Source organism: Pseudomonas sp. PSKL.D1, from assembly GCF_028898945.1.
GTDB lineage: Bacteria > Pseudomonadota > Gammaproteobacteria > Pseudomonadales > Pseudomonadaceae > Aquipseudomonas.
The window spans coordinates 4725441-5186813 of sequence record NZ_CP118607.1; the positions used below are offsets into that span (position 1 = coordinate 4725441).

405 protein-coding genes, 9 tRNA genes, 3 rRNA genes, 4 pseudogenes and 1 riboswitch (2 of these 422 running past the window's edge) are annotated in these 461373 nt (G+C 61.4%); of the genes and pseudogenes, 208 read left to right on the plus strand and 213 right to left on the minus strand.

The genetic code is table 11. The features are described 5' to 3' along the window. From PVV54_RS21100 to edd, 4 genes are all read right to left on the minus strand, one after another. Positions 1–330, minus strand: partial view of an ATP-binding protein gene (locus PVV54_RS21100; RefSeq protein WP_274907096.1) — the 5' portion only. It extends 1125 nt beyond the left edge of the window; the window shows 330 of its 1455 coding nt (coding positions 1–330); it begins with the start codon at positions 328–330; its stop codon lies beyond the left edge, outside the window. After that, a complete protein-coding gene (locus tag PVV54_RS21105; protein ID WP_446731427.1) occupies positions 311–1009 on the minus strand; it encodes a response regulator in 699 nt (232 codons plus the stop codon). The genes PVV54_RS21100 and PVV54_RS21105 overlap by 20 nt, the downstream gene beginning before the upstream one ends. Positions 1010–1112: 103 nt before the next feature. Then, positions 1113–2072 (minus strand): glucokinase, encoded by a 960-nt coding sequence (locus PVV54_RS21110; RefSeq protein WP_274907098.1) that lies wholly within the window; start codon positions 2070–2072, stop codon positions 1113–1115. Further along, positions 2069–3895, minus strand: a complete 1827-nt coding sequence (edd, locus tag PVV54_RS21115; protein WP_274907099.1) for a phosphogluconate dehydratase — start codon at positions 3893–3895, stop codon at positions 2069–2071. The genes PVV54_RS21110 and edd overlap by 4 nt, the downstream gene beginning before the upstream one ends. 263 nt (positions 3896–4158) lie before the next feature. On the opposite strand from edd, the gene gap reads away from it, so the two are divergent. The 6 genes from gap (at position 4159) to PVV54_RS21145 (ending at position 10872) form a co-directional block, all read left to right on the plus strand. After that, positions 4159–5160, plus strand: coding sequence for a type I glyceraldehyde-3-phosphate dehydrogenase (gap, locus tag PVV54_RS21120; protein WP_274907100.1), 1002 nt, complete (start codon positions 4159–4161; stop codon positions 5158–5160). A 143-nt stretch (positions 5161–5303) separates the two neighbouring features. Next, a complete protein-coding gene (locus PVV54_RS21125) occupies positions 5304–5816 on the plus strand; it encodes an RNA polymerase sigma factor (RefSeq protein WP_274907101.1) in 513 nt (170 codons plus the stop codon). Positions 5817–5905: 89 nt separating this feature from the next. Then, positions 5906–6868 carry a FecR family protein gene (locus PVV54_RS21130; RefSeq protein WP_274907102.1) on the plus strand — a complete coding sequence of 321 codons (963 nt, stop codon included), beginning with the start codon at positions 5906–5908 and terminating at the stop codon, positions 6866–6868. A 126-nt stretch (positions 6869–6994) separates the two neighbouring features. Next, on the plus strand, positions 6995–9574 hold the full coding sequence (locus PVV54_RS21135) for a TonB-dependent receptor (RefSeq protein WP_274907103.1): 2580 nt from the start codon (positions 6995–6997) through the stop codon (positions 9572–9574). Between the two features lie 236 nt (positions 9575–9810). Further along, complete coding sequence (locus tag PVV54_RS21140; protein ID WP_274907104.1) at positions 9811–10404, plus strand: biliverdin-producing heme oxygenase; 594 nt, start codon at positions 9811–9813, stop codon at positions 10402–10404. Between the two features lie 54 nt (positions 10405–10458). Beyond that, positions 10459–10872 carry a YbaN family protein gene (locus PVV54_RS21145; RefSeq protein WP_274907105.1) on the plus strand — a complete coding sequence of 138 codons (414 nt, stop codon included), beginning with the start codon at positions 10459–10461 and terminating at the stop codon, positions 10870–10872. On the opposite strand, the gene arcD (PVV54_RS21150) is transcribed toward PVV54_RS21145, so the two are convergent. Beyond that, positions 10852–12279: an arginine-ornithine antiporter gene (gene arcD / locus PVV54_RS21150; protein WP_274907106.1), complete on the minus strand. Its 1428-nt coding sequence runs from the start codon at positions 12277–12279 to the stop codon at positions 10852–10854. The genes PVV54_RS21145 and arcD (PVV54_RS21150) overlap by 21 nt on opposite strands. A gap of 433 nt (positions 12280–12712) precedes the next feature. Between arcD (PVV54_RS21150) and arcD (PVV54_RS21155) the strand changes: the two genes are divergently transcribed. The 13 genes from arcD (PVV54_RS21155) to PVV54_RS21215 all read left to right on the plus strand — a co-directional run bounded on the left by arcD (PVV54_RS21155) (position 12713) and on the right by PVV54_RS21215 (position 28168). After that, positions 12713–14140, plus strand: a complete 1428-nt coding sequence (arcD, locus tag PVV54_RS21155; protein ID WP_274907107.1) for an arginine-ornithine antiporter — start codon at positions 12713–12715, stop codon at positions 14138–14140. 31 nt (positions 14141–14171) lie between these two features. Next, on the plus strand, positions 14172–15425 hold the full coding sequence (arcA, locus tag PVV54_RS21160) for an arginine deiminase (protein ID WP_274907108.1): 1254 nt from the start codon (positions 14172–14174) through the stop codon (positions 15423–15425). A gap of 72 nt (positions 15426–15497) precedes the next feature. After that, entirely contained in the window at positions 15498–16508 is a 1011-nt protein-coding gene (locus tag PVV54_RS21165) for an ornithine carbamoyltransferase (RefSeq protein ID WP_274907109.1), read from the plus strand. Positions 16509–16578: 70 nt separating this feature from the next. Continuing rightward, positions 16579–17508 carry a carbamate kinase gene (gene arcC, locus PVV54_RS21170; RefSeq protein WP_274907110.1) on the plus strand — a complete coding sequence of 310 codons (930 nt, stop codon included), beginning with the start codon at positions 16579–16581 and terminating at the stop codon, positions 17506–17508. Between the two features lie 58 nt (positions 17509–17566). Next, positions 17567–17941 (plus strand): DUF5064 family protein, encoded by a 375-nt coding sequence (locus tag PVV54_RS21175; RefSeq protein WP_274907111.1) that lies wholly within the window; start codon positions 17567–17569, stop codon positions 17939–17941. Positions 17942–18102: 161 nt separating this feature from the next. Beyond that, complete coding sequence (locus tag PVV54_RS21180) at positions 18103–19614, plus strand: sigma-54-dependent transcriptional regulator (RefSeq protein ID WP_274907112.1); 1512 nt, start codon at positions 18103–18105, stop codon at positions 19612–19614. An 83-nt stretch (positions 19615–19697) separates the two neighbouring features. Next, the gene (gene gltS / locus PVV54_RS21185) at positions 19698–20906 is read left to right on the plus strand and encodes a sodium/glutamate symporter (protein WP_274907113.1); all 1209 of its coding nucleotides are present in this window, start codon (positions 19698–19700) and stop codon (positions 20904–20906) included. A 277-nt stretch (positions 20907–21183) separates the two neighbouring features. Beyond that, a complete protein-coding gene (gene gcvH / locus PVV54_RS21190) occupies positions 21184–21567 on the plus strand; it encodes a glycine cleavage system protein GcvH (RefSeq protein ID WP_274907114.1) in 384 nt (127 codons plus the stop codon). A 10-nt stretch (positions 21568–21577) separates the two neighbouring features. Next, entirely contained in the window at positions 21578–24433 is a 2856-nt protein-coding gene (gcvP, locus tag PVV54_RS21195) for an aminomethyl-transferring glycine dehydrogenase (RefSeq protein WP_274907115.1), read from the plus strand. A 59-nt stretch (positions 24434–24492) separates the two neighbouring features. After that, on the plus strand, positions 24493–25869 hold the full coding sequence (locus tag PVV54_RS21200; RefSeq protein ID WP_274907116.1) for an L-serine ammonia-lyase: 1377 nt from the start codon (positions 24493–24495) through the stop codon (positions 25867–25869). Positions 25870–25895: 26 nt separating this feature from the next. Beyond that, positions 25896–27017 carry a glycine cleavage system aminomethyltransferase GcvT gene (gene gcvT / locus PVV54_RS21205; protein WP_274907117.1) on the plus strand — a complete coding sequence of 374 codons (1122 nt, stop codon included), beginning with the start codon at positions 25896–25898 and terminating at the stop codon, positions 27015–27017. Between the two features lie 354 nt (positions 27018–27371). Next, positions 27372–27584 carry a cold-shock protein gene (locus PVV54_RS21210; RefSeq protein ID WP_086979009.1) on the plus strand — a complete coding sequence of 71 codons (213 nt, stop codon included), beginning with the start codon at positions 27372–27374 and terminating at the stop codon, positions 27582–27584. A 95-nt stretch (positions 27585–27679) separates the two neighbouring features. Then, complete coding sequence (locus PVV54_RS21215; protein ID WP_274907118.1) at positions 27680–28168, plus strand: RDD family protein; 489 nt, start codon at positions 27680–27682, stop codon at positions 28166–28168. Between the two features lie 111 nt (positions 28169–28279). Here PVV54_RS21215 and lptG read toward each other — a convergent pair whose 3' ends face one another. Together lptG and lptF are read right to left on the minus strand one after the other, a co-directional pair. Further along, on the minus strand, positions 28280–29341 hold the full coding sequence (gene lptG / locus PVV54_RS21220) for an LPS export ABC transporter permease LptG (RefSeq protein ID WP_274907119.1): 1062 nt from the start codon (positions 29339–29341) through the stop codon (positions 28280–28282). Then, a complete protein-coding gene (gene lptF, locus PVV54_RS21225; protein WP_274907120.1) occupies positions 29334–30449 on the minus strand; it encodes an LPS export ABC transporter permease LptF in 1116 nt (371 codons plus the stop codon). Before lptF ends, lptG begins: the two co-directional genes overlap by 8 nt. Positions 30450–30738: 289 nt before the next feature. Here lptF and PVV54_RS21230 point away from each other — a divergent pair, with 289 nt between their 5' ends. The 5 genes from PVV54_RS21230 to rlmF all read left to right on the plus strand — a co-directional run bounded on the left by PVV54_RS21230 (position 30739) and on the right by rlmF (position 37173). Further along, positions 30739–32232: a leucyl aminopeptidase gene (locus tag PVV54_RS21230; RefSeq protein ID WP_274907121.1), complete on the plus strand. Its 1494-nt coding sequence runs from the start codon at positions 30739–30741 to the stop codon at positions 32230–32232. Between the two features lie 49 nt (positions 32233–32281). After that, positions 32282–32710 carry a DNA polymerase III subunit chi gene (locus PVV54_RS21235; protein WP_274907122.1) on the plus strand — a complete coding sequence of 143 codons (429 nt, stop codon included), beginning with the start codon at positions 32282–32284 and terminating at the stop codon, positions 32708–32710. Positions 32711–32715: 5 nt separating this feature from the next. After that, on the plus strand, positions 32716–33066 hold the full coding sequence (locus PVV54_RS21240) for a DNA polymerase III subunit chi (protein ID WP_274907123.1): 351 nt from the start codon (positions 32716–32718) through the stop codon (positions 33064–33066). A gap of 141 nt (positions 33067–33207) precedes the next feature. Then, a complete protein-coding gene (locus PVV54_RS21245) occupies positions 33208–36054 on the plus strand; it encodes a valine--tRNA ligase (protein ID WP_274907124.1) in 2847 nt (948 codons plus the stop codon). Between the two features lie 168 nt (positions 36055–36222). Beyond that, positions 36223–37173 carry a 23S rRNA (adenine(1618)-N(6))-methyltransferase RlmF gene (rlmF, locus tag PVV54_RS21250; protein WP_274907125.1) on the plus strand — a complete coding sequence of 317 codons (951 nt, stop codon included), beginning with the start codon at positions 36223–36225 and terminating at the stop codon, positions 37171–37173. A 51-nt stretch (positions 37174–37224) separates the two neighbouring features. On the opposite strand, the gene PVV54_RS21255 is transcribed toward rlmF, so the two are convergent. Continuing rightward, positions 37225–37506: an HU family DNA-binding protein gene (locus PVV54_RS21255; protein WP_274907126.1), complete on the minus strand. Its 282-nt coding sequence runs from the start codon at positions 37504–37506 to the stop codon at positions 37225–37227. Between the two features lie 392 nt (positions 37507–37898). Here PVV54_RS21255 and yejK point away from each other — a divergent pair, with 392 nt between their 5' ends. Further along, complete coding sequence (gene yejK / locus PVV54_RS21260) at positions 37899–38906, plus strand: nucleoid-associated protein YejK (protein WP_274907127.1); 1008 nt, start codon at positions 37899–37901, stop codon at positions 38904–38906. Here the strand turns inward: yejK and PVV54_RS21265 are convergent, their stop codons facing one another. Next, positions 38907–39209: a GIY-YIG nuclease family protein gene (locus PVV54_RS21265; RefSeq protein WP_274910480.1), complete on the minus strand. Its 303-nt coding sequence runs from the start codon at positions 39207–39209 to the stop codon at positions 38907–38909. 37 nt (positions 39210–39246) lie between these two features. On the opposite strand from PVV54_RS21265, the gene PVV54_RS21270 reads away from it, so the two are divergent. Beyond that, entirely contained in the window at positions 39247–40119 is an 873-nt protein-coding gene (locus PVV54_RS21270; protein ID WP_274907128.1) for a hypothetical protein, read from the plus strand. On the opposite strand, the gene PVV54_RS21275 is transcribed toward PVV54_RS21270, so the two are convergent. From PVV54_RS21275 to PVV54_RS21285, 3 genes are all read right to left on the minus strand, one after another. Further along, positions 40098–40583: a nuclear transport factor 2 family protein gene (locus PVV54_RS21275; RefSeq protein WP_274907129.1), complete on the minus strand. Its 486-nt coding sequence runs from the start codon at positions 40581–40583 to the stop codon at positions 40098–40100. The genes PVV54_RS21270 and PVV54_RS21275 overlap by 22 nt on opposite strands. Positions 40584–40653: 70 nt before the next feature. Next, entirely contained in the window at positions 40654–41931 is a 1278-nt protein-coding gene (locus PVV54_RS21280; RefSeq protein WP_274907130.1) for a CynX/NimT family MFS transporter, read from the minus strand. A 12-nt stretch (positions 41932–41943) separates the two neighbouring features. Continuing rightward, entirely contained in the window at positions 41944–42594 is a 651-nt protein-coding gene (locus PVV54_RS21285; protein ID WP_274907131.1) for a FadR/GntR family transcriptional regulator, read from the minus strand. A gap of 141 nt (positions 42595–42735) precedes the next feature. Between PVV54_RS21285 and PVV54_RS21290 the strand changes: the two genes are divergently transcribed. Next, positions 42736–43932: an alkaline phosphatase family protein gene (locus PVV54_RS21290; protein WP_446731428.1), complete on the plus strand. Its 1197-nt coding sequence runs from the start codon at positions 42736–42738 to the stop codon at positions 43930–43932. Positions 43933–43967: 35 nt separating this feature from the next. On the opposite strand, the gene hisC is transcribed toward PVV54_RS21290, so the two are convergent. The 10 genes from hisC to PVV54_RS21340 form a co-directional block, all read right to left on the minus strand. Then, positions 43968–45014 carry a histidinol-phosphate transaminase gene (gene hisC / locus PVV54_RS21295; protein ID WP_274907132.1) on the minus strand — a complete coding sequence of 349 codons (1047 nt, stop codon included), beginning with the start codon at positions 45012–45014 and terminating at the stop codon, positions 43968–43970. A gap of 2 nt (positions 45015–45016) precedes the next feature. After that, positions 45017–46342: a histidinol dehydrogenase gene (hisD, locus tag PVV54_RS21300; RefSeq protein ID WP_274907133.1), complete on the minus strand. Its 1326-nt coding sequence runs from the start codon at positions 46340–46342 to the stop codon at positions 45017–45019. Positions 46343–46468: 126 nt separating this feature from the next. Continuing rightward, a complete protein-coding gene (gene hisG / locus PVV54_RS21305) occupies positions 46469–47104 on the minus strand; it encodes an ATP phosphoribosyltransferase (RefSeq protein WP_274907134.1) in 636 nt (211 codons plus the stop codon). A 93-nt stretch (positions 47105–47197) separates the two neighbouring features. Then, positions 47198–48463, minus strand: coding sequence for a UDP-N-acetylglucosamine 1-carboxyvinyltransferase (murA, locus tag PVV54_RS21310; protein ID WP_274907135.1), 1266 nt, complete (start codon positions 48461–48463; stop codon positions 47198–47200). A 23-nt stretch (positions 48464–48486) separates the two neighbouring features. Beyond that, entirely contained in the window at positions 48487–48726 is a 240-nt protein-coding gene (locus PVV54_RS21315) for a BolA family protein (RefSeq protein WP_003255121.1), read from the minus strand. A 119-nt stretch (positions 48727–48845) separates the two neighbouring features. Then, a complete protein-coding gene (locus PVV54_RS21320) occupies positions 48846–49148 on the minus strand; it encodes an STAS domain-containing protein (RefSeq protein ID WP_274907136.1) in 303 nt (100 codons plus the stop codon). Beyond that, positions 49145–49792 carry an MlaC/ttg2D family ABC transporter substrate-binding protein gene (locus tag PVV54_RS21325; protein ID WP_274907137.1) on the minus strand — a complete coding sequence of 216 codons (648 nt, stop codon included), beginning with the start codon at positions 49790–49792 and terminating at the stop codon, positions 49145–49147. The genes PVV54_RS21320 and PVV54_RS21325 overlap by 4 nt, the downstream gene beginning before the upstream one ends. Before the next feature lie 9 nt (positions 49793–49801). Continuing rightward, positions 49802–50287 carry an outer membrane lipid asymmetry maintenance protein MlaD gene (gene mlaD / locus PVV54_RS21330; protein ID WP_014755441.1) on the minus strand — a complete coding sequence of 162 codons (486 nt, stop codon included), beginning with the start codon at positions 50285–50287 and terminating at the stop codon, positions 49802–49804. Further along, positions 50287–51084, minus strand: coding sequence for a lipid asymmetry maintenance ABC transporter permease subunit MlaE (gene mlaE / locus PVV54_RS21335; protein ID WP_274907138.1), 798 nt, complete (start codon positions 51082–51084; stop codon positions 50287–50289). Before mlaE ends, mlaD begins: the two co-directional genes overlap by 1 nt. Next, positions 51084–51893, minus strand: a complete 810-nt coding sequence (locus PVV54_RS21340; RefSeq protein ID WP_159411975.1) for an ATP-binding cassette domain-containing protein — start codon at positions 51891–51893, stop codon at positions 51084–51086. The genes mlaE and PVV54_RS21340 overlap by 1 nt, the downstream gene beginning before the upstream one ends. A gap of 246 nt (positions 51894–52139) precedes the next feature. On the opposite strand from PVV54_RS21340, the gene PVV54_RS21345 reads away from it, so the two are divergent. The 10 genes from PVV54_RS21345 (at position 52140) to PVV54_RS21390 (ending at position 59152) form a co-directional block, all read left to right on the plus strand. Next, positions 52140–53114 (plus strand): KpsF/GutQ family sugar-phosphate isomerase, encoded by a 975-nt coding sequence (locus PVV54_RS21345; protein ID WP_274907139.1) that lies wholly within the window; start codon positions 52140–52142, stop codon positions 53112–53114. Between the two features lie 13 nt (positions 53115–53127). Next, a complete protein-coding gene (locus tag PVV54_RS21350) occupies positions 53128–53652 on the plus strand; it encodes a KdsC family phosphatase (protein WP_274907140.1) in 525 nt (174 codons plus the stop codon). A gap of 8 nt (positions 53653–53660) precedes the next feature. Next, complete coding sequence (lptC, locus tag PVV54_RS21355; RefSeq protein WP_274907141.1) at positions 53661–54233, plus strand: LPS export ABC transporter periplasmic protein LptC; 573 nt, start codon at positions 53661–53663, stop codon at positions 54231–54233. Further along, complete coding sequence (lptA, locus tag PVV54_RS21360) at positions 54220–54744, plus strand: lipopolysaccharide transport periplasmic protein LptA (RefSeq protein ID WP_029887549.1); 525 nt, start codon at positions 54220–54222, stop codon at positions 54742–54744. Before lptC ends, lptA begins: the two co-directional genes overlap by 14 nt. Next, entirely contained in the window at positions 54745–55470 is a 726-nt protein-coding gene (gene lptB / locus PVV54_RS21365) for an LPS export ABC transporter ATP-binding protein (protein WP_274907142.1), read from the plus strand. Between the two features lie 174 nt (positions 55471–55644). Beyond that, entirely contained in the window at positions 55645–57138 is a 1494-nt protein-coding gene (locus PVV54_RS21370) for an RNA polymerase factor sigma-54 (RefSeq protein ID WP_274907143.1), read from the plus strand. A gap of 78 nt (positions 57139–57216) precedes the next feature. Then, a complete protein-coding gene (gene hpf, locus PVV54_RS21375; RefSeq protein WP_274907144.1) occupies positions 57217–57525 on the plus strand; it encodes a ribosome hibernation-promoting factor, HPF/YfiA family in 309 nt (102 codons plus the stop codon). A gap of 12 nt (positions 57526–57537) precedes the next feature. Beyond that, positions 57538–58002, plus strand: a complete 465-nt coding sequence (ptsN, locus tag PVV54_RS21380; protein ID WP_274907145.1) for a PTS IIA-like nitrogen regulatory protein PtsN — start codon at positions 57538–57540, stop codon at positions 58000–58002. Positions 58003–58004: 2 nt separating this feature from the next. Then, positions 58005–58859 carry an RNase adapter RapZ gene (rapZ, locus tag PVV54_RS21385; RefSeq protein WP_274907146.1) on the plus strand — a complete coding sequence of 285 codons (855 nt, stop codon included), beginning with the start codon at positions 58005–58007 and terminating at the stop codon, positions 58857–58859. 20 nt (positions 58860–58879) lie between these two features. After that, positions 58880–59152 (plus strand): HPr family phosphocarrier protein, encoded by a 273-nt coding sequence (locus tag PVV54_RS21390; RefSeq protein ID WP_274907147.1) that lies wholly within the window; start codon positions 58880–58882, stop codon positions 59150–59152. Positions 59153–59329: 177 nt separating this feature from the next. Here the strand turns inward: PVV54_RS21390 and PVV54_RS21395 are convergent, their stop codons facing one another. The 6 genes from PVV54_RS21395 to pmbA all read right to left on the minus strand — a co-directional run bounded on the left by PVV54_RS21395 (position 59330) and on the right by pmbA (position 64585). After that, positions 59330–60223 carry a ZIP family metal transporter gene (locus tag PVV54_RS21395; protein ID WP_274907148.1) on the minus strand — a complete coding sequence of 298 codons (894 nt, stop codon included), beginning with the start codon at positions 60221–60223 and terminating at the stop codon, positions 59330–59332. Between the two features lie 11 nt (positions 60224–60234). Further along, positions 60235–60846 (minus strand): superoxide dismutase, encoded by a 612-nt coding sequence (locus tag PVV54_RS21400; protein ID WP_274907149.1) that lies wholly within the window; start codon positions 60844–60846, stop codon positions 60235–60237. A gap of 1 nt (position 60847) precedes the next feature. Beyond that, complete coding sequence (locus PVV54_RS21405; protein WP_274907150.1) at positions 60848–61309, minus strand: hypothetical protein; 462 nt, start codon at positions 61307–61309, stop codon at positions 60848–60850. Positions 61310–61338: 29 nt separating this feature from the next. Then, positions 61339–62715, minus strand: coding sequence for a class II fumarate hydratase (locus PVV54_RS21410; RefSeq protein WP_274907151.1), 1377 nt, complete (start codon positions 62713–62715; stop codon positions 61339–61341). Then, on the minus strand, positions 62708–63109 hold the full coding sequence (locus tag PVV54_RS21415) for a FagA protein (protein ID WP_274907152.1): 402 nt from the start codon (positions 63107–63109) through the stop codon (positions 62708–62710). Before PVV54_RS21415 ends, PVV54_RS21410 begins: the two co-directional genes overlap by 8 nt. Before the next feature lie 129 nt (positions 63110–63238). Then, positions 63239–64585, minus strand: a complete 1347-nt coding sequence (pmbA, locus tag PVV54_RS21420; RefSeq protein ID WP_274907153.1) for a metalloprotease PmbA — start codon at positions 64583–64585, stop codon at positions 63239–63241. Between the two features lie 109 nt (positions 64586–64694). On the opposite strand from pmbA, the gene yjgA reads away from it, so the two are divergent. Next, positions 64695–65216 (plus strand): ribosome biogenesis factor YjgA, encoded by a 522-nt coding sequence (gene yjgA, locus PVV54_RS21425; RefSeq protein ID WP_274907154.1) that lies wholly within the window; start codon positions 64695–64697, stop codon positions 65214–65216. Positions 65217–65282: 66 nt separating this feature from the next. Here the strand turns inward: yjgA and tldD are convergent, their stop codons facing one another. The 8 genes from tldD to mreB all read right to left on the minus strand — a co-directional run bounded on the left by tldD (position 65283) and on the right by mreB (position 76396). Further along, complete coding sequence (gene tldD / locus PVV54_RS21430; RefSeq protein WP_274907155.1) at positions 65283–66722, minus strand: metalloprotease TldD; 1440 nt, start codon at positions 66720–66722, stop codon at positions 65283–65285. Between the two features lie 2 nt (positions 66723–66724). Beyond that, a complete protein-coding gene (locus tag PVV54_RS21435) occupies positions 66725–67576 on the minus strand; it encodes a carbon-nitrogen hydrolase family protein (RefSeq protein WP_274907156.1) in 852 nt (283 codons plus the stop codon). A 14-nt stretch (positions 67577–67590) separates the two neighbouring features. Further along, complete coding sequence (locus PVV54_RS21440) at positions 67591–71406, minus strand: YhdP family protein (protein WP_274907157.1); 3816 nt, start codon at positions 71404–71406, stop codon at positions 67591–67593. Positions 71407–71488: 82 nt separating this feature from the next. After that, a complete protein-coding gene (gene rng, locus PVV54_RS21445) occupies positions 71489–72946 on the minus strand; it encodes a ribonuclease G (protein ID WP_274907158.1) in 1458 nt (485 codons plus the stop codon). Positions 72947–73000: 54 nt separating this feature from the next. Continuing rightward, a complete protein-coding gene (locus PVV54_RS21450; RefSeq protein ID WP_274907159.1) occupies positions 73001–73612 on the minus strand; it encodes a Maf family protein in 612 nt (203 codons plus the stop codon). 33 nt (positions 73613–73645) lie between these two features. Next, the gene (gene mreD, locus PVV54_RS21455) at positions 73646–74134 is read right to left on the minus strand and encodes a rod shape-determining protein MreD (RefSeq protein ID WP_274907160.1); all 489 of its coding nucleotides are present in this window, start codon (positions 74132–74134) and stop codon (positions 73646–73648) included. Further along, entirely contained in the window at positions 74134–75195 is a 1062-nt protein-coding gene (gene mreC, locus PVV54_RS21460; protein WP_274910482.1) for a rod shape-determining protein MreC, read from the minus strand. Before mreC ends, mreD begins: the two co-directional genes overlap by 1 nt. A gap of 163 nt (positions 75196–75358) precedes the next feature. Then, positions 75359–76396, minus strand: a complete 1038-nt coding sequence (mreB, locus tag PVV54_RS21465; RefSeq protein ID WP_003255163.1) for a rod shape-determining protein MreB — start codon at positions 76394–76396, stop codon at positions 75359–75361. Between the two features lie 205 nt (positions 76397–76601). Between mreB and gatC the strand changes: the two genes are divergently transcribed. The 5 genes from gatC (at position 76602) to PVV54_RS21490 (ending at position 81422) form a co-directional block, all read left to right on the plus strand. Continuing rightward, entirely contained in the window at positions 76602–76889 is a 288-nt protein-coding gene (gene gatC / locus PVV54_RS21470; protein ID WP_274907161.1) for an Asp-tRNA(Asn)/Glu-tRNA(Gln) amidotransferase subunit GatC, read from the plus strand. 15 nt (positions 76890–76904) lie between these two features. Beyond that, positions 76905–78356 (plus strand): Asp-tRNA(Asn)/Glu-tRNA(Gln) amidotransferase subunit GatA, encoded by a 1452-nt coding sequence (gene gatA, locus PVV54_RS21475; RefSeq protein ID WP_274907162.1) that lies wholly within the window; start codon positions 76905–76907, stop codon positions 78354–78356. An 11-nt stretch (positions 78357–78367) separates the two neighbouring features. Next, positions 78368–79813 carry an Asp-tRNA(Asn)/Glu-tRNA(Gln) amidotransferase subunit GatB gene (gatB, locus tag PVV54_RS21480; RefSeq protein ID WP_274907163.1) on the plus strand — a complete coding sequence of 482 codons (1446 nt, stop codon included), beginning with the start codon at positions 78368–78370 and terminating at the stop codon, positions 79811–79813. A 130-nt stretch (positions 79814–79943) separates the two neighbouring features. Then, the gene (locus tag PVV54_RS21485) at positions 79944–80318 is read left to right on the plus strand and encodes a septal ring lytic transglycosylase RlpA family protein (protein ID WP_274907164.1); all 375 of its coding nucleotides are present in this window, start codon (positions 79944–79946) and stop codon (positions 80316–80318) included. Between the two features lie 60 nt (positions 80319–80378). After that, positions 80379–81422 (plus strand): calcium/sodium antiporter, encoded by a 1044-nt coding sequence (locus PVV54_RS21490; RefSeq protein ID WP_274910483.1) that lies wholly within the window; start codon positions 80379–80381, stop codon positions 81420–81422. 70 nt (positions 81423–81492) lie between these two features. On the opposite strand, the gene PVV54_RS21495 is transcribed toward PVV54_RS21490, so the two are convergent. The 4 genes from PVV54_RS21495 to PVV54_RS21510 form a co-directional block, all read right to left on the minus strand. Further along, a complete protein-coding gene (locus PVV54_RS21495; RefSeq protein ID WP_274907165.1) occupies positions 81493–82854 on the minus strand; it encodes an amino acid permease in 1362 nt (453 codons plus the stop codon). A gap of 54 nt (positions 82855–82908) precedes the next feature. Further along, on the minus strand, positions 82909–83850 hold the full coding sequence (locus PVV54_RS21500; RefSeq protein WP_274907166.1) for an AEC family transporter: 942 nt from the start codon (positions 83848–83850) through the stop codon (positions 82909–82911). Positions 83851–84013: 163 nt separating this feature from the next. Beyond that, positions 84014–84574 carry a response regulator transcription factor gene (locus PVV54_RS21505; RefSeq protein ID WP_274907167.1) on the minus strand — a complete coding sequence of 187 codons (561 nt, stop codon included), beginning with the start codon at positions 84572–84574 and terminating at the stop codon, positions 84014–84016. Then, a complete protein-coding gene (locus PVV54_RS21510) occupies positions 84571–85830 on the minus strand; it encodes an ATP-binding protein (protein WP_274907168.1) in 1260 nt (419 codons plus the stop codon). Before PVV54_RS21510 ends, PVV54_RS21505 begins: the two co-directional genes overlap by 4 nt. 202 nt (positions 85831–86032) lie before the next feature. On the opposite strand from PVV54_RS21510, the gene PVV54_RS21515 reads away from it, so the two are divergent. The 13 genes from PVV54_RS21515 to PVV54_RS21575 all read left to right on the plus strand — a co-directional run bounded on the left by PVV54_RS21515 (position 86033) and on the right by PVV54_RS21575 (position 101765). Next, positions 86033–86749: an SIMPL domain-containing protein gene (locus PVV54_RS21515; RefSeq protein WP_274907169.1), complete on the plus strand. Its 717-nt coding sequence runs from the start codon at positions 86033–86035 to the stop codon at positions 86747–86749. Between the two features lie 387 nt (positions 86750–87136). Continuing rightward, positions 87137–88762 carry an ABC transporter substrate-binding protein gene (locus tag PVV54_RS21520; RefSeq protein ID WP_274907170.1) on the plus strand — a complete coding sequence of 542 codons (1626 nt, stop codon included), beginning with the start codon at positions 87137–87139 and terminating at the stop codon, positions 88760–88762. A gap of 126 nt (positions 88763–88888) precedes the next feature. Continuing rightward, positions 88889–90481 carry an ABC transporter substrate-binding protein gene (locus tag PVV54_RS21525; RefSeq protein WP_274907171.1) on the plus strand — a complete coding sequence of 531 codons (1593 nt, stop codon included), beginning with the start codon at positions 88889–88891 and terminating at the stop codon, positions 90479–90481. Between the two features lie 127 nt (positions 90482–90608). Continuing rightward, a complete protein-coding gene (locus tag PVV54_RS21530) occupies positions 90609–91988 on the plus strand; it encodes an OprD family porin (RefSeq protein ID WP_274907172.1) in 1380 nt (459 codons plus the stop codon). A gap of 73 nt (positions 91989–92061) precedes the next feature. After that, a complete protein-coding gene (locus PVV54_RS21535; protein ID WP_274907173.1) occupies positions 92062–93657 on the plus strand; it encodes an ABC transporter substrate-binding protein in 1596 nt (531 codons plus the stop codon). Between the two features lie 75 nt (positions 93658–93732). After that, positions 93733–94743 carry an ABC transporter permease subunit gene (locus tag PVV54_RS21540; protein WP_274907174.1) on the plus strand — a complete coding sequence of 337 codons (1011 nt, stop codon included), beginning with the start codon at positions 93733–93735 and terminating at the stop codon, positions 94741–94743. A 10-nt stretch (positions 94744–94753) separates the two neighbouring features. After that, a complete protein-coding gene (locus tag PVV54_RS21545; protein ID WP_274907175.1) occupies positions 94754–95680 on the plus strand; it encodes an ABC transporter permease subunit in 927 nt (308 codons plus the stop codon). 10 nt (positions 95681–95690) lie between these two features. Next, on the plus strand, positions 95691–96659 hold the full coding sequence (locus tag PVV54_RS21550; protein WP_274907176.1) for an ABC transporter ATP-binding protein: 969 nt from the start codon (positions 95691–95693) through the stop codon (positions 96657–96659). After that, complete coding sequence (locus PVV54_RS21555) at positions 96659–97627, plus strand: peptide ABC transporter ATP-binding protein (RefSeq protein ID WP_274907177.1); 969 nt, start codon at positions 96659–96661, stop codon at positions 97625–97627. Before PVV54_RS21550 ends, PVV54_RS21555 begins: the two co-directional genes overlap by 1 nt. A 351-nt stretch (positions 97628–97978) precedes the next feature. Further along, positions 97979–98788 (plus strand): helix-turn-helix domain-containing protein, encoded by an 810-nt coding sequence (locus PVV54_RS21560; protein ID WP_446731429.1) that lies wholly within the window; start codon positions 97979–97981, stop codon positions 98786–98788. A gap of 64 nt (positions 98789–98852) precedes the next feature. Next, positions 98853–100259 carry an NAD(P)/FAD-dependent oxidoreductase gene (locus PVV54_RS21565; RefSeq protein WP_274907179.1) on the plus strand — a complete coding sequence of 469 codons (1407 nt, stop codon included), beginning with the start codon at positions 98853–98855 and terminating at the stop codon, positions 100257–100259. Positions 100260–100291: 32 nt separating this feature from the next. Next, positions 100292–100633, plus strand: coding sequence for a cupin domain-containing protein (locus PVV54_RS21570; RefSeq protein ID WP_274907180.1), 342 nt, complete (start codon positions 100292–100294; stop codon positions 100631–100633). Positions 100634–100685: 52 nt separating this feature from the next. Further along, positions 100686–101765 carry a polyamine ABC transporter substrate-binding protein gene (locus PVV54_RS21575; RefSeq protein ID WP_274907181.1) on the plus strand — a complete coding sequence of 360 codons (1080 nt, stop codon included), beginning with the start codon at positions 100686–100688 and terminating at the stop codon, positions 101763–101765. A 121-nt stretch (positions 101766–101886) separates the two neighbouring features. Here the strand turns inward: PVV54_RS21575 and PVV54_RS21580 are convergent, their stop codons facing one another. Beyond that, positions 101887–103470, minus strand: coding sequence for a peptide chain release factor 3 (locus PVV54_RS21580; RefSeq protein ID WP_274907182.1), 1584 nt, complete (start codon positions 103468–103470; stop codon positions 101887–101889). A gap of 581 nt (positions 103471–104051) precedes the next feature. On the opposite strand from PVV54_RS21580, the gene PVV54_RS21585 reads away from it, so the two are divergent. From PVV54_RS21585 to PVV54_RS21600, 4 genes are read left to right on the plus strand one after another with little or no spacing between them, the layout of a single operon-like run. Continuing rightward, positions 104052–104765 (plus strand): ABC transporter permease, encoded by a 714-nt coding sequence (locus tag PVV54_RS21585; RefSeq protein WP_274907183.1) that lies wholly within the window; start codon positions 104052–104054, stop codon positions 104763–104765. A gap of 13 nt (positions 104766–104778) precedes the next feature. Beyond that, a complete protein-coding gene (locus PVV54_RS21590) occupies positions 104779–105693 on the plus strand; it encodes a glycine betaine ABC transporter substrate-binding protein (RefSeq protein ID WP_274907184.1) in 915 nt (304 codons plus the stop codon). Continuing rightward, positions 105690–106343 carry an ABC transporter permease gene (locus PVV54_RS21595; protein WP_274907185.1) on the plus strand — a complete coding sequence of 218 codons (654 nt, stop codon included), beginning with the start codon at positions 105690–105692 and terminating at the stop codon, positions 106341–106343. Before PVV54_RS21590 ends, PVV54_RS21595 begins: the two co-directional genes overlap by 4 nt. Then, the gene (locus tag PVV54_RS21600) at positions 106340–107497 is read left to right on the plus strand and encodes an osmoprotectant ABC transporter ATP-binding protein OsmV (RefSeq protein ID WP_274907186.1); all 1158 of its coding nucleotides are present in this window, start codon (positions 106340–106342) and stop codon (positions 107495–107497) included. Before PVV54_RS21595 ends, PVV54_RS21600 begins: the two co-directional genes overlap by 4 nt. Before the next feature lie 80 nt (positions 107498–107577). Here the strand turns inward: PVV54_RS21600 and PVV54_RS21605 are convergent, their stop codons facing one another. The 3 genes from PVV54_RS21605 to PVV54_RS21615 form a co-directional block, all read right to left on the minus strand. Beyond that, positions 107578–110007: a TonB-dependent siderophore receptor gene (locus PVV54_RS21605; protein WP_274907187.1), complete on the minus strand. Its 2430-nt coding sequence runs from the start codon at positions 110005–110007 to the stop codon at positions 107578–107580. Positions 110008–110115: 108 nt separating this feature from the next. Further along, complete coding sequence (locus PVV54_RS21610; RefSeq protein WP_274907188.1) at positions 110116–111078, minus strand: FecR family protein; 963 nt, start codon at positions 111076–111078, stop codon at positions 110116–110118. A 20-nt stretch (positions 111079–111098) separates the two neighbouring features. Further along, positions 111099–111584, minus strand: coding sequence for a sigma-70 family RNA polymerase sigma factor (locus PVV54_RS21615; protein WP_274907189.1), 486 nt, complete (start codon positions 111582–111584; stop codon positions 111099–111101). Positions 111585–112088: 504 nt separating this feature from the next. Between PVV54_RS21615 and PVV54_RS21620 the strand changes: the two genes are divergently transcribed. After that, positions 112089–113252, plus strand: coding sequence for a type III PLP-dependent enzyme (locus PVV54_RS21620; protein ID WP_274907190.1), 1164 nt, complete (start codon positions 112089–112091; stop codon positions 113250–113252). Positions 113253–113373: 121 nt separating this feature from the next. On the opposite strand, the gene PVV54_RS21625 is transcribed toward PVV54_RS21620, so the two are convergent. Together PVV54_RS21625 and PVV54_RS21630 are read right to left on the minus strand one after the other, a co-directional pair. Then, positions 113374–114132: a tetratricopeptide repeat protein gene (locus tag PVV54_RS21625; protein ID WP_274907191.1), complete on the minus strand. Its 759-nt coding sequence runs from the start codon at positions 114130–114132 to the stop codon at positions 113374–113376. A gap of 3 nt (positions 114133–114135) precedes the next feature. Next, positions 114136–114816 (minus strand): Fe2+-dependent dioxygenase, encoded by a 681-nt coding sequence (locus PVV54_RS21630; RefSeq protein WP_274907192.1) that lies wholly within the window; start codon positions 114814–114816, stop codon positions 114136–114138. A gap of 221 nt (positions 114817–115037) precedes the next feature. Here PVV54_RS21630 and PVV54_RS21635 point away from each other — a divergent pair, with 221 nt between their 5' ends. Beyond that, entirely contained in the window at positions 115038–117329 is a 2292-nt protein-coding gene (locus PVV54_RS21635) for a TonB-dependent receptor (protein ID WP_274907193.1), read from the plus strand. 102 nt (positions 117330–117431) lie between these two features. Next, on the plus strand, positions 117432–119987 hold the full coding sequence (locus PVV54_RS21640; protein WP_274907194.1) for a sulfite reductase flavoprotein subunit alpha: 2556 nt from the start codon (positions 117432–117434) through the stop codon (positions 119985–119987). Positions 119988–120097: 110 nt separating this feature from the next. Here PVV54_RS21640 and PVV54_RS21645 read toward each other — a convergent pair whose 3' ends face one another. From PVV54_RS21645 to trmJ, 21 genes are all read right to left on the minus strand, one after another. Beyond that, entirely contained in the window at positions 120098–120889 is a 792-nt protein-coding gene (locus tag PVV54_RS21645; RefSeq protein ID WP_274907195.1) for an amidohydrolase, read from the minus strand. Continuing rightward, positions 120877–122025: a pyridoxal phosphate-dependent aminotransferase gene (locus PVV54_RS21650; protein WP_274907196.1), complete on the minus strand. Its 1149-nt coding sequence runs from the start codon at positions 122023–122025 to the stop codon at positions 120877–120879. The genes PVV54_RS21645 and PVV54_RS21650 overlap by 13 nt, the downstream gene beginning before the upstream one ends. A 192-nt stretch (positions 122026–122217) precedes the next feature. After that, on the minus strand, positions 122218–123681 hold the full coding sequence (gene der, locus PVV54_RS21655; RefSeq protein WP_274907197.1) for a ribosome biogenesis GTPase Der: 1464 nt from the start codon (positions 123679–123681) through the stop codon (positions 122218–122220). Positions 123682–123798: 117 nt separating this feature from the next. Beyond that, positions 123799–124941, minus strand: coding sequence for an outer membrane protein assembly factor BamB (gene bamB / locus PVV54_RS21660; RefSeq protein WP_274907198.1), 1143 nt, complete (start codon positions 124939–124941; stop codon positions 123799–123801). A gap of 1 nt (position 124942) precedes the next feature. Further along, positions 124943–125584, minus strand: a complete 642-nt coding sequence (locus PVV54_RS21665) for a tetratricopeptide repeat protein (protein ID WP_274907199.1) — start codon at positions 125582–125584, stop codon at positions 124943–124945. 39 nt (positions 125585–125623) lie between these two features. Further along, the gene (gene hisS, locus PVV54_RS21670; protein WP_274907200.1) at positions 125624–126913 is read right to left on the minus strand and encodes a histidine--tRNA ligase; all 1290 of its coding nucleotides are present in this window, start codon (positions 126911–126913) and stop codon (positions 125624–125626) included. Between the two features lie 24 nt (positions 126914–126937). Further along, complete coding sequence (gene ispG / locus PVV54_RS21675) at positions 126938–128047, minus strand: flavodoxin-dependent (E)-4-hydroxy-3-methylbut-2-enyl-diphosphate synthase (RefSeq protein WP_274907201.1); 1110 nt, start codon at positions 128045–128047, stop codon at positions 126938–126940. Between the two features lie 3 nt (positions 128048–128050). Continuing rightward, positions 128051–129070 (minus strand): RodZ domain-containing protein, encoded by a 1020-nt coding sequence (locus PVV54_RS21680; protein ID WP_274907202.1) that lies wholly within the window; start codon positions 129068–129070, stop codon positions 128051–128053. Continuing rightward, positions 129067–129828, minus strand: a complete 762-nt coding sequence (pilW, locus tag PVV54_RS21685; RefSeq protein WP_274907203.1) for a type IV pilus biogenesis/stability protein PilW — start codon at positions 129826–129828, stop codon at positions 129067–129069. Before pilW ends, PVV54_RS21680 begins: the two co-directional genes overlap by 4 nt. 9 nt (positions 129829–129837) lie before the next feature. Then, the gene (rlmN, locus tag PVV54_RS21690; RefSeq protein WP_274907204.1) at positions 129838–130983 is read right to left on the minus strand and encodes a 23S rRNA (adenine(2503)-C(2))-methyltransferase RlmN; all 1146 of its coding nucleotides are present in this window, start codon (positions 130981–130983) and stop codon (positions 129838–129840) included. 28 nt (positions 130984–131011) lie between these two features. Further along, positions 131012–131437 carry a nucleoside-diphosphate kinase gene (gene ndk, locus PVV54_RS21695; RefSeq protein WP_012316140.1) on the minus strand — a complete coding sequence of 142 codons (426 nt, stop codon included), beginning with the start codon at positions 131435–131437 and terminating at the stop codon, positions 131012–131014. A gap of 90 nt (positions 131438–131527) precedes the next feature. After that, complete coding sequence (gene iscX / locus PVV54_RS21700; protein WP_110699949.1) at positions 131528–131728, minus strand: Fe-S cluster assembly protein IscX; 201 nt, start codon at positions 131726–131728, stop codon at positions 131528–131530. A gap of 10 nt (positions 131729–131738) precedes the next feature. Beyond that, positions 131739–132080 carry an ISC system 2Fe-2S type ferredoxin gene (fdx, locus tag PVV54_RS21705; RefSeq protein ID WP_274907205.1) on the minus strand — a complete coding sequence of 114 codons (342 nt, stop codon included), beginning with the start codon at positions 132078–132080 and terminating at the stop codon, positions 131739–131741. A 3-nt stretch (positions 132081–132083) separates the two neighbouring features. Beyond that, positions 132084–133946: a Fe-S protein assembly chaperone HscA gene (gene hscA, locus PVV54_RS21710; protein WP_274907206.1), complete on the minus strand. Its 1863-nt coding sequence runs from the start codon at positions 133944–133946 to the stop codon at positions 132084–132086. 42 nt (positions 133947–133988) lie between these two features. Beyond that, positions 133989–134510 (minus strand): co-chaperone HscB, encoded by a 522-nt coding sequence (hscB, locus tag PVV54_RS21715; RefSeq protein ID WP_274907207.1) that lies wholly within the window; start codon positions 134508–134510, stop codon positions 133989–133991. Between the two features lie 8 nt (positions 134511–134518). Next, positions 134519–134842: an iron-sulfur cluster assembly protein IscA gene (iscA, locus tag PVV54_RS21720; protein WP_011532338.1), complete on the minus strand. Its 324-nt coding sequence runs from the start codon at positions 134840–134842 to the stop codon at positions 134519–134521. 32 nt (positions 134843–134874) lie between these two features. Beyond that, a complete protein-coding gene (gene iscU, locus PVV54_RS21725; RefSeq protein WP_003248539.1) occupies positions 134875–135261 on the minus strand; it encodes a Fe-S cluster assembly scaffold IscU in 387 nt (128 codons plus the stop codon). Positions 135262–135307: 46 nt separating this feature from the next. Then, on the minus strand, positions 135308–136522 hold the full coding sequence (locus PVV54_RS21730; RefSeq protein ID WP_274907208.1) for an IscS subfamily cysteine desulfurase: 1215 nt from the start codon (positions 136520–136522) through the stop codon (positions 135308–135310). A 43-nt stretch (positions 136523–136565) separates the two neighbouring features. Continuing rightward, positions 136566–137057, minus strand: coding sequence for a Fe-S cluster assembly transcriptional regulator IscR (gene iscR, locus PVV54_RS21735; protein WP_008092572.1), 492 nt, complete (start codon positions 137055–137057; stop codon positions 136566–136568). A gap of 179 nt (positions 137058–137236) precedes the next feature. Next, the gene (gene cysE / locus PVV54_RS21740) at positions 137237–138022 is read right to left on the minus strand and encodes a serine O-acetyltransferase (protein WP_274907209.1); all 786 of its coding nucleotides are present in this window, start codon (positions 138020–138022) and stop codon (positions 137237–137239) included. 3 nt (positions 138023–138025) lie between these two features. Next, entirely contained in the window at positions 138026–138781 is a 756-nt protein-coding gene (gene trmJ, locus PVV54_RS21745; protein WP_274907210.1) for a tRNA (cytosine(32)/uridine(32)-2'-O)-methyltransferase TrmJ, read from the minus strand. Between the two features lie 151 nt (positions 138782–138932). Here trmJ and suhB point away from each other — a divergent pair, with 151 nt between their 5' ends. Continuing rightward, positions 138933–139751, plus strand: a complete 819-nt coding sequence (gene suhB / locus PVV54_RS21750; protein ID WP_060511426.1) for a type III secretion system regulator SuhB — start codon at positions 138933–138935, stop codon at positions 139749–139751. A 170-nt stretch (positions 139752–139921) separates the two neighbouring features. Here suhB and PVV54_RS21755 read toward each other — a convergent pair whose 3' ends face one another. From PVV54_RS21755 to queA, 6 genes are all read right to left on the minus strand, one after another. After that, positions 139922–140464: a glycine zipper 2TM domain-containing protein gene (locus PVV54_RS21755; protein ID WP_274907211.1), complete on the minus strand. Its 543-nt coding sequence runs from the start codon at positions 140462–140464 to the stop codon at positions 139922–139924. A gap of 120 nt (positions 140465–140584) precedes the next feature. Beyond that, on the minus strand, positions 140585–141493 hold the full coding sequence (gene secF, locus PVV54_RS21760; protein ID WP_274907212.1) for a protein translocase subunit SecF: 909 nt from the start codon (positions 141491–141493) through the stop codon (positions 140585–140587). A 9-nt stretch (positions 141494–141502) separates the two neighbouring features. Further along, complete coding sequence (secD, locus tag PVV54_RS21765) at positions 141503–143365, minus strand: protein translocase subunit SecD (protein ID WP_274907213.1); 1863 nt, start codon at positions 143363–143365, stop codon at positions 141503–141505. Positions 143366–143429: 64 nt separating this feature from the next. After that, entirely contained in the window at positions 143430–143765 is a 336-nt protein-coding gene (yajC, locus tag PVV54_RS21770) for a preprotein translocase subunit YajC (protein ID WP_003248556.1), read from the minus strand. A 43-nt stretch (positions 143766–143808) separates the two neighbouring features. Further along, entirely contained in the window at positions 143809–144924 is a 1116-nt protein-coding gene (gene tgt / locus PVV54_RS21775) for a tRNA guanosine(34) transglycosylase Tgt (RefSeq protein WP_162144435.1), read from the minus strand. Between the two features lie 14 nt (positions 144925–144938). After that, entirely contained in the window at positions 144939–145988 is a 1050-nt protein-coding gene (queA, locus tag PVV54_RS21780) for a tRNA preQ1(34) S-adenosylmethionine ribosyltransferase-isomerase QueA (protein ID WP_274907214.1), read from the minus strand. A 108-nt stretch (positions 145989–146096) separates the two neighbouring features. Here queA and PVV54_RS21785 point away from each other — a divergent pair. From PVV54_RS21785 to PVV54_RS21800, 4 genes are all read left to right on the plus strand, one after another. Next, positions 146097–146181, plus strand: a tRNA-Leu gene (locus PVV54_RS21785). 163 nt (positions 146182–146344) lie between these two features. Continuing rightward, positions 146345–147664 (plus strand): tyrosine-type recombinase/integrase, encoded by a 1320-nt coding sequence (locus PVV54_RS21790; RefSeq protein WP_274907215.1) that lies wholly within the window; start codon positions 146345–146347, stop codon positions 147662–147664. 893 nt (positions 147665–148557) lie between these two features. Beyond that, complete coding sequence (locus PVV54_RS21795) at positions 148558–149538, plus strand: integrase domain-containing protein (protein ID WP_274907216.1); 981 nt, start codon at positions 148558–148560, stop codon at positions 149536–149538. Further along, the gene (locus tag PVV54_RS21800) at positions 149535–149810 is read left to right on the plus strand and encodes a hypothetical protein (RefSeq protein ID WP_274907217.1); all 276 of its coding nucleotides are present in this window, start codon (positions 149535–149537) and stop codon (positions 149808–149810) included. Before PVV54_RS21795 ends, PVV54_RS21800 begins: the two co-directional genes overlap by 4 nt. A gap of 90 nt (positions 149811–149900) precedes the next feature. Here PVV54_RS21800 and PVV54_RS21805 read toward each other — a convergent pair. After that, a pseudogene (locus tag PVV54_RS21805) lies at positions 149901–150856 on the minus strand (LysR family transcriptional regulator). A gap of 41 nt (positions 150857–150897) precedes the next feature. Between PVV54_RS21805 and PVV54_RS21810 the strand changes: the two are divergent. Then, a complete protein-coding gene (locus PVV54_RS21810) occupies positions 150898–151329 on the plus strand; it encodes a GFA family protein (protein WP_274907218.1) in 432 nt (143 codons plus the stop codon). 428 nt (positions 151330–151757) lie between these two features. On the opposite strand, the gene PVV54_RS21820 is transcribed toward PVV54_RS21810, so the two are convergent. Beyond that, positions 151758–151895, minus strand: coding sequence for a hypothetical protein (locus PVV54_RS21820; RefSeq protein WP_274907219.1), 138 nt, complete (start codon positions 151893–151895; stop codon positions 151758–151760). 117 nt (positions 151896–152012) lie between these two features. Between PVV54_RS21820 and PVV54_RS21825 the strand changes: the two genes are divergently transcribed. Continuing rightward, positions 152013–152279, plus strand: coding sequence for a hypothetical protein (locus tag PVV54_RS21825; protein ID WP_274907220.1), 267 nt, complete (start codon positions 152013–152015; stop codon positions 152277–152279). 498 nt (positions 152280–152777) lie between these two features. Here the strand turns inward: PVV54_RS21825 and PVV54_RS26650 are convergent, their stop codons facing one another. Continuing rightward, complete coding sequence (locus PVV54_RS26650) at positions 152778–152894, minus strand: hypothetical protein (protein WP_420794050.1); 117 nt, start codon at positions 152892–152894, stop codon at positions 152778–152780. Between PVV54_RS26650 and PVV54_RS21830 the strand changes: the two genes are divergently transcribed. Next, positions 152856–152978 carry a hypothetical protein gene (locus tag PVV54_RS21830; RefSeq protein ID WP_274907221.1) on the plus strand — a complete coding sequence of 41 codons (123 nt, stop codon included), beginning with the start codon at positions 152856–152858 and terminating at the stop codon, positions 152976–152978. The two genes, PVV54_RS26650 and PVV54_RS21830, sit on opposite strands and share 39 nt — an antisense overlap. A 267-nt stretch (positions 152979–153245) precedes the next feature. On the opposite strand, the gene PVV54_RS21835 is transcribed toward PVV54_RS21830, so the two are convergent. Then, positions 153246–153479: a hypothetical protein gene (locus tag PVV54_RS21835; RefSeq protein ID WP_274907222.1), complete on the minus strand. Its 234-nt coding sequence runs from the start codon at positions 153477–153479 to the stop codon at positions 153246–153248. 1025 nt (positions 153480–154504) lie between these two features. On the opposite strand from PVV54_RS21835, the gene PVV54_RS21840 reads away from it, so the two are divergent. Both PVV54_RS21840 and PVV54_RS21845 read left to right on the plus strand, forming a co-directional pair. Further along, entirely contained in the window at positions 154505–155152 is a 648-nt protein-coding gene (locus PVV54_RS21840) for a trypsin-like peptidase domain-containing protein (protein ID WP_274910484.1), read from the plus strand. Positions 155153–155257: 105 nt separating this feature from the next. After that, positions 155258–156148: a bestrophin family protein gene (locus PVV54_RS21845; protein ID WP_274907223.1), complete on the plus strand. Its 891-nt coding sequence runs from the start codon at positions 155258–155260 to the stop codon at positions 156146–156148. A gap of 5 nt (positions 156149–156153) precedes the next feature. Here the strand turns inward: PVV54_RS21845 and phnE are convergent, their stop codons facing one another. From phnE to PVV54_RS21865, 4 genes are read right to left on the minus strand one after another with little or no spacing between them, the layout of a single operon-like run. Further along, the gene (gene phnE, locus PVV54_RS21850; protein WP_274907224.1) at positions 156154–156921 is read right to left on the minus strand and encodes a phosphonate ABC transporter, permease protein PhnE; all 768 of its coding nucleotides are present in this window, start codon (positions 156919–156921) and stop codon (positions 156154–156156) included. Next, positions 156918–157745, minus strand: a complete 828-nt coding sequence (locus tag PVV54_RS21855; protein WP_274907225.1) for a PhnE/PtxC family ABC transporter permease — start codon at positions 157743–157745, stop codon at positions 156918–156920. Before PVV54_RS21855 ends, phnE begins: the two co-directional genes overlap by 4 nt. Continuing rightward, positions 157739–158533 carry a phosphonate ABC transporter ATP-binding protein gene (locus PVV54_RS21860; protein WP_274907226.1) on the minus strand — a complete coding sequence of 265 codons (795 nt, stop codon included), beginning with the start codon at positions 158531–158533 and terminating at the stop codon, positions 157739–157741. Before PVV54_RS21860 ends, PVV54_RS21855 begins: the two co-directional genes overlap by 7 nt. After that, positions 158530–159384, minus strand: coding sequence for a putative selenate ABC transporter substrate-binding protein (locus PVV54_RS21865; protein ID WP_274907227.1), 855 nt, complete (start codon positions 159382–159384; stop codon positions 158530–158532). Before PVV54_RS21865 ends, PVV54_RS21860 begins: the two co-directional genes overlap by 4 nt. A 123-nt stretch (positions 159385–159507) precedes the next feature. Between PVV54_RS21865 and selD the strand changes: the two genes are divergently transcribed. Beyond that, on the plus strand, positions 159508–160542 hold the full coding sequence (gene selD / locus PVV54_RS21870; protein WP_274907228.1) for a selenide, water dikinase SelD: 1035 nt from the start codon (positions 159508–159510) through the stop codon (positions 160540–160542). After that, complete coding sequence (gene mnmH, locus PVV54_RS21875; protein ID WP_274907229.1) at positions 160542–161639, plus strand: tRNA 2-selenouridine(34) synthase MnmH; 1098 nt, start codon at positions 160542–160544, stop codon at positions 161637–161639. The genes selD and mnmH overlap by 1 nt, the downstream gene beginning before the upstream one ends. A gap of 9 nt (positions 161640–161648) precedes the next feature. On the opposite strand, the gene PVV54_RS21880 is transcribed toward mnmH, so the two are convergent. The 14 genes from PVV54_RS21880 to PVV54_RS21945 form a co-directional block, all read right to left on the minus strand. Continuing rightward, the gene (locus PVV54_RS21880; protein WP_446731430.1) at positions 161649–162029 is read right to left on the minus strand and encodes a lysozyme inhibitor LprI family protein; all 381 of its coding nucleotides are present in this window, start codon (positions 162027–162029) and stop codon (positions 161649–161651) included. Positions 162030–162046: 17 nt separating this feature from the next. After that, on the minus strand, positions 162047–162586 hold the full coding sequence (locus PVV54_RS21885; RefSeq protein ID WP_274907231.1) for a hypothetical protein: 540 nt from the start codon (positions 162584–162586) through the stop codon (positions 162047–162049). After that, positions 162583–163146 (minus strand): GNAT family N-acetyltransferase, encoded by a 564-nt coding sequence (locus tag PVV54_RS21890; protein WP_274907232.1) that lies wholly within the window; start codon positions 163144–163146, stop codon positions 162583–162585. The genes PVV54_RS21885 and PVV54_RS21890 overlap by 4 nt, the downstream gene beginning before the upstream one ends. A gap of 69 nt (positions 163147–163215) precedes the next feature. Beyond that, positions 163216–163599, minus strand: coding sequence for a YkgJ family cysteine cluster protein (locus PVV54_RS21895; protein WP_274907233.1), 384 nt, complete (start codon positions 163597–163599; stop codon positions 163216–163218). Positions 163600–163779: 180 nt separating this feature from the next. After that, positions 163780–164907, minus strand: a complete 1128-nt coding sequence (locus PVV54_RS21900) for a hypothetical protein (RefSeq protein WP_274907234.1) — start codon at positions 164905–164907, stop codon at positions 163780–163782. A gap of 131 nt (positions 164908–165038) precedes the next feature. Then, positions 165039–166247: an alanine transaminase gene (gene alaC, locus PVV54_RS21905; protein ID WP_274907235.1), complete on the minus strand. Its 1209-nt coding sequence runs from the start codon at positions 166245–166247 to the stop codon at positions 165039–165041. Positions 166248–166579: 332 nt separating this feature from the next. Further along, positions 166580–167467, minus strand: a complete 888-nt coding sequence (gene cyoE, locus PVV54_RS21910) for a heme o synthase (protein WP_274907236.1) — start codon at positions 167465–167467, stop codon at positions 166580–166582. 11 nt (positions 167468–167478) lie between these two features. Further along, on the minus strand, positions 167479–167811 hold the full coding sequence (gene cyoD, locus PVV54_RS21915; RefSeq protein WP_274907237.1) for a cytochrome o ubiquinol oxidase subunit IV: 333 nt from the start codon (positions 167809–167811) through the stop codon (positions 167479–167481). Next, positions 167811–168434 (minus strand): cytochrome o ubiquinol oxidase subunit III, encoded by a 624-nt coding sequence (gene cyoC / locus PVV54_RS21920; RefSeq protein ID WP_011532289.1) that lies wholly within the window; start codon positions 168432–168434, stop codon positions 167811–167813. The genes cyoD and cyoC overlap by 1 nt, the downstream gene beginning before the upstream one ends. Before the next feature lie 3 nt (positions 168435–168437). Continuing rightward, entirely contained in the window at positions 168438–170456 is a 2019-nt protein-coding gene (gene cyoB / locus PVV54_RS21925; RefSeq protein ID WP_274907238.1) for a cytochrome o ubiquinol oxidase subunit I, read from the minus strand. A gap of 3 nt (positions 170457–170459) precedes the next feature. Then, complete coding sequence (cyoA, locus tag PVV54_RS21930) at positions 170460–171404, minus strand: ubiquinol oxidase subunit II (RefSeq protein WP_274907239.1); 945 nt, start codon at positions 171402–171404, stop codon at positions 170460–170462. A 558-nt stretch (positions 171405–171962) separates the two neighbouring features. Continuing rightward, positions 171963–172469, minus strand: coding sequence for a disulfide bond formation protein B (locus PVV54_RS21935; protein WP_274907240.1), 507 nt, complete (start codon positions 172467–172469; stop codon positions 171963–171965). Positions 172470–172741: 272 nt separating this feature from the next. Then, positions 172742–173914 (minus strand): NO-inducible flavohemoprotein, encoded by a 1173-nt coding sequence (hmpA, locus tag PVV54_RS21940; RefSeq protein ID WP_274907241.1) that lies wholly within the window; start codon positions 173912–173914, stop codon positions 172742–172744. Positions 173915–174018: 104 nt separating this feature from the next. Continuing rightward, the gene (locus PVV54_RS21945; protein ID WP_274907242.1) at positions 174019–175986 is read right to left on the minus strand and encodes a hypothetical protein; all 1968 of its coding nucleotides are present in this window, start codon (positions 175984–175986) and stop codon (positions 174019–174021) included. Between the two features lie 370 nt (positions 175987–176356). On the opposite strand from PVV54_RS21945, the gene norR reads away from it, so the two are divergent. The 5 genes from norR (at position 176357) to PVV54_RS21970 (ending at position 195944) form a co-directional block, all read left to right on the plus strand. After that, positions 176357–177904 (plus strand): nitric oxide reductase transcriptional regulator NorR, encoded by a 1548-nt coding sequence (gene norR / locus PVV54_RS21950; protein WP_274907243.1) that lies wholly within the window; start codon positions 176357–176359, stop codon positions 177902–177904. Positions 177905–178090: 186 nt separating this feature from the next. Beyond that, positions 178091–191110, plus strand: a complete 13020-nt coding sequence (locus PVV54_RS21955; protein WP_274907244.1) for a BapA/Bap/LapF family large adhesin — start codon at positions 178091–178093, stop codon at positions 191108–191110. 63 nt (positions 191111–191173) lie between these two features. Continuing rightward, the gene (locus PVV54_RS21960; RefSeq protein WP_274907245.1) at positions 191174–192610 is read left to right on the plus strand and encodes a TolC family outer membrane protein; all 1437 of its coding nucleotides are present in this window, start codon (positions 191174–191176) and stop codon (positions 192608–192610) included. Further along, complete coding sequence (locus tag PVV54_RS21965; RefSeq protein WP_274907246.1) at positions 192607–194763, plus strand: type I secretion system permease/ATPase; 2157 nt, start codon at positions 192607–192609, stop codon at positions 194761–194763. Before PVV54_RS21960 ends, PVV54_RS21965 begins: the two co-directional genes overlap by 4 nt. Beyond that, positions 194760–195944 carry an HlyD family type I secretion periplasmic adaptor subunit gene (locus PVV54_RS21970; protein ID WP_274907247.1) on the plus strand — a complete coding sequence of 395 codons (1185 nt, stop codon included), beginning with the start codon at positions 194760–194762 and terminating at the stop codon, positions 195942–195944. The genes PVV54_RS21965 and PVV54_RS21970 overlap by 4 nt, the downstream gene beginning before the upstream one ends. Positions 195945–196006: 62 nt before the next feature. Here the strand turns inward: PVV54_RS21970 and PVV54_RS21975 are convergent, their stop codons facing one another. Beyond that, positions 196007–198457: a hypothetical protein gene (locus PVV54_RS21975; protein WP_274907248.1), complete on the minus strand. Its 2451-nt coding sequence runs from the start codon at positions 198455–198457 to the stop codon at positions 196007–196009. Positions 198458–198731: 274 nt separating this feature from the next. On the opposite strand from PVV54_RS21975, the gene PVV54_RS21980 reads away from it, so the two are divergent. From PVV54_RS21980 to PVV54_RS22000, 5 genes are all read left to right on the plus strand, one after another. Further along, complete coding sequence (locus PVV54_RS21980) at positions 198732–201320, plus strand: autotransporter outer membrane beta-barrel domain-containing protein (protein WP_274907249.1); 2589 nt, start codon at positions 198732–198734, stop codon at positions 201318–201320. 128 nt (positions 201321–201448) lie between these two features. Continuing rightward, positions 201449–203695: an autotransporter outer membrane beta-barrel domain-containing protein gene (locus PVV54_RS21985; RefSeq protein WP_274907250.1), complete on the plus strand. Its 2247-nt coding sequence runs from the start codon at positions 201449–201451 to the stop codon at positions 203693–203695. A gap of 94 nt (positions 203696–203789) precedes the next feature. Next, positions 203790–204689 (plus strand): chemotaxis protein, encoded by a 900-nt coding sequence (locus PVV54_RS21990; RefSeq protein WP_274907251.1) that lies wholly within the window; start codon positions 203790–203792, stop codon positions 204687–204689. Positions 204690–204787: 98 nt separating this feature from the next. After that, positions 204788–205099 (plus strand): hypothetical protein, encoded by a 312-nt coding sequence (locus tag PVV54_RS21995; protein WP_274907252.1) that lies wholly within the window; start codon positions 204788–204790, stop codon positions 205097–205099. After that, the gene (locus tag PVV54_RS22000; protein WP_274907253.1) at positions 205096–205830 is read left to right on the plus strand and encodes a YkgJ family cysteine cluster protein; all 735 of its coding nucleotides are present in this window, start codon (positions 205096–205098) and stop codon (positions 205828–205830) included. Before PVV54_RS21995 ends, PVV54_RS22000 begins: the two co-directional genes overlap by 4 nt. Positions 205831–206002: 172 nt before the next feature. Here the strand turns inward: PVV54_RS22000 and PVV54_RS22005 are convergent, their stop codons facing one another. Further along, complete coding sequence (locus PVV54_RS22005) at positions 206003–206257, minus strand: hypothetical protein (protein WP_274907254.1); 255 nt, start codon at positions 206255–206257, stop codon at positions 206003–206005. Between the two features lie 505 nt (positions 206258–206762). Here PVV54_RS22005 and PVV54_RS22010 point away from each other — a divergent pair. From PVV54_RS22010 to PVV54_RS22040, 7 genes are all read left to right on the plus strand, one after another. Further along, complete coding sequence (locus tag PVV54_RS22010; protein ID WP_274907255.1) at positions 206763–207926, plus strand: efflux RND transporter periplasmic adaptor subunit; 1164 nt, start codon at positions 206763–206765, stop codon at positions 207924–207926. Further along, on the plus strand, positions 207923–211015 hold the full coding sequence (locus tag PVV54_RS22015) for a multidrug efflux RND transporter permease subunit (protein ID WP_274907256.1): 3093 nt from the start codon (positions 207923–207925) through the stop codon (positions 211013–211015). Before PVV54_RS22010 ends, PVV54_RS22015 begins: the two co-directional genes overlap by 4 nt. Positions 211016–211024: 9 nt before the next feature. Further along, positions 211025–211699 (plus strand): heavy metal response regulator transcription factor, encoded by a 675-nt coding sequence (locus tag PVV54_RS22020; RefSeq protein WP_274907257.1) that lies wholly within the window; start codon positions 211025–211027, stop codon positions 211697–211699. After that, positions 211674–213056 (plus strand): heavy metal sensor histidine kinase, encoded by a 1383-nt coding sequence (locus tag PVV54_RS22025; RefSeq protein WP_274907258.1) that lies wholly within the window; start codon positions 211674–211676, stop codon positions 213054–213056. Before PVV54_RS22020 ends, PVV54_RS22025 begins: the two co-directional genes overlap by 26 nt. Before the next feature lie 131 nt (positions 213057–213187). Further along, positions 213188–213409: a hypothetical protein gene (locus PVV54_RS22030; protein ID WP_274907259.1), complete on the plus strand. Its 222-nt coding sequence runs from the start codon at positions 213188–213190 to the stop codon at positions 213407–213409. A 204-nt stretch (positions 213410–213613) separates the two neighbouring features. Beyond that, positions 213614–214951, plus strand: a complete 1338-nt coding sequence (locus PVV54_RS22035) for an OprD family porin (RefSeq protein WP_274907260.1) — start codon at positions 213614–213616, stop codon at positions 214949–214951. Between the two features lie 261 nt (positions 214952–215212). Next, positions 215213–216712, plus strand: a complete 1500-nt coding sequence (locus PVV54_RS22040) for a sensor domain-containing diguanylate cyclase (protein ID WP_274907261.1) — start codon at positions 215213–215215, stop codon at positions 216710–216712. On the opposite strand, the gene PVV54_RS22045 is transcribed toward PVV54_RS22040, so the two are convergent. Beyond that, on the minus strand, positions 216709–217185 hold the full coding sequence (locus tag PVV54_RS22045) for a ferritin-like domain-containing protein (RefSeq protein ID WP_274907262.1): 477 nt from the start codon (positions 217183–217185) through the stop codon (positions 216709–216711). The genes PVV54_RS22040 and PVV54_RS22045 overlap by 4 nt on opposite strands. Before the next feature lie 201 nt (positions 217186–217386). Between PVV54_RS22045 and PVV54_RS22050 the strand changes: the two genes are divergently transcribed. Then, complete coding sequence (locus PVV54_RS22050) at positions 217387–217608, plus strand: DUF3820 family protein (RefSeq protein WP_046616074.1); 222 nt, start codon at positions 217387–217389, stop codon at positions 217606–217608. A 6-nt stretch (positions 217609–217614) separates the two neighbouring features. Here the strand turns inward: PVV54_RS22050 and PVV54_RS22055 are convergent, their stop codons facing one another. The 3 genes from PVV54_RS22055 to ptsP are packed head-to-tail and all read right to left on the minus strand — an operon-like array spanning position 217615 to position 223136. Beyond that, the gene (locus tag PVV54_RS22055) at positions 217615–219339 is read right to left on the minus strand and encodes a PTS fructose-like transporter subunit IIB (RefSeq protein WP_274907263.1); all 1725 of its coding nucleotides are present in this window, start codon (positions 219337–219339) and stop codon (positions 217615–217617) included. Then, complete coding sequence (gene pfkB / locus PVV54_RS22060) at positions 219336–220283, minus strand: 1-phosphofructokinase (protein WP_274907264.1); 948 nt, start codon at positions 220281–220283, stop codon at positions 219336–219338. The genes PVV54_RS22055 and pfkB overlap by 4 nt, the downstream gene beginning before the upstream one ends. Further along, a complete protein-coding gene (gene ptsP / locus PVV54_RS22065; protein WP_274907265.1) occupies positions 220284–223136 on the minus strand; it encodes a phosphoenolpyruvate--protein phosphotransferase in 2853 nt (950 codons plus the stop codon). It lies immediately after the preceding gene. Positions 223137–223432: 296 nt separating this feature from the next. Here ptsP and cra point away from each other — a divergent pair, with 296 nt between their 5' ends. Together cra and PVV54_RS22075 are read left to right on the plus strand one after the other, a co-directional pair. Then, entirely contained in the window at positions 223433–224428 is a 996-nt protein-coding gene (gene cra, locus PVV54_RS22070) for a catabolite repressor/activator (protein WP_274907266.1), read from the plus strand. Between the two features lie 2 nt (positions 224429–224430). Further along, a complete protein-coding gene (locus PVV54_RS22075; RefSeq protein ID WP_274907267.1) occupies positions 224431–225207 on the plus strand; it encodes a TatD family hydrolase in 777 nt (258 codons plus the stop codon). 3 nt (positions 225208–225210) lie between these two features. Here PVV54_RS22075 and PVV54_RS26655 read toward each other — a convergent pair whose 3' ends face one another. The 5 genes and pseudogenes from PVV54_RS26655 to PVV54_RS22095 all read right to left on the minus strand — a co-directional run bounded on the left by PVV54_RS26655 (position 225211) and on the right by PVV54_RS22095 (position 230930). Beyond that, a complete protein-coding gene (locus PVV54_RS26655; RefSeq protein ID WP_446731476.1) occupies positions 225211–226140 on the minus strand; it encodes a methyl-accepting chemotaxis protein in 930 nt (309 codons plus the stop codon). Then, positions 226117–227172: pseudogene (locus PVV54_RS26660) on the minus strand (methyl-accepting chemotaxis protein); the annotation flags it as partial. The gene PVV54_RS26655 and the pseudogene PVV54_RS26660, both read right to left, overlap by 24 nt. A 123-nt stretch (positions 227173–227295) precedes the next feature. Continuing rightward, positions 227296–228126 (minus strand): regulatory signaling modulator protein AmpE, encoded by an 831-nt coding sequence (ampE, locus tag PVV54_RS22085; RefSeq protein ID WP_274907269.1) that lies wholly within the window; start codon positions 228124–228126, stop codon positions 227296–227298. After that, complete coding sequence (gene ampD, locus PVV54_RS22090; protein ID WP_274907270.1) at positions 228123–228689, minus strand: 1,6-anhydro-N-acetylmuramyl-L-alanine amidase AmpD; 567 nt, start codon at positions 228687–228689, stop codon at positions 228123–228125. The genes ampE and ampD overlap by 4 nt, the downstream gene beginning before the upstream one ends. Positions 228690–228788: 99 nt before the next feature. Continuing rightward, positions 228789–230930 (minus strand): DUF1631 domain-containing protein, encoded by a 2142-nt coding sequence (locus PVV54_RS22095; protein WP_274907271.1) that lies wholly within the window; start codon positions 230928–230930, stop codon positions 228789–228791. Positions 230931–231171: 241 nt separating this feature from the next. Between PVV54_RS22095 and nadC the strand changes: the two genes are divergently transcribed. Next, positions 231172–232020, plus strand: a complete 849-nt coding sequence (nadC, locus tag PVV54_RS22100; protein ID WP_274907272.1) for a carboxylating nicotinate-nucleotide diphosphorylase — start codon at positions 231172–231174, stop codon at positions 232018–232020. 67 nt (positions 232021–232087) lie between these two features. On the opposite strand, the gene trxB is transcribed toward nadC, so the two are convergent. Then, positions 232088–233050: a thioredoxin-disulfide reductase gene (gene trxB, locus PVV54_RS22105; RefSeq protein ID WP_274907273.1), complete on the minus strand. Its 963-nt coding sequence runs from the start codon at positions 233048–233050 to the stop codon at positions 232088–232090. 309 nt (positions 233051–233359) lie between these two features. Here trxB and cysZ point away from each other — a divergent pair, with 309 nt between their 5' ends. After that, positions 233360–234088: a sulfate transporter CysZ gene (gene cysZ / locus PVV54_RS22110; RefSeq protein WP_274907274.1), complete on the plus strand. Its 729-nt coding sequence runs from the start codon at positions 233360–233362 to the stop codon at positions 234086–234088. 38 nt (positions 234089–234126) lie between these two features. On the opposite strand, the gene PVV54_RS22115 is transcribed toward cysZ, so the two are convergent. From PVV54_RS22115 to PVV54_RS22125, 3 genes are all read right to left on the minus strand, one after another. Continuing rightward, positions 234127–234744 (minus strand): GAD-like domain-containing protein, encoded by a 618-nt coding sequence (locus PVV54_RS22115; RefSeq protein WP_274907275.1) that lies wholly within the window; start codon positions 234742–234744, stop codon positions 234127–234129. Positions 234745–234759: 15 nt separating this feature from the next. Next, on the minus strand, positions 234760–236097 hold the full coding sequence (locus tag PVV54_RS22120) for a DUF6861 domain-containing protein (RefSeq protein ID WP_274907276.1): 1338 nt from the start codon (positions 236095–236097) through the stop codon (positions 234760–234762). A gap of 114 nt (positions 236098–236211) precedes the next feature. Then, positions 236212–237528: a methyl-accepting chemotaxis protein gene (locus tag PVV54_RS22125; RefSeq protein ID WP_274907277.1), complete on the minus strand. Its 1317-nt coding sequence runs from the start codon at positions 237526–237528 to the stop codon at positions 236212–236214. A gap of 178 nt (positions 237529–237706) precedes the next feature. On the opposite strand from PVV54_RS22125, the gene PVV54_RS22130 reads away from it, so the two are divergent. Then, entirely contained in the window at positions 237707–238921 is a 1215-nt protein-coding gene (locus PVV54_RS22130) for a glycosyltransferase family 4 protein (RefSeq protein ID WP_274907278.1), read from the plus strand. Here the strand turns inward: PVV54_RS22130 and PVV54_RS22135 are convergent. From PVV54_RS22135 to PVV54_RS22145, 3 genes are all read right to left on the minus strand, one after another. Beyond that, the gene (locus tag PVV54_RS22135) at positions 238890–239993 is read right to left on the minus strand and encodes an NADH:flavin oxidoreductase (protein WP_274907279.1); all 1104 of its coding nucleotides are present in this window, start codon (positions 239991–239993) and stop codon (positions 238890–238892) included. The genes PVV54_RS22130 and PVV54_RS22135 overlap by 32 nt on opposite strands. A 146-nt stretch (positions 239994–240139) precedes the next feature. After that, entirely contained in the window at positions 240140–240622 is a 483-nt protein-coding gene (locus PVV54_RS22140; RefSeq protein ID WP_274907280.1) for a glutathione peroxidase, read from the minus strand. 145 nt (positions 240623–240767) lie between these two features. Continuing rightward, positions 240768–241253: an FKBP-type peptidyl-prolyl cis-trans isomerase gene (locus tag PVV54_RS22145; RefSeq protein WP_274907281.1), complete on the minus strand. Its 486-nt coding sequence runs from the start codon at positions 241251–241253 to the stop codon at positions 240768–240770. A 13-nt stretch (positions 241254–241266) separates the two neighbouring features. Here PVV54_RS22145 and PVV54_RS22150 point away from each other — a divergent pair, with 13 nt between their 5' ends. After that, positions 241267–241554 carry a DUF3565 domain-containing protein gene (locus tag PVV54_RS22150; protein WP_274907282.1) on the plus strand — a complete coding sequence of 96 codons (288 nt, stop codon included), beginning with the start codon at positions 241267–241269 and terminating at the stop codon, positions 241552–241554. 31 nt (positions 241555–241585) lie between these two features. Next, positions 241586–243670 carry a phosphate acetyltransferase gene (pta, locus tag PVV54_RS22155; protein ID WP_274907283.1) on the plus strand — a complete coding sequence of 695 codons (2085 nt, stop codon included), beginning with the start codon at positions 241586–241588 and terminating at the stop codon, positions 243668–243670. A 119-nt stretch (positions 243671–243789) separates the two neighbouring features. On the opposite strand, the gene PVV54_RS22160 is transcribed toward pta, so the two are convergent. The 8 genes from PVV54_RS22160 to PVV54_RS22195 all read right to left on the minus strand — a co-directional run bounded on the left by PVV54_RS22160 (position 243790) and on the right by PVV54_RS22195 (position 256243). Then, positions 243790–244512 carry an OmpA family protein gene (locus tag PVV54_RS22160; protein ID WP_274907284.1) on the minus strand — a complete coding sequence of 241 codons (723 nt, stop codon included), beginning with the start codon at positions 244510–244512 and terminating at the stop codon, positions 243790–243792. A gap of 109 nt (positions 244513–244621) precedes the next feature. Beyond that, positions 244622–245263 carry an MBL fold metallo-hydrolase gene (locus PVV54_RS22165; RefSeq protein ID WP_274907285.1) on the minus strand — a complete coding sequence of 214 codons (642 nt, stop codon included), beginning with the start codon at positions 245261–245263 and terminating at the stop codon, positions 244622–244624. A 137-nt stretch (positions 245264–245400) separates the two neighbouring features. Continuing rightward, complete coding sequence (locus PVV54_RS22170) at positions 245401–246093, minus strand: sensor histidine kinase (protein ID WP_274907286.1); 693 nt, start codon at positions 246091–246093, stop codon at positions 245401–245403. Then, complete coding sequence (locus PVV54_RS22175; protein ID WP_274907287.1) at positions 246090–247697, minus strand: response regulator; 1608 nt, start codon at positions 247695–247697, stop codon at positions 246090–246092. Before PVV54_RS22175 ends, PVV54_RS22170 begins: the two co-directional genes overlap by 4 nt. Positions 247698–247802: 105 nt before the next feature. Then, positions 247803–250520 (minus strand): LuxR C-terminal-related transcriptional regulator, encoded by a 2718-nt coding sequence (locus PVV54_RS22180; protein WP_274907288.1) that lies wholly within the window; start codon positions 250518–250520, stop codon positions 247803–247805. 464 nt (positions 250521–250984) lie between these two features. Continuing rightward, positions 250985–252349: a DUF1329 domain-containing protein gene (locus PVV54_RS22185; protein ID WP_274907289.1), complete on the minus strand. Its 1365-nt coding sequence runs from the start codon at positions 252347–252349 to the stop codon at positions 250985–250987. Positions 252350–252373: 24 nt separating this feature from the next. Continuing rightward, complete coding sequence (locus tag PVV54_RS22190) at positions 252374–254260, minus strand: DUF1302 domain-containing protein (RefSeq protein ID WP_274907290.1); 1887 nt, start codon at positions 254258–254260, stop codon at positions 252374–252376. A 300-nt stretch (positions 254261–254560) separates the two neighbouring features. After that, complete coding sequence (locus PVV54_RS22195; RefSeq protein WP_274907291.1) at positions 254561–256243, minus strand: fatty acid--CoA ligase; 1683 nt, start codon at positions 256241–256243, stop codon at positions 254561–254563. Positions 256244–256406: 163 nt separating this feature from the next. Between PVV54_RS22195 and PVV54_RS22200 the strand changes: the two genes are divergently transcribed. From PVV54_RS22200 to PVV54_RS22210, 3 genes are all read left to right on the plus strand, one after another. After that, entirely contained in the window at positions 256407–257372 is a 966-nt protein-coding gene (locus PVV54_RS22200) for a 2-hydroxyacid dehydrogenase (RefSeq protein WP_274907292.1), read from the plus strand. A gap of 53 nt (positions 257373–257425) precedes the next feature. After that, positions 257426–258424, plus strand: coding sequence for a class I SAM-dependent methyltransferase (locus PVV54_RS22205; protein WP_274907293.1), 999 nt, complete (start codon positions 257426–257428; stop codon positions 258422–258424). Positions 258425–258463: 39 nt separating this feature from the next. Then, a riboswitch (yybP-ykoY riboswitch) is annotated at positions 258464–258587 on the plus strand. Positions 258588–258677: 90 nt separating this feature from the next. Further along, positions 258678–259259 (plus strand): TMEM165/GDT1 family protein, encoded by a 582-nt coding sequence (locus PVV54_RS22210; RefSeq protein WP_274910485.1) that lies wholly within the window; start codon positions 258678–258680, stop codon positions 259257–259259. A gap of 87 nt (positions 259260–259346) precedes the next feature. Here the strand turns inward: PVV54_RS22210 and PVV54_RS22215 are convergent, their stop codons facing one another. From PVV54_RS22215 to PVV54_RS22230, 4 genes are all read right to left on the minus strand, one after another. Beyond that, complete coding sequence (locus PVV54_RS22215; RefSeq protein WP_274907294.1) at positions 259347–260162, minus strand: M48 family metallopeptidase; 816 nt, start codon at positions 260160–260162, stop codon at positions 259347–259349. A gap of 92 nt (positions 260163–260254) precedes the next feature. Beyond that, positions 260255–260875, minus strand: a complete 621-nt coding sequence (locus tag PVV54_RS22220; RefSeq protein WP_274907295.1) for an SOS response-associated peptidase — start codon at positions 260873–260875, stop codon at positions 260255–260257. 15 nt (positions 260876–260890) lie between these two features. Beyond that, positions 260891–261151, minus strand: coding sequence for a putative signal transducing protein (locus tag PVV54_RS22225; protein ID WP_274907296.1), 261 nt, complete (start codon positions 261149–261151; stop codon positions 260891–260893). After that, the gene (locus tag PVV54_RS22230; RefSeq protein ID WP_274907297.1) at positions 261151–261336 is read right to left on the minus strand and encodes a CPXCG motif-containing cysteine-rich protein; all 186 of its coding nucleotides are present in this window, start codon (positions 261334–261336) and stop codon (positions 261151–261153) included. The genes PVV54_RS22225 and PVV54_RS22230 overlap by 1 nt, the downstream gene beginning before the upstream one ends. A 122-nt stretch (positions 261337–261458) precedes the next feature. Between PVV54_RS22230 and PVV54_RS22235 the strand changes: the two genes are divergently transcribed. Next, positions 261459–262628 (plus strand): 1-acyl-sn-glycerol-3-phosphate acyltransferase, encoded by a 1170-nt coding sequence (locus tag PVV54_RS22235; RefSeq protein WP_274907298.1) that lies wholly within the window; start codon positions 261459–261461, stop codon positions 262626–262628. Positions 262629–262746: 118 nt separating this feature from the next. Here PVV54_RS22235 and PVV54_RS22240 read toward each other — a convergent pair whose 3' ends face one another. Continuing rightward, complete coding sequence (locus PVV54_RS22240; protein ID WP_274907299.1) at positions 262747–263007, minus strand: hypothetical protein; 261 nt, start codon at positions 263005–263007, stop codon at positions 262747–262749. A 101-nt stretch (positions 263008–263108) separates the two neighbouring features. Continuing rightward, on the minus strand, positions 263109–263693 hold the full coding sequence (locus PVV54_RS22245) for a YajG family lipoprotein (RefSeq protein WP_274907300.1): 585 nt from the start codon (positions 263691–263693) through the stop codon (positions 263109–263111). 145 nt (positions 263694–263838) lie between these two features. On the opposite strand from PVV54_RS22245, the gene PVV54_RS22250 reads away from it, so the two are divergent. Together PVV54_RS22250 and mqo are read left to right on the plus strand one after the other, a co-directional pair. Then, on the plus strand, positions 263839–264072 hold the full coding sequence (locus PVV54_RS22250; RefSeq protein WP_274907301.1) for a hypothetical protein: 234 nt from the start codon (positions 263839–263841) through the stop codon (positions 264070–264072). A gap of 603 nt (positions 264073–264675) precedes the next feature. Beyond that, positions 264676–266181 carry a malate dehydrogenase (quinone) gene (mqo, locus tag PVV54_RS22255; RefSeq protein WP_274907302.1) on the plus strand — a complete coding sequence of 502 codons (1506 nt, stop codon included), beginning with the start codon at positions 264676–264678 and terminating at the stop codon, positions 266179–266181. A gap of 159 nt (positions 266182–266340) precedes the next feature. On the opposite strand, the gene PVV54_RS22260 is transcribed toward mqo, so the two are convergent. The 4 genes from PVV54_RS22260 to PVV54_RS22275 form a co-directional block, all read right to left on the minus strand. Next, a complete protein-coding gene (locus PVV54_RS22260) occupies positions 266341–266631 on the minus strand; it encodes a PA4642 family protein (protein WP_274907303.1) in 291 nt (96 codons plus the stop codon). Between the two features lie 68 nt (positions 266632–266699). Next, entirely contained in the window at positions 266700–267170 is a 471-nt protein-coding gene (locus PVV54_RS22265) for a hypothetical protein (protein ID WP_274907304.1), read from the minus strand. A gap of 40 nt (positions 267171–267210) precedes the next feature. Then, a complete protein-coding gene (locus tag PVV54_RS22270; protein WP_274907305.1) occupies positions 267211–267684 on the minus strand; it encodes a WbuC family cupin fold metalloprotein in 474 nt (157 codons plus the stop codon). Positions 267685–267686: 2 nt separating this feature from the next. Next, on the minus strand, positions 267687–268244 hold the full coding sequence (locus PVV54_RS22275) for a hypoxanthine-guanine phosphoribosyltransferase (protein WP_274907306.1): 558 nt from the start codon (positions 268242–268244) through the stop codon (positions 267687–267689). A 160-nt stretch (positions 268245–268404) separates the two neighbouring features. On the opposite strand from PVV54_RS22275, the gene upp reads away from it, so the two are divergent. Both upp and PVV54_RS22285 read left to right on the plus strand, forming a co-directional pair. After that, positions 268405–269043, plus strand: a complete 639-nt coding sequence (gene upp / locus PVV54_RS22280; protein ID WP_274907307.1) for a uracil phosphoribosyltransferase — start codon at positions 268405–268407, stop codon at positions 269041–269043. A 1-nt stretch (position 269044) separates the two neighbouring features. Next, positions 269045–270307 carry a uracil-xanthine permease family protein gene (locus tag PVV54_RS22285; protein ID WP_274907308.1) on the plus strand — a complete coding sequence of 421 codons (1263 nt, stop codon included), beginning with the start codon at positions 269045–269047 and terminating at the stop codon, positions 270305–270307. 93 nt (positions 270308–270400) lie between these two features. On the opposite strand, the gene hemH is transcribed toward PVV54_RS22285, so the two are convergent. Beyond that, positions 270401–271414 (minus strand): ferrochelatase, encoded by a 1014-nt coding sequence (hemH, locus tag PVV54_RS22290; RefSeq protein WP_274907309.1) that lies wholly within the window; start codon positions 271412–271414, stop codon positions 270401–270403. Between the two features lie 13 nt (positions 271415–271427). After that, positions 271428–272333 carry a TIGR01777 family oxidoreductase gene (locus tag PVV54_RS22295; RefSeq protein WP_274907310.1) on the minus strand — a complete coding sequence of 302 codons (906 nt, stop codon included), beginning with the start codon at positions 272331–272333 and terminating at the stop codon, positions 271428–271430. Between the two features lie 186 nt (positions 272334–272519). Here PVV54_RS22295 and PVV54_RS22300 point away from each other — a divergent pair, with 186 nt between their 5' ends. The 5 genes from PVV54_RS22300 (at position 272520) to PVV54_RS22320 (ending at position 277591) form a co-directional block, all read left to right on the plus strand. Next, the gene (locus tag PVV54_RS22300; RefSeq protein ID WP_274907311.1) at positions 272520–273506 is read left to right on the plus strand and encodes an NAD(P)/FAD-dependent oxidoreductase; all 987 of its coding nucleotides are present in this window, start codon (positions 272520–272522) and stop codon (positions 273504–273506) included. A gap of 109 nt (positions 273507–273615) precedes the next feature. Continuing rightward, positions 273616–274584 (plus strand): YbgA family protein, encoded by a 969-nt coding sequence (locus PVV54_RS22305; protein WP_274907312.1) that lies wholly within the window; start codon positions 273616–273618, stop codon positions 274582–274584. Next, positions 274574–275473 carry a MerR family transcriptional regulator gene (locus tag PVV54_RS22310; protein ID WP_274907313.1) on the plus strand — a complete coding sequence of 300 codons (900 nt, stop codon included), beginning with the start codon at positions 274574–274576 and terminating at the stop codon, positions 275471–275473. Before PVV54_RS22305 ends, PVV54_RS22310 begins: the two co-directional genes overlap by 11 nt. Further along, positions 275464–276885, plus strand: a complete 1422-nt coding sequence (gene phrB / locus PVV54_RS22315) for a deoxyribodipyrimidine photo-lyase (RefSeq protein ID WP_274907314.1) — start codon at positions 275464–275466, stop codon at positions 276883–276885. Before PVV54_RS22310 ends, phrB begins: the two co-directional genes overlap by 10 nt. 16 nt (positions 276886–276901) lie before the next feature. Further along, positions 276902–277591, plus strand: coding sequence for an SDR family oxidoreductase (locus PVV54_RS22320; protein ID WP_274907315.1), 690 nt, complete (start codon positions 276902–276904; stop codon positions 277589–277591). Between the two features lie 81 nt (positions 277592–277672). On the opposite strand, the gene PVV54_RS22325 is transcribed toward PVV54_RS22320, so the two are convergent. The 6 genes from PVV54_RS22325 to hemA form a co-directional block, all read right to left on the minus strand. Then, positions 277673–278191: an acyloxyacyl hydrolase gene (locus tag PVV54_RS22325; protein WP_274907316.1), complete on the minus strand. Its 519-nt coding sequence runs from the start codon at positions 278189–278191 to the stop codon at positions 277673–277675. Between the two features lie 106 nt (positions 278192–278297). After that, positions 278298–279095 (minus strand): glutamate racemase, encoded by a 798-nt coding sequence (murI, locus tag PVV54_RS22330; RefSeq protein WP_274907317.1) that lies wholly within the window; start codon positions 279093–279095, stop codon positions 278298–278300. After that, complete coding sequence (locus tag PVV54_RS22335) at positions 279088–279843, minus strand: molybdopterin-synthase adenylyltransferase MoeB (protein ID WP_274907318.1); 756 nt, start codon at positions 279841–279843, stop codon at positions 279088–279090. The genes murI and PVV54_RS22335 overlap by 8 nt, the downstream gene beginning before the upstream one ends. Next, entirely contained in the window at positions 279837–280667 is an 831-nt protein-coding gene (gene prmC / locus PVV54_RS22340; protein WP_274907319.1) for a peptide chain release factor N(5)-glutamine methyltransferase, read from the minus strand. The genes PVV54_RS22335 and prmC overlap by 7 nt, the downstream gene beginning before the upstream one ends. Beyond that, positions 280667–281749, minus strand: coding sequence for a peptide chain release factor 1 (gene prfA, locus PVV54_RS22345; RefSeq protein ID WP_274907320.1), 1083 nt, complete (start codon positions 281747–281749; stop codon positions 280667–280669). Before prfA ends, prmC begins: the two co-directional genes overlap by 1 nt. Continuing rightward, positions 281746–283023: a glutamyl-tRNA reductase gene (gene hemA / locus PVV54_RS22350; RefSeq protein ID WP_274907321.1), complete on the minus strand. Its 1278-nt coding sequence runs from the start codon at positions 283021–283023 to the stop codon at positions 281746–281748. Before hemA ends, prfA begins: the two co-directional genes overlap by 4 nt. A 221-nt stretch (positions 283024–283244) precedes the next feature. Between hemA and PVV54_RS22355 the strand changes: the two genes are divergently transcribed. The 9 genes from PVV54_RS22355 (at position 283245) to PVV54_RS22395 (ending at position 291853) form a co-directional block, all read left to right on the plus strand. Beyond that, a complete protein-coding gene (locus PVV54_RS22355) occupies positions 283245–284966 on the plus strand; it encodes a tetratricopeptide repeat protein (protein ID WP_274907322.1) in 1722 nt (573 codons plus the stop codon). Between the two features lie 4 nt (positions 284967–284970). Then, positions 284971–285588 carry a lipoprotein insertase outer membrane protein LolB gene (gene lolB / locus PVV54_RS22360; protein WP_274907323.1) on the plus strand — a complete coding sequence of 206 codons (618 nt, stop codon included), beginning with the start codon at positions 284971–284973 and terminating at the stop codon, positions 285586–285588. A 4-nt stretch (positions 285589–285592) separates the two neighbouring features. Beyond that, on the plus strand, positions 285593–286438 hold the full coding sequence (ispE, locus tag PVV54_RS22365; RefSeq protein ID WP_274907324.1) for a 4-(cytidine 5'-diphospho)-2-C-methyl-D-erythritol kinase: 846 nt from the start codon (positions 285593–285595) through the stop codon (positions 286436–286438). 34 nt (positions 286439–286472) lie between these two features. Next, positions 286473–286547: transfer RNA gene (locus PVV54_RS22370), tRNA-Gln, on the plus strand. 47 nt (positions 286548–286594) lie between these two features. Then, on the plus strand, positions 286595–287536 hold the full coding sequence (locus PVV54_RS22375; RefSeq protein ID WP_003247410.1) for a ribose-phosphate pyrophosphokinase: 942 nt from the start codon (positions 286595–286597) through the stop codon (positions 287534–287536). A gap of 118 nt (positions 287537–287654) precedes the next feature. Next, positions 287655–288248, plus strand: coding sequence for a 50S ribosomal protein L25/general stress protein Ctc (locus PVV54_RS22380; RefSeq protein WP_274907325.1), 594 nt, complete (start codon positions 287655–287657; stop codon positions 288246–288248). A gap of 79 nt (positions 288249–288327) precedes the next feature. Then, positions 288328–288912 carry an aminoacyl-tRNA hydrolase gene (gene pth, locus PVV54_RS22385; protein WP_012270476.1) on the plus strand — a complete coding sequence of 195 codons (585 nt, stop codon included), beginning with the start codon at positions 288328–288330 and terminating at the stop codon, positions 288910–288912. A 22-nt stretch (positions 288913–288934) separates the two neighbouring features. Next, a complete protein-coding gene (gene ychF, locus PVV54_RS22390; RefSeq protein ID WP_274907326.1) occupies positions 288935–290035 on the plus strand; it encodes a redox-regulated ATPase YchF in 1101 nt (366 codons plus the stop codon). Between the two features lie 96 nt (positions 290036–290131). Beyond that, complete coding sequence (locus tag PVV54_RS22395) at positions 290132–291853, plus strand: SulP family inorganic anion transporter (RefSeq protein WP_274907327.1); 1722 nt, start codon at positions 290132–290134, stop codon at positions 291851–291853. Here PVV54_RS22395 and PVV54_RS22400 read toward each other — a convergent pair. The 3 genes from PVV54_RS22400 to PVV54_RS22410 form a co-directional block, all read right to left on the minus strand. Further along, positions 291850–292947 carry an AI-2E family transporter gene (locus PVV54_RS22400; protein WP_274907328.1) on the minus strand — a complete coding sequence of 366 codons (1098 nt, stop codon included), beginning with the start codon at positions 292945–292947 and terminating at the stop codon, positions 291850–291852. The two genes, PVV54_RS22395 and PVV54_RS22400, sit on opposite strands and share 4 nt — an antisense overlap. A 24-nt stretch (positions 292948–292971) precedes the next feature. Continuing rightward, positions 292972–293790, minus strand: a complete 819-nt coding sequence (gene ppk2 / locus PVV54_RS22405) for a polyphosphate kinase 2 (protein ID WP_274907329.1) — start codon at positions 293788–293790, stop codon at positions 292972–292974. 220 nt (positions 293791–294010) lie between these two features. Next, a complete protein-coding gene (locus tag PVV54_RS22410) occupies positions 294011–294253 on the minus strand; it encodes a hypothetical protein (RefSeq protein WP_274907330.1) in 243 nt (80 codons plus the stop codon). Between the two features lie 551 nt (positions 294254–294804). Here PVV54_RS22410 and PVV54_RS22415 point away from each other — a divergent pair. The 4 genes from PVV54_RS22415 to PVV54_RS22430 all read left to right on the plus strand — a co-directional run bounded on the left by PVV54_RS22415 (position 294805) and on the right by PVV54_RS22430 (position 299667). Then, the gene (locus PVV54_RS22415; RefSeq protein WP_274907331.1) at positions 294805–295194 is read left to right on the plus strand and encodes a YybH family protein; all 390 of its coding nucleotides are present in this window, start codon (positions 294805–294807) and stop codon (positions 295192–295194) included. A gap of 94 nt (positions 295195–295288) precedes the next feature. Beyond that, the gene (locus PVV54_RS22420) at positions 295289–296788 is read left to right on the plus strand and encodes a purine-cytosine permease family protein (protein ID WP_274907332.1); all 1500 of its coding nucleotides are present in this window, start codon (positions 295289–295291) and stop codon (positions 296786–296788) included. Between the two features lie 13 nt (positions 296789–296801). Further along, positions 296802–298232 carry an aldehyde dehydrogenase family protein gene (locus PVV54_RS22425; protein ID WP_274907333.1) on the plus strand — a complete coding sequence of 477 codons (1431 nt, stop codon included), beginning with the start codon at positions 296802–296804 and terminating at the stop codon, positions 298230–298232. A 217-nt stretch (positions 298233–298449) separates the two neighbouring features. After that, positions 298450–299667 (plus strand): DUF3422 domain-containing protein, encoded by a 1218-nt coding sequence (locus tag PVV54_RS22430; protein WP_274907334.1) that lies wholly within the window; start codon positions 298450–298452, stop codon positions 299665–299667. Positions 299668–299771: 104 nt separating this feature from the next. Here PVV54_RS22430 and PVV54_RS22435 read toward each other — a convergent pair whose 3' ends face one another. The 3 genes from PVV54_RS22435 to PVV54_RS22445 are packed head-to-tail and all read right to left on the minus strand — an operon-like array spanning position 299772 to position 303940. Continuing rightward, positions 299772–302171 (minus strand): DUF3772 domain-containing protein, encoded by a 2400-nt coding sequence (locus PVV54_RS22435; RefSeq protein WP_274907335.1) that lies wholly within the window; start codon positions 302169–302171, stop codon positions 299772–299774. Between the two features lie 56 nt (positions 302172–302227). After that, the gene (ada, locus tag PVV54_RS22440; protein WP_274907336.1) at positions 302228–303280 is read right to left on the minus strand and encodes a bifunctional DNA-binding transcriptional regulator/O6-methylguanine-DNA methyltransferase Ada; all 1053 of its coding nucleotides are present in this window, start codon (positions 303278–303280) and stop codon (positions 302228–302230) included. Positions 303281–303313: 33 nt separating this feature from the next. Further along, positions 303314–303940 (minus strand): DNA-3-methyladenine glycosylase family protein, encoded by a 627-nt coding sequence (locus PVV54_RS22445; RefSeq protein ID WP_274907337.1) that lies wholly within the window; start codon positions 303938–303940, stop codon positions 303314–303316. 173 nt (positions 303941–304113) lie between these two features. Between PVV54_RS22445 and PVV54_RS22450 the strand changes: the two genes are divergently transcribed. After that, positions 304114–304629, plus strand: coding sequence for a sigma-70 family RNA polymerase sigma factor (locus PVV54_RS22450; RefSeq protein WP_274907338.1), 516 nt, complete (start codon positions 304114–304116; stop codon positions 304627–304629). Further along, a complete protein-coding gene (locus PVV54_RS22455) occupies positions 304616–305572 on the plus strand; it encodes a FecR domain-containing protein (RefSeq protein WP_274907339.1) in 957 nt (318 codons plus the stop codon). Before PVV54_RS22450 ends, PVV54_RS22455 begins: the two co-directional genes overlap by 14 nt. A gap of 4 nt (positions 305573–305576) precedes the next feature. Here the strand turns inward: PVV54_RS22455 and PVV54_RS22460 are convergent, their stop codons facing one another. Together PVV54_RS22460 and PVV54_RS22465 are read right to left on the minus strand one after the other, a co-directional pair. Beyond that, entirely contained in the window at positions 305577–306737 is a 1161-nt protein-coding gene (locus tag PVV54_RS22460) for an MFS transporter (protein ID WP_274907340.1), read from the minus strand. 331 nt (positions 306738–307068) lie between these two features. Then, complete coding sequence (locus tag PVV54_RS22465; RefSeq protein WP_274907341.1) at positions 307069–308280, minus strand: MFS transporter; 1212 nt, start codon at positions 308278–308280, stop codon at positions 307069–307071. 178 nt (positions 308281–308458) lie between these two features. Here PVV54_RS22465 and PVV54_RS22470 point away from each other — a divergent pair, with 178 nt between their 5' ends. Together PVV54_RS22470 and PVV54_RS22475 are read left to right on the plus strand one after the other, a co-directional pair. Next, on the plus strand, positions 308459–309391 hold the full coding sequence (locus tag PVV54_RS22470) for a FecR family protein (protein WP_274907342.1): 933 nt from the start codon (positions 308459–308461) through the stop codon (positions 309389–309391). A 94-nt stretch (positions 309392–309485) separates the two neighbouring features. Beyond that, positions 309486–309562: transfer RNA gene (locus tag PVV54_RS22475), tRNA-Met, on the plus strand. Positions 309563–309684: 122 nt separating this feature from the next. Here PVV54_RS22475 and PVV54_RS22480 read toward each other — a convergent pair. Beyond that, positions 309685–310296 (minus strand): LysE family translocator, encoded by a 612-nt coding sequence (locus PVV54_RS22480; protein ID WP_274907343.1) that lies wholly within the window; start codon positions 310294–310296, stop codon positions 309685–309687. Between the two features lie 138 nt (positions 310297–310434). Between PVV54_RS22480 and PVV54_RS22485 the strand changes: the two genes are divergently transcribed. Then, positions 310435–311349 carry a LysR substrate-binding domain-containing protein gene (locus PVV54_RS22485; protein ID WP_274907344.1) on the plus strand — a complete coding sequence of 305 codons (915 nt, stop codon included), beginning with the start codon at positions 310435–310437 and terminating at the stop codon, positions 311347–311349. On the opposite strand, the gene PVV54_RS22490 is transcribed toward PVV54_RS22485, so the two are convergent. Genes PVV54_RS22490 through PVV54_RS22500 form a run of 3 tightly spaced genes read right to left on the minus strand, consistent with a single transcriptional unit; the run spans position 311289 to position 313117 of the window. After that, entirely contained in the window at positions 311289–311864 is a 576-nt protein-coding gene (locus PVV54_RS22490) for a D-Ala-D-Ala carboxypeptidase family metallohydrolase (protein ID WP_274907345.1), read from the minus strand. The two genes, PVV54_RS22485 and PVV54_RS22490, sit on opposite strands and share 61 nt — an antisense overlap. 21 nt (positions 311865–311885) lie before the next feature. Further along, positions 311886–312341: a ribosomal protein S18-alanine N-acetyltransferase gene (gene rimI / locus PVV54_RS22495; protein WP_274907346.1), complete on the minus strand. Its 456-nt coding sequence runs from the start codon at positions 312339–312341 to the stop codon at positions 311886–311888. After that, the gene (locus tag PVV54_RS22500) at positions 312338–313117 is read right to left on the minus strand and encodes an energy transducer TonB (protein WP_274907347.1); all 780 of its coding nucleotides are present in this window, start codon (positions 313115–313117) and stop codon (positions 312338–312340) included. The genes rimI and PVV54_RS22500 overlap by 4 nt, the downstream gene beginning before the upstream one ends. A gap of 305 nt (positions 313118–313422) precedes the next feature. Here PVV54_RS22500 and mksB point away from each other — a divergent pair, with 305 nt between their 5' ends. Genes mksB through mksF form a run of 3 tightly spaced genes read left to right on the plus strand, consistent with a single transcriptional unit; the run spans position 313423 to position 318225 of the window. Next, positions 313423–314700 (plus strand): Mks condensin complex protein MksB, encoded by a 1278-nt coding sequence (mksB, locus tag PVV54_RS22505; protein WP_274907348.1) that lies wholly within the window; start codon positions 313423–313425, stop codon positions 314698–314700. Beyond that, positions 314690–315397: an Mks condensin complex protein MksE gene (gene mksE / locus PVV54_RS22510; protein WP_274907349.1), complete on the plus strand. Its 708-nt coding sequence runs from the start codon at positions 314690–314692 to the stop codon at positions 315395–315397. Before mksB ends, mksE begins: the two co-directional genes overlap by 11 nt. After that, a complete protein-coding gene (gene mksF / locus PVV54_RS22515) occupies positions 315394–318225 on the plus strand; it encodes an Mks condensin complex protein MksF (RefSeq protein ID WP_274907350.1) in 2832 nt (943 codons plus the stop codon). The genes mksE and mksF overlap by 4 nt, the downstream gene beginning before the upstream one ends. Positions 318226–318332: 107 nt before the next feature. On the opposite strand, the gene PVV54_RS22520 is transcribed toward mksF, so the two are convergent. From PVV54_RS22520 to rplU, 5 genes are all read right to left on the minus strand, one after another. Further along, positions 318333–318794, minus strand: a complete 462-nt coding sequence (locus tag PVV54_RS22520) for a CreA family protein (protein ID WP_446731431.1) — start codon at positions 318792–318794, stop codon at positions 318333–318335. Then, a complete protein-coding gene (gene proB, locus PVV54_RS22525; protein ID WP_274907351.1) occupies positions 318791–319909 on the minus strand; it encodes a glutamate 5-kinase in 1119 nt (372 codons plus the stop codon). The genes PVV54_RS22520 and proB overlap by 4 nt, the downstream gene beginning before the upstream one ends. A gap of 78 nt (positions 319910–319987) precedes the next feature. Further along, positions 319988–321211 (minus strand): Obg family GTPase CgtA, encoded by a 1224-nt coding sequence (cgtA, locus tag PVV54_RS22530; protein WP_274907352.1) that lies wholly within the window; start codon positions 321209–321211, stop codon positions 319988–319990. A gap of 189 nt (positions 321212–321400) precedes the next feature. Beyond that, the gene (gene rpmA, locus PVV54_RS22535) at positions 321401–321658 is read right to left on the minus strand and encodes a 50S ribosomal protein L27 (RefSeq protein ID WP_003247464.1); all 258 of its coding nucleotides are present in this window, start codon (positions 321656–321658) and stop codon (positions 321401–321403) included. A 37-nt stretch (positions 321659–321695) separates the two neighbouring features. After that, the gene (gene rplU, locus PVV54_RS22540) at positions 321696–322010 is read right to left on the minus strand and encodes a 50S ribosomal protein L21 (RefSeq protein ID WP_011532169.1); all 315 of its coding nucleotides are present in this window, start codon (positions 322008–322010) and stop codon (positions 321696–321698) included. A 245-nt stretch (positions 322011–322255) separates the two neighbouring features. On the opposite strand from rplU, the gene PVV54_RS22545 reads away from it, so the two are divergent. The 3 genes from PVV54_RS22545 (at position 322256) to PVV54_RS22555 (ending at position 324022) form a co-directional block, all read left to right on the plus strand. Continuing rightward, positions 322256–323224 (plus strand): polyprenyl synthetase family protein, encoded by a 969-nt coding sequence (locus PVV54_RS22545; protein WP_274907353.1) that lies wholly within the window; start codon positions 322256–322258, stop codon positions 323222–323224. Between the two features lie 126 nt (positions 323225–323350). Next, positions 323351–323692, plus strand: coding sequence for a zinc ribbon domain-containing protein YjdM (locus PVV54_RS22550; protein ID WP_033701376.1), 342 nt, complete (start codon positions 323351–323353; stop codon positions 323690–323692). A gap of 84 nt (positions 323693–323776) precedes the next feature. Next, positions 323777–324022 carry a PA4570 family protein gene (locus PVV54_RS22555; protein ID WP_274907354.1) on the plus strand — a complete coding sequence of 82 codons (246 nt, stop codon included), beginning with the start codon at positions 323777–323779 and terminating at the stop codon, positions 324020–324022. A 98-nt stretch (positions 324023–324120) separates the two neighbouring features. Here the strand turns inward: PVV54_RS22555 and PVV54_RS22560 are convergent, their stop codons facing one another. The 5 genes from PVV54_RS22560 to PVV54_RS22580 form a co-directional block, all read right to left on the minus strand. After that, a complete protein-coding gene (locus PVV54_RS22560) occupies positions 324121–324738 on the minus strand; it encodes an FKBP-type peptidyl-prolyl cis-trans isomerase (RefSeq protein ID WP_274907355.1) in 618 nt (205 codons plus the stop codon). Positions 324739–324824: 86 nt separating this feature from the next. Continuing rightward, the gene (locus PVV54_RS22565; RefSeq protein ID WP_274907356.1) at positions 324825–325130 is read right to left on the minus strand and encodes a DUF6482 family protein; all 306 of its coding nucleotides are present in this window, start codon (positions 325128–325130) and stop codon (positions 324825–324827) included. 239 nt (positions 325131–325369) lie between these two features. Beyond that, positions 325370–325858 carry a TIGR00645 family protein gene (locus PVV54_RS22570; RefSeq protein ID WP_012316304.1) on the minus strand — a complete coding sequence of 163 codons (489 nt, stop codon included), beginning with the start codon at positions 325856–325858 and terminating at the stop codon, positions 325370–325372. A gap of 98 nt (positions 325859–325956) precedes the next feature. Beyond that, positions 325957–326295: a PA4575 family protein gene (locus PVV54_RS22575; RefSeq protein ID WP_274907357.1), complete on the minus strand. Its 339-nt coding sequence runs from the start codon at positions 326293–326295 to the stop codon at positions 325957–325959. Between the two features lie 161 nt (positions 326296–326456). After that, entirely contained in the window at positions 326457–328895 is a 2439-nt protein-coding gene (locus PVV54_RS22580) for a Lon protease family protein (protein ID WP_274907358.1), read from the minus strand. A 253-nt stretch (positions 328896–329148) separates the two neighbouring features. Here PVV54_RS22580 and PVV54_RS22585 point away from each other — a divergent pair, with 253 nt between their 5' ends. The 4 genes from PVV54_RS22585 to PVV54_RS22600 all read left to right on the plus strand — a co-directional run bounded on the left by PVV54_RS22585 (position 329149) and on the right by PVV54_RS22600 (position 332599). Further along, positions 329149–329637: a DUF3015 domain-containing protein gene (locus tag PVV54_RS22585; protein ID WP_274907359.1), complete on the plus strand. Its 489-nt coding sequence runs from the start codon at positions 329149–329151 to the stop codon at positions 329635–329637. Between the two features lie 75 nt (positions 329638–329712). Continuing rightward, on the plus strand, positions 329713–331566 hold the full coding sequence (locus PVV54_RS22590; protein WP_274907360.1) for an Lnb N-terminal periplasmic domain-containing protein: 1854 nt from the start codon (positions 329713–329715) through the stop codon (positions 331564–331566). Between the two features lie 110 nt (positions 331567–331676). Further along, positions 331677–332033 carry a hypothetical protein gene (locus tag PVV54_RS22595; RefSeq protein WP_274907361.1) on the plus strand — a complete coding sequence of 119 codons (357 nt, stop codon included), beginning with the start codon at positions 331677–331679 and terminating at the stop codon, positions 332031–332033. A gap of 68 nt (positions 332034–332101) precedes the next feature. After that, positions 332102–332599, plus strand: coding sequence for a GreA/GreB family elongation factor (locus tag PVV54_RS22600; RefSeq protein ID WP_274907362.1), 498 nt, complete (start codon positions 332102–332104; stop codon positions 332597–332599). 155 nt (positions 332600–332754) lie between these two features. Here the strand turns inward: PVV54_RS22600 and gdhA are convergent, their stop codons facing one another. The 3 genes from gdhA to PVV54_RS22615 form a co-directional block, all read right to left on the minus strand. Next, a complete protein-coding gene (gdhA, locus tag PVV54_RS22605; RefSeq protein ID WP_274907363.1) occupies positions 332755–334095 on the minus strand; it encodes an NADP-specific glutamate dehydrogenase in 1341 nt (446 codons plus the stop codon). 212 nt (positions 334096–334307) lie between these two features. After that, entirely contained in the window at positions 334308–335975 is a 1668-nt protein-coding gene (gene ettA, locus PVV54_RS22610; protein ID WP_274907364.1) for an energy-dependent translational throttle protein EttA, read from the minus strand. 309 nt (positions 335976–336284) lie between these two features. Beyond that, positions 336285–336623, minus strand: a complete 339-nt coding sequence (locus PVV54_RS22615) for a hypothetical protein (protein ID WP_274907365.1) — start codon at positions 336621–336623, stop codon at positions 336285–336287. Positions 336624–336881: 258 nt separating this feature from the next. On the opposite strand from PVV54_RS22615, the gene PVV54_RS22620 reads away from it, so the two are divergent. The 3 genes from PVV54_RS22620 (at position 336882) to PVV54_RS22630 (ending at position 343382) form a co-directional block, all read left to right on the plus strand. Then, positions 336882–340712: a sensor domain-containing protein gene (locus tag PVV54_RS22620; protein ID WP_274907366.1), complete on the plus strand. Its 3831-nt coding sequence runs from the start codon at positions 336882–336884 to the stop codon at positions 340710–340712. A 361-nt stretch (positions 340713–341073) separates the two neighbouring features. Then, positions 341074–342327 carry a serine hydroxymethyltransferase gene (gene glyA / locus PVV54_RS22625; RefSeq protein WP_274907367.1) on the plus strand — a complete coding sequence of 418 codons (1254 nt, stop codon included), beginning with the start codon at positions 341074–341076 and terminating at the stop codon, positions 342325–342327. 98 nt (positions 342328–342425) lie between these two features. Further along, the gene (locus PVV54_RS22630) at positions 342426–343382 is read left to right on the plus strand and encodes an arsenic resistance protein (protein ID WP_274907368.1); all 957 of its coding nucleotides are present in this window, start codon (positions 342426–342428) and stop codon (positions 343380–343382) included. A gap of 62 nt (positions 343383–343444) precedes the next feature. On the opposite strand, the gene PVV54_RS22635 is transcribed toward PVV54_RS22630, so the two are convergent. Next, the gene (locus tag PVV54_RS22635) at positions 343445–343786 is read right to left on the minus strand and encodes a hypothetical protein (RefSeq protein ID WP_274907369.1); all 342 of its coding nucleotides are present in this window, start codon (positions 343784–343786) and stop codon (positions 343445–343447) included. 192 nt (positions 343787–343978) lie between these two features. On the opposite strand from PVV54_RS22635, the gene PVV54_RS22640 reads away from it, so the two are divergent. Genes PVV54_RS22640 through PVV54_RS22650 form a run of 3 tightly spaced genes read left to right on the plus strand, consistent with a single transcriptional unit; the run spans position 343979 to position 344963 of the window. After that, positions 343979–344329 (plus strand): metalloregulator ArsR/SmtB family transcription factor, encoded by a 351-nt coding sequence (locus PVV54_RS22640; protein ID WP_274907370.1) that lies wholly within the window; start codon positions 343979–343981, stop codon positions 344327–344329. Between the two features lie 35 nt (positions 344330–344364). Next, complete coding sequence (locus PVV54_RS22645) at positions 344365–344835, plus strand: arsenate reductase ArsC (RefSeq protein WP_274907371.1); 471 nt, start codon at positions 344365–344367, stop codon at positions 344833–344835. Then, the gene (locus tag PVV54_RS22650) at positions 344835–344963 is read left to right on the plus strand and encodes a hypothetical protein (protein ID WP_274907372.1); all 129 of its coding nucleotides are present in this window, start codon (positions 344835–344837) and stop codon (positions 344961–344963) included. The genes PVV54_RS22645 and PVV54_RS22650 overlap by 1 nt, the downstream gene beginning before the upstream one ends. On the opposite strand, the gene PVV54_RS22655 is transcribed toward PVV54_RS22650, so the two are convergent. The 5 genes from PVV54_RS22655 to PVV54_RS22675 all read right to left on the minus strand — a co-directional run bounded on the left by PVV54_RS22655 (position 344960) and on the right by PVV54_RS22675 (position 350237). After that, entirely contained in the window at positions 344960–347395 is a 2436-nt protein-coding gene (locus tag PVV54_RS22655) for a TonB-dependent siderophore receptor (protein WP_274907373.1), read from the minus strand. The genes PVV54_RS22650 and PVV54_RS22655 overlap by 4 nt on opposite strands. A gap of 89 nt (positions 347396–347484) precedes the next feature. Then, entirely contained in the window at positions 347485–348450 is a 966-nt protein-coding gene (locus PVV54_RS22660; RefSeq protein WP_274907374.1) for a FecR domain-containing protein, read from the minus strand. Next, positions 348447–348983 (minus strand): sigma-70 family RNA polymerase sigma factor, encoded by a 537-nt coding sequence (locus PVV54_RS22665; protein ID WP_274907375.1) that lies wholly within the window; start codon positions 348981–348983, stop codon positions 348447–348449. The genes PVV54_RS22660 and PVV54_RS22665 overlap by 4 nt, the downstream gene beginning before the upstream one ends. A gap of 174 nt (positions 348984–349157) precedes the next feature. Further along, positions 349158–349397: a hypothetical protein gene (locus tag PVV54_RS22670; RefSeq protein WP_274907376.1), complete on the minus strand. Its 240-nt coding sequence runs from the start codon at positions 349395–349397 to the stop codon at positions 349158–349160. Between the two features lie 600 nt (positions 349398–349997). Then, positions 349998–350237, minus strand: coding sequence for a hypothetical protein (locus PVV54_RS22675; protein WP_274907377.1), 240 nt, complete (start codon positions 350235–350237; stop codon positions 349998–350000). Positions 350238–351282: 1045 nt separating this feature from the next. Here PVV54_RS22675 and PVV54_RS22680 point away from each other — a divergent pair. The 4 genes from PVV54_RS22680 to PVV54_RS22695 are packed head-to-tail and all read left to right on the plus strand — an operon-like array spanning position 351283 to position 355548. After that, the gene (locus PVV54_RS22680; protein WP_274907378.1) at positions 351283–352608 is read left to right on the plus strand and encodes a serine/threonine protein kinase; all 1326 of its coding nucleotides are present in this window, start codon (positions 351283–351285) and stop codon (positions 352606–352608) included. Between the two features lie 13 nt (positions 352609–352621). Further along, the gene (locus PVV54_RS22685) at positions 352622–353734 is read left to right on the plus strand and encodes a UvrD-helicase domain-containing protein (protein ID WP_274907379.1); all 1113 of its coding nucleotides are present in this window, start codon (positions 352622–352624) and stop codon (positions 353732–353734) included. 2 nt (positions 353735–353736) lie between these two features. Next, a complete protein-coding gene (locus PVV54_RS22690) occupies positions 353737–355089 on the plus strand; it encodes a hypothetical protein (RefSeq protein ID WP_274907380.1) in 1353 nt (450 codons plus the stop codon). Next, positions 355090–355548, plus strand: a complete 459-nt coding sequence (locus PVV54_RS22695) for a hypothetical protein (RefSeq protein ID WP_274907381.1) — start codon at positions 355090–355092, stop codon at positions 355546–355548. Between the two features lie 271 nt (positions 355549–355819). Here PVV54_RS22695 and PVV54_RS22700 read toward each other — a convergent pair whose 3' ends face one another. Continuing rightward, complete coding sequence (locus PVV54_RS22700) at positions 355820–356365, minus strand: hypothetical protein (protein ID WP_274907382.1); 546 nt, start codon at positions 356363–356365, stop codon at positions 355820–355822. A gap of 726 nt (positions 356366–357091) precedes the next feature. Between PVV54_RS22700 and PVV54_RS22705 the strand changes: the two genes are divergently transcribed. The 3 genes from PVV54_RS22705 (at position 357092) to PVV54_RS22715 (ending at position 359861) form a co-directional block, all read left to right on the plus strand. Beyond that, positions 357092–357948, plus strand: a protein-coding gene (locus PVV54_RS22705; RefSeq protein WP_274907383.1) for an IS5 family transposase whose coding sequence is annotated in 2 segments (ribosomal slippage) — positions 357092–357433 and positions 357436–357948 — 855 coding nt in all. Because the reading frame shifts where the segments join, the coding sequence is not laid out codon by codon here. A 144-nt stretch (positions 357949–358092) separates the two neighbouring features. Then, positions 358093–358311, plus strand: coding sequence for a hypothetical protein (locus tag PVV54_RS22710; RefSeq protein WP_274907384.1), 219 nt, complete (start codon positions 358093–358095; stop codon positions 358309–358311). A gap of 992 nt (positions 358312–359303) precedes the next feature. Continuing rightward, a complete protein-coding gene (locus PVV54_RS22715) occupies positions 359304–359861 on the plus strand; it encodes a hypothetical protein (RefSeq protein WP_274907385.1) in 558 nt (185 codons plus the stop codon). Positions 359862–360155: 294 nt separating this feature from the next. Here the strand turns inward: PVV54_RS22715 and PVV54_RS22720 are convergent. Further along, positions 360156–360231, minus strand: a tRNA-Thr gene (locus PVV54_RS22720). A gap of 56 nt (positions 360232–360287) precedes the next feature. Then, a complete protein-coding gene (locus tag PVV54_RS22725; RefSeq protein WP_274907386.1) occupies positions 360288–360701 on the minus strand; it encodes a pilin in 414 nt (137 codons plus the stop codon). 204 nt (positions 360702–360905) lie between these two features. On the opposite strand from PVV54_RS22725, the gene PVV54_RS22730 reads away from it, so the two are divergent. Genes PVV54_RS22730 through yacG form a run of 4 tightly spaced genes read left to right on the plus strand, consistent with a single transcriptional unit; the run spans position 360906 to position 363802 of the window. Then, positions 360906–362114, plus strand: a complete 1209-nt coding sequence (locus PVV54_RS22730) for a type II secretion system F family protein (protein ID WP_274907387.1) — start codon at positions 360906–360908, stop codon at positions 362112–362114. A 1-nt stretch (position 362115) separates the two neighbouring features. Further along, positions 362116–362982 carry a prepilin peptidase gene (locus tag PVV54_RS22735; protein ID WP_274907388.1) on the plus strand — a complete coding sequence of 289 codons (867 nt, stop codon included), beginning with the start codon at positions 362116–362118 and terminating at the stop codon, positions 362980–362982. Then, a complete protein-coding gene (gene coaE, locus PVV54_RS22740; RefSeq protein WP_274907389.1) occupies positions 362982–363605 on the plus strand; it encodes a dephospho-CoA kinase in 624 nt (207 codons plus the stop codon). The genes PVV54_RS22735 and coaE overlap by 1 nt, the downstream gene beginning before the upstream one ends. Further along, on the plus strand, positions 363602–363802 hold the full coding sequence (yacG, locus tag PVV54_RS22745; RefSeq protein WP_274907390.1) for a DNA gyrase inhibitor YacG: 201 nt from the start codon (positions 363602–363604) through the stop codon (positions 363800–363802). The genes coaE and yacG overlap by 4 nt, the downstream gene beginning before the upstream one ends. Before the next feature lie 63 nt (positions 363803–363865). On the opposite strand, the gene PVV54_RS22750 is transcribed toward yacG, so the two are convergent. Continuing rightward, a complete protein-coding gene (locus tag PVV54_RS22750; protein ID WP_446731477.1) occupies positions 363866–364516 on the minus strand; it encodes an energy-coupling factor ABC transporter permease in 651 nt (216 codons plus the stop codon). Between the two features lie 124 nt (positions 364517–364640). On the opposite strand from PVV54_RS22750, the gene PVV54_RS22755 reads away from it, so the two are divergent. The 4 genes from PVV54_RS22755 to PVV54_RS22770 all read left to right on the plus strand — a co-directional run bounded on the left by PVV54_RS22755 (position 364641) and on the right by PVV54_RS22770 (position 368209). After that, positions 364641–365270, plus strand: coding sequence for a DUF1780 domain-containing protein (locus PVV54_RS22755; protein ID WP_274907392.1), 630 nt, complete (start codon positions 364641–364643; stop codon positions 365268–365270). 132 nt (positions 365271–365402) lie between these two features. Next, positions 365403–365576 (plus strand): DUF3094 family protein, encoded by a 174-nt coding sequence (locus PVV54_RS22760; protein ID WP_013970765.1) that lies wholly within the window; start codon positions 365403–365405, stop codon positions 365574–365576. 84 nt (positions 365577–365660) lie between these two features. Next, entirely contained in the window at positions 365661–366956 is a 1296-nt protein-coding gene (locus PVV54_RS22765) for an NAD(P)/FAD-dependent oxidoreductase (protein WP_274907393.1), read from the plus strand. Between the two features lie 194 nt (positions 366957–367150). Next, on the plus strand, positions 367151–368209 hold the full coding sequence (locus tag PVV54_RS22770; RefSeq protein WP_274910394.1) for an IS110 family transposase: 1059 nt from the start codon (positions 367151–367153) through the stop codon (positions 368207–368209). 362 nt (positions 368210–368571) lie between these two features. On the opposite strand, the gene PVV54_RS22775 is transcribed toward PVV54_RS22770, so the two are convergent. From PVV54_RS22775 to rluD, 6 genes are all read right to left on the minus strand, one after another. Then, positions 368572–368647 (minus strand) — tRNA-Lys (locus tag PVV54_RS22775). Between the two features lie 6 nt (positions 368648–368653). Further along, positions 368654–368730: transfer RNA gene (locus tag PVV54_RS22780), tRNA-Pro, on the minus strand. A gap of 4 nt (positions 368731–368734) precedes the next feature. Continuing rightward, positions 368735–368810, minus strand: a tRNA-Asn gene (locus PVV54_RS22785). 325 nt (positions 368811–369135) lie between these two features. Beyond that, entirely contained in the window at positions 369136–371700 is a 2565-nt protein-coding gene (gene clpB, locus PVV54_RS22790; protein ID WP_274907394.1) for an ATP-dependent chaperone ClpB, read from the minus strand. A gap of 225 nt (positions 371701–371925) precedes the next feature. Continuing rightward, on the minus strand, positions 371926–372663 hold the full coding sequence (gene pgeF / locus PVV54_RS22795; protein WP_274907395.1) for a peptidoglycan editing factor PgeF: 738 nt from the start codon (positions 372661–372663) through the stop codon (positions 371926–371928). Next, on the minus strand, positions 372660–373622 hold the full coding sequence (gene rluD, locus PVV54_RS22800) for a 23S rRNA pseudouridine(1911/1915/1917) synthase RluD (protein WP_274907396.1): 963 nt from the start codon (positions 373620–373622) through the stop codon (positions 372660–372662). Before rluD ends, pgeF begins: the two co-directional genes overlap by 4 nt. A gap of 147 nt (positions 373623–373769) precedes the next feature. Between rluD and PVV54_RS22805 the strand changes: the two genes are divergently transcribed. The 10 genes from PVV54_RS22805 to PVV54_RS22850 all read left to right on the plus strand — a co-directional run bounded on the left by PVV54_RS22805 (position 373770) and on the right by PVV54_RS22850 (position 383439). Then, entirely contained in the window at positions 373770–374789 is a 1020-nt protein-coding gene (locus tag PVV54_RS22805; RefSeq protein WP_274907397.1) for an outer membrane protein assembly factor BamD, read from the plus strand. A gap of 93 nt (positions 374790–374882) precedes the next feature. Then, complete coding sequence (locus PVV54_RS22810; RefSeq protein ID WP_274907398.1) at positions 374883–375113, plus strand: PP0621 family protein; 231 nt, start codon at positions 374883–374885, stop codon at positions 375111–375113. 171 nt (positions 375114–375284) lie between these two features. Continuing rightward, positions 375285–376049 carry a FadR/GntR family transcriptional regulator gene (locus PVV54_RS22815; RefSeq protein ID WP_274907399.1) on the plus strand — a complete coding sequence of 255 codons (765 nt, stop codon included), beginning with the start codon at positions 375285–375287 and terminating at the stop codon, positions 376047–376049. 90 nt (positions 376050–376139) lie between these two features. Further along, positions 376140–377342 carry an ABC transporter substrate-binding protein gene (locus tag PVV54_RS22820; RefSeq protein WP_274907400.1) on the plus strand — a complete coding sequence of 401 codons (1203 nt, stop codon included), beginning with the start codon at positions 376140–376142 and terminating at the stop codon, positions 377340–377342. Between the two features lie 65 nt (positions 377343–377407). Next, positions 377408–378268, plus strand: a complete 861-nt coding sequence (locus PVV54_RS22825) for a branched-chain amino acid ABC transporter permease (RefSeq protein ID WP_274907401.1) — start codon at positions 377408–377410, stop codon at positions 378266–378268. A gap of 2 nt (positions 378269–378270) precedes the next feature. Further along, the gene (locus PVV54_RS22830; RefSeq protein ID WP_274907402.1) at positions 378271–379290 is read left to right on the plus strand and encodes a branched-chain amino acid ABC transporter permease; all 1020 of its coding nucleotides are present in this window, start codon (positions 378271–378273) and stop codon (positions 379288–379290) included. Next, positions 379290–380042, plus strand: a complete 753-nt coding sequence (locus tag PVV54_RS22835; protein WP_274907403.1) for an ABC transporter ATP-binding protein — start codon at positions 379290–379292, stop codon at positions 380040–380042. The genes PVV54_RS22830 and PVV54_RS22835 overlap by 1 nt, the downstream gene beginning before the upstream one ends. Next, positions 380042–380737 (plus strand): ABC transporter ATP-binding protein, encoded by a 696-nt coding sequence (locus PVV54_RS22840; RefSeq protein WP_274907404.1) that lies wholly within the window; start codon positions 380042–380044, stop codon positions 380735–380737. The genes PVV54_RS22835 and PVV54_RS22840 overlap by 1 nt, the downstream gene beginning before the upstream one ends. Positions 380738–380750: 13 nt before the next feature. Further along, positions 380751–382028 carry a Zn-dependent hydrolase gene (locus tag PVV54_RS22845; protein WP_274907405.1) on the plus strand — a complete coding sequence of 426 codons (1278 nt, stop codon included), beginning with the start codon at positions 380751–380753 and terminating at the stop codon, positions 382026–382028. Between the two features lies 1 nt (position 382029). Further along, positions 382030–383439 (plus strand): amidase, encoded by a 1410-nt coding sequence (locus tag PVV54_RS22850; protein ID WP_274907406.1) that lies wholly within the window; start codon positions 382030–382032, stop codon positions 383437–383439. Positions 383440–383526: 87 nt separating this feature from the next. On the opposite strand, the gene thiO is transcribed toward PVV54_RS22850, so the two are convergent. Genes thiO through PVV54_RS22875 form a run of 5 tightly spaced genes read right to left on the minus strand, consistent with a single transcriptional unit; the run spans position 383527 to position 386348 of the window. Further along, entirely contained in the window at positions 383527–384624 is a 1098-nt protein-coding gene (gene thiO, locus PVV54_RS22855; protein ID WP_274907407.1) for a glycine oxidase ThiO, read from the minus strand. 36 nt (positions 384625–384660) lie between these two features. Further along, positions 384661–385050 carry a type IV pilin protein gene (locus PVV54_RS22860; protein ID WP_274907408.1) on the minus strand — a complete coding sequence of 130 codons (390 nt, stop codon included), beginning with the start codon at positions 385048–385050 and terminating at the stop codon, positions 384661–384663. 1 nt (position 385051) lies between these two features. Continuing rightward, positions 385052–385525, minus strand: coding sequence for a hypothetical protein (locus tag PVV54_RS22865; RefSeq protein ID WP_274907409.1), 474 nt, complete (start codon positions 385523–385525; stop codon positions 385052–385054). Next, complete coding sequence (locus tag PVV54_RS22870) at positions 385522–386169, minus strand: PilW family protein (protein WP_274907410.1); 648 nt, start codon at positions 386167–386169, stop codon at positions 385522–385524. The genes PVV54_RS22865 and PVV54_RS22870 overlap by 4 nt, the downstream gene beginning before the upstream one ends. Continuing rightward, the gene (locus PVV54_RS22875) at positions 386166–386348 is read right to left on the minus strand and encodes a prepilin-type N-terminal cleavage/methylation domain-containing protein (protein ID WP_274907411.1); all 183 of its coding nucleotides are present in this window, start codon (positions 386346–386348) and stop codon (positions 386166–386168) included. Before PVV54_RS22875 ends, PVV54_RS22870 begins: the two co-directional genes overlap by 4 nt. Before the next feature lie 109 nt (positions 386349–386457). Between PVV54_RS22875 and PVV54_RS22880 the strand changes: the two genes are divergently transcribed. After that, positions 386458–386949, plus strand: a complete 492-nt coding sequence (locus PVV54_RS22880; protein ID WP_274907412.1) for a GspH/FimT family pseudopilin — start codon at positions 386458–386460, stop codon at positions 386947–386949. Here the strand turns inward: PVV54_RS22880 and ispH are convergent, their stop codons facing one another. The 6 genes from ispH to murJ all read right to left on the minus strand — a co-directional run bounded on the left by ispH (position 386950) and on the right by murJ (position 394284). After that, a complete protein-coding gene (ispH, locus tag PVV54_RS22885; RefSeq protein ID WP_274907413.1) occupies positions 386950–387897 on the minus strand; it encodes a 4-hydroxy-3-methylbut-2-enyl diphosphate reductase in 948 nt (315 codons plus the stop codon). Positions 387898–387911: 14 nt separating this feature from the next. Further along, the gene (fkpB, locus tag PVV54_RS22890) at positions 387912–388349 is read right to left on the minus strand and encodes an FKBP-type peptidyl-prolyl cis-trans isomerase (RefSeq protein WP_274907414.1); all 438 of its coding nucleotides are present in this window, start codon (positions 388347–388349) and stop codon (positions 387912–387914) included. After that, entirely contained in the window at positions 388342–388857 is a 516-nt protein-coding gene (gene lspA, locus PVV54_RS22895) for a signal peptidase II (RefSeq protein ID WP_274907415.1), read from the minus strand. The genes fkpB and lspA overlap by 8 nt, the downstream gene beginning before the upstream one ends. After that, positions 388850–391681, minus strand: a complete 2832-nt coding sequence (gene ileS, locus PVV54_RS22900; protein ID WP_274907416.1) for an isoleucine--tRNA ligase — start codon at positions 391679–391681, stop codon at positions 388850–388852. Before ileS ends, lspA begins: the two co-directional genes overlap by 8 nt. Continuing rightward, positions 391678–392628 (minus strand): bifunctional riboflavin kinase/FAD synthetase, encoded by a 951-nt coding sequence (ribF, locus tag PVV54_RS22905; RefSeq protein WP_274907417.1) that lies wholly within the window; start codon positions 392626–392628, stop codon positions 391678–391680. The genes ileS and ribF overlap by 4 nt, the downstream gene beginning before the upstream one ends. Positions 392629–392745: 117 nt before the next feature. Continuing rightward, the gene (gene murJ, locus PVV54_RS22910; RefSeq protein WP_274907418.1) at positions 392746–394284 is read right to left on the minus strand and encodes a murein biosynthesis integral membrane protein MurJ; all 1539 of its coding nucleotides are present in this window, start codon (positions 394282–394284) and stop codon (positions 392746–392748) included. Between the two features lie 250 nt (positions 394285–394534). Between murJ and rpsT the strand changes: the two genes are divergently transcribed. Then, positions 394535–394813: a 30S ribosomal protein S20 gene (gene rpsT / locus PVV54_RS22915; protein ID WP_016484776.1), complete on the plus strand. Its 279-nt coding sequence runs from the start codon at positions 394535–394537 to the stop codon at positions 394811–394813. Between the two features lie 115 nt (positions 394814–394928). On the opposite strand, the gene PVV54_RS22920 is transcribed toward rpsT, so the two are convergent. From PVV54_RS22920 to PVV54_RS22965, 10 genes are all read right to left on the minus strand, one after another. Then, a complete protein-coding gene (locus tag PVV54_RS22920) occupies positions 394929–397229 on the minus strand; it encodes a PqiB family protein (RefSeq protein ID WP_274907419.1) in 2301 nt (766 codons plus the stop codon). Continuing rightward, entirely contained in the window at positions 397222–397845 is a 624-nt protein-coding gene (locus tag PVV54_RS22925; RefSeq protein ID WP_274907420.1) for a paraquat-inducible protein A, read from the minus strand. Before PVV54_RS22925 ends, PVV54_RS22920 begins: the two co-directional genes overlap by 8 nt. After that, positions 397832–398482 carry a paraquat-inducible protein A gene (locus tag PVV54_RS22930; protein WP_274907421.1) on the minus strand — a complete coding sequence of 217 codons (651 nt, stop codon included), beginning with the start codon at positions 398480–398482 and terminating at the stop codon, positions 397832–397834. Before PVV54_RS22930 ends, PVV54_RS22925 begins: the two co-directional genes overlap by 14 nt. 131 nt (positions 398483–398613) lie before the next feature. After that, positions 398614–398729: ribosomal RNA gene (gene rrf / locus PVV54_RS22935) — 5S ribosomal RNA — on the minus strand. Positions 398730–398876: 147 nt separating this feature from the next. Next, positions 398877–401768: ribosomal RNA gene (locus tag PVV54_RS22940) — 23S ribosomal RNA — on the minus strand. 238 nt (positions 401769–402006) lie between these two features. Then, a tRNA-Ala gene (locus tag PVV54_RS22945) sits at positions 402007–402082 on the minus strand. A 23-nt stretch (positions 402083–402105) separates the two neighbouring features. After that, positions 402106–402182, minus strand: a tRNA-Ile gene (locus PVV54_RS22950). Between the two features lie 85 nt (positions 402183–402267). Further along, positions 402268–403804: ribosomal RNA gene (locus PVV54_RS22955) — 16S ribosomal RNA — on the minus strand. Together the 16S, 23S and 5S rRNA genes with 2 tRNA genes alongside form the textbook arrangement of a ribosomal RNA operon. A 537-nt stretch (positions 403805–404341) precedes the next feature. Then, positions 404342–405835 (minus strand): CoA-acylating methylmalonate-semialdehyde dehydrogenase, encoded by a 1494-nt coding sequence (locus PVV54_RS22960; RefSeq protein WP_274907422.1) that lies wholly within the window; start codon positions 405833–405835, stop codon positions 404342–404344. A 73-nt stretch (positions 405836–405908) separates the two neighbouring features. Next, positions 405909–407255, minus strand: a complete 1347-nt coding sequence (locus PVV54_RS22965) for an aspartate aminotransferase family protein (protein WP_274907423.1) — start codon at positions 407253–407255, stop codon at positions 405909–405911. A gap of 118 nt (positions 407256–407373) precedes the next feature. Here PVV54_RS22965 and PVV54_RS22970 point away from each other — a divergent pair, with 118 nt between their 5' ends. The 5 genes from PVV54_RS22970 (at position 407374) to PVV54_RS22990 (ending at position 411704) form a co-directional block, all read left to right on the plus strand. Then, complete coding sequence (locus PVV54_RS22970) at positions 407374–408291, plus strand: LysR family transcriptional regulator (protein ID WP_274907424.1); 918 nt, start codon at positions 407374–407376, stop codon at positions 408289–408291. 90 nt (positions 408292–408381) lie between these two features. Further along, on the plus strand, positions 408382–409044 hold the full coding sequence (locus PVV54_RS22975; RefSeq protein WP_274907425.1) for a TetR/AcrR family transcriptional regulator: 663 nt from the start codon (positions 408382–408384) through the stop codon (positions 409042–409044). A 9-nt stretch (positions 409045–409053) separates the two neighbouring features. Beyond that, on the plus strand, positions 409054–409638 hold the full coding sequence (locus PVV54_RS22980; protein ID WP_274907426.1) for an IMPACT family protein: 585 nt from the start codon (positions 409054–409056) through the stop codon (positions 409636–409638). 362 nt (positions 409639–410000) lie between these two features. Beyond that, the gene (locus tag PVV54_RS22985) at positions 410001–410687 is read left to right on the plus strand and encodes an SDR family oxidoreductase (RefSeq protein ID WP_274907427.1); all 687 of its coding nucleotides are present in this window, start codon (positions 410001–410003) and stop codon (positions 410685–410687) included. Between the two features lie 63 nt (positions 410688–410750). Further along, complete coding sequence (locus tag PVV54_RS22990) at positions 410751–411704, plus strand: adenosine deaminase (RefSeq protein ID WP_274907428.1); 954 nt, start codon at positions 410751–410753, stop codon at positions 411702–411704. Positions 411705–411707: 3 nt separating this feature from the next. On the opposite strand, the gene PVV54_RS22995 is transcribed toward PVV54_RS22990, so the two are convergent. Continuing rightward, positions 411708–412415, minus strand: coding sequence for an ArsR/SmtB family transcription factor (locus PVV54_RS22995; RefSeq protein ID WP_274907429.1), 708 nt, complete (start codon positions 412413–412415; stop codon positions 411708–411710). Between the two features lie 482 nt (positions 412416–412897). On the opposite strand from PVV54_RS22995, the gene PVV54_RS23000 reads away from it, so the two are divergent. Continuing rightward, complete coding sequence (locus tag PVV54_RS23000) at positions 412898–413095, plus strand: hypothetical protein (RefSeq protein WP_274907430.1); 198 nt, start codon at positions 412898–412900, stop codon at positions 413093–413095. Here the strand turns inward: PVV54_RS23000 and PVV54_RS23005 are convergent. Both PVV54_RS23005 and PVV54_RS23010 read right to left on the minus strand, forming a co-directional pair. Beyond that, positions 413046–414227, minus strand: coding sequence for a multidrug effflux MFS transporter (locus PVV54_RS23005; protein WP_274907431.1), 1182 nt, complete (start codon positions 414225–414227; stop codon positions 413046–413048). The genes PVV54_RS23000 and PVV54_RS23005 overlap by 50 nt on opposite strands. Before the next feature lie 94 nt (positions 414228–414321). Next, positions 414322–414519 carry a heavy-metal-associated domain-containing protein gene (locus PVV54_RS23010; RefSeq protein ID WP_274907432.1) on the minus strand — a complete coding sequence of 66 codons (198 nt, stop codon included), beginning with the start codon at positions 414517–414519 and terminating at the stop codon, positions 414322–414324. 146 nt (positions 414520–414665) lie between these two features. Between PVV54_RS23010 and PVV54_RS23015 the strand changes: the two genes are divergently transcribed. From PVV54_RS23015 to PVV54_RS26670, 5 genes and pseudogenes are all read left to right on the plus strand, one after another. After that, on the plus strand, positions 414666–415052 hold the full coding sequence (locus PVV54_RS23015; protein ID WP_274907433.1) for a hypothetical protein: 387 nt from the start codon (positions 414666–414668) through the stop codon (positions 415050–415052). Between the two features lie 56 nt (positions 415053–415108). Then, positions 415109–417508, plus strand: a complete 2400-nt coding sequence (locus tag PVV54_RS23020; protein WP_274907434.1) for a heavy metal translocating P-type ATPase — start codon at positions 415109–415111, stop codon at positions 417506–417508. Next, positions 417505–417909 carry a Cu(I)-responsive transcriptional regulator gene (gene cueR, locus PVV54_RS23025; protein WP_274907435.1) on the plus strand — a complete coding sequence of 135 codons (405 nt, stop codon included), beginning with the start codon at positions 417505–417507 and terminating at the stop codon, positions 417907–417909. The genes PVV54_RS23020 and cueR overlap by 4 nt, the downstream gene beginning before the upstream one ends. A gap of 334 nt (positions 417910–418243) precedes the next feature. Beyond that, a pseudogene (locus PVV54_RS26665) lies at positions 418244–419176 on the plus strand (HAMP domain-containing protein); the annotation flags it as partial. Between the two features lie 264 nt (positions 419177–419440). After that, positions 419441–420034, plus strand: a pseudogene (locus PVV54_RS26670) (methyl-accepting chemotaxis protein); the annotation flags it as partial. A 149-nt stretch (positions 420035–420183) separates the two neighbouring features. On the opposite strand, the gene PVV54_RS23035 reads toward PVV54_RS26670, so the two are convergent. Next, the gene (locus PVV54_RS23035) at positions 420184–420963 is read right to left on the minus strand and encodes an AraC family transcriptional regulator (protein WP_274907437.1); all 780 of its coding nucleotides are present in this window, start codon (positions 420961–420963) and stop codon (positions 420184–420186) included. A 59-nt stretch (positions 420964–421022) separates the two neighbouring features. Beyond that, complete coding sequence (locus PVV54_RS23040; protein ID WP_274910487.1) at positions 421023–422303, minus strand: acetyl-CoA C-acetyltransferase; 1281 nt, start codon at positions 422301–422303, stop codon at positions 421023–421025. Positions 422304–422421: 118 nt separating this feature from the next. Between PVV54_RS23040 and PVV54_RS23045 the strand changes: the two genes are divergently transcribed. From PVV54_RS23045 to PVV54_RS23080, 8 genes are all read left to right on the plus strand, one after another. Beyond that, positions 422422–423774, plus strand: a complete 1353-nt coding sequence (locus PVV54_RS23045) for a 3-oxoacyl-ACP reductase (protein WP_274907438.1) — start codon at positions 422422–422424, stop codon at positions 423772–423774. 2 nt (positions 423775–423776) lie between these two features. Further along, on the plus strand, positions 423777–424628 hold the full coding sequence (locus tag PVV54_RS23050) for a MaoC family dehydratase (protein WP_274907439.1): 852 nt from the start codon (positions 423777–423779) through the stop codon (positions 424626–424628). Positions 424629–424693: 65 nt separating this feature from the next. Continuing rightward, positions 424694–424999, plus strand: coding sequence for a MazG-like family protein (locus PVV54_RS23055; RefSeq protein ID WP_274907440.1), 306 nt, complete (start codon positions 424694–424696; stop codon positions 424997–424999). Next, positions 424996–425745 (plus strand): methyltransferase, encoded by a 750-nt coding sequence (locus tag PVV54_RS23060; protein ID WP_274907441.1) that lies wholly within the window; start codon positions 424996–424998, stop codon positions 425743–425745. Before PVV54_RS23055 ends, PVV54_RS23060 begins: the two co-directional genes overlap by 4 nt. Before the next feature lie 22 nt (positions 425746–425767). After that, positions 425768–426403 (plus strand): DUF4136 domain-containing protein, encoded by a 636-nt coding sequence (locus tag PVV54_RS23065; protein WP_274907442.1) that lies wholly within the window; start codon positions 425768–425770, stop codon positions 426401–426403. A 19-nt stretch (positions 426404–426422) separates the two neighbouring features. Continuing rightward, the gene (locus PVV54_RS23070) at positions 426423–426992 is read left to right on the plus strand and encodes a DUF4136 domain-containing protein (protein WP_274907443.1); all 570 of its coding nucleotides are present in this window, start codon (positions 426423–426425) and stop codon (positions 426990–426992) included. Positions 426993–427075: 83 nt separating this feature from the next. Then, the gene (locus PVV54_RS23075; RefSeq protein WP_274907444.1) at positions 427076–427546 is read left to right on the plus strand and encodes an A24 family peptidase; all 471 of its coding nucleotides are present in this window, start codon (positions 427076–427078) and stop codon (positions 427544–427546) included. A gap of 109 nt (positions 427547–427655) precedes the next feature. Next, complete coding sequence (locus PVV54_RS23080; protein WP_274907445.1) at positions 427656–428432, plus strand: response regulator transcription factor; 777 nt, start codon at positions 427656–427658, stop codon at positions 428430–428432. Between the two features lie 14 nt (positions 428433–428446). Here PVV54_RS23080 and PVV54_RS23085 read toward each other — a convergent pair whose 3' ends face one another. Both PVV54_RS23085 and pbpC read right to left on the minus strand, forming a co-directional pair. Further along, positions 428447–430102: a ShlB/FhaC/HecB family hemolysin secretion/activation protein gene (locus tag PVV54_RS23085; RefSeq protein WP_274907446.1), complete on the minus strand. Its 1656-nt coding sequence runs from the start codon at positions 430100–430102 to the stop codon at positions 428447–428449. Positions 430103–430182: 80 nt separating this feature from the next. Next, positions 430183–432525 carry a peptidoglycan glycosyltransferase PbpC gene (pbpC, locus tag PVV54_RS23090; RefSeq protein WP_274907447.1) on the minus strand — a complete coding sequence of 781 codons (2343 nt, stop codon included), beginning with the start codon at positions 432523–432525 and terminating at the stop codon, positions 430183–430185. A 77-nt stretch (positions 432526–432602) separates the two neighbouring features. On the opposite strand from pbpC, the gene PVV54_RS23095 reads away from it, so the two are divergent. Beyond that, positions 432603–432896 (plus strand): hypothetical protein, encoded by a 294-nt coding sequence (locus PVV54_RS23095; protein WP_008093106.1) that lies wholly within the window; start codon positions 432603–432605, stop codon positions 432894–432896. 127 nt (positions 432897–433023) lie between these two features. Here PVV54_RS23095 and PVV54_RS23100 read toward each other — a convergent pair whose 3' ends face one another. Further along, positions 433024–437925 (minus strand): alpha-2-macroglobulin family protein, encoded by a 4902-nt coding sequence (locus PVV54_RS23100; RefSeq protein WP_274907448.1) that lies wholly within the window; start codon positions 437923–437925, stop codon positions 433024–433026. Positions 437926–438033: 108 nt separating this feature from the next. Here PVV54_RS23100 and PVV54_RS23105 point away from each other — a divergent pair, with 108 nt between their 5' ends. Then, the gene (locus PVV54_RS23105) at positions 438034–439371 is read left to right on the plus strand and encodes an MATE family efflux transporter (RefSeq protein WP_274907449.1); all 1338 of its coding nucleotides are present in this window, start codon (positions 438034–438036) and stop codon (positions 439369–439371) included. A 332-nt stretch (positions 439372–439703) separates the two neighbouring features. Here PVV54_RS23105 and speA read toward each other — a convergent pair whose 3' ends face one another. From speA to PVV54_RS23125, 4 genes are all read right to left on the minus strand, one after another. Beyond that, the gene (gene speA, locus PVV54_RS23110) at positions 439704–441617 is read right to left on the minus strand and encodes an arginine decarboxylase (protein WP_274907450.1); all 1914 of its coding nucleotides are present in this window, start codon (positions 441615–441617) and stop codon (positions 439704–439706) included. A gap of 152 nt (positions 441618–441769) precedes the next feature. After that, complete coding sequence (locus PVV54_RS23115) at positions 441770–442141, minus strand: translation initiation factor Sui1 (protein WP_133970151.1); 372 nt, start codon at positions 442139–442141, stop codon at positions 441770–441772. Between the two features lie 293 nt (positions 442142–442434). Next, the gene (locus PVV54_RS23120) at positions 442435–442971 is read right to left on the minus strand and encodes an NUDIX hydrolase (protein WP_274907451.1); all 537 of its coding nucleotides are present in this window, start codon (positions 442969–442971) and stop codon (positions 442435–442437) included. Between the two features lie 2 nt (positions 442972–442973). Beyond that, complete coding sequence (locus tag PVV54_RS23125; protein WP_274907452.1) at positions 442974–444041, minus strand: DUF2333 family protein; 1068 nt, start codon at positions 444039–444041, stop codon at positions 442974–442976. A 248-nt stretch (positions 444042–444289) separates the two neighbouring features. Between PVV54_RS23125 and PVV54_RS23130 the strand changes: the two genes are divergently transcribed. The 13 genes from PVV54_RS23130 to PVV54_RS23190 all read left to right on the plus strand — a co-directional run. Next, on the plus strand, positions 444290–445669 hold the full coding sequence (locus PVV54_RS23130; protein ID WP_274907453.1) for a diguanylate cyclase: 1380 nt from the start codon (positions 444290–444292) through the stop codon (positions 445667–445669). A gap of 235 nt (positions 445670–445904) precedes the next feature. Further along, a complete protein-coding gene (locus tag PVV54_RS23135) occupies positions 445905–447752 on the plus strand; it encodes a methyl-accepting chemotaxis protein (protein ID WP_446731478.1) in 1848 nt (615 codons plus the stop codon). Positions 447753–447830: 78 nt separating this feature from the next. Further along, positions 447831–449597 carry a protein-disulfide reductase DsbD gene (locus PVV54_RS23140; protein WP_274907455.1) on the plus strand — a complete coding sequence of 589 codons (1767 nt, stop codon included), beginning with the start codon at positions 447831–447833 and terminating at the stop codon, positions 449595–449597. Positions 449598–449773: 176 nt separating this feature from the next. Continuing rightward, a complete protein-coding gene (gene aroQ / locus PVV54_RS23145; RefSeq protein ID WP_274907456.1) occupies positions 449774–450226 on the plus strand; it encodes a type II 3-dehydroquinate dehydratase in 453 nt (150 codons plus the stop codon). Between the two features lie 102 nt (positions 450227–450328). After that, a complete protein-coding gene (gene accB, locus PVV54_RS23150; RefSeq protein WP_274907457.1) occupies positions 450329–450787 on the plus strand; it encodes an acetyl-CoA carboxylase biotin carboxyl carrier protein in 459 nt (152 codons plus the stop codon). 17 nt (positions 450788–450804) lie between these two features. After that, on the plus strand, positions 450805–452160 hold the full coding sequence (gene accC / locus PVV54_RS23155) for an acetyl-CoA carboxylase biotin carboxylase subunit (RefSeq protein WP_016395176.1): 1356 nt from the start codon (positions 450805–450807) through the stop codon (positions 452158–452160). Between the two features lie 324 nt (positions 452161–452484). Then, positions 452485–453363: a 50S ribosomal protein L11 methyltransferase gene (gene prmA, locus PVV54_RS23160; RefSeq protein ID WP_274907458.1), complete on the plus strand. Its 879-nt coding sequence runs from the start codon at positions 452485–452487 to the stop codon at positions 453361–453363. 42 nt (positions 453364–453405) lie between these two features. Next, positions 453406–454704 carry a DUF3426 domain-containing protein gene (locus PVV54_RS23165; protein ID WP_274907459.1) on the plus strand — a complete coding sequence of 433 codons (1299 nt, stop codon included), beginning with the start codon at positions 453406–453408 and terminating at the stop codon, positions 454702–454704. Positions 454705–454878: 174 nt separating this feature from the next. Next, a complete protein-coding gene (gene dusB / locus PVV54_RS23170; RefSeq protein ID WP_274907460.1) occupies positions 454879–455892 on the plus strand; it encodes a tRNA dihydrouridine synthase DusB in 1014 nt (337 codons plus the stop codon). After that, positions 455889–456209, plus strand: a complete 321-nt coding sequence (fis, locus tag PVV54_RS23175) for a DNA-binding transcriptional regulator Fis (RefSeq protein WP_008093076.1) — start codon at positions 455889–455891, stop codon at positions 456207–456209. The genes dusB and fis overlap by 4 nt, the downstream gene beginning before the upstream one ends. An 81-nt stretch (positions 456210–456290) precedes the next feature. Next, a complete protein-coding gene (gene purH / locus PVV54_RS23180; protein WP_274907461.1) occupies positions 456291–457898 on the plus strand; it encodes a bifunctional phosphoribosylaminoimidazolecarboxamide formyltransferase/IMP cyclohydrolase in 1608 nt (535 codons plus the stop codon). A 193-nt stretch (positions 457899–458091) separates the two neighbouring features. Beyond that, positions 458092–459387 carry a phosphoribosylamine--glycine ligase gene (gene purD / locus PVV54_RS23185; protein WP_274907462.1) on the plus strand — a complete coding sequence of 432 codons (1296 nt, stop codon included), beginning with the start codon at positions 458092–458094 and terminating at the stop codon, positions 459385–459387. Positions 459388–459522: 135 nt separating this feature from the next. Then, positions 459523–461373, plus strand: the 5' portion of a protein-coding gene (locus tag PVV54_RS23190) for a hybrid sensor histidine kinase/response regulator (RefSeq protein WP_274907463.1). 924 nt of this gene lie beyond the right edge of the window; only the first 1851 of its 2775 coding nucleotides appear in the window; it begins with the start codon at positions 459523–459525; its stop codon lies off the right edge, out of view.

The window sequence follows — 461373 nt, forward strand, 5'->3', positions numbered from 1 at the left end:
GGTGACGGGCAATACTGGCATGTCCAGCGGCTTGTCATTCAGCGAAACGAAAAAGCGCGTGCCACCCATGCTACGCAGCTGGTCGAGCACCATGGGCCGGTAGGCCACCGGCAATGAGCGAAAATAGCTGACGCTTGCGCTCATGGAGTGCGCAAGGCTACCCGCACTGGCCCGCAGCCCCTGAATCTGGCTCGCACGCAACTGCGCCACCCAGATCACGCTGGACAAGCCTTGGGCAAGCAATACCACGACCAAGGTCAACAGCAGCATGCGCCCCAGCAGCGAACGCGGCAGCAACCGCCAGCGCCGCTCAGGAAGCGCAGCAGACATGGGCGGCCAACAAGTAACCACTGCCGCGCACGGTGCGAATCAGGCGCGGCGGTTTGTCGGTGTCACGCAGGCGCTGGCGCAAGCGGCTGACGGCCATGTCAACGATACGGTCCAGCGGCATCGGTTCACGCCCACGGGTAGCGTTGCCAATGGTGTCGCGGTCGAGAATCTGTTGCGGGTGATCGAGAAACAGTTTGAGCAGGGCGAAGTCTGCGCCGGAGAGGATCACTTCCTCACCGTCACGGTGGAACAGCCGGTGGCTGACCATGTCCAGGCGCCAGTCATCGAAAGCCAGCACGGAGGTGGTGGGTGAAGCCTGACCAAACTCGGCACGACGCAGCAAGGCCTTGATCCGGGCTTGCAGTTCACGGGGGCTAAAGGGCTTGCCCAGGTAATCGTCGGCACCCAGCTCAAGGCCAATGACCCGATCTGCTTCGTCAGAACTGGCCGTGAGCATGATGATCGGTACTCGCGACTGCCGCGGATGCTGGCGCACCCAACGGCACAGGCTGAAGCCGTCTTCGTCGGGCAGCATCACATCGAGAATCACCAGGTCGCAGGCAGCGGCTTCCAGCGCGCGGCGAAAGCCTTGGCCATCGGGCTCTGCGTGAACGTGAAAGCCGGCGCGGCTCAGGTAGGTTTGCAGCAGTTCACGGATTTCCTGATCGTCATCGACCATCAAGATCGTCTTTCCGGCAGTGCTCAAGGTGTCCCGCCCTCTTGTTTGATCGCAGGTCTTTGCCTGCTGTGCCTATGGGGGCGCTTTGCGCCCCCATTACAAATCAGTGATCAAGCGCCTGCTGCAGAGCCACTCCTGCGCCCAGCAAACCCGAATACTCTGCCGTCACCAGCCACACCGGCACGCCAGCGAAGTATCCACTCATGCAGCCCTTGTCGGCAAAGCTTGCCGCAAAGCCACTGCGCAGGAACAGTTCGGCAAAACGCGGGATCACGCCGCCGACAATATAAACCCCGCCGCGCGCTCCCAAGGTCAGAACATTGTTACCGGCCACTCGCCCCAGGAAGCGGCAGAACTGCTCGATCACCGCCAAGGCCCGCGGCTCACCGGCCAAAGCGGCATTGGTAACATCGGCAGGCGTCTTGTGACGGGGTGTGTCGCCATCCAGCGCACAAATGGCCTGATACAACCGCACCAGCCCGCCGCCGCTGAGCACGGTTTCGGCGCTGACGTGACCGATCTGGCCGTGAATCTGTTGATGGATCGCCGCCTCGCGGGCATTACCCACCGGCAAGTCGACGTGCCCACCCTCCCCAGGTAACGCTTGCCAGCGCTGCTCACCCAGACGCAGCAAGCTGCCAACACCAAGGCCGGTGCCAGGGCCGATCACCAGTGCAGGGCGCGCCGGGTCGGCCTGGCCGGGGCACACCTCCCGGAACTCGCCGAACTGCAAGCGAGTCATGCCCAGGGCCATGGCCGAAAAGTCATTGATCAGCATGAGGCGCTCGACCTGCAACGTGTTGCAGAACGCACTGCGGCTCAAGCGCCAATGGTTGTTGGTGAAGCGGAACTCATCACCATCGACCGGCCCGGCCACAGCAAGGCAGACGGCCGACAGGCCTCCACGGGCGATGCCCTGCTCCGCCAGATAGGCCTGGATGGCTTGCTCGGGGCTGGTGTAGTCGGCCGTTGCGAAGACTTTCACCTCGTGCAGCTGGTTGTCACGCCACAACGCAAAACGGGCATTGGTGCCACCGATGTCGCCAACCAGCAGGTCCTTCATTTGAGGTTCTCCAGGGCCGAAGTAAAGGCGCTCGCCCCTTGTTCTGCGGGGCTGAACGCCATGCGCATGAAGCCGAACAGCTCGCGCCCGCAGCCCAGGTCATTGCCTTGGGGCGCGGCTGGCAGGTCGCGGCTGGCCAGTTCTTCGGCCGAAACCATTACCCGCAGCGTGCCTTCGACGCCATCAACCCGCACGATATCACCATCGCGCACGCGCGCCAGCGGGCCGCCATCGAAGGCTTCGGGGCAGACGTGAATGGCCGCCGGGATTTTACCCGATGCGCCCGACATACGGCCGTCGGTAACCAGCGCCACCTTGTAGCCACGGTCCTGCAATACACCGAGAAACGGCGTCAATTTGTGTAGTTCAGGCATGCCGTTGCAACGCGGCCCCTGGAAGCGCACCACTGCAACGAAGTCGCACTCCAGCTCACCGGCCTTGAAAGCATCGGCCAACGATTGCTGGTCGTGGAATACCCGTGCCGGGGCCTCCACCACCTGGTGTTCAGGTGCCACCGCCGACACTTTCATCACACCACGCCCAAGGTTGCCTTCCATTACCCGCAGGCCACCCTCTGCCGAGAAAGGCCGTGCGACCGGGCGCAGGATGCTTTCATCCAGGCTCTGCGCCGGCCCTTCGCGCCACACCAGCTTGCCGTTGTCGAGGAACGGTTCCTGGGTGTAGCGGCGCAGGCCGTGGCCGGCCACGGTGTTGACGTCTTCGTGCAGCAAGCCGGCATCGAGCAGCTCGCGAATCAGGAAGGCCATGCCCCCTGCAGCCTGGAAATGGTTAATGTCGGCCTTGCCGTTGGGGTAGACGTGGGACAGGGTTGGCACAACCTCGGACAGGTCGGCCATGTCCTGCCAGGTGAGCTGAATGCCCGCTGCCTGGGCGATGGCCGGGATGTGCAGGGTGTGGTTGGTGGAGCCGCCGGTGGCGTGCAGGGCAACGATGGAGTTGACCAGCGCCTTTTCGTCGACGATCTCGCCAAGCGGCATGAAGCTGCCGCTGGCCTTGGTCATGCGCGTAACCTGCTGCGCCGCTTCCGCGGTGAGCGCATCACGCAGCGGCGTATAGGGGTTGACGAACGAAGCACCCGGCAGGTGCAGCCCCATCACTTCCATCACCAACTGGTTGGTGTTGGCGGTGCCGTAGAAGGTGCAGGTGCCTGGGCCGTGATAGGACTTCATTTCCGATTCCAGCAGCTCCTCGCGGCTGGCCTTGCCTTCGGCGTAGCGCTGGCGCACGTCGGCCTTCTGCTTGTTGGAAATGCCCGACACCATCGGCCCACCCGGCACGAAGATGGTCGGCAAATGGCCGAAGCGCAACGCCCCCATCATCAGGCCAGGGACAATCTTGTCGCAGATACCCAGCATCAGCGCTGCATCGAACATGTTGTGCGACAGCGCCACCGCCGTGGACATGGCGATCACTTCACGGCTGGCAATGGCCAGCTCCATGCCCGGCTCGCCCTGGGTTACGCCATCGCACATGGCCGGCACGCCACCGGCGAACTGGCCGACCGAGCCGACCTCGCGCAGGGCCTGCTTGATCTGGTCCGGGAAGTGCAGATACGGCTGGTGCGCCGAAAGCATGTCGTTGTAGGCCGAAACGATGGCCACGTTGGCAGCGTTCATCAGGCGCAGGGCCTGCTTGTCTTCTGCACCGCAACCGGCAACGCCATGGGCGAAGTTGGCACACTGCAGGCTGGCACGCATGGGCCCGTCACTGGCCGCGCCGCGAATCAGCTGCAGGTAGCGTTCACGGGTGGCTCGGCTGCGTTCGATCAGCCGCTGGGTGACCTCAAGGATGCGCGGATGCATGTACTGGACTCCAGGCTAACGGTAAGGGCGGTTTACCGGGCATTTCCCCTCCAGACGATTGCCACCTAGGCTCAAGGCAAAGGCTTTGGGGCATCGAGGAGGCGGCTCGCCCGACCACTCGTTGTATGTTTAAACAAAATATTGCCATCAAAAAGGCTTGTTTTCTATCTGTCAGTGAATAATCTTGTAATTCCAACAACAAAACCGTTTCAGTGAAGCTTCTTTGTGCCACAGGTTTCACTCGGACTGCCAGAGGTACTGCCATGACCCTACGCATCGCCATCAATGGATTCGGCCGCATCGGGCGCAATGTCCTGCGCGCACTGTATACCCAAGGCTACCGCCAGGACTTGCAGGTCGTCGCCATCAACGACCTGGGCGACAGCGCGATGAACGCCCACCTGCTCAAGTACGACAGCGTGCACGGCGCTTTCGACGCCACCGTGGAGGCTGACCACGAAAGCCTGACGGTCAACGGTGACCGTATTGCGGTCAGCGCCATCCGCAACCCGGCAGACCTGCCCTGGAAGGCTGAGGCGATTGACGTGGTGTTCGAATGCACCGGGCTGTTCACTGATCGCGCCAAAGCCGCAGCGCACCTGGCGGCAGGGGCTGGCAAGGTCATTATCTCGGCACCTGCCAAGGGCGCTGATGCCACGGTGGTGTATGGCGTAAACCACGATACCTTGCGGGCGTCGCACCAGATCATCTCCAGCGCATCGTGCACCACCAACTGCCTGGCACCGATTGCCCAGGTGCTGCACCGCGAGTTCGGCATCGAGCAGGGGCTGATGACCACCATTCACGCCTACACCAACGATCAGGTGCTGACCGACGTTTACCACAGTGACCCCTACCGCGCCCGTTCTGCCACCCAGTCGATGATCCCGAGCAAGACCGGCGCTGCCGAAGCCGTGGGGCTGGTGCTGCCGGAACTGGCCGGCAAACTGACCGGCATGGCCGTGCGCGTGCCGGTGATCAACGTGTCGCTGGTGGACCTCACCGTCAACCTTCAGCGCGAAGCCACGGCCGAGCAGGTCAATCAGCTGTTCCAGGAGGCAAGCCGACATTCCAAGGTGCTGGGCTATAACGCCCTGCCGCTGGTGTCGTGCGATTTCAACCACAACCCGCTGTCGTCGATTTTCGACGCCAACCACACCCGGGCCAACGGCCGCATGCTCAAGGTGCTGGCCTGGTATGACAATGAGTGGGGGTTCTCCAACCGGATGCTGGACAACTGCCTGGCGTTGATGAACGCACGTTGATTGCATCGGACTTGTCGCAGGCGAGCCTGCGACAAGTCCGAACCTGCATACACAATCTTTACCCTTTCTTAACATTTCCCCGCTTGACCTTTGGCAAAGATGATAAGCATTATCATTCACCTCTTCATCGGCCAGGTTTCCCCGTGAGTCAGTCCCGGTTCAACTCCGTCTTCCTCGTTCAGCGGCTTTCGTTGCTGCGCACCCTGCAGCGCATGGTCGGCAACAGCAGCACCGCCGAGGATTTGCTGCAGGAAACCTACCTGCGGGTTTCCCGCGTCCTGGGCGAACGCCCCATCGAGCATCTGGAACCCTTTGTATTCCAGACAGCCCGCAACCTGGCACTGGACCACCTGCGTACCCGCCGGGTGCAAGCGCGCATGCTGGTGGACGATGTGCCCGATGAGGTGCTGCACAATGTTGCCGCACCGGTCAGCAGCAATGAGGATGCCGCCCACGCCGAGCAGTTGCTCAAGCACCTGAGCGTCAGCCTCAACCAACTTACCGAGCGCCAGCAGCGCATTTTCATCCTCAGCCGCCTGCACGGCGCGAGCTACCTGGAAATCGCCGACCAGTTGAAGGTGTCTGCCAGCACGGTGCAAAAAGAGCTGAAACTGATCATGGCCATCTGCATGGGTGTGGCCGATCGCCTCAAGTGAGCCGACCGTTTGCCACCTGAATGCGCAAGGCCCTTGCCACGCCCAGGCTTAGCCTTGATCATTCAGAAAAATATCTGCAAGGACCCACCGTGACCGACAGCCCCGTCACCCGCCCGCCAGCCAACGGGCCCGACGCCCGCGCCCGTGCGATGGACGAGGCGCTGGGCTGGCTCGTGCGCTTGCAGTGCGCCAGCCAAGCGGACACCCAGGCCTTCGAGCAATGGTTAAGTGCGGCACCCGAAAATGCCGAAGCCTATGTCGAAGCCGAGGCGCTGTGGAATGGCAGCTCTCTGCGGCAGGCCGCTACACAGATGCATCAGGTAAAACGCCGTTCGGTGCGGGGCCGCCTACGTACCCACTGGAAACCGCTGGCCACGGCTGCCGTGCTGCTGGTCGGGCTGTTCACTTTCGGCAACTTGCCGGTACGCCTGCAGGCAGACCACCTCACCGTGGTAGGCGAGCGCCAGCGCCTGCAACTGGATGACGGTGCCAAGGTGTTGCTCAACACCAACTCCGCCTTTGCCAGTGACCTGCAGGGTGGCCGGCAGGTGGCTCGGCTGCTGCAGGGTGAGGCGTACTTCGAGGTGCCCGGCGGCAACCAGCTGCCATTGGAGGTACAGGCTGGTCCGCTACGGGCGCAGGTGCGCGATACCGACTTTGCCGTGCGCTACCTCGATGGTGAGGCGCAGGTACGCGTGCAACGGGGTGACGTCGACCTGCAGGCCGCCAGCGACCAGCGCATCCGCCTGACCGCTGGCGACAGCATCAGCGTCGGGCCGCAAGGCTTTGGCCAACGCCAGCGGCCGGACATGCACAAGGACCTGGCGTGGGTCGATGGCCGCCTGGTCTTCGAAAACTGCCCGCTGAGCCAGGTGCTGGCTGAAGTGCGCCGCTACTACCCCGGCTGGATCATCAACCGCAACAGCGAGCTTGGCGACATGGCTGTCACCGGCAACTACCGCCTCGACCAACCGCTGGAAACCTTGCGCGCCCTGGCCCACATCACCTCAGCACAGCTGCATGAATACCCCGCCGTGGTCATTCTGAACTGACCTGAAAACTTTTTTTACGCGATCGCGACACCCCGCCCGTCTCGTTATAGCCAATGCAACTGATTCTTGTTTGAAAACAAGAACGGTCATCACCTATAACAGTTCGCGCGTCAGGGAGCGCTTTCGATGTCCACAACTCGCCCGTCCACCCTTCCCCGCCGAGCAGGGCAACTGTCCCTGCTGACTTTGGCCCTGCTGGCCAGTGGCGCTGTAAGCCTGCCAGCACTGGCCGCAGAGCCGGCCCAGGCCAGCAGCCCGCGTATGGGTGACTACCGTTTCAACATCGCCCAACAGCCCCTGGTGGAAGCAATCAATGCATTCAGCCAAGTGACCGGCTGGCAGGTTGGCTTCAGTGCAGAAGTGGCCGAGGGCGTGGCGTCGCCCGGCGTACGCGGCTCGTTGCCGCCGGAAGCCGCACTCAAGCAAATGCTCCAGGGCACGGGCCTTGGCTACCGCAAGATCAGCAACGGCAACGTGGTGCTCGAGCGCCAGTCCGCCGGCAATGCCATTGCCCTGCAACAGATGACCGTCAGCGCCACCCGTAGCGCACAGGACGTGAGCCAGGTGCCCAGCACCGTCTCCGTGCAGACACGCCAGGAACTGGACCGCCAGAACGTCAACAACATCAAGGACCTGGTGCGCTACGAACCTGGCGTATCGGTGGGCGGCGTTGGCCAGCGTAGCGGCCTGAACGGCTACAACATTCGCGGCATCGACGGCGAGCGCATCCTGACCCAGGTCGACGGTGTATCGATCCCCGACAGCTTCTTCTACGGCCCGTATGCCCAAACCCAGCGCAACTATGTCGACCCTGAAATCGTCAAGCGCGTGGAAATCCTGCGCGGCCCGGCCTCGGTGCTGTACGGCAGCAACGCCATTGGCGGTGCGGTCAGCTACTTCACCCTCGACCCGGACGACATCATCAAGCCGGGCAAGGACGTGGGCGCCCGCCTGAAAACCGGTTACAGCTCCGCCGACGACAGCTGGCTGACCTCCGCCACCGTGGCCGGCCGCCAGGGCGACTTCGACGGCCTGCTGCACCTGAGCCAGCGCAACGGCCACGAAACCGAATCGTACGGTGGCCATGGCGGCACCGGCCTGTCGCGCACTGAAGCCAACCCGGAAGACGTGCGTACCACCAACGTGCTGGCCAAACTGGGCTGGAACTACGCCGACGACGCCCGCCTGGGTTTTACCTACGAGCGCTACAAGGATGACCGCGACCAGAACATCCTCAGCGCCGTAGGCGGCCCGTTCACCAACGGCACCGGCCTTGGCATGTACCGCAGCCGTACCGGCAACGATACCGTGACCCGCGAGCGCTTCGGCATCAACCACGAGTTCGGCCTGGATTCGGTTGTCGCCGACCACATCAAGTGGAGCCTGAACTACCAGATCGCCAAGACCGACCAGGAAACCGAGGAAGTCTACTTCCCGTTCAGCCGCACCGTGCTGCGTACGCGTGACACCACCTACAAAGACCGCCAATGGGTCTTCGATGCCCAACTTGACAAAGCCTTCAGCATTGGCGAAACCGACCACCTGCTGACCTACGGCACCACCCTCAAGCACGAGAAGGTCACCGGTTCGCGCAGCGGCACCGGCACCTGCCTGGCGGTAGGCGGCACCTGCCGCGCCATCGGCCAGGTCAGCACCACCGACGCCCAGGCACTGGTCAGCGACTTCCCGGACCCGACCGTCAACACCTACAGCCTGTTCGTGCAGGATGAAATCCGCTGGAACAACTGGACTTTCCTGCCAGGGGCTCGCTACGACTACACCCGCATGGAGCCCAAGTTCACCGAGGAATTCCTGCGCGGCATCCAGGGCTCGGGCACGGCACCAGGCAGCCTCGACGACTCGGACAAGAAGTGGCACCGCGTATCGCCGAAACTCGGCGTAACCTATGCCTTCAACGACAACTACACGTGGTACGGCCAATACGCGGAAGGCTTCCGCACACCGACCGCGAAGTCGATGTACGGCCGCTTCGAGAACCAGGCTGAAGGCTACGTGGTGCAAGGCAACCCCGGTCTTGAGCCCGAGAAGAGCAAGAGCTACGAAACCGGCCTGCGCGGCAACTTCGAGGCGGGCAACTTCAGCGCGGCGGTGTTCTACAACAAGTACCGCGACTTCATCGACGAAGACGCCGTGCAGTCGGCCAACCTCGAGACCACCTTCCAGGCCAACAACATCAAGCACGCCACCATCAAGGGTGCCGAGGTCAAAGGCCGCCTGAACCTTGACCACTTCGGTGCACCAGAAGGGCTGTACACCCAGGGCTCGATTGCCTATGCCAATGGCCGCAACGATGACAACGGCCAACCGCTGAACAGCGTCAACCCGCTGACCGGCGTGTTCGGCCTGGGTTACGAGCAGCCGAACTACGGCGGCCTGCTGAGCTGGACGCTGGTCAAACGCAAGACCCGCGTCGACGACACCACCTTCTTTGCGCCAGACGGCCAGAGCTCGCAGTTCCGCACCCCGGGCTACGGCGTGCTGGACCTGACCGGTTTCTACAAGGTGACCGACGACGTGACCATCAATGCCGGCCTGTACAACCTGACCGACAAGAAGTACTGGCAGTGGGATGACGTGCGTGGCTATGACGGCCAGGGCGAAGCGGGTGTGACCCAGCCGGCCAACCTCGACCGCCTGACCATGCCGGGGCGCAATTTCGGTATCAATGTGGTTTGGGATATCTGAGAGTTGTAGCGCCTGTGAGATAGAGCGCCGCTCGCGCGGCGCATCGCGGATAAATCCGCTCCTACAACTGCCTGACGCATGCCTGTAGGAGCGGATTCATCCGCGATGCGCCGCACGAGCGGCGCTCTATCTTCCAGCCACCACCGCACCAAAGCCAAAAAACCCAGTTTTTTTACTGTCCTCCCCCCGCTGTTTCGTCTTGTCACTAGACGCCCTCATTTCCCAAGGACACCCCCATGACCGACCGCCCTGCCCTGCGCTCGCAGCGCCTGAACCAGGTAACCCACGCCCCGCATACCGAGCTGGACGCCCTGGTCAAATCCCACGCGCCGTTCGACAGCCGTGAAAGCTTCGCCCGCTTCGTGGTTGCCCAATACCTGTTCCAGTCCGAACTGCAGGCCCTGTACAACGACCCGCAACTGATCGCCATCGTCCCGGACCTGGCCGAACGCTGCCGCGCAGAACAAGCGCGCCTGGACCTCGGCGACCTGAACACCGAAGTGCCGGCCGCCGTCCCCGGCGCTCTGCAAAACCCTGGCCTGGGTGAAGCATTGGGCTGGATCTTCGTCTCCGAAGGCTCCAAACTGGGCGCTGCGTTTCTGATCAAGCGTGCCGTTGCCCTTGAGCTGTCCGACAGCTTCGGTGCCCGCCACCTGGGCGAGCCGGCCGGTGGCCGCGCCGAAGGCTGGAAGCAATTCACTCGCATTCTGGATGGCCTGGAACTGTCGCCCGAAGAAGACGCCGCAGCCGAACGTGGTGCAGTGGCCGCCTTCGAGCGCTTCACCGAGCTGCTCAAACATGCCTATGCCACAGACGCCGCATTGGCCTGATACGCATCAACCGGCCGCCTCTGGGGTGGCCGGACCGTTTTTCGCAGTGAGACCATGACCCAACCAGCCCGCTCCAAACTGTCGCGCCTGCTGTACGGCATCCTGGCTTATGTAAGCCTGGGGATCGGGTTGGTGGCCATCGTCATCCCGGGCCTGCCCACTACTGAGTTCATCCTGCTGGCTGCGTGGGCAGCCACACGCAGTTCGCCGCGCTTGTCGGCATGGCTGGAGAACCACCGGTTGTTCGGGCCGATTCTGTACAACTGGCGCAATGGCAAGGTGATCAAAAGACGGGCCAAGGTCAGCGCCACCGTCAGCATGCTGTTGTGTGCAGGGCTGATGCTGACCTTTCTGGAGCACCATTGGCCGGTGTTCCTGGCTATAACCGGCATGGCCATGGGCAACCTCTGGATCTGGTCACGACCTGAGCAGGCCGTGCCAACCCCGTCACAAGCTCAGCAGCCCTGAGTAAAGCGAATATGCAGCCAAGCCCGCCCCCACCAGCACAGCTGCGAAAATCAGCTTTTCCCAGGTGGTGAACAATGCCTGCCCCTGTTCACGCTTGGCGCGAGCGAACAGGATGACGCCCGGTGCGTAAAGCAATGCCGACAACAACAGGTACTTGAGCCCGCCGGCGTACAACAGCCAAACCGCGTACACCAGCGCAACCGCCGCCACCAGCATGTCCTTGCGCCGCAGTGCAGCCTGGGCAGCATACGTGTCACCACGCACGGTCAGCAGCAAGGCGTAAGCAGCCGACCACAGGTACGGCACCAGAATCATCGAAGAAGCCAGGTAAATCAGGCTGGTGTAGGTGCCTGCCGAAAACAGCGTGATCAGCAAGAACCCCTGAATCATGCAGTTGGTCAGCCACAAGGCATTGGCCGGCACATGGTTGGCGTTTTCCCTGGCCAGAAAGCGCGGCATGGTTTTGTCCCGCGCCGTGGCGTACAGAATTTCGGCGCACAGCAACGCCCACGAAAGCAGCGCCCCCAGCAGCGAAACGGCCAGGCCGATACTGATCAGCAACGCCCCCCACGGGCCGACGATATGCTCCAGCACCGACGCCAGTGACGGGTTTTGCAGCCCTGCCAGTTCAGGTTGGGTCATTACGCCCAGCGACAGCACGTTGACCAGCACCAGCAGCGCCAGCACCCCGAGAAAACCGATGACCGTGGCCTTACCCACGTCAGAACGGTTCTGCGCCCGCCCCGAGTAAACGCTGGCACCTTCGATACCGATGAACACGAACACCGTGACCAGCATCATGTTGCGCACTTGATCCAGCACACTGCCGAATTGCGGGTTGCTCAGCCCCCAGATATCCCGGGTGAAAATATCCGCGCGAAACGCAACCGCCGCGATGACGATGAAAATCACCAGCGGCACGATTTTCGCCACGGTGGTTACCTGGTTGATGAAGGCGGCTTCCTTGATGCCCCTCAGCACCAAAAAGTGCACCGACCAGAGCAGCACAGAAGCGCAGCCGATGGCGATGGGGGTATTGCCCTCGCCAAACACCGGGAAATAGAAGCCAAGGGTGCTGAACAACAGCACGAAGTATCCGACGTTGCCCAGCCAGGCGCTGATCCAGTAACCCCAGGCCGAAGAAAAGCCCATGTAGTCGCCGAAGCCCGCCTTGGCGTAGGCGTATACCCCCGAATCCAGCTCGGGTTTGCGGTTGGCCAGGGTCTGGAACACAAATGCCAGCGCCAGCATGCCCACGGCGGTGATGCCCCAACCGATCAACACAGCCCCCACGTCTGCACGCGCGGCCATGTTCTGCGGCAACGAGAAAATGCCGCCACCAATCATCGAGCCGACCACCAGTGCGATCAGCGCGCCAAGGCGCAGCTTCTGTCCCGGTTCGCTCATGGGCCTCCCTTTTTTCACCCGCTGTCATTCGATTGAAACAGCCACATCGGTCATATAAGTACAGTTACTTATATGAGGTAAGCCAATAAACCTATAGCACTAATAACTGCTTTGTCTATAGGCCACCACCTAACAAAATTACCAGTTGAAAGCCGTTCAGAAAAGATTCTAATAAAACTGAAAATTCTTATGGAAAATTTGCGAAAGCGGCAAAAGCAGCTAGCTTCTTAGATCGCAGGCTAAACAGAGCGTTTGCTCTAGATGTACACGGAGGTGCCAGCGCAGAAGGCCTGCAGCCCAGTTGTCGGCACTCTCCAGGAGTTACGTGAAGGCCTTTTCCCACTTCACGTCACCATGAACTGACCTAAGTCAGTTCATGGCCAAGGCGATAGTTTTAATCTGTCGTCAACTTTCTCCTGGCAGGAGTTGTTAAATGTCTGATTCAACCGGAAAACTTAAACTTGGCGCGTTAGTTGCGCTTGTGGTCGGCTCGATGATCGGTGGCGGGATCTTCTCGTTACCGCAAAACATGGCCGCCAGCGCCGGGGTCGGCGCAGTGCTGATCGGCTGGGCTATTACCGCAGTCGGGATGCTGACCCTGGCCTTCGTGTTCCAAACGCTGGCCAACCGCAAACCCGACCTGGACGGCGGTGTGTATGCCTACGCCAAGGCGGGCTTTGGCGATTACATGGGCTTCTCTTCCGCCTGGGGCTACTGGATCAGTGCCTGGCTGGGCAACGTCGGTTACTTCGTCTTGCTGTTCAGTACGCTGGGCTACTTCTTCCCGATCTTTGGCGAGGGCAACACGCCAGCAGCCATCATCGGAGCTTCGATCCTGCTGTGGGCAGTGCACTTCCTGGTGCTGCGCGGCATCAAGGAAGCGGCGTTCATCAACCTGGTCACCACCGTGGCCAAGGTCGTGCCGCTGGTGCTGTTTGCCCTGATCTGCCTGTTCGCCTTCCGCCTCGACATCTTCACCGCTGACATATGGGCCACCGGCACACCCGAACTGGGCAGTGTGATGAACCAGGTACGCAACATGATGCTGGTCACCGTGTGGGTGTTCATTGGCATCGAGGGCGCAAGCATCTTCTCGTCCCGGGCGGAAAAACGCTCCGACGTGGGCAAGGCCACGGTCATTGGTTTCATCACCGTGCTGCTGTTCCTGGTGCTGGTCAATGTGCTGTCGCTTGGCGTAATGACTCAACCTGAACTGGCCAAGCTGCAGAACCCTTCAATGGCCGCTGTACTTGAACATGTGGTCGGCCACTGGGGCGCGGTGCTGATCAGCGTAGGCCTGATCATCTCGCTGCTGGGTGCCCTGCTGTCCTGGGTACTGTTGTGCGCCGAGATCATGTTCGCCGCCGCCAAAGACCACACCATGCCGGAGTTCCTGCGCCGCGAAAACGCCAATCAGGTACCGGCCAATGCCCTGTGGCTGACCAACGCCATGGTGCAGATCTTCCTGGTGATCACCCTGTTCTCCAGCAGCACCTACCTGTCGCTGATCTATCTGGCAACCTCGATGATCCTGGTGCCTTACCTGTGGTCGGCGGGCTATGGCTTCCTGCTGGCATGGCGCGGTGAAACCTACGAGCAAGCTGCCGCAGAGCGCAGCAAAGACTTGCTGATTGGTGGCATCGCCTTGATCTACGCCATTTGGCTGTTGTACGCCGGCGGCGTGAAATACCTGCTGCTTTCCGCCCTGCTGTATGCCCCGGGCGTGATCCTGTTTGCCAAGGCCAAGCACGAGATTGGCCAACCCATCTTTACCAACGTGGAAAAACTGATCTTCGCAGCCGTGGTCATCGGCGCCATCGTGGCGGCCTATGGACTGTACGACGGCTTCCTGACCCTGTGACCACGGCTACGCACTAATGGAGGATTGAACCATGTCCACTGAAAAACAGAAGTACGGTGTCCACTCCGAAGCAGGCAAGCTGCGTAAAGTGATGGTCTGCTCCCCGGGCCTTGCGCACAAGCGCCTGACCCCGAGCAATTGCGACGAGCTGCTGTTCGATGACGTGATCTGGGTCGACCAGGCCAAGCGTGACCACTTCGACTTCGTCACCAAGATGCGCGAGCGCGGTGTGGATGTGCTGGAGATGCACAACCTGCTGACTGACATCGTGCAGCAGAAAGATGCCCTGAAATGGATCCTGGACCGCAAGATCACCGATGACACCGTCGGCGTAGGCCTGAACAACGAAGTACGCAGCTGGCTTGAAGGCCTCGAACCACGTCACTTGGCCGAGTTTCTTATCGGTGGTGTGGCGGGCCAGGACCTGCCACAGAGCGCCGGTGCCGACGTGGTCAAGATGTACAACGACTACCTGGGGCACTCCAGTTTCATCCTGCCGCCACTGCCCAACACCCAGTTCACCCGCGACACCACCTGCTGGATCTACGGTGGCGTGACGCTGAACCCAATGTACTGGCCTGCGCGTCGCCAGGAAACCCTGCTGACCACTGCCATCTACAAGTTCCACAAGGAATTTACCAACGCCGACTTCGAGGTCTGGTACGGCGACCCCGACAAGGATCACGGCTCATCCACCCTCGAAGGCGGTGACGTGATGCCGATCGGCAAGGGCATTGTGCTCATCGGTATGGGCGAGCGTACCTCTCGCCAGGCCATCGGCCAGGTGGCGCGAAACCTGTTCGCCAAGGGTGCGGCCAAGGAAGTCATCGTCGCCGGCCTGCCGAAGTCCCGCGCCGCCATGCACCTGGACACTGTGTTCAGCTTCTGCGACCGCGACCTGGTGACGGTTTTCCCGGAGGTGGTGAACGAGATTGTGCCGTTCATCATCCGCCCGGACGAAAGCAAGCCCTACGGCATGGACGTACGCCGCATCAACAAGTCGTTCATCGAAGTGGTCGGCGAGCAACTGGGGGTCAAGCTGCGCGTGGTCGAAACCGGCGGCAACAGCTTCGCCGCCGAACGCGAACAGTGGGATGACGGCAACAACGTGGTGGCCATCGAACCCGGCGTGGTCATCGGCTACGACCGCAACACCTACACCAACACCCTGCTGCGTAAAGCGGGCATCGAGGTCATCACCATCAGTGCCGGCGAGCTTGGCCGGGGCCGTGGCGGCGGCCACTGCATGACCTGCCCGATCGTACGCGACCCAATCGACTACTAACGCCCAGTACACCCGGCCGCGCCCACGAAGTGGCGGCCGGGCAACTTTCACCGAACTCAAGGAGATACCGTCATGGCGTTCAACATCCACAACCGCAACCTGCTCAGCCTGGAACACCACACCACCCGCGAGCTGAAATATCTGCTGGACCTGTCCCGCGACCTCAAGCGCGCCAAATACACCGGCACCGAGCAGCAGCACCTGAAGGGCAACAACATCGCCCTGATCTTCGAAAAAACCTCCACCCGCACCCGCTGCGCATTCGAAGTGGCCGCCTATGACCAGGGCGCCAACGTTACTTACATCGACCCCAACTCCTCGCAAATCGGCCACAAGGAGAGCATGAAGGACACCGCCCGCGTGCTCGGCCGCATGTATGACGCCATCGAGTACCGTGGCTTCAAGCAGGAAATCGTCGAAGAGCTGGCCAAGTTCGCCGGCGTGCCAGTCTTCAACGGCCTGACCGACGAGTACCACCCAACCCAGATGATCGCCGACGTGCTGACCATGCGTGAACACAGCGACAAGCCGCTGCACGACATCAGCTACGCCTACCTGGGCGATGCCCGCAACAACATGGGTAACTCGCTGCTGCTGATAGGTGCCAAGCTTGGCATGGACGTGCGTATCGCCGCGCCCAAGGCGCTGTGGCCACACGACGACCTGGTTGAACGTTGCCACAAGTACGCCGAAGAAAGCGGCGCCCGCATCACCCTCACCGAAGACCCGAAAGCGGCGGTCAAAGGCGTGGACTTCGTGCACACCGACGTGTGGGTGTCGATGGGTGAGCCGATTGAGGCCTGGGGCGAGCGCATCAAGCAACTCAAGCCTTACCAGGTGAACAAAGAGCTGATGAAAGCCACCGGCAACCCGCGGACCAAGTTCATGCACTGCTTGCCGGCCTTCCACAACTCCGAAACCAAGGTTGGCAAACAGATTGCCGAGCAGTATCCGGACCTCGCCAACGGCATTGAAGTGACCGATGACGTGTTCGAGTCCCCGGCGTGCATTGCCTTCGAGCAGGCGGAAAACCGCATGCACACGATCAAGGCAATCCTCGTCTCGACCCTGGCCGACCTCTGACCCCACCACTGCACAGGGGCTGTATCGGCCCCTGTGACTGAACCCATTTCCCGCTCAAAGGACATTCCCCATGCGTATCGTTGTTGCATTGGGCGGTAACGCCCTCCTGCGCCGCGGCGAGCCCATGACCGCTGACATCCAGCGCGCCAATATCCGCACCGCCACCGAGCAGATCGCCAAGATTCACCCCGGCAACGAACTGGTCATCGCCCACGGCAACGGCCCGCAAGTCGGCCTGCTGTCGCTGCAGGCCGATGCCTACAAATCCGTGGAACCGTACCCACTGGACGTACTGGGTGCCGAGACCGAAGGCATGATCGGCTACATGATCGAACAGGAACTGGGCAACCTGCTGGCGTTCGAAGTGCCGTTCGCCACCTTGCTGACCCAGGTCGAGGTAGACGCCAACGACCCGGCCTTCAAAGACCCGACCAAGTTCATCGGCCCGGTCTACAGCAAGGAAGAAGCCGAGCGCCTGGCCAAGGAGAAGGGCTGGGTGGTCAAAGCCGACGGCGACAAGTATCGCCGCGTGGTGGCCAGCCCCAAACCCAAGCGCATTTTCGAAATCCGCCCGATCAAATGGTTGCTGGAAAAGAGCAGCATCGTGATCTGCGCCGGAGGTGGCGGCATCCCCACCATGTACGATGAAAACCGCAAGCTCAGAGGCATTGAAGCGGTCATTGACAAGGATTTGTGCTCAGCACTGCTGGCCGAACAGCTGGAAGCAGACCTGCTGATCATTGCCACCGACGTGGACGCGGCCTACATCGACTGGGGCAAGCCCACCCAGAAGGCGATTGCCGAGGCGCACCCTGACGAACTGGAGCGCTTGGGTTTCGCCGCAGGCTCCATGGGGCCGAAAGTGCAAGCGGCGATGGACTTTGCCCGCAACACCGGCAAGGTCGCAGTGATCAGCTCGCTGGAAAACATCGAAGGTATCGTCAAAGGTACCGCGGGCACACGCGTCAGCACCGCCAAGCCGGGAATCAGCTACCGTTGATGGCAGTTGGCGGGTACTGCGGTACCCGCCGTTATCAAATCATGTGGAGGATTTCGTCATGGCCACCTATGAACCCGGGCATGTTCATATCGAGCGCACTGCGCTGAACAAGGCTGATCATAGCTATGACCTGAAAATCGATTACGAGGCCACCCAGGATCAGCAGAAGGGCCGCGGCATACTGTTCCGCATGCACGGCAGCATCGAGGGGAAACCGGTCGATGAGTCATTCTTCCTGAGAAAGGAAGAAGTACTGCCCAGATTCCTGATGGACCTGAGCCGTAAAGCTCAAGCACATCTGCCTGCACCCAAGAAATTTGAAAGCCTTCCATCGCCACATCCGCTGTTCGACAAGATGTTCGAAGACATTCGCCAGAAGCTGAATGTGAAGTCTGGTGATCCGATCAAGCCGGAAAACCTGGAAGGCATGTAATCCTGGGGGCCGCTGCGCAGCCCATCGCGGATAAATCCGCTCCTACAATCCCTGTAGGAGCGGATTTATCCGCGATGGGCTGCGCAGCGGCCCCGGCATTCTTGGGCTCCCCCTTCGCAAGGCATACTACCGCCCTCCCCAGCCACAACCCGTACCTCCCCATGCGCATCCACGTCAGCTTCATCGACCGCGTCGGCATCACCCAGGAAGTCCTCGCCCTGCTCGGCGCCCGCAACCTCAACCTGGACGCCGTGGAAATGGTCCCGCCCAACGTCTACATCGACGCCCCTACCCTGAGCCCCGCCGTGCTTGAAGAACTGCACGACGCGCTGTTCGAGGTTAACGGCGTGCAGTCGGTGGATGTGGTTGACATTCTTCCGGGCCAACGCCGCCACCTGCAGCTCGATGCCTTGCTGGCGGCAATGAGTGACCCGGTACTGGCGGTGGACAGCGCCGGTAAAGTGCTGCTGGCCAACCCCGCGCTGATCGCCCTGTGCGGCCGTGAATCCGCCGGGCGCTCGGTTAGCGAACTGTTTGATGACCCAGCGCTGCTGCAAGCACTGCTGGACAACAACTTCCACCTGCCGATGCGCGAAATGCAGCTCAATGGCCAAAGTTTGCTGTTGGACGCCACCCCCATCACCAACGCTGGGGGGCTGCTGACACTCTACCCGCCAACGCGCATGGGCGAACGGCTGTCGGCACTTCACCATGATCATGCCGAGGGCTTTGATGCCTTGCTTGGTGAGTCCGCCGCCATTCGTACGCTAAAAGCCCGCGCCCTGCGCGTAGCGACATTGGATGCGCCACTGCTCGTGCACGGCGAAACCGGCACTGGCAAGGAACTGGTGGCCCGCGCCTGCCACGCCATCAGCAGCCGTCACGCTGCGCCGTTCCTTGCCCTGAACTGCGCCGCGCTGCCAGAGAACCTCGCTGAGAGCGAGCTGTTCGGCTATGCCCCGGGCGCCTTCACCGGCGCACAGCGCGGCGGCAAGCCCGGGCTGATGGAACTGGCCAACCAGGGCACGGTGTTTCTCGATGAAATCGGCGAAATGTCGCCCTACCTGCAGGCCAAGCTACTACGTTTCCTCAGTGATGGCAGCTTCCGTCGCGTGGGCGGGGACCGCGAAGTGAAGGTGGATGTACGTATCATCAGCGCCACCCACCGTGATCTGGAGCGCATGGTGGCCGAAGGGACGTTTCGCGAAGACCTGTTCTACCGGCTGAACGTGCTCAACCTGCAAGTGCCCCCGCTGCGCGACCGCGGCCAGGATATTCTGATGCTCGCGCACTTCTTCATGCAGCAGGCCTGCACCCAGATCCAGCGCCCGCCTTGCCGGCTGACCCCCGACACCCACTCGGCTTTGCTGGCCAACCCCTGGCCAGGCAACGTTCGCCAACTGCAAAACGTGATCTTCCGCGCGGCGGCCATTTGCGAGAGCAACCTGGTGGACATCGGTGACCTGGACATCGCCGGTACATCGGTGGCACGCGGGCAAGACGGCGAAGTGAGTTCCCTTGAGCAAGCCGTTGCAGATTTCGAGCGCGAACTGTTGCTGCGGCTGTATGCCAGCTACCCGTCGACCCGCCAATTGGCGGGGCGCTTGCAGACCTCGCACAGCGCCATTGCCCAACGACTGCGCAAATACGGCATTCCCAAAGCCAATTCCTGACTTTTCTCAGTTTTACCCTACACATCGCTACGCATCATCACCCGGAGAATGACAGTACCGTTACATCACAAAAGACATAAACGATGCTCGAGCTCGACTTCTACGGCACACTGGTAGCCGCTTCGCTGGTCCTTCTGCTGGGCCGTGGCCTGGTCACACGCGTCAACTTCCTGCGTATTTACAACATTCCCGAACCTGTCGCTGGTGGCTTGGTGGTGGCGCTCTTGCTGCTGGGCCTACGCGGCTTCTTCGATGTACACGTACAGTTCGACACCTCCCTCCAATCCCCCTTGATGCTGGCCTTTTTTGCCACCATCGGTTTGAGCGCGGACATGGCCAGCTTGCGCAAAGGGGGCCGGGTAGTCGCCATTTTCCTCTGTGCGGTAACCGGGCTGCTGGTGGTACAGAACGCCCTGGGCATCGGGCTTGCCAAAGCCCTGGGGCTCGACCCGTTGATGGGCTTGTTGTCGGGGTCGATTGCCTTGTCCGGTGGCCACGGCACCAGTGCCGCGTGGGGTGCGACGTTCAGTGAGCAGTATGGGCTGGCCTCGGCAACGGAACTGGGCATGGCCGCCGCGACCTTCGGCCTGGTGCTGGGCGGCCTGATTGGCGGCCCGGTCGCACGCCTGCTGATCAGCCGCGTGCAAACGCCCGGTGTTGAACAGGAAGTGCCCGTACTGCCCAAGGGTTTTGAACAGCCGAACAAAGAGCGTTTGATTACCCCGTTCTCGATAGTCGAGACACTGGCCTTGATCGCCGTCAGCATGATGGTGGGTACACTGCTCACGGGCCTGCTCAAAGGCACCGCATTCGAGCTGCCAACCTTCGTGTGCGTGTTGTTCGTCGGAGTTGTGCTGCGTAACGGGCTGGCATTGTGTGGCTTGTACCAGGTGTTCGAGCGGGAAGTTTCGGTACTGGGTAACGTCAGCCTGTCGCTGTTCCTGGCAATTGCATTGATGTCGCTCAAACTCTGGGATCTGGCGGCCCTTGCATTGCCCTTTGTCATCTTGCTGACAGCACAAACGTTGGTGATGGCACTTTTTGCCGTATTCGTGACGTTCCGGGCCATGGGCAGCAACTATGATGCAGCGGTGCTGGCCGCCGGTCACTGCGGCTTCGGGCTAGGCGCCACGCCGACAGCCATTGCCAACATGCAGGCCGTAACGCAGCGCTACGGGCCGTCGCATGTTGCGTTTCTGGTGGTGCCGATGGTGGGTGCATTCTTTATTGACATCATCAATGTGATCGTCATCAAGTTGTATTTGGCTTTGCCGTTCTTCACCACGCTGTAAAACCTCTTGAAGCAAAGTATCGAATTCGTTACACCGTATCGAATTCGATACAATCCCTTTTCGTTCCCGCTGTACAAGGGTTTGATCCACAAACCCTTTTTCTTTCTCACCTGCCTGTATTGATTTCGTTACACATAGCCCTCGAATATCTCTCGAATTATCTGTAACTATCTGTTTTATATGGCTTTTAATTAATTGGCCGAGTATTTGCTAAGGGAAATCCACCCCAAGAGCGCGACGTTATCGCGCCCAACGCCCTGCTTCCCGAGGATTTCCCATGAGCGAGTTGCGTTTTACTGAAGATCACGAATGGCTGCGTACCGAAGCCGATGGCAGCGTCACCGTAGGCATTACCGCCTACGCCCAGAATGCGCTGGGTGATGTGGTCTACGTGCAACTGCCGGAACTGCAGCAATACGACAAAGGCGCAGAAGCCTCCACCGTCGAGTCGGTCAAGGCCGCCAGCGGCGTGTATATGCCCCTGGCCGGTGAAGTGGTCGCCGTGAACGACAGCCTCAACGACAGCCCCGAACTGGTCAACGAAGACCCACAGGGCGAAGGCTGGTTCTTCCGCTTCATCCCTGCCGACGCAACCGAAGTGCCTGCCCTGCTTGACCAGGACGCCTACGACCGCCTGCTCAAAGCCCAAGACGACGCCTGAGGAACCGACCATGACCATCAACCTCGGCACCGCCAACGAATTCATCGCCCGCCACATCGGCCCACGCGCCGCCGACGAGCAGGCCATGCTGGCCACCCTGGGCTTCGACTCGCTGGAGGCCATGACCGCCGCTGTCATCCCCGACAGCATCAAGGGCACCAGCGTGCTAGGCAGCGAAGACGGCCAGAGTGAAGCCGACGCGCTCGCCAGCCTCAAGGCCATTGCCAGCAAGAACCAGCTGTTCCGCAACTTCATCGGCCAGGGCTACTACAACACCCACACCCCGGCACCGATCTTGCGCAACCTGCTGGAAAACCCGGCCTGGTACACCGCCTACACCCCTTACCAGCCAGAAATTTCCCAAGGCCGCCTGGAAGCGCTGCTGAACTTCCAGACCCTGATCAGCGACCTGACCGGCCTGCCGATTGCCAACGCCTCCCTGCTTGACGAAGCCACCGCTGCCGCAGAAGCCATGACCTTCTGCAAGCGCCTGTCGAAGAACAGGGCCAGCCACAGCTTCTTTGCTTCGGTGCACTGCCACCCGCAAACCCTCGACGTGCTGCGTACCCGTGCCGAACCGCTGGGCATCGAGATCGTGGTGGGCGACGAACGCGAACTGGATGACGTCAGCGCATTCTTCGGTGCCCTGCTGCAGTACCCGGCCAGCAACGGCGAAGTATTCGACTACCGCGAGGTGGTACAGCGCTTCCACGCCGCCAATGCACTGGTGGCTGTAGCCGCCGACCTGCTGGCCCTGACCCTGCTGACCCCACCGGGCGAATTCGACGCCGACGTGGCCATCGGCAGCGCCCAGCGCTTTGGCGTACCGCTAGGGTTCGGCGGCCCGCACGCCGCCTACTTCGCCACCCGTGATGCATTCAAACGCGACATGCCGGGCCGCCTGGTTGGCGTGTCGATCGACCGCTTCGGCAAGACCGCCCTGCGCCTGGCCATGCAAACCCGCGAGCAGCACATCCGTCGCGAGAAGGCCACCAGCAACATCTGCACCGCGCAGGTACTGCTGGCCAACATCGCCAGCATGTACGCCGTGTACCATGGCCCTGCCGGCCTCAAGCGCATTGCCGAACGCACCCATGCGCTGACTGCGATCCTGGCCGCCGGCCTGAAGCAGATGGGCGTTGCCGTCATCGGCGAAAGCGCCTTCGACACCCTCACCCTGGCCACCGGCAGCGCTACCGCCGACCTTCATGAGCAGGCCCGCGCCCAGCGCATCAACCTGCGTCAGGTCGATACCGGCCGCCTGGGGCTTTCGCTCGACGAAACCAGCACCCAGGCCGACGTAGAAGCCCTGTGGCAACTGCTGGGTGGCAACCAGCCGCAACCTGACTTCGCTGCTTTGGCCGCCAGCACCGGTTCGCACTTGCCAACCGCCCTGCTGCGCCAATCGACCATCCTTGAACACCCGGTGTTCAACCGCTACCACAGCGAAACCGAACTGATGCGTTACCTGCGCCGCCTGGCAGACAAGGACCTGGCGCTGGACCGCAGCATGATCCCGCTGGGCTCGTGCACCATGAAACTCAACGCTGCCAGCGAAATGATCCCGGTTACCTGGGCCGAGTTCGGCAACCTGCACCCGTTTGCCCCTGCCGAACAAAGCCAGGGTTACCTGCAGATGACCACCGAGCTGGAAGCCATGCTGTGCGCCGCCACCGGCTACGATGCCGTGTCGCTGCAGCCCAACGCCGGTTCCCAGGGTGAATATGCCGGCCTGCTGGCCATCCGCGCGTACCACCGCAGCCGTGGCGAAGGCCACCGCGACATCTGCCTGATCCCTTCTTCGGCCCACGGTACCAACCCGGCGACCGCACACATGGCCGGCATGCGCGTGGTGGTCACTGCCTGCGACGCCCGCGGCAACGTCGACGTCGACGACCTGCGCGCCAAGGCCATCGAGCACCGCGAACGCCTGGCCGCGATCATGATCACTTACCCGTCCACCCACGGCGTGTTCGAAGAAGCCATCGGCGAAATCTGCGCGATCATCCACGACAATGGTGGCCAGGTGTACATCGACGGCGCCAACATGAACGCCATGGTCGGCCTGTGCGCACCGGGCAAGTTTGGCGGGGACGTTTCCCACCTGAACCTGCACAAAACCTTCTGCATCCCGCACGGCGGTGGCGGCCCGGGCGTTGGCCCGATCGGCGTCAAGTCGCACCTGGCGCCATTCCTGCCGGGCCATGCGCAACTGGAAAACCGTGAAGGCGCCGTATGCGCTGCACCATTCGGCAGCGCCAGCATCCTGCCGATCACCTGGATGTACATCCGCATGATGGGTGGCGCAGGCCTCAAGCGTGCGTCGCAGATGGCAATCCTCAACGCCAACTACATCGCCCGCCGCCTGGAAGAGCACTATCCTGTTCTGTACACCGGCGGCAATGGCCTGGTGGCCCACGAATGCATCCTCGACCTGCGCCCGCTCAAAGACACCAGTGGCATCAGCGTCGACGACGTGGCCAAGCGCCTGATCGACTTTGGCTTCCACGCCCCGACCATGTCCTTCCCGGTGGCTGGCACACTGATGATCGAGCCGACCGAAAGTGAGTCCAAGGAAGAGCTGGACCGCTTCTGCGACGCGATGATCCAGATTCGCCAAGAGATCCGCGCGGTGGAAACCGGCAGCCTGGACAAGGACGACAACCCGCTGAAGAACGCCCCACACACGGCGGCCGAACTGGTGGGCGACTGGGCCCATGGTTACAGCCGTGAGCAGGCGGTGTACCCGCTGCAGAGCCTGGTGGAGAGCAAGTACTGGCCACCGGTCGGGCGGGTCGACAACGTGTTTGGCGACCGTAATCTGGTGTGTGCCTGCCCGTCGATCGAGAGCTATCAGGACGTTTGAGGCGGCCTATAGACAGCTGGGGCCGCTTTGCGGCCCCAGAATCTTCAGGAGGTTCCACCATGTCCCTGAGCGTCTTCGACCTGTTCAAGATCGGCATCGGCCCCTCCAGCTCCCACACGGTGGGCCCGATGCGCGCCGCTGCGCGCTTCGCCGAAGGGCTGCGCCGTGATGGCCTTCTGAACAGCACAGCCAGCATCAAGGCCGAGCTGTATGGCTCGCTCGGTGCTACCGGCAAGGGTCATGGCAGTGACAAGGCGGTATTGCTCGGCCTCGAAGGCGAGCATCCGGACGTTGTCGACACCGAATCCATCCCCGCTCGCCTTCAAGCTATCCGCGAGAGCGGCCAACTGCACCTGCTGGGTGAACACCCGATCGGTTTCGTTGAAAAACAGCACCTGGCAATGATTCGCAAGCCGCTGGACTACCACCCCAACGGCATGATCTTTCGCGCCTTCGACGCCGCCGGGCTGCAAATTCGCAGCCGGGAGTACTACTCGGTGGGTGGCGGATTTGTGGTTGACGAAGAGGCTGCCGGGCAAGACCGTATCGTCGAAGACACCACCGTACTGGCCTACCCTTTCAAAACCGCCAAGGACTTGCTGGCCCACTGTGTGGCCACTCACCTTTCGATCAGCCAGATCATGTTGGCCAATGAAGCTGCCTGGCGGCCTGAATGCGATACCCGTGATGGCCTGCTGCGCATCTGGCAAGTGATGCAGGATTGCGTTCAAGCCGGCTGCCGGCACGAAGGCATCCTGCCTGGTGGGTTGAAGGTCAAACGACGCGCCCCAGCACTTTACCGCCAGCTGAGTACCAACCCCGAAGCCAACCTGCGTGATGCGCTGTCGGTGCTCGATTGGGTCAACCTGTACGCGCTGGCGGTCAATGAAGAGAACGCATTCGGTGGCCGTGTCGTCACCGCGCCAACCAACGGTGCTGCCGGCATCGTGCCTGCGGTGCTGCATTACTACATGCGCTTTGTCCCCGGCGCCAACGAGGACGGCGTGGTGCGCTTTCTGCTCACCGCGGCAGCCATCGGCATCCTCTACAAGGAAAACGCGTCCATCTCCGGTGCAGAGGTGGGCTGCCAAGGTGAGGTTGGCGTGGCCTGTTCCATGGCGGCCGGAGCCTTGTGCGAAGTGATGGGCGGCAGCCCGCAACAAGTGGAAAACGCCGCCGAAATCGGTATGGAACACAACCTGGGCCTGACCTGCGACCCCATTGGCGGGCTGGTACAGGTGCCCTGCATCGAGCGCAATGCCATGGGTTCGGTGAAGGCGATCAACGCGGTACGCATGGCCTTACGCGGCGACGGGCAGCACTACGTGTCGCTCGACAAGGTCATCCGCACCATGCGCCAGACCGGCGCCGACATGAAAAGCAAATACAAAGAGACCGCCCGCGGCGGCCTGGCCGTCAACATCATCGAATGTTGACCCCGCATACAACCAAGGAGTCATCGATGTCCGAAACACTGCAAAAGACCCCGCTGCACACCCTGCACCTGGAACTGGGTGCCCGCATGGTGCCGTTCGCTGGCTTCGACATGCCGGTGCAATACCCGCTTGGCGTACTCAAGGAACACCTGCATACCCGTGAACAGGCCGGCCTGTTCGATGTCTCGCACATGGGCCAGATCGTGCTGCGCGGCAGCGATGCAGCCAAGGCACTGGAAAGCCTCGTGCCAGTGGACATCATGGACTTGCCGGTAGGCATGCAGCGCTACGCCATGTTCACCAATGAACAGGGCGGTATCCTCGATGACCTGATGGTCGCCAACCTGGGAGACGACACGTTGTTCCTGGTGGTGAATGCCGCCTGCAAGGACCAGGACCTGGCGCATCTGCAAAAGCACATCGGCAACCGCTGCGACGTTCAGCCACTGTTCGAGGCGCGCGCCCTGCTCGCCCTGCAAGGCCCGGCGGCGGCCACGGTACTCGAGCGCCTGGCACCGGAAGTGGCCGGCATGACCTTCATGCAGTTCCGCCCCGTGTCGCTGCTGGGTGAAGACTGCTACGTGAGCCGCTCGGGCTACACCGGTGAAGATGGTTACGAGATTTCGGTACCCGTTAAAGCCGCCGAAGCGCTGGCCCGCCGCCTGCTGGCCGAGCCTGAAGTGCAACCCATCGGCCTGGGCGCCCGCGATTCACTGCGCCTGGAAGCCGGGCTGTGCCTCTACGGCCATGACATGGACACCCACACCACACCGATCGAGGCCAGCCTGCTCTGGGCCATTTCCAAGGCACGACGCGCCGACGGTGTGCGTGCTGGCGGTTTCCCGGGTGCTGAGCAGGTTTTTGCGCAACAGCAAAAAGGTGTCAAACGCAAACGTGTTGGCTTGCTGCCTCAAGAGCGCACGCCAGTGCGAGAAGGCGCCGAAATTGTCGATGCGCAGGGCACAATTGTGGGCAAAGTGTGCAGCGGAGGTTTTGGCCCGACGCTCGGCGCACCGGTTGCCATGGGTTATGTCGATATCGAACATAGCGCAATCGACACGCCGTTGTTTGCAGTGGTGCGTGGAAAGAACGTTGCCTTGAAAGTCAGCAAAATGCCTTTTGTTCCACAACGTTACTATCGCGGTTGAATGCACCGTCTGAGGTTTGACGGCAGGTTTTGTCTATTCGATTTCGAACCTGCCCAATAACTTTTGAACATGGCGCCAGGCCAGGCGCCATGCCGTTTTCGACAAATTGGTCGGTTATCGGAAAAAGGCTGATTTTCCATACGACCAAGGGCTTGTTTTTAGCTTGGGAGTTGGCGTAGAGTCACTGCACTGTGTTTGCATGGGTCGCAACAGTTCGTGACCTGGGCCAGTAGCCGCAATCTGCTACAACCCGTTCGACGTCTCTTACTTTCCTGCAACCCAGCCCAGTATGCTTTCGCTTGATAACGCGAAAGTAACTGTCATTAAATTTTAAGTTTCATAGGAAATAAGACAATGGCTGAGCGTCAGAACGGTACCGTCAAGTGGTTCAATGACGAAAAAGGTTACGGCTTCATCACCCCAGAAAGCGGTCCGGATCTGTTCGTGCACTTCCGCGCTATCCAAGGCAACGGCTTCAAGAGCCTGAAAGAAGGCCAGAAAGTGACCTTCGTTGCCGTTCAAGGCCAAAAAGGCATGCAGGCTGACGAAGTACAGCCAGAAGCCTGATTTTCCGAATGAAAGAGCCCCTGTGTTGACCCACAGGGGCTTTTTTGTGCGCGCAATTCCATAGAATGGGCTTTTGCCAACAGGAGCTGCCACGCATGCCCAAGCCTGTACTTAGCCCGCAGGGTGATTTTCCGCCGGTCGGCCTGGGTCGACGTTCGGCTGCCATGTTTTACGACTTCCTGCTTTGCACAGCGCTTTTGATCGTCACGGCGGGCGCTTACAAGATGATTCAGATGGCAATCATCGGTGAGGCCAGAATGCGTGAGCTTACCGAGGCAGGCGCACTGGATGGCGACCCACTGCTGTCGACGGTGCTGCTGTTTGCGTTGTTTGGTTTTTTTGCCAAGTTCTGGACCCATGGCGGGCAGACGCTGGGCATGCAGGTGTGGGGGGTGCGGGTTCAGAACGCTGATGGCAGCGCGATCAGCCTGTGGCAGGCGTTGTTGCGCTTTGTGGTGTCGATTGCTTCATGGCTGTGCCTGGGGTTGGGCTTCTTATGGTCGCTGATCGACAAGCGCAAGCGGGGGTGGCATGACATCTATTCGGATACCCAGCTGGTGCGGGTGCCGAAACAGAAAAAGTAAACATTATGGGGCCGCTGCGCAGCCCATCGCGGATAAATCCGCTCCTACAAGGTCGTGTAGGAGCGGATTTATCCGCGATGGGTCGCAAAGCGGCCCCAGCATTCTTAAGGGCTACCCTGCCCTACGCAACATCCACACACCCGCCAAGGCACAAATACCCGCCGGTATCACCACCGCCAACAACGGCGGGAAGCCAAACACCTGGCTCGAAGGCCCAAGCAGGTCGCCAGCAATACGGAACACGAAGCCCACCAGTACGCCAGTGAACACCCGCTGCCCCAACGTCACCGAACGCAACGGGCCGAAGATGAAGGATATCGCCATCAGCACCAGCGCCGCGGTAACCGCTGGCTGCAACACCTTGGTCCAGAACGCCAGCCAGTAGCGCGAGTTGTTCAGGCCCTGGTCCGACAGGTAGTGGATGTAGTCCCACAGCCCGGTGATCGACAGCGACTCTGGTGCCAACACCACTGTATTCAGCAACTGCGGCGTCACCGAAACGTCCCAGCGCTCTTCAGGGGCCTTCACCACTTCGGTGTGGTCACCACGGAAGAAGGTGGTGCTGACATCGCTGAGCAGCCAGTGATCCTGGTTGTACTGCGCACGACGAGCAAAGCTTGAGGTAACGATCTTGCGCTCGTCGTCAAAGCGGTAACGAGTAACGCCCAGCAGCAGGCCGTTGGGCTGTACCGAGTTGATGTGCACGAACTCTTCGCCCTGGCGGTGCCACATGCCGCGCTTGGAGCTCTGCGCCTCCCCGCCGCCCTGCGCCAGCGAACGGTCTGCCTGGGCCTTGTTCTCGGTGGCAGGTGCAACGTACTCGCCAATCAGCACGCCAGCCAGCATCAAAACCAGCATTGGCTTCATCACCGCCCAGACGATTCGGCCGATGGAAACACCCGCGGCACGCATGATGGTCAGTTCGCTGCTGCTTGCCAGGCTGCCCAGGCCGATCAGGCAGCCGATCAGGGCGGCCATCGGCAGCATTTCGTACAAGCGACGCGGCGCGGTCAACAGGACGAAATTGCCTGCTTCGAGCACGGTGTAAGTGTCGCTCAGGTCGCTCATCTCATCGATGAAGGCGAACAGCGAGGCCAGGCCAAGAATGATGCCCAGCACGGCCAGAATGGCCAGTAGCACGCTCTGGCCGATATAGCGGTCCAGCTTAGCCATGGGCCACCTCCGCACGGCGGGCGGCGCGCTTGAGGCGCAGCGGCTCCCAGTACATCAGCGCAAGGCCGATCAGCAGGAACAGGCCGTGGACCCACCACATGCCCAGGGCGATCGGCAGTTTGCCCTTCTCCAGAGCACCGCGAACAGAAATCAGCATTGTCAGGTAAGCCATGTACAGAAGGATGGCCGGCAGCAGCTTGAGGAAGCGGCCCTGGCGCGGGTTGACCTTGGCCAGCGGTACCGCCAGCAGGGTCACGATAAACACCAGGATCGGCAGCGAAAGGCGCCATTGCAGCTCGGCGCGCTCGCGCAGGCCGTCATGGCCGAACAGCTGCGAAGTCGGGATGGCTTCACGCTCGGTGACTTCTTCGCTGACTTCAGGCTTGGGCAACAGCACGCCGTAAGTGTCGTACTTGATCGCACGATAGTCGGCGGCACCGGGGTTGCCGTCGTACCGGTAGCCGTTCTGCAGCACCAGGTAACGGTTGCCGTCGGCCTGCACTTCCTGATGGCCTTTCTCGGCGACCAGCACCGACGGTGCGCGGTCCTTGGTCTTGTCCTGGTTGAAGCGTTTCTCGGAGATGAACACGCCGCCGAGGTTGCTGCGGTCGTCCGACAGCTCTTCGGTGTAGGTGACCCGTGAACCGTCGCGCAGGGTTTGGAAGCGGCCCGGCACCAGAGTATCAAACTCGGTCAGGGCATCCTGCTGGCCGATGATCTGCTGCACCTGTGCCACGCCCAGCGGGGCGAGGCTAAGGCTCAGCCATGCCACCAGCAGTGCAACCAGGGCCGCCGGCGCCATGGTCATGCCCAGCAGGCGCTGCTGGCTCATGCCGGTAGCCGACAGCACGGTCATTTCGCTTTCCAGGTACAAACGGCCATAGGCCAGCAAGATTCCCAGGAACAGGCCCAGCGGCAGGATCAACTGCAGGAAGCCGGGCAAGCGGAAGCCCATGATCAGGAACAGCACGCTCGGGTCGAGCACGCCCTGGGCCGCCTGGGCCAGGTATTTGATGAAGCGCCCGCTCATGATGATCACCAGCAGCACGGCGCTGACGGCGCTCAAGGTCAGCAAGACCTCGCGGGACAGATAACGAAAGACGATCAAACCAGACACTCCTGGGTTGTCAGGGGCGGACTGCCAAACAATGGCTTTCGACAGCCAAGACCTAGGCCGGTTCGCCAAAAGCGAACCTCCATGTAAAGTGCGCGCATTATCCTGTGATTGGCAGCGCCTGTCACTTGGCCGCGCATGAAGGCCAACTTCGGGGTTGTCAGCACGCTGGCCACAGGCTCAAACTGGCAGCTTTTCAACTGGCACGCGAGCACGCGGCCAGGCCCGTCCAGAGCGCACGAACACCAAGCGCCACCTGCAAAGACCATTCGGGGACCCTGACATGGAACTGGTTGTAAAAAGCGTAGCTGCTGCATCCGTAAAAACCGCCACCCTGGTCGTACCGGTCGGTGAAGGGCGCAAGCTCGGCGCCGTTGCCAAAGCCGTAGACCAGGCCACCGACGGCGCCATCAGTGCCGTACTCAAGCGTGGTGACCTGGCCGGCAAGGCTGGCCAGACCCTGCTGCTGCAGAGCTTGCCGGGCCTGAAGGCCGAGCGCGTGCTGCTGGTGGGCAGCGGCAAGGACGAAGCCCTTGGCGACCGCGCCTGGCGCAAGCTGGTGGCCAGCGTGGTCGGTGTGCTCAAGGGCCTTGGCGGCAGCGATGCCGTGTTTGCCCTGGACGACATCGCGGTCAACAACCGCGACGCCCACTACGGCAAGTACCGCCTGCTGGCCGAAACCCTGCTCGACGGCCAGTACGTGTTCGACCGCTTCAAGAGCCAGAAGGCCGAACCTCGCGCGCTGAAAAAAGTCACCCTGCTGGCTGAAAAGGCCGGCGCCGCCGAGGTGGAGCGTGCCGTCAAGCATGCCACCGCGATCACCAACGGGATGGCTTTCACCCGCGACCTGGGCAACCTGCCGCCCAACCTGTGCCACCCAAGCTACCTGGCCGAGCAGGCCAAGGAACTGGGCAAGGCTCACAAGGGGCTGAAGGTCGAAGTGCTGGACGAAAAGAAGATCAAGGACCTGGGCATGGGCGCGTTCTACGCCGTGGGCCAGGGCAGCGATCAGCCACCTCGCCTGATCGTGCTCAACTATCAAGGCGCCAAGAAGAGCGACAAGCCGTACGTGCTGGTCGGCAAGGGCATCACCTTCGATACCGGCGGCATCAGCCTCAAGCCCGGCGCCGGCATGGATGAAATGAAATACGACATGTGCGGCGCCGCCAGCGTGTTCGGCACCCTGCGCGCCGTACTCGAACTGCAGTTGCCGATCAACCTGGTGTGCCTGTTGGCCTGTGCCGAGAACATGCCAAGCGGCGGCGCCACCCGCCCGGGCGACATCGTCACCACCATGAGCGGCCAGACCGTCGAAATCCTCAACACCGACGCCGAAGGCCGCCTGGTGCTGTGCGACACGCTGACCTACGCCGAGCGCTTCAAGCCCCAGGCCGTCATCGACATCGCCACCCTGACCGGTGCCTGCATCGTGGCCCTTGGCAGCCATACGTCGGGCCTGATGGGCAACAACGACGAACTGGTCGGCCAACTGCTCGACGCCGGCAAGCGTGCCGACGACCGCGCCTGGCAACTGCCGTTGTTCGATGAGTATCAAGAACAACTGGACAGCCCGTTCGCCGACATGGGCAACATTGGCGGCCCGAAAGCCGGCACCATCACCGCCGGTTGCTTCCTGTCGCGCTTCGCCAAGGCCTACAACTGGGCGCACATGGACATCGCCGGCACTGCCTGGATCAGCGGCGGCAAGGACAAAGGCGCCACCGGCCGCCCTGTCCCGCTGCTGACTCAGTACCTGCTGGACCGCGCTGGCGCCTGATGCCCTGAGCCGGTGGCACCGCCAGTGCCACCGGCCGGCAGACCGAACCATGAGCAAAGTCGACTTCTACATCCTGCCCACCGATTCCTTGTCGGCGCGGCTGGACTTCGCCTGCAAGCTGTGTGAAAAGGCCTGGCGCCTCGGCCACAAGGTTTACTTGCATTGCCAGGACGCCGAGCAGCGCAGCGAGCTGGACCAACGCCTGTGGCGCTTCAAGGGCGAAGCGTTCGTACCTCACGATCTGGCCGAAACCCATGCCGACGCAACCGTCGCCCTGGGCCTTGCAGACACGGCCGGGGAGCACCGCGACCTGCTGATCAACCTGGGCGCCGATGTGCCGGGGTTTGTCGGCCAGTTCGAGCGGGTGGCCGAAATCGTGGTGGAAGATCCGACCATTCGCCAATCGGCCCGCGAGCGATTCCGTTTCTACCGTGAACAGGGCTATGCTCTGCAAGACCACCGCTTACAGCGACTTTGACGACGATGGACAAGCCTTCCCTACCCGATTCCGCCCATTTGCTCGACGACCTGGAGTCCATTCGCCAGTTGTTGGGCGATGCCGACCTTCAACCGCCGCTACTGACCGAAACGGTCGAGCAGATACCCCTGTTGCTGGATGAGCCTGCAGGCAACCCGCCAGCACCGGCCCCGGTCGTCGAAGAAGACCCGCAGACCCGCCGCCAGGACACCCTGCTGCACCTGGAAAGCGAGCTGCGTGCCGCGGCCCAGATGATCATGCAGGACGTGATCAACGACTTCACCCCGCACATCGAAACCGAGATCAAACGCCGCCTGGATGCGCGGATCGAGCGGTTGATCAAGCGGTCGGAGTAACATCCGAGGGATCGAGTAGCCTGCAGGAGCGGCCTTGTGTCGCGAAAGGGCTGCAAAGCAGCACCCGGCCTGTCGCCTAAACCCTGTGCCTTCGTTATACTTTTCGGCTTTCCCGAATAAATGCACAGGGTCCCGCCGCGCATGGATAAGACCTACCAGCCGCACGCCATCGAAACTTCCTGGTACAACACCTGGGAGTCCGAAAACTATTTCGCTCCACAAGGTGCAGGTGAGTCCTACACCATCATGATCCCGCCACCGAACGTGACGGGCAGCCTGCACATGGGCCACGGCTTCAACAACGCGATCATGGACGCCCTGATCCGTTTCCGCCGCATGCAAGGCCGCGACACCCTGTGGCAGCCAGGCACCGACCACGCCGGTATCGCCACCCAGATGCTGGTCGAGCGCCAGCTCGAAGCCAAAGGCCAGAACCGCCACGACCTGGGCCGTGAAGCCTTCCTCGACAAAGTCTGGGAATGGAAAGAGCAGTCCGGCGGCAACATCAGCCGTCAAATTCGCCGCCTGGGTTCGTCCGTAGACTGGAGCCGCGAACGCTTCACCATGGACGACGGCCTGTCCGAAGCGGTGAAAGAAGCCTTTGTGCGCCTGCACGAGGACGGCCTGATCTACCGCGGCAAGCGCCTGGTCAACTGGGACACCAAGCTGCACACGGCCATCTCCGACCTCGAAGTGGAAAACCACGACGAGAAAGGCCACCTGTGGAACCTGCGCTACCCGCTGGCCGACGGCGCGAAAACCGCCGAAGGCAAAGACCACCTGGTCGTCGCCACCACCCGCCCGGAAACCCTGCTGGGTGACGCCGCCGTTGCCGTCAACCCGAACGACGAGCGCTACCAGGCCCTGATCGGCAAGTTTGTCGAGCTGCCGCTGGTCGGCCGCCGCATCCCGATCATCGCCGACGACTACTGCGACCCGGAATTCGGCACTGGCTGCGTGAAGATCACCCCGGCCCACGACTTCAACGACTATGAAGTCGGCAAGCGCCACAACCTGCCACTGCTGAACATCTTCGACAAGAATGCCCTGGTGCTGTCCGCCGCCCAGGCTTTCAACCTCGACGGCAGCGTCAACGAACAGTTCGACACCTCGCTGCCTGCCCAGTACGCCGGCCTCGACCGCTTCGTTGCGCGCAAGCAGATCGTTGCCGACCTGGACGCACAAGGCCTGCTGGTAAGCATCGACGACCACGCCCTGAAAGTGCCGAAGGGCGACCGTTCGGGCACCGTCATTGAGCCGTGGCTGACCGACCAGTGGTATGTCTCCACCAAGCCGCTGGCAGAGCCGGCCATTGCCGCCGTGGAAGACGGCCGCATCCAGTTCGTGCCCAAGCAGTACGAGAACATGTACTTCTCCTGGATGCGCGACATTCAGGACTGGTGCATCAGCCGCCAGCTGTGGTGGGGCCACCGCATCCCGGCGTGGTACGACGAGGCCGGCCAGGTCTATGTCGGCCGCAACGAGGAAGAAGTCCGCGCCAAGCACAACCTGGGTGCCGACGTAGTCCTGCGCCAGGATGACGACGTGCTCGACACCTGGTTCAGCTCAGGCCTGTGGACCTTCTCCACCTTGGGCTGGCCGGAGCAGACCGAGTTCCTGAAGAAATTCCACTCCACCGATGTGCTGGTGACCGGCTTCGACATCATCTTCTTCTGGGTTGCGCGCATGATCATGCTGACCATGCACCTGATCAAGAACGAGGATGGCACCCCGCAGGTGCCGTTCAAGACCGTGTACGTGCACGGCCTGGTGCGCGATGGCCAGGGCCAGAAAATGTCCAAGTCCAAGGGCAACGTCCTGGACCCGCTGGACATCGTCGACGGCATCACCCTCGACGCCCTGCTGGAAAAGCGCACCAGCGGCATGATGCAGCCAAAACTGGCCGAGAAGATCGCCAAGCAGACCATGGCCGAATTCCCGGAGGGCATCGCCAGCTATGGCACCGACGCCCTGCGCTTCACCTTCTGCTCGCTGGCGTCCACTGGCCGCGACATCAAGTTCGACATGGGCCGCGTCGAAGGCTACCGCAACTTCTGCAACAAGATCTGGAACGCCGCCCGTTACGTGCTGGACAAGGGTGAAGACTGCGGCCAGAACGGCGAAGCCTACGAGCTGTCGCTGGCCGACCGCTGGATCATCTCGCAGCTGCAACGCACTGAAGCCGAAGTGACCCGCCAGCTGGAGCAGTTCCGCTTCGACCTGGCCAGCCAGGCCCTGTACGAGTTCATCTGGAACCAGTACTGCGACTGGTACCTGGAGCTGTCCAAGCCTGTGCTGTGGGACGAAAACGCCCCGGTCGAGCGTGCTCGCGGCACCCGTCGCACCTTGGTGCGCGTGCTGGAAGTGGCGCTGCGCCTGGCTCACCCGTTCATGCCGTTCATCACCGAAGAAATCTGGCAGCGCATCGCACCGCTGGCAGGCATCGAAGGCAAGACCATCATGTTGCAACCTTGGCCAGTGGCCAATGAAGCGCGCATCGATGCAGGCGCCGAGGGTGATATCGAGTGGCTCAAGGAGCTGATGGTCGGCCTGCGCAACATCCGCGCCGAAATGAACATCGGCCCGGGCAAGCCACTGCCGCTGTTCCTGAAGAATGCCAACGCCGACGACCAGCGTCGCCTGCAGGAAAACGAAGCCCTGCTGAAGAAACTGGCCAAGGTTGAATCGTTCACCGTGCTGGGTGAAGCGGATGAAGCGCCGCTGTCGGCGACCGCACTGGTTGGCGACCTGCAGGTGCTGGTACCGATGGCCGGCCTGATCGACAAAGATGCCGAGCTGGCGCGCCTGAACAAGGAAATTCAGCGCCTGCAAGGCGAAGTGGCACGTGTGGGCGGCAAGCTGTCCAACGCCGCGTTTGTCGATAAGGCACCGCCTGCGGTGATCGAGAAGGAGCGCGCCAAGCTGGCGGAGTCCGAGCAGGCGTTGGCGAACTTCACCGAGCAGCATGCGCGGATTGCGGCGCTGTAAATACTTGATAGACCGCTGAGGCCGCTTCGCGGCCTTTTCCGACTGGTCCGGCGCCCCGGCAAGGCCGCTCTCCTACAGGGGATCGCATTCTTCTGCAGGAGCGGCCTTGCCGGGGCGCCGGACCGGTCGGAACGGGCTGCGCAGCAGCCCCAAAATCCGGACCCCACCATGACCCAGAAACCCACCCTGCACCCGCGCAACCGCCACCAGGGCCGCTACGACTTCCCCAGCCTGATCAAGGCCCACCCGGACCTGGCCCGCTTCACCATCACCAACCCCCACGGCAAACCCAGCATCGACTTCGCCAACCCCGAAGCCGTACGGGTGTTCAACCGTGCCCTGCTCAAGGCCCAGTACGGCATCCAGCATTGGGACATCCCGGCCGACTACCTGTGCCCGCCGATACCTGGCCGCGCCGACTACATCCATGTGGCCGCCGACCTGCTGGCAGACGACAACGCAGGTGCAGTGCCCAAAGGTGCCCAGGTCAACGTTCTGGACATCGGCGTAGGGGCCAACTGCATCTACCCCCTGATCGGCCACAGCGACTACCGTTGGCGCTTCCTGGGTTCGGATATCGACCCAGTGGCGCTGGCATCTGCCAAGGCCATCGTCCAGGCCAATGGCTTGGCCAAAGGTATCGCCTTACGCCAGCAAAACGAGCGCAAACATATCCTCAGCGGCTTGCTGCAGGAAGGCGAACGCTTCGAATTGACGCTCTGCAACCCGCCCTTCCATGCTTCGCGCGAAGAGGCCACCCGCGGCAGCCAGCGCAAGTGGAAGAACCTGGGCAAGCAGGACCCCAAGCGCAAACTGCCCGTGCTCAACTTTGGCGGGCAAAACAACGAGCTGTGGTGTGAAGGTGGCGAAATCCGCTTTGTTACCCAGTTGGTGGGCGAGAGCGTGCAATACGCGGCACAGGTATTGTGGTTCACCAGCCTGGTGTCCAAGGCCAGCAACCTGCCCGGCATTGAAGCCGCTTTGAAAAAGGCCGGCGCCAAGGCCGTACGCATCATTGAAATGGGCCAAGGGCAAAAACAGAGCCGCATGGTTGCCTGGAGCTTCCACGACGCCGCCGCGCGTGGAACGTGGCTTGCCAACAGCAAACCCCAGGCATGAAAAAACCGCGCCCGGGCAAGCCGGGCGCGGTTTTGTCAAAACACCAACAAATTACTTGTTGATAGCGTCGGTCAGCACTTTGGCTGGAACGAACTTGACGACTTTCTTGGCAGCGATTTCGATGGCAGCGCCAGTCGAAGGGTTGCGGCCGGTACGGGCAGGACGCTCGGAGACTTTCAGTTTGCCGATGCCTGGCAGGGTGATTTCAGCGCCGTTTTCCAGTTGGTCTGCAACGATCTGGCCCAGTTGCTCCAGAGCGTTTTTGGCGGTGGTTTTCGGCTGCGCGATCGATTCGGCGATGTCGGCAATCAGTTGGTCTTTGGTCAATGCCATGGTGATGTTCCTTCCCTATCAAATTCAATAGTGGTGCAGCGTTCTACGACGTTATCGGGCCAGCCCCGAAATACTGGAGGGCCGCGCCAATCGCGCATGTAGATGCGTAAATCGGCGTTTGGTTCGACACGGCACAAGCACGCTGCCAGCAATGCGCCACTCAAGGGGCACAAGACCGCGCAAAGCTACCACAGGAACAGATAAATATCCGCTGTGCACTTCGTTTTTATGCAGGTTTTTCGGGGGTTTCAGCCAAAACGCACAAAATTGAACAAAAAACGAACAACCGGCATTTCCGCCAACATCCGGCCACTGCATCACCTGCGGTCTGGGTTAAACTGGACGACTTTTGCAGCGCGGCCATCGGCCGCCCCAGACTCACCGAGATTTCCATGCCAATCCGTCATTGCATCGTTCACCTGATCGACAAAAAGCCCGATGGCAGCCCCGCCGTGCTGCATGCCCGTGATAACGAGCTTGGTGCCTCGGACGCCATCGAAAACCTGCTGGCCGACCTCAACGACAGCTACAACGCCAAGCAAGGCAAAGCCTGGGGCTTTTTCCACGGTGAGTCCGGTGCCTACCCGCTCAGCGGCTGGCTGAAACAGTATCTGGACAGTGAGAAGGACTTCACCGCCTTCAGCCGGGTAGCAGTCGAGCACCTGCAAAAGCTGATGGAAGAGTCCAACCTTTCCACCGGTGGCCACATCCTGTTTGCCCACTATCAGCAAGGCATGACCGAGTACCTGGTCATCGCCCTGCTGCACCACAGCGAAGGCGTGGCGGTGAACGCCGAGCTGGATGTAACACCCTCCCGGCACCTGGACCTGGGGCAACTGCACCTTGCAGCACGTATCAACCTGTCGGAGTGGAAGAACAACCAGAACTCCAAACAGTACATCTCGTTCATCAAGGGCAAGAACGGCAAGAAGGTGTCTGACTACTTCCGTGACTTCATCGGCTGCCAGGAAGGCGTCGACGGCCCGGGGGAAACCCGCACCCTGCTAAAGGCGTTCAGCGATTTCGTCGAAAGTGAAGACCTTCCGGAAGAAGCCGCTCGCGAAAAGACTCAGACTCTGGTCGAGTACGCCACTACCCAGACCAAACTGGGTGAGCCGGTAACGCTGGAAGAGCTTTCCAGCCTGATCGATGAAGACCGCCCTAAAGCGTTCTACGATCACATCCGTAACAAGGACTACGGCCTATCGCCGGAAATCCCTGCGGACAAACGCACGCTCAACCAGTTCCGCCGCTTCACCGGCCGCGCAGAAGGCCTGTCGATCAGCTTCGAAGCCCATTTGCTGGGCGACAAGGTGGAATACGACGAAGTGGCTGGTACGCTGATCATCAAAGGCTTGCCAACCCAGCTTGTGGATCAGCTCAAGCGCCGCAAGGACTGATCAACCGGCAGCATAGGAGGCTACCAGCGCCTCCTTGGCTGACTTACGCAGTTTCTTGACCAAGCGTTCCTGGCGCAATGCTTCGCCTTTGTCTGGCCATTGCTCGATATAGACCAGCGCCTGCGCGGGGCTTGTCTTGAAATAACGCGCACCCTGCCCTTTCTGATGCGCGACAAAACGCCTGTGCGGGTCGTCGCTGATGCCGCAGTACAGCGAACCGTTGGCAGTACGCACCAGGTAGACATACCAAGGTTTCGTTGCCTGTTCCGGCAATTGTTCACTCACGACGTTCGCTCTTTTCATCACTAATTTGGTGAGCCCATCACTCGAGGGCTTCATCATGTTCCGTACATTAACGCAATTACTGCTTGGCACCACGTTATCGGCCGCTGCTGTGGCTGCCAACGCCTCCATCGGCGAGCAAATTGCAATACAGATGCAGCAAAACTACGATGCCACGCCTGCACAATGCGAGGGTAACGCAGTACCTGCCCATGCCTGCTCCGGCGTGCTGCTCAGAACCACCCGCCCCTCCCCGAGTTACCACACCTGGCACCACAGCCCGAATTCCAAAACCAAGGGGGCCGTTTCGTTTTCTTACATCCGTGCAGATATTCCCACCGCACGTTTGGCTGAAGACGGACGCAGCGGCTTTACCCTCCACCCGATTCTGCAACGCCCAAAAGGCTCGCTACGCTATGAACTGCTGTGCGCCTCGCCTACCGACAGTGACAGCTGGGAGCGTGACACATCCGGCTGCGGCGACAACCGCCAAACGGAAGAAGTGGAAATGGCCTGCCATGAGCAAGGCATTCTGACAGCCGAAGACTGGATCGAGCAGTTCAGGCAAACCGGCGACTACAAGCGCCAGTGTGCATTCGACATTCAGCGCGCGCGGGTGCCGGAACGCGCCGAAGCGTTTTACCAGAGCCTGCGCACCAAACAAATGTACCCAACTGAAATGCCTTTCCCCTGGAACGAGTTGCTGATCCGCACCTGGGATGAAGAGCTCTCCAGCAAACTACCGATTCAGTCGTTCTTCTATATTGATGGGCCATATGGTGGCCTGCAGCAAGCTCAGGCCGACCAGAAAGACTGGTATGAAACCAATGGCACCTTCATCCCGGTCATCCGCATAGCGTTGCCCCGCTCGCTGGAAGACGGCGCCCGGTTCAGTTACAACGAAAGCGATCAGGCGGTAGCGCAACCCTGACTGTTCTGGAAGGCACGCAGGCCTTTATAAGCTTGCTGACGTACCTTGTTCTGCAGCAGCGGTGACCACCCCAGCACTACGCCAGGCATGCCCAATGCCTGGCGTGACCAGCGCCACAGATCGAAACTGTCGTCATGCTGGCAAATCAGGCCATCGCGAATGACAAAACGCGCCTGGATGTCGTTGACCACCGTGCGGCCCGTCTGGCTGAACAGGTACGTCGCTACCCAATGGGCGCACCCGCTGTGGTGATCCGCACGTACCTGGTCGAATGTGAGCGAAAAGTCCTTGGCGCGGGTAGTGAGCATACGCCACATATCACCCGCATCGCGGCCACGCAGTGTGCCGAACACCGGGTCACTGAAAACCACATCGTCGCTGTAGCACGCCACCATGGCTTCAGCGTCGAGGCGCTGGAAGGCTTGGTAGAAACGGGTGATCAGGTCACGGTTGGCATCAGTCATGGGCAAGTCCGTCCTGGGAGGCGAAAGCAGCACGATAATCTGCCCCGCCCGTTTTCGCCAGCCCGGCCCCTCAAACCTTTTCGCTGTTTACCTGCACATGCAGCGCACGCCCGGCACCCAAGCCGAAAACGATGCCACCGATGCCCAGCACAGCAAAAATCCACCCAACCGCTGCCCAGCCACCGGTCAGATCGTGTACCAGCCCAACCGCGAACGGCCCCATCGACGCCAGGGTGTAACCTACCCCTTGAGCCATGCTCGACAGATTTGCCGCCACGTGTGCGTCCCCTGAACGCAAGACAATCAACGTCAACGCCAAGGCAAAAGTGCCGCCCTGCCCCAAGCCAAGCAGCACTGCCCACCCCCATAATCCGGAAATCGGCGCATAGAGGCAGCCGAACAGGCCCATTAGCGTCACCAGCATGACCACCACGATAGCCAGCCGTTGATCCTTGCCCCGCGTTGCCAGCCAAGGCGCGCCCAGCGAGCTGACCAATTGCACGATCACCGAGCCTGACAACACAAGGCCAGCCTCTGTTGGGCTGAGGCCACGGCCAATCAGTATGGACGGCAACCAGCCGAAGACGATGTAGGCCAGCGAGGACTGCAGCCCCATGTAGAGGGTAACCTGCCAAGCCAAGGGATCACGCCAAAGCCCTCGCACTTTGTAGGCAACTTTATGCTGGCCATGCCCCTGACGGGCCTGCGGCAACCACACCAACATGGCCAGCAGTGCCGGGGCAACCCAGAAGCCCAGGCCAATAGCCCAACTGCCCTCGAAGTGTCGGGCCAATGGCACCGTTGCACCGGCTGCCATCGCCGCACCAAGGCACAACGCCATGGTGTAGACGCCCGTCAACGTGCCGGCATGCTGTGGGAAATCTCGTTTTACAATGCCAGGCAAGAGCACGCCGATGATGCCAATACTGGCGCCGGCCATCAGGCTGCCGAGATACACACCTCCGGCGCCGAAGGTGCTGCGCACCAAAATACCCAGGGCCAACACCAACAGAATGCCCAGAATCACCCGCTCGCTTCCGAAACGGCGAGCCAATACCGGGGCCAATGGCGCGAATAGCCCCAGGCAGAGCACTGGCAATGTCGTCAACAAGCCCGCCTGCGATGCACTAAGCCCCAGGCTTTCAGACACCTGCCCCAGCACTGGCGCCATACTCGACAGCGCTGGGCGCAGGTTCAAGGCCACCAGTACCAGCCCCAGCAACAAAAGCCAGGGGCGTTGAAGCAGCGCGGGTTTCTGCACCTGCTCATCATCTGCTTCGGCATCGATCAGAAGTTCGTCCAGCTCCCGCTCCCGGGCAGGAGGTTCACGGGTTATGGGGTCAGCCATGGGTATCTCGCATCAGGATTCAATAAGGGTGCGGCTCAGGCGCTTGGCCTGCTCCGCGTCACGTTGCTCGATGGCATCCACGATCTGCCCGTGCAAATCGAACGTCGCCTGGCAACGGGGCACCGTGGTCATGTTGTGCTGCAATGCCGCTGCGACCACACCGGAGAAATAACGGTACAACTCACTGAGCGCAGGGTTGTGTGCGGAGTCGATCAGCCGCTGGTGAAACACCAGGTCGCAAGCGACATAGGCATTGATATCGCCATGAAAATGCCCCGCACTGGCGTGCAATGCATCCCGCAGCGCATTCAGGTCGGCGTCGGTCCGACGCAGTGCCGCCAGGCCGATGGCTTCGGTTTCCAGAATATGACGCGTCTCCCGAGCCTGCTCCAGTGTGCATCGCGACATGGCCTGCACAGCCTGTAGCGGGTCTTGTGAAGTGCGCAGATAACTACCGTCGCCCTGACGGACCTCCACCAGCCCACTGAACGCCAGCACGCGCATGGCTTCACGCACGGTGTTACGGCTGATGCCCATTTCCACTGCCAGTACAGGCTCGGTCGGCAATCGCTCCCCTACTCGCCAGTGCCCTTGCAGAATGCGTTCACGCATGCGCTCGACAGCCAGCTCTACCAGAGAACGCCGAGGTAACTCGCTGCTCATCTAACTCACCCAATCATCCGATGAATTTGCAAAGCCTAATGGATGCTGAGCTTTGGAGCAATGCAACTGACATTTTTGCCAGTTGCGAGCGCACGCTCTGCCTGCAAATCTCGACGCACAGCTTCACGGGAGAGATTCAACGTGTCGATGAACAAACTGCCGCTTCTGGCTCGCTTGCTGCTCACGGGTTGCGACTCTACCCCAAACGCCATTCAACCCAAGGCGTTGATCATCGGCATGGACGGCGTGCAATGGGAGCGTTACGAGGGGCTGGAGGACACCAACCTCAAGTTGTACATGAAATATCGCAACAAGGCGTACGCAGGAGGCATTACAGAGCGGGCCAGCGATCAGAGGACCGTCAGCGGGCCAGGCTGGATGACCCTGCTGAGCGGAGTATGGGCAAACAAGCATGGGGTGGTGGATAACAACGAGTCGCTACGCATCAACCCTCAGTTCCCTAGCGTATTCAAACGGATCCGGCAGGCACGGCCCAACGCCTACATTGCCAGTATCGTGAACTGGGGCCCAATCAATACATTCCTGACCGAAGATGCCCGGGGCAATAATCTGAACTTGAACGTCAAACCCGATGAATCGGTTATCAGCGAGACTCTGAAGCTCATCACAGAGCAACCCGCAGACTTCACGTTCATTCAACTCGATGAGCCCGATGTAGCCGGCCATGACCATGGCTTCACTGGCACTGGATATGACGACGCAATACGTGAAGCCGATAGAAAGCTGGGGCTACTGATGCAAGCAATCGAAGAACGCGCCCAGAACAAACCCGAAGAAGACTGGCTTGTGATCGTCACTACCGACCATGGTCGTGAAGTGACAAATGACGAGCACAACGGTAAAGGGCACGGTGGCTCGTCAGAATCGGAAAAGACCATCTTCATTGCCAGCAATAAACCGCTGAATGAAGAACTCACCGAGCCCAGCATCCCTGAAGACAACCCGGGTCCGAACAATTTGTATGCCTATGCAGCCCAGACTTCGGTAACCCCGACAGTTCTCCGACACATGGGGATTGATCTGTTCCCGGCCTGGAAGCACGATGGCACGCCACTGCTTGGGGAAACAGGGGTACGCAAGGCACGGACAGACGAGCCCAATTCGCGCCTGCTGTGGAACAGCACCGCGAGCCAAAGCGTGCGAATTTACCGGAACGGTAGCGTGGTAGCAGAGGTGCCGGCGGTTATCGGTCAGTGGACCGACCCGCAAGGGATGGGGCTGGTAAATGACTATGTACTGGAGCTTGGCAGTACACCCGTGGCAGTACGTAACCAGCCAACGGACAGAGCACGCGATGCGGCTGGCACCGGTGACTGAGAATGGGGCCGTCCGGCGGCCCCATGCATTTCATCTCAGTTCAGCGCATCGATCAACGCCTGGTTCATCTGCGGCGTACCAATGGTAATGCGCAGGAACTGGGCGATCCGCTGCTGCTTGAAGTGGCGCACGATCACGCCCTGCTCACGCAAACGAGCGGCCAACTGCGCAGCATCTTGCTGCGGATGGCGGGCAAAGATGAAGTTGGCGGCCGAAGGCAGCACTTCGAAGCCCTTGGCGGCCAGTTGCTCAACCAATGCTTCACGGCTGTCGATCACCTTTTGGCAGGTTTGTTCAAAGTAGGCCTGATCTTCGAAGGCCGCAGCCGCGCCGACAATTGCCATACGGTCCAGCGGGTAGGAGTTGAAGCTGTTCTTGATACGCTCCAACGCCTCGATCAGGTCCGGGTGGCCAACCGCCAGGCCAACACGCAACCCGGCCAGCGAACGCGACTTCGACAGGGTCTGGGTCACCAGCAGGTTATCGTAACGGTCCACCAGCTTGATCGCCGTCTCGCCACCAAAATCGATGTAGGCTTCGTCAACCACCACCACCGAATCACGGTTGGCCTGCAGCAGCTTCTCCACGACCTCCAGCGGCATCAGGCAGCCAGTGGGTGCGTTGGGGTTGGGGAAGATGATGCCGGCGTTTGGCCTGGCGTAATCCTCGATGCGGATCTGGAACTGCTCATCCAGCGGCACCTGCTCGAACGGGATGCCATACAGGCCGCAATACACCGGATAGAAGCTGTAGCTGACATCCGGGAACAGCAGCGGGCCGCCGTGCTGGAACAAACCGTGGAAGATGTGCGCCAACACCTCGTCCGAACCGTTGCCAACGAACACTTGGGCCGGGGTAACGTCGTAATACTCGGCGACGGCCTGCTTGAGCCGGTCACCGTTCGGGTCCGGGTACAGGCGCAGGTTGTCGTTGAGCTCACCGCGCATGGCTTCCAGCGCCTTGGGCGACGGGCCATAGGGGTTTTCGTTGGTGTTCAGCTTGACCAGCTTGGCCAGCTTGGGCTGTTCGCCCGGTACGTAAGGCACGAGGTCCTTGACGAAGGGGCTCCAGAATCGACTCATGCTCAGTTCCCCTTGTCTTGGGTCAGGATGCGGTATTCGGCACTGCGGGCGTGGGCGGTCAGCGACTCGCCGCGGGCCAGGACCGAAGCGGTGTGGCCCAGCTCGGATGCGCCCTGCTCAGAGCAGAAGATGATCGACGAACGCTTCTGGAAGTCATAAACCCCCAGTGGCGACGAGAAACGGGCGGTACCGGAGGTTGGCAGCACGTGGTTGGGGCCGGCGCAGTAGTCGCCCAGCGCTTCGCTGGTGTGGCGCCCCATGAAGATCGCGCCAGCGTGACGAATCTGCGGCAGCCAGGCCTGCGGGTCGGCCACCGACAGTTCCAGGTGCTCCGGTGCGATGCGGTTGGCCACCTCAATGGCCTGTTGCATGTCACGCACTTGAATCAGTGCACCACGACCGTTGATCGATTTTTCGATGATTTCGGCGCGCTCCATGGTCGGCAGCAGCTTGTCGATGCTGGCGGCAACGCGGTCGAGGAAATCGGCATCCGGGCTGACCAGAATGGCCTGAGCGTCTTCGTCGTGCTCGGCCTGGGAGAACAGGTCCATGGCGATCCAGTCCGGATCGGTCTGGCCGTCGCACACCACGAGGATTTCCGACGGGCCGGCGATCATGTCGATACCGACCTGGCCGAACACGTGGCGCTTGGCGGTGGCCACATAGATGTTGCCAGGGCCGACGATCTTGTCTACCTGCGGCACGCTTTCGGTACCGTAGGCCAGGGCCGCAACCGCTTGGGCGCCACCAACGGTGAACACGCGGTCGACACCGGCGATGCAGGCGGCGGCCAGCACCAGCTCGTTGACCTCGCCACGCGGGGTCGGCACCACCATGACCACTTCGGTCACACCGGCGACTTTGGCTGGAATGGCGTTCATCAGTACCGACGACGGGTAGGACGCTTTACCGCCCGGCACGTACAGGCCGGCGCGATCCAATGGGGTCACCTTCTGGCCCAGCACGGTGCCGTCTGCTTCGGTGTACTGCCACGAATCCTGCTTCTGCCGCTCGTGGTACACACGCACGCGGTCAGCAGCCTTTTCCAGGGCTTCGCGCTGGGCCGGGGTGATGCGGGTCAGCGCCAGCTCCAGGCGCTCGCGGCCGAGGATCAGGTCATCAATGCTTTTGGCGTCAACGCCATCGAAACGCTGGGTGAATTCCACCAGCGCCGCATCACCGCGCTCGCGCACGGCCTTGATGATGTCGAGCACGCGCTGGTTAACCGCGTCATCGGACACACTTTCCCAGCTCAGCAGATGATCCAGATGTCGGGCGAAATCCGGATCAGCGGCGTTGAGACGGGCAATTGCAGTGGACACGGTCATGGCGGGGCCTCGATTTATTAGCGAATGCTCAGGCGCCCTAGGCTACCAGTCCATCCGCGCGGGCACCCGAGAAAAATGGCTATGACGCGGATAGACGGGCGCGACAGCAGAGGTCGCGCACAGGACTCAGCCGCGGTGTCGCGATTCGACCGCTTTGCGCAGGGTATCGATCAGGCTCTGGATGCGGGCGTGCTGCATCTTCATGGAAGCCTTGTTAACCACCAGGCGCGAACTGATCGTGGCGATAAGGTCTTGAGGTTCCAGGCCATTGGCGCGCAGGGTATTGCCGGTGTCGACCACGTCGATGATCTTGTCGGCCAGGTTGATCAGCGGCGCCAGCTCCATCGAGCCGTACAGCTTGATGATGTCGACCTGGCGGCCCTGCTCGGCGTAATAACGCTTGGCCACGTTGACGAACTTGGTGGCCACGCGCAGGCGGCCCTTCGGCTCAGGGGCGCCGGTGACGCCGGCGGTCATCAGCTTGCACTTGGCAATCTGCAGGTCCAGTGGCTCGTACAGGCCCTGGCCGCCGTACTCCATCAGCACGTCCTTGCCGGCCACGCCCAGGTCGGCGGCGCCATGCTCGACATAGGTCGGCACGTCGGTGGCACGCACGATCAGCAGGCGCACGTCGTCCTGCGTGGTGGGGATGATCAGCTTGCGGCTCTTGTCCGGGTTCTCGGTCGGCACGATACCGGCCTCGGCCAGCAGCGGCAGGGTATCGTCGAGAATACGGCCTTTGGAAAGCGCGATGGTCAACATTGGAACGTCGGTCCTTAAGCGGCTACTGCCGGCCGGGCTGTTTACGCCCGGCCGCATTCAATTCGAATGGCACATCCTTGTGCCAGCGGGCGACTAGCCCGGTACGCGGCGGATTTTCGCGCCGAGCATCTGCAGTTTTTCTTCGATGCACTCGTAACCACGGTCGATGTGGTAAATGCGGTCGATCAGGGTGTCACCTTCGGCAACCAGCGCCGACAGCACCAGGCTGGCGGATGCGCGCAGGTCGGTGGCCATCACCGGGGCGCCTTTGAGGGCCGGCACGCCGGTCACGATGGCGGTGTTGCCCTCGACCTGGATGTGCGCGCCCATGCGGTGCATTTCGTACACGTGCATGAAACGGTTTTCGAAGATCGTTTCGATGACCGCGCCAGTGCCTTCGGCAATGGCGTTCAGCGAAATGAACTGCGCCTGCATGTCGGTCGGGAATGCCGGGTACGGGGCGGTACGCAGGTTTACGGCTTTTGGCCGCTTGCCGTGCATGTCCAGCTCGATCCAATCTTCACCGGTGGTGACGTCGGCACCGGCTTCCTTGAGCTTTTCCAGTACGGCTTCAAGGATGGTCGGGTCGGTGTCCTTGACCTTCACGCGGCCACCGGTCACGGCAGCGGCAACCAGATAGGTACCGGTTTCGATACGGTCAGGCATCACCCGGTAGCTGGCCGAATCCAGGCGCTCAACGCCATCAATGGTGATGGTGTCGGTGCCGGCACCCTGCACCTTGCCGCCCATGGCGTTGATGAAGTTGGCCAGGTCGACCACTTCCGGCTCGCGAGCGGCGTTTTGCAGCACGCTGCGGCCTTTGGCCAGCGCAGCAGCCATCATGATGTTCTCGGTACCGGTCACGCTGACGGTATCGAAGAAGAAGTGCGCACCGCGCAGGCCACCTTCAGGCGCCTGGGCCTTGATGTAACCACCTTCGACCTCGATCTTTGCACCCATGGCCTCAAGGCCGCGGATATGCAGGTCGACCGGGCGCGAGCCGATGGCGCAGCCACCCGGCAGGGCCACTTCAGCCTTGCCGAAGCGTGCAACCATGGGGCCGAGCACCAGGATCGAGGCGCGCATGGTCTTGACCAACTCGTAAGGCGCGACCAGGGTCTTGATGGTGCGCGGGTCGATCTCCACCGCCAGCTTCTCGTCGATCACAGGCTCGATGCCCATGCGACCGAACAGCTCGATCATGGTGGTGATGTCGTGCAGGTGTGGCAGGTTGCCCACGGTGACCGGGCCATCGGCCAGCAGGGTCGCCGCCAGAATCGGCAGGGCTGCGTTCTTCGCGCCCGAAATGCGGATCTCGCCGTCGAGGCGAGCGCCGCCAGTAATAATCAGTTTGTCCATTGGAGTCTCGCCGCCACGTTGGCTCAGGTGCGCTCAGCCCAGGCTGCGCTGCTGAAAAATTTCATGGTTACTGCATGGATGCTGCCATTGGCGATCCACGGATTAAGGTGAGCATAGATCGCCTGCTGACGCTTGACCGGGCTCAGGCCAGCCAACTCGTCGCTGATCACGTTCAACTGGAAGTTGCAGCCTTCGCCTTCAACTTCGACCCGGGATCCCGGCAATTTTTCTTCAAGGAAGCTCTTAACTTCTACGGCCTGCATGCTCAACCTCAATCGGCGCCCGATGCGCACGGGTCGGCCATCATACAAAAAAGCCCCTCGCCTGCGAAGCCCACAAAGGGCCCGCGCTGACCGAGGGGCTCTCCATCACTGGCGAGCCATCAGCCTGCCAGCACTTCATCCAGGTCATAGACCTCGGCAATTTCGCGCATGTCGTCGGGCATGCTGCGCACTTCACAGGCCTTGCCGGCCGCCTGGGCATCTCGGATAAATGCCAGCAACAGCGACAAACCGACGCTGGTTGAGCGCGCCACGCCGGAGCAATCCAGCACCAGGCGCGCCTCACCGCTAGCGGTAATCAGTGCCTTGCCCTGCTTGCGCAGAGCCGGGCCACTGCGATAGTCCAGCACACCGGCCAGGCGCAGCACGCCCGGCTCGGCCATGCTCACATCGGCCTCACTCATTTGACGGCCTTCTCCGGAGAGTTATCGGCGGTTTCCTTGGCCTTGGCCACTTCGCCGGCCCAGCCGTCGATGGTCTTGTCCAAGTCGTTGCCATTACGCTGCATGGCGTCGGCGAACTGGTCGCGGAACAGCTTGCCGATGTTGATGCCGTTGACGATGACGTTACGCACCTTCCACTCGCCACCCAGGTTCTCGAGGGTGTACTGGACCGGGTACACGGCACCGTTATTACCGGTGACCTTCATGCCAACACTGGCACGCTTGCCATCATCGGCCTTGGCCGGGTCGACGGTGATGCCCTGATTGTTGTACTCCAGCAGCGCATTGCCATAGAACTGCATCAGGCTACGCTTGAAGTTTTCCTGAAAGCGCTGCATCTGCGCTGGGGTGGCCTTGCGCGAATACTTGACGGTCATGATGCTCCGGGAAATCCCGTCAGCATCGACCACCGGGCCCAGAATGCGGTTCAGGGCATCGTAGAAGGCATTAGGGTTGCTTTTGTACTGCTCTTTGTTGGCCTTCAGGTCGCTAAGCAGTTCAGTGGTCGTACCCTGAACCACGTCATGGGGCGACTGGGCCGCAAACGTCAGCAGGGGGAAGGCCGCCAGCAGGACCAGCAGGCCACGTCGCAGGATCGAAATCATGGAAACTCCTTAATTAGCCGGTTGCGCTTCTTTCGGTTCCTTGCCAACGGAGTTGAGCAGGAACTTGCCAATAAGATCTTCCAGCACCAGCGCCGACTGGGTGTCGTGGATGGTCGCGCCATCCTTGAGCACGTCGTCTTCACCGCCCACGCTGATGCCGATGTACTTCTCGCCAAGCAAACCGGCGGTCAGGATCGAAGCGGTGGAGTCGGTCGGCAGGTTATCGACCGACTTATCCAGCTGCAGCGTCACCCGGCCGGTGTAGGAATCACGGTCCAGATCGATGGCGGTGACCTTGCCGATCGTCACACCGGCCATGGTCACTTTAGCTCTGACCGTCAAACCCGCGATATTGTCGAAGTACGCGTAAACTTTATAGGTATCGCTGCTCGGGCTGGCCGACAGCCCGCTGACACGCAGGGCCAGCAGCAGCAGCGCCAGGATCCCGGCCAGGAGGAACAGGCCGACACCGATTTCCAGGGTGCGGTTTTGCATCAGAAATCTCCAAACATCAAGGCGGTCAGAATAAAGTCCAGACCCAGTACTGCCAACGAGGCATAGACCACGGTCTTGGTGGTGGCACGGCTGATCCCTTCTGAAGTGGGCTCGCAGTCGTACCCCTGGAATACGGCAATCCAGGTTGTGACGAAGGCGAACACCAGGCTCTTGATCAGCCCGTTGAGCACGTCGTCGGTGAACGAAACACTGTTCTGCATGTTGGCCCAGAACGAACCTTCGTAGACCCCCAGCCAGTCAACCGCCACCCACGATCCGCCCCAGATGCCGACCACGCTGAAGATCAGCGCCAGCAAAGGCAGCGAGATGAAACCGGCCCACAGACGCGGTGCGACGATGTACTTGAGCGGGTCGACGCCGATCATTTCGAGGCTCGACAGCTGCTCGGTGGATTTCATGTTGCCGATTTCGGCGGTCAGTGCAGAGCCTGCGCGCCCGGCAAACAACAGCGCGGTCACCACGGGCCCCAGTTCACGCAGCAACGTGAGGGCGACCATCTGCCCAACCGCCTGCTCGGAGCCGTACTTGGTCAGGATGCTGTAGCCCTGAAGGGCCAGCACCATGCCGATGAACATGCCGGACACCACCACGATGGCCAGCGACAGCACGCCCACCGAATACAACTGCCGGGTCAGTAACTGGAAGCCGCCGCCTATGCCGCCACGACCGACCAGCGCATGGAACAGGAACAGGCAGGAACGCCCCAGTACCGCCAGAATGTCGATGGCCGAGCGGCCCAACACGCGAATGCGTTCGAGTAAGGATTTTCTGCGCATCAACGCGCCCCCAGCAAATCGGCGCGGTAGTCAGGCGCAGGGAAATGGAAGGGCACCGGGCCGTCCGGGTCGCCCTTCATGAACTGGCGAATGCGCGGGTTATCGGACCCCATCAGCTCGTCAGGCGTACCTTGGCCCAACACCTGACCATCGCCCACCACGTAGATGTAGTCGGCGATGCTGGCGGTTTCGGCCAGGTCATGGGACACCACGATGCTGGTGATACCCAACGCATCGTTGAGCAGGCGGATCAGCCGTACCAGTACGCCCATGGCGATTGGGTCCTGGCCGACGAATGGCTCGTCGTACATCAGGATCTGCGGGTCCAGGGCAATGGCGCGGGCCAGTGCCACACGGCGCTTCATACCGCCAGACAGTTCGTCGGGCATCAGGTCGATGGCGCCACGAAGGCCCACGGCCTGCAGCTTCATCAGCACGATGTCGCGGATCATCTCGTCCGACAGCTGCGTGTGCACACGCAGCGGAAACGCCACGTTCTCGAACACGTCGAGGTCGGTGAACAAGGCGCCGCTCTGGAACAGCACCCCCATCTGCTTGCGCGCGTCGAACAGGTCGCTGCGTGACAGGCTCGGCAGGTTTTGCCCGGCAACCCATACTTCGCCGCCCGAGGGGCGCAATTGCGCGCCCATCAAGCGCAGCAACGTGGTTTTGCCGCACCCCGATGGCCCCATGATACCGGTGACCTTGCCCCGCGGGATGCGAATGTCCACGTTGCTGAAAATGCTGCGCGAACCGCGCTTGAAGGTGACTCCCTTCAACTCGACCGCGTAGGCGCTATCCACACTCATCTAGACTCCTTGCTAGTGCAGCCTTGTCCTAGTTGACGCCGGCCTCCATCGTGAAGGCACACGCGCCCCTGGCGGGCTGAATAGCGGCGAACTATAGCACCGCTGCCCGTGCCGCCCCAAGGCCATGGAACGGTCGTTCAGGCTAACGACAGGCTTGGCAATCATTCGATACGACAATCGAAAGGGTGAGGCTTTCTTCCATTGCGGCTATAATCGCCGCCTTTTCATCAGGCATTGTTTATCGACATGAGCCAATCCAGCGAGTTGATCCAGTCCGCGTTGCGCACGCTGCGCCTGGAAATCGAGGCCGTAGAAGGCCTTGTCGCCCGGATCGACGCCAACTTCGTCAAGGCTTGCGAGCTGATTCTGGCGAGCAAGGGCCGTGTCGTGGTGGTCGGCATGGGCAAGTCCGGGCACATCGGCAGCAAGATTGCCGCCACCCTGGCGAGCACCGGCACGACCGCATTTTTCGTGCATCCGGCCGAGGCCAGTCATGGCGACATGGGCATGATCACCCGTGACGATGTCATCCTTGCCCTGTCCAATTCGGGCAGCACAGCTGAAATCGTCACCCTGCTGCCATTGATCAAGCGCCTGGGCATCCAGCTGATCAGCCTGACCGGCAACCCGGATTCGCCGCTGGCGCTGGCCGCCGAAGTCAATCTCGATGCACGCGTGGCGCAGGAAGCCTGCCCGCTGAACCTGGCCCCTACTTCCTCCACCACAGCGGCATTGGTACTGGGGGATGCTTTGGCCATCGCACTGCTGGAGGCGCGCGGCTTCACCGCTGAAGATTTCGCCTTTTCGCACCCGGGTGGCGCCTTGGGCCGCCGCCTGCTGCTCAAGGTCGAAAACGTGATGCATGCCGGCGATGACCTGCCTCAGGTGCAGCGCGGCACATTGCTCAAGGACGCCCTGCTTGAAATGTCCCGCAAAGGTTTAGGCATGACCGTCGTCCTCGAAAAGGACGGCACCCTTGCCGGGATCTTCACCGACGGCGACCTGCGCCGCAGCCTGGACCGCAACATCGACGTGCACAAAACGCTGATCGACCAGGTAATGACCGTGCACGGCAAAACCGCCCGAGCCGAGATGCTCGCCGCCGAAGCGCTTAAAATCATGGAAGACCACAAAATCAACGCGCTGGTGGTGGTCGACAAGGACGACCGCCCGACTGGCGCCCTGAACATGCACGACCTGCTGCGCGCAGGCGTCATGTAACGAGACCATGGCGATGACCCAGACCCTGCTGCAACGTGGCAAAGCCATCAAGCTTGCCGTCTTCGACGTGGACGGCGTGCTCACCGATGGCCGCCTGTACTTCCTTGAAGACGGCAGCGAATTCAAGACCTTCAACACCCTCGACGGCCACGGCATCAAAATGCTCATGGCCTCGGGCGTGACCACGGCAATCATCAGCGGGCGCAAGACCCCAGTGGTGGAACGCCGGGCCAAAAACCTCGGCATCCCGCACCTGTTCCAGGGCCGGGAAGACAAATTGGTGGTACTCGACAGCCTGCTTGCCGAACTGGGCCTAAGCTATGAACAGGTCGCCTACCTGGGCGACGACCTGCCCGACCTGCCGGTGATTCGCCGGGTGGGGCTGGGCATGGCGGTGGCCAATGCCGCACCGTTCGTACGCCAGCACGCCCACGGCGTGACCGACGCGCGAGGCGGCGAAGGTGCCGCACGCGAGTTCTGCGAACTGATCATGCAGGCCCAGGGCACCCTGGACGCTGCCAACGCTCACTATCTGTAAGGCTGCCCATGTTCAGCAAGAAAGCCCGCAATATTGCGCTGCTCGTGGTGATTGCCGCCCTGCTGGCGGCCATCGGCTACTGGAATGTCAGCCCTGAAAGCTTCCTCGACAAGCCCGTGGCCCAAGTCGACGAAAGTGCCATCGACTATTACGCCACCAACGCCCACAGCGTGCAGTTTCTGCCCGACGGCAAGCTGCAGTACGAAATGACCGCCGACAAGGTCGAACACCTGCGTGTCAGTGAGGTCACACTGGTGACCAAACCGGACCTGCACATGTACCGCGGCACCGAATACCCCTGGCACGTGCAAAGTGTGCGCGCCGAGGTCAATCCGGACGGCACCGAGGTCGAGCTGATCGACCAGGTGCGGGTTGCCCGCACCGATGAAAAACAGCGCGAAACCATCATCACCAGCTCGCGCATGACGGTATTCCCACAGAAGCAATATGCGCAGACCGAGCAAGCCGTTAGAATCGACGGCGCCGGTGGCACCACCACAGGCAAGGGAATGAAAGCGTATTTGAAAGAAGGCAGGATGGACCTGCTCTCTAACGTAAGAGGACAGTATGAGGCTCGTTAAAACCCTCCCCCTTTTGCTCAGCCTGAGCGCAGCACTGGGAAGCGCGAGCGCCTTCGCCCTGCCGAACGACCGTGACCAGCCGATCCGCATCCAGGCCGACAACGCGCACCTGGACGACAAGCAAGGCGTGGCCACCTACACCGGCGATGTGATCATCACGCAAGGTTCGATGATGATCAAAGGCAACACCGTGACCATGACCCGTGCCGCCAATGGCGATATCGACGTAGTGACCTCGGTGGGCAACCTGGCCTACTTCGAGCAACAGCAGAGTGCTGCAAAGCCCGACAAAATGAAGGGCTGGGCGGTGACCATCCAGTACCAGGCACAGAAGGACACGGTCATTCTTACCGACCGCGCCAAGGTCGAGAACGAAGGCAACACCACCGAAGGCGAGAAGATCGTCTACAACACCAAGTCCCAGGTTGCGACCGCCGGTCGCGGTGGCAACGTGACCCAGCCACGTCAGCGCATCGACATGGTGATCCAGCCTAAGAAGAAGGCCGAGTAAATGGCAACCCTCAAAGCCCAGCACCTGGCCAAGAGCTACAAGGGGCGGCAGGTCGTACGTGACGTCAGCCTGTCGATCGACAGTGGCCAGATCGTCGGCCTGCTCGGCCCCAACGGCGCCGGCAAGACCACCTGCTTCTACATGATCGTAGGGCTGGTACAGGCCGACCAGGGCCGTGTGCGCATCGACAACCTCGACGTGAGCCACCAGCCCATGCACGGCCGCGCTCGCGCGGGCATCGGTTACCTGCCGCAGGAAGCTTCCATCTTCCGCAAGCTGTCAGTTGCCGACAACATCATGGCGATCCTCGAAACACGCCAGGATCTGGACCGTGAAGGCCGGCGCAAAGAGCTGGAAAGCCTGCTGCAGGAGTTTCACATCAGCCACATCCGCGACAACCTCGGCATGAGCCTGTCCGGTGGTGAGCGCCGCCGGGTGGAAATCGCCCGCGCCCTGGCCACCGCACCGAAATTCATCCTGCTGGACGAACCGTTCGCAGGCGTCGACCCGATTTCGGTGGGCGACATCAAGCAGATCATCCATCACCTCAAGGCCAAGGGCATCGGGGTGCTGATCACCGACCACAACGTGCGTGAAACCCTGGATATCTGCGAGACCGCCTACATCGTCAACGATGGCCAACTGATCGCCGAAGGCGATGCCGAGACCATCCTGGCCAACGAGCTGGTCAAGGAAGTCTACCTGGGTCACGAGTTCCGCCTCTGACCCCGGTAGCGCGCCTGGAGCGCTGGCATTTATGCCCGGACGGGGCTTAAGTTGTTACAGCACTCTAGGCAAACGCTACATTTTAAGGCATAAAACTTGCTTGATTCTGGCGCCTCGGCGCCCGTGTAGTGGATGGCGCATGCGCGCCGGCGAACAAGGTATTTAGCCCCTGCCATGAAACCATCGCTCGTCCTAAAAATGGGCCAGCAACTGACGATGACCCCGCAGTTGCAACAGGCCATCCGTCTCCTGCAGCTTTCCACCCTGGACCTTCAGCAGGAAATCCAGGAAGCGCTGGAGTCCAACCCGATGCTCGAACGTCAGGAAGACGGCGACGACTTCGACAACAGCGACCCGATGGCGGATAACGCCGAGAACAAGCCGGCCGCCGAAGTCCAGGACAACAGCTTCCAGGAAAGCACCCCCAGCGCAGATAACCTGGAGGACGGCGAGTGGAGCGAGCGAATCCCCAATGAACTCCCGGTAGATACGGCCTGGGAGGACATCTACCAGACCAGCGCCAGCAGCCTGCCAAGCAACGATGACGACGAGTGGGACTTCACCACCCGCACATCCGCTGGCGAAAGCCTGCAGACCCACCTGCTGTGGCAGCTGAACCTGGCACCGATGTCGGACACGGATCGGCTGATCGCCGTCACCCTGATCGACTGCATCAACGACCAGGGCTACCTCGAAGAATCCCTCGACGAAATCTGTGCCGGCTTTGATCCGGAGCTCGACATCGAGCTGGACGAAATCGAAGCAGTACTGCACCGCATTCAGCAGTTCGAACCTGCCGGCGTCGGTGCTCGCACCCTGGGTGAATGCCTGCTGCTGCAACTGCGCCAGCTTCCCGCCAGCACGCCCTGGATGACCGAAGCCAAGCGCCTGGTTACCGACTTCATCGACCTGCTCGGCAGCCGCGACTACAGCCAGCTGATGCGCCGCATGAAGCTGAAAGAGGACGAACTGCGCCAGGTCATCGAACTGGTTCAAACCCTCAACCCGCGCCCAGGCTCGCAAATCGAGTCGAGTGAGCCGGAGTACGTGGTCCCTGACGTGATCGTACGCAAGGACAGCGACCGTTGGCTGGTTGAGCTCAATCAGGAGGCGGTGCCGCGCCTGCGGGTCAACCCGCAATATGCCGGTTTCGTACGCCGTGCCGACACCAGTGCCGACAACACTTTCATGCGCAACCAGTTGCAGGAAGCGCGCTGGTTCATCAAAAGCCTGCAAAGCCGCAATGAAACGCTGATGAAGGTTGCCACCCAGATCGTCGAGCACCAGCGCGGCTTCCTGGACCACGGCGACGAGGCAATGAAGCCATTGGTGCTTCACGATATTGCGGAAGCGGTGGGCATGCACGAGTCGACCATTTCGCGGGTGACCACGCAGAAATACATGCACACCCCACGCGGCATCTACGAACTGAAATACTTTTTCTCGAGCCACGTGAGCACCGCCGAAGGCGGAGAGTGCTCGTCTACAGCGATCCGCGCGATCATCAAGAAACTGGTTGCCGCGGAAAATGCGAAAAAGCCATTGAGTGACAGCAAGATCGCTGGTTTACTGGAGGCACAAGGCATCCAGGTCGCCCGTCGCACCGTCGCCAAGTACCGTGAGTCCCTCGGCATCGCACCGTCGAGCGAACGCAAGCGACTGATGTAGCCCCTGGATGTGCCACAGCGTTTGTGGGGCAGGTGCAATATCTGCCTCTTTATGCACGGGCAACAAAGGAGAAGCTGTATGCAAGTCAATATCAGTGGACAGCATGTAGAAGTCACCCAGCCGCTGCGCGATTACGTGCTTGAAAAGCTCGCCCGGGTGGAGAGTCACTTCGACAGGATCACCAACGTGCAGGTCATCATGAAGGTCGAGAAGCTGCAGCAGAAGGTCGAAGCGACCGTGCAGATTCCCGGCGGTGAAGTGGTTGCCAACGCCGAACACGAAGACATGTATGCAGCAATCGACGCCTTGGCCGACAAGCTCGACCGCCAACTGAAAAAACACAAGGAAAAACAGCAAAGCCTGCTGCAAGGTGCAGCTGCACGCTGATCCCTCTCATCCATGATCCGACTTGAAACCATCCTGACCCCCGGCCGTTCCCTGGTGAACGTGCCGGGCGGCAGCAAGAAGCGCGCCCTGGAAAAGGTCGCCACCCTGATTGCCGAACAAGTACCCGAGCTGGAGATGCAAAACGTCTTCGACAAGCTGATCGCCCGCGAAAAGCTTGGCTCCACCGGTTTTGGCAACGGCATCGCCATTCCCCACTGCCGGCTGGAAGGTTGCATTGCACCCGTCAGCGCCCTGCTCCACCTGGATGCTCCGATTGACTACGACGCCATTGATGGCGCCCCGGTCGACCTGCTGTTCGTCCTGCTGGTGCCAGAAGCTGCCACCGACGCCCATCTGGAGCTGCTGCGCCAGATTGCCAGCATGCTGGATCGCAAGGAGGTTCGCGAGCGCCTGCGTGCTGCAGACAGCAGCAAGGCCCTGTTCCAGGTAGTCCTGGACGTACAGAACGAGCACTGAACATGCGCCTGATCATCGTTAGCGGCCGGTCCGGCTCCGGCAAGAGTACCGCCCTCGATGTACTGGAAGACAACGGCTATTACGTCATCGACAACCTGCCAGCGGGGCTGCTGCCTCAACTGGCCGAGAATGCGTTGATCAACACCGAGTTGATGCAGCCCAAAGTGGCTGTGAGCATTGATGCGCGTAACCTGCCAAGCCACCTGTCGCGCTTCCCGGAGCTGCTGGAAGAGGCGCGCGCACGCCATATCCAGTGTGACGTGCTTTACCTGGACGCCGACGAAGAAACGCTGCTCAAGCGGTTTTCCGAAACCCGCCGGCGCCATCCCCTGACCAACGCCGACCGCTCGCTGGCCGAAGCGATCCGCGTGGAAACAGAACTATTGGGGCCGATTGCCGACCTTGCCGACCTGAAGATCGACACGACTCGGCTCAACCTGTATCAACTGCGCGATTCGATCAAGCTGCGGCTGCTCAATCAACCCGAGCCAGGCACAGCGTTTCTGGTGGAATCGTTTGGTTTCAAGCGCGGGATGCCGGTCGATGCCGACCTGGTGTTTGATGTGCGCTGCCTGCCTAACCCGTACTGGAAACCGGAGCTGCGTGAGCATTCCGGCCTTGAACAGCCGGTTATCGACTACCTGGCCGCGCAACCGGACGTCGAAGAAATGTTCAACGACATATCGAGCTACCTGGTCAAATGGCTACCACGCTTTGCAGCCAGTAACCGCGCCTATGTCACCATCGCCATTGGCTGCACCGGCGGCCACCATCGCTCGGTGTACATCACTGAACGCCTCGGCCAACTTCTGCAACAGACTTTGAAAAACGTCCAGGTCCGCCACCGCGACCTCTAGCCCACAGGATCCGCACCACGATGCCCGCCCGCGAAATCACCATCATCAACAAGCTGGGGCTGCATGCCCGGGCGGCAGCCAAGTTTGTCGGCGTGGCCGGGAAGTATCCCTGCCAGGTCCGCGTTGGCCGGGCGCCAGACAAGCTGGTGGACGGCAAAAGCATCATGGCGGTGATGATGTTGGCGGCTGGTAAAGGTACGCAGGTGCATCTGCATACCGAGGGTGAGCAGGATAACGATGCATTGGAAGCGTTGGTGGCGCTGATCAACAACTTCTTCGACGAAGGCGAGTAGATCGCCCGGGGCCGCCACGGCATTTGCATCGCCTGTGAGATCGAGCGCCGCTTACGCGCCGCATCGCGGATGAATCCGCTCCTACAAGGGGATGGCGATGCCTGTAGGAGCGGATTCATCCGCGATGCGGCGCGTAAGCGGCGCTCTTTTTCAACCAATCCGCCGACGAGTCCCAACTCAAGACATCGCCGTATCCATCACCATCATCAAGCAGAACCCGATACACAGCCCCAAGCTGGCCAGCCGGTGATGGCCATTGCTACGGGATTCGGGAATGATTTCCTGAGTCACCACCAACAGCATTGCCCCCGCCGCACAGGCAAGGCCCAACGGCAACAGCAACTCGGCGACGTTCACCAGCCAGGCACACACCACCGCTGCCAGCGGTTCGACCAAGCCTGAGGCAGCCCCGATCAAAAACGCCTTGAACCGTGGCATGCCCGCCCCTGCCAACACCAGGGCAATCACCAGCCCTTCAGGCACATCCTGCAAGGCAATGCCCATTGCCAGGCTGTCGGCATCCGGCATGCCGCCACCGGCCGAAACGCCTATCGCCATGCCTTCGGGAATGTTGTGGGCGATGATGGCAATCACGAACAGCCAGATGCGTGCGGCAATCACTGGCTGGTGTTCACTTCCGACCAAGGCTTCAGGGGATGCACCCGAGACTTTCAGGTCTACAACAAACAGGCACAAGGCGCCAAACAGCAAACCAAAGCTGATCAGGCCGCCCGCGCCCCATTGGCTGAAGCCAATGGCTTGGGCAGCGTCCAACCCTGGAATGATCAGCGAGAATGCGGTGGCCGCCAACATGACGCCGGCGCCGAAGCCCAGCAAGGTATCGGCCAAGGCCACCGGCATGTTACGAATCACCAGCACCGGTACTGCGCCCAGCGCCGTTCCCAGCGCGCACAGCGCACCACCCTCCAGAGCGCGCAACATGCGCGGCTCCAGGTCCAGCCAGGCGATGCCCCGCGCTACCAGCAATGCCGTGCCCACCAACAGCAGCAGCGTCCCGATCGCCATGCGGAACAGGCGCACACTGCCGACAGACATTACCTCAGAGCGCATACCGGTTCGACTCACTTCAGGGCTTCGAGGTAACGACGTTCCACTTCCGCCCAGTCAATGACGTTGTAGAAGGCGCCGATGTATTCCGGGCGGCGGTTCTGGTACTTGAGGTAGTAGGCATGCTCCCATACGTCCAGGCCGAGGATCGGCGTGTTGCCGTGCATCAACGGGCTGTCTTGGTTGCCGCTGCTTTCCACCACCAGCTTTTTCTGCGGGGTGACGCTGAGCCATGCCCAACCGCTGCCGAAGCGGGTCAGTGCAGCTTTGGTGAAGGCGTCCTTGAACGCCTCGAAACCACCCAGCTCGGCTTCGATGGCCTTACCCACCTGGCCTTGCGCCTGGCCGCCGCCCTGAGGCGACATGACCTTCCAGAACAGCGAGTGGTTGGCGTGGCCACCGCCATGATTGGTCACCGGGCCGCGCAGGTTTTCCGGGAGTTGCTTGACCGCACCCACCAGTTTCTCAACCGGCCACTCGGCCCACTCGGTACCTTCGACAGCTGCATTCAAGCCGTTGACGTAGGTCTGGTGGTGCTTGGTGTGGTGAATTTCCATGGTCTGTGCATCGATGTGCGGTTCCAGCGCATCGTAGGCATAAGGCAACGCGGGCAAGGTATGGGGCATATCAATGGATTCCGTAGGCTTGGTTTCGGGGCGCCGCATCCGGTTGGGCAGCGAGCTCGCTGGCCTCGGGGCTGTGGCGGTTGAGCAGGCGCTCAGTACGTGGGTACTGGCCATACTCGGCGATGAAGCTCAGCAATTCGGTGTAGGTGCGCCCGCTGTGCCGTAGCGCGGCATCACGCAGCGCCTGTGGCAAACGGGCTTCCTGGCTGGCCTGAAGCAGCCGCTGGTGAGCAGCGCACAGGTAATCCGCGCTCTCGTGCGGCTGGTTCAGGCGCAGGTGCAAATCAGCCAGGTTGTGATGGGCGATGACCAAGGCTGCCACCGCTTCATCCACGTCATGCCAGCGCTCGAACAGCACCTGGGCCAGGGCCAGGGCTTGCAGGTAGTGTTCCCGGGCATCGACCAGCTCGCCTTGGTCGAACAGGCGGTTGGCCAACTCCGTGGTGCGTCTCCAGTGCTGCATGACGTTTTCTCCTGGGCGCTGACGTTACGTCAGATACCGCCAGCGGTGAGTTTTTCAGGGTCCAGCAGCGCTTCGAGCTGGTCACGCGACAGGTCGGTGTGCTCCAGCGCCACGTCAATGATCGGGCGGCCCTGCTTGTAGGCGGTTTTGGCAATCTCGGCAGCCTTGAGGTAGCCGATGATCGGGTTCAGCGCCGTCACCAGAATCGGGTTGCGCGCCAGGGCTTCCTTGAGCTTGCTTTCGTTGACCTTGAAGGTTGCGATGGCTTTGTCGGCCAGCAGGCGGCTGACATTGGCCATCAGTTCGATACTTTCCAGCAGGTTGCGGGCGATCACCGGCAGCATCACGTTCAGCTCGAAGTTGCCCGACTGCCCGGCCACGGCGATGGTCGCGTCGTTGCCAATCACCTGGGCTGCTACCATGGCGGTGGCCTCCGGGATCACCGGGTTAACCTTGCCTGGCATGATCGACGAGCCTGGCTGCAGGCCCTGCAGCTCGATTTCACCCAGCCCTGCCAGCGGGCCGGAGTTCATCCAGCGCAGGTCATTGGCGATCTTCATCAGGGCCACGGCGGTGGTCTTGAGCTGACCGGACAATGCCACTGCGGTGTCTTGCGAGCCAATCAGGGCGAACAGGTTCTGCCCCGGGGTGAATTCGACCTGGGTCAGGCTGCTCAGCTGGCGGGCGAAACCGGCGGCGAATTTCGGGTGGGCGTTGATCCCTGTACCCACGGCGGTGCCACCCTGCGCCAATGCTTGCAAGCTTGGCAGGGTCGCTTCGATGTGCGCCTTGGCACCCTTGACCTGCGCCGCCCAGCCGTCCAGCACCTGGCTCATGCGCACTGGCATGGCATCCATCAGGTGGGTGCGGCCGGTTTTCACGTATTGATGAACCTGGGCCGATTTGGCTTCAATCACCTGAGTCAGGTGGGCCAAAGCTGGCAACAGTTGCTCATGCAGCGCCAGTGCGGCACTGACGTGGATGGTGGTCGGGATGATGTCGTTGCTGCTCTGGCCACAGTTGACGTGGTCGTTGGCATTAACGGCTTCGCCCAGCACACGGCTGGCGAGGGTGGCGATGACCTCGTTGGCGTTCATGTTGGAGCTGGTGCCGGAACCTGTCTGGAACACATCCACCGGGAAGTGCTGGATGAAATTCTCAGCCAGCAATTGCTCGACCGCCTTGACGATGGCCTGCCCCTGCCCCGTCGTGATCTGCTCCAGTTCGATGTTGGCCTTGGCGGCCGCAGCTTTGGCCAGCAGCAAGGCACGGATGAACTGGGCCGGCATGCGCTGGCCGCTGATCGGGAAGTTGTCTACCGCGCGCTGGGTCTGAGCGCCGTACAGGGCCTGGGCCGGCACCTGCAGTTCGCCCATGCTGTCACGCTCGATACGGGTATCACTCATCTTCAAATCCTTGCATCAGTTCATCGGGGGAAATGGATGGCAGCAACCGGCAGTTGGCCAATTGCAGGGCGTACGGCTGCCAGCGCTCGTTCTGTTCGTGGCGATCGAGGTTGCGCATGTCGAGCAGTGGGCGCCAAGCCTGGTCCAGGCACAGGCAGCGCCAATGCCATGGCAGCATACGGTCGCTGGCGGTATCCAGCAGCAGGCGGAACGACGTCAGCGCCACCGTCCATGGCGAGGTTTCGGTGCAGCACACCAGGTAGCGGCCTTCGGCAAGGTAGTGCTCGATCAGGCGTGGCTCATCAGGTTCGAGCGCACAGCGGATGCGGCGGCTGAGCCAACGCCAGTTCTCCAGGTAGGGCAGTTCGCGCAGGACAGGTTTCATGAACATCATCGCCGGGTTACTGGATAATGATATTCATTATTAAGTGATAAACAGAATCACTTCAAGAGGGATGTGACGAAAGAAAAAACCCGGCACGCTGGCCGGGTTCTTTTGGATCATGCTTCTGAAGGCAACACATCAACTGCCTGCAACGGTCATCCGCTCGATCAACACCGACCCCGTATGGATATTGCTGCGAGTTTCAAGATCGCTGCCAATCGCCACAATCTGTTGGAACATGTCCTTCATATTGCCGGCAATGGTTACTTCCTGCACAGCGTGTTGGATCTCGCCATTCTCGACCCAAAAGCCCGCCGCACCGCGCGAATAATCACCCGTCACCATGTTAAGGCCATGGCCCATCAGCTCGGTGACCAGCAAACCACGCCCCATGCGGCGGATCAGTGCAGCCTGGTCTTCCACACCATGGGTGACATACAGGTTGTGCACGCCACCGGAGTTCGCCGTGCTGGGCAAGCCCAGTTTGCGGCCGGAATACGTACCCAGCAGGTAGGACACGAGCTCGCCCTTATCGACGAACGGCTTCGCATAAGTCGCAAGGCCGTCGCCGTCGAACGCGGCACTGCCCAAGGCGCGAGGGATATGCGGGCGCTCGTCGAGCGTCAGCCAGCTTGGGAACAAGCGCTGACCGATCGCGCCATCCAGGAACGACGACTTTCGGTAAAGGTTGCCCCCGGAAATTGCCGACAGGAAGCTGCCGAACAGGCCACCAGCCAACTCGGCAGAAAACAGCACTGGCACCTCGCAAGTCGGCACCGGGCGCGCACCCAGCCGGCTGGCAGCACGCTGTGCGGCACGCACGCCAATACTGCGCGGGTCGGCCAGCAGGTTGCCCTGACGGTTCACGTCATACCAGTAGTCACGCTGCATCTGCCCGTCACCTTCGGCGATCATCACACAGCTCAGGCTGTGGCGGGTCGACGCGTAACCGCCGATGAAACCATGGCTATTGCCGTACACCCGGCAACCCTGATGAGTATTCAACGTGGTGCCATCGGCGTTGAGAATGCGCTTGTCGGCATCGAATGCCGCCGCTTCACAGGTGAGCGCCAGCTCAATGGCCCTCTCGGGCTCGATATCCCAGTCATGATAGAGGTCCAGGTCCGGGATATCGCGCGCCATCAGCGCAGCATCGGCCAAGCCAGAACACTCATCCTCGGACGTATGTTTTGCAATGGCCAAGGCAGCAGCAACCGTTTCACGGATAGCATCCGGCCCGCTGGCCGACGTGCTGGCTGAGCCCTTGCGCTGGCCTGCATAGAGGGTAATGCCAAAGCCCTGGTCGCGATTGAACTCGACCGTTTCAACCTCTCGCTGGCGCACCGTGGTGGACAGCCCCTGCTCCAGCGACACCGCCACTTCACAGGCACTGGCACCCTGCCGGCGCGCCTCGGCAATGATCGCTTCGACCTGCTCCTGCAACGCTGGCAGGTCTTTCGGGCCTACGCTCTGGACTGCACTCATGGTTTTCTCCACTCAAATTCTGCGTACGGCTTGGGGTCATTCTACGACCGGGCCGGACAAGCGGCCCCCGACTGGTTATCATGGCGGCGATTTCTAGCGGACTGCCACCATGGTTGATTCATACGACGACGCCTTCGACGGCGAAAAAAGCAAAACCCAGATCAAGCGCGAACTGCATGCGCTGGTCGAACTCGGCGAGCGCCTGACCACAGTCAAGGCCGATACCCTGGCGCGCCTGCCGTTGACCGACGAACTGCGCAAAGCCTTGGCCGACGCTTCCAAGCACACCGCTCACGGTGCCCGCAAACGCCACATGTCGTTTGTCGGCAAGCTGATGCGCGACCAGGACCTGGACGCCATCCACGCCGTGCTCGAGCAGATCGACAGCTCCAGCCGCCAGTACAACGAGCGTTTCCACAACCTGGAACGTTGGCGCGACCGACTGATCGACGGGAATGACGAAGACCTTGAACGCTTCGTCAACGAGTATCCCGATACCGATCGCCAGCAACTGCGCTCGCTGATCCGTCATGCTCAGCACGAAAAAGCGCGGAACAAACCGCCGGCCGCTGCGCGCAAGGTCTTCAAGTACATCCGTGATCTGGACGAGCTTCAGCGCGGGTTGCGCTGAACTTTCGGGGGGCTGCTGTGCAGCCCTTTCACGACACAAGGCCGCTCCCACAGGCAACCCCCGTGATCACGCGCCCGTGCCGCCCACGGTAATCGCGTCCAGCTTCAGCGTCGGCTGCCCAACCCCCACCGGCACCGATTGCCCATCCTTGCCACACGTCCCCACGCCACTGTCCAGCGCCAGGTCGTTACCGACCATCGAAACCCGGCTCATGGCCTCAGGCCCGTTGCCGATCAGTGTCGCGCCCTTCACAGGCGCAGTAATCTTGCCGTCTTCAATCAGGTAAGCCTCGCTCGTCGAAAACACGAACTTGCCACTGGTGATGTCCACTTGCCCACCGCCGAGATTGGCGCAGTAAATACCTTTCTTCACCGAAGCGATGATTTCCTGCGGGTCGCTTTCGCCGGCACGCATGTAGGTGTTGGTCATGCGTGGCATCGGCAGGTGCGCGTAGGACTCTCGCCGCCCGTTACCGGTTACCGCCATGCCCATCAGCCGTGCATTGAGCTTGTCCTGCATATAGCCTTTGAGCACGCCATTCTCGATCAGCGTGGTGCACTCGGTCGGGGTGCCCTCGTCATCGACGCTCAGCGAACCGCGGCGGCCTTCGAGGGTGCCATCGTCGACGATGGTGCAGAGGCTCGAGGCTACTTTCTCGCCGATCCGGCCACTGAAGGCCGAACTGCCCTTGCGGTTGAAGTCGCCTTCAAGGCCATGGCCCACGGCTTCGTGCAACAGCACACCCGACCAGCCGGAACCCAACACTACCGGCAGGGTGCCTGCAGGTGCCGGAACCGCCTCCAGGTTCACCAGCGCCTGGCGCAGGGCTTCGCGTGCGTAGCCCATCACCCGGTCTTCGGTGAAGAAGCGATAGTCGGTACGCCCACCACCGCCCTGCCCGCCACGCTCGCGGCGGCCGTTCTGTTCAACAATCACACTCACATTGAAACGCACCAGCGGGCGCACATCGGCTGCCAGGCTGCCATCAGCCGCGGCGATAAGGATGCGCTCCCAGACACCTGCCATGCTTACGCTGACCTGCTGAATACGCGGATCCAGGGCACGTGTGGCGGCATCGACGCGCTTGAGCAAATCGACCTTTTCGGCGCGGCTGAGCACTTCAAGCGGATTATCCGGTGCGTAAAGTGCCGTGACATCCTGGCTGCGGAAGGCCTGTACCTTGCCGTTCTGGCCAGCACGGGAAATCGAGCGGGCAGCACGTGCCGCGGAGGTCAGTGCCTCCAGGTTGATGGCATTGCTGTAAGCGAAACCGGTTTTTTCACCCGATTGCGCACGCACGCCAACACCCTGATCAAGGTTGAAACTGCCTTCCTTGACGATGCCGTCCTCCAGCGCCCAGGTTTCCGAGATTTGGCCCTGGAAGTACAGGTCGGCGGCGTCGATGCCGGGGCCGGCCAGCTCGCCCAGCACTGCCTGCAGGCTGTCCAGGCTCAGCCCGCCCGGGGCCAGGAGCTGGTCGCTGACGGTGGATAACATCTGGCTCATAGTCACTCCGAGGTGTACGCAGGCCGCAATGCGTCCTGCGAGAAAAAGCGCCGGTGCAAAGCCACCGGCATACGCGCCCGGATGGACGCTTGTTCTTCAATGTCGCGCTCAGCCAGCAGTACTGCTTCGCCTCGCGCCTGTTCTGCAACAACCCGCCCCCAAGGGTCGACGATCGCCGCATGCCCGTGGGTTTCCCGCGGGCCAGGGTGAATGCCGCCCTGCGCCGCCGCCAGCACATAGCACTGGGTTTCGATAGCCCGGGCGCGAATCAGCACTTCCCAGTGCGCTGCCCCTGTGACCGCAGTAAACGCAGCCGGTGCCGTAATCAGCTCGGCGCCCGCACTGCGCAGCGCGCTGTACAGCTCGGGGAAGCGCAAGTCGTAACACACGCTGAGCCCCAAGCGCCCTACCGGGGTATCGGCCACCACCACCTGAGCGCCATGGGCATAATCGTCAGACTCGCGATAACGCCCGCGGTTGTCCGCCACATCCACATCGAACAGGTGCAGCTTGTCGTAACGCGCCGCTACCTCTCCGTGCTCATCGACCAACAGCGAGCAGGCATGGGCCTTGGCGTCAGGCTGGCCGGTCGGTGGCAGCGGCAAGGTACCAGCCACGATCCATAACTTGAGGTCGCGCGCCGTGCGTTTCAACCATGGCAGGATCGGGCCTTCGCCCAACGCTTCGGCCCGGCCGATGGCCGCAGCGTCTTTACGGCCCATCGCCGCGAAGTTCTCGGGCAGCACGGCCAGCCGAGCACCGCCCATTGCCGCCTGTTCCAGCAGGGCCCCTGCCCGCTGCAGGTTGGCCAGCACGTCGTCCTGGCTGACCATCTGGATCACCGCTGCCTTCATGGCGACTCCCGGTCTCATTTATTGAAAGGTTTCACAAAGGTGATTCTAGGCTCTTTCCACGGCCCTTCGACACGATAGTGAACACTGGCAAAGCGCGAGACACGGTCACCGATCAGGCGATCGACCAGGAACAGCGCCCCGCCAACCGCCGGCGCCCCGACAATCAACGCCGCCAACGGCAGGTTGTTGGTCACCGGCAAACTCACCTGCAGGTTGGCATTGACGCTGTCACGCACCATGTCCAGCGTGCCGTCGAGCTCGAAGTTGCTGGATGGCCCGGTCACCGTAATCGGCTCGCGGGTCACGTATACCCCGTCGCTGGCCACCAGCAGGCCCTTGACCCGGTCATAGGCCAGGCCCTTGTCAAACAGGTCGGAGAAATCCAGCCGCAGGCGTCGACCGATGGAGTTGAAGTTAAGCAGGCCGAACACCCGCAAAGCCTGGGCACTGCCTTCCACTTCGACGAACTGGCCGGAGCGCAGCGCCGCATCCATGCTCCCCGAAAAACGCTTGAGCCCCACCCAGGCAGGCGAGCCAGGCCAACGCCCGTCCACGTCCAGGCGGAAATCGCGGCTGGTCACGGTGGGCGCAAAGCCCCAGGCCTTGAGCACGTCGGCGAGGTTCTTGCCGTCCAGGCGGCCCTTGTACCAACTGCTGGTAGCGCCGACATCACCTTCCCAACCGCCGCTGCCGTCAATGTGCAGGCCTTTGAAGTCGAGGTCGATATCCTGCGCCGACACGCCACGGGCATTTGGGCGCAGCTTGATGGCCGCACTGCCGAACAGGTCGTCACCGCGGTAAAGCTTGTCGATGTTCAGGTCCAGCGCCGGGACTTTGCGCGGGTCGAACGACACCAGCGGGTCGGGGCCTTCCTCGGCCTGAGCCTGGGCCGGGTCGGCTGGCGGCAGGCGCAGGGTTTGCAGGCGCACGGTCATGGGCGTGGCCTTGGCATCCGGTACACGGGCATTGCCGATGACTTCCTTGCTGTCCAGGCGCAGGTCCCAGGCCGGGCCACCGCGTGCAAGGCGCACAACCGCCTGGTTCAGGTCCATGCCGAAGGCCTTTAGCTGGCCGATACTCAGGTCGACGCTTTGCAGGTTCTGGCGGGCGCTACCGCCCGGGTCATCGCCGGCCAAGCTGGCCATCTTCTCCTGCCATGGCGCCAGGTCGAGGCTCTCCAGCCGGCCACGAACACGCAAACCCTGGCCAGTCGGTACTTGAGCAGTGCCGCTACCAAGCAGCAGCTCACCACGGCCTTGCGCCAGCTTGTCAGAGGGCGCCGCGTAGGCAAACTGGGCGAGGCTGTCATAAGCCGCATCAAAACGCCGCTCCGAGCCTTGCAGGTTCATGCTGAAGCGGCTGTCTCGCGTGTCGGTTGCGGCTTTGCCAAACGGTGCTGGCAAATCGATGGTGAGGCCTTTCAGTGAGGAATTGACGCTCAGGCTGTTATCCCGGCTGCCCAGGTTGACCTGCAACTGGTACGGCAATTCCCCTGTTGCCGGCAAAGCCTGCTTGAACTGCAGCCAGTCGGTCAGTGACTTGAGGCTAACCTGGCCATTGGCATTGATGCGGGTCTGCATCTGCCCGGCCTGACCTTCGGCGGTAATCTGCGCAGTCACCGGTTTGCCAAATGCTTGCAGGGCAATGTCCTTGCCGCTCAGGCCCTTGTCGAAATCAAAACTGAAATCGCCTTTCAGGCGGCTGAGTTCGAGGCTGGGCGGTGCGACCTTCAAGCGGGCGTCACGGGTGGCAAAGTCCACCTGTACCTTCGGCCGCTGGCCATGCGCCAGAGGGATATCGAGCTTGACCTTGCCCTTGAGCGGCCCCTCGCCTTCCCAGCCTGCAAAGATCTCACCAGTACCGATTGGCGCTTCCTTGAGGATCTTCAGCCCGTCCCCCAGGCTGCCGTCGAAATCCCCGTCCAGGTAAAGGTGGCTGTTCTGGCCAGCGTCCACATGCGGTATGTCGACACTGACATCGCTGACCTGGGTGTCGAGCAACAACCCCTTGCTGGCCTTGATGCGCACACCGCTGTCCTCGATGAACACATCGCCGTCAACGTGCTGCACCTGCGGCCAGCCTGGCTGGAAGTCCAACGCTGCATCGCGCACCTTGAAGAACAGGCTGATGCTGCGCGACTCGGGCGTGGCGCCATGGTTCAGCGAACCCTGATACTGGAAATACCCTTGGTCGACGTTGCCTTTGACGATGGCACTGCGCAACCATTCGTCGAGCGCCGGGCTGAGCACCTCGGGCAGGTACTTCGCGGTGTAGCGGCCGTCACCCTCGGTCATGCCCACGCGAAGGTCCATGTAGCTTTCAGCACCTTCCTTGAACAGCAGGCGAATCAGGAAGTCGCCGGCAATCTTGCCCTCCTCGCCCAGCACTTTCAGGTAGGGCGCGATCAGGGTGAAGCCGTCTTGATCGAGCGCATAGGTAAGGCGGGCATTGGCCTTCAGGTAATGCCAGGGTTTGGCGAAGATCGGGTACAAATGCAGCATGAACGCATCGGTATCCAGACGCAGCTCGCCATGCCCGAGGTCGCCACTGATGCTGCCGCTGACGTTACCCGCCGCCGGGGCCCCGTGGTAAGCATCGAAGCCGACTTTCTCCAGGTTGGCGGCAAACTGCAGCCGTTCATTGCCCTGGGCTTTCGGGCGGATATCCATGCGTACATTGCGCAGCGCACCGGTGACACTCAGGCCATCGACAACCGCCATGAGCTTGTCCGGCAAGGGCGCCAGCGACTGAATCAACGGTGTCAACGGAGTCAGATCGAAGCGATCCGCCTGAACCTGCCAATGTTCGGCAGCCGGGTCATCCGCAGCGCGTTGATTGACCTGCAGATGCGACTCCCAACGGGCTTTGCCGATGCTCGCGGCCAGCGAATCGACCACCACATCGAAGCCCCGCTCCCGGCGCTGGAACCAGGCTGACACGGCCAGGTTTTCGAGGCTCACGACCTTGCGCCCGGTATAGGCACCGCTCAACTGGGGCGCATTGAGCCGCACCACGGCCTGTTGCAGTTGCCCCTTGCGCCAGTCAAGCCAGAATTCGCCGCCGGCACGCAGCGCCTGCGCTTGCCACTGCCCAAGCAGCCTCGGTGGCAGCCAGCGAGCCCAATCGCTCTGGGGCAGGCTCAGGTAGCCTTCGACCTCGCCGTCGCGCCAGGCTTTGGCCGTTGCACGGCTGCGCAGGTTGGCCGCCAGTGGCTGGCCGTCGGGCAACGTGGCGCGCAGGTCCAACGCCTGACGCGATGCACCGGCTTGCAGGCCGGCACTGACGTAGGTAAGGGTCAGGGGATCACGCTGCCAGGGTTGCAGTGTGACCTGGCTGTCGAACACATCAATGCGCCCGAGTTGGCGCAAGCGCTGCAGCACATCTGCCGGGTCGAGCGGCGCATCGTCCTTTTTCGGCAGCCCTTCAAGCGCCCAGCCGCCCTGTTCGTCTTCACGCAGTATCAGCTGCAGGCCACCCAACTGGATATGAGCCAGGCGCACTTCGCGGGAGGTGAGGCTGGCCCACAGGTCTGGCACCAGTTTGACGTCATCCAGACGCAGCGCCGAAGCACCTTCGCCCAGTTGCAGGTCGCGAACGCGCAGCACCGGGGCCAAACCACTCCAGCGTCCCTCCAGTGCGCCCACGTGCACAGGCAGGCCAAGAGCCTGTTCGGCTTTGCTTTCCACGTCTGCGCGGTACTCGGCCACCAACGGCACCAGCTCGCGGCCCAGGCTCACATACAACGCCACAAGCACTGCCAACAGGGCACAGATGCCCAGCCCCCATCGGGTCAGGGCAACAAGAACGCGGCTCAGACGTCCCATGGCCATGGCCCTCCGGTTAGTCTATCCATGATGGCCCGTGGCGCTGGTTTTGCCAGTCGGGCGATCAGGCGGGGCGAATCAGAAGCACTCAGAGCAGCACCACGTCATATTGTTCCTGCGAATACATCGACTCGACCTGGAAGCGAATGGTTCTACCGATGAACGCCTCCAGCTCGGCCACGTTGCCGGACTCTTCATCCAGCAGGCGGTCGACCACTTTCTGGTTGGCCAGCACACGGTAACCTTCCGCCTGGTAGGCCCGGGCCTCGCGGAGGATTTCGCGGAAAATTTCGTAGCAAATGGTTTCCGGGGTTTTCAATTTACCGCGGCCCTGGCAGGCAAGGCATGGCTCGCACAACACCTGCTCAAGGCTCTCGCGGGTGCGCTTGCGGGTCATCTGCACAAGGCCCAGCTCGGTAATGCCGATGATGTTGGTCTTCGCGTGATCCCGCTCAAGTTGCTTCTCAAGCGTGCGCAACACCTGGCGTTGATGCTCCTCGTCCTCCATGTCGATGAAGTCGATGATGATGATCCCGCCGATGTTACGCAGGCGTAGCTGCCGGGCGATGGCCGTTGCCGCCTCGAGGTTGGTCTTGAAAATGGTTTCTTCAAGGTTGCGGTGGCCGACGAAGGCACCGGTGTTGACGTCGATGGTGGTCATCGCTTCGGCCGGGTCGACCACCAGATAGCCACCGGACTTCAGCGGCACCTTGCGCTCAAGCGCGCGCTGGATTTCGTCTTCGACGCCATACAGGTCGAAGATTGGCCGTTCGCCGGGGTAGTGTTCGAGGCGGTCGGCGATCTCCGGCATCAGCTCGGCGACGAATTGCGTGGTCTTCTGGAAGGTTTCCCGCGAGTCGATGCGAATTTTCTCGATCTTCGGGTTGACCAGGTCGCGCAGGGTTCGCAGGGCCAGGCCCAGGTCTTCGTAAATGACCGTAGGCGCGCCACAGGTCTGGATCTGGCTGCCGATCTGCTCCCACAGGCGGCGCAGGTAACGGATGTCCTGCAGGATTTCTTCCGGCCGTGCGCCCTCGGCAGCGGTGCGCAGGATGAAGCCACCGGCATCCTTGATGTTCTCGCTGTCCATGCAGTCGCTGACCAGCTTTTTCAAACGGTCACGCTCGGCTTCGTCTTCGATCTTCAGCGAAATACCCACGTGGCTGCTGCGCGGCATGTACACGAGGTAGCGCGAAGGGATGGACAGTTGGGTAGTCAGGCGCGCGCCCTTGGTACCGATCGGGTCCTTGGTCACTTGCACGACAAGGGCCTGGCCTTCATGCACAAGCGCGGTGATGCTTTCGACTGCCGAACCTTCACGCTGGGAGATTTCCGACGCATGGATGAACGCGGCGCGCTCCAGGCCGATGTCGACGAATGCAGCCTGCATGCCCGGTAGCACACGCACCACCTTGCCTTTGTAGATATTGCCGACGATACCGCGCCGCTGGGTGCGCTCGACGTGCACTTCCTGCAGCACCCCGTTTTCCACCACCGCCACGCGCGATTCCATCGGGGTGATGTTGATCAGGATCTCTTCACTCATGGCAGGGTCTCGTCAAAGGTCTTGGGTAATGATGGATCGCGTGTGCACAGCTGGCTACCGCTGGTTTGTTACCTCTGGCAAAAGTGCCGGTATCTGCCAGCAGGCAATACCAAAGCGGGCGAGCATATCGGCTGTTTCACTCAAAGGCAGGCCGACCACCGCCGAATAGCTGCCCTGCAGGCCTGTAACGAAAACGGCGCCCAACCCCTGGATGGCATAGCCGCCGGCCTTGTCGGCAGGCTCACCACTGGCCCAGTAGCGCTCGGCTTCTGCGCTGCCGATGACGCGAAAGCGCACGCTGCTGGCAATGCACAGGCTTTCGCAACGCTGGCCGTCGCTCACTGCAACGGCCGTCAGTACCTGGTGTTCGCGCCCGGACAGATCTGCCAGCATGGCCAAAGCATGTTCGCGGCTTTCGGGTTTACCGAGAATTCGACCATCGAGCACTACCGCCGTATCACTCCCCAATACCGTGGCCGGACCAGTGAGGGTGGCCAGGCCTGCTTCGGCCTTGGCGCGCGCCAGGCGCTCTACATAGGCCTCGGCGGTTTCGCCAGGCAGCGGGGTTTCGTCGATAGGAGCAGTGGTAACGGTGAACGGCACGCCAATCTGGCTCAGCAGTTCACGACGGCGAGGGGAGCCGGAGGCGAGGTAGAGCGGGTTCATGCAGACATCTCCCTGTCAGTTGCGGCAGCGCCGTCAGTTGATATGCAGGCGCCGACGCAGGTCGCGCAGGGCGAAGCTGATCCAGGGCCACAACAACGCACTGATCACCGCCGACCAGACCAGCGCCAGGGTTGGCAGGCGATTGCCGGTAAGCGCGCTGAGCCAGAGCTGAACCAGCTGGGCAATGCCGAAGATGACCAGAATCACCAGGCTCTGCTGCCACATGGGGAACATGCGCAGTCGCTGCTGCAGGGACAGCACCAGGAAGGTGATCAGCGTAAGGATAAGCGCGTTCTGCCCCAGCAGCGTGCCGTACAGCACATCTTCAGCCAAGCCTAGAATGAAGGCGGTGGTCATGCCGACCTTGGCCGGCACGTTGAGGGTCCAGAACGACACCAGCATCGCCAGCCACATGGGGCGGAACACCTCCAGGAACTGGGGCATTGGCGAAACGCTGAGCAACAGGCCGATGGCGAATGTCAGCCAGATGACCCAACCGTGGTTGCGGCGCGACTTGGCCATCATTCTCTCCGTGGCTGGGCCGACGCCGCAGGCGCCGGTGCTTGAGCGGGGGTGGCCGGTGCACCAGCCGGGGCTGCAGCAGGCGCTGCCGGTGTAGCAGGTGCCGGTGTGACGGCTGCCGGCGCGCCGGTGGGCGCAGCATGCTCACTGTTGGCAGCAGGCGGAACCGGGCTGACGCCACCTTTACGGTCAGCTTCTTCCTGGGCGATGGCGGCATCGGTCGCCCGCTGTTCAGGCGTACGGCGGTCGCTGAACACCAGTAGCATGTAACGACTGCGGTTGAGCGCCGCTGTCGGGATCGCCCGCACGATGGCGAATGGCTGGCCGGAATCGTGAATCACTTCGTTGACCGTGGCCACCGGGTAACCGGCCGGGAAGCGCTGTCCCATGCCGGAACTCACCAGCAGGTCGCCTTCCTTGATGTCGGCGGTATCGGCCACATGGCGCAGCTCCAGGCGCTCCGGGTTGCCGGTGCCGCTGGCGATGGCGCGCAGGCCGTTGCGGTTGACCTGTACCGGGATGCTGTGGGTGGTGTCGGTCAGCAGCAGCACCCGCGAAGTGTACGGCATCAGCTCGACCACCTGGCCCATCAGGCCACGGGCATCAAGCACCGGCTGGCCAAGGAACACACCGTCGCGCTCACCCTTGTTGATCAGGATGCGATGGGTGAACGGGTTGGGATCTACGCCAATCAACTCGGCCACTTCCACCTTCTCGTTGACCAGAGCAGAGGAGTTGAGCAGCTCTCGCAGGCGGACGTTCTGCTCTGTCAGGGCGGCCAGCTTCTGCAGGCGCCCCTGCAGCAGCAGGGCCTCGGTCTTGAGCTTTTCGTTTTCCGCGATCAGTTCGGTGCGGCTGCCAAACTGGCCGGCCACGCCTTGCCACATGCGTTGCGGCAGATCGGTGATCCAGTACGACTCCATCAGCACCAGGCCCATCTGGCTGCGCACGGGTTTGAGCACGTCGAAGCGCGCATCCACCACCATCAGCGCGACCGACAGCACCACCAGTACCAGCAGGCGAACGCCCAGCGAAGGGCCTTTGGAGAAAAGCGGTTTAATGGGCCGTTCCTCGTGGACGACTCAGGAGGTCATTGAACATGGGGCAACGCACCAGCCTGGTTGCGGGTTGACGGAAACGACGCCCCAACGGACGCCAGCCCAGCGCATACAGGTAGCACTGCGCGTGCTACCTGTAAACCGGGCGCTCGAAAGCAGCGCGGGATCACTCGCTCGAAAGCAGGTCCATCGCGTGCTTGTCCATCATCTCCAGGGCGCGACCGCCGCCACGGGCGACGCAGGTCAACGGGTCTTCGGCGACGATTACCGGCAGGCCGGTTTCCTGAGCCAGCAGCTTGTCGAGGTCACGCAGCAGCGCACCACCACCGGTCAGCACCAGGCCACGCTCGGCGATGTCGGAAGCCAGCTCAGGCGGGGACTGTTCCAGAGCGCTCTTGACTGCCTGAACGATGGTCGCCAGCGACTCCTGCAGGGCTTCGAGCACTTCGTTGGAGTTCAGGGTGAAGGCACGCGGTACGCCTTCAGCCAGGTTGCGGCCACGCACATCCACTTCGCGCACTTCGCCGCCCGGGTAGGCAGTGCCGATTTCCTGCTTGATGCGTTCGGCGGTGGATTCGCCGATCAGGCTGCCGTAGTTACGGCGCACGTAGGTGACGATGGCTTCGTCGAAGCGGTCGCCGCCAACGCGTACGGACTCGGCGTACACCACACCGTTCAGCGAGATCAGGGCGATTTCAGTGGTACCGCCGCCGATGTCGACGACCATCGAGCCACGGGCCTCTTCAACCGGCAGGCCGGCACCGATGGCAGCTGCCATCGGCTCTTCGATCAGGAACACCTCACGGGCGCCAGCGCCCAGGGCCGACTCGCGAATGGCGCGGCGCTCTACCTGGGTCGACTTGCACGGCACGCAGATCAGCACACGTGGGCTGGGCTGCAGGAAGCTGTTCTCGTGAACCTTGTTGATGAAGTACTGCAACATTTTTTCACAAACGCTGAAGTCGGCGATGACGCCGTCCTTCATCGGACGAATGGCAGCAATGTTGCCAGGCGTACGGCCCAGCATGCGTTTGGCTTCGGTACCGACGGCGACGACGCTTTTCTGGTTGCCATGGGTACGGATGGCAACAACCGAGGGCTCATTCAGGACGATACCGCGCTCACGCACGTAAATAAGGGTGTTGGCAGTACCCAGGTCGATGGAGAGATCGCTGGAAAACATGCCACGCAGTTTCTTGAACATGGGAAAGTGACCCTGGGGAAAGCGTGGGTAAAAAAGTGCGGCAAACTCTAACAATGGCAGGGATTTTGGGCAAGGAGCCAATATGTTAAATTGGTCGTTTTTCCGAGCATGCCAGCCGCTGATCGCGGCCGTATGACCGCCAAAATGCTGACATGTTCCTCACCTCGGACCCTTTTCCGTACTTTGTTTCCCCCTGGAGATCCCCATGGCGCTTGAACGCTGCGACGTGGAAAAGATCGCCCATCTGGCCCGCCTGGGCCTGAATGAAGGCGAGCTGCCACGCATTACCGATGCCCTGAACAGCATTCTCGGCCTGGTCGACCAGATGCAAGCGGTCGACACCAATGGCATCGAGCCACTGGCCCACCCGTTGGAGGCCAGCCAGCGCCTGCGCCCCGACCAGGTCACCGAAAGCAACCAGCGTGAGGCCTACCAGGCCATCGCGCCGTCGACCGAAAGCGGTCTGTACCTGGTTCCCAAAGTCATCGAGTAAGGGATAGAGCCTGCCATGCATCATTTGACCCTGGCCGAGATCGCCCGCGGACTCGCCGACAAGTCGTTTTCCTCCGAAGAGCTGACTGGCGCCCTGTTGGCGCGCATTCAGCAGCTCGACCCGCAGCTCAACAGCTTCATCAGCGTCACCGAGGAGCTGGCCCTGGGCCAGGCCCGTGCCGCCGACGCCCGTCGCGCCGCTGGCGAAACCGGCGCGCTGCTGGGTGCGCCCATCGCCCATAAAGACCTGTTCTGCACCACCGGCATCCGCACCAGCTGCGGCTCGAAGATGCTCGACAACTTCAAGGCGCCGTACGATGCCACCGTGGTCGCCAAGCTGGCAGAAGCCGGCATGGTCACCCTGGGCAAAACCAACATGGACGAGTTCGCCATGGGCTCGGCCAACGAGTCCAGCCACTACGGCGCGGTGAAAAACCCGTGGAACCTCGAACACGTCCCGGGCGGCTCGTCCGGTGGCTCGGCTGCCGCCGTGGCCGCCCGTCTGTTGCCGGTCACCACCGGCACCGACACTGGCGGCTCGATCCGACAGCCGGCTGCCCTGACCAACCTCACCGGCCTGAAACCGACGTACGGTCGCGTTTCGCGCTGGGGCATGATCGCCTACGCCTCCAGCCTCGATCAGGGCGGCCCGCTGGCCCGCACCGCCGAGGACTGCGCCCTGCTGCTGCAAGGCATGGCCGGTTTCGATGCCAAGGACTCCACCAGCATCGACGAACCGGTGCCGGACTACAGCGCCAACCTCAATGCTTCTCTGCAAGGCCTGCGCATCGGCCTGCCGAAGGAGTATTTCGGTGCTGGCCTTGACCCGCGCATTGCCGAACTGGTGCAAGCCAGCGTCAAGGAGCTGGAAAAGCTCGGCGCGGTGGTCAAGGAAATCAGCCTGCCGAACATGCAGCACGCCATCCCGGCGTACTACGTGATCGCCCCGGCTGAAGCGTCCTCCAACCTGTCGCGCTTCGACGGCGTACGCTTCGGCTACCGTTGCGAAGAGCCGAAAGACCTCACCGACCTGTACAAGCGCTCCCGTGGCGAAGGCTTCGGGGTCGAGGTGCAGCGCCGCATCATGGTAGGCACCTACGCCCTGTCGGCCGGCTACTACGACGCGTACTACGTGAAGGCCCAGCAGATCCGCCGCCTGATCAAGAACGACTTCATGGCCGCGTTCAACGATGTTGACCTGATCCTCGGCCCGACCACGCCAAACCCGGCCTGGAAGCTCGGCGCCAAAAGCAGCGACCCGGTCGCCGCCTACCTTGAAGACGTCTACACCATCACCGCCAACCTGGCGGGCCTGCCGGGCCTGTCGATGCCAGCCGGCTTCGTCGATGGCCTGCCGGTGGGCGTGCAACTGCTGGCCCCGTACTTCCAGGAAGGCCGCCTGCTCAACGTCGCGCACCGCTACCAGCAAGTCACCGACTGGCACACCCGCGCCCCCAACGGCTTCTGAGGAATTCACACATGCAATGGGAAGTTGTGATCGGGCTGGAAATCCATACCCAGCTGGCCACCCAGTCGAAGATTTTCTCCGGCAGCGCCACCACCTTCGGCTCCGAGCCGAACACCCAGGCCAGCCTGGTTGACCTGGGCATGCCCGGCGTGTTGCCGGTGCTGAACCAGGAAGCCGTGCGCATGGCCTGCATGTTCGGCCTGGCCATCGATGCCGAAATCGGCAAGCGCAACGTGTTCGCGCGCAAGAACTACTTCTACCCCGACCTGCCCAAGGGCTACCAGATCAGCCAGATGGACCTGCCGATCGTCGGCAAGGGCCACCTGGACATCGCCCTGGAAGACGGCACCATCAAACGTATCGGCGTTACCCGTGCGCACCTGGAAGAAGACGCCGGCAAAAGCCTGCACGAAGACTTCAGCGGCTCCACCGGCATCGACCTGAACCGCGCCGGCACTCCGCTGCTGGAAATCGTTTCCGAGCCGGACATGCGCAGCGCCAAGGAAGCCGTGGCCTACGTCAAGGCGATCCACGCACTGGTGCGCTACCTGGGCATCTGTGACGGCAACATGGCCGAAGGCTCGCTGCGCTGTGACTGCAACGTGTCGATCCGCCCGAAAGGCCAGGCCGAGTTCGGTACGCGCTGCGAGATCAAGAACGTCAACTCGTTCCGCTTCATCGAGCGCGCGATCAACAGCGAGATTCAGCGCCAGATCGACCTGATCGAAGACGGCGGCAAAGTGGTGCAGGAAACCCGCCTGTACGACCCGAACAAAGACGAAACCCGCTCGATGCGCAGCAAAGAGGAAGCCAACGACTACCGTTACTTCCCCGACCCGGACCTGTTGCCGGTGGTGATCGAGGACAGCTTCCTCGAAACCGTCCGCGCCGGCCTGCCAGAGCTGCCGCCGCAGAAGGTCGAGCGCTTCCAGAGCCAGTACGGCCTGTCGGCGTACGATGCCAACGTGCTGGCCTCCAGCCGTGAGCAAGCGGACTACTTCGAACAGGTGGTGAAGATTGGTGGCGACGCCAAGCTGGCCGCCAACTGGGTCATGGTCGAGCTGGGCAGCCTGCTGAACAAGCTGGGCATCGAGATCGACCAGTCTCCGGTCAGCGCCGAGTTGCTGGGTGGCATGCTGCTGCGCATTCGCGACAACACCATCAGCGGCAAAATCGCCAAGACCGTGTTCGAAGCCATGGCCGCCGGTGAAGGCGACGCCGACAGCATCATCGAGAGCAAAGGCCTCAAGCAGGTCACCGATACCGGTGCGATCGACAAGATGCTCGATGAAGTGCTGGCTGCCAATGCCGAGCAGGTCGAACAGTACCGCGCGGCAGATGAAGCCAAGCGCGGTAAGATGTTCGGCTTCTTCGTCGGCCAGGCGATGAAGGCTTCCAAAGGCAAGGCCAACCCGGGGCAAGTGAACCAATTGCTCAAGGCCAAGCTCGAAGGGTGAGCTGAATAGAAGCGGCGAGGGCTTCGCCCTCGATCGCGGCTAAAGCCGCTCCTACAACCCCTACCCTGTAGGAGCGGCTTTAGCCGCGATGGGCCGCAACGCGGCCCCCTTCGCCCTCGGAGCATCCAATTTGCTAAAACGTTCCCTCAGCACCCTGGCCCTCTTCTCCCTCTTGGCCGGCTGCGCCAGCCACGACATCGACCCCAGCGGTTACGACAAGACCGGCACTGCGTCCTATTACGGCTCCCGCCACCACGGCAAACGCACTGCCAGCGGCGAACCCTTCAACCAGCATGGCCTGACCGCCGCCCACCGCAGCCTGCCCTTCGGCAGCCGCGTGCTGGTCACCAACCTTGCCAACCAACGCCGCGTGGTAGTTCGCATCAACGACCGTGGCCCACACACCCGTGGCCGTCTGATCGACCTGTCACGCGCTGCAGCAGAAAAAATCGGCATGATCCGTAGCGGAACGGCGCGCGTCCGGGTACAAGGTCTGAGCGACTGACCTGACTGGAGCCCTACCATTTTCGACCTGGCCACCCTGCCCACCTTCAGCCTTCTGCAACTGGGCACCGCCCTGCTGCTGCTGATCGCCGGCGCCGAGCTGCTGGTGCGCGCCGCCTTGCGCCTGGCGCAGCGCCTGCACGTGCGACCACTGATCATCGGCTTGAGCCTGGTGGCATTCGGCAGCACCGCCCCACAACTGACCGTCAGCCTGCAGGCCGCGTACCAAGGCGCTCCCGACGTTGCAGTCGGCAGCGTTATCGGTAGCAACATATTCAACGTGCTGGTCATCCTGGGCCTGGCCGCGCTGATCATTCCGCTGCGGGTATCGCGCCAGCTGGTACGCCTGGATATCCCGCTGATGATCGCGGCTAGTGCCTTGGTATACGCGCTGGCCGCCAACGGCCATCTGGGGCGAACAGAAGGTTTGTTGCTTTTGCTGGGGCTGGCGGGCTACCTGGCCATGCTCTGGCACCAGTCACGCCACTACGCCCGCACGTACCCGGCACCCAAGGCCATCACCGCCAGCGCGGGGCGCTTCTGGTCCGGCACGCTGCTACAGGTACTGTTTGGCCTGATTCTGCTTAGCCTTGCCGGCCACCTGCTGCTGGAGGCCGCCGTCGAGGTCGCGACCGACCTGGGCCTGTCCGAGCGCATCATCGGGCTGACTGTGGTCGCCGTATGCACCTCACTGCCAGAACTGGCTGCCGCGCTGATTGCTGCCATCCGCGGGGAGCGGGAGATTGCCGTGGGCACCGTCATCGGCAGCAACTTGTTCAACCTGCTGGCGGTACTGGGCCTGACCGCGCTGGTCACGCCCGAACCATTGACCATTTCACCCAATGCCCTGGGCTTCGACCTGCCGGTAATGCTGGGCGTGGCAGCCCTCAGCCTGCCGGTGTTCTACTCCGGCTACAGAATTACCCGCGCCGAAGGGTTGGTGTTTCTGAGCCTCTACCTGGCCTATGGGCTGCACGTGGTGGCGTTCACCACGGGCATGCCGCTGGCCGGTCGCCTGGAGCGGTTGATGCTGTTCTATGTGCTGCCGGTGCTTGCCCTGGTGTTGCTGTACACCACGGTGCGCGCCTGGCGGCGCCAACACTGAGCGAATGGCGTGAAAAAATCACCGCCTGGCAGATCGAGCGCCGCGCATGCGGCGCCAGATTGCAAAGCCATCAGCGTTTGCCCTGACGAGCCTTCTTCAACTTGAACGCTACCCACAACACCGCGATCCACGCGGGGATCAACATCACCGATATCCGGATGGGCGGCGTCAGGTACATCACCACCAGAATCAGCACGATGAACGCCAGGCACAGGTAATTGGTGACCGGGTGCCCCCAGCTCTTGTAGAACGGGGTAATGCCTGCCGCCAGCTTGGCCTTGCGGAACTTCAGGTGGGTGATGCTGATGCTCGCCCAGTTGATCACCAGCGCAGACACCGCCAGCGCCATCAGCAAGCCAAACGCTTCACCCGGCATCAGGTAGTTGATCAGCACGCACATGCCGGTGGCGAAGGCCGACACACCCAGCGCCGTCAGCGGGACGCCGCTGCGGCTTACCTTCAGCAGCTGACGCGGCGCATCGCCCTGGCTGGCCAGGCCGAACAGCATGCGGCTGTTGGCATACACGCAACTGTTGTAAACCGACAGCGCAGCCGTCAGCACCACGATGTTGAGGATGGTCGCCACCAGGTCGCTGTCCAGTTCGTGGAAAATCATCACAAACGGGCTACCACCCTGCACCACGTTCTGCCACGGGTACAACGACAGCAGCACCGCCAGGGCACCGATGTAGAAGATCAGGATGCGGTAAACCACCTGGTTGGTCGCCTTGGGGATGCTCTGGCGTGGATTGTCCGCTTCGGCCGCAGTGATGCCTACCAGCTCAAGGCCACCGAACGAGAACATGATCACCGCCAGCGCCATGATCAGGCCGGTCACACCGTTGGGGAAAAACCCGCCGTACTGCCACAGGTTGGCAACGCTGGCATCCGGGCCACCATGGCCGCTGGCCAGCAGCCAGCCACCGAACACGATCATGCTCACGATGGCCACAACCTTGACCAAGGCGAACCAGAATTCCATCTCGCCGTAGACCTTCACCTGGGTGAGGTTGATCAGGTTGATGACCACGAAGAAGATTGCCGCCGTGGCCCAGGTCGGGAACTCCGGCCACCAGTACTGCACGTAGATGCCGACTGCCGTGAGCTCGGCCATGCCCACCAGCACGTACACCACCCAGTAGTTCCAGCCCGACACAAAGCCTGCGAATTCGCTCCAGTACTGGTGGGCGAAGTGGCTGAAGCTGCCGGCAACCGGCTCTTCGACCACCATCTCGCCAAGCTGGCGCATGATGAAGAAGGCCATCAGGCCTGCAATGGCGTAACCCAGCAGCACGGAAGGGCCGGCCAGTTGAATGGTCTGGGCAATGCCCAAAAAAAGCCCGGTGCCAATGGCACCACCCAGCGCAATCAGCTGGATATGGCGATTCTTCAGCCCGCGCTGCAAACGCTCGGGCGTGCTCTGGTCTTGCATGAAATGTCCTTTGGTCAGGGGGCAGTGTTATTGGCGTTATGTGCAGTCAAGGATCTAGATCCATCCGCCCCACTGCAAGATGAAGATACCGATATTGGTAGTAATCGCCGCCATCAATGTCGTAATCACAATGATCGAAGCGGCCAGTTCGTGGTTGCCGTTGGCGGCGCGGGCCATTACGTAGCTGGCTGCAGCAGTCGGGCTGCCGATGTACAGGAACAGGATGCCCAGTTCAGCGCCACGGAAGCCGCACAACCAGGCACCGAGCGTACCGATGATCGGCAACCAGACCATTTTCACCAGGCTGGCATCGACGGCCAGCTTGCCGCTGTCACGCAGCGCCGAGAGCGACAGGGTGCCACCGATGCAGATAAGCGCCAGCGGCAGTGTCATCTGGGCCAGGTAATCGCCCGAGGTCAGCAGCCAGTTGGGCAACGGCACCTGGCCGTATGCCATGGGCGTGGCGACCAGCACGCTGATGATCAGCGGGTTGCTGAAGATGCTCTTGCAGATGCTCCACGGGTCGGACTTCAAATCCGGGCTGTACACCGCCAGCACCACGGCCGACAGCGAGTTGTACATGAGGATCACCAGGCCCGCCAGCACCGCGCCCAGGGAAATGCCGTAGTCGCCATACAAGCTGGCGGCCAGCGCCAGCCCGATCACGCCGTTGTTACCGCGAAACGCGCCTTGGGTGTAGATGCCGCGCTCGGCCAGCGGGCTGCGCCAGATGGCCATGCCCCAGGCCACGGCGAAGCCCACCAGGGTAGCGGCGACGAAGTAGAGGATGACGCCGGGTTTTACGGCTGAGTCGAGGTCGGCGTGGTAGATGCCCAGGAACAGCAATGCGGGCATGCAGACATTGAACGTCAACTGCGAGGCAACCCGGTTGAAATTGTCGTCGATCAGGTGGATGCGTTTGAGAAACACGCCCATGAACAGCATGGCGAAAACCGGGGCCGTGATGTTCAGCGTCTGGATAAGAAGGGCGAGCATGCGCTAGCGATCCTGGGAGGGGTTGCCGTTAGGGGGCTAATGATACGCGAATGCGGCGGGGATCGAGGCAATTTAAAGATATGCGCTGCTTGCATCGCGGATAAATCCGCTCCCACAACGGCCGTGTAGGAGCGGATTTATCCGCGATGCAGGCAACGCTTTATCAGCGGCGAACGGGCCGCTTCTGCAACTTGCGCTGCAAGGTGCGCCGGTGCATGCCCAGCGCACGTGCAGTCGCCGAGATATTGCCCTCGTGCTCGTTCAGCACGCGCTGGATGTGTTCCCACTGCAGGCGATCCACCGACATCGGGTTTTCCGGCACCAGGGTATCCAGGTCGGCATGCTCGGACAGCAACGCCGCCAGCACATCGTCCGCATCCGCCGGCTTGCACAGGTAGTTGCAGGCGCCGCGTTTTACCGCTTCGACCGCCGTGGCAATGCTCGAGTAACCGGTCAGGATCACCACGCGCATCTCCGGGTCCAGCTCCAGCAGCTTGGGCAACAGCACAAGGCCCGAATCGCCTTCCATTTTCAGGTCCAGCGTGGCGTAGTCCGGCAAGTCCTGCTGCGCGAGCTTCAAGCCTTCTTCGGCAGAAGGCGCGGTGCTGACGCGGAACCCGCGGCGGCTCATGGCGCGGGCCATGACCCGGGTAAAGGTGGCATCGTCATCCACCAGCAGCAGGTGCGGCAGCTCTTCGCCTTCGACCTGGTTTTCTTCGCTCATATCTCTTCTCCTCGCTTGCCATGGGGCAGGCGCAGTTCGGTCAGGGTGCCACCCTGTTCATGACTATAGAGTTTCACCGAACCGCCCGCACGGGTCACGCTGGCCTTGCTCAAGAACAGGCCCAGGCCGAAGCCTTTGCCCTTGGTGGTGATGAAGGGTTTGCCGATGGCTTCGGCAATGGCCGGCGGCACGCCGGGGCCATGGTCGCGGATGCTGATGACGATGTCCTGAGTGTCCCAGTCCAGGCGCACTTCCAGGTCATCAGGGCAGGCATCGGCGGCATTGTTCAGCAGGTTGAGCAGCGCCTGGGTCAGGTCTGGCGGAGGCGTCAGGCGTGGCACCTGCCCGTCGCGCAGGCGCTGGAAGCGGTAACTGGCCTCGGGGCGCATCAGGTGCCAGCGGTTAAGTGCTTCGTCGAGCCAGGCGGTAACGTCCTGTTCCACGACAGCCAGGCGGCGATTGGCTTCGGCGGCGCGTACCAGTTGCTGCAATGTCTCTTTGCACAGCTTGACCTGGTCCTGAAGGATTTGCAGGTCTTCTTGCAACAAGGGGTCTTTGTGATCCTGGCGCATCTCATTGAGCAGCACGCTCATGGTTGCCAGTGGCGTGCCAAGCTCGTGGGCCGCGCCAGCAGCCTGGGTGGCCACGGCCAACAGTTGCTCGTCACGCAGGCTCTCTTCCCGGCGCTCGGAGCGCAGTTGCTCCTGGCGGCGCAGCTCTTCGGCCATGCGCGCGGCAAAGAAGGTAATCACCGCAGCGGCCAGGGCGATACTCAGCCACATGCCGTAAACCTGCATCTTGTCCCGCGCCATTGGCAGGCCTTCGAGCGGGTAGAACTGCACCAACAGCATGCTGTAGGCCGTCAGCGCGATGCCCGACAGGATCAGCGAATAGAGCCAAGGCAGGGTCACCGCGGCAATCGCCAACGGCACCAGGTAATAAGAGACGAACGGGTTGGTCGAGCCGCCTGAGTAATAAAGCAGCGCACTGTGGATCAACAGGTCGCAGGCCAGCTGCAAGGCGTACTCAAGCTCTGTGACCGGCAGCGACAAGCGCAGGCGCAGTGCGGTGAAGGCACACAGCAGGGACGACAACGCCAGTGTCGCGGCCAGTGAAAGCCACGGCAACGGCAGCAGTTCGGTCCAGTAGGCAACGCCCACGGAACCTGCCTGGGCGGCCAGAACCAGTACGCGAATGACGGTCAGGCGCCAGAGGTTCTGGCGGGTGGCGGATAACGGTTGTACGGCGGCGAGCATGAGCTCTCCTGATGAGTGCTCCAGGAAAATCGGCTGGAGTATACCGAAACCGGGCGCCTCGCTGCGGCGATGCGGCAAACCGCCACACTTTGTCACAGGTTCATGATGGCACTTATGAACCCACTACACTGATCCCGGTCTGATGGGCCATGCGTGGAATGGATCACCATGAACCACGCCTATTATTGCCAAGGAGCTCTACATGCATATCCCTCGTCGCGGCGCTGCCCTCGTCCTGTCCTGCGGCCTGCTTGCCAGCCTGCCGGCGCTGGCCGCCGATGAACCGCGCTACAACCAGGTTTCGTTGCGCGCTGAAGTGAGCAAGGAAGTGGCACGTGACCTGATGGTCGTGACCCTTTATAGCGAAGCGCAGAACACCGACCCAGGCAAGCTCGCCAAACAGATCACCGAGACCATGAACAAGGCCGTGCAGCAGGCCCGGCAGGTCAAGGACGTGAAAATCAGCCAGGGCAGCCGCAACAGCTACCCGATCTATGACAGCAAGGGCCAGAAGATCACCGGCTGGCGCGAGCGCGCCGAGCTGCGCCTGGAGGGTGCAGACTTCCCTGCCCTGTCCCAGCTCACCGGCGAGTTGCTGCAAGACCTGAAAATGGGCGGCATGGACTTCTCCATCGCACCGGCAACGCGCAAGGCCAGCGAAGATGATCTGCTCAAGGATGCGGTCAATGCGTTCAAGGCCCGCGCGCAGTTGGCCACCGAGGCATTGGGCGGCAAGGGCTACAAGGTGGTCAGCCTGAACCTGAACAGCAGCGGTTACCCGCGGCCCTACATGCGCAGCGCGCCGATGGCGATGAAGGCCATGGGTGCCGATGAAGCGGCACCGGCGCCGGATATCGAGGCGGGTACAAGCGAAGTCAGCATGAATGCTGATGGGATGATTGAAGTTCAGATGCCCTGATTAACGTGTAGGAGCGGATTTATCCGCGATACAACCACCGCAGTGGATGGCACCGGCTTCGCCGGTGTTCGCGGCTGAAGCCGCTCCTACAGGTGCGCGCGATCGCAACCAAAATTACATAAGATTCAGACACTTCCTACGCACCACTTCCGTGCATCCTACAAAGTCCTGCACCTCGAAACATCCCGTAAAAAGCCATCATTTCGCCCACGCAAACGTTCAACTTCGTTGAAAGTTATACGGATGCGACATCCATGTACGTCCGTTCCACATTTCTGGCGTCAACTATCCTTCCGACTGTTGCATTGGGAACACCCCCTGCATAAGTATCCGCAGGTCGGCTCACGAGGCCACCTCAAAACCAAAAATGACAACAATGAGGCCACCATGCTCAAACACGCAGTCATTCCGTTCCTGCTCGGCGCAGGTTTGCTGACAGGCGCACCGATTGCCCATGCCGCGTCCAACCTGGTGTTCTGCTCCGAAGGCAGCCCGGCAGGCTTCGACCCGGGGCAATACACCACCGGAACCGACTTCGACGCCTCGGCCGAAACCGTGTTCAACCGCCTTACCCAGTTCGAACGCGGCGGCACCGCTGTAATCCCGGGCCTGGCGACCAAATGGGAAGTGGCCGACGACGGCAAGACCTATACCTTCCACCTGCGTGAAGGGGTCAAGTTCCACACCACCGACTACTTCAAGCCAACCCGCGAATTCAACGCCGACGACGTGCTGTTCACCTTCAACCGCATGCTCGACAAGGACCACCCGTTCCGCAAGGCGTACCCCACCGAATTCCCGTACTTCACCGACATGGGCATGGACAGCAACATCGCCAAGGTGGAGAAGCTTGACGACCATACCGTGCGCTTCAGCCTCAACAACGTCGATGCCGCGTTCATCCAGAACCTGGCCATGAGCTTCGCGTCCATCCAGTCGGCCGAATACGCCGATCATCTGCTCAAGCAAGGCAAAGCTGCTGACATCAACCAGAAGCCGATCGGCACCGGCCCGTTCGTGTTCAGCAAGTACCAGAAAGACGCGCAGATCCGTTTCAAGGGAAACAAGGACTACTGGAAGCCCGAGGACGTGAAGATCGACAATCTGATCTTCGCCATCACCACTGACGCCTCGGTACGCATGCAAAAACTCAAGAAAAACGAGTGCCAGGTCACCTTGTTCCCGCGCCCGGCCGACATCGAGCCGCTCAAGGCCGACAAGAACCTGCAGATGCCTGACCAGGCTGGTTTCAACCTGGGTTATATCGCCTACAACGTGATGGACAAGGTCAAGGGCAGCAACGAGCCTAACCCGCTGGCCCAGCTTAAGGTGCGTGAAGCCCTGGACATGGCGGTAGACAAGAAAAAAATCATCGAGTCGGTTTACCAAGGTGCCGGCCAGCTCGCGGTCAACGCCATGCCGCCCACGCAGTGGTCCTACGACGACACCATCAAGGACGCCGCGTACGACCCGGAAAAGGCCAAACAACTGCTCAAGGAAGCCGGCATCAAGGAAGGCACCGAGATCACCCTGTGGGCCATGCCCGTGCAACGCCCCTACAACCCCAACGCCAAGCTGATGGCCGAAATGCTGCAGTCCGACTGGGCCAAGGTCGGCATCAAGGCCAAGATCGTCAGCTACGAGTGGGGTGAGTACATCAAGCGTTCCAAAGGCGGCGAGCAAGGCGCCATGCTGATTGGCTGGAGCGGTGACAATGGTGACCCGGACAACTGGCTGGGCACCCTGTATGGCTGCGACGCGATGGAAGGCAACAACTTCTCCAAGTGGTGCTACAAGCCCTACGACGACCTGATCAAGCAAGCCAAGGCTACCTCTGACCAGGCCAAGCGCACCGAACTGTACAAACAAGCGCAGCATATCCTCAAGGAGCAGGTGCCGATCACTCCGATCGCCCACTCCACCGTGTATCAGCCGATGAGCGCCAAGGTGAAGGATTTCAAGATCAGCCCCTTCGCCCTGAACGCGTTTTACGGCGTGAGCGTGGAAAAGTAACCACGGGCTGACTCCGCCCACTCCCGCACATGACTCCCACCCCGGCGCTACCCGCGTCGGGGATGGGGCCCTGTTGCCGTCATTCGTACCCCGAACACGGCGTAAACAGACGCACGAGGATCAGAAATGCGCCACACCACCTTGCTTACCACCCTGGTCGGCCTTGGCCTCATGGCCCAGGCCCCTGCCCTGCTGGCCAACAACCTGGTGTTTTGCTCCGAGGGCAGCCCGGCCGGCTTCGACACCGCCCAGTACACCAGCGCCACCGACAACGACGCGGCCGAGCCGATCTACAACCGCCTCGTGGAATTCGAACGTGGGGGCACCGCGGTGCACCCTGCATTGGCCACGAAGTGGGATGTGTCGGACAACGGCCTGCAATACACCTTCCACTTGCGCGAAGGGGTGAAGTTCCACGCCAACAAGGCCTTCACGCCCAGCCGTGACTTCAACGCCGACGACGTGCTGTTCACCTTCAACCGCATGCTCGACAGGCAGCACCCGTTCCGCAAGGCCTACCCCACAGAGTTCCCCTACTTCGTCAGCATGGGCCTGGACAAGAATATCGCCCAGGTCGAGAAAACCGGGCCGCTGACCGTGGTATTCACTCTGAACAAGGTCGACGCCGCCTTCGTCCAGAATGTGGCCATGAGCTTTGCCTCGATTCTCTCTGCCGAGTACGCCGAGCAATTGCTGGCCAGCGGGCGCCCCAGCGACATCAACCAGCAACCGATCGGCACCGGCCCGTTCGTGTTCCAGCGCTATCAGAAAGACTCGCAGATCCGCTTCAAGGGCAACAAACAGTACTGGGCGCCTGATGAAGTGAAGATCGACAACCTGGTGTTCTCGATCAACACCGACCCTTCGGTGCGTATCCAGAAGCTGCGCCGCAACGAATGCCAGGTCACCCTGCACCCGCGTCCGGCCGACCTGCCGGCGCTCAATGCCGACGGCAAGCTGCAGGTGCTGCAACAGCCGGGCTTCAACCTCGGCTACATCGCCTACAACACCCAGCACCCGCCGTTCGACCGCCTTGAAGTGCGCCAGGCCATGGACATGGCAGTGAACAAGCAGGCGATTCTGCAAGCGGTGTATCAGGCGTCCGGGCAACTGGCGGTGAATGCCATGCCACCCACCCAATGGTCTTATGACAACAGCCTCAAGGACGCCCCTTACAACCCGGAAAAGGCAAAGCAACTACTCCAGCAAGCCGGAATCAAGGAAGGCACCGAGGTCACCCTGTGGGCCATGCCCGTACAACGCCCCTACAACCCCAACGCCAAGCTGATGGCTGAAATGCTCCAGGCCGACTGGAACAAATTGGGCCTGAAGGTGCGCATCGTCAGCTACGAATGGGGCGAGTACCTCAAGCGCATGAAAAGCGGTGAGCACGACATCGCCCTGATCGGCTGGACCGGCGACAACGGCGACCCGGACAACTGGCTGGGCACCCTCTACAGCTGCGATGCCATCGGCAGCAACAACTACTCGCGCTGGTGCGACCCTCAATACGACAGCCTGGTCATGCAGGCCAAGCAAGTGACCGATCGCGAACAGCGCACGGCGCTGTACCAGCAGGCCCAGCAGCGGCTCAAGCAGCAGGTGCCGATTACCCCGGTGGCGCACTCGACGGTGAACCAGCCAATCAGCGCCAAGGTGGTCGACTTCAAGGTCAGCCCGTTTGGGCGCAATGACTTTTCCGGCGTGAGTGTGGAGTGACCTTTAACCTTCGCCGGCCTCCCCAAGATTTCGCCCGGCAACACCGGGCAAACCTGGCAACACCGCAGCAATAAACCCGGCCCACAAGGCCAGGCCATAACTAAAAGAAAGAACGGGAGCTTCAACCTTGAGACCTATTACCTTGACCGCGCTGGCAGTAGCCATCGGCGCACTCTCCACGCTCGCCCAGGCCGATACCCAAAGCCAGGACTACGTCCCGCTAAGCCTCAAGAGCAGCAGCGAACAGGACGACGCAAAAGGCTTCATCGACGGCCAGAGCCTGTCCGGCACCACCCGCAACTGGTACGCCCGCGAACGCGCCACCCGTGCGCCGCTGTGGAAGTACTACAAAAGTGACGGCACTCGCCACGACACCCACAGCCGGGATAACTGGCTGCAAGGCACCATCCTCAATTACAGCTCCGGCTTCACCCAGGGCACCGTGGGCTTCGCCGTGGAAGCCGCCGGTTACAACGCCATCGCACTGGAACAAGGCCGAGCGGCTATCGCCGGGCCGAACAACCGCACCCTGACCCACAGCGACGGTGACCCCATCGGCCAGTGGAGCAAGATGGGCCTGGCCAACGTGAAGGCGCGCGTGTCCAACACCACCCTGACCGTCGGCCGCCAGTCGGTGGACACGCCGATGATCGCCTACATTGGCAACCGTGCCCTGCCATCGAGCTTCCAGGGCGCGTTCCTGCACAGCGCCGAGTTCGACAACCTGTCATTCGATCTGGGCACCTTCGACCGCGTCTCGCCGCGTACCGAGCAGAGCCTGAGCAAGTTCCGCAGTGAATACGGCGCCACCGGCGTAGAAACCGACCGTGCCAGCACCACCGGCATCAACTACCAACCGCTGAAAAGCCTGACCACCAGCCTGTACGCCACCAAGGTCGACGACTTCTGGAACCAGTACTACTTCGGCGCCAACCATGTGCTCGGCGACAGCGCCGTGCTCAGCCTGACCACCGGCCTGAACTACTACAAGACCGTGGACGAAGGCAGCAAGAAGATGGGCGAGATCGATAACGACACCTACAGCCTGTCGTTCGGCCTCACCCACCAGGCCCACACCCTCAGCGCCTCGTGGCAGCAGGTAAACGGCAACGAATACTTCGACTACCTGCACGAAACCAACGGCATCTACCTGGCCAACTCGCTGCTGTCGGACTTCAACGGCCCGAACGAGAAATCCCTGCAGATTTCCTACGTGCTGAACATGGCGCCATACGGCGTGCCGGGGCTGAAGTTCAACGTGTACAACGCCCGCGGCTGGGGCATCGACGGCACCCACTACAAGGGCACCGCCTATGACGTCACCGGCATGGACGGCGAAACCCACTACGAGTGGGGCATCGGCACCAGCTACGCCGTGCAGAGCGGGCCGCTGAAAGACACCAGCATCCGCGCCACCTACACCGCGCATCGGGCCAGCAAGGCCCAGGCCGACGGCAGCCTGGACGAACTGCGGATCGTGACCACCATTCCATTCAACATTCTCTGACCGCTGACGCCACGGCCCACCTACCCTTGGGCCGTGGCGGCTACGCTGGAATCAATGCAAGCAGGGAGTTTTCATGAAATCGCTAATGCTCCGCACTGCCCTGGCAGCGGTCATCCTGGGGGCTACTGGCCAGCTGGCCGCCAAGCCATTGGTGGTGTGCACCGAAGCCAGCCCGGAAGGCTTCGACATCGTCCAGTACACCACCGCGGTCACCGCCGACGCCTCGGCCGAAACGGTGTTCAACCGCCTGGTCGACTTCAAGCCCGGCACCACCGATATCCAACCGGCCCTGGCCGAACGCTGGGACATTTCCGCCGACGGCCTGACTTATACGTTCCACCTGCGCCAAGGCGTGAAGTTCCATACCACCGACTACTTCAAGCCCACCCGCGACTTCAATGCCGACGACGTGCTGTGGAGCCTGAACCGCCAACTCGACCCGAACCACCCCTGGCACGACAAGACCAGCGTCGGCTACCCGTATTTCGAAAGCATGGCCTTCAAGGACTTGCTCAAATCGGTTGCAAAAACCGACGACCACACCGTGGTCATTACCCTCACCCGCCCGGAAGCGCCGTTTCTGCGGGACATGGCCATGGCCTTCACCTCGATCTACTCCGCCGAGTATGGCGACCAGTTGCTCAAGGCCGGCAAAACCGCCGACCTCAACAGCAAGCCGGTCGGTACCGGCCCGTTCATCTTCCAGCGTTACAACAAAGACGCCCAGGTTCGCTATAAACCCAACCCGGACTACTTCCGTGGCAAACCACCCGCCGATGCGCTGATCTTTGCCATCGCCACCGACAATAACGTCCGCCTGCAAAAACTACGCGCCAACGAATGCCAGGTGGCGTTGTACCCCAAACCCGACGACGTGCCGTCGATCAAGGCCGACCCCAAGCTGAAGGTGGCCGAAATCGAAGCCCTGGTAACCGGCTACATCTCGATGAACACCCAGCACAAGTACCTGAGCGACGTGCGCGTGCGCAAAGCCATCAACATGGCCTTCGACCGCCAGACCCACGTCGACCAGTTGTTCGGCAAAGGTAATGCACTGGTGGGCGTGAACCCTTACCCGCCCACCATGATCGGCTACAACACCAGCAACCAGAACCCGCCTCACGACCTGGCCAAGGCCCGCGAACTGCTCAAGCAGGCCGGCGTACCGGAGGGTACGGTGATCACGCTGTTCACCCGCAACGGCGGCGGTCCGACCAACCCCAACCCTCGGCTGTCCGCAGAAATGCTGCAGTCCGACCTGGCCAAGATCGGCATCAAGCTGGATATCCGCGTGATGGAATGGGCCGAAATGCTGCGCCGTGCCAAAAAAGGCGAAGCCGACTTGGTGTCTGCAGGCTGGGCCGGCGACAACGGCGACCCGGATAACTTCCTGAGCCCCATGCTCAGCTGCGACGCCGCCAAAAGCGGCGAAAACTACGCCCGCTGGTGCAACCCCAGATTCCAGGAGCTGATCACCCGCGCCCGCGAAGTGATCGACAACGACGAGCGCGCAAGGCTCTATGCCGAGGCATTGAAGGTGTACGATGACGATCAGCCCTGGATCAGCATGGCCCATCCGAAAATGTTCACGGCCATGCGTGAGAACGTGGAGGGATACGTGATCAACCCTCTGACCAACAACAACTTCGCCACCACCAAGGTGAAGTAGAACAACAACGACCGCCGGCAACCCGCAAGGGGCCCGGCGGCACCGCCGTAAATGGCTGATGAGGTAACCCTGACAATGTTGAGTTTTATTGCCCGGCGCCTGGGCCTGTTGATTCCGACCTTCTTCGGCATCACCTTGCTGACCTTCGCGCTCATACGCCTGATCCCCGGCGACCCGGTGGAAGTGATGATGGGCGAACGCAGGGTCGACCCCGAAATGCACGCCCAGGCCATGGAGCGCCTTGGCCTGAACAAACCCCTGCCGGCCCAGTATCTGGATTATGTCGGCAAGCTCGCCCAGGGAGATCTCGGTGAATCCCTGCGTACCCGCGAAAGCGTGTGGAACGAGTTCCTCACGCTGTTCCCCGCCACGCTGGAACTGGCTTTCGCCGCGTTGCTGTTCGCCGGCACTGTCGGCCTGTTGGCCGGGGTGATCGCGGCGCTCAAGCGCGGGTCGCTGTTCGACCACGGCGTAATGGGCATTTCGCTGGCCGGTTACTCCATGCCGATCTTCTGGTGGGGCCTGATCCTGATCATGTTCTTCTCGGTTAGCCTCGGCTGGACCCCCGTATCCGGGCGTATCGACCTGCTTTACGACATCGAGCCGAAAACCGGCTTCATGCTCATCGACACCCTGCTCAGCGACGAGGAAGGCGCCTTCAAGGACGCCGTGATGCACCTGATCCTGCCGGCCATTGTGCTCGGCACCATCCCCTTGGCAGTGATCGCCCGCATGACCCGTTCGTCGATGCTCGAAGTGCTGCGCGAGGACTACATCCGCACAGCCCGCGCCAAGGGCCTGTCGCCAGCCCGCGTGGTGTTCGTGCACGGCCTGCGCAACGCACTGATCCCGGTGCTGACCGTGTTCGGCCTGCAAGTCGGCACGCTGCTGGCCGGCGCGGTACTGACCGAAACCATCTTTTCCTGGCCGGGCATCGGCAAGTGGCTGATCGAAGCCATCGGTGCCCGTGACTACCCCGTGGTCCAGAACGGCATCCTGTTGATCGCCTGCCTGGTGATCCTGGTCAACTTCGTCGTGGACATCCTCTACGGCCTGGCCAACCCACGCATCCGTCATCAGCGCTGAGGCCCAAGCCATGACTAGCCCTATTCCGAAATCCGTCACGCCGGCCAGCCCGGTGGACCAAAGCCTGCTCTACCCGTCGCCGTACAAAGAATTCTGGCACGCCTTCTCGCGCAACAAGGGCGCGGTGATGGGCCTGGCATTCATGTGCCTGGTGGTGTTCTGCGCGCTGTTCGCGCCGTGGGTCGCCCCCCATGACCCCAGCGAGCAGTACCGCGACTTCCTGCTGACCCCGCCGGTGTGGCTTGAAGGCGGTACCTGGCAGTTCATCCTCGGCACCGATGAGCTGGGCCGCGACCTGCTGTCGCGCTTGATCCAGGGCGCGCGCCTGTCACTGCTGATCGGCCTGTCGTCGGTAGTGATCTCGCTGATCCCGGGCATCCTGCTGGGCCTGCTGGCCGGGTTTTTCCCGCAGATTCTCGGCCCGTCGATCATGCGCCTGATGGACGTGATGCTGGCCCTGCCGTCGCTGCTGCTCGCCGTGGCCATCGTCGCCATCCTCGGCCCTGGCCTGATCAATACCGTGATCGCAATTGCCATCGTTTCGTTGCCGTCCTACGTGCGCCTGACCCGCGCCGCCGTGATGGGCGAGCTCAACCGCGACTACGTCACCGCCGCCCGCCTGGCCGGCGCCAGCCTGCCGCGGTTGATGTTCGTCACCGTGCTGCCCAACTGCATGGCGCCTCTGATCGTGCAGGCAACCCTGAGCTTCTCCTCGGCGATCCTCGACGCCGCCGCCCTGGGCTTCCTGGGCCTGGGCGTACAACCGCCGACCCCCGAGTGGGGCACCATGCTGGCCTCGGCCCGTGACTACATCGAGCGCGCCTGGTGGGTGGTGAGCCTGCCTGGCCTGACCATTCTGCTCAGTGTGCTGGCAATCAACCTGATGGGCGACGGCCTGCGCGATGCGCTGGACCCGAAACTCAAGAACGCCGCCTGAGGAGAACGCCATGTCACTGTTGCAGATCAACAACCTGAACGTGCGCTTCGGCGACGCCACTGCCGTGCCCGTGGTGGACGGCTTGGACCTTAGCGTGGATGCCGGGGAAATCCTGGCCATCGTCGGCGAGTCCGGCTCAGGCAAATCCGTCACCATGATGGCCCTGATGGGCCTGATCGACGCCCCCGGGCGCATCACCGCCGATTCACTGACGTTCGACGGCACCGACATGCTCAAGCTCAGCGGCCGCCAGCGCCGCAAAGTGGTGGGCAAGGACATCGCCATGGTCTTCCAGGACCCGATGACCGCGCTCAACCCCAGCTATACCGTGGGCTACCAGATCGAAGAAGTGCTGCGCCAGCATCTGGGCCTGAAGGGTAAAGCTGCACGCCAGCGCGCCTTGGAGCTGTTGAAGAAGGTCGAGATCCCGGCGGCCGAGAGCCGCCTGGACGCCTACCCGCACCAGCTCTCCGGCGGCATGAGCCAACGCGTGGCAATTGCCATGGCGATCGCCGGCGAGCCCAAGCTGCTGATTGCCGACGAACCCACCACCGCGCTCGACGTGACCATTCAGGCGCAGATCATGGAGCTGCTGGTGAACCTGCAGAAAGAGCGCAACATGGCGCTCATCCTGATCACCCACGACCTCGCCGTGGTTGCCGAAACCGCCAAGCGCGTGTGCGTGATGTACGCCGGCCAGGCCGTTGAAGTGGGCCAGGTGCCGGAGCTGTTCGACGTGCCTGCCCACCCCTACAGCGAAGCCCTGCTGGCGGCGATCCCCGAGCACAGCATTGGCGCCGAGCGTTTGGCCACCCTGCCCGGGATCGTACCTGGCCGCTACGACCGCCCGGCCGGCTGCCTGCTGTCGCCGCGCTGCCCGTATGTGCAGGACAACTGCCGGCGCCAGCGCCCGCCCCTCGATCCCCAGGCCCATGGCCTGGTGCGTTGCTTCTACCCGCTGAACCAGGAGGTGGCGTGATGGCTGTCGTTCTATCCGCCCGGGACCTGACCCGGCATTACGAAGTCTCCCGTGGCCTGTTCAAGGGGCATGCGCTGGTGCGTGCGCTCAATGGCGTGTCGTTCGAGCTGGAGGCAGGCAAAACGCTGGCTGTGGTCGGTGAGTCCGGCTGTGGCAAATCGACCCTGGCTCGCGCGCTTACCCTGATCGAAGAGCCTTCTTCCGGCTCACTGCAAATCGATGGCACCGAAGTCAAAGGCGCCAGCAAAAGTGAGCGCAAGCAGCTGCGCCGCGACGTGCAGATGGTGTTCCAGAGCCCCTACGCCTCGCTCAACCCTCGGCAGAAAATTGGCGACCAGCTGGCCGAGCCGCTGCTGATCAACACCTCGCTGAGCAAGGCCGAACGGCGCGACAAAGTGCAGAAGATGATGGAGCAGGTGGGCCTGCGGCCCGAACACTATCAGCGCTATCCGCACATGTTCTCCGGTGGCCAGCGCCAGCGTATCGCGCTGGCCCGGGCGATGATGCTACAGCCCAAGGTGCTGGTGGCGGATGAGCCTACGTCGGCGCTGGACGTGTCGATCCAGGCGCAGGTGCTGAACCTGTTCATGGATTTGCAGAAAGAGTTCAATACAGCGTACGTGTTCATCTCGCACAACCTGGCGGTGGTGCGCCATGTGGCGGATCAGGTGCTGGTGATGTACCTCGGCCGGCCGGCAGAAATGGGGCCGAAAGAAGACATTTACGAAAAGCCGCTGCACCCGTATACCCAGGCGCTACTGTCGGCCACGCCGGCGATTCACCCAGACCCGCTCAAACCCAAAATCCGTATTGCCGGGGAGCTGCCTAACCCGCTGAATCCGCCTGATGGGTGTGCATTCCACAAGCGCTGCCCGCATGCGACGGAGCGTTGTGCCAAGGAGGTGCCGGTGTTGCGGCAGGTGGGGACTCGGCAGGTGGCTTGCCATTACGCAGAGCAGTTCCTCTAGTACCGTGTGAGCCGTATCGCGGATAAATCCGCTCCTACAGTCGGCGCGACACCCAGTGTAGGAGCGGATTTATCCGCGATGGACCGCAAAGCGGTCCCACACTCAATGCATAAAGAACCAGATCAGAATAATCACCGGAATCGGCACCCCAATCATCCACAGCAAAATCGAGCGCATGGCCGTTCTCCTCCGTTCAATGTCGAAGTAACCGCTGCAGCGCCTGTGCCAGTTGTGTCAAAACATTACTTCTCGCCAGAACAATCACTTAGCCCCAAAGCCGCTTGGCAAACCCGTGCAAAATGCCAGATCCACGCCCTTGCGCCTGTGTGTTCTGCAATGCACTATCAGCCCATGACCGCCCCCACCCTCCCCGACGGCCCCGAGCAAACCGCGCTCACCGCCGACACCGTGCTGCGCTACCACCTGTGCTGGAAGCACCGCGACCTCGACGGCGTCATTGCGCTTTACCACCCCGACGTCCAGTACCACGACTTCTTCCAGAACCGCGTGCTTGGCTACGTTGAGCTGCGCGACTACGTGAGCGCTTGCCTGCCCCACGAAGCGGGCGAAGACATCGTGCACAGTGACCGCATCCGCGTCGACGGCTGTACCGCGTTCATCCAGTATCAGGTCACGGTTCAGGGTGGCGAAGGACTGGTGGCTTTCCAGTCGAGCGAGGCGATCACGGTCAAGGATGGGCTGATCTGGCGGGTCAACGAATACGCCACGTTGGTACGCCAAAGCGGCAACAGCCTTACCAGCGGCGGCCCGCGCCCGGCCACCAGCCGCCTGGGCCTGTCCCCGCGCCAGTTGTCGACCATGGCCCAGGACCTGGAACACTACTTCCAGCGCCAACGCCCCTACCTCGACCCGGAGCTGGATCTGCAGCAGGTTGCAGACGCCAGCGGCTACAGCCGCAACCAGATTTCCTACCTGCTGAACCAGGTGCTCGGGCAAAGCTTCTACCGCTACGTCAACCAGGCCCGCCTGCAGCACCTGATGGCCAGCCTGGACGATGACAGTGTCGAGGCAACGATCGATGACTTGGCGTTCAATGCCGGCTTCAATTCATTGTCAGCCTTCTACAAATGCTTCCGCGAGCAAACCGGCGTCACCCCCAAAGCGTACCTCAAGCAAATTTCCCTGCGTGCACGCACGTAAGACAGCCACAACCCAACGCCACTAGCATCGCCCACAGACCTTGATGGATGTGGAGCTCAACCCGATGCAACCCCTGCGCACGCTCAGCCTGTGGATGGACCAGCTCGACGAGCCGCTGTGTGCCCGCCCGGCACTGCGTGAAGACCTCAACGTGGATGTGTGCATCATCGGCGCCGGTTACACCGGCCTGTGGACCGCCTACTACCTGAAGCGCCAGGCACCGCACCTGAACATTGCAATTATCGAGGCCAACATCGCCGGTTTCGGCGCTTCGGGGCGCAATGGCGGCTGGTTGATGGGCAACCTGCTGGGTGAGGACCGCTTGCTGGCCACGTTGTCGCCACAACAGCGGCGCGCCAGCATCGACCTGCTACAAGGCATCCCCGATGAGGTGCAAGGGGTACTGCAGCAAGAAGGCATCGACTGCGATTACCGCAAGGGTGGCGTGCTCTACTGTGCCGCGCGCTACCCAGAGCAGGAGCGCAGCCTGCGCGCCTACCTGGACGACTTGTATCGTCAGGGCATGACCGAGGATGACTACCGCTGGCTGCGCCCCGAACAACTGGATGGGCAGCTGCGTGTAAGCAATGCCTACGGCGCCATCTACAGCCCGCACACCGCTACCATCCAGCCGGCCAAGCTAGTGCGCGGCCTGGCCAGGGCCGTGGAAAAGCTCGGCGTGCCCATCTATGAAAACAGCCCGGCGATCGACTGGCAGCCCGGTGAAGTTCGCACACCTCTGTCACGCATCCGTTGCCAATGGATGGTCCCTGCGGTGGAAGGCTACGCGGCCAGCCTGCCGCCGCTCGGCAAACACCAGTTACCGGTTCAAAGCTTGCTGGTCGCCACCGAGCCGCTGCCCGAATCGATGTGGGAGCAGATCGGCCTGAACCAAGGCCAGGCCTTCAGCGAAAGTAGCCGCCAGGTCACCTACGGCCAGCGCACCGCCGACAATCGCCTGGTATTCGGTGCCCGTGGCGGCTATCGCTTCGGCGGCAGGCTGCGCGAAAACTTCACCCTCGACGAGCACGAGATCGAACTGCGCCGCTACCTGTTCAGCGAGTTGTTCCCGCAACTCAAACATGTGCGCATCACCCACACCTGGGGCGGCAATCTGGGCATGGCGCGGCGGTTCCGCCCGCACATGCTGTGCGACCGCCAGCGGGGTATAGCCCTGGCCGGCGGCTACGGCGGCGAGGGTGTTGGCGCCACCAACCTCGGCGGACGCACGCTGGCTGCGCTGATCCTCAACCAACATAACGAACTGACCGCCCAGCCCTGGGTGCTCGACAACCGCCCTATCTCAAGCCTCGCCAACTGGCCACCCGAGCCGTGCCGATGGCTTGGCTACAACGCCATCATCCGCAGTTTCGTCCACGAGGACCGGACCCTCGCCAACCCCGCCAGCGCACCCTGGAGGCGGCGCCTGGCCAGCTCGCTCGCAGACTTCATGGAAGGCTTCATGCACTGACTTCCCTTTCGACAACACAGGACCCACCGGTCATGAGCATCACCCAGTTCAAACACACAGACAGCCTTGTGCTGGACAGCAGCAACCCGGTCGCCGTACCGCTCGGCGAACCGGTGGCAGTCACCTCGGTCACCTGCGTGGAACGCAGCGACGGCGTCGAAACCGGCATCTGGGAGTGCACTCCCGGGCGCTGGCGGCGGCAGATCGTGCAACAGGAGTTTTGCCACTTCATCAAGGGCCGCTGCACCTTCACCCCTGACGGTGGCGAAACCCTCTACATAGAAGCCGGAGACGCACTGATGCTACCGGCCAACAGCACCGGCACCTGGGACATCCAGGAGACCGTGCGCAAGACCTACGTTCTGATCTTTTGATCCGCTGATCGCCTGCCTTCGATAACAACACACAAAGCAAGGTACTCCCGACATGCGCACGCTCCTTCTCGCACCCCTGATGCTGGCCGCCAGCGTGGCCAGTGCCGCCGAAACGGTGAAGATCTACAATTGGTCCAGCTACGTAGCGCCCGACACCCTGAAGAACTTCCAGCAGGCCACGGGCGTTGTGCCCACCTATGACGTTTACGACAGCAACGAAACCCTTGATGGCAAGTTGATGACCGGGAACTCCGGCTACGACGTGGTGTTTCCGTCCAACCACTTCATGGCCCGGCAGATTCAGGGCAAGGCCCTGAAGAAGCTCGACAAGTCGCAGTTGCCCAATTGGCACTACCTCAACCCGGTACTGCTCAAGGCACTTGAGGTCAACGACCCGGGCAACCAGTACGGCTTCCCGTACCTGTGGGGCAGCACCGGCATCGGCTACAACATCGACAAGGTCAAGGCAGTGCTCGGCGACAACGCGCCACTCGATTCATGGGACCTGTTCTTCAAGCCCGAGTACATCAGCAAGCTCAAGGGCTGTGGCGTGGCAGTGCTGGACAACGGGCCGGAACTGCTGCCGATCGCCCTGCATTACCTGGGCCTGCCGCACCACAGCCAGGACCCGAAAGACTACGAAAAGGCCAAGGACCTACTGATGAAGGTGCGCCCGTACATCAGCTACTTCCACTCCTCGAAGTACACCGGCGATTTGGCCAATGGCGATGTGTGCATGGTGGTGGGGTTCTCGGGGGATGTGCTGCAGGCGAAGAACCGGGCTGAAGAGGCGAAGAATGGGGTGAAGGTGGGCTATTCCATCCCGAAGGAAGGGGCTCCGATGTGGTTCGACATGGTCGCCATGCCCGCCGATGCGCCAGATGGAAAGGCCGGGTATGCGTACATGAATTACCTGCTGCAGCCGGAGGTAATGGCCAACATCAGCAACTTCGTGCAATACGCGAATGGCAACCAGAAGGCAGACGGGCTGGTAGAGCCCGCGATGAAGGGTAACGAGATGATTTACCCAAGCGAAGCGGTAATGGGCAAGTTGTATGCCCTGGAGGCAATGCCGGCGAAGATCGACCGCATCCGCACGCGAATCTGGACCAGCATCAAAGCCGGCAATTGATCAAAGCCTGTGGGAGCGGGTTTACCCGCGAAAGCGTCGGTAAGTCCAATATCGCATTCGCGGGTAAACCCGCTCCCACAGATTAGGTGTAAGCCAGAAACTTTAACTGCAAGCTCGCAAATCAATGATGTTCGCGGGTAGCCCGGAACTTGATGTCCGGCCAGCGCTCTTCCATCAGCGACAGGTTGACCCGGGTCGGCGCCAGGTAGGTCAAGTGACCGCCACCGTCGATGGCCAGGTTCTCCATGGCCTTGGTCTGGAATTCCTCGAGCTTCTTCTTGTCGTCACAGCTGATCCAGCGGGCTGACCACACAGTGATCGGCTCGTAGGCGCACTCGACCTTGTACTCTTCCTTCAGGCGGCTGGCGACCACGTCAAACTGCAGCACACCCACGGCGCCAAGAATGATGTCGTTGCTGCGCTCCGGGAAGAACACCTGGGTGGCGCCCTCTTCTGCCAGCTGCTGCAGGCCCTGACGCAGCTGCTTGGACTTGAGCGGGTCCTTCAGGCGTACACGGCGGAACAGCTCTGGCGCAAAGTGCGGGATACCGGTAAAGCCCAGTGCCTCGCCTTCGGTGAAGGTGTCACCGATCTGGATGGTGCCGTGGTTGTGCAGGCCGATGATGTCACCGGCAAAGGCTTCTTCCAGTTGCTCACGTTCGGACGAGAAGAAAGTCAGCGCATCGCCGATACGCAGGTCTTTGTTCAAGCGCACGTGGCGCATCTTCATGCCCTTCTCGTACTTGCCCGAGCAAATGCGCATGAAGGCGATGCGGTCGCGGTGTTTAGGGTCCATGTTCGCCTGGATCTTGAACACGAAGCCGGTGAACTTCTCTTCTACAGGCTCGACCGTCCGCTCGTGGGCAACACGGCCCAACGGACGCGGCGCCCAGTCGACAACCGCGTCGAGCACGTGGTCGACACCGAAGTTGCCCAGTGCAGTACCGAAGAACACCGGGGTCAGCTGGCCGTTGATGAACTCGTCCTGGTTGAACTCATGGCAGGCGCCTTGCACCAGCTCCAACTGATCGACAAACGAATCGTACTGGTCGCCCAGGTGCGCTCGGGCCTCGTCGGAGTCCAGCTTCTGGATGATCTTGGCTTCGGTGCGCTCGTGGCCGTGGCCCGGGGTGTAGACGATGATGTAGTCGCCGGTCAGGTGGTACACGCCTTTGAAGTCGCGGTAGCAGCCAATCGGCCAGGTGATCGGCGCGGCCTTGATCTTGAGAACGGCTTCGATCTCGTCGAGCAACTCGATCGGGTCGCGGATGTCACGGTCGAGTTTGTTGATGAAGCTCACGATTGGCGTGTCGCGCAGGCGGCACACGTCCATCAGGGCGATGGTACGCGGCTCTACACCTTTACCGCCGTCGAGCACCATCAGCGCCGAGTCAACCGCGGTCAGGGTGCGGTAGGTGTCTTCCGAGAAGTCTTCGTGGCCGGGGGTGTCGAGCAGGTTGATCATGTGCTCGCGGTACGGGAACTGCATCACCGAGGTGGTGATGGAGATACCGCGCTGCTTCTCCATTTCCATCCAGTCGGACGTGGCGTGGCGGTCGGACTTGCGCGACTTCACGGTACCCGCGACAGAGATTGCCTTGCCCATCAGCAGGAGCTTCTCGGTGATGGTGGTTTTACCGGCGTCGGGGTGGGAAATGATTGCGAAAGTGCGGCGCTTCGCGACTTCGGCGGCCTGGTTGGTCATGGGAAATCGCCTGACTGGGGGATTTAAAAGGGGCGATATCATACCTGAAGTTGGGCGGGGACCAAAATCCGGGCGTTCACGTCGGAGGTCTTTCGTCGGTTTTGAGATCGAGCGCCGCCCGCGCGGCGCATCGCGGATAAATCCGCTCCTACAGGATTTGCGCATATTTTGAACCCGGCGCCTTGTAGGAGCGGATTTATCCGCGATGCGCGGCGCTCGGTCTTGAAAACGACGAAAAAATCACCGACATGCACCAATGGCCAAACTGCAGGTAATTCAACGCCTCTACGCAACTACTACGCTGTTTTTTCCCGAAAAATTCCTTAGGCCCCAGTGATTAACACTGGCCAAATGCCTCCCCAGATGGGAACCTTTACACCCACGGAGACGTCCACTCCCCTGCAACCCGCTTCGGTTGGGGGCTGGTTTCATCAGCATTTTCGGGCCCGACGGGGTTCGGCTCATGGCGTGAGCGCTGCTTTGCGCAAGCCTCGCGCTGCTACTCGCGACCACACTGCCTGCCGCCAGGAATGGCCGGCCGCCACGGGAGTGTGTTCGCCGACTACACAAGGAGTCCGCCTGTGGCTGAACGCTACGGAAAGGGGCTGTTGGGATGGGCCGCCGTGCTCGTCATCCTGGCCCTGCTGGTCCACTGGATCGGCATCGACACGATCGCGCGTTATCGCGACGATCTTGGGTTTTACCTGCAAGCGCACCTGGTACTGGTGCTGGCTTCGATGGCGGCGGCGTTGGCCGTGGGCATCCCTGCCGGCATTGCCTTGAGTCGACCGCACCGGGTCGACAAAGCCGAGCGCTTCATGCAGTTCTTCAACGTTGGCAACACCATTCCCCCTCTGGCCGTTCTGGCCATCGCCCTGAGCATTCTGGGCATCGGCGCCGGGCCTGCGATCTTCGCGCTGTTCCTCGCCTCCCTCCTGCCCATCGTGCGCAACACCTACGAGGGCCTGAAAAACGTCCCCGCCTCACTCAAGGAAGCCGCCACCGGCATCGGCATGACCCCGCGCCAGCAACTGTGGCAGGTCGAATTGCCCAATGCCGTGCCGATCATCGTCGGCGGTGTACGCGTGGCGCTGGCGTTGAACGTAGGCACCGCGCCGCTGGCGTTCCTGATCGGCGCCAACAGCCTGGGCAGCCTGATCTTCCCCGGCATCGCCCTGAACAACCAGCCACAACTGCTACTGGGCGCCGCCTGTACGGCGTTGCTGGCACTGGCGCTGGATGCTGCGGTCAGTTTCTCCAGCAAGCGCTGGCTGGAACGTGGCCTGGCCCGATAACAAGAGGGAGCGTATGAAGAACAGAATCGCCTTGCTGCTGGGCGCGGCACTGCTGTTTGCAGGCTTTGCCCAGGCAGTGGAAAAACCGCTGATCCGCATCGGCGCGCGGGTGTTCACTGAACAGACCGTGCTGGCCGAAATCACCGCGCAGTACCTACGCGCCAATGGCTTCGATGTGCGGGTGACCAGCGGCCTTGGCAGCAATATCGCCCGCCAGGCCCAGGAAACCGGCCAGCTCGACCTGATGTGGGAATACACCGGCGTGTCGCTGGTGTCGTATAACCATATCGAGGAACGCATGCCCAGTGCCGCGGCCACCTACGCCAAGGTCAAGGAACTGGACGCGAAGAAAGGCCTGATCTGGCTGACCCCGTCGAAATTCAGCAACACCTACGCCCTTGGCCTGCCCAAACAGGTTGCCGAGGCCTACCCGCAGGTCAACACGATCAGCGACCTCAACCAGGTGCTGCGTGACGAAAGCCAGCGCAACCACCTCGTGGCACTGGACACAGAGTTCGCCAACCGCCCCGACGGCCTGGTCGGCCTGAAGGAAATGTACGGCCTGCAAGTTGGCCGCGCCAACATTCGCCAAATGGATGCGGGCCTGGTCTACACCGCCATGCACAACAACCAGGTGTTCGCAGGCCTTGTGTACACCACCGACGGCCGCCTGAACGCGTTCAACCTCAAGCTGCTGGAAGACGACAAGCACTACTTCCCCGACTACACCGCCGCCCCCGTGGTGCGCAAGGCCGTGCTCGACGCCAACCCCAAGCTGGCCGGCCTGCTCAAGCCGCTGGCCGAACAGCTGGATGACGAGACCATGCGCCAGCTCAACGCCAAGGTGGATGTGGAACACCAGAACCCCACTGCCGTCGCCGCCGCGTTCCTGCGCGAGCACCCACTGCACAGCGAGGTACAGCCATGAACCTGCTCGATACCTTCGCCCACCTGGACTGGGCCCAGGTGCTGCAACTGACCTGGCAGCACATCATGCTGGTTGGCATTGCCGTGAGCCTGGCGATTCTCGTGGGTGTGCCCCTGGGCATCCTGATGACCCGCTTCCCCGCTGTTGCCGGCCCGCTGCAAGCCAGCGCCACAGTGCTGCTGACCATCCCGTCGATCGCCCTGTTCGGCCTGCTGCTGCCGTTCTACTCGAAGTTCGGCCAAGGGCTGGGGCCATTACCCGCAATCACCGCGGTCTTCCTTTATTCACTGCTGCCAATCCTGCGCAACACCTACCTGGCCCTGACCAACGTCGAGCCGGGCATCCGTGAAGCCGCCCGCGGCATCGGCATGACCTTCGGCCAGCGCCTGCGCATGGTCGAACTGCCCATCGCGGTGCCGGTAATCCTCGCTGGCGTGCGTACTGCCGTGGTGATGAACATCGGCGTCATGACCATCGCCGCCACCATCGGTGCCGGCGGCCTTGGCGTACTCATCCTGACCTCCATCAGCCGCAGCGACATGTCGATGCTGCTGGTCGGTGCCGTGCTGGTGAGCCTGCTGGCCATCATCGCCGACCTGCTGCTGCAAACCCTGCAACGTGCCCTGACTCCAGAAGGACTGCGCTCATGATCGAACTGAAGAACCTCAGCAAAACCTTCAACGTCAACGGCAAGGACGTCAAAGCCGTCGACTCGGTGAGCCTCACCGTCAACGAGGGCGAAATTTGTGTATTCCTCGGCCCGTCGGGTTGCGGCAAAAGCACCACGCTGAAGATGATCAACCGCCTGATCACCCCCACGTCGGGCCAGGTGTTCATCAATGGCGAAGACACCAGCGCACTGGACGAAGTCACCCTGCGCCGCCACATCGGCTACGTGATCCAGCAGATCGGCCTGTTCCCCAACATGACCATCGAGGAAAACATCACCGTGGTACCGCGCCTGCTCGGTTGGGACAAGCAAAAGTGCCACGACCGCGCCCGCGAGCTGATGCACATGATCAAGCTCGAACCCAAGCAGTACCTGCAGCGCTACCCGCGCGAGCTGTCCGGTGGCCAGCAGCAGCGCATCGGCGTGATCCGCGCACTGGCGGCCGAAGCGCCGGTGCTGCTGATGGACGAGCCGTTCGGCGCGGTCGACCCGATCAACCGCGAGATGATCCAGAACGAATTCTTCGAGATGCAGCGTGCGCTGAACAAGACCGTGATCATGGTCAGCCACGACATCGACGAGGCCATCAAACTGGGCGACAAGATCGCCATCTTCCGCGCTGGCAAGCTGCTGCAGCTGGACCACCCGGACACCCTGCTGGCACACCCGGTCGACGATTTCGTCAGCAACTTCGTCGGCCAGGACAGCACCCTCAAACGGCTGCTGCTGGTGAAGGCCGAAGATGCAGCGGACAACGCCCCGTCGGTGAGCCCGGAAACGCCGGTGAGCGATGCGCTGGAACTGCTGGACGAGCACGACCGCCGCTACGTGGTGGTGACCGATGCGCAGAACAAGGCGCTGGGCTATGTGCGCCGGCGTGACATGCACCGCCAGCAGGGCACGTGTGGGGATTTCCTGCGGCCGTTCAATGCCACGGCGTCGTATGACGAGCACCTGCGCATCCTGCTGTCGCGGATGTATGAATACAACCGGGCGTGGTTGCCGGTGCTGGATGCCGAGCTGGTGTTTTTGGGTGAGGTGACGCAGGAGTCGATTGCGGCTTACCTGAGTTCGGGGCGCTCGCGAGGGGCGAAGAGCAGCATCGTGTCGCCGGCGGAGGCGGTGGTTTCCTGAGCGGGCCAATCGCGGATAAATCCGCTCCTACAGCGCTTCCCTGTAGGAGCGGATTCATCCGCGATGGAGGCGACGCAGTATCAGAACCCTACACTGGCCTGCACATAGAACGTCCGCGGTTCCCCCACATAAATGCCCGCGTTATTGTCACTGGACCGGGTGAAGTACTGCTTGTCGAACAGGTTCTTCACCCCTGCCGCCAGCTTCAGGTTGGACATCTGCGGCCCAAAGTCATACCCGCCACGGGCATGCCAGGTCACGTATCCCGGAATATCACCGTACTGCCCATCGGCACTCGGCTCGGTGAAGTAGTCACCATTGAAGCTGCCATCGGCATTGATCCCGGTGCCCGGCGCGCGCTGTTTGGATTGGGCGTAGGCGTCCAGGTTCCAGGTCCAGCGGTTGATCGCATAACGCACACCGGCAGTGGCCACCTGACGTGAGTAGAACGGCAGGTCACGGCCTTTGAAGCCCGGGATTTCACCTTCATAAGTAGCACGGGTGAAGGTGTAGCCACCGTTCACCGACAACCCTTCAAGACGCGGGTCCAGGCCTGCCAGGTCGTAACGCACCGACGCTTCGATACCCTGGTGCTTGGTGGCGCCAAGGTTGGTCCAGCCGACATCGTTGCTGATGTACTGAAGTTCATCGTCGAAGTCGATGTAGAACGCGGTCAGCTCACCGGCAAAGCTGCCGTTGTCATAACGCGTGCCCACTTCATAAGTCTTGGCCTTCTCCGGTTCCAGGCCGTTCGCGGTGCTGTCACCGACACCGCCCTGGCCCAACTGGAAGTACTGCAGGCTGCCGAACGAGGTCTCGTAGTTGGCGAACAGTTTCCAGGCATCGGAGATGTGGTACATCACGCTCAGTGCCGGCAGCGGTTCGTTGCTGGTGATGCTGCGGTTTTTCTCGGGTACCGGTCGGCCATTGGCGCCGATGACCGGGCGATCGCGCCAGTCGGTGTTGATGTGTTCGAAGCGGATGCCCGGGGTGATGGTCCAGTTACCGACATCGATCTTGTCGTCAATGTAGTAAGCGCTGGCTTCGGTGCCGCCGCTGCGGTCCTGGAACACGTGACCGTCAGAACCCGGCACCGGCGTCGGCACGTTGTCCACCAGGCCCAGGCGCGTCGATTGTTCACGCATGGCCTCCTTCAGGTAGCGGTAGCCCACGCTGACTTCCTGAGTGGTGGGGCCGGCGAAGAAGATGCGCGACACACGGGGTTCGATGGCAAAGGTGTGGTAATTGCGCGGGTACGACGACAGCGTCTGCATGTCGCGCGCGGCAATGGCACTGCCGCGGAAACTGTCGGTGTAGTACGTCAGCACCTCGAACTGGGTGGCATCGTCCAATTGGCGCTGCCACTTGAACGACACATCTTTGCGGCGGCCCGCGAAATAGTCGTAGTCACGCAGCGACTGGTAAGGGTTGCTGTCGTACTGTGCCTGCGTCAGGCCACCAGGCATGTCGGCACGGCCATCGTAGTAATGGAAGTTGAGCCAGAACTCGTCGACATCGGTCGGCGCCCAGTGGGTTTTGAGGATGACGTCGTCGATGTCGTTACCGTTGTTGCTTTCGCGGTACCCATTACCGTTCACGCCGGTATACAACAACGCAACACCCATGCCGTTGTCGGCAGTGCCGCCGACGAACGCCGACTCGGTGTGCTTCCAGCCGCCGCGCTGGGAAGTTTCCAGGGTTGTGGACAACTCGGCGGAGGCTTTTTCGGGGATCGCCCGGGTGACAAAGTTGATCACCCCGCCCACGTTCTGCGGCCCATAGCGCACCGAGCCTGCACCACGCACCACGTCGATGCTGTCGAGGTTGCCCGAGGAAATCGGCGCCATCGAAAGCTGTGGCTGGCCGTAGGGCGCGAATGCTGCCGGGATGCCGTCGATCAGCACGGTCGAGCGCGGCGAAAGGCGCGAGGTCAGGCCACGCACACCCACGTTCAGCGACAGGTCACTGCCACCGGTGCCGTTGGAGTCTTGCACCTGCACGCCGGGGATGCCGCGCAGCGCATCGCGCACGTTCATCGTGCCCTTTTCCACCATAGCCTCGCGGCGCACCACGGTACGCGCGCCGGGGTGATTCTGCACCACCGCCTGGTCGGCATCGCCCAGCCAGTCACCGACCACCTTGATGTCGGTGGGCGCCAGCTCAAGGCTGCCGCTGCCCAGGTCCAGGGTGGTCGGCAGGGGCTTTACCACCACGGTGTCCTGCGACATTTCGTAGGTCAGCCCGCTGCCCTGCAAAAGTTGCTGCAGCGCTTCAACTGGCGAAAGCTGGCCAGACACCGCAGGCGCCTGCTTGCCCGCCACCAGCTCTGGGCTGAAAAAAAGCTGCAGGTTGGTTTGCTGGCCCAGTTGGCTCAGCGCCGAAGCCAATGGCTGGGCCTGGATCTGGATGGCGGTGGCAGCCTGGGCAACCTGGCTGTGGATAGCCATGGTGCTGACCGCAAGGGCCAGCGCCAGCGCGCTCATGCGTGGAAAAGGTTTTTTGTTGTTCACGTCGTCACGACATCCTGAAGTACGGGATAAACGCCAACCGCATGCAAATGGAAATGCTTGGCAGTTGCAGCTGGCGGGGAAGACGAACGAGCGGAAAAAAACCTGAATCTATTTCGCGATTATTTCGCGTGAGCCGTCTTCATGAGCTTTGATGGCGACCGGCAGGATGCTCGGCAATGCGCGCAACAGGGCATCGGTGTCGTCGGTGTTGAAGGTGCTCGACAAGCGCAGCTGTGCGACCTTGCCAGGCGCCACGCGCAGCGGCTGGCTGCGGTAACGCGAGGCTTCGGCCACCACTTCGGCCAGGGTGGCGTTTTCAAACACCAGCTTGCCCTGGCGCCAGGCGGTCAATGCCGCAGCGTTTACTGCATAAGGGGTGGCCACCTTGCCCTGCGCATCGATCTGCGACCCTTGGCCTGCAGCCAATTGGGCCAGCGAGTCGCCTTTGCCCTGCACGCGCACCGAACCCTGCTCCACCGCAACGCGGGTCAGCGATGGGTCCAGGCGGACGTCGAAACGGGTGCCGGTCACGGTGACGCTGCCCTGTGCAGTATCGACCACGAACGGGCGGCCGCTGTCGTGGGCCACACTGAACATGGCCTCGCCGGTAGACAGCTGGATGTGCCGCCGCCCCGGGGTGAAGTCAACCTGCAACTGCGTGCCGGCATTAAGGTCCAGTTGCGTGCCGTCCGGCAACACCACCTGCCGGCGCTCGCCGAATGCGGTTTGCAAGGTGAGTTGATGATTCAACTGCTGGTACTTCCAGCCTGCCCAACCAAGCCCCAGTGCCAGCATCGCAACGCTGGCGGCCAGGGCCTGGCGCAGCACGCGCCGACGTGGCAATTGACGCACCGGCTCGGGCTGGCAGAGGGCTTCGAGGCGTTGGGCGGGGATCAAGTCGGCGGCGGCCCACAGCCGCCCAAGCTGGTCATACTCTTCACGGTGCAGCGGGTCGGCATCCAGCCAGGCGTGCAACTGCAGCTGCAACCCGGCATCGCGAGGCGCATCCTGCACGCGGGCAAACCATTCGGCCGCCTGCTCGCGGACGGTATCGATACCGTGCTGTTTCATGAAAGTGGTCTCCTGACTCGTCATGCCGACACATCCAGGCGCTCACGCAGATGTCGCAGCGTACGGATCATATACTTTTCGACCATGTTCTTGCTCAAGCCCATGCGCTCGGCAATCTCGGCCTGGCTCAAGCCTTCGAGCTTCTGCCAGATGAACACCCGGCGGCAATTGACCGGCAGCTCGGCCAGTGCCCGCTCGACGCTGTCGGCCAGCTCAAGGGCATGCACGTAGGCTTCGGGGTCGCCACTGCTGGCCGTGCCTTCGTCAAAAGCTTCCAGTGCCAAGGCCTGACGCCGGTCTTCACGGCGAAAACCGTCCACCGCAATGTTGCGGGCTGTCTGGTGAAGATACGCACGTGGCTGCTCGACCTGCCCGGCCGGGTTTTCCAGTACCCGCACGAACGCATCGTGGGCCAGGTCCTCGGCCTGCTGACGACTGCGCAACTTGCGCGTCCAGGTGCCGATCAGCTCATGGTAATGGTCGAGGAAGCCTTTGTGTCCGGACACGGTCTGGGTCGTCAGGGAGGCGGATGAGGGCGTGAATAGTAATGGTTCTCATCAAATGGAGCAATTCCGCCGATCGGTAACAAAAAATTTATGCGGAAATTGATGGACGGGAGTACTGGTTACTGTGGCCATAAATATGAACACCTTTAGGGCCATCGCGGATGAATCCGCTCCTACAGTAAACGCGCAAGGCCCGTAGGAACGGATTCATCCGCGATGTCCCTCATACGGTCCATTCCACAATTTTTTACGCTTGCGAACCCCAGGGGAACATCTGCCAGTCACACGAGTCGGTTATTCAACTGACAGGGCGTCGATCCACGGCCAACACGCCGGGATTGCCTGTTGATTCTGCATTCTTCACGCCCTAAAGTGCGCGCCGAACGTCCATGCTGGAAACGATCCATCCGGCTCAAGTACTGAGTAGGCGAACCAAAGTGGGGATACGGAGGACGTTCAGTTGCAGCCACTTATCTTTTCAGTTTGCCCATGGAGTCCCTGAGCATGTCGATCCAGGTCGAAGACTATTTCGCGCGTGACACCTTCCAGAAAATGAAGGCGTTCGCCGACAAGCAAGAAACCCCGTTCGTACTCATCGATACCCAGATGATCAGCCAGGCCTATGACGACCTGCGCGCCGGTTTCGAATTCGCCAAGGTCTACTACGCGGTCAAGGCCAACCCCGCCGTCGAGATTATCGACCTGCTGAAAGAGAAAGGTTCGAGCTTCGACATCGCCTCGATCTACGAACTGGACAAAGTGCTGGGCCGCGGCGTCAGCGCCGACCGCATCAGCTACGGCAACACCATCAAGAAGTCCAAGGACATCCGCTACTTCTACGAGAAAGGTGTGCGCCTGTACGCCACCGACTCGGAAGCCGACCTGCGCAACATCGCCAAGGCCGCGCCGGGTTCCAAGGTGTATGTACGCATCCTGACCGAAGGCTCGACCACTGCCGACTGGCCACTGTCCCGTAAATTCGGCTGCCAGACCGACATGGCCATGGACCTGCTGATCCTCGCCCGCGACCTGGGCCTGGTGCCTTACGGCATTTCGTTCCACGTCGGCTCCCAGCAGCGTGACATCAGCGTGTGGGACGCCGCCATCGCCAAGGTCAAGGTAATCTTCGAGCGCCTGAAGGAAGAAGACGGCATCGAGCTGAAGCTGATTAACATGGGTGGCGGCTTCCCGGCCAACTACATCACCCGTACCAACAGCCTGGAAACCTACGCCGAAGAGATCATTCGCTTCCTGAAGGAAGATTTCGGTGACGAGCTGCCGGAAATCATCCTGGAGCCGGGCCGTTCGCTGATTGCCAACGCCGGTATTCTGGTCAGCGAAGTGGTGCTGGTGGCGCGTAAATCGCGTACTGCCGTCGAGCGCTGGATCTACACCGACGTGGGCAAGTTCTCCGGCCTGATCGAAACCATGGACGAAGCCATCAAGTTCCCGATCTGGACCGAGAAGAAAGGCGAAGCCGAAGAAGTGGTCATTGCCGGCCCAACCTGCGACAGCGCCGACATCATGTACGAAAACTACAAGTACGGCCTGCCGCTGAACCTGGCCATCGGTGACCGCCTGTACTGGCTGTCGACCGGCGCCTACACCACCAGCTACAGCGCGGTGGAATTCAACGGGTTCCCGCCGCTGAAGGCGTTCTACCTGTAATGCAAAACGGGGCCGCAAGGCCCCGTTTTTTTTTGCCAAACAGCCACCACCGGCCCGGTGTGGGAGCGGCCTTGCCGGGACGCCGGACCGGTCGGAAAGGGCTGCGGAGCAGCCCCATCAATTACAAAGCACTGCGCTCGACCTGCTCCAACTGCTCGGCATACCGCTGCGCAAACGCCATCAACACCGGCCCGGCCCCCTGCAACGTCACCAACGCACTGCGCAGAAAATTCAGGTTGCCTTCCACCCGCGCCTGCTCCAGCCAGCGCCCGGCTTCAGCCATCTCCCCGCGCTCGACCAGCACCAACCCCAGGCTGAACATCCCACGGAAGTCCCCTGCCTCGGCCGAACGCCGATACCAGCGCACCGCCCGCACCGGGCTTGGCGCCGTGGCAATACCCTGCTCCAGGTAGCGCCCGTAAATGTTCATCGACTTGGCATGGCCCATCTGCGCGGCCTTTTCATAACACATCAGCGCCTGGGCCTGATTTTCCGGCACGCCGCGACCGGTAGCCATCAGGTTACCCAAATTGTAAAGGCCCCAATCCAGGCCAGCATCGGCTGCACAGGCATACTGGATGGCTGCCTGGGACAGGTTCACCTCCCCGCCCCAGCCATGCTCCAGGCAACGCCCGAGCATGTTGTGGGCCATGGCGCTGCCCCCCTGAGCAGCGATACCGAACCAGCGCCGGGCGACGATGGCATCTTGCTCGATACCGCGCCCGTCCAGCAGGATTTGCCCCAGCAGCGACTGCGCTTCAACCACGCCCTGCCCTGCTGCCGCCAAAATCGCCTGGGCGGCTTGGCCAGGGCTATGCTCCAACATGGCCTTCAGGCCAGCCACATCTACCACTTCTTCACGACGCAATTGATACGACACAGCTCAAACCTCAGACCAGCGACGCAACAGGTTGTGGTAAGTGCCCGTCAGTTGCAACAGCGACGGGTGTTCCGGCACGTCGGCAGTCAGTTGCTGGATGGCATTGTCCATCTCGAACAACAGCGTGCGCTGCCCGTCGTCGCGCACCAGGCTCTGGGTCCAGAAGAACGCGGCATAGCGTACGCCACGGGTCACCGGGTTGACTTTGTGCAGGCTGGTGCCGGGGTACAGCACCAAGTCGCCTGCTGCCAGCTTGATCTGCTGTACGCCATAGGTGTCCTGAATCACCAGTTCGCCGCCGTCGTAGCTGTCCGGGTCGCTGAGAAACAACGTGGATGACAAATCTGTACGCACCCGTTCCGGGCTGCCCTTGGGCTGGCGCAGTGCATTGTCGATGTGAAAACCGAAATTACCACCCTCGCGGTAGCAGTTGATCAGCGGCGGGAACACCTTGTGCGGCAGCGCCGCCGACATGAAACGCGGGGTTTGCCATAGCCGGTCGATCAGCGCGCTACCGATCTCCTTGGCCAGCGCATGCCCCTCAGGCAGCTGCAAGTTGTGCTTGGCCTTGGCCGACTGATAACCGGCCGTAACCTTGCCATCGGCCCAGTCAGTCTGCTCCAGGGCATCGCGGATGCGCGCAAGTTCGTCAGCGTCGAACAAACCGGGAATGTGAAGCAGCATGGCGACGGCACCGTCAAGAAATGTTAAGGCGCCAATGATATTGATTCCATTTTACGCCGCACAAGCCCCTTCTGCGCTTAAGACGTTTCAGCAGTGTTAAATCGTAAAGAGAATTTGTAAAGATTGTAAATTTCTGTCAAATGGTAACCACTCTCAATTGTGACTTACAATCGGTTACATTATGCTCCGCGGCCTTCACACCTTGGGGAAGGTCTACAACAATGCGTATCAACGTACCATCTGCAGTCAGCTCACCACGCCTGATCGTCTCGGCCATCGGCGTCGCCCTCAGCGCTTCGTCCGTCTATGCCGCCGACCCGGCCGCCAATAGCGCCATCACCCTCGACGCCACCAGCGTCAACGGCAAGGCAGAACAGGCCAGCACCGACTACAAAGTCGAGAAAGCTGCCTCGCAGAAGTACACCGCACCCTTGGTGGACACCCCGCGCTCGGTCACCGTTATCCCGCAGCAAGTGATCAAGGACACCAACGCCCTGACCCTGCAGGACGCCCTGCGCACCGTGCCAGGCATTACCTTCGGCGCCGGCGAAGGCGGCAACCCGCAAGGCGACCGCCCGTTCATCCGTGGCTTCGATGCCCAAGGTGACACTTACCTGGACGGCGTGCGCGACACTGGCGCACAAACCCGCGAAATCTTCGCCATCGAATCGGTGGAAGTGGCCAAGGGCCCCAACTCGGCCATCGGTGGCCGTGGCGCCGCAGGCGGCACCATCAACCTGGTGAGCAAACGCGCCCACCTGGGCAACTCACTGGACGGTGCCTGGACCTGGGGCAGTGACCAGACCCAACGCTACACCTTCGATGGCAACTACCAGTTCAGCGACACCGTTGCCGGCCGCCTGAACCTGATGACCCACGAAAGCAACGTCGCCGGCCGCGACAAAGTCAATTACGACCGTTGGGGTATCGCCCCGTCCCTGGCCTTCGGCCTGGGCACGCCGACCCGCGTCAACCTTGACTACTACCACCTGGAAAGCGACGACCTGCCGGACTCGGGCATCCCTTACACCATCCCGACCGGTGGCAGCGGCGCACGTACCTCGGCGCATCCGAGCAAGCCGTACGACGGCGGTGACAGCGACAACTTCTACGGCCTGACCGGTCGCGACTTCCGCAAGAGCCGCGTGGACATCGCCACCATCGCCGTGGAACACGACCTGACCGACTCGCTGACCATCAAGAACACCCTGCGTCACGGCAACAGCATGCAGGACTACATCCTCACCCAGCCGGACGACAGCAAGGGCAACGTCAACAACGGCAGCGTATGGCGCCGCGCCAACACCCGCGTTGGCAACACCGCCACCACCACCAACCAGACCGACCTGTTTGGCGAGTTCTACGTGGGCGGCATGAAGAACAGCTTCTCCACCGGCATCGAGCTGAGCCGTGAAGAAAGCGAACGCTCGTCCTACACCGTCAACACCGACACCGTGCCAGGCGGCGCAGCCAACACCAACTGCACCCCGAGCATGATCGGCGCCACCAGCGGCTACAACTGCACCTCGCTGAGCAACCCGAACCCGGATGACCCGTGGAGCGGCAGCATTGCCCGCAACTACGCCGGCACCACCACCAACAGCAAGACCCGCGCGATCTACGTGTTCGACACCCTCGAACTGACGCCGGACTGGCTGCTGAACATGGGCCTGCGCTACGACCACTTCGACACCGACTACAAGACCTACACCGCAGCCGGCGCCACTACCGCCAAAGGCAAGGATGTCAGCGAGTTCGTCACCGGCCAGTTGGGCCTGGTGTGGAAGCCGGCCGAGAACGGCAGCATCTACGTGTCCTACGCCACTTCTGCCACCCCGCCAGGCTCGATGCTGGGTGAAGGAACCGAAGGCAACCCACTGGGCGGCAGCACCGATCGCAACGGCAACCTGCTGAGCAGCGACATGGAGCCGGAAGAAACCACCAACTATGAAATTGGCACCAAGTGGGATCTGCTCGACGAGCGCGTGTCCCTGACTGCCGCGCTGTTCCGCACCGAGAAGGAAAACGCCCGCGTTCAGGTGGATACCACCACCTACGAAAACGTCGGCGAAACCCGCGTGCAGGGCATCGAACTGTCGGCCAGCGGCAAGATCACCGACAAATGGCAAGTGTTCGCCGGCTACACCTACATGCAGGCCCGCCAGATCGACGGCGGCCCGCTGGGCAAAGCCAACGATGGCAATCAGCTGCCAAACACTCCGAACAACAGCGCCAGCCTGTGGACCACTTACGCGATCACGCCGAAGCTGACAGTAGGCGGTGGCGCCTTCTACGTCGACGACGTGTACGGCAGCGTGGCCAACACCACCATGGTTGACAGTTATGTGCGTTACGACGCTATGGCCGCTTACAAGCTGACCAAAAACGTCGACCTGCAACTTAACGTACAGAACCTGACCAACGAGGTGTATTACGACAAGGCCTTCTCCACCCACTTCGCCAACCAGGCGGCCGGGCGCACGGCACTGCTGACCACCAGCGTTCACTTCTAAAGCAACACCCCCAAGCCCCGTTCATTTCCATGAGCGGGGCTTTTGTGTACCAAGGCATAATGCACCCCGCGCAGTGTGCGGCAGCAAGACAAGGTGATCGATGTGTTGAAGAAGACGTTGTTCCAATTGCACTGGTTCTTTGGCATCACGGCCGGCCTGGTGCTGGCCTTGATGGGTATCACCGGGGCGCTGTATTCGTTCCAGGAAGAACTGCTGCGTGCGTTCAACGCCGATGTGCTCAAGGTCGAAGTACGCCAGGAGGGTGTATTGCCACCTGCCGAGCTGGTTCGCCGAGTCGAGGCAGAGCAAGGCGACAAAGTGTCGATGCTATGGGTCGATGTGCGTGAAGGCAACGCGGCTCGGGTCTTCTTCACACCGCCACCCGGTGAACGCCGTGGCGAGTTGCGTTATGCCGACCCTTACACCGGTGAACTCAAAGGCCAAGCCAGCGGGCAAGGCTTCTTCAACCTGATGCTGCAATTGCACCGCTTCCTTGCCATGGGCGACACCGGCCGGCAGATCACCGGTGCCTGTACCTTGATGTTGGTGTTCTTCTGCCTGTCGGGCCTTTACCTGCGCTGGCCGCGCAAGGCTTTGAACTGGCGCGTGTGGCTGACCTTCGACTGGGCCAAGAAAGGCCGCGCCTTCAATTGGGACCTGCATGCCGTGGCAGGTACCTGGTGCCTGCTGTTCTATCTTCTGTTTGCCCTCACCGGCTTGTTCTGGTCCTACGAATGGTACCGCGAAGGCCTGAACAAGTTGCTGGCCGATGCACCCGCAGCCGGCCAGCAGCAGAAGCGTGGTGAAGGCCGTGGCCGCCACGGGCCGCAGCAGGTCGACAAGAATGCCCCACCATTGGTAGTTGATTACGACGCCATCTGGGCCAACCTCAAGGCGGCCGCCGGGCCGGGCCTGGCGATGTACAACCTGCGCCTGCCTCCAGCAGGTGGCCAACCCGCCAACCTGTTCTACCTGCTGGACGACGCTGCACACCCGCGCGCGTTCAATACGCTGGTGCTGGACCCGGCCACTGGCCAGGTGAAGCGCCACGATCGCTACATCGACAAGTCCTTCAAGGCGCAACTGCTGCAAAGCGTGTACGCACTCCACGTAGGCGAATACTTCGGCATGCCGGGGCGCATCATCGTCACTATCGCCAGCCTGACCATGCCACTGTTCTTCGTCACCGGCTGGCTGCTGTACCTTGACCGCCGCCGCAAGAAACGCCAGGTACGTGCCGCACGCGGTACCGTAACGGGTGGCAATGCTGGCGCTGACAGCTGGCTGATCGGCTTTGCCAGCCAAAGTGGTTTTGCCGAACAACTGGCCTGGCAAAGCGCCGGCCAGTTGCAGGCTGCCGGCTTACCGGTGCAAGTACGTGCCTTGGCGGAGCTGGGTGAAGACGACCTGCGCCAGGCCCGCCGCGCCCTTTTCGTGGTGAGCACCTTCGGTGACGGTGAGGCCCCCGACAGTGCACGGGGCTTCGAACGCAAAGTGCTCGGCCAACCTTGGGCGCTGAACAACCTCAGCTATGCCGTGCTTGCCCTCGGCGACCGCCAGTACCCGCATTTCTGCGGCTTTGCGCGCCGCCTTCAGGCGTGGCTCGGTGAGCGCGGTGCCAGCAGCGCGTTCAGCCCGGTGGAAGTGGACAACGCCGACGCGTCGGCCCTGCAACAATGGCAGCAGGAAATCGCGCAGCTCACCGGTGCCCAGCCCGTCGCGGCATGGCAACCGCCAAGCTTTGGCAACTGGAGCCTGATCAGCCGCGAGCTGCTCAACCCCGGTAGCCAAGGCCAACCGGTCTACTTGCTTGGCCTGCGCCCTGAGGCCCCTGCAAGCTGGGAAGCCGGCGACCTGGTCGAGATTTTGCCGCTCAATGGCCAGCCGCGCATCAATACGTTCCTCAACCACATGGCACTGGATGCCAATGCCTCGGTGCAGGTCAACGGGCTGACCGAAACACTGGGCCAGGCACTGGCAGGCCGCCAACTGCCAACCCACCGGGAGCATCTGGTCGGGCTACATGCGCAAGCTGTCGTGGATGCATTGGCACCGATTGGCAGCCGTGAGTACTCGATTGCCTCGATTGCCAGCGACGGCGTGCTGGAACTGATCGTACGCCAGGAATGCCACGCGGATGGCCACCTGGGCCTTGGGTCCGGCTGGTTGACCAAATACCTCCCGGTTGGTGGCACCGTCAGCCTTCGCTTGCGCCGCAACAGCGGGTTCCACCTGCCAGATGCCGCTGCGCCAATGATCCTGATCGGCAACGGCACTGGCCTTGCCGGCCTGCGCAGCCTGATCCGGGCGCGCATCGCCAGCGGTGAACAGCACAACTGGCTGTTGTTCGGTGAGCGCAATCGGGCGCAAGACCTGTTGTGCGGCGCAGAACTGCAAGGCTGGGTTGAAAACGGCGACCTGGCACGGCTGGACCTTGCGTTCTCGCGGGATCAGGCCGAGAAGGTGTATGTGCAGGATGTATTGCTGCAGCAGGCAGATGAGTTCAAGCGCTGGATTGCCAATGGCGCGTGCGTGTATGTCTGCGGCAGTTTGCAAGGCATGGCTGCCGGGGTGGATGCGGCGCTTAACGGGATGCTGGGTGAGGAAGCCGTGCAGCAGCTGATCGAGGATGGGCGGTATCGGCGGGATGTCTATTGATTCGGAATTGATTTGAGCAGGACCGGCCTCTCGCGGATAAATCCGCTCCTACAGGAAAAATGCGTTCCCTGTAGGAGCGGATTTATCCGCGATGAGGCCGGCACAGGCTGTCAATGCAGTTCAAACGTATCCGCATCCAGGTTCGCCGGGAACCGCGTCCGGTAAGCCGCCAACTCCGCCGCCCGCAAAACCACCGTAAACACCCCATCTGCCTCCCCCGCACTCAGCAGGCTTTCACCCTGGAAGTCCAGCACCTGGCTGTCCCCCGAATAGGCAAAGCCCTTGCCATCGGTGCCCACCCGGTTCACCGCTGCCACGAAGCACAGGTTTTCGATACCCCGCGCTGGCAGCAAACGGTTCCAGTGCTGGCGCCGTGCTGCTGGCCAGTTTGCGGTGTACAGCAAAAGGTCTGTGTCCTGGGCATCGCGGCTCCACACCGGGAAGCGCAAGTCGTAGCAGATCAGCGGGCGAATGCGCCAGCCATTCAATTCGAACTGAACCTGACGCTCACCGGGGGTGTAGTGCTTGTGTTCGCCGGCCATGCGGAACAGGTGGCGCTTGTCGTAATGCAGGATTTCGCCATCCGGCCTCGCCCACAGCAGGCGGTTGCGGTGGCTGCCATCAGCGGCCTGGATGATCACGCTGCCGGTCACCACTGCATTGATGCGCTTGGCCTGGGCCTTCAGCCACTTGTAGGTCGGGCCATTCTCCGGCTCTGCCAGGCTCTGCGACTCCATGGAAAAACCGGTAGTGAACATCTCGGGCAGGATCACCAGGTCAACATCGCCCGCCTGGTCCAGCAGCACCTCGAAGTGGGCATAATTGGCATCGCGGTCATGCCAGGCCAACGTGGTCTGGACCAGGGCGATTTTCAGGTTGGGCAGTGCACTCAGATCACGCATAGTTTTTCCGCTGCCTGGCGCAGCGTCTCCTCTCGTTTGGCAAAGCACAGGCGCACCAAGCGTTGCTCGGGGATGGGTTGCTGATAGAACACCGACACCGGGATGGTTGCCACGCCATGTTCGCGGGTCAGCCACAATGCCATCTCGACATCGTTCAGGTCGGGGCGGATCTGCGAGTAGTCCACCAGCTGGAAGTACGTACCCGCCGTGCGGGTGAAGGTGAAGCGCGAGCCTTCGAGCAGGTCGCAGAACAGATCACGCTTGGCCTGGTAGAAGCCCGGCAGCTCATCCAGATGCTGCGGGTGCTCGGCCATGAAGTCGGCCAGCGCGCATTGCAGCGGCGTAACGCCACAGAAGTTGACGTACTGATGCACCTTGCGCAGTTCTGCGCTCAAAGCCGGTGGTGCAATGACGTAGCCAGTCTTCCAGCCCGTCACGTGGTAGGTCTTGCCGAACGAGCTGACCACGAAGGCCTTCTGATACAGCGCCTCATGGGCCAGCACGCTGGCGTGGCGCACACCGTCATAGACCAGGTGCTCATACACTTCGTCACTGACCAGGTAGATGTCCCGGTCGCCAATCAGCTGGGCCAGTTGGTCGAGGTCTGCGCGGGTAATCAGAGCACCGCTAGGGTTGTGCGGCGAATTGAGGATCACCATGCGCGTGCGCGGGCTCAATGCATCGCTGAATTTTTGCCAGTCAATGCGAAAATCGCCATCGCTGAGCTGTACGTGCACGCAGCGGCCGCCGGCCAGCTCTACAGAAGGCTCGTAACTGTCGTAGCAGGGATCGAAGACGATCACCTCGTCACCGGCATGGATCACTGCTTGAATAGCGCAGAAGATTGCCTCGGTGGCACCGGGGGTGATGGTGACCTCTTGATCGGCATCGACCTTGGCGCCATACAGGCGCTCGACTTTGGCAGCCACTTGCTGACGCAGGGCTGGCAAACCGGTCATCGGCGCATACTGGTTATGCCCGGCGGCTACATGGCGGCCAACCGCATCGAGCAGCGCCTGCGGGCCATTGAAATCGGGGAAGCCTTGCGAAAGGTTGAGCGCGCCGGTTTGCACGGCGAGCTGGGACATGGTGGTGAAGATGGTCGTGCCGACGTTCGGCAGTTTGCTGCGAATCATGGAGCCCTCTTTCCTGGGGTGTATCCGGCACGGGATGGAGACCGAGCATAGCGGATCGAGCAGTCAGGAAAAAGGTTGAAACAATAAGGGATTGCGCTGGGTCAACCGGCCTCATCGCGGCTGAAGCCGCTCCCACAGGTGCTGCACTGCCCCTGTAGGAGCGGCTTTAGCCGCGATGAAGTTAACGCGGAATCAGCGCTTGTCGCGGCGCTTCTTCTCGGCCTTCTTGTGGTGCGACATCAAGCGGCGCTTCTTGTTGACCTGGCGATCGGTGAGGGTGTTCTTCTTACCCTCATACGGGTTCTCACCACCCTTGTACTCAATACGGATCGGCGTACCGACCAGTTTCAGCACACGGCGGTAAGTGTTCTCCAGGTAACGCGAGTACGACTTCGGAATCTTGTCGGTCTGGTTACCGTGAATCACGATCAACGGCGGGTTGGCACCACCCAGGTGGGCATAGCGCAGCTTGATACGTCGGCCGTTGACCAGCGGTGGCTGGTGCTCGCTGACCGCATCTTCAAGGATTTGGGTCAGGCGGCTGGTCGGCCAGCGGGTAACCGCCGACTTGAACGCGGCCTGCACCGACTTGTACAGGTGGCCCACGCCAGTGCCATGCAAGGCAGAAATGAAGTGAATGTCGGCAAAGTCGACGAAGAACAGCCGGCGCTCCAGCTCGGTCTTCACGTAGTCGCGCTCGCCCGACTCCATGCCATCCCACTTGTTCAGGGCGATAACGATGGCGCGGCCGGCTTCAAGCGCGAAGCCCAGCAGGTTCAGGTCGTGGTCCACCACGCCTTCGCGGGCGTCCATGACGAAGATCACCACGTTGGCGTCCTTGATCGCCTGCAGGGTCTTCACCACCGAGAACTTCTCGACTTCCTCGTGGATCTTGCCGCGCTTGCGCACCCCGGCAGTATCAATGAAGGTGTACTTCTCGTCATCGCGCTCGAACGGGATGTAGATACTGTCGCGTGTGGTACCCGGCTGGTCATACACCACCACACGCTCTTCGCCGAGCATACGGTTGACCAGGGTGGACTTGCCCACGTTCGGGCGGCCGATGATGGCAATCTTGATGCCATCCTTTTCGCTCGGGCCTGGAATACGTATGGCTTCTTCGCCTTCGGCGACTTCGGCGTCCAGTGCCTCCTCGACCTGATCACGCGGAATGTGACCAAGCACCGATTCCATCAGTGCATTGATGCCACGGCCCTGGGAACCAGCCACCGGAATGGCGTTGCCCATGCCCAGCGGCGAGAACTCGGCGCGGGCGACGTCGGCGTCGATGTTGTCGATCTTGTTGGCGACCAGAATCGCCGACTTGTTGCGCTTGCGCAGGTGCTCGGCAATCATCTGGTCAGCGGCGGTCATACCGGCGCGGGCGTCGACCAGGAACAGCACATAGTCGGCTTCTTCGATGGCCATGAGCGACTGCTCGGCCATCTTCTCGTCCATGCCCACTTCGTCACCGGTGATACCACCCGTGTCGATCAGGATGAACGAACGACCCTGCCAGGTGGCATCACCATACTGGCGGTCACGGGTCAGACCCGACAAGTCACCGACGATGGCATCGCGGGTTTTGGTCAGGCGGTTGAACATGGTGGATTTGCCGACGTTCGGCCGTCCCACCAGGGCGATTACGGGAACCATGCGGCTCTCCACTCTTGAATTCTTGAAAATGCAAAGGCCGCTGCAAGGCAGCGGCCGGAGTTCGGGCGGCGCATCATGCGCCGCAGCCTGAAGCCCGCCAAGGCTTCAAGCATAGCTTCAGCGGATGGTCAGTGCCTCGAGCTTGCCGCTGTTGCCAAAGACATAAATGGTGTCACCGACCACCAATGGGCGGGCGCGCAGGCCATCACTGTCGATACGCTCACGGCCGACGAAACGGCCATCGACCTGGCTAAGCAGGTGCAAGTAACCTTCGAAGTCACCTACCGCCACGTAGCTGGAGAACACTTCCGGCGCCGACAACTGACGGCGAGCCATCGAGTCGTTGGTCCACAGGGCGCTGGAAGAACGCTCGTCAACGCTTTCAACCGTGCCCGAAGCTTCGCTCACGTAGACGTTGCCGTAGCCCTGGGCGACACCCACGTAGCTGGAGGCATCACGCTGCCACAGCACGCGGCCGCTTTCCAGGTCCAGGCCCGCTACGCGGCCCTGGTAGGTGCCAACGTAGAGGGTTTCACCCGACAGCAGCAGGCCACCGTCGATGTCGACCACACGGTCCAGCTCAGAACGGCCTTGCGGGATGGCCACACGGCTTTCCCACACAGGCACACCATTGTTGATGTCCACTGCCACCACCTTGCCGGTGGACAGGCCAGCGACGGCCAGGCGGTTGGTCGCGATCGGCGCGCCGGTGCCACGCAGGGTCAGCACCGCCGGGGTGCTCTCGTAGATCCAGCGGCGGTCGCCGGTGGCGGCATCCAGGCCAATCAAGCGGTCATCCTGGGTTTGCACCACAACAACGTCACCGTTGTTGGCAGGCGGCGCCAGTACTTCGCTGGTAACGCGAGAGCGCCAGCGCTCTTCACCGGTGCTGGAATCCAGCGCGATGACTTCACCCTTGAGCGTGCCAAGCATGACCAGGCCATAGCCAACGCCTACGGCGCCAGACACGGGCAGTTCCAGGTCTTTCTTCCACACCACGTCGCCGGTCAGGCGATCGAGGGCGAACACTTCGCCGTTGACGTCGGAGGCGTAGATGCGGTCGTTCTCGATAGCCGGAACCAGGGTATTGTAGGTTTCACCCTGGCCGTCACCGATCGAACGGCTCCACTGCTTCTTCAGCACCACTTCCTCGGTGAACTTGGTCAGCTCGGCCGGGGGCAGTTCCTTCTTGCTGTTGCTGCTGCAACCTGCGGCCAGTACGGCCAGGGTCAGCACTGCTGCTTGTTTCCAACCGATCACGTCACGCGTCCCCTTTGGCCAGGTCGTCCAGCTTCAGTTGCAGGCCACCGACTGCGGCGTCGTCAGACAGCGCGGCCTTGGCTTTTTCGTATGCGCTGTGGGCATCGTCGGCACGACCCAGCTGCACCAGCAGGTCGCCCTTCAATTCTTCACGGCTGGCCAGGAAGGCCTTGTCGGCATCGCCATCAAGCAGCTTGAGTGCGTCTTCGGCCTTGTTCTGGGCCGCAAGTACGCGGGCCAGGCGCTGGCGCGAAATTTCGCCCAGGGTGGCATCGGCCGGCTTGTCCAGCACGCCTTTCAGCTCGGCTGCGGCGTCGTCAAGCTTGCCACTCTCGACTGCGACCTTAGCCACGAACAGGCTGCCGTATTGGGCGTACGGCGTACCGCCGAACTCGCTCTTGAGCTTGCCAGCCAGCTCGGCGACCTTGGTCGCGTCAGGCTGGCCGGTCGGCGTCAGGCTGGTTTCCAGCAGCGCCTGATAAAGCGCCGAGGCACCTTGCGACTGGTTGTTCTGGTACTTGTGCCAGGTATTCCAGCCCAACACCACAACACCGGCCAGCAGGGCACCGGTCAGCAGCGGCTTGCCGTTGCGGTTCCACCAGTCCTTGACCCCTGCCAGGTCATCATCATCGGTACTCGACACCCCAATACTCCTTTTCGCCTATTCGCTTGTTGAACCGCGTTACGCTTGCGCGACCGCGGTTTCCAGGTGCTCGGCAAGAGCATCCCAGGCAATGTTCTGTTGTTCGCCCTGGCCACGCAGGGGCTTCACGCCGACAACGTTGTTGGCAAGCTCGTCGTCGCCCAGAATCAGGGCGAACAGCGCGTTGCTCTTGTCGGCTTTCTTGAACTGGCTCTTGAAGCTGCCACCACCGGCATTCACCGCCAGGCGCAGGTTCGGCAGGCGGTCACGCAGGCGCTCGGACAACTTCAGGCCAGCCAGTTCGGCCTGCTCGCCGAAGGCACACAGGTACACATCAACCTGACGGTTGATGGACTCCGGCACCTTGCCGAGCGTTTCCAGCAGCAGGATCAGGCGCTCGATACCCATGGCGAAACCAACGCCCGGGGTCGGCTTGCCGCCCATCTGCTCGACCAGGCCGTCGTAACGGCCACCGGCACACACGGTACCCTGGGCGCCGAGCTTGTCGGTAACCCACTCGAACACGGTTTTGCTGTAGTAATCCAGGCCACGCACCAGCTTGGTGTTGATCACGAACGGAATGCCGGCCGCGTCCAGACGGGCCTTGAGGCCCTCGAAGTGCACGCGGGACTCTTGGTCCAGGTAGTCTTCCAGCTTCGGTGCGCCAACAAGTACCGCCTGGGTGTTCTGGTCCTTGCTGTCGAGGATGCGCAGCGGGTTGCTCTTCAGGCGGCGCTGGCTGTCTTCATCGAGTTGCTCCAGGCGCGCCGAGAGGAACTCGACCAGCGCGTCACGGTAGCGGGCACGGGCTTCACTGGTGCCCAGACTGTTCAGTTCGAGCTTGACCGCATCCTGGATGCCCAGCAGGCCCCACAGGCGCCAGGTCAGCATGATCAGTTCGGCGTCGATGTCCGGGCCGTCCAGGTTGAACACTTCCACGCCAATCTGGTGGAACTGGCGGTAGCGGCCCTTCTGCGGGCGCTCGTGGCGGAACATCTGGCCGATGTACCACAGCTTCTGCACCTGGCCATTACCGGTGATGCCATGCTCGAGTACGGCGCGCACGCAGGCTGCGGTGCCTTCAGGGCGCAGGGTGAGCGAATCGCCGTTGCGGTCCTCGAAGGTGTACATCTCTTTTTCGACGATGTCGGTAACTTCGCCGATCGAGCGTTTGAACAGCTCGGTGAACTCGACGATCGGCGTACGGATCTGGCTGTACCCATAGGTATCCAGCAGGCCGGCCACGGTGCCCTCGAAGTAGCGCCACAGCGGCGACTGCTCTGGCAGGATGTCGTTCATGCCACGGATGGCTTGCAGCGATTTGCTCACGAAAAGTCCTTACGAATCTGTGTGTCAGCCGCGGGCGATCAGCGCCGCGTCGGCCTCGACCTTTTCGGCCGCTTTCTGGCGGATGAGCTTTTCCAGCTCATCGACCAGGTTGTCATTGGTCAGCTTCTGCGCCGGCTTGCCGTCGATGTAGATCAGGTTCGGCGTGCCACCGGTCAGCCCCACATGGGCTTCCTTGGCTTCGCCGGGGCCATTGACCACGCAACCGATCACCGCGACGTCCAGCGGCACCAGCAGGTCTTCAAGGCGCCCTTCCAGCTCGTTCATGGTCTTGACCACATCGAAGTTCTGCCGCGAGCAACTCGGGCAGGCGATGAAGTTGATGCCACGCGAACGCAGGTGCAGCGACTTGAGGATGTCGTAGCCGACTTTCACTTCCTCGACCGGGTCGGCCGCCAGCGAAATGCGAATGGTGTCGCCAATGCCTTCGGCCAGCAGCATACCGAGGCCAACGGCAGATTTCACCGTCCCCGAGCGCAGGCCACCGGCTTCGGTGATACCCAGGTGCAACGGCTGGATGATCTGCTTGGCCAGCAGGCGGTAGGCTTCGACGGCCATGAACACGTCGGAAGCCTTCACGCTCACCTTGAAGTCCTGGAAGTTCAGGCGGTCCAGGTGCTCCACATGCCGCAGGGCCGACTCAACCAGTGCGGCCGGGGTTGGCTCGCCATACTTCTTCTGCAGGTCTTTTTCCAGCGAACCGGCGTTTACGCCAATACGGATCGGGATGCCGCGGTCACGGGCGGCATCGACTACCGCACGCACACGGTCTTCGCGGCCGATGTTGCCCGGGTTGATACGCAGGCAATCCACACCAAGCTCGGCCACGCGCAGTGCAATCTTGTAGTCGAAATGAATGTCGGCGACCAGCGGCACGCTGACCAGTTGCTTGATTTTGCCGAAGGCTTCGGCAGCGTCCATGTCCGGTACCGAAACGCGCACGATGTCCACGCCGGCATCGACCAGGCGCTGGATCTGCGCCACGGTGGCGGCGACATCGTTGGTGTCGGTGTTGGTCATGCTCTGCACCGCGATGGGCGCATCACCACCCACCGGCACATTACCGACCCAGATTTTGCGGGATTCGCGACGTTTGATCGGAGATTCGCCGTGCATGACTTACTGTCCCAACTTCAGGCGAGCGGTTTCGCCACTGGTGAACGGGGCAACATCGACGGCCTGGCCGTTGTAGCTGACCTGGGCGCCGCGGGCAAAGCCCAGGCGTACCGCAAACGGCGGCTTGCCGGTCAGCTCCAGGCTGTCGCCCTTGCGCTTGATGGCACTGAACAGCACCTTGCCGTTGCCATCAGAGACCTGAGTCCAGCAATCGGCGGTAAATTGGATGGCGACCTTGGCACTGCCAGCTGGCACCGCTACAGGTGCGGCAGGCTCAGCGGCGGCAACCGCGGGCACGCTGGCAACCGGTGCCACTGGTGCGGCAGGCGCAGGGGCAGCAACTTGAGCGGGTGGCTGGCTGGCCGGTGCGGGCGCGGCCTGTACCGGTGCGGTTGCTGGCGCAGCGGCGGCCGGAGCGGGCTCGGTGGTGGCCTGGGCTACCGACTCAACCGGCGCCTGCTCCAATGGCAGCGGTGCGCTTTCAGCTTGTTGGCCAGCGGTCACGGCCTGATCTTCAGGCTCGTCAAGCGGGTGAATCTGGGTGGTGCCATCGGCACTTTCGACTTCGACATGCTCCAGGGCAATCTTGGCCAGGTCCTTGCCACGCAGGCTGGTCTGGTCCTGCCACCATACAAAGCTGCCACCGACCACGGCCACCAGCAGCAACAGGCTGACACCGCGCAGGATATTGTGCGAAAGGCGCACCGGCTCTTCGATGCGGCCCAACGAATGAACATCGCTGCCCTTGGCGTGGGTGCCGGTGTACTTGTCGAAAGCCTCGACCAACGGGGCCTGGTCCAAGTCCATGAGCTTGGCGTAGGCGCGAATATAGCCACGGGCGAAGGTATGCCCTGGCAGCTTGTCGAAGGCACCGGTTTCCACGTGGTTCAACGAACTTACGGTGAGGTTGAGCTTGCGAGCCACCTCGGCTTGGGACCACTCCCGTTTTTCGCGGGCCTGGCGCAACAGCTCACCGGGGTTCTGGCCAGTCGCTGCTGCTACTTCGGGATGCGCGGCTTTCATCGTTGCTCCGACAGGTATTGCTGATATTCCGGCGTACCGGGATAAAGTCGTTGTAATTGCTGGCCCAGCTCGGCCAGTGTGCCCTGCTCGTCAAACACCCGGGCAAGGCGGCTGCCCAGCAGCAAGCTGCGGGCGCTGTGTTCGCTCAACTGGCTGAAACGATCGTAGTAATCCCGGGCCGGCACATAATGCCTGCTTTCGTAGGACAACTCAGCCATTTCCAGCAACGCCCTGGGCTGCCGCTGGTTGAGCTGCAGTGCCTTGGTCAGGTAAGCGTGTGCCTGGTCGCGATTATCAAGTTTCAGAGCGGTCAGGCCAAGGTTCTCATACACCCGCGAGCGCTCAGGATACAGGGTATCGCCGCTGGCAAGGCGAAACATCTGCTCGGCTTCGGCAAAACGTTGCTGAGCATATAGGAAACTGCCGTAGTTGTTGCGAATTCGCGTGTCGTTCGGGCGCGCAGAGAGTGCTTTTTTGAAGTGGGTCTCGGCTAACGAGGGCTCAGCTTCGGCCTGAAACACCAAGGCCAGTGCCGCGTGGGCATCAGCGTCCGTGTTGTTTAGCGTCAGCGCCTTGCCCAATGGCGCCTTGGCCTGCTCGGTCAAACCTTGTTGCAAATAACCCAGCCCAAGCTGCACGTACGCCTGCCCGGCCGCCTCGCGCCCCTGCCGGCTGGCCAAGGGGTCGCTCGCACCGCCCGACACGCAGCCGGCCAGCAGCGAAAGCGCAAGGATCGACAGCGCGGCGCGCAGGCTCATGGCGGTGACTCAGTGACGCGCGGCGCTGTCTTGCAGCTCGGCGTCTGTAGCCAGCTGGCGCACGGCGATGTAGCGCTCGCTTCGGCGGGTGCGGTCGTTGACCTGGCCGACCAACTGGCCGCAGGCCGCATCGATGTCGTCACCACGGGTGGTGCGGGTGGTGACGTTGAAACCACCGTGGTGCAGCAGGTCCTGGAAGCGGCGAATCGCGTTATTGCTTGGGCGCTCGTAACCCGAATGAGGGAACGGGTTGAACGGGATCAGGTTGATCTTGCACGGTACGTCACGCAGCAGTTCGATCATCTGCGCGGCATGCTCAGGCTGGTCGTTGACGTCCTTGAGCAGGGTGTATTCGATGGTGAGCACACGCTTGCCGCCCAGGGTCGACATGTAGCCCATGCACGATTCGAGCAGCATCTTCAGCGGGTACTTCTTGTTGATCGGTACCAGCTTGTTGCGCAGCTCGTCATTCGGTGCGTGTAGCGACAGGGCCAGCGACACGTCTATGTGCTTGGCCAACTCGTCGATCATCGGCACCACGCCCGAGGTGGACAGGGTGACGCGACGTTTGGAAATGCCATAGCCCAGATCTTCCATCATGATCTTCATGGCGGCGATGACATTGTCGAAATTCAGCAGGGGTTCGCCCATGCCCATCATGACCACGTTGGTAATCGCGCGGTCGATCTTGGCCGGTACGGTCCCGAAGGATTTGTTGGCAAGCCACACCTGGCCGATCACTTCGGCGGCAGTGAGGTTGCTGTTGAAGCCTTGCTTGCCGGTGGAGCAGAAACTGCAGTCCAGCGCACAGCCGGCTTGCGACGAAACGCAGAGGGTGCCGCGGTCGTCGGTGGGGATGTAGACGGTTTCTACGCAACTGCCAGAGGCAACGCGGACCACCCACTTGCGGGTGCCGTCGGCGGAAATGTCTTCACTGACCACTTCCGGGCCCCGAATCTCGGCAACGGCCTCGAGCTTTTCGCGCAAGACCTTGCCGACATTGGTCATGGCGGCGAAGTCGTCGACGCCAAAATGGTGAATCCACTTCATGACCTGACCGGCACGAAAGCGCTTCTCCCCGATCGAGTCGAAGAACTGTTCCATTTCCTGCAGGGTCAGCCCCAACAGGTTGATTTTGCCGGTAGATGTCGTCATGGATTCACCCTCACCCGTAAGCTTTCGCTTAGCGAGTGGTTACCTCGGTAGCAGCGAAGAAGTAAGCGATTTCACGAGCAGCAGCAGCTTCGGAGTCCGAACCGTGAACGGCGTTGGCGTCGATCGACTCGGCGAAGTCAGCGCGGATGGTGCCGGCAGCGGCTTCTTTAGGGTTGGTAGCGCCCATCAGCTCACGGTTCAGAGCGATGGCGTTTTCGCCTTCCAGAACCTGAACAACAACCGGGCCGGAAGTCATGAAGGCAACCAGGTCACCGAAGAAGCCGCGCTCGCTGTGCTCAGCGTAGAAGCCTTCGGCTTCGGCTTTGGACAGTTGCTTGATTTTCGAGGCAACGATTTTCAGGCCAGCTTCTTCGAAGCGAGTGGTGATCTTGCCGATAACGTTTTTGGCAACGGCGTCAGGCTTGATGATCGAGAAAGTACGTTGAACAGCCATGGAAAACTCCAGAAATATGAGTGTTACGAAAAATTAAACCCGCGAATTATACGCGGGTTCCAGGGGATTGCCTAACCTGCAGCGTCACGCTTAGTCGGCTTCGTCAATCCAGGCCGCCTGGATGGCCTCGAGCACTTTCTCACCGCCGCGTGACGGATCGTCGCTGAACTCTGGCAAAGCTAGCACCCAGCGGTGCAGATCGACGAAATTCACATAACGAGGATCGACGTCCGGCTTGCTTTCTGCAAGCTGAATGGCGATCTCAAGTACATCAATCCATTTCAGGCTCATGCGGATAACCTCAGTGCGGCGCTTCGGCGGCGTGGTTGAGCGAGTACTTGGGGATCTCGATCGTCAGGTCTTCATCCCCCACCACCACCTGGCAACCCAGGCGCGACTGCGCTTCCAGGCCCCAAGCCTTGTCCAGCATGTCCTCTTCGAGTTCGTCTGCCTCTTCGAGCGAGTCGAAGCCCTTGCGCACGATGCAATGGCACGTGGTGCAAGCCTTCACGCCGCCGCAGGCGCTTTCCATCTCGATGTGATGGTCGTGGGCCAGCTCCAGGATGTTGGTCCCGGCGGGCACTTCCACGGTCAGCCCCTCGGGGCAGAATTTCTCATGCGGCAGGAATGTCACCAGCGGCATCGGTTACTCCTCGATCTCATTCAGGTTGCGCCCGGCCAGTGCGGCTTTGACCGTCGAATCAAGGCGACGGGCGGCAAATGCATCGGTCACCTGCGACAGACGCTTGGTCTGCTGCTCGATGGCTGCGCCATCAGTGCCGTTGAGCAAATCACGTAGTTCTTGCATCTGGTATTCGATGGCCACGCGCTCGTCTTCGCTGAGCAAGCGCTCACCGTCGGCCTCCAGCGCACCCTGCACGGCTTCGAGCAGGCGCTCGCCGTCGACCTGGTGTTCGCGCAACTGGCGCGCCTGCTTGTCGGAGCCGGCGTGCTCGAAGGAGTCCTTGAGCATGCGCGCAATCTCGCCATCGGTCAGGCCGTAGGACGGCTTGACCTGAATGCTGGCCTCCACACCCGAACCCAGTTCGCGGGCAGCCACGCTGAGCAGGCCGTCAGCATCGACCTGGAAGGTGACGCGAATCTTCGCGGCACCGGCAACCATGGCAGGAATGCCCCGCAACTCGAAACGTGCCAGGGAACGGCAGTCGCTGATCAGCTCGCGCTCACCCTGCAGCACATGAATCATCATGGCCGACTGGCCATCTTTGTAGGTGGTGAACTCCTGGGCACGCGCCACCGGAATGGTGGTGTTGCGCGGGATCACCTTCTCCATCAGGCCGCCCATGGTCTCAAGGCCAAGCGACAGCGGAATGACGTCGAGAAGCAGCAATTCGCCACCTTCGCGGCGGTTACCGGCCAGGGTGTCAGCCTGAATGGCAGCACCAATGGCTACAACCTGATCCGGGTCGATCGAGGTCAGCGGAGTGCGACCAAAAAGCGCACCCACGGCCTCACGCACACGCGGGACGCGGGTCGAGCCGCCAACCATCACCACGGCGCCGACCTCTTCCAGCTCGATACCGCTGTCGCGCACGGCGCGGCGGCAGGCCTTGAGGCTGCGAGCAACAAGCGGCTCGATCATGGCTTCGAATGCAGAGCGGCTGAGTTCACCCTGCCAATTGCCATGGGTGACGCTGACCACATCAGTGTCGGTCAGGGCTTCTTTGGCGGCGCAGGCAGCTTGCAGCAACTGGCGCTGAGTAGACGGGTCAAGATTGGCCGACAGCCCGGCCCGCTCGATGATCCAGCCGGCAATGGCATGGTCGAAATCGTCGCCACCCAGTGCAGTATCACCACCTGTGGCCAGCACTTCGAACACACCGGCAGTCAGGCGCAGGATGGAAATATCAAAGGTGCCGCCGCCCAGGTCGTAGATGGCAACCAGGCCTTCGGCATTCTGGTCCAGGCCATAGGCCACAGCTGCGGCGGTCGGCTCGTTGAGCAAGCGCAGCACGTTGAGGCCAGCCAGCTTGGCGGCGTCCTTGGTGGCTTGGCGCTGGGCATCGTCGAAATAGGCCGGCACGGTGATCACGGCACCGACCAGGTCGCCACCCAAGGTGGCTTCAGCGCGCTCGCGCAGCACCTTGAGGATGTCGGCTGACACTTGCACCGGGCTTTTTGCACCCTGAACGGTGTCGATGAACGGCATGTGCGACTCACCGCCAATGAAGCGGTACGGCAGCTGCTCACCCAGTTGCTTGACGTCGGCCAGGCCGCGCCCCATCAGGCGCTTCACCGAGAGCACGGTGTTCAGCGGGTCGCTGGAGGCAGCTTCACGCGCGCTCAGCCCGACTTCCTGGCGATCAGCCAGATAGCGCACGGCAGACGGCAGAATGACATTACCCTGCGCATCAGGCAGGGGCTCGCTGCGACCGCTGCGTACGGCAGCGACCAGAGAATTGGTGGTGCCCAAGTCGATCCCCACCGCCAGGCGGCGCTGGTGTGGCTGGGGGCTTTGACCGGGTTCGGCAATCTGCAGTAGGGCCATGCTTATCTGAATACCTTAGGCGTCATCACGGGCGACACCGGGTTAATCGTCGAGGCGCTCTTCCAGTTGGCGCACTTCTTGGGCGAGCTTGTCGAGGAACTGCATGCGGCGCATCAGGCGTTCGGCCTTGTCGCGCTCGGCAGGCACATCCCAGCAGGCGGCGAAGTCTTCGTTGAGTGCGTCCTGTGCAGCTTTCAGCCGCTTCTTGAACACCGCAACGCCGTCGAGGTCGGCTTCGTCCTGCAGCTCTTCGAGCTCTTCACGCCACTGCATCTGCTGCAGCAGGAAGTCCGGGTCATGGACCGTGACTTCCTGTGGCACTTCGTGGCCACTGATAGCCAGCAGGTAGCGGGCACGGCGCGGCGCGCTGCGCAAGGTCTGGTAGGCGTCGTTGAGGGCCGCGGACTTTTCCAGCGCTACCCGTTGCTCACGCTCGGAGGCGTCGGCAAAACGGTCCGGGTGGACTTCGCGGGCCAGCTCGCGGTAGCGAGTGGCCAGCTTGTCAAGGTCCAGGCGGAAGCACGGCTGGAGGTCAAATAGAGCGAAATGACAAGGAGTACCCACAGCCAGCCTCAAACGTTGAAGCTTTCGCCGCAGCCACACTCACCGCGCACGTTGGGGTTGTTGAACTTGAAGCCTTCGTTCAACCCTTCCTTGACGAAGTCCAGCTCGGTGCCATCGAGGTACACCAGGCTTTTGGGATCGATGATCACCTTGACGCCATGGTTCTCGAACACCTGATCCTCTTCGGCGAGCTCGTCAACGAACTCCAGCACGTAGGCCAGGCCCGAGCAGCCGGTGGTGCGCACGCCCAGGCGAATACCTTCACCTTTGCCGCGCCCGTCAAGGGAGCGGCGAATGTGGTTGGCGGCGGCTTCTGTCATGCTGATAGCCATCGGAACTCCTTAGCTCTTGTGCAACAGGCGGCTTAGATCAAGCCTTTCTTCTGCTTGTAATCGCGTACAGCTGCCTTGATGGCATCTTCGGCGAGAACCGAGCAGTGGATCTTCACCGGCGGCAGCGCCAGTTCTTCCGCCAGCTGGGTGTTCTTGATGGTTTCGGCTTCGTCCAGGGTCTTGCCCTTCATCCACTCAGTGGCCAAGGAGCTGGAAGCAATGGCCGAACCGCAGCCGTAGGTCTTGAACTTGGCGTCTTCGATAACGCCCTGCTCGTTGACCTTGATCTGCAGACGCATCACGTCACCGCACGCCGGGGCGCCGACCATACCGGTACCGACATCCGGGTCTTCGGCATTCATTTTGCCGACGTTGCGTGGGTTTTCGTAGTGGTCGATGACCTTTTCACTGTATGCCATGGTGCAATTCCTTCCTCATCAGGGAGCCGCTCTTGCCGGCGACTGCTTAGTGGGCGGCCCACTCGATCTTGGAGATGTCAACGCCGTCTTTGTACATGTCCCACAGCGGCGACAGCTCACGCAGTTTGTTTACCGCTTCGCAGACTTTCTGCGCGGCGTAGTCGACTTCTTCTTCGGAGGTGAAACGGCCGAAGGAGAAGCGGATCGAGCTGTGCGCCAGCTCGTCGTTACGGCCCAGAGCACGCAGTACATAGGACGGCTCGAGCGAAGCGGAGGTGCACGCCGAACCGGACGATACGGCGATGTCCTTCAGGGACATCAGCAGCGACTCGCCTTCGACGTAGTTGAAGCTCAGGTTCAGGTTGTGCGGCACGCGGGCAGTCTGGCTGCCGTTGACGTACAGCTCCTCAAGGTCCGAGACCTGCTTGAAGAAGCGGTCGCTCAGGGCCTTGATGCGCACGTTCTCGGCGGCCATTTCCTGCTTGGCGATGGCGAAGGCCTCGCCCATGCCGACGATCTGGTGAGTTGGCAGGGTGCCCGAACGCATGCCGCGCTCATGGCCACCGCCGTGAATGATGGCTTCCAGGCGCACGCGCGGCTTGCGGCTGACGTACAGAGCGCCGATACCTTTAGGGCCGTAGACTTTGTGTGCCGAGAACGACATCAAGTCGACTTTCAGCTTCTGCAGGTCGATTTCGACCTTGCCGGCCGACTGCGCAGCATCAACGTGGAACAGCACACCGCGGGCGCGGGTCAGTTCACCGATGGCCGCGATGTCGTTGATCGAGCCAACTTCGTTGTTCACGTGCATCAACGAAACCAGGATGGTGTCGTCACGCAGCACGGCCTCAACCATGGCTGGGGTGACGATGCCGTCTTCGCCCGGCTCCAGGTAGGTAACTTCGAAACCTTCACGCTCGAGCTGGCGAGCGGTATCCAGGACCGCCTTGTGCTCGATCTTGGAGGTGATGATGTGCTTGCCCTTGGTCTGATAGAAGTGCGCCACGCCTTTCAGGGCGAGGTTGTCGGACTCGGTGGCACCGCTGGTCCAGACGATTTCGCGCGGGTCGGCGTTGATCAACTCGGCAACCTGACGACGACCGTTCTCGACCGCTTCTTCGGCCTTCCAGCCGAATACGTGGGAGCGCGAAGCCGGGTTACCGAAGTTGCCGTCAACCAGCAGGCAGTCGGCCATCTTCTGGGCAACACGCGGGTCGACCGGCGTGGTAGCGGAGTAATCGAGGTAAATCGGCAACTTCATGGGTATCTCCTATCAGGCGGTTGGCGTCGGCTCATCGCACGGTTCAGTCGACGGCGGACGTCTCAATCTTGTCCAGCTGGGCGGTACGGCCCGCGACACGGCGCAGGTCCTGACGCTGGGCGACTTCCTGCACCTCACGGCGCATGACGAGGTCGGCCAGGCTGATGCCGCTGAGGAATTCGTGGATCTGCTGGCTGAGGTCGCACCACAAGTGGTGGGTCAGGCAGGTGTCACCGGCATGGCAATCCCCGAGGCCCTGGCAACGGGTGGCATCGACCGATTCGTTGACCGCATCGATGACCTGGGCCACCTGGATGGTTTCCATGCCGCGCGACAACTGGTAGCCACCGCCCGGCCCGCGCACACTGGAGACCAGACTGCTGCGGCGCAGCTTGGCGAACAGCTGTTCCAGATAAGAAAGGGAAATGCCCTGGCGCTCGGAAATGTCGGCCAAAGACACCGGCCCATGCTGCGCGTGCAACGCCAGGTCAAGCATGGCGGTCACGGCGTATCGGCCTTTGGTAGTCAGTCGCATGGCTAATGGGTACCACGGGAGTTACAGGATGTGTGCGAGTATGCGATTCCCGAGCATTTAAGTCAACTATAAGACCTACTGCTTTAGTCGGGTTTGCATCGGGGAGGCGGGCGCGATTGTAGCAGCAAAGGGGCGTGAGCACACGCCCCATGTGTCGGTATGCCAGCAGCGCGGCGTAATCAATGCGGCTGAGTGTCGCGCCGAGAGGCCTGCGCAGCTTCGCTGAAGTCATCTTCCGGCAGGGCTGGAAGCTCCTTGGCGCAATAGTCACTGCCCATCTTGGTCAGGGCGCCACACATGCCCTCCAGGCGCTCGTCTACCGCCTGCAGGTGGTCGAGCATCTGCCCGATGGCACGGGCAACGGGGTCGGGCATATCGCCACTTACGCCGTAGGCATCGAAGCCGATCTTTTCCGCCATGGCCTTGCGCCGGGCTTCAAGCTCGCTGTCTTCGGCCTTGACGATGATCCGGCCGGGGATACCCACCGCAGTTGCGCCTGCCGGCACAGCCTTGGTCACCACCGCATTGGACCCGATCTTGGCGCCGGCACCAACCGTGAAAGGCCCGAGCACCTTGGCGCCCGCCCCCACCACAACACCGTTTTCCAGGGTCGGGTGACGCTTGCCTTTATTCCAGCTGGTACCGCCCAGGGTCACACCTTGATAAAGGGTGACGTCATCACCGATTTCGGCGGTTTCACCAATGACGATGCCCATGCCGTGGTCGATGAAGAAGCGCCGACCAATGGTGGCACCCGGATGGATCTCGATACCGGTCATCCAGCGGCCGAAGTTCGACACCAGGCGCGCCAGCCACTTGAAATCGCGGCGCCACAGGGCATTGCCCAACCGATGCAGCCAGATGGCATGCATGCCGGGGTAGCAGGTCAGCACCTCGAAGGCGTTACGCGCCGCCGGGTCACGATGGAACACACTCTGGATATCTTCACGCAGACGTTCGAACATCTGTCAGCCCTTCCTTTTATGCGGCTCACCCCGTGCGACCTTCTGGGTCTCGGTGAGGATGCCGCGCAAAATGCTCATTTCCGGACGCTCGACCGAGCTTCGCCCATACAGCCGGCGCAGGCGCGCCATCAGGTGCTTGGGTTTTGCCGGATCAAGGAAGCCAATGTCCACCAGGGTTTTTTCCAGGTGGTCATAGAACAGCTCCATTTCATCCATGGTCGCCAGCTCGCTGGCGTCACCCTTCTCGACTTGCGGCGCCGAACCCTCCGCTGCCAGCCAGGCCATGCGCACCTCGTAAGAGAGCACTTGTACGGCGGCAGCGAGGTTAAGCGAGCTGAAATCGGGATTGGAGGGAATGTGCACATGGAAGTGACATCGCTGCAGTTCTTCATTAGTCAGGCCGGCATGCTCGCGCCCGAACACCAGGGCGATCTCTTCGCCCTTGGTGGCGTGTTCCACAGCCTTGGCCCCGCACTCGCGGGGACCGATCAACGGCCAGGGGATGCTGCGCTCACGCGCACTGGTACCCATGACCAGGCTGCAACCGACCAGTGCGTCTTCGAGGCTTTCGACCACCTGCGCACCGGCCAGCACATCATCGGCACCCGAGGCACGCGCACTGGCTTCGCTGGAGGGGAAGTCTTTTGGCTGCACCAGCACCAGACGCGACAAGCCCATGTTTTTCATGGCACGCGCAGCGCCGCCGATGTTGCCGGGGTGGCTGGTATTGACCAGAACAACACGAATATTTTGCAGCAAGGTGTTGTGCTCACAGATGCGGTTTTTGAGGGTTACGATCTTACAGAACCGACCAGCGTAACGCCATGAAAGCAAATGTGACACTTCAGCCGACAAATTTTTCTGCTAGAATGTGCGGCTTTCTTCTTTAACATCTCCAGGTGACCCCCCCATGCAGCCTATGCTGAATATCGCCCTGCGCGCCGCTCGCAGCGCCAGTGAACTGATTTTCCGCTCCATCGAACGCCTGGATACCATCAAGGTCGACGAGAAAGAGGCTAAGGACTACGTCTCCGAGGTTGATCGCGCCGCCGAGCAGAGCATCGTCAACGCCCTGCGCAAAGCCTACCCGAACCACTCCATCCAGGGCGAAGAAACCGGCCTGCACGCCGGCACCGGCGAAGAAGGCAAGGACTACCTGTGGATCATCGACCCGCTCGATGGCACCACCAACTTCCTGCGCGGCATCCCGCACTTCGCCGTCAGCATCGCTTGCAAATACCGTGGTCGCCTTGAGCACGCCGTGATCGTCGACCCGGTTCGCCAGGAAGAATTCACCGCCAGCCGTGGCCGTGGCGCACAACTGAATGGTCGCCGCCTGCGCGTGAGCTCGCGCACCAGCCTGGAAGGCGCCCTGCTGGGTACCGGCTTCCCGTTCCGTGACAACCAGATGGCTGACATGGACAACTACCTGGGCATGTTCCGCGCACTGACCGGCCAGACCGCCGGCATCCGCCGTGCCGGCTCCGCCTCGCTGGACCTGGCCTACGTTGCCGCCGGCCGTTTCGATGCCTTCTGGGAATCGGGCCTGTCCGAGTGGGACATGGCTGCGGGCGTACTGCTGATTCAGGAAGCAGGCGGCCTGGTCAGCGACTTCAACGGTGGCCACGACTTCCTCGACAAAGGCCACATCGTTGCCGGCAACATCAAGTGCTTCAAGGCCGTGCTGACTGCCATTCAGCCGCATCTGCCAGAGCACATGAAGCGCTAAGCGCGGATTGCAGGCATCAAAAAGCGCCCCTCGGGGCGCTTTTTTTTGGCAGGCGGTTTTGTGCCTGCCTCACTGGCCTCATCGCGGATAAATCCGCTCCTACAGACGGCACACCCTGTAGGAGCGGATTTATCCGCGATGAGGCCAGTGCGACCAACATCAGTTCAGGATCACTCCCCGGCCTGGCTGAGAATCAACTTGCCATTCTTGTCCAGCGGAATGGTCGAACCCGGCTCGCGATCCATCTTCACCTTGCCTACCTGATCACCAATGGAATAGGTGACATTGTAGCCCACCACCTTCTCACTGATGTCATTCACTGTGTTGCAGCGAGTTTGCGTAGTGGTGTAGGTATCACGCTCCTGCATGCCCTCCTGGACCTTGTTACCGGCATAACCGCCACCGACCGCACCGGCCACGGTGGCAATCTTCTTGCCCGTGCCGCCGCCGATCTGGTTACCCAGCAAACCACCGGCAATGGCACCCACCACGGTACCGGCAATCTGGTGCTGGTCCTTGACCGGGGCCTGACGGGTTACCGTTACATCCTTGCAGACCTCACGCGGTGTCTTCACCTGCTGTTTGATCGGCTGAACATCGGTGACCTGGGCATACTCGGGGCCTTTGTTCACCAAGCTGTAGGTCGCCACAGCACCTCCGGCGGTTACACCGACAGCACCTAGTACCGCACCCACCAGCATTGATTTATTCACGTGAACCTCCTGATCGTACCCGCGGGGGCTACCCCGCCTTCTCCCAGCCTTGGAGCAAAAAAAAAGGCGCGAGTTCAACACTCGCGCCTTTCTGATCGCCGAACGGCGTAGGACCAGGCGTTACGGACGCTCGTCCACACCGTCAGTCTTGGCAGGAGGGATCAGGTCTTCACTGTTCAGGTTCAGCCAGATCAACACCACGTTGGCGATGTAGATCGACGAGTAGGTACCCGCCATGACGCCGATGAACAGCGCCAGGGAGAAGCCAAACAGGTTGTCGCCACCAAAGAACAGCAGCGCAGCAATGGCCAGCAGGGTCGACACTGAAGTGGCGATGGTGCGCAACAGGGTCTGGGTGGTCGAGACGTTGATATTCTCGATCAGCGAGGCCTTGCGCATTACACGGAAGTTCTCGCGCACACGGTCGAACACGACGATGGTGTCGTTGAGCGAGTAGCCGATGATGGCCAGTACCGCCGCCAGCACCGTCAGGTCGAAGGTGATCTGGAAGAACGACAGGATACCCAGAGTCACCACTACGTCGTGGATCAGCGAAACGATCGCGCCCACGGCGAATTTCCACTGGAAGCGGAAGGCCAGGTAAATAAGGATACCGCCCAACGCCAGCAGCATGCCCATGCCGCCCTGGTCGCGCAGTTCTTCACCCACCTGCGGGCCAACGAACTCGACACGCTTGATGGTGGCAGGGTTGTCGCCACCGGCAGCCTGCAGGGCCGCGGCAACCTTGTTACCCAGTTGCGGGTCATCACCCGGCATACGCACCAGCAGGTCGGTGGTGGCGCCGAAGCTCTGCACCACAGCCTCGTGGAAGCCCGAACTCACCAGCTCGGTACGCACCTTTTGCAGGTCGGCCGGGCGCTCGTAGGTCAGCTCGATCAGCGTACCGCCGGTGAAATCCAGGCCAAAGTTAAGGCCCTTCTGCCACCAGCTGAACAGTGCCAGCACGGTGAGGAGCACGGTAATGCCGAACGCGACATTACGTACACCCATGAAGTTGATGGTTTTCATGTCAGCTCCTCAAACCCACAGCTTCTTGATGTCACGCCCGCCACAGGTCAGGTTGACCATGGCGCGGGTCACCATGACGGCGGTGAACATCGAGGTGAAAATCCCGAGGGACATGGTGACGGCAAAGCCCTTGACCGGGCCGGTACCCATGGCGAACAGGATACCGCCGACCAGCAGACTGGTCAGGTTGGCGTCGATGATCGCGGTATAGGCACGGTTGAAGCCTTCATGGATGGCGCGCTGCACCGACATGCCGGCCTTCAGCTCTTCGCGGATACGCGAGAAGATCAGCACGTTGGCGTCGACCGCCATACCCATGGTCAACACGATACCCGCAATACCCGGCAGGGTCAGGGTTGCGCCCAACAGCGACATCAGCGCCAGCAGCAGCACCATGTTGCCCGCCAGGGCAACGGTGGCGATCACGCCAAAGCCACGGTAGATGGCGATGATGAACAGCGAGACGAACAGCATGCCCCACAGGGAGGCGTCGATACCCTTGGTGATGTTGTCGGCACCCAGGCTTGGGCCGATGGTACGCTCTTCAGCGAAGTACATCGGCGCGGCCAGGCCACCGGCACGCAGCAGCAGGGCCAGTTCGGACGATTCGCCCTGGCCATTCAGGCCGGTGATACGGAACTGGCTGCCCAGCGGCGACTGGATGGTCGCCAGGCTGATGATTTTCTTCTCTTCCTGGAAGCTTTGTACCGCCACTTCCTTCTCGACGCCGTCAACGGTCTGCTTGACGTAGCGGGTGACCGGCTTCTGCTCGATGAAGATCACCGCCATGCTGCGGCCCACGTTGGTGCGGGTAGCGCGACTCATCAGCTCGCCACCGTGGCCATCCAGGCGGATGTTCACCTGCGGGCGGCCATGCTCATCGAAGCTGGCCTGGGCGTCGGTAACCTGGTCACCGGTGATGATCAGGCCACGCTCGACCTGGGCAGAACGATTACCTTCACGGAATTCGAACACCTCGGTAGTGGCTTTCGACGCACCGGGTTCGGCACCAAAGCGGAACTCCAGGTTGGCGGTCTTGCCGAGAATACGCTTGGCTTCGGCAGTGTCCTGCACGCCTGGCAGCTCGACCACGATGCGGTTGGCGCCCTGGCGCTGTACCAGCGGCTCGGCCACGCCCAGCTCGTTCACCCGGTTACGCACGGTGGTGAGGTTCTGCTTGATCGAGTATTCGCGGATCTCGGCGACTTTCGCCTGAGTCAGCGCCAGACGCAGCACGGCGAGCTCGTTGCGCTCGTTGGTGGTCAGGTCGAAATCGTTGAAATTCTTGCGGATCAGGGCACGTGCCTGCTCGCGGGTGGCATCGTCACTGAAGCCCAGCATGATCCCGCCATCCTGCTGCGGCAGGCTGCGGTAGCGGATGCGCTCTTTGCGCAGCAAGGTCTTGACCTCGCCTTCATAGACTTTCATGCGGGCGCTCATGGCTTTGTCCATGTCCACTTCCAGCAGGAAGTGCACACCACCGGACAGGTCCAGGCCCAGCTTCATCGGGCTTGCGCCCAGGTTGCGCAGCCATTGCGGGGTAGTTTGGGCCAGGTTCAGGGCCACGACGTAATCATCGCCCAGTGCCTTGCGCACTACATCCTTGGCTGGCAGTTGGTCTTCCTGGTTGGTCAGGCGCACCAGCGCACTGCCCTTCTCGCCCAGGCTGCCGCTCTTCACGGTGATACCGGCATCGACCAGCGCCTTGGTGGCACGGTCAAGGTCGCCCTGGCTTACATGCAGCGCCGAGCTGGCACCGCTGATTTGCACGGCCGGGTCATCCGGGTAGAGGTTGGGAGCGGAATAAATAAAACCGACCGCCAGTACCAGCACGATCAGTGCGTATTTCCACAGAGGGTATTTGTTCAGCATCACGCCGCCCGTTCAAGACGCGGGGCGCTTTGCGCGCCCCGACTGGAAAAATGAAACCGGTAACTCAGATAGCCTTGAGCGTACCTTTTGGCAGGGTCGCGGCAATGGCGCCCTTCTGGAACTTCAGCTCGACGGTGTCGGACACTTCCAGTACCACGAAGTCATCGGAAACCTTGACGATCTTGCCGGCGATACCGCCGTTGGTGACAACTTCGTCACCTTTCTGCAAGTTGCTGAGCAGGTTCTTCTGCTCTTTGGCACGCTTGGCCTGCGGGCGCCAGATCATCAGGTAGAAGATGACCAGGAAACCAACCAGGAAGATCCACTCAAAACCGGTACCAGCTGGGCCGGCGGCCGGTGCAGCAGCGTCCGCGTAGGCGGCGGGGATGAAGAAGCTCATTGGGCACTCCTAATGTGAACTTTCTAATAATGGATGCGAACAGTCAGTCCAAAGGCGGCACAGGCAGCCCGCGTTTGGCGTAGAAGGCGTCGACAAAGGCGGCCAATTTACCCTGTTGAATAGCCTCGCGTAAACCGGCCATCAAGCGCTGGTAATGGCGCAAGTTGTGGATGGTATTCAGCATGCTGCTCAGCATTTCGCCGCACTTGTCCAGGTGATGGAGGTAAGCACGGGAGAAGTTGGTGCAGGTGTAGCAATCACAGGTCGGATCCAGCGGCGAATCATCGTGGCGATGGAACGCGTTGCGGATCTTGATCACCCCTGTATCGACGAACAGATGGCCGTTGCGCGCATTGCGCGTGGGCATCACGCAGTCGAACATGTCGACGCCGCGGCGCACACCCTCAACCAGATCTTCCGGTTTGCCTACCCCCATAAGGTAACGAGGTTTGTCAGCGGGCATTTGCGCCGGCAGGTAGTCCAGCACTTTGATCATTTCGTGCTTGGGCTCACCCACCGACAGGCCGCCGATGGCCAGGCCGTCGAAGTCGATGTTGACCAGCGCTTCGAGCGAGCGCATGCGCAGGTCTTGATACATTCCGCCCTGAACGATGCCGAACAGCGCAGCGGTGTTGTCACCGTGGGCGTTCTTAGAGCGCTGGGCCCAGCGCAGCGACAGCTCCATGGAGGTACGTGCCACGTCGTGCTCGGCCGGGTACGGGGTGCATTCGTCGAAGATCATGACGATGTCGGAGCCCAGATCGCGCTGCACCTGCATCGATTCTTCAGGGCCCATGAACACTTTCGAGCCATCGACCGGCGAGGCGAACGTCACGCCCTCTTCCTTGATCTTGCGCATGGCGCCCAGGCTGAACACCTGGAAACCACCGGAGTCGGTAAGGATCGGGCCTTTCCACTGCATGAAATCATGCAGGCCATTGTGCTTCTTGATCACCTCGGTGCCCGGGCGCAGCCACAGGTGGAAGGTGTTGCCGAGGATGATCTCGGCACCGATGGCCTCGATGTCACGCGGCAGCATGCCCTTGACCGTGCCGTAGGTGCCCACCGGCATGAACGCCGGGGTCTCGACCGTGCCACGGGGGAAAGTCAGCCGGCCACGACGGGCTTTGCCGTCAGTGGCCAGCAGTTCGAAGGACATTCGACAGGTGCGACTCATGCTTGATCCTCTGGGCCGCGGGGCGCCGGATTGCGGGTGATGAACATGGCATCACCGTAACTGAAGAAGCGGTAACCGTGCTCGACCGCCGCCGCATAGGCAGCCATGGTCTCGGGGTAACCGGCGAAGGCCGAGACCAGCATCAGCAGCGTGGACTCCGGCAAGTGGAAGTTGGTGACCAAGGCGTCGACCACATGGAACGGGCGACCCGGGTAGATGAAGATATCGGTGTCGCCGCTGAACGCCTTGAGCACGCCGTCGCGCGCAGCGCTTTCCAGCGAGCGCACGCTGGTGGTGCCGACCGCGATCACGCGGCCGCCACGGGCACGGCAGGCCTCGATGGCATCGACCACGTCCTGGCTCACTTCGAGCCACTCTTTATGCATGTGGTGGTCTTCGATCTTGTCGACCCGCACCGGCTGGAAGGTGCCGGCACCCACGTGCAAGGTGACGAAGGCGCGTTCAACGCCCTTGGCGGCGATTTTTTCCAGCAATGCTTCATCGAAGTGCAGGCCGGCAGTCGGCGCGGCTACCGCGCCAGCGCGCTCGGCGTAAACCGTCTGGTAACGCTCACGGTCGGCGCCCTCATCAGGGCGGTCGATGTAAGGCGGCAGCGGCATGTGGCCGACGCGGTCGAGCAGCGGCAGCACTTCTTCAGTGAAGCGCAGCTCGAACAACGTGTCGTGGCGGGCAACCATTTCGGCCTCGCCACCGCCATCGATAAGGATCATCGCGCCTTCTTTAGGCGCCTTGCTGGCACGCACATGGGCCAGCACACGATGGCTGTCGAGCACGCGCTCGACCAGCACTTCCAGCTTGCCGCCGGAAGCTTTCTGGCCAAACAGCCGCGCCGGGATGACCCGGGTGTTGTTGAACACCATCAGGTCGCCAGGCTGCAGGTACTCGAGCAAATCCGGGAATTGCTTGTGCGCCAACGCCCCGCTCGGCCCATCGAGGACCAGCAGACGGCTGCCATGGCGCTCGGCCAGCGGGTGGCGGGCGATCAGGGAATCGGGGAGTTCGAAAGAAAAATCGGCGACGCGCATGATGATGTTCGGGTTCGACAGGGCCGGGAAGTTTAGCCCAATGCGTGAAAATTGACCATGAAAGCCGATTGACCGACACGCGGCACCTCTCTATACTGCGCGCCACACGCCCTGATGGCGGAATTGGTAGACGCGGCGGATTCAAAATCCGTTTTCGAAAGGAGTGGGAGTTCGAGTCTCCCTCGGGGCACCAATACGTGTACATAGCCGTCCAATGACGGCTACGCAATACCCCTAAAGCCCGCTAACTGCGGGCTTTTTGGTCTCTGGGGTTCCACCCCCGTCCCTTGTCAGCCACTCTCTTTTTGGTACATTTTCTGTACAGATTCCAGTTCGAGGATTGGAGGTGTACAGATATGCCCCTCACCACCTTGCAAATCAAAGGCTCCAAGCCGACCGACAAGCAATACATGCTTGGTGATAGTTCGGGTCTTGGCCTACTGGTTCACCCCAACGGAAGCAAGTATTGGCATTTTCGGTACACCTTCCGTGGCCGAGCGATGAAGATGTCGCTCGGTGTCTGGCCGGTAGTGTCGCTACAGGAGGCTCGTGACAAGGCCGCAGAGTGCCGACGACTTGTGAAAAACGACATCAACCCGGGAGCAAAGGCTCGGGCTGATAAACGTGAAAAGCGAGAAGCCGGACTCAATACTTTCAAGCGCGCAGCTGAATACTGGTATCAGTTCAAAGCTGACTCTGGCCGCGCACGGGCGACACTGAAGAAGATTCGCGACTACCTAGACAAGGATCTCCTACCAGCGCTGGGCTCTAAGCAACTGGAGGAAATCACACGAGCTGACTGCGCTCGGTTGCAAGCCAGCATCGAAAAGCGTGGTGCTTTCAATGTTGCCGACAAAGCACGCACTTGGCTCAAGCAGATCTTCAGCCAGGCAATAGCGCGCGGATTGTGCGAGCACAATCCAGCTTCAGAGCTTCATACGATCGCTTTAGCACCTCCCCCACCCCAGCACTACCCCCACCTGCGCGAAAGCGAGCTTCCGGAATTCCTTCAAGCACTGAGCAAGACCACTAGCCGCCTACCTGCTCGAGTGGCCACCTGGATGGCTATCCTCACTGCCGCTCGCCCTGGCATGGTCCGCTATGCGACTTGGGAAGATATCGATTTTGAGGAAGGTACGTGGACCGTTCCGGCAGAGCGAATGAAGATGCGCCGGGATTACACTTCCCCACTCCCGAACCAGCTTCTTGCGATGCTGATCAAACTTCACCAACTAACCGGCCTCAGTCGCTATCTATTTCCCGGAAACGGTAATAAGCGCCCCGTGATCTGCGAGAACACGATCAACCTCGTCTTCGTGAAGATTGGCTATGAGGGGTGCATAGTGAGCCACGGTGTACGGCACACGGCGAGCACCCTGCTGCGGGAGCATGGATGGTTGAAGGATCATGTGGAAAGTCAGCTGGCCCATGTCGAAGGCGGCATTGCCGGTGAGTACAACCAAGCGCTGTACATGACACAAAGGCGAATCATGATGCAGTGGTACGCCGACTACCTCGACGCACTCCGGGAGGGGATGACCCTCAGCTTGCGTGATCAGTTTGACACCCGAGTCAATCAGTTTCTCTCCCACAAGGCGTCAGTGCTATTGGGCCCCAGTGCTAGTAGCGTTAATCGCTGCGAGCTGGAAGAACAACGCGGCGCGTATCAGCGATAGTTCGACCGTAAGGTCTTCGAGGCTTTGTTTTCCTCGCGGGTCCATCGAAACAGGGCTGCAAAGCCGCCCTGTTTCGATGGACCTCACCTAAAAATCAAAAAAGCCCAATCGGCCACTGGAAACTACGGGATTCCGTACACGCCCAATGCCATTTTCAACCACAAAATCCTGCGGGCGAGTCGCTTGACCCTCTTGGATTGCGGGCGTAGAAAAGACAGTGCAAAGGCTGTCGTTGACAGCACCCCAGGTGACCCGAGCCTTCAAGGTCACGCCGCTCGCGCGGTGGTTCAGCCCAAGTACGATTCGCATCCGGCAGCTCGTACGGTCACTACCCATGTGATGGATGCTCTTACACATATGGCCCTCGTGCGCCAGCTACACCGTACCTCGCTGCCCTGCAGCAACCTATCCGCTTGGCCGACTATTGCGCCAACCTGTGCCCGTCTCTTTCTTCTGGAAAGAGACGGGCACTTCTACCACTGCTGCAGCCCTGATCGCACAAGGCTTTGCGGCATTCCCCCTCGTGACAATCGGCGTGACAAACGCCGATGTCACCAGCAACAGCGCTGTAGATGATGGTGCCGCAGACCAAGGAATGGACTGCACCTGACTGACAGTCAGGTATGCCCCGGTCATCGCATTGCTGCTTGCACATGGCTCAGGATCTTCAGGCGCTGGTCTCGTCAGCCAGTGCTGCCTCCACCCGCCCACCGGTAACGGTGTTCAGGAGGCCAGATCATGAGATGCCCTTGCTCCCGGACGTAAGGAGCCGCCAGTCCCGCGAAGAGGACATTCCCCACAGGTCGCAGGGGCCTTGATCCCTGATAACACTCAACATTCTTGGCGGGATGACGTGGGGCGAGGATCGGAGAGCGGACGATGAGGTGACCGACATGGCATTGGTGGGTAGGCGTGACGGCCGTAATTTTGGGTACGGCAGACAATTGAGCTACGCAGGGCCGCAGGCACTGAAGGACATGTTCGGCGGCGGTCATTACGGCACGGTCAAGGCGCACACTGATCGGTGGCAGGCATTCGTGAAGTGGTGCCGCTCCGAACAGGGGCCCGGTATCAATGATGCGCGGCACATTGATCGGAAGGTGCTGTCCGATTATGCGGCGCATCTGCGCGACGTGGTTAGGCGCGGTGACCTCGCCATCAGCACGGCACAAAATCGGCTTTCCAGCGTTAACAGGACCATGGCAGCGCTTCGCGGTGATCAGTACGTGAAGTTGCCCAGCCCGAGCAAGGCGTTGGGTATGCAGCGCACCGGGGTTCGCCACTCAGTACCAGAGGGCCAGGACCGCAAGCAGGTTATGCAGATCGTCGATGCGCTTTGCCGCCATCATCAACAACGGGCCGCCGCGATCGTTCTGCTGACGCGAGCCACCGGCATGCGCCTGCGTGAGGCCATTTTGGCTGACCTGCCACGGTTAAATCGTGAGGCTCAAGACATTGGCAAGATCAACATTCAGGACGGCACCAAGGGCGGCCGTGCCGGTGCAACGGCCCCCCGTTGGATAGCAGTGGACGACCATGTTCGTGGTGCACTTGAGTTTGCACGGCAGGTGTCGCCAGTGGGAAGCCACAACCTGATTGAGCGAAACAAAAGCTACCTGGATTTTCTGCAAGAAATCATCCGCCCTGCGCGGGACATCCTGCATGCGCACAATCTCAATGGCTTCCACGAGCTACGAGCGGCGTATGCCTGTGAGCGCTACGAGCAGATCACCCAACACCCCGCGCCAATCAATGGTGGCCAATGTTGCCAGGTAGATAGGAACCTTGATCGCGAGGCCCGGAGGCGAATTAGTTATGAGCTTGGGCACGGTCGGATCGACGTGGTCGCGGCCTACATTGGAGGGCGGACATGAGCAAGCCATTCAATATGGAGTTGTTCTTGGCTGGCGTGCTGATCGGGTCGCACGCGACGCGGCAACGCCACTTGCGGCAGGCAACGCTTATCCAAGCTGAAATTGCAGATCGCTGGCAGCGAAAGACGCCTTGGGCCTGGCAGAGAAAGCATTTGGCGTGGTTCCTTGAACATCGCCTAGATCGGCGAAGTAGGATGACCCGGTATTACTACTTTCTAACTATACGGTTACTCGTTCGCCGCTTACAAAAAACATGGGTGTTTAACCTCTGAGCGAGGATCTGATTTTGATAGGCAGGACTGATTGAAATCGACCCGTAGCTACCGTTGAGGCCAAGTAGCGGATGCCACCGTCTACGCTTCTCACTGATCAGCCAAGCATAGATACTGATACAACTGCTCTCCAAGAACCTCGAACACCTGAACAATCCTGTTAATTTTGCGTAGGTCGTTGTGCATTGCGATCCACACGTCTACCTCAAAGCCAAAATCGTGCGGCAGCACATGTACCAGGCCGTGCGATTTTGCTATTTGCGTCGGGCAGAGTCCGAAGCCTAAGCCCGCTTTCAGAGCGGCCAGCTGAGCAAGGTGATGATCAGAGGCAATGGCGAAATGCTGGTCGGCATCGCACAGACCGGCATCGACAAACCGGCGCAAATCCGCTGAGCGTCTGTCCGGCCCGATCAGCGGCCGCTGGCGCAGCGTCAGCAGGGAGGCTGGATTACCGTAGCGCTCCAGGCACCCGGCACTGGCATGGATGCCAATCTGCAAACTGCCGACACGCCGCACCGTGATATCAGCTTCATTGGGCCGCATCAGCCGCACCGCAATATCCGATTGCAGCCTAGCGATGTCTTCAAGGGCATCGCTTATGCTCAACTCAAGTTTGAGCCCGGGGTGTTCGTAATGGAACAGGCGCAGCAGATCGGGTAGCACCTCGACGCCAAGCAACTCGCCACAGGTCAGCCGAATTGTGCCGTGATCCACCGACGCTTCAGAGCTGGCCATGCGGTTGAAGGTTTGCGCGGCGAGATCCATGGCCTCGACATGTTCGATCAGGCGCTGCGCTCCGCCAGTAGGCGTCAGACCAAGGGGCGTGCGGGTGAATAGACTCACACCGAGAGCGTGTCAAGATGGTCGAGGCGCCGGCGCGCGGTGGCCTGGGCGATACCCAGCAACTTCGCCGCGCCGCTCAGGCTGCCAGAGCGCAGCACGGCGAGAAATACACGCTGGCTTTCCCATTCAATGCCGCTCATACATTCTTGGCCAACAGTTGCTCCTAATTTGCTCTTCTGCCCGAGCCCGTGGAAAGCGATCATTCGCCCACATTTTTCCGGACGTCATTGTAAGGAAGCAACGCATGAGATTCACCGGTCAGTGCCGATGTGGGCAAGTCACCATCGAGATCGTGGCGCAGCAATTGCCGCCACTGTATGCCTGCCACTGTTTAAACTGCCAGCGCTGGAGCGGCAGTGCGTTTGGTCTGCACATGCTGAGTGCGGCATCAGCTGTTCAGGTGGCGGGCGAAACGGCTATCTTTGAGCATGAACACCAAGGGCAAACGTCCACCCAGTATGCCTGCGGTATATGTCACACCCGGCTGTTCAATGAGACCACGGCAGCACCCGGCATGCGTGTGGTACGGGCCGGCATTTTGGAAGGCTCTGAACATTTCGAGCCGATTGCGCATATTTGGACACGTCGCAAGCAACCATGGCTGGCGCTGCCGGAGACTATCGCGCAGTGGCAGGAGAGCCCGACGCCCGAAGCATTCGCCGCCGCGCTATGGTAAAAGAGCTTGCTCCTTCATCAGCGAATGTGTGGCTCGCCGCACAGCGAGTTGTGAGGGTTGACTACCTACGCGTTGGGCCGAATAGCGACGGTCTGACTTCGACCGTCGCTATCCGTAGTCATAGCTCTGTCTGTTCCGCCATCTCCAGGGCGTCATCGTCTTCAATGCCCAAAAATCTAACGGTGCTCTCCAGCTTCGTGTGGCCCAGCACCAGCTGCCCCCGAAGTTCTTCGTCCTGCGATAGATCAGGGATGCCTTGTACGGCTCAGGAAAGGCCCCTTCATCGCAAACGTCTGACCGGTTATCGGTGGCGGTGGCGAACAGCACCCCGCGAGCCCGAACACGATGCCTGCGACGATCACTGCCATCACCGTCCAGAACTACAAGGGCGCGATCGCGCCGATAACGTAGTGAGTGTGCACAACGCCTCAGAGCAGCTCGACCTGATCCGCGACGATGGTGACGAGCGTGTACGGGAACAACGCGTCGTAGCGCATGCGGCCGATGGCGAGCACCTCCCTAAGCAAGCTAATGATGTTTACCGTTGCTGATTCCCCAGCTGCCATCGCGCTGATGGTCTATGCTCAAGCGGCGAAACACTTCTCTCCAGAGGTTGTTTTGCTTCTTGTCGTCTTTCTGGCGATCCACCAACGAGCCGGGTTCGGCTCCCAGAGGGTGTACCAATGGCGACCATCGAGACCAAAGTCTTTGCACAAGGGCTGCTGCGGGTCGAGAGCAGCTGGCAAAGCTACATTCACTCCCAAAAGCGTGCAGAGGGTCTCACAGGTAAACCTCTTGAGTTGGCACTTGCAGCGAGCGCTCAAAGTTATCGCCGCTTCCAAAATCAAAGCCTGCAATTTTATGCGCAAGTACGAAAATGCGTAGGCGATGCTGAAAAACTAGAAAGCGATATGATTCTTTATCCTCATTACTACCTTCCCAAGTCGTAATTAGCATCTCCAACTCAAGCCAGTACTGCGCACCGCCCAGCAAACAACTGAGCAGTGCGCAGTAGAGGTTTAATATGCAAATGAACCGACCAACTCACCACCCATAGGCTCATAAACCACTAAAGCCTTGCCGGCCCCGAGACTATTAGTTAGCTGGCCTACTGACAGACATAACCGCAAACCGCTTCCTTGATCAGGTTTCATCCAACCGGCGAGCATCGCCAGGTACTCGCGGGGCTTTTAATAATAAGGTGAAGCTGCCGGTTAGTCGCTGACGAAGCTCTATGGGCATGAAAAAAGCAAAATGCACAAGCCATGAGCCATCACCTAGCAAAAAAGTTTCACGACGATAAAAATTAACCTGTTGCTCGGACACACCTATGCACACAGCTATAAAAGAGTCGCTGGGTTATTTGTTCACGAGGGAGCCCCTAGCATGCGCGCGATAGCGCTCGGTTAGTATCGAAAACTCCGACAGTCAAGCGCTAGCAGTTTCCTTCACGACTTTGCCGTTCGCTCTTTTTTCCACTGAACTTTGGAAACACCATCAGGGGAACCGGTTACACCGGATGCAACATGCTGAATATGGCCGCCATGCTGAAGAAAAATTTCTATTTGCTCACAAAGGCGTTCATGGGCTTTGTGGGCAGCGCAGGGGTACGTCTGGTACATGCTGGCGTCTCGGTTATGAGCCACTGAAAGACAGTCACCCGAATGATCACTATACACCCTGTATTGTATTCAGGGGACGAACCGGACCAAAACTGTCTGTTAATCGACCAAAGGAGCAATCAGCATGAAAGCTGCCCAATCGCCGGGGCCTGGCTAGCCTCTTGCCGAGCCATGAGGTGATGGCCTCGAAAGCTATCGCCGTCATCAGCGATATTGATCAGTGCTGTGCCTTCGGCTCTGGCGAGAGCATAGAGAGTTTTTACCGTATGCCAACAGAACGCAAAATTGAACGAATCAATCCCGCTTAATTTCAAGGCCTTCTGACGCATCGCTGCGTTCAGACTCAACCTGCCCATCGGCGAATGCCATCCATTCATCAAAGGCAATTCGATGCGCCTTACAAATTTCTTCCCATTCAATTCCGCTCATGTGGCCGTAGGCGATCTGATTCATCGTTGCGGAAATCTGGGTATCAAGCTCTCTTAATAGCTTGTAGGCTTCATAGCGGCCATCTTTTTTGCTAGGCATATAGCTCATCTTCCTGGTGGATTAGTGAGCTATCAGCTTCAACGGCTCATCCGTTTGACCGCACAGGTACGATTAAGTCCCTTCAAAAATAAATAGTGGCGATTGATCGACAGGAAATCGTAATGTCAGAGGAAATCAAGGCCGCTTGGCTGACCGTCAAGGACGTCGTAGGGTGGGTGGTGTAGCCAGCTTGCCCCTCACCGAAAGCGATTTCAAGGAAATATATCTAAACTTTAGTGCTCAAAATAGTTTTGCCGCCCATCGGGTCGAATACCACTGATCTGCAGCATGTACCACCAAGCACCAAAAAAATCAAAAAAATCAAAAAAATCAAAAAAATCAAAAAAATCAAAAAACATGCCAAAATTCAATTTTTTGTACAAATTTTTTTGTACATTGAATTTAATTAATTAGAATCAAAACCTTAAGAACAAATGACAGTTCCCCTCGGGGCACCAAATCCAGAAAAAACCGACCTTATGGTCGGTTTTTTTGCTTGGGATTTTTGTGGGCATTGGGGTGTTCGCCTTCAGGTGTTTGTCGCCTTTGAGATCGAGCGCCGCCCGCGCGGCGCATCGCGGATAAATCCCGCTCCCACATTTGTTGCAACGTGCCGAATCTGTGAGGCCATGGTTGCCCGCCCTGAAGCAAGACTCCAGACATGCGACAGGCTGACAACCATGGCCTATCAGGCATGGCCACGTTGCAATAAATGTGGGAGCGGATTTATCCGCGATGCGCCGCGCGGGCGGCGCTCGATCTCATAAGCGACTAACACCTAAAGGCGAACACCTCAAAGCAAACACTCCGATGCGCACGATCTTGACGCCACCCTAGCGTCAACCGCCTACACCCGCATGAATGAAGTCTATTTGCCATCACCCCACCCCCCTACTTAGGATGTCGTTCATCGGGATTATGCAGAAAGCATTGCCCGAGTGATGTCACTTCGCCATAGTGGCGCCCCGCTTACCCACGCATTCATGTGAACGATGATGAAAACCGTGCCCTGTCTGGCAGCACTGATGCTGCTGAGTGGGTGCAATGGAATGCCGACCTCTTACGTGTCAGACCCCGTCTACGATCAAGCTTTCGTGGTCACCTCCGGGGCGCCGCTGCCGATGCTGTTGATGGCCACCGCCATCCAGTGGAACGAAGACTATGCGGTCACCGCAAAGCACACCCCTTTCCTCAAAGACGTCGTGCATGAAGGCTTGGGCGATGTGGTGTTCTTCAAGCACAAGGCCGATCAGGTTCCAGCCTGGCGCCAGTACGTGCCGGGCGAGTCCGTTACGGCGGTAGGCTTCAACAGCCTGATGATGCCGGTGCAGGGCAAAGGCCATACGCTGCAATCGCTGGTACGGATGGAGGGTACGCCGGGCAGCGTCTTCTATTCGACTCACGACGGCCCGATTACCAAGGGCATGTCAGGCGGTCCGCTGTTCGCTGCAGACGGCAAGGTAGTCGGGATCAACGTGGCGTTCATCGCCAAGGACGAAATCGACGCACGCAACCGCCCGGACCTGGCAGACAAAGAGCGTGTCAGTGTTTTCCTGTCTTACAGTGAAATCGACAAGGAATGGCGCCGATATCAGTACAAATTGGCACACAAGGCCAACCCGCATGCGCCAGCCGCTATCAAGGGGTATGTGGCCGTAGCCAGCAAACCTTAGGGACAGGCTGAACACGTCCGGTAACACTAGCGGCAACTCTACTTCGAACCTTGTGTGCGTGCAGACGTCCCATCCTGCATCCCCCTTATTTCGAAGGCCCTACGCGTGAAAGACCTGATCGCCCGAAAATACCGCCTGGTGGTGAAGACATTCGGCTACATCGGCTGGTCGCTGTTCTGGCTGCTGATCTGGGATGTACTGGTCACCATCGATTTCATGCTGTTCTTCAACAGCAAGTTCACCCTGCCACTGATACCGCTCACCTTGCTGGGCTCAGCGCTGGTGGTGCTGGTGAGCTTTCGCAACAGCAGTGCCTACAACCGTTGGTGGGAGGCGCGCACGTTATGGGGCGCGCTGGTGAACAGTTCGCGCAGCTTCGCCCGGCAAACGCTGACGCTGATCGATGACCCGGACGACGGGCTTAATCCGGTGAAGGCAACCCTGCTGCGCCGGCATATCGCCTACGTGAACTGCCTGGCGGCGCACCTCAAGGGGGAGGCGTGCCCGGACGAATTGATGGCGTTCATCCCGCCGGGAGAGTTCGAGCGGCGCAACCGGTCCAACAACTTTGCCAACGATATTCTCAGTGGCTCGGCCGCACTGCTGGCCCGGGAATATCAAGCCGGGCGGCTGGACAGCATTCGCCTGGCACGGCTGGAGTCAACGCTGGTGGACCTGTCAAATGCCCAAGGTGGCATGGAGCGGATTGCCAACACGCCCCTGCCCTACCCTTATGTGTACTTTCCACGGCTTTTCATCACGCTGTTCTGCCTGATCGTGCCAATTGGCCTGGTGGAGTCACTGGGCTGGTTCACGCCGCTGGCATCGACCGTGGTCGGGTTCATGCTTCTGGCCATCGAAAGAATTGGCACAGACCTGCAGAGCCCGTTCCGCTTCAGCGAGCACCAAATCCAGATGGACACGATTTGCGAAACCATCGAGCGCAACCTGGAGTCGATGCAGCGCGAAGCCCAATGCGGCGAGCTGGTTCAATAACCGGCTCAGGCCCGCACGAAGCGTTGGCGCAGCACGTCGCTCAAGGCATCCACCAGCAGCACCAGCACGAGCATGGCCATGATCACCGTGCTGGCTTGCGCCTCCTGGAACAGGCTCAGGGTGGTGTAGAGCATCTGCCCCAGCCCCCCGGCGCCGACAAAGCCCAACACGCTGGCCATGCGGATGTTGTTTTCCCAGCGGTACAGGCTGTAGGCCAGCAGTTGCGGCCACAGGTTGGGCAAGGTGCCGAAGCAGAAGGCGGCTACCTGCCCGCCGCCCTGCAAACGGATTGCCGCTGCCGGCTCTGGTGGTGCGTTCTCCAATGCCTCGGCGAACAGGCGGCCCAAAACACCTGTTGTATGAAGCGCCAGCGCCAGTGTCCCGGCATTGGGCCCAAGGCCTGCGGCCAACACGGTCAGCGCGGCCCATACCAATTCCGGGATGGCCCGCAGGGCATTGAGCAGCAACCGCGCCGCAGACTGCAACGGCCAGCCAAAACGGCCAGCAGCAGGCAGCGCCAACAGCATGCCCAGCCCCATCGCCAGTAACGTGCCCCAACCGGACATGGCCAAGGTCTCCAACGCCCCACGGGCCACTGCCTGCAAGTGTTCGGTTGTGAGATCCGGCTGCAGGAAGCGGCCCGCGTACTCACCCATCTGCCCCAGGCCGCCGTCGGCTACCAAGGCGTGCAAGTCCAGCTCCAGGTAGCCAAATGACGCCACCATCGCGGCAACGATGGTTGCGACCACCAGCAGATTGACCACCCGGTTCATGCCAGCCTCCCGCGCAGGAAGCGGCTGAGCAAGTCAGCCAACAGTACCAGGCCGAAGAATGCCAACAGCATGCTGGCCACTTCATTCCCAGCGAACATGCGCATGGACAGATCGATCTGCTGCCCAAGGCCGCCGGCTCCGACGAAGCCCATCACTACCGAAGCCCGCACTGCACATTCCCAGCGGTAGACGGTGTACGACACAACCTCCGCCGCTGCGCTTGGCAAAATACCGTAGAAAAATGCCATCAAGCGCCCGCTGCCTTCCTGCAACAAGGCATGTGCCGGGCGCTGGTCGACAGACTCGAAGATTTCCGCATAAACCTTACCCAGCATGCCGCTGTAGGTGATGGCAATGGCCAGCACGCCGGCTGTCGGCCCCAAGCCAACAGCGCGCACAAACAGCAACGCCCAGACGATTTCCGGCACGCTGCGTAAAAAAATCAGCAACCCCCTCACCGGCATACGCGCCAGCCGAGACCCCAGCCCCGCTCGGCCCCCACGTGAGGCGGCCCTTAGCGACAAGGCCCGGCTGGCCAACAGGCTGGCCGGGATCGCCAACATTAACGCCAGGGTCATACCCGCCGTGGCCACGGCCAGAGTCTGCAACGTGGACTGGTACAGCAGCTCAAGGAAGTCAGCGTTGTGTGCGGGCGGCCAGAACGCGCTGGCGAAACTGGCAATCTGCTTGCGGTTTTCTTCCTGCAACAGTACGCCGGGGTTCAACTCGCTCAACTGCACACCGGGCCACAAAAGTGCCAACGCCAACAGGGTGAGCAACAACCGTGGCAGCGTGGCCGGGTCGCGCGCATCGGCCCTCAGCATCGAGGAATCTGCACGGTAAGGCTCGGCCCCTGAGCCGGTGGTGAGGCCAGCTGTTCATTGGCGTACAAGGCATCAAGCAACTGCTCGGTCACCGCCTCGGCGGGGCAATCGAAGGCCACCCTGCCCTCGCGAATACCGACCACGCGGGGGAAATGAGCCAATGCCAGATCCACCGCATGCAAGCTGGCCACCAGTGTCACGCCATTGGCCTTGGCGTGGCGATTTAGCAATGCAAGGCTGTGGTCGGCCAGCACGGGGTCCATCGCCGACACCGGCTCGTCGGTCAGCAGCAACTCGGGCTGCTGATACAAGGCTCGGGCAATGCCGACCCGCTGCAACTGGCCGCCGGACAGCTGCCCGCACTGGACAAACATTTTATCCACCAGGCCTAACTCGGCCAGCACTTGCCGCACGCCCGGCACATCGGTCGGATACAACAGATTGGCCAAACCCCGCAGCGCGCCCCAACGCCCCAGGCGCCCGGCCAACACCGCCGTGACCACACGCTGCCGTGGCGGCAGCGGCGGCGCCTGATGCACCAGGCCCACCCGCGCACGCAAGCGCTGCCTCGCACCGGCAGACAACGCCCAAGGCTGTTGGCCGAACAATTGAAGGCGCCCGCTGCCGGGCTGCACCGCCGTGGCCATCAGGTGCAGCAGGCTGGATTTCCCCGCCCCCGAAGGGCCGATGATCGCCACCCGTTCACCTTTGGCGATGCGCAGGCTTACAGCATCCAGCGCGCGAACCTGGCCGTGGCGCAGGCCCACCTCATGCAGGTCGATGATCACTTGAGCAGGCCGGCCTCACGGGCAGCCTGTTCGGTGCCTGCATAATTTTCAGGCTTAGTCTCGATGAAGCGGCTGGCGGCCTGCAGGTCGAGGATCGCCTTGTGCTCAGGGTTGGCCGGGTCGAGGTCGAGGAAGGCTTTCTTGATCTTCTCTTTCAATGCCGGGTCCATGTTGCCACGCACGGTCCAGTTGTAGTCGTAGTAGGTCGGCGTGGTGGCAAACACCTTGACCTTGCTGGTATCGACCTTGCCCGCATCGACCAGCTTCTGCCACACGCTGGCGTTCAACACGCCGCCATCGACCTTGCCAGCCTGGACCCAGGCCACGGTGGCATCGTGGGCGCCGGAGTAGGCCACGCGGCTGAAGTAGCTCTCGGGCTTGATGTTGTCTTCCTTGAGCATGAAGTAGCGCGGCATCAGGCTGCCAGACGTCGACGAGATCGAACCGAAGGCGAAGGATTTACCCTTTAGGTCGGCCAGGCTCTTCACGGCCGGGTTGGCTGTGATGAACTTGGAGGTGAACTGGGCATCCTGTTCGCGCTGCACCAGCGGCGTGGCGGTCGGGTCTTTCAGGTGCACCTGCACGAAGGTGAACCCACCCAGCCAGGCCAGGTCCAGCCGGTCGCTGGCAAGCGACTCGACCACCGCCGGGTAATCAGCCACCGGCACGAATTTAACCTCCATGCCCAATTGCTTGGTCAGGTACTCCCCCAACGGCTTGAACTTGCGCAGCAGTTCGGTCGGTGCTTCATCCGGGATGGCACTAACCCGCAGGGTATCAGCAGCCTGGGCAACAACGGCACAGCAGGACAGCACGAGGCCAGCGGCGAGCGCCATGGGGCGTTTGAGCATGGGTATTCTCCGGTCGAGAGCGGGCAGATGTCGGCATCCACGCCGACTTCGGGAAGTATAAGAGCCCATGGCGCAAAGGCCAGCTTTGCTACAATCGCGCAACATATTGACCCCGAGGTGCGTATGAGCGAGCCGATTCGCCTGACCCAGTACAGCCATGGCGCTGGCTGTGGCTGCAAGATCTCCCCCAAGGTGCTGGACGTGATCCTTGCCGAAAGCGGCACTCAGGCCCTGGACCCGAAATTGTGGGTCGGCAATGCCTCGCGGGACGACGCCGCCGTCTACGCCCTGGACGACGAGCGCGGGGTCGTGTCGACCACCGACTTCTTCATGCCCATCGTCGATGACCCCTACGATTTCGGCCGCATCGCTGCCACCAATGCCATCAGCGACATCTATGCCATGGGCGGCGACCCGCTGATGGCCATTGCCATCCTGGGCTGGCCGGTCAATGTGCTGCCGCCGGAGGTAGCCCGCGAAGTGATCCGTGGTGGCCGTGCTGTCTGTGCCGAAGCTGGCATCCCGCTGGCGGGCGGGCACTCCATTGACGCCCCGGAGCCCATCTTCGGCCTGGCCGTCACCGGCGTGGTCAGCAAACGCCACCTCAAGCGCAACGATACTGCCAGCGCAGGCTGCAAGCTGTTCCTGACCAAACCCTTGGGCATCGGCATCCTCACCACCGCCGAGAAAAAGGCCAAGCTGCGCGAGCAGGACCAGGGCCTGGCCCGTGACTGGATGTGCACACTGAACACCCCGGGCAGCCGCTTCGGCAAGCTTGCTGGTGTGAAGGCGATGACTGACGTGACCGGGTTTGGCCTGCTCGGCCACCTGGTCGAGCTGGCCGACGGCAGCGGCCTCACGGCACACCTGAATTACGCCGCTGTACCGCGCCTGCCCAGCGTGGACCATTACCTGGCCGAAGGCTGCATTCCCGGCGGCACTTTGCGCAATTTCGAAAGCTACGGTCACAAAATCGGCCAGCTCAGCGACGAACAAAAGCACCTGCTGTGCGACCCGCAAACCAGCGGCGGCCTGCTGGTGGCGGTAAGCCCAGAAGGCGAAGCAGAATTCCTCACGGTTGCCACCGATCTGGGGTTGAACCTGGCACCCATCGGCGTACTGGTGGAGCGACAGACCCACGCGGTCGAGGTGAATTGATGCGCCACGACTGCACCGATTTTCGCCAGCTGTTCCTTGATGACGTGCCGATGATGGACATGCGCGCGCCCGTCGAATTCGCCAAAGGCGCCTTCCCCGGCGTCGTCAATCTGCCTCTGATGACTGACCAGGAACGGCAAAAGGTCGGCACATGCTTTAAACAGCAGGGCCAGGCCGCCGCCATCACGTTGGGCCACCAGTTGGTCAGTGGCGCCATCAAGCGTGAACGCCTGCATGCCTGGGCCAACTTCGCCAAAGCGCACCCTGAGGGTTACCTGTATTGCGCACGCGGCGGGCTGAGGTCGCTGATTGTGCAGCAGTGGCTACGCGATGAGGCTGGCATTGCCTACCCGCGTGTCAAAGGTGGCTACAAGGCGATGCGTACCTTCCTGCTGGATACCACCCAACAGGCGGTCGAACACTGTGATTTCGTGCTGCTGGGCGGTTTTACCGGTACCGGCAAGACCGATGTGCTGCACCAGTTAAGTCACGTCCTGGACCTGGAAGGCCACGCCAATCACCGGGGCTCCAGCTTTGGCAAACGCGCTACATCCCAGCCTTCGCAAATCGACTTCGAGAACAAACTGGCCGTCGACATCCTCAAGAAACGCGCCCGGGGCATCGAGCAATTCGTGCTTGAAGACGAAGGACGGATCGTTGGCAGTTGCACAGTGCCGCTGGCGTTGTATCAAGGGATGCAGCAGTACCCGATGGTGTGGCTTGAGGACAGCTTCGAGAACCGCGTCGAACGCATCCTGCGTGACTACGTGATCAACCTGTGTGTTGAGTTCATCGCGGTGCATGGCGACGAACTCGGCCGCCGTCTATTTGCCGAACGCATGCTGCAGAGCATGGCCAACATCCATAAGCGCTTGGGTGGCGAGCGCTTTCAGCGGCTGTCACTGATTTTGAGCCAAGCGCTGGAAGCTCAGCAGCGCAGTGGCTCGGTAGACTTGCACCGCGGCTGGATCGAAGGCTTGCTCAAGGAATACTACGACCCGATGTATGCCTTCCAGCGAGAGGCCAAGGCCGGGCGAATCGAGTTTGCCGGTAATTCGCTGGAAGTATTCGAGTACTTGAAAGCCAGGCGGCGATAGGGGCCGGCATCACTGGCCCGGGCTGAGCACCCGTTGCAGCTCACTTGCCCGCTCCCGGGTCATGTCCAGCACACACATCACCCCTTCGAGCTGAGCCATGGTGCCGCCACTGGCCTGAACGTGGAACTTGCAGTTGCCATCACGGTAGCTCATCCACTGGCGCTGCACGTCGCGCAGGCTTTTTTGCTGGCCGGCATCCAGCTTGGCCATCAGCTGCTTGTAGACACGGTTCAGCCGTTCATCCTGCAGCTTGGTCTCAGCCTGTATGCACACGCTCATGGCCATGGTGCTGGAGGCTTTGTCCATGCACTCGGTGTAAGCCGGTGAGTTGTCGTCGGCCATCGCCATCGGCATAAAACCGGCCAGGGCCAAGCATGGTAAAAGTCGCATGTTCATCATCATCCTTTTCAAAACGCTTGTGGTTGCTCAGGTGGCATCAGCACCTTGCCTGGCTCAAAGCGTAGTGAAGGCATTTGCGTTGCGGCATACAACAAAACCGAAATAGTTGCGATCAATGCCACATCGGGCCAGCGCCAACCTGGCATGTCGGCTGCGTTGCTGGCCTTCCAGCAATGCCAGGCCTGCCCCGCACAGAACACGAAAATGGCAGCCAACCAGAGATAGAAGCCCGCGCCGAAGCCGGTGCGGTCCTGAAACTCATAGCTGATGTTGTCGGGCAGGCGCTCGATGCCGAAGCTGGTCAACGCCAGGTACAGCGCGCCCAAGCCGATCAGCAATGCCAGGCGTCGAAACCGACGGTGGGCCAGGACCGCTAACGCCAGTAACGGGTTGGCGAACCATTGGAACAGCCCGAACGGCATGCCCCAAGGCCCGTACAGCAACATCTGCAAAGCTGGCATATGCCTGCCGCCACTCATGAACGCACCGTCGAAACAAAGGCCGAGTGCATAAAGGGCGAGGCTGAAAGCTATGTAGAAAGCCGTCATGCCACGGGTGGCTCAAGCAGCAGGCCATAGATACCTGAGTCGGACAACTCGCCCGCCACGCACCAGCGGGCACGCAGCAGCCCTTCGAGGACGAAGCCCTGGCGCTCCAACGTACGTGCGGAACCCTGGTTGCGCGGGTCGATTTCTGCTTCCAGACGGCGCATATGCAAAGTGTGGGCAAGGTAATCGATGAAGCATGTCAATGCCTCGTCCATGTAACCCCTGCCCTGCACCACGCTGGCCAGGCAATAGCCAATCTCACCGCGGCGGGAAGCGTCATCAATGTTGAACAGCTGAACCATGCCGATCAGCTCGCCGTTGTCGCGACGATACATACCCAACTTGAGCTGACCGCCGCTGGCATAGGCTTCGCGGTCGGCGGCCAAGGCACTTTCAGCCTCGCCAAGATTGTTCCATGGCGCATGGTGCCAGTAACGCATCACCTCGGGGTCGGCCATTATCGTCAGCCATTGCTCGGCATCCGCATGCCGCATCGGGCGCAGATGCAAGCGTGGGCTATCGAGGCAGAGGTCAGTGGGGAAACTGCGGGGTGGGGTCACGCCGGATCTCCTGTCCATTGCTGGGGAGATGACAGTTTAACTGCATGCGCCCCGGCCAAGCACCCTGCTTCAGGCTACCTCTGCGCCATCATCTGGCCAATGCGGTTCGTTGGCGCCAGGCGGTGTCAGTGGCGGCAGGCCATAAGCTGCTCGCGCATCATCGCAACTGGCGTTATGCACACCGTTTTCCCACGACGCTTCGAACTCGCGGCAAGGGCTGGAACGGTTGGCGTAGATGGTGCACGCCACTTCTTTACCGATCTCGCCCTGCAGGCTTGTGCAGCGGCAAGGCTTGGCATCGGTGCCGATCATCGCGACCCGGGTGGGGTTGATCTGCACCACCAGATCATCCGGCACAAGGCCTCCGGCAGATTGGCATTCGCCCCAGAAGAAGGACACACGGAAGTACCCGCAGCAGGCGCCGCAGTCAAGGCAAGGGTTGTTTTCGGGCATGATGGCACGGAGGGAAGGTTGTTGTTATCGGGGCGAGCCCGCGGCGCCATTTGTAATCGAAGCCGGGGTTGCTGAGAAGAGGGGGAATGCAAATAAATATTGCCGCTGATCTGACAGAGCGCAACGCTGCTCTGTGTCGCCTTCAAGCGGTCAGCCTCGGCAGGTGACCGCTTGTAAAACTCAACGCAACAGGTTGAAGGCACTAACGTCCTGACACAGCTGGCTTAGCCCTTCGGCAGGGGTCAGGTTCTCACCAGATATCTTGCTGAAGGTCGCATCTGCGTCACCAAGGTGAACAAGGCGATCAGCCTCAGCGCCTTCGGTAATCACGGTATAGGAGTTTCGGCGCATAGCTTGATATTTGCTGTCATCAGCACTGATGGAATCGAGATACTTGTTCACTTGATCGTCAGTCAGCCCCAGGCATTTATCCAGCGTCACCCCCCAGCGAGTCAGGCAGACCTCGGCCAGGTGACGCACAATGAGGCCAGGCTCTGCAAGCACTTTACCGCTGCCACCACCGTCGACCGAAGCATTCCCTACCAGCGTGGCATGACGCCCAGGCATTGGATAAATGCGCATGCGTGTGCCGCCAGCGGCAGTGGGGATCACACACGCAAAACCTTTTGAACGCTCATCACGAGAGAAGAAACCAACGTACTCTTTGACATTGCCAGCCAGCTTGACCCTGTGAGACTGCAAATTACCGATACCCGGAACCGGGTCAATTGCAAAAATGTTGACTGGAATGTTCTTCAGTTCAGGATCCTGGGCCATCGCATTAGCGAGCATGTGGCAACTGATACCGCCTCGGCTCCACCCAACCAGGTTGACTTGGGTCGGAATCAGAGGTTTGCGGAACTGAGCGATAATCTGTTGTTGCAGCTCTTGGGGGGTCGGATGACGCTTGCCATAACTGTGGGAGCGCCAGAACCAGGCCCCGCTAGCCGTAGCATCAGGAATAGGTACATCTGCCTTTTTCAGTGTTTCGTATTCCGCTTCGCTAAGCTCGGTTCGCTGCCAATCGCTCTTGCCCTTAATGACATGCAGCGCGTGGGAAACATTTTCTTCCCACCCCGTGCCAAACAAAGTGCCCCTCAAGCTGAAGTAACCGCCAGGCTTGGTGAATAGTTCGTCATCTTGTTGGTTGCCACTGCCAGGCCCATCAACGGCAATCCAATTGGCAAATTCGCGATCCTGATCATGGCTGGCGAGCGTAGAAACCAACTCGCCGTTCCAGAAATTAGGGTTCGTATCATCGAATCGATGCGAGCCGGTTCCGCAAAAATAGACTGTAAATACACTCACTTTGCACACTCCTACTGTCAATGAGTGTACAAAGCTATGAGTACATCAGGCTTGTTAGCAGACGGAAAATCTGCGGCCAGATGCAAGCGTGCCGCAAGTGGACAACCTGCTTGCGGCGAAATCTCGCTTGCTTACTCCCGGTTCAGACCATCAGCCCTGAACATCTGCCGAATACCGCGAATTGCCTGACGTATACGGTCCTGATTTTCGATCAGTGCAAAGCGCACATGGTCATCACCGTAATCACCGAACCCAATCCCCGGCGAGACGCACACTTTGGCATCTGCCAGCAGCTTCTTGGAGAACTCCAGCGACCCGAGGTGAGCGTATTGCTCAGGGATTTTCGCCCAGACATACATGGAAGCCTTGGGGTTCTCGACCATCCAGCCAAGCTCATGCAGCCCCTTCACCAGCAAGTTGCGACGCTGCCGGTACTGTTCGGCAATATCGCGCACACATTGCTGGTCACCCTCCAGCGCTGCGATCGCCGCGACCTGCAGTGGGGTGAAGGTACCGTAGTCGTGGTAGCTCTTGATGCGCGCCAGGGCGCTGACCAGTTCCGGGTTACCGACCATGAAGCCGATCCGCCAGCCAGCCATGTTGTAGCTCTTGGACAGGGTAAAGAACTCCACCGCGATGTCCTTGGCGCCAGGCACCTGCATGATCGAAGGAGCCTTCCAGCCGTCGTAGACGATATCAGCGTAGGCCAGGTCGTGGACCACCAGCACATCGTACTGCTTGGCCAAGGCCACCACGCGCTCGAAGAAATCGAGTTCAACGCACTGGGCAGTCGGGTTGGAAGGGAAGCCCAAGATCATCATCTTCGGCTTGGGGATCGATTCACGGATCGCCCGCTCCAACTCGTTGAAGAAATCCACACCCGGCAACAGTGGCACGGAGCGCACCTGGGCGCCGGCAATAACGGCACCGTAGATATGGATCGGGTAGCTCGGGTTCGGCACCAACACGGTGTCGCCATGGTCAAGGGTGCCGAGCATCAGGTGCGCCAGGCCTTCTTTGGAACCGATGGTGACAATGGCTTCGCTTTCCGGGTCGATGGCGACGTCGTAGCGCTCTTTGTACCAGTTGGAGATGGCACGGCGCAGGCGCGGGATACCGCGGGAAGTGGAGTAACCATGTGTGTCTTCGCGCTGAGCAACCTGTACCAGCTTATCGACGATGTGCGGCGGCGTAGCACCGTCAGGGTTGCCCATGCTCAAGTCAATGATGTCCTCGCCACGGCGACGGGCAGCCATCTTGAGTTCGGCGGTGATATTGAAGACGTATGGGGGAAGACGATCGATGCGCGCGAAGCGGCGCGGCGAACCTGGGTTGGCCATGGTTTCCTCTGAGGACGTAAGCGCCCGGAACCGTCCGAGCGACGCTGGCCGATGTGGCGGCCTGAATCAGAAGATAATGCCGAAACAGGATTTATGTAAAGGACAATTTCCTGTTTTTATTAATCTTTTCAGATCTATTTTTTGAAAATCAAAGATTTATGCTTTGCCTGTGCCGGCCCTTTCGCGGGTAAACCCGCTCCCACTGGGTTACTTGCAAGCCTGTGGGAGCGGCGGTTCGCCGCTGCGATTTACCCGCGAAAGGGCCGACACAGGCAAACGCGCATAAAAAAACCCGGCACATGGCCGGGTTTTTTGTGTAACAGGCACGTGTATCAGCGCGCGTAGGTCATCAGCACGTCCGCAGCGGTCTGGCTGTCCACACCCATCATCACGCTCAGGGCAGTGACAGTCAGGATGGAGAAGCCGAACACCTTGCGAGCCCACTTGCTGTCGTCCTCGGCCTTGTAGCCACCCCAAGCCATGTACAGCCAATACAGGCCCATGGCTGCTGCCACGGCCAGGTAGCCGAGGCCGGCGTAACCGCCAAGGGTGAGCATCAGGGTTGCGAGCACGAAAGCCAGCACGTACAACACGATCTGCTTTTTCGCAGCCAGGATGCCACGTGCCACCGGCAGAACCGGAATGTTGGCAGCGCTGTAGTCCTTGAAGCGGAAGATGGCGATGGCGAAGCTGTGCGGCATCTGCCACAGGCTGAACATCACCAGCAGGGTCACTGCAGCCAGGTCGAAGCTGTTGCTGACGGCGCAGTAGCCGATCACCGGAGGCATGGCACCGGACAGGCTGCCGACCAAGGTGCCGTGCACCGATTTACGCTTCAGCCACAGGCTGTAGAAACCGACGTAGACGATGAAGCCGATCAGCGCACAGAACGCCGCCAGTGGGTTGGCCTGAACATACAGCAGGCTGAAACCCGCCACCCCGAGCAGGGTGGCGTAAGCCAGCGCGAGGGGCAGCGACATGCCACCCTGCACCATGACGCGGTTCTTGGTGCGCTCCATCTTGTGGTCGATGTCACGGTCGATGCAGTTGTTGAACACGCAACCGGACGCAACCACCAGGGAAGTCCCAATAACCACCGCCAGGAACAGGGCGAAATCTACATGGCCCTTCGAGGCAAGGAAAAAACCGCCTGCCACGGAAAGCACGTTACCGAAAATGATCCCCGGTTTGGTGATTTGGATAAAGTGCTTAACGGACATGCAGTCTTACCTCACTTGGCCATCATTTCGAAGTGGATGCTGAACATGATCCACAGCGACAGGCCGACCAGCAGTGCAATTACCAGTACGGTGAACAGGAACGTCGACACATTGGAGCGCTGCTCTTTCGAGCGGTCCATGTGCAGGAAGTACACAAGGTGCACCACCACCTGAATGACGGCCATGGCCACCACGATCAGGACGGTCAGGTTCTTCGGCAGGCTTGGGAACATCACCAGGCCAAACGGGATCGCGGTCAGGATGATCGACAGTACAAAGCCGATCATGTACGACTTGACGCTACCGTGGTTACCTTCGTGATGAGTGTCGTGTGCGTTAGCCATTACAGAACTCCCAGCAGGTAGACGACGGTGAACACGCAGATCCAGACCACGTCCAGGAAGTGCCAGAACAGGCTCAGGCAGCTCATGCGGGTCTTGGCGGTCGGCGTGATGCCGTGCTTGTTGATCTGGTACATCATGATTGCCATCCAGATCAGGCCGGCAGTCACGTGCAGGCCGTGGGTACCAACCAGCGCGAAGAACGCCGACAGGAAGCCACTGCGCTGCGGACCGAAGCCCTCGGCGATCAGGTGATGGAATTCATAGATTTCCATCGCGATGAAGCCTGCACCGAACAGGAAGGTCACAGCCAACCAGCCCAGTACGCCAGCTTTCTTGCCATCGAACATCTTCAGCATGGCGAAGCCGAAGGTGATCGAGGACAGCAGCAGGAACGCGGTTTCAACCAGCACGAAGTCGAGCTGGAAGATGTCGTGACCCGACGGGCCGCCGGCAAAACTGCCGGACAGCACCGCGTAGGTGGCGAAGAGCGACGCAAACAGGATGCAGTCGGTCATCAGGTACAGCCAGAAGCCCAGTACGGTCATCTGGCCCGAGTCGTGGTGGTGGTCGTCATGCCCATGGTCGTGACCATGAGCAGCGCCGTGCATTACTTGACTGGACATTGATTACACCCGCTCAAACGATTCGACACGTGCGCCGGCAGGCAGAGCACCTGCTTTGGCCAGCGCTTTCATGCGCTCGCCTTCGATGCGCGCCACTTCTTCGGCCGGAACCATGTAGCCCTGGTCGTCACGTGCAGCGTGGCGAACGAAGACTGCGATGGTTGCAACCAGGCTTGCGCCAACCAGCCACCAGATGTGCCAGATGAAGGCAAAGCCGAAGACGGTCAGGAACAGGCCCATGAACAAACCGGTAGAGGTGTTGCTCGGCATGTGGATAGCGTCGAACTTGGTTGCCGGCTTGTAAGCGTTGCCGGTTTCCTTGGTTTCGTGCCAGGCGTCCAGGCCAACCTGCTCAGGCATGTGAGCGAAGTTGTAGAACGGAGGTGGCGACGAAGTCGACCATTCCAGGGTACGGCCGCCCCATGGGTCGCCGGTCACGTCCAGGTTCTGGTTGCGGTCGCGGACCGAAACGTAGATCTGGATCAGCTGGCAGGCGATACCGAACAGGATCAGCACGGCGCCGACAACGGCTACGTACAGGTAGGGTTCCCACAGTGGGTTGTCGGAGTGGTTCAGACGACGGGTCATGCCCATGAAGCCCAGGGCGTACAGCGGCATGAACGCAACGTAGAAGCCCGAGATCCAGAACCAGAAGGCAGCTTTGCCCCACTTCTCGTTCAGGGTGAAACCGAAGGCTTTCGGGAACCAGAAGGCGAAGCCGGCGATGTAGCCGAACACCGCACCACCGATGATCACGTTGTGGAAGTGAGCAATTACGAACAGGCTGTTGTGCAGAACGAAGTCAGCACCTGGAACAGCCAGCAGAACGCCAGTCATGCCACCGATGGAGAAGGTGATCATGAAGCCCAGGGTCCACATCATCGGTGCGGTGAAACGCACACGGCCCTGGTACATGGTAAACAGCCAGTTGAACAGCTTCACACCGGTCGGAATGGAGATCAGCATCGTCGCCAGGCCGAAGAAGGTGTTGACGCTGGCGCCGGCACCCATGGTGAAGAAGTGGTGCAGCCATACGGCAAAGCCCAGAACGGCGATGGCGCCCGATGCGTAGATCATCGAGTGGTGGCCGAACAGACGCTTGCCAGAGAACGTCGAGGTAACTTCCGAGAACACACCGAAGGCCGGCAGGATCAGGATGTAAACCTCAGGGTGACCCCACGCCCAGAACAGGTTGACGTACATCATCGGGTTCCCACCAAGCTCGTTGGTGAAGATATGGAAGTCCAGATAACGGTCAACAGTCAGCAGAGCGAGTGCAGCGGTCAGGATCGGGAACGAAGCCACGATCAGCACGTTGGCCCAGGTGCAGGTCCAGGTGAAGATCGGCATGTCCATCAGCTTCATGCCAGGTGCGCGCATCTTCATCACGGTGACGAGGAAGTTCACACCGGTCAATGTCGTACCCAAGCCTGAGAGCTGTAGCGCCCAGATGTAGTAGTCGACACCCACCCCAGGGCTGTACTGAATGCCCGCGAGCGGCGGATAGGCAACCCAGCCGGTCTTGGCGAATTCACCAACGCCCAGCGAGATGTTGACCAGCAGCACGCCTGCCAGCAGCAGGTAGAAGCTCAGAGAGTTCAGGAACGGGAAGGCAACGTCACGTGCACCGATTTGCAGAGGAACGGCAAGGTTCATCAGGCCGGTGAAGAACGGCATCGCCATGAAGATGATCATGATCACACCGTGGGCGGTGAAGATCTGGTCATAGTGTTCAGGCGGCAGGTAGCCTTCGGAGCCACCGGTAGCGGCAGCCAGCTGGGTACGCATCATGATGGCGTCGGCAAAGCCGCGCAGCAGCATGACCATCGCGACGATGATGTACATCACCCCGATTTTCTTGTGGTCGACCGTGGTCAACCACTCGGTCCACAAGTAGGTCCACTTGCGGAAATAGGTGATAGCACCGACCAAAGCGATACCACCGAGCGCGATAATGGCGAGTGTCACCATGACTATCGGCTCGTGATAGGGTATCGCCTCCAGGCTTAATTTACCGAACATCTCTTACTCCTCTGCACCGGCAGCTGGTTGCATACTCGATTCCACACCCTTGGTTGTGGCCAGATCTTTGCTGCCTGCTTCTTCGTGGACCGGCTTGCCGCGGTTCATGCCTTCGTACTTGTCGACGATGGTCTGGAACAGCTCTGCCGGAGCCTCGCTGTACAGCGCGACTGGGTTGTATTCGCTAGGCTTGGCCAGGGCTTCGTACTCGGCCTTGCCCAGTTTCAGTGGCGACTGCTTCACTTCGGCGACCCACTTGTCGAAGTCTTCCTGAGAGGTAGCAGTAGCCTTGAATTTCATGCCGGTGAAGCCAGCGCCGCTGTAGTTGGCACTGATACCGTCAAACTCGCCATTCTCGTTGGCGATCAGGTGCAGCTTGGTGGTCATGCCCGCCATCGCGTAGATCTGGCCGCCCAGGCCCGGGATGAAGAACGAGTTCATCACGGCGTCGGAGGTCACGCGGAAGTTGATCGGGGTATTGGCCGGGAAGTTGATCTTGTTGACCGTCGCGATGCCCTGCTCCGGGTAGATGAACAGCCACTTCCAGTCCAGTGCGACCACGTCGATCTGGATCGGCTTGACGTCGGAGTCCAGCGGACGATACGGATCAAGCTTGTGGGTGGAGTGGTAGGTAACGTAACCCAGGGCGATGATGATGATGATCGGGATGATCCACACCGCGGCTTCGATCTTGGTCGAGTGCGACCAGTCGGGAGTGTAGGTGGCTGCCTTGTTGGAAGCACGGTACTTCCAGGCGAACGCCACGGTCATGATGATGACCGGAATCACCACCAGCAGCATCAGGCCGGTAGCGATGAGGATGAGGTTCTTTTGCTCAATGCCGACCTGACCCTTCGGGTCGAGCAGGGTCCAGTTGCACCCACTGAGTAAAAGCATGCCTAAAAAGGGCAATATGCCAAACAGTCTGGGGTAACGCTTTTTACTCATCTCACGACCTCTAGATCAGCTTGCTTCAATGCAATTTGTGTTTTGGTAGCCAACACTTCGTCCTGCCAAGTGAGGCATTTCGCGCCCGAATACACTCCCGCCTGGGGCCCGACTGCAGGACCTTGGCTCAAGCGTGTTGACGGTGCTTATGGTTTCGTAGGCAAAAGGCCTGTACTTCAGACCAAGTCCATTTGGTGCGGGAAAACGCGGAGGGGTATCCGCCCGGTATCGCCGCTGGGCGAAACTTGACGAAGTCAGCAAAAGGGAGCGCTGAGGCTTCCTTCAATCCTGCGACTCGCAAGCAGTGCCGAACGGAAATTGGGGGCGATTGTAGTGAGGTCGCCCACCCTTGACTATGACTTATTGAGCAACAGTCTTTTACAGAATGCGTAACAATACTGGCCAACAAATCAACTTCGCGACAGTTTGTCGCACCCCGCTTGATAGACCTCAAACCCTTGCACTGCAAGGCTTTGTGATTGATCCGAGTCAAGCGGGTGAGGACTTTTCCCTCTTCTCTGTGGGTGCAAAAGACCGCACTGAATTCGGGACTTTTGTCTAAGGCTGGCGCCGGTTGCGGTAGATGCCCAACGGGACCAGTACGGCGGTCAGTACGAAGGCTACCAGCGCCCACTGTGCCAACGACAAACCAAGGATCGGCGGGTACGGCGTACTGCAGAAGCCGTCGACCTGGAACGCCAGCGGCCAGACCTTGGCCAGCGGCAGGTCATCGACGATCGGCTGCAGCGTATCGATGCCGCAACTGACCATGGGGTTGGCGAGTATATACACATGGTTGCCCGCCGCAACGATTCCACCCATCGCGCTCAGCACCACCAAACACTCGAACAACGTCAGGCTGCGCCGCCCGGGCATGGCCGCGGCAATAAACGCGAATACGGCAATAAAGAGCAAGGCATAGCGTTGCAGGATGCACAGCGGGCAAGGCGCCTCGCCCAACACCACCTGCATGTACAGGGCACCGCCAAGCAGGGAGAGGCAAATTACCCCCAGCAGTACCAGAAAGCGCCGTTCCCGATTCAGGCGCGAAGTCAGATCGTTCATTGCCGGTTCCTTCGATGGAAAGTGCAAGTCTACACGCTGTACGTGACCTATGAGCCAGTCGAGGAAGCGGCTACCCGCAGAGGCCTAGGACCGGCCGGAGCGACATGGGTTCAACGCAGGGCGCTAAAAAAGCACGAGCCCGGGCGCCATGCGGGGGCAAGCCCCTCGACACCCGGGAGTGAAGGATACCGTGATTAAAAGAGGATTAAAGGTGAAAGATCGGAACGGGGCGGTTCATCTTCCTTATAGGGATGCCCGCCCAGGCTACGCTTTTATTCCAGGGCTGCCGCCGGCCCGAAGAACTCATACCGGCTCTGCTGCTCAGGCACACCCAGCCCCTTCAGGTGCCGCTTGATAGCCGCCATGAACCCTTTCGGCCCGAGGAAGTAGGCATCCACATCCCGCCCACCCGGCATCCACTCACCCAGCAGATCCTGGCTCAACAAGCCAACGGCGTCTGCCCCCTCCCCTGCCTCGTCATAGCAATAGAAGCGCTTGAGCTGCGGATGCTTCCCCGCCAGGTCATCCACCCAATCACGGAACGCGTGCACGGCACCATTGCGCGCACAGTGAATGAAATGCACCGGGCGCTGGGTCTGCAATGCGGCTTCCAGCATCGCCAGCGTCGGCGTGATGCCAACGCCACCGCTGATCAGCACAAGCGGCTTGTCACTGGCAGCCAGAGAGAAATCACCGGATGGCGGAAACAGTTGCACGGTATCGCCTACCATCAGTTCATCATGCAGGTAGCTGGACACCTTGCCACCGGCTTCACGTTTCACACTGATCCGGTATTCCCGCCCATTACACAACGCAGACAATGAGTAGTTACGACGCTGCTCGGCGCCATCAATGAATAGCTGCACGCCGATGTACTGACCCGGCTCAGCCTTGAGCACGGGTTTGCCATCCACAGGGGCAAAGTAAAAGGACACGATCTCGCTGCTTTCCTGCACGCGACGCTCCAGCCGGAATTCCCGGGCACCGCGCCAGCCGCCAGCCGATTGTTCCTTCTCTTTATAGAGGTTCTCTTCGGCACCAATCAGGATGTCGGCCAACTGGCCATAAGCCGCCCCCCAGGCCGCGATCACTTCTGGGGTGGCAATTTCCTTGCCCAGCACTTCCTCGATGGCCCGCAACAGGCAGCTACCGACAATCGGGTAATGCTCCGGCAGAATCTGCAAGGCCACATGCTTGTTGATGATCTGACCGACCAACCCGCCAAGCTGTTCCAGCTTGTCAATGTGGCGGGCATACATCAGCACGCCATTGGCCAAAGCGCGCGGCTGGTCGCCACTGGCCTGGTGGGCCTGGTTAAACAGCGGGCGAACCTCGGGGTACTCGCTGAGCATCAGCTTGTAAAAGTGAGTGGTCAGTACTTCACCACCCGTTTCAAGCAGCGGGACGGTGGCTTTGATGATGGCACGTTGTTCAGTGTTAAGCATTTCAGCAATTCCTGGGCCGGTGGCTTTGAAAGGTTGCGTTATGCACAACATGAAACGTGCCAACTAAAAAAATCATCAAAATCAATAAGTTAGTTTTTTAGTGGTCATAATGACTCAGCACTATCGATAGTCACACTGACTTTAATGGTCATTTTGACTTCAAGCTCGGCAGCTCCCAGAGCAACAGGGCTGGGGCGAGAACCCCCGCTACTCAAACTGCCAAGCTGCCGCACATCACCACGATCCACAGAGTACGTGACCGACATCGCTTGCCCATCAAACGGCTCAATCACCGATTGATCTACCTCGAAGAAGAACGGGAACCCCTGAAACTGCTTGGACGGCTCATAAGGTGGAGGGTTGACGCCGGCCGCCAGACCAAAATGAAGGGTGACCATTTCCCCCTGACGTAGGGGGGCATGGGAAGGAACACGGATATAGGCAACAGGCGTTTCCACCGGCAACCATACATCCGCACCGTCAACCTGCAACTCATCGCAAGTGGGTGCTGGAAGATCAACGGCCCCATTGTCCACGACACTATAAGTGATCTCGGGCGATGGTCGACGAATTCCCAATGACGGTGAATAAACTGAATAGCTCAGGGTCAGCCTACCACTGACCAATACCGCCAAATACGTTTTATCCACCGGGAATGCCAGTGGCACGCCTGCGCCACCTGGTGGAATGGGCAGCATCGGTTGATACACCATCGGAGTGCCCTCGCCCACCTGCCCTGTCCAGAACAACGTGACTTGATCACCTTCCGCCTGCCCAGGGTAGAGAGGAATATCCACGTACACCAAATCACCCGCGAATTTTGCCAAATCAATAACCAAGCCATCTGCATCTCTGAAGATCGGAGCCAACAATCCGATACCCAAGCCTTTGACTGTGATGCTGCGCGTGAGTGATCTCTTACCCGTGCCGGGATTGACGTCATAGTAGAGACGAGCGGAGCCGTTAACACTCAAGACGGCAATTGTATAAGGCACGTATAACAGTAATAGAGACCCTGCAGCTGTTGCCTCCGGAACATCATAATTCACCTGCTGACCATCCTCGGTCATCCCTGCCCAGTGCAACACCACCTTATCGCCGCTTACGATGTCCGGGTCGGAGACAATCACCAGCACATCCTGGCCTCCCAGTGAAACAAGGTCCAACTCGTAGGGGGGGGTTTGCGCGCGTTCGACGGTGGGGGCGTCATAGGCGTCCGGGTCAGCCACCTCGATGAATGCTGATGGGGACGGGCGTGAGTAGTTTTGAACCAGGTCACGAACCTCAAAGTACACCGGAATACGCTCGCCACTACCTCCGGCCTCAATCACACTCGGCGGCACTGTGTAGATCAGCGGGTTTTGAATGTCCTCTGCCGTCAAACGGGCGAATTCATGACGTACACCGTTCCAAACCAGTATCGGTAGATCATCCGGTTGAATGAAGGGCCACTTTGTAAACTCAACCGTAACTATCGGGAGCGGCCTTCCGATCACACCAGGCGGCTGTATCTTGGGAGCGAACAGGTTATCATTGAACGGCGTACTCAAATCCGGGTCCAGCCCGCCAGGAACCCGTAAATCGATAAGTACTGTTCGATACTCTGAATAACGAACAGTTTCTGCGTCCGGGTCGTAAATTTCATAATAGAAGTAGCCGTAGTACGGGTAGCTGATGCCTGACTCTGCAGGGAGTGTGAGCATGTCTCGCGTCACAGTGAAGCTTACCCAACCTTGTTCCTCTATATCAGCAGTTAAATCATAGAACTGAATCGGCGCATCATCAGGTGCCTCAGGCTGGGACGTAGGAGGCTGTGTAGGTTCAACTCTCGTCCAGAACAAGCTGACCTTATTACCAAGCCGAAACACCTCGGGTAGGCGTGACGTCATGGGCAGTGCACGAGTGGCGTCCGACAATTCATTCCAACCAAAGCCTTTGCTCTCGGGGTCTCGGTAATCCATGTCAGAGATCACGAGCGGATTCAGCCCCCCTTGCATTTGAGTCTTAGGCAATTTGTCGAGAATCTTCTGCCTTGCAATCCTCTGGTCTGCACGCTTTTGCTCTGCACCCATGTGATGATGCTCCTGAGTTGAAAGTTTCCCGCACGACTAAAATCGTGCAGTGGAAGTACCTGAAAGTCTGCACCACACGTTCACCCTCAGGCTTTTTCAGCATTAGCCATCTGGGCGTGGGGCGCTACCCAGCGGGAGCCAGGTTCAGCACCACCCGCGTGGGTAAGTGGAGACTTGAATATGAGCGCAAGCCATGTTTTTCGAAACTGGTAAAAATGCTAGGTAGCACGCTCTTGGTACTGCGCGTGTGCAACGTTTCTCGTTACCCTCAGGTTGTAACAATAGTGGCAATGAACCCAACACCGTTCTACTTCGCCGCGGCTGCGTGCCAAGCGTATAGTGGCAACGATGTTCCTGAGTGCCCGCCCTGATGAATTCAAAACCCCTGCTCACCGCCCTGCTCCCACTGGTCAGTGACCTGTCGCGCGACCTGCCCGACCAGGAACGCTACCGTCGTCTGCTCCAGGCCATGCGAAACTTGCTACCCTGCGATGCTGCCGCGCTGCTTCGCCTGGAGGGTGAGTGGTTGGTACCGCTGGCCGTCGACGGGTTGTCCGCCGACACGCTGGGCCGGCGCTTCAAAGTCAGCGAACACCCGCGCTTTCAGGTTTTGCTCAGCCACCCGGAACCCACCCGCTTTGCCAGTGATTCAGGCTTGCCCGACCCCTACGATGGGCTGGTCAGCGCACCTGATGCCGCACTGGAAGTACACGACTGCATGGGCTGCCCGCTGATGGTCGACGAACGCCCCTGGGGCCTGGTGACCCTGGATGCCCTGACCCCAGGTCAGTTCCAGGCCCTCGATCTGGATGCCCTGCAAGCATTCGCCAGCCTGGCTGCAGCCACCGTGACGGTGGCCGAACGCATTGAGCACTTGGCGCTGCGCGTCAAAGACGAGCAGCACCGCGCCGAACTCTATCGCCACGCCAGCAGCCAGGATAAAGAACTGATCGGCCAGAGTCCGGCGCATAAGCGCCTACAGGAAGAAATCTGCCTGGTTGGCGCAAGTGACCTCACAGTGTTGATCACCGGCGAAACTGGCGTTGGCAAGGAACTGGTGGCCTTGGCTTTACATCAAGCCAGCAACCGCGCCAACCAGCCACTGGTCAGCCTCAATTGCGCTGCTCTGCCGGACACGTTAGTGGAAAGCGAACTGTTCGGGCATGTTCGCGGTGCCTTTACTGGCGCCCATGGTGAGCGTCGAGGCAAATTTGAACTGGCTAACGGCGGCACACTGTTCCTCGATGAAGTCGGCGAACTGCCTTTGGCCGTTCAGGCCAAGCTGTTGCGGGTGCTGCAGAGCGGGCAACTGCAACGCCTGGGTTCGGACCGCGAGCACCGGGTGGATGTGCGCCTGATCGCCGCGACCAACCGAGACCTCGCGGCAGAAGTGCGTAACGGCAACTTCCGCGCAGACTTCTATCACCGTTTGAGTGTGTACCCGCTTCACGTGCCTCCACTGCGCGAGCGCGGTCGGGATGTGCTGCTGCTGGCTGGATACTTTCTTGAACAGAATCGGTCGCGCCTTGGGCTGAACAGTTTGCGCCTCAGCCACGATGCACAGGCCGCGTTGCTTGCCTACGACTGGCCAGGCAACGTGCGAGAACTGGAACACCTGATCGGCCGCTCGGCCCTCAAGGCTAAAGGTCGGCACCCAGAGCGCTTGCGCATCCTCACCCTGGAAAGCACCGACCTTGGCTTGCAGGCCGTGGCGCCCGCAACCACTGTCTCTGCACCTGAGCCCTTGGCCATGCCGGCAGTTCAAGGCGGGTTGCGCCAGGCTGTGGACGCGTACCAACGTGAAGTCATCGACACCTGCCTGCAACGCCATCAGCACAACTGGGCAGCAGCTGCCCGAGAGCTGGGCCTGGACCGCGCCAACCTCAGCCGCCTCGCGCGGCGCTTGGGCTTGGCGTAGGAGCCTGCAAAACACCAAAGGATTAACCCCTAAGCCATCTGGTTGCTTCCTGCTGAGGTGCTATACCCCCTTAAACACCGGTAACAGGGCCGTTACTCGGGTGAGACTGGCCAAAATGCGTCGCACTTTGCCTACACGCCGCGCCAGCTCCGGGGTCGCTGTGACCGCCACCAGCAGGGAGCATTCATGGACGCCATTGTTGTAGCCGATAAGCAAACCTCCGTTGCCACCCAGAACGCCTGGGGCAATATCACCCTCAATGACCCCGGCGTGGTGCAAATGCCGGTTGCGCCCGACCAGGTGGCCAACGTCACCCGGCGGGGCCAGGACCTGGTAGTCACGCTCAAATCCGGGGAACAAGTCACCGTCGGCAACTTTTTCGCCGTGGACCAGGCAGGCGTGGGCAGCGACATGGTCTTTGTGGGCGAAGACGGCACTTTGTGGCACGCGGGCTATGATGCCAACGCCTTCACCGGTTTCACCTTCGAGGAAGTGGCCTCGCTCGATCAACTGGTCGCCGGGATCGGTGTGGCCGGCAGCGCCACCTCGACTTTTGCCATTGCCGGCCTCAGCCTGCTCGGCGCTGGCGGTATTGCGGCCGCCGCCGATAACAACAGTGGCAGCAGCAGTAGCGGCGGCTCGGAGCCGGGGGACACAACACCACCCGCAACGCCCATCGACCTGTTGGTATCACCGGACGGCCTGCGCGTCACGGGGCGAGGTGAAATAGGCAGCACCGTGAGTATCCGCGATGCCGCCGGCAACCTGATCGGTACCGGTACGGTGGGTGCCGACGGCACTTTCGACGTCAGCCTCGACTCGCCCCAGACCAATGGCGGCAACCTTGGCGTTACCCTGACCGACAGCGCCGGCAATACCTCAACGGCTGGCAGTGTCACTGCGCCGGTCGTCGACAGCAGCGACACCACCCCACCCGACCCCGTCAGCGACCTGGTGATCGCTTCCAGTGGCCTGCAACTCAGCGGCCGTGGCGAAGCAGGCGCCACCGTCACGGTGCGCAATGCCAATGGCGACTTGATCGGTACCGGCGTGGTTGGCAATGACGGCACCTTTACCATCGACCTCAACCCCGCCGCCGGGCCGGGGGAACAACTCAGCCTGGTACAGACCGACGCCAGCGGCAATGCTTCCAGCGCCGTCTCCATCGATGTGCCGCAAGCGGCCGCCCCCGAAAGCCCTACCGATGTGGCCATTTCTGCCGATGGCACTACTGTCACAGGTAACGCGCAGCCGTTCTTTCGCGTGTTCGTGCGCAACTTCCGCGGGCAAGTGATTGGCAGCGCGCAAGTCGAGGCGGATGGCACCTTCACCATCACCCTTGACCCGCCTCATACCGACGGCGAGCTACTTGAAGTAGTGGTTACCGGCAGTGATGGTGTGTCGTCCGAACCTACCGAGGTGACCGCCCCGGACATCACGGCTCCGGACACCCCGAGCGAACTCACCCTCAACGCCAGCGGCACAACGCTGACAGGCCGGGGCGAAGCAGGCACCACGGTTGAAGTACGCGACAGCAACGGCAACGTGATTGCCACCGGCACCGTTGGCCCAGACGGCACCTTCGCACTCACGCTTGACCCACCGGCCGCTGACGGCAGCGCGCTGCAAGTGGTGCTGACCGATGCGGCGGGCAATGCTTCCCAGCCCGGCCAGGTGACCTACCAGGACCTGCAAGCCCCTGCGCAGCCAACCGACCTCGCCTTGGCGGACGGCACCACCCTCACCGGCCGCGGCGAACCTGGGGCAACCGTGCAGGTACGCGACGCCAACGGCACGGTGATCGGCACTGCGGTGGTAGGCCCGAATGGCGACTTCAGCCTGACCCTCACACCCGCCCAGGCCAACGGTGAAACACTGGATGTGCGGCTGACAGATGCCGCCGGCAACACGTCGTCACCGTTCGAATTCGTAGCCCCGGACACCACACCGCCCGCCGACGTCAGCGATATTGCGGTCGGTAACAGTGGCCAACTGCTCAGCGGCCGTGGCGAAGCAGGTGCCACGGTCGAGGTACGCGATGCCAATGGCGATGTAATCGGCACTGGCGTGGTCAGCGCCAGCGGTACGTTCATCATCAGCCTCGCCCCTTCCGTGCAAACCGGCGCACAGTTGAGCGTCACGCAAACCGACCCCAGCGGCAACGCCTCGGGCAGCGTGCCGTTCGTGGTGCCGGCACTCACGGCCCCCGACAGCCCGACCGAATTGGTGGTCAACGCCAACGGCACCAGCCTGAGTGGTATCGCCACCCCCAACTACCTGATTGAAGTGCATGATGCCAATGGCGCCCTGCTGGGTGTGACGGTGGCCGGTCCGGACGGTACATTCACCCTTGTCCTCAATCCACCGCAAGCCAACGGCGAGCTGCTTGAGGTCACAGCGACCGATCTGAATGGCGAATCCTCCCTGCCTGCGTTGGTCACCGCCCCCGACATCACACCCCCCTTGGCCCCCAACGAACTTGCCGTCAGTGCCGACGGTAGCGTGGTCACCGGCCGTGCAGAGCCTGGCAGTACCGTGCGCGTGCTTGCCGCTGATGGCACCGAACTGGGTAGCGTGGTAGTGGGCGCCAGCGGCGCCTTCGGCATCCCGCTTAGCCCACCGCTGGTGGACGGCGAGCAGTTGCAAGTCACTGCCACCGATGCCGCTGGCAATGCTTCCACCGCTGGCAACGTCACCGCCCCCGACCTTGGCGCCGTCGACAACACACCACCGCAGCCGGCTTCCGACCTGGCCATCAGTGCCGACGGCAACACCGTATCCGGCCGTGGCGAAGCAGGCGCAACGGTCACCGTGCTCAACGACCAAGGCCAGGTTTTGGGGACCGGTACCGTTCAACCCGATGGTAGCTTTACCCTGCAACTGAACGCACCCGTGGTCGATGGCTCATCGCTGCAAGTGACACTGACCGATGCCGCCGGCAACGTCTCCACGGCAAGCCCGCTGACCGCCCCTGACTTGGTAGCGCCACAGCAACCCACCGGCTTGAACCTGAGCGAGGGTGTAACCCTGACCGGCAACGCCGAAGCGGGTGCCAGGGTGGAAGTGCGCGACGCTGACGGCAACCTGATCGGCAGCGTTATCGCCGAGCCTGACGGCACGTTCAGCCTGACCCTCAGCCCTGCACAGGCCAATGGCGAGAGCCTGGCCATCCGCGTGATTGACGCTGCAGGCAATAGTTCGCCGCCTTTGAGCTTCATCGCACCGGATATCACCCCGCCAGAACTGGTCACCGACATAGTGGTGGGTGACGGTAGCCTGGTGCTGGCCGGGCACGGTGAAGCGGGCGCCACCGTCCAGGTGCGCGACCTCGACGGGAACGTCATTGGCTCCGGTATCGTCGCCGCCAACGGCACTTTCCTGATCAACCTGGACGCTGCAGTCGCTGCAGGCGACATCTTGAGGCTGGTGCAGATCGACCCGGCCGGCAACCCGTCCCCCACGCTCAGCATCATCGTATCGGCAACCCCCGTACCGGAAAGCCCCAGCAATTTGGTGGTCGCCGCCGACGGCGCTTCAATCACCGGCAGCGCGCCGGTCGGAAGCCTGGTGGAAGTGCGTGACGCCAATGGCAACGTGCTGGGCAGCATTCAAGCCGGCTCCGACGGCACCTTCAGCATCCCCCTCAACCCCGCCCAGGCCAACGGCGAACTGCTCGACGTGGTGGCCATCGACACGGATGGCAACAGTTCACTGCCAACGCCGGTCACCGCACCCGACATTACGCCGCCAAACGAAGCCAGCGACCTGCAACTCAGCGCCGACGGTCTGACCCTGAGCGGCCGTGGCGAACCCGGCGCTACCGTGCAGGTAACCGCCGCCGACGGTACCGTGTTGGGCAACGCCCAAGTGGAAGCGAACGGTACCTTCACCGTCACCCTCAACGCCGCACAAACCGACGGCCAGGTGCTGGACGTGGTGCTACGCGACGCTGCAGGCAATACCTCCACTGCCACCCTCACGGCGCCCGACCTGGATGGCCCGCTGCAACCCTCGGCCCTTGCCATTGACGCGGCAGGCCTGCACCTGACCGGCCAAGGCCAGGCCGGCTCGATCGTAACCGTGCGCGCCGGCGACGGCACCGTACTGGGCACCGCCACGGTCAATGCCAACGGCCAGTTCGACGTCACCTTGAACACGCCGCAACGCAATGGCGAAAGCCTGACCGTTGACGCCACCGACAACCTCGGCAACAGCGCTGGCCCCGTTAACTTCACCGCCCCCGACAGTACCCCGCCGCAGGCGGTCGGCAACCCTGTGCTCGATGCCAGCGGCACCACCCTGAGCGGCTCCGGTGAACCCGGCGCCACCGTAACCGTCCGCGGGCCAGACGGGGCCGTGCTGGGCACCGCCCAGGTCACCCCGGGCGGCACCTTCGAGGTCACCCTCGACACGGCCCAGACCAACGGCCAGGCATTGACCGTTGAACAACAGGATGCCAGTGGCAACGTCTCCACCAGCACTGGCGTGCGCGCACCGGACATTGAGGCCCCCGGCATCCCCGGCAACCTCAGCCTGTCGGCTGACGGTGCCTGGCTGATCGGTACCGGTGAGCCCAACACCCAGGTGCGCGTGTTCATCGTTGGTGGCATGGTGCTGGGCACCACTGTGGTCGAGGCGGACGGCAGCTTCCGCGTGCCGCTCGACCCGCCGCAGCTCAATGGCCAGACCTTGTCCGTCACGCAAATGGACACCACCGGCAACGTATCCCCGGCTGGCACGATCACCGCCAACGATCTCGAAGGACCGCTGCCGGCCAACAGCATGGAGCTGACTGCGAACGGCACGTTGCTCAACGGCCAGGGCGAACCCAACGCCACCGTCATAGTGCGCGACACGGCCGGGATAATTCTGGGCGTTTCCGTAGTGAACGGCGATGGCACGTTCACCGTCTCCCTCAACCCGGCACAAACCAACGGTGAAACGATCTCGGTCGTGCTCATCGACGTCGCCGGCAATGCATCGCCATCGGCGCCCTTCACCGCCGATGACACCTCTGGCCCCGTCGCCGCAACCGGGCTGCAGGTCAGTGCCGACGGCACTACCCTGCAAGGCACTGGCGAAGTGGGTGCGACCGTGGAAGTGCGCACGGCCAACGGCACACTGCTGGGGACTGTGGTGATACCGGCAGGCGGCAGTTTCATGGTTGCACTGACGCCGCCCCAACTCGACGGCCAGGTGCTGGACGTAACCCTGACCGACACCGCCGGCAACCTCTCGACAACAGCCCAGGCGACCGCGCCCGATATCACTGCGCCCGCGCAGCCCACCGACCTGGCCGTAACGCCTGACGGCCTTGCGCTCACCGGCAATGCACCCGGTGCCGCCTCGGTGTCGGTAACCGACCCCAATGGCAATGTCACCACCGTAGCCGTCAACCCGGACGGCAGTTTCAGCGTGCCGCTGGCACCTGCGTTGCTCAATGGCGAAACCCTGACCGTTGTTGTCACGGATGCAGCGGGCAACAGCTCAGCGCCATCGTCTGTCGATGCCCTCGACACGACAAGGCCGCTGCAAGCCGAGAACCTCACCGTCAATGCGGACGGCACGATCGTTGGCGGTAACGCTGAACCTGGCAGCACCGTGATCGTGCGTGACGCCAGTAACACCATCATCGGCAACGCCACGGTCAGGCCCGACGGTACCTTCACCGTTGACGTCAGCCCGGCACTGGCCAGTGGCGAAACCGCGACAGTGGTGGTGCGCGACCCAACCGGCAATCTTAGTGATCCTGTGACGGTCAGCGGCCCGGACGGCACCGAAGTCGCCACCCCCGCCAGCCTGGCCATCAGTGCCGACGGTTTTGTGCTCACCGGCGTAGGTACCGTGGGCTCGCTGATCACCGTGACCTCCAGCGGCACCACGCTGGGTACGGCCACGGTCGGCAGCGACGGCACCTTCCGGGTGTTCTTCAGTACTGCCCAGCTCAATGCCCAGACCTTGCAGGTCAGCGCGCGCCTGGACGCTGGCGGCAGGCCTTCGATACCCGCCTCCATTGTGGCCAACGATACAACCGCACCGGACGCGCCCAACCAGCTCAACCTCGACCGCAGTGGCACCACCCTCACCGGCCACGGCGAAGTGGGTGCCACTGTGCGGGTGGTGGATGCGCAGGGCACATTGCTGGGTAGCGGCACGGTAGGCAGCAACGGGCTGTTCACCGTCACGTTGGTCCCGCCGCAAGCGAACGGCCAGAACCTCACCATCACCCAGGCCGATGCCGCCGGCAACACCTCGCTGGCTGCCACGCTCCAGGCCGCCGACCTGCAGGCACCCGATGCGGCCACCGGCCTTGGCCTGAACAGCGCCGCCACAGTAGTCAGCGGCCAGGGCGAAGCAGGCGCCATCGTCACCGTGCGGGATGTGACGGGCGCGATCCTGGCTACCGGCACGGTCAACCAGAGCGGCCAGTTCCAGATCACCCTGCCCAACGCACAGACCACCGGCAGCCCACTGCTGATCACGCTCACCGATGCGGCTGGCAACGTGTCCGGGCCGGCCAGCCTACTGACCCCGGACCGTACCCCGCCAGCCGCCGTGACCAATACCTTGCTCAGTGCCGATGGCCGGCAGTTGTCCGGCATCGGCGAGGTAGGCGCCACCGTGCAGGTGCGCAACGCTGCCGGCACCGTAGTAGGCACGGCGATAGTAGGTGCCGACGGCCGCTTTACGGTGACCTTCGATACGCCGCAAGCCACCGGCCAGGCGCTCGGCGTCAGCCAGGTGGACGCAGCAGGAAACACGTCACCGGCCATCAGCCTGCTCACCTCGGACCTCACTGCACCAGCGGCACTGACCAATGTGGTACTCAACAACAACGGCCTTACCCTGACCGGCCTGGGTGAAGCCGGTGCGACTGTGACCGTGCGCGGCCCGGACGGCACTATCATCGGCACAGGCCTGGTGGCCGCCAACGGCAGCTTTACCCTGACGTTGAACAGCGCCCAGCTCAATGCCCAACTGCTGAGCGTGACCCAGACCGACGCGGGCAACAACACCTCGGTCGCGGTCTCGGTAACCGCCCCCGACCTTACGCCACCGGCCGCCCCGACCGCGCTCAGCCTGGCCGCCACCGGCCTGCAGTTGAGCGGCAGCGCCGAAGCCGGCAGTACAGTGACCGTGCGCGACGCCTCCGGCAACGTGCTGGGCACCGCCGTGGCGGGCAGCAACGGCACCTTCCAGCTCACCCTCAGCGTTGCCCAAACAAACGGCCAAAACCTGCAGGTTACTGCCACAGACGCGGCAGGCAACGTTTCACCCGCCGCCACCCTCACCGCAGCCGACACTACCCCACCTGCCGCCGTCACCAACCTGGCCGTGGCTGCCGATGGCACGACCCTCACCGGTACCGGCGAAGCTGGCGCCACGGTGACTGTGCGGGCCTTGGACGGTACTGCACTGGGAACGGCAACCGTAGGCGTAGACGGGCGTTTCAGCGTCACCCTGTCGCCCGCCGCGCTTGCCGGTGAAGTGCTCAGCGTGGTGCAGGCGGACACTGCCCTGAATGCCTCCCCGGCCCTGACCATCACCGCCCCCGGCAACCTGGCCCCGGACATCCCCGGCAACCTGGTGTTGTCTGCCGACGGCCTGACCGTCACCGGCAGCACCTCGCCGGGCAGCACGGTGAACGTGTACGGCCCCAACGGCGTGCTGCTGGGCACCGCCGCCGCCAACAACGACGGCACGTTCAGCGTCAGCCTCGCCAACGCACAGGCCAACGGTGAAACCCTGCAAGTGAGTGCAGTCGGCAGTGACGGCAGCGCTTCGCTGCCGGCCACCTTGCTGGCCCCGGACACCACCGCACCGCTACCGCTGACTGGCCTGGTGTTGTCTGCCGACGGCCTGACCCTCACAGGCCACGGCGAACCCGGAGCCACCGTGACCATCACCGGTACCGGCGGGGCCGAGCTTGGCACCGCCGTGGTCGATGCCAATGGCAACTTCAGCGTTACCCTCGGCGCCGCACAACTCAATGGCGAACTGCTGGGTGCCAGCCAGTCGGACGCAGCGGGCAACGAGTCCAATAGCGTCAGCCTGACCGCCCCCGACCGCATTGCCCCCAACGCCGCTGCCAACCTGGCGTTCGCCAGTGGTGGCAGCCTGCTCAACGGTACTGGCGAAGCCGGCAGCATCGTCAAAGTGCTGGCCGCCGACGGTACGTTGCTGGGCACCGGCGTAGTCATGGGGGATGGCACCTTCCAGATCCTGCTCACCAGCCCGCAGGCCAACGGCCAGCAGGTGCAAGTGGTGCTGACCGATGCCGCCGGCAACCAGTCGGGCGCCAGCCCCATCACCGCGCCCGACACCACGCCACCCGCGGCTCCGGGTTCGCTGGCCATCTCCAGTGACGGCATTACCCTCACCGGGCGTGGCGAGCCCGGCGCCGTAGTCAGCGTGCGCAACCCGGCAGGCGACGAAATCGGCACCGCCGTGGTGGATGCAGCCGGGCACTTCACCGTCACCCTCACCCCGGCGCTGGGCAACGCCGAACTGCTCAGCCTTACCCAGACAGACAGTGCCGGTAACGTGTCGACGGTAGCGACGCTGCAAACGCCGGACTTCACCCCTCCTGCCCAGCTCACCAACGTGGTGATCAATGCCGACGGCAGCGTGGTCAGCGGCCAAGGCGAAGTCGGCGCAACGGTGACCGTGACCAACGCAGCCGGTGTAGTGCTCGGCACTACCCTTGTGCAGGCCGATGGCAGCTTCCGCGTCGAACTCACCCCCGCGCAAATCAACCTGCAGGTGCTGGCCGTGCAGCAGGCCGACCCGCCCGGCAACATCAGCCTGCCGGTAAGCGTGACCGCACCCGACCTCACCCCACCGGACGCCGCCACCGGGCTGCACCTGAACGCCGCCGGCGATCAGCTGAGCGGTACCGGCGAAGCAGGCACAACCGTAAGGGTCTACCTGGGCACGGTGGAAATCGGCACGGCCACGGTCGCCGCCAATGGCACCTTCGTGGTCAACCTGGGTACACCGCAGCTCAACGGCCAATTGCTGCAAGTGACGCTGGAAGACACCAGCAACAACCTCTCGACCGTCGCCACCATCACCGCCGCCGACACAACGCCACCGGCCACGGTCATCGCTGCGCTCAACGGCAGTGGCACACAACTGATCGGTACCGGCGAGGCCGGCGCACGCATCACGGTGATGAACAACCTCGGCAACATGGTCGGCCAGGGCACCATCGACCCGGACGGCAACTTCGTGCTCGATCTCACTACGGCGCAGATCAATGGCGAAGTACTGACCGTCGTTGCCCAGGACGCAACAGGCAACCCGTCTGCCCCGCTCCAGCTCACTGCGTCCGACCTGACGCCACCGGCCACGCCCACCATCCTCACCCTGACAGGCAACGGTACGCTGCTCAGCGGCACTGCTGAAGTTGGCAGCGTCATCACCGTGCGGGGGCCAGACAACAGCTTGCTAGGCACCGTGACCGTTCCGGCGGGCGGTGAGTTCGTGGTGGTGCTGAGCCCGGCACAAATCAATGGCCAGTTGCTGACCGTGATTGCCACCGACGCGGCGCTCAACGCTTCGCTGCCCGCGTCGTACCAGACTGTGGATAATTCCCCCCCTGACCCTGTGACCGACCTGGCGATCAATACCGGTTACGACACGCTGACCGGGCGGGGTGAGCCAGGTGCGACCGTGGAGGTCTACCTTGGCAACGACCTGATCGGTACCGGCGTAGTCAGCGCTGCCGGCACGTTCTCGATTGCACTGGCACCGACACCTGGCGCGGATGCCATCCTGACCGTTTTCCAGACTGACGCGGCTGGCAACGACTCGCTGGATACCACCTTCACCACGCCGCTAACCCCACCTAGCGCCCCTCCGACCAACGTAATACTGGCCGCAGACGGCGTTACCCTGACAGGCAACGCGGCCGCCACCTCAACCATTCGCGTGTACGACGCCAACGGCAACCTGCTGGCCACTGGCCTGGCCGGAATCGGCGGAACGTTCACGGTGACGCTGCCCAGTGCGCAACTCAATGGTCAGCAGCTGTCGGTCACTTCAGACCCATTGCTCGGTGACGAATCGCAACCGGTGTTTGTAGTGGCTGCCGATACCACGCCACCCGCCAACCCGGTGGTGACCTCGCTGTCTGCCAACGGCCTGGTGCTGAGTGGTACCGGTGAGGCTGGCGCGAATGTCACCGTGCGCGATGCCGGCGGCAACGTGCTGGGCACAGCTGTAGTGAACGCGGGCGGTGCGTTCAGCATCAACCTGGCCAGTGCGCAACTAAATGGCCAGGTGCTGAGCCTTACCCAAACCGACGCTGCGCTGAACGTCTCCGGTGCCACCAGTTACACCGCACCTGACACCCAGGCCCCCGCCGCACCGACCAACCTGGCAATCAACGCCGCCGGCACCGTGCTCACCGGCACCGGCGAGCCGGGTGCAACGGTGACCGTGCAAGGCCCGAGCGGCCAGGTCGGTACCGCCGTGGTGCAATCCAACGGCAGCTTCAGCATCACCCTGACCACGGCGCAAAACGACGGGCAAGCGCTGGTGGTACGGCAGACCGACGCGGCCGGCAACCCGTCCGGCAGCACCGGCATCACCGCGCCAGACACCACGCCACCCGCCGCCCCGGTCGCCAGCATCAACGCCAACGGCACCACGGTCAGCGGCTCTGGCCAGGTCGGTGCCACCGTCACCGTGCGCAACAGCGCCGGTACCGTGCTGGGCACCGCCACCGTGGGCAGCAACGGCCTGTTCGTGGTCAGCCTTGCCGCCGCGCAAGTCGACTTCCAGACGCTGAACGTCACCCTCACCGATGCCGCTGGCAACACCTCCACTGCCACCACGCTGAGCGCACCAGACCTCACCCCGCCCGCCGCCGCCAGCAACCTGGTGATCAGTGCCGACGGCAGCACCCTCACAGGTACCGGCGAGGCCGGCGCCACCGTGACCGTGCGCAACGCCAGCGGCACCGTGCTGCAAACGGCCACGGTGCAACCCAACGGCACCTTCACCGTCACCCTGAGCCCCGCCCAGGACAACGGCCAGGTGCTGTCGGTAAGCCTGACCGACCCGCGCAACAATACCTCCGGCAACGTCAACATCACCGCCCCGGACGTGGACGCCAACGCCCCGGTGATTGCCAGCGACAACCTGGCTACCGCCACCGTAAACCTGGCGCCCGTGGTCGCGACGCAAACCTACAACGACAGCTTCTCTACCCTGCTGTCGGGCTTCAGCAAGACCTACACCTGGACGGTCGCGGCCGGCACCACGGTGGACCCGACGCTGACGCTGACCACCAACAGCGTGCTGGCTCTGCTCAACAACTCCACCTTCACCCTGCAAGTGAAGAACGCTGCTGGCGCCTGGGTAACCATCGCCACCGGCAACACCCAAGGCCTGCTCGACCTCATCATATTGCCCTTGGGCATTCAGGTGGACATGGGCACCCTGCAAGCGGGCGACTACCGCCTGACCGTCGCCAGCGGCGGCATCGGCCTGGTCACCACCGTCACCACCACGCTGGACATCGTCGCCACCAGCCTGACCCAGTTCACCGGCACCGGCACGCCGGTATCCGGCAACGTGATCAGCGACCCGGGCACGGACGGCACCACCGATTCCAGGGGGCCGGACAGCGCCGCCGTGCTGCAGGTGTTCAAGGATGGCAGTTACGTCGCCGCCGGCAGCGCCACCACCGTGCAGGGGCTGTACGGCACCCTGGTGATCCGCGCCGACGGCAGCTACACCTACACGCCCAACGGCACACCGTCGAGCGTCGGCAAGGTGGATGTGTTCAATTACCAACTGGTGCACGCCAACGGCCTCACCGACACCGCCACGCTGTATGTGCGCATCGACAGCCCGCAGGCTACGGAAATCTGGAGCAACACCAACCTCGGCGCACCCGCCACGGTGGTGGATGCGGTCAACGACATCGACAGCACCGGTATCACTCTGGTCAACCGTGAAAGCACCAGTAGCGCGACCCTGGGCACCTTGTCCTTGCCCGTGATCGGTGCCCGCAATGCGACCTACACCACCACCGTGGCCGCGGACACCACCGCCGACCTGCAAGTGGTGGTCAACTCCACCAACCTGCTGACCCTGCTCGGCAACACCACCATCGCGCTGTATAAACTCAACACCACCACCGGCCAGTACGTGCTGGTGCAATCGGTGCCGGGCAGCTCGCTGCTCACCCTGTTGGGCGGTGGGGCCGCGTACACCTTCCAGGACCAGACCGCCGGCAGTTACCAGATACGCGTCAGTTCCAGCGGCATCGGGCTGTTGAGTTCGATTACCACCAGCCTGAACACCACCACCACCCACCTCAACGACTTCGTGGTCAGCAGCTACACGCCGGTCACCGGCAACCTGATCACCGACACCTCGGGCGGCAGCGCCGACAACCTGGGTTCGACGTTGACGGTGCTGAGCGTGCTGGTGGCGGCCAACACCTACGCCATCCCCGGCCACAACGGCGTCAGCGTGGCCGGCACCTACGGCACGCTGGTGGTGCAGGCCGACGGCAGCTACACCTACACCCTCAACAGCGGGCTGACCTCGGCGGTGATCGGCCAGCACGACACCTTCACCTACGAACTCACCCACCCCAACGGCACCACCGACACCGCCACCCTGACCATCAACCTGGAAAACGCCGCCAGCTTCACCACCTTCACTTCACTGCTGGCCGACACCGGCGACGACAGCCTCACCGTTGCCGCCGCATCGGCCTCCACTGAAGTGATTGCCGGCACCGACGGCAACGACCATCTCGACGGCAGCCAGGGCGGGCATATCACCCTGCAAGGTGGTGCCGGCGACGACACCCTGGTAGTGGTCGACCAGGACTTCACCAGCGTCGAAGGCGGCACGGGCACCGACACCCTGCTGTGGGGCGGCGGCGATGCCAGCATCGACCTGGGCAACCTGGTCGGGCGCGTGCACGACATCGAAATCATCGACCTCAACGACACCAGCGCGGTAAGCCTGACGCTGAACCTGGCAGACGTGGTGGCCATCACCGAAACCGGCAACAACACCCTGCTGATCAAGGGCAACGACCAGGATTCGGTGCACATGACCGACACCTGGACGCAAGCCGGCACTCAGGTGGCCGACGGAATCGACTATACCCAATACACGGCCCAGGAGGATCCGAGCCACCACTTGTGGGTGCAAAACGGCATCCATGTCGTCTGAGGCTGCAGTAACCCGCCGGGCACACGCCCGGCGGCAAGGACGAACCAGCAGTAAGGGATTCATGTGAAGCGAAAAAGCAGTCCGCTGTCACCGTGGTTGCCGGGCGCCTTCGGGCTCCTGGCGTTGACTTTCAACCCGGCTGCCCTGGCAGCCGACGACATCGACCCACAACTGCGCCACATTGGCCCCTCCAAGCTGCGGGATGCGCCCAACGCCATCCCTGCCCGCCCACCCACCGGCCAGGCTGCCCGCGACGCCGACCGGCTCGGGCTGGCCGAAGCCGTGGTGGCGGCTGCGCAGTGGCACCCGAGCATCGCCGAAGCGGTTGGCAACCTGTACAAGCAAGGCGAAGGTATCAACGTTGCCCGCGCCGGTTACTATCCGCAGGTTTCCGGTGGCATCCGCACCGGTTACGACACCGGCTACGGTGGGGACCGCAACAGCCAGGCGCTCAACCTGTCGCTCAAACAAATGCTCTACGACTTCGGCAAGGTCGACAGCGCCGTCGACGCGGCCAAGGCCGCTGCCGCCCGCGCCCAGGCCAACATCCTGCTGGTGGTCGACGACCTGGCCCGCGACACCGCGTATGCGTGGATCGAAACCCGCCGCTACGAACAACTCATGGTCATTGCCCGCGAGCAGATCCGTGGCGTAGGCGATGTGGCCGGCATGGCCCGCCAGCGCAGCGACATGGGCGCCAGCACCCGCTCGGACGTGGTGCAGGCCGAGTCCCGCGTGGAAGGCGCACGCGCCACGCTGGAGGAATACCAGTCACAGTACGAGCGCTGGCGCTCGATCCTTGCTGCGTTGCTCGGCAGGCTGGCACCGCCGGCGCTGGCCGAAGAGGCTCCGCCCGAACTGAACCGCGCCTGCGCTCGCCCGCCATCCTCCGCCGACCTGCTCCCCGGGGTGCTGATGGCCCTGGCCCAACGCGCGCAGTCCAAGGCCGAGCTGGCCCAGGCCAAGGCCGAGGCCTACCCCACCCTGTCGTTACAGCCCCAGGTCAACCACTACCTGGACGACGACTACAACCGCGACAACCACCGCATCGACCGCACACAGGCTGGCATCTACCTCAACGTGGAAGTACCCATCTATGAAGGTGGCGCCATCAGTGCCCGCTCGCGCGCCGCCGGCCACGCCCTGACCGCCGCCGACTCGGCCGAAGACGCCGCCCGCCTGCAGGCCCGCCGTGGCCTGGCCGAGGCCATGGCGCAGACCTCCGGGTTGAGCCGCCGCCTGAGTTCGCTCGAGGCGCGCCAGGTCAGCATCCAGGAAGCCCGCGAGCTGTATGGCCGCCAGTACCTGGACCTGGGCACCCGGCCACTGCTGGATCTACTCAACGCCGAACAGGAAATCTACCAGTCGCGCTTCGACCTCGCCGGCACGCGCGCCGACCTGCTGCGCCTGGATGTGGACTGCCTGTACAACACCGGCGCCCTGCGTAACGCCTTCGGGCTGGTGGGGCGCAACCTGCAAGGGGTGGAGATCGAACCATGAACGACACGGTCAACCTGACGCAGCAAAACGCCGAACCCGCCGAGGTGCATCGCCCCGACCTGGGGCCGTGGCTGGAGGCCATGCTGCAAGTCGCCCACCACTATCGCCTGGACGTCTCGCCCCAGCGCATTCGCCTGGCTGCCGTGGAAGATGCCAGGCCTCTGGATGAAATCCTGCGGCACATGGCGCGCCAGGCCGGGCTGACGCTGCGTTTCGTGCGCTATGACGCCAAAGCCTTGCGCCAATGGCGCACGCCGCTGGTACTGGAGCTGGACGATGGCCAGCTGGCCGTGGTCGAGGCGGTGACCGAAGAGAACGAACTGGCCATCGTGTTTGCCGGCGACCAGGGCCTGACTTCGCGCCTGCCCCGCGAAGCCCTCGAAGGCCGCATCAACCGCGTGGCACTGATGCGCCCGGCACGCCCGCTGCGCGACGTGCGCACCGACGACTACACCGCCCCCTACGACCGCCATTGGTTCGCCCGTATCGTGCTACGCGACCTGCGCCCTTACGGGCAGGTAATGGTCGCTTCGCTGGTGGCCAACGTACTGGCGCTGGCCGGGGTACTGTTTTCAATGCAGGTGTATGACCGGGTGATCCCGGCCGAATCCCTGCCCACGTTGTATGTGCTGTTCGGTGGCGTGGTGCTGGCGCTGGTGTTCGACTTCAGCATGCGCCTGCTGCGCCTGAAGGTGACCGACCTGCTCGGCAAACGCGCCGACCTGCGGGTGTCAGACCTGGTCTACGGCCACGCCCTGCGCCTGAAAAACTCGGCACGCCCCAAATCCACCGGCTCGTTCATCTCGCAATTGCGCGAGCTGGAATCGATCCGCGACCTGATCACCTCCAGCACTGCCACTGTACTGGCCGACTTGCCGTTCTTCCTGCTGTTCCTGTTTGTGTTCTGGCTGATCGGCGGTGTGCTGGTGTTCATCCCGCTGGTGGCGCTGTTGGCCATGGTGCTGCCGGGGCTTTTGGCGCAGCGCAAGCTGGCTCGCCTGGCCAATGCCTCCATGCGTGAATCGGCGCTGCGCAACGCCATGCTGGTAGAGAGCATTCAGGGCCTGGACGAAATCAAGGCGCTGCAAGCCGAGGCTCGCTTCGAGCGGCAATGGAACCAGTACAACGCCACCTGCGCCCACACCAACCTGCACCTGCGCACCCTCACCAATGGCCTGGTGACCTGGACCCAGAACGTGCAAGGTGCCGTGTTTGCCGTGGTCATCGTCATCGGCGCGCCCATGGTGATTGCCGGTGACCTCACCACCGGTAGCCTGGTGGCCGCCTCGATGCTGTCATCGCGCATGATGGCCCCGCTGGCGCAGCTCACCCACGTACTGACCCGCTGGCAGCAAGCCAAGGTGGCCCTGACCGGGCTGGATAAACTGATGCAGTCGCCCGTGGACCACCCCGAAGGAGAAGCGCGCGTGCACCTGCCGGCCATCCGCGGCGAGTACAAGCTGCGCCAGGCCAACTTCCGCTACGAACCCGAAGCACCACCGGTGCTGAACATCAGCCAACTGGACATCCAGCCCGGCGAGCGCATTGCCGTGCTGGGCCGCAACGGTGCGGGCAAGTCGACCCTGCTGCAAGCGTTGGGCGGCGCCATGGACCTGACTCAAGGCGAGGTGACCCTCGACGGCATCGCCCTGGCCCACCTCGACCCCGCCGACCTGCGCCGCGACGTCGGCCTGCTGCCCCAGTACGCCCGCCTGTTCCACGGCACCCTGCGGGAAAACCTCACCCTCGGCGCCGGCCAGGCCAGCGACCAGGAGTTGGTGGCCGCGCTGGCCGCCACCGGTGCACTGGACTTCGTGCGCCGCCTGCCCAAGGGCATGGACCACCTGATCCTAGAAGGCGGGCTGGGGTTGTCGGGTGGGCAACGCCAAGCGCTGGTGCTATCGCGCCTGCTGGTACGCCAGCCGCAGGTGCTGCTGCTCGACGAACCTACCGCCTCGCTGGACGACATCACCGAACGCAAGCTGCTGGATAACCTCGACCGCTTCTGCCAGGGCCGCACGCTGGTCATCGCCACTCACCGCCTGAGCGTGCTGCAGCGCGTGGACCGCATCATCGTGCTGGACGCCGGGCGCATTGTCATCGACGACCCGCGCGACGCCGCCCTGGCCAAGCTGAAAGGAGCCCAGGCATGAGCCAGCATGAACTTCCCGCCTCCTACCTGGACGGCCAGGACGACCAGGCCGTGCTGCGTGCGGGCCGCATCATCACCCTCAGTGCGCTGATGCTGGCCGCGTTCCTGGCCTGGGCAGCCTGGTTCGAGGTGACCGAAGTGTCCACCGGCACCGGCAAGGTCATCCCCAGCTCGCGGGAGCAGGTGATCCAGTCGTTCGAAGGGGGCATCGTTGCCGAAATGAACGTGGCTGAAGGCGACCTTGTAGAACGTGGCCAGGTGCTGGCCCAGCTCGACCCCACCAAGACAGCCTCCAGCGTTGGCGAAAGCGAGGCCAAGTACCGCGCGGCAAAAGCGAGCGTGGCACGGCTGCAGGCCGAGGTGGCCGGCAAGCCCTTGGTGTTCCCCCAAAGCCTGCAGGGCTCGCCCGAGCTGATCGACGCCGAAACCGCGCTCTACCAGACCCGCCGCCGCGGCCTGGAGCAGACGCTTGCCGGCATCGAGGACTCGCTGCGGCTGGTGCGCAGCGAACTGAAGATTACCGAGAACCTGGCCAAGATGGGCGCCTCCAGCCGGGTCGAAGTCATCCGCCTCAACCGCCAGCGCTCCGAACTGGAACTGAAGGCCAACGAAGCCCGCTCCGACTACCTGGTGCGCGCCCGTGAAGAACTCGCCAAGGCCAGTGCCGAAGCCGACAGCCTGTCAGAGGTGGTGCGCGGGCGCAGCGATTCGCTGTCGCGCCTGACCTTGCGCTCGCCGGTGCGCGGCATCGTCAAGGACATCGAAGTGACCACGTTGGGTGGTGTGGTGCAGCCCGGCGGGCAAGTGATGAAGATCGTGCCGATGGACGAACGCCTGCTGATCGAAACCCGCATCGCGCCACGCGACATCGCCTTCATCCACCCCGACCAGGCAGCCAAGGTGAAGATCAGCGCCTATGACTACTCGGTGTACGGCGGGCTGGACGGCAAGGTGGTGGGCATTTCGCCGGATACGCTGCAGGACGAGGTGAAGCCGGAAATCTACTACTACCGGGTGTTCATCCGCACCGAGCAGGACAGCCTGCAGAACAAGGCCGGCAAGCACTTTGCGATCGTACCGGGAATGATCGCCACGGTGGATATCCGTACCGGAGAGAAGACTATCCTGGACTATTTGATCAAACCATTGAACCGCGCCAAGGAGGCGCTACGGGAACGCTGAGTCGGCCGGTACGCAATAACAAAGAGGGGCTTACGCCCCTCCCTGTGCGTTACCAGCCTCCGTCACTTCTGATCCAGATCCACCTGGATGCCTACCGATCGCGACAAGCCGCTTTCTTCTTCATCCGAAACGATGATCTTGTAACCGAAGTAGAGCCGCTGGTTGTTACCCAACGCCAGAAGAGCATCGCGCGCAAAGCCAATCAACGTCGTCGTGCCTGGTTCAGTCACTGCACTGGAAGGTTCCAGGTAGCTGCCCGAACTCTCAGCTTGGGAAGTACCCACCCAAGGTACGAGGGTGTGGCCTTTGGCCATTTCGAAATAGGGATTCACCGCCACTATCAATACGTTGGTTTCTAAATCTTCCTCCGTTATGCCTGTGCGTTGTGCGTCCGTGAAGGCAATGGCGGGTGGCGTTGAGGGTACTCCGGTTATTTTGGCGCGCGGCTTGATACCTGAGGTTCCCTTTGAACCAGACGGTTTGGCCAGCCTCGGCACAGGGCATACGCTTCCGGCGTCATTCATGGCAAAGCGGACAAAGGCTTCTGCATGATTGCTGTTACGGCCCAAATCGTTCGCAAGCGAATAATTTAACTTCGCGCCATTCCGGCAAATGAAGTAGGTTTTGGCATACGGCAATGGTATTTCAAAGTACCCTCGATCAATATCGGCCTGCACCAGCGGTACATCGTCCTCATTGATCCGGGATGGTTCGATCTCATCACCGGGAGGGGTACCTGGCCCAGTCGCATCACCCGATTCGATGCCTACGAAGTTGTAGCTAATTTTCGGGTTCAAGGCCAAGCTAATATTGGAAACACCCGCCAGGTTAATGCGGACACTCGTGCCCCTTACCCCAACCCGCTGAGTAATGATGTTACTGGCATTTTTTTCCCAGAAGTCACCTGCAGCAAGCTGATTACCATCGCCGGGCAAAGCACCTGCCGAGGTTACCTTTACAATTTGCTCAGGTGACTTCACCGTTACCTCAACCTCGTTACCGCCTGGCGTGAGGAGCTTACGCGTAAGTGTAAAGTAAGTGACGATGTCCCCTACGCCAACGGCCTCGATGACGTCCGCGAAAGGAATCGGGACCGGAATGTTGGCACCTGTGTTGGTAGCATTGACTGTAACTGTACCGATTTGAGGGTTTGAGACTGAACCCCAGTGCATCTGGATGACGTCGTCCAACTGCCAGATCGGCTGCAAATCAACCCCAACCCGGAAAACGGTAGCTGTTGCGGGCTTGCCGAAATCGGCTGGCTCAATTGTGTTGGCCGGGCTGGCCCCACACTGAATCGAGGGTGCCTGAAGATTTGTATGTTCCGGAAGTTCCGGGTCCGGGTCAGGGCCGCCGGGTGTACTCAAGTCGACCGCCACTATAGTTTCCGGCGACGGCAGCACCGGGTTACCGGTCCGGAGCATCTCATATGACACTTTGATATCGTTAGAGCTACCCGCACGCTCCACGACGTCAAACAGCACCTCAATGTACGCCACGGGAAGAAGTGGGTCGCGATCAAGGTCTGCCTGAATCAAAGGATACGCTGCAAACTTGATACCCCCCCAGATGACGGTAATCTCGTCCTCAAGCGCAGCCCCGGGATACCGGGGAATCTCAACGGTAACGCTTGGGTTGGCATCATTAAAGGTAACCAGCCCATCGGGATCAAAATCAAGTGCCTCTGGCACCACAGGCGCTTCAAGGGTTGGCAGATTGATAAACACATCAAGCCCCACAAGGCTCGACAGCCCGGTTTGATTACCGGCAAGATCAGTTGAGCGATAACCAAAATAAAGCTTCATGGCATCACCGGCATTATCAAGGTGTTGCCGTTCGAAATAGACTGGAATCACTGCCCCCTGTACAGTCAAAGGGAAAGTTGGAGTCAAATAGTTACCGGTTGCTTCATCTGCACCAGTCCCCAACCACAACTCTACAACATCGTCTACCTCGCTGAGGTAGTAAGGGTCAATGAGCACATTCAATCGGCCGTTTGCATCAAGGTCAGAAGCAGTAATGCCAGCAAGCTGTGCGTCCGTGAAAACGATCGGCGGTAATTCATCACCGCCAGCAGCCTCTTGGTCGAAGCGCACGGAAACGGGAAGTGCGGCGGCCTCGGCGGCCTCTGAGGCGGTGTCAAAAAGGAAATAGTTCAGCGAAACCGTGACATTTGTTCCCGCCGGTGGAAAGTCGGCTATTTCATAGTAAAGTTCAAAATCCACGAGGGTCGGATCAGTCAAGTCAAAGCTGGCAAGATCTAAAGGAAGCCCGATGAAATTTGCCGGCTCCTCAAAATCATCATTGATAAACAACTGAATAGATAGTGTGTTCCTGAAATCCGGACCCTTATTAATCTTAACCGGTAATCTGTTTGTTAGTTTATCGATCGGAATAATACCACGCGTCGGCTCACGATCCGGAACTATTAATTGATCTAGCGCCATAATCTTACGCGCACTCACATTGTGGCCGTAGGCTTTACCTTTTGAAACACGCGCAGGGACATTCATCGAACACCTTCCTTACAATAGCGGACAGACTAAATTAAAGCCCCCCGAAAAATTGCCGGAGCAGGCTACCGTCACAGGGCGCTGGAGTATATGTAACGCCCTCACGAATACTAAATTCAGGCAGAGCACCTGTAACCTGGCATTTTTACTAGGTAGGCCATTGCCCCCGTAGCGCGTATAAATCACTTAATCGCATTAGCCCATAAAAATACCAACGCCTGAAAACCAAGACTTGCAGCTGCCCAACTCAAAGCTGGGTAAGGGAGAACAACCGATGAGTGTTGACCGCAAGCGTGCATCCACCTTGTTTTTTCCTGCACTTTTCATCAGCCTTTGCGCCCCTGCCAACGCAGCTGATGTCCCCCCTGGCAGCAGTGTCACCATTCGCCCGGGCGATGCTGCCGAGCGCTGGACGCTCGATGCAGCCAACCTGACGATCGTGCCCGGTGGGCAGTCGCTGACGATCCTTGCCAACCCTGGCTCGACCATAACGCTCGACGGCGCCACGGTGAGTGGCGGCAACCTGCGCGCGGTGGTGTTGACGGAAAGCCAGGGCACCATTCGCGGATCCACCATCACCTCCACAAACAACACGGGGCTGTCGGTGGTCAGGGGGGTAGACGAATCCATACCCGGCTCAACCGTTCGGGTGGAAAACACAACCATCACGGCAGCTGGCCGCGGTCTCAATGTCGCGGGGGGCAGCAGTGCCACAGTGATTGATTCCACCATCACCGGCACGGGCGCCGTTGGTGGTTCGGTTGCAGGCAGTGGGCTGGGCGTTACGCTGGTTGGCGGGGAAGCCATTCTGCAAAATACCACTGCCATTGGAAGCAACTGGGCGGCCGGCTTGTTCACCAACACACCGGGCAGCGCCGACCCGCGTCTGGTGCTGGATGGCTCCACGCTGGAATCGCAAACCGGTAGCACGATTGTGGTCAGTAACCTGAGCACAGAACAGATGCTTGCCACTGTCGAAGTGCGGGGAGGCTCAACCCTGAAGTCCGCCAACGGCACCCTGCTTGAAGTCGGCCTTCCTGGCGACCCGGCCAACCGGGTGGCGCAGGCGCAACTGACCGTGGATGCAAGTAAGCTGACAGGTGATGTTCAGGTAGCCACCGGCGCGGTGGCAGATGTGCTGATGAGCAACGGCGCATCCTTGACGGGCACGTTGAATAACGTTCGCAACCTGACGCTGGACGCAAGCAGCATCAGCGGCAACGTCAACGAACCTGAAGGGTCGACCTCAACGGCGACTCTGCTGGCCGGTTCGACCTTGAGCGGCAATGTGCTGAACATCGGTACCCTGCGCCTTGACGCCAGCAGCATGAGTGGCAATGTTACCTCGGTGCCCGGCAGCACCACCTCGGTGGCCCTGAACAATGGGTCCATCCTTGCCGGCTCGGTCATCAACGCCAGGAGCCTGGCCTTGAACAACAGCCAGATGACCGGCGATTTGACCCTGGATGCGAATAGCGCCAGCACCCTGAGCCTGGCCAACGGATCGCGGCTGATCGGCACCGTCAGCAATGTTGGCACTACAGCCATCGAGACCGGGTCGACCTTCGATATGCTCAACAATTCGCAGGTAGGTGCATTGCGCCTTGATGGCGGCACCGTGAACCTGGGCGGCGGCAACGGTACATTTCGCACACTCACCGCCTCGGGGCTTGAAGGTAACGGCGCCTTCGTGTTGGGCACCGACCTGGCACTAGGGCAAAGCGACTTGGTGAATATTGAGGGCCTGGCGCAGGGCAGCCACACCCTGGCCATCGTCAACACCGGTGTTGAGCCAGCGGGTGATGTCGCCCAGCGAGTAGTGCATACCGAAGGTGGTAGTGCCAGCTTTGCCCTGCAGAGTGCCAGCGGCCTGGTAGACATCGGCACCTTCTCGTACGAGTTGCAACAGCGTGATACCGACTGGTATCTGGTGCAGGATTCAACCCCGATCATCTCTCCCGGCACTCAAACGGCCATTGCCGTGTTCAGTGCAGCACCTACGGTTTGGTATGGCGAGCTCAGTACCTTGCGCAGCCGCATGGGCGAGCTCAGAAATGGCCAGGGCCAAGGCGGATTCTGGGCACGCACCTATGGCAACAAATACCGGGTATCGGCTGCCGACCAGGTGCATTACGAACAGACACAGCAAGGCGTCTCACTAGGGGTAGACACTCCACTGCCAAGCCAAAGCGGTACTTGGCTGGTGGGCCTGATGGGCGGTTACAGCAACTCGCAACTGAATATGCGCCTGGGTAGTGACGGCGAGGTCAACAGCTATTACGTTGGCCTGTACAGCACCTGGCTTGGAGACAACGGTTACTATCTCGACGCCACCCTCAAAGCCAACCGGTTCGATAACAAGGCTGACGTGCGCATGAGCGATGGCGAAAAATCAGCGGGGGACTACAACAACCATGGGGTTGGCGGCACACTCGAGGCTGGCCGACACATCAAGTTGAATGCCGGATGGTTCGTCGAGCCATACATGCAACTGTCGGCCCTTTGGGTAGAAGGCGAACATTACGAGATGGACAATGGCCTACAGGCCGACAGCAACCGGGCTAACTCTCTGCTTGGGAAAGTCGGTACTCACGTAGGCCGCACCCTTCCACTGCAACAAGGTGGTTTTGTGCAGCCGTACGTGAAACTGGCAGTGGCACGTGAATTTGCGCGCAACAATGACATCAAGGTCAATAACACCACATTCCATGACGACCTGTCGGGTAGCCGAGGGGAAATCGGTGCAGGGATTGCAGCCCAACTTACTGATGTGCTGCAGCTTCACGCCGATGTCGACTACAGTAACGGGAAAAATATTGAACAACCCTGGGGGGTTAATGTAGGTGTCCGGGTTGTATGGTGAATTGAGGGGAAAGTTCACTTGATTCCAGTTTTGTAGGCTTTTCCTACAAGCTAATCGGATTTAGCCTAGGGGAATTAGTAATAAATTCCGGTCAAATCGTGTCTGAATTTTTCAACACGAGAACGACCATGAATCACGTGAGAATCTGCGCGTTAGTGGCCTTGGGGGTCATCACATCAGCCTCCCCGGTAATGGCCATCGAAACCATCGTCCTGCCGCCGAACAGTGGCTATTGGGTACGCGAAGACAGCCCTGTGTACCGTTATGAACTGCAAACACGCGCAACCCTGAACGTTCTGGCGGGTGGCAAAACCGACAGGATTTTTGCCACCGACGGCTCCAAGGTGAATATTCAGGGCGGCCACGTCAGCTCGGTAGGCTTGCATGCACTCACGCTGAGCAACAGCCATGCCGTCATCGATGGCAGCACCATCATTGGCGCAGTCGACCCTGCCACACCCAACGCCACTGCCTTCGGGATGAACCTGATGGGCGTGGAACAGGCCTCGACGGCACGCGTCAGCAACAGCTCCGTCTCAGGGGTTGGCCGTGGCATCAATGTGACCAACAATGCCGTACTGGACCTGCGCAACACGCAGGTCGAAGGTTACGCCGGAGGGCCTGGTAGCGGTATCGTGACCGGAGGCGCAGGTGTGGTAGTGGCTGGCGCCACGGCGCTGGTCCGCGAAGGCAGCGTTGTTTCAGGCGACAACAATGGCATAGTGCTTTTTTCGGGCTATACAGGTGCCGAGCAGTACGGCGCGAAACTGGTACTCGATCAATCCGCTGCGGTTGGCCGTGAAGGCAGTGCCATCAAGGTCACCCGTACTGTGGACTCTAACGAAACCGCACAGATCGAGATCAACAACGGTTCAACCCTTTCCGGCGGTAACGGCGTGGTTCTGGAAGTCGCCGATGGTGCTCGTGCAAACGCGGTCGTGAACAACAGCCAGCTGAACGGCAACATCGTCGCAGAGCAAGATGCCACTCTGGACCTGAGTTTTACCAACCATGCCAGCCTGACCGGAAGCATTGAGAACGCCAGCAGCCTGGCCATCGACAGCACCTCGGCCTGGACCATGACAGGTGATTCCAGCATCGACAATCTGGCCCTGGACGGCGGCACCGTCAACCTGCGCGGTACCGATGGCAGCGCTGGTTTCAGCCGCCTCCAGCTGGGCGAGCTGTCCGGCAGCGGCACCTTCATGCTGGGCACCGACCTGGCCACTCAGCAAGGCGACTTCCTCGATGTCACTGGTAAGGCCAGCGGCAACCACAACCTGCTGGTGGCCAACACCGGTGCCGACCCCAGCGCCGACGTGGGCGCCCACCAGGTGGTGCACACCGGCGAAGGCAGCACCTCGCAGTTTGACCTGGTTGGCGGCCAGGTGGACTTCGGCACCTTCGCCTACGAGCTGGAACAGCGTGGCGACGACTGGTTCCTGGTGCGCAAGGGCGACACCACCACCCCCGGCGCACGCTCGGTCACCGGCCTGTTCAGTGCCGCGCCCACCGTGTGGTATGGCGAATCGACCACCCTGCGCGGGCGCATGGGTGAACTGCGCAACGGCCAGGAACAAGGCGGCGGCTGGCTGCGCAGCTACGGCAACAAGTACAAAGTGGCGGCAGGCGCCGGTGCGGCGTATGACCAAGTCCAGCAAGGCATCGCGTTTGGTGCCGACGCCCCCATGCCTTCAGGCAACGGCCAATGGCTGGTGGGTGTGATGGGCGGTTACAGCCGTTCGGACCTGGACCTGTCCGGCGGGACCACCGGCAGGGTCGACAGCTTCTACCTGGGTGCCTACACCACCTGGCTGGCGGACGATGGCCTTTACATCGATGCGCTGATCAAAGCCAACCGCTTCCGGAACACGTCGGATGTACGCATGAGCGATGGCCAGAAAGCCAAGGGTGACTATGACAACAATGGCATCGGTGCATCGGTTGAAGTGGGCAAACACATCAAGCTGGACGACGGCTGGTTCGTCGAACCGTTTGCCCAGGGTTCGGCCCTGTGGGTCGACGGCGCCAGCTACAACCTGGACAACGGGATGCGTGCCAGTGCAAACAACGCCGACTCGCTGCTGGGCAAGGCCGGTACTCATGTCGGTCGCACCTTCCCACTGGACAAGGGCGGCTTCGTGCAGCCCTACGTGAAGGTAGCGGCGGCCCACGAGTTTGCCCGCAACAACCAGGTGAAGATCAACGACAACAAGTTCGACAACGACCTGTCGGGCAGCCGCATCGAACTCGGCGCAGGGGTGGCCGCGCAGGTGACCGACACCGTGCAGGTGAACGCTGGCTTCGACTACATGAAAGGCAAAAACATCGAACAACCCTGGGGCGTCAACCTGGGCGTACGTTACAACTTCTGAAACACCAAGGGGCCGCAAGGCCCCTTCTTTTTGCCTAAAGCCTGGGTGGCGCGGGCCGATAAGCTGGCATTCCCTCTATCCCACGAAGGTCACCATGGCCACGCAAAACGCCCGCGCGGACTCGTTGTCCCTGCTGCTGTTCACCCTGCGCAGCGGCAAGTTGATGGCAATCAACCTGCTCAAGGTCAGCGAGATCATCACCTGCCCGCCCTTGACCAAGCTGCCCGAGTCTCACCCCCATGTAAAAGGCGTGGCAACCCTGCGCGGCAATTCGCTGTCGGTGATCGACCTGTCCCGCGCCATTGGCGAACGCCCGCTGGCCGACCCGGACGGCGGCTGCCTGATCGTCACCGAGATCAGCCGCTCGCGCCAAGGGCTGCATGTACAGGCGGTGAGCCGCATCGTTCATTGCCTGAGCACCGACATCAAGCCGCCACCCTACGGGTCGGGCAACCGCTCGTTCATTACCGGCGTGACCCGTGTCGACAACACACTGGTCCAGGTGCTGGACATCGAAAAGGTCATCCATGGCATCGCCCCGCCCAAGCCCGAAGCGCTTCCCGGCGAGCTGAACGAAGAGGACGCCAGCCTGCTGGCCGCCGCCAACATCCTGGTGGTGGACGATAGCCAGGTGGCACTGCAGCAATCGGTGCACACCTTGCGCAACCTGGGCATCGAGTGCCACACCGCCCGCAGCGCCAAGGATGCGATCAACGTGCTGCTGGAGCTGCAAGGCACTGCGCAGGAAATCAACATCATCGTCTCCGACATCGAAATGTCGGAGATGGACGGCTACGCCTTTACCCGCACGCTGCGTGAAACGCCGGATTTCCAGCACCTTTATGTGCTGCTGCACACCTCGCTGGACAGCGCCATGAGCGCCGAGAAGGCCCGCTTGGCCGGGGCCAATGCAATCCTCACCAAGTTCTCCTCGCCCGAGCTGACCGACTGCCTGGTGGTGGCCGCGCGCACGGTGGTGTTTGCCGAGCGCTGAAGAGCGTGTTGTTATATTCAGCGACAAACTCCCTGGCTTGCTGCCGGGGATGACTGGGGCATAATCCGCGCCCCACGGAGCTGATCCCGGAACCGCGTATGAAGTTTTACAGTTCTATCCTGATTGCCTGCGCCCTGTTCAGCGGCGCCGCCCAGGCCTCCAGCAGCCAGGCCTGGAATGAACAGCGCCAGCAGATGGTCAAGGAATGCCTCGCCGCCAGCCAGTTCAAAAATGCCCATGCTCTTGGCAAGCCCGCAGAGTTCGATGACCAGGTCGGTTTCAGCGCCCTGCTGGTCGAAGGTGTTTATCCACAGAAGCACATGCAGGGTCGCAGCGGCACCGAATTGTGCCTGTACGACCGCAAGCAGCAAAAGGCCTTCGTCAGCGAATGGGCGCCCGGCGCAAAGTGAACGATAGCCTGCGTTTTGCCTGTACCGGTTGTGGCAAGTGCTGCACCGGGCACCATGTGCCGTTGACGCTGGACGAGTCGCGCCAGTGGGCGGCCAACGGTGGCCAGGTCGTGGTGCTGATCGAAGCGTTCGTGGTCGATGGCCCTGGCATGCCTGTGGATCAGCGCGAACATGTGCTGCGTCGCTCGCACCCGGTTTCCTGCGGACTGGGCGAGGTAAATGTTTCGGTGACCTTTGCCGCATTCAACCCCGGGCGTTGCCGCAACCTCGACGACAACGACCTGTGCACCATTTACGAAGCCCGCCCGTTGGTCTGCCGGATTTACCCGGTGGAGATCAACCCGCACATTCCGCTGCGGCCCGAGAACAAGGACTGCCCGCCCGAGGCCTGGGAGCAGGGGCCGAAATTGATTGTTGGTTCTTTGCCTGTGGATAGAACGTTGTTGGCGCTGGTTGAGGCATCGCGCCAGGCAGACCGGGACGACATTGCGGCCAAGGTTGCGGTTTGTCAGGCACTGGGGATGACGACCAGTGCGTTGAAGGGCAATGGCTTTACGGCCTATTTGCCGGACATGGCGGCGTTTGCGGGGGCGTTGTCGCAAGTGCTCGCAAATGATGGCGCTGACTGGACGCTCCACGTGGAGCGCACAGAGTTGGTGACAGGCCTGCAGGCGCTGGGGCTGATGACCACCGCACAAGCCCCTGTCTACTACGCCTTTATCGGTTTCTGAAGGCTCTCACATTCCCTGTAGGAGCGGCTTCAGCCGCGATCACCGGCAAAGCCGGTGCCATCCACCGCGGCGGCTGCTTCGCGGCGGTCCGACGTTTCGGTAAATCCGCTCCTACAGGATTTGCGTAAGCCATGCCAATCACCCGCCGCGATTCAAACCCAGTTCCATATCGTTACCCATGCCCGACCTCCCTGGCGGCCATATGGGCGAACAATGCCCTGAGCAACTCGGTCAGGATGCCGAGGTTTTCCAGAACGACATTGCGCTGGTCTTCGGCTTCGGTGTTCAGGTAGAGCTGGATGGTGTTTGAGAGGCTGTCCATCAACGTGGTGGCGTGCTGGAAGGCGTCTTTGTGGGAGAGGTCGGCGATGATTGAGATGTAGGGGACGGGGTATTGGGGCGGTGGGTCAGGTACGAGCTTTTTCATGATCAACTCCAATGGCATTCAAAAGAGCAACCACCTCGATCCTTCTCACAGATTAGGGTGGCAGCCGTGCGCGAGGTGAGAAGCCCGTGTTGGAGTCACCACGGTCAGACCGAAGCCTGCACGCGCACAGCTGCCATAGAAACGGCCGACTACCAACAACGAGTTCTCACACTCGCTCGCCTTTTGGGCGAACCGCGAAGTTAACTGCGAGGTAATGGTTTGCCTATCAGACGGCATTCGACACGTTGCGTAGGATAATTCGTCAGGTATACGTTTCTGAAGCATTTGGTTTCAGATTCGGAAATGTCTTACAGGTGCCTGGCTGGGGATTTATGATGGCGCGTAGATCGCGCGCCGCGCGGGCGGCGCTCGATCTCACAGACAACAAACATCCCAAGGCGAACACCCCAACCTGTCACCGCTGTCAGCCAGCCGTCACGCTCCCGACCCGATCCCGGCGCTATAAACTGATCTAAAGCCCCCAGTACCCAAGGTGCCCGTCCCGATGCGACGTCCGTCCCGCCCTCTTCTTCTCGCCGCCGTCGTACTGCTCGCACTGGTGGCATCTGGCATCTGGTACAGCCAACGCCAGCAGGCACCCGCTGCCCGCACCCAAACCGCCATCCCGGTACGCGTGGTCAGCGTCGCCCAGCAGGATGTACCACGCTACGCCAGCGCCATCGGCTCGGTATTGTCACTGCACAGCGTGGAAATCCGCCCGCAAGTCGAGGGCGTGCTGACCCAGGTGCTGGTCAAGGAAGGCCAATGGGTCAAAGAAGGCGACCTGCTCGCCACCCTGGACGACCGCGCCATCCGCGCCACCCTCGACCAGGCCCGCGCACAACTGGGGCAAAGCCAGGCGCAAATCCAGGTGGCCGGCGTAGACCTCAAGCGCTACCGCCTGCTCGCCACCGATGATGGCGTATCAAAACAGACCCTCGACCAGCAACAGGCGCTGGTCAACCAGCTGCAAGCTACGGTCAAAGGTAACCAGGCCGCCATCGCCAATGCCGAGGTGCAGCTTTCCTACACTCAAATTCGCTCACCAGTGACAGGCCGCGTGGGCATCCGCAACGTCGACCCCGGCAACCTGGTGCGCACCAGCGACACCCAAAGCCTGTTCAGCGTCACCCAGATCGACCCGATTGCCGTGGAGTTCTCGCTGCCCCAGCAAATGCTGCCAACCCTGCAAAGCCTGCTCAAGGCGCCCACCCCGGCGCAGGTGGAGGCCTTCATGGACGCCGACGGCGAACGCAACCCGCTGGGCACGGGCCACCTGGCACTGATCGACAACCAGATCTCGGCCAACACCGGCACCGTGCGCGTAAAGGCCGAGTTCGACAACAAGGACGGCCGCCTGTGGCCGGGCCAGCTGGTCACCATTCGCCTGCGCACCGCTATGGACGAGAACGCGCTGGTGGTGCCGCCACCAGTGGTGCAACGGGGCGTCGACGGGCATTTCGTGTACCGACTGGACGGCGACAAGGTCACCAGCGTGCCAGTCAAAGTGCTGTATCAGGACAGCGGGCTGAATATCATTGCCGGGGTCAAACCGGGCGAAAAACTGGTACTCGACGGCCAGTCGCGGCTCAAGCCGGGCGCTAAAGTGGAGGTGGCAACCGATGCACCGCCACCCGCGGAAATGGCCGACCGCCGGAGCCAGCCATGAATACCCGCAACGGCGTATCCGCCTGGTGCATCGACCACCCCATCGCCACCCTGCTGCTGACCTTCGCGCTGGTGTTGCTAGGGGCCATCGCCTTCCCGCGCCTGCCGGTGGCGCCGCTGCCCGAGGCAGACTTCCCGACCATTCAGGTAACCGCCCAACTGCCCGGCGCCAGCCCGGAAACCATGGCCTCATCGGTGGCCACGCCACTTGAGGTGCAGTTCAGCGCCATCCCCGGCATGACCCAGATGACCAGCAGCAGCGCGCTGGGCTCGACCACGCTGATTCTGCAATTCACCCTCGACAAGAACATCGACACCGCCGCACAGGAAGTACAGGCGGCCATCAACACCGCCACCGCGCGCCTGCCACAGGACCTGCCCAACCCGCCGACCTGGCGCAAGGTCAACCCGGCCGACAGCCCCGTGCTGGTATTGACCGTCAGCTCCTCGCAAATGCCTGGCAATGACCTGAGCGACTACGCCGAAACCCTGCTGGCACGGCAGTTGAGCCAGATCGAAGGCGTCGGCCTGATCAACATCACCGGGCAATTGCGCCCGGCCATTCGCGTGCAAGCCCAACCCGAGAAGCTGGCAGCCATCGGCCTGACCCTGGCCGACCTGCGCCAGGCCATCCAGCAAACCAGCCTTAACCTGGCCAAGGGTGCGTTGTACGGCGAACACAGCGTGTCGACCATCGCCGCCAACGATCAGCTGTTCCACCCCGAGGACTACGCCAAGCTCATCGTTTCGTACCGCAACGGCGCCCCGGTGCACCTGCAGGACGTGGCCAAGGTGATCAACGGCGCGGAGAACGCCTACGTCAAAGCCTGGTCCGGCAACCAGCCGGGGCTGAACCTGGTGGTGTTCCGCCAACCCGGCGCCAACATCGTCGACACCGTGGACCGCGTGCTGGCCGCATTGCCCAAACTGCAGGAAATGCTGCCGGCGTCGGTTGAAGTGTCGGTACTGCAGGACCGCACCCAGACCATTCGCGCATCGCTGCATGAGGTAGAGCTGACGCTGATGATCGCCGTGGTGCTGGTGATCGGGGTGATGGCGCTGTTCCTGCGCCAGTGGTCGGCCACTCTGGTGGTGTCGAGCGTGCTGGGCGTGTCGCTGATCGCCACTTGCGCGCTGATGTACGTATTCGGCTTCAGCCTGAACAACCTGACGCTGGTGGCCATCGTCATTGCCGTGGGCTTTGTGGTGGACGACGCCATCGTGGTGGTGGAAAACATCCACCGGCATCTGGAAGCGGGCGACGACAGCCGCACCGCCGCGCTCAAAGGCGCCGGCGAGATCGGTTTCACCGTGGTATCGATCAGCTTCTCGCTGATTGCCGCGTTCATCCCGCTGCTGTTCATGGGCGGCGTTGTGGGCCGGCTGTTCAAGGAGTTTGCCTTGACCGCCACGGCCACAATCCTGATTTCGGTGGTGGTGTCGCTGACCCTGGCGCCAACCCTGTGCGCCCTGTTCATGCGTCGCCCTCCCAAAGAACAGCATGGCGGGTTTGGCGAGCGGCTGGTCAAGTGGTACGAAAAGGGCCTGGACCGCGCCCTCGCCCACCAGCGCCTGACCCTTGGCATCTTCGGGCTGACGCTGGCACTTGCGGTCGCGGGCTACGTGGCAATCCCCAAGGGCTTCTTCCCGCTGCAGGACACCGGTTTCATCCTCGGCACCACCGAGGCTGCTGCGGATGTGTCCTACCCGTCGATGGTCGAAAAACACCTGGCCCTGGCAAAAATCATCGAAGCAGACCCGGCCGTGAAAGCCTTCTCCCATTCGGTGGGTGTCACCGGCAGCAACCAGACCATCGCCAACGGCCGCTTCTGGATCGCCCTCAAGCCCCGTGGCGAGCGCGATGTGTCGGCCAGCGAGTTCATCGACCGGCTGCGGCCCAAGCTGGCCCAGGTGCCGGGCATCGTTCTGTACATGCGTGCCGGCCAGGACATCAACCTCAGCTCGGGGCCATCGCGCACGCAGTACCAGTACGTGCTCAAGAGCAACGACGGCGTGGCACTGAACCTGTGGACCCAACGCCTGACCGACCGCCTGCGGGAAAACCCGGCCTTCCGTGACCTGTCCAACGACCTGCAACTGGGCGCCAGCGTCACCCGCATCGACATCGACCGCCAGGCCGCGGCACGCTTTGGCCTGACCACCACCGACGTCGACCAGGCGCTGTACGACGCCTTCGGCCAGCGGCAGATCAGCGAATTCCAGACCGAAACCAACCAGTACAAGGTAATCCTCGAACTGGACGCCCAGCAGCGCGGCAAGGCCGAGAGCCTGAACTTCTTCTACCTGCGCTCGCCGCTGACCAACGAGATGGTGCCGCTGTCGGCACTTGCCCACGTGGCGCCGCCCAGCACCGGGCCGCTGTCGATCAGCCATGACGGCCTGTTCCCGGCCGCCAACCTGTCGTTCAACCTGGCCCCCGGCGTGGCGCTGGGCGATGCGGTAAAAATCCTCGAACGTACCCAGCGTGAGCTGGGCATGCCCGACTCGATCAGCGGCAACTTCCAGGGGGCGGCGCAAGCGTTTCAGAGTTCGCTGTCGAGCCAACCGTGGCTGATCCTTGCAGCGCTGGTGGCGGTGTACATCATCCTGGGCGTGCTCTACGAGAGCTTCGTTCACCCGCTGACGATCATCTCCACCCTGCCCTCGGCGGGCCTGGGTGCGCTGATTCTGCTATGGGCCATGGGGCAGGACTTCAGCATCATGGGCCTGATCGGCGTGGTGCTGCTGATCGGTATCGTCAAGAAGAACGGCATTCTGCTCATCGATTTTGCCCTGGAGGCCCAGCGCCACCGCGGCCTGACGCCCGAGCAGGCTATCCATCAGGCGTGCCTCACGCGCTTCCGGCCGATCATCATGACCACCCTGGCCGCCCTGCTCGGCGCGGTGCCGCTGATGTTCGGCTTCGGCGCCGGTGCCGAACTGCGCCAGCCGCTGGGTATCGCGGTCGTGGGCGGCTTGTTGGTGAGCCAGGCCCTGACGCTGTTCACCACCCCGGTCATATACTTGGCCCTGGAGCGCCTGTTCCATCGCCGCCAGGCCGCCCCGGCGGCCGCGCCAAGTACCAGTTGAGGCAAGACCATGCGTGTGCTGATCATCGAAGACGAAGAAAAAACCGCCGACTACCTGCATCGCGGCCTGAGCGAGCAAGGGTTCACCGTGGACCTTGCGCGCGATGGTATCGATGGCCTGCACCTGGCGCTGGAGGGCGACTATGCGGTGATCGTGCTTGATGTGATGCTGCCCGGCCTGGACGGCTATGGGGTGCTGCGCGCGCTGCGTGCACGCAAGCAAACGCCGGTGATCATGCTCACCGCCCGCGAGCGTGTGGAAGACCGCATTCACGGCCTGCGCGAAGGGGCCGACGACTACCTGGGCAAACCGTTCTCGTTCCTTGAACTGGTCGCCCGCCTGCAGGCCCTGACGCGCCGCAGCAGTACCCATGAGCCCTTGCAGGTGCAGGTGGGCGACCTGTGGATCGACCTGATGGCGCGCAAGGCCAGCCGCGCAGGCCAACGCCTGGAACTGACGGCCAAGGAGTTTTCACTGCTTAGCGTACTGGCCCGGCGCCAGGGCGAAATCCTCTCCAAGACGGCCATCGCCGAGCTGGTGTGGGACATAAACTTCGACAGCGACGCCAATGTGGTGGAAGTGGCCATCAAGCGCCTACGCGCCAAGCTTGACGGGCCATTCGACAACAAACTGCTGCACACCATACGAGGCATGGGTTATGTCCTGGAAAACCGTGCCGGTTAACTCCATTGCGCTGCGCCTGTCGGCGCTGTTCATCCTGGTGGCGCTGGGTGTGTTCGTGCTGATCGGCTCAGCGCTGTACCGCCAGGTCGACCGCAGCCTCGATCTGCTGCCAGCCGCCGAGCTGGATGCGCGTTACAGCGTGCTGGAATCCACACTCAACCGCTTTGGCACACCCGAGCACTGGGCCAAGATCAACAACAAGCTCAACCTGCTGAGCGAAGAAGACAAACGCATTCGCTTCTGGGTAACCAGCAGTAACCCCGCCTTCGAGTACGGCCACCCCAGCGAGCTGGTGCGTGCTTTTGCCGAAGGCCCGCAAGGCATGCGCGACCTGCGCCTGCCAGAGCGCCCTTACCCTTACAAAGTACTGGTCAGCGAACTGCCTGCCCTGGGTGACCGCCCTCCGCTGCGATTCTTGATCGCCATCGACACCGAAACCTTCTGGCAGGCCCAGCACAGTTTGCTGGTGGCCATTGTCGGCCTGGCCGCGCTGGGCGTGCTGTTGGCCTCGATACTGGGTTACTGGGTGGCGCGTATCGGCCTGCGCCCGCTACTGGCGTTGTCAAATGAAGCCCAGGCACTGGCCCCACCCCGCCTGGATGGCCGCCTGCAGACGCACAACCTGGCCCCCGAACTCGCGCAGTTTGCCGGCGCCTTCAACGCAGCCCTCGACCGGGTCAGCCAGGCCTACTCGCGGCTGGAAGCATTCAACGCCGATGTTGCCCACGAACTGCGTTCGCCGCTGACCAACCTGATCGGGCAGACTCAAGTTGCGCTTACACGGGGCCGCAGCGCCGAGCATTACTTCGAGGTGCTGCAATCCAACCTTGAAGAGCTGGAACGCCTGCGCAGCATCATCAACGACATGCTGTTCCTCGCCAGTGCCGACCAGGGCAGCAAGGCCACGGCGCTGACCCAGGTATCGCTGGCCGAAGAAGTTGCCACGACGCTGGACTATCTGGACTTTATTCTTGAAGACGCTCAAGTCAGCGTCACCGTCAGCGGTGATGCCCAGGCGCCCATCGAAAAAGCTCAACTGCGACGGGCGCTGATCAACCTGCTGAACAACGCCGTGCAGCACACCGCGCCAAACCAGGTGATCCAGGTGCACATCGATGCGGGGCCGGAACAGGTCAGCATCGCCGTGAGCAACCCGGGGCCGGCCATCGACGGCGAACATCTGCCGCTGCTGTTCGAACGCTTTTATCGGGTGGATGCGGCGCGTAGCAACAGCGGCGGCGGCAACCATGGGCTGGGGCTGGCGATTGTCAAAGCCATTGCCTTGATGCATGGCGGTGATGTGTTCGTACGCAGCGAGGCAGGCGCCAACACCTTCGGCATACGCCTGCCCGTGTAGGGGCGTCATGTTCAATAATTACCTTTTGCGCAACAGTGCTTATCGCGCCGGACGCTGTTTCCCCGGCACTGAAAGGGCTAACTTTACCCCCGTCCTCATTAGCACTTGCACCGCAAGAAGGTAGTTTCAAAATGTCCAACAGTATGGGTATTGCCAGCGTTTTCGTTCTGTCTTCCCTGTTGTTGTCGCCCCTGGCCATGGCTGAAGAATCGCCGGCCTTCGTCGCCCGTAACGCAGAACTTGCCGCTGTTCATCAGGAAGCCCGCGACGCCGTTGCCCACCAGGCAGACGCAGGCAAAGCCGCAGAACAGACTGCTTCAAAAGTTGCCAACGACGCCAATGCCGATAGCTGATCGCGCGCCGTACCTGCTCCCGTTTTCCCTTGGCTACGCCATGGGCACCGCCGGTGCCGATATGTTAGCCTTTTAAAGCCGCTGCCGATCAGCGGCTTTTTTTATGTGCTTTAACGATCAGCCAGGCCGTTACGTCTCTAACAAGAAAGTTGCACATTCAAAAATAAAAACTGCCCCACCGACAGACCAAAGGAGCTAGTACCGGTGCCTTCCGCGTTCCGTTTTACCCCGCTGTTCATTGCATTGACCGCAACGATCCCGTTCGCCGCCCAGGCAGATGAAGACAAGGCTGATGGCTTTATCGAGGGTTCGTCGTTCAACCTGAATTTCCGCAATGCCTACTTCAACCGCAACAACCTCGGCACTGGCGTGCGCGACAAGCGCGAGTGGGGCCAGGGTGCGGTTGCCCGTTTTGAGTCCGGCTACACGCCAGGCGTGGTGGGCTTTGGCCTCGACGCCCATGCCATGCTGGGCGTGAAGCTCGACGGCGGTGGCGGCCATGCCGGCACCAGCATCCTGCCCTCCCATGTGAAGGACGACGGTGAGCCGGGCGCAGCCCCGCACTCGTTCTCCACCGCCGGTGCGGCCCTGAAGCTCAAGGCGTTCGACACCGAACTGAAAGCCGGTGACCTGTTCCTTACCAACCCGGTGATTGCCGGCGGTGAAACCCGCATGCTGCCGCAGACCTTCCGCGGTGTGAGCCTGACCAACACCAGCATCGACGGCCTGTTGCTCGAAGGCGGCCAGGTAAGCTTCACCAAGCCGTACAACCAGAGCGGCCACCGCCGTATCGACACGTACTACGGCCTGCTGGATGAAGGCGACAAGAGCAAGCACCTGAACTGGGCTGGCGCGTCGTGGAGCGGTACCGAAAACATCACCGCCAACCTGTACGCCGCCGAACTCAAAGACATCTGGAACCAGTACTACGCGGACTTCGACTACACCTACGTGGTCAACGACCTGGTCAGCCTGAACCCGGGCGTACACTTCTACCACACCCAGGACACCGGCCAGGCGCTGCTGGGCAAGATCGACAACAACACCTACAGCCTGCACTTCACGGTCAATGCCGGGTACCACAGCGTCACCGCCGCCTACCAGCGGGTCAACGGCAACACGCCGTTCGACTACATCAACCTGGGCGACAGCGTGTACCTGGACAACTCGCGCATGTATTCAGACTTCAACGCCCCCAACGAGCGGTCGTGGAAGCTGCAATACGGCTATGACTTTGCCGGCGTCGGCATGCCGGGCCTGAGCACCACCGTTTCGTACTCGCGCGGTGAGGCAGACCTGACCAAGGCTGACCAGAACAACGAACACTACAGCTACTACTACGTGGCAGACGGCAAGAACGCCGTGCACTGGGAGCGCGACCTGGACGTGAAGTACGTGTTCCAGGAAGGCAACCTGAAGGACCTTTCGGTGCTGGTGCGCTATGCCACACACCGTGGCGGCCAAGGGTATGACTCGATCGATACCAATGCCGACAACGATGAACTGCGCGTGATCGTGGATTATCCGTTGAACGTGTTCTGATTCACTGGCCCCTTGTGGGAGCGGCCTTGCCGGGGCGCCGGACCGGTCGGAAAGGGCTGCGCAGCAGCCCCGGCTATATCGGCTGCGAAGCTGCAACCGATGGGGGCGCTACGCACCCCTTTCCGACCGGTCCGGCGCTCCGGCAAGGCCGCTCCCACACACAGCAGCAAAACGTGATTCTGTCGGAGAAATCTTGTCCGACAATCCCCACTTCCCTAGAATGTCGCCGCCGCAAATGGCCCTGCCTCAGCAGTAGCGCGCATGCCCACTCGAATACCGCGTCTATCACTCTACAGGTCGCACCCCGAGCTGATCCTCACCCTGGGCAGTTGCTTCGCCGTGCTCGCGATCGTGGCAATCGTCAGTTACTTGCTGGCCCGCGAGCGGGGCAGCGTCGAAGAGTCAGCCATCCGCTCTTCCAACAATATCGTGCAGCTGATCGAAAGCGACATCCTGCGCAATGCCGAGCTGTACGACCAATCGCTGCAAGGGCTGATCTGGGCGGTGCAGCGCAAGGAACTGCCCGAAATACCAAGCGCCCTGCGCCAACGCCTGCTGTTCAACGAAGCGTTCGTCGACCGTAAACGCGGTGACGTGCTATGGCTGGACGCACAAGGCAACGTGGTGGGCGATTCCACCAGCATCGTGCCACGCAAGGCCAACTTCGCCGACACCGGCGTGTTCCAGGCCCATGTGCACAACCCCAACCTTGGCTTGTTGGTCGGCCCACCGTTCAAGGCGCGGCTCGGCGACCTGGACTGGTGCATCAGCTTCAGCCGGCGTATTTCCGGCCCGCAGGGTGAATTTGCCGGGCTGGCGGCAGGCGCCTTGCGGCTGTCGTACTTCAGCGAGCTGTTTCAACGCCTGGACATCGGCCATGACAGCAGCATCAACCTGTTCAACACCCGAGGCCAATTGCTTGCGCGCCAGCCCGAGCTGCCCGGCCAGCCGCTGATCGGCACCGATTACAGCCAACGGCCCAACTTCAAACGCATCCTGAGTGAGCGCAGTGGCAGTTTCACGGCACACTCCGGCAGTGGCAGCGGCGTTCAGCGCATGTACACGTTCGCCCAGGTCGGCGACCTGCCGTTGATTGTGCTGGTGGTACACTCTGCCGACGAAGTGTTTCAGTCCTGGCGGCGCACGGCCATTCTGGTCAGCGTTGCTACGGGTACCTTGTGCATCGGCATTCTTTGGCTGACCTTGCTGTTGGGCCGGGAGCTGCGCCGCCGCCACGAAGCGGAAAAAGGGCTGGCGACACTGGCTGCGACCGACAGCCTGACCGGGCTGGCCAACCGCCGCAGGCTGGACCAGGTACTGCGCCAGGAATGGGCGCGCGCCCAACGCAATCGCAAGCCGCTGGCCGTGCTGATGGTGGATGTGGATCACTTCAAGGCATTCAACCAACGCCATGGCCATGCCGGGGGTGACCATGCGCTGCGCGAGGTGGCCAAAACGCTGGAGCGCTGCATACGTCGCCCAGCAGACCTGGCGGCACGCTATGGCGGTGAGGAATTCCAGGTAATTTTGCCGGAAACCGGGCTGGAAGGGGCGATGCTGTTGGCAGAGCGCATTCGTACCAGCGTGGAGGCACTGGCGCCGTTCGCGGACGATGTACGTTCAGTAACGGTCAGTATCGGTATCGCCATACATGCACCCGGCACCCAGCAAGACCTGACGGGCCTGCTGGGCGCGGCGGATGAAGCCCTCTACCGGGCCAAGGCCAATGGCCGCAACCGGGTAGAAGGGCCAAGCGATTAAGAGCGGGCGCGCGCGGCGTTGCGCAGGGCTTTTACCTGGTCGTGATTGCGCTGAACACCCTGGAGTTGCTTCTCGACGATTGCATAGCTTGGGTCCGTGATACCACGGCCCAGCTTGACCAGATTCTCGCGGGCCTCTTTGTAAGCCTTGAGGGCATGGTCTTCACCGCGCTCCACTTCGTTGAGCACCGCTTCCTCGTCCTTGCCGGTGACCAACGACTTGAGGTTGACCCAACCACGGTGCAAATCACCGCTGATGCTGGTAGAGGTTTCCGGGTCACCGCCCAGGCGGCGCACTTCACTTTGCAGTTCCGCCGCCGCACCCGCACACTCGCCGGCACGCTGCACGAAGAACGCCTTGAGCTCCGGGTTTTTCACGTCATCGGCGGAGGCCTTGAAGCCCTTCTCGCCGTCCTTGCTGTACTCGATGAGGTCGTTGAGTACGTCGATCACGTCTTTGTTCAGGTTGCTCATGGCATTGACTCCTAGGCAGGTGATAGTCATCTCTACTGGAGCAGCCTTCATGCCAGGCCTGGAACAAAAAATAACTTATTTAAAATCAATGCGTTAAAGGTATCTGTAAATCAGCTCCAAACGGCGTTCTGCATGATTGCCGCTTGGGCGCCCGTGCAGATTGCAGTATGGTCAGCGCTTTTTGATGATCAGGCCAACGTAATGAAACCGGAAACCCTGGAACTGCTGGTGACCCGCACCATGCCCTTTGGCAAGTATCAGGGGCGGATCATTGCCGACTTGCCGGGGGACTACCTGGCGTGGTTTGCCCGCAAGGGGTTCCCTGCGGGTGAATTGGGTGGGTTGCTGGCGTTGATGCATGAAATCGACCACAACGGGTTGGGCGAATTGTTAGTGCCGTTGCGGCAAAAGCACCGGCGGTAAGGGCCGTCAGCCCTTGACCGGTGCCACCGCCAATTCCACCCGCTCGCTCTTCTTGATCACCGCATACACCACCGCCGTCACCAGGCTGCCCGCCACAATCGCCAACAAGTACAGCAACGCATGGTTGATCGCATTCGGGATCAGCAGCACGAACAGCCCGCCGTGCGGCGCCATCAGCTTGCAACCAAAGTACATGGACAGCGCGCCGGTCAATGCGCCACCGGCAATACTCGCCGGGATCACCCGCAGCGGGTCTTTGGCGGCAAACGGGATCGCGCCTTCAGAGATAAAGCACAACCCCAACGCCAACGCCGCCTTGCCCGCCTCGCGCTCGCTCTGGGCGAATTTGCGCCGGGCCAGGAAGGTGGCGATGCCCAGGCCGATCGGCGGCACCATGCCCGCCGCCATGGTCGCGGCCATGGGGGCGTAGCTGGAGGATGCCAGCAGCCCCACCGAAAACGCGTAAGCCGCCTTGTTGATCGGCCCGCCCAGGTCGACGCACATCATGCCGCCCAGCAACAGACCAAGGAGAATGGCGTTGGTGGTGCCCATGCTGTCGAGAAAGTGCGTCAGGCCTTCGAGCATGGCCGCCACCGGCTGACCCACCACATAGATCATCACCAGGCCCGTGAACAGGCTGGCCAGTAGCGGAATGATCAGGATCGGTTTGAGCGCCTCAAGGCTGCTGGGCAACCGCGCCCAGCGGGCAATGGCCTTGGCGCTGTAACCGGCAAGAAAGCCCGCAACGATACCGCCAATGAAACCGGCCCCCAGCGTGCTGGCCAGCAAGCCGCCGATCATGCCCGGGGCCAGCCCGGGGCGGTCGGCAATCGACCAGGCGATGTAACCGGCCAGCAGCGGCACCATCAGCTTGAACGCCGCCTCGCCGCCAATCTGCATCAACGCCGCTGGCAGCGTGCCCGGCTCTTTGTACGCCTCGATGCCGAAAACGAACGACAAGGCGATCAGCAAGCCACCGGCCACCACCATCGGCAGCATGAATGAGACGCCGGTAAGCAAGTGCTTGTAGACGCCACTTTTTTCGGGCTTGGCTGGCGCACTGGCAGCGTCGGCTGCGCTTTCCACCTTGGCCTCGGCCAGCGCCTTGTCCAACGTTGCACGCGCCTGCTTGAGGGCGATGCCGGTGCCACAGCGGTAGATGCGTTTGCCGGCAAACCGGGCAGTAGGCACTTCGATGTCAGCGGCCAGCAGCACCACATCGGCTTCGGCAATGGCCTGGGCCGACAGCGGGTTGCGCGCGCCCACAGAGCCCTGGGTTTCCACGGTAAGCTGGTAGCCCTGTTGTTGCGCGGCCTGCTGCAAGGCCTCGGCAGCCATGAAGGTGTGTGCCACGCCGGTCGGGCAAGCGGTAACCGCAACGATGCGCGTCGCCACGCTGGCTTGGCTAACCGGCACATCCGACTGTACCCGCGCCTTGCTGGCAGCCTCATCGAGGAAGCCTTCACGGTCAGCCAGCGCTTGCGCCGGGGTGCTTTGGTACAACGGTTTGCCGGCAAAGCGGGACAGCTCAACCGGCCCGGTGCTGACCACCAGCACCCAATCGGCCTCGGCAATTTGCGCAGGCGTCAGTTGGCGCTCCGGATGCTCGGCATCCTGCACCTCGACGCAGGTTTTCCAGCCGCGGCGCTGAGCCGCGGCCGACAGCAGGCGTGCACTGAGCACACTCGACACCTGGCCGTTAGGGCAGGCGGTGACGATGGCAATGTTCATCGGCAACCCTCTTCTTGTTCTGTCAGTTGCACGGCGGCTTCGAAGCGCGTCAGTTGTTCGCGATCACGAATGCCGAACCCCACCTGGGTCACGGCCTGGGCGGCGATGGCGGTGGCGCGGCGCAAGGTCTGCTCGGCGGCTTCACCCAGCAACAAACCGTGGACCATGCCCGCCACCAGCGAGTCGCCTGCCCCCACCGTGCTCGCCACCCTCACCTTGGGCGGCTGCGCGCGCAGTGCACTGCCAGCGGTAAACCAGCTGACGCCCTGCTCACCTGCCGAAACCACAACATGTTCGACCCCGGTGGCCAGCAGCTGCCCGGCAGCAGCATGCTGTTGCGCCGCACTTGGCACAGCCATGCCGAGGACTTCGCCCAACTCTTCGGTATTCGGTTTGACCAGCCATGGCGCGCTTTGCAACCCGGCGCGCAACGCGTCGCCGCTGGTGTCCAGAGCAACCTTCAGGCCTTGCCTCTTCAGCTGCGTGAGCAACTGGCGGAACCAATCCGGGCTGACCCCACGCGGCAAGCTGCCCGCCACCACCACGGCATCATGCCCGGGAGCCTGCTGCTCTAGCAGACGCATCAGGGCCACGCGTGCGGCCTCGTCGACTTCCGGCCCCTGGCCGTTGATGTCGGTGACCCGGCCATCAGCCTCGACCAGCTTCAGGTTGCTGCGCGTTTCGCCTGCCACGCGCACAAAGCAGTCGGTAAAGCCGCGCCATTCGATCAGCGCCTCGAACGGCTGCAGGTTGTCACGGCCAAGAAACCCGGCAACGGTGACGCTGTGGCCCAGGTCGGCCAACACCTGGGCCACGTTCAGGCCCTTGCCCGCGGCGTGGCTGTGCTGGGCCTGGCTACGGTTGACGTGGCCGGGGCGCAGGGTGTCGAGCCCAACCGTGATGTCCAGCGCCGGGTTCAGGGTGAGAGTGAGGATCTTGGCCATTCAATAACGCTCCACCAGCGCGCGTACCGCTGCCGCGCTGTCTTGTTGCAAGGCCTCGCGCGCCAGGGCGCGGGCCGTTTGATGATCAGCCTGGCGCACCAGGGCTTTGACTTCGGCAATGCTGCGGGCGGCCACGCTCAGCTCGTCCACATCCAGGCCCAGCAATACCGGTACGGCCTGCGGGTCGGCGGCAAGTTCGCCGCACACGCCCACCCACTTGCCTTCGGCATGGGCAGCGCGCACGGTCATGTCGATCAGGCTCAGCACCGACGGATGCAGGCCGTCGGCCTGGGCGGACAGGCTCGGGTGGCCACGGTCGATGGCCAGTGTGTATTGGGTCAGGTCGTTGGTGCCGATGCTGAAAAAGTCCACTTCGCGGGCCAGTTGCGGCGCCAGCAAGGCAGCGGATGGCACCTCGACCATGATCCCGACTTGCAGGTCGGCGACCGGGGTTTCTTCACGCAGGCGCTCGACCATTGCGCGCGCCTCCCGCCATTCATGCACCTGGCCAACCATTGGGAACATGATGCGTAGCGGGCGTTGGTCGGCAGCGCGCAGCAGTGCTCGCAACTGGTCTTCCATGATCTGCGGCCGCTGCAAGGTCAGGCGTACGCCGCGCACACCGAGGAAGGGGTTCTCTTCGGCGGCGATTGGCCAGTAGGGCAAGGGTTTGTCGCCGCCCACATCAAGGGTGCGTACCACAAGGGGGCGCCCGCCAAGGCCGTCGAGCACGCGGCGGTATTCGGCCTCCTGGGTGGCCACATCGGGTGCCTGGCTGTGGGCCATGAAGATCAGTTCGGTGCGCAGCAGGCCAACGCCTTCGGCGCCCTGCTCCACTACCTTGTCGATGCCCGTGCTCTCACCGATGTTGGCAAACACCTCCACGGCATGGCCATCGCGGGTAATGGCGGGTTCATGGCGACTGGCCCAGGCGGCTTGCAGGCGTTGATCGCGCTGCTCACGCTCGGCCAGGGCACGTTGCACCACATCCGCCGCTGGCGCCACGTCTACCACCCCGCGTTGGCCATCGAGCAACAGCGGGGTGCCAGCTGCCAACAGCAGGATTGCCGGGCCAGCACCCACCACGGCGGGAATGCCAAGGGCCCGGGCAACAATCGCGCTGTGGGCTGTCGCGCCGCCATAGGCAGTGACGATACCGGCTACGCGGGCCGGGTCCAGGCGGGCCACGTCGGAGGGGCCGACTTCGCCCATCACCAGCACATAGGGCTGCTCAGGCTCGGCCTGTGCCTGCACGCCACACAATTGCGCCAGCACGCGGCGGCCAATGTCGCGCAGGTCGGCAGCCCGCTCGGCCAGCAGAGCATCGTGCAGGGCCTCTTGCTGGCGCGCGGCCGCCTCGATCACTGCCATCCAGGCTGCCGCCGCGCTTTCGCCCTGAGCCAGGCGCAGCTCGACATCATCGACCAAGGCCGGGTCGGCGAGCATTTCCTGATGGGTGATGAAGATCTCGCCAATGGCCTTGTCGCTTCGCTGTACCAGCGCTTGCAATTCCGTTTTCACTACTGCCAGGGCCTCACGCAGCCTGGCGCGTTCCTGGCCCGCCGACTCACCGCGCAGCGGGTAATCAATCTCGCGCTCGACGCACACATGCGCCGGCCCGTAGGCGATCCCGGGGGATGCACTTACCCCCTGAACATGGCTGCCGGCTGCAGGCGCCAACAATGCCTGCTCGGGCTGGCTGGCCACAGGTTCGCAGGCCTGAGGCAGTGGCTCCACCTCTTCACCCAGGCCTTGCTCAATGGCCGCGATCAAAACCGGCAATGCGTCTGCGGCGATGGACGGTTCAGCAATCAGTTCAAGCACCTGGCCACGCCGGGCGCCCAGGCTCAGCAACTTGCTCAGGCTCTTCACCGATACAGCCGGCTGGGCGCTGTCCAGCACGCGCACACGAATCTCGCCCTCGAAGCCCTTGGCCAACTGCGCCAGTACTTTTGCCGGGCGGGCATGCAGGCCATGGGGGTTGGCCAGCGCAATGCGTGCGCCGGGCCAATCGGCCGGCGCTTCGCCGCCCAATACCTCAAGCACCGCGCGGCTGCTGGTGGCCTGGTACAACGATTGCCCTCGGCCCTCGATCAGCACCTCGCACAGGCGCTCCAGCAACGCCTGATGGGCGGCACCCAGGCTAGCCAGGCAGAACAGCCCGTTCAGCGGCTGGTCGCGATAGCGCAGCGGTTGCTGCGGCGTAATGAAAGCCAGCCCCGGTTGGCGCACCTGGCGTTCGCTGTGCAACCACCACAACCCTTCACCCAGTGGCAGTGGCTCGGCCTGTTGCAACACCGCGGCGAAGCCACCGTCGACGCAACCGGCACGCTGCAGCAGGCGTGCACCGCGCCAGGCAAGTTCGTCGAAATCTTCTGCTGGCAGGTTCAGGCCGACAAGCTGGGCGTCCAGCGCCAGTTCCTGCGGCGCGCCTTGCAGCAGCTTGAGCAACGCCTCGGCGCTGCCGGCCCTGCGCAGGGCCTCGGCAAGGTCGGTTTCGCCCAGGGCGCGGGTCAGCAGTTGCAGCAAGCGCAGGTGCTCGTCTGAGCGGGCGGCAATGCCGATGGCCAGGTACACGATCTGGCCATCTCCCCAGTCCACGCCTTCGGGGAACTGCAGCAGGCGCACACCGGTGGCAAACACCAGATCGCGGGTTTGCGGCGTGCCGTGGGGGATGGCGATGCCTTGACCGAGGAAAGTCGAGCCTTGCGCTTCGCGCGCCTGCAGCCCTTCCAGATACCCTTCGGCGACCAGGCCGTCAGCCACCAGTCGATCAGCCAGCAGGCGCAATGCCTCGGCTTTATCGACCGCCGTCTGGCCCATGGCTATCTGCTCTTTTGCGAGCTCGAGCATGACCTTCTCCTTTTGCAGCCCCTGCGTGCGATGAATTGCCGGGTACTGAGGTATTGTTGTGAAATTCAGGCAAACAGCCAGTTCGACGTGCTTGCGCAACCGCCAGCCGGGGCAGAAAATTTAATGGCTGAAACGTTTAACCTGACCAAGCGGCCACGTTACTCGATAATCTGCCAACGAAAAAGCCCCATCCTGTCGGACAATTGCGACAATGGTCGCCTGCGCAAGGCGGCCATCCCGGGTCAAACTAACCGGTCAGGCATCACCGCCGCCCCGGTAATAACAAGGAAAATTCGGTGAAACTCAGCGATATCGCCCGTCTGGCCGGTGTGTCCGTGACCACTGCCAGCTATGTCATCAATGGCAAGGCCGAACAACAGCGCATCAGCAGCAGCACTGTCGAGCGGGTACGTGCGGTGGTCGAGGCCCACGGCTTTACCCCCAACCCCCAAGCCGCTGGCCTGCGCAGCCGGCACACCCGTACTCTGGGCTTCATTCTCCCGGATCTGGAAAACCCCAGCTACGCCCGCATTGCCAAGCAGCTCGAACAGGGCGCCCGAGCCCGCGGCTACCAGTTGCTGATTGCCAGCAGCGATGACCAGCCTGACAGCGAGCGCCAATTGCAGCAGCTGTTCCGTGCCCGGCGCTGCGATGCCTTGTTCGTTGCCAGTTGCCTGCCGCCGGAAGACGACAGCTACCGCGAATTGCAGGACAAAGGCCTGCCGGTGATTGCCATCGACCGCCGCCTGAACCCGGCACATTTCTGCTCGGTCATCAGTGACGACCGGGATGCCAGCCGCCAACTGGCCGAAAGCCTGCTGGCCACGCAGCCGCGCAGCATCGCGCTGATTGGCGCACGCCCCGAGCTGTCGGTCAGCCAGGCCCGTGCAGGCGGCTTTGACGAAGCCATGCAAGCCTTTGCCGGCGACGTGCGGCGCTACCAGGGCGAAGCCTTCAGCCGCGAATGCGGCCAACGCCTGATGCAGCAACTGATCGACGAGCTGGGCGGTTTGCCGGATGCTTTGGTGACTACCTCGTACGTTCTGCTGCAAGGCGTGTTCGACACCCTGCAAGCCCGCCCGGCCGACTCGCGCCAACTGCAACTGGGTACCTTCGGCGACAACCAACTGCTCGACTTCCTGCCGCTGCCGGTCAATGCCATGGCCCAACAGCATGGCCAAATTGCCGCCACCGCGCTGGAACTGGCCCTGGCCGCCATTGAAGGCAAGCGTTACGAACCCGGCGTGCATGCCATTGGCCGTACCTTCAAGCAACGCATCCCCGCGGCCTGAACATGCGCCTGATCGACACCCACACCCACCTGGACTTCCCCGACTTCGATGCCGACCGCACGCGCCTGCTGGCCAACGCGCAGGCTCGGGGCGTGGAGCGCATGGTGGTGCTGGGGGTGCATGAGGCCAACTTCCAGCGGGTGTGGGACTTGGCCTGTGCCAACGGGCGGGTATATGCAGCGCTAGGGCTGCATCCGGTGTATCTGGATGAGCATCGACCGGAGCATTTGCAGCAACTGCGCGGCTGGCTCGAACGCCTGCGGGGTGATCCACGACTGTGTGCGGTAGGTGAGTTCGGCCTGGATTTCTATCTGGAAGGCCTGGATAAACAACGGCAGCAAACCTTGTTCGAAGCCCAGTTGCAGATGGCCTGCGACTTCGCGCTGCCGGCCCTGCTGCACGTGCGCCGCAGCCATGCGCAGGTGATTGCCACGCTCAAGCGCTACAAGCCCGCGCGTGGCGGAATCATTCATGCATTTGCAGGGAGTTATGAAGAAGGCCGGGAATACATCAAGCTTGGTTTCAAGCTCGGGCTTGGCGGCGCAGCAACCTGGCCGCAGGCGTTGCGGCTGCGCAAGACACTGCCGCGCTTACCACTGGAAAGCTTCGTACTGGAAACCGATTCGCCAGACATGGCGCCGGTGATGTTCGCAGGGGAGCGCAACAGCCCCGAGCATCTGCCTGAAATTGCCGGGGCGCTGGCCGATGTGATCGGTGTTGAGGTGGGGGTGTTGGCTGAAGTGAGCAGCCGCAATGCCTGTGAGCTTTTTGGCTGGTAGCACCTAAACCTTGAACGCCCCGATCACCCGCTTCAACTCCACCACCTGCGCCGACAACGCCCGGCTGGCTTGCTCGGTCTGGCACGCACCCTCGGTCGTATCCTGCGCCGCACGGTTGATGGCGACAATGTTCCGGTCTATGTCATGGGCCACAGCCGTTTGTTGCTCCACCGCCGCGGCAATCTGCTGGTTCTGTTCGACGATGCCACTCACCGCCCCCAGAATATTCCCCAACGCCTGCTGCACCTGATGAGCCTCGTCCACCGTACCCGCCGCCATACGGTGGCTGCTGCCCATGGCCCGCACGGCGGCATCGACGCCTTCACGCAGGCGCTGGATCATCTGCGCGATTTGCGCAGTAGAGTCCTGGGTGCGCCTTGCCAAGGTACGGACCTCGTCGGCAACCACCGCGAAACCTCTGCCCTGCTCCCCGGCCCGGGCAGCCTCGATGGCCGCGTTAAGCGCCAGCAGGTTGGTTTGCTCGGCAATACCGCGGATGACCTCCAGCACCTGACCGATGGCCTGGCTGTCCTGTGCCAGCTGATTGATCGCCACCACTGACTGGTCGATTTCGGCAGCCAGCCGACCAATGCTGCCCTGCTGGCTCTCGACCAGCGAGCGGCCGGTGGCGCTTTCATGGTTGACCTGCTGTGCGCCATCCGCCGCCAGCGCGGCGCTACGTGCCACTTCCTGAGCCGTGGCGCTCATCTGGTTCATCGCCGTGGCCACCTGCTCGATCTGCTCGCGCTGGCCACCGACAGCCTGATTGCTGCGCGCAGATACCGTGAGCACTTGCCCGGCTTGTTGCTCCACGGTCACCACCGTACGGCCCACCTGATCGATCAGGCCACGAATGCGCCGCACGGTTTCGCTGAAGCCTTCGCCCAATTCGCCCAATTCATCCCGGCTATGGGCCTGGAAGCTCACGGTCATATCGCCGGCCGCCACCTTGTCCATCGCGGCGCCCAGCCTGCGCAGGGTCGCCCGGGTTGATATGAAGAAGCCGGCATACAGGTACACGATCAACGCGAAGACACTCGCCAGCAATACACCCAACCCCACCATGCGCAGGCGCTGCTCGACCAGGCGCTCTTGCAACCCACCCTGCAAGTGGGCGAGCACGGCGTCATTCAAACGGTAGGTCTGCGCCATCAGGTCGCTTACCTGTTGATAAAACGCAGGCCAGGGTGCCGCCAGAGTTTCAGCCACCACCACCTGCTCTTCGAACAACTCAGCCGCCTGCCTGACAGACGCCAGGCTGCTCTGGGCTTCATCAGCCAGCTGATCCGCCTGCAGGTCGCTCAAGCGCAGGGCATAGTCTGCAGCCAGGCGGTCAAGGCGCTGCAGCAAATCTTCAAAACGGGCGCTACCGGAGGAGTCGATGAAACCCCGCCCCAGCGCGACAGCCCCCATCGCCCGGCCCTCGCCCAGTGCCTGGGTGACTTGTGCCGTGGCCACGCCGAGCAATTCGCTCAGTTGCCGCACCGAGGCCTGACGGTCCTGGCTCAGGCCAGACTGGTTGGCGACCTGCCGGCTGAATATCTGCGCCTGAGCCTGCAACTTTTCAAACAGGGCTGTCTTGTTCAGCAAGGACGATTCGCCACGGGCGCTGACAAAGGCATCGTTCAAGGCCTGAAGCTTGTCTTGCGGTACCGCTTCGTTGCCCTGCAAAGCCTGTAATTGCGCCTGCACCTTGCTCTGCAAGGCCGCGATGCGCGCCTCCAGGTCGCCGGCCTGGCCCGACTGCCCCAGCACCGAGTTCACCTGCAACAGGCTGCCAAGGCTTTCAAAATCGGCGCGCAAGGCCAGGCTACCTGTGAGCGGGCCAATACCCTGCAACTCGGCACGGGTGTTGTTGAACGCCTGATAGGCATCGCGAACCAGATAGAAGCTGGTTGCCAGCATGGGCACGAAAAACAGGATGCTGATGAGGCTGAACTTCTGGCCGAAGCTCAGCCGGTTCATCAGCGCGATGGCCGGGTAAAACAGACGCTTCACGGGCACCTCCTTGGATTTTTGTTGTTCTGCGAGGGGTAGCACTAGGCCACTTGTATAGCGCAGATCGATCCGGAGGTTTGTAACTTATGGTTAAACCAACACCGTCAGCAGCGCAAAACCCGCGTACCACAACACTGCAGAGCGCAACAGCAACTCCCACAGGCTGTCCAGCCGCGCCAACCCACGCTGGCTGTCCTCTTCATCGGGGATGTCATCGGCTATGCGCCCTACCCTGGCCACCAGGTGGGACGCACTGATGTGCCAGTTGAGCAGTTCGTGCAGCATCACGCGCATGACCGCAACAAAGTTGCCAACCAGCGCAAAACTCAAAGCCATTACCCGCACCGGCAGCCAGTCGAGGATGTGCCGCAATTGCTCGGCTTTTGCTTTCAGCGCGGGCTGGCCGCTGTGCTCGGTGGTCAGCGCAAGCAGGCGGTAGGCCAGTGCTGCACCCGGGCCAAGCACGAAATACCAGAAGATCACGGCAAAGAAGCTTTGATACGCCTGCCACAGCAGGTTGCTCTGCACGCGCACCAACAGGCTGTGTGGCTCGTCGGCCGCCAAACCCAGGTCACGTTCGGCTGCGTGCAGCGCTGCTTGGTCATCACCCCGCCGCCAGGCGTCACGGAACGGGCCCATGGAAGCTTTGACATCGCCGCGGCCCAGGCTGTAGATAATCACCAGCAAGTGAATCGGCAAGGCGAGCAGGCCGTAGGCGACCGGGTCGAGCACGTGCAAAAGCAACACCAGTACCGCCACAGGCGCCAGCACCAGAATTGCCAGCGTCCACCAAGGGTGAACCTTACCGCTGCGCTCCAGGCGCACCAGCTCGCCAAGGAAAAAACCATCACGCTGTATCCGATGGCGCAGGGCAGAGAATTTTTCTACCCAGAGCACCAGCAACAACACCAGAAAGCTCATGCCTTGCCCTCGTTGTCCTTTACATCTTTACGGTAGCGTGGCCAGTCGAATGCCGGTCCGGGGTCGGTCTTGCGACCCGGTGCTATATCGCTGTGGCCCTGAATGCGGCTGCAATCGATGGCGGGCCAGGCTTGCCGGATCTGCCGGGTCAATTGCCTTAACGCTTCATACTGGGCGTCGGTGTAGGGTTGGTCATCGGTGCCCTCCAGCTCGATCCCGATGGAGAAATCGTTACAGCCTTCACGACCGTCGAACAGCGACACCCCGGCATGCCACGCCCGGTCGAGCAACGACACGAACTGGGTTACCGCACCGTCACGCTCCACGAACAGGTGAGCAGACACGGTGAGGTGCTTGATACCGTCGAAATAAGGGTGCTCAGCCGGGTCCAGGCAGTTCTGGAAAAATGCCTGAACCTTGCCGGTACCGAAGCAGGCCGGCGGCAAGCTGATGTTGTGGATAACCAGCAGGGAAATCGCTTCGCCCTCGGGGCGGGCGTTGAAGTTTGGCGAGGGGCAGTGGGTGATTCCGTGGAACCAGCCAGTGGCACGGTCCAATTGCATGGGGCAGTTCCTGAAAAGCGCCGGGGGCAGAACGGCAGTATGCCTCGGGCAGGCAAGGCTTTGCATGTGAATCATTACCTCGGCGGCAACAGCTGTGGCTCAATGAACCCTCTGTTGCCGCAGGCCGTCCAGCACCGCGGCGAGCGCACGCTCGAACAACAAGCCGTCGTCCAGCACCCGCACTTCACCTCGGCGCAAGGCCTGTGCCAGCGCGACAGTGTTCCATTCGCGCACCTTCATGCCGGTGCGGTTGGCAAATACCAGCCGGTCACTGCTGCCGATGCGCGCCACCAGTTTGCAGCGCAAGGGCTCGTCACCATCAAATACTTCTACCCAGCTACCCAACCGCAGCGCTTGGGCTGCACGCAGTTCGGCCGCTTGATCATCCGGCTGGTGCAAGGGGGTACAGGCGGACTCATCGGCAATGGCCAGCACGATCTCATCGGCCACCAGTACGTCGTCAGTTGAAGGCAACCCACTGCCTGAGCAGGCGCGCACATGCAGTTGCTCCAGTTGCTGGAAGAATTCGCGCGTGGCGGCTGAATCGACCGCCACAGTGGCCAACCCCTCACGCAGCCCTTTAAGCAGGCCAGGTACTTGCTGCAACAGCGTTTGCGGGGCTTGTTGTGGCGCTATGCTTGCAAGCAGCGCATCCATGGTTGCCAAGGCTGATTTCCAGGGCTTTGAGGCCTCACCCTGTTTGAGCCAGGCCAGCAGCATCACCTGGCTCCAGGCTTGTGCCAGCATTTGCACCACCACCTGAGGCAGCACGCGACCTCGCAAACGCTGGTTGATCTCCAGCTGTACCTGTTGGCGCGCCTGCATGGCACGTGCGCGCCCCTCTTCGGCATCGCGGGTGCGCTGTTCGAGCAAATCGTTGCGCCGACGCTCGCCGGTGCTGAATGCCAGAAACTCCTCAAGCAGTTCGTGGAACAACGCAGAGTCATCGGTGAAATCATTGAGCAGGCGCTGGACAATACGCTCCACGCGCAAGTGCAGGCTGTCACGCTGGCCTTCGCTGCCGCTTTCCCACCCCATGGCTGCAGCGCCTATTTCGTTGAGCAAGCGCCGCGCGGGGTGGCTAGCCCGACTGAACAGGCTCTTGTCCAGCAAGGCGACCTTGAGCAACGGTATATGCAGGCGAACAACCAGTGATCGCAAACTTGCCGGCAGGTTGTCATCCGCCTGAACGTAGCCGAAAAGCAGGCCGACCAGGTTGATCATGTCTTCGTCGGCAGACGCGATACGGCGGCGGGTGCCGCTGCGCACGCTGACCCGCAGCAACAATTGCTCAAGCTGCTGGCCAAGGTCAAAATCGTCGTCTTCCACCGTGCCGGGCACGTAATGCTGCAGGTGCGTCAGTAAACGCAGCAGGTCAGCCGTCCCGATAGGCTCGGCGCCAACGGTCGATTGCAAACGGGGCGCGACGCGCCCACGGGCGGGTGCCAACAAGCCTTGCAGTGAGGCGAAAAATGCCTGGGCGGCAACGTCCACGCTCAGGCTATCGCCAGCAGCCAGGTTGGCCGCTACCGCCCGTGAACCAGGACGTTTATCCGCGATACGACGGCGCGGCGCAGGCTTCAGCTCGGGCAGCACGCCCGCCGCCGCCAATAGCTGGTTGGCGTCGCCATAAAGCACGTCAACATCCCGCAACACGTAGCGCTCAAACAGCTTGAGCAGAATCAGCTTTACCCGCAAGCCAACGCCCAGGTTGCGCCCGGCATCCAGAAAGTACCCGCACAGTGCCGCTGGCCCGAGCGGGTTTTGCTGCGCGTGCAACGGCTGCTCCAGCATTGCTTGCAAACGTTGGCCCAGTTGAGCCAGCGCCATACCATCACGCGAGAGCACGCGCGCGACCATGCCATCGATGGCCATCGCCCGCTCCGACTGCAGCCGCACCCGAGGCAGTTCGGCGGGGTGGCCGAGCGGGTCGGTTTGGCTGATGCATGCGAAGGCGCCGTAGAACGTGTCCAGAAAGCCGCGCTCGATGCTCTTGCGCTTGAGCCGCAAGTCGCGCATGGCTTCGAAGTACAGGCTCTGGTCGAGCCGGCCCTGCGCCTTGTCAGCCATTTCGAAAAGGGTATCGTCAGCGTTGTCGAACAACGCCTGCAGGCCCTGGCGCAGTTGCAGGGCCGCTTTGTCACGCACTTGCAGGAGCAACACCGGAAGGCAAGGCAGGGGCGAATGAACGCCACGGTCGATGGCCGCCGCCAAGGGCACCACCTTGCCTTCTTTATGCATCCCGATCTCCTTGAGGGGTGACTTGATAGGTAGGGCGAAATATCGTCAAAGCTATGACGCCAAATACTGGGCGCCATTATCGGCAAATTTGCTGTTGCCTGCCAGCATCCGTTTCATAACGGTTTGTGACCGGCGTTATCGCCAATTGCTCACTCGGCCTGACCAAAGGTCACCCACCAGGCGGCTGTACACACCCGCTCCCTCCCCTATAATCGCCGACATCTAGCTTGTGGAGCCGAACATGCCGAACCTACGCCTTGCCGACCTGACTGCCGAGATCGAAGCCAACGTGCGCCGTGCGCTGCTGGAGGACATCGGCAGTGGCGACATCACCGCGCAACTGATCCCCGCGGAGCGCCTGGCCAAGGCCACCATCATCACCCGCGAAGACTGTGTGATTGCCGGTACCGCCTGGGTGGACGCCGTCTTCCGCCAGCTCGACCCGCGTGTGGCCGTGCACTGGCAAGTGGCCGATGGCGACCGGGCACGCGCCAATCAGGTGCTGTTCCACCTTGAAGGGCCGGCCCGCTCGCTGCTCAGCGGCGAACGCAGTGCACTGAACTTCCTGCAGATGCTCTCGGGCGTGGCCACGCGTGCGCGCTCGCTTGCCGATCTGGTCGAAGGCACTCAGGTAAAGCTGCTCGACACACGCAAGACCCTGCCCGGCCTGCGCCTGGCGCAGAAGTACGCGGTTACCTGCGGCGGCTGCCATAACCATCGCATCGGCTTGTACGACGCCTTTCTGATCAAGGAAAACCACATTGCCGCCAGCGGTGGCGTGGCCGAGGCCGTAACAGCGGCGCACCGCATTGCCCCGGGCAAGCCGGTAGAGATCGAGGTGGAGAGCCTGGATGAATTGCGCGAGGCGTTGAATGCCGGGGCCGACATCATCATGCTGGACGAACTGACCCTGGACGAGATGCGCGAGGCCGTGAACATTACGGCAGGCAAGGCCAAGCTTGAGGCCAGCGGCGGGGTTAACGAGAGCACGCTACGGGTGATTGCCGAGACGGGTGTGGATTACATCTCGATTGGGGCAATGACCAAGGATGTTAAGGCGGTGGACCTGTCGATGCGCTTGAGCCTGTAATTCAGGCCGTTACAGGCAGCCACAAAAAACCGGCCACATGGGCCGGTTTTTTCATTCCTGCAATCAATCAGAACGAGGCGTTGGCCAGCCCGTCCAGATAACGCTCCACGTCCAGCGCGGCCATGCAGCCAGCACCGGCGGAGGTGATTGCCTGGCGGTAAACGTGGTCAGCCACGTCGCCTGCCGCGAACACACCTTCAACGTTGGTGGCAGTGGCGTTGCCTTCGCGGCCGCCGTTAACCACCAGGTAGCCGTCTTTCAGGGTCAGCTGGCCTTCGAACAGCGAGGTGTTCGGGGTGTGGCCAATGGCAATGAACACGCCGTCGACCTTGATTTCGTCGCTGCTGCCGTCGTTGTTTTTCAGGCGCGCACCGGTCACGCCCATGTTGTCACCCAGCACTTCGTCCAGGTTGGCGTTGAGCTTGAGCTCGATCTTGCCTTCGGCGACACGGGCGTTCAGCTTGTCGACCAGGATTTTTTCGGCGCGGAAGGTTTCGCGGCGGTGTACCAGGGTCACTTTGCTGGCGATGTTGGCCAGGTACAGCGCTTCTTCAACGGCAGTGTTACCGCCACCGACCACTGCAACCGGCTTGTTGCGGTAGAAGAAACCGTCGCAGGTGGCGCAGGCCGACACGCCTTTGCCCATGAAGGCTTCTTCCGACGGCAGGCCCAGGTAACGGGCGCTGGCACCAGTGGCGACGATCAGCGCGTCACAGGTGTAAGTGCCGCTGTCGCCCTGCAGGGTGAACGGCTTGTTGGCCAGGTCTACGGCATTGATGTGGTCGAAGACGATTTCGGTCTCGAAGCGCTCGGCGTGCTCCTGCATGCGTTGCATCAGCGCCGGGCCGGTCAGGCCATGGGGGTCGCCCGGCCAGTTGTCGACTTCGGTGGTGGTGGTCAGCTGGCCACCGGCCTGCATGCCGGTGATCAGCAGCGGCTTGAGGTTGGCGCGGGCAGCGTACACCGCGGCGCTGTAACCGGCAGGGCCGGAACCGAGGATGATGACGCGCGAATGACGTACTTCAGACATGTCGTACTCCTGTCGAGCGGGGCGCAGGGGCCCGCATCGGGAAATTAAAAAGGACCCACGCAGCACTTGGGGAAGGCTACAACGCGCAGGTCCAGAAACCTGAAAGTTGAGCGCACTGTAGCGAGGTGGCAGAGATTAAGGAAATATCCTTCGACAATCCACCTCATAGGCATCTTCTATCTGCGCATTTCATGGGCGCAAAATGCGCTGGCGCTTTTGTTACAGCCAGTTTCGCGAGGCCTGCGCGCCTTTCGTCGGCGTGGCAAAGCCGGTAAGGTCAGCGCGTTCAATTCCCCTCGGAGTGTCTCGATGCAAGCCCCTGTCCTCTCTGGCCCCCAGTACCTGCGCGAGGGCCTGAAACTGGTGCTGAGCCCGAACCTGCGGTTGTTCGTGCTGCTGCCCCTGGCGATCAACCTGCTGCTGTTCGGCGGCCTGGTCTATTTTGCCGGCCACGAATTCAGCCTGTGGCTCGATGCCCTCATGCCCACCCTGCCCAGCTGGCTGAGCTTTCTCAGTTACATCCTCTGGCCGTTGTTCGCCGCCCTGCTGGTGCTGATGGTCTTTTTCACCTTTACCTTGGTGGCCAACATCATCGCCGCCCCCTTCAATGGCTTTTTGGCCGAGAAAGTAGAAGTGGTGGTACGCGGCGAAGACAACTTCCCGGCCTTCAGCTGGGGTGAGCTGGTGGCCATGGTGCCGCGCACCTTCGGCCGCGAAATGCGCAAGCTCGGTTACTTCCTGCCACGCGCCCTCGGGCTGTTCATCCTGTCGTTCATCCCCGTGGTCAACGTGATCGCCGCACCGCTGTGGCTGGTGTTCGGGGTGTGGATGATGGCCATCCAGTACATCGACTACCCGGCGGACAACAACAAGATGAGCTGGCAGGACATGCTCGCCTGGCTGCGGCAGAAGCGCTGGCAGAGCATGGGGTTCGGTGGGATTACCTACCTGGCGTTGATGATCCCGTTCGTCAACATCCTGATGATGCCGGCTGCGGTGGCGGGGGCTACGTTGTTTTGGGTGCGGGAGCGCAAGTAAGTGTGAGGGGGGCTGCCCTGCAGCCCCTCTTGGCTTTCTTAAAAGTCTGAGAAGCTATAAGGTTCCATTTTGCACATCTGGGCGAGTAGTACCAGATGCTCTACAACTTTGAGCTTTTCAAGATTTTCAGAACGTACAGCCCCACCAAAAACCAACGCTGGAACAAAGCCATACATTTCATCCGGAGCCAACTTGCCGAGACGCTTGATGGCGAGATCAAACATGTCATCGAAATCATTAGACTCCAGATCTCTACACATGAAAAAGTTTTCTACTGCCAAGCCCATTTCATCCTGCGCCAGCGAGTATTTACTTCCCGTATAGCGACCTACATGCGTTGAAAACTTGAGTGAGAATCCTGACTTCTCCCCAAATAAATACAAGTCCCCAAACGCACCACGCGCTACCGCATGAAAGACATCGTATGTTTTCAAGTCTGCACTTTCGAGAAGTGCTGTAACGACCCCTTCATACTCTTGCGGGTTTACTGTCCAAAATAATCCATCTCCGTACCCACACCATCCATGCTCGATCCAGTACTCCAGGAGTTTATCTGGCAGCTGCCCACGGTAGTGCTCAACACTTGACGGGGGGACTTCTTGACGACTCGTAGGCTCACCGACCTGTTCAATGAATATGGAAAACGCTTCGTCCATGCCGACCTCCAAATTTCAACACTTGTGTAATTTAACATTCAAATTGCCAGCAGCACCGCCTGCATCAGCCATTTTCTCTGCTGCCTCTCTTAGCCCACCTAACCGTGCACCCCACTGAGGACCAATACTGGAATTTACTTGCCTATCACCGAAGTCAGAAATTACGTCTCGCCCGCCCGCCGTAAGATCTGGATTGTGCAAAGCTGCGAGTGTTGACATTGTTTCCTTGGCTTGAACTTCTGCAAGCTTTATTGCTTCGCGCTTGCCCATGCGTTTAGAGAGGTCCATTTGGATCCTTTCCTTTAAAGCAAGGTACAAATCTTTACGTGCCTGCTTGGCAAGCTTCGGATCACGCTTCACCGGATTCGCCACACTCTCCAGAAACTCCTCAACTGTCAGCCGGTTCAAACCCTCCTGCTGCCCCTTCAACTGCCGCTCGAACTCGGCATGCTTGGACATCGGCAAGTTGTCCGCTTTGAAACACGCCACCGTATGCAACGGCATGCTACCGGGCTTGGCCGTGGAAGGCTCTTTGTCTTTGCCCGCAGGCCGATTGGGCTGCGGCTCCTCCATCGCCCCCGTGCGCCGCTCCGGCCGTTGCAAATCCGGCCGCTGCTTCAACCCTTCTTCATGCTTGAGCATCCACTGCCCCAGCCGTGCCCCTTTGCTGCTGGCCGCCATCTCCTGCGCCAGCACCCGCGCATCGCCCCGCCCACGGGTGAGGTAGGCAACGATCCCACCCAGCAACAACACCACCATTTCCACATGGCCGAGGGCGATGTGGTGGGTTGCCTTGGAGATCGCGAACGGGTCGTCGCGGCACAGCGGGCCCGCGCTTTCATGGCCGCAGGTGCCTTCCCAGGCGGCGTGGATGCCGTTGAGGTAGTACTCGCCGATACGCGGCAGGTCGTCGATGAAGAATTCGGCAACCGACGCCAGCCCCAGTACGCCGAGGATCCAGCCGCTGACCGTAAGGCCCATGGCCGCGCCGGCGCCGGCAAAGGGAATGACGCCGGCACCGCCTGTAAACAGCCCGGCCCCGGCGCCGATCAGGCCGCCGGTGATGGTGCTGCCGGCGACGATCATCGCCATCTGCGCCACCACCTTCAGCAACTCGTCGACGATGCTGTTGATGTCCAGTTCGGCAAAGCGCTGGCGCAGCAGGTGCGCGGCCTGCCATTCGGCCCGGTTGAACGCGGTGCGCACCGCGCCGACCCGGCGCAGGTTCAGGCCGAGGGTGGCGACTTCTTCATTGTTGGGGCCGCGAAAGTGGCCACCGGTCTGGTAGCCCATCTTGTCGATGACACGTGATTCGATCTCGAGCCATGAGGGCACGAGGTGGTGCAGATACATGAGGTGTCTCCCTGACAGCGTGTGCAGGGAGAAATCTCATCACGATCGGAAAGTAATTATTTCCGCATAGGCTGCAGGGAATTTCCTAAAATTATTGGACGGTGCCCAGATCCATCAGTGCCCAAGCTGGCTGGAAAACTGCCCCACTGCATCCACCACCTTCTTGGCCCCTTCCTGAATTTCGACGATCACGCCACCGGTATCCGCCGCCAGCGCCAACCCTTGTTCGGCCTGGCGCTTGCTGGTGTCGATGATATCCACAGCCGCCTGGGCCAGTTGCTCGTTCTGCTGCACCACCTTGGCAATTTCTTCGGTGGCGCTGCTGGTGCGCGAGGCCAGTTGGCGCACTTCGTCGGCGACCACGGCAAAACCACGGCCCTGCTCACCGGCCCGGGCTGCCTCGATGGCGGCGTTGAGCGCCAGCAGGTTGGTCTGGCCGGCAATGTCGCTGATGGTCTTGATAATTGCACCAATGACCTTGGACTGTTTATCCAGCGCCTGGATGCCATCGGCGGCGGATTGCATGGAGCCCTCCAGGCCGCGCATCACTTCCACGGTCTGGGTTACCACGTCGGTGGCTTTGCGGGCGCTGCTGTCGGTTTCCAACGAGGTGGTGTAGGCAATGTCCGCCGCCTGGGCCACGGCCTGTTCCTGGTTGACCTGTTCGGTAATCACGGTGGCAAATTTGACCACCTTGTACAGCACGTCATGGGCATCGAAGATCGGGTTGTAGGACGCCTCCAGCCAAATGGTCCGGCCATGGGCGTCGATGCGCTTGAAGCGATCGGCCACATATTCGCCACGGCGCAGTTTGTCCCAGAACGCCTGGTAGCCAGCCGAGTTGGCTTCTTCCGGTTCGCAGAACATGCGGTGGTGCTTGCCACGCACTTGCTCAAGGTTGTAACCCACCGTCTGCAGGAAGCGGTCATTGGCCGTCAGCACCACGCCATCGAGGTTGAACTCGATCACGGCGGTGGAGCGCATCAGCGCCTTGATCAGGCTCTCGTGCTCGCGCGAGGTTTCGATGGTGCGAGTCAGGTCACTGGAGTGCAGGGTGAAGTGCTTGATGCGCCCCTCGCTGTTCTTGACCGGCTGCAGAATCGAACGCAACCAGGCTTCTTCGCCGTTGCCACGCAGTAGCCGGAAAGCGCCGTTAAGGTGTTCACCACGGGTGATGGCGGTTTTCATCCGTTGGTGAAAGTCGAGCTTCTTCACATGTGCCGGCACGAAGTCTTCGATATTGCGCCCGATCAGTTGCTCGGCGCGGTAAAGCATCTCTTGCTCGAAGTTACTGTTGACCTGCTCGATGCGCCCCTGGGGGTCGAGTTGCAGCACCAGCATTTCGCTGTCCAGGCTGCACTTGACCTGTTCGACGGACGACAGGTCCTCGCGCAGTTGCTGGATTTCTTTCTTGAGCTTGCTGTTGAACATCACCGCTCTCCCGGAGCGCATCACCTGATCGAATGCAATTGCATCGGCCAGCACCGGGATGTTCTTGAGTGCACTGCACGCAAATATTCACTCAGCTGAAAATGCCGGAAATCAGGCGTCACCTGCATGTCACCTGGCCGTCACATAAGCGCAATCAAGCAGGCGGACACTTTTTGTCATGAATACACCTGCCCTACGCATCACCCTCGTCAGCGAAACCTTCCCACCCGAGATCAACGGCGTGGCCAACACGCTTGGCCGCCTCAGCGACGGCCTGCGCCAGCGCGGCCATCGTGTAGAGATCGTGCGCCCGCGCCAGCCAGGCGAAAAGCCTTTCAAGGATGACCAGGACTTGCTGCTGTGCCGTGGCTGGGGGCTGCCGGGCTATCCGGGCCTGCAGTGGGGTGAGGTGTCGATGCACAAGTTACTGCGCCGCTGGCGCAGGCATCGGCCGGATGTGCTTTACATCGCCACGGAGGGGCCTTTGGGGCTTAGCGCGCTGCGTGCTGCCCGCCGGCTAGGGATTGCGGTAGTCAGCGGCTTTCATACCAATTTCCCCCAGTATTCGGGCCAGTATGGCCTGGGCTTGCTGGCGCGCCTGCTCACACATTATCTACGGTGGTTCCACCGGCGCACGGCCACCACGCTGGTGCCCAGCCAAAGCCAGCGCCTTGAACTGCAGCGCAGGGGGTTCGAGCGCCTGGCATTGATGGCCCGTGGCGTGGATGCCTGCCTGTTCAACCCGTGCCGGCGCAGCCCTGCATTGCGTGATAGCTGGGGGCTGGGCCCGAATGACATCGCCGTGCTGCATGTGGGGCGCCTGGCGGCAGAAAAAAACCTCGCCCTGCTACACCCCTGCTTCGAAGCGTTGCAAAAGGCTTATCCACAGCAGCGGTTGCGCCTGGTTGTGGTGGGTGACGGCCCCCTCCGTGCAACCCTTGAGCGGCAACTGCCAGAGGCTGTTTTCTGCGGTGCCCAACGTGGTGAAGTGCTGGCCGAGCACTATGCCTGCGGCGACCTGTTCCTGTTCCCTAGCCTGACCGAAACTTTTGGCAATGTGGTACTGGAAGCCATGGCTTCAGGCTTGGCGGTGGTCGCCTACGACGAAGCAGCCGCCGCCCAGCACATCCGCCATGGCCACAGCGGTGCATTGGCCATGCCGGCGGACCAGGCCGGGTTTATCGATGCAGCCTGTTGGTTGCTCGAAGAGCAGGAAACACTGCGCAGGGTACGCCTCAATGCCCGGCAACACGCCAGCCGCCAAGGTTGGCCAGCCATTGTCGAGCAATTTGAAACGCACCTGCACGACGCCTGCCTGGCTATGGCATCAGGCCGCCAGACAGCCTCTTCATCACTGGCAATCAAGCCAGGCTCGTCAGCGCCTCACGGCTGAATGGCAGTACATCGGCTTCGCGGCCTTCACGAACCTTCTGCGCCCACTCGGCATCCACCAACAAGGCCCGGCCAACTGCCACCAGGTCGAACTCCTGATCGCCCAACCGGCGCAACAGGCCCTCCAGGCTGGCCGGCTTGGCCACTTTGTCGGTATCGACCATGAACTGCAGAAACTCACCGTCGAGCCCCACGCTGCCTACCGTGATGGTCGGTTTGCCGGTCAGGATGCGCGCCCAACCCGCGAGGTTCAGCGGCGAGCCTTCGAATTCCGGCTCCCAGAAGCGCCGTGTAGAGCAATGGAAGATATCCACACCCGCATCAGACAATGGCTTGAGGAATGCGCCAAGTGCTTCGGGCGTTTCCACCAGGCGAGCGCTGTAGTCCTGCTGTTTCCACTGCGAGAAACGGAAGATGATCGGGAAGTCCGGCCCTACCGCAGCCCGCACGGCCTCGATCAGTTCAATGGCAAAACGCGAGCGGCCCGCCAGGTCGCCCCCGTACTCATCGGTGCGACGGTTGCTGGCCTCCCAGAAGAACTGGTCGATCAGGTAGCCGTGGGCGCCGTGAATCTCGACACCGTCCATGCCGATGCGCTGGGCGTCGCGGGCGGCCTGGGCAAAGGCGGCAATTACGGCGCGGATGTCGTCCTGGCTCATGCCATGCACCAGCACCTGCCCGTCCTTCACTTTCTCACTCGGGCCGTAACCCGGCACACTGGCGTCCGGCTCGGTGCCCAAACGGCGTACAGCGCCAACGTGCCACAGTTGCGGGACGATGCGACCGCCTTCGGCATGCACTGCCTCGACCACCCGCTGCCAACCCGCCAAGGCATCTTCGCCGTGGAAGCGTGGCACGTTTGGATAACCATTGGCGGCGATATGCCCGACCGTGGTGCCCTCGGTGATGATCAGGCCCACACCTGCGGCGGCACGGCGGCGGTAGTATTCGACCACACCGTCATGGGGAACACCACCTGGGCAGAATGTGCGGGTCATGGGGGCCATGACGACGCGGGTCGGCAACTCGAGTGCGCCGAGAGCAAAGGGTTGGAACAAAGGATTGGTGGGCATGGGGCGCATCCGTCCGGAAGAGAAGATGCGCTCAGATTAAGAACTGTGGCCAGGCAGGCACAGCATTATTGATCTGGGTGATTGAAGCCTATCGAGTGGCACATGCCTGTAGGAGCGACACTATGCCGCTCCTACATCGGCAAGGTTCAGTCCAGGGCCTTCTCGATCGCCTGTACAACGGTAGGATCATCCGGCGCGGTACGCGGCGCAAAACGCGCGAGCACCCGCCCATCCTTGCCAACCAGGAACTTCTCGAAGTTCCAGGTGATATCGCCGGGGAATTCGGCGCCCTCGCCAGCCAACAGCCGATACAGCGAATGGCGTTGCGGCCCGTTCACCTCAAGCTTGGCCCCCAACGGGAAGCTCACGCCGTAGTTGAGGCTGCAAAATTCCTGAATCTCTTTTTCACTGCCCGGCTCCTGCCCGGCAAACTGGTTGCACGGCAGGCCAAGCACATTGAAACCTTTGCCCTTGAACTGCTGCTGCAGTTTTTCCAGCGAGGCGTATTGCGGCGTCAGGCCACACTTGGAGGCGACATTGACCACCAGCACCACCTGGCCCTTGAACGGTGCCAAAGGCAGGTCCTGGCCGTCCAGCGCCTTCAACGTCAGGTCGTGAAATGCACTCATGATGAATCCCCTCTCAGGTTCCCGGTTGCCGCAGCAGGCGAATTGCGCCCACTAAAAAGGCGCTCATCCAAGCCGTGCCCCTCCCTGCGGGAGGCATGCCGGCTTGTCCGAGCGCCTGGCGACTTTCTGAGCTTAGCGCAGAAAATCAGTGGTGATGGCCACCTTCACCGTGGATGTGACGGTGAGCGATTTCTTCTTCGCTGGCGTCACGCACGTTGACTACCTTGACCTGGAAGGTCAGGCGCTGACCGGCCAGCGGGTGGTTGCCATCAACGGTAACGTCGTCGCCGTCGATATCGCGGATGGTGACGATCTGCATCTGGCCATCCGGCGCCGAAGCGTGGAACTGCATGCCCACTTCCAGCTCGTCTACGCCTTCGAACAGGCTGCGGTTCAGGGTGCTGACCAGTTCGGCCAGGTACTCGCCGTAGGCGTCTTCCGGCTCGATGGTGACGTTCAGCTCTTCACCGGCTTGTTTGCCTTCCAGGGCTTTTTCCAGGCCCGGGATGATGTTGCCGGCACCGTGCAGGTAGACCAGCGGCGCGCCACCGGCGGAGCTGTCGATGGTCTCCCCGGCGTCATTGGTCAGGGTATAGTCGATGGAGACTGCCTTGTTGGCGGCGATCAGCATGGGGTAAGACCTTTTGCATAAGTATGTAGAACGCACAAGTGTAACCAACGCATCGCCCGATTGCGAACGCACCTCGGACCGGGGGCGGCCCATCAGTCGGATCACCGGCTTTCATCAGGACGAAGAAGGCCACTGGGTGGTCGACCTGAGCTGCGGGCACACCCAGCACCTTCGCCACCAGCCGCCGTGGCAGGCGCGCCCTTGGGTGCTTGACCCTACGCAACGTGCGCAGCGCATCGGCGAAGCTTTCGCGTGTGGCTGGTGTGCACAGCAGGCCGATGACGCTACCCTTGGCCGTTGATTCCTTGCACAGCTTATTTCGAGAAGCACGCATGCAGACATTTTTCATTGCGCCGACAGACTTTGGCGTCGGCCTGACTTCCATCAGCCTGGGCCTGGTGCGCACCCTTGAGCGCGCCGGGCTGAAGGTCGGCTTCTTCAAGCCCATCGCCCAGCCTCACCCCGGCGATACCGGCCCGGAGCGCTCCAGCGAACTGGTGGCCCGCACCCACGGCATCAAGCCCCCGCCCCCCCTGAGCCTGGCCCAGGTCGAGCGCATGCTCGGCGACGGCCAACTGGACGAGCTGCTCGAAGAAATCATCCGCCTTTACCAGCAAGCCTGCCTCGGTAACGACGTGGTGGTGGTCGAAGGCATGGTGCCGACCCGCCACGCCAGCTACGCTGCGCGGGTCAACCTGCACCTGGCCAAGAGCCTGGACGCCGAAGTGATCCTGGTGTCCGCCCCGGAGAACGAGGTGCTCAGTGAACTGTCCGGGCGCGTCGAACTGCAGGCCCAATTGTTCGGCGGCCCACGCGACCCCAAGGTGCTCGGCGTCATCCTGAACAAGGTACGCACCGACGAGAGCATGGCCGATTTCGCCACGCGCCTGCGCGAGCATTCGCCCTTGTTGCGAGGCAACGACTTCCGCCTGCTCGGCTGCATCCCGTTTCAGCCCGAACTGAACGCCCCTCGCACCCGCGATGTGGCCGAACTGCTCGGTGCCCAAGTGCTCAATGCCGGCGATTACGAGCAGCGCCGCATGAACAAGATCATCATCTGTGCGCGTACCGTGGCCAATACCGTGCCGCTGCTCACGCCCGGGACATTGGTGGTCACCCCCGGCGACCGTGATGACATCATCCTTGCCGTAAGCCTGGCCGCCCTGAACGGCGTACCGCTCGCGGGGCTTTTGCTGACCAGCGACAGCAAACCCGACCCTCGCATTCTGGGCCTGTGCCGTGGCGCCTTGCAGGCGGGGCTGCCGATTCTTTCGGTCAGCACTGGCTCGTACGACACGGCTAACCAGCTTAACTCGCTGAACCGCGAAATCCCGGTGGATGACCGCGAACGTGCCGAGTTCATCACCGATTTCGTTGCCAGCCATCTGGACGCCGCGTGGTTGCATCAGCGTTGTGGCACGCCGCGGGAAATGCGCCTGTCGCCTGCGGTGTTCCGTTATCAGCTAATCCAGCGTGCGCAGCAGGCCAACAAACGCATTGTCCTGCCAGAGGGCGCCGAACCGCTGCTGGTGCAGGCCGCCGCCATCTGCCAGGCGCGCGGCATCGCCCGTTGCGTGCTGCTGGCCAAGCCCGAGGACGTCGAGGCCGTGGCCCGTGCCCAGGGCATTACCCTGCCAGCCGACCTTGAGGTGCTGGACCCGGACCTGATCCGTGGGCGCTATGTAGAACCGATGGTCGACCTGCGCAAGAGCAAAAACCTCAACGCGCCCATGGCCGAACAGCAACTGGAAGACCCGGTGGTGCTCGGCACCATGATGCTGGCGCTGGATGAGGTCGACGGGCTGGTATCTGGCCTGGTGCACTCCACCGCCAACACCATTCGCCCGGCCTTGCAATTGATCAAGACCGCACCGGGCGCCAGCCTGGTGTCGTCGGTTTATTTCATGCTGTTTCCGGAGCAGGTGCTGGTGTATGGCGATTGTGTGATGAACCCGCACCCCGGCGCCGGCGAGCTGGCCGAAATTGCCCGGCAGAGCGCTGAGTCGGCGCAGGCGTTCGGTATTGCGCCACGGGTGGCGATGATCAGCTATTCAAGCGATTCGGCCAGTGACGAGGAAGTAGGTAAAGTGCGCGAAGCCACGCGCCTGGCGCAGGAGGCTGAACGGGAGCTGGTGATTGACGGGCCGCTGCAGTATGACGCTGCCGCCAACCCGGAGATTGCTCGCCAGTTGGCGCCACACAGCCCTGTTGCGGGCCGCGCCACGGTGTTCGTGTTCCCGGACTTGAACACCGGCAACACGACTCACAAGGCGGTGCAGCGCAGCACCGATGGCGTCAGCCTGGGGCCGATGCTGCAGGGGCTGCGCAAGCCGGTGAACGACTTGCCGCGCGGGGCGCAGGTGGACGATATCGTGCACACCATTGCCCTCACCGCCATTCAGGCAAGCGCCCTGTAGGAGCGGCTTCAGCCGCGATCACCGGCGAAGCCGTTGCCATCTACCGCGTCAGCTTCATCGCGGCGGTCCGACGTCTCGGTGAATCCGCTCCTACAGGAAAACGGCGAACCGCGACAGGCTCAAGGATACTGCTGAACCTGGCCCTGCTGCTCGTACTGCTGGCCAGGGATCGGCTTCAGGTTCACTTCTACGCGGCGGTTCTGCGCACGGCCATTGGCGTCGGCGTTGCTGGCAATCGGCTGATCGGGGCCCATGCCGCGTACCGAAACGCGCGAAGCGTCCACGCCTTGGGAAGTCAGGTAGGTGCTGACGGCCTGGGCACGGCGCTGGGACAAGTCCATGTTGTGCTGGCGGCTACCGGTGCTGTCGGTGAAGCCAACCACTTCGATGGTGTTCTGATTGAACTGCCGGAACGAGGTCGCCAGGTTGTTCAGCGGCGAGTAGAAGCTCGGGGCGATATTGGCCGAATCGGTGGCGAAGGTAATGTTGCCCGGCATGATCAGCTTGATCTGGTCGCCCTGGCGCTGCACCTCAACGCCGGTATTGGCCATCTGCGCACGCAGTTCGGCTTCCTGCTTGTCGGCGTAGTAACCGTAACCTGCGGCAGCGGCGCCCACTGCGGCGGCGCCGATCAGTGCGCCTTTGCCACGGTTGTTGTGATCGATGGCAGCACCGGCGATGGCACCTGCCAGCGCGCCCAGGCCGCCGTATTTGGCAGTCTTGCTCATCCCCGTGGAGCCGCCCTGCGCCTGGCCTTGGTTGTCATAAGGATTCTGCCCGGCGCAGCCGGTCATCAGGGCTGCAGCGGTTGCGACGATAATCAGACGACGCATGGTGAACATGGACAAGCTCCTACAAATATTCGAGTGTGCGGCAGATCGTGGTTGGATCTATGCCAGCCTTGGATTGCATCGCGGCAGAATAATTCCATGAAACGCTGTTAATGCAAGTTCATGCCCGTACGAAAGGGTTCTCGCGCATCTCGTCACCCAGTTTGGTGTCCGGGCCGTGGCCGGTCACCACGATGGCGTCTTCATCCAGGCGGTAGAGCCGCTCCTTGATAGAGCGCACGATGGCACGCTGGTCACCGCCCCACAGGTCGGTGCGGCCGATGCCCCTGCGGAACAGGGTGTCGCCGGCAATCAGCAGCTTGGCGTCGGCAAACCAGAAGCTCATCGAACCCGGCGTGTGTCCCGGGGTGTGCAAGGCCACGCCACAACCACACGCCAGCTCTTCGTCATCACCCAGCCAGCGGTCCGGGGAAGGCACCGGGGTGTAGGGCACGCCGAACATCTGGCACTGCATTTCGAGGTTGTCCCACAGCACCTGGTCGTCCTTGTGCAGGTGCAGGGTTGCACCGGTCAGCTCCTTGAGCTTGCCAGAGGCCATGAAATGGTCGAAGTGCGCGTGGGTGTGGATGATGCTCACCAGGGTCAGGCCGTGAGCCTGCAGGCGGGCGAGGATTTTTTCAGGGTCACCGCCCGGGTCGACGACGATGGCCTTTTTGGTCAGCGGGTCGCCGATCAGCGTGCAGTTGCACTGCAGGGGGCCTACGGGGAAGGTTTCGCGGATGAGGGAGGGTGTTGGGGGCATGGAGGTCACCGGGGTGTAAGTCCAGGTGATTGTAAGCGCATTCGCTGGCGCAGGGCTTGAGCCTTTTGGCGCCTGTGAAATCGAGCGCCGCCCGCGCGGCGCTCGATCTCGGCGACACTAGAGAACCCAAGCCGAGCCTACGGCAAATACAACCTGAACAACCCGCCCCCCAACGCCCCACCGTTGGCAATCTCGATCCGCCCACGCACCCCGTCGCGCTCATGCAGCGCAGCAATCCGCGCCGCAAAATACAGGCCCAACCCGGTACTGCCACTCTGGGCATCAATACCCTGGGTGTAATCCTGTTGCCGCTCCAGCATCCGCGCCGGATAGCCCGGCCCGTCGTCGTTGACGCTGATCACCAGTTGCTCGTCTTCTTCGGCAATGCTGATCAACAGGGCATGCCCGGCATACCGAGTGGCATTGGTGACCACGTTGGCAATAACCGTCGCCACCAGTTCACGGTCAAAAAAGCCCAGCGGGTTATCGGTATCGATGCGCCAGGTGGCGAGGATGTCGTTGCGCTCGAGTACCTGCTGGTGGGCGGCGAGCTGGGCTTCGATGAAGTCGTCCAGTTCGTGGTAGTCGGGGCACAGCGGCAGTTGGTTGGCACCCAACTTGTACAGCCCGAGCATCTGCACCAGCATGCCATTGAGGTGGCGGAATTCGTGTTCGATCACGCCTTGCTCGGTACCGCTGCGCAGTTCTTCGGGCAGGCGCGCCAGCCACTGGTCGTGGGACTGGATCAACGCCGACAGCGAGTTTTTCAGGTCGTGCACGGTGGAGGCAATCACCGTGGAAAAGTCCAGCCCCTGATTATCCTGGCTCATGCGCCGAAAACCTTGATGTGCAATTTACGGTAGCGGTCGAAGCGGCTGTCGCTGCTGGGGATGCCGGCTACGTTGGTCAGGCAGTTGCGGCACTCCTGCAAGAATGCTGGGGGCGTGGGTTCGCCACCGATGCGCAGCAACGCCTGGGCAGTATTGAGCGCGATGCTGATGTTCTTGGGTTGCAGCGACAAGGCTTTGCGGAACATCTGTAACGCTTCGTTAAGCTGCCCGAGCTGGTAACTGCGCACGCCCTGGCGATTGAGGTCGACCGCCTCGGTAACCGCGCCGAGCACAGCAGGGTCATCGGTCAGCTTGGCAACACTTTGCATGACTTTAGGGTCATCGCCGTAGGTTTCCACACAACCTTTGAGAATGCCCCCACCCGCCGCTTCCTGGCCAAGCGATTGCAGCTGCTTGGCCACGGTGAGCGCGGCTTCGACGGAAAAGAACTGGTCCATCTTGTCCAGGCGCTGCATGGCTTGTTCGGTGAGTTTGGCGGCGGTTTCGGGGTCGCCCGCCTGCTGCAGGCTGGCGGCTTTCATCAAACGCGCCCGCACCTGCAAACCCTGGTCGTCGGCGTTGTCCTTGGCCACCTCGCTAAGCACCGTGTTGATTTCGACACGGGCACGTGCATCCAGGCCAAAACCGGCGTTCTTGCTCATCAGCGCCTGCGCCAGCCCAAGGTTGCTTTCAGCATCTTTGTAGCGCGAGCTCTGGCCTTGAGTAACCGCATGGCGGAAGGCTTTCGAGGCGCCTTCGTAGTCCTCGTTGGTCAGCGCCAGTTTGCCCAGCGTGGCCTGACGGCGCACGGCAAGCGGCGACAGGCGCACCGCCTCTTCGAGCATGTTCTGCGCACGCTTGGTATCGCCCTGCGCCACCAGCACATCAGCCATGCCGTCGTACAGGCTCGGCATGATCGGGAACGCCTTCAATGCTTGCTCGTACACGCCCTGAGCCTGGGCATTTTGCCCACGCTTGTGCATCAGGCTGCCCAGCGCCGCATACACCCAAGGCTGGGGGCGGCTGGCCAGGATGCCTTTGAGAAACTTCTCCAGGTCATCGAAGCGGTTCAGGTCGCGCAGTGCATCGGCGCGGTAACGCAGGCACAACGGGGCGAAGCGCGGGTCTTTTTTGCACAGCTCGGCACAGGCCGCCAGCACCTCGGCCGGGCGGCTGCGGTCCAGGGCCTGCAAAATCGGCTTGAGCAACGTCTTGCGCTGGGTGAGCTTGTCCAGCCGCTGGGCCAGGCCAACCCGGTTGAACGGCTTGGTCAGGTAAGCATCGGGCTCGTGCTCGATGGCGCTGAGCACAATGGCCTGGCTGCTTTCGGCGGTCACCATGATGAACACGCATTCATGGCTGATCAGCTTGTCCAGGATCAGGTCTTCGAGTACCTGCTGGCCGTTCTTCTTGCCGTCGCCCAGGTGGAAGTCCTGGAGGATGTAGTCATAGCGCTTCTGCCCGCACATGCGCAGGGCCTGTTCGCCGCTGTCGGCGGTGTCCACGTCGCGCACGCCAAGTTCGCGCAGCATCGAGCGGGTCGACGTGCGAAAGTCGGTGAAGTCATCGACGATCAGAAAGCTCTTTTGCCCGTACTGCAGCATCAACACGACCTGTATTGGAATGATGGGTGGATGGCGTGTGGCGATGCATACCGCCGAGCTCTGTATCGGCAGTCTCCCGGGAAAGATGAGGGCACGAATCGAGCCTCAGTTCAGCAAGCCCAATGACTTGGCGCGAGCCACGGCCTGCGTCCTGCGCTCCACACCCAGCTTGCTGTTGATATGGCTGGCGTGGGTCTTGACGGTGTGCAGTGAGATAAACAGCCGCTCGCTGATCTGCTGGTTGGAACACCCCTGGGCAATCAGCTCGAGCACCGACAGTTCCCGGCCGCTCAACGCTTCACCGGTGCCGGCACTGGGTACGGGCAGTTCCGGCAAGCGGGCCAGCAGTTCAGCTTGTACCGGGCAGGCCGGTTGAGCCTGCAGCTGCTCGCGCAGCCACGACGGGTGGGCCTCGATCAGCCGCTGGAACGGCTGCAATGCACCGCCCTGTGCGGCGGCCACGGCCTGGGGCAACAAGTCGACCGCCTGTATCTCGCGCCCTTCGCTCAGCAACAGGTCGCTCCATTGGCACAAGGCGTTTAGCGCCAACATCATGCCGCCGTTGGCATGCCCACGCTCGACCAGCCCGCGCAGGCGCCCAATGGCCTCGTCACCACGCCCCTGGATGCGTTCAAGCAACGCCTGCTGCAACTCGATGTGCAGCGGCAGCAATGGGTGGAACTCGGGCGCCGCCGCCGGGTGTTCGCCGCCATAGGTCTGCCCCAGGCGCAGCAACCACGACTCGGCCAGGTCGATACGCCCCTGGGCCAACCACAACTCGCACTTCACCAGCGTGATCATGGCCAGGTAGAAAATCGGTGGCACATCCCAGATGTGCATCAAGCGTTCGGCTTCAGCCAGCTCTGCAAAGGCTTCGGCAAACTGCCCTTCGCGGCCATCAAGTGCCGCGATCACGCAGTGGCCGATCAACACGCTGATGTCGCGGCACGCTCGCGCCTCCCCCAGCCCCGCGCGCAGCCGGGCGCGGCCCTGCGCAGGCTGCAGGCGCGCCACCAAGAGGTAGCCTTCATACAGGGTCAACCGGGCGCGCACCGCATACAGCCGTTGCCCCGAAAGCCCTTGCAAGCGTTGCAGGCCTTGGCGTACCTCTTCAAGGGACCGCAGCACCTCACCCCGGGCGTGCAGCACCCTTGCCCGGTCGTAATGCGCCAAGGCCTCGAACAATGGATTGCCGACCCGCTGGGCCAGCTCCAGCGCCTCACGGTTCCAGCCGCGCGCTCGCCAGAAGTCGCCATCGGCAATGGCCAGGTTGGACAACGTCGACAGGCACACCAGGCGCTGGCCATACCGCTTGCACGGCAGGCTTTGCAGCGCCTCGCCGCAATAGGCCAGCGTGCGCTCGCGGTCGCCACGGCCACGGGCAATTACCCCGCTCAAGGCCAGCCACTGCGCCAGCATCGACTTTTGCGCAGTGGCCGACGGCGCCGGCAGGAAGCGGCTGAGATAACCGGCCAACTCCTCTGCCGCATCCAGCTGGCAGGCAAGCCCCAGCGCCCAGCTGTACAGCACGATCAGCCGTGGTGTGCTGATCAGCAGGCTATCGGGCAGGTCCATCTTCCAGCGCAGTAACATGCCGACGTTTTGCTCGGCCAGCAGTTGCTCTTCGGAAAGGCTCTGCACCAGGTTGGCGGCAACGTCCAGATGGCCGGCGCGCAATGCCTGCTCAACCGCCTCATCGAGCAGACCTTGAGCCTGGAACCAGCCGCAGGCACGCAGGTGCAGGCGCGCCAGCGGTTCGCTGGACTGGCGGCTGCGCAACATGTCGGAAAACAGATGATGGTAGCGATACCAATGGCCATGCTCGTCCAGCGGTACCAGGAACACCTGGTGGGCCTGCAGGTAACCGAGAATTTCGGCACTGTCGTTGCGTTCGCGCAGGGCATCGCAAAGTGCGGAGCAGAAACGCTCCTGGCAGGCGGTGTCGAACAGGAATGCCTGCACGTCCACCGGCAGCATGTCGATGACTTCTTCGAGCAGGTAATCCCGAATCAGGCCTTCGCCGCCGTGCAAGGCCTGGGGCAAGGCATGCTCGTCGCCGGACTCGCTGGCGGCCAGTTGCCAGAACCGCAACCCTGCCACCCAACCGTCGCTGCGCTGAATCAGGTTGTCCAGCGCCTGGCCGCGCAGCCCGGTGGGCTGCCGGCCGATGACCGCGAGCGATTCGTCGGGGGTCAGGCGCAGTTCCTGTTCGTTGAGTTCGACCAGTTGTCGCGACAGACGCAGGCGTGCCAGATGCCAATCCGGGCGCTGGCGGCTGGTGACCAGCAGCACCAGGCCCGCCGGCAGGTGATTGAGGAAAAACTGCAGGCAACGGTCCAACACCGGCCCTTGGGCCAAATGGTAGTCATCCAGTACCAGCAACAATGGCGTGTCGGCTTGCAGGTACAGCGCCAGCTCGTCGAGCAGCCCATCCAGCCATTCTTCGAAGGCAAACGGCTGGTGCCGCTGGCGCATTTTCAAAAGGCCCATGGCCTGGCCGCCGAGCGCTGGGCAGTACTGCTGCAGGCCTTCGAGCAGGCGTTCGAGAAAGCGGCCGGGGTCGGCATCACGCTGGCTCAGGCCCAGCCAAAGGCTGCGCCAGTGGCTGGGCAATGCCTCGCAGAATTCAATGGCAAGCGAGCTTTTGCCAAAGCCTGCTGGAGCGTTGACCAGCAGCAATCGCCCGGCAAGGCCTGCATCAAGGCGCTGACACAGGCGCGCACGGGGCACGTGGCCATCCGGGAGTGGTGGCCGGAAGAAACGCCCGTCCAGCAGGCCCAGGGCCTGGCTGGCGAATCCATGCGTACGGGACAAATCTGTCATGGCCGGCTCGTTCTGGTTGGAAGACAACGGCGGTACGGATGTTTGCGAGCCTAGCGGGTAACGCGGCGTATTTGAAGATGATGGGCGCCATTGGCGTGGAAAAGACTGCGACAAAAAGCAACATGGCTGATGGACAGTAGGTGGAATGGGGGTTTGGTGGGGTATTCAGGGGGGTTATTGACCTGTCAGGCCAGCTCCTCGTCAGGCGACTTGCGCCGCCCTCTGTGGGAGCGGCCTTGTGTCGCGAAAGGGCTGCGTAGCAGCCCCGGCAATATCGGCTGCGAAGCTGCAATCGATAGGGGCGCTGCGCACCCCTTTCGCGACACAAGGCCGCTCCCACAATAATCGCGTCAGCTTTTAGGTTTTATATAAGACAGTTGCTCCCACAAAGGGCGGTGTAAGGGAAAACAGAAACGCCCCGGCAAGCCGGGGCGTTCTGGGAGTTCACAAGGGGTTTAAGCAGCTCAACGAATGCCCGACTGGCGCAGCGCGGCTGGCTGGAAATCAGCCTTGCTGGCACTGAAGCCGAAGTTATAGGCACTCTTCTCTTCGTTCTTCATGCCCAGCGCCAGGTAGCGGCCCGACTGCAGGTCGTAGATGGCTTCAAGCGTGTACCACGGCACCTGCACGTTGTAGTAGTCCTGGGCATGCGCCTCGGACACGCGCCACAGCTGGCCGCGGCCGTCGTACTGGTCAATCACCGCCGCCTGCCAGGTGTCCTCGTCAATGTAGAAGTCACGCTTGGCGTAGATATGACGCTGGCCCGGTTTCAGGGTCGCGACCACATGCCATACCCGGCGCAGCTCGTAACGGGTCAGGTCCTGGTTGATATGCCCGGCCTTCAGGATGTCGCTGTACTTCAGCTTGGGGTCATCAAGCTTGTAGGCGTTGGAGGCGATGTACATCTCCTTCTTGCCTTCGAGCTTCCAGTCGTAGCGGTCTGGCGCGCCGTTGTACATGTCGAGGTTGTCGGAGGTACGCAGGCCGTCTGCGGCAGTACCCGGGCCGTCATACGACACTTGCGGCGCCTGGCGCACCCGGCGCTGGCCGGCGTTGTAGATCCACGCCTTGCGCGGTTCCTTCACCTGGTCCAGGGTTTCGTGCACCAGCAGTACAGTGCCCGCCAGGCGTGCCGGTGCGGTCACTTCCTGCTTGAAGTAGAACAGGATGTTGCCCGGGTTGTTCGGGTCGTAATCCTTCATGCGGTCACGGAACACGAACTGGTCCTGGAAATACACCAGGCTGTACGAGCCATTTTGCTGCGGTGTGGCCTGGGTCACCAAACGCGTGACGCTGCCGCCGCGGTAGCGGGTGATGTGGTTCCAGATCACCTCAAGGCCGCTTTTCGGGATGGGGAACGGCACGGCGGTCTGGAAGTTGTTCAGGCCGTTGCCGCCCTCCACCAGCGTGGTGGCAGTGGCGTTTTTCTTGATGGCGGCGAACACCTCATCCGGCACCGTGGCACCGCGATGGGTCTTGTACACCGGGATCTTGAAGCTGTCGGGGTAACGCTTGAACATCGCCAGCTGGCCCGGCGAGAGCTTGTCTTTGTACTGGTCGACGTTCTGCGCGGTGATGGTGAACAGTGGCTTGTCGCTGCCGTACGGGTCGGACAGGAAGCCCTTGGCATCGACGCTGCCCGCGGTTTTGGACAGCGGCTGCCATGGGCCGATGGAGCCGTCGGCGTTACCGGCCTTTTCCGCGCCCATCGGGGTAAGGGTGCTGCCGAGCTTGGCCGCCTCATCGGCGGAAACCGCAGCCATGACGCTGCTCGCCAGCAGGGACAGGCCCAGTACACCGGCTTGCAGCAGACTTCTGGTCTTGTTCATGTGTGTCGTCCTGAATCTGTGTGCTTAGAAGTTCACGCCGAAGCTGAGGGCGACGAAGTCGCGGTCATCCACGGTGCTGTACTTGCCGTCGAAGAAGTTGGTGTACGACAGGCTGGCGGTGTAGGTGTTCTGATACTCGGCATCCAGGCCCAGGCTGACCGCCTTGCGGCCTTCCTCGAAGTTGCCGCCAGGGCCTGGCGAGTAGCCGGACACGTCATGGGACCAGGCCACGTTGGGCTTGAGGTTGACCCCGGCGAACACGTCGGGGTAGTCCCAGATCACACGGGCGCGATACCCCCAGGAGGTGCTGGTGGTGTAGCCGTCGTTTTCGCACTTGCGGTTGAGGTTGGCGGTGGAAGCACCTGCACCGGCGCCTGCGATGGTGCTGGCATTGAGCGCCTGGCAGGTATCGGCACCGCCAGTGGATGGCAGTGGGCCTGGGCCAAACACCGGGTCACGGCCGTAACGAACGTCGTGGGCGTTCTCCAGGCCACCGACGTGGGTCACGCCCAGTTCGCCGACCACGGTCATGCGGCTTGCGCCCATTACCTGGTCGAAGAAGTGCGTCAGGGTGGTCTGGAACTGGGTGATTTCCTTGCGGCGGTAGCCGTGCAGGTCCTGGCCCGGGGTGCCGGTGAGCAGCGACGCGTTGGTCAGCGCGCCACCAATCGGGCGTACGCCGGCGAACAGGATGTCGGTGGTGTTCAACTGCACCGGTGCGTTCGGCCGGTAGCTGATTTCACCACTCCACGCGGTGCCGGTGGGCAACGTGGTGGAGAAGCTCAGGCCGTACAGGCGGATGTCTTCAGGGTATTCAACGAAGTACTGCGAATTACCCGCAACGATCAACGGCGCCAGCGCACGCAATTGGGCTGGCAAGGCGCTCAGGCCGGCGAACACCGACGGCGAGGCGCCGGTGGCGCTGAAGATCGGCGCACGGCTGTGGTAGTTCATGAAGTACGCACCGAACTCGGTGTCCAGCGGGTCGAACATGTAGCGCAAGGCCACACCGAACTGGCCGCTGTCCCGGGCATCGCGGTCGGCGCCACGGGCCACCATTACGCCTTCTTCGTTGATGTTCACGCCACGGGTGGCGAGAAATTGCTGGGCAGCGGCCGGCACGGTGCGGCTGCTGTTAAGCACGCGCAGGTTGTCGGTGCAGCCGTCGGCAATGATGTCGGGCTGGGAGAAGAAGGTGCCGCAGTTGTCGACGACGGTCTGATCCCACTCGATCTGGTAGAAGGCTTCGGCCGAGAGGTTGTCGGTCAGGCTCTGGGAGATATAGAACATGTTGACCGGGATCAGGCCTTCCTTCACCTCGGCACCGGGGCGGCGGAACGCGGCCACGTCGATCGGGTTGATCGAGTTGATGCCTCCGCCGATGAAGGTACTTTCACCCCAGCTCACCACCTGCTTGCCCAGGCGCACCGAGCCTGGCTGATCGCCGATGGAGTAGTTGTGGTAGACGAAGGCGTCGAGCAGCTCGGCCCCGGACGACTTGGCGCCTTCCTTGCGGCCGGAGTCGCTGATGTCCTTGAACTCGCGGCTCTCGTCTTTCAGCTCGAAGTCATACCAGTACTTGCCACGTACAAATACGCCGGTGTCGCCGTATTTGAGCTCCAGGTCATGGATGCCCTTGAAGATTTTCGAGAAGGTTTCGCCCTTCTTGAAGTTGAGGTGGCCATCGTCGGAGGTTTGCGACAGGCCCTTGCCGCCGTTGTTGACCCCGATCAGGTTGCTGTTCGGGTTGGCAGTGGACCAGCTGGCCCCTACAGAGAGCGACGAATCGAACTGGCCTTCGATTTCACCGATGTTGAAGCTGACCGCGAAAGCTGGACTTGCAAGCGTGGAAGCAAGGCTGACGGCCAAGGGCAACTTGGCCCGGCGCCAGAACAGGTGTGCAGATTTCATCGACGCTACTCCATGTACTTTTTTGTTATGGCAGTGAGTCCTTTCAAGAACGGCCCGTGCGACCGGTATGCAGGCCTTCACCTGCGGCGACACGTGTTGCGCATGTCGCCCTCCCCCATTCCTGAAAATCCCCTGGCCCCGACTATAGCCAGCAGGCACAGGTGCTTGATCCCTCTAAAGTGTGATTTGCGCAAGCTGCGCGTTGGCCGAGGTGAAGGATGGCGCATTTTCTTCATTTGGCAAGGCGCCAACCTCTCTAGCCTGCGGGTCACGTTTTTCTAAACGTGACCCGCACAAGTTTCACAAGGTGGAAAGGAAGGCGCTGTTGCTAGCCTGCCACTGGACGATGTCCTGGCGGATGCGCTTCTTGTCGAGCTTGCCGACGCTGGTCTTGGGAATTTCAGTAACAACGGCGATCTGGCTGGGAATGGCCCACTTGTTGATGTGCCCTTCCTCGACAAATGGCTTGAGGTGGTCCTTCAGCGCCTTGGCATCGATGGCCTGGCCATCGCGTACCACCAGCAGGGCAAACGGGCGCTCGCCCCATTGCGGGTCGGCAACGCCCACCACCGCCACTTCACGCACGGCCGGGTGACGGCTGATCAAGTCTTCCAGGTCCAGCGACGAGATCCACTCGCCGCCGGTCTTGATCACGTCCTTGATGCGGTCGCGGATGTCGATATAGCCCATGCCATCCAGGGTGGCGACGTCACCGGTGTGCAGCCAGCCGCCCTGCCACAGTTCTTCGCTTTTCTCCGGCTCGCGGAAATAGCCCATGGTCAGCCAGGGCGCGCGCAGCACCAGTTCACCCTGGGTTTCACCATCGGCCGGCAAGAAGTTGCCATCGCCATCCACAATGGCCGCTTCTACCAGCGGCACGGGCACACCGGCCTTGATGCGGTAGGTGACGCGCTCGTCCTCGCTGCCGGCCTGCAACTCGTCGTTCAGATGCGCGGCGGAGATCAGCGGGCAGGTTTCCGACATGCCGTAGGCTGCGGTCAGCTGAATGCCCCGGGCCAGCGCCGCCTGATACAGCGAGCGGTTAAGGGCGCTGCCGCCGATGATGATCTTCCAGCCGCCGAAGTGCTCGCCCTGGGAGCTTGGGCAGTTGAGCAGCATCTGCAGGATGGTGGGTACGCAGTGGGAGAAGGTGACCTTCTCTTCGCGCCACAACTTGACCAGCATGTCCGGCTCGTAACGCCCGGGATAGACCTGTTTCATGCCCAGCATGGTGGCGGCATAAGGGATGCCCCACGCATGCACATGGAACATCGGCGTGATCGGCATGTACACATCGTTGCTGCCCAGCAGGCGCACGCTGTCGATACTGCCGGTCACCGAGGCCTCGGCCAGGGTGTGCAACACCAACTGGCGGTGGGTGAAGTACACGCCTTTAGGGTTGCCGGTGGTGCCGGTGGTGTAGAAGGTGGTGGCCACCGAGTCTTCGTCGAAGTCGGGGAAGTCGTACTGCGGGCTGGCCGCGGCCAGCAGCTGCTCATACTCACCCACCAGGTTGGGCAGCTCGGCGGTCTTGTCCGGGCCGTCGGTGAGCAAAAGGGTCTTGTCTACCGTGGTCAGTTGCCCGGCAATGGCTTGATAAAGGCCGACGAAGTCGCTGTTGACCAGCACGAAGCGATCTTCGGCATGATTCATGGTGTACAGGATCTGCTCGGGTGACAGGCGCACGTTGATGGTGTGCACCACCGCGCCGATCATCGGGATGGCGAACATGCATTCCAGGTAGCGGTGGCTGTCCCAGTCCATCACCGCCACGGTGTCACCGGCCTTGACCCCGGCCTCGGTCAGCACGTTCGCCAGGCGCGCAATGCGCTCGTTGAGCTGTGGATAAGTCAGCCGGATCTGATCGCGGTAGACAATTTCGCGGGTCTTTTCGTAACGGCTGCCAGACATCAGCAGGCGCTTGATCAGCAGCGGGAAGGTGTAGGCGCCCTCGGCGGGCTTGATGATGCGGGTCTGCAGCATGGGTATCCCTTCTTGAAATGCGGGCCGGACAAGTCTGGGAATTACTGTAGTTCGCCAATGTGACGGCCAAATCAGCCGAAGGAATGATTTGGCTGGCAAAGGTATGAGTGGCATTGTGCGGGGTGATGGAACAACCTCAGCCCTGCCACCGGAGTCTTGCCAGATGCCCAGCCCGCGTCGCGCCGTGTTTCTCGACCACCAGTCCCTCGACCTTGGCGACCTCGACCTCTCCCCGCTAAAGCAGCCGTTCGATGAGTTTGAAGTGTTTGCCGCCACCCGCCCCGACCAGGTGGCCCAGCGCCTGCAGGGTGCCGTCGCGGTGGTGAGCAACAAGGTGATGCTCGATGCCGAAGCGCTTGCGGCCAACCCACAGCTCAAGCTGATTCTGGTGGCGGCCACCGGCACCAACAATGTCGACCTGGCCGCCGCCCGTGCCCAAGGCATCGTGGTGTGCAACTGCCAGGGGTACGGCACGCCATCGGTCGCGCAGCACACCATCGCTTTGCTGCTGGCATTGGCCACTCGCCTGTGTGACTACAACAAAGCCGTGGCCGCAGGCGAATGGGCCAAGGCCAGCCAGTTCTGCCTGCTGGATTTTCCCATCGTCGAACTGGAAGGCAAAACCCTCGGCCTGCTCGGCCATGGCGAACTGGGTGGTGCCGTCGCACGCCTGGCCGAAGCGTTCGGCATGCGAGTACTTAGCGGGCAGATACCTGGCCGCCCGGCCCGCGACGATCGCCTGCCGCTGGAAGAACTGCTGCCCCAGGTGGATGCACTCACCCTGCACTGCCCGCTTAACGAACACACCCGGCACATGATCGGCGCCCGCGAACTGGACTTGCTCAAGCCCGGGGCGCTGGTGGTCAACACCGCACGCGGTGGCCTGATCGACGAACAGGCACTGGCCGATGCCCTGCGCCAAGGCAAACTGGGCGGCGCGGCCACCGATGTGCTCAGCGTCGAGCCGCCGGTCAACGGCAACCCGTTGCTGGCCAGCGACATCCCGCGCCTGATCATCACCCCGCACAGCGCCTGGGGCGCCGTGGAGTCGCGCCAGCGCATCGTCGGCCAGCTCAGCGAGAATGCCCAGGCCTTCTTCGCCGGCCAGCCGCGCCGCGTGGTGAGCTGAGCCCGCAGGCCAGCTCTGCTACACTGCGCCACTTTTTTCAGGAGGCTCCGTCCATGGACCCGCGCAGTGAAGTGTTGCTCCGTCAGGCGGAACTGTTCCAGGGCCCGCTGCTGATTGCAGGGGCCCCCGCCGATGGTCTGCTGGGCCAACTGCCTAATGCCCACGCCTGGACCTGGCACGCTGGCGACCAGGCTGCGCTCGACGGCCGCTTTGCAGGGCGCAGCCATTATGGCGTCGAGGTGCCGCCGGTAGCCTTCGAGGCCGCTGTGCTGTTCCTGCCCAAATCCCGCGAGCTGGCGGCCTACTTGCTCAACGCCCTGGCATCGCGCCTGGCAGGCCGTGAACTGTACCTGGTAGGTGAAAAACGCGGCGGCATTGAAGGCGCGGCCAAGCAACTGCAAGGCTTTGGCAAGCCGCGCAAGCTGGACAGCGCGCGCCATTGCCAGCTGTGGCAGGTCACCGTGGAAAACGCCCCCGAAGCCAAACCGCTGGAAAGCCTCGCAGAGCGCTTCGAACTCGATCTGGCGGACGGCCCGTTGCAGGTCGTGAGCCTGCCGGGTGTGTTCAGCCATGGCCGCCTCGACCGCGGTACGGCACTGCTGCTCAAACACCTCGACAACTTGCCGGTGGGCCATGTGCTGGACTTCGGTTGCGGCGCTGGAGTGTTGGGTGCCACGGTCAAGCGCCGCTACCCGCAAAGCCAGGTAACGCTGCTGGATGTGGATGCCTTTGCCGTCGCTGCCAGCCGCCTGACCCTGGCGGCCAATAACCTGGACGGCGAGGTCATCAGCGGTGATGGCATTGATGCAGCACCGCGCGACCTCAGCCTGATTCTGAGCAACCCGCCCTTCCATACCGGGGTACATACCAATTATCAGGCTTCGGAAAACCTGCTGAAAAAATCAGGCCAACATCTACGAAAAGGCGGCGAAATGCGCCTTGTCGCCAATAGCTTCCTGCGTTACCAACCGTTGATCGAAGGCGCGCTCGGCCACTGCCAGACGCTGGCCGACGCCGACGGTTTTCGTATCTACCGTGCAACACGCGGATAAAAACAGGGCTTGCCGAAACCGTTTTGACTAGGCAGAATCCGCCCCGTCCTAGGGGAGTAGTCTCCCGCGAGCACCGTGCTCGCCCGGTACGCGTCAACACACTTGGCCCACAGGCCATGGCGCGTGCGACCCAAGCGACCTGCGCAGACAGGTCCGACGGTTTGACAAGACCTATGACACGCACACCTTACCCGGGGCGGGGAGGCTGTACGTGTCATAGCCGTGTCGACCCGCCCCCGTAGGAATCCTGATGCTGGAATCGTTACTCGTCCCCACCGCGATCGTCGCCCTTGCCGAAATCGGCGACAAGACGCAATTGCTCGCACTCATTCTCGCTGCTCGCTTCCGTAAGCCCTGGCCGATCATTGCCGGTATCGTGGCGGCTACGCTTGCCAACCATGCTGCTGCCGGTGCCGTAGGTGCCTGGGTCAGCGGGTTCTTCAGTGAAACCGTGCTGCACTGGGTGCTCGCCGCGAGCTTTACCGCCACGGCGCTGTGGACGCTGGTGCCGGACAAGATGGATGACGATGAGAACCCGGCACGGCGCTTCGGCCCGTTCCTGACCACACTGATCGCCTTCTTCCTGGCGGAGATTGGCGACAAGACACAGGTGGCCACGGTGATGCTGGCGGCCCAGTATCCGCACCTGATCATGGTGATCATCGGCACGACCCTGGGCATGCTGATTGCCAACGTACCGGTGGTGCTGGCGGGGAATTTTGCGGCGGAGAAGCTGCCGTTGACGTTGATTCGTCGTTTGGCGGCGGCGGCGTTTGTCGTGCTGGCGATAGTGGCGGTGTATTCGGCGATGAAGGCCAGCGGTTGGGTGGGATGATGCGCTAGCCCTGGCGCACGCCTGTAGGAGCGAATTTATTCGCGATGCGCCGCAAAGCGGCGCTCGATCTTGCAGGCGCTAAAAACCTTACTTCTTGGCCGCCTCATACAACGGCATCACCTTCGGAATCGCCGCCTGCAACGATGCAATACGGCTTTCCGACGCCGGGTGAGTACTCATGAACTCAGGCGGCGCACCTTCGGAAGCCTTGCTCATCTTGTTCCACAAGGTGATCGCGGCATTCGGGTCGTAGCCTGCACGCGCCGACAGCTCCAGGCCGATCAGGTCGGCTTCGTTCTCGTTGGCGCGGCTATTAGGCAAGGTCATGGCGTAGTTCACCACCTGGTCTGCCAGCGCGATGCTGCTCTGGCCAAGGCCGAACAATGCACCTGCCCCCTGGCGGGCCATTTCCACGCCATAGGCCTTGGACATCGCTTCGCGGCTGTGCTCACGCAAGGCATGGGCGATTTCGTGGCCGACCACGGCTGCAATCTCGGCGTCGGTGAGTTTGAGCTGGTCGATCAGGCCGGTGTACACGATGATCTTGCCGCCGGGGCCGCAGTTGGCGTTCAGCTCATCGCTCTTGATCACGTTCACTTCCCACTGCCACTGCGCGGCATCCGGGCGGAATTTTGGTGCTTGGGCAATCAGGCGGTCGGCAATGGCCTGCACGCGCTTGGCGTCCGCGCTGGATTTGTCGAGCACACCCTTGCTCGACGCTTCACCCAGGGTTTGCTGGTACGACTGGGCGTACATCTGGTTGACTTCGTCGGTCGACAGCATGCTGAACATGTACTGCTTGCGCTCGACGCCCACAGCACCGCCGCTGGTGGTGTTCACCGCCTGGCAACCGGCCAGCAGGATGCCAGCACTCAACAGGCTGACGACAAAAGACTTACGCATGAAAACACTCCCTTTTTTGCATGCGGCGTATCCTAGGCCCAGACGCTGGCAGCCGCTATAGCCGCAGGGAAGATTTCTTGCCGGGCAACCCTTCAAGCCGGAGTAAGGCACTCCGGCGCGTCCAGCTTCGGATCATTGACGAAATGCGCCAACGCGCGCTCCCGCAGCGTTGCCGGTGGGCTGGCCAACAGCTCATGCAGGCGCGGCATTGGCGTTTCCAGGGCCAGCCAAGCCGCCTGCCCCGCCTCATCCAGAATAAGAGGCCGGCGCTGATTCATGGCTGCCTGGGTCACGACCGCACAGCTCAACCACACCTGGTCCTGCACAGGGTACACCTCCCACACTGCCGCAAAGTACAGGGACGACCCTTCTGCCGGCGTCAGCCAGTAAGGCCGCTTGCGTACCGTGCCACGCCATTCGTAAAACCCGTTGGCGGGCATCAGGCAACGGCGCTGGCGAAACGCCTCACGAAACATCGGCTGCTCGGCAAGGGTTTCGGCGCGGGCGTGGGCAGGGGTGCGGGACAGGTCGGTGAGCCAGGCGGGCGTGAGGCCCCAGCGGGCCTTGTCCAACTGCAAGTGGCCATCAAGCTGGCGCTGGATCAGCACAGAAGCACCGGGGGATATATTCCACTGGGCCGGCTGGCCGGCAGGGAACCCCGGCAGGCTTGCCAGCGTTTGGGGCCAGCGAAACAGGGCGTAGCGTCCACACATGGGCGAATTCAATACCTAACAGATCAAGGTACCGGGGTAACTTTCCGGCTCGTCGCCGGCAAGCGGCTGGGCACCATTGTACGCATCGATCAACTGCCGTGCGTACCCGGCCTGCTCGTCGGGTACGGCCAACCCGAGCAAGCCCTGTACCGGCAGTTCGCCCACGCCGCCCATCAGGTCGCGCCCGATCTGGTGCACTTCAATGCCCTCGCTGGCGAGCATGCCCGCCAGCATTTCCGCTTCCAGCAGGGTTTCCGGGTCGTAAATGCGCTGCATCAGGCATCATCCTCGCGTCTCACCTCGAGCATCCACTCGTCATCATGCACCTGCAGGATGAACACAATGGGCTGGCAACAGACTTGGCAATCTTCGGTATACACCTGGTCACCGCCTGACAAGTCGATTGTGGTCTCCACACGCTCACCGCAGTAAGGGCAGTTGTAGAAGTCGATTTCGAGCATCGCGGCCTCCGCAGTGACTTATGCGTATAATTGCCGGTCTGTTTACAGGGCCTGCGTGTGTCCGAGCCGTTTTTCGGGCCCCACCCCTTACTTATTACCCTAGCCGTTTCCAACAAGAGAGCATGATGGGCGAATTCGATGCCATCCGACCGTACGACGACGCTGAGGTCCCTGCCGTTCTGGCGCGGCTACTCAGCGACCCGGCATTCCTCGATATCCTCACCCACTTCCGCTTCCCGCGTGCAGCTGGCGCGCTCGGCTGGCTGCTCAAGCCGCTGATCGCCCGCCGGCTGCGCAAGGAATTCGCAGGCGTTACCTGCGTTTCCACCCTGCAGGACAAGGTCGAATACTACGTCGACCAAACCATCGACCGCGCCACCGACGGTGTTACCTACTCCGGGGTCGAACAGCTCAAGGCCGGCACGGCCTATCTGTTTTTGGCCAACCACCGCGACATCGTGATGGACCCGGCATTCGTCAATTACGCCGTGTACCACGCAGGCCTGCCGACGCCACGCATCGCCATTGGCGACAACCTGCTGCAAAAGCCGTTCGTCAGCGACATGATGCGCCTGAACAAAAGCTTCATCGTGCACCGCTCGCTCAGTGGCCGCCGTGAAAAGCTCGCGGCTTACCAACTGCTGTCGGCGTACATCAACCACTCGATCCGCAATGACGGCGCCTCGATCTGGATCGCCCAGGCCGAAGGCCGCGCCAAGGACGGTGATGACCGCACCGACTCGGCGATCCTCAAGATGTTCCACATGAGCCGCAAGGACGAGCCGTTCGGCAGCGTGATCCAGAGCCTTAACCTGATTCCGGTGTCGATCAGCTACGAATACGACCCGTGCGACCAGGCCAAGGCCCGCGAGCTGTACATCCGCGCCACCACTGGCACCTACAAAAAGGCGCCAGGCGAGGATGACAACAGCATTGCCAAGGGCATTACCGGCTACAAAGGCCGCGTGCACATCAGCTTTGCCCCGCCGGTGACCGAATTTTTCGAGGACACCAAGCAACTGGCGCAGGAAATCGACCGGCAGATTCTGGGCGGCTACCGGCTGTTCCCGGTGCATTACCTGGCGTATGCGATGTGGGCAGAAAAGGATGAGGCACTGCAGGTGCCGAGTGCCGAGCAGGTGTTCCCGGCGCAAGAGCTGGCCAAGGCCAAGGAAGAATGGCAACGCCGGCTGGATGAATGCCCTGAGGAGCAGCGGCCTTACCTGGTATTGCAGTATGCGACGCCGGTGCGCAACCAGTATCAGGTTAGGCAGCAGGCTTCGGTTGCCTGATGGATTTTGGGGCCGCTTTGCGGCCCTTTCGCGACACAAGGCCGCTCCCACAGGAAAACGCGATCCCCTGTGGGAGCGGCCTTGTGTCGCGAAAGGGCTGCAAAGCAGCCCCAAATTATCAAACCCAAGTGCTGAACCACGACAGCAACAACGCCATCGCCAGGCAAGAAAAGCCGAGGATGTAGTAATACCGCGGCACACGCTGGTCCATCATATCCACCACACCTTCGTCAGCCGCCAGTCTTTCGCGGGTGTTGGCCTCACGACGACGAGCACTCTGCAGCAGCAACCCGCCCGGGCAGGTCAACAGCAGCGCCAACAGATTGATAATCTTGGTCGGATGGGCGGCCAGGAAACTCCAGAGCACTTGCAAGGACATCACGCAACCTCGGTCAGAACGACGGCAAAGGCCGGCATTCTACCGAAGTGCAGCCAGCGTGCCCGGCCTTGGCGACAAAGTGTCACCTGATTTCATCTGCCTTACTCGCCGAGTACCTGGCCGATGGTCGGGTCCTTGAACAGGCGGGTCAGCGCATCGCTCAGCACATCACTCACCAGCTTGGTGTTGGTTTCCTGGTTCGGCGCCATGCCGAAACGCTGGTCCAGCGAAGCGCCGTAGCGGCCGCTGTAGCGGCGGTTGGCGTTGGACACGTCGGCACGGAAGGTGGCGCCGATGGTGGCTTCGGTCACGTACAGGTTGTCCTTGGGCGACTGGTACTTCAGTTCAGCCAGGGTCACCGTCAGCTGCGGAGCGTTGTAGGCATTTGGCGTCGGGGTGAAGCCAAGCAAGCGCACGGCTGCTTCGGCCTGGGCCTGCAGCTTGGGCACGACATCGTTGCCGTTGACGCTGATGGTACTGGTTTCGGGGTACATGCCACCGCGAGTACCCAAGGATTGCGAGGCCCGGCCATCAACCACCCGCACCACTACCGGCTGGCCATGACCGACCGGCGCGAGCTGGGCGTTGAGCTTGGGTTGCGGGCTAAGTTGTTGCGGGCTGTGGGCACATCCGACCAGGCTGAGGCTGGCCACGGCGATCAAACCGAACAACAGACGTTGCAACATGCGCGTTTCTCCAGAAGATGCGGCAAAGGCCCACAGTATACCTAGCGGCAGGCGTACCAGTCATCGGCCCGGCACACTTGTCACAATCGTTTAATGGCCCTGCCCTTATCCTTGCGCCAAGCCCTAACGCACAGGACTCGACACCATGGCCTCGCTCTGGACCCAGCTCTTCAAACGCCCGCGCCGTTCTGCCTACGCCCGCCTCGACGCCAGCGGCAAATGCCTGGCGTTCAAGGAGTGCCAGCAACCGCCCGCCGGTGCCGACTGGGTACACGTCACTGAAATTCAGCTTGCCTGGCTGGGGCGCCCACTCCCCGCCAATGCCCGGGCTTGCGCCCGCGCAAGCCACCAATGGCAGCAGCGCACCCTCCCCGCCTGACAAACGCTGCAATAAAAAGCACGAATAACGACCTTTCTGCCCGCGACATCGTTATAATCTCCCCCCGATTATAAGGACGTCTCCTGATCGGGCCCCGCATTCGCCGTTTGACCCCGGCACCTTCACCCGCTTCGCCCACAGAGAGCCTTCCACTCAGGTCTTGCATCGGCTGTAGTGCCTGCTTTTCCGGCCCTTCGCTTTGCTTGAACCTGCGGGTTGCCATCGCGCAGTCCCCCTTTGAGGTTCACGTCTCCAAAAGAGCGTGAAAAAACGGTTTTCACTACTTCACAAGAGTGTGGCGAGCAAATGAACAGTCTGGCATGTGCAAAAGCGACAGATGTGTCCCGAACAGCCCTGAACAGGCGGCCATCGTGCTCATCCAAAATGAGTGACTAAGGCCGTTCCATAGCGCACGCACGACACCTTGACCATAAGTCGAATTGCCGCACCCCCGGCAAACGCGGTTCAATATGCGAACCCGAAGACTGATTGGCGGTGTCCGCGGAAGTGGCAAAACTGCGAAGAGTCGGACATGGCGATCCTGGCAGCCCCAGTGATCCTATGCTGTCAATTAGGTAGCTGTAGATTGTGGAGACGCGTTAAATGGCGCAGAACGAATCGGTTGATGTAGTACTGGTAGGCGCGGGCATCATGAGTGCCACCCTGGCCGTACTGCTCAAGGAGCTCGACCCGACCCTGAAACTCGAGGTGGTCGAGGCGATGGACTCCGGAGCCGCGGAAAGCTCCAACCCCTGGAACAACGCAGGCACCGGCCACGCCGGCCTGTGCGAGTTGAACTACACGCCCCAGGCCGCCGATGGCAGCATCGACATCAAAAAGGCCGTGCACATCAATACCCAGTTCGAGGTTTCGCGCCAGTTCTGGGCCTACCTGAGCAAAAAAGGCAATTTCGGCTCGGCTCGTGCCTTCATCAACCCGGTCCCGCACCTGAGCTACGTCGAAGGTGACAAGGGTGTTTCCTTCCTCAAGAAGCGCTTCGAGCTGCTCAAGCAGCACCACGCCTTCAGCGAAATGGAATACACCGAGGACCAGGCCGTGATGAAGGACTGGATGCCGCTGATGATGCCGGGCCGCCCGGCCGACCAGCACATCGCCGCCACCCGCGTGATGAAAGGCACCGACGTCAACTTCGGCGCACTGACCAACAAGCTGCTCAAGCTGCTGGGCGACGCACCGGACGCGCAGGTGAAGTACAGCAAGAAGGTCGTCGGCCTGCGCCGTAATGGCAGCGGCTGGACGGTCAGCATCAAGGACGTCAACAGCGGTGGTAGCCGTGAAGTCGACGCCCGCTTCGTGTTCCTCGGCGCCGGCGGCGCGGCCCTGCCGCTGCTGCAAGCCTCGGGCATCCCGGAGAGCAAAGGCTTTGGCGGCTTCCCGGTCAGCGGCCAGTGGCTGCGTTGCGACAACCCGGAAATCGTCAAGCAGCACCAGGCCAAGGTCTACAGCCAGGCCGCCGTGGGCGCGCCGCCCATGTCGGTGCCGCACCTGGACACCCGTGTGGTGGATGGCAAGAAATCGCTGCTGTTCGGCCCTTACGCCGGCTTTACCACCAAGTTCCTCAAGCACGGCTCGTTCATGGACCTGCCGCTGTCGGTACGCATGGGCAACATCGGCCCGATGCTGGCGGTGGCCCGCGACAACATGGACCTGACCAAATACCTGGTCAGCGAAGTGATGCAGTCGATGGAGCAACGCCTGGAGTCTCTGCGCCGCTTCTACCCAGAGGCCAAGGCCGAAGACTGGCGCCTGGAAGTGGCAGGCCAACGCGTGCAGATCATCAAGAAAGACCCGAAAAAAGGCGGCATCCTGCAGTTTGGTACCGAGCTGGTCTCGGCTCAGGACGGCAGCCTGGCCGCACTGCTTGGCGCTTCGCCAGGCGCTTCGGTGACGGTGTCGATCATGCTCGAACTGATCGAGCGCTGCTTCCCCGAGCAGGCCAAGGGCGCCTGGGCTGCCAAGCTCAAGGAAATCTTCCCGGCTCGCGAGAAGACCCTGGCCACCGATGCGGCCCTGTACCACAAGATCAGTGCCGACAACGATGTGGCGCTGGAGCTGGTGGAAAGCAGCCCGGCCAAGCATTACGCCTGAGCTGGCCTGTAACGAAAAAACGCCCCTCGGGGCGTTTTTTTGTGGCTGGATCATTTGCCAGCCTGTACCGGCCCTATCGCGGATGAGTCCGCTCCTACAGGTACGGTGATCCCTGTAGGAGCGGATTCATCCGCGATGAGGCCCGCATAGGCTTACCAATCAACCGCGAGCGTTATCGATGATCTCGATGTACTCCGGCGCGCCACGCTGGTCAGCAATCTGCTCGACAAACGTCTTGCCATGCTCATCCTTGCCGTCCAGGTCGTAACCCGCCTCGACAAAGAACCCGACAAAACGCTCGAAGTCGTCAACGCGCAAGCCGCGGTAAGCCTTCACCAGCTTGTGCGCCGACGGCGAGGTCACGCCATCGGCTGGCTCAAACTGAAGGAACGACTTGATGTAGTCGTCGCTGATTTCGTCACCAATCACCTGCTTCTTGTCTTTGCGCATTGCCGGCTCCAACTGGACCATCACGGGATTTCGAAGGCCGGCAGTTTACCCCCCACAGGCCGCGCGCCTCAACGCGTACGTACGGTGCCGGTGTGCAGGTCGGCCCAGACGTGGCCATTGGCATAGGTCAGAAACTGTACATACACGGTTTCGTTACGCAGCAGGTCCATCACCACGCGGTAGTCGCTGGTCGGGTAATTCAGGATCAGGGTGCGGGCCTTCTCGTCATACACCGGCTTTTTCAGGCTTTTGCCGGGCTCGCCCTCGAAGGTCAACAGCACCTGGCCGATGGTCGCCCCTTTGCTCAGCGGCTTACCTTTCAGGCGCATTTGCAACGACGCAGTGATCGGGATCGGCTGCTGATCGGACTGACGCTGGGCACCCACCACTACGGAGTAGTCGGTTACCTGCATCAGTTGCTGACTGGTCGGCGCTTCCTGGCGCAAGGACTGGTCATCAGGAGGGAGGAACTGGCTGTGCATCGGCGCTGCGGCTAACGGCAGGCTCACGGCCAGCAACAAGGGAAGAATCGCACGCATGTGAGGCTCCTTGGCATGGAGAAGCACTCTAGCACGCTACTCAGCCGAACTGGGCAAGCATCCCGGCGAGGTATTCGGCCACACCGGGTTCACCCTCTCGCGGCGCCCAAGGGGCATGCTCACCTTCACCCAACGCCCGGTATGGGCCGGCCTTGCATTCGAACAAGATGCTGTCCGGCTCCAGCACCACCAGGCTGTGGTAGTGACCTGGCGGCAGGTCTACCCCCAGGCAGTCCCCGCCGGCTTGCAGTACCCGTGTGTCGGTCACCACACCGTACTCGTCGAAGAACAGCACCCCCAGCCGCCCTTTCAGTACCAACAGGGTTTCGGCCTTGTCGAGGCTCAGGTGACGATGCGGCGCGATATAGGTAGAAGGCTGCAAGCCCACCGCCACGCGGTGGCAGGGCTCATCCATTTCATGGAAGGTGTGGTGGTGCCGCTGGCGCGGCAGCTCGGCAGCCTTGCTGGCCAGCTCTGCGAACAGCGATTGGTCGATGAACGCAGGCTGGCGCATGGTTACATTCCTTTGACGGCGAAGATGCCATTGGCATTACGCCAGTAGCCCTTGTAATCCATACCATAGCCGAAGATGTAGCGGTCCACGCATGGCAGGCCCGAATAACTCGCCTTCAAGTCCGGGCTGGCCTTGCGGTCGTGGTCCTTGTCGATCAGCACGGCGGTGTGCACGGCGCGGGCGCCCGCGTGCTTGCAGAACTCGATGATGGCACTCAGGGTGTGGCCTTCGTCGAGAATGTCGTCAACGATCAGCACGTCGCGGTCGATGAACGACACTTCCGGCTTGGCCTTCCAGAACAACTCGCCGCCGCTGGTCTGATTGCGGTACCGGGTGGCGTGAAGGTACGAGGCTTCCAGCGGGAACTGCAGGTGGGTCAGCAATTTGCCGGCGAAGATCAGGCCGCCGTTCATCACGCAGAACACCACCGGGTTCTTGTCGTGCAGGTCCTTGCTGATCTGTTCGCCTACCTTGGCGATGGCCGCTTCCACTTCGGCTTCGTTGTACAGGCAGTCTGCCTCGCGCATGACTTGACGGATGTGCTCGAGATCGGCGGACATGGCGCTCTCCGGGGGTGCAATTTGGAAAAGCGGGCAAAGGTACGCATCCGCTCGTCACAGATCAAGCATTTATGGACTAACGTGCAAAAGGACTGCACGACAGCAAAGGCTGAATAGATTAATCTAGCGCGGTTTTTTTGCCCGCCTTTCGGAGCCCCCTATGCCTACTCGTGAGATCCGCCATCCGCTGATCCGCCACAAGCTCGGCCTGATGCGCCGTGCCGACATCAGCACCAAGAATTTTCGCGAACTCGCCCAGGAAGTCGGCGCACTTCTGACCTACGAAGCCACCCAGGACCTGCCCCTCGAAACCTACGAGATCGACGGTTGGTGTGGCAAGGTGCAGGTTGAAAAAATCGCCGGCAAGAAGATTACCGTGGTGCCGATCCTGCGCGCCGGTATCGGCATGCTCGACGGCGTGCTCAGCCTGATCCCGGGCGCCAAGGTCAGCGCCGTTGGCGTTGCCCGCAACGAGGAAACCCTCGAAGCCCACACCTACCTGGAAAAGCTCGCACCCGACATCAACCAGCGTCTGGCCCTGATCATCGACCCGATGCTGGCCACCGGCGGCTCGATGGTTGCCACCATCGACCTGCTTAAAAAGGCCGGCTGCAAAGAGATCCGCGCCATGGTTCTGGTCGCTGCCCCTGAAGGCATCGACGTGGTGGAAAAAGCCCACCCGGACGTGCAGATCTACACCGCCTCGATCGACCAGTGCCTGAACGAGCACGGCTACATCGTGCCGGGCCTGGGTGATGCCGGTGACAAGATCTTCGGCACCAAGCAGAAGGACGCCTGACATGCAGGACGGCTTCAACGACCCGCTCTGGCGCCAGGTCGTTTCGGGTGCGCAGATGCTCTTCGTGGCATTCGGCGCGCTGGTGCTGATGCCGCTGATCACCGGCCTCGACCCCAACGTAGCACTGTTCACAGCCGGCATCGGCACCTTGCTGTTCCAGCTGGTCACGGGCCGTCAGGTACCCGTGTTCCTGGCGTCGAGCTTTGCCTTCATCACCCCGATCATTCTCGCCAAGGGCCAGTTCGGCCTGGCCGAGACCATGGGCGGCGTGATGGCGGCTGGTTTCGTGTACACCTTCATGGGCCTGATGGTGAAGATCAAGGGCACCGGTTTCATCGACCGCATGCTGCCGCCGGTGGTGATCGGCCCGGTGATCATCTCCATCGGCCTGGCCATGGCACCGATCGCCGCCAACATGGCGATGGGCAAGGCCGGTGACGGCAGCGTGCTGCTGCCGTACAAGACCGCAATGATGATCTCGATGCCAGCGCTGCTGACCACGTTGATCGTTGCCGTGTTCGGCAAAGGCATTTTCCGGCTGGTGCCGATCATTGCCGGCGTATTGGTGGGCTTTGCCCTGTCGTTCGCCTTTGGCGTGGTCGATACCGCCAAGATCGCCGCCGCACCATGGCTGGAGCTGCCGAACTTCACGGCGCCGGCCTTCAACTGGCAGGCCATCCTGTTCATCGTTCCGGTTGCCCTGGCGCCGGCAATCGAGCACATCGGTGGGGTGATTGCGGTCGGCAGCGTGACCGGCCGCGACTACCTGAAAAAGCCCGGCCTGCACCGCACCCTGCTGGGTGACGGCCTGGCCACCACGGCAGCCGGCCTGTTCGGCGGCCCGCCCAACACCACTTACGCCGAAGTGACCGGCGCGGTGATGCTGACCAAGAACTACAACCCGAAAATCATGACCTGGGCGGCGATTTTTGCCATCACCCTGGCGTTCATCGGCAAGTTCGGCGCGCTGTTGCAGAGCATTCCGGTGCCGGTGATGGGTGGCATTCTGTGCCTGTTGTTCGGCTCGATTGCCGCAGTGGGTATGAACACCATGATCCGTCACAAGGTCGACTTGGCCGAAGCGCGTAACCTGGTGATCGTGTCGGTAACCTTGGTATTCGGTATTGGCGGCGTGCTGATCGGCAGCGGTGATGGCCCGGATGACTGGGGCCTGAAAGGGATTGCGCTGTGTGCCATCGTGGCGATTGCGCTGAACCTGATCCTGCCGGGGAATGATGGCTGGAAGCAGAAGCAGCAGCATTAATCTGTGCTGGCCTATCGCGGATGAATCCGCTCCTACAAAGATCGGTGTAGGAGCGGATTTATCCGCGATGAGGCCCGTCAGACAACCGAAACCTCAAGCCCGCTCGCACATCCCCGCCAACACCTTCACCCACTCAGGGTGATCATTCAGGCAAGGCACCAGCACCAGCTCCTCGCCCCCTGCCTCGACAAACTGCTCCTTGCCCCGGTCACCAATCTCTTCCAGCGTCTCGATGCAGTCCGCCACGAATGCCGGGCACATCACCAGCAACTTCTTCACCCCGGCCTTGGCCAGTTCATCCAGCCGCGTCTCGGTGTAAGGCTCGATCCACTTGGCGCGCCCCAACCGCGACTGAAATGACACAGACCACTTGCCATCGGGTATGCCCATCTTCTGCGCAAACGCCTTGGCCGTAGCCAGGCATTGGCCGCGGTAGCACACCGCCCGCATCTCGGCGCTGGCATCCTTGCAGCAATCTGCCGCCTGGAAATCGTGCTTACCGGTAGGGTCGAGCTTTTTCAGGTGGCGTTCGGGCAGGCCATGGAAGCTCAGCAGCAAGTGATCGTAATCCTGCTGCAAGTGCGGCCGGGCACTGGCGACCAGCGCACCGATGTACTCCGGGTGATCGTAAAACGGCTGCAGTACACGCATCTGCAATGGCAACTGACGCTCGGCAATGGTCTGCTCCGCCAGCTTCACCACCGTGGTCACGGTGCTGTCGGCGAACTGTGGATAAAGTGGCGCCAATGTGACCTTGCGCACCCCCTGTGCTGCCAGGCGTGCGAGCACCTCCGGCAGTGCCGGCTGGCCGTAGCGCATGGCGATTTCCACCGGGCCGTGGGGCCAGTGCTCGACCATTGCCGCCTGCAGGCGACGGGTCAGCACCACCAATGGCGAACCTTCATCCCACCAGATAGACGCATAGGCATGGGCCGACTGCTCCGGGCGCTTGATCAGGATCAGCGACACCAACAACCGGCGCACCGGCCATGGCAGGTCGATCACGTACGGGTCCATCAGGAACTGGTTGAGGTAACGGCGAACATCGGCCACCGAGGTGGAGGCCGGGGAACCCAGGTTGACCAGCAGCAGTGCGTGATCGGTCATGCAGCGTCCTATGTCAGAGGCGGCTGGACAGGTTGTCCAGGGCCGATTGCAGATCGTTGAAGCGGAACGTGAAGCCCGCTGCCAGCAAGCGTACCGGGCGGGCTCGTTGCCCACCGAGCAGCAGGGTCGACAGCTCGCCCAGCCCGGCCTTGAGCAACAGCTTCGGCATGGGCATGAATGCCGGGCGATGCAAGGCCCGGCCCAGCCGTTTGGCAAACTCGCGGTTGCGCACCGGCTCCGGCGCGCAGGCATTATAAGGACCGCTGGCATCCTTGTGCTGCAACAGAAAATCTATCAGCGCAACCTGGTCATCTATATGGACCCAAGGCATCCATTGCCGGCCATCGCCCAACGGGCCGCCCAACCCCAGTTTGAATGGCAGGCGCAGGCGGGACAAAAAGCCGCCATCGGCGGCCAGCACCAGGCCTGTACGCACCAGCACCACCCTGATACCCAGCGCCTGCGCCCGCTGGGCGGTTTCCTCCCAGGCGATGCACAACTGACTGGCGAAATCCTCGCGAACTGGCGGCGACGCTTCGGTCAGCTCACGCTCGCCACCGTCGCCGTACCAACCCACGGCAGAACCTGAAATCAACACTTCGGGGCGTTGCTCACGGCGGCCCAGCCACTCCAGCAGTTGCTCGGTCAGCGTGATCCGGCTGGCCCAAAGCAAGTTGCGTCGCGCCCCTGTCCATGGCCGGTCAGCGATCGGCGCACCGGCCAGGTTTACCACCGCATCCACGGCCTCGTCGGCCGCCAGGTCATCCAGCCGGGCTATGCCGCGCACCCCGCTGCCGCACAGCCTGGGCACCTGATCAGGGCGACGGCTCCACACAGTCAGGCGGTGCCCCCGGCCGAGCCAAAATTGGCACAGGTGCTGGCCAATCAAGCCGGTACCGCCTGTCAGCAATATATGCATGGCTGTGTCCTCGCAGAGTTCGGCAATGGTCTATTTTTAAGATCAAGGCACTTTTTTAACCAAACGCTCTCGGATAAACATAGGTCAACCTGACCCCAATGCGGAATAACCTTATACAAACATTGTGCATTGTACAGGTTTGCCTGACAGCGTAGTCTGCGTACAGCAAGGTTTGAAGAGGCCATCATGACAGTACCTATTGCCATCATCGGTGCCGGTATCGCCGGCCTGTCTGCCGCCCAAGCCTTGCAAAAGGCGGGGCAATCCGTTCACCTGTTCGACAAAGGCCACGGCAGTGGCGGGCGCATGGCCAGCAAGCGCAGCGATGCTGGGGCGCTCGACCTGGGTGCGCAGTATTTCACTGCGCGCGACCGGCGCTTCGTGGAGCAGGTGCAACAATGGGTAGCCGCTGGCTGGGCCGAGCAGTGGAAGCCGCAACTGTACAACTACCGTAATGGTGAACTGACTCCCTCTCCTGACGAGCAAATTCGCTGGGTGGGCACGCCGCGCATGAGCGCGATCACCCGCGGCCTGCTCAAGGACGTGACGGTAAACTTCGGCTGCCGTATCGCCGAGGTATTTCGCGGCAAGCAGTACTGGCACCTGCAAGACACCGAAGGCTGCAGCCATGGCCCCTACAACCGCGTAATCATCGCCGTGCCTGCGCCCCAGGCGACGCCGCTGCTGGCCGCCACCCCCAAACTCGCTGCAGTTGCCGCTGGCGTGCAGATGGAACCTACCTGGGCAGTTGCACTCGGTTTCGAGACACCGCTGGATACGCCCATGCAAGGCTGCTTTGTACAGGACAACCCGCTCGACTGGCTGGCCCGCAACCGCAGTAAACCGGGGCGTCACGAAGCGCTCGACACTTGGGTGCTGCACGCTACCGCCAACTGGAGCAAGCACCACATCGACCTGCACAAGGAAGAGGTGATCGAGCAATTATGGGGCGAATTCGCCGAACTCATTGGTTGCGTGGTGCCTGCCCCGAGCTTCTCCCTCGCCCACCGCTGGTTGTATGCACGCCCCGTGGGCAACCACGAGTGGGGCGCGCTGGCCGATGCCGACCAAGGCTTGTACGCCTGTGGTGACTGGTGCCTTTCCGGCCGTGTCGAGGGCGCCTGGCTCAGTGGCCAAGAAGCTGCCCGACGCTTGCTGGAGCACCTTGAATAGCCAAGCATTATTTATAGCTATACAAAAATACTAGCTTGCATAACTTTAGGGCTGTGCTGGAATATACTTGTACGCGCTTTCTTCTATGTACAAGTTTTCGGAGACAGCCATGCCCGATCCTTCTGCCCCGCATAAGCCTCGCATTGCCATCAGCGCCTGCCTGACAGGCCACAGTGTGCGCTACAACGGCGGGCACAAGGCGTCCGACCTGTGCCGTACCCAACTTGAAGCTCATTTCGACTGGATGCCCGTGTGCCCGGAAGTAGCCATCGGCCTGGGTATACCTCGCGATCCGATTCGCCTGGTGGGCGACCCAGCACATCCCGAAGTGGTCGGCACCCGCAACCCGGGCATGGACCTGACCGGCCCACTGCGCCAGTACGGCGAACAAATGGCGCAAGAACTCGACGACATCTGTGGCTACATCTTCATGCAGAAGTCGCCCTCTTGCGGCCTGGAACGGGTCAAGGTCTATCAGGACAATGGCTATCCGGCTGCCCAAGGTGGGTCCGGGGTTTACGCCGCTGCCTTTTGCGCACTGCGCCCTGACCTGCCGGTAGAAGAGGAAGGCCGGCTGCACGACCCGATTCTGCGCGAAAACTTCATCAGCCGCGTCTATGCCTATGCCGACTGGCAAAACCTGCTGGCCGAAGGCCTGAGCCGTGGGGCACTGGTGCGCTTTCACTCGCGCTACAAGTACCTGGTGATGGCCAACAACCCGCAAGCCTATCGCACCCTTGGCCGCCTGCTAGGCAGCATGAACCGTGACGATGACCCACAGGAGATCGGCCCACGCTACTTCAGCCAGTTGATGCAGGCCCTGCGCCGTTGCGCCAGCCGTGGCACCCACAGCAATGTACTGCAGCACCTCAGTGGCTATTTCAAAGGCGCACTCACAGAGCAGGACAAGGCCGAGCTGCAGCACATCATCGAGCAGTACCAGCAAGGCGTGGTGCCGCTGGTGGTGCCACTGACCTTGCTCAAGCACCACCTGCGCCACCACCCCGACCCCTACTTGCAACAGCAGGCCTACCTGCAACCGCACCCCGACAGCCTGGGCCTGCGCAATGCGGTCTGAAGACCTGCTGCCTATCGGCGAACTGGCGCGGCATACCGGTGTAAACCCGGTGACCCTGCGCGCTTGGGAGCGTCGCTATGGCCTGCTCAAACCGCAACGCACCGCCAAAGGTCACCGCTTGTACCCTCGCGATCAAGTCGAGCGCGTCGAAGCGATACTTGCCTGGCTTGAGCGCGGCGCCTCCGTCGGCCAGGTGCGCGAACTGCTCGACAAACCGCCCGCCTCAGCGCCCCTGGGCGACTGGCAGGCCCGCCAGCAACACTTGATCGAAGCCATTGCCAGCCTGTCCCAGCGTGCGCTGGACCAGCAACTCAATCAGGCAATGGCCTTGTACCCGGCCATCACGCTGTGCGAGCAACTGTTGCTGCCTCTGCTGGACAGCCTGGCACAGCGTTGGCGCACCTATTTCAACGCGCGCCTGGAGCAGGTGTTTTTCCACACCTGGCTGCGCAGCAAACTCGGCGCGCGGATTTACCACGACAACCAGTCGTTGCAAGGCCCACCCGTGCTCCTGGCCGAAGACAGCGAACGCACATTCGACCCTACGCTGTGGCTGTGTGCCTGGCTGGTAACCAGCAACGGCATCCCGGTGGAAGTGCTTGAGCAGCCCATGGGCAGCGCAGAACTGCAGCGCGCAGCCAGCGCCCTGCAACCACGCGCCTTGCTGTTGCACCTGGGGCCGCGGATTGATGGCAAAGCGCTGCAACGTACCCTCCAGGGCATAACTGCCATCAAGCTGGTGGGCGGCGCCACGATTTCGCTCCACCAAACCCAGCTGCAAGCACTTGAGCTACCCGACCTGTACCTGTTCGATACCCCACAGGCGGCATTGCGCCTGTTGCAGCGCAATGACCGAAGACCCGTAGAGATGAACGCACCATGCAATTGATCTGGTTGCGCAGCGACCTGCGCATTACCGACAACACCGCCCTGAGCGCGGCTTGCGAGCGCGGCCCGGTGGTGGCCTTGTGGCTGGCCAGCCCAGGCCAATGGCAGGCCCACGACGATGCAGCCTGCAAGGTCGACTTCTGGCTGCGCAACCTGCGCGACCTGCGCCATTCGCTGGAACAGCTCAACATCCCGCTGCTGATCCGCAAGATCGACACCTGGGACCAAGCACCCGCCGCCATGCTGGGTGTTTGTCGTCAACATGCTATCGAAGCCGTGCACTGGAACGATGAGTACGGCATCAACGAAACCAACCGCGACCAGGCTGCGCGGCAGTTGCTGGAAGCATCCGGCATACAGGCCCACAATTACCACGACCAGCTGCTGTTCCGCCCCGGCACCATCCTGACCCGCAGCGGTGACTACTTCCAGGTCTTCAGCCAGTTCAAGAAGGTTTGCCTTGAGCACCTGCACCGCAGCCTGCCAGCGCTGGCGCACCGGGTGAAGGCGCAAGCCCCGCTGGGCATCGCAAACGACCCGATTCCTCAGCATATTGAAGGCTTCGACAAACCACCGCGCGCCTTGAGCGAGTGCTGGCCAGCCGGCGAAGCCGAGGCTCAGGGGCGGCTTGCACGTTTTCTTGATGAAGCCGTCGAAGATTATCACTACCAGCGCGACCTGCCCGCCAAACCCGGCACCAGCCAGCTGTCGGCCTACCTGGCTGCAGGTGTGATCTCACCCCGCCAATGCCTGCACGCTGCCTTGGCCAGCAACCGTGGCGAATTCGACAGTGGCAGCACCGGCATCCAGACGTGGATCAACGAACTGCTGTGGCGTGAGTTCTACAAGCACATCCTGACGGGTTATCCACAGGTGTCACGGCACCGCGCCTTCCGCGCCCAAACTGAGGCACTGCCTTGGCGCGAAGCCCCCGAAGACCTCGAGGCCTGGAAACAGGGGCGCACCGGCTTCCCGATCATCGATGCGGCCATGCGCCAGTTGCTGGACACCGGCTGGATGCACAACCGCCTGCGGATGATCGTTGCCATGTTCCTGACCAAGAACCTGCTGATCGACTGGCGCGAGGGTGAACGCCATTTCATGCGCCACCTGATAGACGGTGACCTGGCGGCCAACAACGGCGGCTGGCAGTGGAGCGCTTCGACCGGTACCGACGCAGTGCCCTACTTCCGCATCTTCAACCCCATTTCCCAGTCACAGCGGTTCGACCCGCAAGGAGGTTTTATCCGCCATTGGCTGCCAGAACTCAGGGACTTGGACGATAAATCGATCCACGCCCCCGTGAAGCCGGGCGAACTTTTTGCTAATAATTTCTATCACAGTCCAATAGTCGATCTAGGAAGCAGTCGTCAGCGTGCACTTGAGGCCTTCAAGGGCCTTGCACGTCGGTAAGATCAGAGGGCATGAATTGAACAACTCGCGTAGTTTCTGGGTTACGGGGGCCAGCAACGGACTAGGCTTGGCCTTGGTAGAACGGTTGCTGGAGCAAGGGCACCGTGTTGCCGCAAGTGGCAAGGAATGCGAGGAACTGGATGCATTGGCCAAACGCTACAGCCGTCAGCTGTTGCTGCTGCCTTGGCAATTGCATGAAGAAGAGCAGGCGCAGGAGGCTGCCCGGCAGATATGCCATGCCTGGGGTTCACTGGACTGCGTGATACTCAACGCAGCTACCAGCGATTATGTGGCAAGTAGCGTGACCGACAGCGAACTGTTCGAAGCGATAGTCACAAGTAACCAACTGGCAGGAGAAAACTGCCTTGGAAGTGCATTGCCGCTGCTGGTAAAAGGCGATTCCGCCCAAGTGATGGCGATTTTTAATCGCTATTCGGCTTTGCAACTGTATTCCCCAACGCAAGTAACTGCGGGGTGGAACAACATGCCGCAATGGCTACGCGAAGAGCGTGATGAACTGATGAAGCTGGGAGTCAGCTTGACAGTGGTAGCGCCACAATCGCCTTCCATGGCTGTACAAGCCATACCTGAGCCATGGACTGCGCAGAGTGCGGCAACAGAGCTGTTGCGTTCGCTACCGCTGCGCGAAGCGGAACTGGTGCTGGAGGTGGTTGACGTCAGCAGCTTGTGGCCGCTGTCTCGCTAAGCCTGGAGCCCGCTTCGTCGTGGGCAGGCCCGCCTCTACAATAAACACTTTGTAGAAACGGGCTTGCCCACGAAAGTGCACTCAAAGCGCCATACGGTAGTGCAGGCTGTAACTCTCTATACCATCGTTGGGCTGTTTGATTCCCGCATTGGAATAGTGAATGGCCCGCACGCCAATCTCATGCCCGCCGGCGAAGCGCAGGCCGAAGCCAATCCGGTCCTCGAACTGGAACGCCGAGCCCAATTCATTATTTTCCACTTCCGTACTGGCAAATGCTGCTACGCCAATCCCGGCCTCGATATAAGGTTTCACGGACTCCCCCGCGAACTCGTACACGAACACCGGCGCGAATGACAGGCTGTGATTACTCGCGGTTTCATCACCGTCCCAATAGGTATAGGCCCCATCCCAATACCCAGTCAGCCTGCCAACACTGGTCTGCCACCAACTGGCGTCCCAGTTCGATTGCATCCCCAGCCGGTACACCATGGTCGACTCACCGGTCTGCCCCACCGAAAACGAAACGTCGGCCGCCTGCGCCGACACTGCTTGCCCCACGGTAAAGACGGCAGCCGCCGCCAAGCCGAGCAGTTTCTTCATGAGAAACATCCTTCTTCCTGATGCTGTTGTCAGTGTTCGCCTTGTGTCAGGCAAATCGGTAGAAATCGGAAGTGGTACGATAGTTCAGCTTTTTTTCACGCTTTTTTTACAACTGAAAGCTTTGCACACTGTCCGGCTTATGCCAGAGCGTAGGTAGGATATTTCTGAGAATTTGCGGATCGGCGCTGGTCCAGAAGCCTGCCTCTCGGGCCGGCCCGTCAGCCAACAGATCGCGTGCAGCCAGCAAACGCTGCAACTGACGTGCAACTGCAGCGCCGGTATCGATGATTGCCACATCCACCGGCACCATTTCGGCCAGCAGTGGGCGCAGGAAGGGATAGTGGGTGCAGCCGAGGATGAGGGTGTCGCATCCGGCGGCGAGCAACGGTTGCACGTAACCAAGCAGTAACTGGCGTAATTGCGGGCTGCCCAGGTCACCGGTCTCGATCAGTTCGACCAACCCCGGGCAAGGCTGAGTAATGACTCGCACATCGTTGGCAAAGCGGTCGAGCAGGGCTGCGAACTTGGCACTCTGCAGAGTGCCGGTAGTCGCCAGCACACCTACCACGCCAGAACGGGTCGCCGCCGCCGCGGGCTTGACCGCAGGCTCCATACCTACCAGTGGCCAGTCCGGGTAAAGCTCGCGCAGGTCGGCCACGGCCGCCACCGTTGCGGTATTGCACGCCAGCACCATGGCTTTGGCGCCTTGAGCCTGAAAAAACTCGGCAATGCGTCGGCAACGTTGACGGATGTAATCCGGGGACTTTTCGCCGTAGGGCACATGGCCGCAGTCGCCCACGTACAGCAGCGATTCGTTGGGCAGCAGGCGCTGGATTTCAGCGAGCACCGACAAGCCCCCGACGCCCGAGTCCATCACGCCAACCGGCGCCGAACGCTCAGCCATGGCGCGTGCCGCACACGGTGCAGGCCGGGTCGCGCTTGACCCGCAACTCGCGCAGGCGTGTGCCAAGTGCATCAATCAGTAGCAGCCGGCCTACCAATGGCTCGCCAAAACCGGCCAACAGCTTCATGGCCTCCAGTGCTTGCAGGCTGCCGACCAGCCCCACCAGCGGCCCGATCACGCCTGCTTCGCTGCAGGTCAGTTCTGCCTCGCTGCCGTGGCCATACAGGCAGTGGTAACAAGGACTGGTGTCCCGGCGTGGGTCGAACACAGACAACTGCCCTTCCAGGCGAATCGCGGCACCGCTGACCAAGGGTTTGCCAGCCTCAAAGCAAGCGGCATTGACGGCTTCACGGGTACCGAAGTTGTCGGAACAGTCGAGCACCAGGTCCACCGCCGCCACGGCAGCAGCCAGTGAGTCTTCGTCCAGTGCCTGGCGATGGGTGACCAGGTTGATTTCGGGGTTGATCGCCTGCAACCGCTGCACTGCCGAGTCGACCTTGCTCATGCCAACGCTGCCGCTGTCATGAATGACCTGGCGCTGCAGGTTGGTAAGGTCGACGGTGTCGAAGTCGGCCAGGTGCAGCTCACCCACGCCAGCCGCGGCCAAATATAGCGCCACTGGCGAACCGAGGCCGCCGAGCCCGACGATCAACGCCTTGCTCTGCTTCAGGCGTAGCTGGCCGTCAATGTCTACTTGAGCCAGCAGGATCTGCCGGCTGTAACGCAACAGTTCCTGATCGGTCAGCATGGCAAGCGCCCCAGGGAAATACGTTCATGGCCGCCGAGGTCTACCCGGCTGGCAACTTCGACAAAGCCTTGCTGCTGCAGCAACTCGCGTACTGCCGGCGCCTGATCATAACCATGCTCGAGCAGCAGCCAGCCGCCGGGCAGCAGGTGCTCCGGTGCCTTGCTGACGATTACCCGCAAGTCGTCCAGGCCATCGGCACCCGCTACCAGCGCACTGCTGGGTTCGAAACGCACGTCGCCTGCGACAAGATGCGGGTCTTCGGCGGCAATGTAAGGGGGGTTGCTGAGGATCAGGTTGAAGCGCTGGCCCGCCAGGCTGTCGAACCAGTGGCTGGCCAGCACCTGGACATTGCCGAGCCCCAGGCGTTGACGGTTGCGCTCAGCCAAGGCCACCGCCTCTTCTACGCGGTCCACGGCCGTTACCTGCCAGGCCGGGCATTCGCTGGCCAGGGCCAGGGCAATAGCGCCGGTGCCGGTACCCAAGTCGAGGACCTTGGCCGGCGCGGCGGGCTGCAACTCCAGCGCGGTCTCTACCAACAGCTCGGTGTCGGGCCTTGGAATCAAAGTATGTGGCGCCACTTCAAGGTCGATTTTCCAAAAACCCTGCTGCCCCAGAATGTAGGCCACAGGCTCGCCAGCCCGCCTGCGCTGCAGGTAACCGGCATAGGTGTCGGCAGCCTCGCTGCTGACAATGCGCTCGGGCCAGGTGTGCAGGTAACTGCGCGACTTGCCGATGGCTGCAGCCAGCAACAGTTCGGCGTCCAGGCGCTCGGTAGGCGAGTCTGGCAGCTGCGCGTTGCGCAGCAGGCTGGCAATGATGGTCATCAGTCCCCCAGGGCCGCCAGCTGGTCGGCCTGGTATTCGGCCAGCAAGGGTTCAATCACCGAGTCGACACCCCCGGCGAGGATGTCATCCAGCGAATAAAGGGTCAGGTTGATACGATGGTCAGTCACCCGCCCCTGTGGATAATTGTAGGTGCGGATGCGTTCGGAACGGTCGCCCGAGCCCACCAGCAACTTACGCTCACTGGCGATGGCATTTTGCGCGGCACTGGTTTGCATGTCGTTAAGCTTGGCCGACAGCCAGGACATGGCGCGAGCGCGGTTCTTGTGCTGCGAACGCTCTTCCTGGCACTCCACCACGATACCGGTGGGCAAGTGGGTGATGCGGATGGCCGAATCGGTCTTGTTCACGTGCTGACCACCGGCGCCGGAGGCACGGTAAGTGTCCACGCGCAGGTCCGCCGGGTTGATCTCGATCGCCACTTGCTCATCGGGCTCGGGCAACACGGCCACGGTGCACGCGGAGGTGTGGATACGGCCTTGGGATTCTGTCTCCGGCACCCGCTGCACCCGGTGCGCACCGGACTCAAACTTCAGCTTGCCGTAGACGCTGTCGCCTTCGACCCGGGCGATGATCTCTTTGTAACCGCCGTGCTCACCCTCGTTCTCGGAGAGGATTTCCAGGCGCCAACCGCGCTTCTCGGCATAGCGCGAATACATGCGGAACAGGTCACCCGAGAAGATCGCCGCCTCGTCCCCACCGGTGCCGGCACGGATTTCGAGAAACACGTTGCGCCCGTCGTTGGGGTCCTTGGGCAGCAGCATGCGCTGCAACTGCGACTCAAGGCCGACCAATTGCTCCTTGGCTTCGCGCACTTCCTCCACCGCCATCTCGCGCATATCCGGGTCGGCGTCCTTGAGCAGCGCTTGTGCGCCTTCAAGGTCGTCCTGCACCTTGCGCCACTCTTTATAAGCGGCGATTACCGGTTCCACTTCGGCGTATTCACGGGAGTAGGCACGGAAACGGGCTTGGTCGGAAATGACTTCGGCATCACCAAGCAGCGCGGTGAGTTCCTCGAAGCGGTCATGGAGCGTGTCCAGTTTGTTCAGCAGCGACGCTTTCATTGCGGGGATTTGTCCGTCGAGCCCTCGTTGAGGGCAAAGAGTTCCTGGGCCATGGCCAGCGCATCAAGGCGGCCTTCGGCCGAGAGCCTTTTCAATTGCACGCTGGGTGCGTGCAGGAGTTTGTTGGTGAGGCCACGGGCCAGTTGGGCCAGTACTTCTTCGGGGTTGCCGCCGTTGGCCAGCAGGCGCTGGGCCTTTTGCAGCTCTTCGTCGCGCAGGCGTTCACTTTGTTGGCGATAGGCGCGCAGCACATCCACGGCAGCCAGCTCACGCAGGCGCACCATGAAATCTTCGGCACCGACCGAAACCAGCTCCTCAGCAGCCTGGGCCGCGCCCTGGCGGCTTTTGAGGTTTTCCGCGACGACTTCATGCAGGTCGTCGACGGTATAAAGATACACATCGTCAAGTTCGCCCACCTCCGGCTCGATATCCCGAGGCACAGCGATGTCGACCATGAAAATAGGCTTGTGCTTGCGCTGCTTGAGGGCACTTTCCACCGCACCTTTGCCCAAAATCGGCAGCTGGCTGGCGGTGGAACTGATGACGATGTCGCTGTTGGCCAACTCCTGCGGTATATCCGCCAGCAGTACGGCATGGGCGCCAAACTGCTCTGCCAGGATGCTGGCGCGCTCCAGGGTGCGGTTGGCCACCACGATACGGCGCACACCCTGTTCATGCAGGTGCCGGGCGACCAGGGTGATGGTTTCCCCCGCACCAATCAGCAACGCCTGGCTGCGCCCAAGGTCGCTGAAGATCTGCCGTGCCAGGCTGACGGCGGCGAACGCCACCGACACCGGGTTTTCGCCGATGGCAGTGTCGGTACGCACTTGCTTGGCTGCACTGAACGTGGCCTGGAACAGGCGCCCGAGCAGCGGCCCTACAGTGCCGGCCTCACGGGCCACGGCGTAGGCCGACTTCATCTGGCCGAGAATCTGCGGTTCTCCAAGCACCAGCGAGTCCAGGCCCGAAGCCACCCGCATCATATGCCTGACTGCGTCGTGCTCTTCGTGGATGTACGCACTGGCACGCAGCTCGTCCAGGCTCAGACGGTGATAATCGGCCAGCCACTGCAACACCGCGTCGGCCGACAGGTGGTCCTGCTCTATATAGAGCTCGCTACGGTTGCAGGTGGACAGGATCGCCGCCTCGCGGCTGGCGGTCAGCCGGCAAAGCTGCTGCAGGGCGTCTACCAGCTGCTCTGGGGTAAACGCCACGCGCTCGCGTACGTCTACCGAGGCAGTCTTATGGTTGATACCAAGTGCAAGAAAGGCCATGCAAGGTCGCTGGTTGTGACAGGAAGCCGATAATTGTCCTCTTTCGCAGGTTTTTGGACAACCACCGTTCGCTATTGTCGTGATAGCAGGGGTGCATGGCTCTCGGGAACCCTATCCCCCCCTTCAAAGGTCGCAATGACCCAGACACGACGCAGGTGGGTTTGCCCCCGCGCTTGTGTCATCATGCTCCGACCGCCGGTAAGTCATTCCAAGTCGCATTTATGAACAGACCCTACGCATTGCTGCTTGCCCTCGCCCTGCTTCAGGGCTGCCAGAGCCTGGCCCCGCAAAAAGCCGAGCCTCCCGTTACCGAGGCTGGCAAAGGCGCGGCCGAAAAGCCCGTGGTGTACGGGTCGTTCAAGCAAGACACGCTTTATAGCCTGCTGGTGGCCGAACTGGCCGGCCAGCGCAACCGCTTTGACATCGCGCTGGCCAATTACGCCGACCAGGCTGAAAAGACCCAGGACCCGGGTGTATCCGAGCGCGCCTACCGCATTGCCGAGTACCTCGGCGCCGACGAGCCGGCTCTGGATAGCGCCCTGATCTGGGCAAAAAACGACCCGCAGAACCTGGATGCCCAACGCGCAGCAGCCATCCAGCTGGCACGGGCCGGCCGCTATGACGACTCCATGACCTATATGGAGAAGGTGCTGCAAGGCCAGGGCGACACCCATTTCGACTTCCTCGCCCTGTCGGCCGCCGAAACCGACCAAAGCACCCGCGACGGCCTGATGCACAGCTTCGACCGCTTGCTGGTCAAGTACCCGGACAACAGCCAGCTGGTGTTCGGCAAAGCCCTGCTGCTGAACCAGGACGGCAAGGCCGAAGAAGCACTCGACCTGCTTGAAGCGCACCCGGCACAAAACGGCGAAATCGCCCCCATCCTGCTGCGCGCCCGCCTGCTCCAGGCGCTGGACCGTGGCCCGGAAGCCCTGCCGCTGCTACGCGGCGCGATCCGCGACAACCCGGACGACAAACGCCTGCGCCTGACCTACGCCCGCACGCTGGTCGAGCAAAACCGTATCGCCGATGCCAAGGGCGAGTTCCTCAGCCTGGTGCAGCAATACCCTGAAGATGACGAACTGCGTTACTCCCTGGCCCTGGTGTGCCTGGAGAACAAAGACTGGGATGAAGCCGAAAACTACCTGCGCGAGCTCATTGAACGGGACAGCAACGTCGACGCCGCGCGCCTTAACCTGGGCCGCATCGCTGAAGAGCGCCACGACCCGGCCGGCGCTCTGCGTGAGTATGCCCTGGTCGGCCCAGGCCCGGACTACTTGCCGGCGCAACTGCGCCAAGCCGACATTCTCATCGCCAATGGCCGCGGTACTGAAGCCTCGCGCCTGCTGGGTGATGCTCGCGAGGCACAGCCGGAAATCGCCGTGCAGCTTTACCTGATCGAATCGGAAAGCTACAGCAACAACAACAAGGACGCCCAGGCCGACCAGGTGTTGCAACAGGCTCTGAAACGCTACCCGGACGACCTTAACCTGCTTTACACCCGCGCCATGCTCGCCGAAAAACGCGATGACCTGCCGCAAATGGAAAAAGACCTGCGCGCCATCATTGCCCGCGAGCCGGAAAACGCCATGGCCCTGAACGCCCTGGGTTACACATTGGCCGACCGCACCACCCGCTACACCGAAGCCAAGGCCCTGATCGACAAGGCCCACCAACTCACCCCGGACGATCCGGCAATACTCGACAGCCTCGGTTGGGTCGCCTACCGCATGGGCAATCTCGATGAAGCCGAACGCTACCTGCGCCAGGCGCTGGCACAGTTCCCCGATCATGAGGTGGCCGCCCACCTGGGCGAAGTACTGTGGGCCAAGGGCGAGCGCCGCGAGGCTCGCCAAGTCTGGGCCAAAGCATTCGAGGCCCAGCCCGACAGCCCAATCCTGCGCAAGACCGTTTTGCGCCTGACCGGATCAGAGACCCTTTAACGCCATGTTCCTGCGCCATTGCATCACCTTCACCCTGATCGCCCTGCTGGCCGGCTGTGCCGGCTTTGGCAGCCGCGAAGCCCTGCAAGGCCACGGCGACCCACAGCAGTGGCGTGCCCATAAAGAGCAGTTGAGCAGCCTCGATGGCTGGCAGATCAACGGCAAGGTCGGCATCCGCGCCCCGCGCGAGTCCGGCAGCGGCACATTGTTCTGGCTGCAGCGCCAGGATTACTACGACATCCGCCTGGCCGGCCCGCTGGGCCGTGGTGCCGCACGCCTGACCGGTCGCCCAGGTGGCGTGGTGCTGGAGGTTGCCAACCAGGGCCGCTACGAAGCCCCAAGCCCTGAGGCCCTGCTGGAAGAACAACTGGGCTGGCAATTGCCGGTTTCCCACCTGGTCTGGTGGGTGCGTGGCCTGCCCGCGCCGGACACCAAGAGCAAGCTGACCCTGGACGGCGACAGCCGCCTGGCCAGCCTCGATCAGGATGGCTGGCAGGTCGAGTACCTGAGCTACACCGAACAGAACGGCTACTGGTTACCCGAGCGCCTGAAGCTGCACGGCAAAGATCTTGACGTGACCTTGGTGGTCAAGGACTGGCAACCTCGCCAGTTGGGGCACTGATTACATGCAAAAGCTCACCTTGCCCGCTCCGGCCAAATTGAACCTGTGGCTGCACATCATCGGCCGCCGCGCTGACGGTTATCACGAGCTGGAGACAGTCTTCCAGTTTCTGGACCATGGCGATGAGTTGGCCTTTGCCTTGCGCGAAGACGGCGTCATCCGCCTGCATACCGAAATCGAAGCGGTCCCCCATGACAGCAACTTGATCGTGCGCGCCGCCCGCAAATTGCAGGAACAGTCCGGCACTGCGCTGGGTGCCGACATCTGGTTGACCAAAGTGCTGCCAATGGGCGGCGGGATCGGTGGCGGCAGCTCGGATGCGGCCACTACCCTGCTGGCACTGGCGCATCTGTGGCAACTTGACTGGGACGAAGATCGCCTGGCTGCCCTTGGCCTGACGCTGGGGGCCGATGTCCCGGTGTTCGTGCGCGGCCATGCCGCCTTTGCCCAGGGTGTCGGGGAGCAATTGACCCCGGTCGACCCGGCCGAGCCGTGGTATGTCGTGCTGGTGCCGCAAGTGTCTGTCAGCACTGTAGAAATTTTTTCGCATCCACAGTTGACACGTGATTCCCTCCCCCTTAAGATGCGCCCCGTTCCCGAGGGAAACAGTCGAAATGACTGCCAACCGGTGGTAGAGCAGAGTTACCCTGAAGTCAGCAACGCGCTGAAATCATTGGGCCAATTCACTGAAGCTCGACTGACCGGAACCGGAAGTTGTGTGTTTGGGGCCTTCCCAAGCAAAGCCGAAGCTGATAAAGTTCTGGCCCTTCTTTCAGGTACCCAGACAGGATTTGTAGCGAAGGGAAGCAATGTTTCGATGTTGCATCGCGCACTACAAGGTCTTATCTAGGGTTCGAGTGCCAAGCACTCTCTGCAACAGATACAGGGGCGTCGCCAAGCGGTAAGGCAGCAGGTTTTGATCCTGCCATGCGTTGGTTCGAATCCAGCCGCCCCTGCCATTTTCCTATACTCATCCAGGTATACCCTCAGCCTCCAGGTACTGCGCGTGTCCAAGATGATGGTCTTTACGGGGAACGCTAACCCCGATCTGGCTCGGCGTGTCGTACGTCAGCTGCATATCCCTCTCGGTGACGTCTCTGTCGGTAAATTTTCCGACGGCGAGATCAGCACTGAGATCAATGAAAACGTCCGCGGTAAAGACGTCTTCATTATTCAGCCGACTTGCGCGCCAACCAACGATAACCTGATGGAACTGGTAGTGATGGCCGATGCCTTCCGCCGCTCCTCAGCATCCCGAATCACCGCCGTGATTCCTTACTTCGGATACGCCCGCCAGGACCGCCGTCCGCGTTCGGCACGTGTAGCCATCAGCGCCAAAGTGGTTGCTGACATGCTCACTGTCGTGGGTATCGACCGTGTTCTCACCGTCGACCTGCACGCTGACCAGATCCAGGGCTTCTTCGATATTCCGGTCGACAACATCTACGGCTCGCCCGTACTGGTCGACGATATCGAAGACCAGCGTTTCGAGAACCTGATGATCGTCTCCCCGGACATCGGTGGTGTCGTGCGTGCACGTGCCGTCGCCAAGTCCCTGGGTGTTGATCTGGGTATCATCGACAAACGCCGCGAAAAGGCCAATCACTCCGAAGTGATGCACATCATCGGCGACGTCGAAGGGCGCACTTGCATCCTGGTAGACGACATGGTCGACACCGCCGGCACCCTGTGCCACGCGGCCAAAGCCCTGAAAGAACACGGCGCTGCCAAGGTTTACGCCTACTGCACGCACCCTGTTTTGTCGGGCCGCGCGATCGAGAACATCGAGAAGTCGGTACTGGACGAGCTGGTGGTGACCAACACCGTTCCGCTGTCCGCCGCTGCTCAAGCCTGTGACCGTATCCGCCAGCTGGATATCGCACCGGTTGTTGCTGAAGCGGTACGCCGCATCAGCAATGAAGAATCGATCAGCGCGATGTTCCGCTAAGCGGAACTCGTGTTGATGTGAAGCGCCCCGCCCCAGCATTTGTTGGGGCGGGGCTTTTTTGCCATCCCCGTTGGCGCTGGTCGCAAACGCCCTCGGGGGGCTATTTTGGAGATACAAAATGACTGATTTCATTCTGAACGCCCAAGCGCGTACTGACCTGGGGAAAGGTGCGAGCCGCCGCCTGCGTCACTCCGCCAACATCCCTGCCGTTGTATACGGTGGCGATAAAGAAGCCCAATCCCTGACCATCGTGGCCAAGGAAATCGCCAAGCTGTTCGAAAACGAAGCTGCCTTCAGCCACGTTATCGAACTGAACGTCGACGGCGCCAAGCAAAACGTCGTGGTCAAGGCCATGCAGCGCCACCCGGCCAAAGGCTTCATCATGCACGCCGACTTCGTTCGCGTCGTTGCTGGCCAGAAGCTGACCGCAGTAGTTCCAGTGCACTTCATCAACGAAGAAGCACCGGTCAAGAAAGGCGGCGAAATCTCGCACGTTGAATCGCAGATCGAAGTTTCCTGCGAAGCCAAAGACCTGCCTGAGTTCATCGAAGTCGACCTGGCCAACGCTGAAATCGGCACCATCATCCACCTGTCGGACCTGAAAGCTCCGAAAGGCGTAGAGTTCGTAGCTCTGGCCCACGGTGATGACAAAGCTGTTGCCAACGTTCACGCCCCGCGCGTTGCTCCAGAAGCAGAAGGCGCTGCCGAGTAATCCACTCGCACGCCGGTGTTGATCGGGTTACAGTGCCCCGCGCCCTGTAACCCACCAACTCCAAGGAAGAGCCCCTGACGTGACCGCCATCCAGTTGATCGTCGGCCTGGGTAACCCCGGCCCCGAATACGAACAGACCCGGCATAACGCAGGGGCTCTTTTCGTTGAACGCATTGCCAGCGCCCAGCGTGTTTCGCTGACCGCTGACAAAAAATATTTCGGCCTGACGGCTAAATTCAGCCATCAGGGCAACGATGTTCGCCTGCTGATTCCCACCACCTACATGAACCGTAGCGGCCAGTCCGTGGCGGCTCTGGCCAATTTCTTCCGCATCAAGCCGGAAGCAATCCTGGTGGCGCATGACGAACTCGACCTGCCTCCGGGCGTCGCCAAGCTCAAGCGCGGCGGTGGCCATGGCGGGCATAACGGCCTGCGCGACATCATCGCGCAGCTCGGCAACCAGAACGACTTCCACCGCCTGCGGCTTGGCATCGGCCACCCGGGCGACGCCAAACTGGTCTCCAACTTCGTCCTGGGCCGCGCACCGCGCGCCGAACAGGAGAAGCTCGACGCCAGCATCGATTTTGCCCTCGGCGTGCTGCCGGACGTGCTGGCCGGCGACTTCGCCAAGGCCATGCGCGAGCTGCACAGCCAGAAGGCCTGATTTCCTAGAGAGGGGAATAACCATGGGTTTCAATTGCGGCATCGTCGGCCTGCCCAACGTCGGCAAGTCCACCCTGTTCAACGCCCTGACCAAGTCTGGCATTGCGGCTGAGAACTTCCCCTTCTGCACCATCGAGCCGAACAGCGGCATCGTGCCGATGCCCGATGCGCGCCTGGCTGCGCTGGCGGAAATCGTCAAGCCTAACCGCATCCTGCCGACCACCATGGAATTCGTCGACATCGCGGGCCTGGTAGCCGGTGCCTCCAAAGGTGAAGGCCTGGGCAACAAGTTCCTCGCCAACATCCGCGAAACCGACGCCATTGCCCACGTGGTGCGCTGCTTCGAAGACGAGAACGTGATCCACGTTTCCAACAGCGTCGACCCCAAGCGCGACATCGAGATCATCGACCTTGAGCTGATCTTCGCCGACCTCGACAGCTGCGAGAAGCAACTGCAGAAGGTCGCCCGTAACGCCAAAGGCGGTGACAAGGATGCGCTGGCGCAAAAGGCCATCCTGGAAAAGCTGATCCCGCACTTCACCGAAGGCAAGCCGGCACGCAGCCTGATGAAGAACATGGCTGACGACGAAAAGGCCGTGATCCGTGGCTTCCACTTGCTGACCAGCAAGCCAGTCATGTACATCGCCAACGTCGCCGAAGACGGCTTCGAGAACAACCCGCACCTGGACGTGGTCAAGGCCATCGCCGAGGAAGAAGGCGCGGTCGTGGTGCCGGTGTGCAACAAGATCGAAGCGGAAATCGCCGAACTAGAAGACGGCGAAGAAAAGGACATGTTCCTTGAGGCCCTTGGCTTGGAAGAGCCGGGCCTTAACCGCGTGATCCGCGCCGGTTACGAGCTGCTCAACCTGCAAACCTACTTCACTGCCGGTGTGCAGGAAGTTCGCGCCTGGACCGTGCGCGTTGGTGCCACCGCGCCTCAGGCTGCAGGCGTGATCCACACCGACTTCGAAAAAGGCTTCATCCGCGCTGAAGTGGTGGCCTATGACGACTTCATCCAGTTCAAGGGTGAAGGCGGTGCGAAGGAAGCCGGTAAATGGCGCCTGGAAGGCAAGGATTACATCGTTAAAGACGGCGATGTGATGCATTTCCGCTTCAACGTTTAATTCTGCTCCATCAGCGACGCCCTCTTCGCCCGCGAAGAGGGCGTCGTCATTTGCGCACTAGACTGAATACGGTTCACATCACTTCGGTCCAGTGCAATGCACGAAACACCCCCACCCCCGGATTCCAACTGGCAACGCTGGCTGCCCGGCCTGGCCACCCTGCTGCACTACCAACCCAGGTGGCTGGCAAAAGACATTGCCGCAGGCCTGGTGCTGACCACCATGCTGGTCCCCGTTGGCATCGCATATGCCGAAGCATCGGGGGTACCGGGCATCTATGGCCTCTACGCCACCATCATTCCCCTGCTCGCTTACGCCCTGTTCGGCCCCAGCCGCATTCTGGTGCTCGGGCCAGACTCAGCGCTGGCAGCGCCAATCCTGGCCGTGGTGGTGCAGTACGCCGCCAGCGACCCACAGCGGGCAATCACCATCGCCAGCATGATGGCCCTGGTAGCCGGCGCCTTCTGCATGGTCGCCGGGCTGCTGCGCCTGGGCTTCATCACCGAGCTGCTGTCCAAACCTATCCGCTACGGCTACATGAACGGCATCGCGCTCACCGTGCTGATCAGCCAGTTGCCCAAGCTGTTCGGCATTTCCGTCGACAGCCAGGGGCCGCTGCGCGATGTGTGGAACCTCGCCCAGGCGCTGATGGCCGGCCAGGGGCACTGGCCAAGCTTCGTGGTAGGCGCCGGCAGCCTTGCCCTGATACTGCTGCTCAAACCCTTCAAGCGCGTGCCGGGCATCCTGATTGCCGTGGTACTGGCAACACTGGTGGTGGGGCTGCTCAACCCCGATGAACACGGCGTAAAAGTACTGGGCGAACTACCACAAGGCCTGCCTGCGTTCGCTTTCCCGTGGCTTACCGACATCGACCTGGTGGAAGTATTGCTGGGCGGGATCGCGGTCGCGCTGGTGTCGTTTGCCGACACCAGCGTGCTGTCACGCACCTACGCGGCCAGGCTGAAAACACCGGTAAACCCGAATCAGGAAATGTTCGGCCTGGGCGTTGCCAACCTGGCATCCGGGCTGTTTCAGGGCATCCCGATCAGCAGCAGCTCATCGCGCACACCTGTAGCCGAGGCGGCAGGCTCCAAAACCCAGCTCACCGGCATCATCGGCGCACTGGCCGTCACACTGCTGTTGGTGATGGCGCCCAACCTGATGCAGCACCTGCCCAACAGTGCGCTGGCTGCGGTAGTAATCGCTGCGGCACTGGGCCTGTTCGAAATTGCCGGCCTGAAGCGCATCTTCCACATGCAGCAGTGGGAGTTCTGGCTGTCGTTTACCTGCTTTGTGGGTGTGGCCGTGTTTGGGGCGATCCCCGGTATCTGCATCGCCGTGGTGATTTCGGTGATCGAGTTCCTCTGGGATGCCTGGCGGCCGCATTACGCGATCATGGGACGGGTGGACGGCACCCGTGGCTATCACGATGTGCAACGTTATCCACAGGCACGGCGCATCCCCGGGCTGGTGCTGCTGCGTTGGGATGCGCCACTGTTCTTCGCCAATGCCGAGCAATTCCAGAGTACGGTGCTGGGGGCCGTCGAATCGTCCCCAACCCCGGTGCAACGGGTGGTGATTGCGGCAGAGCCGGTCACCAGTGTGGATATCACCTCCGCCGACATGCTCGCAGATCTGGACCGCACGCTGGAGGCGCGAGGGGTGGAGTTGCAGTTCGCCGAAATGAAAGACCCGGTCAAGGACAAGATGAAGCGCTTCGGGCTGTTCCAGCACTTGGGCGCAAAAGCGTTTCACCCAACCGTAGGCGCTGCGGTGGACGACTATCTCGAAACCACAGGGGTCGACTGGCAACCCTAGGGCGCGGGCTCAACAGGCTTATCGGGCACCTGTAGCGCCACCCACTGCCAGAACAGCACATAGGTCACCGCCAGAATCACCGGGCCGATAAACAAACCAATGATGCCTTTGACCACCATGCCGCCTAGCGCGCCAATCAACACAACCGGCATCGGTACATCCACGCCACGCCCCAGCAACAGCGGTTTGAGCACGTTGTCGGCAAGGCCGGCCACGAATGTGTACACGGCAAAGGCGATGGTGGCGGCGGTAAAACCTTCGGCATTGAAGATGTAGAGGATCACCGGGATGGTGACCAGCGTTGCCGGTGCCTGGGCAATCCCCAGCATCAGCACGACAATGGCCAGCATGCCTGCCCCCGGCACACCCTTGACCACGAAGCCGACGCCAATCAGCAGCATCTGGATAAAGGCGATGCCGATTACACCCTGAGCGACGGCGCGGATGGTCGCGGTGCACAGTTTGGCCAATGGCCTGCCCCGCTCTTCTCCGGATACACGCATGGCAATGCGCTGGGCCGCAACCTCGCTGCGCTCGCCAAAGGCCATGATGACCCCCGAGATGATCACCGCGCCGATGAACAGCAGAAATGCCCCGCCCGCGCTGGCCGCCGCACCCAACACCGAAAGCCCCGCGCCCTTGAGGTGCGGCATCAGGTTGTTCAACACCGGCGCCAGGCTCTCGGAGGCCGACTGCCACAGTGCGTAAAGGTGAGGCCCTACGAGCGGCCACCCCGCAACGGACTCCGGCGGAGGAGGAACATGCCACGCTCCACTCTTGAGCACATCGATCAGGCTATGTACCGACTCGCCGATGGATACCACTACCAGATAAATCGGTACCAACAACACTACCAACACCAGCAGCACGACCAAAGTTGCCGCATAGCCGTCCTTCAACCCCGTACCACCTTTGATCCGTCCGTAAAGTGGATATAACGTCACTGCCAGGATCACGGCCCAGAGCATCAAACCCAAGAATGGCTGGAACACTTCAAAGGCAAACAGCACCAATGCGGCGACCAACCCTGCCTTGATCAGCACATCGAGCAAACCGCGCGACAATGCGCTGTCGAGCTTGAAGTTTGGCTGCATGGCGCCCCTCCTTGTTCAATGTATTCAGAAACGTTCTTCAATCACTTTGAACGGGTAAGGCACGGCCTTGTATTTGCCGATCTTGCCGCGCTTGGGCAGCTTCACCACCTCGTCGCGGGTAATGTCTTTGTAGGGGATACGCGTCAGCAAGTGGCCGATGATGTTTAGCCGAGCCTTGCGCTTGTCATCGGAATGGGCCATGAACCAGGGCGCCCAGGAGGAATCGGAGGCGGCGAACATGTCGTCGCGGGCGCGGGTGTAATCATCCCAACGGGTGTAGGACTTCAGGTCCATCGGTGACAGTTTCCACAGTTTGCGACCGTCGTTGATGCGGTCTTGCAGGCGTTTGGTCTGCTCCTCGGCGCTGACTTCGAGCCAGTACTTGATCAGGATGATCCCCGATTCAACCATCATTTTTTCAAGCAGCGGCACCACGCCCAGAAACCGGCTGGCTTGCTCGTCGGTACAAAAGCCCATCACCCGCTCCACACCGGCGCGGTTGTACCAGCTGCGGTCGAAGATCACCACCTCACCGGCGGCTGGCAGATGGGTGAGGTAGCGCTGGGCATACATCTGGGTCTTTTCCCGTTCGGTGGGGGCTGGCAGCGCCACCACCCGGAACACCCTCGGGCTGACCCGCTCGGTGATTGCCTTGATGGTGCCGCCCTTGCCAGCGCCATCACGGCCTTCGAACACGATGCACACCTTCAGGCCCTTGGCCACGACCCATTCCTGCAGCTTCACCAGTTCGACATGCAGGTTTCGCAGCGCCTTTTCGTAGGCCTTGCCGCCCAGCTTTTCTGGCTGGTCTGAAGAATCCTTTTTCCGGGACGACTTGGCCATGGCACGCTCCTCGGGCAAATGAAGAGTGAGTATGGTTGATCCTTGCCAGTTTGCTGGCAGCGCGCTCGGTGTATGAGCTTGCACGACCTGTAGGAGCGGCCTTGTGTCGCGAAAGGGCCGCAGAGCGGCCCCGGCAATACTGGCTGCGAAGCTGAAACCCTGGGACTGCTGCGCAGCCCTTTCGCGACACAAGGCCGCTCCTACAGGAGGATGCGCTGTATCAGCCCCGGCAAAGCACCAGTTCGTTCAGCGCACGGGCCATGTTCAGGTTATGCACGGTGTTGACCAGCATCCCGATGCCCGGCTCGCCGGCATTGCCGCAGATGTATTCGTCGAGGGTGTCTTCGATGCCTTTCAACAACTGCGCAACGTACAGCAGCGCTTCAGGTGACGGCATATCGCTGTTGATGGTGTAGAAACGATTGGATTGGGTGGCGGGTGGATCAGGAACGAGCTTTTTCATGGTGTTTCTCCGAGTTCATTGGCAAAACCACCACCCCGCTTCCTCTCACAGAATCAGGTGGCAGCCGTACGTGGGGTGAGAGACCGGCGAACATCGGAATTCCGGCCAGGACGAATCCTGCCCACGAACGGCTGCCATAACACGGGCACGATGTATCGACGGGCTCTCACACCCGGTCGTCAAACCAAGACGACCCGGGGAAACTAGCCCTGATGGACAACATCGACAACAAAGAAACGTCAGCGGTGCGCGTAGGATATTTCCCAAAGCCCCTAAACCTGAAGCATTTGCTGTCAAGTTCAGAAAAAACGCACTGCAATACGCGGCTCCTGTAGGAGCGGATTTATCCGCGAAACAGCCTACGCAGTGCTTGGCACCGGCTTCACCGGTGATCTCGGCTGAAGCCGCTCCTAAACGGCAAGTGGCGCATCGGTAAGTAACCATTGGTTCACAAATTCCTGAACTAATTATTTCCCCCCAGCGATTTTTCCCTTCACCAACCCCCACCAGAATCGCTTCACCACAATCACAATAACCGTGAGGCCACTCCCGTGGACCAGACACTCCAGGTACGGCAGGCCGCCGCCGACCTCGTAGCCGCCTTCGCCAGCAACGACACCGCCCGCTACTTCGCCTGTTTCAGCGAAGACGCCACCTTCCTTTTCCACACCTTGCCGCAACCGCTGCTCAGCCGCCGCGCCTATGAAGAACTCTGGGCACAATGGCAGGCCGAGGGTTTCGCCGTGCTTGGCTGTAAATCCAGCAACGTGCAGGTGAGCCTGCAAGGTGATGTGGCGATCTTCATGCACGACGTGGCCACGCACATCCGCATGGCAGGCGAAGAGCACCTGCTGGCCGAACGCGAAACCATCGTGTTCCGCCGTGAAAACGATCGCTGGCTGGCCTGCCACGAGCACCTGTCGGTCGTCACCGCAGCCTGATTCAATTTTTACGCGGCCCTGCCGCCCTGCCATCGCACCCACAAGAAGGCCCGCGCACCGCGCCGGCCCACAACAACCGCGCTGGAGCATCACCATGAGCCACTCGACCGGTATCGAGACCAACGGCGTCGAACAGATCCCCGACGATCAACGCGACGCCTCCCCGCTGGACCTGTTCCGCCTGATTTTTGGCGGCGCCAATACCTTTGCCACCGCCGTGCTGGGCAGCTTCCCGGTGCTGTTCGGGCTGTCATTCCAGGCCGGTGTCTGGGCGATTTTGCTGGGCGTTGGCGTGGGCGCGCTGATCCTTGCGCCGATGGGCCTGTTCGGCGCGCTTAACGGTACCAACAACGCGGTATCGTCCGGCGCGCACTTCGGCGTGCACGGGCGCATTGTCGGTTCGTTCCTGTCACTGCTCACCGCCGTGGCGTTCTTTTCGCTGTCGGTATGGAGCTCGGGAGACGCGCTGGTCGGCGGCGCCAAGCGCCTGGCCGGCTTGCCGGAAACCGACTTGACCCTGGGCCTGGCCTACGGCCTGTTCGCCGTGCTGGTGCTGGTGGTGTGCATCTTCGGCTTCCGCTTCATGCTGTGGGTAAACAAGATCGCGGTGTGGGCGTCGAGCCTGCTGTTCCTGCTGGGCATCTTCGCCTTTGCCGGGCCGTTTGATGCGGGCTATGCCGGCAGCGTCAACCTTGGTCAGGCCGGCTTCTGGGCCGCGTTCGTCGGTGCGGCGATCCTGGCGATGAGCAACCCTGTGTCGTTCGGGGCCTTCCTGGGTGACTGGTCGCGTTACATTCCGCGTGAAACGCCCAAGGCGCGCATCATGCTGGCGGTGATCGCCGCTCAGGCCGCCACGCTGATCCCGTTCCTGTTCGGCCTGTGCACCGCCACGCTGGTAGCCAGCCAGGCGCCGGACTACATCACCGCCAACAATTACGTGGGCGGCTTGCTGGCCATTTCGCCAAGCTGGTTCTTCCTGCCGGTGTGCCTGATTGCGGTGATCGGCGGTATGTCCACCGGCACCACCGCGCTGTATGGCACGGGCCTGGACATGTCCAGCGTGTTCCCGCGCCTGCTCAGCCGCGCTGGCGCGACGTTGCTGATCGGTGTGCTGGCCATCGGCTTCATCTTCATCGGCCGCTTCACGTTCAACCTGGTGCAGAGCGTGTCGACCTTCGCCGTGCTGATCATCACCTGCACCAGCCCGTGGATGGTGATCATGATCCTCGGCCTGATCACCCGCCGCGGCTTCTACCACGCCGACGACCTGCAGGTGTTCACCCGCGGCCAGCGCGGGGGGCACTACTGGTTCCTGCATGGCTGGAACTGGCGCGGCATGGGCGCCTGGATCCCCAGCGCGGCGGTCGGCCTGTGCTTCGTCAACCTGCCGGGGCAGTTCGTCGGCCCGCTGGGTGACCTGGCCGGCGGCATCGACCTGAGCCTGCCGGTAACCCTGGGTATCGCCGGCGTGCTGTACCTGCTGCTGCTCAACCTGTTCCCTGAACCAGCCGGCGTATATGGCCCCAAGGGCCCACGCTGGGTGCGCTGCAAAAGCACCCCGCACACGCCGGTAACCGCTGCCGAAATGGCCTGACTGGATACCGATCATGACTATGTCCCACTACATCGCCGGCCGTTGGGTCGAAGGCCAAGGCAACGACTGCATCAGCGTCAATGACCCAGCTCTGGGGCTGCCGTTCGCGGAACTGATGGCCGCCAGCGTCGCCCAGGTCGACCAGGCCGTAAACGCCGCGCGCCAGGCACTGCCTGAATGGAAAAAAGCCAGCGCAGGCACCCGCGCTGCCTTCCTGCGTGGCTTTGCCGAACAACTGGGCCTGCGCCGCGAGGAACTGATTGCCCTGCAGATGCGCAACAACGGTAAGCCGCGTCACGAGGCCGAAATCGACCTGGACGATGCCGTGGCGACCTTCGCCTACTACGCCGACCTGGCTGAGCAGTTGCCTGAGAAAAACCGCGACGTGCCACTGGCTGCACCGGGCTTTAGCGCCCGCACCCGCCTGGAGCCAGTAGGCGTCGTCGGCCTGATCGTGCCGTGGAATTTCCCTTTGGTGACCAGCGCCTGGAAGCTCGCCCCTGCCCTGGCAGCAGGCTGCACCGTGGTACTCAAACCCTCGGAAGTCACCCCGCTGATCGAACAGGCCTATGGCCAGATTGCCGACAAGCTGGGCTTGCCTGCCGGCGTGCTGAACATCGTCAACGGCAAGGCCGAGACCGGTGCGGCACTGAGCAGCCACAATGGCCTGGACAAACTGTCGTTCACCGGCAGCAACAGCGTTGGCAGCCAAGTGATGCGCAGTGCCTCGGCCCAGTGCAGGCCGGTGACGCTGGAACTGGGAGGCAAGTCGGCCATCGTGGTGTTCGACGATTGCGACGTCGACCAGGCCGTGGAGTGGATCGTTGCCGGTATTACCTGGAACGCCGGCCAGATGTGCTCGGCCACCTCCCGCTTGCTGGTACAGGACGGCATCGCTGACGCTCTGCTGCCACGCCTGCAACAAGCCTTGGAAAACTTGCGTGTCGGCAACCCGCTGACCGAAGAAGTAGATATGGGCCCGCTGACCAGCCAGGCGCAATGGCTGAAAGTGGCGAGCTACTTTGCCACCGCCCGTGAAGAAGGCCTTGAATGCTTGGCAGGCGGCAAGACGCTGGACCGCGACGGCTGGTTCGTCAGCCCGACGCTGTACATCGAAGTGCCTGAAGACAGCCGCCTGTGGACAGAGGAAATCTTCGGTCCAGTGCTGTGCGCACGCCGCTTTAGCACCGAAGAACAAGCCATCGCACAAGCCAACGACAGCCGCTTCGGCCTGGTCGCCACCGTATGCTCAACCGACCTGGAGCGCGCCGAGCGCGTTGCCGATGCGCTGGAGGTGGGCCACGTGTGGATCAACTCGGTACAGGCGGTATTCGTCGAAACGTCGTGGGGCGGTACCAAGGGCAGCGGGATCGGGCGTGAACTCGGGCCTTGGGGGTTGTCGGCTTACCAGTCGGTGAAGCATGTAACCCGTTGCCTGGGTTGATGGCTACGTCGTCTGGTCGCTTGTGTAGGAGCGGATTTATCCGCGAAGCAGCCACGCGTTTGGTGGCACCGGCTTCGCCGGTGTTCGCGGCTGAAGCCGCTCCTACAAGCTCCGCGAACAGGCCGGCAACCGCACCACGCAGTTAAGTGACTTTACATCCTGCGCATGAAGTCCCACTCCCTGGTACCCCACAATCACAACACCAGGCCGGACCACCATGCACCCTCAACGCACTGCCTTGCACAACGAACTGCACGCCCGCCCGTCGCTGTATTTCGACGGCCCGGCACACGTTTTCCACCTGGCTTTGCTCGGCGGCGATGCCGCTTGCGCCGCACTGTTGCAACGCTGCTGCCCGCAGGCCAGCGAGACGGATGCAGCGCAAGGCATCACCACGCTGAACGGGCACCCGTTCAAGTGGGAGCGCCACACCGAGTTCTTCACCCTGACGCTGGTGGTGCCCTGCTCCACCACCGACACCGAATGGCAAGCACTGCCGCCGGTGCTGGCCGACGCCATCACGCCACAGGCAGCGCAAGTGATCAACGCTGTGCAGATACTGGTGCGCGACGAACAGGGGCTGGACCTGCAGCACTACCAGTTCAAAGACCCGTGCGGCTCCTGCGTCGGGGGTGGCGATGCGGTGGTGTGGAGCGATTTCCGCCTGACCGCCGATGGCACCAACCGCTTCCTGTTCATCAATCGCCGCCTGAATGCTTATCGCCAGGGCCGTATGATTCGTCGGCTGCTGGAAATCGAAACGTACCGGATGATGGCTTCTCTGACCCTGAACACGGCCAAAACCCTGAGCTCGGAACTGGACGCGTTTGACAAAACCTTGGTCAGCTTGTCAGAACGCAGTGCCGGGGGGGATGGCCACGATTCCAAAGGCTTGCTCGAATCAATTGCTCACTTGTCACGGCAGGTAGTCAGCCGCACGGTGAAAACCCGCCATCGTTTCGGTGCGACCCAAGCCTACGCGCAACTGGTGTTCGAGCGGCTGGGGGAGTTACGCGAAAGCCATGTGGGCGATTGCCAGCGGCTTGGGGTGTTCATCGAACGCCGGTTCAAACCGACCGTGCGTTACTGCGCGGCCACCGAGCAAAGGCTGGAGCAGTTGACGAAGAACGTCGCCAACCTGGGCGACCTGCTGCAGGCACGCGTGCAGGTGGAAATGGAAGAGCAGAACGCGGGGATCCTGCATAGCCTCAATGCCCGCGCCGATGCTCAGGTGAAGATTCAGCGTGCGGTGGAAGGGCTGTCGATCATTGCCATCACCTATTACCTGCTGAACCTGTTCAAGCTGCTGTACGGCGGGTTGAATGTGCTGGGGTTGGGGCTGACGGCGCGCGATGCATTGTTGGCGATGGCGCCGCCAGTGGCGCTGGTGCTGCTGGTGATTCTGCTGCGGATAAGGCAGGCCAAGCAGCATTAGCGCATTGCCCTGTAGGAACGGCTTCAGCCGCGAACACCGGCGAAGCCGGTGCCAGCCACCGCGTCGCCTGCTTCGCGGCTAAAGCCGCTCCTACAAGAACATCATTACGCCAGCTCTTCAGCCGAGCGACCACCTTCCTGCAACAACACCATGCTCTGCGGCGACGACAGGGCAATCCCTTCATCGCGCAGGCGCCCCAGGATGGTAAACAGCAGGTCACTGCGCGCACCCGACACTTGCCGCGGCCCCGCCACATAACCACTGACACTGATCACCATGCCAGCGCTGGTGAGGTCCTTGAACGTTACCGAGCTGGCCGGCGCATCCAGGATCGACTCGTGCTCGTGGTAAGCCGCCAACAGCAACTCGCGTACCCGGTTGGCATCGGTTTCCAATGGCAGTGTCAGCGTAATGCCAACAACGCCCAGCGCGTTGCCCATGGTCACGTTGCGCACGTTCTGCGAAATGAATTGCGAGTTGGGCACGATTACCGTGGAGCGGTCGGACATCTGTATTTCGGTGGCGCGCACGTTGATGCGGCGAATATCGCCCTCGACGCCCGCCAGGCTCACCCAATCGCCCACCTTCACCGGGCGTTCGGTGAGCAGGATCAAGCCTGAGATGAAGTTCTGCACAATCTGCTGCAAGCCGAAACCGATACCAACCGACAGGGCACTGACCACCCAGGTCAGGCTGGTGAGGTTGATACGCAGGGTCGACATCACCAGCATCGCCAGGAACAGGAAGCCCAGGTAGCCGACCAGGGTCACCAACGAAGCGCGCATGCCGGCGTCCATGTCGGTTTCCGGCAGCAGGCGCTCGCTCAGCCAGCGCTTGAGCACACGAATGCCGAACAGGCCGCCGAAGAACATCGCCAGCGCCAACAGGATGTCTTGCGGCACGATGTTCAGGTTGCCGAGCACCTTACCGCCGGTGCCATCCCAGTCACCCAGGCTCAACAGCAGCTCACCCGGGCTGGTACCCGACGGCATCAGCGCCAGCAAGGCGGCGAGGAACAGCAGCACGGTACGGCCGATACCCGCCAGCAAAGTACTGAACTGCGCCTGGTGACGCGGCGCCAGGCCCAGGCCGGAGGCCAGCGCAAGGCCGCCGGGCTGATGCGGCGACAGCAACGAATCGCACAGGTCGCCGAAGAACGTGGTCAGCAGGTAGGCACAGGTGGTGACCACGCTGATCCACAGCAACTTGGCGGTGAGGAAGTATGCCAGGGTCAGATAACCGGCCAGCAGCGTCAGCACGATCAAACCGACCCACACCACGATCACGAACGAAATCAGCCCGATCCAACCCGTCGGGCGCTCCAGTTCATGGGTGCGCAGGGTGCGGCGGTAGCGCATCAGCGCGGCGGAGAAGATTGCCGCCACCACCAGCGCTGTCAGGCCGTTGGTCGCCACGGTCAGCGCCAGGCTGGTGCCGATCACGCTGTTGATGCGCTCCATGGTCAGCATCACCATCAGCGCCAGTGCCAGCACCTTCGGGAACCAGCCCAGGGCGCTGGCCACCTCGTCGCTGATCGGAGGCAAGCGCCACGACGGGCGCTGCAGCATCAGCATCGCGCGGCCCAGGCCCGAAATGAAGGCACTGAACACCACCAGTGTGAGTACGTGGTTGGTCAGGCTGGCCAGGTCAGAGCCCAGTTCGGCGCTGTTTTCCAGGCCCCAGCGCAGCAGCGACACGGAGCCGGCAATGGTCCCCAAAGTGGCCAGGCTGACACTCAGCGCCAAGGCGCTGCGGCGCAGCCTGCCCTCCGGAAGTACGCGAATCATGCCGTGAGCGAGCATGCGCTCAAGCAGCCGGCGCACCAGCGTCCACACCAGAATCGCCGCGATCAGGCTGCTGATGAACAGCCAGCGGTGCTCGGCGCTGAACGCGCTGGCCACGGCATCGGCCGCCTCGCCGCGCAGTTCGCGCAAACGCAGCACGTCTTCATCGGTGGGGCGAATCAGCGATTGCCAGAAGGCCGGGCTGAGCGGGCTGGCCGCGCGGCTGGTGACCTGTGAGTTGAACTGGCTGCGGCGCAGGTTGACGATCTGGGTGGACAGGTCGCGCGCCGACTGGGTCAGCTTGGTGGCTTGGTCCTGTTCGGCAAGCACAGCCTTTTTCTCGGCCTCGAGCTGCTTGCGTTGCTGGGTGAGGCTGGCGGCTTCATCAGGCTGCAGCGGGCCGATTACTTTAAGCTTGTCGTCCAGTTTTTCCGCATCAGCCGTGCGCTGGGCACTGAGGGCATCGGCCTGGCGCTGAACCTGCACAGCGGCAAGGCGCAGCTGCGAGAGCAGGTCATCGTTGGCATTGCTGGATACACCCTGGCGAATCTGGTCGAGCCGGTCGCTCAACTGCTCGATGCTGGCGTTTTCATCCAGCACCGACAATTCGGCGGAGGCCAGGCTGGACACGGGCGTAGAGGCCGACCAGGCCGGCGCGGCAAGCGCCAGCATCAGGGTGAGCACCCCTAAGCAATAACGGGCAAGGCTGACACGCCTCATCGAACTTTCCTCTTTACAACTCGATTTGGCGGTGGATTCTACGCGGCTTGAAGCAATCAGGAGAGTGCCGTTTCTCGCTCAAGCAATTGCCGCTTGCGTTCCACGCCCCAGCGATAGCCGCTGATATCACCGTCCTGACGCACCACGCGGTGGCACGGGATAGCCACCGCGATGCGGTTGGCCGCGCAGGCCTGAGCCACGGCGCGCACGGCCTTGGGGGCACCGATACGCTCGGCGATGGCGGTGTAGCTGACCCGGCTGCCAACCGGCACTTCACGCAGGGCTTGCCATACCCGCTCCTGAAAGGCGGTGCCTTGCACATCCAGCGGCAAGTCCAGGCCGAGGGCCGGGGCTTCAACAAAACCCACCACTTCGGCCACCAGGCGTTCGTAGCCTGGGTCGCCACCGATCAGCCGGGCTTTGGGGAACTGGTCCTGCAACTGCTCCAGCAATGCTTCGGGCTGATCGCCCAACAGGATAGCGCAAATGCCCTTCTCGCTTTGAGCCACCAGAATGGCCCCCAACGAGCATTGGCCAATGGCGAAATGAATGGTCGCGCCCGTGCCGCCCGAACGGTAGGCCAGTGGGCGCATGCCAAGGCGTTGATCTGCACTTTCGTAAAAGCGGCTGTTGGAGTTGTAGCCAGCATCGTAGATGGCATCGGTGACTGAACCGTGCCCATCACCCAGCCGCTCGCGCAGACGCCTGGCGCGGAAGGCCGATGCGTAGGCCTTCGGCGTGAGGCCGGTGTGAGCCTTGAACTGACGTTGAAGGTGGAACGGGCTGACGGCCAGTTGCTCGCCTAACTGGTTGAGGCTGGGCGGGGCATCTTCGGTTTCGAGCAGGCGGCAAGCGCGAGCAACGAGGTCGCCGCGGCGGTTGTGTGAAGGGTTGTTCAGGCAGCGCCGACAAGCGCGGTAGCCGGCCAGTTCGGCAGCAGCGGCATTGCTGAAGAACTCGACGTTCTCGCGTTTGGCCAAGCGCGACTTGCAACTGGGCTGGCAGTAAACGCCAGTGGTACGCACGGCGTAGACGAAGTGGCCGATGGCGGCGGGATCGCGGCTTTGCACGGCTTGCCAGCGTTGAGTGTCGGTGCTGTAGCTGTTCATTCCGGTATTCCTTGGTTTTCTGCCGCCAAGCATTCAGGCCCGCCACAGGTACCAGGCAGCAATGGTCCGATAGGGGCTCCAGGCGCCGCCAATGGCGCGCATCTTTGCTGGAGTGGGGGCTTTGTCCATTCCCTTGAGCCGTCGATACCCTTCGCGCACGCCAAAATCGTCCACGGGCAAAATGTCCGAACGCTCCAGGCTGTAGATCAACAGCATTTCCACCGTCCAGCGCCCCACACCGCGCAACGCCACCAGGCGCTCGATCAAGGATTCGTCACTCATTGCCAACGCTTCATTTCTGCAAGGTACCTTGCCGTCGAGGGTGGCTTGGGCAATGCCTTGAACCGTGGCCAGCTTGCTCGCCGAGAAACCACAAGCACGCATTGTCTCTGGCGGCACCCCAAGCAGTTGTTGGGGTGCAGGAAAGCTGCATTCAGGGAACAGCGCCAACAGGCGGCCCAATATCGCCTCGGCAGCGCGGGCGTGCAGTTGCTGGTAGGCAATTGCACGAACCAACGCCTCGTAAGGCTCACGGCCAGGCGTTGCCTGATGCAGGCATGGGCCGACAGCGGCAATATGCCGCGCCCAGTCGGGGTCCATACCCGCCAGGTAGGCGGATGCCTCGCAGTAAGCTTCAGGGGTGAGGTCAGCCAGGATCATCCGCGGCTCCAGCAGGTTTCAGGGCAAGCTCAGCTTACCCCAGCCGCTCGTCGGGTAAACGCCGGTTCTTGCGCGGCTAATTTCTGGTATGCCATTGCTACGTGCCATCACTCACGCCTAGAATTGAGAACTATTCACAAAAACATGCATGATGGGACCGGGCTTTCGATACGATGCAGATCAACGACACGCTCAAGCCGGCCGAAGTCGCCCTGCTCTATCAGTCCCATCATGCATGGTTGCGTGGCTGGCTGCGCAGCCGGGTCGGCTGCCAGGAACACGCGGCCGACCTGGCCCAGGACACCTTCGTGCGCCTGCTGCGTGCACGGCAAGTATCTCCACTCAAAGAGCCGCGCGCCTACCTCAGCAGCATTGCCCGCGGCCTGATGATCGACCAGTTCCGACGCCGCGCGCTGGAACGCGCCTATCAAGAAAGCCTGGCCTTGGTGCCTGAGGGCGAAATGCCCAGCGAAGAACACCGGCTGATCATTCTCGATACCCTTGAGCGCCTTGACCGCGCCTTGCTTTTGCTCAAGCCCCGCGCCCGCCAAGCCTTTTTGCTGGCCCAGCTCGATGGCCTTAGCATCCCGCAAATCGCCCTGAGGCTAGATGTATCGCGCGCCACCGTTGAGCGAGACTTGGCCAAGGCACTGGGCGCCTGCTACCGGTTACGTTATGCCGACCTGTAGCAACGTGCCCAGCCAGGCCCAGGTAGACCAAGCCATCGAATGGCTTGTGAAGCTGCGCTTCGACGCCCCGAGCCCACGTACCGAGCAGCAATTTCAGCAATGGTTGGCCGTTCACCCGAACAATGCAGAGGCCTGGCAACGGGTAAGCAACATGAGCGACGAACTGGCCGGACTGCCTGGCAACCTGAGCCGACGCACCCTGGAAGGTAGCCAGCGCCAACGCACAAGCCGCCGCGACCATTTGAAACTGCTGGCGGTGTTGGCCGTCGGCGGCAGTTTGGGCTGGACCGCACGCGAGCCGCTGGGGTTACCGTCGTTGATGGCCGACAGCAGCACGACGACCGGCGAACGTCGCACCATGCAGGGCAGTGACGGCAGCCGTATCCAACTCAACACCACCAGCGCCATCGACTTGCACTACACCCGTGACCTGCGCGAACTGACGCTGCTGCGCGGCGAAATCAGCCTGGACAGCAACGCCGACGATAACCGCCCGTTCCGCATTGCCACACGCGTGGGCGATCTCGCCACTCAGGATGGCCAGTTGCTGCTGCGCGATAACAGCCTCGGGTTGCTGTTGGCGGTGCGTCGTGGCGAGGTGACCTTGTTCCCTTCCTCTTCCACGCCATACCGTGCCCATTCCGGTGAAGTCCTGCAGGTATCGGCAGACGGCACATTCAAGCCGGCCGCTTTGCATGGCGACCCGTGGGGCTGGACCGACGGCGTGCTGAGTGTGCAGCAAATGCCGCTGGGCGAGTTTGTTGCCGAACTGGCGCGCTACCGCCCGGGCATGCTGCGCTGCGCGCCGGAAGCGGCCGGGCTGAAAGTGTCCGGCACTTACCAGTTGGCCGACACCGAACAGATACTGCAGCTGCTGGCGCGCAGCCTGCCGGTTCGGGTCGACTATCACACCCGTTACTGGGTGAACATCGTCCTGAGCTAAGCGGTCAGTCCGCCACTGCCCGCAACCTGCCCGCCCGCCGATACGACTGGCGCGCAAAACATACGAACAAGCCTGCCATCACCGCCAGCGCCATCGGCAGCCCATGGGGTGCCACATCCATTGCCGCACCGCTGACCAGCGGCCCGACCAGGCTGCCAACACCCCACAACAACCCCACGCTGGCGTTGGCCGTGACCAGGTCCTGGCCCTTGAAGCGTTGGCCGATCAGTACCAGCGCCAGGGTGTAGATGCCACCCGCCACTGCCCCCAACAGCACCAGCAGCGGCCACAGCAGCCAGGTCATCTGCAACAACCATGGCAGCGCGATACCGATCGCCATCGCCACCAACCCGCACACCAGGTGCAGCCCGGTGCGCTCGACCCGGTCGGCCAGCCAGCCCAGTGGCAGCTGGAACACCATGTCGCCGGCGAACACCACGGTGACCATCAACGCCGCCACGCCCACTGCAAAGCCATGGCTGGTGGCATACACCGGCAACAGCGACAGCACCACGGCATCGAAGAACGAAAAGAACAGCACCGCCACGCACAGCGAGGGCGCCACGCGGAAGAACCCGGCCAGGCCAAAGCTCTTTTCACCCTCGTCGCCATGCGCCACATGATCGTTTGGCACGGTGAGCACGATGCACAGCAGCGCCAGCCCATAACAGGCGGTCACCACACCGGTAATCCACGGGCTGTTGGCGCCCAGTACCGACAGCATGGCGGGGCCAAGCACCTGGAAGCCGGTGAAGCTGGTGGCGTACAGCGCCATGATCTTGCCGCGATTGTGGTCGGGGCACAGTTCGTTGACCCACGACTCGCCCAGAATGATCGCGATGCCCATGCCGATGCCCAGGCCTAGCCGCAGCGCTGCCAGCAACCAGATCGAATCGAATGCCTGCTCCAGCAGGGCGATGCTGACCGTGCACAGGCTGAAGCACAGCAAATAGATGGTGCGCCGGGTCAGGTACCGGCAGCAGGCGTCGACCATGAACGCCGAGAGCATCATCCCCGCCGCGGGAATCGCCGAAATGATGCCGATCTGCAAGGTGCTCGCACCGGCCTCGTGAAGACGCAACGACACCAGCGGCAGGCTGGCCCCCAAACTGAAGCCGACAACCGACACGGCGAACAGAAGGCCCGCCAGCAAACGCATGTTCATGTACCACTCCCGCAAACTGAAAAAGACGCGCAAATGCAGGCGCCCACGCGCACGCCGGCACGGCGGGCGATACAGGGGCGCAGGTCAGTTCAGGGCGAGGTGTGGCGAGAAGGTGAAGGCAAACAGCACGCTGCGACGGCGCTTGAGCACCGTGTCGCTCGGCCACGCACGACGCATCGCCTGCAGGGCAGGTTGGCGAGCATGTGGTAGGGACGAAGTACGGCGCATTGCTTTGGCGACTACGCAGGTTTTGTGAAAAGAGGCGGCACTCTAGGGGATGGCAGGTCAGGTCGTCAATTGGCCGGGGGCCTGCGCGAGGCCCCCGGTGATCTCAGCGCTTGCCGGTATTTGGCAAAAATACCGCCAACAACCCGAACAACGGCAAAAACGAGCACACGCCATACACATACTCGATACCGCGCAGGTCGGCCACATAGCCCAGCAACGCTGCGCCGATACCGCCAAAGCCGAACATCAGCCCGAAGAAAATCCCGGCAATCATGCCCACGCTGCCCGGCACCAGTTCCTGTGCATACACCACGATGGCGGAAAACGCCGAGGCCAGGATGAAGCCGATCACCACGCTCAGCACGGTGGTCCAGAACAGGTCGGCATACGGCAACGCCAGGGTGAATGGCGCCACGCCAAGGATCGAGAACCAGATCACAGCCTTGCGCCCGATACGGTCGCCAATCGGGCCACCAAAAAAGGTGCCCGCCGCCACGGCACCCAGGAACAGGAACAGGTGCAGTTGCGAACTGGCCACCGACAGGTCGAATTTCTCGATCAGGTAAAAGGTGAAGTAGCTGGTGAAGCTGGCCATGTAGAAGTACTTGGAGAACACCAGCAAACCCAGCACGATCAAGGCAGCAATCACCCGCTGGCGCGAAATGCCGTGGGTGGCCTGCACGGCCTTGCGCGCCTTGGCCTGGTTGAGGTGTTCCTTGTACCAACGGCGCAGCATCAGCGTTACCGCAAAGAAGAACAGTGCCGCAACGCCAAACCAGGCGACGTGGGTCTGGCCAAACGGGATGACGATGGCCGCCGCCAGCAGCGGGCCGAAGGCTGAACCTGCGTTGCCGCCCACCTGGAAGGTGGATTGCGCCAGGCCGAAACGCCCCCCGGAAGCCAAACGCGCGATGCGCGATGTTTCAGGGTGGAACGTTGATGAGCCAATTCCCACCAACGCCGACGCCAACAAAATCATCGGGAAGCTGCCGACGAACGCCAGCATGACAATGCCGACCAGCGTGCAAAGCGTGCCCATCGGTAAAAGGTTAGGCGTGGGCCGGCGGTCAGTGAAAAAGCCCACCCATGGCTGCAACAGCGACGCGGTTACCTGGAACGTCAGGGTAATCAGGCCGATCTGGGTAAAACTCAGGTCGTAGTTGGCCTTGAGCATCGGGTAGATCGCCGGCAGCACCGACTGAATCAGGTCGTTGATCAGGTGCGCCAAGGCACAAAAGGCGATGATGCGCATCACCAGCGGGTTGGCCTGGCTGGCCGCTCCGGTGCTGGCGGTGGAGGTGCTGCTGATGGCCATGGGTGTGAATTCCGTCCGCAGATTTGGGATCCGATTATCAGGAAACAAATAGATACATAGCTACCTTTTTTTCCCCTCGTCGCACACACTTGCAAATGGTTCTCAATATATTTAGCATCCCAAGCCTATATTCTCCGTAATCGTTGGGCCAAACCGCCCTCTCACGAGCACACCGCCCATGAGCCCGATGCCCGCCATGCAAGTTCAGGCCGACCCTCAGCAGGAAGCGCTGGAGTGGTTCTCGCGCCTGCGCCAACCCGGTTGCGACGAGCGTGAACGCCAGGCATTCGCCCAGTGGTGCCAAGACCCGCTCAATGCGCGCGCCTATGCCGAACTCGAAGCCTGCTGGCAACAATTGCAGCCGCCCCCTGCCCGCCCCCGTCCGCGACAGATCAGTGCCCGACGCAGCCACCTTGGCAAGGGGCTGGCAGCGGTGTTCCTGCTGGCATTGGCAGCGCTGGCGTATTTGTACTGGCCACTGATGCAGCGCCTGGGCAGCGAGCTGCACACCGATGCAGGCGAGCGCCGCAGCGTGCGCCTGGCCGACGGCTCTGCCCTGCACCTGGACAGCGCCAGCGCCATGAATGTGGACTTGCGCGGGCGCACCCGGCTTTTGCACCTGGTACAAGGGCAGGTCTATCTGGAAGTGATGCTCGACGGCCGCGCCATGGAAGTGCAGGTAGACGATGCCCGGATCCAGGTGTTCGGCACACGCCTGATGATCGCGCGCCACAGCGACCATGACGAACTGGTGGTGATCAATGGCAAGGCCATGGTTGCCTTGGGTGGCGACCAGCGCATGGTATCGGCCGGTGAACGCGTGACGTTTACCAAGGAACGTATCAACCCTGTGCAAAAAGCCGACGTGAAAACCGCCGACGCCTGGCGCAACGGGCAACTGCGCGCCAGTGACATGCCGTTGGGGCAAGTCATCGAACGGCTGGCCAGCCACCAGGGCCGTCGCGTGTGGCTGATGGATGAGCAAACCGCTTATAGGCGTGTAAGCGGCAACTTCAACCTCGACCGCCCTGCCGAAACCTTGGACGCACTGGCAGCCGCACAGCAATTGCAGCTTCACGGCGTGCTCGGGCAGTGGCTGATCGTCCGCTAGAACGGGCTTGGCGGCTAAGTTTTTGAAAGCGTGCAAATTTTTTTTGAAATGAGTGTTGACACAGGGGCATCACAAGGGAATAATGCGCGCCATCGGCTACATAGCTCAGTTGGTTAGAGCATAGCATTCATAATGCTGGGGTCCGGGGTTCAAGTCCCTGTGTAGCCACCAAACTTGAAAAGGGCTTACCGCAAGGTAGGCCCTTTTCTTTTGCCCGCAGAAAACCTACAGAAAAAAGCCGCCCCCTGTAGGAGCGGCTTCAGCCGCGATCACCGGCAAAGCCGGTGCCCTCGTCAACGCACGCCACTCACCCCCACAGCCATGCCAAGGCCGATCAACGCCAAACCGATCAAGCGGTCCACCAGTTGCTGCCGGTCGATCATCGCCTTGCGAAGCGCGTTGTTGGAAAAAAACACCGCCACCAGGCTGAACCAGGCCCAATGGGCAAACGACATGAAAGCGCCATAGGCAAGGTTCAGTGCCAGCGGGCTGCCCGGCTGAACAACCTGTGTGTAGGCGCTGACCACAAACAGCATGGTCTTGGGGTTGAGGGCGTTGGTCATGAAACCGTTGCGTAACGCCGCCAACCGCCCCGCCTGCGCCAGCTGGCCATCGAGGCGGATGCGGGTGGTATTGGTCAGTGACTGGTAACCCAGGTAAATCAGGTAACCGGCGCCGAGCACTTTCATGGCCAGGAACAGTGACGGGCTTTGGCTGATGATCACGGCGATGCCCAGCACCGTATACAGCACGTGCACTTGTACACCCAGGGCAATGCCCACTGCCGCCGCCAGCCCGGCCCTGCGGCCGTGGGTGTAGCTGCTGCGGGTGACCATGGCGAAATCGGCACCCGGGCTGATCACGGCCAGGATGGTGAACAGGGCGATGGCAAACAGTTCAGTCATGAAGGCAGCTCTCTATAGGCGATGAAAATGCACAGATGTGGCGATTATCGCGAGCATGCCTGTTTAGAAAAATCGATTTATAGTGGGGCTTGTCTGATAGTTTTTCTCACACAAATGCTGTGCCGGTAATCAGAAACCATGAAGCTTCCAGCCCTCAACGCCTTGCGCTATTTCGACATCGCCGCCGAAACCGAAAGTTTCGTGCGCGCAGCCGAGCGCCTGCATGTCACCCACGGGGCGGTCAGCCGGCAAATACGCCTGCTGGAGGAAAGCCTCGGCGTCGACCTGTTCGAAAGGCGCAACCGGGCAATCTTCCTTACCCCGGCAGGCCGCGCGCTGCACGGCACCACTCAGGCCATCTTCGAGCAACTTGACGGTGCCGTGCAGCGCCTGCAGCAACAGCAGCGGGACAACGTACTGGTGCTGTCTTGCGAGCCCACCATCGCCATGCGCTGGCTGATCCCGCGCCTGCCGCGTTTTCACGCTGCGCACCCGGGCCTGCAAGTGCAACTGGTCGCCGCCGGCGGCCCTGTAGATTTCGCCCGCAGCGGCATCGACCTGGCCCTGAGGCGCGACGACTTCCATTGGCCGCCCACCCTATACAGCCAACCAGTCTGCGAAGAATGGATTGGCCCGGTCAGCTGCCATGCCAACGCGCAGCTCGATGGCCAACGCCTGCTGCACAGCAACACCCGCCCAACCGCATGGTCCACCTGGCTGCGCCTGAGCGGCCAGCGGGCACGGCATACCGAGCGCAGCGACTTTGAGCACTTCTACCTGTCACTGCAGGCTGCCAACGCTGGTTTGGGCGTAGCCATCGCCTCAGCACTGATGGTGCACGACGAACTCGATAATGGGCAGTTGCATGCGCCTTTCGGCTTGTTACGAGACGGCTCGGCTTACGTATTACTGAGCCCGCAACCGATCAACGATGGCGGCAAACGCCAGCAATTCGCCGACTGGGTAACCGCCGAAAGCCGGGCGTGCCTGAATCAGATGGATTTGCTGCAGAACGAAGAACCGGCACTGCCATCACCACCCCACGTGCGATAACCCGCCGTGTCGAGGTGAATGCGCCCCGTGGGGTAACGTCCCAGACCCATGTTCCAGGCCTGGCCGTTCTGCCGCCAGAACTGGCACAGCGGCTTGGGGTCGGCCCCGCGCGGCAACAGGATATCAACCGCAAAGGCCCGAGTATGTGCGCTGCCCACGGCGCCACCGGCGCAGCGGTTCAGGCTTGGGTCGCGGTAGGCTGAAACCACTTCGAACTGGCCTATGAGGCCTTGGGAGTCGAGCGTTTTGATCAACGCCAGAGTAGAACGCACCGCTGGCCAGTTGGCCGAAGGCGGCACCACGAAGGGTGAGGCATGGCACTGTTTCCAGTCAGAAGCCGAGCGCAACAATTGGTGGATCGGCACTACGCCATACAACCGTGCATCCACCAGCATCTCGCGAAACGGCCGGGTTTGATGATCACCCGCCCATTGCGCGAACATCCACACATCGCGCTCATCGGCCTGGGCCGAACCGGCCATTACCGCCATCAACAGCCACGTTGCGCCCCTCATTCACGCCCTCCGTGTGGTCACTCAGTCCTCAAGCAAGGTACAAGCCATCACCAACGCATCCTCCCGACCACCCGCAACCGGGTAATAGTCGCGCCGCCGGCCAATCTCGTTGAAGCCATAGCGCTCATACAGGCGATATGCCGACTGATTGCTGGCCCGCACCTCAAGAAAGCACTCACGCCCATTCATTTGATAAGCCCGCGCCATCAGGTGCTCAAGCAAGCGTAGCCCCAACCCGCGACCTTGGTTCTCGGGCTTGACGGTAATGTTGAGCAAGTGCGCTTCATCGATGATCACGTTGATCACCCCATGGCCGACCTGCTGCTGCCCGTCGAACATCAGCCACACTTCGTAGGACTTGAGCGCATCCTGGAAGATGCCGCGGGTCCAGGGGTGGCTGAAGGCGGCATATTCAATCTTCAGCACGCTATCCAGATCCGCCTCGGTCATCGGGCGGAAGCTGATCGAGTCACTCATTCAACGCTCTTCCAGCGCGCCATCAGCTGGCGCATCGCTTGCCAGACGTCCGCCTTGCGCTGCGGCTCGTCCATCAACAGTTCAAGGCCCGGCAAGGCCCAGGCATCGCCCAGGCCGTTGGGCTTGAGTACTTGGTAATAAGCTTCGGCGTCGGCATTGCCGGCATAGCGCAGGGCCGGCAGGCCGATCAGCCACAAACAGGTGCAGGGAGCCTCTTCCAGGCGCGCCTGGATGAACCCCTGCACGAAATCGCGCGCGGCGTCCGGGCCTTGGTCCATGTTGCCGCGCACCAGTAACGGCCAGCGCACCGGCTCGCCGATAATCTGCGGGGCGTCGGGCAGGCCAGCGGCGCGCAGCATGTCCTTGAGCAGCAAGTAGGACGGGTCGCGGCTCTGGAACGGCTGGCCGGTGGCCAGTTCCACCAGCAGCAGGCAACTGCCGGCCCGCAGCAATTGCAAGGCAAAACGCGGAGGCGGAACCGGGGCCGGGCGCGGTGCAGGGGCTTTTACTTCTTCCTCGGCAGGCTTTGCGGCGGGCTTTGGCGTGCTGCCCGGGCGCGGCACTTCGATCTTCGGGCGCTCTACCGAGCGGGCCTGAGGGGTGGCTGGTGCTTCGCGAGGCGCCACCGGTGCCTCGAACTCCACCTCTTCGACCGGCGCCTGCGGCAGCAGCAATTCGGGCCGTGAAGGCGCTGCAAACGGCAGTTCGGCGCGCGGCAGCCAGTGCACCACTTGCATGGCGGAAAGGTAGGCGCGGCGGCGGGGTTCGGTGAGCAAGGAATGGGGTCCGGGGCTTGGTTTGGGGGGGTATTCTAGCGTGTACACCTCGGGTTTTGCAGCGTCTGAGCGACCGAGCGCCGCCGGTGCGGCGCATCGCGGATAAATCCGCTCCTACAAAGGCGTACGCGATCCCTGTAGGAGCGGATTTATCCGCGATGCGCCGCAAAGCGGCGCCAGATCTCACAACCACAACAAACCTCACCGCTCCCCCCAAAAAACCTCATTACAGACCAAGGGGTGAAAACCTCCCCCCCGGATGAAGTACAATCGCCCCCTTTTTACTTGGCAACGAGTAGACGCCAATGATCGAACCCAAGCGCGTCCTGCGCGCCCTAGCCGAACACTGGGCCCTGATCGAGCCGCTGTGCGAGCGTTTCGACCAGGGCACCCTGAGCCTGGTGGAACTGCGCCAGCAATTGGGCCGCCAGCAGGTGGAAAGCACGCCGCAGGACATCACCCAGCTGCTCGACGTATGGATCCGCCTGGATATCCTGGTGCCGGTGGCCAAGAGCCCGAACCGCTTCGAGCTCAATGCCCAGATCCACGACTTCCTTGCCTATCTGCGCCGCGAGCACCGGCTGGGCCTGTGCCTGGAGATCGAAGCCTACCTGCGCCACCTGGAGCGCCTGGCTGGGCACATTCAGGACGCCTTCGACAACCGGGACAGCGACGACCTCGCGCGCCAGCTGCGCCTGCTCGACATGCGCGTACGCGATGTGCTGAAAAAGCTCGACAACGACGAACAGGCCCTGGTGGCCGTGGCTGAACGGGCCAAGACCAGCAACCGGCAGATCCCGCTGCGCCAGCGCTATGCCGAAGTACTGGCAACCTGGGACGAATACGTCGAGCCGATGATCCAGCTGGTCAACGCCGACGGCGCCTTCGAACAAGGCGTGCGCAAGGTCGAAACCGTTCTGCTCAAACTCCTCGGCGAGCAGGCGCGCCTGGGCCACCTGGTCGACGACGACATGCTGCTGCGCACCCACGCGCGCATCCTGGAAATGCAAACCAGCGCCCAGCTCACCCTGCGCCACGCCCGCGAACTGTTGCTGCCGCTGCGTGAAGAAGCCCGCCGGCACAACGCCGTGACCCGTGGCGCCGCGCTGGCCCTGTCGGTAATCCGCCGCAAAGGCATCGACGCCGTGCCGCAGGCCGCCATGCCGCTGTTCACCCGCCCGCAAAGCACCTTCCTCGGCAGCGCCAGCCAGGTTGAGGCCTACGTTTATGCACTGGCGCGCTTCGAGCCGAAGCCAGCCAAGTTCCCCAAGGCGCACAAAACGCAAAAAGGCCCGCTGCCGAGCGCACCACGCACCGTCAAGGAAATGCTCGAGCGCTGCGAAGACGCCCTGCCCCTGCCCGACCTGATGGTCTGGCTGCTGGAGCAGGAGCCCGAAGGCGCCACAGACGAGCTGCTGTACTGGTTCTCGCGCCTGTCACGCGAGAAGCGCTTCAAGCGCGAACGCCTGGAGCGGCGCGAGTACTCCACCCATGAACACCTGGTCAGCCTGCGCTCGTTCGCCCTGGCCTCCAGCCGCGAAGCGCAACCTGAAACCCACGCGAGCCCAGCCAATGCATCTTGATCTTTCCGAACTGTCCCAGCTCGCGCCGATCTTCCGCGAGCTGTTCAAGGGCTTCCACGTCAGCCGCCGCGACCCGGAAATGTACGCCCAGCTGTCCAACTTCCAGGACCAGTACCGCACCCTGTTCAAGGCCCTGGGCTTCGAGCTGGTGTGTGACACCCGCGGTTTCTACTACTTCGTGCCCGAACAGGCTGCCGCGCAGGTCAACAAGACCGCCCAGCGCCTGTCGCTGTTCACCTTCATCCTGGTGGAACACCTGGCCGACCAGGGCCGCGACCCGATGGCCGTGCTCGATGGCGGCAGCATCGGCCGTGACGAGTTGCCGTCCTTGCTGGACAAGTACCGCGACCTGTTCCTGCAAGCCGAAGTGCAAACGGTCGACGAGCTGGAAGAAAAGATCATGCGCCGCATGACCCAGCTCGGTTTCGCCCATGAAGAAGGCGGCATCTACCGCTTCCTGCCGCCGATGCACCGTTTCCTCGACGTGTGCCTGTCGGTGCAACAGGACCGCGACCTGGCCGCCAGCCTGCACAGCGACCTGCCGCTGCCAACCCCGGTGCTGGTCGAGGAAGAAACACCCGAAGAACTCAACCGCACCGATGACCCGCTCGACCTCGCGCCGTTCGGCGACGAGGAAAGCGAGGAAGAAGCCCTGGCACGGGCCATCCGCGAAGAGCAACAGGAGATTGACGCATGAGCCAGGAACGCTACGGCATCCGCCGCTTCGCACTGCTCAACACCGCCGGCTACAGCCTCGGCCTGTTCCCGCTGGAGCACCCGCTGTCGGTGTACGGTGCCAACAACCTGGGTAAATCGGCGTCGATCAACGCCCTGCAGTTCCCGATCCTGGCACGCATGTCGGACATGAGCTTCGGCAAGTACAGCCTCGAGCAGTCGCGCCGCTTCTACTTCGCCAGCGATACGTCCTACATCCTGTGCGAACTGAACCTGCCCCACGGCCCACACGTGATTGGCGTGGTCGGCCGTGGCCCGGGTGGCGGTTTCGGCCACCAGTTCTTTGCCTACAAAGGCGAGCTGGACCTGGCCCACTACCAGAAGAACGACACCTGCCTGCGCCAAAAGGAGCTGTTCACCAACCTTGAGCGCCTGGGCCTGAAAGCCTACGAGCTCAAACCGGATGAACTGCGCCGGCTGCTGGTCGGCGGCCACACCTCGTGCCCGCTGGACCTCACCCTGATCCCGCTACGCTCCACCAGCGAGCAAAGCCTGAAAACCTTCCGTGCGTTGTTCATCAACCTGCTGCACATGCGCGAAATCACCGCCGCCAAGCTCAAGCAACTGTTCCTCGATGCCTTCGAGCACAGCCTGCGTTCGGGCAGCGTCGACTACATCGCCGCCTGTGAAGAAGCCTTCCGCGACGTGCGCCGCATGGAACAGGACTACAACGCCCTGGTCGCTGCCGGCCCGTTGGTCGAGGCCCTGGCCGGTGGTGTGGCCCAACGCGACATCCTGCGCGGCAAGCTGCACCGCCTTTCGCCCCTGCTCGACAACCTGCTGGGCACCTGGCAGGAATACGCCATGGCGCGCAAGGAAGAACTGGTTATCCAGGCCGAGCACTACCGTGGTGAGCAAGACCGCCTGCAGAATGACCAGCGTGGCGGCACCCAGGAGCTGATGCGCCTGGAACGCGAAATCACCGGCATCCAGCGCTGGCTAGGCGAGCTGTCGGTGCTCAAGCACCGGTTCGCGCTGGTCGATGACGTCAAGATGCTCGAACAGCAGCTGCTCGCCGCCAAGGATGCCCACGACGAGCTCGCCGGTGCCCTGGCCCAGTCGCGCCAGTTTTCGGCCGAAGACCTCGACGAGCGCGTGCGTGACCTGGAAAAACGCCTCAAGCAGGTGAAGCAGCAGCTCGACCACGCCGACAACAACAGCTACGCCCGCCTGCGCGAAGAGTTCTCCCAGCAAGACGTCGACCGCCTGATGCGCCTGTTCAACGGCGCGCTGTTCAGCCTGCCACTGGGCGACCGCGGCATCGAGCTGGACGACAGCGACCTGTGGGTAAAATCCCTCGAAGCGGTGCTCGAAAGCTTCAAGGGCGAGCGCTTCGAGGCGCCGGGCATCTCCATCGATATCTCGCACATCGACCCACCGGCCCTGCAGGCCCTGGCCGACCGCGCCGCTCTGCGCGACCAGAAAGACCGCCTGGACCGCGAGCTCAAGCAGCTCAAGACCCAGCAATCGGTAGCGGCCGACCGCACCGCCTCCAAAGCGCAGACCGAAGCCCTGTACCAAGAGGTGCTCGACGCCCAGAAGGCCCTGGAAGACTTCCGCCGCAGCGAAACCCTGTCGGCTGAAGAACCCGAGAAGATGGAGCAACTGGCGCAGCTGGAAGCCGCCCAGGACGAACTCAAGCGCTCCAGCGACGCCTTCACCGAGCGCGTCCAGCAGCTGTCGGCCAAACTGCAACTGGTTGGCCGCCAGATCGCCGACCTTGAAGCCAAGCAACGCACCCTGGAAGACGCCCTGCGCCGCCGCCAACTGCTGCCAGCCGACCTGCCGTATGGCACGCCGTTCATGGAAGCGGTCGACGACTCCATGGACAACCTGCTGCCGCTGCTCAACGATTACCAGGACAGCTGGCAGGGCCTGCAGCGCGTCGACAACCAGATCGAGGCACTGTACGCCCAGGTTCGCCTCAAAGGCGTGGCCAAGTTCGACAGCGAAGACGACATGGAGCGCCGCCTGCAGCTGCTGGTGAATGCCTATGCACACCGCACCGACGAGGCCCTTACCCTGGCCAAGGCGCGCCGTGCGGCGGTCACCGACATCGCCCGTACCCTGCGCAACATCCGCAGCGACTACGACAGCCTTGAGCACCAGCTGGCCCTGTTCAACCGCGAGATCAACAAGCGCCAGGTGTCGAACCTGGAGAGCTTCCGCGTGGTACTGGCGCCGAACAAGGAAGCGCTCAAGCACATCGACCAGATCATCCACAGCGCTGGCCAGTACGAAGAAGGCGAAACCCTGTCGGTGTTCGACCTGACCCAGAGCGCCGAGCAGGACCACAAGAACGAAGAGGCCAAGGAGTACCTGGCGCGGCTGGTGGCGGCCAACCACAACCAGCTGGGCCTGAAAGACCTGTTCGAGCTGGCATTCGAGATCACCAAGATCAACAGCCAGCCCGTGATCCACGCCGACATCGACGGCGCCGCGTCCAACGGCACCACCATGACCATCAAGGCGCTGACCAACATGTACTTGTTGCTGCACCTGATGGACCGCGACCTGGCCGGGCGCATTCGCCTGCCGTACTACCTCGACGAGGCGGCGGACATCGACGAACGCAACCAGGCGGCGCTGCTGGAAACCAGCTTGCAGCTGGGCTTTGTGCCGATTCTGGCGAGTGTGAAGCCCCAGGTTTCTGCGCGGGTAGCAATCGACCTGGAAGGTGGTAGCGGGCCGAATGGCATCTACATCGATGAGGCGGACTGGAAGTACATCAGCCGCCGGGATGAGGTAAAGGCGATTGTGCGGGAGGATGAGGCTGAGGAATTGGCCTGATTTGATTGGGGCCGCTTCGCGGCCCATCGCGGATAAATCCGCTCCTACACGGCTTTGTAGGAGCGGATTTATCCGCGATGGAGGCCAAAGGCCTCCCTCTTACGCTATCAATGCGCCCAAGGCAGGATTGGTATCGCCGTCACCGCATTCTGCGGGCTGCCTTCGATCATGCGGTCGCTGTACACCAGGTACACCAGCGTGTTGCGCTTCTTGTCCAGAAAGCGCACCACCTGCATGGTCTTGAACACCAGCGAGGTGCGCTCCTTGAACACCTCTTCACCGTCCTTCAACTCACCCTTGAAGTTGATCGGCCCTACCTGACGGCAGGCAATCGATGCCTCTGCCCGGTCCTCCGCCAACCCCAATCCACCTTTCACGCCGCCAGTCTTGGCGCGCGACAGATAGCAGGTCACACCTTCAACCTTGGGATCATCAAAAGCCTCGACCACAATGCGATCATTCGGCCCGAGGAACTTGAACACGGTGGAAACCTGACCGATCTCCTCGGCCGTTGCCACTACCGGCAGTGCGAGCAGTACAACGGCGAACAGCCGCTTCAGCAGGCTCATACCAGCACCAGGTTATCGCGGTGCACCAATTCCGGCTCGGCGCTGTAACCCAGCAGGCTTTCGATGGCGTCTGATGGCTGGCCAATGATCTTCTGCGCTTCGAGTGCGCTGTAGTTGGCCAGGCCGCGCGCCACTTCAATGCCATCCGGGCCCACGCAAACCACCATCTCACCACGACGGAAGCTGCCTTGGACGGTTTTCACACCCACCGGCAGCAGGCTCTTGTTGGCCGCACGCAGCGCCTGTACGGCACCGGCATCCAGCACCAAAGTGCCACGGGTTTGCAGGTGGCCGGCCAGCCACTGCTTGCGTGCCGCCAGCATGCCGCGCTCAGGCGACAGCAGCGTACCCAGGCGCTCACCGGCCTTCAGGCGGTCCAGCACGCGCTCGATACGGCCACCGATGATGATGGTGTGCGCACCGGAACGTGCTGCCAGGCGAGCCGCACGCAACTTGGTCTGCATGCCGCCACGGCCCAACGCGCCGCCGGTACCACCAGCCACGGCGTCGAGCGACGGGTCGTCGGCGCGGGCTTCGTAAATCAATTGGGCTTCGGGGTTGTTGCGCGGGTCAGCGTCGAACATGCCGTCACGGTCGGTGAGGATCACCAGCAGGTCGGCTTCCACCAGGTTGGCCACCAGCGCAGCCAGGGTATCGTTGTCGCCAAAGCGGATTTCGTCGGTGACCACGGTGTCGTTTTCGTTGATCACCGGCACCACACCCAGGTCGACCAGGGTACGCAGGGTGCTGCGTGCGTTGAGGTAACGCTTGCGATCGGAAAGGTCGTCGTGGGTCAGCAGGATTTGCGCGGTGTGCTTGCCGTGCTCGCCGAAGCTCGACTCCCAGGCCTGCACCAGGCGCATCTGGCCGATGGACGCAGCCGCCTGCAGCTCGTTCATCGCGCTCGGTCGGGACGTCCAGCCCAGCTGGCTCATGCCAGCGGCCACGGCCCCGGAGGACACCAGCACCAGTTCCACACCCGCTTCACGCAGGGCCACCATCTGCTCGACCCACACGGCCATGGCGCCACGGTCCAGGCCCTTGCCATCGGCGGTCAGCAGCGCGCTGCCAATCTTCACGACCCAGCGCTTGGCGCCAGTCACCTTGCTTCGCATCTTCTCTTCCAACCTGTGTCGAATCTGTAGATACCAAAACGCCGCTCATTTGAGCGGCGTTTAGTGTACTGCAACCGGTCAGTCGCGCACGTAAATGATTTCCGGGCCGTCTTCGTCGTCCTCGAAATCATCCCAGTCGTCATCATCGCCGATGTCGTGCACGCTCTTGACGCCGGTACGGCGCAGGGTGCGCGCGTCGTCCAGGGCCTGCAGCTGGGCACGGGCTTCGTCTTCGATGCGCTGGTCGAGTTCGGCCAGCTCTTCGGCGTAGGCCGGGTCGTTGGCCAGGCGGTCGGCGCGGTCTTCGAGGTAGCGCATCAGGTCGTGGCTGAGCTGCTCGGTGCCCTGTTTGGAGATAGCCGAGATCACGTAAACCGGGCCATCCCAGTTCAGGCGCTCGACCACTTCCTTCACGCGCTCCTCGCGCTCGTCGTCCATGACCATGTCGGACTTGTTCAGCACCAGCCAGCGCTCGCGGTCGATCAATGCCGGGCTGAACTGCGCCAGCTCGTTGATGATCACTTCGGCAGCGTCGGCCGGGCTGCTGCCGTCCAGCGGCGCCAGGTCGACCAAATGCAGCAGCACGCGGGTACGGGCCAGGTGCTTGAGGAAGCGGATACCCAGGCCGGCACCTTCGGATGCGCCTTCGATCAGGCCGGGAATGTCGGCGATGACGAAGCTCTTCCAGCGGTCGACGCTGACCACGCCCAGGTTTGGCACCAGGGTGGTGAACGGGTAGTCGGCCACTTTCGGCTTGGCGGCGGAAACCGAGCGGATGAAGGTGGACTTGCCCGCATTCGGCAGGCCCAGCAGGCCAACGTCGGCCAGTACTTTCAGCTCCATCTTCAAGTCGCGCTGATCACCTGGCTTGCCCGGGGTGGTCTGGCGCGGCGCACGGTTGGTGCTGGATTTGAAACGGGTGTTGCCCAGGCCGTGCCAGCCGCCTTGGGCGACCATCAGCTTCTGGCCAGGGGCCACCAGGTCGCCGATCACTTCCTGGGTGGAAGCGTCGATCACCGTGGTGCCAACCGGCACGCGCAGGAACAGGTCTTCACCTTTCTTGCCGGTGCAGTCGGTGCTGCCGCCGTTGGCGCCGCGCTGGGCTTCGTGGTGGCGGGTGTAGCGGTAGTCGACCAGGGTGTTGAGGTTTTCGTCGGCAACCATGTACACCGAACCACCATCACCACCGTCACCGCCGTTGGGGCCGCCGTTCTCGATGAACTTTTCGCGACGGAAGCTCATGCAACCGTTGCCGCCGTCACCGGCTTTGACCCGAATGGATACTTCGTCAACAAACTTCATTCAAAAAACCGCCTCTCGCCTTCCGACGAGTTGAATACTTAAAAAACCTGAGGCTCTTGCAAAAATGAGCGCGGCGGCCCCGTACGACCAGTTAACCACGCCGGCAGCCCATACAAACAGCTTTGCAAGAGGCTCACCACAAACGAAAAAGCCCCGTCGCATGACGGGGCTTCTGGAGCGACGTCGCTATTAAGCGGCGACGATGCTCACGTAACGGCGCATGAACTCGCCTTTCTTCTCGAACTTGATCACGCCTTCGATCTTGGCGAACAAGGTGTGGTCCTTGCCCATGCCAACGCCGTAGCCAGCGTGGAATTCGGTGCCGCGCTGACGGACGATGATGTTGCCTGGCTTGATAACCTGGCCGCCATACATCTTCACGCCAAGGCGTTTCGATTCTGAGTCGCGACCGTTACGAGTACTACCACCAGCCTTTTTGTGAGCCATGGTTCAATCTCCAAATAAATTCAGGGGAACCGGGCGATTAAGCCTGGATACCGGTGATTTTGATCTCGGTGAACCACTGGCGGTGGCCCATACGCTTCATGTGGTGCTTACGACGACGGAACTTGATGATGCGGACTTTGTCGTGACGGCCTTGCGAAACGACTTCAGCCACAACTTTGGCACCAGCAACGACTGGAGCGCCGATGGTGACGTCGTCGCCATTGGCAACCAGCAGAACGCGATCGAAGGTTACGGATTCGCCAGTGGCGACTTCCAGCTTCTCGATCTTGAGGAATTCACCTTCAGCGACTTTGTACTGCTTGCCGCCGGTAACGATTACTGCGTAAGACATGGGTATTTCTCCGATAATCCTGCTCACCCAGCGCTTTATATGATGAGTATTGGCTGGCATGGCTGCACGAGGCTGGAAAGGCCCGGTGCAATTGCGTAAGGCAGGTGCTGCCCAGGAAGTTAGGGTGCGCGATTGTACGCAACCCGGGTTTTGCTTGCAAGTGCCGCCCCCTGCCAGCGGGCAGCGCGCCTTGACACACCGGGGCCTGCGACCTAGCATGCCGCGCAACCTCACTGGAGCAGCCGATGCAACCCCAAACCTTCTACCGCGCGGTGGCTGAAGATTTCAGCGCCGTCGACGAGATCATCAAGAAGCAGCTGACCTCGCGCGTGCCGCTGGTATCGAAGATCGGCGACTATATCACGTCCGCCGGCGGCAAGCGCCTGCGCCCGCTGCTGGTGCTGCTGTGCGGCAAGGCTTTGGGCCGCGAAGGCGACGACCTGCGCCTGCTGGCCGCAACCATCGAGTTCCTGCACACCGCCACCCTGCTGCATGACGATGTGGTCGACATGTCGGGCATGCGCCGTGGCCGCTCCACCGCCAACGCCCTGTGGGGCAACGCGCCGAGCGTGCTGGTGGGTGACTTCCTTTATTCGCGCTCGTTCGAAATGATGGTCGAACTGGGCTCGATGCCGGTCATGCAAATCCTCTCCAAGGCCACCCGCGTAATCGCCGAGGGTGAAGTGCTGCAGCTGTCGCGGGTACGCGACGCCAGCACCACCGAAGAGGTGTACATGGACGTCATCCGCGGCAAGACCGCCATGCTGTTCGAAGCCTCCACCCACAGCGCCGCCGCGCTGGCCGAGGCCACCGAAGAGCAGCGTGAAGCCCTGCGCACCTTCGGCGACCACCTGGGCGTGGCCTTCCAGCTGGTCGACGACCTGCTGGACTACGAAGGCGATGCCGAAGCGCTGGGCAAGAACGTGGGTGACGACCTGGCCGAAGGCAAGCCAACCCTGCCGCTGATCTACGCCATGCGCGAAGGCACGCCGGAGCAGGCTGCGCTGGTGCGCCAGGCCATTCAGAAGGGTGGCCTGGAAGACCTGGAGCCGATCCGTGAAGCGGTCAAGGCCTCGGGCGCCCTGGCGTACACCGCGCAACTGGCGCGTGACTATGTGGCCAAAGCCATCGAGTGCCTGGAAGTGCTGCCAGCCAGCGAATACCGGGATGCGCTGGTTGAGCTGAGCGAGTTCGCGGTAGCACGGACCCACTGACAGTTCAAAGTAGTCTTCATTCGCGGCGCTTCGGCGCCGCGAAGCTTTTGGGCACACAGAAACACTTCGCGCACAAAACCTTATACAATATGGGCCTTTAACCGTCCGTCTGTTTAAGGAACCGAAGTGAGCACGCTGCCTCCCTGCCCCAAATGCAATTCCGAATACACCTACGAGGATGGCACTCAGCTGATCTGCCCCGAGTGCGCCCACGAGTGGTCGGCCAATGGCGAAGCAGACGCCGCCAGCGATGACGTGGTGAAGAAGGATTCGGTCGGCAACGTTCTGCAGGACGGCGACACCGTCACCGTGATCAAGGACCTCAAGGTCAAGGGCTCGTCCCTGGTGGTCAAGGTCGGTACCAAGGTCAAGAATATCCGCCTGTGCGACGGCGACCACGATATCGACTGCAAGATCGACGGCATCGGCGCAATGAAACTGAAGTCGGAATTCGTTCGCAAGGTCTGATTTACACAAAAATTGCCAATAGGCACTTGCTATTTTGATAATAAGAATTATTCTCATTGGAAATGCTTTCCAAGGAGAATAGCCATGACTTATCTGATAGACGCCTGGCTGGACCGCCCCCACCCTTACCTGCGCATCCTGCACCGTGAAACCGGTGAAGTGTGCGCAGTGCTTGAAGAAGAAGCACTGGATGAACTGCGCGACCAGGGTGACCTGGACTTGAGCGGGTTGAACTCCAGTGAGCCAGTGGTGCTCAAGGAGCTGGTGCGGAATTTGTTTCTGTTCTGCTATGCGCGGGCGTTGCGGCCTGCGGGTACGGACTGGAATTGATGGTTGCAGGCCTGAAGCCATCGCGGATGAATCCGCTCCTACCGGGGGTGCACCCCGGCCTGTAGGAGCGGATTCATCCGCGATTGGCTACACAGGCATTACAGAACGTCGAGCAGCTCGACGTCGAACACCAGCACGCTGTGCGGCGGGATGCTGCCAACGCCTTGGGCGCCGTAGGCCAGCTCGCTTGGCACATACAGGCGCCATTTGCTGCCAGCGTTCATCAGCTGCAGGGCTTCGGTCCAGCCAGCGATCACGCCACCAACCGGGAATTCGGCCGGCTGGCCACGCTCGTAGGAGCTGTCGAACACGGTGCCGTCGATCAGGGTGCCGTGGTAGTGAGTACGCACGTTGCTTTCGCGGGTTGGCTTGGCGCCTTCACCAGCAGTCAGTACTTCGAACTGCAGGCCCGAAGCCAGGGTGGTGATGCCGTCACGCTTGGCGTTTTCAGCCAGGAATTCCTTACCGACAGCAGCAGCGGCTTCAGCCTTGGCTGCCGCTTCGGCTTGCATCACGTCACGGATGACCTTGAAGCTGGCCGACAGGTCGGCCTCGCTTACGCGGCTCTCAGCGCCATTGAAGGCGTCGGTCAGGCCAGCAAGGATGGCTTCCAGGCTCACGCCTGGTGGCGGGTTGTCGCGCAGCTGGCCGCCCAGCTGACGGCCGATGCCGTAGCTGACGCGCGTTTCGTCGGTGGTCAGGTTGAGTTCGGACATTGTCATGCTCCACTGCAGGGCGCAGTGAGGCCGCGCCCTTGATGAAAAGGGCGAGCAGCCTAGCACACTGGGGCTGCGGGGCGCAGCTACCAGGCCGAACGGGGTGAAATCGGGACTTTGAGGTCTTCTTCCGGGTGCGAACCCATGCCGACCATTTCGTCCTGCACAGACCAGTGCACCAGGTTCATCGACACCATCGGAATGGTTTGTAGCACCGTGCGCGCATCTTCCACCGAACGCACGCGCAAACGCTCGCCGCGGTTGTCTGCCAACGGGTGGGCACGGCCTTTGACTCGGGCTTCAAGCAGGTAATCGCCACCTTCAATGGCGATCAGGTTCACTTCATCGACATGGCCAGCCCTGGCCTCGGTATTGAGCTGTTGCAGGTTCATGAGAGCACCTCGCCTGTGAACCACGCATGAGTGCTCATTTTTTGTGCAGGGCGGGGAAATATACAAGACGTGACAGAGGCCGCCGGTCAGTTCACGAATTCTGTAGGAGCGGCCTTGTGTCGCGAAAGGGCTGCAACGCAGCCCCGGCAATATCAGTTGCGAAGCTGAAATCCAGGGGCCGCTACGCGACCCTTTCGCGACACAAGGCCGCTCCCACAACAACCGGGCGCGGCAGGCGCTTAGTGCTTGGTGACCTTGTCCAGGTACCCCATGCAGAACGCCGACACCACAAAGGTCATGTGGATGATCACGTACCACATCAGGTAATCCGTGGAGATGTTCTGTGCATCCATGAACACCCGCAGCAGGTGGATGGACGAAATCGCCACGATCGACGCGGCAACCTTCATCTTCAACGACGAAGAGTCCATCTTGCCCAGCCAGTTGAGCTTCTCCTTGCTGTCGTCGATGTCCAGCTGCGACACGAAATTTTCATAGCCGGAGATCATCACCATCACCAGCAGGCCGCCAACCAGCGACATGTCGATCAGCGACAGGATCACCAGAATCAGGTCGGCTTCGCTCAAGGCGAAAACGTTGGGCAATACGTGGATGACTTCCTGGAAGAACTTGAGGGCAAGCGCCAACAAACCCAGGGACAAGCCGAAGTAGATAGGGGCAAGCAGCCAGCGCGAGGCATACATTGCGTTTTCGAGAATACGTTCCATGAAGGGCTAGGGACTCGTCAGGTGGCTGGAAAGCGACGGCGAGTATAGCCAGCCACCTGTGACAGCAAAAGCCTGCGGCGTGTTGCCGCAGGTTGCGTTCAGGTTTCCGGGTGGAACTGGTAATCCCCGAGGTTTTTGCAGCGCTCGCCATTGATGCGGCGCAATTGCGCCTGCAAATGCAAGCACCAGATTTGCGGCCCATCCGCCACTTGGTAGCCATGCAGGGTCAGGCTGTCGACGATGGCATTGAGCACGGATTCGGCCACCAACGGCCCGTGGAAAGGCCCTTGAGCCTTGATGGCCGAAGGCTGCTCACCGGCCATGCCGGCGGCAAACAACAGCGTCCACATGCCGTTGTCACCGGCCAGTGGGCGGATGCTGCATTCGATGCGGGTCACCAGGCCCAGGCACTGGCGAGTAAGGCTGAGGTTGCGCATGGCCGCGTCCCTCCAGAAAGCCCTGTTCAGCCTGCATATGCCAGGCTGTTTCCATCCTGAACCCTGATGCCGTCCTAAGTTCCAGCATAGAAGAAAGGTGCGAAAAGATGGAAAACCGGCGCTAAACGGTAGCACATGGCCGCTAGCGCCGGTTTATTGACTCAGGCTGGCTTGGCCTGGGCAATCACCTCTTCGAGCCGTTCTTTTTCCGCCTTCTCGACTTCCTCTTCGCTGATCATTTCGGAGATTTCGCTCAAGCGCTCTACCACACGCGCATTCACGCTGCCTTCGGTGAACACGCCCTTGTCGTCCAGCACACCAGCTTCCTCACCTACCAGCAGGCTCAGCGCCTCGTCGGCCTGGCTGACTGCGTAAACGTGGAACTGGCCATTCTCCACCGCCTGCAACACGCGCTCGTCGAGCATCAACGTGGCGACGTTGGCACGCGGGATGATCACCCCCTGCTCGCCTGTCAGGCCACGCGCCTCGCACAAGCGGAAGAAGCCTTCGATCTTTTCGTTCACACCGCCCACGGCCTGCACTTCACCGAACTGGTTGATCGAACCGGTAATGGCAAAGCACTGTTTGAGCGGCGTGCGCGACAGGGCCGAGATCAGCGTGCAGGCCTCACCCAGCGATGCGCTGTCGCCGTCCACGTAACCGTAGGACTGCTCCAGCGCGATACTGGCGGAAATCGCCAGCGGGAATTCCTGCGCGTAACGGCTGCCCAGGTAACCGGTGAGGATCATCACCCCTTTGGAGTGGATTGGCTGGCCGAGATTAACCTCTCGCTCGATGTCGACAATGCCACTGCCGCCCGGGTACACCGTGGCGGAAATCCGCGCCGGCATACCGAACGCCGAATCGCCCACCTCCAGCACGGTGAGGCCGTTGCACTTGCCGATGGCCGCACCTTCGGTGTCGATCAGGATGATGCCGGCGAGCATGTCGTCCAGCACCCGCTGGGAAACACGCCCCGTGCGGGTGGCCTTGGCCTTGAGCGCACGCTCGATATGGCCGGCGTCGGTCATCTCGTCGCTGGCCAGCTGGCGGATGAAGTCCGCCTCGCTCACCAGCTGGAACAAGTCGCCGATACGTGCCGACAGTCGCGACTGGTTTTCTGCCAGGCGCGCGCTGTAGGTGGCCAACCGCGCCACGGCATCGCTGGTCAGCGGCGCCATGCCTTCTTCGTTGGTGCGGGTGCGCAGCAACTGGGCGAACTGCTCCAGGTTCTCGTCGACCATCGGCAGGTCTTCGTCGAAGTCGACCAGCACGCGGAACATCTCCTGGAAGTCCGAGTCGTGGTCTTGCAGCGCGTAGTACAGCTGGCGCGACCCAATGATCACCAGTTTGACGTTGAGCGGGATCATCTGCGGCGTCAGGCTGACGGTGGCGACGCGGCCCAGCTCACCCAGCGGCGACTCCATCTTCAGCTTGCGCGACTGCAAGGCACGCTTGAGCGCATCCCACACGAACGGCTCGCCCAGCATTTTCTCGGCTTCCAGAATCAGGAAACCGCCATTGGCGCGGTGCAGCGCGCCCGGGCGAAGCTGGCGATACGAGGTGTACAGCGCACCCTGGTCGGTGCTGTATTCGATGCGGCCGAACAGGTTGTCGTAGGTCGGGTGCGGCTCGAACACCACTGGCGCGCCGCCGTCTGCGTGATGGCCGACCACCAGGCTTGGGGCGTACTGCTCTTCCAGCAGTTTGCGGGCCACGGCGTCGGTCTTGCTGTCGTCGACCAGTTGCTCCACCACCGTGCGCAGCAGGTTGAGCTGCATGGACTGCAGGTAGGCGCACACGGCCGCGTTTTCGGCGTACTTTTCCGACAGCGGCGCCAGCAGCGGCTGCAGGGCCAGGGTGATGGTTTCTTCGTTGAGCTGACGCAGCTGGTTGTTCGACTCGCGCTTCCACTGCGGCAGGCTCGCCAGCTCTTCGTTCAGCCGCTCTTCGAGCAGTGCGATGTCCTCGTGGAACTGCTCGCGCACTTCTTCCGGCAACTGGGCGAACTCCGCTTCGTCCAGCGCCTTGCCGTCGGCCATCGGGGTAAAGGCGACGTTACTGGCGTCGCGGTAAAGGGCCACGTCCTTTTCCAGCGAGGCGCGCTCGATCACATCCAGCGCACGGTCGTAACGTTGGTTGAAGGCGCGGTCGATGGCGCCCTTTTTCTGCTGGTAGGACGGGTGCTCGAACACCGCCGGGAAGGTGGCCAGCAGGTTGTCGATCAGCACGCCCATGTCGGCGATGAACGCCGCCGCGCTACCGGACGGTAGTTCCAATGCGCGCGGTTCGCGGGTGTCGTCGAAATGGTTGACGTAGACCCAGTCGGCCGGGGTCTGCTGGCGCTTGCCCTCGGCCTTGAGGTAGCGCTTGACGAACGAGAAGCGGCCAGTGCCAGGCTCGCCCATCACATACACGTTGTAACCCGGGCGCGGCATGGCCACGCCGAACTGCAGGGCCTCGACAGCACGCTCCTGGCCCAGGACTCCGCGAAACGGCTCCAGATCGTCGGTGTTGGTAAAGGCAAACTGCTCGGGGGAGAAACGCCGGGTCAGGGCTTCAGGCGCAAGACGCAGGCGCGCAGCGACAGGATCGGGCATTGGGTTTCCTTACTTCGGCGGGCAGATACGCAGCATTCTGGCGCTGCCCGCGCGCGCCTTGCAAGGCTCGGCGGGACTTTATGTCGCAGTAGACTATTCATCATCGGCAAGCAAATTTTTCGCAATCAATGACGCAACCTTTAGATCGTGCCTAAACTCCAAGCTGCGCGGGTGGGTGAAACGCTTTCCCGACCTGGCAACCGAGTTGCCAGAAACCCTGACCCTTGGTTAAGACAAATAGAGAACAAATGCTATGAAACGGATTCTTCTGGGTACTCTGTTCACCGTGGTCTCGCTCAACGCCATGGCCGAAGCGCCAGGTGGCCCGAACTGCGGTTGGGGCAACATGCTGTTCGAAGGCCAACGCGGCACGCCAGCACACTTCCTGGCCTCCACCACCAACGGCACCTCTGGTAACGCCACCTTCGGCATGACCTCCGGCACCAACGGCTGCTCGACCAAAGCCTCGCTGACCTACGGCGGCAAATCGTGGTTCGCCATGAATGGCATGATGAACGAGCTGTCCGAAGACATGGCCATGGGCCAGGGCGAAGCGCTCACCACCTACGCCGTGGTGCTGGGCGTTGCACCTGAAGACCGCGGCTACTTCGCTTCGGTTACCCACCAGCATTTCAACCAGATCTTCAGCAGCGCCGACGTGACTGCCGAAACTGTCCACACCAACACCCTCGCCGTTCTGAAGAACGACCCGCGCCTGGCCAAGTACGCTACCGAGGCCTGATGCCGGTTGCTCCCGCCCCGGCTCCGGGGCGGGCTTCGCCTTTCTTTCGGCATCGTTCAGAAGTAGTTGCCCGACATGCTCAAACGCCTCGCTTACCTGGCGCTGTGTGCCTGCGCCCCGCTGCATGCTGCACCCCTGCTGGATGAAAGCCGCCTCCAGCAACTGGCCAACACCCCTTACTGGATTGCCCTGGGCCACTACGAAACCGCCAAGCTCGGCGGTTGGCGCAGCTATGTGGACGATGACAACTTCTTCCTGGCCGAGGACGGCGCGCACCACCCGGACCGCGAATTGCGGGCCACGGTACAAGCGCTGTATGCCCCGGCGAGCCTGGGCGACAAGCATGCCCAGTGCGTGTTCCCGGCCCGCACCCGCTGGCTGAGTGAACAACTGAACCTGCAAGACCTGCCAACACCCGACTGCCAGGAATTCAAAACCTGGTACAAATCGATCGCCCCCCACAGCGCCACGCTGATTTTCCCGGCGGCCTACCTGAACAGCCCGTCATCGATGTTCGGCCACACCCTGCTGCGCATCGACCAGTCCAACACCCGCAGCGACGACACCACGCTGCTGAGCTACGCAATCAACTTCGGAGCCTACATCGAAGGCAGCGACAACAGCATTTTGTACGCCTGGAAAGGCCTGATGGGCGGCTACCCTGGCTTGTTCGCGCTGATGCCCTACCAGGAAAAACTCTCCGAGTACCGCAGCCTGGAAAACCGTGACCTGTGGGAATACCAGCTGGACCTCACCCCCGAAGAAACCGGCCGAATGGTCGAACACGTGTGGGAGCTCAAGCAGGTCCAGTTCGACTACTTCTTCTTCGACGAAAACTGCTCGTACCGCCTGCTGGAACTGCTACAGGTGGCGCGGCCAAGCCTGGACCTGACGTCACAGTTCCCGCTTACCGCCATCCCCACCGACACGGTCAAGGCAGTGAAGCAGTCAGGCCTGGTGACCGACGTGCGATATCGCCCTTCGCGCGAGCGCGAGTTGCTGGCCCGCGCCGAACCGTTGGACCATGCCGAAAAGCGCCAGGTGCTGGCCGTCAGTGCCGACACCGCGCAACTGCAAAGCCCGGAATTCACCACCCTGCCCCGCGAGCGTCAGGCACTGGTGCAGGACGCCGCTTACCGACTGGAACGCTACCGCGCCAATGGCGAAGTACGCGACCCGGGCCAGGCCAAACGCAGCTTCGAGCTGTTGCGGGCAATCAACCGCAACCCACCGCCCCCGCTGCAGATCGAACGCCCCGGCTTGCCCGAGGACGGCCACGACTCACGCACCTGGCAATTGGGCGTAGGCACCCGGGAAGACCGCGCTTACGCCGAGTACGGCCTGCGCATGGCGTACCACGACCTCAATGACAACGCCTACGGCTTCCCGCTTGGCGCGCAGATCGAAATCCTGCAGCTCAAGCTGCGCCAGTACGAGGGCAACGACTGGCAGGTACAGCGGCTGGACCTGGCCACCATCCGTTCGCTGACTCCGCGCAACGAGCTGCTCAAGCCCTGGTCATGGCAGGTGGCCGGCGGCCTGGAGCGGGTGCCGGGCAAGCATGATGACGAAGTGCTGGTGAGCCATGTGAACGGTGGCGCCGGGGGCACCTGGCAACTGGCTGACGGGTTGCTGGGCTTTGCATTGGGCACGGTGCGGGTGGAGCATCACAACGACTTTGCCCAGTTCATCGCCCCGGCGGCCGGGTTCAACGGTGGGCTGCTGTGGCGCAACGGGTTGGGCAACATGACGCTTGAGGCCAAGGGGGATTACTTCACCAATGGTGAGGTACGGCGCAGCGTGAGCCTGAACCAGCAGTGGGAGATCAGCCAGAACCTCGGGTTGAGGTTGAGTGCTTCGCGGGAATTCAGCCATTTGGCAACTGCGCAGAACGAGGTGATGCTGGAAGTGAAGTGGTATCACTACTAGGCCGATGTACACCGGCACTGTGAACCAACCGACTCTTTGACACTGTTTTGACACCTGCCCGACAAATCGCCACCTAGACTCTTCAGCATCATTCGAAGAGTCTTGTGGCCATGTTGCGGTACGGTTTTGCGCTAGGCGTTGTGTTGTTGCTGGCAGGTTGCCAAACCACCCATGAGCAGATGCTCAACCAAGGCTACCCGCCCGCCTATGCCGACGGTTTTCAGGACGGTTGCAGCAGCGGCCGCCAGGCCGCAGCCATGATGGCCGGTGATTTTCGCAAAAACGTACCGCGCTACCTGCAAGACCGCCAATACGAAAGCGGCTGGGACGATGGTTTTCGTCAGTGCCAGGCCATGCAGCGCAGCGAAGAGCAGCGTGAGTACCACGAACGCTTCTGGGATGACCGCGACCGCGAATGGCAGCAAGAGAAAGACCGCGACGCCGCACGTGCCTACCGACGCAATTAGGTCGCAAACGGGCATCTGCTGAAACCGCCAACCTGTCACCATGGTCTCCTGCACAAGGAGGCCCCTTCATGAGCCGAGCATTCGTCAACGAGGACAACGCCGCCGCCCAGGCCGACCAGCCAGTGGAGCGGCGCGTCAGTGAGCAGCCCAACTACGTGACCGCCAATGGTTTGCACCAGCTACAGCATCGGGTGGCCGAGCTTAATGCCTTGCGCAGCGAACTGCAGGCGCAAGGCGAGCGCGGCGACAAACAGCGGCTGGCGGATGCCGAACGGGACTTGCGCTACTTCAGCGCCCGGGTGCAAAGCGCGCAGGTGGTGCCACCCGCCACCTCGATCAGCAAGGTGCAGATTGGCAGCCGGGTGCGGTTTGTTGACGAGCAGGATCAGGAACATGTGGTGCAACTGGTTGGCGAGGATGAAGCCGATGCCGGGCGTGGGCTGATCAATTGGGGCTCGCCACTGGGACGGGCTTTGATGGGGGCCGGGCCAGGGGATGAGGTGCTGTGGCGGCGGCCGGCGGGGGATCAGATGATCGAGATACTTGCAATTGAGGGTGAAAGCTGAGGGCCCTGGGGGCCGCTGTGCAGCCCATCGCGACACAAGGCCGCTCCCACAGAAATATCATTAAGCCTGAGGCTTGCGCAGTCCCTGTGGGAGCGGCCTTGCCGGGACGCCGGACCGGTCGGAAAGGGCCGCACAGCGGCCCCGGCAGTCTCAAATCAGACCACGCCTTGAGCCAGCATCGCGTCCGCCACTTTCACAAACCCGGCAATGTTCGCACCCTTCACGTAATTGACCGTGCCATCCGCCTCTTCGCCGTAATGCACGCAAGCATGGTGAATCGACTGCATGATGTGGTGCAGCTTGCTGTCCACCTCACCGGCAGTCCACAGCAAACGCATGGCGTTCTGCGACATTTCCAGGCCCGATACGGCAACACCACCGGCGTTGGAAGCCTTGCCCGGTGCGTACAAAATGCCAGCTTCCAGGAAGATATCCACAGCCTCCAGCGTGGTCGGCATGTTGGCGCCTTCTGCCACGCAGATGCAGCCATTGCGCAGCAGGGTGCGGGCGTCTTCGGCACCCAGTTCGTTCTGGGTGGCACATGGCAGTGCGATGTCGCACGGCAGGCTCCATGGCGTGTGGCCCTTGCGGAACTCCAGGCCAAACTGGTCAGCCAGCTCGCTGATGCGGCCACGCTTGACGTTCTTCAGCTCCATCAATGCGTCCCACTGGGCATCGGTCAGGCCAGCTTCGGCGTACAGGGTGCCTTCGGAGTCCGACAGCGAAATGACCTTGCCGCCCAGGTCCATAACCTTACGCGCTGCGTACTGGGCCACGTTACCGGAGCCGGAAATGGCCACACGGCGGCCGTCAATACGCAGGTCTTTGCGCTTGAGCATTTCCTCGGCGAAGTACACGCAGCCATAGCCGGTGGCCTCTGGGCGGATGAGGCTACCGCCGTAGGTCATGCCTTTGCCGGTCAGCACCGACGTGAACTGGTTGGCCAGGCGCTTGTACTGGCCGAACATGAAGCCGATTTCGCGAGCGCCCACGCCGATATCACCGGCAGGCACGTCACAGTCGGCACCGATGTGGCGGTACAGCTCGCTCATGAAGGCCTGGCAGAAGCGCATCACTTCAGCATCGCTTTTGCCTTTGGGGTCGAAGTCCGACCCGCCCTTGCCGCCGCCCATGGGCAGCGAGGTGAGGGAGTTCTTGAAGGTTTGTTCGAAGGCCAGGAACTTGAGCACGCTCAGGTTCACCGAAGGGTGGAAGCGCAGGCCGCCCTTGTAAGGGCCGATGGCGCTGTTCATCTGGATACGATAGCCGCGGTTGACCTGGACTTTGCCTTGGTCGTCAACCCACGACACCCGGAACAGCACGGCACGCTCTGGTTCGACCACGCGCTCAAGGATGCCGGCTTGCAGGTAGTGGGGGTTGGCCTCAAGGAAGGGCCAGAGGCTACGCAGGACTTCTTCCACGGCTTGGTGGAATTCGGGTTGGGCAGGGTCGCGCTGCTTGAGGCGTGCGAGGAAATTGTCGACAGATTCGATCATGGTAGACATCTCACCAAGAGGATTGGACTTATTGGTTTTTTCGGGAATGTACCAAGAAGCAATCGCACTGGAATAGGGCGCAATGTCGTTTTTATGAAATTTTTTGGTGCGTTTTGTATAAGTGTATACAAAATTATTGCAAGTCTGGCCTGATTGCCAGGCACAAAAATGGGGCCTCAAAGGGCCCCATTTCTGTGCATCCAAAAACCGGCTTACTGGGCCAGCTTCTTGTGACGCACTCGGTGCGGCTGGGCAGCGGCATCACCCAGGCGCTTTTTGCGGTCTGCTTCGTACTCGGTGTAGTTGCCCTCGAAGAACACCACGTTCGAGTCGTCTTCGTACGCCAGGATGTGGGTGGCCACACGGTCCAGGAACCAACGGTCGTGGGAAATCACGATCGCGGCGCCCGGGAAGTCCAGCAGGGCTTCTTCCAGCGAACGCAGGGTTTCGACGTCGAGGTCGTTGGACGGTTCGTCCAGCAGCAGGACGTTACCGCCCTCCTTCAGAGTCAGCGCCAGGTGCAGGCGGCCACGCTCACCACCGGACAGGTCCTTGACGAACTTCTGCTGGTCGCCACCCTTGAAGTTGAAGCGGCCAACGTAGGTGCGCGACGGGATCTCGTAGTTGCCGATGCGGATCTGGTCGGAGCCGTCGGAAATCTGCTGGAACACGGTCTTAGCGCCGTCCAGGTCTTCACGGCTCTGGTCCACGCAGGCCAGTTGCACGGTTTCACCGATCTCGATGCTGCCCGAATCCGGCTGCTCCTTGCCCATCAGCATGCGGAACAGGGTCGACTTACCGGCACCGTTACCACCGATAACGCCGACGATGGCGCCTTTTGGCATGGCGAACGACAGGTTGTCGATCAGCACGCGGTCGCCATAGCCTTTGCTGACGTTTTTGAACTCGATGACCTTGTCACCCAGGCGCGGGCCGGCCGGGATGTAGATCTCGTTGGTTTCGCTGCGCTTCTGGAATTCCTGCGACTGCATTTCTTCGAAGCGTTGCAGACGGGCCTTGGATTTGGACTGGCGGGCCTTGGCGCCTTTGCGCACCCACTCCAGTTCTTCTTTCATGGCCTTTTCGTGGGCGCTCTGCTGCTTGGACTCTTGCGCCAGACGGTCCGACTTGGCCTCCAGCCAGCCCGAGTAGTTGCCTTCGTACGGGATACCAGCGCCGCGGTCCAGTTCGAGGATCCAGCCAGCGACGTTGTCGAGGAAGTAACGGTCGTGGGTAATCGCTACCACGGTGCCCGGGAAGTCGTGCAGGAAGCGCTCCAGCCAGGCCACCGAGTCGGCGTCCAGGTGGTTGGTTGGTTCGTCGAGCAGCAGCATGTCGGGGGCCGACAGCAGCAGGCGGCACAGGGCAACACGGCGCTTTTCACCACCGGAGAGGTGCTCGATGCGCGCATCCCAGGCCGGCAGGCGCAGGGCGTCGGCGGCAACGTCCAGCTGGCGCTCCAGGTTGTGGCCGTCGGCAGCCTGCAGGATGGCTTCGAGCTTGGCCTGTTCGGCAGCCAGCTTGTCGAAGTCGGCATCCGGCTCGGCATAGGCGGCGTAAACCTCGTCCAGACGGGCCTGGGCGTCCTTGATCACGCTGACCGCTTCCTCGACCACTTCACGCACGGTCTTGGTCGGGTCCAGTTGCGGCTCCTGCGGCAGGTAGCCAACGTTGATGTCGGGCATCGGACGGGCTTCGCCGTCGAATTCCTTGTCGACGCCCGCCATGATCCGCAGCAAGGTCGATTTACCCGCGCCGTTCAGGCCGAGCACGCCGATCTTGGCGCCAGGGAAGAACGACAGGGAAATATTCTTGAGAATTTCCCGCTTCGGCGGCACGACCTTGCTCAGCCGATGCATGGTGTAGACGTATTGAGCCAAAACCAAGCCCTCTAATCAGATAGGTAAAGACATCGACGATCGCCCCGGCGCAACGGCCAGGGGATGTGTTTACGGGGTGTAGTGAACAAAGACGACCATTCTACGCCAACGCGCGGCGTTGCACAGGGTGGTCGGATGGTGGGAGCAGAGCTTGCATGATTCTTGTGGGAGCGGCCTTGTGTCGCGAAAGGGCCGCGCAGCGGCCCCAGAATATCGGCTTTAAAGCAAATATTGTGGGGGCCGCTGCGCAGCCCTTTCGCGACACAAGGCCGCTCCCACAAGAGAAAAGGCCAATTGGCCTTGAATGATTCAGACGTGACGCTGTTTAACTTTGCCACGCGGCAGCCGGCAGCGGTCGCCTTGCTCGGCCAGGCGCGCAGCCCAGGCCGATTTCACGCTAAAGCCACCGCTACGCGCAGGCTTGGCCTGCACTTGGGCCACAGCCGGTGCCGCCGCCACCTTGGCGGTCTTGCGCAGCTCGGCCAGCGAAGGGGTTTTATTCTTGGACGCAGCAGGCGCGTCAGCCTTGACCAGCGAGCGCTGGCACGATTTGCAGGATACGTCCTCGGTCACGGCAGTGCTGACAAGGGTCTGACTGCTGCGCCCACAGGCGGAATCGAGGCCATTGGAGGAAAAGTGAGTAACCAAAACCAAACATCTCCGATGCGTTGTCATTGAAGCGGGCCGCATTCTCGCACAGGTTGCAGGGGCTTGCCGAACGCACCCGCTTCACCACGACCGTCGGCGCTTCACCATCATGCTGGCACTTTGACACAATGACAGGCATGCTAGCCCGTTTCGGGTATCCGGCTATATAGTGCGCCACCGCAGTCCAGGCCGCTGCGAACCGGCATATACCGTGCATGACTCAACCTGCCATCGCCAGCCCAATCGCAGGACCTACGCTTGACCAATCTCAATCAACCGTCTTCGTTGCGTTCCGCTCCACCGGCCCCGGGCGCGCCCCTGCGCGGTTCGGTGAAGGGTGCATTGGCGCTGCTGGCCCTGATTTTGTTGGGCTTGCTGCTCTGGCAGCTGTTCGCCCAGTTCCGCCACACCCAGGCCGACCAGCGCGAACAGAGCCTGATGGCCACCGCAGAGCTGGCCGACCACCTGAGCCTGAACATGGCGCTTAAGGCCCAGCAAGCGCTCAACCTGGTCCAGCCCTACGTCAAACCGCCGACGCCCGACGCATTGCCCACCTTGCTGGCGACCCTGCGCGAACGCCTGCCCACCCTGCGGCACATCGCCTGGCTTGACCACTCCGGGCAACTGCGCAGCGACAGCCTGGCCAACAGCCCCGACCGCCAACTGATTGGCGAACTGCTCGAGCTGAACAAGGGCAATGGCTACTTTTTCGCCAATGCAGCGGACAACAACAGCATCTACCTGCTGCTGCGCCAGACCAGCGAACAGGACCGTGGCTACTGGCTACTTCGCCTTTCCCCTGACTATTACCGCGAGCTGACCGTACACCTCGACGGCCCCGGCCACCCGCTTTGGCTGCTGGAAAACAGCCGCAGCGGCGATGTGCTGGAGCGCCATGGCCCCATGCCCACCAGTGACGAACCCCTGCAAAGCGTGATGCTGGCGTTCATCGAGAACAGCACCTGGCAACTGCGTGGCCTGTTCGATGCCGGCATGGCCCGCCAGCAACTGCTGCCGGCGCTGCTGGGCAAATGCCTGCTGGCACTGTTCTGCGCCCTGTTGCCAGTGCTGGCGCTGATCAACATGCGCCGCCGCCAACGCGCCCTGCAGGAGGACCGCCGGCGCTATCACGAAATTTTCGAGGGCACCGGCGTGGCACTGTGCGTGCTCGACCTGTCCAGCCTGCCCGGCCAGCTCGACCGCTACCACCTGCGCAACCTGGCCGGGCTCAAGCAGAGCCTGGCTCTGGACCCAAGCCTGCGCCGCTCGCTGCTGCAGGAATTGAAGATCACCGAAATCAACCAGGTCGCACGCCAGCTGCTCAACGTGGATTGCCACGAAGGCGCCTGGCAACGCCTGATCGACGGCAGCGGCGATGGCCGCGAGAGCGTTGGCATGCAGTTGATCGACGCACTGATCGAACAGCGCCCGTCCCTTGAGCTGGAAGTACGCCTGCCTGCGCCACTGGGTGGCGAACTGCACCTGTGGCTGATGGCCCGCCTGCCCCAGCAGCGCCGGGATTACCAGGCGGTAATCCTGAGCATCAGCGACATCACCAGCCGCAAGCAGGTTGAACTGTCACTGCTGGAGCGTGAGAGCTTCTGGTCGGACGTGGTGCGCACCGTGCCCGACCAGCTCTACGTGCAGGACGTGTTCAGCCAGCGCATGATTTTCAGCAACCGCCACCTCGGCCAGACGCTGGGCTACGACCGCAACGAGCTGGCGCACATGGGTGACCGCTTCTGGGAATTGCTGCTGCACCCCGAAGATGCCACGCACTACCAGACCCTGCGCCAGCAGCAGCGCGACAACGGCCACAGCCAGTCGCTGCACACCCAACTGCGCTTCCGCCACCGGGACGGCGGCTGGCGTTGCTACGACATCCGCGAGCAAGTGTTGACCCGCGACAGCGAAGGCCTGGTCACCCGCATCATCGGTGTGGGCAAGGATGTGACCGTGCAGATCGAAGCCAGCCAGTCCCTGCGCGACAGCGAACAGCGTTACCGCATGCTCGCCGAGAGCATCAGCGACGTGATCTTCTCCACCGACAGCGGGCTGCAGCTCAACTACGTCAGCCCCTCGGTGCAGGCGGTGCTTGGCTACCCGGCGGAGTGGATTTTCGAAAACGGCTGGCAGTCGATCATCGCCAACCCGTCCCAGCTCACTGGCATTTACGGCCTGATGGAAAAGGTCAGCAAGGCCATGAGCGACAGTGAGCAACTGGCGCAACTGCGCAGCCAGTTGCCTACGCAACTGTTCCTGTTCGACTGCCTGCGCGCCGATGGCCGCAAAATCCCCATCGAACTGCGCCTGGTGCTGGTGTGGGACGACCACGAACGCTTTGAAGGCGTGCTCGGCGTAGGCCGCGACATCAGCCAGCAACGCCGCGCGGAAAAAGACCTGCGCATGGCCGCCACGGTATTCGAGCACTCCACATCGGCCATCCTCATCACCGACCCGGCCGGCTACATCGTGCAGGCCAACGAGGCCTTCAGCCGAGTCACCGGCTACGCCGTCAGCGATGTGCTCGACGAGTTGCCCGGCATGCTGGCCGTGGACGAACAGCAGGAAGGCCACCTGCGCTACGTGGTCAAGCAACTGCACCTGCGCGGCAGCTGGGAAGGTGAAATGTGGCTCAAGCGCCGCGACGGCGACCGCTACCCGGCGTGGGTAGGCATTACCGCCGTGCTGGACGATGAAGGCGACCTGGCCAGCTACGTGTGCTTCTTCACCGACATCAGCGAGCGCAAGGCCAGCGAGCAACGCATCCACCGCCTGGCCTATTACGACGCCCTCACCCACCTGCCCAACCGCACGCTGTTCCAGGACCGCCTGCACACCGCGCTGCAGCAGGCCGAGCGGCAAAAGGCCTGGGTGGTGCTGATGTTCCTTGACCTGGACCGCTTCAAGCCGATCAACGACTCGCTGGGCCACGCCGCCGGCGACCGCATGCTCAAGGACATGGCCCTGCGCCTGCTGGCCTGCGTGGACGACGACGACACGGTGGCGCGCATGGGTGGCGACGAATTCACCCTGCTGCTGCAACCGCGCGCCACCCGGGAAATGGCACTGAACCGCGCCATCCACGTGGCCGAGAACATCCTGGCCAGCCTGGTGCGGCCGTTTGTGCTGGAAAGCCGCGAGTTTTTCGTTACCGCCAGTATCGGCATCGCCCTCAGCCCGCAGGACGGCAGCGAGCTGAGCCAGCTGATGAAAAACGCCGACACCGCCATGTACCACGCCAAGGAACGCGGCAAGAACAACTTCCAGTTCTACCAGGCCGAAATGAACGCCAGCGCCCTGGAGCGCCTGGAGCTTGAAAGCGACCTGCGCCACGCGCTGGAGCAGAACGAATTCATTCTTTACTACCAGCCGCAGTTCAGCGGCGACGGCATGCGCCTGACCGGCGCCGAAGCGTTGCTGCGCTGGCGCCACCCTACCCGTGGCCTGGTGCCGCCGGGCGACTTCATCCCGGTGATCGAAGAGCTCGGCCTGGTGGTGGATGTGGGCGACTGGGTGCTGCGCGAAGCCAGCCGCCAGCTCAAGGCCTGGCACAAGGCCAAGGTGCGCGTGCCTAAGGTATCGGTGAACATTTCGGCGCGGCAGTTCTCGGACGGCCAGCTGGGCAACCGTATTGCCGCCATTCTGGAAGAAAGCGGCCTGCCGCCGGCGTGCCTGGAGCTGGAGCTGACCGAAAGTATCCTTATGCGCGATGTGAACGAGGCGATGCAGATTCTCGACGGCCTGAAGGTGCTGGGCCTGAGCATCGCGGTTGACGACTTTGGCACGGGTTACTCGTCGCTCAACTACCTGAAGCAGTTCCCCATCGATGTGCTGAAGATCGACCGCACCTTCGTCGACGGCCTGCCCGAAGGCGAGCAGGACGCGCAGATTGCCCGGGCGATTATCGCCATGGCCCACAGCTTGAACCTGGCGGTAATTGCCGAGGGCGTCGAAACCCACGAACAACTGGAGTTCCTGCGCGAGCACGGTTGCGACGAGGTACAGGGCTACCTGTTCGGCCGCCCGATGCCCGCCAACCAGTTCGAAGCGCAGTTCAGCAACGAAACGCTGTTCATGTTCCAGTAACTGCTTGTGGGAACAACTGCCTTGAGCTGCCACCACAAGTTCAGTGCTCACCTCAAGGCATGCGCAAACCCTGTGGGAGCGGCCTTGTGTCGCGAAAGGGCTGCACAGCAGCCCCAGCAACATTGGCTGCAAAGCTGAAATCCTGGGGCTGCTACGCAGCCCTTTCGCGACACAAGGCCGCTCCCACACACAGCGCGTAAAAGCGGACTTTTGAGTCAACTCCCGCACGCATCCAGCCCAGTCGCCACGCGGGATACATCATGAAAGCCATTGGTCCGCGACTTGATGCCACTTCATATGCCATGCGCGGATCAATCGGTTAGAATGCCCCCCCAATTCAGCCCGATCCTTGAGGACCGCCATGTTCAGCCGTGATTTGACTATTGCCAAGTACGACGCCGAGCTCTTCGAAGCCATGCAGCAAGAAGCTCTGCGCCAGGAAGAGCATATCGAGCTGATCGCTTCTGAAAACTACACTAGCCCTGCCGTCATGGAAGCCCAAGGCTCCGTGCTGACCAACAAGTACGCCGAAGGCTACCCGGGCAAGCGCTACTACGGTGGTTGCGAGTACGTCGACATCGTTGAGCAACTGGCCATCGACCGCGCCAAAGAGCTGTTCGGCGCCGACTACGCCAACGTTCAGCCGCACGCTGGCTCCCAGGCCAACGCTGCTGTTTACCTGGCCCTGCTGTCGGCCGGTGACACCATCCTGGGCATGAGCCTGGCCCACGGTGGCCACCTCACCCACGGTGCCAGCGTTTCGTCCTCGGGCAAGCTGTACAACGCCATCCAGTACGGCATCGACGCCAACGGCCTGATCGACTACGACGAAGTCGAGCGCCTGGCTGTCGAGCACAAGCCAAAAATGATCGTTGCCGGCTTCTCGGCCTACTCGCAAGTGCTGGACTTCGCCCGCTTCCGCGCCATCGCCGACAAGGTAGGCGCCTACCTGTTCGTCGACATGGCCCACGTTGCCGGCCTGGTTGCCGCTGGCGTGTACCCGAACCCGGTGCCGTTCGCCGACGTGGTCACCACCACCACCCACAAGACCCTGCGTGGTCCACGTGGCGGCCTGATCCTGGCTCGCGCCAACGCCGACATCGAGAAGAAGCTGAACTCCGCCGTGTTCCCGGGCGCCCAAGGTGGCCCGCTGGAGCACGTCATCGCCGCCAAGGCCATCTGCTTCAAAGAGGCCCTGCAGCCTGAGTTCAAGGCTTACCAGCAACAAGTGGTGAAAAACGCCCAGGCCATGGCCAGCGTGTTCATCGAGCGTGGTTTCGACGTGGTTTCCGGCGGTACTCAAAACCACCTGTTCCTGCTGTCGCTGATCAAGCAGGAAATCTCCGGTAAGGACGCTGACGCTGCCCTGGGCAAAGCCTTCATCACCGTCAACAAAAACTCCGTGCCGAACGACCCACGTTCCCCGTTCGTTACCTCGGGCCTGCGTTTCGGCACCCCAGCCGTTACCACCCGCGGCTTCAAAGAAGCCGAGTGCAAGGAACTGGCCGGCTGGATCTGCGACATCCTGGCAGACCTGAACAACGAAGCGGTGATCGACGCCGTACGTGAGAAGGTCAAGGCCATCTGCAAGAAGCTGCCGGTTTACGGCAACTGATTGCTGATTGCTTGATGTGAAAAAGCCCGGCCCAGTGCCGGGCTTTTTCATTCTTTGAGTACACTGCCCGCTTTGCGCGCGCCAGCACAGGCCTCCTCGTGACCAGAGAACAACTCGAAACCCACCAGACCTCCATCTACTTTGCCGCCGTGCTCGCGGCCATGGCCTTCGGCCTGCTGGCTACAGACACCGCACGCCATCTGCAAGCCTTGGTCACCCCCGCCATTGCCGTGCTGATGTACGCGATGTTTCTGCAAATCCCCTTCCTCGACCTGCGCCAAGGCCTGGGCAACCGCCGCTTCATGGGTGCGCTGCTGCTCGCCAACTTCGTGCTGGTGCCACTGCTGGTATGGTTGGGCACACGTGGCCTGGTCGACCACCCAGCCATCTTGATCGGCGCCTTGCTGGTGCTGCTGACCCCGTGCATCGACTACGTCGTGGTGTTCACCCATCTCGGCAAAGGCGACGCCCGCCTCACCCTCGCTGCAACGCCCGTGCTGCTGTTGGTGCAGTTGATGCTGTTGCCGGTTTACCTGGCTGTAATGCTGGGCAACAACAGCGAAGTGACCCTCTCGATTGCCCCCTTTGTGGAAGCGTTCGTGCTGCTGATTGTATTGCCGATGATCCTGGCCGTGCTCACCAGCGCCAGCGCTCGCCGCTCGCTTGCCGCAGCTGCCTGGAACGATGCCTGGGCATGGATGCCGGTACCCGCGATGGCCTTGGTGCTGGTGGCCGTGATTGGCTCGCAGATTGCCGTGGTGCTGCGCGACTTCGACCGCTTGCTGCCGGTGGTCCCGGTGTACCTCGGCTTCATGCTGCTGGCGCCGGTGCTGGGCTTGGTATCGGCAAAGCTGTTCCGCTTGCCGGTGGCCGAAGCCCGCTCGGTTACATTCAGCGCGGCAACGCGGAACTCGCTGGTGGTATTACCCTTGGCGCTAGCCCTACCGGAAGACCTGCGCGGTTTGGCTGCAGCTGCCGTTATTACACAAACGTTGGTCGAGCTAGTGAGTGAATTGATCTACGTGCGCCTGGTGCCAACCCTGATTCGGACGTGATCCCTGCACGGTCGAGGTAGGAGCGGCTTCAGCCGCGAATGGGCTGCAAAGCAGCCCCAGCCCTACCCCGCCACCCGCAAATTATCCACATCCATCACCCGGCCAATATCAGCCGCAACGCCGGCAATTGCCCGGCACACGTTCATTGTTGCCAAGTCCGCATCAGCGCCCCGCTCAACCTGACAGCTATGCAGCCCTGTGGCACAGGTCACCACGTCACCCTTCAGCTGCAAACCAAGCACAGCCACCAACCGCATCGCATCGGCCCCATCGACGATAGGGTCCCACGCAAGCCATGCCACACAGTCCCCGAAGTCCCGGTAATAGCCAGCCGCCCCACCCTGGTAAACCAGCTCAATTCCAATGGACTTGGCCGAGAGCTCAATCAACTCGTTGTCTGTCACGCTGCCCACCACTCCCCAAGGCCCCAGCCCAAATAGCCATCAGATGGCTATCAACCGCGCGATTCTGTCAAACAACCTTGTTCCCAGCCAGTACCGGCTGGAAGGATCCCACGCCGACAACCAGCGCTTCACAAACTTCATTGATATATGCGCAAATCCGTATATTCAAATTTACACATGCGAAGCCAGCCCATGCCCCTTTCTCCTCCCGTAGTTTTCAAATGCCTGGGCGACGAAACCCGAGCCCGGATCATGCTGATGCTGTTTGCAGAAGGAGAACTGTGCGTATGCGAACTCATCTGGGCGCTGGATGACAATCAGCCGAAAGTCTCCCGCCACCTCGCCCAACTGCGGACGAGCGGCCTGCTGGAAGACCGACGCCAAGGCCAGTGGATTTACTACCGCCTTCACCCTCAACTGCCCGAGTGGGTCAACGGCGTGCTCCAGGTGACCCTGGAAGCGCATCGCGACTGGCTGGAAGGCGACAAGGTTCGCCTTGCCGCCATGGAAGGCCGCCCCGTTCGCCAAGTGGCGTGCTGTTGAAACGCCTCCACTCGCCCGCACTCCAGGAGCCCCCAATGAAAGTACTGTTCATGTGCACCGCCAACAGCTGCCGCAGCGTGTTGTCCGAAGGCTTGTTCAACCAAATGGCACCCGAGGGGATGATTGCCGTGAGTTCCGGCAGCCACCCAAGCGGCCGCCTGAACCCATGTGCCATCAGCACCTTGCAAAGCCTTGGCGTGGAAACATCCAGGCTCTACAGCAAAGGCTCCGACAGCTTCCAGAACGACCCGCCAGACATCGTGATCACCGTGTGCGACAACGCCAACGGCGAGCCCTGCCCCGTGTACTTCGGGCCCGCCGTCAAGAGCCACTGGGGCCTGCCCGACCCTTCGGACGTTCAAGGCAGTGATGAAGAAGTGCAAGCCGCCTTCGACGCCACCGTGGCTCACATCCGGCAACGCCTCAGCGCCTTCTTCGCCCTCAACCACAGCGCCATTGCCGCCGCAGAGCTCAAGCATGCGCTGGACCGGATTGGAGCCATTTGATGATCGACTTCACTCAGAAAACACCGCAAAACCTCCCCAACCTGGACCTGCCCCTGTTCGACGCCCCCACTGATGCCAAGCTCCCACAAAGCACCGCCAATGAGTTTGCCGGCGTATTAGCCAGTTAGAACCTTGCCCGCAGCGCCAGGTTGAAATTGCGCGGCTCGCCATAGAAGTTCCAATAGTTGGGGTTGCCCAGGGTCTGGTAATACTTCTTGTCGAACACGTTATCCAGGTTGTACTGCACTTCGAGGTTTTTGTTGATCTCGTAGATCGCGTGCAGGTTGGTCAGGTGGTAGGCGTCCTGCTGGATCTTGTAGTCTTCGCCGACTTCGGTTTGGGTCATCTTGCTTTGCGCATAGAAGCTGCCACCCACACGCAGCTGATTGAGCGCACCCGGCAGGCGGTAGTCGGTCGCAACCTTGAACAGGTGGCGGGGCGAGGCGCCGTTGAAGTCTTCGCCTTTCTGCTCACCACCGATGTACTTGGACTGGGTATAGGTGTACCCCGCCGATACGTTCCAGTCCGGCAGCACCTCACCTGTCAGCTCCAGCTCGATACCTTTGTTGCGCACCTTGTCGGATGCTCGGTAGCAGGCAAAGGTCTGCGCACAGGTCACCCGTTCGGCACGGCCTGTCTGGTCGGCCTGGAACAACGCCACGGAAGTTTGCAGGCGCTTGTCCAGGAACTCACCCTTCAAACCGATTTCGTAGTTGGTGCCGGTCATCGGCAGGAGCGTGTTGCCATCTGGGTCCTGCGAACTCTGCGGCTTGAAGATTTCGGTGTAGCTGGCGTAGGCCGACCAGTTTTCGTTCAGGTCCTGCACCAGGCCGGCATAAGGGGTGACTTCACCACTCTTGGAGAAGTGCTTATGGTCTGTGGCCTCACGCACGCCATTGGTGTCGTCCAGCGCATCGTGGCTGTAGCAGCTCCAGCGGCTGCCGAGGATGAGCGTGGTGCTATCGGTAAGGCTGAACCGGCTGGCCGCATATACGCCCTTCTGCTCCTGGGTGCGGTTGTATTGCCACTGGTTGACGTTGAGGGCGGTCGGGCTGGGCGGGTCGAACGCGGCCAGGTTGTTCATATCGACGATGTAGCGGTATGTGGCATCGCGCCCGCCGTGATAGTCAAAGTCGTCCTTGTTCCAGTTGCCGCCAACAATCAGCTCATGCTGGCGGCCCAGCAGCTGGAACGGGCCGGTGAAGTAACCGTCGATGCTGGTCTGAGTGTCATCGAAGTGAAAATGGCGCGGGTTGAGGGTGAACAGGTCGGTGCCGCCACCAGGGTAGGTGTAGTTGCCCAGAAAGTCCGACTTGGCCCACATCTGGTTCACCGCCACCACACCCTTCCAGCCGTTGGCGAAGGTGTGCTGGATATCGGCAAACACGGTGGTATTGCGCTTGTCCAGGTGGTTCCAGTCGCCGGTCAGCGAGGTAGAACGCGAAATTGGGTAGAACGCGCCGCTCTCCTGGCTGGGCAGGCCCGACCAGTCATAACCCGAGTTGCGGTCCTTCTGGTAGGTGAAACCGAAGGTGGCCAGGGTCGACTCATCCAGATCGGCTTCGACAATGCCGTAGATCAGCTGGTTTTCTTTCTGGGCAGTGTCCAGGTAGCTGTTGGCATTGTTGTAGGTAATGACCGAACGGCCGCGCAGGGTGCCTGCTTCGTTCAGCGGTGCAGACAGGTCGACCATGGTCTTGTAATCGTCCCACGAGCCGACCGAGGTCTCGATCAACGCCTGGCGCTCGGCCGTGGGCCGCTTGCGAATCAGGTTGATGGACGCCGACGGGTTACCCGCGCCTTCCATGAGCCCGGTGGCGCCGCGCACCACTTCCACACGGTCGTAGATGTCGGTGTTGGGCTTAGAGATGGTGTCCATCGAGTACGGGTTGCCGATGTTGGTCGGCACACCATCAATCTGCAGGTTTTCGACTGTCTGCCCACGGGCCTGATACAGAGAGCGCTCGCCGCCGTTCTTGATGATGGTGACGCCAGTGGCATTGCGCATCACGTCATCGAGGTTTTTCATGTTCTGGTCATCCATGCGCTGGCGGGTGACCACCGTGACCGACTGTGGCGTTTCGCGCAGGCTCATGGGTAGCTTTGTGGCGGTGGACGAACGCCCCGTGGCATAGGCCCCCGTACCCTCTGTCACATCGCCCAGGCCCTGACCGGAGATGGTGGTGCTGCCCAGGGTTACTGCACCCGCTGGGTCTTGGGCCTGACGCACCAACTGGAATTCCCGCTCGCCGGTACGCACCGCTTGCACACCACTGCCTGCCAGTATCTGTGCCAGCGCCTGCTCCACACTGGTAGCGTGCACCGCTTGGCTCTGCTTGTTGGTGGTGAGCGTGGCATCACCGCCAATCAACAAGCCGGCCTGGCTGGCCAGCAGGTTCAGTTGCCGCGCCAACGGCCCGGCCGGAATGTCATACACCACCCCTTGTGCCACTGCGCCGTTACTGTCGGCCTGGGCGGCAGCAGTGTGGCAGCCAAGGGCAAGGAGAATGGCCAGCGCCAACGGGTGATGGCGCGAGGAAGCAGAGTCGCGGAGCAGCATGAAGGGGTCCTTCCGGAAGTAGGATGAAGTAGCGTCATCCCACCAAGCGCATGAGCATCTCAAAACCAGAAAAAGAATTTTGATTTGTTTCAGTTCGGCTCGACGGAGACCCACCAAGGCAAGGTGCGCACTACCCGAATGGGCAGCGAACGCTCAAGCATTGCCAAGGTTCGGTCCGTGTCCAGCAACGGGAAGGTACCTACCGCACGCAAGCTGTTCAGCGAAGGGTCGATGCCCAGGTGCCCATGGCGGTAGTCGCGCAGCACGTCGATCACTTGGCCCAACGGCATGTCTTCTGCAACCAGCACTCCACGGCTCCAGTCCTGGCGCAAGGCTTGTGCAGCCGCGGATGTGCTGGCCTGATGCTCATCGAAAACCAGCATTTGCCCGGCGCCCAGTGTGGTTTGCAAACCACTGTCGGAACAGGTTGCCTGCACGGCGCCCTCGAACACGCTCAAGGTCGTTTCCAAACCCTGATCCCGCACGCTGAAGCGCGTGCCAAGCGGTTGCATGCGGCCTGCCCGCGTCACCACGGCCAAGGGCCGATGGTCTTTGCCGGTTTGAATCAGGATTTCACCGTGATACAGGCGAATCTGCCGCACGCCCTCATCAAACTGCACATCCAGCGCCGTTTGGCCGTTCAGCCACAGCTGGCTCCCATCGGCCAGAGTGAGCGGCCGCACTTCGCCCAAACCGGTGCGGTAAGTGGCAAACCAGGCCCGTGGCGAGTCCACCCAACCCCGCTGCCAGCTGCCCCACCCCAACAGCCCTGCTGCACCTGCCACGCAGAGGCTGCCAAGCACGGTACGGCGCGATTGCTGGCTACGGCGCACGCTGTCGAACACCCGCCGCGCCTGTTCTGTTTGGCCGTTGAGGGCACCGAAACGCTGGTTGATGTTTTCTACATAGGACCAGGCCAGGCGGTGGCGCGCATCCTCGTTCAGCCAGGCACGCCATTGTGCGTTGACAGCAGGGTCATGCTTCGCTGCGTACAGCCGCGCAAACCACCCGGCAGCCGCTTGCAGCACGGCATGGTCGAGTTGTGCCCTGCTCATGTCAACGCTTCATCCAGTTGCACTTCCAGCAGCAAGCACTGGTACATCGCCTGGGCCAGGTACGTGTTCACGCTACGCTCGCTCACGCCCAGTTGCTCGGCGATCTCGCGTTGCTTCATGCCGTGCAGCTGCGCCATGAAAAACGCCTCGGCCACCCGCTTGGGCATGCGTTCGAACATCGCCTGCAATTGCGCCAACGTTTCGAGGATGACGGCCTGATGCTCCAGCGATGGCACCAGGTGCTCTGGCTGGGCTGCCAGCACTTCCAGGTAGGCCTGTTCCACCCGCCGCCGCCGCCAGAAATCCACACAGGCATTGCGCGACATGCGCCCCAAGTACGCACGGGCATGCTCGTGGTCATTGAAGGCGCGGGGTTTGGTCAGCAACCGCACAAACACATCCTGCGCCAGCTCCGCTGCATCATGGGCATTACCGAGCTTGCGCTGCAGCCACTGGCGGATCCAGCCGTGGTGGGCACGGTAGAGTGCCTCCAGTTCGAAACCCGGAGCTGGAGCACTGGGAGGGGCATTCATGGGGGGAGGCCATTGTGCTAATAGGAATTATTAGCAATGGTAGCTTGGATGAATGGGGGTGGGCAATTAGCTGCAGTGCAGCCCCAATCCAGCCAACACAAATCAAAAAGAGATTGATAGGCACGCCAAGCATGCCTATCCAGGCAATGCACAATTACAAGCGACTGGCCCGAGCTACACCAAGGCCTCGCCCTCGACCGAAGCCCCCTTTAGCGCCCCCAGCTTTCCACATTGCTCACTGGCCAGCCGACTGATGATGCGAATCGCCTGATGAATGCCGGCAGTATTGCGAAAGCTCAGCCGAGGGTTGTGCTCGCATTCCAGCATCTCGTCGTGCTGGACCAGCGCTTCACCAAGCAGTTCGAGGGTCCAGGCGTAGCTTTGAATGGTGGAGAGGTGTTCAAGGTCAGTCATGGGGCACCTGCCTTGGGGTTGGCTTTGGGCGGGGGGCGGTGCAGATGGGGTAGAAACGGTGAGGCTCCGGGGCTGGCGGTTGACGGCGGCGGAGGAGAACGGATGCGAGGATCCGTAAGGGATTTATGGTGGGCATGCATGAGTTCCTTTCGTTGTGGAACTGCCACCGCTCGCGGCCAAGCAAGTTGTGGTGGCAGCAGTACGCGGGTTGGCCGACCGGGACGAAAGGGGCCCGGCACACCCGAAGGTGTCCCGCGCACCACTGCCATAGCGCGACATCGCGGGCACAAAAAAAGCGCCTGCGATGAAGACTGGGCGCTGATGCGCCTTTCGATTCCGACCGGCCAAGGTCGCATCGCCGATGCTTCGGCGACTGGGGCAATTTATCCCCAGTCAGTCGCTTTCGCAAGTTTCCTTGGCCTGCGAAACGGCAACGCGGCTTGTATGACTGACAACCTCCACTGTCCGCCATGCACGATTTGTGTAGGAGCGGATTCATCCGCGATAGGCTGCAAAGCAGCCTCATACGATCTGAAACCATTAATAGGCACACCAAGCATGCCTATCTCAACAATGCACAAATGCAAAAACTCGCCCGACTTACACCAAAGCCTCGTCCTCGACCGAAGCCCCCTTCAGCGCACCCAGCTTTCCACATTGCTCACTGGCCAGGCGGCTGATGATGCGAATCGCCTGATGAATGCCGGCAGTATTGCGAAAGCTCAGCCGAGGGTTGTGCTCGCATTCCAGCATCTCGTCGTGCTGGACCAGCGTTTCACCAAGCAGTTCGAGGGTCCAGGCATAGCTTTGAATGGTGGAGAGGCGTTCAAGGTCAGTCATGGGGCACCTGCCTTGGGGTTGGCTTTGGCCGGGGGGCGGTGCAGATGGGGTAGAAACGGTGAGGCTCCGGGGCTGGCGGTTGACGGCGGCGGAGGAGAACGGATGCGAGGATCCGTAAAGGATTTATGGTGGGCATGCATGACGCTCCAAGTTTTGGTTGGAACTGCCACGATCCTTCCTACGGGATTGGGTGGCAGCTGTGTGCGGGGTAGGAATACCGGGAAACTTGGAAACCCGGCCAAGCCGAAGCCTGCCCACACACAGCCGCCATGACAGGGCACGGCTGGCACAAAAAAAGCGCCAGCTGTGGTCAGGGGCGCCTAGTGCGTGCGCCAAGTTTACCAACGGGTTCCTACGCCCGGTCGCGGAATTTGCCGCGACTTGGGGAATTTATTCTCATTGTGGATGCTGGGCAAGCTTTAAATTTGTAGGAAATTTCTCTGAATTCAGCACGAATGACTTCGATTGAGTCGTTAAGTGCTAAAAATCCGGAGAGTCTGATGGGTATCCCTTGAATGACATTAATCTCTAAAAAAGGTGCGTCGGGGTTGCTCCCTGCACGAGTCTGCTGGAAGCGTTTTGGATAAGACCAAACGGGGGTCTTAATAAGATTGTTGCGGAGACAGGAATCGAAGCTTCATGCGACTACTTGATATATATCTACTATTCAGTAATTACAGGAATAATTATCTCAATTTCTACCCTTTTAAGGATAGCCGATAGCAGAACTGAGAAGCTGCGAAGAAATTATGTATGCACAACAACTGATTGCAAAATTCAATCAATATGACATGATCAATAGCTATTAATAATCATATGCCGATTTACTGTCGTGAAATAAAATCCTTAATTTTCAATGTGTTATATGTAAATTCGCATCGTACGAAGAAAGAATGATGGCCCCAAGCTAGCACCGCTCAAAAAAAACCTAGATAATCGAAAATTGCACTCTTCTTACTTAATCGGTTGGCTCAAGCTTACTCAAGCACTCAGCCGGAATTGCTTTTTGTAGGTTGGCAGTTGTTAGCTAGCGAAAGGGACTTTTATGGTAGACGTGCGTAATCTGATTGGGGGTGATTTTAAAGGATGGACCCTGACAAGAGAACTGGGCCGTGGAGCTGATGGAATTGTATACTTAGCTACTAAAGATAAAGAAATTAGAGCTGTAAAGCTATTTTTTCCAGAGTCTCTACAAAAAAATGGGCTAGAAGAGCAACTGGAAAGGTTGGAGCTGCAAATATCTTTATCGGGCAGTAAACAGCACCCAAATCTTGTAGAGGTTTTTGAGGGTGGCCTCTGCGAAGAAACAGGGGCCATGTATCTCTTCATGGAGTTCGTCCCTGGGCAAACTTTAGACAATGTAATTGGTAAATTCCCACCTACGTCTATAGCTCCTCTCATCTCCCAGCTAGCAAGCGCGGCTTGCTTCCTAGAAACTAAGAACCTAGTTCATCGCGACATCAAACCAGCTAATATCATTGTCAATGATGATTTTACTACACTTTGCTTGCTGGATTTGGGGATCGTTTATGATTCCATTAAAGACGAGGCTGGCGACTCTCGACTTTCCGGTGATGAATTTGTTGCGTCTCTACGTTATAGCCCACCAGAATTCGTCTGGAGACGCGAAGCGAGCTCTGACAGCAATGCATGGCGTGCAATTACCTTTTATCAAATAGGCGCAACCATTTATGAAATGGTTGAAGGGCGATGTTTATTTGATGGCCACGATAAACCGAGGGCCTGTTTGTATGACTCGGTAAGGTGGAGGACTCCGATTTTTTCAGAGACAGCATCAGAAGACTGGATAATACAATTAGCACAATCGTGTTTAGTTAAAGATTGGCGAGAAAGAGTTTCCCTCATTGACTGGTCTAGTTTTTCAGGCCCGACTGAGTCGGCGGACTTTTCGCAATTACGACGTTCCATCAGGCTCAGGCAAATACACTCGGACGAAAAGAAAGTGCTTGACAAAGAGATCAGCCCAATTGATTCCGGCATAGCTCTCAGAAAGTCCCTGTGGGAAATCCAAGGCAGAGTTTTTATTGAAGTCAGACAATTTCTAATTTCAGAGAAAATCTTCCCTAGATTTAGCGGAAATCATAAAAGTACATCAGATACAGAATATCTACTTCAATACGTTTTCGAGATTGATGAGAGGCTCAACTTTGATAAATCTCTCGAGTTTCACATCGTCCTTAGCTTGCCTGGTACAAACCAGCAGAGCATAGAGACATCAATCTCCGCAATGGTCAATGGTGAGTTGATCTTCAAAGGGTTGTGGCTAGAGGTTTTCTCGGTAGAGAAAATTTCTGAGCGATGCAAGCTGGCCCTGTACACGGTAGCGGACAAGATAGTGCCTGTGGCTTAAGGAGCAAGGAAAGATGAGTGCATTCTGGATAGGCGAAGGCGATTTAGATGAATTTCAGAAAAAAGCAGTTGGAGGAATGGGCGCTGATGCAAGTTTCTTACTAACTGGTCCTGCTGGGTCTGGAAAAACCAACATATTACTACTTAGATCAAAGTGGTTAAAACTTAAGAACATAAGCAATTTCAAGATAGTAGTATTCACCGCTAGCCTGAAAGAATTCTTTCAGCACGGGTGTGCTCAGTACAACATACCCGGCGACTATGCCGTCACCGCCATGCAGCTGTTCCGAGACTTACTTGCAGAGTACAGCTTGGAATGTGACAGCACCGGAAACTTCGAAGAGGATCGAACTTTACTTGCTGGCATTCTAAAGTCATTCATAACGGACAATAACATTCATAACATTTTTGAGGCGCTATTAATTGACGAGGCTCAAGACTATAGCGATACAGAACTATTCATATTCAGAGCGCTAGCAGAAAGACTAATTATCGCCGCTGACTCCAGGCAGTCGATTTATCGGGTAGCACAAACCCCCGGCCTGATGGAAAGTTTAGTAGACGGGAATACCGTCAAACTAAAGTACCATTACCGAAGCGGGCACAATATATGCCAAGTCGCCGACGGCATAAACAAAGACCATACAACATACCCACACATAACGGGCGAGTGCAAATATGATGAATCCGCCCGCCCATCTTCTGTACACATAATGAAATGCGACAATCTGCAATCTCAAATTGCCGAAATAATTTCAAAGCTTCGTGATGAGTTACTTTTATACCCTGGAGAAAAGCTCGGCGTTTTCTTTCCTAAAGCAAACCAAGTTGCGGAGTTTAAGAACTCACTAGCCGCATCCAACGTTTCAGATAAGGACCGAATCATAGTCTGGACCCTCCACTCTAGCAAAGGCTGGGAATTTAGATCTGTGCACATGGGAGGGTGCGAATCGCTATCTCAGATGCGTGCGACGCAGAAGAGACTAGCCTATACTGGAATTCTTCGAGGTAAAACTTCAGTAAGCCTATACTACTCTGGTAATATCCCCGGGTATCTAGAAAGCGCTCTTCGGGTTTTGTCACCTCCCGCTGAAGATCCTACCTTCGACACCTTATTTGGAGCTTGAAGATGCTTGTTGAAAGCTGGCTGGACTTAAACGAAATCATCCAAAGTGGCAACTCCGAAAAGGGGATCAAAGAAGATCTATTCGAATATTCTGTACCTTTAAAAACAACAAAGCATCAGTGCTTTGAAAACAAAGACCCAGACCTGCTTCAACTTCCAATCTTTGTCGTTCCAAACAATGATGATCTGGAGACTTTTTTCGCGGACATCGCTACGTATCATTCTTCTATCTCTCCAGTATCCTCATACATTCATGTTTGCAGTAATCAAACAGCCAAAAATTTGCTCTTAGGCAGTAAGAAAGCCTACAAAGCCAACAAACCGAGCGAGCACAAGTTAAAGCTATACTTAGCTTGCGTACTCGGAGAGGTCATATCCTGCGCACTGCGTGAAAACAAGACGCTCAGCTCAGGCGTAATTAATTACGCCACTTGTACACAATCCGCCACATTTACAATGGCACGCACAAACATTCTTTATCCATGGGTGCAACCTGAGTGCATAGCAAAAAAACTGGTACTTGCTCACACAATCTTGAAAAACGACATAAGCTTTCCGTCGGTAGATTTGGCCCATGACTTCTTAAGCTTGTCAAATAAGGTTACCAAGCCTGTTAAGAAAATATCTCCTGACTTTACAGATCTCAATGACTCCCTTGTTGCTTTCATTTGTGGAGCTATCACTGACCGTCAACTCAGCGAGAAATTTATTGAAAGTTTTGACATAGGCTCTGAGGCTGCCGTCATATCGGGCCCGTTCAACAACAGAATTACTGGATTTAATTCACTGGCATCTACCATAGAGCAAACCAACTTATCCAATAAGTTGAAGTCAGCATGCATCGCCTATTACTGCAACAAAATACTTCCAGGCTCTTTAAATCACGCAGAAGTCTTAAGAAGCAAAATCAGTACCTTCCCAGACATTGTATTTTGGTATTCAATTTTTGCCTTCCTGTCGCATGAGTTCGACATGAAAACTATCGCTTTTGGGTCATGCGTAAAAGTAGCACGTGATTTGATTTCTCCAATTGACTTCGAAGCGAGACCATCTAGCGACATATCAATTGACGAGCTTGAAATACTATCACGACTGACACTGAAAGCATCTGTCATAAAACCTCGACACAAAAGACTAATTAGAGTCTCCCTAATGCCCGGCGTGGAAGTTGAGTTAACTTTTGCCGACTCAGAATCTAAAGATAAGAAACCTGAAATTTATCAGACAAAATACGATTCCAAAAAAATCAGATCGCTTTTATTTGAGGCTTTAGACTTACTGGACGAAAGAAAAGCTCGTTACGAACTAGATGATCGGACATATCCACGAACAACAAGTAAAAAACGAGAATTCTAAATGTCGACATTTGAGGAACTTCCTTTTTACAGAGGATTCAGCGCAAGGCATGATTTATCAAGCCCCAAGCTGCACTTTACGCGCAAGGATCGACGCGCAAGGGATATAAAGCCCGAAATTCACTCGTCAGCGGATGAATGGTTTACTACCAATTTCGGAATCGCCTACCGAAGTCAATCAGTTTTTGTCACTTCAGACCTAAATGTGGCTTTAGCATATGCAGACTCTCCATTGCATGTCGGTAGGATAATTCCCGTTGGCGACTATCGCTTTTGTTGGTCTAAACAAGTCAGAGACATGATGCAATTGTTCATCGGCGGATGCGCCCCGGAAAATATCCATAAAGAACTCGACGGGGCTAATTACATTGAAGGAGACCTCGAAGCCGCGCACAGAAGTGGTCATGAAGTAATGTTGTTTTGCGATACATATTATTCATCCCCGATAGTAATCAATTGACCAGATTCAGATTCCAAATCTGCCTCCTAGGGCGTCTTCAAATTTCACTAGGCGCCTCCCCTTCTATCCCGAACTATCCGACAAAGACCATGCACAGATCGCACTCGTCCTGGTGAAGCGTCCCCCCCGGTGTGAGCTGGCGGCAAACTTTTGCTCCTTACTGGAGCTTTCAGGGGCGCCTCTAAGCTGATGTCAAAGAAAACCCCGCTTGGTAGCGGGGCATCGGTAGGTACACCTGGGCGTCGGATTTTCAGCAATCAAAAGCGAAGACTTACAGGTAGTGGGCAAGCGCCTCTGCCAACGATTCTTCGCTTAGCGGCCGCTCAGAAGATGGAACGTTGTCAAAAATATTGAGGTACGTAGCAATGCTCCAGCTCTCAGTCGGATGCAGAGATCGGCTGATCAAGAAGCGCTTATCGTCGCCGATCAATCCGACACGGCCATCCGTACCTGACACAAACAAGCCAATATTTTGCACCACAGCTGTTTTGCGGTTGATCTCCAGAATCAGCATCGGCGCCTGATAGCTCACAGAAACGCCAGGGTTAGGGCTCTCCTGCTTAAGCGCAGAATGGCGGGTAATCTTCACAACCCCTGCCTCAACCAGTGGGCTAATCCAGCTTTCCAGTTGATCGAAGAGAGCAATGAGCGCTTGAGCCCACTGCTGTGCCTGCTCATTAGCGGGTGCACTGGCGGCCGCGTCCTGTTCTCGCTTGAGGCGCAAAGCCTCTGCCAATTTATCCATGCTCGACATAATTCGTCCACGACGTGTTCCGGTAAGCGGCTCAATGCGCGCGAGTGCATGTTCATCCAACATCAAGTTGGTTTCAAGCCTTGCAGTGGTTCGCCCACCAATGCCATGTCGGTCACCCCATCCGCCGACTTCCGGTCCTCGCCCCACGTCATCCCGCCAAGAATGTTGAGTGTTATCAGGGATCAAGGCCCCTGCGACCTGTGGGGAATGTCCACTACGCGGGACTGGCGGCTCCTTACGACCGGGAGCAAGGGCATCTCATGATCTGGCCTCCTGAGCACCGTTACCGGTGGGCGGGTGGAGGCAGCATTGGCTGACGAGACCAGTGCCTGAAGATCCTGAGCCAAGTGCAAGCAGCAATGCGATGACCGGGGCATGCCTGACTGTCAGTCAGGTGCAGTCCATTCCCTGGTCTGCGGCACCATCATCTACAGCGCTGTTGCTGGTGACATCGGCGTTTGTCACGCCGATTGTCACGAGGGGAATTGCCGCACAGCCATGTGCGATGAGGGCTGCAGCAGTGGTAGAAGTGCCCGTCTCTTTCCAGAAAAAAAGACGGGCACAGGTTGGCGCAATATTCGGCCAAGCGGATGGCTTGCTTCAGGGCAGCGCATTACGATTTATCAGGCGCACGAGACCCGCAGATGTAACGAACGTAAATCACTGGAAAGAGGATCGCGCGAGTCCCCAGCCTTAGGCTCTGTACGAAATCCCGAGAAACCCAATCGCCACCCTTCGGACGCTGAATTTCTGTAGGGTTCCCGGCCATCTACGGAAAGGAATTCTGTGATGGCAAAGCGTTACGAACTCTCGGATGAGGCTTGGACTGTGGTCGCCGATCTCTTCACAGAAACCCATTGCCGGGGGCGGCCCCGCCTGAGCGACCGTCTGATGCTCGATGGCGTGCTTTGGGTACTTTGTTCGGGTGCAGCGTGGCGAGATATGCCGGAACGCTTTGGCCCTTGGTCAACGGTGTATCAACGGTTCCGGGGCTGGCGAAACCAGGGCACATTCGATCAGATGCTCAAACGCTTGCACCTGAGACTGAATGAGCAAGGCTTGATTGATTTGCAAACCTGGATGATCGACTCAACCGCAGTACGCGCAACCCGAGCCTCTTCTGGCGCCGGGAAAAAAGGGGGCCTGACGAGCCTGCCGATCACGCTCTAGGCCGCAGTCGCGGTGGCCTGACAACCAAGATTCACATGCTCTGCGACGCCAACGGGACACCGTTGCGCTTCCTCCTCTCTGGCGGCCAAGCCAGTGACATCAGCTACGCGCAACCTCTGCTGGACGAAGTCAGCATTCCATCGAGCCAACGAGGCCGCCCGCGTAAACGCTGCAAGTGGTTGCTTGCCGACAAGGGCTACGACGCCGAAGCGCTGCGCCGCTACTGCGACCAATATCGAATGCAACCCGTCATTCCGATGCGTTCGATGAAGCGCAAGCCCAAGCCTGGCTTACCCAGGCTGTTTGACCGCCCCAAGTATCGACAGCGCAACATCATCGAACGCATGTTCGGCTGGCTGAAAGAGAACCGCCGGATCGTGACACGCTTCGACAAGCTCGCAAAAAGCTATGCCGCCATGGTCTCGCTGGCTTGTTCCATGCGATGTTTGCGACATCTCTTTTCGTACAGAGCCTAAAGCACCACCGCAGGTGTGCAGCCGCCCTAATAGGTTCGCCCCATTCACCATGGTCGGCACCACAACAACCCCAATAAAGGCCATGTGATAGCATCGGCGTGCCCCTGGAGGGGTAATAACCGAAACCCGCAAGGAATAAGCCCTGTGAAAGACTTCGTCATCAGCGTCAACAACACCGTCCTCTACGTCTCCCTGGCCGTGATTTGGCTGTTCGCCTTCATCGCCATGTTCACCAGCGGCTTCCTACCGGCCCTGGGCATTTTCGTAGTCGGCAGCTTGGTTTGGTGCATTGTTTCGGGCTTCTGGTTTGTTCAGTCTGCTACCTATGATGAACTGCGCAAGCTGAACGCCAGTAAAGAGTGAAAGCATCAGGGTGGTATCGCGAGCTGAGAGATTGGCGTTGTGCCGCGCAAGCCTGTAACTGAATAGCTCACTCCGCTGCCGGCTCGTTCTGGAGACTTTGAAGGCATGCTTGATTGATCCGCCTGGCATCTGCGCGGGCTGGGTTGAAGCTTGGTCGCAAAGGCAGTTTGGTGGCACGGGCTTCGCTCGTGATCGCGGATAAATCCGCTCCTACAGGGATTGCGCCAGCCTATCGTGGATGTGATTGGGTGCTGGGGCCGCCATGGGCCCTTTCCGATCGGGCCGGCACCCCGGCAAGGACGCTTAGCCATCACGATTACCTGTGCGTCTTCACAGGTTGTCGAGAGGCTTCGGGATGAACCCATGCTCCCGCAACGCCTTGTCACCCCAGCACCAGATAAGTCATGAGCGATTGATCTGCCTGTATCGGCGCTACGGTGGTACAGGCAGGATTACGCTTGGATGGAATACGTGTTGGATTCCACAGGCTTCGCTTGTGTTCGCGGCGTGCAAGGGCGGTTGAGGGGGCATCTGTCTCGAAGCAAACGAGCAGGGGATGATTGCACAGGGCGTTCAGCGGTGGTGCAGGGATTGCCGGGGCCGCTTTGCGGCCCTTTCGCGACACAAGGCCGCTCCTACAAGGGGAGGCGAGCACCGCGCCTCGCTCTAGGCTTCGCGGTTCATTGAATTTCTCTGGTATGACTCACTGCCGCTCACCGTGATGAAAAAGTCTTGGCCTTCCAGAAATTAACTCAAACAGGTAAAGACACTATCTGGAAAAATTCCGGAAAATCCCCCGAAAACATTGGGCGAAAGGCAAACAGCGGAAAGTCATTATCTTAAAAATGCCGTAACCAGAACTCGAATGGGAGCGGTATGCCAGTTCAGTGTGGCACCTGCGACTCACCTCACGCAGGGAAACACGCAGCAAACGTTCTGCAAAGAACACATCCCGCGATTTTTTTACCATAGCGGCCTGCAAAGGAGCCGCCGTGGTCACTACCCCCTCCCCCATTTTCAAGATGAAACCTGCCGAACTGGTAGAGCACCCCACCGGCGGCGTCGTCTTTGGCGTGATCCCTCCCATCTCTGCGATGAACCTCAACCTCGCAGAGGGCAGGGTTTATGTCAAAGTCGGTCAGCATCGCCAAGGCAAAGGTGGCCAGGCCAGCGGTCATGGCATTCTGCATATCTGGCACGGGAAGAAAGCGTTTCTACGCAAAAGGGGGATCAAAAACCCGGATCACCTGGCGGCTTTCATCGCCTCGCTCATCGCACTGGGCACCGAGATTTACCACGACGCCAATCATGCCTCAGCGGCAAAAAAGCGAATTACATTGCTGAGAACAGTTGACGGGACGCTGACGCTGGAACCTCGCGAGGGCGACCGTGTGCTCGGCTTTCATTACTCGGTGGTGACCTGGACACCTCAGCCCACCCCACGAGGAAGCAAAGTCGGTGAAATCATGATCGATTGGGCAAAAGAAAAGGCGACCCTTTCGGGGTCGCCTTCGGGTGTAACTGAGGCTGTAGTCGCAGCGATTCTTTAGTTTCCGGATACAAGATCCATCAGTTCAGAACCCAGTCGAATCATCGGCCGTATGGTGGGGCCTATCGACTGTCCCTACGTCAGTGAGTGCCAGTTTCACTGCTGCCAGATTCGGGGGGCCAATTACTGGCAAGCCATGCCCAAAAATGCGCGTTTGCAGTCCTCAGTGCTGATTCTCGAAGATTTACCTTGAAAGGTCAAACAGCCCCTTTGAGCAATTTGTTACAGCGAGCAATCAGGCACGCCATGCCATCGAGGCACAAAAAAGGCCTGCATCGCTGCAAGCCTTGATGTGTGGTGCCGGAGACAGGAATCGAACCTGCGACCTTCGCGTTACGAGTGCGCTGCTCTACCGACTGAGCTACACCGGCGTGTAGCGCAACGTACCACTGCCGCACCCGTTACGCAAACCCCTGTTTCCCCTGACTTATTGCCCTGGCGTGCAGCCCTTCGGCGCCAGGTCTTCCTCGATGTTGGTGGTGCAGCCCCAACCCGCCTTCGTGCGCACCAGCGTCACGTGTTTGCCCACCACATTGGCCGGCGCATCCACCAAGGTGCACGCAATAGAGCCACTGCCCTCTGCCGCCTTGCTGCTCACGGCAATGGCGCAATGGTTCGTGGCCTCTTGCCCGCCCAGCTCGGTAACCTTGTTCACATCCTTGCCTTCGTTCAACCGCAAATCCATCGCGGTTTTCAGTGCGGAAATTTCCAGCAACCCGGCAGCAGCTTTGGTGCGGGACTGGTGGTTGGTGTACATCGGGATGGCGATGGTCGCCAAAATGCCGATGATCGCCACGACGATCATCAGTTCGATCAGGGTAATACCCCGTTGCCCTTTCATGAACGTGCTTCCTATTTCGTTGAGGTCTTTCTCAGCCGGGGCTGGCAGCGGCGCAGTAGGCCTGAACAGACACCTTTTGTCACCCCTGCCCGCCTGGGCGTCATCTTCGCTGAACTACTCTAGTGAGCATCACGGACACGCGCCCCTCAATGGACTGGGCAAGCTGTTTCCAGGCTTGTCGCATGGGTAAAAAAGGACTTTTACATGACCCCTTCAACACACCTCTATACCTGGCAAGGCACCGACGCCAGCGGCGCGGCGGTCAGCGGGCAAATGGCCGGGCGCAGCTCGGCCTATGTGCGGGCCGGGCTACAGCGCCAAGGTATTCGGGTAGCCAGTTTGCGGCCGGCGGGTGCACGGGAATGGCGTTTGCCAAAAAGGCGGGAGAAAACTGATACGGCGGGTTTCAGCCGGCAATTGGCAACCTTGCTAAAAGCAGGTGTGCCGTTGCTGCAGGCGTTTGATGTGATGGGCCGTAGTGGGTGCAGTGCGGGGCAAGCGGCGCTGCTGGAGAAGTTGAAGCAGGATGTAGCGGCGGGGTTTGGCGTTGCGGATGCACTGCAACGGCACCCGGCCTGGTTTGATGGGCTGTTCTGCAACCTTGTGCGGGTGGGGGAGCAGTCCGGCACGCTGGACCGGCAGCTGGAGCAGTTGGCGGGGATGCAGGAGCAACGCCAGGTACTGTTGAAGCGGGTGCGCAAGGCGATGCTTTACCCGTTGCTGCTGTTGCTGACGGGCCTGGGGGTTTCGACAGTTTTGTTGCTGGAGGTGATCCCGCGTTTTGAAAGTTTGTTTGCGGGGTTCGACACGGCACTGCCAGCGTTTACGCAATGGGTGATCGACTTGTCCACAGGGGTGTCACGGTTTGCGCCAGCGCTGTTGTTATCCACAATTCTGGGGGCGCTGGGGGTGAGGCGAGTTTATACAAAGAACGACCAAGCGCGCTTGTGGATATCTCAGCAAGTGCTGCGCACACCGGTGTTCGGACCACTGTTGGGCCAGGCGGCGTTGGCGCGGTTTGCCCGCAGCTTGGCCACAGCCTATGCCGCCGGGGTGCCGTTGCTGGATGCGCTGGGGACTGTAGCAAAAACGGCTGGCGACATGCCCCATGAGCACGCAATCTTGCGGCTACGCCAAGGCATGGCCAATGGGCAGGGGCTGAACCAGGCGATGGCGGCCGAGCCATTGTTCCCGCCGTTGCTGGTGCAACTTACGGCCATTGGTGAATCCAGCGGCACGCTGGACCAGATGCTGGCGAAAGCCGCCAGCCATTATGAGGAACAGGTCAGCCAGGCATTGGACCAGTTGACCAGCTTGCTGGAGCCAGCCATCGTGCTGATCCTGGGCGTGCTGGTAGGCGGCCTGGTGGTGGCGATGTACCTGCCGATCTTCCAGTTGGGTAGTTTGATCTGACATGACGTTATGGACTTTTCTGGCCGAGCAGCCGGCGTATTTCCTCACCTTGGCAACCGTGCTGGGCCTGCTGGTGGGCAGCTTTTTGAATGTGGTGGTGTATCGCCTGCCGATCATGCTGGAGCGCCAGTGGCAACGTGAGGCGCAAGAGGTGCTGGGCCTGCCGCTGGCCGAACATGCACGCTTCGACCTGTGCCTGCCCGCCTCCCGCTGCCCGCACTGCGCGCATCGCATCCGTGCGTGGGAAAACATCCCGGTGGTGAGTTACCTGGCATTAAGGGGGCGCTGTTCGGCCTGCAAGCACTCCATCAGTGTGAGATACCCGCTGGTGGAAGTGGCCTGCGCGTTGTTGTCGCTGGTGGTCGCCTGGCATTTTGGTGCGTCAGCCCAGGCGTTGCTGGCGTTACCACTCACCTGGTGCCTGTTGGCGTTGAGCCTGATTGATGCCGACCATGGCGTGCTGCCGGATGTACTGGTATTGCCAACCCTGTGGCTGGGCCTGATCGCCAACGCCTTCGCCACCTTTGTGCCATTGAGCGATGCGCTTTGGGGGGCAGTGGCGGGCTACCTCAGCCTGTGGAGCGTTTACTGGCTGTTCAAGATCATCACCGGCAAGGAAGGCATGGGCTACGGCGATTTCAAGCTGCTGGCATTGATCGGCGCCTGGGGCGGCTGGCAGGTGTTGCCGTTGACCTTGATGCTGTCGTCGGTGGTGGGTGCGGTTATCGGGCTGTGTTTGCTGCGCCTGCGCAGGCTATCGGTCGGCACGGCGATACCTTTTGGCCCTTACTTGGCCATTGCGGGGTGGATTGCCGTGCTCTGGGGTGATGAAATATACGCCTCTTACCTGCAACTGCTTGGATTCTGATGACCACAGCGGCTTTTACTCCCTGGATTCTCGGCCTGACCGGCGGCATCGGCAGCGGCAAAAGTGCCGCGGCAGAGCGTTTTGTCGAACTCGGCGTGCATCTGGTCGATGCTGACCAGGCGGCGCGCTGGGTGGTCGAGCCTGGCCGGCCCGCGCTGGCGAGCATCGTCGAACGTTTTGGCCCGGGCGTGCTGCAGGGCGATGGCCAGCTTGACCGTGCCGCGTTGCGCCAGCTGATTTTCGCCGACCCGGCCCAGCGCAAATGGCTGGAACAGTTGCTGCACCCGTTGATCGGGCAGGAGATTTTCAGCTACCTGGCCAAGGCCGAGTCGCCTTACGCGGTGTATGTGTCGCCCTTGTTGATCGAGTCTGGCCAGCACAAGAAAACCCAGCGTGTGCTGGTGATCGATGCGCCGCCAGAGCTGCAAGTGGCGCGCACGCTGCAACGTGACAACACCAGCCCCGAGCAGGTGCAGGCGATTTTAAATGCGCAACTGGCCCGCGAGGAACGCTTGCGCCATGCCGATGATGTGGTGGTCAACGACAATGACCTGGCCACATTGCACAAGCAGATTGACCGTTTGCACGATTTTTACCTGACTTTACGAGGAGGCCAGCCATGAGCCAGCCATTGACCGTCGATTGCCCGACCTGTGGCGCACCTGTGGAATGGAACGAGCAAAACGCGTTCCGGCCGTTTTGTTCCGACCGTTGCAAGCTGATCGATCTGGGGGCCTGGGCGGCTGAAGAGCACAAGATTCCTGGGGCGGAAGAGTCGGAAGACGAGTTGTATTCGGGGGATTTGGAGCCTCGGCATTGAGGGTAGCCTGTTAGGGCCCTATCGCGGATGAATCCGCTCCTACAGTACCTGTTGGAGCGGTGTTCACCGCCCGTCATCCTTCCATGGCGCCTGCAGGTACCGCGTGCGGTTGAAGGTTTCCAGCCACTCCGGGCAAAACACCACCAGCGCACTGATCACCATGCCGTTGATGAACGCCTCCGGGAACATCATCAACCACAAATAGCCCACAAAATCGCTGAGCCACTCCGGCATGGCAAAGCGCCCGTCCAGCCACAACACCCCCAACCCCGCCAGCAGGCACACCAGCACCGTCAACGCGGCCGGGAAAAACCCGGAACAGAAGATGTAAACGAACAGGTTACGCGGCTGCGCCCGCTCGACCAGAATCGCGCACACCTCGGTAACCAGCACCGGCAGGCCAACCAGCAGCAAGCCATTCACACCAAGCGCGGCAAGGTCCTGCCGCCCCAGCGCCAGCAAACCCAGTTGCGCGAGAAAGCCGCCCAGCACGGCCAATGGCCAGTCCAGCAGCAGCGTCACCGCGGTCATGCCAATGAAGTGGTACGAAACCCCTGTCTCGAAATCACGCCTGACCAGCCACAGGGCAAACAGGCAAAACACCGTGCCAAACAGCAAATGCTGGCGGCGCCGGTCTGTGCATAACTCCACCCAGCGCGTGCGCGATGCGGCCCAGACCAGCAAAGGCAGGTAGCCCAGCCAGCCAACAACCATGCTGGTGGTGGAAAGCACTTGTGCACTGATCACGTCGCCATCGCTCCCGGCCCGTATCAACTGAGTCTACACCCACGTGCAAACAAGACCTTACCGTTCACAATTGCCGACTAAGCTTGTGTGCATGGATGACTCAGACTACCTGCGCCTGCTTACCATCCAGGCCGAACAAGCCAATGCGTTTCTGTCCAATGCCCGCAAATGGGAGCGTGAGCGTTGGGTGTGCCAACGCCTGCTGCAAGGGCTGAACATTCCCTACCGCAGCGAGGACTTCACCCCCGCCGGCCAGGAGCCACCGGACGTGTTGTTCCGCGATGCCGCGTTCGAGGTGTTTTTCGTGCTGGACGAAGGCCGCCGCCTCAATGACGAATGGCGCGAAGAGCTGCAGCGCCGGCGCAGTGCCTTTTCCCTTGCGCAACTGGTGCGGCGCGAGGCCCGGCCCCGGCGCATCGCGGCTACCGAACTGCTCGCCCGCCTGGCACCGACCTTGCGCAAGAAGGCTCACAACTACCGGGAGCGCGGGCTGGACCTGAGCGAACTGGACATCATCGCCTTCTCCAGCCTCAAGCGCGAAGTGCTCGACCTCAACACCCACTTCCCGCCCCCCACCGAATACCTGCGCCAGGGCTGGCGCTCGCTGTCACTGGTCGGGCCAACATTTGCCCGGGTGCTGTTCGCTCACCCCGACGCGCCGGATTTTTTGCGCGGCAACCTGGGCCGCAGCATCGTGTTCGACGTGGGCATCAGTCTTTGATCCAGTGCCGAGTGTGTTTGCAATGGCGTACACTCGGCGCCAGGGACAGAAAGCTTTATCATTTACCTCAAGTACTTGCCCGAACGCTGTAGCGTTTGTGCAGTCACATACGTCTACCTGACGAGGCCCACCATGACCAGCCGACTGAATCCGGAAGATCAGCGTCGTGTCGATGAGTATCTGCGTGCCCCCCAGCACCAAGTTGAGCGCCGGCCATTTCGGCCTTGGCTGCTCCTTGTGCTGGTGGTGGCCGTGACCATCGGGTTGGGCCTTATCAGCCGCCTGTTGAGTGGACTGGTGCTATGAGCTGCCTCGCGCTCGCCCGCCCCTCATGCAGTTTGCGGCCGGCCCCTTGGGCCACGAATTCCGTAAACCTTATGAGATATTCCCATGACTCATCGCATCGTGATTGTCGGCGGCGGCGCCGGCGGCCTGGAACTGGCGACCCGCCTGGGTAAAAGCCTGGGCAAACGCAAACAGGCTGAAATCACCCTGGTCGACGCCAACCTCACCCACATCTGGAAGCCGCTGTTGCACGAAGTGGCTGCGGGTTCGCTCAACTCTTCGGAAGACGAACTGAACTACGTGGCCCAGGCCAAGTGGAACCACTTCAACTTCCAGTTGGGGCGCATGAGCGGCCTGGACCGGGAAGGCAAGCAAATCCAGTTGGCCGCAACCCTCGACGAAGACGGCCGCGAGCTGTTGCCTGCACGTACGCTGGGTTACGACACCCTGGTCATCGCTGTGGGCAGCAACACCAACGACTTTGGCACCCTGGGCGCGGCGCAGCACTGCCTGTTCCTGGACACCCGCAAGCAGGCCGAGCGCTTCCACCAGCAGTTGCTGAACCACTACCTGCGCGCCCATGCCGGTGATGTGGCCAGCGAGCAGATCAGCGTTGCCATTGTTGGCGCTGGCGCCACCGGTGTAGAGCTGGCGGCCGAGTTGCACCACGCGGCGCACGAACTGGCGGCCTATGGCCTGGACCGTATTCAGCCCAAAGACATGCACATCACCCTGATCGAGGCCGGCCCGCGTGTTCTGCCTGCCCTGCCTGAGCGTATCAGCGTGCCGGTGCACAAAACGCTGGAGAAACTCGGTGTTACCGTCATGACCAACGCGGCGGTCAGCGAAGTAACTGAAGATGGGTTGAAGACCAAGGACGGCGAAGTGATCCAGGCCAGCCTGAAGGTTTGGGCGGCGGGCATTCGTGCACCGGGCTTCCTGAAGGACATCGACGGGCTGGAAACCAACCGCATCAACCAGTTGGTGGTGCGCCCTACCCTGCAAACCACCCGTGACGACAACATCTTCGCCTTTGGTGACTGCGCCGCCTGCCCGCAACCAGGCAGCGACCGCAACGTGCCGCCACGCGCGCAGGCTGCGCACCAGCAGGCCTCGTTGCTGGCCAAGAGCCTGAAGGCGCGGCTGGAGAACAAAGAGCTGCCGACCTACGCCTACAAGGACTACGGTTCGCTGGTGTCGCTGTCGCGGTTCTCGGCGGTTGGCAACCTGATGGGTAACCTGATGGGCAGCGTGAAGCTGGAGGGCTGGTTGGCGCGGATGTTCTACGTGTCGCTGTACCGCATGCACCAGATGGCGCTTTACGGGTTCTTCCGCACGGCGATGCTGATGCTGGGGAGCAAGATTGGCCGGGGTACAGAGCCGCGGTTGAAGTTGCATTGAGGATTGGCGGGGGCGCTATGCGCCCCATCGCGGATGAATCCGCTCCTACAGGTGATGTGTGTCCACTGTAATCGATGGACTCGCCCCCGCCGAGGCATCACAGTGCCACGGTGGCGTTCGAAGAAGCCAACGGCAGCGAGGGCGAGACCATGAAAAAGCATAGTTCGAAGCACGATTCCCTGTCTTCCACTGATGTGGAGCTTTGCACAACCATCTGCGTAGACCTGGCCAAACAGGTCTTCCAGTTAGCAGGCGAGGATGCTACCGGTCGGGTGATCTACGAAGATCGCATCAAATCCCGACAGGCTTTCCATGATTTCCTACTCAAGGTGCCAGTGACGGTAACTGTCTTGATGGAGTGTGGTCCGGGTGCGCAAGCCTGGGCCAGGTTGCTGCAGGCCAAGGGTAATCCGGTTCGCATTCTGCCTGCGCAACGCGTGGCCGAGCACCGCAGTGGCGCCAAGAACGACCGTAACGACGCTCATGCCATTTTGCGCGCTGGTCGCGACAGCAGCATCGCCTCGATACCGGTCAAGAGCACCACAGCACTGACTATTCAGGCGCTGCACCGTATCCGGCGCGGCAACATCAAGCGACATACAGCGCTGGGTAATCAGATGCGTGGCTTGCTGCTTGAGCATGGTGTATCCATGCCCCAAGGTGATACCGCGATCAGTACACATGTACCGCGAGCTCTTGAGGATGCCTCCTTGCCCCTGCCTGATTTGTTGCGCGAGTTGCTCGATGAACTGCTAGCTGACTGGCTCTTTCTGAGTGAGCGCATTGCGACGCTAAGTGCGCGGCTCGAAGCGACAGCCCAAGAGGATAAGGTCGCACAACGGTTGATCACCATTCGTGGTGTCGGCCCCATCATCGCCACGGCGATCGTGGCGAAAGAGACAGAACCTGCACGCTTCGCCAGTGGCCGGATGTTTTCTGCTTTCTTCGGTGTCGTGCCCGACCAGCACAGCAGCGGAAACAAAATCAGGCTGGGCAGAATGAGCAAGCGAGGTGACGGCTACATACGCAGCTTGATGATTCAAGGCGCGCATGCTGTCTTGAGTCAGCTAAAGCCTGATTCCGATCAGCCAGATGATCGCCGCCTCTTGCGCTGGCTATCCCGCCTTGGGCGCAAGGAGGCGGCGATCAGACTGGCTAATCGAAATCTGCGCATTATTTGGTCACTGCTGCAAAGTGATCAGGTTTATCAACGCAAACCGAAAGGTCATGAGGAGGCTGCCATGAGCAGCTGATCAACCGAGCAATGCCACCGGGGCGCTGCGCGCCCCAACCCCTGCTAGTGAACATTGCCCCTTGGTAAGACCGTCGCAGAGAAATGCCTCCGCTCCTACAGGCCCGGCAACATTATGGCCTCAATGTAAACGGCAAACTGCGAGCTCACCACGATGTTGGCCAGAAGCGAAAAGCTTCCTCGAATAGGCCTGATACATAGATGCAACCGGGTTCCTATGTTCAAAAAGCAGCTAGACAGTGTGGGCGAGTCCATACATAGGAGCGGATTCATCCGCGATGGCCTGCAACGCAGGCCCAAAAGGCAATGATTAAATTCGGGACAAAAGAAAAAGGGCATCTCAGTCGAGATGCCCTTTTTACATGGTGGGTCGTGTAGGATTCGAACCTACGACCAATTGGTTAAAAGCCAACTGCTCTACCAACTGAGCTAACGACCCGGAAAATGGTCGGGGTGAGGGGATTCGAACTCCTGACATCCTGCTCCCAAAGCAGGCGCGCTACCGGACTGCGCTACACCCCGAGATTGGCTCCGCGACCTGGACTCGAACCAGGGACCCAATGATTAACAGTCATTTGCTCTACCGACTGAGCTATCGCGGAACTGAACTTCGGTACATCTTTACTGCTTCGAAGTCTGTGTTAGCTTCGAACTCTTTAGCTTCTTCGCTTTCGCTTTGTCGCTGCTGAGGCCGGCTATTCTACATTCTTCGTTTTGCTTGTCAACCCCTTTTTTTCATTCAACTTACTGATTTGTAAGTTGTTTTGCGGTCACCGATGTTTCCAGTGATTCGCTTAGTGGCTGACAACGCGGCGTATATTAGGGGCACTCGAATTTTGATGCAAGCAAAAATTTCAAAATTTTCAGAAACTTATGCAAATAGTTTCTGCAGGGCGAAAAAAGCCCCGCCGTAGCGGGGCTTTGCGGTCAGGCGAAGACGATTTCCTCGCCTTCCACCTTGGCGGTAATCGCCGTACCTGGCATGAACTCCCCTGCCAGGATCAGTTGCGCCAGCGGGTTTTCGATCCAGCGCTGGATCGCACGCTTCAATGGCCGGGCGCCATACACCGGGTCGTAACCCACAGCTATGAGCTTGTCCAGAGCCTCGGGGCTCAGGCTCAGCGACAGTTCGCGCTCAAGCAGGCGGCTGCGCAGGCGGCCCAACTGGATTTCAGTGATGCCGGCGATCTGGTCACGGCCCAGCGGCTCGAACACCACCACTTCGTCGATCCGGTTGATGAACTCCGGACGGAAGTGCGAAGCCACCGCATCCATCACCGCCGCACGCTGGGCATCGCGGTCACCCACCAGTTCCTGGATCTGCGCCGAGCCCAGGTTGGAGGTCATCACGATCACCGTGTTGCGGAAGTCCACCGTGCGGCCATGGCTGTCGGTCAGGCGGCCATCTTCAAGCACCTGCAGCAGCACGTTGAACACGTCCGGGTGAGCCTTTTCCACTTCATCCAGCAGCACCACCGAGTAAGGCTTGCGGCGCACGGCCTCGGTCAGGTAGCCGCCCTCTTCATACCCCACGTAGCCTGGCGGGGCGCCGATCAGGCGAGCCACGGAATGTTTCTCCATGAACTCGGACATGTCGATGCGCACCATGGCCTCTTCGGTGTCGAACAGGAACTCGGCCAAGGCCTTGCACAGCTCGGTCTTGCCCACGCCGGTAGGGCCAAGGAACAGGAACGAGCCACTTGGGCGGTTCGGGTCAGACAAACCGGCACGCGAGCGGCGCACGGCGTTGGCCACGGCGGTCACCGCCTCGTCCTGGCCGATCACGCGCTGGTGCAGCAGGCCTTCCATCTTCAGCAGCTTCTCGCGCTCGCCTTCAAGCATTTTCGACACCGGGATGCCGGTCCACTTGGACACCACTTCGGCAATTTCTTCCTCGGTTACTTTGTTGCGCAGCAACTGGTTGTCGGTCTTGCCATGCTGGTCGACCATTTGCAGGCTGCGCTCCAGGTCCGGGATCACCCCGTACTGCAGCTCGGCCATGCGGCTGAGGTCGCCTTTGCGGCGGGCGGCTTCCAGCTCCTGGCGCGCCTGCTCGATCTTTTGCTGAATCTGCGCAGAGCCCTGCACTTCAGCTTTCTCGGAGGCCCAGATTTCCTCAAGGTCGGAGTATTCACGCTCCAGCCGCTCGATTTCTTCGGTCAGCTTCTCGAGGCGTTTCTTGGCGGCCTCGTCTTCTTCCTTTTTAAGCGCCTGGGACTCCACCTTCAGTTGAATCAGGCGGCGATCGAGGCGGTCGAGCACCTCCGGCTTGGAATCGATCTCCATGCGGATGCGGCTGGCCGCTTCGTCGATCAGGTCGATGGCCTTGTCCGGCAGCTGGCGGTCGGTGATATAGCGGTGGCTCAGCTTGGCCGCCGCAATGATCGCGCCGTCGGTGATAGCCACCTTATGGTGCACTTCGTAGCGTTCTTTAAGGCCGCGCAGGATGGCGATGGTGTCTTCCTCGCTCGGCTCTTCCACCAGCACTTTCTGGAAGCGGCGCTCAAGTGCTGCGTCCTTCTCGATGAACTGGCGGTATTCGTTGAGCGTGGTGGCACCCACACAGTGCAGTTCGCCACGGGCCAGGGCCGGCTTGAGCATGTTGCCGGCGTCCATGGCGCCCTCGCCTTTACCGGCGCCAACCATGGTGTGCAGTTCGTCGATGAACAGGATGATCTGGCCTTCCTGCTTGGACAGCTCGTTAAGCAGCCCTTTTAGGCGTTCTTCGAACTCACCGCGGTACTTGGCACCGGCAATCAGCGCGCCCATGTCCAGCGCCAGCAGGCGTTTGCCTTTCAGGCCGTCAGGCACTTCGCCATTGATGATGCGCTGAGCCAAGCCTTCGGCAATGGCGGTCTTGCCCACGCCGGGTTCACCGATCAGCACGGGGTTGTTCTTGGTACGGCGCTGCAGCACCTGCACGGTACGGCGGATCTCGTCGTCACGGCCGATAACCGGGTCCAGCTTGCCTTCTTCGGCGCGCTTGGTCAGATCGACGGTGTACTTGTCCAGCGCCTGGCGCGACTCTTCGGCGTTGGCGTCATTCACCGCCGCACCGCCGCGCAGGTTGTTGATGGCGTTTTCCAGGGCCTTTTTGCTCACGCCCTGGCTCAGCAGCAGTTTGCCAAGCTTGCTGTTTTCGTCCATGCCAGCCAGCAGCACCAGTTCGCTGGAGATGAACTGGTCACCTTTCTGCTGGGCCAGGCGGTCGGCCTGGTTGAGCAGGCGTGCCAGGTCCTGCGACATGTTTACGTCGCCGGTGGGGTTCTGGATTTTCGGCAGGTGGTCGAGCTCTTTCACCAGCGCCTGGCGCAGGCTGTTGATGTCAAAACCTACCTGCATCAGCAGCGGCTTGATGGAGCCACCCTGCTGTTCGATCAGTGCCTGCAGCAGGTGCACGGGCTCTATGGCCGGGTGGTCCATGCCAACGGCAAGGGATTGGGCGTCGGATATTGCAAGTTGAAGCTTGCTGGTCAAACGGTCTATTCGCATGGGGATACCTTCCTGTAAGGGCAGGTCGGAGCGATGGACAGCGCCTGTTTATGAAGAAACCTGCCTGAGATGACCTTATAGATAAGGCTGATTCTGGAAGATTCAAGCGTAGCGGGGTTGACCGGGGTCAGCCTGCGCTGGCCTCATCGCGGATAAATCCGCTCCTACAGGATCACCTTGACCTGTAGGAGCGGATTTATCCGCGATGAAGCTCGCGCAAGCTGCTCAAGCCTCCAGCCAGACCAGAGAGGCAAAGCGCCCGCCCTGCGGGGTACGGCGATAAGAGAAAAACCGCGCATCGTTCACGGTGCAGAACCCGCCACCATAAACAGCAGTAACGCCCCGGGCCGCCAGGCGGATACGCGCCAAGGCATAAATGTCGGCCATCAACTTGCCAGGCCGCTCGCCATCAACAAAGGCTGTGGCAGCCTCTGGATGCACCGCCGTAAAGGCATCACGCACTTCAAGGCCCACTTCGAACGCTTGCGGCCCAATGGCCGGCCCCAGCCACACCAGCACCTCTTGCGGCGGCAACGCCAACCGGTCAAGCGTGGCCTCCAGCACCCCGCCCGCCAGCCCGCGCCAGCCGGCATGAGCAGCCGCTACACGGGTACCGGCGCGGTCACAGAACAGTGCAGGCAGGCAGTCGGCGGTCATCACGGTGCAGGCGATACCGGGCTGGTCGGTCCAGCTGGCATCCGCTTCGGCCACAACGGCCGGGTCGGCATCCGCCACTACCAGGCCGTGCACTTGCTTGAGCCAGGCGGGCTGAATGGCGAACTCGTCGCTCAGGCGACGGCGATTCTCGGCGACAGCCAGCTGGGCATCGCCCACATGGTCGCCAAGATTGAACGATTCGTAGGGCGGCAGGCTGACGCCGCCCTCACGGGTCGTGACACAGGCGCATACCGAGGCCGGGGCTGGCCAGTCGGGTATCAACAGCGACTGCGTCAGGCCACTCATCCGATAAAGCTCTCGCGGTCCTGGTTAAGCAGCGACAGCAGCCAGGTGAAATCGTCCGGCAGCTCCGATGCCCACTCCATGCGCTCACCGGTGGTCGGGTGGTCCAGCGCCAGGAAGCGTGCGTGCAAGGCCTGCCGTGGGAAGGTCTTCACGGCTTCTACCATGGCCACGCTGGCCGCCGGTGGAATACGGAAGCGGCCGCCGTACGTCTGGTCGCCGACCAGCGGGAACCCGACGTGTGCCATGTGTACGCGAATCTGGTGAGTACGGCCGGTTTCCAGCTTCACCCGTACATGGGTGTGCGAACGGAAGCGCTTGAGCACGCGATAATGGCTGACCGCAGGCTTGCCGCCGTCGGTAACGGCCATGCGCTGGCGCATGCCGCCATGGCGGCCGATCGGGGCGTCGATCTTGCCACCGGCGGTTACCACGCCCACCACGATGCACTCGTAGATGCGGCTGACCGAACGGCTTTGCAGCTGTTCCACCAGCTTGGTCTGCGCCTGCAGGGTCTTGGCCACCACCATCAGGCCGGTGGTGTCCTTGTCCAGGCGATGGACAATACCGGCACGCGGCACGTTGATGATGTCGGGCACATGGTGCAGCAAGGCATTGAGCAACGTGCCCGTGGCATGCCCCGCAGCCGGGTGCACGACCAGGCCGGCCGGCTTGTTGATCACCAGGATCTGGTCGTCTTCATAGACGATGTCCAGCTCGATGTCTTCGGCGATCCACTCGCCCTGGGCCTCTTGCTCGGCTTCCAGAGCCAGCACGGCGCCACCATGGACGGTGTCACGCGGGCGCAGCACGGCGCCATCGACCGTCAGGCGGCCCTCTTTGATCCACGAAGTCAGCCGCGAGCGCGAATACTCGTCGAACAATTGGGCGGCGACCTGGTCGAGGCGTTGACCGCCCAATTCGGACGGTACCTCTGCGCTAAGTTGAATGATCTCGGACATGCTCGATTCGGCGGGCGCACAGCCTTTGGTTTCGGCTGCGAGCTTGTGGTTAAATACGGCTTCTTTTGTCCCGGGGTTGGCCGGGGCGCTCATCATAACAGGACGGCACCGCCCAAGACAGCGGCCGTCAAAGGGACGCAAGCCGCCATGCAAGTGAAACACCTGCTGCTGATCGCCATCCTCGGGCTCACCGCGGCCTGTTCCTCCAATAAGGAAGTCATTGACGAGAACCTCAGCGAGGCCGAGCTGTATCAACAAGCTCAAGCCGACCTGGACAACTCGAGCTACACCAGCGCCGTGAACAAGCTCAAGGCCCTGGAGTCGCGCTACCCGTTCGGCCGTTACGCCGACCAGGCGCAGCTCGAGCTGATCTACGCCAACTATAAAAACTCCGAGCCGGAGGCTGCCAAATCGGCCGCCGAGCGCTTCATCCGCCTGCACCCGCAGCACCCGAACGTGGACTACGCCTACTACCTCAAGGGCCTGACCTCGTTTGACCAGGACCGTGGCCTGGTGGCGCGCTTCCTGCCGCTGGACATGACCAAGCGTGACCCGGGCGCTGCCCGCGACTCGTACAACGAGTTCGCCCAGCTGACCAGCCGCTTCCCCAACAGCCGCTACGCGCCAGACGCAAAGCAGCGCATGATCTACCTGCGCAACCTGCTGGCTTCGTACGAAATTCACGTGGCCGACTACTACCTGAGCCGTCAGGCTTACGTAGCCGCCGCCAACCGTGGCCGTTACGTGGTGGAAAACTTCCAGGAAACGCCGTCCGTCGGCGACGGCCTGGCCGTGATGGTCGAGTCGTACCAGAAGATGGGCCTGGACGAGCTGGCCGCCACCAGCCTGGAAACCCTCAAGCTCAACTACCCGGACCACCCGAGCCTGGTCGATGGCCAGTTCCAGCCCAAGCAGGACGAGGCCGATGGCCGTTCGTGGCTGTCCAAGGCCACCCTGGGCCTGATCGAGACCGACGCACCGCTGCCACCGGGTGAAACCCGTGCCAACCAGGACGTGGTCAAGCAGTTCCAGGACGCGCGTGACGAGATGCCGCAAGAGCTGCTGCCGAAAGACGAAAATGGCGACCCGATCGTGCCGGAAGGCCCGAAAGAAGCCGAGAAAGATCGCTCGTGGTTCAGCTACATGACGTTTGGTCTGTTCGACTGAAGCATGCAGTACGAGAAAGGGAGGCCTGAGGCCTCCCTTTTTTTATGGGCGCGCCCTAGACTGTGGCCTTCTACTTTCAACAAGCTGGACACCATGGTTCGCCTACTTTTCTGGATCGCCCTGATCGCCGCCGCGTTCTGGCTGTGGCGCAAGTTCAAAGCCAGCCAGCAGTCGCACAACGAGCCCAAGCTCGATGCACCGCTGAAGATGGTGCGTTGTGCCCATTGCGGCGTGCACCTGCCCAATGACCGGGCGTTGCAGCAGGGTAATGAGTGGTATTGCAGCCAGGCGCACCTTCAGCAAGGGCCCGGCCGCCAGGGTTGATTCCGGGGTTATCGGGGGCGCGCTGCGCCCCATCGCGGATAAATCCGCTCCTACCGGTTCGATTTGCGACCCTTTCGCACCAATTGCGACCCCCCTTCCTCCACACGATTGACCCCACCGAGCAAAACTCGCTAAATCCTATTTATCCGCATAAATACGAAAAATAGCGAAATGCTCAAACCCAAACGCAAGCGCCAGAAGCTGTCCGACGTCATCGTCGAATCGGTCAAACGCTCGATCGTGACCGAAGCGCTGCACCCCGGCGACCGGCTGCCCACCGAGCGCGAGCTGATGGAGCATTTCGAATGTTCCAAAGGCACGGCCCGGGAAGCGCTCAAAGCGCTGGAGGTAGAAGGCCTGGTCAATACCCGCACCGGGCCGAGTGGCGGCGCCTATCTGGCCGAGGTCGGCACCGAACCCGCCAGCCGGGCCTTGCGCAACTACCTGCACTTCCAGCACCTGGATGGCGAACAGGTTTACCAGCTGCGCAAAGTCATCGAAGTGGAGCTGGCAGTGTCGGTGATGGGCCAACTGAGCGAAGCGGACTACGCCGCGCTACAGGCCAACATCGACTTCTGCAGCACCCCGGAAGACAGCGAACAGGGCCAGCGCGAACAACGCCTGGCAGAGCTGGAGTTCCACACCTTGCTGGCACATCGCTGCCCCAACCCTTTGCTGCGCTTCATGGCGGTGTTCCTCAACGACCTGCTGCGTGACCTGGTGGTGCTGAAAAAAGCCTACCTGCCCAAGCGCCAGCAGTTTGCCGCTGCCAACATCGATTACCACAAACAGCTGCTGCTGGCCCTGCGCGCCAGCGACGAAGCTGCCGTACGCCGGTTGATGCACGAACACATGTGCGACGCCGAGCACCACATGACCGCGCTTGAAGGCGAGGTCGCCCGCCACTTCCTGCTGGAGTTCGAGCACAACCACTGAACCGCCTGAACAGAGGCCTGCACACAGGCCCGGCCGTACCCGCTTTGTCATTGCCACTCCTGCCTAATAACCACAACCAAGGAGTTACCCATGCAAAGACGTACCCTGCTCAAGGCAGGCCTTGCCCTGGGTGCCTTAGGTAGCCTCCCCTTGGGAGCACACCGGGCATTCGCCGACGAACCGCTGACCTTCTACGGGCTCAAATCCATGTCTGGCGCGTTCGCCAGCTACGGCAAGTACGCCGACATGGGCTCGCGCCTGGCCATTGCCGAACACCCGCAACTGCTCGGTCGCCCGCTCAAGTACAAAGTCATCGACACCGAAGGCAACGCCGGCAAGGCGGTGCGCAAGGTGCAGGAAGCCATTGGCCAGGACGGTGCGCGCTTCTTTCAAGGCTGCACCCTGTCGTCCTCGGCCCTGGCGGTGTCAAAAGAAATCCACAAGGCCGGTGGCGTGTTCATGACCCCGGTTGGCGCCGACGAAATCACCGGTAAAGACTGCAACGCCTCGACCTTCCGCTGGTCGGTGCCCACTTACGGCGCCATCCGCGAAACGCTGGTGCCGATGATTCGCCAGCTGCCCCAGGCCAAGCGCTGGTACACCATCACCCCGCAATACGTGTTCGGCGACGCGCTGCTGGACAACGCGCGCAAGGTGTTCGCCGAAATGGGCGTGGAGCACATCGGCAACAGCTACCACTCCCTGCAAGAGCAGGAATTTTCCGGTTACCTGACCAACGCCATCGCCGCCAAGCCAGACGTGCTGGTGCTGCTCAACTTCGGCAGCCAGGCATCCAATGCCCTGCGCCAGGCGGTTAACTTCGGCATAAAGGACCGCATGAAAGTGCTGATGGTGTGGTCGGCCGGCCTCGACCAGTTCCAGGAGCTGGGCAGCGATGTGCTTGAAGGCGTTTACCTCGGCGCACAGTACTGGCACCAGGTCGACACCCCGCTGAACAAGCAACTGGTTGCCGCCACTCAAAAAGCGTACGGCATCAACCCCAACTACCCACTGGCGGCCGACTACATCGGCACCAAGGTCATGCTCGACGCCATCATCAAGGCTGGCACGCTGGACGGCGCTGCCGTGTCCGCCGCGCTGCAGGGCATGCGCTTCCAGGGGCCAACCGGTGATGAGCTGATTCGCCCCGGTGACCATCAGGTACTGAAGGATTACTACCTGCTACGCGGCAAGCCCCAAGGGCAGATGCGCGACGAAGACGACCTGGCTGAGGTAATCAGCTCGGGCCGCTCGTTCGTCGAGGTCGACCACACCGGTTGCGCCCTGGCCTGAAGCCTAGGCGTTAGTCAAAAACACTTGTACAGGCAGCCGCACCGCGCGCTGTCGAGGGCACGTTCATGCTCGATTTGTACCTGTTCCAACTGCTCAACGGCCTGGGCCTGGGGATGATCTACTTCCTCATCGCTGTGGGCCTGACGATCATTTTCGGCCTGCTCAACTTCGTCAACTTCGCCCATGGCGCCTTCTTTTTGCTGGGGGCTTACCTCTGCTACACCGCGGTGGCGCTCACCGGCAACTTCTGGCTTGCGCTGCTGATTGCGCCGCTGGTGGTGGCTGCGCTGGCCTGGGCGGTAGAACGCTTGTTGATCAAACGCATCTACCACCTGCCACACACCTTCCAGATCCTCGTCACCCTCGGCATCGCCCTGATCATTCAGGAAGCCTCGGTACTGATCTGGGGCCCAGTGGGCAAGAACATCGCCGTACCGCCCGAGCTACGCGGGGTGCTGATCATCGGCGACTTCATCTACCCCTACTACCGCCTGTTCCTGATCGGCTTCGCCGCACTGATCGGCCTGGGCCTGTGGCTGCTGCTGGAGCGCACCCGCTTTGGCGCGCTGGTGCGGGCGGGCAGCGAAAGCACCGAAACCGTGTCACTGCTGGGCACCAACATCTTCCGCCTGTTCTCCCTGACTTTCGCCCTTGGCGTAGGCCTGGCCGGTGTCGCAGGGGTTTTGTTTGCCCCATTGCGAGGTGCACAGCCATTCGTCGGGCCGGAGATTCTCGGCATCGCCTTCGTGGTGGTGGTGATCGGCGGCATGGGCTCGTTCGGCGGCGCACTGGTGGGTGGCCTGCTGGTGGGTGTGGTGCAAAGCATGATGACCAGCCTGTGGCCGCAAGGCGCCAGCCTGATGATCTACGGCGCCATGGCGGCGGTGATTCTGGTCCGCCCTTATGGCCTGTTCGGGAGAGCATGACGATGAGCGAGAAAAACCCTTTGCCAGTAGTCAAAGGCCGCACCCCTGCCCTGCTGTTGCTGGTGCTCGCCAGCCTGGTGGTACTGCCGCTGGTGCTGCCGTCGGCCACCCTGGCCACCGAGATTCTGATCTTTGCCATGGCGGCACTGGCCTGCAACCTGCTGCTGGGCTACACCGGCCTGCTGTCGTTCGGCCAGGGCATTTTCTTCGGCGTGGGGGCCTATGGTGCTGCGCTGCTGATGATTCACCTGAACTGGGGCATGTTCGGCGCGCTGGTGGGCGCTGCGGTGTTCGGCGTTTTTCTGGCCCTGCTGGTAGGCGCCCTGGCAATCCGCCGCACGGGTATCTACTTCGTGATGCTGACCCTGGCCTTCAGCCAGATGGCGTACTTCCTGGCCTACACCCTCAGCGGCTGGACCGGCGGTGACAACGGCCTGCTCGATGTACCAAGGCCCAACATCGAAATCGCCGGCCATGTGCTGGTCGACCTGGCCGACCCACGGCACTTCTACGTGTTTGTCGCGGTGCTGTTCCTGCTGATTTTCGCCGGTGCCATGCGGGTGATTCGCTCGCCGTTCGGCAGCACCTTGCTGGCGATCCGCGAAAACGAAACCCGTGCGGCCGCCATCGGCTACGACACCCGCCACTTCAAGATCCTGGTGTTCATGCTGTCGGGCGCCATCACCGGCGTCGCCGGGGCGCTGTACGCCATGCTGCTGCACTTTGCGCCACTGTCGAACATCGACCTGATGATGAGCGAGAACATCCTGATCATGACCATCGTCGGCGGCACTGGCTCGCTGTTCGGTTCGCTGCTGGGCGCCGGTGCCATCGTGTTGCTGGGCGATGTGCTGTCGGAACTGTGGCCACGCTGGCTGATGCTGCTGGGGGCAATCCTGATTCTGGTGGTGGTGTTCATGCGTGGCGGGCTGTGGGGTGGCCTGGCCGAACTGGGCAAGCGCCTGCGCCCCTCCCGCTCGGGCGATACCCAACCCGGCGCCAACACCAAGGAGACGCTGTGATGAGTGACTATCTGCTGGAAACCCGCGATCTGGAACTGGCCTACGGCCCGTTCAAAGCGGTCGCCGGCGTCGACCTCAAGGTTCGCGCGGGCACCATCCACACCGTGATCGGCCCCAACGGCGCAGGCAAGACCAGCCTGTTCCACTGCCTGACCGGCGAGCGCCAGGCCACCAGCGGCAAGATCCTGTTCAACGGCCAGGACATCATCCGCAAGCCGCCCCATGGCCGCGTGGCGTTGGGCATGGCGCGCTCGTTCCAGCTCACCAGCCTGTTCCAGAACCTGTCGGTGCGCGAAAACCTGCGCCTGGCCGCCCAGGGCCGTGATGGCCTGGGTGCCCTCAACTTCTGGCGCAGCGTGGAACACAAACGCAGCCACTGGAACACCGCCGACCAGGTGCTGGAGCGGCTCAAGCTGAGCAACCGTGCCGATACCCTGGCCGGCGAGCTTTCTCACGGCCAGCAGCGGGTGCTTGAGGTGGGCATGTCGATTTGCGCCAAACCCACCCTGCTGATGCTCGACGAACCCACCTCGGGCATGGGCATCGACGACATCCCGGTGATGACCGCGCTGATCAGCGACCTGGGCCGCGACCATACCGTGCTGCTGATCGAGCACAACATGAGCATCGTCATGTCGATCAGCCAGCGCATTACCGTGATGAGCCACGGCCAGATCCTGGTCGAAGGCACCCCGGAACAGGTACGCAACGACCAGCGTGTGCGCACCGCCTACCTTGGAGAGGCCGCCTGATGCTCAACGTCGAATCCATCCACTCCTATTACGACAAAAGCCACGTGCTCGAAGGCGTGTCGCTGCAGGTTGGCAGCGGTGAACTGGTGACCCTGCTGGGGCGCAATGGCGCCGGCAAGACCACCACCTTGCGCAGCATCCTCGGCATCGTGCGCCCGCGCCAGGGCCAGATCACCTTCAACGGCCAGCAGCTGGTGGGCCGCGAAATCTTCGACATCGCCCGGCAGGGCATTGCTCTGGTGCCGGAGCATCGCGGCATCTTTCGCCAGCTCAGCGTGGAAGAGAACCTGAAGATCGCCGCGCGCAAGGGCAGCCGCTGGCAGCTGGAGGACGTTTACGCCATGTTCCCGCGCCTTAAGGAGCGGCGGCGTAATGGTGGCTTTGCACTGTCCGGTGGCGAGCAGCAAATGCTGGCCATTGCCCGCGCCCTGCTCAACGACCCCAAGCTGCTGATTCTCGATGAACCCACCGAGGGCCTGGCACCGGTGATTGTCGACGAGCTGGTGAAGATCCTGCGGCGGATCAAGGGCGAGGGCCTGTCCATTTTGCTGGTGGAACAGAACCTGATGGTGTGCGACGCGCTCGCCGACCGCCACTACGTGCTGGAACAAGGCCGCGTCGCCTACCAGGGCAGCGCCGCCCAGTTCCGCGAAGACCCAAGCATCAAGAACCGCTACCTGGCCCTGAGTGCCTGAAAGGAGAATGCCCATGAACACCCGCATCGATCCCTCGCAGCACTTGCTCGGCCAGGGGCCGCTGGTCAGCCGCGAACGCCTGTGGCAGTCGCTGATGGACCTGGCCAGGCTCGGCGCCACCGCCAAGGGTGGCGTGTGCCGCCTGGCCCTGACCGACCTCGACCGCCAGGCCCGTGACCTGTTCGTACACTGGTGCGAAGAGGCCGGCTGCACGGTCAGCGTCGACGCCATCGGCAACATCTTCGCCCGCCGCCCTGGGCGCAACCCGGCGCTGGCACCGGTGATGACCGGCAGCCACATCGACACCCAACCCACCGGCGGCAAGTTCGACGGCTGCTACGGCGTGATGGCCGGGCTGGAAGTGCTGCGCACCCTCAACGACCTGAACCTGACCACCGAAGCGCCACTGGAAGTGGTGGTGTGGACCAACGAAGAAGGCTCGCGCTTCCCGCCGTGCATGATGGGGTCGGGCGTGTTTGCCGGCAAGTTTGGCCTGGAGGAAACACTGGCCAAGGTCGATGACCAGGGCCTGTCGGTTGGCGCCGAGCTGTCGCGCATTGGCTATGCCGGGCCGCGCGTGCCCACAGGGCATGCGGTGGGGGCGTACTTCGAGGCGCACATCGAACAAGGCCCGGTGCTGGAAGACCAGCGCACCACCATTGGCGTGGTGCAGGGTTGCCTGGGGCAAAAGTGGTTCGACCTGGTGCTGACCGGTGTTGAAGCGCACGCCGGCCCCACCCCGATGCACCTGCGCAAGGATGCACTGGTCGGCGCCGCCGATGTGGTGGCAGCGGTCAACCGTGTGGCCCACGCCCACCAGCCGCACGCCTGTGGCACGGTCGGCTGCCTCAACGTGCACCCGGCCTCGCGCAACGTCATCCCCGGCCAGGTGCAGATGACCATCGACCTGCGCCACCTCGACCCGGGCCACCTTGACGCAATGGTCGCCGAAGTGCGGGCAGCCATCGAAACCACTACATCCAAACACGGCCTGAGCTTTGAACTGACACCCACTGCCGACTTCCCGCCCTTGTACTTCGCCGAGCAGTGCGTGGATGCCGTGCGCAGCGGCGCCCGCGAACTGGGCCTGAGCCACATGGACATTGTCAGCGGTGCCGGGCATGACGCGATCTTCCTGGCAGAGCTTGGCCCGGCGGGCATGATTTTCGTGCCATGCGAAGGTGGCATCAGCCACAACGAAATCGAAAACGCAGCGCCACAGGACCTGGCCGACGGTTGCGACGTATTGCTGCGCGCCATGTTCAAGGCCGCCAATCAGGGAGCCCTTTGAAATGACCGGTAAAACCGCGATTGGCGAATTCACCGCCGTCGAACTGCTCGACCTGTACCAGCGCCACCAGCTATCGCCGGTTGAAGTGATCGACGATGTACTGGCGCGCATCGACCAGCACAACCCGGTGGTAAATGCCTACTGCCATGTGGACGGCGAAGGTGCCCGCACCGCCGCCCGCGCCAGCGAGCAGCGCTGGCAGCGTGGCGAACCCTGCGGCCGCCTGGACGGCGTGCCAGCCTCGATCAAGGACTTGACCCTGACCCGTGGCATGCCAACCCGCAAAGGCTCGCGCACCACCTCGGCGGCGGGCCCTTGGAATGTGGACGCGCCGTTTGCCGCATTCATGCGTGATGCGGGCGCGGTGCTGGTGGGCAAGACCACCACGCCGGAGTTCGGCTGGAAGGGTGTGACCGACAACCCGCTTTACGGCATTACCCGCAACCCTTGGGACACGCGCCTCACGGCCGGTGGATCATCGGGCGGCGCTGCCGCGGCTGCCGCGCTGAACCTGGGCGTGCTGCATCAAGGCAGTGACGCCGGTGGCTCGATCCGCATCCCCTGCGCCTTTACCGGCACGTTCGGCATCAAACCGACCTTCGGTTATGTGCCTCAATGGCCGGCCAGTGCAATGACGGTGCTATCACACCTTGGGCCGATGACCCGCACGGTCGACGACGCGGTGCTGATGCTCGACTGTGTAGCCCGGCCAGATGCGCGTGACGGGCTGGCCGGGGCTGCTCGGCAGGCGCCCTGGCTGGGCGATCAGCAGGACCTGAGCGGCTTGCGCATCGCCTACAGCGCCGACTTTGGCTACGTGCAGGTAGACCCGCAGATCCAGGCACTGACGGCGCAAGCAGTACAGCGCCTGGCGCGGCTGGGGGCACAGGTGGAAGAGGTCGACCCAGGGTTCGGCGACCCGCTGGGGACCTTCAACACCTTGTGGTTTGCCGGTGCTGCGCGGCTGGCCAGCGCGTTCAGCGACGAACAGCGTGCACTGCTAGACCCGGGTTTACGCTGGATTGCCGAACAGGGGGCGCGGATCAGCCTGAGCGAATACACCCAGGCGCTGGAGGCGCGGGCTGATTTGATCGCAAAGATGAATGCCTTCCATCAGCAGTACGACGTGCTGGTGTCTCCGATGCTGCCGCTGGTGGCCTTCGAGGCGGGGCATGAGGTGCCACCCGGGTCGGGCATGGAGCGCTGGATGGAGTGGACGCCGTTCAGTTACCCGTTCAACCTGACCCAGCAGCCGGCGGCGTCGGTACCTTGCGGGTTTACCCGTGAAGGGTTGCCGGTGGGGTTGCAGGTGGTTGCGGGGCGGTTTGCTGACGAGCAGGTGCTGCGGGTTTGCAAGGTGTATGAGCAGCATTATCCGAGCAGGCATTTGCAGGTGCCGGTCAAGGGCTGAATTTTTTGTTGGTTTTGACGGCCTCATCGCGGATAAATCCGCTCCTACAGAGGGTCGTGTAGGAGCGGATTTATCCGCGATGGGCCATCAGCCCAACCGCCCGGCCGGCGCATACAGCGCCGGATCAATGATCGGCTGCGCCCCGGTCATCAAATCGGTAAACAACTGGCACGAAGCCGGCGCCAGCACCAGCCCATTACGGTAATGCCCGCAATTCAGCCACAACCCATCATGCCCCGGCACCGGCCCGATATAAGGAATGCCCTCCGGCGACCCCGGCCGCAAACCCGCCCAATGTGCCACCACCGGAGCGTCCTTCAGCGCGGGCAACAACTCAATGGCCGAGGCCTTCAAGCTTTCCAGTGCATCGTCAGTCGGGGTTTTGTCATAGCCCGCATGCTCCAGCGTACTGCCCACCAGAATATGCCCGTCACGCCGCGGGATGGCATAACGCCCCTTGGCCAGCACCATACTCGGCAGGAAGTCTTCGGCGCATTTGAACAGGATCATCTGGCCTTTTACCGGCTCCACCGGCAGTTCAAGGCCCAGCGTGCGCAACAAGTCGCCACTCCAGGCTCCGGCGCTCAGAACCACGTCATCGGCCTGCAGTTCGCCGTCAGCCGTCTGCACACCGGTCACACGCCCGCCTGAGTGGACGAAGCCGGTGATCTGGCAGTGCTCGCGCAAGGTGACATTGGGCATCGCCAGCAGCGCAGCCTTGAGCGCTTTCACCAGCCGCGGGTTGCGCACGTTCGCCACGCCGGCCATATAGATGGCGCGCTTGTAGCCTGCGCCCAGCACCGGCACATCGTCGTAGACTGCAGAAATGTCCACCGCGCTCAATGGGCGTTGGTTACGTTCGGCCCAGGCCAGCGCTGCGGCTTCATCGTCCAGGTCGAGCCAGTACAAGCCGGTAGTGTGCACTTCGGGGTCGAGGCCGGTGCTGGCGTGCAGGCGTTCGCCCAGTTGTGGATAAAAGTCCTGCGACCAGTGCGCCAGCGCCGTGACTGCGGGGCTGTAGCGCCACGGATACAGGGGCGAAACGATGCCCCCACCCGCCCAGGACGACTCGCGGCCCACTTCGCCCTGGTCGCACACCACCACCTGCCCGACCTTCGCCGCCAGGTTGAACGCCGTCAGCAGGCCGATCACCCCGCCGCCGACCACCACTACTTGCTTGCTCATCTGTCGATCCAACACCTGAAGTCAATCATTCAACCCTCAGCTCCCCCAACAGCGTTCGGTGGCGTCAACGGCACCCGGGTTGCTCTGCACACCGGCCTGGTCAAGCTGGAAGTCGCCACAGCGGTCATCGGCCATCAGGCCATTTGGCAAGCGCCGGGCCAGCAGCGTGAAGGTGTCGCTGCCGCGTTGGGCCACCAGGCGGTAGTAGCGATTTGAGGCAGGCAACTGAGGGTCGCCCTCGGCATACTGACCGGTGCGCACACGGTGGCGCTCCAGGCGCAGGGCGGCGTCATGCAGCAGGCCAACCACTTCGCTGCGTGCGGCTCGCCGGAGCTGGTCGCTGTAACTGGGGTAGGCAATGGCTGCCAGAATGCCGATGAGCGCCACGACAATCAACAACTCAATCAGGCTCATACCTTGCTGCATGTCAGTTTTCTCTCAGTCTTTGTCGCCACAGGATGCGTTGCAGGGCTTGTGGCAGAGCGGTGGGGGCGGCGTAGACGGCTTCCAGTACCTGCCTGGTCTCGGGTTGCTTGCTAACGGCGGTTACCCGATAGAGGGTGACGGGTTCACCGGCGGGCCAGTGAACGGCGCGTTTGGTTACGCCAAGGTTTTGCAGGTGGTAGTAGCCGTCGTCGGTGGTTTGCCACTCACCTTCCAGATCGTGCGGCCGCGCGGGTGGTGGGCAGGCATTGCACGGCGCTGGTGGGTTGAGCTTCAGTTGGTTGAAACCGGCTTTCAGCGTGTCTTCCGCTTGCTTGAATGCCTTAAGGCCAGCCTCCATGTAACCGGTCAGACGCATTTCCATCATGGCATCGCGCAGGGCTGAAGCCGCCAACAATGCCAGCAGCAAGCTCAGGCCCAGCGCCAGCAAGAGGACCACGCCTCGCTGCCGCTTCATGGCTGGGTTACCGGGTTGCGCAATGCAACGCTTAGAGCATGGTGTTGCTCAATATTCAGGCCGGGGTCGAACAGGCGCAGAGTTATGTCCAGCCGATTGCCGGCGAGCTCCAGGCGGAATTCGCGAACATTTTCGATGAGTGGTTGAGTGTTCGCGTTGCGGCTGAACTTGAGTTCAGTGCCTTGAAGAAAGTAAGCATGGCGGCTGATGCCATAATTCAGCGCTTGGTCGCTGTGCGCTACACACGCGTCATCCTTCCCATTACATATCCGAGCATCACTGAAACAGTCGGTCCACAAGATCCAGTCCGGTTTACCGGCGTACCCTGTTAATTCAGCCACTACCAGGTTCAGCCTGCCCGCTTCAATTTGCAGCGGATTGGCGAAGGCTTTACGAGCCGCTTCTGCCTCGAACTCGCCGGGTTTGGGACGCAAGCAGCCAAACATGCCCGCCATGCGCACATCCTGAGCCATGCGAAGCAATGCCAACCGCGCATCATTCTGCATGCGAAGCGCGGCACCTTGCAGGCGCCAGCTCTGATGGGCAGAAGCAAAAAGCTGGCTGGCCGCCGCCAGAATCATCAATCCGATGGCCAATGCCAGTGTCACTTCCAGCAGCCCGAAACCGCGCTGGTTGCTGCTCATTGCTGACGCCGCTCATGCTCGCTGTGCGCCTCCATGGCTGACTGGCCATCGCGACGAGCAGCTTCCGTGGCCTGCAATGCCTTGAGTTGCAACGCCGCTGCAGTCATTGAACCCACCGCCAGCACTACCACTGCCAACAACACTTCCAAAAGCGTCATGCCCCGCTGTTTTTTGTGCATCCCTGCACCTCCTGCGACATTTCCCGCAATAGCCCTGCGCTTGGTCGACTGGACCTCTTGTCCGTTGACCGTGAAGCTAAAGCCAAGCACTTCCAGGGAGGAATGCACGGTGAAGCAACGTGGCGTAACACTGATACAAATGATGTTTGGCTTGGCGATGGCCGCGCTGCTGACACAACTTGGCATGCCGGCCTACAGCAAATGGAGTGATGACTTGCACAGGACCGCAACGGCCCGGGACCTCGCGCAATCGCTGCGCAGCGCAAGGAGCCATGCGATGCTTCAGGGCCAAGCGGTCCTGGTGCAATCGGTGGAAGATGATTGGGGTAAAGGCTGGCGGGTAGTACTGGAAAATAACAGGCAACTGCTACGTGAACACCGTCTTTCGCGTGCTCAACGCATAGACAGCAATATGGGAAACCAAGTCAAATTCAGTGCTCAGGGCATACCGTTGGGGGCAACTAACAATTTTCGAGCCGGACGGCTGGAAGTTTGCAAACCCACGGCAGTTGTCAGCCAGTATCAGCTAGTGCTGGCAAGCAGCGGCAGAGTCGACCTGCGCACAGATGAACCTAAACATCCTCTGTGCGCAGGCCCATGATCAGATCAGCGAACGAACCCGCAGCTCTTTAGGCATCGAGAACGTAATGTTCTCCGGCCGGCCATCCAGCTCTTCGGCGCCCGTCGCGCCCCAGGCCTTGAGCTGGTCGATCACCCCACGCACCAGCACCTCAGGCGCCGAAGCACCCGCAGTAATGCCAATACGCTCAGCCTTGTCGAACCAGCCGCGTTGCATGTCCTCGGCACCGTCGATCAGGTACGCCGGCGTACCCATGCGCTCGGCCAACTCGCGCAGGCGGTTGGAGTTGGAACTGTTCGGGCTGCCCACCACCAGCACCACGTCGCATTCACCGGCCAGTTGCTTGACCGCGTCCTGGCGGTTTTGCGTGGCGTAGCAGATGTCGTCCTTGCGCGGGCCACCGATGTTCGGAAAACGCGAGCGCAGGGCGTCGATGACGCGGCTGGTGTCGTCCATCGACAAGGTGGTCTGGGTGACGAAGGCCAGGTGATCCGGGTCGCGCACCTGCAGCTTGGCCACATCTTCTTCGTCCTCGACGAGGTAGATGGCGCCGCCGTTGCTGGCGTCGTACTGGCCCATGGTGCCTTCGACTTCCGGGTGCCCTTCGTGGCCGATCAGAATGGTTTCACGGCCGTCGCGGCTGTACTTGGCCACTTCGATGTGCACCTTGGTAACCAGTGGGCAAGTGGCGTCGAACACCTTCAGGCCACGGCCGGCAGCTTCCTGGCGCACCGCCTGGGAAACGCCATGGGCGCTGAAGATGACGATGACGTCGTCCGGCACCTGGTCCAGCTCTTCAACGAAGATGGCGCCACGGTTGCGCAGGTCTTCCACCACGAACTTGTTGTGCACCACTTCATGGCGCACATAGATCGGCGGGCCGAAGACTTCCAGCGCACGGTTGACGATCTCGATCGCCCGGTCGACCCCCGCGCAAAAGCCGCGAGGGTTGGCGAGTTTGATTTGCATGCTCGGCTCCAGGCTTACAGGGCCTTGACCTCGAGGATATCCACCTCGAAGGTCAGGGTCTTGCCAGCCAGTGGGTGATTGAAGTCGATGGTCACCTGGTCATCGTCGAACGCTTTGACCACGCCCGGCAACTCGGTGTTGGCGGCGTCGTTGAAGATGATCAGCAGCCCTTCGGACAGCTCCATGCCCTCGAAGTTGGCGCGCGGCATCACTTGCACGTTCTGCGGGTTGGGCTGGCCAAAGGCATTCTCCGGCTCGACCACCACAGTGCGCTTGTCGCCGGCCTTGAAGCCGAACAGCGCGGCTTCGAAGCCAGGCAGCAGGTTGCCATCACCGACCTTGAAGGTGGCCGGGGCCTTGTCAAAGGTGCTGTCGACGGTATCGCCGTTTTCCAGGTGCAGCGCGAAGTGCAGGGTGACTTCGGTGTTCTGGCCGATACGGGTGTCAGTCATGGGCCGGTTCCTCGGTCTTCTTGCTTTTGAACATGTCCAGCGCCAGCATCACCGCACCAACGGTGATGGCACTGTCGGCCAGGTTGAAGGCCGGGAAGTAGTGGGTGTTCTTCCAGTGCACCAGGATGAAATCGACCACATGGCCCAGCACGACGCGGTCGTACAGGTTGCCGATCGCCCCGCCCAGCACCAGCGCCAGCGCCACGGCCAGCCAGGTTTCATTGCGCCCCAAGCGCTTGAGCCACACCACCAGCACAGCACTGACCACCACGGCGATCAGGGCAAACAGCCAGCGCTGCCAGCCGGAGCTGTCAGCCAGGAAGCTGAACGCCGCGCCGGTGTTGTACGCCAGGGTCCAGCTGAAGTAGTCAGGGATGACCACAATCTGCTGGTACATGGTGAGCGCGTTGTTGAAGTACAACTTGGTGGCCTGGTCCAGGACCAGGACCACCAGGCTGAGCCACAACCATGGAAGGCGCCCGAAGCGCCCTACCGAAGGGTTAGGCATAGTGGCGCACCTCGCCTTTGCCACTCAGGTTGTCCACGCAGCGGCTGCAGATTTCCGGGTGCTCGGCATGGCTGCCGACGTCAGCGCGGAAGTGCCAGCAACGGCCGCACTTGGCGTGGCCAGACTTGACCACTTGCAGCTTCAGGCCTTCGACTTCGGTGGCCACCGCTTCAGCCGGCGCCTGTGCAAACGGCACAACGCTGGCAGCAGAGGTAATCAGCACAAAGCGCAGTTCATCGCCCAGCTTGGCCAGGTCGGCACTCAGGCCTTCTTCGGCGAACAGGGTGACTTCAGCCTGCAGGTTGCCGCCGATGACCTTGGCAGTACGCTGGTTCTCCAGCTCCTTGTTGACCGCGGCCTTCACGGCCATGACGCGGTCCCAGTAGGCGCGGTCCAGCTCGGTGCCTTCCGGCAGCTCGCTCAGGCCTTCATACCAGCCGTTGAGCATGACCGACTCGTTGCGCTCGCCCGGCAGGTATTGCCAGATTTCGTCGGCGGTGAAGGCCAGGATCGGTGCGATCCAACGCACCAGCGCCTCGCTGATGTGGTACAGCGCGGTCTGGCACGAACGGCGGGCGACACTGTTGGCGCCGGTGGTGTACTGGCGGTCCTTGATGATGTCGAGGTAGAAGCCACCCAGCTCCTGCACGCAGAAGTTGTGGATCTTCGAGTAGACGTTCCAGAAGCGGTACTCACCGTAGTGCTCTTCCAGCTCGCGCTGCAGCAGCAGGGTGCGGTCCACGGCCCAGCGGTCCAGGGCGATCATTTCTTCCGGCTTCAGCAGGTCACGGGCCGGGTCGAAGCCAGACAGGTTGGAGAGCAGGAAGCGCGCGGTGTTGCGGATACGGCGGTAGGCGTCGGCGCTGCGCTGCAGGATCTGCTCGGAAACCGCCATTTCACCGGAATAGTCGGTGGCCGAAACCCACAGACGCAGGATGTCGGCGCCCAGCGTGTTGTTGACCTTTTCCGGCTCGATGGTGTTGCCCAGCGACTTGGACATCTTGCGGCCGTTTTCGTCCACGGTGAAGCCGTGGGTCAGCAGCTCGCGGTAAGGCGCGTGGTTGTCGATGGCGCAACCGGTCAGCAGGGACGAGTGGAACCAGCCGCGGTGCTGGTCGGAACCTTCCAGGTACAGGTCGGCGCGCGGGCCGGTGGCGTGGCCAATGTCGTGGGAGCCGCGCAGCACGTGCCAGTGGGTGGTACCGGAGTCGAACCAAACGTCCAGGGTGTCGGCGATCTTGTCGTACTGGCCGGCTTCGTCACCGAGCAGTTCGGCGGCGTCCAGCTTGAACCAGGCTTCGATGCCTTCCTGTTCGACGCGCTTGGCCACTGCTTCCATCAGCTCGACGGTGCGCGGGTGCAGCTCGCCGGTTTGCTTGTGCAGGAAGAACGGAATCGGCACGCCCCAGTTGCGTTGACGCGAGATGCACCAGTCCGGGCGGTTGGCGATCATCGAATGCAGCCGCGCCTGGCCCCAGGCCGGGACGAACTTGGTGTCTTCGATGGCCTTGAGCGCGCGCTCACGCAGCGGCTCGCCGGTGGAGGGCTGCTTGTCCATGCCCACGAACCACTGCGCGGTGGCGCGGTAGATCAGCGGGGTCTTGTGGCGCCAGCAGTGCATGTAGCTGTGGCTGATGGTTTCGGTGTGCATCAGCGCACCGACTTCGCTCAGTTTTTCGACGATGGCCGGATTGGCCTTCCAGATGAACTGGCCGCCAAAGAACTCCAGCGACTCAACGTACACGCCGTTGCTCTGAACCGGCGTGAGGATGTCGTCGTTTACCATGCCGTAACGCTTGCAGGTGACGAAGTCGTCTTCACCATACGCAGGCGCGGAGTGGACCACGCCGGTACCGGCGCCCAGTTCGACGTAGTCAGCCAGGTAGATCGGCGACAGGCGGTCGTAGAACGGGTGACGGAAGTTGACCAGCTCCAGGGCAGAACCCTGGGCGGTGGCGATGACCGAGCCTTCGAGGTTGTAGCGCTTGAGGCACGACTCGACCAACTCTTCGGCCAGCACCAGCAGGCGCTCGCCGGTATCGACCAGGGCGTATTTGAACTCCGGGTGGATGTTCAGCGCCTGGTTGGCCGGGATGGTCCACGGGGTGGTGGTCCAGATCACGATGGCGGCAGGCTTGGCCAGCGACGGCAGGCCGAAGGCGGCAGCCAGCTTGGCCTCATCGGCAACCGGGAAGGCCACGTCGATGGTCTGGGATTTCTTGTCGGCGTATTCGACCTCGGCTTCGGCCAGTGCCGAACCGCAATCGAAGCACCAGTTCACAGGCTTGAGGCCCTTGAACACGAAGCCTTGCTTGACCATTTCGGCCAGGGCGCGGATTTCACCGGCCTCGTTGGCGAAGTTCATGGTCTTGTAGGGGTTGTCCCAGTCACCCAGCACACCCAGGCGAATGAACTCGGCTTTCTGGCCTTCGATCTGCTCGGCAGCATACTCGCGGCACAGCTCACGGGTGCGGTCGGCAGACAGGTGCTTGCCGTGGGTGACCTCGACCTTGTGCTCGATCGGCAGGCCGTGGCAGTCCCAGCCCGGCACGTACGGCGCGTCGAAGCCCGACAGGGTCTTGGAGCGGACGATCATGTCCTTGAGGATCTTGTTCAGCGCATGACCGATGTGGATCTTGCCGTTGGCATAGGGCGGGCCGTCGTGCAGGACGAACTTCGGACGGTCCTTGCCAATTTCGCGCAGCTTCTGGTACAGGCCAATGCTGTCCCAGCGCTGCAGAATCTGCGGTTCGCGCTGAGGCAGGCCGGCCTTCATCGGGAAGGCGGTGTCCGGAAGGTTAAGCGTGGCTTTGTAGTCGGTCATTTCAGGCTCTTCGTTAACGGTTGAGCGTGCCAATGTGCACGTGCGGCGGCGATATCCGCATCGATCGCCGACTTCAGCGCCTCCAGGGAGGCGAATCGCTGCTCTTCACGCAGCTTGTGGTGGAACTCCACCGTCAGGCGCCGGCCATACAGATCGCCGGCATAATCCAGTAGATGAATCTCGAGGTGCGGGCGGCCGTCACCGGCCACCGTTGGTCGTACCCCAATGTTGCCGACACCCGGCCAGGCCTTGCCGTCGATTTCGATGCTGGCCAGGTAGACCCCGGACAGCGGCACGCGGCGGCGCTTGAGCTGGATGTTGGCGGTAGGCGTACCAAGCTGGCGGGCCAGCTTCTGGCCATGCAGCACGCGGCCAGTGATGCTGTAAGGGCGGCCAAGCAGGTGTTCGGCCAGTTCGAAGTTGCCTTCGCTCAGGGCCTTGCGCACTTCAGTGCTGCTGACCCGCAGGCCGTCCTGGATCACGGTGTTGGCGGCCTCGACAGTGAAGCCATACTGCTTGCCGGCTTCGACCAGGAAGCTGAAATCGCCGGTACGGTGGCAACCGAAGCGGAAGTCATCCCCCACTTCAAGGTGGCGCACGCCCAGGCCGTCGACCAGGATCGCTTTGACGAATTCGTCGGCACTGAGCGCGCTGAAGCGCTGGTTGAAGGCCAGGCAGAGCACACGGTCGATGCCCTCCGCGGCCAGCAGCTCTACCTTGTCACGCAGGCGGGCCAGACGGGCGGGCGCGGTGTCGGGCGCGAAGTACTCGCGCGGCTGTGGCTCGAAGATCACCACGCAAGTTGGCAGGCCCAGCTCCTGGCCGCGCTCACGCAGGCGCGCCAGGATTGCCTGGTGGCCACGGTGAACCCCGTCGAAGTTGCCAATGGTGGCGACACAGCCCCGGTGCTCGGGGCGCAGGTTGTGAAGACCTCGAACCAGCTGCATAACGCGCTTCTTGCTCATAAAGTGGCCGATTATAACCACACCCGGGCGCTGGTGACAGGCAACAGCGCCTGGGTGTGGCGTGGAATGCAAAAAACCGACGTCTGACCCTTGTTTACCTTAGTGCAGGGCTTTGCGGGCGAAGTGCCGGGGCCTGAAGCCGCACACGAACAGGCAACCGAAATAGGTCACCACACCGGCCACGATCAGCGCGCCCAGGCGCAAAAAGCGCTCAAGCATGTTGCCTTGCTCCCAGGCGGGCAGGTAATGCATGCCCACCAGCAGCACTGCCGACATCAGGGCCACCGCCAGCACCAGCTTCAGCAGGAACATCGCCCACCCTGGCTGCGGCTGGAACAACTGCTGGCTGCGCAGCTTCCAGAACAGCAGGCCGGCGTTCAGGCAAGCGCCCAGGCTGATGGCCAGGGCCAGGCCGGCGTGCTGCAGCGGCCCAATCAGCGCCAGGTTGAACAGCTGGGTGCAAACCAGGGTAAAAATCGCGATCTTCACCGGCGTACGGATATTCTGCTGCGCATAGAAGCCCGGTGCCAGTACCTTGACCAGAATGATCGCCAGCAGGCCAACCGAGTAGGCGATGAGCGCACGCTGGGTCATGGCGGCATCGAATGCGGTGAACTTGCCGTACTGAAACAGCGCCACGGTCAAAGGCTCAGCGAGGATTGCCAGTGCCAGGGTGCACGGCAGCACCAGCAAAAAGCACAGGCGCAGGCCCCAGTCCATGATCCGCGAGTACTCTTCGCGGTCCTTGTTGGCATAGGTCTTGGCCAGGGTTGGTAGCAGGATGGTGCCCAAGGCCACGCCCAGCACCCCGGATGGCAGCTCCATGAGGCGATCGGCGTAATACATCCACGACACCGAACCGGCCACCAGGAACGAGGCGAAGATGGTGTTGATGATCAGGGAAATCTGGCTGACCGATACGCCCAGGATGGCTGGCAGCATTTGCTTGAGCACGCGCCATACACCGGCATCCTTGAGGTTAAGGCGCGGCAGCACGAGCATGCCGATTTTCTTCAGGGCCGGCAGTTGGTAGAGCAACTGGGCCAGGCCACCGGCCAGCACGCCCCAGGCCAGCGCCATGATCGGCGGGTCGAAGTACGGCGTGAGCAGCACGGCGAAGGCGATCATTGCCACGTTCAGGAGGGTTGGCGTGAAGGCCGGGACCGAGAAGCGGTTCCAGGTATTGAGGATGGCACCAGCCAGGGACGACAGCGAGATCAGCAATATATAAGGAAAGGTCACCCGCAGCAGGGCCGTGGTCAGCTCGTACTTTTCAGTGCTGTCGACAAAGCCAGGCGCGGTCGCCCAGACCACCCAGGGTGCGGCGAGAATGCCAACTGCCGTGACCACCGCCAGCACAAGCGTGAGCAGCCCGCTTACATAGGCAATGAACGTACGTGTGGCCTCCTCCCCCTGCTGGGTCTTGTATTCGGCAAGAATCGGCACGAAGGCTTGGGAAAACGCTCCTTCGGCAAATATCCGCCGCAGCAGGTTGGGCAGTTTGAAGGCGATGAAAAAGGCGTCGGTGGCGATGCCGGCACCGAACACGCGGGCCAGGATGGTATCGCGCACGAAGCCCAACACCCGGGAAATCATGGTGATGGAGCTGACTGCAGCCAGGGATTTGAGCAGGTTCATCGAAAAGATTCACGCCAAGGGCAGAGGACGCTGCCAGACAGCGTCTGAATGTGCGATACTCCCGCGCCTTCGCAGGGGAGCCAAAAATTCCCGAGTTTACAGGTCGCGCAGCAGAAAGGAATATTTCCGTCCTGTTGGTGCACCGCTCGGCGGAACCCTGCAGGTGGCCTTGACAACCGGTCGAGTGATCGGCATGATTCGCGGCCTATTTTGTTTGCTATTTACCTAAAGTCTTTCGAGGAGCTCGACGGTGGCCAACACACCTTCCGCCAAGAAACGTGCAAAACAGGCTGAGAAGCGTCGCAGCCACAACGCCAGCCTGCGTTCCATGGTCCGCACCTACATCAAGAATGTAGTTAAAGCCATTGACGCAAAAGACGCCGACAAAGCGCAAGCCGCTTACGTTCTGGCTGTACCAGTAATCGACCGTATGGCCGACAAAGGTATCATCCACAAGAACAAAGCTGCTCGCCACAAAGGCCGTCTGAATGGCCACATCAAGGCGCTGAAAGAAGCTGCAGCTGCCTAAGCGACGTTCTTGTCGAAAAACCGACCCTAGGGTCGGTTTTTTATTGCCCGCGATTTGATGAGGCAATCAAGCTTGATAGGGCGGGGCCGCGCTTGGCGGCCCGCCCAGCCTTGTATCACTTGGCGATTTGAATCTTCGGCGCCCATTGCAGCCAGTCATCTTCTGCCTTGTCGAACAAGGCAAACGTCTGCTGTGGCCGCGCCGGGTTACCCATCTGCTCGCCATCAGGCGTAGCGAACGCGATACCACCGTCGATGAGGGTTTCCAGCGACTCGGTACGCACCGTCGCGCCTTTGAACAAGCCCCAGTCAAAACCGAAACCGCTGCTGTTCCAGAAGCGGCTACCGCTGCGCACCAAAGCTGCATAACGTGGCTCGATCAGGATGTGGATCAACACCCGATCGGCGCTTTGGCCCAACTCATAGCCTGTAACCTTGCCTACAGCGACCTCACGATACGTTACCGGCACTCCGGGCTTGATAGAGCCACGCCGGGGAGCACTGAGGGTGAGCGGCAACCCGACTTCCTGGCCTGTTTCCTCTGGCGCACCCGCCAAAGCGATGAAATCGCGCTGCGGGCCTTTGTCTTTGACAGCAGGCTGCACTTCCAGGTACTGACCACCAATCAAGGTATCGAGGTTTTCGGTTCGCACCAGGCCAAGTGCTGGCTTGACCACCCAGAACTGAGTGCCTACCCGCGCGATACGGTCTGCGGCTTCAGTGATACGCGCACGCAGCAACACCGCCTGAAGGTCACTGGTGAGGTCGACGCTTTCGACACTGCCCACATCCAGCCCACGGAAGCGAATGGGCGTACCGGGTTTCAACCCATCAGCACGCTCCACGCGAATGGTCACGAGCGTGCCGGAACGGTTTACGGCGTCCTGGCTTTCCAGCAGGCGGAAACGCGGGATGTGGCGCTTCAATGCCACATTCGGGGTTGGCGTGTCGAAGGCGATACCGCCGGCCATGAGCGTCTGCAGCGACTCGCTCTTGATCTTGATACCAGAGAGCCCACCAGTAAGGGTGATGCCGCTGACATTCCAGAACCGCGACGAGCCGTTCACCAGGTTCTCGTACTCTTTCTCGATATGCACACCAATCAGGATGCGCTTGCTGTTGCGAGCAAACTGGTAGCTCTGCACGCTACCCACCTTGACCTGGCGATACATGACCGGGCTGCCGACTTCCAGCGAACCCAAGGTGTCAGCGAACAAAACCAGGTGCAGGCCAGGTGCCTTCAGGTCCAGCGGTGGCGCCTTGGCTCGCGCTTCGAACTCACGCTGCGGCATTGCACCCTTTTCACCTGGGCGGATGGCGATGTAGTTACCCTTCACCAACGCTTCCAGGCCCGTGATACCGGCCAGGGAGATAGACGGCTTGACCACCCAGAACTGCGTGCCGTCGACCAGATAGTCTTCGGTCAGCGGGTCCAGCGTCAGTTCGGCCATGGCGCTGGAGAGGTTGTCTTCCATCTTCAGAGTCTTTAGCGAGCCGACCTGAATGCCCTTGTACATGACGGGTGTTCGTCCCGCCTGCAGGCCCTCGTAATCGCTCAGCTTCACTTTCACCCGAATGCCAGCCTGGGCAGCGTCGAAGTCTTCATACAGGCGGAACGGTAGGTTCGGGTCCGTGGGCGGGCTGTCCTTGCGGTATTCCGGAGTGGCGAAGGCAATACCGCCGGCAACGATGCTGGAGAGCGATTCACTGCGTACTTTTACGCCCGACAAGTCCGCGTCGATGCTGATGCCGCTGGCATTCCAGAAACGCGTGTGCTTGCGCACCAGGCTGGCATAGGCGGGTTCGATGAACACCTTCACTTCTACGGTGCTTTGGTCATCGGAAAGCCGATAGCTTTTTACTCGGCCAACCTGAATCTGCTTGTAGAACACAGGGCTGTCACGGTTGAGGGAGCCCAGGCGCTCCGCCTTGAGCGTCAGGTGCAAACCCGGCTCACTGTCAGAGAGCGGCGGCGCCACTTTAAGTGCCGTGAAGCGTTTGGTCAGCTCGCCTTCACCTGGGCTGACCGCGATATAGTTGCCGGAGACGAGCGTCTCCAGGCCAGTAATACCTGCCAGGCTGACACTTGGCTTCACCAACCAGAAACGCGTGCCCTTGGTAAGGTGAGGCTCCGCAGCCTTGTTCATCTCGATGGTAGCGATAACACCCTGGTTTTCACCCTTGGCATCGAGCACCAGGCTCTTCACCTTGCCGACCGGCATGCCTTTGTAAATGACCTCAGTCTTGTTGGCGACGATGCCTTCGCCGCTTTCGAAGCGCACTTCGATTTCCACTCCCGCATCACGATAGGCCTGCCATGCCAACCAACCACCAATCATCAAGGCGATCAGTGGCAGGATCCAGATGGCCGACCAGTTGGAGGCTGGCCGGGTTTTGGCCGTTGGCATGTCACTCATGGTCGTCATCCGACTCCGTGTTATCCCAAATCAGTCGGGGATCGAAAGTTAAAGCAGCAAGCATCGTGAGGATCACCACAGTAGCGAAGGCGACAGCGCCCAAGTTGGCTTCGACACTGGCTATGCGGCCAAAATTCACCACGGCCACCAGGATGGCGATGACGAAGATGTCCAGCATGGACCAGCGACCTATGAACTCGATGAAGCGGTACATCAATATGCGTTGGCGCGCAGACAGCGGCTGGTGGCGCTGAACCGAATACAAGAGCAGGCCAATGCCTACCAGCTTGAAGGTAGGCACCAGAATACTGGCAATGAACACCACAGCCGCGATAGGCACCATCCCGTGCTTGAGCAGCGTGATGACGCCAGACATGATCGTATCTGGGCTCCCCTGCCCCAGCGTGCTGACCGTCATGATCGGCAACACGTTGGCCGGGATGTACAAAATCGTTGCGGCAATCAGCAAGGCCCAGGTTCGTACGATACTGTTCGGACGGCGCGCATGCACAAGGGCACCGCAGCGCGTACAAGTTTGCGAGCGGCTCCCTGCTTCTTGCCGGTTAAGCTCATGGCACTCGTTGCAGACCACAATTCCTGCATCAATCGCCCGCATGGATATCCTCCCCCGACAGCGCACTCCAGATCTGGTGTGGAGACATCACCACTTCCAACCATACCTGTACCAGCAGCAGGCTGATGAAACAGAAAAGCCCTAAACCGACTGTTAATTCGGCTAGATCCACCAATTTGACGATCGCTACCAACACACCCATGAAATAGACCTCGAGCATGCCCCAGTCACGCAGGTGGTGATAGATGCGGTAGAACAGCAGGCCGTAGCTGCGGCCTACATTCAGACGAATGCTCAGCAGCACCGTCAACTGGCAAAGCAGCTTCATGAAGGGAATAGCCATGCTGCACAGAAACACCACGACGGCGACGCCGCGCATTTCAGAGTTGTACAAGCCCAGCACACCGCTCCAGACCGTGTCGTCTGAAGTCTGGCCAAGCAAATGCAGCTGCATGATCGGCAGGAAGTTGGCCGGCACAAACAGCAGCAGCGCTGTGAGCACCAGGGCGAGGCTGCGATTGACCACATTGTGCCGGTGGGCGTACAGCTCATAGCCGCAGCGAGGGCATTGGGCTTTCTCGTCTTGCTGCAAGGCAGGCTTGCGCATCAGCAGGTCGCACTCGTGGCAGGCGACCAGCTCATCCAGCGGCAACTGCTCTAGGGCTTCGGTTTCAGGCATATCGGGATTCTGAATAGGTACGTCGGCACTATTCTAGTGTTCCAGCTCGAAATGTGGGAGATGCTTAAAGCCAAACGCTGGAAAGACAAAACCCCTACCTGCTCGCGCAGATAGGGGTTTTGCGAAATGAATCTTGACGATGACCTACTCTCACATGGGGAAACCCCACACTACCATCGGCGATGCATCGTTTCACTGCTGAGTTCGGGATGGGATCAGGTGGTTCCAATGCTCTATGGTCGTCAAGAAATTCTGTTGCCAGAATGTCCAACTGGACAGCCTAGCGAATTCGGATATGCGATTTGTGATGTTGCGAACTTTCGGGTCTTTCGTCTTCACCACCACAATTTGGCGCTTCTTGTTCAGAGGCATGCGCAAATTGCTTGGGTGTTATATGGTCAAGCCTCACGGGCAATTAGTATTGGTTAGCTCAACGCCTCACAGCGCTTACACACCCAACCTATCAACGTCGTAGTCTTCGACGGCCCTTTAGGGGATTCAAGATCCCAGTGAGATCTCATCTTGAGGCAAGTTTCCCGCTTAGATGCTTTCAGCGGTTATCTCTTCCGAACATAGCTACCCGGCAATGCCACTGGCGTGACAACCGGAACACCAGAGGTTCGTCCACTCCGGTCCTCTCGTACTAGGAGCAGCCCCTCTCAAATCTCAAACGTCCACGGCAGATAGGGACCGAACTGTCTCACGACGTTCTAAACCCAGCTCGCGTACCACTTTAAATGGCGAACAGCCATACCCTTGGGACCGGCTTCAGCCCCAGGATGTGATGAGCCGACATCGAGGTGCCAAACACCGCCGTCGATATGAACTCTTGGGCGGTATCAGCCTGTTATCCCCGGAGTACCTTTTATCCGTTGAGCGATGGCCCTTCCATACAGAACCACCGGATCACTAAGACCTACTTTCGTACCTGCTCGACGTGTTTGTCTCGCAGTCAAGCGCGCTTTTGCCTTTATACTCTACGACCGATTTCCGACCGGTCTGAGCGCACCTTCGTACTCCTCCGTTACTCTTTGGGAGGAGACCGCCCCAGTCAAACTACCCACCATACACTGTCCTCGATCCGGATAACGGACCTGAGTTAGAACCTCAAAGTTGCCAGGGTGGTATTTCAAGGATGGCTCCATGAGAACTGGCGTCCCCACTTCAAAGCCTCCCACCTATCCTACACAAGCAAATTCAAAGTCCAGTGCAAAGCTATAGTAAAGGTTCACGGGGTCTTTCCGTCTAGCCGCGGATACACTGCATCTTCACAGCGATTTCAATTTCACTGAGTCTCGGGTGGAGACAGCGCCGCCATCGTTACGCCATTCGTGCAGGTCGGAACTTACCCGACAAGGAATTTCGCTACCTTAGGACCGTTATAGTTACGGCCGCCGTTTACCGGGGCTTCGATCAAGAGCTTCGCTTGCGCTAACCCCATCAATTAACCTTCCGGCACCGGGCAGGCGTCACACCCTATACGTCCACTTTCGTGTTTGCAGAGTGCTGTGTTTTTAATAAACAGTCGCAGCGGCCTGGTATCTTCGACCGGCGTGGGCTTACGCAGCAAGTGCTTCACCCTCACCGGCGCACCTTCTCCCGAAGTTACGGTGCCATTTTGCCTAGTTCCTTCACCCGAGTTCTCTCAAGCGCCTTGGTATTCTCTACCTAACCACCTGTGTCGGTTTGGGGTACGGTTCCCAGTTATCTGAAGCTTAGGAGCTTTTCTTGGAAGCATGGCATCAACCACTTCGTCGCCTAAAGGCAACTCGTCATCAGCTCTCGGCCTTGAGATCCCGGATTTGCCTAAGATCTCAGCCTACCACCTTAAACTTGGACAACCAACGCCAAGCTGGCCTAGCCTTCTCCGTCCCTCCATCGCAATAACTGGAAGTACAGGAATATTAACCTGTTTTCCATCGACTACGCTTTTCAGCCTCGCCTTAGGGACCGACTAACCCTGCGTCGATTAACGTTGCGCAGGAAACCTTGGTCTTTCGGCGTGCGAGTTTTTCACTCGCATTGTCGTTACTCATGTCAGCATTCGCACTTCTGATACCTCCAGCAAGCTTCTCAACTCACCTTCACAGGCTTACAGAACGCTCCTCTACCGCATCACCAGAGGTGATACCCGTAGCTTCGGTGCATGGTTTGAGCCCCGTTACATCTTCCGCGCAGGCCGACTCGACTAGTGAGCTATTACGCTTTCTTTAAAGGGTGGCTGCTTCTAAGCCAACCTCCTAGCTGTCTAAGCCTTCCCACATCGTTTCCCACTTAACCATGACTTTGGGACCTTAGCTGACGGTCTGGGTTGTTTCCCTTTTCACGACGGACGTTAGCACCCGCCGTGTGTCTCCCATGCTCGGCACTTGTAGGTATTCGGAGTTTGCATCGGTTTGGTAAGTCGGGATGACCCCCTAGCCGAAACAGTGCTCTACCCCCTACAGTGATACATGAGGCGCTACCTAAATAGCTTTCGAGGAGAACCAGCTATCTCCGAGCTTGATTAGCCTTTCACTCCGATCCACAGGTCATCCGCTAACTTTTCAACGGTAGTCGGTTCGGTCCTCCAGTCAGTGTTACCTAACCTTCAACCTGCCCATGGATAGATCGCCCGGTTTCGGGTCTATACCCAGCGACTAAACGCCCTATTAAGACTCGCTTTCGCTACGCCTCCCCTATTCGGTTAAGCTCGCCACTGAATATAAGTCGCTGACCCATTATACAAAAGGTACGCAGTCACCTAACAAAGTAGGCTCCCACTGCTTGTACGCATACGGTTTCAGGTTCTATTTCACTCCCCTCTCCGGGGTTCTTTTCGCCTTTCCCTCACGGTACTGGTTCACTATCGGTCAGTCAGTAGTATTTAGCCTTGGAGGATGGTCCCCCCATGTTCAGACAAAGTTTCTCGTGCTCCGTCCTACTCGATTTCACTGGCAAGAGATTTTCGTGTACGGGGCTATCACCCACTATGGCCGCACTTTCCAGAGCGTTCCACTAATCTCAAACCAGCTTAAGGGCTGGTCCCCGTTCGCTCGCCACTACTAAGGGAATCTCGGTTGATTTCTTTTCCTCAGGGTACTTAGATGTTTCAGTTCCCCTGGTTCGCCTCTTGCACCTATGTATTCAGTACAAGATAACCAGCTTATGCTGGCTGGGTTCCCCCATTCAGAGATCTCTGGATCACAGTCTGTTTGCCGACTCCCCAAAGCTTTTCGCAGGCTACCACGTCTTTCATCGCCTCTGACTGCCAAGGCATCCACCGTATGCGCTTCTTCACTTGACCATATAACCCCAAGCAATCTGGTTATACTGTGAAGACGACATTCGCCGAAAATTCGCATTTCGCTCATTACTGAGCAGAACTCACAAATTTTACCTTAGCCTGATCCACCAGCAGTGAAACTGGTGTTCAGTCTATATCTATCACATATCCGAATTTTTAAAGAACGATCTGACAAAAGTCAGAAATCAACATTCAAACTGAATGTTCATTTCTAAGTTCTGATCAAGTACTGCAAAAGTGGTGGAGCCAAGCGGGATCGAACCGCTGACCTCCTGCGTGCAAGGCAGGCGCTCTCCCAGCTGAGCTATGGCCCCGTATTTACGGCTGAACCATGTAATGGTAGGTCTGGGCAGATTTGAACTGCCGACCTCACCCTTATCAGGGGTGCGCTCTAACCAACTGAGCTACAGACCTATAACAGGGTTGCGTTACAGCATCGTCTTTACATCTGAATCAAGCAATTCGTGTGGGAGCTCATCAGCAGGCTGATGTCGTCGATTAAGGAGGTGATCCAGCCGCAGGTTCCCCTACGGCTACCTTGTTACGACTTCACCCCAGTCATGAATCACACCGTGGTAACCGTCCTCCCGAAGGTTAGACTAGCTACTTCTGGTGCAACCCACTCCCATGGTGTGACGGGCGGTGTGTACAAGGCCCGGGAACGTATTCACCGCGACATTCTGATTCGCGATTACTAGCGATTCCGACTTCACGCAGTCGAGTTGCAGACTGCGATCCGGACTACGATCGGTTTTGTGAGATTAGCTCCACCTCGCGGCTTGGCAACCCTCTGTACCGACCATTGTAGCACGTGTGTAGCCCAGGCCGTAAGGGCCATGATGACTTGACGTCATCCCCACCTTCCTCCGGTTTGTCACCGGCAGTCTCCTTAGAGTGCCCACCATTACGTGCTGGTAACTAAGGACAAGGGTTGCGCTCGTTACGGGACTTAACCCAACATCTCACGACACGAGCTGACGACAGCCATGCAGCACCTGTGTCAGAGTTCCCGAAGGCACCAATCCATCTCTGGAAAGTTCTCTGCATGTCAAGGCCTGGTAAGGTTCTTCGCGTTGCTTCGAATTAAACCACATGCTCCACCGCTTGTGCGGGCCCCCGTCAATTCATTTGAGTTTTAACCTTGCGGCCGTACTCCCCAGGCGGTCAACTTAATGCGTTAGCTGCGCCACTAAAATCTCAAGGATTCCAACGGCTAGTTGACATCGTTTACGGCGTGGACTACCAGGGTATCTAATCCTGTTTGCTCCCCACGCTTTCGCACCTCAGTGTCAGTATCAGTCCAGGTGGTCGCCTTCGCCACTGGTGTTCCTTCCTATATCTACGCATTTCACCGCTACACAGGAAATTCCACCACCCTCTACCGTACTCTAGCTTGCCAGTTTTGGATGCAGTTCCCAGGTTGAGCCCGGGGCTTTCACATCCAACTTAACAAACCACCTACGCGCGCTTTACGCCCAGTAATTCCGATTAACGCTTGCACCCTCTGTATTACCGCGGCTGCTGGCACAGAGTTAGCCGGTGCTTATTCTGTCGGTAACGTCAAAACAGCAAGGTATTAACTTACTGCCCTTCCTCCCAACTTAAAGTGCTTTACAATCCGAAGACCTTCTTCACACACGCGGCATGGCTGGATCAGGCTTTCGCCCATTGTCCAATATTCCCCACTGCTGCCTCCCGTAGGAGTCTGGACCGTGTCTCAGTTCCAGTGTGACTGATCATCCTCTCAGACCAGTTACGGATCGTCGCCTTGGTGAGCCATTACCCCACCAACTAGCTAATCCGACCTAGGCTCATCTGATAGCGCAAGGCCCGAAGGTCCCCTGCTTTCTCCCGTAGGACGTATGCGGTATTAGCGTTCCTTTCGAAACGTTGTCCCCCACTACCAGGCAGATTCCTAGGCATTACTCACCCGTCCGCCGCTGAATCAAGGAGCAAGCTCCCGTCATCCGCTCGACTTGCATGTGTTAGGCCTGCCGCCAGCGTTCAATCTGAGCCATGATCAAACTCTTCAGTTCAATACTGCTTGGGCTTTTAAGAAACCCTAAACTTGGCTCAGCAATCTCAAATGACTATGTGATTTCTCGCATGGCCACTTGTGATGCTGATAATCTTTTTGACTATCAGTCCGTACTCACAAGCACCCACACGAATTGCTTGATTCAATTTGTTAAAGAGCGTTTGGTTAAGAGCATTTCGTCTCAACCGAGGCGCGCATTCTACGCTTTCCTCATTGCCTGTCAAGCGTTTATTTTGAAGTTTTTTGCGAGAAACTCGTTTAGCTTCAAACACTTGACTCGCTGCGATCTCTCGTAGCGGGAGGCGAATCATACAGCATTCGAAAACGCTGTCAACCACCTCTTTACAACCTTCCACTTTCGACCGAATCGCTCAACCTGTTGATTAACAAGGAGTTTTTCGTTCCGGCTACGCTGGAAGTGGGGCGCATTATAAGGAGATTCGAAAGCGCGTCAACCGTTAATTTCAACAATCTGAAACATTCCCTCAAAAACAAAGCGGGGAGGCCTGCCGGCCTCCCCGCTCAGCCTCATGCCTTAAAGGCTAGGGAACGCAAACTGCGACGCTTCATGGCTGGCACGCTGCGGCCAACGCTGAGTGATTGCCTTGCGGCGGGTATAGAAGCGCACACCATCCGGGCCATAGGCATGCAGGTCACCAAACAGCGAGCGCTTCCAGCCACCGAAGCTGTGGTACGCCACCGGTACCGGCAGCGGCACGTTGACGCCAACCATGCCCACTTCAATCTCGTCGCAGAACAGGCGCGCCGCTTCACCGTCGCGCGTGAAGATGCACGTACCGTTGCCATACTCGTGATCGTTGATCAGTTGCATGGCCTGCTCCAGGCTGTTCACCCGAACCACGCACAGCACGGGGCCGAAAATCTCTTCTTTATAGATACGCATCTCTGGGGTCACCTTGTCGAACAGGGTGCCACCCACGAAATAACCATCTTCATTGCCTGCCACGCGGAACCCACGGCCATCCACAACCAGCTTGGCACCGGCGGCAACGCCTTCATCAATGTAGCCAACAACCTTGTCACGGGCAGCAGCAGTCACCAGCGGCCCCATGTCCAGGCCACAGGAGGTGCCAGCACCGATTTTGAGCGCCTTGATCTGCGGTTCCAGTTTGGCAATCAGTGCATCGGCAACCTGGTCGCCTACACACACCGCCACGGAAATGGCCATACAACGCTCGCCACACGAACCGTAGGCGGCTCCCATCAGGGCCGATACGGCGTTGTCGAGGTCAGCATCGGGCATCAGCACCGCGTGGTTCTTGGCGCCACCCAGAGCCTGCACGCGTTTGCCGCGCTTGGTACCTTCGGCATAGATGTACTCGGCAATCGGGGTCGAGCCCACGAAGCTCAGCGCTTTGACTTCTGGCGCCTCGATCAGCGCGTCCACGGCTTCCTTGTCGCCATGTACCACGTTGAGGATGCCTTTAGGCAAACCGGCTTCCAGCAGCAGTTGGGCAATGAACAGGGTCGAGCTTGGGTCGCGCTCGGACGGTTTGAGGATGAAGGCGTTACCGCAGGCGATCGCCAACGGGTACATCCACAGCGGCACCATGGCCGGGAAGTTGAACGGCGTGATACCCGCAACCACACCCAGCGGCTGGAAATCGGACCAGGCATCAATGTTCGGGCCGACGTTGCGGCTGTACTCGCCCTTCAACACCTCAGGTGCCGCGCAGGCGAACTCGACGTTCTCGATACCACGCTTCAGCTCACCTGCTGCGTCTTCGATCGTCTTGCCATGCTCTTCGCTGATCATCTGCGAAATCTTGGCTTCGTTCTGCTCCAACAGCTGCTTGAAGCGGAACATCACCTGGGCGCGCTTGGCCGGCGGGGTATTGCGCCAGGCAGGGAAGGCAGCCTTGGCCGAATCGATGGCTTCCTGAACGGTAGCACGGCTGGCCAATTCAACCTTGCGAACAGCCTGGCCGGTGGACGGGTTGAACACATCGGCGGTGCGCTCACCTTTGGTTACCAACTCGCCGTGAATCAGGTGCTGAACAATGCTCATGCAAAACTCCAGATAAAGAAGGTCGAGGCAGGCGCGTGATCACTTCACGCGCCCTACATCAAAATCGGTAAGATCAGTCGATCAGGTTCAGGGTTTCCCCGACCGCGTCGAACAGGCGATCCAGTTCCTGCGGCTGGGTGTTGAAAGTTGGGCCAAACTGCAGGGTGTCGCCACCAAAGCGTACATAGAAGCCTGCCTGCCACAGTTTCATCGCAGCCTCGTAGGGGCGGACGATGGCGTCACCATCACGGGCAGCGATCTGGATAGCACCCGCCAAACCGTAGTTGCGGATGTCCACTATATTTTTGGTGCCTTTGACGCCATGCAGCAGTTTCTCGAAGTGTGGCGCCAGTTCGGCGGCCGACTGCACGAGGTTTTCCTTCTGCAACAGGTCGAGGGCTGCAAGGCCAGCTGCGCACGCTACCGGGTGGGCCGAGTAGGTATAGCCGTGCGGGAATTCCACAGCGTATTCCGGGGTCGGCTGGTTCATGAAGGTTTGGTAGATCTCGCTGGTGGCAATCACCGCGCCCATCGGGATGGCGCCGTTGGTCACCTGCTTGGCGATGCACATCAGGTCAGGCGTTACGCCAAACGCCTCAGCGCCGGTCATCGCCCCCATACGGCCGAAGCCAGTGATCACTTCGTCAAAGATCAGCAGAATGTTGTGCTGGGTGCAGATTTCGCGCAGGCGCTTCAGGTACCCCTTCGGCGGTGGCAGCACACCGGCCGAACCCGCCAGCGGTTCGACGATCACTGCCGCGATGTTGGACGCATCGTGCAGTTCGATCAGCTTGAGCATTTCATCAGCCAGAGCAATACCACCCTCTTCCGGCATGCCCTTGGAGAACGCGTTCACCGGCAGCACGGTGTGTGGCAGATGGTCGACGTCCAGCAGTTGACCGAACATCTTACGGTTGCCATTGACGCCACCCAAGCTGGTGCCGGCAATGTTCACACCGTGATAGCCACGAGCACGGCCGATGATCTTGGTCTTGGTGGCCTGGCCCTTGAGGCGCCAGTAGGCGCGGACCATCTTCAGCGCGGTGTCGGCGCACTCGGAACCCGAGTTGGTATAAAAGACGTGGTTCAGGTCGCCCGGGGTCAGCTCGGTAATTTTCTCGGCCAACTGGAACGACAGCGGATGCCCGAACTGGAAAGCCGGGGAGTAATCCAGAGTGCCGACCTGGCGGGCAACCGCCTCGGTGATTTCCTTGCGGGTGTGCCCGGCGCCGCACGTCCATAGGCCCGACAGCGCGTCGAAGATCTTGCGGCCTTTGTCATCGAACAGGTAGCTGCCTTCGGCCCGCACGATCAACCGTGGGTCGCGCTGGAAGTTACGGTTTGCGGTGTAAGGCATCCAGTGGGCATCCAGCTTGAGCTGGCTGGCGATACCGGCATTGGCGGTTTCGGGCATGTTCATCGGCGGTTCCTCGGAAGACGAATAGGCAACGATGGATGTTGTTGCAGCTAAAGTCGCACGCGGATAAAGTCTGAAAAAGCCTACATTTCTAATCTTCAGATCGCGCAGCACTAAACTAATGAGCCGACGCCCCGACCCTCTCGCGCAAGTCAGTGATTTCGATATTCGCTTGCTGAAAATCTACCGAAGCGTAGTCGAATGCGGCGGTTTCTCAGCCGCCGAAAACGTGCTGGGCATTGGCCGTTCCGCGATCAGTCAGCAAATGAACGACTTGGAGCAGAGGCTTGGCCTGCGCCTTTGTCAGCGGGGCCGAGCGGGTTTCTCGCTGACCGAGGAAGGCCGTGAGGTCTACCATTCGGCCCTGCAGTTGCTCAGCGCGCTTGAAACCTTCCGCACCGAAGTGAACGGCCTGCACCAGCACCTGCGCGGCGAACTCAACATCGGCCTCACCGACAACCTGGTGACCCTGCCGCACATGCGCATCACCCATGCCCTGGCACAACTGAAAGACCGCGGCCCGGATGTGCGCATCCAGATTCGCATGATCGCTCCCAGCCAAGTGGAGCAAGGGGTACTCGATGGCAGCCTTCACGTAGGCGTGGTACCCCAGACCAGCCCGCTTTCCGGCCTTGAGTACCAGCCTTTATACAGTGAGCGCTCGCTGCTTTACTGCGCGGTCGGCCACCCGCTGTTCTACGCCGATGATCAAAAGATCGACGACGAACGCCTGAACAGCCAGGAGGCCATCACACCCACGTTCCGCCTGCCCGCCGAGATTCAGGCCCACTACCAGGCACTGAATTGCACCGCCAGCGCCTCGGACCGTGAAGGCATGGCGTTTCTGATTCTTACAGGCCGTTACATTGGCTATCTGCCCGACCATTACGCGATGTTCTGGGTGCAGCAAGGTCGCCTGCGTGCTCTCAAACCTGCCCAGCGCTTCTATGACTTGAGCCTGAGTTGGGTGACGCGTAAAGGAAGGCGTCCAAATCTGGTGCTCGAAAGCTTCCTCGAAAGCCTGGCAGCGACACGTTGATACAGGGTTATGACGCAAATGCTTGTCACTTGAGCGCAGGCAGGTAATCTTGTCCGACATCCGTTGCCACACACCTGTACGGAATCGTCCATGACCCTAGAAGTCCCTGCGCATCGCCTCTCCACCTCGGGTAAGCCCGCCGGCCGTATTCGCCAGAAAAACGAACAGGCCATCATCCAGGCCGCCGAGGATGAATTCGCCCGGCATGGGTTCAAGGGCACCAGCATGAACACCATCGCGCTGAAAGCCGGCTTGCCCAAAGCCAACCTGCATTATTACTTCACCAACAAGCTGGGCCTTTACATCGCAGTGCTGAGCAACATCATCGAGTTATGGGACAGCACTTTCAACGCCCTGAGTGTCGACGATGACCCAGGCGAAGCGCTGAGCCATTACATCCGCACCAAGATGGAGTTTTCCCGGCGTAACCCCCAGGCATCGCGGATTTTCGCCATGGAGGTCATCAGTGGCGGCACTTGCCTGACCGAGTATTTCAGTGCCGATTATCGCGAATGGTTCCGGGGCAGAGCGGCAGTGTTTCAGGCGTGGATCGACGCCGGCAAGATGGACCCGGTGGACCCTGTGCACCTGATTTTCCTGCTGTGGGGCAGCACCCAGCACTATGCCGACTTCGCCACCCAGATCTGCCAGGTTACCGGCCGCAGCCGCCTGACCAAGCAAGACATGGAAGACGCGAGCAACAACCTTATCCACATCATCCTCAAAGGCTGCGGCATCAAGCCGAGCGCCTGACGTTTACCTATGGCATCTACCCTGCTCGACCTCTGCGAATTCCGCGAGGAAATCCGCAAGAGCCGCTTCATCACCCTCGCCGGCCCGGTGTCCACTGCAGCCGAGGCGATGAGCTTTATTGAACGCCACAGTGACTTGGCTGCTACGCACAACTGCTGGGCCTGGAAGATCGGTGCGCAGTACCGCAGCAACGACGACGGTGAGCCAGGCGGCACAGCCGGACGGCCGATTCTGGCCGCCATCGAGGCACAGGACTGCGACCAGGTGGTGGTGCTGGTTATCCGTTGGTACGGCGGCATCCAACTGGGTACCGGTGGCTTGGCCCGCGCCTATGGCGGTGGTGCCAACAAATGCCTGCAGCAGGCGCCCAAACGCTTGCTGGTGCAACGTAGCGGCTACACCTGCAGTTGCAGTTTCAGCGAGCTCGCGCTGGTGAAATTGCGCCTGGCAGAAGTGGACGGCCTGGTGATGGATGAACAGTTCACCGCCAACGGTGTGGACTTGCAGATCGCCGTCGGCGCAGCCCATGTGCCTGCCCTTCAGCAGCAATTGGCAGACCTCAGCCGCGGGCGGATTTCACTCCAAGCCTGTTGAAGTTTGCTCACAACTACTGTGGGCCGGCCTGTGGATAAGCTTGGGGCACTCTGCTGCAAGCCTTGAACGTCGAGCCTTACAGAGCATTGATCATATTTTGATCACCATTTGATGACAGCTGCAAATGGTTGAATCCCGGTCACTTATCCCCAGCCGCCTGCCCAAGACAACATCGATACTCAAAACCGCTTGCACACATTAACTGTGGAATAGCCTGTGGATAAGCCGTTAGCCAACGTGTAAAACGCCCGGCGGTGAACGGCCATATCGAAGTGTTCATTATTTGAGCAACCACCTGCAGACCAACGCTGCATGGCTTACTCTCTACAGTCCTCTCGCCACCTGAATCAAGGAGCATGCTCATGCCCAAGGTTAAAACCGCCCTCATCATCGGTGCCTCTCGGGGCCTGGGTCTCGGCTTGGCTCAACGCCTGCGCGAAGGTGGATGGGAGGTGCATGCGACCGTGCGCAATCCACAGACAGCCACAGGCTTGGCGAATGTCGGTGACGTCCACATCGAAACGCTCGAGATGAACGACCCTGCGCAACTGGATGCGCTTAAAGCCCGCCTGCAAGGCAAGCTGTTCGATCTGGTGTACATCAATGCCGGCATCATGTCGCCCATTACCGATACCCCCCAAAGCACTGCCATCGATGCAATTGGTGAGTTGTTCATGACCAATGTTGTCGCGCCCATCCGGGTTGCCGAAGCGTTCGCAGGCCAACTATGCGCACAAGGCGGCGTGCTGGCATTCATGAGCTCAGCGCTTGGCAGTGTGGCCAACCCCACCAACAATCACATCCGCCTCTACAAAGCCAGCAAGGCCGCCCTTAACTCGATGATCAACAGCTTCATCGCGGAACTGCAACGCCCCGAAATCACCTTCATTGCCATGCACCCCGGCTGGGTTCGCACCGAAATGGGCAGCGACCAGGCCGATATCGACGTAGAAACCAGCACTCGAGGCATCGTCGAACAACTCAATACCTTCGCAGGCAAGGGTGGCGTGCACTTCATCAACTACAAAGGCGAGCCGATCGCATGGTGAAGTGCCCGCTGCGGCCCAGCCCTGTAGAATGGCGGCAACCGTACCTGATTTGAGATACCTGTTATGTATGACTGGCTGAATGCCTTGCCCAAGGCCGAACTGCACCTGCACCTTGAAGGTTCGCTTGAACCCGAGCTGCTGTTCGCGCTTGCCGAACGCAACAAGATCGCCCTGCCCTGGAATGACGTGGAGGCGTTGCGCAGTGCTTACGCCTTCAACAACCTGCAGGAGTTTCTCGACCTGTATTACCAGGGCGCAGACGTACTGCGCACCGAACAGGACTTCTACGACCTGACCTGGGCATACCTGCAGCGTTGCAAGGCACAGAACGTTATCCACACCGAACCGTTCTTCGACCCGCAAACCCACACGGACCGCGGTATCCCGTTCGAAGTCGTACTCAACGGCATCAACCAGGCGCTCAAGGATGGCCGCGAACAGCTTGGCATCAGCAGCGGCCTGATCCTGAGTTTCCTGCGTCACCTCAGCGAAGATGAAGCGCAGAAAACCCTCGACCAGGCGCTGCCGTTCCGCGATGCGTTCATCGCCGTGGGCCTCGACAGCTCCGAAATGGGCCACCCGCCGAGCAAGTTCCAGCGGGTATTCGACCGCGCCCGCAGCGAAGGCTTCGTCGCCGTAGCCCACGCTGGCGAGGAAGGGCCACCCGAATACATCTGGGAAGCCCTCGACCTGCTGAAGATCAAGCGCATCGACCATGGCGTGCGCGCCATCGAAGACGAACGCCTGATGCAACGCATCATCGACGAGCAGATTCCACTTACCGTGTGTCCGCTGTCGAATACCAAGCTCTGCGTGTTCGACCACATGAGCCAGCACAACATCCTCGACATGCTCGAACGAGGCGTGAAAGTGACCGTGAACTCGGATGACCCGGCCTACTTCGGTGGGTACGTCACCGAAAACTTCCACGCCTTGCACACCCACCTGGGGATGACCCAGGACCAGGCGCGCCGCCTGGCGCAAAACAGCCTGGACGCACGTTTGGTCAAACCCTGACGCTCACCCTACCTGCAACGTCGGCACGCGACCGATGCGATTGATCTCCTGAACGCCCATGGGTGAAATCTGCAACGCTCGCGTGCCTTCGGTTTCCCGAATCCATCCCGACTGCAGGAACAGCTTCAGCAGTGCCTGACCAAGGCTGCCGCCCAGGTGCGGCCCTTGGTCAGTCCATTGGTTGCAGTGGCAAATTACGCAGCCACGCTGCTGATTAGGTGCAAGGGCATCGATATAGACACCGATGTTCGCCAACTCCGCCCGCCCCTGCTCACTGACCATCAGTTGCCGCTCGCTGCCCTCCAGCCACCCTGCCACCACCAGACGGTGATAAAGCTCACTTGCCAGCTCACCGCCCAGGTGTTCGCCACAGCGACGCGCCCTGCGCATCGACATTGGCATCTGCAACGGTGTTGCCTGCCGCGCCTTTTCCCCTCCAAGCTGCACACTCGCCAAGGCTTCGACCGCGGCGCCGACCTGCGGCGTCGCGAGCCTGAAATAGCGCTTGCGCCCACGAGCCTCAAGCCGCAATAGGCCTGCCGATGAAAGCAGCGACAGATGCGCGCAGGCGGAAGACGAGGTCAACCCGGTCATCATCGCCAGCTCATCGGTTGGCCGTGGAATGCCATCGATCAGCGCCCACAACATCGCACTGCGTTTGGGGTCGGCCATCAGGCCGGCGATCTGGCTGATACTGCTGACTGCACTCATGTCCCTGTAACTCCCTGCAAGATCATTTCTGATTTCCGGTGGCCACACCTGGCAACGTTTATCGTCACCCTGCACGACCGCCTCGAGGCTAGCCGCGCAGCCAGTATAAGCCGCAAAAACGCGTGTTCCGGCGTGCCCAAACAGGCTTGAGCACGTAGGGTATGGCTACCCTCGAACAATCGATTCAGCGCATGAAATGACACCAAAACCGCAGGACGCCACGTGTTAGAGGGGAAAGTGCACAGCAAGGGGAAGGGTGGCCCGGCTCTGCGAGCGACTCTGCCGACAGCCGGAGTCTCCAAATAGCGCAAACCAAAGCGAAGCTTCTACACGTCTCAGTGCATTGAGCCGAGAAAAGGCTGACAGAAAACAAGAATAGTGGTGCGCTGACCGCCAGTCAGGAGACTGCGGCAAGCCATGGCATGGGGTGACCGTAGCGCTACACTGGATGCGCTCGTCCCACCAATCGGAGGTATGCCGCGATGAAGATTGTCGTCAGTGCGTCGGACCGCAACCCCACCTGCCCGTGGCAAGTGAGGCTCGATCAGCATGTGGTGAGTTTTCGTAGCGAAGCTGAAGCACGCGCCTTCGTCGCAACCCTGGAAACGCGCCTTCAGGCGCCCCACTCACTCAAGCAGAGCGTGTGGCCTGCAAACGCCGGGTCAGCAGCGCGACACTGACCACCAGTGCGCCGCACAAGCTGATGACCAGTGTCATGGGCACTGCGCTGCCGTCGTGCAGCAAGCCGACCAACGCCGCCGCACCCGCGGCAACACTGAACTGCAGGCAGCCCATCAGGGCCGAAGCGCTGCCTGCCCGGTTGCCTTGGCCACTCATGGCACAAGCCGACGCATTCGGGATGATGCAACCCAAGCTGGCAATGCAAACGAACAAGGGCACCAACAATGGCCACAACTGTGCCGGGTGCAAGGCCGCCACACCAAGCAACGCCAGCCCGGCCGCCAGGTACAGCCACACAGCACGAACCAGCAAGAATGCCGGGCCACGCTTGGCCAGCAAACGGGCATTGACCTGCGCCACGAGAATGAAGCCCGCAGCGTTGGTACCAAACAACCAGCCGTAGTGTTCAGCGGGTACGCCGTAGAGCTTGATGAAGACGAACGGTGAGCCAGCGATGTAGGCAAACATCCCCGCGATGGCGATACCACCGGTCAACGCATGGCCCACGAACACCCGATCACCCAACAAGCGCATGTATTGGCGCAAGGCGCCCGACAGCGGCTGCCGAGGAACGTGTGCAGGCAGGCTCTCTGGCAAGCCAAGCCCGACCGCCAACAGGCAAACGGCACTGAACAGGCTCAGCACCAGGAAAATCGACTGCCAGCCGGCCAGGTTAACCAGCACTCCACCGAGCATCGGCGCAAGGATCGGTGCAAGGCCCATCACCAGCATCAGTTGGGAAAATACTTTGGCTGACGCCACCGGGTCGCACTTGTCACTGACGATTGCCCGCGACAACACCATGCCGGCACAGCCACCCAATGCCTGAACGAAGCGTGCCACGATCAGCGTGTCCAGATTAGGCGCATAGGCACAGGCCAGCGACGCCAGCGTAAACAGGCCAACACCGAACAGCAGCGGTTTACGCCGGCCAAAACGATCGGCCACCGGCCCGTAAGCCAGTTGCCCCAGGGACAGCCCCAGGAAGTAGGCGGCCAAGGTTGTTTGAACATGTTTTTCATCGGTGGCGAACGCCTGCGCCATGGCCGGGAAGGCGGGCAGGTAGAAGTCGATCGCCAAGGGCCCGAACGCACTGAGTGCGCCCAGGATCAGCACCATTCGCAGGTTCATCAGGAATCCATAGCAGGCTAAGCAAGCACGTTAGTCTACCTGCAGTGGCACTCCTGATGATGAAAAGATTTGCAACAAAAGAGGCCAGTTACGTTCAGGCGAGGTCGGCCTCGTAACCTTCCTCACGGATTGCGGCCAGCAGCGTGTCAGCCGCCAGTTCACTTTGCACACGCACCTGCTTGCCAGCCAGATCCACCTCGACTTGAGCCTTTGCGTCCTGTTCCTGCACGGCGCGAGTCACTGCTTTTACGCAATGGCCGCAGGTCATGCCTTGTACCTTGAACACTTGCATGGGTAACGCCTCCTTAAAGGTTTTGTGCAGTTTCAAGCTTGCCATCGGGGCAAGGTCAAGTTCTGGCTGTAACGGCCGGGGTGGAAATCCATGCCGACCTCGGCCAAGCTGCGCCATTGACGATTTTTGCAAGCAGGAGATTCATCATGTTCAGGACAGCAGTGGGTGTTGCCGGGCTACTGGCCGCCTTGGCCGTCGTGCCGCCAGCCAGTGCCGAAGGCAATTCGGACTACAGCGTGCTGATCATTTCCCGGGAACGCCTGGAAGTGGCCACCAGTTGCGAAATCGGCATTTACCTCAACGACCAACTCTCCGGCCGTGTGTTCCAAGAGCAATCGACGTCCTTCAACCTGCCGCCCGGCCCCGTCGATGTGCGCCTGCGAGTATTGCCAGGGCAGATGCCCGGCTGCGCCCCCGGCATCGAAGACCAGCGCAGCACGCGCCTGACCCTGCAGGCGGGCCAGATCAACAAGTACCGTATTGCCGTGGGCCACAATGGGCTGGAATTGAAGCGAGCCGGCCTGGGCTATTGACCTTCCCTGCGTGGCAAGGTTGATGCTGAGCAGGCCCCAGTCCAAGGAGGAGTGCCATGCCCGCATCCACCACATTCGACCTGCCGATTTCCGGCATGACCTGCGCCAGCTGTGCTGGCCGTGTCGAGCGCGCCCTGCGCAAGGTCGACGGCGCTGACCAGGTCAGCGTCAACCTTGCCACCGAACAGGCCCGGGTTCAGGCCCCGGCCAACAGCCTGCCCGCACTGGTAGACGCCGTGCGCAACGCCGGTTACGGCGTGCCGACACGTACCCTTGAACTGCAGATCACCGGCATGACTTGCGCCAGTTGCGTGGGCCGTGTGGAACGCGCGCTAGGGAAGGTGCCTGGCGTCGAGCAGGTGAGCGTCAACCTCGCCAGCGAGCGCGCTCACCTTGAAGTGCTGCAGGCGCTGGATGACAGCATACTGACAAGCGCTGTCGAAAAAGCCGGCTACAGTGCCAGCCTGCCGCAAGCTGCAAAAGATGACCAACAACAAGCCCAGCGTCACTTGCGCAACGAGCGCCTGGCGGTAGCCGCCGCACTGGTGCTGGCGTTACCGCTGGTACTGCCGATGCTCGTGCAACCGTTCGGCGTGCACTGGATGCTGCCGGCGTGGGCGCAGTTCCTGCTGGCCACCCCGGTGCAGTTCATCCTTGGCGCGCGGTTTTACAAGGCTGCCTATAAAGCCGTGCGCGCGGGTGCAGGTAATATGGACCTGCTGGTCGCTCTGGGCACCAGCGCCGGTTATGGCCTGAGTCTTTATCAATGGGCGAAGGCGCCGGCGGGCGCGGCACCGCACCTGTATTTCGAAGCCTCTGCAGTGGTCATTGCACTGGTGCTGCTGGGCAAGTACCTCGAAAGCCGGGCCAAGCGCCAGACCGCCAGTGCCATCCGTGCCCTCGAAGCACTGCGCCCCGAGCGTGCCGTGCGCGTTGTCGAAGGCAGGGAACAAGAAGTAGCAATTGCTCAGTTACGCCTCGGCGACCTGGTGTTGGTCAAACCGGGGGAACGCTTCCCGGTCGACGGCACAGTGGAAGAAGGCAGCAGCCACGCCGACGAAGCGCTGATCAGTGGTGAGAGCCTGCCTGTGCCCAAACAGCCGGGGGACGGTGTTACGGGTGGTGCCATCAATGGTGAAGGCCGGCTACTGGTACGCACCCAGGCACTAGGCACGGAAACCGTACTGGCCAGGATCATTCGCCTGGTTGAGGACGCACAGGCTGCCAAAGCTCCGATCCAGAAATTGGTGGACCGGGTCAGCCAAGTGTTCGTCCCGGTCGTCCTGGTAATCGCCTTGCTGACCTTGGTGGGCTGGTGGCTGGCCGGTGCCCCACTTGAAACCGCCTTGATAAATGCCGTGGCGGTGCTGGTGATCGCTTGCCCTTGCGCCCTTGGCCTGGCCACACCCGCTGCAATCATGGCTGGCACTGGCGTGGCTGCCCGCCACGGCATACTGATCAAGGACGCCGAAGCGCTGGAACGTGCCCATGAAGTGAACCGCGTCGTGTTCGACAAGACCGGCACCCTCACCTCCGGCAGCCCCCGCGTTGTCCACAGCCAGGCAGTAGCCATCGACAGCGCACAACTGCACCGGTTGGCAGGTGCCCTGCAGCGGGGCAGTGAACACCCCCTGGCAAAAGCCGTTCTCGACGCCTGCACCGAACAGCACCTGGACGTGCCTGCCGTCACCAACAGCCAGTCACTGACCGGGCGCGGCATTGCCGGCCTGGTGGAGGGCCGCGATCTGGCGCTAGGCAACCGCCGCCTGCTGGACGAAAGTGGCCTGCAGCCCGGCGAGCTGGCCAGCCAGGCTGAGGCCTGGGAAGCCGAAGGCCGCACGCTTTCGTGGCTGATCGAACGTGGCGCAGCACCACGAGTACTCGGCCTGATCGCCTTCGGCGACAGCCTCAAGCCCGGCGCCGAAGCCGCCATTGCCGCCCTGCACGGCCAACACATCACCAGCCACCTGCTGACCGGCGACAACCGAGGCAGCGCCAAATTGGTGGCCGACATCCTCGGCATTGACGATGTGCACGCCGAAGTACTGCCCGCCGACAAAGCGGCCACGGTTATTGCCCTGAAAAAAGACGGCGTGGTGGCGATGGTCGGTGATGGCATCAATGACGCCCCGGCCCTGGCCGCAGCCGACATCGGCATCGCCATGGGCGGCGGCACCGATGTGGCCATGCAGGCCGCCGGCATTACCCTGATGAGAGGCGACCCCCAATTGGTCCCGGCAGCGCTGCAGATCAGCCGCAAGACCTATGCGAAAATCCGCCAGAACCTGTTCTGGGCCTTCATCTACAACCTGGTCGGTATCCCGCTGGCCGCATTGGGCTACCTCAACCCGGTACTGGCCGGCGCCGCCATGGCCCTGTCCAGCGTCAGTGTGGTGAGCAATGCTTTGTGGCTGAAAACCTGGAAACCCACCCACACCTCGCCGGAGGCCCCATGAACATCGGCCAGGCCGCCCGCCGCAGTGGGCTCAGCACCAAGATGATCCGTTACTACGAGTCCATCGGCCTGCTCAGGCCGGCCACACGCAGCGACAGTGGCTACCGTTTGTACCAGCCCGAAGACTTGCACAGCCTGGCGTTCATCAAACGCTCGCGGGACTTGGGCTTTTCTCTGGAAGAAGTCGGCAAGCTACTGACCCTGTGGCAAGACCGGCAGCGAGCCAGTGCCGATGTGAAAGCCCTGGCCATGCAGCACATCGACGATCTGAACCGCCGCATCGATGAACTGGTAAGCCTGCGCGACACGCTCAGCGAACTGGTCGCCCACTGCCAAGGCAATGACCGGCCGGACTGCCCGATCCTCAAGGATTTGGCCAACGGCGGCGAATGCTGCCACTGAAGAAGTTGAGTGGGTAGACAACTACTTGGTATGCCATATTAGCCTTCGCCCGACCGAATAGTCACCAAACACGACTAAACCCAACAAATACGGGGTTTTCGCTCAAATCGCCGCTGCTCCTGCCGACATAGAAGTACCTGCCTCGCGTGTCGACAATTAAAAAATTCCGGGAGCGTCGATGAACATCAAACAGAAACTGACCTGGGCATTTGCGGTCATCGCCGCCTTGCCCATCGTCCTCGTGGCCACATTGGTGGTCATCAACCTGCGCGGCGAAGCCCGTGACGGATTCCTCGACGGCAGCAGCCGGGAGATTCGCCAGGTTAGCAATGCGATGAACATCTTCTTCCAGGGCATCAGCCAGAACGTCGATTACCTTGCCACGCTGCCGCCAGTGATTGGCACAGCGGACAACGTCAAAAAGCACATCAGTGCCGACGCGGCTCAAATCCCTCAGGGCGAGCAGGACAAAATCCTCTACGAAGCCTTTACCCGCCTGGCCAGCAGCCACCCAGATTACGCCTACGTTTCCTACGGTTTGAAAGACGGCGGATACGCCTTCTGGCCGGGCGACCCGAAAATGAGCAATTACGACCCACGTACCCGCCCCTGGTACCAGGCAGCCATGGCCAACCCCGGCAAGACGTTGCGCACCGCCCCCTACTACTGGGCCGGTGACGATGCCGTGCTGGTGAGTACCGTGCGTGCCGTTGCCAACCAGCTGGGCAACCCCGGTGGCGTGGTCAACATCGATGTGTCGCTCAAAGGCCTGACCGAAATCGTCAAACAGATCAAACTGGGCGAAAGCGGCTACCTGATGTTGGTGGAAAGCAGCGGCAACGTGATGGTTGACCCACGTGACGCCAGCCACAACTTCAAGCAACTGGCCAGCCTGGGTGAGGGCTACGCCGACCTGGCCAAGGCTGGCAAGGGCCTGGCCGAAGTCGAAATCGGCGGTGAACGCTACATGGCCAACGTCTACTCGGACGAAAAACTCGGCTGGACCTTCATCGGCCTGATTCAGCAAGACGAAGTCATGCAAACTACCACTCGCCTGACCTGGTTGATTGCTGCAGTGGCGCTGATCCTGGCCGCCGTGTTCGCTGTGGTAGGCGCCACCTTCGCCAAGCTCATCGTGCGCCCGATCAACAGCGTCACCAGCGGCCTGGAAGACATCGCCCAGGGCGAAGGCGACCTGACCCGCAACCTCGAAGTACGCGGCCGCGACGAAACCGCGCAACTGGCCAGCTGGTTCAACCAGTTCCTCGGTGCCATCCGTAGCCTGATCCAGCACATCGGCTCGGCTGCCGGCAACATCCTCAGTACCTCCGCCCGCTCGACCCGGGTATCGGCCGACATGTCCGAAGCCGCCGGGCGCCAGCGCGAAGCGGTGGACATGGTGTCCACCGCCTTCCACGAAATGGTCGCCACCGCCAACGAAGTGGCCCGCTCGTGCAGCCAGGCAGCGATGTCTGCCGACAGTGGCCAGCAGCAGGCCCGTGACGGCCAGCAGCAGATCGACGCCGCCGTGAACAGCGTTGACCGCCTGAGCCAGGAGATCGAGCAGTCGGCATTGTCGATCCAGCAACTGGAGCGTGACAGCAACGCCATTCAGTCGATCCTTGGCACCATCCGCTCGATTGCCGAACAAACCAACCTGCTGGCCCTGAACGCCGCGATCGAAGCAGCCCGCGCTGGCGAACAGGGGCGCGGTTTTGCCGTGGTGGCGGACGAGGTGCGGGCATTGGCCAAGCGTACGGCCGACTCCACGGCCGAAATCGACGGCCTGCTGGGCAACCTGGCCAGCCGCACTGCCGAGGTGGCCGAACAGATGCATGCCAGCCTTGAGGTGTCGCAGCAGTCGGTCAGCCGGATTGGCCTGGCCCGTGACAGCTTCGGGCAGATACGTGAGTCGGTGGATATCATCCGGGACATGAACACGCAGATTGCCACGGCGGCGGAAGAGCAGCATCAGGTGGCTGAGGACATCAACCGCCACATCAGCCAGATTCATGGCGATGCGCAGTTGGTGGCGGAACTCGCCCAGGCGGCGCGCCAGGATTCGGAGAGCCTAGCCGGGTTGTCGAATGAACTGGATACGCTGGTGCGCAGGTTCCGGACCTGAGTAGCGTATTGAATTAACAGGGGCATGTAGGAGCGGATTCATCCGCGATGCAGACGACGCGGTGGATGGCACCGGCTTCGCCGGTGATCGCGGATAAATCCGCTCCTACCCCGATCGCATCCGCTGAGCCGGGCGCGCAGGGTAGTCTCCTACAGCTTCAATTCCCCCGGCGTAGCCCCGAACAACTGCTTGAACGCTGCAATGTAAGCCGAGGTGGAATCATACCCACACCCCAACGCCGCCTCGGTCACACTCTCCCCCGCCTCCAGCAACGCCAGCGACGACAACAGCCGCATCCGCTGGCGCCAGTTGCGAAAGCTCAGCCCGGTTTCCCGCTGAAATAACCGCATCAGGGTTTTCTCCGAGCACCCCAACTGCAGCGCCCATTGTTGCAGCGTCTGTACCCGGTCAGGCTCGGCAATCAGGCCGTTGCACAAGGCCAGCAACCCAGGATGCCGTGGCAACGGCAAGGAAAATCCGACCTCGGGCAGCGTACGCAACTGGTCCAGCAACACCGCCACCAAGCGCGCCTCTGCGCTGTCACCCTCAGGGTAATCCGCCGGGAACAGGCAAAATTGCTTGATCAGTTCCCGCGCCAGCGGCGTCACCTCCAGCACACGGCACTGCTCGGCAGCCCACGGGCAAGCATCGCGGCGCACGTAGAGGCTGCGCATCTCGGCCTGGCCGGAGGTCACTACTTCATGCTCGGCATCGGCAGGAATCCACACGCCCCACTGCGGCGGGGCAAAATAGCTGCCGTCACGGGTGTACACCCCAAGAACGCCGCTGATGGCGTAGGAAAACTGCACCCAATCGTGCTGGTGACGGGTAGTCCAGGAGCCGGCGCCGAGGCTTTCGGCGCGGGCATAAAGCGGCCTGGGCAGCTGTTCCAGCGCGGGAATGGTGCGAGGGTGTCCGATTGTCGGCATATCGATTTCTTTTAGTTCTGGCCCGACAAGCCTAACAGAGCAACACCCCCTGCCCATACTTACGGGCGTTCGACGATGGCAGTCACCCCCTGCCCGCCCGCCGCGCAGATCGAAACGAGCCCGCGGCCTTTGCCTGCTTTGGCGAGTATCTTCGCCAGGTTGGCCAGGATGCGGCCCCCGGTGGCGGCAAATGGGTGCCCCGCCGCCAGTGAACTGCCTTTAACGTTGAGCTTGCTGCGGTCGATGGCCCCAAGCGCCCCTTCAAGCCCCAACCGCTCCCGGCAATACGCGTCATCTTCCCAGGCCTTGAGCGTGCACAGCACCTGTGCGGCAAACGCTTCGTGGATTTCGTAGTAATCAAAGTCCTGCAGGCTAAGGCCATTGCGAGCCAACAGCCGTGGTACCGCGTAAGCCGGCGCCATCAGCAGGCCTTCCTGCCCTTTGACAAAGTCCACGGCAGCCGTTTCGCCATCGACCAGATAAGCCAGTACCTCCAAACCCTGTGACTTGGCCCATTCGTCCGTACCCAGCAACACCGCCGAGGCACCATCGGTCAGTGGCGTGGAGTTGCCCGGCGTCAGCGTGCCCTGGCCACTGCGGTCAAAGGCTGGCTTGAGCTTTTGCAACTGGGCCAGGGTCAGGTCCGGGCGCAAGTTGTTGTCGCGGCTCAGGCCAAGAAAGGGCGTGATCAGGTCGTCCTGCCAGCCCTCCACATAAGAAGCCGCCAGGTGCTGATGGCTGAGCAACGCCAACTCATCCTGTTCGGCGCGGCCAATCTGCCAGGCCTGCGCCATGCGCTCACAGTGCTCGCCCATCGAAAGACCTGTGCGAGGCTCGCCATTGCGTGGCAGTTCCGGTCTCAAGTGGCCAGGGCGCAGTTGCAGGAAGGGTTTGAGCCGCTCACCAAGCGTTCTGCCGCGGTTGGCTTGCAGCAGAATCCGGCGCAGGCCTTCATTAACGGCAATCGGTGCATCGGACGTGGTATCGACGCCCCCGGCGATGCCGCTGTCAATTTGCCCAAGCGCAATTTTGTTGGCCACCAGCAATGCCGCTTCAAGGCCGGTGCCGCAGGCCTGCTGGATGTCGTAGGCCGGCGTTTGCGGCGACAGACGCGAACCGAGCACACACTCTCGGGTCAGGTTCATGTCGCGCGAATGCTTGAGCACCGCCCCCGCCGCCACCTCGCCCAGGCGCAGGCCATGCAAGCGATAGCGTTCGATCAAGCCTTCCAGCGCCGCCGTGAACATCGCCTGGTTGCTGGCATTGGCGTAGGCGCCATTGGAGCGGGCGAAGGGAATCCGGTTGCCACCCAAAATCGCGACCTTGCGGGTTGAACGCATGCGCATGTTCCTCCTGAAACAATTTGATCGGTAGAGCCTAGGCGTTTTTACCGCATTCGAACGACCTCGCCACAAAGTTGGTCCACACTTGCATGCTTGCCTTTTGGGAGACCCGTACATGAGCGACCGCTACCTCGACTTTGCCAACTCCAACCTTGGTCGCCGCCTCGTCGATGCCCTCGGGCTTCCGCGCCCGGTGCCACTGGAGCGCTGGCAAGCGGGCCGCCTGCGCCCCGTTGAAGGCGCGCTGGTGCTGGGTGGCGGGCCATTGGCGAACGCAGTGGAAGCGATTGGCGCGCGCCTCACCGATGAGCTCTACAGCTTCAATGGTGACGGTTTGCCAGCACCCGCCTGGATTGCCGGCCTGGGGCCCAAGCTCAAGGCCGTGATGTTCGATGCCAGCCATATCTCCGACAGCGACGCACTCAAGCAGTTGCGCGAATTCTTCCAGCCACTGCTGCGCAGCCTGGCGCCCTGCGCCCATGTGGTGATTCTGGGCCGCCCCCCCGAGGGCATCGAAGACCCATTAGCCGCTGTTGCCCAACGCGCGCTCGAGGGTTTCAGCCGTTCAGTGGCCAAGGAGTTGCGCAACGGCGCCACCGCCCAGCTGTTGTATGTCGCGGAGGGTGCCGAGGGCCAGCTGGAAGGTGCACTGCGCTTTTTCCTGTCCCCCAAAAGTGCCTTCATTTCCGGCCAGGTGCTGCGCCTGGAACCTTGCGCACACCAAGTCGCCGACTGGACCCGCCCGTTGGCCGGTCGCCGCGCACTGGTTACCGGGGCCGCACGCGGCATTGGTGCGGCCATTGCCGAGACGCTTGCCCGCGATGGCGCCGAAGTGCTGCTGCTGGACGTGCCGCAAGTGCAGCAGGAGCTTGATGCCCTCGCCTCGCGCCTTGGCGGCAAAGCGTTGGGCCTGGACATAAGCGCCGGCGACGCCGCCACGAAGCTGCTTGCAGCCCTGCCAGACGGCATCGACATCGTGGTGCACAACGCCGGTATCACCCGCGACAAGACCTTGGCCAACATGACGCCGGAGTACTGGGACGCGGTCATGGCAATCAACCTCAAGGCACCGCAAGTGCTCACCCAGGCGCTGTACGACAGTGGTGCATTGAGCGAAGGCGCCCGCATCACCCTGCTGGCCTCGGTCAGCGGCATCGCGGGCAACCGTGGCCAGGCCAACTATGCAGCCAGCAAGGCCGGGCTGATCGGCTTCGCTCAGGCCTGGGCGCCGAAACTCGCAGCACGGGGCGGCAGCATCAATGCCGTGGCACCTGGTTTCATCGAAACCCGCATGACCGCTGCCATGCCCATGGGGCTGCGCGAAGCCGGGCGGCGTCTGAGTTCCCTAGGCCAAGGCGGGCGCCCGCAAGACGTCGCCGAAGCCATCGCCTGGCTCAGCCAGCCAGGGTCCGGAGCCGTCAATGGCCAGGTGCTGCGGGTTTGCGGCCAGGCATTGATGGGGGCATGAACATGAACCGGCCATGGCAAGACCTGCACAGCCCCGACTCCCGCGCCAGCCTGTATTTGCGGGCGGCCAGCAAACGCAAGATCAGCGGCGACGCGCTGCCGCTGGGCGGGCTGCGTTGTGACATTCGCGTATGCCCCCGCAATCTTGCAGCCTATCGTAGGCTCTGCCACTTCACCGACGATGGCCGCCTGCCAGCCACTTACCCGCACGTGATGGCCTTCCCGCTGCAACTGCAACTGCTCACCGCCCGTGACTTCCCCTTCCCGCTGCTTGGGCTGGTGCATCTGTACAACCGCATCGAAGTGCTGCGCCCGTTGGGCGGTATCGACGGGCTCCAGTTTGCGGTATACGCCGACAACCTGCAGGCGCACACCAAAGGTGGCACGTTCGACCTTGTCACCGAAGCCGAAGACGGGCTTGGCCTGTTGTGGCGCGAAACCAGCCGCATGCTGGTACGCGGCCTGAAACTGGAAGGCCAGCCCGATGAAGCGCCAGCCAGCGAAGCCGTAGCTTTGCCCGAAGCCACACGCTGGTACGCCGACAGCGACATCGGCCGGCGTTACGCCAAGGTATGTGGCGACTACAACCCGATCCACCTCAGCGCCGCCAGCGCACGGTTGTTCGGCTTTCCCAAGGCAATCGCCCACGGCATGTGGAACAAGGCCATGGCAATGGCGGCGTTGCACACGCACTTGCCAAACAGCGGTTATGGCTTTGAGGTGACGTTCCACAAGCCGGTGCGATTGCCATCCGAAGTGGTGCTAAGCGCCAGCGAAGCGGGCCCGGCGGGCGAGCTGTATCTGAAGGGGCACGGTGAACTCTTGCACATGACAGGCCGCTGGCAGCCGCTATAGGCGCCCGAATCCGCTTGCTTTGCATCAGGCCTCCACCGAAGCTATGCAGCATTAGGAGACCCCCGATGAACCTGCAAGAACTCACCGAACGCCTGCACCGCATCCGCGACAACAACGACTGGCGCGGCTTTCACAGCCCGAAGAACCTGGCCATGGCTGCCAGTGTGGAAATGGCCGAGCTGGTGGAAATTTTCCAGTGGCTGAGCGAAGACCAGTCGCGCCAGCTAACCGCAGACAAACTCGCACACGCCGGGCAGGAAGTGGGCGATGTGGTCCTCTACCTGTTGCTGCTGTGCAGCGAGCTGGGCCTGGACATGGAGCAAGTGGTGCGGGCCAAGCTGGCCGACAGCGAGAGGCGTTTTGCGCGATGAACGACCGTCATTTCGATGAGCTGGCCACCCGCTTTGCCGAGAAAATCTACGGTGGCGCCAAGGGCGCGATCCGCCTGGCCGTGCTTCAGGCGGACCTGGCCGACGCCCTCCCCGACCGCCCCTTGCGCGTGCTGGACATCGGCGCCGGGCTTGGCCACATGAGCTTGTGGCTGGCCCAGCGCGGCCACCACTTGACATTGGCAGAACCGGCAGCCCCCATGCTCGACGGTGCTCGTGCGCGGTTCGCCGAAGCCGGCCAGAGCGCCACGTTCATCCAGGCACCCTGGCAGGACTTGCTGGGCCAGCTCACCGAACCCTACGACCTGGTGCTGTGCCACGCCGTGCTCGAATGGCTGGCCGAGCCCGAAAGCATCCTGCCTGTACTGCACCAACTCACCGCCCCGGGCGGCTGGTTGTCGTTGGCCTTCTACAACCGCGATGCGCTGGTTTACCGCAACTTGTTGAAAGGCCATTTTCGCAAGTTGCGCAGCAACAAGCTGGAAGGTGAAAAGCAAAGCCTGACCCCACAGAAACCACTTGATCCACGCGAACTCAAGGCGCACCTTGAACCCATGTGGCAAGTCGAAAGTGAAAGCGGCGTGCGGGTGTTCCACGACTATATGCCCAAGGACTTCCAGGCCAAGGCCGAACTGCTCGACCTGTTGGAAATGGAGCTTGCCCACCGCCGCCACCCGGCTTACGCCGGGCTTGGCCGCTACCTGCACTGGATGTGCCGCCCCCGCTGAACCCGCGCGCCGGGAGGAATAGATGCCGTACCGATTGTTGTATGCAGCCCTGTTGCCACTTGCCCTGGCTGCCTGCCAGGGAACGAACCCCTACGTGGCCAGCAGCCGCCCTATTCCACCGGCTCCGCCGCAAGCTGCCACCACCTTCGACGCCAGTGCCTACCCGGCACCGGCGCGCGATTATGGGCATTACCGCAGCTGGAGCTGGCGCAACGGCCAGTTGCCGAGCGGCACAGCCGATGCCGACCCGGCGCAGTTGGCCGATGCTGTCAGCGGCGCCCTGGACCAACACGGCCTGCGACCCGCACGGGGTAATGCAGGCGACCTGCTGGTGAGTGCCGACATGCGCCTGGAACGGCGTTTGCGCCAGGTGCGCGATTACGACTATTACGACCCCTATTACGGCCCGTACCCCTATGGCGGCGTCGGCTTCGGCGGCTATCGCAATGGTTACGGCGCCTACGGCAGCGTGCCGATCGTGCGCACCTACGAAGTTGAAGTGATGGTGGTACGCATCGACCTGTTCGATGCCCGCAACGGCCAGCCGGTATGGAGCGCCAGCGCCGAAAGCGGCAGCGACAAGAACTCGCCGCGTGAGCGCGAAGCTGCCCTGCGCGAGTCAGTGCACAAGGCACTCAGCGGCTATCCTCCCAGTTAACGCCTAACGGAGAACCATCATGTTGCGTCGCCTCGCTCTACTGTCATTTGCGTTGCTGCTCGCAGCCTGCTCCAGCAACAACGTGCAACAAGATTTCGACGCCAGCCGCGATTTTGCCGCCTACCGCAGCTGGGCGTGGCAGGAGCCAGGCCTGCAGTACCGCCCCGACGACCCTCGCATCAAGAGCGACCTGACCGAACAACGCATCCGCCAGGCCGTGGCCGACCAGCTTGATCAGCGCGGCCTGCGCCCGGCCCAAGGCAATGTGAAGCCCGACGTTCGCGTACGTTCCTACCTGATCGTCGAGCAGCGCCAGCAACAGATCACCACCAATTACGGGGGCGGTTGGGGTGGTTACTGGGGCGGCTATTGGGGCGGGCCGATGTACAACGAGACCCGCAGCGTGGACTACAAGGTGGCCACCATCCAGGTCGACCTGTTCGATGGGCGTGACGGCAAGCTGGTGTGGCGCGGTAGCGCCGAGCAAATCATGAACAATTACCCGCCCAGCCCTGAAGAGCGCAATAGCGCCATCCAGAAGACCGTGGCTCAGGTACTGGGCAACTACCCGCCTGGCAGAGCCAAATAATCCCCGTTCGCCATGCCCATTCGTCGGATCGCGTCTACCCTCAGTAAAAGACGTGACCAACGAATAGGGATGGCGACCTGCCAATGCAAAGCATTGTTCTTCTGATGTGGCTTGCCTTGTGCGCTGAACAGGATATCCGTGAACGCCAGATCGCCAACGTGCTGACCTTGGGCCCCGCCCTGGGTGCACTGGTATGGCTGTTTGCCACGGGCCACAGCTGGATTGGGGCCGATGCCAGTGATGCCGGATGGGCGCTGGCCATCGTCATGCTGCTGACCCTGCCAGGCTACATGCTGGGCCGCTTCGGCGCCGATGACGTGAAGCTGATGGGCGCCCTGGCCTTGGCGACCAGCCCGCAATATGTGCTCGGCACGTTCATTGGTGCGGGCGTCAGCGTAGTGCTGTGGCTGATGACACGCAGGCGGCTCTGGACGCTGCTAAACCCCAAGATAAAGAAGCGGTTACAAACCCTGACCGAGCAAATGGGCGACAAGCAGGCCTTCGTCCCCTACGTGCTGGCCGGCTTTTTATTGACCGCCGTATGGATCCAATAACCGTTCCTGTGGTCCGAATTCTTGTACAGAAATCCAACCAGCGTCTATGTTTTAACCTGCCAGAGCGTCTGGCCCGGGAGCAGGGCCACTTACGAACAGGGAGTTGACCGTGAACAAGTCTTCGGGTGAGGTGAAAATCCTGGTGGTCGACGACCAGCCAGTGATTGTCGAGCAGTTGTGCGAGTATCTCGAAAGCCAGGGCCATCCTTGCATTGGCGCCTTTTCCACCGATCAGGCCATTGAATGCTACGTCGCCGACGAGGCGATCGGGCTGGTGCTGTGCGACTTGCACATGCCCGAGCGTGACGGCATCGAGCTGGTACGCGCACTCAAGGAAATTGCCGGGCGCAAGCGCATGTTCGAAGCCATCATGTTGACCGGCCGAGCCGACAAGCAGGATGTGATCCGCGCCCTGCGCGAAGGTTTCGCCGACTATTACCAAAAACCGATGGATCTGGACGAACTGCTCGAGGGCGTGCGCAGGCAGGAGCAGGTTCTGCTGGAGCGCAAGGCCAACTTCCGTGATTTGGGCAACCTCAACCAGCGCTTGCAGGATTTGGCCGGTTGCATCGATGAGCTTTACCAGGACCTGGAGAAAGCACGCGGCCACGGTGTGCATCGCCGGTCAACTGATGTGGAAGAGCCGGAAGTCGACCTGCCCGCCGCATTCGAAAAACTTTCCCCTCGCCAGCTGGAAGTCGCCCGCCTGGTGAGCAAGGGCAAGACCAACTACCAGATTGCCTGCGAGCTGGGGATCACCGAGAACACTGTGAAACTGTATGTTTCGCAAGTGCTGCGGCTTACGCACATGCACAACCGGACCCAACTGGCACTGGCGTTGACGCCCAGCTCATCGCCGGTACATCAGCGGTTTACCACCCACTAAAGCCCAACCCGGGTTCATGGCAATTGGTAGGTGATGCTCAGGTTCAGCCGCGGCTCATGGCTCTGGCTGTCCAGCGCCACATCCGACATCGGCTTGGCCAACTCCAGCGACGCCCCCAGCGCTCGCCCGTCACCAAGCCGCACGCCTAACGCCAGTGAACTCATGTGGGCATCCTCGAAAGGCCCACCGTTGTACCAGGCCTGCGCGGCATCCAGCACCACATACGGCTGCACAACCTGCAGCGGGCCAACCGGGTGCACGTTGTAGTTCAACTCGTACGCCACACCCCAGCCCTTGTCGCCCGCGGCCTGGTCGCGGGGATAACCGCGGCCGAAGCTCTGCCCGCCGAAAACCGCCCGTTCGCTGTCGGGCAAGTGATCGTCGCTCCAGTACAGCGCCCCAGATACCAAGCCCTGCCATCGCTCGAAGTAACGGTCGCTCTGCAACCCGGCAACTCGCGCCCGCATGAAGTCCATGTCGTAATCGGTATCGCTGCGCGCGCCCAGGTAATCCAGCCCCTGGTAAACCCCGGCACTGACAACACGCGACCGCCGGCTCTCGGCCTTGCGCCAGTCGCCCTCGAAGGAAAGCGCTCGTACGTAGGTGTCGTATTCCCGGCCGCCTTGCCGGTCGTCAGTCTGCTCGGTTACCGAATAGAAGCGCCCGGCAACGGTCAGCCACTCGTCAGGCGCGACGATGACAGGCTGAGCCAGGCCGATTGAATAGCGTTCGCTCTCCAGGCGCTGGGCGATGTCCATGCCATGCTGCAAACGAACACGCGTGCGTGGCTCGCTGCGGTAGCGCGCTGCCGACAACAGCAACTGGCTACCCTGCGCGTCCAGGTACTGGCTGTAGTCCAGGCGTTGATAACTGGCGTGATCGTCGCCGGGTGGCACCAGCAAGCTGGCGCTGACCTGCTCGCCATGACGGGTGTGGGCATTGCTGGAGACGTTGAACACTGCCTGCAGATCGTCGCGGCTACCGTCACCCAGGGTCATGCCTGCATCAAACGGCTTGCGCCGGGCATGCAGGGTCAGGTGTGCCGCGCCATCCGATGGATCGCTGACGGCAACCTCAGCCTGCACGGCAAGGCCCGGTATACGCTGGGCCAGGCCAATGTAACGGTCGAGCGTTGTACGGGTGAGCGGTCGCTCATCCTGCAAGCGGGCCATCAGCTGTTCAAGGTAGGCGGCAACCGGCCCAACGTCGCCATCAACCCGAAAATCATGGATGTAGCCTTCCACCAGCACCACATGAACACGGCCTTCGGCAAAGTCCTGCGGTGGTAAATAGGCGTGGGACAGCAAATAACCATCACGCTGATAACGCTGGGTCAGGCGCTGGGTAAATTGCTGCATTTCGGCCACGGTTACTTGCCGGCCAATCAAGGCCTGATAGTGCTCGCGTAGTTCACTCAGCGGGTAAACCGTTCCGCCTTCGAAGCGCACCTTTCGTAATACCAGACGCGTTTGCAGCGGCAGGGCTTCAACTGCTGGCCCAGCGGGCGACAGCTGCAAAGCAGGGCTAATCGGGCGATAGGCATCGACGGGCAAGTCTGCGGCCGGCAGCCGCCGCTCGTACTCGTGGTTGTCGAGAAACACGGGTAATGGCTCGGCGCGGGCCGGGCCAGCCCAGCAAAGCATCAGCAGGGGCACGACCAGAGGACGCATCGGACGCTCCACAATCCCTTGGGCACCGGTCACGCCCGTCACCTGCAAGCGTAGGTGGTGCCTTGGTTTACGTCGACCGGCTAGTCGCTGACCTGGAAGGCCACCCGTGCCGTTTCACCGCTTTCGTCCAGCGCACTCAACTCGGCTTGCCCCGCGTGTTCGAAGCGCACCAGCAGGCTGCCCTGGCCATCGGTTTCGCCGAGCGGCTGGCCGTTGAGGAACCACCAGCGTCGCCCGCCACCGCCCAAGGCCGAAACATGCAACTGCAAAGGCTCAAGGCTGGTGGCCGGGCGGCGCAGGTTGTCACCCGAGCGCACACCGACGATGGCCAAGGGGGGTGCGCTGGCAGGTGCCTGCGGCGGGCAGCTTGGGTCTGCTGGCGGCAGCCGGGCTGCCCGTTGCTCCACGCGGGGCAGCCAAGGTTCAAGCGCGGCGGGCCACAATGCGACGTCACGCGGTGCGGCCCCCGGGCAGCTGCCATCCACACGCAGGCCCTTGGCATTCACCCACACGCTTTCGCGCAAGCCCAGCCCAAGGGGCTGATCGGCTGCCTGCAAGGTGGGCGGTGTGGTGCCATCGAGCGTCCAGGCAAAACGCTGGCGCCTGCAGTTGGTGTCCTGACGGCTCATGGGCTGGCCCAGGGGCCAGCAGATCGCGGCCACGCCGACGCTGTCGGGTACACGCTCGATGGGCGTGGTGATGCCGCGTTGGCTGTCGCGGTTACTCAGCAAATCGTGAACCTGCAGCATCAACGGCGCCGCAGACGCCAGGCCGAACTGCCCCGGTACCGGTGTGCCGTCCGGGCGGCCAATCCATACGCCGATCAGGTAACGCGGCCCCACGCCAATCGACCAGGCATCACGAAAGCCATAGCTGGTGCCGGTTTTCCAGGCCAGTTGCGGGCGCTGCACCAGCTCTGCGTGGGGGTCGCGATCAGGCCTGGCCTGGCCGCTGAGGATGCGACGGATGATCCAAGCAGCACCAGGCGACATCAGCCGATGCTCGACCAGTGCGTCCTGTGGCTGCAAGCGCACGCGGGCACTGTTGCCGCCCCGCGCCAATGCGGCGTAACCCCCGACCAGTTCTTCCAGGCGGCTACCCGCGCCGCCCAGAATCAGCGAGAGGTTGGGCTCTGCCAGCGGCGGCAGCACCAGCGGCATGCCGGCCATGCGCAGCTGTGCCGCAAAGCGCTTGGGGCCGTAGGCTTCCAGCAATTGCACCGCGGGCAGGTTGAGCGACAACGCCAACGCCGAGCTGGCTGACACAGGGCCGCTGAAGCCCATGGAGAAGTTGCCGGGGCGGTAGTCGCCGTAACGCCTTGGCACATCTTGCAACAGCGATTCGGAATGAATCAGGCCGTCGTCCATCGCCAGCCCATACAGAAACGGCTTGAGCGTTGACCCCGGCGAGCGCAGCGAACGCACCATGTCGACGTGGCCAAAGCGGCGCTCGTCTGCAAGGTCAATTGAACCCAGGTAGGCCCGAACCGCCATGGTCTGGGCGTCCACCACCAGCAAGGCCGCCGAGGTACGCTCGGGCAGGCGGGCGCGCCAACCCAACAGCAGGTCTTCCAGGCGGCGTTGCAATGCGGCATCGAGGGTGGTGCGGATCAGCGGCGGGCTGCCGGGGGTGTTCAGCCGGCGGGCGAGTAGCGGCGCCAGGGCGGGCTCCTGCCGAGGCGCCAGCAACAGGGGCTCTTCAAGCGCTTCCTGGATTTGCAGGGCAGGCCAGGCCTGATATTCGTTCAGCCGCTGCAGCACCTTGTCTCGGGCACGTTGGGCACGGGCGGGATGACGGTCCGGTCGCAAGCGGCTGGGCGCCTGGGGCAATACGGCCAGCAAGGCCGCTTCGGCTGGCGTCAGATGCAAGGGCGACTTGCCCAGGTACGCCCAACTGGCCGCCGCAACGCCCTGCAACGTCCCCCCGAACGGCGCACGGTTGAGGTAGATCTGCAAAATTTCGCGTTTGGGCAGGTGCCACTCCAGCTGCGCCGTGCGCCACAGTTGCCGAAGCTTGCCGGCGAGCGTGCGGTCATGCGGGTCGAGCAAACGCGCCACCTGCATCGACAGCGTGCTGCCGCCCGACACCACACGCCCATCGCGCAGGTTCAGCCACGCCGCCCGCGCCAACGCCAGCGGGTTGACCCCCGGGTGCTGGTAGAACCAGCGGTCCTCGTAGGCCAGCAATGCCTGCAAATAAAGTGGCGACACCTCTTCAGGGCTGACCGGGTAGCGCCAAACGCCATCGGCATCGGCAAAGCGCCACAGCGGCGTGCCGTCTTCGGCCAGCACCACCCGCGCCAAGTCGTCGGTGGGCATGGGCAAAGGCCAGATGCGATCAGCCAGCCACAGCAGGCCGATCATCACCAAACCCGCAAAGGCCACCCTGCCCAATACCTTGCGCACACGCGCTAAGCTTGGCATCGGGAACCGACCTGGCCAGGTAGTGGCCAAAGGCTTGGGAACGGCGCGTTCGCCAATTCGCTCATCAGGAAGCAACTATGCATGTAGAAGGTTTTTTCGAGTGGCTTGGCCAGGCGCTGGGGTCGCTGATCCGCTTCATCGTCGACGCCTTGAGCGGTTTGTTCAACCTGCTGGCCAATGCCGGGGGCAATTTCATTGATGGCCTGGCCCGCACGCTGGGCATGGATACCTCACTCATCAGCATACTTGCCTTGATCGTCGGCCTGATGCTGCTGTACTCGGCAATCCGCGCCTTCATGCGGGCCTCGATCATTCTCGGGATCATCTGGCTGGTGCTGGGGTTGTGGGTGATGAGTTGGGTGATTCACTGACTCAAGACCTTACACAACCCCAGTAGGAGCGGATTTATCCGCGATCACCGGCAAAGCCGGTGCCATCAATCGCGTCGGCTGCATCGCGGATGAATCCGCTCCTACACAAACGGTACCAACCCGGGACTTAGCGGGCTTTTACCGTCAACTCCCCTTGCCCATCCCCCACCGCCTGCAGGTTTGGCCGGTACATCGACTCCACCTGCGGCGGCGGCACCCGGTAAGTGCCCGGCGTCACTGCCCGTGCCAGGTACAGAAGGTGCGTGGTGCCGTAGCCATCAAGCTTCAGCGCTGCCACGTAGCGATCATCGCGGTATTCCTGATGCACCACACTGGCATTCTGCATCGACTCGCGCCACTGCTTCACCGCACTGCTGGCGTTGTCGAGGCTGGCGGCGCTTTGTGCGAGGTTCTGGTTCTCCAGTTCAAGGCCCGCCGGCAACAGGTCGACCACCAGTGCATCCGGCACAGCGTCTTGCGCCTTGACCGCCAGGTGCACCAACACCAGTGCACCACTGCGAAGGTTGTGCAGGTCCAGCGGCTCACCGTTCATGCCCAGGTACTCACGGCGGATTTCCATGCCATTGCCACCAGCAGCCGGGGCTTGGCGTGGGTAGCCGGAGAGGGTCAGTTGCTGATAGACCGTTTCAGTGCCTTGGTTGTGCACGGTCAGCGGCGACGCCAACAGCGGCCCCTCGAGCTTCATGCCAGACTCGGCATTGTCGAACTCGCGCACATCACCCGCGCTGTCCAGCCGTGCCTTCCAAGGTGCTTCGGGCTTGCCAAGCAAGCCGCGACCGGCCAGATACAGGGCGTTGCGTTCCTGAGTCGACAACCAGCGGTTGGCCGCCAGTTCGTCCGACAGGGCGAACAGGCGCTGATCCACCTGATTGCTGGCCAGGTTGCTCTCCTGCAGCAGTGCCAGAATCAACGCCTGATCACGCAGGCTGCTGCCGTAATCGGCCATCCAGCCCTTGCTGCGGCTGATACCCAGGCCCGCTTGCAGCGCCTGCTGCGAACGCGGTTTGTCCCCCATCTTGTCCAAGGCCACGGCCAACTGCACGAGCGGCAACCCGGAGCGTGCATCGGCGCGGCGCTCGAACAGGCTGCGCAAGGCGCCGAGGGGCGCTTGCTGACTGCGCGACAGCACCAGCGCAGCGTAGGCCTGCACGGCAAAGCGTGTGTGTTCGGCGTTGTCGCTGTAGTCGACTTCGATCAGGTTGCGCTCCTGCAGGTAACGCAGCAGCCGCTCGTTGGCCTTCTTCAGTGCCTCGGCGGGCACGCCATAACCTTGGTCGCGGGCGCGCAGCAGGAAGTCGGTGACATAGGCCGTCAGCCAGTATTCCTCTTCGCTGTCGGAACTCCACAGGCCAAAGCTGCCGTTGTAACGCTGCATGCCCAGCAGGTGCTCGATGCCCATCTCGATCTTGCGTTTGCGCACCTCGGCAGGTTCGCCCTTGATGCCAAGGCGCTTGAGGCTTTCGGCATCAGCGTACAGCGAGGGGTACAGGCCACTGGTGGTCTGCTCAAGGCAACCGTAAGGGTAGGCTTCCAGAGCGCGAATCTGCTCGGCCAGGTTCAGCGGCGGGCGGCTCGACAACGCCAGGCTCGCTTCCAGGCCAGCCGGCTCAAAGGCGGCCAGTTCTGCCTCTGGCAGCGTCCACGGCTGGTCCTTCAGGGCCACGCGGTAATGCTTGAGCATCGCCGGGTAGGCCGGGCGTACGCCCAGTGTCCACTCGCGCTCGAAAGCGTTTACCGCTTCACCCGGCAACTGCAGGCCGTTGACCCGCACATGCACTTTGCCTTGGCCCAGGCCGCCTTGGGCCTGTACCGGGATCATCAATGTCGTGCGCTGGCCTTCGGCAAGGGTGACACTCTGCTGAGCATTGGCGGCCAGGCTCAACTGGCCGTCAGTGGTGACTTCAACAGTCAGTTGCTGTGCCCTGCCCGAGAGATTGGCCAGGTCCAGCGCCAGGCTGGTGCGGTCACCGCCCGCCAGGAAGCGTGGCGCCGACAGTTCGGCGATCAAGGGCGCGGCGACCACAGTCTTGCCTTCGGCCATGCCAAAGTGCTCGTCAGTCCAGGCCTGGGCCATCAGGCGCAGTTCGCCGTTGAAGTCGGGGATGTCTACCGTCGCCTGGCCCTCGCCTTGTTCATTCAGCGTCACCGGCAGGCTCTGCTGGGCGACGATGGTCACCGTGGTGTTCGGGCGCTTGCCGCCCTTGGCCATTGCAGCATCACCACCAAAGGCAAGGCTGGCCAGGCGCCCCTGCCCGGCTTCGATCAACTGGCCGTAGATGTCCAGCTGGTCAGCACCGTAAGCCTTGCGGCCGAACAGGCTGGCAAACGGGTCGGGGGTTTTGAAATCAGTGATGTTGAGGATGCCCACGTCCACCGCTGACAGCAGCACATGCACCTGTTTCGGCACACTGCCATCGGCATTGGCTGCCTTGATGTTGACCGTCAGCGGTTGCTTGGGGCGCATCTTCTCGGGGGCCTGAAGGCTCACCGCAAGCTTGCGCTCGGCGCGCGCCAGCGGCAGGTGCAACACGCCGACAGCACGCTTGGGCGTGGCGTTGGCCTTGCGCTCACCCGGGCGGATCACCAAGGCGCTGATGTACAGGTCGTGCCGCGCCCATTGCTTGTCCAGTTGCACATCGAACGTTTTGCCCTCGGCAGGCACCTCGATTTCCTGCCACCACAGCGGGCCATCACTGGATTCGATCATCAGGTAGCCACTGCCGGCAGCTGGCGGGGTAACCGTGACCTTGGCCATCGCGCCGTCGCTGTAAGCCGGTTTGTCCAGCGCCAGCTTCACCTGGTCGGGCCGCACGGCGCCGCCTTCGGCGTTGTCCTGGGCGCGGTAGCCAGCCCAGAAGCGCTCGCTCGACACCAGGCCGGTTTGCGGGTCTTCCACCTCGACCCGGTATGGCCCCCACTCCACCTGGAAGGTCAGTTTGGCCGTGGAGCCGGCCTTCACACTGACGGTTTCTTCACTTTGGGTAAGGAATTTCTCGTTGTAGTTGTAGCTCCAGCCATCGCTCTGCGAGTAGTTCCAGTAGTAGTCGCGGCGCTCGCGGATCAGGCGCACCTTCAAGCCATCGGCGGCAAGCTTGTTGCCCTCGCGGTCGGCCACCAGAAACTCGAATTCAACAGGGCCATCACTGTCGGTTTCCTCGCCATCGAACAGGCCACGCAAGCCCGGCAGACGCTCGCCGGGCCAGATCGGTTGCTCAAGGCGACGGGTGATGGGCCGGCCGCCAGACTCCTGCAGGCTGGCTTGCACGGTCAACTGCAGCGGCGACCGGGCTTCGGCCCAGCGGCTTTCGATATCGACTACGGCCTTGCCGGCCTGGTCGAGGGTGACTTCGTCCAGTTCCAGGTCCTGGTTCAACTCCGTTTCGGTGACCGAGCCAAACTGGTAGCCCGGCAAGCCCGGTACCGCCTCGCGGAGCGGGCGCACGTAGGCTTGGCCGCTCAGGCGATTGCCAGCTGCCGGGGCGCCATACAGGTAACGGCCGTTGACCTGGATACGGGCATCTTCTTCAGGCGACAGCGGCGTTGGGCTGCCTTTGAGCTCCAGCGCCAGGCGTTCGGGGAGGAAGTCTTCTACCAGAAACTCGTAAACCTGCTTGCGACCACCGCCCAGGTCGAGCAGCAGTTGCCAGCGGCCAGTCGGCGCCTCGCTGGCCAGTTGCAGCTGGTATTGGTACAGGCCGTTGGTGTCTGCCTCCCAGACGAATTTGCGGCTCACCTGTTCGTCGGGGCGACGTACTTCCACGCTTACAGGTTGCGCCTTGACCGGCTTGCCATCCTGATCACGCAGCAGGCCATTAAGCAGCACGGTCTCGCCCGGGCGGTAGAGGTCACGCGGGCCGAAGATGAAGAACTGCAGCGGGTTGGCTTGGGGGCCGGTGATGTCGAACTCGGCCAGGTCCAGCGCGGCGGTGTTCAGCCGCAACAATGTGGTGTGCACACCTTGCGTGGCAATCAGGGTATCGGCTTTGGCGGTGATGGGCAGTTGGGCATGGCCTTGGCCATCAGTCTTGGCCTGGGCCAATAGTTTGCCTTTGTCATCGTGCAGTTCGAGGTTCACGTCCTTGAGTGCCTTGCCGCCCTCAAGGGCCTGGGCGAATACGTCCAGACGGTCGCGGTAACGGTGGGCAGACACACCAATGTCGCTGAGGGTGAACAGCGTGGCGGGTTGCGAGTAGTCGTAGGTGCCCGAGGCGCGCATCACGGCCAGGTAAACGCCCGGGTCCTGCAGCGGCTTGATAGCGGCGATGGGCAACAGCACGGTCTCGCGGGTGTTACGCGCCGGGTTGAGGTCGAAGCGGCCACTGTAGATCAGGTCGGCCAGGGCCAAGGTTTCCTTGGACTGGTAGTAGTACAGGCTGCTGTTGCGCCCCCAGTTGACCAGGAAGGTGGAAAGCATTTCCGGTTTCACCCGGAAGAACTCCACATCGACCTTGTCGACGTTCAGCGCGATCACCGGCAGGCCCTCGGCCAGGCGTGTCGGCAGCAGCGAACCACGGCTGGCGAAGCCCACGGTGGGCTGCATGTCGCGGGTTTCCAGGCGGGTCACCGACTCGCTTTCGAGCTGCTTGCCGTTCACCGCCAGCAAGCCTTTGTCGACGGTCAGTACCAGCTTACGCTGCGGTTCAAGGTGGCGCAGGCGCAGTTCCATCTGGTTGTCGGAGAGTTCCCAGGCGCCGTCGACCTTGCCCTTGACGGTGTCGACCAGGTGCAGCTTGTTGGCGAAGTCCTGCTGGGCATCCAAAGGGGCGGAGAAACTGATCGACAGGGTGCTGGCCCCGTCCAGTTGCACCTCGGAGACGTCCAGCACGCTCAACTCACGGCCTTCATAGCGTTTGGCCAGCGCGGCAGCGTCCTCACGCTTGGGCGCCGGGGCCTCGACCGCCGCGCTGGCGGCCGGCTTTTCGGCAGGCACGGGTTTGTCGGGCGTCGAGGAATCACAGGCACTGAGCAACGCCAGCGCGCAGGCCAGCAACAATCCTTTGTTGAACATGGAGTGGGAACTCTTTGGCAGCGTGTACGTGAGGGCAGCAACTATAGCTCAACGGTGCGTGGCCGCTACAATGCTGGCAGTTCAGCTCACCCCCCCTCTGGAATCCGAATGTCCCAACTCGCCACCGACTGGCACCACCGCCCTACACACCTCAAGGTCTGGGCACTTGCCGCACCGATGATCCTGTCCAACATTTCGGTCCCGCTGGTGGCGTTGGTCGACAGCACGGTCATTGGCCACCTGCCCCATGCCCATCAATTGGGCGCAGTGGCCGTGGGTGCCACGCTGTTCACCTTCATGGTCGGGTTGCTGGGCTTTTTGCGCATGGGCTCCACCGGCTTCGCTGCCCAGGCCGCGGGACGCTCCGATGGGGCGGCCTTGCGCCAGGTGTTGGCGCAAGGCTTGATGCTGGCACTGGGCCTCGGCTTGTTGATCGGCTTGCTGGCCTTGCCCTTGAGCCAGCTGGCACTGCATGCAATGCAACCGAGCGAGGCGTTACAGCAATCGACCGAAGCGTTCTTCCACACTCGCTTGCTCGGGCTGCCGGCGGCGCTGGCCAGCTATGCGCTGGTCGGTTGGTTCCTCGGCACGCAGAACGCCCGTGCGCCGCTGACCATCCTGCTGACCACCAACCTGCTGAACATTGTACTCAACCTGTGGTTCGTGCTTGGCCTGGACTGGGGTGTGCAGGGTTCGGCGCGGGCATCGGTGATTGCCGAGTGGACAGCGGCTTTGATGGGCCTGGCCCTCACCCGCCCTGCCCTGCGCGCATACCCTGGCGAGATTGCCTGGGCAGCGTTGAAACGCTGGCAGGCGTGGCGCCCCTTGCTGGCGGTCAACCGCGATATCTTCCTGCGCAGCCTGGCGCTGCAACTGGTGTTCCTGCTCATCACCATTCAGGGTGCACGGTTGGGTGAAGCCACGGTGGCGGCCAACGCCCTGCTGCTCAACGGCCTGCTGCTGACCGCTTACGCGCTCGATGGGCTGGCCCATGCCGTGGAAGCCCTGTGCGGCCATGCGATTGGCGCGCGGGACCGCGACACCCTGCGCCGCTCGCTGGTGGTGGCGGGTGGTTGGTCGCTGATCACAAGCCTTGGGTTTGCGGGGTTGTTCTTGCTGGGCGGGCACCTGTTCATCGACCTGCAAACCGACATCGACAGCGTGCGGGCAGCGGCTTACCCCTACCTGCCGTATCTGGCACTGCTGCCGTTGATTGCGGTGTGGAGTTACTTGCTGGACGGGCTGTTCATCGGCGCCACCCGGGCGCGGGAGATGCGCAATGCGATGTTGGTGGCGGTGGTGATTGCGCTGCCGGTGGCGTTTGCCATGCGCGAGTTTGGGAACCATGGGTTGTGGGTGGCGTTTCTTGGATTCATGGCGTTGCGGGCGGTGACTTTGGCGTGGGTGGGGTGGCGGTTGGAGCGAACAAACCGCTGGAGCAGGTGAGGGCTTTGCCCTCATTTCCGACCGGTCCGGCGCCCCGGCAAGGCCGCTCCTACAAGGTCCTACGCATGCCAATCGATGCGGTGGATGGCAGCGGCTTTGCCGGTGTTCGCGGATAAATCCGCTCCTACAGGTTCAGTGGTTACCTCAAGGCATGCGCAATTCCTGTGGGAGCGGCCTTGTGTCGCGAAAGGGCTGCGAAGCGGCCCCGGCAGTATCGGCTGCGAAGCTGCAATCGATGGGGGCGCTACGCACCCCTTTCCGACCGGTCCGGCGCCCCGGCAAGGCCGCTCCCACAAAAAAGCGCTTCAACTTCTGCGGGAGCGGCCCGGCGATCAGGACGACAGATACGAAGACCGGGTCAACCCCAACCGCAGCGCATCCAGGAACTGCGTACGCTCACGCGCGCTGATCTTGGCGCTGGCCACTTTGTCGCGGTAGTGGGTCATCAACTCCTCCGGCGACAGGTGCACGTAGCGCAGCATGTCTTCGATGGTGTCGTGGGTCTCTATACCGGCGTGGTATACGCTGCCGTCGGCGTTCTGATAGATGTTCACCGAGTCGGTGTCACCGAACAGGTTGTGCATGTCACCGAGAATTTCCTGGTAGGCACCGACCAGGAACACGCCCAACAGGTAGTCTTCGCCCACCTTCACCGCATGCACCGGCATGCTGGTTTCGATGCTCTGCTCGTCGACGTACTGGTTGATCTTGCCGTCGGAGTCGCAGGTCAGGTCCTGCAACACCGCGCGGCGCATCGGCTCTTCGTCCAGGCGGTGCAGCGGGATGATCGGCAGCACCTGGCCAATGGCCCAGGTGTCGGGCAGGCTCTGGAACACCGAGAAGTTGCAGATGTACTTGTCGGCCAGCTTGTCGTTCAGTTCGTCCAGCACTTGGCGGTGCGAGCGCTGGCGCGCCTTGAGCGAATTGTGCAGGCGGCGGCAAACCGCGAAGTAGCACTGCTCGGCCAGGGCCTTCTCGCTCAGGCTGAGTTTGCCGTCGGCGTACTGGGCAGCCACGTCGCCCATATAGTGGGTGGCGCGCCAGTAGGTTTCGGTGACCATTTCGATGTCGGTCGGGCCCAACAGGTCGGCCAGCCATTGCACGGTTTCAGGCAGGCTTTCCTTGTTCTCGATCACCGGCACTTCGTCGTTGTGGCTTTCGACGTCGGTTACCTGAATCACCAGCATGGCGTGGTGCGCAGTCAGCGAACGGCCGCTTTCCGAGAAGATGTGCGGGTGCGGCAAGCCCTGCGCGTCGCAGAACTCTTTGAGCATCCCCACCACCACCCCGGCGTAGTCGTCCATGTCGTAGTTGATCGAGCTGGCATTGCGCGAGTGGGTACCGTCGTAGTCCACGCCCAGGCCACCGCCCACATCGATATGGTCGACCGGCAGGCCCAGCGCACGCAGCTCGCCGTAATAGCGGATGGCTTCCTTGAAGCCGTGCTGGTAGTCAGCCAGGTTGGCGATCTGCGAGCCCATATGGAAGTGCAGCAGGCGAATGCCCTGATCCAGGCCGGCATCGCGGAAGCGCTGCACCACCGAAATCAGCTGGGCAGCCGACAGGCCGAACTTGGACTTCTCGCCACCCGTGTCTGCCCATTTGCTGGAGGCCAGCGACGACAGGCGCACGCGCAGGCCGACCTGCGGTTTCACCTTGAGTTCAGCGGCCTCTTCGATCACCAGCGCCACTTCGGACTCTTTCTCGATGACGATGAACACGTTGTGGCCAAGTTTCTGGCCCATCAGCGCCAGGCGGATGAACTCGCGGTCCTTGTAACCGTTGCAGACGATGGTGCCGCCTTTTGGCGCCAACGCCAGCACCGCCAGCAGTTCAGGCTTGGAGCCTGCTTCCAGGCCGATGGAGACGTTCTGCGTGGCGATGATGTTCTCTACCACCGCTTCTTGCTGGTTAACCTTGATCGGGTACAGCGCGGTGTACTGGCTCTGGTATTCCAGGCGCGCGATGTTGGCATCGAAGGCACCGGTCAGTTGGCGAACGCGGTCCTGCAGGATATCCGGGAAGCGCACCAGCAGCGGCAGCGAAAGGCCGCTCTGGCGAAGCTCCTGAACCTGCTCGAACAGGTCGATCGGGGCGCTGGCCGGGCCATTGGGGCGCACTTCGACGCGCCCGGCTTCATTGATGGCGAAATAACCAGCGCCCCAATGGCGGATGCCATAAACACTGCGGCTGTCGGCCACGGTCCATTGGCTACCATCGTCTTTGCGTGTGCGTCGTACGGACATTCAAGTCCCCCATGAATAAGTCGAAGACACTGCCCCGGCAACAGGCGGGCGCAGTGTAAAAGCTGAAAATGACGATTCGTCCGTGCCCAGGGGTAGACCCTGGCTACGCAGACGAGTTTAGAAAGCGCTGGGCAAAAAATCGCGCGGCCGCATCACCCGCCGGATTTTTTCGCCTTGAAACCTTGCTTGGTCAGCTCACCGATCAGCAGTTCGACGTGGTCGCCCTGGATTTCGATGACGCCATCCTTCAATGCACCACCGGTACCGCAACGGCGCTTGAGGGTGGTGGCCAGTTCCTTGAGCTGGTCGAGCGGCAGGGGCACGCCGGTAACCGTGGTCACGGTTTTACCGCCGCGGCCTTTGCTTTCACGGCGCACACGGGCAATGCCATCGCCTTCGGGGATGACCTGTTGCTTGCAGGTGCAGGCATCCACCGGCTGGCCACAGTCGGGGCAGTGCCGACCGGCATCGGTGGAGTAAACGAGACCGCCAAGGGCGGCGAAGGAAGAAGCTTTCTTGGCCACTTTTGTTCCTCGGTGCTGAGGACAAAAACTGGTCGGCGGGAGCCGACCGCGAAGCCCCACTCTGGCAGGGGCGGCGCTAACTGCCGCAAAACGCTGCGGCAGCCCGAAAAGGGCGCGCAGTTTAACGATAAATCAGGCAAATGCTAAGTACTGGATTGCGGCATTTTGCGAATGATTTGCGACTCTGGGGCCGCTTTGCAGTCCTTTCGCGACACAAGGCCGCTCCAACATAGGTACGCAATCGCCTGTGGGAGCGGCCTTGTGTCGCGAAAGGGCCGCAACGCGGCCCCAAATCACGTCACGCTGGCCTTGTAACGCTGCAAAGCCGCCAGCGAATCCGGGCAGTACGGTTTTTCGAGGCTTTCCGCCTCGGCCTGCTCAACCGGAACGAACCGCGCCTCGATCACCTCTTCCGGCTGCAACCGCAACGGCGCATCCGACACTGCCGAATACACCGCGCACCACAACCGGTTGTCCGGCTGGTCGAAGTAGAAGCGCTCATGGAAGCGCAGCTCAACGCCATCGATCCCCAGCTCTTCTGCCAACTCCCGTGCGGCCGACTCGGCATAGCCCTCGCCTGCCGTCACCATGCCACCGGCTGCCACATCCCAATACCCGGGGTACAACGCCTTGCTCAAGGTGCGCCGGTGCACACAAAGATCACCCGCCGAGTTGAACAGCAAAATGAAAGTGCAACGGCCAATCAAGCCGCGTTCACGCAGTTCGGCCCTGGGCAGAGCGCCCAACACTTGGTCGGCTTCATCTACCCAGGTGACCAGTTCTCGGTCGGAAGCCGCCCGGTGGGCGGCCTCATCGGGGCCAATGGCCATGGTCAGCCCTGCGACAGCAGCTGGCGCAGGTCGATCACTGCGGCGTTGGCACGGGAGATGTAGTTGGCCATCACCAGCGAGTGGTTGGCCCACATGCCAAAGCCGCTGCCGTTCAGAACCATCGGGCTCCACAGGGCTTCCTGCGAGGCTTCCAGCTCACGAATGATCTGGCGCACGCTGACGGTGGCATTCTTCTTCGCCAGTACGTCGGCAAAGTCCACCTCGATGGCGCGCAGCAAGTGCGACAGCGCCCAGGCCTGGCCGCGGGCCTCGTAGAACACGTTGTCGATCTGCAGCCACGGGGTTTCCACCACTTCCTCATCAACCTGCGGCGCCTGGCCGGCAACCACCGACTCGGTCTTCAGATTGGTGTTCAGCTTCACCCGGCCCACGCTGGCCGACAAGCGTTGCGACAACGAACCCAAACGGGTGGCCACATCGCCCAGCCAGTTATTCAGGTTATCTGCACGGGTGTAAAAGATCGCGCCCTTGTCACCGGCAGCCAGGCGAGTCTGGTAGCGGCTCAGCGACTTGATACCCTCTTCGAATTCCGACTCGCTCGATGGCAGGATCCAGCTCTTGTTATCGAAGTTGAAGCGTGGCTCGGCCTTCGCCAGATCGGCGTCCTCGGTGGACTGCGACTGGGAACGGGCGAAGTCCTTGCGCAGAGCGCGAGACAGGTCACGCACCTGCACCAGTACGCCGTATTCCCAGCTCGGCATGTTGTCCATCCACAAGCCTGGCGGGAAGCGGTCGTTGGAGATGTAGCCACCCGGCTTGTTCAACAACGTGCCGGCAACGGTCTTGAGGGTTTCAATGGTGGTGTAGCCCACGACCATCTGCTGGCCACCGCGCTCGGCCGCCGCCTGTGCATTCTGCTGCACGGGGAACAGGTCAGGCTCCTGGCTCCAGTACCAGCCCAGGCCGATGCACACCAACAGGTACAACCCGATCAGGGTCCCCAGGGCACGGCTCCACAGGCCGTCAAGGTAGCTGCGCGCGGCGGCGCCGCGGCTATCGACACGCTCACGGGGCTCGGCTTTGGCCTCGCGGTTTTTCCAGTCCAGCATGGCTTTGTCCTTAATCAGTCACGACGGTTCAGGGGCTTGGACCACAGGCCAGCGCCAGGGTGCCACGGCAAGCCCGCGTGGCTGCACTATAAAGCAGACACCGCCATACGCATAAGCGACCAATGAGTCAGTAACTGAATAATCATCCTTAACCCTTTGTTGATAAGGCGCACTCGCCAGGGGAAAAAGACCTGCTAGCATAGAGCCATCATCGCACCTGAAACTCCAACCATTAAAGTAGTCAGGCCATGAGCGAAGCAGTCGAGCCGAGTCAAGGATGCCGCCAACAGGAGCACGACCGCCTGTTGCATCGCTTTGTGCGCACAGGCTTGCGCAAGGATGACCCGCCCGACCTGGCCAGCCTGCCGCCAATGCGCAAGCCGGTGTACATCCTGCTTGAGGACCATGATCGCGCCGAGCGCTTGGCACAACAGCTGGCGTTTTTTGGCGTTAACGTGCAAGCGCTACCCAGCGCGGACACGTTCAAGGCATCGATGGCGGAATACTTGCCTTCGGCGATTGTCATGGATGTCGACTTCACGGGGCCGGGGGCCGGCCTGACTTTGGCGGCGCAGGCCCAGCAAGGCCTGCAAAACACCATACCGCTGCTCTTCTTTAGCGGTCACGAACCCGATACGCCTACCCGCCTTGATGCCGTTCGCGCTGGCGGGCAAGGCTTTCTGACCGGCACGCTGGAGCCCTCCAGCCTGCTGGAAAAACTCGAGCTGATGACCAGCGCCATCCCGCAAGAGCCACTGCGCGTATTGATTGTGGACGACTCGCGGGCCCAGGCCCTGCACACCGAACGCGTACTCAACAGTGCAGGCATGCTAACCCGTAGCCTGACCGAGCCCATCCGCGCCATGGCCGAGCTTGCCGACTTCCAGCCCGACCTGATCATCCTCGACTTGTACATGCCAGGCTGCACCGGCCCGGAGTTGGCCAAAGTCATCCGCCACAATGACCGCTATGTCAGCGTGCCAATCATTTACCTGTCCGCCGAGGACGACCTGGACAAACAGCTCGACGCCATGAGCGAGGCCGGTGACGATTTCCTTACCAAGCCGTTTCGCTCGCGCCACCTGATCACTACCGTGCGCAACCGCGCCGCCCGCGCAAGGCACCTCAAGGCGCGCATGGTCCGTGACAGCCTGACCGGCCTTTATAATCACACCCACATCCTGCAACTGCTTGAGGACTGCAGCTTCCGCGCCCGACGAGCAGAGCAGCCGTTGAGCTTTGCCATGCTCGACATCGATCACTTCAAGAAGATCAACGACCGCCATGGCCACCCCATGGGCGACCGGGTGATCAAGAGCCTGGCGCTGTTTCTCAAGCAGCGCTTGCGCAAGACTGACTTCATCGGCCGCTACGGCGGTGAAGAGTTCGCCATCGTGATGCCCAACACCACGCTGGAAGCCGCGCATAAGGTGCTGGACGAAATCCGGCGTCGCTTTGCCGAAATCCTCTACCCCGCGCAGCCGCGAGACTTGCAGTGCACGTTCAGTGCAGGGGTAGTACAGATGGATGAAGCGCTGGATGCGTTGACCATGGCCAGTGCAGCGGATGAGGCGCTCTATCGCGCCAAGCATGCCGGGCGTAACTGTGTGGTGCGGGTCGAGCCCTGAAAGATAGCGGCACTGTGCCACTTTTTTTGTACGCCAGCCCGTTGTCGTCATCACCCGGTCACAGAACCGCAATAACTTCAGGCGCCTACCTCTCCACTCCCCCCGCAGGAAGTTCGCGGCTATGCGCCTGAAGTGGCTGACCAATTTCAACACCTTGTTGCTGGTGACTGTCTGTATTGCCCTGGGTGCGACCCTGTGGTGGTCGCAGCGTGCCCTGGAGCGGCCTTATCAACTGATGGAGCGCTACCTGGGCCTGTCTCAACAGTTTCAGAGCGAATCCGCCCGCAATATCCAGGCGTACTTGGCCAGTGGTGACGCCCTGCGCCACGCGGCGGCGGTAGAGGCCAACACGCGGTTGCAAGGCTCGCTGGCTGCCTGGCCCAATGACCTGGCCGGCAAATTGCGCCCAAGCCTCGATACCCTTCAGGCATTCACTGCCAACGAGCTGTTGGCCGCCGGCAAGTTGGCCGGTGACCCTCAAGCCTTGCTGCTGCAAGCCGAGCGGGAACTGGGTGCCAATTTCGAGCAACTGGCTGGTTATGCTCGCGACAGCGACAGCAGCGAGGCCAACCGCTATTTGTCGCCATTGCTTGATGCCACCGTGCACCTTGGCCGCCTGTCGCTGGCCCGCGACAAACTGGTCAGCAGCGGGCGCGCCGAACTGGCCGACGAAGTAGAGCGCGAGCTGCAGTTCATCCGTACTCAGGCGCAAATCATCGATGGCCTGCCACTGCTGGGCGTCACCCGCGCCGCCGAGTCCAACGCCGATGACTTCGCAGCCCTCATGGGCCTGGAAACCCAGGCCAGCGGCCAGGATGAAGATGTCGCGGTCGGTTTGAAGCGTGAGCTGCAAAGCCTGCTGGGGCGCTACCCCGCCGAACTGCAACGCACCCGCGAGCAGATCGAGCGCCGAGCCGCTCTCGCTGCCAGCACCAACGAACGCCTGGATGCCGTGCAGCAGGCAATCGCTGGCCTTGAGCCGCAAGTGCGAAGCCAGCACGCCCTTATTGCCGGTGAAGTGCGCATCATCCAAGGGCTGATGATTGGCCTGATCCTGCTTATTGCCCTGCTCATCGACACCTTGCAACGCCGTTTGACGCGTACCCTGACCAGCCTCGCCCCGGCCCTGTCACGCTGGGCTGAAGGCGACTTTGCCGCGCCCATCAATCTGGGTAAGACCAATCGCGAACTGCGTGACATCCAGGAATCACTCAACCGCCTGCGCCACTACCTGGTAGAGCTGGTCGGCACCATCCGGCACAACGCCGAGCAGGTTGCAGGCAGCAGCCACGCCCTGGCAGGCATGAGCGCCGCGCTGCATGACGGCGCTGAACGCCAAGCCGGTGACACGGGGCAGATCCGCGATGCCCTGGGCGAGTTGGAAGCGACCATCCAGCAGGTGGCGGGCGATGCCAGCTCTGCCGCCGATGCCAGCCGCGATGCGGGCCGCGCCGTGGAACAGGGCCAGGCGGTGATTGGCCAGAGCCTTTCCGGGCTACGTGCCTTGGTCGATGAGGTGCAAGGCAATGCCCGCATGATCGAACAACTGGCCGAAGAGTCGGCCACCATCGGCGGCGTGCTTACCGTTATCCGCTCGATTGCCGAACAAACCAATCTGCTGGCCTTGAATGCCGCCATCGAAGCAGCCCGTGCGGGCGAAATGGGCCGTGGTTTTGCGGTGGTTGCCGACGAAGTGCGCTCGTTGGCCCAACGAACAACCGGCGCAACCGGCGAAATCCAGGCCCTGATCGATCGCCTGCAGCAAGCGGCCCGCGAATCGGTGGCCGGCATGCGCACCCAGCTCGAACATGCCGAGGCCACTGCCAGCCAGGCCCAGGCGGCGGATGGGGCGCTGGATGAGATCGTCTCGGCAATCCGTACGATTTCCGACACGGCAGTGCGCATCGCCAATGTCACAGCACAGCAAACCGGGGCAGTGAGCGAAATTCGCGACCACAGCGCGCGGATTCATGAACTGGGTGAAGACAACCTGCAGCGTATTGGTGAGGGACGTGAGCAAGGGGAGCAGTTGCTGAGCCTGGGTGGAGAGCTGAATCGGGCGGTGCGGGCATTCCGGGTGTGAGGCCCACCGAGACGTCGGGCCGCCGCAACGGGCCCAACTCCGTTATCATGCCGCTACGTTTTGCCTCGCGAGTCCGCCATGCGCCGCCTGTTTTTCCTGCTATTCCTGTTGCTGGCCAGCCCGGCCTTCGCCACGGGCCTGCTCGACAACCGCCCCAGCGCCACTCTCGGTGCAGCCCCCCTGGCCAACAATGCCGACTTCCTGCCGGTACACGAAGCGTTCAAACTCAGCCTGGTTCACGCCGATGAGCAAACCATCAAGCTGCGCTTCGTCGCCACCGACGGCTATTACCTGTACCGCCACCGCTTCCAGTTCCGGACAGAACCTGCTGACATCGCGCTGGGCACACCCAACATTCCCAAAGGTGAAGCCAAACACGACGAATTCTTCGGCGATGTCGAGGTGTATCACGGCGTACTCGACATCGAGGTACCGCGTACCGACACCCGAGCCTTTACCCTGCTGGTGGGCTATCAAGGCTGTGCCGACAAAGGGCTGTGCTACCCACCCGAAACCGCGCGCCTGAGCGTCGAGGGTGATGGCGTCGTGACAACGGCCAGCACAGTGCACGGCTGGAACTGGAAATCTCTGGCGCTGTTCTTTCTTGCCGGTATCGGCCTGACCTTCACCCCCTGCGTGCTGCCCATGCTGCCGATCCTTTCCGGCGTGGTGCTGCGCGGCCAGGTCGGCGGCCTGCGCGGCCTGGCACTTTCGATGGCCTACGTGCTACCCATGGCGGCCAGCTTCGCCGTGCTGGGGGCACTGATGGGCCTGTTTGGTGCCGGGCTCAACCTGCAGGCACGCCTGCAATCGGCTTGGGTGCTGGTGCCCTTTGCCTTGTTCTTCGTATTGTTTGCCCTGGCCATGTTCGGCCTGTTCGAACTAAAGCTGCCACGAGCGCTGAGCAACCGCCTGGACCGTGTCGCCAATCGCACCAAAGGCGGCTCGTTACTAGGTGCAGCGGTGCTGGGCGTGCTGTCGAGTTTGCTGGTATCTCCCTGCGTGTCTGCGCCGTTGGCCGGAGCCCTGTTGTACATCAGTGCCAGCGGCGATGCCTTGGGCGGAGCGCTCAAGCTGTTCGCCCTGGGCTTGGGCATGGGCGCACCGTTACTGCTGATAGCCACCGGTGGCGCCGCCTGGCTACCCAAAAGCGGGCCGTGGCTTAACACTGTGAAGAATGCCATCGGCGTGCTGTTGCTGGGGTTGGCGATCGGCCTGCTCAGCCGTGTGCTGCCGGGGCCGGTGACCTTGCTGCTGGTCGGCTTTTTGGCAGCGGGTGTGGCATTGTTCCTCGGCGCCCTGGAGTTTGTAGTCAAAACCCCACGCCAGCGCCTGGCACAACTGCTCGGCCTCGCGCTTCTGGTATACGCCCTGGCGTGTTGGTACGGTGCCTTGTCCGGCCAAGGTGACCCGCTGCGCCCTCTGCCTGCGCACAACACTGCCGCCACCGGCGCTGCGGCCACGCCAGCCAGCGCCTGGCAAACCATCACCACGCCTGCCGCGCTGGACGCCGCACTGGCAGAGGCCAAGGCCGCTGGCCAGCCTGTGTTGCTCGACTGGTACGCCGACTGGTGCATCAGCTGCAAGGTGATCGAACACGAAGTGCTCAACGCACCACAGGTGCAGCCTCAACTGAGTGGTTTCAAATTGTTGCGTTTCGACATCACCGACAGCAACGCTGAACAGCGTACCCTGCTCGACCGCTACCAGCTGTTCGGCCCTCCTGCGCTGCTGTTCTTTGCCACGAACGGCAGCGAACTGACTACCGATCGGGTGGTTGGCGAGATAAACGCCGTCGAATTTGCGAATAATCTGACGCGCGTGCGCGGCAAAGTCGGTCTATAACTTCTCCGGGCGGTAATTTTTCCGCCTCAGTGACCAGACTTAATCATCTGGTCACATACTTTGCGCGAACCTCGGTCAACGTGCTGGCTATTGCCGGGAACTGGACACTCGCCGTCGCTTTGCGGCACACTCGCCGCGCTGTGTCGAATTGCCCTACAAATCCAAGGAACTCGCAGATGGCAACCCTACTGGTGCTTCACGGCCCCAACCTGAACCTGCTCGGTACACGCGAACCGGGCCACTATGGCGCCGTGACCCTGGCTCAGATCAACCAGGACCTGGAGCAGCGCGCCCGCGCCGCTGGCCACCATCTGCAGTACCTGCAGAGCAATGCCGAGTATGAGCTGATCGACCGTATTCACGCCGCACGCAACGAGGGTGTGGACTTCATCCTGATCAATCCGGCTGCTTTCACGCACACCAGCGTCGCATTACGTGACGCATTGCTTGCGGTGAGCATCCCATTCATCGAAGTGCATTTGTCCAACGTGCACAAACGCGAACCGTTCCGTCACCACTCCTACTTCTCCGATGTAGCCGTAGGGGTGATCTGCGGCCTGGGCGCCAGTGGTTATCGCCACGCCCTGGACTCCGCGCTGGAACACCTGGCTGCCAACGCACAGCCCTGATGATTAGAGACCCTGGCCTCAGTGGGCCGGGGTTCGAGAGAAACGTTCTAGATACGTTTTTAAATTTCGCCCCCTGACCGAACCTTTGGGAGTTGATGATTAATGGATATCCGTAAAGTCAAGAAACTGATCGAGCTGCTGGAAGAGTCTGGCATCGACGAGCTGGAGATCAAGGAAGGCGAAGAGTCGGTCCGTATCAGCCGCCACAGCAAAACCCCGGCTGCCCAGCAGTACTTCGCACCGGCTCCGGTTGCCGCTGCTGCACCTGTCGCTGCTCCGGTTGCCGCCGCCGCGCCAGCCGCCGAAGCTGCTGCCCCTGCGCTGAAAGGCACCGTAGTCCGTTCGCCAATGGTCGGCACTTTCTATCGCAAGCCTTCGCCGACCTCGCCGAACTTCGCTGAAGTTGGCCAGTCCGTGAAGAAAGGCGACACCCTGTGCATCGTCGAAGCCATGAAGATGATGAACCACATCGAAGCCGATATTGGCGGCGTGATCGACGCCATCCTGGTGGAAGACGGCCAGCCGGTTGAGTTCGACCAGCCGCTGTTCACCATCGTTTGATTCGCGGAGAGCCAACGATGTCTGGGAAGCTGGAAAAAGTCCTGATCGCCAACCGCGGGGAAATTGCCCTGCGGATCCTGCGTGCCTGCAAAGAGCTGGGCATCAAGACCGTCGCCGTGCACTCCACGGCCGACCGCGAACTGATGCACCTGGGCCTGGCAGACGAGTCGGTCTGCATTGGTCCTGCTTCGTCCAAAGATTCGTACCTGCACATCCCGGCAATCATTGCCGCGGCTGAAGTCACCGGTGCCACCGCCATTCACCCTGGCTATGGTTTCCTGGCTGAAAACGCCGACTTCGCCGAGCAGGTGGAAAAGTCCGGTTTCGCCTTCATCGGCCCGAAAGCCGACACCATTCGCCTGATGGGCGACAAGGTTTCGGCCAAGGACGCGATGATCAAGACCGGTGTACCGACCGTACCGGGCTCCGATGGCCCGCTGCCGGAAGACGAAGAAGTGGCACTGGCCATTGCCCGTGACGTCGGCTACCCGGTGATCATCAAGGCTGCCGGTGGCGGCGGTGGTCGCGGCATGCGCGTGGTGCACAAGGAAGAGGACCTGATTGCCTCGGCCAAGCTCACCCGTACCGAAGCCGGTGCTGCCTTCGGCAACCCGATGGTCTACCTGGAAAAGTTCCTGACCAACCCACGTCACGTGGAAGTGCAGGTACTGTCCGACGGCCAGGGCAACGCCATCCACCTGGGCGACCGCGACTGCTCGCTGCAGCGCCGTCACCAGAAGGTACTGGAAGAAGCACCTGCACCGGGCATCGACGAGAAGGCCCGCCAGGAAGTCTTCAAGCGTTGCGTCGATGCATGCGTCGAAATTGGCTACCGTGGTGCCGGCACCTTCGAGTTCCTGTACGAAAACGGCCGTTTCTACTTCATCGAGATGAACACCCGCGTACAGGTTGAGCACCCGGTGTCGGAAATGGTCACCGGTATCGACATCGTCAAGGAGATGCTGAGCATCGCCGCTGGCAACAAGCTGTCGATTCGCCAGGAAGACGTGGTCATCCGCGGTCACTCGCTGGAATGCCGTATCAACGCCGAAGACCCGAAGAAGTTCATCCCGAGCCCAGGCAAGGTGAAGCACTTCCACGCGCCAGGCGGCAACGGCGTTCGCGTCGACTCGCACCTGTACAGCGGCTACTCGGTTCCGCCGAACTACGACTCGCTGATCGGCAAGCTGATCACCTACGGCAAGGACCGCGACGAAGCCATGGCTCGCATGCGCAATGCCCTGGACGAGATCGTCGTCGACGGTATCAAGACCAACATCCCGCTGCACCGCGACCTGGTGCGTGATGAAGGCTTCTGCAAAGGCGGCGTCAACATCCACTACCTCGAGCACAAACTGGCCAGCCAGGAGTGATCGCTTAGGTGTGATGCCTGAAAACCCCGGCCCTGTGCCGGGGTTTTTTTATGGCATGCCTGTAGAGGTGCCTCGCCTGTGAGATCGAGCGCCGCCTGCGCGGCGCATCGCGGATGAATCCGCTCCTACAGGCGAGCGCCAGGCAGGCAACCATGGCCACGTTGCAGCAAATGTAGGAGCGGATTTATCCGCGATGCGCCGCGCAGGCGGCGCTCGATCTCACAGGCGCCAAATCTGTCGTGGCGAGCCCCCCCGGCACTCGCGTAAACTGCCAGCCTTTGCGCAGCCTCGGGCTGCCCCTGTCGATTTACAAAGGTGCCCGCCATGCCTTGGCTGCAAATACGCCTGGCCATCAGCCCGGAACAAGCCGAAACCTACGAAGACGCCCTGCTTGAAGTAGGTGCCGTTTCGGTCACGTTCATGGACGCTGAAGATCAACCGATTTTCGAGCCCGACCTCAACACCACCCCACTGTGGTCGCACACTCATCTGTTGGCCCTGTTCGAGGCCGATGCCGACCCCGAGCAGGTGTTCGCCCACCTGCGTCTGCTGACCGGCGCCGAACTGCCCGAGCACCAGGCCGAGGTGATCGAGGACCAGGACTGGGAACGCAGCTGGATGGACAACTTCCAGCCCATGCGCTTTGGCCAGCGCCTGTGGATCGTGCCAAGCTGGCATGAAGCGCCGGAAAAGGACGCGGTCAACCTGCTGCTCGACCCGGGCCTTGCCTTTGGCACCGGCACTCACCCGACCACGGCCCTGTGCCTGGAATGGCTCGACGGCCAACAGCTCAAAGGCACACAGGTGCTGGACTTCGGTTGTGGTTCGGGCATTCTGGCTATCGCGGCGCTGCTGTTGGGCGCCCGTGAGGCCGTGGGTACCGACATCGACGTGCAGGCACTGGAAGCGTCGCGCGACAACGCCCAGCGCAATGGTGTCGCCGATGAAAAATTCGCCCTGTTCCTGCCCGAGCACATGCCGGCCATGCAGGCCGATGTGCTGGTCGCCAACATCCTGGCAGGCCCGCTGGTTTCGCTGGCGCCGCAGTTGTCCGGCCTGGTGCGCCCCGGCGGCCTGCTGGCCCTGTCGGGCATCCTTGCCGAACAAGGCGAAGAAGTGGCCGCCGCCTACGCCGCCGACTTCGACCTGGACCCGATCGTCGTACGCGATGGCTGGGTGCGCATCAGTGGTCGCCGCCGTTAAGCGGGCCTAGAATAGTTCTTTGCACAGCTCCCGGATCGCCGCATGACCGACAGTTTCGTCACCCAGTGCCCGCATTGCCAGACCAGCTTTCGCGTCACCCATCACCAGTTGAGCGTGGCCCGCGGCGTTGTGCGCTGCGGCCAGTGCCTGCAGGTGTTCAATGCGGCGAAGCAGTTGCTTGAACAGAACCGCGCCAGCGCCGCACCAGAAGCGCCAGCCACCCCGGTAGCCGCCCCTGTTGCACCCCCGGAGCCAGAACCGGCGGAGCCCGTTGACTGGGCAGCCACCGCTCAGGCCCTGGACGAACTCGACCTGGATCAGGAACTCGCCCGCCTCGAACGCCGCGGCAAACCCGCCGAGCCGGGCCCGGCCAGCACTTCGGGTGCCCTGCAGGCCCGTCGTGACGAGCCTGCCGCCGATGAGCACGGCGATGAACCCTTCGGCACGGCAACGGACGACCATCACGAACCGCACCAGCCCGACCTGCCAGCCCCGGTGCTGGTGGAGCAGGAACCACTGGAACTGGAGCAGGCCCCCGGTGATCGCACCGAGCCTACGCTCGGATCAAGCCTGGACCTGGATCTGGACGACGAGCCAAAGGCGCGCGAAATTGCAGAGCATCATGATGAGCCGCTGCCGGAAGATGACGACATCATTCACGAAAAAGGCCTCAGCGCTCGCGATGATGACGATACAGACATGCACTTGTCGGCCCGCGACGACGACCCGATCGAGCCACTTGCAGGCGAACGCGTAGAGCCCGGTTTCGCAGCAAAACCCGAGCGCCCGGCGCGCAAAGAGCCGTTGGTCGACGTGGTCGACGACCCGTTGCAACTGGGCTGGGAAAAACCGCGGCCCAACTGGGGCAAACGCCTGCTGTGGGGTTTCCTGACCCTGCTGGCCGCCGGCCTGCTGGCGTTCCAGTACGTGTGGTTCCATTTCGACGAAATGGCCCGCCAGGACCAGTACCGCCCCATCTTCCAGCAGTTGTGCCCGGTGTTCGGCTGCGAAGTGCCTACCCGCGTGGACATCAGCCGCATTAAAAGCAGCAACCTGGTGGTGCGCAGCCACCCGGACTTCAAAGGCGCACTGATCGTCGACGCGATCATCTACAACCGTGCCCCTTTCTCCCAGCCGTTCCCGCTACTGGAGCTGCGTTTTGCCGACTTGAACGGCCAATTGATTGCCAGCCGTCGCTTCAAACCCAGCGAGTACCTTTCAGGCGAGCTGGCCGGGCGCGGTGAAATGCCCAGCCAAACCCCCATCCACATTGCCCTGGATATCCTCGACCCGGGCCCCAAGGCCGTGAACTACAGCCTCAGCTTCCGTTCACCTGAGTAATCGGCAAGGCTGGCTGCCGGATTCACGGCGCCAGCCTGCTGTCGCAAACACTCGGGCATAAGGCCGCAGCTGTTCAGATTTTATCCAAATCCATCTTTATCCGGTCACCGAGAGCGGGTATCATGCCAACCCTTTTTCGACTCCAATGATTCGGCCCCACAACAGGGAACACCTATGTCGGCGGTACGCATCGGCCCATACACGTTACGCAACAACCTGATCCTCGCGCCCATGGCCGGGGTCACAGACCAGCCTTTCCGTACACTTTGCAAGCGCCTGGGCGCAGGCATGGTGGTGTCGGAAATGGTCAGCAGCGACATGAGCCTGTGGAACAGCCGCAAATCCAGCTTGCGCCGCATCCATGAAGGTGATCCCGAGCCGCGCTCGGTACAGATCGCCGGGGGTGATGCGCAGATGATGGCGGCAGCGGCCCGGGCCAATGTAGAAGCGGGAGCCCAGATCATTGATATCAACATGGGCTGCCCGGCAAAAAAAGTCTGCAACAAAGCAGCAGGCTCTGCTTTATTGAGAGATGAAGCATTGGTCAGCGAGATCCTCCACGCCGTGGTCGGTGCGGTGGATGTCCCGGTGACCCTGAAAATCCGCACGGGCTGGGACCGGGCGAACAAAAACGGCCTGAACGTGGCAAAAATTGCCGAACAGGCCGGCATCCAGGCGCTGGCGGTGCATGGCCGCACACGCGCCGACCTGTACACCGGCGAAGCCGAGTACGACACCATCGCTGCCATCAAGCAGGCGGTGTCCATTCCGGTTTTTGCCAACGGCGATATCACATCGCCAGAAAAGGCCCGGGCGGTGCTGGATGCCACCGGGGTCGACGGTCTGCTGATTGGCCGGGCTGCCCAAGGGCGGCCATGGATCTTTCGCGAGATCGAGCATTACCTGGGGACCGGCCAGCATTTGCCGGCCCCGCAGCTGGACGAAGTGGAACGTATCCTGCTGGAGCACCTGGCCGCGCTGCACGCCTTCTATGGCGATGTGATGGGCGTACGTATTGCCCGCAAGCACGTTGGCTGGTACCTGGCGACACGACCCGGCGGCAAGGAGTTTCGCTCCCGGTTCAACGCTTTGGAAGACACACAAGCGCAGTGCGCCAACGTTCGTGCGTATTTCAACGAGCGTCGACAGAGCCTTGAGACAGAGGACGGACAAGGGGTGGCCGCATGACGATGATGACCGAGACATTAGTGAGTGGAACAACGCCCGTGAGCGACAACGCCAACCTCAAACAGCACCTCAACACGCCGAGCGAAGAGGGTCAGACCCTTCGTGACAGCGTCGAAAAGGCGCTGCACAATTACTTCGCACACCTGGAAGGCGCTACCGTCACGGACGTGTACAACCTGGTGCTCTCCGAAGTCGAGGCGCCCCTGCTCGAAAGCGTGATGAACTACGTGAAGGGCAACCAGACCAAGGCCAGCGAGATGCTCGGACTTAACCGAGGCACCCTGCGCAAGAAGCTCAAGCAGTACGACTTGTTGTAAAGCCAGAATCCCAATCAGAAAAGGCGGCTCCCAGACGGAGGCGCCTTTTTTGCTGACTCCACCGCGTTATTGGAATCCGAAATGACCGACCAGACTACCCGCCTGCCAGTCCGCCGCGCCCTGATCAGCGTCTCCGACAAGACCGGTATCCTCGAATTCGCCCGTGAGCTGCAACAGCTCGGTGTCGAGATCCTGTCCACCGGCGGCACCTACAAGCTGCTCAAGGACAACGGCGTGAACGCGGTGGAAGTAGCCGACTACACCGGCTTCGCCGAAATGATGGATGGCCGGGTCAAGACCCTGCACCCGAAAATCCACGGTGGCATTCTGGGCCGTCGCGGCACCGATGACGCCATCATGAGCGAGCACGGCATCAAGCCGATCGACCTGGTCGCGGTCAACCTGTACCCGTTCGAAGCCACCATTTCCAAGCCAGGCTGCGACCTGCCGACTGCCATCGAGAACATCGACATCGGCGGCCCGACCATGGTTCGCTCGGCAGCCAAAAACCACAAAGACGTGGCCATCGTGGTCAATGCCAGCGACTACGCCAGCGTTCTGGAAGGCCTGAAGGCCGGCGGCCTGACCTACGCCCAGCGCTTCGACCTGATGCTCAAGGCGTTTGAGCACACTGCCGCCTACGACGGCATGATCGCCAACTACATGGGCACCATCAACCAAGCGGTCGAGACCCTGAACACCGAAGGCCGCAGCGAGTTCCCGCGCACCTTCAACAGCCAGTTCGTCAAAGCCCAGGAAATGCGCTACGGCGAGAACCCGCACCAGAGCGCCGCGTTCTACGTCGAAGCCAAAAAAGGCGAAGCCAGCATCTCTACCGCCGTCCAGTTGCAGGGCAAAGAGCTGTCGTTCAACAACGTGGCCGACACCGACGCCGCGCTGGAGTGCGTGAAGAGCTTCGTCAAGCCTGCCTGCGTCATCGTCAAGCACGCCAACCCGTGCGGCGTGGCCGTGGTGCCTGAAGAAGAAGGCGGCATCCGCAAGGCCTACGACCTGGCTTACGCCACCGACACCGAGTCGGCATTCGGCGGCATCATCGCGTTCAACCGCGAGCTGGACGGCGAAACCGCCAAGGCCATCGTCGAGCGCCAGTTCGTCGAAGTGATCATTGCCCCGAAAATCTCCCAGGCTGCCCGTGAAGTGGTTGCTGCCAAGCAGAACGTTCGCCTGCTGGAATGCGGCGAATGGCCAGCTGAGCGTGCCGCCGGTTGGGACTTCAAGCGCGTCAACGGTGGCCTGCTGGTGCAGAGCCGCGATATCGGCATGATCACTGCCGATGACCTGAAAATCGTTACCAAGCGTGCGCCAACCGAGCAAGAAGTCCACGACCTGGTGTTCGCCTGGAAAGTGGCCAAGTTCGTCAAGTCCAACGCCATTGTCTACGCCAAGCAGCGCCAGACCATCGGCGTGGGCGCTGGCCAGATGAGCCGCGTCAACTCGGCACGCATTGCTGCCATCAAGGCCGAACATGCCGGCCTGCAGGTTCAAGGTGCGGTCATGGCATCGGATGCGTTCTTCCCGTTCCGTGACGGCATCGACAATGCGGCTAAAGTGGGTATCAGCGCCGTGATCCAGCCGGGTGGCTCGATGCGTGATGCCGAGGTGATTGCCGCTGCTGATGAAGCCGGCATTGCCATGGTGTTCACCGGTATGCGCCACTTCCGCCACTGATTACGGCAATCGGCCGCACTGAAGCAGGCATCTGCTGCGTTGGGGCCGGTTCCGCTGATGCTCATTGCCAGAAGGCAACTCCGCTCATCGGAACCGGCCCCGCCTTGCATCTACCTGCTTCATTGCGACCTCGTACAGCGAATACAGTACGGAAGGCCTTGCCTCCCGTTCGAAAGATCTTCGAGGTTTTGACATGAAAGTTTTGATCATCGGCAGCGGCGGCCGTGAGCACGCCCTGGCCTGGAAAGTCGCCCAGGACCCACGCGTCGAAAAAGTCTTCGTTGCCCCGGGCAACGCTGGCACCGCCACTGAAGCCAAGTGCGAGAACGTTGCCATCGACGTGCTGGCCCTGGAGCAACTGGCCGATTTCGCCGAGAAGAACGTACAAATGACCATCGTCGGCCCGGAAGCGCCGCTGGTCAAAGGTGTGGTCGACCTGTTCCGCAGCCGTGGCCTGGATTGTTTCGGCCCAACCGCCGGCGCCGCCCAGCTGGAAGGTTCCAAAGCCTTCACCAAGGACTTCCTGGCCCGCCACAAGATCCCGACCGCCGACTACCAGAACTTCACCGAGATCGAGCCTGCCCTGGCCTACCTTAAGGAAAAAGGCGCTCCGATCGTGATCAAGGCCGACGGCCTGGCTGCAGGTAAAGGCGTGATCGTTGCCATGACCCTGCAAGAAGCTGAAGACGCCGTGCGTGACATGTTGGCCGGCAACGCCTTTGGCGATGCGGGTTCGCGCGTTGTGATCGAAGAGTTCCTGGACGGCGAAGAAGCCAGCTTCATCGTCATGGTCGACGGCCATAACGTGCTGCCCATGGCCACCAGCCAGGACCACAAGCGCGTCGGCGACCAGGACACCGGCCCGAACACCGGCGGCATGGGTGCCTACTCCCCTGCCCCGGTAGTTACCGCCGAAGTGCACCAGCGCGTGATGGACCAGGTGATCTGGCCGACCGTACGCGGCATGGCCAAGGAAGGCAACGTCTACACGGGCTTCCTGTACGCAGGCCTGATGATCGACAAGGCGGGCAACCCCAAGGTCATCGAGTTCAACTGCCGCTTCGGCGACCCGGAAACCCAGCCAGTCATGCTGCGCCTGGAGTCGAGCCTGGTACTGCTGGTTGAAGCCGCATTCGCCAAGGCACTGGACAAGGTCGAGGCCCAATGGGACCCGCGCCCGAGCCTGGGTATTGTGCTGGCTGCCGGTGGTTACCCGGGTGACTATGCCAAAGGCGACGTGATCAATGGCCTGGAAGCAGCCGCCGCGATCGAAGGCAAAGTCTTCCACGCTGGCACTTCGCTCAAAGATGGCCAGGTCGTGACTCAGGGCGGTCGTGTACTCTGCGCCACCGCCATGGGCAGCACCGTAGCCGACGCCCAGCAGCAAGCGTACCGTCTGGCCAAGGAAGTCAGCTGGAGCGGCAGCTTCTACCGTACCGACATCGGCTACCGGGCCATCGCCCGCGAGCGCGGTGAGCACCAGCAGTAAGTTGTACCGAACTGCCGCAGCGCCTTGGGCCTGCGGCATTCGGCTCGTCGACAGGGTTCTACTGGGGCCTTGCCTTCGACTTGGCGCGCCGCGCATAGTAATTACACGGCATTTCAGCTAGGAAGGGATCTCGTAGTGCGTCGGCTTCGGATTGCCACAACTCTGATCGTCAGCTTGCTGACCCTGCTCTGCCTTCTACCGGCTTCGGCTGACCAGGGCGGAGGTTGGTCCGTGCTGCTCGATGAGCAGGCCAACCTGCAGCTGAGCGATGTTCGCTCCGATCGCTATCGCAGTCAGTTCAGCCCGATTATTCTCGCCGACCTTGATGCCGCGCCCGCCGAGCAGGCCTTATGGTTGCACTATCGCCTGGCACCAGGTGAGCAGGAGCAACTGCTTAGGGTTTTTGCCCCCGACCTTTCCCGCCTCGACCTGTATGCCCTGGACGGTGACCGCCTGCTGCGCCAGCTGCACCACGGGCGTCAGGCCGGCAACGCCAGCCCCACGCTGCGCGGCAGCGACCATGTATTGCCACTGCCCAACAGCCAGCAAACGCTGGATATTTACCTGCGTCTGGTGTCAGAGCACCAATTGCGCCCTGCCGTCAGCCTTGAACCGGCAGCGGTTGCGGCCTCCGATCAGAGCCAGACTTTGCTGTTCGGCATGCTTTTCGGCAGTTTGGTGATGCTGATCCTGCACAACCTGATCCGCTTCTTCTATACACGTTCCAGCACCACGCTGATTCTTGCCCTTTACCACGGCCTCATGCTGCTCAGCGGGCTAATTCTGCTCAACCTCAGCGGCCCTTGGTGGCACCTGTGGCACAGTGCACAAACCCCGGCTGCCTACCTGACACTGGTGCTGGCGGGCATGGCAGGCCTGTTTTTCACTCAGCATTTCTTCTCGCCCTGCAACTCGGCACAACTCAACCGCCTTCTGCAGGCGGAACTGTTGATCACCGCGGTCAGCGGATTGATCCTGCTGTTCGTCGACACACTGCCGCTCAACCTGATGACTTATGCCCTGCTTGCTCTGGGCAGCGTGACCATGCTGCTGGTCAGCAGCTATCACTGGTACAAAGGCTATGCGCCCGCCCGGCTGTTCAGCCTTGCCATGGTGGTATTCAACCTGGGAGGCTTGGTGCTGCTACCGGCCCTGCTGGGCCTGACCCGCACCTCCACGCCGTGGCTGCTGTGTATTTTGCTGGGGTTGACCGCGGTCAGTGGCCTGCTGCTGAACCTGGCCGTCAGTGAACGCTTGCGAAGGATGAGCGAGGAGCGCTTCAGCGCCAGCCGCGCCCTCGCTGCCAGCGACGCTGAAATCAATGCCAAAGCCGAGTTCCTGGCCAAGATCAGCCACGAAATCCGCACCCCCATGAATGGCGTATTGGGCATGACCGAGCTGCTGCTTGGCACGCCGCTGTCAGTCAAGCAGCGTGACTACGTACAAACCATCCACAGCGCCGGTAACGAACTGCTCACGCTGATCAACGAAATTCTCGACATTTCCAAGCTGGAATCACGGCAGATCGAACTGGACGATGTGCAGTTCGACCTCAACGCCCTGATCGAGGATTGCCTGAACATTTTCCGCGCCAAGGCCGAACAGCAGAACATCGAACTAATCAGTTTCACCCAGCCGCAAGTGCCCAGAGTGATCAGTGGCGACCCCACTCGGCTGCGCCAGGCATTGTCGAGCCTGCTTGAAAACGCCCTGAAAAACACCGAGCAGGGTGAAATCCTGCTGGTAGTTGCGCTGGACCAGCGCGGTGAGGTGCCGCGCCTGCGTATCGCCGTTCAGGACAGCGGTGAACCACTGCCCGCCGCCGAGCGCGAAGCGCTGCTGCAGGCCGAGTTGCACAGCCACCAGTTCCTCTCCAGTAACAAGCTTGGCGGCCATTTGGGCCTGGTCATTGCCAAACAATTGATCGGGTTGATGCAGGGCGAGTTCGGCATCAAGAGCAGCACCAGCATGGGCAATACTTTGTGG

What these genes read in the sequence shown, in the direction of transcription:
- PVV54_RS21440 (WP_274907157.1), bottom strand. Translation starts at nt 71,406, where the DNA reads ATGGCCATGGGACGTCTGAGCCGCGTTCTTGTTGCCCTGACCCGATGG.
- PVV54_RS21145 (WP_274907105.1), top strand. Translation starts at nt 10,459, where the DNA reads ATGACCCAACCAGCCCGCTCCAAACTGTCGCGCCTGCTGTACGGCATC.
- PVV54_RS22425 (WP_274907333.1), top strand. Translation starts at nt 296,802, where the DNA reads ATGACTATGTCCCACTACATCGCCGGCCGTTGGGTCGAAGGCCAAGGC.
- PVV54_RS21570 (WP_274907180.1), top strand. Translation starts at nt 100,292, where the DNA reads ATGAGCATCACCCAGTTCAAACACACAGACAGCCTTGTGCTGGACAGC.
- PVV54_RS22220 (WP_274907295.1), bottom strand. Translation starts at nt 260,875, where the DNA reads ATGTGTGGACGCTACGCCCTGTTTCGCTGGCCCCAAACGCTGGCAAGC.
- PVV54_RS22980 (WP_274907426.1), top strand. Translation starts at nt 409,054, where the DNA reads ATGGCATCTACCCTGCTCGACCTCTGCGAATTCCGCGAGGAAATCCGC.
- PVV54_RS22750 (WP_446731477.1), bottom strand. Translation starts at nt 364,516, where the DNA reads ATGGTTGTTGGCTGGCTGGGCTACCTGCCTTTGCTGGTCTGGGCCGCA.
- PVV54_RS23130 (WP_274907453.1), top strand. Translation starts at nt 444,290, where the DNA reads ATGAGCGAAGCAGTCGAGCCGAGTCAAGGATGCCGCCAACAGGAGCAC.
- rplU (WP_011532169.1), bottom strand. Translation starts at nt 322,010, where the DNA reads ATGTCTTACGCAGTAATCGTTACCGGCGGCAAGCAGTACAAAGTCGCT.
- PVV54_RS22295 (WP_274907310.1), bottom strand. Translation starts at nt 272,333, where the DNA reads ATGCATATATTGCTGACAGGCGGTACCGGCTTGATTGGCCAGCACCTG.
- gatB (WP_274907163.1), top strand. Translation starts at nt 78,368, where the DNA reads ATGCAATGGGAAGTTGTGATCGGGCTGGAAATCCATACCCAGCTGGCC.
- ileS (WP_274907416.1), bottom strand. Translation starts at nt 391,681, where the DNA reads ATGACCGACTACAAAGCCACGCTTAACCTTCCGGACACCGCCTTCCCG.
- ychF (WP_274907326.1), top strand. Translation starts at nt 288,935, where the DNA reads ATGGGTTTCAATTGCGGCATCGTCGGCCTGCCCAACGTCGGCAAGTCC.
- PVV54_RS22075 (WP_274907267.1), top strand. Translation starts at nt 224,431, where the DNA reads ATGCGCCTGATCGACACCCACACCCACCTGGACTTCCCCGACTTCGAT.
- PVV54_RS22465 (WP_274907341.1), bottom strand. Translation starts at nt 308,280, where the DNA reads ATGGCCATCAGCAGCACCTCCACCGCCAGCACCGGAGCGGCCAGCCAG.
- PVV54_RS21135 (WP_274907103.1), top strand. Translation starts at nt 6,995, where the DNA reads ATGTCCACAACTCGCCCGTCCACCCTTCCCCGCCGAGCAGGGCAACTG.
- PVV54_RS22185 (WP_274907289.1), bottom strand. Translation starts at nt 252,349, where the DNA reads ATGAACAAGACCAGAAGTCTGCTGCAAGCCGGTGTACTGGGCCTGTCC.
- lptB (WP_274907142.1), top strand. Translation starts at nt 54,745, where the DNA reads ATGGCAACCCTCAAAGCCCAGCACCTGGCCAAGAGCTACAAGGGGCGG.
- PVV54_RS22760 (WP_013970765.1), top strand. Translation starts at nt 365,403, where the DNA reads ATGACCAGCCGACTGAATCCGGAAGATCAGCGTCGTGTCGATGAGTAT.
- PVV54_RS22180 (WP_274907288.1), bottom strand. Translation starts at nt 250,520, where the DNA reads ATGACAGATTTGTCCCGTACGCATGGATTCGCCAGCCAGGCCCTGGGC.
- PVV54_RS21810 (WP_274907218.1), top strand. Translation starts at nt 150,898, where the DNA reads ATGAGATTCACCGGTCAGTGCCGATGTGGGCAAGTCACCATCGAGATC.
- ispG (WP_274907201.1), bottom strand. Translation starts at nt 128,047, where the DNA reads ATGCACGGCGAATCTCCGATCAAACGTCGCGAATCCCGCAAAATCTGG.
- PVV54_RS22815 (WP_274907399.1), top strand. Translation starts at nt 375,285, where the DNA reads ATGCTCAAACCCAAACGCAAGCGCCAGAAGCTGTCCGACGTCATCGTC.
- murI (WP_274907317.1), bottom strand. Translation starts at nt 279,095, where the DNA reads ATGGCTGAGCGTTCGGCGCCGGTTGGCGTGATGGACTCGGGCGTCGGG.
- ampD (WP_274907270.1), bottom strand. Translation starts at nt 228,689, where the DNA reads ATGCAATTGGACCGTGCCACTGGCTGGTTCCACGGAATCACCCACTGC.
- PVV54_RS22545 (WP_274907353.1), top strand. Translation starts at nt 322,256, where the DNA reads ATGCAACCCCAAACCTTCTACCGCGCGGTGGCTGAAGATTTCAGCGCC.
- PVV54_RS22690 (WP_274907380.1), top strand. Translation starts at nt 353,737, where the DNA reads ATGCTTGTTGAAAGCTGGCTGGACTTAAACGAAATCATCCAAAGTGGC.
- lptG (WP_274907119.1), bottom strand. Translation starts at nt 29,341, where the DNA reads ATGGCTAAGCTGGACCGCTATATCGGCCAGAGCGTGCTACTGGCCATT.
- mreD (WP_274907160.1), bottom strand. Translation starts at nt 74,134, where the DNA reads ATGGCCAAGTCGCGCCGCAACCACGGTTGGGTCATCTGGCTGACATTC.
- PVV54_RS21405 (WP_274907150.1), bottom strand. Translation starts at nt 61,309, where the DNA reads ATGCAGCACTGGAGACGCACCACGGAGTTGGCCAACCGCCTGTTCGAC.
- trxB (WP_274907273.1), bottom strand. Translation starts at nt 233,050, where the DNA reads ATGTCTGAAGTACGTCATTCGCGCGTCATCATCCTCGGTTCCGGCCCT.
- PVV54_RS21400 (WP_274907149.1), bottom strand. Translation starts at nt 60,846, where the DNA reads ATGCCCCATACCTTGCCCGCGTTGCCTTATGCCTACGATGCGCTGGAA.
- PVV54_RS21580 (WP_274907182.1), bottom strand. Translation starts at nt 103,470, where the DNA reads ATGACCAACCAGGCCGCCGAAGTCGCGAAGCGCCGCACTTTCGCAATC.
- PVV54_RS21565 (WP_274907179.1), top strand. Translation starts at nt 98,853, where the DNA reads ATGCAACCCCTGCGCACGCTCAGCCTGTGGATGGACCAGCTCGACGAG.
- ndk (WP_012316140.1), bottom strand. Translation starts at nt 131,437, where the DNA reads ATGGCTGTTCAACGTACTTTCTCGATCATCAAGCCTGACGCCGTTGCC.
- coaE (WP_274907389.1), top strand. Translation starts at nt 362,982, where the DNA reads ATGACCACAGCGGCTTTTACTCCCTGGATTCTCGGCCTGACCGGCGGC.
- PVV54_RS22215 (WP_274907294.1), bottom strand. Translation starts at nt 260,162, where the DNA reads ATGCGTAAGTCTTTTGTCGTCAGCCTGTTGAGTGCTGGCATCCTGCTG.
- rlmN (WP_274907204.1), bottom strand. Translation starts at nt 130,983, where the DNA reads ATGACGACATCTACCGGCAAAATCAACCTGTTGGGGCTGACCCTGCAG.
- PVV54_RS23095 (WP_008093106.1), top strand. Translation starts at nt 432,603, where the DNA reads ATGCATGTAGAAGGTTTTTTCGAGTGGCTTGGCCAGGCGCTGGGGTCG.
- PVV54_RS21595 (WP_274907185.1), top strand. Translation starts at nt 105,690, where the DNA reads ATGAACCTGCTCGATACCTTCGCCCACCTGGACTGGGCCCAGGTGCTG.
- ispH (WP_274907413.1), bottom strand. Translation starts at nt 387,897, where the DNA reads ATGCAAATCAAACTCGCCAACCCTCGCGGCTTTTGCGCGGGGGTCGAC.
- PVV54_RS22665 (WP_274907375.1), bottom strand. Translation starts at nt 348,983, where the DNA reads ATGAATGCCCCTCCCAGTGCTCCAGCTCCGGGTTTCGAACTGGAGGCA.
- PVV54_RS22245 (WP_274907300.1), bottom strand. Translation starts at nt 263,693, where the DNA reads ATGTTGCAACGTCTGTTGTTCGGTTTGATCGCCGTGGCCAGCCTCAGC.
- PVV54_RS21880 (WP_446731430.1), bottom strand. Translation starts at nt 162,029, where the DNA reads ATGCGACTTTTACCATGCTTGGCCCTGGCCGGTTTTATGCCGATGGCG.
- hmpA (WP_274907241.1), bottom strand. Translation starts at nt 173,914, where the DNA reads ATGCTTAACACTGAACAACGTGCCATCATCAAAGCCACCGTCCCGCTG.
- PVV54_RS22420 (WP_274907332.1), top strand. Translation starts at nt 295,289, where the DNA reads ATGAGCCACTCGACCGGTATCGAGACCAACGGCGTCGAACAGATCCCC.
- hemA (WP_274907321.1), bottom strand. Translation starts at nt 283,023, where the DNA reads ATGGCCTTTCTTGCACTTGGTATCAACCATAAGACTGCCTCGGTAGAC.
- PVV54_RS22970 (WP_274907424.1), top strand. Translation starts at nt 407,374, where the DNA reads ATGAGCCGACGCCCCGACCCTCTCGCGCAAGTCAGTGATTTCGATATT.
- PVV54_RS22660 (WP_274907374.1), bottom strand. Translation starts at nt 348,450, where the DNA reads ATGAGCAGGGCACAACTCGACCATGCCGTGCTGCAAGCGGCTGCCGGG.
- PVV54_RS23070 (WP_274907443.1), top strand. Translation starts at nt 426,423, where the DNA reads ATGTTGCGTCGCCTCGCTCTACTGTCATTTGCGTTGCTGCTCGCAGCC.
- PVV54_RS21990 (WP_274907251.1), top strand. Translation starts at nt 203,790, where the DNA reads ATGGCCACGCAAAACGCCCGCGCGGACTCGTTGTCCCTGCTGCTGTTC.
- mksF (WP_274907350.1), top strand. Translation starts at nt 315,394, where the DNA reads ATGAGCCAGGAACGCTACGGCATCCGCCGCTTCGCACTGCTCAACACC.
- PVV54_RS22040 (WP_274907261.1), top strand. Translation starts at nt 215,213, where the DNA reads ATGCCCACTCGAATACCGCGTCTATCACTCTACAGGTCGCACCCCGAG.
- PVV54_RS22825 (WP_274907401.1), top strand. Translation starts at nt 377,408, where the DNA reads ATGCTCGATTTGTACCTGTTCCAACTGCTCAACGGCCTGGGCCTGGGG.
- rng (WP_274907158.1), bottom strand. Translation starts at nt 72,946, where the DNA reads ATGAGTGAAGAGATCCTGATCAACATCACCCCGATGGAATCGCGCGTG.
- PVV54_RS21550 (WP_274907176.1), top strand. Translation starts at nt 95,691, where the DNA reads ATGTCACTGTTGCAGATCAACAACCTGAACGTGCGCTTCGGCGACGCC.
- PVV54_RS22580 (WP_274907358.1), bottom strand. Translation starts at nt 328,895, where the DNA reads ATGCCCGATCCTGTCGCTGCGCGCCTGCGTCTTGCGCCTGAAGCCCTG.
- PVV54_RS23065 (WP_274907442.1), top strand. Translation starts at nt 425,768, where the DNA reads ATGCCGTACCGATTGTTGTATGCAGCCCTGTTGCCACTTGCCCTGGCT.
- hscA (WP_274907206.1), bottom strand. Translation starts at nt 133,946, where the DNA reads ATGGCCCTACTGCAGATTGCCGAACCCGGTCAAAGCCCCCAGCCACAC.
- PVV54_RS22225 (WP_274907296.1), bottom strand. Translation starts at nt 261,151, where the DNA reads ATGCAGCGCATTTACGACCCGGAAACCCTGCTGGAAGCGGAAATGCTG.
- PVV54_RS22230 (WP_274907297.1), bottom strand. Translation starts at nt 261,336, where the DNA reads ATGCTCGAAATCGACTTCTACAACTGCCCTTACTGCGGTGAGCGTGTG.
- cyoA (WP_274907239.1), bottom strand. Translation starts at nt 171,404, where the DNA reads ATGAGTAAAAAGCGTTACCCCAGACTGTTTGGCATATTGCCCTTTTTA.
- clpB (WP_274907394.1), bottom strand. Translation starts at nt 371,700, where the DNA reads ATGCGAATAGACCGTTTGACCAGCAAGCTTCAACTTGCAATATCCGAC.
- PVV54_RS21270 (WP_274907128.1), top strand. Translation starts at nt 39,247, where the DNA reads ATGTTCCGTACATTAACGCAATTACTGCTTGGCACCACGTTATCGGCC.
- arcC (WP_274907110.1), top strand. Translation starts at nt 16,579, where the DNA reads ATGCGTATCGTTGTTGCATTGGGCGGTAACGCCCTCCTGCGCCGCGGC.
- PVV54_RS22270 (WP_274907305.1), bottom strand. Translation starts at nt 267,684, where the DNA reads ATGCGCCAGCCTGCGTTCATCGACCAATCGCTGTTCGCAGAGCTGGCC.
- PVV54_RS22520 (WP_446731431.1), bottom strand. Translation starts at nt 318,794, where the DNA reads ATGAGCCTGCTGAAGCGGCTGTTCGCCGTTGTACTGCTCGCACTGCCG.
- PVV54_RS22130 (WP_274907278.1), top strand. Translation starts at nt 237,707, where the DNA reads ATGAATACACCTGCCCTACGCATCACCCTCGTCAGCGAAACCTTCCCA.
- PVV54_RS22670 (WP_274907376.1), bottom strand. Translation starts at nt 349,397, where the DNA reads ATGACTGACCTTGAACACCTCTCCACCATTCAAAGCTACGCCTGGACC.
- rluD (WP_274907396.1), bottom strand. Translation starts at nt 373,622, where the DNA reads ATGTCCGAGATCATTCAACTTAGCGCAGAGGTACCGTCCGAATTGGGC.
- PVV54_RS21855 (WP_274907225.1), bottom strand. Translation starts at nt 157,745, where the DNA reads ATGCTGAGGGCCGATGCGCGCGACCCGGCCACGCTGCCACGGTTGTTG.
- yajC (WP_003248556.1), bottom strand. Translation starts at nt 143,765, where the DNA reads ATGAGCTTCTTCATCCCCGCCGCCTACGCGGACGCTGCTGCACCGGCC.
- iscA (WP_011532338.1), bottom strand. Translation starts at nt 134,842, where the DNA reads ATGGCTATCAGCATGACAGAAGCCGCCGCCAACCACATTCGCCGCTCC.
- cyoB (WP_274907238.1), bottom strand. Translation starts at nt 170,456, where the DNA reads ATGTTCGGTAAATTAAGCCTGGAGGCGATACCCTATCACGAGCCGATA.
- PVV54_RS22285 (WP_274907308.1), top strand. Translation starts at nt 269,045, where the DNA reads ATGCAGGACGGCTTCAACGACCCGCTCTGGCGCCAGGTCGTTTCGGGT.
- PVV54_RS22380 (WP_274907325.1), top strand. Translation starts at nt 287,655, where the DNA reads ATGACTGATTTCATTCTGAACGCCCAAGCGCGTACTGACCTGGGGAAA.
- PVV54_RS23140 (WP_274907455.1), top strand. Translation starts at nt 447,831, where the DNA reads ATGCGCCGCCTGTTTTTCCTGCTATTCCTGTTGCTGGCCAGCCCGGCC.
- PVV54_RS21820 (WP_274907219.1), bottom strand. Translation starts at nt 151,895, where the DNA reads ATGGCAGCTGGGGAATCAGCAACGGTAAACATCATTAGCTTGCTTAGG.
- PVV54_RS22030 (WP_274907259.1), top strand. Translation starts at nt 213,188, where the DNA reads ATGTCCAACAGTATGGGTATTGCCAGCGTTTTCGTTCTGTCTTCCCTG.
- PVV54_RS21280 (WP_274907130.1), bottom strand. Translation starts at nt 41,931, where the DNA reads ATGGCTGACCCCATAACCCGTGAACCTCCTGCCCGGGAGCGGGAGCTG.
- cyoC (WP_011532289.1), bottom strand. Translation starts at nt 168,434, where the DNA reads ATGTCCAGTCAAGTAATGCACGGCGCTGCTCATGGTCACGACCATGGG.
- cysE (WP_274907209.1), bottom strand. Translation starts at nt 138,022, where the DNA reads ATGTTCGAACGTCTGCGTGAAGATATCCAGAGTGTGTTCCATCGTGAC.
- PVV54_RS22570 (WP_012316304.1), bottom strand. Translation starts at nt 325,858, where the DNA reads ATGGAACGTATTCTCGAAAACGCAATGTATGCCTCGCGCTGGCTGCTT.
- PVV54_RS22450 (WP_274907338.1), top strand. Translation starts at nt 304,114, where the DNA reads ATGCAGATCAACGACACGCTCAAGCCGGCCGAAGTCGCCCTGCTCTAT.
- PVV54_RS22830 (WP_274907402.1), top strand. Translation starts at nt 378,271, where the DNA reads ATGAGCGAGAAAAACCCTTTGCCAGTAGTCAAAGGCCGCACCCCTGCC.
- PVV54_RS22250 (WP_274907301.1), top strand. Translation starts at nt 263,839, where the DNA reads ATGGCCTCGCTCTGGACCCAGCTCTTCAAACGCCCGCGCCGTTCTGCC.
- PVV54_RS22455 (WP_274907339.1), top strand. Translation starts at nt 304,616, where the DNA reads ATGCCGACCTGTAGCAACGTGCCCAGCCAGGCCCAGGTAGACCAAGCC.
- PVV54_RS22265 (WP_274907304.1), bottom strand. Translation starts at nt 267,170, where the DNA reads ATGCGTGCGATTCTTCCCTTGTTGCTGGCCGTGAGCCTGCCGTTAGCC.
- PVV54_RS23085 (WP_274907446.1), bottom strand. Translation starts at nt 430,102, where the DNA reads ATGCGTCCTCTGGTCGTGCCCCTGCTGATGCTTTGCTGGGCTGGCCCG.
- PVV54_RS21500 (WP_274907166.1), bottom strand. Translation starts at nt 83,850, where the DNA reads ATGCTCGCCCTTCTTATCCAGACGCTGAACATCACGGCCCCGGTTTTC.
- purD (WP_274907462.1), top strand. Translation starts at nt 458,092, where the DNA reads ATGAAAGTTTTGATCATCGGCAGCGGCGGCCGTGAGCACGCCCTGGCC.
- mksE (WP_274907349.1), top strand. Translation starts at nt 314,690, where the DNA reads ATGCATCTTGATCTTTCCGAACTGTCCCAGCTCGCGCCGATCTTCCGC.
- PVV54_RS21630 (WP_274907192.1), bottom strand. Translation starts at nt 114,816, where the DNA reads ATGCTGCTTCACATTCCCGGTTTGTTCGACGCTGACGAACTTGCGCGC.
- PVV54_RS22965 (WP_274907423.1), bottom strand. Translation starts at nt 407,255, where the DNA reads ATGAACATGCCCGAAACCGCCAATGCCGGTATCGCCAGCCAGCTCAAG.
- PVV54_RS22175 (WP_274907287.1), bottom strand. Translation starts at nt 247,697, where the DNA reads ATGCTGCAGTACGGGCAAAAGAGCTTTCTGATCGTCGATGACTTCACC.
- PVV54_RS22600 (WP_274907362.1), top strand. Translation starts at nt 332,102, where the DNA reads ATGAGCCGAGCATTCGTCAACGAGGACAACGCCGCCGCCCAGGCCGAC.
- PVV54_RS21450 (WP_274907159.1), bottom strand. Translation starts at nt 73,612, where the DNA reads ATGAACCCGCTCTACCTCGCCTCCGGCTCCCCTCGCCGTCGTGAACTG.
- gatA (WP_274907162.1), top strand. Translation starts at nt 76,905, where the DNA reads ATGCATCATTTGACCCTGGCCGAGATCGCCCGCGGACTCGCCGACAAG.
- PVV54_RS22050 (WP_046616074.1), top strand. Translation starts at nt 217,387, where the DNA reads ATGAAACCGGAAACCCTGGAACTGCTGGTGACCCGCACCATGCCCTTT.
- PVV54_RS22860 (WP_274907408.1), bottom strand. Translation starts at nt 385,050, where the DNA reads ATGCAGCAAGGTATGAGCCTGATTGAGTTGTTGATTGTCGTGGCGCTC.
- PVV54_RS22235 (WP_274907298.1), top strand. Translation starts at nt 261,459, where the DNA reads ATGATGGGCGAATTCGATGCCATCCGACCGTACGACGACGCTGAGGTC.
- PVV54_RS22125 (WP_274907277.1), bottom strand. Translation starts at nt 237,528, where the DNA reads ATGTTCAACAGCAAGCTCAAGAAAGAAATCCAGCAACTGCGCGAGGAC.
- hisC (WP_274907132.1), bottom strand. Translation starts at nt 45,014, where the DNA reads ATGAGTCGATTCTGGAGCCCCTTCGTCAAGGACCTCGTGCCTTACGTA.
- PVV54_RS21995 (WP_274907252.1), top strand. Translation starts at nt 204,788, where the DNA reads ATGAAGTTTTACAGTTCTATCCTGATTGCCTGCGCCCTGTTCAGCGGC.
- rlmF (WP_274907125.1), top strand. Translation starts at nt 36,223, where the DNA reads ATGACCCAGAAACCCACCCTGCACCCGCGCAACCGCCACCAGGGCCGC.
- PVV54_RS23100 (WP_274907448.1), bottom strand. Translation starts at nt 437,925, where the DNA reads ATGTTCAACAAAGGATTGTTGCTGGCCTGCGCGCTGGCGTTGCTCAGT.
- PVV54_RS21395 (WP_274907148.1), bottom strand. Translation starts at nt 60,223, where the DNA reads ATGCGCTCTGAGGTAATGTCTGTCGGCAGTGTGCGCCTGTTCCGCATG.
- secF (WP_274907212.1), bottom strand. Translation starts at nt 141,493, where the DNA reads ATGAAAACCATCAACTTCATGGGTGTACGTAATGTCGCGTTCGGCATT.
- queA (WP_274907214.1), bottom strand. Translation starts at nt 145,988, where the DNA reads ATGCGCGTCGCCGATTTTTCTTTCGAACTCCCCGATTCCCTGATCGCC.
- PVV54_RS21230 (WP_274907121.1), top strand. Translation starts at nt 30,739, where the DNA reads ATGGAACTGGTTGTAAAAAGCGTAGCTGCTGCATCCGTAAAAACCGCC.
- PVV54_RS22930 (WP_274907421.1), bottom strand. Translation starts at nt 398,482, where the DNA reads ATGCCTGAAACCGAAGCCCTAGAGCAGTTGCCGCTGGATGAGCTGGTC.
- nadC (WP_274907272.1), top strand. Translation starts at nt 231,172, where the DNA reads ATGCCGAACCTACGCCTTGCCGACCTGACTGCCGAGATCGAAGCCAAC.
- PVV54_RS23000 (WP_274907430.1), top strand. Translation starts at nt 412,898, where the DNA reads ATGAAGATTGTCGTCAGTGCGTCGGACCGCAACCCCACCTGCCCGTGG.
- PVV54_RS21165 (WP_274907109.1), top strand. Translation starts at nt 15,498, where the DNA reads ATGGCGTTCAACATCCACAACCGCAACCTGCTCAGCCTGGAACACCAC.
- ptsP (WP_274907265.1), bottom strand. Translation starts at nt 223,136, where the DNA reads ATGCTCGAGCTCGCAAAAGAGCAGATAGCCATGGGCCAGACGGCGGTC.
- PVV54_RS22160 (WP_274907284.1), bottom strand. Translation starts at nt 244,512, where the DNA reads ATGTTCACCATGCGTCGTCTGATTATCGTCGCAACCGCTGCAGCCCTG.
- ispE (WP_274907324.1), top strand. Translation starts at nt 285,593, where the DNA reads ATGCAAAAGCTCACCTTGCCCGCTCCGGCCAAATTGAACCTGTGGCTG.
- PVV54_RS22680 (WP_274907378.1), top strand. Translation starts at nt 351,283, where the DNA reads ATGGTAGACGTGCGTAATCTGATTGGGGGTGATTTTAAAGGATGGACC.
- PVV54_RS21275 (WP_274907129.1), bottom strand. Translation starts at nt 40,583, where the DNA reads ATGACTGATGCCAACCGTGACCTGATCACCCGTTTCTACCAAGCCTTC.
- pta (WP_274907283.1), top strand. Translation starts at nt 241,586, where the DNA reads ATGCAGACATTTTTCATTGCGCCGACAGACTTTGGCGTCGGCCTGACT.
- hisG (WP_274907134.1), bottom strand. Translation starts at nt 47,104, where the DNA reads ATGTTGACCATCGCGCTTTCCAAAGGCCGTATTCTCGACGATACCCTG.
- mreB (WP_003255163.1), bottom strand. Translation starts at nt 76,396, where the DNA reads ATGTTCAAGAAACTGCGTGGCATGTTTTCCAGCGATCTCTCCATCGAC.
- PVV54_RS22865 (WP_274907409.1), bottom strand. Translation starts at nt 385,525, where the DNA reads ATGAAGCGGCAGCGAGGCGTGGTCCTCTTGCTGGCGCTGGGCCTGAGC.
- PVV54_RS22925 (WP_274907420.1), bottom strand. Translation starts at nt 397,845, where the DNA reads ATGCGGGCGATTGATGCAGGAATTGTGGTCTGCAACGAGTGCCATGAG.
- PVV54_RS22430 (WP_274907334.1), top strand. Translation starts at nt 298,450, where the DNA reads ATGCACCCTCAACGCACTGCCTTGCACAACGAACTGCACGCCCGCCCG.
- PVV54_RS21110 (WP_274907098.1), bottom strand. Translation starts at nt 2,072, where the DNA reads ATGAAGGACCTGCTGGTTGGCGACATCGGTGGCACCAATGCCCGTTTT.
- PVV54_RS22205 (WP_274907293.1), top strand. Translation starts at nt 257,426, where the DNA reads ATGGACCCGCGCAGTGAAGTGTTGCTCCGTCAGGCGGAACTGTTCCAG.
- PVV54_RS23040 (WP_274910487.1), bottom strand. Translation starts at nt 422,303, where the DNA reads ATGCGTTCAACCCGCAAGGTCGCGATTTTGGGTGGCAACCGGATTCCC.
- PVV54_RS21730 (WP_274907208.1), bottom strand. Translation starts at nt 136,522, where the DNA reads ATGAAGTTGCCGATTTACCTCGATTACTCCGCTACCACGCCGGTCGAC.
- ppk2 (WP_274907329.1), bottom strand. Translation starts at nt 293,790, where the DNA reads ATGGCCAAGTCGTCCCGGAAAAAGGATTCTTCAGACCAGCCAGAAAAG.
- PVV54_RS22960 (WP_274907422.1), bottom strand. Translation starts at nt 405,835, where the DNA reads ATGAGCATTGTTCAGCACCTGATTCACGGCGAGTTGGTAACCAAAGGT.
- PVV54_RS21255 (WP_274907126.1), bottom strand. Translation starts at nt 37,506, where the DNA reads ATGGCATTGACCAAAGACCAACTGATTGCCGACATCGCCGAATCGATC.
- PVV54_RS22700 (WP_274907382.1), bottom strand. Translation starts at nt 356,365, where the DNA reads ATGTTGGATGAACATGCACTCGCGCGCATTGAGCCGCTTACCGGAACA.
- PVV54_RS23015 (WP_274907433.1), top strand. Translation starts at nt 414,666, where the DNA reads ATGTTCAGGACAGCAGTGGGTGTTGCCGGGCTACTGGCCGCCTTGGCC.
- PVV54_RS22655 (WP_274907373.1), bottom strand. Translation starts at nt 347,395, where the DNA reads ATGCTGCTCCGCGACTCTGCTTCCTCGCGCCATCACCCGTTGGCGCTG.
- iscX (WP_110699949.1), bottom strand. Translation starts at nt 131,728, where the DNA reads ATGAGCCTGAAATGGATTGATGTACTTGAGATCGCCATTCAGCTTGCA.
- ada (WP_274907336.1), bottom strand. Translation starts at nt 303,280, where the DNA reads ATGAACAGCTACAGCACCGACACTCAACGCTGGCAAGCCGTGCAAAGC.
- tldD (WP_274907155.1), bottom strand. Translation starts at nt 66,722, where the DNA reads ATGAGCCAGATGTTATCCACCGTCAGCGACCAGCTCCTGGCCCCGGGC.
- yejK (WP_274907127.1), top strand. Translation starts at nt 37,899, where the DNA reads ATGCCAATCCGTCATTGCATCGTTCACCTGATCGACAAAAAGCCCGAT.
- lspA (WP_274907415.1), bottom strand. Translation starts at nt 388,857, where the DNA reads ATGCCTAACCCTTCGGTAGGGCGCTTCGGGCGCCTTCCATGGTTGTGG.
- cueR (WP_274907435.1), top strand. Translation starts at nt 417,505, where the DNA reads ATGAACATCGGCCAGGCCGCCCGCCGCAGTGGGCTCAGCACCAAGATG.
- PVV54_RS22920 (WP_274907419.1), bottom strand. Translation starts at nt 397,229, where the DNA reads ATGAGTGACATGCCAACGGCCAAAACCCGGCCAGCCTCCAACTGGTCG.
- suhB (WP_060511426.1), top strand. Translation starts at nt 138,933, where the DNA reads ATGCAGCCTATGCTGAATATCGCCCTGCGCGCCGCTCGCAGCGCCAGT.
- prmC (WP_274907319.1), bottom strand. Translation starts at nt 280,667, where the DNA reads ATGACCATCATTGCCAGCCTGCTGCGCAACGCGCAGCTGCCAGACTCG.
- gap (WP_274907100.1), top strand. Translation starts at nt 4,159, where the DNA reads ATGACCCTACGCATCGCCATCAATGGATTCGGCCGCATCGGGCGCAAT.
- gcvP (WP_274907115.1), top strand. Translation starts at nt 21,578, where the DNA reads ATGACCATCAACCTCGGCACCGCCAACGAATTCATCGCCCGCCACATC.
- PVV54_RS21175 (WP_274907111.1), top strand. Translation starts at nt 17,567, where the DNA reads ATGGCCACCTATGAACCCGGGCATGTTCATATCGAGCGCACTGCGCTG.
- PVV54_RS22730 (WP_274907387.1), top strand. Translation starts at nt 360,906, where the DNA reads ATGACCCCTTCAACACACCTCTATACCTGGCAAGGCACCGACGCCAGC.
- PVV54_RS21415 (WP_274907152.1), bottom strand. Translation starts at nt 63,109, where the DNA reads ATGATGTTCATGAAACCTGTCCTGCGCGAACTGCCCTACCTGGAGAAC.
- pilW (WP_274907203.1), bottom strand. Translation starts at nt 129,828, where the DNA reads ATGAGCCTGCGCGCCGCGCTGTCGATCCTTGCGCTTTCGCTGCTGGCC.
- PVV54_RS22590 (WP_274907360.1), top strand. Translation starts at nt 329,713, where the DNA reads ATGCTCAAACGCCTCGCTTACCTGGCGCTGTGTGCCTGCGCCCCGCTG.
- PVV54_RS22850 (WP_274907406.1), top strand. Translation starts at nt 382,030, where the DNA reads ATGACCGGTAAAACCGCGATTGGCGAATTCACCGCCGTCGAACTGCTC.
- PVV54_RS21200 (WP_274907116.1), top strand. Translation starts at nt 24,493, where the DNA reads ATGTCCCTGAGCGTCTTCGACCTGTTCAAGATCGGCATCGGCCCCTCC.
- mksB (WP_274907348.1), top strand. Translation starts at nt 313,423, where the DNA reads ATGATCGAACCCAAGCGCGTCCTGCGCGCCCTAGCCGAACACTGGGCC.
- PVV54_RS22115 (WP_274907275.1), bottom strand. Translation starts at nt 234,744, where the DNA reads ATGGACGAAGCGTTTTCCATATTCATTGAACAGGTCGGTGAGCCTACG.
- PVV54_RS21680 (WP_274907202.1), bottom strand. Translation starts at nt 129,070, where the DNA reads ATGAAAGCCGCGCATCCCGAAGTAGCAGCAGCGACTGGCCAGAACCCC.
- PVV54_RS22470 (WP_274907342.1), top strand. Translation starts at nt 308,459, where the DNA reads ATGAGCCCGATGCCCGCCATGCAAGTTCAGGCCGACCCTCAGCAGGAA.
- PVV54_RS22240 (WP_274907299.1), bottom strand. Translation starts at nt 263,007, where the DNA reads ATGTCCTTGCAAGTGCTCTGGAGTTTCCTGGCCGCCCATCCGACCAAG.
- PVV54_RS21240 (WP_274907123.1), top strand. Translation starts at nt 32,716, where the DNA reads ATGGACAAGCCTTCCCTACCCGATTCCGCCCATTTGCTCGACGACCTG.
- PVV54_RS21560 (WP_446731429.1), top strand. Translation starts at nt 97,979, where the DNA reads ATGACCGCCCCCACCCTCCCCGACGGCCCCGAGCAAACCGCGCTCACC.
- PVV54_RS21825 (WP_274907220.1), top strand. Translation starts at nt 152,013, where the DNA reads ATGGCGACCATCGAGACCAAAGTCTTTGCACAAGGGCTGCTGCGGGTC.
- PVV54_RS21320 (WP_274907136.1), bottom strand. Translation starts at nt 49,148, where the DNA reads ATGAGTGAGGCCGATGTGAGCATGGCCGAGCCGGGCGTGCTGCGCCTG.
- PVV54_RS22335 (WP_274907318.1), bottom strand. Translation starts at nt 279,843, where the DNA reads ATGCTGACCGATCAGGAACTGTTGCGTTACAGCCGGCAGATCCTGCTG.
- purH (WP_274907461.1), top strand. Translation starts at nt 456,291, where the DNA reads ATGACCGACCAGACTACCCGCCTGCCAGTCCGCCGCGCCCTGATCAGC.
- lolB (WP_274907323.1), top strand. Translation starts at nt 284,971, where the DNA reads ATGTTCCTGCGCCATTGCATCACCTTCACCCTGATCGCCCTGCTGGCC.
- PVV54_RS21235 (WP_274907122.1), top strand. Translation starts at nt 32,282, where the DNA reads ATGAGCAAAGTCGACTTCTACATCCTGCCCACCGATTCCTTGTCGGCG.
- edd (WP_274907099.1), bottom strand. Translation starts at nt 3,895, where the DNA reads ATGCATCCGCGCATCCTTGAGGTCACCCAGCGGCTGATCGAACGCAGC.
- PVV54_RS21540 (WP_274907174.1), top strand. Translation starts at nt 93,733, where the DNA reads ATGTTGAGTTTTATTGCCCGGCGCCTGGGCCTGTTGATTCCGACCTTC.
- PVV54_RS21495 (WP_274907165.1), bottom strand. Translation starts at nt 82,854, where the DNA reads ATGCAAGACCAGAGCACGCCCGAGCGTTTGCAGCGCGGGCTGAAGAAT.
- PVV54_RS22805 (WP_274907397.1), top strand. Translation starts at nt 373,770, where the DNA reads ATGCAAGTGAAACACCTGCTGCTGATCGCCATCCTCGGGCTCACCGCG.
- cgtA (WP_274907352.1), bottom strand. Translation starts at nt 321,211, where the DNA reads ATGAAGTTTGTTGACGAAGTATCCATTCGGGTCAAAGCCGGTGACGGC.
- PVV54_RS21180 (WP_274907112.1), top strand. Translation starts at nt 18,103, where the DNA reads ATGCGCATCCACGTCAGCTTCATCGACCGCGTCGGCATCACCCAGGAA.
- PVV54_RS21985 (WP_274907250.1), top strand. Translation starts at nt 201,449, where the DNA reads ATGAATCACGTGAGAATCTGCGCGTTAGTGGCCTTGGGGGTCATCACA.
- tgt (WP_162144435.1), bottom strand. Translation starts at nt 144,924, where the DNA reads ATGTCCTTCGAACTGCTGGCCACTGACGGCAAAGCCCGTCGTGGCCGG.
- PVV54_RS22725 (WP_274907386.1), bottom strand. Translation starts at nt 360,701, where the DNA reads ATGAAAGGGCAACGGGGTATTACCCTGATCGAACTGATGATCGTCGTG.
- PVV54_RS21830 (WP_274907221.1), top strand. Translation starts at nt 152,856, where the DNA reads ATGCTGAATATGGCCGCCATGCTGAAGAAAAATTTCTATTTGCTCACA.
- PVV54_RS21345 (WP_274907139.1), top strand. Translation starts at nt 52,140, where the DNA reads ATGAGCCAATCCAGCGAGTTGATCCAGTCCGCGTTGCGCACGCTGCGC.
- PVV54_RS22685 (WP_274907379.1), top strand. Translation starts at nt 352,622, where the DNA reads ATGAGTGCATTCTGGATAGGCGAAGGCGATTTAGATGAATTTCAGAAA.
- PVV54_RS23060 (WP_274907441.1), top strand. Translation starts at nt 424,996, where the DNA reads ATGAACGACCGTCATTTCGATGAGCTGGCCACCCGCTTTGCCGAGAAA.
- rapZ (WP_274907146.1), top strand. Translation starts at nt 58,005, where the DNA reads ATGCGCCTGATCATCGTTAGCGGCCGGTCCGGCTCCGGCAAGAGTACC.
- PVV54_RS21410 (WP_274907151.1), bottom strand. Translation starts at nt 62,715, where the DNA reads ATGAGTGATACCCGTATCGAGCGTGACAGCATGGGCGAACTGCAGGTG.
- PVV54_RS21555 (WP_274907177.1), top strand. Translation starts at nt 96,659, where the DNA reads ATGGCTGTCGTTCTATCCGCCCGGGACCTGACCCGGCATTACGAAGTC.
- mnmH (WP_274907229.1), top strand. Translation starts at nt 160,542, where the DNA reads ATGCGCCACGACTGCACCGATTTTCGCCAGCTGTTCCTTGATGACGTG.
- PVV54_RS22755 (WP_274907392.1), top strand. Translation starts at nt 364,641, where the DNA reads ATGGATGACTCAGACTACCTGCGCCTGCTTACCATCCAGGCCGAACAA.
- murJ (WP_274907418.1), bottom strand. Translation starts at nt 394,284, where the DNA reads ATGAACCTGCTCAAATCCCTGGCTGCAGTCAGCTCCATCACCATGATT.
- prfA (WP_274907320.1), bottom strand. Translation starts at nt 281,749, where the DNA reads ATGAAAGCGTCGCTGCTGAACAAACTGGACACGCTCCATGACCGCTTC.
- PVV54_RS22310 (WP_274907313.1), top strand. Translation starts at nt 274,574, where the DNA reads ATGCGGTCTGAAGACCTGCTGCCTATCGGCGAACTGGCGCGGCATACC.
- PVV54_RS22200 (WP_274907292.1), top strand. Translation starts at nt 256,407, where the DNA reads ATGCCCAGCCCGCGTCGCGCCGTGTTTCTCGACCACCAGTCCCTCGAC.
- PVV54_RS21210 (WP_086979009.1), top strand. Translation starts at nt 27,372, where the DNA reads ATGGCTGAGCGTCAGAACGGTACCGTCAAGTGGTTCAATGACGAAAAA.
- arcA (WP_274907108.1), top strand. Translation starts at nt 14,172, where the DNA reads ATGTCCACTGAAAAACAGAAGTACGGTGTCCACTCCGAAGCAGGCAAG.
- PVV54_RS23055 (WP_274907440.1), top strand. Translation starts at nt 424,694, where the DNA reads ATGAACCTGCAAGAACTCACCGAACGCCTGCACCGCATCCGCGACAAC.
- PVV54_RS22135 (WP_274907279.1), bottom strand. Translation starts at nt 239,993, where the DNA reads ATGCCCACCAATCCTTTGTTCCAACCCTTTGCTCTCGGCGCACTCGAG.
- iscU (WP_003248539.1), bottom strand. Translation starts at nt 135,261, where the DNA reads ATGGCATACAGTGAAAAGGTCATCGACCACTACGAAAACCCACGCAAC.
- PVV54_RS21265 (WP_274910480.1), bottom strand. Translation starts at nt 39,209, where the DNA reads ATGAAAAGAGCGAACGTCGTGAGTGAACAATTGCCGGAACAGGCAACG.
- PVV54_RS21590 (WP_274907184.1), top strand. Translation starts at nt 104,779, where the DNA reads ATGAAGAACAGAATCGCCTTGCTGCTGGGCGCGGCACTGCTGTTTGCA.
- norR (WP_274907243.1), top strand. Translation starts at nt 176,357, where the DNA reads ATGAATTCAAAACCCCTGCTCACCGCCCTGCTCCCACTGGTCAGTGAC.
- PVV54_RS22480 (WP_274907343.1), bottom strand. Translation starts at nt 310,296, where the DNA reads ATGACTGAACTGTTTGCCATCGCCCTGTTCACCATCCTGGCCGTGATC.
- PVV54_RS22275 (WP_274907306.1), bottom strand. Translation starts at nt 268,244, where the DNA reads ATGTCCGCCGATCTCGAGCACATCCGTCAAGTCATGCGCGAGGCAGAC.
- PVV54_RS22490 (WP_274907345.1), bottom strand. Translation starts at nt 311,864, where the DNA reads ATGAGGGGCGCAACGTGGCTGTTGATGGCGGTAATGGCCGGTTCGGCC.
- gltS (WP_274907113.1), top strand. Translation starts at nt 19,698, where the DNA reads ATGCTCGAGCTCGACTTCTACGGCACACTGGTAGCCGCTTCGCTGGTC.
- PVV54_RS22195 (WP_274907291.1), bottom strand. Translation starts at nt 256,243, where the DNA reads ATGCTGCAGACCCGCATCATCAAGCCCGCCGAGGGCGCCTACACCTTC.
- speA (WP_274907450.1), bottom strand. Translation starts at nt 441,617, where the DNA reads ATGTCCGTACGACGCACACGCAAAGACGATGGTAGCCAATGGACCGTG.
- lptC (WP_274907141.1), top strand. Translation starts at nt 53,661, where the DNA reads ATGTTCAGCAAGAAAGCCCGCAATATTGCGCTGCTCGTGGTGATTGCC.
- PVV54_RS21140 (WP_274907104.1), top strand. Translation starts at nt 9,811, where the DNA reads ATGACCGACCGCCCTGCCCTGCGCTCGCAGCGCCTGAACCAGGTAACC.
- PVV54_RS22045 (WP_274907262.1), bottom strand. Translation starts at nt 217,185, where the DNA reads ATGAGCAACCTGAACAAAGACGTGATCGACGTACTCAACGACCTCATC.
- PVV54_RS22560 (WP_274907355.1), bottom strand. Translation starts at nt 324,738, where the DNA reads ATGTCCGAACTCAACCTGACCACCGACGAAACGCGCGTCAGCTACGGC.
- arcD (WP_274907106.1), bottom strand. Translation starts at nt 12,279, where the DNA reads ATGAGCGAACCGGGACAGAAGCTGCGCCTTGGCGCGCTGATCGCACTG.
- PVV54_RS21520 (WP_274907170.1), top strand. Translation starts at nt 87,137, where the DNA reads ATGCTCAAACACGCAGTCATTCCGTTCCTGCTCGGCGCAGGTTTGCTG.
- ptsN (WP_274907145.1), top strand. Translation starts at nt 57,538, where the DNA reads ATGATCCGACTTGAAACCATCCTGACCCCCGGCCGTTCCCTGGTGAAC.
- PVV54_RS21620 (WP_274907190.1), top strand. Translation starts at nt 112,089, where the DNA reads ATGTCGATCCAGGTCGAAGACTATTTCGCGCGTGACACCTTCCAGAAA.
- lptA (WP_029887549.1), top strand. Translation starts at nt 54,220, where the DNA reads ATGAGGCTCGTTAAAACCCTCCCCCTTTTGCTCAGCCTGAGCGCAGCA.
- PVV54_RS22555 (WP_274907354.1), top strand. Translation starts at nt 323,777, where the DNA reads ATGACTTATCTGATAGACGCCTGGCTGGACCGCCCCCACCCTTACCTG.
- PVV54_RS22975 (WP_274907425.1), top strand. Translation starts at nt 408,382, where the DNA reads ATGACCCTAGAAGTCCCTGCGCATCGCCTCTCCACCTCGGGTAAGCCC.
- PVV54_RS22645 (WP_274907371.1), top strand. Translation starts at nt 344,365, where the DNA reads ATGAAAGTACTGTTCATGTGCACCGCCAACAGCTGCCGCAGCGTGTTG.
- PVV54_RS22300 (WP_274907311.1), top strand. Translation starts at nt 272,520, where the DNA reads ATGACAGTACCTATTGCCATCATCGGTGCCGGTATCGCCGGCCTGTCT.
- PVV54_RS22020 (WP_274907257.1), top strand. Translation starts at nt 211,025, where the DNA reads ATGCGTGTGCTGATCATCGAAGACGAAGAAAAAACCGCCGACTACCTG.
- PVV54_RS22395 (WP_274907327.1), top strand. Translation starts at nt 290,132, where the DNA reads ATGCACGAAACACCCCCACCCCCGGATTCCAACTGGCAACGCTGGCTG.
- mlaE (WP_274907138.1), bottom strand. Translation starts at nt 51,084, where the DNA reads ATGCGCAGAAAATCCTTACTCGAACGCATTCGCGTGTTGGGCCGCTCG.
- PVV54_RS26655 (WP_446731476.1), bottom strand. Translation starts at nt 226,140, where the DNA reads ATGACCGTGAGCTTCCAGGCCCATAGCCGGGATGAATTGGGCGAATTG.
- PVV54_RS21435 (WP_274907156.1), bottom strand. Translation starts at nt 67,576, where the DNA reads ATGAAGGCAGCGGTGATCCAGATGGTCAGCCAGGACGACGTGCTGGCC.
- PVV54_RS22165 (WP_274907285.1), bottom strand. Translation starts at nt 245,263, where the DNA reads ATGCCCCCAACACCCTCCCTCATCCGCGAAACCTTCCCCGTAGGCCCC.
- rpmA (WP_003247464.1), bottom strand. Translation starts at nt 321,658, where the DNA reads ATGGCTCACAAAAAGGCTGGTGGTAGTACTCGTAACGGTCGCGACTCA.
- PVV54_RS23010 (WP_274907432.1), bottom strand. Translation starts at nt 414,519, where the DNA reads ATGCAAGTGTTCAAGGTACAAGGCATGACCTGCGGCCATTGCGTAAAA.
- PVV54_RS22190 (WP_274907290.1), bottom strand. Translation starts at nt 254,260, where the DNA reads ATGAAATCTGCACACCTGTTCTGGCGCCGGGCCAAGTTGCCCTTGGCC.
- PVV54_RS22640 (WP_274907370.1), top strand. Translation starts at nt 343,979, where the DNA reads ATGCCCCTTTCTCCTCCCGTAGTTTTCAAATGCCTGGGCGACGAAACC.
- mlaD (WP_014755441.1), bottom strand. Translation starts at nt 50,287, where the DNA reads ATGCAAAACCGCACCCTGGAAATCGGTGTCGGCCTGTTCCTCCTGGCC.
- PVV54_RS23050 (WP_274907439.1), top strand. Translation starts at nt 423,777, where the DNA reads ATGAACCGGCCATGGCAAGACCTGCACAGCCCCGACTCCCGCGCCAGC.
- PVV54_RS22005 (WP_274907254.1), bottom strand. Translation starts at nt 206,257, where the DNA reads ATGAAAAAGCTCGTACCTGACCCACCGCCCCAATACCCCGTCCCCTAC.
- upp (WP_274907307.1), top strand. Translation starts at nt 268,405, where the DNA reads ATGCCTACTCGTGAGATCCGCCATCCGCTGATCCGCCACAAGCTCGGC.
- PVV54_RS23120 (WP_274907451.1), bottom strand. Translation starts at nt 442,971, where the DNA reads ATGGCCATTGGCCCCGATGAGGCCGCCCACCGGGCGGCTTCCGACCGA.
- PVV54_RS22695 (WP_274907381.1), top strand. Translation starts at nt 355,090, where the DNA reads ATGTCGACATTTGAGGAACTTCCTTTTTACAGAGGATTCAGCGCAAGG.
- mqo (WP_274907302.1), top strand. Translation starts at nt 264,676, where the DNA reads ATGGCGCAGAACGAATCGGTTGATGTAGTACTGGTAGGCGCGGGCATC.
- arcD (WP_274907107.1), top strand. Translation starts at nt 12,713, where the DNA reads ATGTCTGATTCAACCGGAAAACTTAAACTTGGCGCGTTAGTTGCGCTT.
- PVV54_RS21635 (WP_274907193.1), top strand. Translation starts at nt 115,038, where the DNA reads ATGCGTATCAACGTACCATCTGCAGTCAGCTCACCACGCCTGATCGTC.
- PVV54_RS22410 (WP_274907330.1), bottom strand. Translation starts at nt 294,253, where the DNA reads ATGAAAAAGCTCGTTCCTGATCCACCCGCCACCCAATCCAATCGTTTC.
- PVV54_RS21835 (WP_274907222.1), bottom strand. Translation starts at nt 153,479, where the DNA reads ATGCCTAGCAAAAAAGATGGCCGCTATGAAGCCTACAAGCTATTAAGA.
- PVV54_RS21515 (WP_274907169.1), top strand. Translation starts at nt 86,033, where the DNA reads ATGCATATCCCTCGTCGCGGCGCTGCCCTCGTCCTGTCCTGCGGCCTG.
- PVV54_RS21535 (WP_274907173.1), top strand. Translation starts at nt 92,062, where the DNA reads ATGAAATCGCTAATGCTCCGCACTGCCCTGGCAGCGGTCATCCTGGGG.
- PVV54_RS21645 (WP_274907195.1), bottom strand. Translation starts at nt 120,889, where the DNA reads ATGCGTGATCTGAGTGCACTGCCCAACCTGAAAATCGCCCTGGTCCAG.
- PVV54_RS21600 (WP_274907186.1), top strand. Translation starts at nt 106,340, where the DNA reads ATGATCGAACTGAAGAACCTCAGCAAAACCTTCAACGTCAACGGCAAG.
- PVV54_RS21955 (WP_274907244.1), top strand. Translation starts at nt 178,091, where the DNA reads ATGGACGCCATTGTTGTAGCCGATAAGCAAACCTCCGTTGCCACCCAG.
- fkpB (WP_274907414.1), bottom strand. Translation starts at nt 388,349, where the DNA reads ATGACTGACACCCGTATCGGCCAGAACACCGAAGTCACCCTGCACTTC.
- PVV54_RS22140 (WP_274907280.1), bottom strand. Translation starts at nt 240,622, where the DNA reads ATGAGTGCATTTCACGACCTGACGTTGAAGGCGCTGGACGGCCAGGAC.
- PVV54_RS22095 (WP_274907271.1), bottom strand. Translation starts at nt 230,930, where the DNA reads ATGCATAAAGAAGGCAAGGTGGTGCCCTTGGCGGCGGCCATCGACCGT.
- PVV54_RS22765 (WP_274907393.1), top strand. Translation starts at nt 365,661, where the DNA reads ATGACTCATCGCATCGTGATTGTCGGCGGCGGCGCCGGCGGCCTGGAA.
- gatC (WP_274907161.1), top strand. Translation starts at nt 76,602, where the DNA reads ATGGCGCTTGAACGCTGCGACGTGGAAAAGATCGCCCATCTGGCCCGC.
- PVV54_RS21340 (WP_159411975.1), bottom strand. Translation starts at nt 51,893, where the DNA reads ATGAGTGTGGATAGCGCCTACGCGGTCGAGTTGAAGGGAGTCACCTTC.
- PVV54_RS21525 (WP_274907171.1), top strand. Translation starts at nt 88,889, where the DNA reads ATGCGCCACACCACCTTGCTTACCACCCTGGTCGGCCTTGGCCTCATG.
- PVV54_RS21325 (WP_274907137.1), bottom strand. Translation starts at nt 49,792, where the DNA reads ATGATTTCGATCCTGCGACGTGGCCTGCTGGTCCTGCTGGCGGCCTTC.
- PVV54_RS21945 (WP_274907242.1), bottom strand. Translation starts at nt 175,986, where the DNA reads ATGGGTGCAGAGCAAAAGCGTGCAGACCAGAGGATTGCAAGGCAGAAG.
- accB (WP_274907457.1), top strand. Translation starts at nt 450,329, where the DNA reads ATGGATATCCGTAAAGTCAAGAAACTGATCGAGCTGCTGGAAGAGTCT.
- PVV54_RS22835 (WP_274907403.1), top strand. Translation starts at nt 379,290, where the DNA reads ATGAGTGACTATCTGCTGGAAACCCGCGATCTGGAACTGGCCTACGGC.
- PVV54_RS22575 (WP_274907357.1), bottom strand. Translation starts at nt 326,295, where the DNA reads ATGCGCAACCTCAGCCTTACTCGCCAGTGCCTGGGCCTGGTGACCCGC.
- yacG (WP_274907390.1), top strand. Translation starts at nt 363,602, where the DNA reads ATGAGCCAGCCATTGACCGTCGATTGCCCGACCTGTGGCGCACCTGTG.
- pbpC (WP_274907447.1), bottom strand. Translation starts at nt 432,525, where the DNA reads ATGCCAAGCTTAGCGCGTGTGCGCAAGGTATTGGGCAGGGTGGCCTTT.
- PVV54_RS23005 (WP_274907431.1), bottom strand. Translation starts at nt 414,227, where the DNA reads ATGAACCTGCGAATGGTGCTGATCCTGGGCGCACTCAGTGCGTTCGGG.
- gcvT (WP_274907117.1), top strand. Translation starts at nt 25,896, where the DNA reads ATGTCCGAAACACTGCAAAAGACCCCGCTGCACACCCTGCACCTGGAA.
- PVV54_RS21105 (WP_446731427.1), bottom strand. Translation starts at nt 1,009, where the DNA reads ATGGTCGATGACGATCAGGAAATCCGTGAACTGCTGCAAACCTACCTG.
- PVV54_RS22735 (WP_274907388.1), top strand. Translation starts at nt 362,116, where the DNA reads ATGACGTTATGGACTTTTCTGGCCGAGCAGCCGGCGTATTTCCTCACC.
- PVV54_RS21610 (WP_274907188.1), bottom strand. Translation starts at nt 111,078, where the DNA reads ATGAAACAGCACGGTATCGATACCGTCCGCGAGCAGGCGGCCGAATGG.
- PVV54_RS23135 (WP_446731478.1), top strand. Translation starts at nt 445,905, where the DNA reads ATGGAGCGCTACCTGGGCCTGTCTCAACAGTTTCAGAGCGAATCCGCC.
- der (WP_274907197.1), bottom strand. Translation starts at nt 123,681, where the DNA reads ATGGTTCCCGTAATCGCCCTGGTGGGACGGCCGAACGTCGGCAAATCC.
- PVV54_RS22675 (WP_274907377.1), bottom strand. Translation starts at nt 350,237, where the DNA reads ATGACTGACCTTGAACGCCTCTCCACCATTCAAAGCTATGCCTGGACC.
- phnE (WP_274907224.1), bottom strand. Translation starts at nt 156,921, where the DNA reads ATGAACCGGGTGGTCAATCTGCTGGTGGTCGCAACCATCGTTGCCGCG.
- PVV54_RS22810 (WP_274907398.1), top strand. Translation starts at nt 374,883, where the DNA reads ATGGTTCGCCTACTTTTCTGGATCGCCCTGATCGCCGCCGCGTTCTGG.
- PVV54_RS23020 (WP_274907434.1), top strand. Translation starts at nt 415,109, where the DNA reads ATGCCCGCATCCACCACATTCGACCTGCCGATTTCCGGCATGACCTGC.
- PVV54_RS22260 (WP_274907303.1), bottom strand. Translation starts at nt 266,631, where the DNA reads ATGCGCAAAGACAAGAAGCAGGTGATTGGTGACGAAATCAGCGACGAC.
- PVV54_RS22990 (WP_274907428.1), top strand. Translation starts at nt 410,751, where the DNA reads ATGTATGACTGGCTGAATGCCTTGCCCAAGGCCGAACTGCACCTGCAC.
- accC (WP_016395176.1), top strand. Translation starts at nt 450,805, where the DNA reads ATGTCTGGGAAGCTGGAAAAAGTCCTGATCGCCAACCGCGGGGAAATT.
- proB (WP_274907351.1), bottom strand. Translation starts at nt 319,909, where the DNA reads ATGCGAAGCAAGGTGACTGGCGCCAAGCGCTGGGTCGTGAAGATTGGC.
- PVV54_RS22325 (WP_274907316.1), bottom strand. Translation starts at nt 278,191, where the DNA reads ATGAAGAAACTGCTCGGCTTGGCGGCGGCTGCCGTCTTTACCGTGGGG.
- PVV54_RS21245 (WP_274907124.1), top strand. Translation starts at nt 33,208, where the DNA reads ATGGATAAGACCTACCAGCCGCACGCCATCGAAACTTCCTGGTACAAC.
- gcvH (WP_274907114.1), top strand. Translation starts at nt 21,184, where the DNA reads ATGAGCGAGTTGCGTTTTACTGAAGATCACGAATGGCTGCGTACCGAA.
- PVV54_RS21510 (WP_274907168.1), bottom strand. Translation starts at nt 85,830, where the DNA reads ATGCTCGCCGCCGTACAACCGTTATCCGCCACCCGCCAGAACCTCTGG.
- PVV54_RS22845 (WP_274907405.1), top strand. Translation starts at nt 380,751, where the DNA reads ATGAACACCCGCATCGATCCCTCGCAGCACTTGCTCGGCCAGGGGCCG.
- PVV54_RS21885 (WP_274907231.1), bottom strand. Translation starts at nt 162,586, where the DNA reads ATGACGGCTTTCTACATAGCTTTCAGCCTCGCCCTTTATGCACTCGGC.
- PVV54_RS21970 (WP_274907247.1), top strand. Translation starts at nt 194,760, where the DNA reads ATGAGCCAGCATGAACTTCCCGCCTCCTACCTGGACGGCCAGGACGAC.
- PVV54_RS21795 (WP_274907216.1), top strand. Translation starts at nt 148,558, where the DNA reads ATGGCATTGGTGGGTAGGCGTGACGGCCGTAATTTTGGGTACGGCAGA.
- cysZ (WP_274907274.1), top strand. Translation starts at nt 233,360, where the DNA reads ATGCAAGCCCCTGTCCTCTCTGGCCCCCAGTACCTGCGCGAGGGCCTG.
- PVV54_RS23035 (WP_274907437.1), bottom strand. Translation starts at nt 420,963, where the DNA reads ATGCCGACAATCGGACACCCTCGCACCATTCCCGCGCTGGAACAGCTG.
- ampE (WP_274907269.1), bottom strand. Translation starts at nt 228,126, where the DNA reads ATGAGCTTTCTGGTGTTGTTGCTGGTGCTCTGGGTAGAAAAATTCTCT.
- PVV54_RS22840 (WP_274907404.1), top strand. Translation starts at nt 380,042, where the DNA reads ATGCTCAACGTCGAATCCATCCACTCCTATTACGACAAAAGCCACGTG.
- PVV54_RS23165 (WP_274907459.1), top strand. Translation starts at nt 453,406, where the DNA reads ATGACCGACAGTTTCGTCACCCAGTGCCCGCATTGCCAGACCAGCTTT.
- PVV54_RS22650 (WP_274907372.1), top strand. Translation starts at nt 344,835, where the DNA reads ATGATCGACTTCACTCAGAAAACACCGCAAAACCTCCCCAACCTGGAC.
- PVV54_RS21390 (WP_274907147.1), top strand. Translation starts at nt 58,880, where the DNA reads ATGCCCGCCCGCGAAATCACCATCATCAACAAGCTGGGGCTGCATGCC.
- PVV54_RS21975 (WP_274907248.1), bottom strand. Translation starts at nt 198,457, where the DNA reads ATGAATGTCCCTGCGCGTGTTTCAAAAGGTAAAGCCTACGGCCACAAT.
- PVV54_RS21215 (WP_274907118.1), top strand. Translation starts at nt 27,680, where the DNA reads ATGCCCAAGCCTGTACTTAGCCCGCAGGGTGATTTTCCGCCGGTCGGC.
- thiO (WP_274907407.1), bottom strand. Translation starts at nt 384,624, where the DNA reads ATGAGCAAGCAAGTAGTGGTGGTCGGCGGCGGGGTGATCGGCCTGCTG.
- rimI (WP_274907346.1), bottom strand. Translation starts at nt 312,341, where the DNA reads ATGAGTGACTCGATCAGCTTCCGCCCGATGACCGAGGCGGATCTGGAT.
- PVV54_RS22485 (WP_274907344.1), top strand. Translation starts at nt 310,435, where the DNA reads ATGAAGCTTCCAGCCCTCAACGCCTTGCGCTATTTCGACATCGCCGCC.
- PVV54_RS22875 (WP_274907411.1), bottom strand. Translation starts at nt 386,348, where the DNA reads ATGCACAAAAAACAGCGGGGCATGACGCTTTTGGAAGTGTTGTTGGCA.
- PVV54_RS22820 (WP_274907400.1), top strand. Translation starts at nt 376,140, where the DNA reads ATGCAAAGACGTACCCTGCTCAAGGCAGGCCTTGCCCTGGGTGCCTTA.
- PVV54_RS23105 (WP_274907449.1), top strand. Translation starts at nt 438,034, where the DNA reads ATGTCCCAACTCGCCACCGACTGGCACCACCGCCCTACACACCTCAAG.
- prmA (WP_274907458.1), top strand. Translation starts at nt 452,485, where the DNA reads ATGCCTTGGCTGCAAATACGCCTGGCCATCAGCCCGGAACAAGCCGAA.
- hisD (WP_274907133.1), bottom strand. Translation starts at nt 46,342, where the DNA reads ATGACCGTGTCCACTGCAATTGCCCGTCTCAACGCCGCTGATCCGGAT.
- secD (WP_274907213.1), bottom strand. Translation starts at nt 143,365, where the DNA reads ATGCTGAACAAATACCCTCTGTGGAAATACGCACTGATCGTGCTGGTA.
- PVV54_RS22870 (WP_274907410.1), bottom strand. Translation starts at nt 386,169, where the DNA reads ATGAGCAGCAACCAGCGCGGTTTCGGGCTGCTGGAAGTGACACTGGCA.
- gdhA (WP_274907363.1), bottom strand. Translation starts at nt 334,095, where the DNA reads ATGATCGAATCTGTCGACAATTTCCTCGCACGCCTCAAGCAGCGCGAC.
- ribF (WP_274907417.1), bottom strand. Translation starts at nt 392,628, where the DNA reads ATGCAGCTGGTTCGAGGTCTTCACAACCTGCGCCCCGAGCACCGGGGC.
- PVV54_RS22985 (WP_274907427.1), top strand. Translation starts at nt 410,001, where the DNA reads ATGCCCAAGGTTAAAACCGCCCTCATCATCGGTGCCTCTCGGGGCCTG.
- PVV54_RS22595 (WP_274907361.1), top strand. Translation starts at nt 331,677, where the DNA reads ATGTTGCGGTACGGTTTTGCGCTAGGCGTTGTGTTGTTGCTGGCAGGT.
- murA (WP_274907135.1), bottom strand. Translation starts at nt 48,463, where the DNA reads ATGGACAAACTGATTATTACTGGCGGCGCTCGCCTCGACGGCGAGATC.
- PVV54_RS21370 (WP_274907143.1), top strand. Translation starts at nt 55,645, where the DNA reads ATGAAACCATCGCTCGTCCTAAAAATGGGCCAGCAACTGACGATGACC.
- selD (WP_274907228.1), top strand. Translation starts at nt 159,508, where the DNA reads ATGAGCGAGCCGATTCGCCTGACCCAGTACAGCCATGGCGCTGGCTGT.
- PVV54_RS21865 (WP_274907227.1), bottom strand. Translation starts at nt 159,384, where the DNA reads ATGCTCAAACGCCCCATGGCGCTCGCCGCTGGCCTCGTGCTGTCCTGC.
- PVV54_RS21315 (WP_003255121.1), bottom strand. Translation starts at nt 48,726, where the DNA reads ATGCAGGCCGTAGAAGTTAAGAGCTTCCTTGAAGAAAAATTGCCGGGA.
- PVV54_RS22305 (WP_274907312.1), top strand. Translation starts at nt 273,616, where the DNA reads ATGCCCGATCCTTCTGCCCCGCATAAGCCTCGCATTGCCATCAGCGCC.
- aroQ (WP_274907456.1), top strand. Translation starts at nt 449,774, where the DNA reads ATGGCAACCCTACTGGTGCTTCACGGCCCCAACCTGAACCTGCTCGGT.
- PVV54_RS22055 (WP_274907263.1), bottom strand. Translation starts at nt 219,339, where the DNA reads ATGAACATTGCCATCGTCACCGCCTGCCCTAACGGCCAGGTGTCGAGT.
- PVV54_RS22435 (WP_274907335.1), bottom strand. Translation starts at nt 302,171, where the DNA reads ATGAGGCGTGTCAGCCTTGCCCGTTATTGCTTAGGGGTGCTCACCCTG.
- PVV54_RS22355 (WP_274907322.1), top strand. Translation starts at nt 283,245, where the DNA reads ATGAACAGACCCTACGCATTGCTGCTTGCCCTCGCCCTGCTTCAGGGC.
- PVV54_RS21800 (WP_274907217.1), top strand. Translation starts at nt 149,535, where the DNA reads ATGAGCAAGCCATTCAATATGGAGTTGTTCTTGGCTGGCGTGCTGATC.
- cyoE (WP_274907236.1), bottom strand. Translation starts at nt 167,467, where the DNA reads ATGTCCGTTAAGCACTTTATCCAAATCACCAAACCGGGGATCATTTTC.
- PVV54_RS22585 (WP_274907359.1), top strand. Translation starts at nt 329,149, where the DNA reads ATGAAACGGATTCTTCTGGGTACTCTGTTCACCGTGGTCTCGCTCAAC.
- pmbA (WP_274907153.1), bottom strand. Translation starts at nt 64,585, where the DNA reads ATGAGTGCAGTCCAGAGCGTAGGCCCGAAAGACCTGCCAGCGTTGCAG.
- PVV54_RS21505 (WP_274907167.1), bottom strand. Translation starts at nt 84,574, where the DNA reads ATGAGCGAAGAAAACCAGGTCGAAGGCGAAGAGCTGCCGCACCTGCTG.
- PVV54_RS22460 (WP_274907340.1), bottom strand. Translation starts at nt 306,737, where the DNA reads ATGAACATGCGTTTGCTGGCGGGCCTTCTGTTCGCCGTGTCGGTTGTC.
- pgeF (WP_274907395.1), bottom strand. Translation starts at nt 372,663, where the DNA reads ATGAGTGGCCTGACGCAGTCGCTGTTGATACCCGACTGGCCAGCCCCG.
- PVV54_RS22170 (WP_274907286.1), bottom strand. Translation starts at nt 246,093, where the DNA reads ATGAGCCAGGATAATCAGGGGCTGGACTTTTCCACGGTGATTGCCTCC.
- PVV54_RS23125 (WP_274907452.1), bottom strand. Translation starts at nt 444,041, where the DNA reads ATGCTGGACTGGAAAAACCGCGAGGCCAAAGCCGAGCCCCGTGAGCGT.
- phrB (WP_274907314.1), top strand. Translation starts at nt 275,464, where the DNA reads ATGCAATTGATCTGGTTGCGCAGCGACCTGCGCATTACCGACAACACC.
- dusB (WP_274907460.1), top strand. Translation starts at nt 454,879, where the DNA reads ATGTCGGCGGTACGCATCGGCCCATACACGTTACGCAACAACCTGATC.
- PVV54_RS22565 (WP_274907356.1), bottom strand. Translation starts at nt 325,130, where the DNA reads ATGAACCTGCAACAGCTCAATACCGAGGCCAGGGCTGGCCATGTCGAT.
- PVV54_RS21980 (WP_274907249.1), top strand. Translation starts at nt 198,732, where the DNA reads ATGAGTGTTGACCGCAAGCGTGCATCCACCTTGTTTTTTCCTGCACTT.
- PVV54_RS21285 (WP_274907131.1), bottom strand. Translation starts at nt 42,594, where the DNA reads ATGAGCAGCGAGTTACCTCGGCGTTCTCTGGTAGAGCTGGCTGTCGAG.
- PVV54_RS22015 (WP_274907256.1), top strand. Translation starts at nt 207,923, where the DNA reads ATGAATACCCGCAACGGCGTATCCGCCTGGTGCATCGACCACCCCATC.
- PVV54_RS22025 (WP_274907258.1), top strand. Translation starts at nt 211,674, where the DNA reads ATGTCCTGGAAAACCGTGCCGGTTAACTCCATTGCGCTGCGCCTGTCG.
- PVV54_RS21575 (WP_274907181.1), top strand. Translation starts at nt 100,686, where the DNA reads ATGCGCACGCTCCTTCTCGCACCCCTGATGCTGGCCGCCAGCGTGGCC.
- glyA (WP_274907367.1), top strand. Translation starts at nt 341,074, where the DNA reads ATGTTCAGCCGTGATTTGACTATTGCCAAGTACGACGCCGAGCTCTTC.
- hemH (WP_274907309.1), bottom strand. Translation starts at nt 271,414, where the DNA reads ATGACCGATCACGCACTGCTGCTGGTCAACCTGGGTTCCCCGGCCTCC.
- PVV54_RS22445 (WP_274907337.1), bottom strand. Translation starts at nt 303,940, where the DNA reads ATGATCCTGGCTGACCTCACCCCTGAAGCTTACTGCGAGGCATCCGCC.
- PVV54_RS22120 (WP_274907276.1), bottom strand. Translation starts at nt 236,097, where the DNA reads ATGTATCTGCACCACCTCGTGCCCTCATGGCTCGAGATCGAATCACGT.
- PVV54_RS21650 (WP_274907196.1), bottom strand. Translation starts at nt 122,025, where the DNA reads ATGATTCGCAGCAAACTGCCGAACGTCGGCACGACCATCTTCACCACC.
- fis (WP_008093076.1), top strand. Translation starts at nt 455,889, where the DNA reads ATGACGATGATGACCGAGACATTAGTGAGTGGAACAACGCCCGTGAGC.
- PVV54_RS21790 (WP_274907215.1), top strand. Translation starts at nt 146,345, where the DNA reads ATGCCCCTCACCACCTTGCAAATCAAAGGCTCCAAGCCGACCGACAAG.
- PVV54_RS21840 (WP_274910484.1), top strand. Translation starts at nt 154,505, where the DNA reads ATGCTGCTGAGTGGGTGCAATGGAATGCCGACCTCTTACGTGTCAGAC.
- PVV54_RS21545 (WP_274907175.1), top strand. Translation starts at nt 94,754, where the DNA reads ATGACTAGCCCTATTCCGAAATCCGTCACGCCGGCCAGCCCGGTGGAC.
- hpf (WP_274907144.1), top strand. Translation starts at nt 57,217, where the DNA reads ATGCAAGTCAATATCAGTGGACAGCATGTAGAAGTCACCCAGCCGCTG.
- PVV54_RS23075 (WP_274907444.1), top strand. Translation starts at nt 427,076, where the DNA reads ATGCAAAGCATTGTTCTTCTGATGTGGCTTGCCTTGTGCGCTGAACAG.
- PVV54_RS22145 (WP_274907281.1), bottom strand. Translation starts at nt 241,253, where the DNA reads ATGCTGATCGCCGCCAACAAGGCAGTCTCCATCGACTATACCCTGACC.
- pfkB (WP_274907264.1), bottom strand. Translation starts at nt 220,283, where the DNA reads ATGGCCAAGATCCTCACTCTCACCCTGAACCCGGCGCTGGACATCACG.
- PVV54_RS21935 (WP_274907240.1), bottom strand. Translation starts at nt 172,469, where the DNA reads ATGAACGATCTGACTTCGCGCCTGAATCGGGAACGGCGCTTTCTGGTA.
- PVV54_RS21895 (WP_274907233.1), bottom strand. Translation starts at nt 163,599, where the DNA reads ATGCCCGAAAACAACCCTTGCCTTGACTGCGGCGCCTGCTGCGGGTAC.
- alaC (WP_274907235.1), bottom strand. Translation starts at nt 166,247, where the DNA reads ATGGCCAACCCAGGTTCGCCGCGCCGCTTCGCGCGCATCGATCGTCTT.
- iscR (WP_008092572.1), bottom strand. Translation starts at nt 137,057, where the DNA reads ATGCGACTGACTACCAAAGGCCGATACGCCGTGACCGCCATGCTTGAC.
- PVV54_RS21965 (WP_274907246.1), top strand. Translation starts at nt 192,607, where the DNA reads ATGAACGACACGGTCAACCTGACGCAGCAAAACGCCGAACCCGCCGAG.
- PVV54_RS23045 (WP_274907438.1), top strand. Translation starts at nt 422,422, where the DNA reads ATGAGCGACCGCTACCTCGACTTTGCCAACTCCAACCTTGGTCGCCGC.
- PVV54_RS22400 (WP_274907328.1), bottom strand. Translation starts at nt 292,947, where the DNA reads ATGCAGCCAAACTTCAAGCTCGACAGCGCATTGTCGCGCGGTTTGCTC.
- fdx (WP_274907205.1), bottom strand. Translation starts at nt 132,080, where the DNA reads ATGCCGCTGGTGACATTCCTGCCGCATGAGAAATTCTGCCCCGAGGGG.
- PVV54_RS21350 (WP_274907140.1), top strand. Translation starts at nt 53,128, where the DNA reads ATGACCCAGACCCTGCTGCAACGTGGCAAAGCCATCAAGCTTGCCGTC.
- cyoD (WP_274907237.1), bottom strand. Translation starts at nt 167,811, where the DNA reads ATGGCTAACGCACACGACACTCATCACGAAGGTAACCACGGTAGCGTC.
- yjgA (WP_274907154.1), top strand. Translation starts at nt 64,695, where the DNA reads ATGGTTGATTCATACGACGACGCCTTCGACGGCGAAAAAAGCAAAACC.
- PVV54_RS22995 (WP_274907429.1), bottom strand. Translation starts at nt 412,415, where the DNA reads ATGAGTGCAGTCAGCAGTATCAGCCAGATCGCCGGCCTGATGGCCGAC.
- PVV54_RS22010 (WP_274907255.1), top strand. Translation starts at nt 206,763, where the DNA reads ATGCGACGTCCGTCCCGCCCTCTTCTTCTCGCCGCCGTCGTACTGCTC.